Below are 461,373 nucleotides of genomic sequence, written 5' to 3'. Positions count from 1 at the left end.
TTCAATCTTGAAATGAGAAACTGCCTCACGGATTGCTCCGATCTCGTCATCATTCCATTCTGAAACTTTTTTGTCTTCGCTTACATTAGCTTTTGCTAAAATCTCTTTTGATCTGCTTGAACCTACTCCGAAGATGTAAGTTAAAGCAATAATTCCTCTTTTATTTTTAGGTATATCTACCCCTGCGATTCTTGCCATAATTATCCTTGTCTTTGTTTAAATCTAGGATTTTTTTTGTTAATAACGTATAATCTTCCTTTTCTACGCACAATTATGCATTCTGCACTTCTTTTTTTAACTGATGCTCTTACTTTCATTTTAATAGCCTTTAATATCTATAAGTAATTCTTGCTTTTGACAAATCGTAAGGACTCATTTCCAGTTTCACTTTATCACCAGGTAATAACTTGATATAATGCATACGCATTTTTCCTGAAATATGAGCGATTACAATATGTCCATTTTCTAATTCTACACGGAACATCGCATTTGATAATGCTTCAATGATAGATCCGTCTTGTTCTATTGCTGATTGTTTTGCCATAAAGAACTAAGCTATTGCTTTTCTATTTTTACCACTCTTCATCAATCCATCATATTGTTTATTCAACAAATATGAATTCACTTGTTGAATCGTATCTATTGCTACACTCACTAAAATTAATAATGAAGTTCCTCCGTAAAACATTGCCCAACCTTGTTGAATACCAAGAAGAGATACGGCAATTGCAGGGAAAATTGCAATAAGCGCTAAAAACAATGATCCAGGGAATGTAATCAATGACATGATACGATCGAGATAGTCAGCTGTGTCCGATCCAGGGCGAATTCCCGGGATAAAACCTCCGCTGCGTTTCAAATCATCAGCCATTTTATTCGTAGGTACTGTAATTGCGGTGTAAAAGTACGTAAAAATTATGATTAACAAAGCAAAAACTAAATTATACTCCCAACCAAACACATTTCCGAACGTTGTAGCGATGGATTGTGCAGATTCAGATGTAGATAAACCAGCGATTGCAGGTGGTATGAACATAATTGCTTGAGCAAAAATAATCGGCATAACTCCAGAAGCGTTTAGCTTTAACGGAATCCATTGTCTGTTTCCTGCGATAGAAGTTGAATCGTATTCACCAGCTGTACTGCGACGTGCGTACTGAACTGCTATTTTACGAACTGCCATAGTAAGGAAGATACAAGATACAATGATGAGTAACCAAATGATTATTTCAATAACAATCATCATAGGACCTCCGTTATTTTCTGTCATACGAGACTGGAATTCCTGCATAAATGCCTGAGGCAAGTTTGCAATAATACCTACCATGATAAGTAGTGATATTCCGTTCCCGATTCCTTTATCAGTAATTTTTTCTCCTAACCACATCGCAAAAACGGTTCCTGTAGTTAAGATTAAAACTGATGAAAACAAGAATGAAAAAGAATCAAAACCTAAGATAAATGCATCAGATGGCAATTGTTTGTACAGGTTATAGATATAACCCGGACCTTGTACCAAGGTAATACCTATGGTAAGCCATCTGGTGATTTGGTTCATCTTCTTTCTACCACTTTCACCATCATTTTGAAGTTTTTGTAAATAAGGCACAGCGATACCCATTAACTGAACTACAATCGACGCAGAGATATAAGGCATAATTCCTAATGCAAATACAGATGCCTGCGAAAACGCACCTCCTGTAAATACATTAATCAACCACCCGATACCTTGATCTGTTTGGTCTGATAAAGCTTGCAATTTAGTAGTATCAATACCTGGTAGAGATACTTGTGCACCGAAACGATACACAAGTAATAATCCTAAAGTAACTAAGATTTTATTCTTAAGTTCTTCTATTTTCCAGATATTGGTCAATGTTTCAAAAAACTTCTTCATGCTTTATAAAGATTTATAAAGTTACGGCTTCTCCACCAGCAGCTTCAATAGCCGCTTTTGCAGTTGCAGTAAATTTGTGAGCAGTTACTTTTAATTTAGACTTAAGCTCTCCTCTACCCAAAATCTTTACTAAGCTATTTTTAGAAGTTAATCTATTTTCAACTAATACGTTAAAATCTACCGTATCATTGATTATTCCATTCTCAACTAATAACTGTAAAGTATCAAGGTTGATACCAACGTACTCTACTCTATTAATATTTTTGAAACCGTATTTAGGCACACGTCTCTGTAAAGGCATTTGCCCTCCTTCAAAACCAATTTTCTTTGAGTAACCAGAACGGGATTTAGCTCCTTTGTGACCTCTTGTAGAAGTACCACCTTTTCCTGAACCTTCTCCGCGCCCAACTCTTTTATTTTGATTATGTACAGAACCGTTTGCTGGTTGTAAATTACTTAAATTCATATTCAATAAATTAATTAATTTCTTCTACAGAAACCAAATGTTGAACTTTATTTACCATTCCTTTGATAGTAGGTGTATTATCATGCTCAACAACTTGTCCTAATTTACGAAGACCCAAAGCTGCTAATGTTCTTTTTTGGTCTTCCGGACAATTGATTTTGCTTCTTACTTGTTTTACTTTAATTTTAGACATAATTTCTCCAAATTAAGATTTAAATACTTTCTCTAAAGAAATTCCTCTTTGTTTTGCAATCGTAACTGCACTTCTCATTTGAAGTAAAGCATCAAAAGTAGCTTTTACCACATTGTGAGGGTTAGAAGAACCTTGAGATTTTGATAATACATTGTGAATTCCTACTGACTCCAATACTGCACGTACTGAACCACCTGCAATAACTCCGGTACCTAATGAAGCTGGCATTAAGAATACACGTGCTCCACTAAATTTACCTTTTTGCTCATGAGGAATAGTACTTCCATTTAAAGGAATACGAACTAAGTTTTTCTTTGCATCTTCTACAGCTTTCGCAATCGCTTCAGAAACATCTTTAGATTTACCTAAACCATGACCCACTACACCTTCTTCGTTACCAACAACTACGACAGCAGAGAATCCAAAAGCTCTACCCCCTTTAGTTACTTTGGTAACTCGGTTTACACTAACCAAACGATCTTTTAATTCAAGACCGCTCGGTTTTACAAATTCTACGTTTTTATAATTTTGATACATAACTAATTAGAATTTTAATCCAGCTTCTCTAGCTCCTTCAGCTAATGATTGTACACGTCCGTGGTATAAATATCCACCTCTGTCAAAAGAGATTGTATCGATACCCGCTTTCAAAGCCTTCTCTGCAATTAGTTTTCCAACCGATGCAGCAGTTTCAATTTTGGTTCCTCCGGTTACTCCTGCTTCTTTTGAAGATGCTGATGCTAGAGTTACTCCGTTTACGTCATCTATGATTTGAGCATAGATTTCTTTATTACTTCTAAATACAGACAGTCTTGGTCTTAATGCAGTACCGCTAACTGTTTTTCTGATTCTGTATTTGATTCTTTGTCTTCTTTCAGATTTGTTTAATGACATGATCTTAATTTTTAAGCTGATTTACCTGCTTTTCTTCTTAATACTTCACCTACAAACTTAATACCTTTTCCTTTGTAAGGTTCTGGTTTACGGAAAGAACGGATTTTTGCAGCAACCTGTCCTAACAATTGTTTGTCTGGTGAAGTTAATTTAACGATAGGATTTTTACCTTTTTCAGAAACTGTCTCTAAAGTAACTTCAGGAACAATGTCTAAAACGATGTTGTGAGAAAAACCTAGTGCCAAATCTAACTTTTGACCTTGATTAGATGCTCTGTAACCTACACCTACTAATTCAAGTTCTTTAGTGAATCCTTCTGATACACCAACAATCATGTTGTTGATTAAACTTCTGTATAAACCGTGTTTCGATCTCAAATCTTTTGCATCTGATGAACGTTCTACGATTACTTGACCGTCTTCTACTTTCACAGCAATATCACTATACTCCTGTGTAAGCTCTCCTAGTTTTCCTTTTACTGTAACTACAGCATCTTTAACCTCTACAGTTACTCCAGCTGGAATTGCAATTGGACTTTTACCTATTCTTGACATTTCTATAGTCTTTTATATTAGTATACGTAACAAACTACTTCACCACCAACATTAAGTTGTTTCGCTTTTTTACCTGTCATTAAACCTTTAGATGTTGAAACAATAGCAATACCTAAACCGTTTAAGATTCTTGGTAAATCTGCAGATGATGCATATTTACGTAAACCTGGTTTACTAATTCTTTGGATATCTCTGATAACAGACTCTTTAGTCTCTTTATCATATTTTAATGCAATTTTGATAGTACCTTGAACGGTAGAGTCATCAAATTTGTAGCTTAAAATATATCCTTGTTCGAATAAAATTTTTGTGATCTCTTTTTTGAAGTTAGAAGCAGGAATTTCAACCACTTTGTGGTTAGCACGCACTGCATTTCTAATTCTCGTTAAAAAATCTGCGATAGGATCTGTATACATATGTATTTATTTGCGGTTTTGGTTTTCGGTGAAACCACCGAACCTGAAACCAATTAAAATTTTACCAACTAGCTTTTCTAACTCCTGGGATTAATCCTTGGTTAGCCATTTCACGGAATGTAACACGTGAAATACCAAATTGACGCATATAACCTCTTGGTCTTCCAGTCAATTTACAACGATTGTGTAAGCGAACTGGAGAAGCGTTTTTTGGTAATTTTTGTAAACCTTCGTAGTCACCTGCTTCTAAAAGAGCTTTTCTTTTAGCAGCATATTTATCTACTAATGCTTGTCTTTTCACCTCGCGGGCTTTCATTGATTCTTTAGCCATAACTTAATTCTTTTTAAAAGGTACTCCTAGTTCAGCAAGTAATGATTTAGCCTCTTTATCTGTATTTGCAGATGTTACGAAAGTAATATCAAAACCAGCAATTTTGTTAACTTTATCAATATCGATCTCTGGGAAGATGATTTGCTCTACAACTCCTAAATTGTAGTTTCCTCTACCGTCAAATCCATTTGATTTAACTCCTCCGAAATCTCTAACACGTGGTAAAGCTGAAGTAATTAAACGGTCTAAAAATTCGTACATTTTTTCACCGCGTAAAGTTACTTTAGCACCAATTGGCATACCTTTTCTTAATTTGAAAGAAGCAACGTCTTTTTTAGAAATAGTAGAAACTGCTTTCTGTCCAGTAATTTTAGTCAATTCTTCAACTGCATAATCAACTAATTTTTTATCTGCAACAGCTGCTCCTACTCCACGGCTTACAACTATTTTTTCAAGTTTTGGAACCTGCATTACATTTTTGTAACCAAATTCGTTCTTAAGAGCAGAAACAACTCTCTCTCTATATTCTTGTTTAAGTCTTGGGATATAAGTCATGACTATAATACTTGATTAGATTTTTTAGAAACTCTAACTTTTTTATCACCTTCTACTTTGTAAGCTACTTTCGTAGCTTCTTTTGACTTAGGGTCAAGTAAAGTAAGGTTTGAAATATGAATTGGAGCTTCTTTTTTAACAATTCCTCCTTGAGGGTTTGTAGCACTAGGCTTAGTATGCTTAGAAACTACATTAATACCTTCAACGACTGCTTTGTTTTTATCACGTAATACACGTAAAACTTTTCCTTCAGATCCTTTGTGATCTCCGGCGATAACTCTTACAGTATCTCCTGTTTTAATTTTTAGCTTTGTCATCATTTAAGCGAATTAAAGCACTTCTGGTGCTAATGATACAATTTTCATGAATTGTTTTTCACGAAGTTCTCTTGCAACAGGACCAAAAACACGAGTTCCTCTCATCTCACCAGCAGCATTTAATAACACACATGCGTTGTCATCAAATCTGATGTATGATCCGTCAGCTCTTCTCACTTCTTTTTTGGTACGTACAACTACTGCAGTTGAAACTGCTCCTTTTTTAACGTTTCCGTTTGGAGTAGCTTCTTTGATTGAAACTACAATTTTATCTCCAACAGAGGCATAACGACGTTTCGTTCCCCCTAAAACACGAATGGTCAAAACTTCTTTTGCTCCCGTGTTGTCTGCTACTTTTAATCTAGATTCCTGTTGTACCATAATTATTTCGCTCTTTCAATGATTTCAACTAATCTCCAACATTTGTTTTTAGATAATGGACGTGTTTCCATAATTCTAACTGTATCACCAATGTTGCAGTCGTTTAATTCGTCGTGTGCAACATATTTCTTAGTTTTCAACACGAACTTACCATATAATGGGTGTTTTACTCTTTTAGTTTCTGAAACGACAATAGATTTTGTCATTTTATTACTGGTAACAACACCAACTCTTTCTTTTCTTAAATTTCTTTTTTCCATCTTTCAGCAGAATACAATTATTGTAACTCTTTTTTGCTTAGCTCAGTGTTAACTCTAGCAATCGATCTTCTCAAAGATCGGATTTGAAGAGGATTCTCGATAGGAGAAATAGCGTGAGCTGATTTTACTTCGGCATAAGTCTTCTTTAACTCACTAAGTTTTTCTTGTAACTCAGCTGCAGATAGATTATTTATTTCTGATTGTTTCATAATGATTTTAAATTATGCTTCGAAATCTCTAGCAACGATAAACTTAGTTTTCACAGGTAATTTTTGTGCAGCTAAACGTAATGCTTCTTTCGCAACAGCGATTGGCACACCTCCAACTTCAAACATAATTCTACCTGGTTTTACAACTGCAGCCCAATACTCAACTGCACCTTTACCTTTACCCATACGTACTTCAAGAGGTTTTTTAGTAATAGGCTTGTCTGGAAATATTTTAATCCATAGTTGCCCCTCTCTTTTCATAAAACGTGTTGCAGCAATACGAGCAGCTTCGATTTGACGAGAAGTAATGAATGAATAATCTAAAGATTTGATACCAAACATTCCGTTAGAAAGTTCATGTCCTCTTTGAGACACCCCTTTCATTTTACCTTTCTGTACCTTACGGTATTTTGTTCTTTTAGGCTGTAACATTTTTCTTCTTTAGTTTAAATTACTTTCTTTTGCGTTGTTGGTTTGGTCTTCCTGTTGGTTTTCCAGATCCTGCAGATTTAGATTGTTTTTTATCCATACCTGCTAACGGAGAAAGATCTCTCTTACCATAAACCTCCCCTTTCATGATCCATACTTTAATACCCATTCTACCATAAGTAGTGTGAGCTTCTGCTAAAGCATAATCAATATCAGCTCGGAAAGTAGACAAAGGAATACGTCCTTCTTTGAAATTTTCAGAACGAGCCATCTCAGCTCCGTTTAAACGACCAGATATCATAACTTTAATACCTTCAGCATTCATTCTCATTGCAGCCGCAATTGCCATTTTAATAGCACGACGGTAAGAGATTCTGTTTTCAATCTGACGAGCGATGCTAGTTGCAACTAAATAAGCATCTAACTCAGGTCTTTTGATTTCAAAGATGTTGATTTGAACTTCTTTGTCAGTAATTTTCTTAAGTTCTTCTTTTAACTTGTCTACCTCCTGACCTCCTTTTCCGATGATGATCCCCGGACGAGCAGTAGTGATAGTAACGGTTACAAGTTTCAAAGTTCTCTCGATAATTATCTTTGATACACTAGCTTTTGATAAACGAGCATGGATATACTTTCTGATTTTTGCATCTTCAGCAAGTTTATCTCCATAGTCATTTCCACCGTACCAGTTTGAGTCCCATCCTCTGATGATCCCAAGGCGATTTCCGATTGGATTAGTCTTTTGTCCCATACTGTTTATTAATTGCTTTGTGTGTTATTATTAGCTCCTAAAACGATTGTTACGTGATTTGAGCGTTTTCTAATTCTGTGTGCGCGACCTTGTGGAGCCGGACGTAATCTTTTTAACATCATACCTCCGTCAACACGAATCTCTTTTACAAATAACTCTGCTTCTTCTAAATTAGCTTCTGCGTTTTTAGCTTGCCAGTTAGCAATCGCTGATAACAACAATTTTTCTAATTTATTTGAAGCTTCTTTTGTACTAAATTTCAATATATTAAGAGCGTTTTCAACTTTCTGACCTCTAACTAAATCTGCAACTAAGCGCATTTTTCTAGGTGAAGTTGGGCAATTATTAAGCTTAGCGAAAGCAACTTGCTTATTCGCTTCCTTAATCTGCTCGGCTCTTTCTCTTTTACGAACTCCCATAGCTTCTTATTATTTTTTACCTTTATTTTTTGCACCTGCATGACCTCTAAAAGATCTTGTTGGTGAAAATTCTCCTAATTTATGTCCTACCATATTTTCTGTAACGTAAACCGGTACGAATTGACGCCCGTTGTGTACTGCGATTGTTTGTCCAACGAAATCAGGAGTAATCATTGATGCTCTTGACCATGTTTTAACAACTGCTTTGTTTCCGTTTTCAGCATTCTCTAAAACTTTTTTCTCAAGTTTGTAGTGAACATAAGGTCCTTTTTTTAATGAACGTGCCATACTTACTTAATTATTTCTTTCTACGTTCTACGATATACTTGTTACTCGACTTAACTTTAGAACGGGTTCTATAACCTTTTGCAGGTAATCCTTTTCTAGAACGTGGGTGACCTCCTGAAGAGCGTCCTTCACCACCTCCCATTGGGTGATCAACTGGGTTCATAGCAACCGGTCTTGTTCTTGGTCTTCTACCTAACCATCTAGATCTACCAGCTTTACCAGAAACGATTAACTGATGATCAGAGTTAGATACTGCTCCGATAGTAGCCATACAGCTCAATAAGATCAAACGAATCTCACCAGAAGGCATTTTGATAGTAGCATACTTACCGTCTCTTGCAACTAACTGAGCAAAAGTACCCGCAGAACGTGCAATTACAGCACCTTGTCCCGGACGCAACTCGATACAAGAAATAATTGTACCAAGAGGTATATTAGCTAAAGGTAAAGCATTTCCTACTTCAGGCGCTGACTCAGGACCAGAAACAACTACTTGTCCTACTTTTAATCCTGCAGGAGCAACAATATATGTTTTTGCTCCATCTGCATACGCTACCAAAGAGATAAACGCTGAACGGTTTGGATCGTATTCGATTGTTTTAACAGTAGCTGGAATACCAACTTTGTTTCTTTTAAAATCAATAATACGATATTGTTGTTTATGACCACCACCGATATAACGCATGGTCATTTTTCCTTGACTATTTCTACCTCCAGTGTTTTTTTTCGGTGCTAATAAACTACGCTCCGGCTTATCAGTTGTAATAGTGTCAAAGCTATTCACAACTCTAAAACGCTGACCTGGGGTAATAGGTTTTAATTTTCTAACTGACATTTTCTATTAGATATTAGTATAAAAATCTATTGTTTCTCCTTCTTTCAGTTGTACTACTGCTTTTTTATACGCATTAGTTTTACCGCTAATAACACCACCTTTGGTATATTTAACAGTTCTGTCCGCTCTATATATCATTGTATTAACAGCCAAAACAGAAACTCCATAAGCAGCTTCAACCGCTTTTTTTATCTCTACCTTGTTTGCTTTTTTATCAACAATAAAACCAAAACGGTTGAATAATTCACCGTCTTTGGTTATTTTTTCGGTAATGATAGGTTTAATTATAATACTCATCGCCCTATTATTTACTTAAATTTTCTACAATTCCTTCTACAGAACCCTCAGTTAACACTAACGAATTAGTATTCAAAATACCGTAAGTACTTAATTCTGAGTTCATTACAACAGAAGCTCTCTCTAAGTTTCGAGATGACAAATATACATTTTTATTTGAATCACCCAACACAAACAAAGATTTTTTATTTTCTAACCCTAAAGCTTTCAATACATTAATGAAATTTTTAGTACTTGGTGCTTCAAAATTAAAATCCTCAACAATAATTAAATTTGATTCCTGAGCTTTTAAAGAGAAAGCAGATTTACGTGCTAAACGCTTTAAAGATTTGTTTAATTTGAAAGAATAACTTCTTGGTCTTGGTCCGAAAATAGTACCTCCACCTTTAAACAAAGGGTTTTTTGCAGAACCTGCACGAGCTGTACCTGTACCCTTTTGTTTTTTGATTTTACGAGTAGATCCCGTAACCTCATTTCTTTCTTTTGCTTTATGAGTACCTTGTCTTTGATTCGCTAAATATTGTTTAACATCTAAATAGATAGCGTGTTTGTTAGGCTCAATTGCGAATACTGAATCAGAAAGTTGAACTTTTCTACCAGTATCTTTTCCGTTGATATCTAAAACTTTTACTTCCATTACTTCTGAACGATTACATAAGAGTTTTTATGACCAGGAATAGCACCTTTAATAACAATTAAGTTTTTATCTGCTATTACTTTTAAAACTCTAAGGTTTTGTACTGTAACATTATCTCCACCTGTTCTTCCAGCCATGCGCATTCCTTTGAATACTCTTGACGGATAAGAAGAAGCACCAATAGAACCAGGAGCTCTCAAACGGTTATGTTGACCGTGTGTAGCTTGACCAACACCACCAAATCCGTGACGTTTTACAACCCCTTGAAACCCTTTTCCTTTAGATACTCCCTGAACATCCACAAACTCTCCTTCTTGAAACAAATCAACAGTGATTACATCCCCTAAATTATAAGTTTCATTAAAATCCTGGAATTCAACGACTTTTCTTTTAGCAGAAGTACCTGCTTTTTTAAAGTGACCTAACTCAGCTTTAATTGCAGATTTTTCTGATTTGTCATCGAAACCAAGTTGATACGCTTCATACCCGTCAACCTCTTTGGTTCTGACTTGGGTAACGACATTTGGACCTAATTCGATTACTGTACAAGGAATGTTTTTCCCGTTTTCATCGAAGATACTAGTCATGCCGATTTTTTTTCCAATTAACCCAGACATAAATATTTATTAATAATTAATATACATAAAATTTTCAAGCATTGGCAAAAGTAATACCAATGCTTGAAATAAACAAATTTATTTTTTCAACTAAAATATTATCACACTTTAATCTCAACTTCAACTCCTGAAGGCAACTCTAACTTCATTAGAGCGTCAATTGTTTTTGAAGAAGATGAATAAATATCTAATAATCTTTTATATGAACTTACTTGAAACTGCTCTCTTGCTTTTTTGTTAACGTGCGGAGAACGCAATACAGTAAATAATTTTTTATGAGTTGGCAACGGAATTGGCCCGGTAACCACTGCTCCTGTACTTTTTACAGTTTTTACGATTTTCTCAGCAGATTTGTCTACTAAATTATAATCGTAAGATTTTAATTTTATTCTAATTTTTTGACTCATTTTCGTTGAAATTAAGCGTTAGTTACCTTTTGCTTTTTTAATTACTTCTTCCTGAATGTTAGAAGGCGTTTGCTCATAGTGAGAGAATTCCATAGTAGATGTAGCACGACCTGAAGATAAAGTTCTCAAGGTAGTTACATAACCAAACATTTCTGACAACGGCACAGAAGCTTTTACAACTTTCGAACCTGCTCTGTCATCCATAGAATTGATCTGCCCTCTACGACGGTTCAAATCTCCTACGATATCACCCATGTTTTCCTCAGGAGTCAACACTTCTAATTTCATAATAGGCTCCAAGATAATAGCTCCAGCAGCTTTTGCTGATTCTTTGTATCCTAATTTAGCTGCTAATTCAAATGATAGAGCATCTGAATCGACCGCGTGGTAAGAACCATCAACTAAAGTTACTTTTAAGCCATCCATCTCAAATCCAGCTAAAGGACCTTGCTTCATAGCTTCTCTAAATCCTTTCTCAACAGCAGGGATATATTCTTTTGGAACGTTACCACCTTTAACCTCATTAACGAATTGCAATCCAACAAATGGTTTTCCGTCAACTTCATCAGCAGGACCGATTTTGAATACGATATCACCAAATTTACCACGACCTCCAGATTGTTTCTTATAAACTTCTCTGTGATCAGCCGTTTTAGTAAATGCTTCTTTATACTCAACCTGAGGCTCACCTTGATTTACTTCAACTTTGAACTCACGTCTCATACGATCCACAATAATATCTAAGTGAAGCTCACCCATACCAGAAATAATTGTTTGTCCGGATGCCTGATCAGTTCTCACTGTAAAAGTAGGATCTTCTTCAGCCAATTTAGCCAAAGCCATACCCATTTTATCAACGTCAGCTTTTGTTTTAGGCTCAATAGCAATACCAATTACAGGGTCTGGGAAATCCATCGATTCAAGAACGATTGGGTGTTTCTCATCACATAATGTATCTCCTGTTTTGATATCTTTAAAACCTACTGCTGCTCCAATATCTCCAGCTTCGATAAACTCGATTGGATTTTGCTTGTTAGCATGCATCTGGTAAATACGGGAAATACGCTCTTTGTTTCCTGAACGAGCATTAAACACATAAGATCCTGCATCTAAACGTCCTGAATAAGCACGGAAGAAAGCCAAACGACCTACGAATGGATCGGTAGCAATTTTAAATGCCAATGCAGCAAACGGATCAGAAACAGATGGTTTACGTGTAATAGGCTCATCAGTGTCTGGATTAGTTCCTTCGATAGCCTCCTTATCCATTGGAGAAGGTAAGTAACGACAAACAGCATCCAACATGAACTGTACTCCTTTATTTTTAAAAGAAGAACCACATGTCATAGGAATAATACTCATATCCAAAGTAGCCGCACGCAATGCTTTGTGTACTTCTTCTTCAGTAATAGAGTTTTCATCCTCCATGTATTTCTCCAACAAGTTTTCATCATAAGCAGCGATTTCCTCGATCAATTGACTTCTGTATTGTTTTACATCATCAACCATATCTGCAGGAATCTCTACCACGTCAAAAGTAGCCCCATGGTTATCTTCATGCCATACAATTGCACGGTTTTTCACCAAATCAACTACCCCTTTGAAATCAGATTCATCTCCAATTGGCAATACAATCGGCACTGCATTTGATTTCAACATATCTTTAACCTGCTGACAAACATTTAAAAAGTTTGCTCCCTGACGATCCATTTTATTAACGAATCCCATACGAGGTACTTTATAGTTATCAGCTAATCTCCAGTTCGTTTCAGATTGAGGTTCTACTCCATCGACTGCAGAGAACAAGAAAACCAACCCATCAAGTACACGTAAAGAACGGTTTACTTCAACCGTAAAATCAACGTGTCCCGGAGTATCAATAATATTAAAGTGATATTCTTCAGATTCAGATATTTTTTTACCTTGATCTGTAGGGAAGTTCCATTTACATGTAGTTGCAGCAGAAGTAATAGTAATACCTCTTTCCGCTTCCTGCTCCATCCAGTCCATTGTAGAAGCACCATCATGCACCTCTCCAACTTTATGGTTTACTCCCGTATAGAAAAGGATACGCTCCGTTGTTGTTGTTTTACCAGCATCAATGTGAGCAGCAATACCTATGTTTCTAGTAAATCTTAAATCTCTAGCCATATATATTCTTTATCAAAAATTAAAATCTAAAATGAGAGAATGCTTTATTAGCCTCTGCCATTTTGTGAGTATCCATTCTTTTCTTAACAGCAGCACCTTCTTCTTTAGCAGCAGCTAAAATTTCAGCAGCCAATTTACCAGCCATAGATTTCTCATTTCTTCTTCTTGCATAAAGAATCAACCATTTAATAGCCATAGAAATTTTTCTATCCGGACGAATCTGCATAGGAATCTGGAATGTAGCTCCACCCACACGACGTGAACGAACTTCTACGTGAGGCATAACATTTGTTAATGCATCTTTCCACATTTCCAATGAAGTTTTCTCCTCATCTTGTTTTTTAGACTCTACAATATCTAAAGCATCATAAAATACTTTAAAAGCAGTCGATTTTTTACCATCCCACATTAAGTTGTTCACAAAACGTGTAACCAATTGATCGTTAAATCTTGGATCCGGTAAAAGAGGTCTTTTCTTTGCCTGTCTTTTTCTCATGTCTTTTTCTTAAAAGTTTTTTAAACTATTACTTTTTTGCTTCTTTAGGACGTTTAGCACCGTACTTAGATCTTCTTTGTGTTCTACCGTTTACTCCGGCAGTATCCAAAGCACCACGTACAATGTGGTATCTAACTCCTGGCAAATCTTTTACCCTTCCACCTCTAACTAATACTATCGAGTGCTCTTGTAAGTTATGTCCTTCTCCAGGAATGTAAGCGTTTACTTCATTACCGTTTGTCAAACGTACACGCGCTACTTTACGCATCGCAGAGTTTGGCTTTTTAGGTGTAGTAGTATAAACACGCGTACAAACCCCTCTTCTTTGAGGACATGAATCCAAAGCAACCGATTTACTCTTCTTAGTCAATTGGGTTCTCCCTTTTCTTACTAATTGTTGAATTGTTGGCATAATGTTTATTAAAAATTTTCTACATTTATTAATTACCCGCTATTTTCGGGGATGCAAATATATAAATTTTTATTTTCAAAACAAATACAATTCATTTATTTTCAAATTTATACTACTTTTACCCGACGCAAATATCATAAATCAGTTTTTTCTGCGTTGTGTAAAAAACATTCTTTCTGAAGACATTCCTTATATATTGCCTGTTATTTTTTAGTTGTCTGTGTCACAGCCAGCAACTCTATTTAGAGATAAAAGGCTTGAATCAAAAAGAAAATAATGTTATTGACAGCCTTTCGTATCAGAAAACACATGATAATGCAAAAGGTATTCAGGATGAAGTACTGCGGTTTTCTAATACACTAATTTCAAATGGCTATCTTTCTTCTTTTCAAAAAGAATATTCAAAAAAAAACGATTCCACCTTTTTATATGTTTTTATTCTGAATCAAAGAACCAAAGCTAATGTTATTCATTTAGATAAAATTGAAGAATCTACAAAGAAGCTACTCGGTATAGAACATAACAAGGTGATCATTGAAATACCACAGACACAACACTATATTAATAGTATACTACAAAATCTGGAACGAAAAGGATATGCCATAAGCCAGATAAAACTAAACAACCACCAAATCATTAACGATTCTTTACACACGGATCTGTCAATAACACTGGACAAAAAGCGTAAGATAGACCTCATTACCATACAGCCCTATCAGAATTTCCCGTCCGGCGTTAAAAAACAAATGCAGCGCAGGTATGTAAAAAAAGATTTTAATCAGGAAACCATCAATCTGATCCAAAAAGAACTGACACAGTATCCGTTTATTAAAACAATGCGTCCTGCAGAAGTACTCTTTACAGAAGACAATACTATTCTTTATTTATATCTGGAGAAAGCCAATGTAAGCAGGTTTGACGGAATCGTCGGCTTTACAAATGATGAAGAAGGAAATGTACGTTTCAACGGTAATATAGACCTTAATCTTATCAACCTGTTTAACAAAGGAGAACAGTTTACCATTTATTGGAAAAATGACGGTAATCAGCAATCAACCTTTAAATTCAAAACAGAATTGCCTTATCTTTTCAAAACACCTTTTGGTATACAGGGAGATTTACAAATCTTCAAACAGGATAGTACGCAGCAAAACACTCAACTTGGACTCACCGCTTTGTACTATCTTAGTTATAACAACCGCTTAGGTGTTGGATATAAAAGTACATCCTCCGTTGCCGGCTCCGGTAATTTATATGGAGCGGAAAATTATAGTAACCGGTTTGTCACAGTAAACTATTCCTACCAAAAATGGAAAGATCATTTTCTTTTTCGTCAGCAAACCAATATAATGGCAAGCGCAGGTTATGGAAACAGAATTCAGGAATCAGACAAAGTGAAACAACAGTTTGTACAGATTATAGGGGAGCATATTTTTTATTTAAACAACAGAAATAGTGTTCACCTCAAAACGGAATGGTATCATTTATTCAGCAAAAGTGTCTTATATAATGAACTTTACAGGTTCGGGGGAATCAATTCTATCCGGGGCTTTAGCGAAAACAGCCTTATGGCAAAATCTCTGGCAGGCTTATATGCAGAATACCGGTATTCTCTTTCCTCAACCATTTATGCTCATACGATCACTGATTTTGCACATTACCGGGAACCACTCTCAAAATTCAAAGGAAATCTTTATTCTTTTGGTATTGGCGTAGGTCTGAATACTGCAGGCGGACTGTTTAATCTGGTATATGCCAATGGAATTCAACCGGAACAAGACTTCAAACTCTCAAATTCTATTATACATCTGAGCTATAAAACCCAGTTTTAATGGCACTCTAAGCTACACTATCTCCAATTCTTTCCAAGTATTAAAAAAATCTTTTCGAAGTATTTTTAAACGTTATACTGTCAAAACAAAATAAAAGAAGGATTTAAGGCTTTTTATCTTAAAAAAACAATATATTTTTGCAATATGCAAAATGAACATCAAATATTTGGTATCCGTGCGATAATCGAAGCGATAAACGCAGGTAAAGAGATTGATAAGGTTTTTATCCAAAAAGAAGCTCAGGGCGAGCTGATGCAGGATTTATTGAAAACACTTAAGAGAAACAATGTGAATTTCTCTTATGTCCCGATTGAAAAATTAAATAAACTCACTAAAAATAATAATCACCAGGGAGCAGTTGCAACTATAGCACCTATCTCATTTGTATCTTTAGAAACACTGATTGAGGGTGTATTGGAACAGAAACAAAATCCATTGTTCTTAATTCTGGATCAGTTATCCGATGCCCGTAATTTCGGAGCCATCATACGTACAGCCGAATGCAGCGGAGTAGATGGTATTATCATACAAAAACAAGGATCTGCTCCTGTGAATGGCGATACGGTAAAAACTTCTGCCGGTGCTGTGTTTAACATTCCTATCTGCAAAGTAGACCATATTAAAGATGCTGTTTTTTATTTACAGGGATCCGGAATAAAAACTGTAGCAGCAACCGAAAAAACAGAAAATCATTTATATGATATTGATTTCAAACAGGGTGTTGCTATTATCATGGGATCAGAAGATAAGGGAGTAAATCCGTCTGTATTAAAAATCGTTGATGAAAAAGCCAAACTTCCTATGTATGGAACTATCTCTTCATTGAATGTCTCTGTAGCCTGTGGTGCTTTCTTATACGAAGTAGTTCGTCAACGCCTATAGAAAAACGTGAATGAAAGACGTAAAAATAGAATTCAGAAAGCCTATTTTTCCAATCAATATCAATTTGAGTCAATATCTGGAAAAATATAACAGAACTACTCAGACGAGGGTTTTCTATGATGATCTCATGCGTTTTTCTGGATATGTTGCTCTGGAGGATGTAAATGGTAACGACACTTTGTGGTTGCGGGTATATTATTCAGAATTCGAACATGCCGAAATTGAAGCAAGCCTCAACAAAATATATACTTTATTGCACTCTGATGGTGATGAAGCCACACTTCCTTTTTTAAAGGTAGATGCTATCGACTTTTGTACTTTTGGAAACTCCAAGCCATTTCGCATTAAAGTTAGAAACATACTCAACGACAATTACACCAATTTTTATATCAAAAAAGCGGATGCTTCCAGAATTTACGGTCTGGAATTAGAAGAAATGATCTCTCCTAATTCCATGAACTATCTGGTTTATAAAGACACGCTTATTGAAGAACATATTTTGGGCATTCCCGGCGATATCTTTATCAGCCAATATTTACACAAATGCAATGAACTTGAAAAAGCACAGCTTGCCAAAGAATTTGTAAAATTCAATGAACGCTGTATGGTAGGCTTACTTGGTGATATGCGTTCCTATAATTACGTCATCATTCCTACTCATGATTTCGATCAGGTTGTTTACAGAATACGTGCCCTGGATTTTGACCAGCAATCTTACGAAGGTAACCTACGAAACTATTTCCCACAGTATTTCAAAGAAAATTTCAAAATGGTTCAAATGGTATTAGACAAATTACTGCCCAGTTCTATTGAGCAATACCGCAAAGAGGCACGCTCTGTTATGGTAAGGAGAATTCTAAACAATCAGGACCGTTTTAATGATCTTATTAACGTTATGAAAAAGGATGCGATTGCTCCTCAAAGCCATGTTATAACCTTAAAAAAAGCCTTACAAAAGTACACACATGATACTCATTTCAAATATTGCGAATCTATGGGTGATATTGTAGAAACAGGTATTAACTTTTTAATTAAAAATTATAAAAACGCGTATTAATGAAATCTCTACACCTATATACGGTATGCTTATTCAGTATTCTTTTGTCAGGATGCAATACAAAAACACCTGTTTCTGAAACAACTGAAGAAAAACATATAGCGGTATCTGACAGTCTCAATTCTGAGCCACCTGTTCTCCAAAAGAAAGAACTAAAAGCAGGGACTAACGTTTTTGTTATTACAGCAAAAGGAGCTGCATTATATGATGAGCCCAATACCGAAACAAAATCCATCGGAACAATTTCTCACGGAACTCCAGTAAAGATTATCGCTATAAAAGATAATTTTGCTATGGTCAACGCCTATATACATCGGGTGATTGAAGATAATGGAAAAAAGAGTGAAAAGCACAGTTGGGAAGATGTCTATACACCTCTTCATAATTTAGGAAACAGAAATGAGCTACAAATTTTACCTGAATTGCTTTATGAAGCTCTGGATTTTGAAAACGCAGAGGAATTCACCTCAACAAAAAAAACATCCTCTATAAAACAATATTTAAACATAGAGATCATTTCTGAAAAGATCTTTAATGATGCTTTAAAAAATAAAAGTTCGGATTTTATTGATCACCAACCCGTCTCAAAGAAGGAAAACGGTAAACTGACCTTATCAGGGGATAATGAACCGCTTGTTCTGACTGACAATTATAATATAGAAAGCGACTATTACAGTATTAATGAATATATAGGCTTTATTCCTTTTCTCAATGCATATCTTATAAGCGAAACGCTTTATGAAGGCCACAGTTATAATATGTATGACAAAAAGACTGCTAAAGTTATAAACAGTTTTTATGGGTTTCCATATATATCACCAGATAAAAGATATGTGATAACCATTGATTTTGATCCTTATGAATCAGCAACAGAAATAAGTCTTTACTCCATTAAAAAAGGTAAAATAACAGCTCTTGAAAAGGGAACTGATTATATGACAGGTTTTAGTCCGTACTATGATGAAGATGAAAAAATAATCACTCGTTTTTGGTCTTCTGACAATGCTTTTTACCTAAAAGCAGTACATCCATCTTTAGCACTCGAAAATGGAGAAGAACATAATACTCCTATAGTTCCGCAATACCTGAAAATAACGTTTAAATAATTACTCTTTAGTTTCAGTTTCAGTCTCATCAGCAGGCTTTTCCTGATAATGTATTTTAAAAGATAAAGGTAGTGATGAACTGGTGAAAAAGGTGTCTTCCTGTACTTGCTGTAACTGTTCCTCTTCTTCAGGCTTAGGATTAAAATGACCATTCTCATCAAAATGCTTCATAAAAGCATCTTTGGAAGCATCAAAATCCGGTCGTTGCCAGTCGTATTTATAATAAGGCTCATAGGTTTGTTTCTCAAATCCGAAAGCCAGTAATACACCTATTAGAAATCCAGACAAGTGCCCTTCCCATGAGACACCTTCTTTAACATCCGGAAACATATACCATACAGAACTTCCGTAAATCACCACTACAATGAAAGAGACTGCCATAAGCCGGTAATATTTTGCACGGATACCTGAAAAGAAAAGAAAACTTGTGAGCACATACACCAGCCCACTGGCACCAATATGAAAACTCGGTCTACCTATAAGCCAGGTTCCCAAACCCGACAATAACCACCCTAATAACAACACCTGTACATACCGGTCTTTATAAAAAAATACCAGAAGAGGCAGCAACACTAAAAGAGCAATCGAATTATTAACAATATGGCTGATATCTCCATGCAGAAAGGGAGAAAACAAGACGCCTTTCAGACCACTTAGGGTACGAGGATAAATACCATACTCATTGAGCTGTAAAAAGTATTTCCAGTTCAAAAAATAAACAGCCCAAATCGCCAAAAGCGATAAAAAAGGCACTAAAAATACGGCGTGATGATATTCAAATTTTTTTTCCTGCATGAAAACAAAATATCAAAAATGTAACCAACAAAAAAAGACTGCTATTCTGACAGCCTTATAATGAATATAATTAAAAAGTGAATTCGCAATGCATCCCCTATCATTTTCATTTTCTAAAGTAAATGTGTAATTTTACTGTATGGAAGCACCTTTAGCAGAACGTATTCGTCCTAAGCGATTAGAAGAGTATATCAGTCAGTCCCATTTGGTTGGAACTTCGGGAATATTGACTCAAAATATCAAACGTGGATTGATTCCATCTATGATCTTTTGGGGACCTCCCGGTACAGGAAAAACCACACTTGCTGAAATTATTGCAAAAGAAAGCGAACGCCCTTTTTTTGCTTTAAGCGCTATCAATGCCGGAGTAAAAGATATCCGGGAAGTAATTGATAAAGCGAAAAACAGCAGCGGTATTTTTACAGCTAAAAATCCTATCTTATTTATTGATGAGATTCATCGTTTTAGTAAATCTCAGCAAGATTCGCTCTTAGCAGCTGTAGAAAAAGGTTGGGTGACGCTTATCGGAGCCACTACAGAAAATCCCAGTTTTGAAGTTATCCCTGCCTTATTGTCACGTTGCCAAGTATACACACTAAAAGCTTTCACAAAAGAAGATTTACAGGCCTTACTCAATCGGGCATTAAAAACAGACGCCTTTCTTCAATCCAAAGACATTATTATAAAAGAAACAGAAGCTCTTTTTCGCTTGTCAGGCGGTGATGGCAGAAAATTGCTCAACACATTTGAACTGATTGTTAATTCACTGGACGAAAAACCGGTAGAAATTACCAATGACAAAGTAATGCAGATTGTACAAAAAAACACCGTGTTATATGATAAAACCGGAGAACAGCATTATGATATCATTTCTGCTTTTATAAAATCAATCCGCGGAAGCGACCCAAATGGAGCGGTTTACTGGCTAGCACGCATGATAGAAGGCGGAGAAGATTTAAAATTCATTGCCCGCAGATTGGTGATTTCAGCTTCTGAAGATATTGGTCTGGCAAATCCGACAGCTATTATTATGGCTAATAATATTTTTCAGGCGGTATCTGTAATCGGATACCCCGAAAGCCGCATCTTGCTGAGTCAATGTGCCATTTATCTCGCTACTTCACCAAAGAGTAATGCAAGCTATATGGCTATCGGAAAAGCGCAACAAATTGTTAAACAAACAGGGGATCTTTCCATACCCATACATTTACGCAATGCTCCAACCAAACTGATGAAAGAATTGGGCTATGGAGAAGATTACAAATACTCGCATGATTTCCCTGGAAATTTTGCCTATCAGGAATTTTTACCGGATGAGATAAGTAACATCCCTATTTATGAGCCCGGACAGAACAGCCGTGAAAATCAGACAAGAGAATTTTTAAAAGCCCGCTGGAAAGACAAGTACAATTATTAAGTTTTTTATTATTATTTTTTTTCTTATTTTAGAAAAAAAATATACATCCATGAAGAAAAAATACATTTTATTGAGTTGTCTTTTCAGTCTCAATCTGATAAATGCCCAACAAAACTTAATTCCGAACCCGAGTTTCGAGAGTTATAACTCATGTCCCGAGTTTATAACAATGCAATCACATGAATTCAGCTATAACGTGGAAAGCTGGAATGCAGACACGGATATGAATGCGCAATCATCATATAATAATACTCCTGAATATTACAATGAATGCGACACCACTAATACTGTTGGAGTACCACAAAATTCAATAGGTTATCAGGCTGCAAGAACAGGGAGTGCTTATATTGGACTGAGTTATACTTACACCTTTGTTACAAATGAGTACAAAACAAAGAGTGAAGTTATATACGCTCAACTCACTGAGCCTTTGTTAGCAGGAGAATCGTATACTTTTAGTATGCATGTCTCACTTGCAGATATGATGAATCATTCTATCAATAAATTAGGTGCTGCCTTTGTCAGCAGCTTACCTGATCAGGAAATTTTCACAAAAGGTGAACCTCTTATAAAACATGGTATTATCCCTCAGATAGCAAGCTCAAGTATTATCAAGACTAAAAATATATGGTCAGAAATTAAGGGATCTTTTATCGCAGAAGGGGGTGAACGATATGTTATCATTGGTAATTTTCATGATTATGATGATCTGGAAATAGAACAATTTGAAAATGATTATGAACCTGGAAGTAATCTTATTACTTATTATTATATCGACGATGTTTCTTTAAGAAAAGGGACTTTATCGAATTCTGATTTTGAAGATGCTTCTGTAACTATTTTTCCAAATCCTACTGATCAAAACGTTTTCATTTCCGGAATAAATTCTTCGGATATTAAGACGATAAAATTATACGATATGAGCGGTAAGGAATATCTTATTCCCCATCACAATGATACTGTAGATCTCGCAAATCTCTCTTCCGGTATTTATATACTAAAAATAGAAACTGTTGAAGGAGGAATCATCAAGAAGAAAATAATGAAAAAATAAAAAAAGGGATGTATATCCCTTTTTTTATTTTTTTAATGAATTCAAATTTGAATATTTAAAGGCTTTATCCAAAGCATCCATATAGGACTTTTTGTGTAGTTTCAGACGGCTTTCACCTTTTCCTTTAGCAACTTCAACACCTTTACAATTTACTAATTCAACATTTAAGATGGTAGCAAGTGAACTTTTTTCTTCGGTAAGATTACAAATCAATTCTTTACACGGATTGTTTTTTACTTCCTGAGGCACTTCTTCCCCATCAAAATATACTTTATACCCCAACTGTTCAAAACGAAATTTCATATTGCTGTTCAAACGGTATTCATTTTGTTCACCTTGGAAATCATACGTTTTTTTCAATTTGATGTATTCTACATCATTGGTTGATTGAGCATTCATCCCAAAGCTCATCATCATTACAAGAAAGGCAACTATTTTTTTCATTAAAGAAGATTTTTTAATTCTGTTAATTTATTTATTTCAGTAAAATTATAATCGTTTTTTATCTGATACTCATTAAAATGAATAACATTCATTCCTACCTGTTGGGCTCCTATGATATCAGCTTCTATATTGTCTCCAATCATTAAGCTTTTCATTGGGTTAGTATTAGCTGCGTTTAAAGCATATTCAAATATCTTTGGATTAGGCTTTTTGACTCCTGCTTTCTCCGAATTGGTTACTGTTTCAAAATAATGATCCAGTTTAGAATTGGTTAATTTTAATTCCTGAACTTTTTCGGGACCATTGGTAATAATATGCAACCTATATTTATCTTTCAGATAATCTAACGCCTCGTATGTTCCTTCAAAAACATGGTTATAATCTGCCAAATTATTGATAAAATAATCCGCTATATGGTAGATATGATCGTCTGTAATCTTTACATTGATGGCATCAAAAGTGTCTTTTAATCTTCCATAACGTAAAAAATCCTGCGTTATTTCTTCTTTTGCAAATCTGCTCCAATAATAATCATTAATGGGCTTAAACTGAATCATAAAATTTTCAGTTCCTTTCAATCCTAATTCCTTAAAAACATCATTAAAGGTATGTGCAGAGTTTTTATCAAAATCATATAAAGTATGATCCAGATCAAAAAACACATCTGTTATTTTACTTTTTTCCAATTATTTACCTTTTACAATTACAGCATCTTCTATATGATAAATCCAGTCTTCTATATCCGCATCGTTATATCTGAACGTCCCTTCAATAGTAACGTACTGATCGGTTTTTAGACGAGGGGTTGCTCCTCTGAACTTAATTCCCATAATGGTTTCCGGTCCGGCATTACCACAGAAAAAACACTGTGCAAATACATTTTTACTCAATGCATACGTTTTGTTATCAATAGGCACAATAAAGCCCTTTGCGACAATACGTTTTTTTTGTTTTGCTTTTAATGTACTGTTAATTACCGGATACATTACTTCTCCATATACCGGACTTTTCTTTTTTACAAAATCTATTTTTCCCAACATACTCCATGTTACGGTATCTCTTGACTGATACAATATTTCTTTTGATTCAGAAGATACGTTTTGTTTTGGAGATGCTGTAAAGTTCATCAGCAACAATCCCAGGGCTCCTGCCCCGGCAATTACAATCTTATTAAGCATTGGCAAGCGTTTTTGATATGTTTAGATTATAGGCTTTTATCGCCGGAATTAATGCTGCTAATATACCCACTAAAAGTGTAACAATAAATATAATTCCCTCTTTATCCCAAATAAATTCAAAAGGATTAAAAGCAATTTTGAATTCCTCCTGAGAAGAAACGGAAATAAAATATAAAGCTACTCTACCAAAAATAGTACCAAAAATAAAGCCAATGGTGCATAAGAAAAGGCTCTCGATCAATACCAGCTGCAACAGTTGCAACCTGCTTGCGCCGTTTACGCGTAATAAAGCAAATTCATATTTTCGTTCTTTCAATGTATTGTAAAGTGCTACAAATATGCTGATACCTGAAATTAACATTATTCCATAAGCCAAATACTGTAAGGCCTGAATCCCTACACCGAATAATGCAAATAAGCGATTTATTTCTACCGCCGGTGATGCAGCCTGCATTTCTGTATTCTGAGGAATGATTCTGGGCCAGGTTACAATACCCATTTTGTTTCTGAATTTCAATAATACAGCCGTAATTTCTCTTTTTTGTTCTGATATTTCTTCATGGTCATGGTTGTGGTTGTTTTCTGCTTCACCTGTCTCTGTGTGCGCATGTTCATGCTCATGCATATGCCATACAGACTCAATATTAGACAAAATGACATTATCGATAAGTTTATCTGTTTTATTGATAATCCCTACAATTTTATACGGATGCTCTTCATGTACTTCCCCTTCTTCAGCATCTCCATGAGTTCCTAAGAAAGTATCCCCTACTTTTAGCTTTAAATTTTCAGCGATCTGTGCTCCGATGATAACTTCAAAATCTTTTTTAAACACATCTCCTGTAGCTATTTTTGCCTGAAAGCGTTCTAAATAATCTGTTGTTGTGCCTATGATTTTGTACCCTTTGTAATTGTCCCCATAAGCAAGCGGAATTGCTTTTGCCACAAACGGATTGCGCATCCATTTTTTTGCTTCTGCATAGTCAATATTACCGGGAGGGGCATCTATATGGTAGACTGAAGATAAGATTAACTGTAACGGACTCCCTTTTGCTCCTAAAACCAAATCAATATTGTCCATAGAAGAGGAAAACTGTTCTTCAAATTGTTTTTGTAACAAAATAAGAACTGAAATGATAGAAACTGAAGCAGTTAATAAAATAATACTTAAAATAGTATTCAATGGTTTAAACCAGGTATTTCTCCATGCTATTTTACCTATCATCACTATAAGTTTATTTGGTTATTAAAGTGTTTTTTTAATCGCTGATCATGAGTAACGATTAATAGGGCTGCATGATATTTTTTCGCCAGCTCACTCAGCATAAAAGCAACTTTTTCTGTATTGATATCATCAAGACTTGACGTAGGCTCATCAGCTAATATAAGTTTAGGCTCATTAATCAGAGCTCTGGCAATACTTACCCTTTGCTGCTGACCGATACTCAATCTGGATGGTAATTTATGCAATTGTTCTCCCAAATCTAACTGTTGCAGTAACTCCACAGCCTTTTCTACAGCTTTTTGACCTGTAGCAAGCCAAGACGCCAATACAACATTGTCCAAAACACTGAGTGCTTCAACAAAATAAGATTTTTGTAACACAATACCGATATGCCGTCCACGAAATTCATCCAGTTTTTTACTGGATAGGGTTGTAATATTTTCATCATCTATAAAAACGCTTCCCGATTGCGGTCGCAGTAAACCTCCCAAAAGGTGCAATAAAGTTGTTTTTCCTTTTCCTGAAATCCCGGTTATGAGTAAAGTATCTTCCGCTTCACAATATAAATCGGGAAAGTGAAAATCTATCTTATTCTCAAAAGAAAAACGTAGTTCTTTTGTTGTCAACATATTCAAATGTTTTTATTGGATGAAATTAATTATGAATGTAAAAATAGTAATTCTTTAAAACGCAACAAAGTTGAATTTATAATTTTATTTTATTTAGAAAATAAAGACAGGTGATTATCCCTGCCTTTACCTTCATTCAAATATAAAACAAATCTATTATTCTTTAATCTTGCAATACTGTCCTTTTTGGATATCGGTATTATACTATTATTGCCTTTTCTTATTTATTTCTTTAATGCTTGTGATTTTTAAAGTTGATGAGATGTCCCAATATCAGACCCAATGCTCCTAAATAAATAAAATTGGAATGATAATGAAATACTAAAGTAATGATTACACACGCGGTAATCAAAAGAATAGAACTCCATAGCAATATTCGGAGGCTCTTGGAGTCTATATTTTTAGTTATCTTTGCTACAGCATAAATTCCAATAGAAGCAAAGAGCAAATCAATCCAGTGGTTATGGCTCAAACCTATAGGTAGTATGGTTATCAACGGAAAAACCAAACAATGTATTAAACATAAAACGGCTGATGAAATTCCAAGAACATCAAACTTTTTTGTAGTACTATTTTTCATAATGTAAATGATATATTAAACACAACAAAGTTGCGTTTAATTTTTTAAATATAAAAGCAAATGGATAAAAAAATAAAAAGGGAGCGCAGTTCAGCGACTAAAACTCATATTTTATCGATTTTAGAAGAGAAGAAACAAGCATTGGCCCATAAAGATATACAGCTATTACTCGATAACAGTGTAGACAGAGTTACTATATACAGAGCTTTGGATCGGTTAGTAGATGAAGGTAAAATTCATAAAGTAACCGGAATGGAAGGAATTGTTCAATATGCTATCTGTCATAATTGCAATAAGGAAGAACATCATCACAATCATATTCATTTTCATTGCGTACAATGTGAGACCATCTCATGTATAGAAAATGTGGAGCCGAAATTTAAATTGCCTGACGGCTATACTGTTGAAAATGTACAATGTATGGTATCGGGAGTTTGTAAAAATTGCAACAGTTTATAAAATAATATTTTCATCAGCAAAGCTTAAATAGTCATGTTGCGTGACAATGATATGATCCAATAGCTTTATATCCAATACTTTTCCGGCTTCTTTGATCTTATGAGTAATTTCTTTATCCGATGCACTTGGCTTCAATTGGCCGGATGGATGATTGTGAACCAGAATGATAGAAGTAGCCATTGCTTCTAAAGCACGTTTAAACAAGATTCGTACATCAACAATAGTACTTGTGAGCCCTCCGCTGCTCAATTGACTTTTTCCGATTATTCTTTGATCATTATTGAGCATTAACATCCAAAATTCTTCATGCTTGAGATCTCCGATTAAAGGCTGCATAATTTCAAACACTGATTTGCTGGAACTGACACGGGGTATTGCTTTAGCTTCCTCAAAGCGTCGTCTTTTTCCAAGTTCTAAAGCAGCTATGATAATAATAGCTTTAGCTTCCCCTATTCCTTTAAACTGTTTCAGTGTTCTGATATCCTGCTGTGCCAACAGATTAATTTTTTGATCATTTGCTTCCAGAATGCGTTTACATAAGTCAACGGCACTTTGATTTTCACTACCGCTACGTATCAATATGGCCATTAATTCGGCATTACTGAGCGCTGATGTTCCCTTACTCATTAATTTTTCTCTTGGCTGATCTTCCTGAGACCAATTTTTAATAGAAAATTTTTTATTTTTATTCATAAGACAATAATTTACTGATTATCACCCCCCCCTATATTTTCTTAAAGATATGAAATCAATTTATATATTACTAATAACAGGCTTTTTTATTGGATGTCAACCCCATAACAAAAAAGAGTTGATTGTTTCTGCACAGGATACAGAACACTATAGTACAGAAAACATATCTGATTTTCAGCAACGGCTTTCTGACGCAGCATTATCTATTGTTGATGCTTCAATTCAATATGATCCCGCCTATTTTAGCATTTCTTATCCTAATGGAGATATACCGGCAAATAAAGGCGTGTGTACCGATGTTGTCATAAGAAGCTACAGAATTTTGGATATTGATTTACAAAAAGAAGTTCATGAAGATATGAAAGCACATTTCAATCTTTATCCTGCCATTTGGGGGTTGAGAAAAACAGACACCAATATCGACCATCGAAGAGTTCCCAATCTTGAAGTATTCTTTACTCGAAAGGGAAAAAGTCTACCCGTTTCTCAAAATCAAAAAGATTATAAACCCGGAGAGATTGTCACATGGATGATTCAGGATAAGATGCCACATATAGGCATTGTCACGCATAAAAAGACAAAAGATAAAAAACGCTATTTGATTGTACATAATGTAGGTGGAGGTCAGGTATTGGAAGATTGTCTTTTCCGATACAAGATTACAGGACATTATACCTATGGATATTAAAAAATCGGTTCTTACAGAACCGATTTTTTATTTATTGTAATATTAAACAGATAAAAGATTCTTGACTTCGTCAAAATCCAATCCTCCGTAATTCCCTGAACTCATTAACAACAAGACGCTGTCTTCAAATGATGTTTGACTCAAAAATGTTTTAAATGCAACAGGATCCGTAAATACAATAAGATCTTCTCTGTTAAAAGCTTTTTCAATCTGCTCTTTAGAAATTTCTTCAAGTCTTTTAATCGCAACCGCATCAGGTGAATAAAATACAACCGCTATATCTGCTGCTGTCAGGGCCCCATCATATTCTGAAAGAAATTCTGAATTCAAGCTCGAATACGTATGTAGTTCCAGACAGGCAATCAGTTTTTTTTCAGGATATTGCTTTTTAACTGCCTGAGTAGTTGCTTTTACTTTGCTTGGTGAATGTGCAAAATCTTTATAAGCTACAGATGAGGATGTTTCTGCAATTTTTTCCAGTCTTTTTGCAGCACCTTTAAAACTTGCAATGGCTTCATAAAACTCAACTTCATCAACCCCCATATTTTGACAAATCCATTTTGCTCCGGCCAAATTGTTGAGATTATGATCACCAAACACTTCAATCGGCATTGCCCCGTCTGGTGTTTCAAGATATGTTTTCCCTTTGCTTAACGAATATTCTGGGGTATTATACGCTATTTTACGGATAGGTTTTTCAGAAGCCTCTACAATTTCTTTTACCACATTATCTTCTTCATTATAGATGAGAATACCGCCATTAGTAATCTTGTCAATAAAAATACGGAACTGATCAACATAATTTTCAAAAGTCGGAAACACATTGATATGGTCCCATGCAATACCACTTATCAGAGCAATATTGGGCTGATATAAATGGAATTTCGGACGCAAGTCAGTAGGAGAAGATAAGTATTCATCTCCCTCGAGTACAATAAAATCATTGTCATCAGTAAGATGAACCATATTTTTAAACCCTTTTAACTGAGCACCCACGAGATAGTCAACAGAAATTCCATGATAATTAAGTACGTGTAAAACCATAGAGGTAATAGTAGTTTTACCATGAGAGCCTCCAATCACTACCCGTGTTTTTTGTTTTGAATGCTCATATATAAACTCAGGGTAAGAATATATTCTCAACCCGAGCTGCTGTGCCTTCAGCAACTCCGGATTATCTGATTTGGCATGCATTCCCAGAATAACAGCATCTATCTCTTTATTAATTTTTTCAGGAAACCATCCCATTTCCATCGGTAATATCCCAGCGGCTTCCAATCTTGATTTTGACGGTTCAAATACGGCATCATCGCTACCGGTTACTACATCTCCTTTATCGTGCAAAGCCAGCGCTAAGTTGTGCATTGCACTTCCGCCTATAGCTATAAAATGTACTCGCATTGTTATTTTATTTAAGTTTTATATTCCTAAATATTTTCTGAAATATCCGCATTCGTTGATGACATCCTGATAATACTTAGTATCAGCATATTTTGTCTGCAAGTCTTTGAATCCCTGCCATTTTTTTATCATTATCTCTCCATACCCATAGTAATAATCTCTGGAAAAATATTCTTTATTATAAAATTCGTTGCGCTCAACCTTTGCTAAAAGATAAGACATTTTAGCTTTCTGTTCATTTGTCTGCGCTGCTTTTAACGCCATTTCATAATATTTTCTAACCTGTTTCATGGACATCAGATACGGTTGATTATAGGCACTTATACCATTACCATATTCTCCGATGATTTTGTTGTAATAGTAAGTACGCGCATTACCAAAATAACTGGCATTATAAAAAGCATTACCTACCAATAATGCATTGTTGTACACATCATCACCAGCTTTTATTTTATCCTGCATTTCTTTTACCTTTTTCAAAAATGAAATTTTTGTATAGGTAACGGTCTGCTTTGCCATGTGATCGCAATCATTACAATCTTTTATTTTTCCGTTAAACGGATTACCCGGCAGTATGAGATCTTTATAAAGAATCGTATATTCTGTATTATCATAATAAGTACCTTTCGCGGTTGTTGTTTTTTCCATCTCAGCAATGGCAGCATCTACTTTATCCTGATAAAAAAGATAAATTGCATTGCTCTCATTGATATCACTTAAATTATAATCATATAATCCAACAAACATTTCTTCCCATGCTGTTTTATTTTTTCTGAGAAAGAATTGTTCCATTGCAGCTACATTATCCTTTACTAAATAATAAGAACGGTCTGAATTGACCAATTCTGCCATTAATGGATTTTTATTACCTCTGTAAACAGCAGATATATATTGTTTAATCCATGAGGAAGCATAATTATATCTGAACGGACTATCATAAGTATGCTGTTGCGGAACTTCATAGAATAACCAGTTCAAATCAGTAATCAAAGTAGATTGTGCTTTATCATCAATTGTCTTTATCTGAGAAACTTCATTAATCAAATTGAACAACCTTGCTTCATTTTTTATATTTTTATCATTTCCAGCTGTTTTTAAAGCTTTGTCAAATAAGGATTTTGCTTTCTGATGCTCTCCCTGGAATATATTTAAATATCCCGCTGCCATATTCCACAAAGCCGGGTTGTTTAATTTTTCCGGTTTTGATGCTACATCATTTATCCATGTTAATGTTTTCTGGTCGATTTTACCTTTGATTTCTTTTTGGTATTCAGCTGTACTTTTGAGGCTTTTATCCATAAAAACATTAATAGCACTTTCCTGAATATTTACCCAGCGTGTGAGAAGATAATCAATATGAGGACTTTTAGGATTGAGTGCATATATTTCTTTCATACATGCAGCTTCATCCTGATAATAACCGCTCATAGCCCATATAGCGGCTTGTATATCCTTATCTTTAGTCGATGCCAATGCTGTATTGAGTTCTTTCTTATCCATCGGACGGAAATTATACAGGGTTTCATGTCTTAATTTTGGCTCTCTATTAAAAATTTCTGCATAATATAGATTAGCTTTTATAAAATCTTTCTGTGCATGATAAGCTCCTGCAACATAAGACAAAGCTCTTGAGTAAAGTAAATTTTGAGGCTGTTTTGCCTTTGTTTCCTCAAAGAAACTAATAACAGATGCCCGGTTGTCAGAATAAAATTTTGCTTTTAGTACCTGAAACCACATACGATTGGCAAAAAACTCATCGCCTTTGTCTACCTTTTTATAAAATTTTTCTACTTCATCTACAATGGACTGACTGGCATTTTCTATTACCCGGTTTTCATAATTCCAATAATCATAGGTCTGCGTTGAATAATCTTCGATCATTTTTGCATAGTACAGAAAATCTAAAAACTTTTTTACTTTTTTATCAGATGTATTCAGAGATGATGATAATTTATTTTTTGAGTTTTCATGAAATCTCTGGATATCCATATTCAATGAGTCAGTAATAAGATATGCTTTCAGTGTTGCTGACGGCACTGTATTTCCTAAATAATTTTTCCAGTCCTGTACAATATCTTCATTGTGTTTTGAAGTATAATTACTCAGGTAATCATTGTTATAAAATCGCTCATAAGGCGAGTAAAACAATGGTTTATATGAGTTATCAACAAAATACTCCGGTGCAAAAGATGAGGAATAATCATATCCCCACCAACCATCTGCACATCCGTAAGCATATACGCCTGCAGTTAATGTAACGACACTGCTAAAAATCAGTGACCAGTTTTTTAAAAAATTCTTTTTCATAGCTATTAATATTCTTTTCTTCTAAATCATAAAAAATAATCTCTTTCGGGCTATCCGGTATATTGTCAGAAATATCACGGACCATCTGCTGTAAATCTTCAGCTTCAATTTGCTCAATTTTCATCTGATCCCCTTGTTTAAAGAATTTACCGAAATAGGTACCTGCTTTTTTTACAAGAAAACGATTTTTATCTTTTCTTTCAAAAGCAGCGTTTTTTTCAAGGTCTTCCCTGCGTATACGACTGAGTAAATTTATTACCTTTCCATCTCTGCTGTGTATTAGCCATGAATAAATAGGTAAAGCCACATTAAGCTTTAGTGGATAAGTTTTTAAAGAACCTATATACTTTCTGGCAATCGAACCGTCATAAATTGAATTCAATGAATCTGGAGCAATACTTCCCATATTATAATACATAAGCACCCCTTCATCAACATCCGGAATTCCGGTTTTACGATGGTGTTTAACTTGATGTAAACGAATGGTAGACGAAATTTTTAATTCCTTTTTCTCTTTAATAAAATGAATAAAAGAAAAATAGCGTTCTTTACTTTTCAATGACCAGTCACAATCAAACTGAATTTCCTTTATATCGATTTTATACCTATTATTTATCTGTTCAATATAGCGTAAGACATTATCTGCCAGATCGTTCAAATTCAATTTAGCATTGAGCATTACTTCATTTTTGATATACACAACAGGAACAATTTCCACATCCGGTATAGTATCATTGAAAACAACGGCAGTCAAAGGAATAGCTACATCACCTTTGAGTGCTACATCAAAATAGCGTATATAAAGTTTTTTTACGTCTAAATTTTGCATCAATTCTTTCTCAGAAGGTTTTAAAGTGAAATTAGTCTTCCAGTAATAAAAAGATGTTGCAATATCATTTGGTTGTTTTACGCATCCAAACACAATAAACAGCACTAACAGCAACAACCATTTTTTCATAGGTTAAAGGTACATCTTGTTTAAAATATAGCAAAAATATGTATCGCAAAATTACAGTAAAATCAGACAATAACACAACCATACGACAAACAATATTTAAAGTTAAATTTTGAAAAATAAACCAAAACAACCATTGTTTTCCAACATTTTTTCCCTAAATTTATATATTATCTTTTCTTTTCAGAAAATATTTTTCAATGAAAGTTTGATAGTAAATAAAACAAAATCCATGACAAGTAAAATTATTGGTGTAGGAAACTACATCCCTTCAGAAACAATTACCAACTTATTTTTTGATGATCATCATTTTCTGGATGAAAATGGAAATACCTTAAAACATGACAATGCAACCATTGCAGAGAAACTAAAAGAAATAACCGGAATTGAAGAGAGGCGTTATGCATCAAAAGACATGGTCACTTCTGATCTTGGCTTTATTGCAGCGAGAGAAGCACTGAAAAAGTCAGAGATTGATCCTGAAACGCTGGACTATATAATATTTGCACATAATTTTGGAGATGTCCGTTTTGGTACAGTTCAATCAGATATGGTTCCGAGTTTAGCTTCCCGTGTAAAACATGAGCTGGGAATTAAGAATAATTATTGTGTGGCTTACGATATCCTTTTTGGTTGCCCGGGGTGGATCGAAGGATTAATTCAGGGAAATGCTTTTATTAAAGCCGAAATAGCGAAAAGATGCCTTATTATAGGTGCAGAAACCCTTTCAAGGGTAGTTGATATCCATGACAGAGACAGTATGATTTATGCTGACGGAGCCGGAGCTGCCGTTATTGAATTAAGTGAAGACAACACTGGTGTACAATCGCATTTAACAGCTTCTTTTACTCTGAAAGAAAAAGACTATCTTTATTTCGGCAAGTCCTATAACTCTGAAAGTTCTCCTGATATCAAGTATATCAAAATGAACGGAAGGAAAATATATGAATTTGCATTAACCAACGTACCTTCAGCAATGAAAAAGTGCTTTGATGCCAGTGGCTTTTCTATTGATCAGCTGTCAAAGATCATCATACATCAGGCCAATGAAAAAATGGATGAGGCCATTGTAGACAGGTTTTTTAAGCTATACGATAAAGCCACACCTGCTGACATTATGCCCATGGTAATCAGCAAACTCGGCAACAGCAGTGTAGCTACAATTCCTTCACTGCTTACTATGATTTTTAATCAGGAGTTAGAAACACACAGCATCAATCCCGGAGATGTAGTATTATTTGCCTCAGTGGGCGCAGGAATGAACGTGAATGCTTTGGTATATAAGTTCTAAAAAAATAGCGTCGGTATATGATACCGACGCTAATGAAATAAAAAATATATCTTTATTACTTTCTTTTCACATTTACTGCTACTAACCCTTTTTGTCCACGCTCAACATCATAAACAACTTTATCGTTTTCACGAATATTATCTAACAACCCTGTGTTGTGAACAAAAACATCTCCATTACCATCTGATGGAGAAATAAATCCGAAACCTTTAGTTTCGTCAAAAAATTTAACTGTACCTTCTTGCATTATGCATTATTTATATTAATGATTCAAAGATAGCACTTTATTATCACACCACAGCTTTTTTTTAAAATATTTTCAATACATTTTTTAAAAAGGTTCTTTTTTTTTAAATACTTATAAAATATTTTATGCTTTTTTCAAACTATACCAATACACTTATGATTAATACAATGAAGTGCTATTTATTTTTATATACAAATAAAAAGTAAAAATGAATTACTAAGAATACGCTGTAAAAAATATACTGTATCATTCTCTCATGCACCAATAATGTCGGAACGACAAAAAAAGCAATCGTATTAATAATAAAAATTATATTCAGTTTTTTTGATTTCATCTATTTTGTTTTTAATCTGCCCATACATTTCTTATAATCCCTATCATTTCTCCCTATACATATTTCGTATTTCAACATAGTTGCTGCACCTGCAACTAACCCTGGCCATATCCCAGCACCTGCAGCGATAACTGACAAACCTGCCTCGATAAGAAAATCTTCTCTACAGTCTGAATATCCATCTTGCCAATCTTCTAAACATTCTTTTTTCGACCCATAAGAAATCACTAAATCGGTTTTTCGTAATTCAAACATTTCAACTTTAAATTTAGCAAATATCTCCGTTTTAGATATATCTTTATTACCCGTAGCATTAATTTCTTTTAATATTAAATCATTTATATCCTTATGTAATCTTGGATACACTTCGGATACACTTCAGCTACAGCTTTAACATTTTCTACTTTATCGAGTTTCATTTCACTAATAAAATCAATAAATTGTTTATCATTATTAAAATTATATTTACCAGGATCAAAAGTCTTGAAAAACACCTCGTTTTCTCCAATAAATCGTGAAAGTGTATAATAAGCTTTAGCGTAATTTTTGATTAAATTTTCTTCTGACAAAGATTCTTTACTATATGTTGCAGTTTTTGACTCAAAATTATCATTACTACAAGACTATAAATTAAAAAGCTATTGAGACAATCACAATAACTAAAGTTGTTTTTTTCATTATATTCATTTAAGATCGTTTTTAAGCAGGAATCGTTTTCATAATTTTGACCTGTAATTAGTAATTAATACACATAGTTATACCGCTACACTCGTTGATCTTAGTTATATCTAAAACCAAAATATTATTTCAATAGTGCTATATTAAATAAAAAAAAATATTATTCCTAATAATGTTAATTAAATTATTATTATCAATTTATTTATGCATAAAAAACCCGGTAATATTAAATATCACCGGGTTTACGACCAAACAAAATGTTTAGCAGATTACTTTATTATCGTACGATGGTCATCTCATCTATCAGATGTTTTGCACCAGCATATTTATCAATGATAAATAATACATAACGAATGTCTACACTAATGGTACGTTGCAATTTAGGGTCAAAAATCACGTCTCCTGCCATAGCTTCGATATTTCCATCAAATGCAAGTCCGATTAATTCTCCTTTTCCATTTAATACCGGCGAACCTGAATTTCCTCCTGTTATGTCATGATCTGTAAGGAAGTTTACAGGCAAATATCCTTTTTTATCAGCATATTGTCCATAATCTTTTGCATTGTATAAGTCAATCAAACGTTTTGGATTTTCGAATTCTTCGTCTCCTACTTTATTTTTAGCAATCGTTCCTTTTAAAGTTGTATACCAGTTCTCATCAGCATCATTTACTTTATTTCCTCGTGGTAATCCGATTACTTTTCCATAGGTAAGACGCAAAGTTGAATTCGCATCAGGATAGTATTTTTTATTTGGATTTGCTTTTCGTAAACCATCTACCAATAATCTGAAAGATTTTTGATAATCATTTTTTAAGGTCTCAAGATTTTCTGGGTTTTCTCTGTATTTTGTCAACAAATCAGAAGATAATTTATACAGCTCATCATTTTCAACAATCGATTTATCCGGATTGTCTAAATAAGCCATCATTTTTTCTTTAGATGAAAATACACTCTTATCAAATGCTTTTGACACATAAGCTGTATAATCAAAATTTGTTTTCTCTCCTAATTCTTTTACATAAGGCGCTATTGCATACCCGGTAGATTTGGTAGCGTATAGGTTTAACTGTTTTGCCAGCATTTCGCTTTCTAAAGGACCATAAAATTCTTTATAGGTTTCTTCAATTGCTTCCATCAGACTTGGTTTCATCTCAGCACGTTTTGCTGCATTAGATTCAGCATAAACCACTAAAGCACGCCCAAAACTATAAGGTAATGCTGCCAAGTTAGAAGTACGTAAAATAGTCATCAGATAGTTGTCATGACGTGCTTTTTCATTGGTCGCACCATAATATTTATTGATGTCTGCCACTACGTTTCCGAAAGTTGCTTTATTTTCTTTTTTATTAGCCCATTTGTTGAACTCAGCTTCTTCTTTATGCTTTGTTGCCGCTGTCTTGTGAGCAGTCAATGCATCAATCATACCCTGACGGTTTTTCCAGTAGTTGGCAACTCCAGCATATTTACTTGCATAACGAAGTCTAACTTCATCACTTTTGTCCATATACTTTTTCATCACATCCATTCCCAGTTTAGAACCTTCTACCCAAGCAGGATATGCAAATTTTACGTTTTGTTCAATTCCGGCTGCTGGCATCCAACGGTTGGTACGTCCGGGATAACCTAAAATCATAGAGAAATCACCTTCTTTAATTCCTGCTAAAGAAACAGGCAAGTGGTGTTTCGGTACCATTGGAACATTATTTGGAGAATATTCTGCAGGATTACCATTTACATCTGTGTAGACACGAAAGATAGAGAAATCTCCTGTATGACGAGGCCATTCCCAGTTGTCTGTATCTCCACCAAATTTACCGATCGCATTTGGAGGTGTTCCTACCAGACGCACATCATTATAATCCTGATAAACAAAATAGTAATATTCATTTCCTTGAAAGAACGAACGAACCGAAACGGTATATTTTCCACCTTCGTTGTTTTCCTGTTCAATTTTTGCAATTTCCTGATTGATTGCTTTTTCTCGTTCAAGCTCAGACATTTTATCATTTACTTTTGATAAAATTCTTTTGGTAACATCATCCATTCGAACAAAGAAACGAACGGATAAACTTTTTGGTTTACGCTCATCTGCTCTTGTTTTTGCCCAGAATCCATTCGTAAGAATATCATCTTCAGGAGTGGCTAATTCAGCAATTTTATCATATCCACAGTGATGATTGGTTAATACCAATCCCTGATTTGAAATAATTTCTGCAGTACAGCCTCCATCAAATTGCACAATAGCATCTTTTAATGAGTGATTGTTGATACTGTAGATTTCTTCAGAAGTTAACTGAAGTCCCATTTTTTGCATGTCGCGATGGTTCAGACGCTCGATGAACATCAAGAACCACATTCCTTCATCAGCTTTTACTTTTACCGGAAAAGCTAAAATAACGGCTGTGAAAATTAATAGTAATTTTTTCATTGTTATAGATTGATTAAAAAATGTAAACTCTCTATTTTATTAGAGAGTTATACTTTATATATTGTCTTTTTATTCTTTTAGAATAAATAAGTCAGTGATACATTTAACAGATTCGGTCTGTTTTCTACCTGATACTCGATATTATTTTTATCCATAAAAGTAGACCCCACTTTACCTAATCCAAATTCGTAACGTGCATTGATCAGTAATTTAGAAATTTCAACTCCTGCACCAATCTGAAAACCGACATTAAACTGATCCTGTTTCGCATTTACGATGTCTTTCAGAGAGTTTTTATCATCTAAATAATAAGAGAATACCGGTCCTACCTGAGCGTGTGCTATTCCAAGAAATTTCTTTCCTATGTTTACAGGAATATCAATACGCTGTTTGGTCACTTTGAATGACTGTCCATTAGCATCGTCAAATTCATTTTTAAACGAAGTATATAAAACTTCTGGCTGCACATAAAAACCTATAAGACTGATTCTGGATAATACCCCGGCCTGAAAACCTGCGCTTCCTTTTCCTTTAGCATCAACTGCATTGGTAAAGGACTTAATAGCTCCTTTATCTGCGTTGTAAACCATACCTGCTTTGATACCAAAATCAAAGCTCTGCGCTGAAACAAAATTAGTTGCAGCCAAGAATAACATACTGAACAAAAGTTTTTTCATAATCTTATTTTTTTTTAATACTCTTACAAAGATAATTTTTTTAAGCATTTTCTTTATACTAAACGCAGGGTTTAAATCTCTTTTCCTGCAACTTATCAGAAACACTTTAATTGTTAAGCATTTTCCAAAGACGGTCTTTCAGTTCTGTCAACCCTTGCTGGGCCACAGAAGAAATAAACATATACGGTATACCATTAAATTCTTTGTCCAATTGCTGTTTCATTTCAGTCTGTAACTCCTCATCAAGCATGTCTGATTTAGAGATTACAATAAGTTTGTCTTTATCTAACATTTCCGGATTGTAGCGGCGAAGCTCATCTAACAGTATATCGTATTCTTTCTTTATATCGTCTGCATCTGCAGGAATCAGAAATAATAAGGTAGAATTACGCTCAATATGTCGTAAAAAATAATGCCCTAATCCTTTTCCTTCTGCTGCACCTTCAATAATTCCGGGTATATCTGCTATTACAAATGATTTAAAATCTCTGTAAGCCACAATTCCTAAATTTGGTTTTAAAGTAGTAAACGGATAATCAGCAATCTTAGGTTTTGCAGAAGTTAAAACAGAAAGCAATGTAGATTTTCCTGCATTTGGAAAACCAACCAAACCTACATCTGCCAAGACCTTCAGCTCAAGGATAATATCAAGCTCCTCACCCGGTATTCCAGGCTGAGAATATCTTGGGGTTTGGTTCGTTGCACTCCTGAAATGCCAGTTACCCAATCCGCCTTTACCGCCTTTAGCCAATATTTTTTTCTCTCCGTGTTCTGTAATCTCAAATAATACTTCTCCTGTTTCCTTGTCTTTTACAACAGTTCCCAAAGGCACTTCTATCATTTTATCTTCACCATCAGCGCCTGTACTTCTGGCACTACCCCCGTCACCACCATGACCTGCCTTTATATGGCGGGCAAATTTTAAGTGATAAAGTGTCCACAAACCTTCATTTCCTACAATATACACGTGACCACCACGTCCGCCATCACCTCCGTCAGGTCCGCCTTTTTCAATAAACTTTTCTCTATGTAAATGCGTAGATCCTTTACCACCTTTTCCTGATGCAACATATATCTTTACGTAATCTACAAAATTTCCTTCTGTCATTCTATTTATTTTCCGTCTGCTATTCTTTAAGCAAACTGATTCCTATTTTATCTATTTTTACTCCACTGGAGGCCAATACCTCCAATTCCATCTTATTCCAGATTAATTTTTCTCCTGTCTTAGGAATATAAGATAATTCTTTCATCACCAAACCACTTACAGTAGTCACATCATAATCAGGCATCAAATCATCCAGTTCAAAATAAGCAAGCAGATCATGTAACGGATAAAAACCGTCAACGACCCATTTACCTTCTCCGACTTCTTCCAATTTAAATTCTTCTTCATAAAATTCAGAAGCATCCCCTACCAAAGCTTCAAGGATATCATTAAGTGTAATAACACCCTGTACTACTCCATACTCATCTGTTACCAATGCATAATGATTCTTAGTGGATTTAAACAATTCCAGTGCTTTGTATGCTGATGTATGCTCTATCAGGAAAGTAGGCTCCGTCATGGCATCCTTCAAATCAAAATTTTCTTTTTCAAACAGCAGAAATAAATTTTTCAAAGATACAACTCCAATAACTTCATCCAAACTGTTTTCACAAATCGGATAAAAGGAATGCAACTCGTCTATTACTTTTGTTTTCAGGGTTTGCAGATCTTCCTTACAGTCCAGATAAACTACTGACTTTCTATGTGTCATCAGAGAGTTTACCTTTCGGTCTCCAACATTAAATACACGTTCCACAATATCCTGTTCAATTTCCTGTACTTCCCCTACCATCGTACTCTCTTTTATAATAGAACGTATTTCTTCCTCAGTAACTTTACCGTCTGCAGTAGGTTTTATATTAAAGATTTTCATAAGTAAATCTGTTGATGTGGTCAATAACCATACAAACGGACTCGCTATTTTTGAAATTATTTTCATGGGCATCGCCACTATTTTGGCAATGGCTTCAGGATGGTTAAGTCCTAATCTTTTAGGCAAAAGCTCCCCCATGATAAGAGTAAGAAAAGTAAGTATTACTACAACAATTCCGACAGACAGAGAAGAGGCATACGGCCGGAGTACTTCTATCTGCTCTAATAAGAGCTGAACATCAGAAGTAACTTTATCACCGGAATAAATACCGGTCAAAATTCCGATCAGTGTAATACCGATCTGAACAGTAGATAAAAAATTATTGGGTTCATTCGCCAGCTCTAAAGCTGTTTTTGCTCTTGAACTACCCTTTTTGGCTGCAATTTCAAGACGGTTCTTCCTCAAAGAGACCAATGCCATTTCTGACATTGAAAACACACCATTTAAGAGAATTAAGAATAATATGACTACTATTTCCAAGTAAAAAAAATTAAATTAATATATAAAAGTAAAAATCTTACCCTAAAGATACAAAGGATAAGATTGTTACAAAATTTTTATTTAGCAATATCTATAATTTATCAATCACACTGCTCAGTCGTTCCGTTATTTCAGGAATTGAACCAATACCGTCGATAGGATAATATTTGTTTTGTTTTTTGTAAAAATCAATCAGAGGAGCTGTTTTTTCGTTATATTCCTCATAACGCGTTCTGATTTTTGCCTCATCCTGATCATCAGGTCTTCCGGATGTCTTCCCTCTTTCAAGGATACGGGCTACAAGCACATCATCATTAGCCTCCAAACCGATGGTTGCCGTTACCTGTAAATTTATGGAGTTTAAAAAAGTGTCTAAAGCTTCTGCCTGAGCAATGGTTCTTGGAAAACCATCAAACAGGAAACCTGCTTTGTCCATATTTTTTTCTACTTCTGCTTTTAGCATATTGATTGTAATTTCATCCGGTACCAATTCGCCATTGTCCATATATATTCTTGCCTGCTTTCCTAAATCCGTGTCATTCTTCAGATTAAACCTGAAAACATCTCCCGTTGAAATATGGGTAAGATTATATTTTTCCTTTAAAAACTCGGCTTGCGTTCCTTTTCCTGCTCCAGGTTTTCCGAATAATACGATAGCAATCATAATTTTTGTGTTGTTTTTATTTTATTTGATAAACCTCAGGTATATTCCGCCCTTGTTTATTATAATCCAATCCGTAGCCCACAATGAATTTATCCGGAATATTAAATCCGATATAATCCAGAGTTATTGTTTTTGTGTAAGCTTCAGGCTTGTGAAACAAAGTAATTATTTTGAGGTCTTTTATTTTATATCTATTAAAAAGTTCACAAAGTACTTCAATGGTATTACCAGTATCTACTATATCTTCAACGATAACTACTGTTTTACCGGTAACATCAACATCCAGCCCCAACAGTTGTCTCACTTCATTCGTTGTCTGTAATCCTTCATAAGAAGCCATTTTTACAAAAGAGATTTCACAAGGGCGCTGATAATACTTTATGAGGTCAGACAAAAACATAAAAGATCCGTTAAGAACCCCCACAAAAACGCATTCTTCATCTTTGAAATCCTCCGTCATTTGCAGAGCCAGCTCTTTTAGCCGCAATTGAATCTCTTCAGCCGATATGTAAGGAACAAATGTTTTGTCTAAGATCTGAATATCCATTAATTATTTTAATAGGATGCAAATATAAGAAATTGCAGTGAGTTAATTTTTTGTTTATAAATTTTTATTAAAATTTGTATTTTACAGTTTAAAAAAAATCATTTGAAAAAAAATACATGTCTATAAACGATTATTTTTCATCCAATAAATTCGATTTCAGTCTTACATGCAGAAACAACGCTAAAAAATTTATTGTAGAGCAGAATTTACCTGCAGAAACATTTTTAAAGATATTACAACAACAGGAAGAAGATAAACAAATTCCGCTCATCGTAATTCTCGATTCTTTAGTAGAAGATCAGCCTGATTTCCTTAACAGTTCAATGGATTCGTTTATAGAAATAGCACTAAAAACACTCAACGAAACTGCTAAAAGATGCATCAGCCGTATTTTTTATCATTTACTAAGAAATCAGACCTTCTCTTTTTCTGCTTCACAAAAACAAAAAATTATTACCCTTCATTTTGACTGGCTTATAAAACCAAGTCTGGTAGCTACCCGGGTCAACTGTATCAGTGTTTTATTTTATCTGCGCGATGAAGAAGATTGGATTACTGCGGATCTTCTGGCGATTATTAACAATGAACTTCTCAAAAACGAACCTTCTTTCCGAAGCAGAGCATCAAAAGTGATTCGCAAAATTGAAAAAAATCAAAGCCGATTATAAAAAGTAAAATTTTATCTTTGCCACTTAAACAACAACACAATGAGTTATTTTTCTTCCGATTTTAAATTAGGTATTTTAGGAGGCGGACAATTAGGCAAAATGATGCTTACCGAAACCCGAAAATTTGACATTCAAACCTATGTATTAGATCCAAGCAACGAAGCACCATGTCAGTTTGGAGCCACCCGTTTTTTCCAGGGAGACTTAACCGACTATGAGCAGGTAATGGCTTTGGGAAAACAGGTAGATGTACTTACTATTGAAATCGAAAATGTCAATTTGGAAGCTTTGGAAACCCTTGAAAAAGAAGGATTAAAAGTATTTCCTTCTCCCAAAACACTCCGTTTGATACAAAACAAAGGCAATCAAAAAGATTTTTATCTGAAAAATCAGCTCCCAACAGCTCCCTTTACCCGGTTTTCAACTTTAGAAAAATTAAAACAAGCTGTGGAAAGCAGTGAAATTACTCTTCCTTTTGTATGGAAAGTGGCTCAGGGCGGATATGATGGTAACGGTGTAAAAGTCATTCGTAGCTTTTCTGATCTGGAATCATTGGCCGAAGCGGAATGTATTGCAGAGCAAATGATTCCTTTTAAAAATGAGCTGGCAGTTATTGTAGCGCGTTCAGCAGCAGGAGAAATAAAAACCTATCCTGTAGTGGAGATGGAATTTCATCCGGAAGCTAATCAGGTAGAGTATGTGATTTGTCCTGCCCGTATAAGTCAGGAAGTATCAGACAAAGCCCGAGCTGTAGCTCTCGAAGTATCTAAAGCATTTAACCATGTTGGACTTCTGGCTGTAGAAATGTTTCAAACACATGATGATGCAATACTTATTAATGAAGTAGCTCCACGCCCTCATAACTCCGGACATTATTCTATCGAAGCAAGTTACACTTCTCAATTTGAACAGCATATTCGTGCGATACTAGGTTTACCCCTTGGAAACACAGACAGTAAAGTTGCAGGAATTATGGTCAATCTTGTAGGAGAAGACGGTTATTCAGGAGCAGTAGTATATGAAAACATTGAAAAAATAATGGCTATTGACGGAGTAACGCCTCATATTTACGGAAAAAAGGAAACCCGTCCATTCAGAAAAATGGGACATGTAACCATTGTTAATGAAAATATGGACAAAGCAAGAAAAATTGCACAGGAAGTAAAAGAAACAATAAAAGTAATAAGCAAATAATAGCAAACTATATGAAAGTAGCTGTAGTAATGGGAAGCATCTCAGATATGCCGGTAATGCAACAAGCCATTGACGTGCTAAAAGAATTTGGAATTGAAACGGAAGTAGATATTGTTTCTGCTCACCGGACACCTGAAAAACTTGTTGATTTTTCATCTAAAGCACATGAAAAAGGTGTTGCTGTTATCATTGCCGGTGCCGGTGGTGCTGCACATTTACCCGGCATGGTCGCTTCTATGAGCCCACTGCCCGTGATTGGCGTTCCGGTAAAATCTTCTAATTCTATTGACGGTTGGGATTCTGTATTATCTATTTTGCAGATGCCTGGCGGAGTACCCGTAGCAACAGTTGCCCTAAATGGTGCAAAAAATGCAGGTTTGCTGGCAGTACAGATTTTGGGAAGTCAGAATAAAGAGTTGCTTACCAAAATGATTGCATATAAAAATGGATTAAAAGAAGCTGTATTAAAGGCAGCCAATGATTTAAAGTTTACAGAATAAAATCCATTTTTTAAAAGCGTTAAATTGGCTAAAAGATTTTTATTCTTTCCATTTTTTCGTTTATTTTTAAAGAATTTAATAAAGCTGCTATTAATTAGTGGCTTTTATTTTTGTATGATGTCCGGAAAAGTAAAAAAAGGCTTTCTATTTTTTATTATAATTTTTCAGTTTGCTCTTATTTCTGCGCAAACTCAAGAACCTCTTAACTGTGACCAGTTGATAAAGAAAGGAGTAAATGCGATGTATAACAATCAATTTGTAGAAGCCATTACGTTTCTAAATCAAGCACAGCGTCTGCTGGATAAAAAGCCTTATTACAAACAACAGTTTCTGGTTTACAATAACATCGGACTTACCCATCTGAAAATGCATGACTATAAAGAAGCCATTCATTATCTGCACAAATCATACGATCTTGCTATGGATCAACAAAAGCCTGCTGATGAGATGACGGTTTTAAACAATATGGGAATTGTATACACCAAACTAAAAAAATATGCTGATGCTGAAACCTATTTTTTAAAATCTTATGACATTGCGGTTCGTGAAAAAGCAGAAGCCAATACCGGACTTTATGCTACCAATCTCGCCAACCTTTATTACGATCTGAAATATTTTGAAAAAGCGGAACAATACATAGATATTGCAGAAGCATATACCCAAAAAGAAACGCGTAACTATATCAGCACCAAACTGCTACGAAATGCTGTTTTATTAGAAAAAAAACACCCGGAGGAAGTAATCGGTAATCTCTCGGAATTACTTAACTTATGTATAAAAAACGGATACCTGCCTGAAAAGACAGAAGTTCTTTCCTTATTTGCCAAAGCATACCAGCAAAAAGAAAACTATATTCTGGCAGACCAATTTTTAGACAAAGCTCTTTCTGACTCAAAAGATTATGAAGTAAGAAAAAATTTGTTTGAAGAAAAAGCTGCAAATAATTTTATACTGGGAAATTTACGCGAGGTTGTATCTGCAAAAGACTCTATTATTTCACTCAACAAAAAAATAAACGATGCAAACAGTAAAGAACTGTTAGAAAACGCTTCTTTGAAATTTGAATTGTCAAAAAGCAATTATGAATTGAATTTACAAAGAGTGGCAAAAAAGAATCAGAATATTATTTATTTGTTATCCCTCTTTTCTCTTTTATGCCTTTTTGGTTTTATTCTCTATTCTTACTATAAAAGAACCATTCTTATACAGCAAAAAAAAATCATTGCTGAAAATGATCTCACGATAAAAAAACTGGAACTGGAACAGGAAATTAATAACCGGTTGTTGATGCAACGTGATTTTGAAGAGAAGTCTCTTATTGCTGAACTGGATTTAAAACAACAACAGGAGACCGAAATACGATTAAAAGAAGAGATTGAATTAAAAAACAAACAATTATCCAATAAAATATTATTTCAATCTACGAGAAACGAATTGCTTGAAACAATCGTTTCTCTACTACATGACAATACAGGAAACAAAAACAGTGAAACGCTTTTCAGTCTTGCCAATGATTTAAAAATGCATTTGAAAGAAGATACCAAATGGGAAGAATTTAATCAGCATTTTGAAAATATCAATAACCGTTTTCTCGAAAAATTAAACAGCTTGCATCCGGACCTAAATGCCAATGATGTGCGTTTTCTTTCTTTTGTTTTTCTTAATCTGACTACTAAAGAAATGGCAAACTTATTACACATCACTCCCGAAAGTTGTCGCAAAAGAAAGGAAAGACTGCGCATAAAACTTTCCCTACCCAAAGAAACAGACTTATATCAATATCTGATATCTATTTAAATAACAGTATTTTAAATTTTATTTTATTCAGATTGTCACGAAATGTCACGCCTGTTGTCACACTATCATCCTGACTATTTTATTTCTTTTAAATAGTAATCTGTTTATTTGTTTTACAAACAATTAAATTTATTATTATGAAAATTAAATTTTTACTTTTCCTGTTTTGCTCCCTCAATCTTTTTGCCCAAAACCCGACAATAGAAGGAGATCTGATGCTTTGTCCCAATACCAACGGCACAGCAACAATCACAAATGATGTGAATTATGAAACCTATCAATGGTATTTTAAATACTGGTTTCTGAATGACGATTATCAACCTATTGAAAATGCTACTGAATCTTCTTTTACTTATGATTGGTATACCTATGATCAGGCACTCCTTAAAGTTGTTGTAACGTTAAACGGAGAAACATTGGAATCAAATGCCATTCAGATTGACAGCTATAACTGGACACCTATATACATACAAAATGAGTTGAATGAATTTGTTACCGTAGACCCAAACGACGGAACGCTACTCGTATGCGAAGGCCATACAGTAGACTTGAACCTGCCACCATTGTTCAGTGAAAACATTGTTTGGTATAATGATGGAGTACCTATTGAAGGAGCAAACAGCCTTACTTATACGGTTACTGCTCCGGGAGCTTATACTGTAACAGCTTCACCGAATATTTGCCCTGAAAGCAGCAATTCAACCAATCCTTTGTATGTTCAGTTTATAGATTGCAGCCTTAGTACTCCAAACCCTGAATTAGAAAAAAACATCGAGATATATCCAAACCCGACCCCTGACTTCATCCATATTAACAAAGAGCTCAATGCGGATCTCAATTATATCATCAGCGATATGAATCAGAAGACACTTGCAAAAGGTACTCTTACCGATCAGTATTCTAAAGTGGATATGTCTCAATTATCATCCGGTATTTATATGATTACATTATATAACGGTCAACATTCGAAAAGTTACAAGATTGTTAAAAAGTAATTGCTTATATTTGAATGAATTAAAAATCGTTTCTTATGAAATATGTATTGTCAGGCTGTTTGTGTAGCAGTTTTTTGATCATCAGCTGCACCTCTTCTAAAATTCAGAACGATCCTTATGATGCTAACATCATAAAAGAGAAGAGCATTTCTATGGGAGCTGTTCACAATCCCAATTTCAGACCAGTGAAACATGAAAACAGTATAAAAACAGTACTTAAAAACAATATTCAGGAAGTGGAAAAAGAACCTCATCCTTCACAAAATTCTCCTGATAAAAAATAACTTTTTATTAGTAAACAGGTTTTTTACAAATAATTTAAAAAACGTACTTTTAAAGTCGCCAATTTCTGGCGGCTTTTTTAATTTTAAAAGAACGAATACTATGTCTATCTTAACAACTTATTTTCAGACTCCACATAATACAGCCCCGTTTTCAAAGATCAACAATAGTGATTTTGAACCGGCTTTTGATACCGCAATTCAACAGGCTAAAGAAGAAATTGACAGTATAGCTCTTAATATTTTGCCTGCAACTTTTGAAAATACCATAGAAGCGATGGCTTTTTCAGGTATAACATTGGACCGCTTATCAAGTATTTTCTTCAATCTGAATTCAGCAGAAACCAATGACGAGCTACAGCAGATTGCTCAAAAAGTAGCCCCTAAACTATCTGAATTCAGCAATGATATTTTATTGAATGAAAAACTTTTTGAACGCGTTAAACATGTTTTTGATCAGAAAGATCTTTTTGAACTTAGTGCAGAACAGCAAACTCTTTTAGAGAATACGTATAAAAATTTTGTTCGTAACGGCGCTTTATTAGATTCGAAAAGTAAAAGTCGTCTCAGAGAAATCGATGCTGAACTGTCGCTGACTTCTTTAAAATTCGGAGAAAATATTCTTGCAGAAACCAATCAGTATCAAATGCATCTTACGTCAGAAGAAGATTTGGCAGGTCTTCCGGAGGGCGTTATTGAGGCAGCAAGACAACTTGCAGAAAGCGAGAATAAAGAAGGCTGGATTTTCACGCTCGATTATCCGAGTTATCTTCCTTTTGTTACCTATTCTTCTAATCGCGCATTGCGTAAAGAATTAACGCTGGCAGCCGGTAAAAAGGCTTTTCAGAATAATACGTTTAACAATGAGGAAAATGTTTTAAAAATTGTCCGATTGCGGTTTGAGCGTGCGCGCCTTTTAGGATACCCAACACATGCTGATTTTGTACTGGAAGAACGCATGGCACAATCACCACAAAAAGTTACTTCTTTTTTAAACGATTTACTGCAAAAGGCAAAACCAGCCGCTCAGCAAGAATTTAAGGCACTTACTGAATTTGCAAAACAAACTGATGGTATTGACCGATTGGAAAAATGGGATGGTCCCTACTATTCGGAAAAACTCAAACAAGAGCGTTTTAATCTTGATGATGAAAAACTTAAACCTTATTTTAAGTTAGAAAATGTACTTGAAGGTGCTTTTAAAGTAGCTGAAAAATTATATGGAATCCGATTTGAGGAGACAAAGAATATGGATACCTATCATGAAGATGTACAGACATTTGAGGTAAAAGACAGTGATAATAACCTGATTGCTGTTTTTTATACCGATTTTTTCCCAAGAAAGGGGAAACGCAACGGCGCATGGATGACTTCTTTTAAGCCGCAATACATCAAAGACGGAAAAAACGAACGCCCACATGTATCTATTGTTTGTAATTTTACCAAACCCACCGCAACCAAACCTTCTCTACTTACTTTTAACGAAGTAACAACTTTGTTTCACGAATTTGGTCATGCACTACACGGCATGCTTGCAGACACAACATATCCGGGACTTTCGGGAACATCGGTATATTGGGATTTTGTAGAATTGCCAAGTCAGATAATGGAAAACTGGTGTTATGAACAGGAAACTTTGGAATTGTTTGCCCGACACTATGAAACAGGTGAAATGATTCCAATGGAACTCGTAGAAAAAATAAAAGAGAGTGCTAATTTTCAGGAAGGAATGGCAACTCTGCGTCAGTTGAGTTTCGGACTGCTCGATATGGGATGGCACGCACAGGATCCTACCGCAATTACAGATTTAAAAGCTTTTGAAACGGAACAATTCGCTTCTACTCAGCTTTATCCTGATGTAAAAGAAAATGCAATGAGTACCGCTTTTTCCCATATTTTTCACGGTGGATATGCTTCCGGATATTACAGTTATAAATGGGCAGAAGTTTTAGATGCTGATGCCTTCGCTTTCTTTAAAGAAAAAGGAATTTTTAATCCCGAAGTTGCTTCCGGATTCAAAAATAATATTCTTTCAAAAGGGGGAACCGAACATCCGATGGTCCTTTATAAAAGATTCCGCGGACAGGAGCCACAACCGGAAGCTCTGTTGAAAAGAGCCGGATTGACAAAATAAAAAAGAGCGACTTACATAAGTCGCTCTTTTTTATAAAATCATTTCATTGTACTTCAAAATAACAGAAAATCCTTTTTGCTTAAAATATTCTTCAGGATCTTTATCGGATAACACCATCACAAAATCTCCTCCCCATGCTCCAAGGCTTTTTACAACGCCTTCAAAATCAAAAAACAATTCTTTTTGTATGGTAGACACTTGTAATACACTGCTCAGAATAGCTTCATGTTGCTGCATCATTCTTTTGAATTGGCCGAAATCCGTTATAGTCGGAATCTGTTCTGTAATCTCAGAAACCTGTTTTAAAATTTCCGCTGAATAGTCTGCCTTCAATTCAAAATTCCTGATGGCTTCTCTGCTGTTTCTTTTCTTATTCAGATATACAAAATAAATATGCTCCGCAAACACCGGATGGAAATCTAATGGTGTAACCTGAGGTTTTCCTGACAAAGTCTGGTATATGACAGCCTTATTATTTTGTGCACAAGCAATATCATATCCGCTACCTCCAAAAGATTTCTTAAGAAGTTCAAAAGCATCGATTTCAAACCATTGCGCAATATTATTAATCAAGGTGGATGAAGTGCCTAATCCCCATTTTTTGGGAAAAGTCAGAGACGTTTCAACAAGAAAACCACTTTGTTGTTTTAGAACATGGGTATTCATCCGGTGAGCTTCATATAAAATATCTATAAGAGTATTGCGAAACTCTTGATCCGGCATATGTTTTTTTAATACAATATCGTCTATCGAAAAAGAATCGTTGTACCATATTGTCCCGTCTTCATCATAACTTTTCCAGCTGATTACGGGAGTTTGTAAAGGAAAAACATTCAGAGACTGGCCAAATCGTGTAGGTAAGGCAAATGCCTTAGCGCCTTTCAGTACAAGATATTCTCCTGTTATAAGTAATTTACCGTTGCTGTAAAAAGTTGTCATCAGCTTCTTATTTTTTCAACAAAATCAACTACAGCACTATGTGTAAGCGTATTCGTTTCAAAATGCACTTGTACACGCAGTCGCTCTTCATCAGTTGCTTTTAGCTGGTTGAGTATGTTCATAAGATGCATTTTCATATGTCCTTGCTGTATACCGGTAGTTGTCAGGGATTTTAATGCTGCAAAATTCTGAGCGAGTCCGGCAACTGCAATGATCATCATCAGTTCATTTGCTGTTGGTTTTTCGAGAAGCTCCAATGCAAATTTCACCATAGGGTGCAGACTGGTTAACCCGCCTACTGTACCTAATGCCAAAGGAAGATCCATCCAGAACCGGAAAATACCATCTTCTACTTCTGCATGCGAAAGACTGGTATATTTTCCGTCTTTTGCGGCAAATGCATGTACTCCAGCCTCAATGGCTCTGAAGTCGTTTCCGGTTGCAAGCACTACAGCATCTACCCCATTCATGATTCCCTTATTATGCGTAACCGCTCTGTAAGGCTCTATTTCAGCTATTTTAACTGCCTGAATAAATTTTTCCACAAAATACACCGGATCAGGTATTTCCTTGCTTTTCAGGTCTTCTACCTTACAAGAAACTTCTGCCCGTACTAAACAATTGGGAACATAATTAGAAAGAATAGCCATCACTACCTGAAGCTGCTTTTCTTCCTTGGTAAATAATTCATATAAAGGAGCTTCTGTTCGCAATACAGCAGCAAATTCTTCAAGACAGGAATTGATAAAATTGGCTCCCATACTATCTTTAGTATCAAAAGTAGCATGTAACTGGTAATAATTTTCCAATTCATCTGTTTTATCAATCAGCTCAACAGCAAGAATCCCACCGCCACGTTTTTTCATATTGCGCGTAATATGCTCTGTCTGCGAATAAAATTTTGAATGCACAGTTGCAATAAACTGTTGCAGTCTTTTTTTATCCCCTTTGTATATAAAATGGACATTCCCGATTTTTTCTGTAGAGCGTACCGTTGCTTTAAACCCTCCTCTTGCCGACCAGTATTTGGCAGCATTCGAAGCAGCAGCTACAACGGAACTTTCTTCTATAACCATCGGAAGAGTATATACTTTGTCATTGATAACAAAATTAGGAGCTACTCCCAATGGTAAATAAAAATTGGTTATGGTATTTTCAATAAACTCATCATGCAATTTCTGGAGTGCTTTATCAGTGTTCCAATATGAGGTAATGCTTTTTTTGACAGATGTATCACCCTTGAAATAAGTCGTTACAATCCAATTCAGTTTTTCCTCTTTGCTCAATTTTGAAAAACCATTCACTAAATGTGTCATTCTATTCTACTGTAATTTTTTTGCAAAGATATGCATTCTAAATTATTTGTTTCCGGGAATTAGCAAGCCCTATATAATGCATTGTTTTTGCAAAGATGAAATCTTTTTGTTCCAATGGTTTATATTCTGTCTTCATTAAATCCATAAACATCAAGTCTCGGTTCTTCTTTATCTTCTACGATGTTGCGTATCATCTGTGCAGCAATCATACTAAAAGTAATTCCATTACCCCCATAACCCAATGCAAACAGCATGTTTGGCTTTTCCGGCCATGCTCCAATAAAAGGTAAACCGTCTTTTGTAGCACTAAAAGTACCACACCAGGCCATATCGGTTACAAACGGAATTTCAGGAAACATTTTTTTAAACTTATTCTCCAATTTTTTTATCTTGTTTCTCAGTCTGCTGTCTCTGTGTTTAGGATTTGAAAAAGATATATCTTCACCCCCTACGATAATTCGGTTATCAACAGTGGTACGCATATATAAATACGGTTCTTTTGTTTCCCAAATCAATGATCGGTTTTTCCACAACATGTCTTCATACACTGGCTGAGAGATGATCACATATGTTGAAAGCAAATCCATTACCTTTTTGGGAAGGAATTCTCCTGCTTCAAACCCTGCTGCAATGATTACATATTTACATTTTATTGTATTACCGCCTTCTGTGAGCAGTTTATAACCCGAAGATGTTTCCTCATAATCGGTTATAAGCGTATGGGAAAAAAGCTGAAAATTACTTTGCTTTAAATGATATTTCAAAATTGAAGTGGCTCCTTTATAGCAATCCATTTGTGCAGATGTTTCATTGTATAAAGCACCCGGTGCATCAAGATTCAATTGCTCTTTCAGCTCTTCTTTTTCGAGGAAATCTACAGGAAGGTCATATTTTTTGCGTATTTCATATTCTTTTTTTAGAAGTTTCAGACCTTTTCTATTGCTTGCCAGCAAAGTTGTAGGTACACGTCTGAAATCCGGATCAGCCTTTATTTTTTTATAAATATTTTCGAGATCCGTAATTGAGTCCAGACAATCTTTATATGCCTTTACAGCCTTTTCTTCTCCAACTTTTTCAATAAGTTCTGAAAGTGGAACATCTATTTCATACTGTAGCTGTGAAGTACTTGCCGCAGAACTACCTGTTGCAATCGTTCGTTTATCAATCATTACACAGGGAATTTTAGCCTCACAAAGTTCATGTGCCACGAGACTACCTGTGATTCCCGAACCGATAATTACAACTTCGGTTTCTATGTCTGCATCCAACGGATTGAAATAATCAAATAATTCATTTTTAATAATCCAATAGGGTAATCCTGAGTGTAAGTCCATTTTTTTTCTTTTATAGCTTTATGAATGTAAGAATTAATATTGTATCCGAAAAGACTATTTCAAAAAAAGAAATGCCGGTTTTCTTTTTTTCCAGCAAGAGAGATGAAGTACGTTAAAAAAACTAAAAATATCAGCACTTTATGGGTCTTAGACTGCAGAATTAACTATCTTTAAAAATTGTGAAAGGTTAGTAATGAACACAGAAGATTCTCAACTTTTCACCTCACAGCAAATAACAAACACTATACCCCTTATAAATCCACATAAAACATTACAACAAACATTTTTATTATTTAGAGAAAACACATTTATTTATGGAATTTACAAACCCTTTGGTTTATGGTGCCCCTTGTTTTATTGGTTTTATTTTATTAGAATTAAGTTATAGCAAACTTACCGGAAGAAAAGATTTATATAAACGTAAAGATTTTTTTGCCAGCCTACTGATCGGAAGCGGATCTGCAATACTTGCAGCTTTGCTTAAAACAGTAATTATCATTGCACTGTTTTCATTTGTGTACGATTTATTTAATCCGATAACCGACGGAGTACGTATGAATATTTTTGGATGGGAATCTTTTAGCTATGCCTGGTATGTCTGGATTTTATGTATGCTTGCCGATGATTTCAGCTACTATTGGTTTCACAGACAAAATCATATGGTTCGCTTTTTTTGGGCTGCACATATTGTACACCATTCTTCCGAAAATTTTAATTTAGGAACTGCTGTTCGCAACGGATGGTTTACCTTATTGTATAAACCTTTGTTTTATATGTGGATGCCTGCCATCGGATTTCCTCCTGAAATGGTAATTGTCTGTCTCGGAATAGAATCGTTATGGCAATTTCAACTACATACCACGTATGTACCAAAATTAGGTTTTCTTGACCGATTCATCAATTCGCACACCATGCATCAGGTTCATCATGCCAAGAATTTTGAATATATGGATAAAAATCACGGAGGTATTTTAAATATATTTGACCGTATGTTCGGAACATATCAGCCTTTAGACGAGCAGATAGAGATTAGCTACGGAGTAACCACTCCTCCGGAATCGCATAATATGTTTGATATTCTTACACACGAGTATATCAATATCTGGAATGACATGAAGAAAACAAAAAACTGGCGGTATAAATTTATGTATATATTCGGTCCTCCGGGATGGAGCCATGATGGCAGTACCAAAACCGTTAAACAAATGAGAAGAGAACTCATTCATAAAAAACAATAAAAAAAGCGTTCCGAGGAACGCTTTTTTTTTAACGGTTTAATGTTGTAATAAGTGAGGTAAATTCAGGATTGAGTTTGCCGTTTTTCAAAGTGTATGTTTTTTGCTTTTTTGTAATTTTATAGTCAGCGTCTACCGTATCATCTTCGAGTACTCCATGTTCAATTTCGTAAATTATTTTCCCGGATTTGCCTCCTTCATCTGTCGGAAAGATAAATCGTTCTGCAATATAATCCATATCTGCCCATCCTATAAGATCAGCCAATTGATTGAAACCATCCATGGCACTCCAATACAGCCATGAATCTCCTGATTCGGCACCACAATATTCGCCCTGATAATCGATCTGTATCAGATTGGTGATGTCTTTGAGTCCTTTATTATCAAAAACCTTTATATCAATCAGTCCCTCATCAGTAACTAAAGGAAATGCAAAACTGTCTGTTTGATAATTGGCGTTGTGCGGAATTGAAGTAAGATAGAGCAAGCTGTTATTATACTCACCTCCAAGATAGAAGGCTCCGATTCTGAAATAAAAATCATTTTCTTTGGTGCGAATCTTTTTAAAGGCTACGTTCTTTTTTTCTACATATACCGTTTTTTCCTGATAGTTAACAGCCATATATTTATTCAGATCTTCATCATCAGAATTCATAACGTTCACAACACGAAGGCTCTGTGCCGCTGGAATTTTACCTGCCATCTTCTTTTCTCCTAATCGTTTATAAAAAGGTATTTCCATGTCTGTGTAGACTACCTGTGTCTGTTCAGTAAAAGGCTGCAAAATATAGACAAGATCTTCCTGTGCCCATGAAAAAGAAGTAATTAAAATCGCAAAAATGCTCAATATAAAACGTTTCATTATTATCTGTTTAATTAAATATTACGTAATACAATTTGTGGAATAGCTGAACTGCAAATTCCGTAGTCAGTACCTCCATTGTCAACAGAAATATGTTTAGACTGATACAAAGATAAAGGCTTTTAACAACAGACGAATTCATTATTTTCAGGGATATTGTTCGTACAACATTAAAAAATAAATAGCTAAATTCAGTGATTCATCTCTATAAGAGCTTTTTGTATTTTTACACTTCAATAAATTGCTATGAAAAAGATAATTTTATTGATTCTATATACGAGTTTTTTAACCTCGTGCAGCTGTCTCAGAGTTTTCCGGGGAATTGTTGTTGATGAACACACCCAGATTCCAATTCACAAAGCCAAAGTTTCTGTACTGAATAAAGGACATGAACTTTTGGTAGAGACAGACAGTATCGGAAATTTTGAGGTATTTGTCAGAAATGGTTATGGTTGCCCCCGTATAAAAATTGCAATTGAGAAAGATGGCTATCAGATTCTTGAAACTAAACAACCCAACAATCAGGAAAGAACCCTACTCAAAATGAAACCCGTGAAATAAATTCTGTTCAAACCAAACTTAATTTAATCTGTGGACATGAAATCATTTTACAGTATATTTTTTACAGGGATCATCTTTTTATCTTACTCTTCCATGAAAGCCCAAACAGCCTGTGACCTGTTACTGTTAACACTACCCGATTACTATTCGTGGAAAGTACAGCATACTAGAACAGAAGAATATTATTCGTCTCATTATACAGCTTATGCCGTTTCAGACAGTGTATCCTCTGTGAAATCCTCACCTATTTTGGATTTTTCCGTCAATATCATGCCTTTAGAACCCACTTATGCAGCTCCAGAAAAAATCGTTGAAAATATCTATACCATAATCCGCCATTACGATAAAAAAGCGACACTGACATTAGTAAAAAGGGAAGAAAAATCTACAACAAAAAATTATTTCTATGCACTTTCCGGTGAGAAAACAACTCTTTTGTTATTTTACAAAACTACCCACACGTGTTTTTATAGTGCTGAGATAGAAATTCCAAATAGTATTTTAGAAAAAATCTCCATTGAAGAATGGATCGATATCTTTTTTTAACGCAATACTACTTTAAGTTCAAATTGAAATCTTCTTTTTGAATACGCCTATTTCTCCACCAACAACTTCTCTTAAATACTCGTTACTATTTTTTTTATGAAAATTTTAAATATATTTCACACAATTATATTGTGCAAAATATATAAATTTGTATCATAATTTGAATTATGAAAGATTTATTACAATTAAAAGAGCAGGTTTGTTTTCCGGTATATGCGCTATCAAGAGAAATTACACAGCATTACAGACCGTTATTGGATGAATTAGGTCTTACCTATCCTCAATATTTAGTTCTTTTGGTATTATGGGAAAATAAAAAGCAGACCGTCAATCAGCTCGGTGAAAAACTTCGGTTAGATACAGGTACTCTGACACCATTATTGAAAAGAATGGAACAGAAAAATATCATCAGCCGTAACCGGAGCAGTCAGGATGAACGAGTGGTAGAGATCACGTTAACAGATACAGGTAATGCGCTAAGTGAAAAAGCGCAAAGCATTCCTATGAAGATGATTGCTTCTATGGGCATATCTCTTGACGATCTCGAAGCATTAAAGAGAATCGCTAATAAAATTTTAAACAAATAACTCAATACATTTAATTATGAAAACATTATATACAGCAGCAGCGACTGCTACCGGCGGAAGAAATGGTCATGTAAAAAGTGAAAACGGAATTCTGGATCTCGAAGTAAGAATGCCAAAAGCACTGGGTGGAGCAACAGATGATTACAGCAATCCGGAAATGCTATTTGCCGCAGGATATGCTGCTTGTTTTGACAGTGCTCTCAATCGCGTTATTAGTTTACAGAAAGTGAGTACAGGAACAACACAGGTAACGGCAAAAGTAGGAATCGGTCAGATTGACAACGGGGGATTTGGTTTAGAAGTAGCTCTTTCAGTAGTGGTACCCGGAGTATCAAAAGAAGAAGCTCAGAAATTAGTTGAAAAAGCACATGAGATATGTCCTTATTCAAATGCTACCCGGGGAAATATTGAAGTAACTCTTACCGTAACTAACTAAAAAAAACAGATGATACACCTAATTGCACAAATACTGATTGGCGTTGTTGCTGTTGAGCATCTATATATTTTATGGATGGAAATGTTTGCCTGGGAAACAGCAGGAAAAAAAACGTTTAAAGGATCCCTGCCAGAAGATTTGTTTCAACCAACAAAAGGTTTGGCTGCAAATCAGGGTTTATATAACGGATTTCTTGCAGCAGGACTTATCTGGTCTCTGTTCATCAGTGATCCTATGTGGCAGACAAACATAGCATCATTCTTTCTTATCTGTGTATTAGTCGCGGGCATTTACGGCGCATTAACTGCCTCTCGCAAAATATTTTTTGTACAGGCACTGCCAGCTCTCATTGCCCTGATTTTTGTATTATCTGCTTCATAACATAACAAACAATTAAAAATGGAATTATTAGATAATTTACGTTGGCGCTATGCCACAAAAAAATATGACCCTGCCAAGAAAGTGCAGGAAGAAGATGTAGATAAAATCATTGAAGCAGCACGTCTGGCTCCTACATCTTCAGGATTACAACAATTCAGGGTATTGGTTATTAGCAATCAGGAATTAAAAGAAAAAATTGTACCCATTGCTTTTGATCAGCAGATTATAGCAGATTGTTCTCATTTATTGGTCTTTGCTGCATGGGATAACTATACTGAGGAGCGCATTGATGGTATGTATGATTTTACAACTGACGAGAGAGGATTACCACGCGGCAGATTCAGCAGCTATACCGATCGCTTAAAGTCTTTATATCTGAAGCAGCCGCAGGAAGTAAATTTTGTACATACTGCCCGTCAATCCTATATAGGTTTTGCATTGGCTATTGCTCAGGCTGCTGAATTAAAAATTGATGCTACTCCTGTAGAAGGTTTTAATAATGAACAGCTCGACGCTTTATTAAACCTGAAAGAAGCAGGGTTAAAAAGTGTAACATTGCTGCCAATCGGTTACCGCGATACTGATGGTGACTGGCTTGCCGGAATGAAAAAAGTAAGAAATCCGAAAGAGGATTTTGTAATAGAATACAAATAATCCTTTTTTATTTTATTGTTAAACAAAAAAATCCTTTGTCTTGCAACAAAGGATTTTTTAATTATTTATTATAATCTCTTTCAAATTTATCAGAAGCCTGATTCACATTTTCAGCCATATTTTCGAAAGCATTGTTGATATTATTTAACAATAGCTGTTCTGCTGCAGGATCCTGAGTATTCTTTTTGCGAAGATCTATCAATTTCGGATAATCATCTGTAACAATTTTCTTATATCCTTTTAGTCCGTTTAAAACAGCATTTTGTAATTGAGCATCACCATTGAAATCGCCTATATCTTCCATTTTTTTAATATCCTGATCAATGGCTTTTTCCCATTCTACTCTAACTTTTTCTGCTTTATCATAATCTTTTGACTGCATGGCACTGTTCATATCTGTCATGTGCTTATCAGAGCCGTTGATAACGGTTACAATTTCATTATTGTATTGTACCGGATCTTTTTTTTCGTTACAACTCATCATTACCAGTAATGAGCTCAGGACGATTCCTTTTAAAAATAACTTTTTCATTTTAATCTTTTTTAATAATACATTCATTACAAAAATAGACTGAAGAAGTAAGGGATACTATCCCTGAAATTAGTGGTTTTGATGTTTATTACAGAGACTCTCTGATCAGACCGTATTCAAGTGCTAATTTGATGACAGTAGTCAGATTTTTAACTTCAAATTTTTCCATAAGATTTTTTCTATGGCTATCTACTGTATGAGGGCTGATAAAAAGAATATCTGCAATTTGTATGGTCGTATATCCTTTTGCTGCCTGTTGCAGGATTTCTTTCTCTCTTCGGGTTATTTTGGGAACTTTTTTTAAGCCTTCCTGCTGTTTTCTCTGCATAATCTGCTGTGTTTGAGTACACAAAAAGACAGTTCCCTGGAGAACAGTATGTATTCCCGTAATGATGTCAATCCCTGAAGCATTTTTTTGAATATACCCGTCTGCTCCTTCCTGCAACATACTGTTGATTACAGCAAACTCATTATGTACACTCAATATGATTATCTTCATTTCGGGATATGTATTTTTTATTTGTGCCACCACTTCAATACTGTTGATATCGGGTAGGTTAATATCCAGAAATAATACATCTGCCGTGATATTTTTCAGTCCTTCTAATGTCGATTGACCATCAAAGAAGCAGGCTTTGACCATCAGATCTTTTTCTGCGGCAAAAACATTTTTGAGTCCTTCAAGCAGTAAAGGATGATCGTCAGTTATAATTATATCTATCATTTGTATTTTTTATTTTTAAATTCTTTTTATAAAGGAAAGTCAAGCTCAATAGTTGTACCAATACCATTTTGTGAATCAATATACATAGTTCCTTTAAGAAAGTCAAGTCTGGATTGTATGTTATGCATCCCCGCAGATCTTTGTCCATTGAGTTTTACAGGATCAAATCCAATTCCGTCATCCTCAACAGTGATAAACATTCTGCTTTCATTTTCAGACAACTGTATGTAAATCTGATGTGCAACAGCATGCTTTATAGCATTATTTACTAACTCCTGGATGATGCGGTAAACAATAATCTGTTTTTCTGCCGGCAACTGCCCTGAATAGTTTATGAATTGGACAGTAACTTCCATTTCTTCATGCGACATACGACGAACATATTCTTTCAATGTTTCTTCCAGACCGTATTTGAGCAGGAGTTCAGGCATAAGGTTATGAGCGATTCGTCTGAGTTCATCTACTGCAATATCTAAATGTGAGAGGGAACGGCTGATGTTTTTTTCTAACGGTTTATCGGTCACTTTTTCTGAAAGCTGAGAGAGTTCTATCCGGGTTCCGGACAGCAATCCTCCCAATCCATCGTGTAAATCTCTCGCTAACCGGGTGCGTTCACTTTCCTGTCCCTCTAACATCGCTTTCAGATTCGATATTTCACTGTTTTGCTTGATCTGATCGATTTCCAAAAGATGTAGATTTTCTTTCTGTCGCAATGTCTTTTCCCGCTGGCGATAAGCATAATAAAGAAAAATTGCACTCAGGAAAAAGGCGCATGCCAATAGAAAGTAATAGGTATTCGTTTTGGATTTATAGGCTAAATTCTGCTGAGAAATTTTTAACTCTTGTGCTCTCTTCTGCATTTCCAGACGGGCAAGCTTTAACTCCTGTCCTCTTTTATCAGCCTCTAACTGGATAACTTCCAATACCTGCTTCTGATTTTGTTCATTCAGTTTCATATTTTCCAGTTGCTGAAACTGCTGCCCTGATAAGGCATGCATAAGGCTGATGGTCTGCTCTCTCTTTTCTGCTTCAAGCTGCATGTGTATTAAGGCCTGTTTTTGTCGTTCTTTTTCAAACTGTGCTTCCAGTCTCTGTGCCTGTTCCAGTTTCCGTGCATTATAAACTTCTTCAAAAACCTTTACATACTGTTTGTAGTAATGTAACGCTTTTTCATAGTTATTCTCATTTTCATAAAGTTCTGAAAGTTTGGCAAACAAACTCAGAGAAACTCCTTTGTCTTCCATAGGGTTATTGATCAAAGCAGCTAAAGCAGCTAACAGATATTTTTCAGCATCTTCATTTTTATTTGTTTTAATGCTGTAATCAGCTTTGATTCCGTAAGCGGCTGCAACCTGAGACATCTGACGGGTTTCTGTAGCGACTTCTAAAGCCAGATCAGCATATCCGAGTCCCTTCTGCTGATCGTTCTGAGGATAATATTGTAAGTATAGATTGGCAAGATTTACAGCGGCAAAAGACAGATCGGAAGGTATGGCCATTTTGTCTTTATTATTCTGATATGTTTTTATGGCCTGTTGGTAGTAATGTTCTGCTTTGTTGCGAAGAGAAAGTTCTGTAATATTGGTGCGGTATTGTTCCTCATACATATATCCCATAATCATATAGGCATCAAAAATATCCATCGGATTATTTTTAACTTTAGCCATCTGTAAGGTCAATTCTGCATATTTCTGTTGTTGCTCATAGGCTCTCCAATTCGCATATACAGAACACAATTCTTTATAAATGGCTGTTTTGCGTGAAATTACCAAATCCGTTTCCGGTGCTTTGTCGTAATAGTTCAAGGCTTTCTGAAAGCTTTCTATTGCCGTCATTTCTTTTCCATACCTCAACCACATCCAGCCTTCACAATACAGCACATAACCTTTCGTCACATTATCTTTTGTCTTTTCAGAAAACACCCTCGCCTGTCTGAGATTGTTAAAAGCGCTGATACTGTCTTCTAAGACCAGTTTATTCATTGCCATAATTCCGTAGAGATAGGCAGCATACTGTCCGTCTTTTTTCTTCCGTGCCACAGCAATGTCTTTTTTTAATAAATCCATTGCTTCTTCTTTACGATTATTAAAGAATAGCGCCTGTGCGTATTTACCGCTTTGCAGTAATTGTTCTTCACTACCGGCAGCAGCGTTGTGATACGACTTAGCCACAGCATCTACAACTGTTTGTGCTCTTCCATAATAGGAGCTCAGCAAGCCGACTATCAATATCAACAGCAAATGAAGTAGCTTTCTGCGCGCCCGATGTTTTTTCATTATTAATTCTTTTATTTTTATGCCACTGTCAGTGAATATGTTTTTCTTTCGTATATATCGAAAAAAAATTACTCGCTAAAAAACGTAAAAATAGTATTAAAAAACGGAATGAAATATCCCTGTAATCAACTATAAAATGGATTTCTACAACTTGAATTTCTATCGATATTTATACCATAATTTGGCAATATATTGTGACGCTCAAAAAAATATTTCACTAAATTTATAGGTATGAAAATTTAAGCTATGAGAAAATTAACCCATGTACCCAACAAAGATGTCGCTTCAAGATTGAAGCCCATCAGCAGAAAAGAATTGATCAAAACACTGGTCGAGATTGAAAACACGTCTGAATTGTATATTTTGGCACAAGATGAGTTACTTGCTGCTCCGATTGAGAAAGCAGATGCACCCTTTTTTGTTAGAGATCTGACGACTAAGGATAAGATGGATGATTTTATATCTCATCTGGAATCTGTTGAAAATATCAACTTTACCTTTTTAAACAAGAAAGAGTTTGAAAGTCTTACCAAACCTCCTATGTAAATAATTTTGATTTATATATTTTGTTTTTACCCCCCTGTTTCCCAAAGATCAGGGGTTATTTATTCGGATCTGTCTGTGGTGGTTCGAGATCGGATAATCCTGAGTAATACTCACGGAGCAAAAACCGGTAGGGAACAATTCCATGGTGGTAGTAAGCCGTTTTCTTGACTTTTTGAAAGTAAGCATAATAGGCAGGATTTACTAAAAGTGTGATCGGTACTCCCGGTCTTACAAAATAGGTTGTATTGATGGTGTTAGGTATTTTGAGTTCGGGCAGTTCTTTCTGAATAAATTTACCACAGTATTTACCCAAATATTTTTGATAGGCTTCAGAAGACTTTGTAGCCTTTTTTTCCATATTGTTAAATGCTTTTTTTAAAAAAATTCTTTGAAAAAAAGGCATACGGTCAAATCGTTTGGCAAGGTTCATAATCGGATTCGGAGCATTCATATCTTCTTCCAGTTGTTGAGTGGTAAGAGGCATTTCAGGCACCGGATCTGCTGTGTTTACAACACTAAAACTCCATTTTGCAGCCGTTATATTATCATAATCATAGGCAAAGTACATGTTACCTACTTTGGTAGGGGCGCAGGCATACGTTTTTACCTGCATCAACGGATAAATACCTTTTCTTTTAAGGTGCAGCAACCAGGCGCTTATATAATACGATAAAGAACCTCCCTGACTGTGTCCTGTAACCAGAAAATTATGATGTCCTGATTGATACAATGAGTCTATTGTTGGCAGCATATCTTTCGCGAGATAACCAAACCCTATGAGAAAACCTGCATGTAGAGCGGCTCTCTCATCCGTTGCGAGATAATATTGCAGAGTATCCTTTTTATGTAAAACAATTTCTCCTTTTGCAGGTAGCATTGCACAATAAAAATCAGCTAAAACGGATTTTGAATCGGAAGTAGTTCCCCGCAGCGAAATAACAGCCGTATCATCTGATCGCATCCACAAATTCCACATATTATCAAGACCTATACTCTCTGATTGATGCAAAAATTCATATTCAGGTATCAGATAATCGTGTTTATCCAAGGATAAGGTGTCCACGAAAGCATTGTTTAATTGTAGTAAATCATCACACTCCTGAGCATCGAAACCAGATTGGAATCTGTACGAACTCTTTTGTGCATGGAGGTTCAGACAGCATAAACACACCAACAGGAAACTATAATATACTTTTTTCATCTGTTTTACTTGGTTCTATTTTCGATCTCACTATTCGGTTATCTTCACTAAGCTACCAAAGTTTATTCAGTCTGCAAAATTTAAATATTATTTTATCGGACACTGCTCCTCATTTTCAACCGGTATTCTTTAGGTGTTTGACCTGTGGTCTTTTTGAAAAGACGGGTAAAATAAGAAGGAGATTGAAAATTGAGATGGTACGCAATTTCAGCAATATCCTGTGTCATATCATGTAGTAAAAGCATACTATGCCTAATACTGAATTCAGTAATCCATTGCTTTGCAGATTTACCCGTGGCTTTCTTTACACATTTATTCAGATAATTTTCAGAAATGGCCATCTGTCGCGCATAATAGAGAACAGATCGCGTATTGATGTGATGGCTTTGTACCAGCTGTTTGAAACGGTATACAATTTCCATATCTCTTACTGACCAGCAGGTAGGTAAAGCATAGTGGTTGAGCCGCGCTAAAACCGAATTAAAAATCGGCAGGTAGATTTCCGATCTGTTTTGAAGATGTTTGAGTTCTTCGTCTAAGAGAATAAAGGTCGCGGCAATAGCCTGTTTGTCATACCCATCTAAAGATAAAAACGGTGCATGTTTATAGTAATCCTGATTTCCGTGCATTAAGAGATATTGTGTAAGTACATCATCTTCGTACAGCATGACATAGCCTTCGGCATCTTCTGATACAGCATGGGTAAGAGTCCAGTTACCCTGTTTAACATGAATACAGGAACCTTCATTAACTGTAAATATTTCATCATCTATTTGCTGCTGAACAAACCCTTTCACCACAAAAATCAAAAAATAAAAAGAAGTTCTGTATGCCTGGACCGGAATGATAATGTCTTTCAGATAGTGTTGAATGGTATAGACCTGTAAAGAATTATTGTTGGTAAGAATATCCGGTTCTATAGCTGGAAAGAAACTTTTTTTATATTCATAATTGGAAAAAATTTTCAAAGAAGCACTCATTATATACTCTGATTATTGCCCTACAAAAATAAGGAATTTTAGTTGGTTTTATTTTTATCGTGTACGGAATTGTGCTATGAATAAACGGCTTTGTAGGATTATGTGACGTATGGTAAGTTTAATTTCGCATAAATTATAAAGTCCTAATAAATATGTATTTAACGTATCAAGAAAGAGAGAGAATGCTATTGCTATTTGCAGCACAGATAGCTGAAAACAGAAAACAAAAAGGATTAAAATTAAATTATCCGGAAACCGTTTCATACTTATCCGGCTATATCATTGAAGGTGCCCGTGAAGGAAAAACGGTAAGCCGTCTCATAGAGGAGTGTACACAATTGCTTTCTGCAAAAGATGTTATGGATGGTGTTACCGATTTATTGACGGAATTACAGGTTGAAGCTACTTTTCCTGACGGAACAAAATTAGTGTCTATCCACCACCCTATCATGCAACAGCATTCTTCGCATACAGTACCTGGTGCTTATGAATTTGCAGAGGGTGATATCAGTCTGCTCCCAAACAGAGAACGCCTTACAATATCAGTAACTAACAAAGGTGACCGACCGGTACAGGTTGGTTCGCATTATCACTTTTATGAAGTCAATCCGGCATTGGATTTTGACCGTGAAAAAACCAAAGGCTATCGACTGGATATTGCCTCAGGACTTTCTACCCGGTTTCTTCCCGGTATTACGTATCAGGTAGATCTTGTGGCTTATGGAGGAACAAAGGAAATTTATGGTTTTGCAGGTAAAGTAAACGCAAAACTGTCATAAAATCTGTGTACAATGAAGAGTTTTCTATTTCATGAACACATATAATTTTAAACGAAATGAAAAAAATATCAAGAAAAGAATATGCAAGCTATTATGGTCCTACAACCGGTGATAAAATACGACTTGCAGATACCAATCTATGGATTGAGGTTGAAAAAGATTATACCATCTATGGTGATGAATGCATTTTTGGAGGCGGAAAAGTGATTCGTGACGGTATGGGACAACACCCTACGGCAACGTATAAAGATGGTGTGCTGGATACAGTCATCATCAACGCAGTTATTTTAGATCACTGGGGTATTATCAAAGCCGATATCGGTATCCGTAACGGCCGCATTGCAGGCATTGGTAAAGCCGGGAATCCTTATATAATGGATGGTGTGAGTCCGAATATGATCATTGGCGTTGGTACTGAAGTAATTGCAGGAGAAAACCTAATTGTCACCGCCGGAACAATTGATACTCATGTCCATTATATATGTCCGCAACAATTTGAAGTTGCTTTACAATCGGGAACTACAACTGTTGTTGGTGGTGGTTCAGGACCAGCCGCCGGGTCGTTGGCAACAAATTGTATGTCGGGAATCTGGAATTTGCAAAAGATGCTTCTGGCTACTGATCCTATTCCTGTAAACTTTGTATTTCTGGCAAAAGGTAACAGTTCTAATCCGGAAGCACTGCACGAAGTTATCAGTGCGGGAGCGGGCGGAATGAAAATCCATGAAGACTGGGGCAGTACTCCTTATGTTTTAAATAATTGTCTTGAAGTAGCGGATGAAGCGGATGTTCAGGTTTGTATCCATACGGATACATTGAATGAAGCCGGTTTTGTAGAAGATTCTTTAAAATCGTTTAACGGACGATCTATACATACTTATCATACAGAAGGTGCCGGAGGTGGTCATGCACCTGATTTATTAAAAGTGGCTGCTTATGACAATATTTTGCCTTCCTCTACTACACCTACCAATCCATTTACGATTAATACTATTGATGAGCATTTAGATATGATGATGATTTGCCATCATCTTGATAAGAATATTCCTGAAGATGTAGCGTTTGCCAAATCGCGTATTCGTGCTCAGACAATTGGTGCTGAAGGTATTCTACAGGATATGGGAGCTATCAGTATGATGAGTTCAGATTCCCAGGCTATGGGACGTATTGGCGAGGTAGTAACCCGTACATGGCAAATAGCCGATAAGATGAAAAAGGACCGTGGTGCTTTGGATGGTGAAATGTTTAATGATAATGTGAGAGCCAAGAGATATATTGCGAAATATACGATTAACCCGGCTATTACTCATGGAATCTCTGAATATGTAGGTTCAGTTGAAGTAGGAAAAATGGCCGATCTGGTATTTTACAAACCTGCGGCTTTTGGCGTAAAACCTGAAATGGTGATGAAAGGAGGTATGATTGCCTTTGCCGGTATGGGTGATCCTAATGCTTCTATCTCTACACCACAACCTTATATGTATCGTCCGATGTGGGGTAGCTTTGGAGATGTACCTGCAAAAACCTCCGCTTTATTTGTTGCTCAACAGGCGATTGATTTAGGAAAAATAGAAGAATTAGGGGTTAAAAAAATGTTGAAAGCAGTAAAAAACACCAGAAATGTTAAAAAATCAGATTTACTCCATAACGGCTGTATGCCTGAGATAACGATGGATCATAGGACGTATGAGATTGCCATTGACGGAGAAAAAGTAGTTATAGAACCTTCTACTTCTCTTCCAATGGCACAATTGTACTTTATTTCTTAATTATTTTTTGTACTTAAAAACCTTCTGTAATTAAATTATACAGAAGGTTTTTTTTTAAACTATTTCTCTTCGTTATTGAGGTATTGGTCTGTAAAATGTCTTGTCTGCCTTGGTTTTGAAAATTTATCTTCATTATATTTCTTCGATTCTCCTTTAGGTATGGAAAGAGATTTCCAGTCTGTATTACAAATCATTTTCCCAAGATATACAATCTGTCCTATATGGTAAGGATAGTGTGCTAACTGACGGTTGATGGCTTCAATGACCGTATGTCCTTCATTACGTATGTAAATGATTTTCGAGAGATCATCTTCCGTCAGATTATCTAATGCATGAAATAAACACTGCCAGCCTTCCTGCCACTTTGCTAACAACTCTTGTTTTTCTTTTACAAGAGGTTCGAACTCTTCCTCTCTGTTTCTCCATTCTTTTTCTCCGTCTGTGGTTAAAAAGTCGATCCATCGCGAACGCATATTGCCCCATAAATGCTGTACAATCATTGCAATACTATTACATTCTTCATTATACTGCCAGAACAACGCATCATCCGGCAACTGAAGAAACGTTTTATCTCCCAGTGCCTTATAGTATTCAAATTGTTTTTTTACACTTGGTAGGTATTCAGCTCTCATATCCTTATTTTTTTAGTAAATCAATTACTTTTTTTATTAACTGTCAGACTCTAAATTACAAAATAAACAAAGAATAACCAGCTGTATTTACCACCTTTTTTATTGCACTTTATTCCCCAACTTTCTTGTTTTTTCAAGCCACTTTAACCTCTTTGTTTCATCTGATGTTTTGATAATTCCTATTTTGGTAACACGTACCGGGCTTACTCCACAGAATTGCAAGGTTGCTTTTTTCAGCTGATTAATGCTCGGTCTGGCAAACATCAGACGATAGTACCAACCAGGCTGATCCATGGTGGTTATAATATGAGCTGTTTTACCTTTTAGAAGCTTGTCCCAAAAAAGAGAATCAGGACGGTATTTAAAAGCATATCCCGGTAAGAAAAGACGGTCGATAAATCCTTTCATAACAGCGGGTAATCCGCCCCACCAAACAGGGTGTATCCACACCTGATGGTCTGCCCACTGGATGGTTTCCCATGCCTGCTGCAGATCGGGCTCCCATTCCATTCGTTTACGGTAGCCAAAAGATAAATCGGGATTAAAATTTAACTGTGAAATAATAATTTCTTTTACTTCAGCACCTTTTTGCAAAGCGCCTTTTTTATAGGCTTCAGCAAGAGCAAAATTAAAACTCTCAGGATTTGGGTGTCCGTTTATTATTACTATTTTTTTCATGGCTGCTATTCTGGTTAAGTTTTGAAAATATCCGTTTATTTTACCGGAGATTGATTTCAACAAAAATAGGCAAGAAAATAATGACTATACAGGACAAATGTCTATAACGTATTTCCGCTTCGTATTCTGCTCAGATGGCGCGGTGTGATTCCCAAATATGAAGCCAGATAGTGTAAGGGTATTTGTTGAAGATAATGTGGCTGTTTGCGAAGCAGGTTATTATATCGCTGCAATGAGGTATCGCGCTGTAGCTGAAAAACTCTTTCTTCAAGCTCAATATATTGCTGCTCAGCGATTATTTTTAAAAAACGTGTCCAGTTTGTATTTGTTTTTTCAAGAGTAGCAATGTCTTGTTTCTTTATCACCCATATCTCTGATGCAGTAAGAGCCTGCATGTTTTCAAGACTCGCATCATCAGTAATAAAAGCAGAATATGCTGTCATCATTTCATGCGGAAATCTGAAACAATAGGTACTTTCATTACCCTCTGTTGTGGTATAGTACGATCTGAAAATACCCGATTTGATATAAGCAACTTCTTTAACGGCATTCCCTTCTTTTATAAAGAATTCATGTTTGGCAATTTCTCTTTTTTCAAATAATTGTATTACCTCCTGTATTTCTTCAGGCGTAAAGATCCCGAAACTATGAAAGTAGCTTTCTATCATTTTTGAGTTAAAGATGTTTTCGGTAATTTATAGAGTTTTGCCATTGTGTAAAGCCTATGAACTGTTTCACCAGTTTTACTGGTGACCTCTTCTGAGCTTTCAACCATCTCAGCAATTTTAAAATCTGTTGTATTTACAAGAGTCATAATATCCTCATTGTCATATAAACGGAAACCATATTGCGTAAAAGGCAGTTTTTCCATAAACTTTTTTTGTGCATACGTTACGATAAAGATTCCTTCGGGTTTTAATACCCGATAGATTTCACTTAATAATTTTTCTGCATCTTCCCAGAAATAAATAGTATTTACTGTCATTATTTTGTCAAATGACTGGTCCAAAAACGGCAAGGTGATACCATTATATTGTTTGAAAACAGCCTTTTGATTTTCTACCCAGTGTATATTCAGCAAGGCTGCCTGTTCACACATTGTCTCTGAAACCTCAATTCCAGTGTACTTAAGATTTTTTGTCTGTTGGAGTATTTCTGTTAAATGTCCACAATTACCATGTCCCAATTCCAATAAACGTTCTCCTTCTTTACACTCAAGATTTTTTATGGTATTCATCGTCATACCTATATTACCTGTGTTCATCGTTTCTCCCATAGCAATCCCTTCATCACCCGAAGGACAACTCAGCTGTTGCGCCATCTCTTTCAATTCTTTTTCAGATAATCTTGATGCCATGTTTTCTGTTTTTATAAAATTTCTGTTTCCTGAGCCAGTTGTAGTAAAGCGGTTGTTGTCTTCCAGTTTCTGGTTGTTGCTGTAACTTTTAAACGTTTTTCTAAAAAATTATTATTGAGTTTCGTATTTCCATATCCTTCAGGACAATAGAGATAGATTACTTTACCGGAAAACGCCATTTTTTCCTGCTCTGTCTTTTTACTCTCAATAGCTTTTAGATCCACTACAGCAGGCGGAATTTTCAGAAATGTAACGTGGAAAAATGAAGGATCTAAAGTCTCATCTTTCAGAAACGGATTATTATGGATCACATTTTTTAAAGCCTCAACATTCATTACCTGAACCGGTATATCTAATGAAAATTCTTTTTTTATATACTGCTCAATGGTTTGCTCTAACATTTGCTCATCAGTAGCTAAAGCTCTGAAAGTAACATTTCCGCTTTGCAGATAAGTATGGATATCATAAAAGCCAATGGTGGTATAGAGGTTTCGTAAAGCTTCCATTTTTATTATATTCTTACCGCTTACGTTGATGCCGCGCAGGATTGAAATATAGGTAGTGAGTGATGTATTTTTGAGCATCTCTTTATTTTTGTTCTTTTTGTAACAGAGAGTAAAGATAAAGATCTATAAAATGATCGTACAGGAATTCTCCCTGACGAATAATCCCTTCTTTAGTAAAGCCTATTCTCTCAGGAATGGCCTGACTTTTTTTATTCTCTGTACCACATTTAATTTCCAATCTGTTTAATTTTAACTCTGCAAAGCAATAACCGATAAGGGCTTCGCAGGCTTTTGTTACAATCCCTTTTCCCTGAGCGTTTTCAGTGAGCCAATAACCGATTTCTCCTATTCTATTGTACGGTTCAATTTTATAAACTCCGATTCTGCCTACCATGTCTTCTTTATAAAAGATCACAAAACCTGCCTCTCTTCCCTCTTTATACTGCGTCATAGATCTTTTTACAAACTCTTCTGCGAAATGGAGGTTGTGCATAGCATCGATAAATGACAGCCATTTTTTTAAATAAAATCTGTTGTTATCTACACTATCAAAAATGAGAGCAGCATGTTCTTCTTTTATCAATTCTAATCGTATTTCCTCATTTACCCGGATGTTCATAATGCTTTTTTTAAAGAATCAAATTCAGATGTCTGAATAGTAAAAATTTCTATTTTACGGATAAACTCATGGTCATGTTATCAAAATATTTTCCATCCTGTTTAAAATAATTTTTGATAAGTCCCGATTCCTGAAATCCCATTTTTTTATAAAGCGAAACTCCTCCTATATTGTCAGTGTATACCTGAAGCCATAAAATTTCAAGTATTTTATTTTGTTTTGCCCACTCTACAGCACATGTCATCAAAGCTGTTCCCAAGCCACTATTGGTCCACTCCTGAAGCATTCCCATACCAATGCCTCCTGTATGCTGCATCGCCTTTCTTACACTTCCGTTTATATCAATATTACCAATAATATCATTATGGTATTCAGCAATGAGCATTATAGAGTTTTCTTTTTCTATAAACGATTTTATCCAGTTTTCCTGTTCTTCAATGGTTAATGTATATTCCTCCGGTAGCTGTGGTATGTACTCGCTTTCTCCAATATATTTTTTTACTGTTTTCCTCAGTTTTTCTGCATCAGTTACTGCACCGTTTCTAATGGTTATTTCTTTTCCGTTTTTCAGTATATATTGTTGGTTGATGTTTTTCATATAAACGTATTTATTGACGGAGTGGAATAGTTTTCGTGATTACTATTCTTCTTCCTGCAAAGCTGTCTTTTTCAAAGGTATGAAAATGTTTAATGTGTTACTTTAGAAAAAACATTCATCACAACAACTCCCGCAACAATCAATGTGATTCCCGCAATAGCAGGAAAGTCTATCTTTTGCTTAAAGACGACTACTGAGATTAAAGTTGTAAGTACAATTCCCAAACCAGCCCATATTGCATAAGCTGTACCTAAAGGAATGCTTTTTAAAGCAAGGGAAAGAAAATAAAAACAGCCTAAAAAAGCAATAACTGTAATGAGAGAAGGCAGCCATTTTGTAAACTGCTCTGAGGCTTTTAAAAAACTGGATCCTGTTACTTCTAATGCAATAGCCAGTGCCAAAAACAAATATTTCATGATTTCTACATTTTTTAATACAAAGAAACCAATCTGTTACTGATATTTTTTTGATAAATGTCAAAATCGACTGTTCTTTCTTATACGGCTTAATGTTTCCTGAGTTACACCCAAATAAGAGGCTATTTGTCCTAAAGAAATACGCTGTAATTCATTTCGATTGCTTTTTAGTAGTGTATGATAGCGTTGTTCTGCAGATTCCGTTTGCAGTGAAATGATTCTTTCTTCCAGAATACGGCAATAATCTTCGGCGATTTTACGGCCAATATCGTTCATTTCAGGGTATTCACGATAGAGTTTATTAAGGTCTTTTATCGGTATATAATAGAGTATTGATGGCTCGAGAAACTGAATATTTTCAAAGGAGGGCTGATTAGCAAATAACGGAAGGATAGAGCCTAAAAATTCATGTTCAAAACCAAACCAGGAGTTGACTTCCTTTCCATCTTTAATAAAATAAGCCCGCACTGCACCTTTTTCCATTACAAACAAACTGGAAACTGTTTGTCCCTGTTTAAGAAAGAAATCTCCTTTATCTTTTATGAGATAACCGCTTTTGTCTGTAAGCACTTTTTCTACCTCAGGTGGAATATTTCCAAATTTTTTAAAAAGTTGTACAAGTGCATTCATATCATTTCATTAGAAATATTCATCCTATTTAAATCGGATAAGTCTGTCTTCCGGTAAATCGTATTCATATATTTCCTGATTCTGAGTATCTATATATAACCACTGAAGCATATTTTCCCGATTTTCAAATCGATTAAATATGCCTATGAGAACATATGATTTATGCTCTTTTTGTGCTTCTTCAATAGAATATCCGAGTTGAGCGTCAGTGTTCTGCAGATGAAGTTGTATCAACTTATTTTTTGAGTTAGCAAGGTAATATTCTACATTGCGATATATACCGTCTAAAAAGTCCCTGTCATACGGAACTTCTCCACTCCAGTGATAGCTAAGAGGTTTCGGATATTTCTTTCTAAATTTACTTACCGACCCGTCGCCAATTTTTTTAAGCGACACCAATATCGCGTTCTGATTCAGATCACTTTCCCCTTCATATTTCCATTGTATTTCTAATATGTCACTTCGATATATATCTGATAATGTCTTTGATCTATTCATAAATGTTCTGATTTTATAATCCTTTTTAAGATGATAGACCAAGTAATTGGCATTATTTTCTGTTGATATGAATTCCACAGTGTCTGTATGTATCACAGTTGTGTTAGAAGTATCTGACACAGCAGATTGTTTTTGATGTATAGCGGAAGAATCAGTTGTTATAAGCTGTTTCTCGATTTGTTTATTTGTTGCTGAAGATGGGATCTTCTCACAAGAAAATCCGAGCATACTAATCCCTATAAGACAAAGTACCTTTTTCATATCAGTTACGCAGGTTGTACCAATAGTGAGGATCTCCTTCAAAATCAAAAATCTCTACGGCCTCAAAACCTAATTTTTCCAATACTTTTTTTGAGTTACTGTTACCAATTTCTGTCATGGCATATAATTCATATCTGGCAAGGTGCTTTTTTGCATATTCCATACAAGCTTTTCCACATTCTGTCGCATATCCTTTACCCCAGGCACTTTTTATAAACCGGTATCCTACATCAAGATAATTTGTATGAGCGTTTATGGTGTTGGTGATAAGCTTAAATCCCGTCCATCCAATAAATTCACCTGTTTCCTTTTCGATAACTGCCCATCTCGCAATACCGTTATCACGATATTGCTGCTGAATAAACTCAATGTAAGTGAGTGCTTCTTCTTCATGAGATATTGGTTTTGCTCCCAGATAACGGTGTACTTCCGGATCAGAATCCAACAAATACATACCTTTTTTGTCAGAAATATCTATTTTTCTGATGAGAAGTCTTTCTGTTTCAATAATGGTTTCCATACTATTTTTAGATGAAGTGTATCAAAAATAACAGAAAGTTTTGGGCTATCAAAGTTTTTTAAAATTTCAGAAACCATTCTTCTCCAAAACCATAGTTTCGGATAAGCCCTACAAATGCCATAATCAATGTCATTGGCACTATCACCAACAAGGTATTTACATATTTATAATATTTTTTATCCATCTTTTTATTTTTAAGATTAATACTGCTGCAAATTTCAGCAGATGTTCTGTCTAATTCTTTGACTTAGGTCAATAAATGCAAAAAAAATATACGTGCCTTTACGAAAGCTTTTTTGACATGAGAATTCCTGTTCTTTTTAAAAGAAGTATCTTTGAAAAATCTTTTATTAAAAAAACATCTACAATAATGGCCGACAGACAAAAAATGCCCATTGACAAAGTTGTGTACCCAATTCAGAAATTTATTCAGCAGGAAAAAGCCGGAGGAATTGTTTTAGGTATCAGCGTTATTATTGCGTTATTTCTTGCTAATTCTTCTTTTTCCGAAGCCTATCATCATTTTTTTGAACATAAACTGGGGTTTCAGTTCGACGGAGTTTCTTATCTGGAATATAGTCTGCATCACTGGATTAATGACGGATTGATGGCGGTTTTTTTCTTTGTTGTCGGCCTTGAACTTAAAAGAGAGATTGTTGGAGGCGAGTTGTCTAATCCGCGTAAAGCACTTTTACCGATCGGAGCTGCTTTGGGCGGGATGCTGGTACCCGCAGCTATTTATCTTTTATTCAATCCTGCCGGAGAAGTTCACAGCGGATGGGGTATTCCGATGGCTACAGATATTGCTTTTGCATTAGGTGTTTTGTTTTTATTAGGAAATAAAATACCGCTGTCTTTAAAAATTTTTTTAACGGCTCTCGCTATCGTTGATGATCTTGGAGCTGTTCTCGTCATTGCATTTTTTTATACATCTGATATTTCTATGCTGAGTTTGAGCATTGGTCTCGGCTTTGTCTTATTAATGTATATCGGTAATAAAATTGGTATCCGTAGTATTCTTTTTTATGCCATTATCGGTATTGCCGGAGTATGGACCGCTTTTTTACTATCAGGTGTTCATGCTACTATTGCAGCTGTTTTAGCTGCCTTTACTATTCCTGCTGATGTTAAAATAAAAGAAAACACCTATATCAACAAAGTTCAGGAGTATCTTAAAAGATTTAAAAATATCGATCCCAACGACCATACTCCTACTCTTACAGCCGAACAGCTCCATATACTCGAAGATATAAAAGTACATACGAATGAAGCTATCCCTCCGCTGCAAAGACTGGAACATGCCATGCATCCGCTGGTTACTTTTATTATTATTCCTGTTTTTGCTCTTGCCAATGCCGGAGTATCTGTTGCTATTGATTTAGAACAGTTGTTTAGTACACATATTACCTTAGGGGTATTTCTTGGTTTATTGATCGGTAAGGTCGCCGGTGTGGTTGGATTTACATTGCTTTTAGTAAAAATGAAAGTAGCCCCTTTCCCGGAAGGAATGAATTTCAGAAATTTGTTAGGACTCGGTTTTTTAGCCTCTATAGGCTTTACAATGTCTTTATTTATTACTTCTTTGGCGTTCACAGAAGAAGTATATATGGTTCAGGCTAAAATTGGTATTTTTGCCGCTTCTATAATTGGTGGTATTCTCGGCTATATTATTCTGAATAAAAATAAAGTTAAATAGTTTTATAACGATATGTTTTAGTGTAGCGATTCCATTGTTTCATATATGGACTTTCTTCCCTACAGGATTATGTATTATTGTTTATACCTATTAAAAAACAAAACCTGATTCACGATCAGGTTTTTATATGTGTTTCCGGCAACTTCAAAATAAAATTTAAGGGGCTCTGTCTAAAAGAATAGGTCCTAACGGTAAACTAAAAAGTTTCTGAGAAGGCGTGTACATCGAAGCATCTCCATATATGCGATAGTTGCCATTGCTGATGTTTAACAATAACTTTTCCTGACCATTCAAATTTGTTTTCTGCATTTCATAACTGCATAATACCTGACGGTAATAATCATTTATAAAGCCTTTAAAGGTATAGGTCGCATCATAATAAAAACCATAAGAGACAAAATTAAGATCGTAGTTATGATAACCGGTATTGTTTTGAGGAATAATTAAATTTAAATTATCATGCAATACCACTCCGTTTTTAACCAGTTTGTATTTTATAATAATAATATCGTCATAATCATAATAAGTATCCCCCATTCTGTAGAGTTCTTTATCTCTTTTTTCAATTTTTAATTCCAATAGGAGATCCGGAGTCTGATATCGCCAGCTGCCAACCACCTGATTCCGAATATTTCCTACATCTTTAGCATAGTTACCTTTCGTACTATAATTATCATCTGTAGTTGATAAAACCTGATTTGTAACAGTCAAGACAGGGTACTGCTGACTATATGCCTGTAACATACAACAGAGTATGATAAGATTTATAAACTGTTTTAAACTTTTCATGATATTCTATATTATTTATTGACTAATCTTTTTTTAGTCCTTGTTGCTATGAAGATAAAAAACCTGATACATTGATCAGGTTTTTTTAATTTTTCAATTCACTTTTTTAAAATCATATTTTCCAAACGGTAGAATTACCTGTGTTTTAGTAGGGGCATTCTCTATTTCAGGCTCGTATTGCGTAGGATCTCCTATGACTGCATCTTCAGGAAACACCACTCTTAGAATAGAAGCCGATCCGCTTTTGTAGATGTGCATTAAAAAATACATAGAAGCCAGATGATTGTTGTCATTATCCGGCTCCCTGTAGTACATATACAGTCTTTGATTCGGAATTGTACACCACAGACAATCTATAGTATTCCTTACTTTATGTCCATTATAAATAAAATAATTAACATTTGAATTTTTATTTTCATTCAGCGTACTGAATGTATTAAGCACCTCTACTCCGTTTTTGATGATACGCATACCACCGATTAAGGCATCAATTTTAAAACTCCCAAGCAAATCCGTTCTTATAAAGGTCTTTTTTACAAACCGCAATTGAATGGTGATATTGTTACCAGTATATTGCCAGATACCCGCTCCCGTAAACTGATCAAAAAACCCCTGTGTATCTTTAAAATAATAACCGTTATCGCCATAAGAAATTTCTGTTCCTGATCGGTTAAAATTGTCTATCTCCTGAAACGTTTGTGAAACAGCTAATTGAACTATTAAACAAACTAATATTGCTAAGATCTTTTTCATACGCAATAGGTGTATATTAAGAGAAGTTTAAAAGCCTAATTCACTTTTTTAAAATCATATTTTCCAAATGGTAAAATTACCTGTGTTTTAGTTGGCGCATTCTCTACTTCAGGATCGTATTGTGTAGGATCTCCTATGACTGCATCTTCAGGGAACACCACTCGGAGAATAGAAGCCGGTCCGTTTTTATAGACGTGCATTAAAAAATACATATCTGTCAAACGCTGATTATCATTATCGGGCTCTTTATAATGCATATACAGTCTTTGATCCGGAATTGTACACCCCAGACAATCTATGGTATTTCTAACTCTATATCCGTCATAAATAAAATAATTAACACTTGAATTCTTATTTTCATTCAGCGTATTGAATGTATTAAGCACCTCTACTCCGTTTTTAACAATACGGATACCACCTACCAAAGCGTCTTCCTTATAAGTATTACCTATAGTTTTTTTTACAAATGTTTTTTTTACAAATCGCAATTGAATGGTGATATTATTGCCTGTATACTGCCAGGTACCCGTTTCTGTAAACTGATCAAAAAAACCTTTCGTATCCTTATAATAATAGCCATTTTCACCATACGAATTCATTCCGGAATAGTTATGCACATCCATAACGGTAAATTGCTGTGCTATGCTTACTTGGGTTATAAATAAGATAGCTATAAAAAATATTGTTTTCATACCACAGGCTATAAAAAATCATTAATCTTAAAAACCTAATTCACTTTTTTAAAATCATATTTTCCAAACGGTAAAATCACCTGTGTTTTAGTAGGGGCATTCTCTATTTCAGGCTCGTATTGTGTAGGATCTCCTATGACCGCATCTTCAGGAAATACCACTCTAAGAATAGAAGCCGGTCCGTTTTTATAGATGTGCATTAAAAAATACATAGAAGCCAGATGATTGTTGTCATTATCCGGCTCATTATAATACATATACAGTCTTTGATTCGGAATTGTACAGCCCAGACAATCTATAGTATTTTTAACTTTATGTCCATTATAAATAAAATAATTAACGCTTGAATTTTTATTTTCATTCAGCGTATTAAATGTATTAAGCACCTCTATCCCATTTTTAACAATACGCATACCACCGATTAAGGCATCTTCTTTATAAGTATTACCTATAGTTTTTTCAATAAATGTTTTTTTTACAAACTGTAACTGTATGATGATGTTATTACCTGTATATTGCCAGGTACCCGCTTCTGTAAACTGATCAAAAAAACCTTTCGTATCCTTATAATAATAGCCATTTTCACCATACGAATTCATTCCGGAATAGTTATGCACATCCATAATGGTAAATTGCTGTGCTATGCTTACTTGGGTTATAAATAAGATAGCTATAAAAAATATTGTTTTCATACTCCAGGTTATAAAAAATCATTAATCTTAAAAACCTAATTGACTTTTTTAAAATCATATTTACCAAACGGTAGAATTACCTGTGTTTTAGTTGGCGCATTCTCTACTTCAGGATCGTATTGTGTGGGATCTCCTATGACTGCATCTTCAGGGAACACCACTCTAAGAATAGAAGCCGGTCCGTTTTTATAGACGTGCATTAAAAAATACATATCTGTCAAACGCTGATTGTCATTATCAGGCTCTTTATAATACATATACAGTCTTTGATTCGGAATTGTACATCCTAGACAATCTATGGTATTTCTTACTCTATGCCCATTAAAAATATAATAATTAACACTTGAGTTTTTATTTTCATTCAGCGTATTGAGTGTATTGAGTACTTCTATCCCGTTTTTTACAATACGAATACCACCAACCAAAGCATCTTCTTTATAGGATTCATTAACAGTATTCTCAACAAAAGTCTTTTTTATAAACCGCAATTGTATTGTTATGTTATTACCTGTATATTGCCAGATACCAGCGCCAGTAAACTGATTAAAATAGCCCTGAGTATCTTTAAAATAATAACCATTATCTCCATATAGGATTTCTGGATGGTAAAAATTATCAACTTCTTGAAATGTTTGTGAATAAATACATCCTGCTAATAAACTAAATAATATTGATAAAATCTTTTTCATATTAATTGATATTTGTATATTGAATCTGACTATTGTTATCTAAAGAAAGTTGTTGCCAGTTACCGTTAAAATTACCTTCATTGGCGTCTAAAAAATAGATATTAAGGTTTAATTTATATTTTTTCATCAGCAATAGCAATGCTCTTTCGTATTTTTTCTTTTTGATATGTTGAGGATCATTTATGAGTTCTATATCATAATATTTTCTTTCTAATTCTTTTTCAAATTTAATCCACTTTTGTTTTGTACGATCGGCTATTGTTCTTGTACTATTGCCAAACTGTATGATTTTGGTAAAATCACTGTATTTGGTGTTTATATTCTCTGAAGTCACATCATTGGGCAGCATCACCATATACATGCCGTACCTATTGACAACTCCGACAAAGGCTTCTGCCGGTTGGCGAAAAGGATCTTCTACGGATTTATTCGTAAATTTAAATACGCCTCCAAGATCCGCAGGAGAGAACAAAGGTGTTGCTATTTCAGTAGCAGTAACTCCGAGATTATCGGTATGAACGTGTACTGTTCCACTAAACCTCCCCGAAACATTGCCTAATTCTATTTTGCGGTTGGTATAGTTAGGACTTGTAAGTATTAACCTTCCACCCAATACATTATAAGTATAACTTCCGTTTATAATATCAAATTGATAGGCAAAACCCGATTCTCTGGTATCGTTCATTCTGCCATACAGCGTTTGTATGTCTTGTTTTAAAAATGAAGATACGGCTTTTAATACTTTTGCATTGGTATTACCGGAGCCCATATTTACCTGTCCGATAAGGATTTTTGATTTTACCAGACCTCCGATGTTTTTGATGGGTTTTACCACCGAAATAGGCGGATTGCCCCCTCCTGCAGCCGGTGGTCCGCCGGGACTGCCCGGACCCGGTGTGGAACCGCCTCCGCCTCCGCCACCCGGATAACCTCCACCTCCGGAACCACCACCGGAATTCTTACCACAATCTGAAAAATCCATATACGTATAACCCGGTGTGGCGCGTTTGTTACCTGTCATACTACAGGAGTTGTCTCCATATTCGTGTTTTGGATTTCCAGAACCTTTACAAGGTGTACCCGCTACGCTTACTTCTTTCATACAATCGCCGGGTGGTATTATTTCATAAACGAAAATAGGACTTACTGACGATATCGCATATTGAATATTCTTGTCTGTATCTCTGTCTTCTTCCAACGGATACAGGTACAGAACCTCAGCCGTCGGTTTTTTGAGATACTGCTCTATTGAAATTCTTGAAAAATCATATTTCAACAGGGTTACATAATACTCCTTACGGTCGGTGGAATAATACACCAGATTATAAACGGCTTTTGACTCGGGTTCTTTTTCATCGGTTACCTGTACCCGATACGTAATCACATGCACTTTATCTGCTTCCAGTACCTGAATATGTTCCAGGTCAAGTGTAGCCGTTCGGTTGCTTCCGCCTTTAGCCGCGCTAAGGGAAGATACTGCTTTTTTAAAATCTTTTTCAAACAAATGTTCTAAACTTGTATTGCCTGCATATCTTTCTTCAAGAGTTGTCTGATCCATTATCAGGGTTTGGGCGTTTAAAGGATCTTCTTGTGTGGCTTCGCGCACTACCGGAGTACGCAGATCGTCCTGCAGACAAGACTGTAACAAAATCAGAACACATAGTAGTGATAAATAATGTAGTATTCTCATAAACAATTAATTATAAGGTTATTTTTTTTCTCAATGATAAGCATAAAAAACATATCTACCAACTATTTTACAGATAAATCGCAAAAAAAAGAATGGTTTTGTTATTTTATGTCACAAAATTGTTGTTTTTTACATCGACCACAGAAGATAAGATGGGTAAGAAATTTAAGATCAGACAAATAAAACGTAATTATCAAATATTTCAAGTATAAATAATAAAAAAGGACTTTCTATAGAAAGTCCTTTTTTATGCACAGTTTAGTATCAATTGTTAGATGATACTGAATATCATTTCAGTGACAGAAAATCAATTCTGTATTGATACCCTTATTTTAATTTTACCATAGGATGGTTTAATCCATTAACTTCATTTTTGATGACCTCGTATTTTTTAAGGCTCTCAAATAATTGGGTAAGATTTTTGAAACCATAGGTTCTCGCATCAAAACTCGGATCCATTTTCCGCAGCGATAATCCCACTTTGGCAATGTAGGTTGTTTCATCTTCATCATTGGTAGCAATATCAAACGCTTTATCAATAAGTGTAATATCTATCTTAGGAAATTTCTTTGGCAATGAGGCGTCTTTTTCTTTCTGCACAACCATATTTTTTCTGATTTCTCTATCCGATTTATCAGCTGTATTCTCTTTTTCTTTACCGAAGAGTCCCGAAATATCATTGTCATCGTCTTCATTATCAGAAACGAGGTTTTCTGTAAAAGTGAATATTTCACAGGAATTTACAAATGCTATAGGAGTGGTACTTCTGCCAATACCCATTACAAACAAACCTTCTTCTCTTATTCTTTTGGCGAGTCCCGTATAATCACTATCACTGGAAACAATACAAAAACCATCTACACTTTTGCCATGTAGAATATCCATTGCATCAATAATCAAAGAACTATCGGTTGAATTTTTGCCTGAAGTATAAGAAAATTTCTGAATAGGGTTGATGGAATATTGGTTGACAATTTCTTTCCAACTGTTCATGTGCTGGTTTGTCCAGTCACCATAAATCCTGCGTACTGTTGCTTTTCCATATTTAGAAACTTCCGCTATAATATCTTTTATGAGTTTTGCCTGTGCATTATCACCATCTATAAGAATTGCAATATTAAATTTTCCTTCATTCATATTTCGTAACGACTTTATTGATTAGTTACTATTCCATCATACAACACACAGTTGATGAGTTGTTTAAATTTACTCATTTTTTCAGTCAGATCTACTTTACAATAGTTATTTTTTAATCAATTCTATGTGAAATCAATGATAACTAATATCTACACCTGAATATTCCAGATTGTTTAAACGGTTTATTTAAAGAACAGAACCAGTTACTTTATCTTTCCATTTCGCTACCGTGTTTCTGCTTACACCAAACAATTCTGATATTTCTTTTATCGTAAGGAAATTTTCTTGCTGATACCCTACTATTCTAATGATACTCGGTATATCATACGAACGCAGTTTTTGATTATAATTCTGCGTGTCTTTCGATTTTTTATTGAACAACTTATTATTGACCTGTATCACATCAAGACTGGTTGTAATATCTACTGAAATCAAAGACACTAATTCTTCTTTTTGTTCAGGAAACCATGATTCAACAAGGTCTTTATATATTCTGTTATAATCGGGTTTACTTTTGATCGGCATTAGTACTGGTATGCTTATGTAACCATCGGTATAAAGTATTCTTTGGAATTTTATAATCTTCCATTACTTCTTTTTTTGTCTTTTTTCCTTTGGAGATCTGTTCAATAATAAAGTAAATAATCTCTTTTGTATAAATATTTTTTCTGAAATGTGGTAAAGCGCTTTTATTGTTTTTAGACTGGCTATTTGCTCCTCGATTTGGAGCATATAATACTAAATGCCCACTATACAGCCGGAAAAAATCATATTCCAATAATTTTGACCATCGCAACAACAGGTGTGTAGGGAGTGATTCCTGCTGATACATTTCATAAATCTCTTCTTCTGAACAATTAAGAAAATGAGATATCCTTGCAGGTTCGATCTTTAACTCCTCTACCCGCTTTTTCAATAGTTTACCAATATGTATATCTTTTAAAAACATATTCATTCTGAATTTAAGGCAGCAGCATCTATCTTTATATAAAAATGATTGGATTTTTACTGCTCAATTAATAAATTTTCTTAAATGAACTCACCTTTGAGTTCTTCTGAACTATTTTTTTAAAGAATGTGAATATGTTATTGTCTTATCTAATACGTTTTTTGAACTTCTAACAATTTTCTTTTTCTTTAAATAAATGTTATATATGTGTAGTTAGCTTTATTTTCTCTATTCATAGAAAGATGCGCCATTATCTTTCTATACCTGCATAAGCAGTTATCTTATATATTTCATTAATCATTTTTGATCTTTGATAAAATATATGTATACAAATATAACTTCAATACGTTTTTGAATATCACTATTAAAAGACATAAAAACAGCACTAAAAGACATAATCAAGTTTAGAGAAATTATTTTCTTCCTTGGGAATCCATAATTAACTGTATAATTATTCTCTAAGACTGTTCTATTTTTACTTTAAGTAAAAACTGAAAGCAAATTGTCATGAAGTTAAAAGTAATGGAGACCTTCATAGAGAACATTTCCATTGCTGTGGCAAGGTTTTTAAGCTACAAGAATTGTATACTTAAATTGACAAGAGGTTTATTACAGTTTCCCATTTTATCATTTTATGTTCACCACGTAGTGTCAGAAAAACAGTTTGTAAACGCACATCAATTTTCATCTGAGGATATTCTTTCATTACTTCCACAATCTTGGCAAGTTCTGTGGCTGCATCCGGACGGATATCGTGTTTATCCAGATCAAAATAGATCGGGTTTAATTTGAAATTTTAAACAAATCATCCTCTTTTTCTACTTTTACTTTCTCTTTTGACAAGGCAATGGTGTGTACCGTCTCAGATGAAGTTTGTGGTAATACCACCAACTCTTCTTTGGTAAGATATCCTTTGGCTGCCGCTTTTATACGATACGGCATGCCACATTCAAATTTATGAGTAAATCCATATAATCCATTTTCATATCCCGTGCTGCTGCCATATTCCTTATATGTACTGCTGTATAAGTCCACAAGAGCCGTTGTGATCACTTCTTGTGTAGCTGCATCCATCACCCGTACTCTGAGTTGCTGGGTACAGTCCAATTCCAGTGCTCGTGTCTGTGTAAAGCCATAGATATCATCACTGCCCTTACCTCCGGGACGGTTGCTGCTGAAAAAACCTTTCTGACTCTTCTGCTCTATCATATAAGCAAAATCATCGTACGCACTGTTGACCGGGGTTCCTACATTCATCACTTCTCCAAATGCTCCGCCGTCTTTGATTTTTACTCCAAACACATCCAGTCCTCCAAGTCCGGGACGACCGTCACTGCTGAAGTACAGTTCATCGTTCGCTGTTACAAAAGGAAAATTCTCTCTGCCTTCGGTATTGATATGAGCACCTAAGTTTTCAGGACCGCCAAAAGTACCGTTCGGGTGCAGCGCAATACGCCAGATATCAGACGCTCCGAATCCTCCGGGACGATCAGATGCAAAATACATCATGTCTTCTTTATCGTTAAGCACCGGATGTGCCGTGTTGAACGCATCACTGTTAAAAGGCAGTTCTTCTACATCACCCCATTTACCATCTCTAAAGGTAGCTTTATAGATTTTCAGTAAGGTGGTTTTATGCTCATCATATCCGCGTTTACCATTGTAGTTGTTACGGGTAAAATACATCGTTTTCCCGTCTTTGGTAACCACAGGTGTCGCTTCATTGAACTTGCTGCAGATGCCTTTGTCAAAACGAGTGGCATCTGTCACAGATCCGTCAGTATCAACCTCTGCTTTGTAAATACTTGTAAATGTCTTATCCGTCCAACTGTGTACTTTTTTAGACAAACTTCCCGTATCTCTTGCCGTGGTAAAAAGCAGCTTTCCATTGTGAATACTGCTTCCATAATCGGAATAAGGACTGTTGATGGAAAGGTTTTCAATCGTATAGCGGCCGGAGTTTTTCTCAATGCCCTTTTTGTAGTCCCGCTCTTTTTGAATTAAAGCGGCAGACGTTGATTCACTTCCCGCTTTTTGAACAAACTGCTCCAGATACTGCTCTGCTGATGCATCCGCTCCCGTACTCTTTAAACTCTGCGCATAACGGTAATAGTAAGCACTCTGAGTAACCTGATCCGGATACTGAGAAAACAGTTCGCCATACCAGCGGGCTGCTTCATTATAGTTACCATTGAAATAGTTCGCATCTCCCAGTTCACTATAGATTTGAGCACTGCTGTGACCGCGTTTGACTACTTTTTCATAGATTTTGATCGCATCAATATACGCATACTGATCAAAGTCCTTCGCTGCTCTCTTTACTCCGGGCTGAGCCAGAACAACCGGACTCAGAAGACCAAAGAGACAAAGCGATAACGTTTTATAGATATTTTTCATAGAAGATCGCTTTAGAAGAATCGAGGTGATACGATTCGTTTGTATTTGTTAAACAGTTCAAAACGCAGAAAAATCTCATGGGAACCTGAATTGTAATTGGCCAGTTTGGTCGTTTCTCCATCATAGGAATACCCCACCATAAGACCATCGGTAACCTGAAAACCTATGAGGCCACTAAAGGCAGCATCCCAACGGTAGGCGGCTCCAAGGGTCAGCTTGTCCTGAATCAGGAAATTCGCAGTAAGGTCTACCTGTACAGGAGCTCCTTCAACTGCTTTTACCAGAAAGGCTGGTTTGAATTTCAAGCCCGGATTAAGGTCAAATACATAACCTCCCATCAGATAATAGTGCATTTTGGTACGCATGGTAGATTGCACATTGTCATTATAGCGTTTGGTTTCCAAAAAGTTCGGTACCGAGAATCCCAGATAACTTTTGTCGTTGTGGTAATAGATACCCGCTCCGATGTTGGGAGTAAACTCATTGGCGATGTCTTCTGAAAACTGCGGATCGGTAGGATTGTGAAGGTTCAGTTTGCTGTAGCTTACATCCAACAGATTGGCTGATCCTTTGATACCGAAAGACAATTTGTTGTTGTTGCGACCGGCCAAATCAAGGGTGTAAGACAAATCTACTGCAAGAGTGTTTTCACTCATCACTCCGATTTTATCGTTGATAAAAGAGACTCCAAGTCCCAGTTTAGAGTTCTGTAAAGGGGTGTTTACAGAAAAAGCATTGGTGGTAGGAGCTCCGTCAAGGCCTACCCATTGGCTGCGGTGCAGACCAAACATACTCAAAGAACCACGGCTGCCGGCATAGGCAGGGTTGATGTTGGTGGTATTGTACATATAATGGGTAAACTGTGGGTCTTGTTGCGCGAATCCGCTCAGGGAAAGCAAGCCTAACAAGAGCGAAAGATGTAGGTTGATTGTTACTTTTTTCATGATGTTTATTTCGGTTTAATTAGTTTGTAAATGAATAAAACCAGATTGTTCAACAGGAGTTATATTTCCGTTACCGGAATTAAATTCATAACGAATAATGTAATAATAGGTACCCGATACCAGTTTATTTTCTTTTTTATTTGAATAGCCGGAAAAAACATTTCCTTTTGAATTATAGTTTTTAGTTGCATATACCAATTCTCCCCAACGATTGAAAATTTCTACCGAATTGTCAGGGTAGCACTCTATTCCTTGTATCTCTAAGACATCATTAATACCATCCCCGTCTGCTGAAACAGCATTAAAAACTTCTACCTTACATGCGATCTCTATCCGTTGGGTATAAGATGTACTATTTCCACATGTGTCAGTAGCAGTCCAGGTTCTCAGAAGTGTATAATGAGCAGAACAATCACCGGAAATTTCTTCTTCGGTATATACAATACTGACAGTACCACAACCATCTGTAGCATCAATGTTTGTTGGTAAATCCTGTAACTGATCACAGGTCATATAAGCATCTTCAGGAAGATTTCCTATGAACTCAGGATTTATCGTATCCCTGATAGTAATTGTTTGCTGATGTATGGTTTCATTACCACAGTTGTCCGTAGCGGTCCAGGTTCGTATAAGAACATAGTTTCCCGGACACGATCCATCGATGCGCTTTTCTTTAAAAACAACATCAGCTGATTTTATTTTATCCTTTGTTGTTAATACTAACGGTTCAGGGATAGTATCTCCGCATTCCAGTACCATATCTGTTGGTAATTCTTCTATAAATTCAGGCCCTTTAGTATCTTCTACTATTATAACCTGAACATGCTCTGTACTGTTGCCGCAATCATCTGTAGCAGTCCAGGTTCGCGTAAGGATATAATTTCCGGAACAGGAACCATCGGTACGTTCTTCTTTGAACATGACAGTTGCCGAACCACAATCATCTGTAGCAATCAATACAGCCGGAGCAGGTATGCTCTCTTCCACATCAAGAACTATATCTGTCGGTAATTCACCTGTAAATTCAGGTGCTGTGGTATCTTCAACGGTGATGATCTGAACATGTTGTGTGCTGTTGCCGCAATCATCTGTGGCGGTCCAGGTTCGCGTAAGGATGTAATTTCCGGAACAGGAACCATCGGTACGTTCTTCTTTGAACATGACAGTTGTCAAACCACAATCATCTGTAGCCGTTAATACAGCTGCTGGTGGAATCGCATCACAACTAACCGTAATATCTGCAGGAAGTAATTCTGCAAAGAAAGGTGCTGTGGTATCTTGTACTGTTATGATCTGAATATGCTGTGTGCTGTTGCTGCAATCATCTGTAGCGGTCCAAGTTCGTGTAAGGATGTAATTTCCGGAACAGGAACCATCGGTACGTTCTTCTTTAAACATAACAGTTGCCAAACCGCAATCATCTGTAGCAGTCAATACAGCTGCTGAAGGAACGGAATCACAACTAACCGTAATATCTGCGGGAAGTGATTCTGCAAAAACAGGTGCTGTAGTGTCTTCAACACTAATTATTTGAACGTGCTGTGTGCTGTTGCCACACTCATCTGTTGCGGTCCAGGTTCGTGTAAGGATGTAATTTCCGGAACAGGAACCATCGGTACGTTCTTCTTTGAACATGACAGTTGCCGAACCACAATCATCTGTAGCTGTCAATACAGCTGCTGAAGGAATGGAATCACAACTAACCGTAATATCTGCAGGAAGTAATTCTGCAAAGAAAGGTGCTGTGGTATCTTGTACTGTTATGATCTGAATATGCTGTGTGCTGTTGCTGCAATCATCTGTAGCGGTCCAGGTTCGTGTAAGGGTATAATTTCCGGAACAGGAACCATCGGTACGTTCTTCTTTGAACATAACAGTTGCCGAACCGCAATCATCTGTAGCAGTCAATACAGCTGCTGAAGGAATCGCATCACAACTAACCCTAATATCTGCAGGAAGTAATTCTGCAAAGAAAGGTGCTGTGGTGTCTTCAAAACTAATTATTTGAACATGCTGTGTGCTGTTGCCACACTCATCTGTGGCGATCCAGGTTCGCGTAAGGATATAAGTTCCGGAACAGGAACCATCGGTACGTTCTTCTTTAAACATGACAGTTGCCGAACCACAATCGTCTGTAGCTGTCAATACAGCTACTGGTGGAATCGCATCACAACTAACCGTAATATCTGCGGGAAGTAATTCTGCAAAAACAGGTGCTGTGGTGTCTTCAACAGTAATTATTTGAACATGCTGTGTGCTGTTGCCACACTCATCCGTTGCGGTCCAGGTTCGTGTAAGGATGTAATTTCCGGAACAGGAACCATCGGTACGTTCTTCTTTAAACATGACAGTTGCCGAACCACACTCATCTGTAGCAGTCAATACAGCTGCTGATGGAATCGCATCACAACTAACCCTAATATCTGCAGGAAGTAATTCTGCAAAAACAGGTGCTATGGTGTCTTCAACGGTTATTTGCTGAAAACAAACAGCTATATTACCATTAGCATCTTCAACTGTAAACTGTCTTTTAAATGTTCCTGTATACGAAGAACAACCTCCGACAAAACCTTCATCAATATAACTGATGGTTGTACCGCCGCATGAGGAGTCAATAGTCGGATATCCCGTTACTACAGGAGAATAATCCGTTCCACAGCTTACCGTTACCGAAGGAAGACAGCTGATACTAAGTTCACAACAATCGGGAGCATTTCCTTTTATGAATATAGGATCACATCCATTAGTCTCAGTAAGTTGAAAATCATACTCCGTTCCATTGTTAATTGGTGATGAAGTCCATTTATTTCCTGTCCATGAACCCGGAGAGCCAGTACCTGATATTATGAAAGGGGGTATTCCATTTACTTCAAACGCTACTGTGTACGTATTAGTTACTGTTGAACAAGCTGTCGTAATATTGGTTACTGTTGGTTTTTCACGAACGGTAACCGTAATTTCCTTAGCATTATTTGGGCTATTTTCACAAAAATCATTATTGCTGACTGTAACGTAATATTTAGTGGTTACTGCAGGCATTACCTGATAAGAGACCCCAACAAATAATTCTGTTGTAAGGTCGGGATCACTATACCATTTAAATACCGGATTTTGTAAATTAGACAGCGCATTAAGGATGACATCTTCTCCTTTACATATTGTTTCATCGTTTACTATTATATCAGTGGTGACTGCTTTAGGTTTTACTGTTATGGTGAAACTATAAGAAGCCCCACCACAACCTTCACCGATTACATAGGGTTGTATGGTAAGTACAGCTGTTTTTACAGTATTGGTATCATTTAAAGCGACAAAAGAGGCTATTTTATCATCTGTAACCTGAAAATAATCACTCAATCCGATAGAGGGATTGCTATTTGAAACAAAGTACCCTGTACCATCCGGTGCATTGGAAGGCTTTAAAAGTATTTCCGGAACAGTATCTCCATCACATACAATCATATCTTGAATGGGTGCTACATCACCTCGGGCAAAAATTTTCACCTGTATGTCTACAGCCATTCCTTCACATCCGTTTAAAACAGGAACAACTCTTATATTCGAAATTATTGTTGACGAAGTATGGTTTATTGCTTGTGGAACAAAAATAGAACCACTGCCCGAAGCAGCTATACCTCCGGCTGTGTTATCATTCGTCCATAAATAGGTGGTTGCAGGATCACTGCTATTGAAATTGATCTGGATTGCTTCATCTACACAAAAAACATATGAATTGCTATCCGTTATCACATCAGGTTCGTATACAGTCACATTTACAGTTTGCGTAAAGACACATCCCGAAAGCGTTTCCATTTTTATTGAGTAGGTACCGTTGTCTGCTGCTGTCATATTATTACGCAATAAATTATAATCCGTAGTAGTAGTTCCGTCTGGAAATTTCCATTCAATACTTTTCAGAGGACCTACGGGTAAAGGGCTTAGATCTAATGTATCACCTTTACACAGTTCTCTTTCACCAACAATAATATTGTTTGCAGATTGGTTTGCCATTACAAATGGCTGGATTATCTGGTAACACCTTGTAACGATCTTGACCTGATAGCTTCCTTCAGAAAGCCCTGTGAAAACTGGACTACTCTGTCCAGTAGCAGGAAAATGGGCATCAGTACTTTTTTTAAGAAAATAGGTAACAGGCCCTGTTGCATTGTCTACCTTGATATATAAATCGCCTGTTGTCGATCCACCACAAACAGCACCACCTGATTTAGATAGATCAACTATTGGAAAGTCAGAAGAAACGGTAATAGGAACCGTAAGGGTATTTTCCATAATATCTTCAGATGTGACAAATGTATTGAACCCTTCTTTCGGACTTATAGCCAACACATAATCACCTGAAATATTTGCTGTGAAAGTAAACGGAAGAATATCTTGCCCCCAGATATTAAACCATTTTCCAGAAACACCATTTGCATAAAAATAACCTAATCCCTGAGGACCTGATACTAATCTGGGATAAGCCGCACCAGAACCATAAGCTTCAAGTATAGCATCCGGATTTAAACCCAACCTTCTTCCCACAGCACTGATTTTGATTTCACCGCTGATTACGTAACGGTCACAAATTTGTGTATCTGGTGTATAAGTCACATTCTGCAGAGCAATATCAGAAATATAACTAACTAACGAGATTGTAAAGTCCTCTTCAAAACAGCCCGAATCTTTTACTTTGATCGTATAATTTCCTTGTAACAAATCATCTCCTAATCCTAAAAAGTAAGTAGAAAAGAGACTGCCTGTCCCGTCAATAGTCTTATAGATGGATGAAGGTCCGCTAACCGAGGTAATTGTAACCGGAAACGTCAGTCCTATCTCATTTGTAATTCCCTGTAGCACAAGCGCCGTTTTTCCCATTTTTTTTATACTTGGTCCTTCAACTAACTTTAATTTATCTCTTATGGGTTTCGGAGTGTAATATGCAGGGTTGATATATACACTCGCAGGATTGCTTTGTGAGGGTGTATAAGAAGCTGATGTCTGGTTGTAAAAGAGGTAATGGGTGAGCTCAGCTCCCGAGGCATCGGTTATTTTAAATGTATATGTTTTCCCGATATCTAATAAGATTTCTCCATAACGCATAGCGCTTGTAATGGTATCTGTTGTGGTTATTTGTGTAGCCTGATCTGTAACTTTCATAACAAACGGAGGGCAACCACTCTCAGGGTATAGTGCATCAAATACTGCCAATACTTTTCCAGGGCCCGTATCACAATTATTCAGATCAGGGTTATCCCTCATATATATTGTTTTACCTGCAACGGGCAAGACTTTAAAACCTGAATAATTCGCAAGATTAAAAGAATTTGTTTTTTCTATACCGCAAATCTTAAAAGTCAATCTTATAATCCCCCATTCAGACCGATCATCAGGTAAAGGATAATATCCGTCTAATACCTCATTATAGGTTAAATCATCATATACATCAAAGGCACCGGATTCATTCTGAACCTCAAATTTAAATCGCATCTGACCGTATTTATCTCCATAAAACTTTGGTCCTCCAGGCATTGTGGTAATATCTTGTACAATTTCATGAGAACTGGCCCATGCCCTGCCTAAAATCATTATTGGAGATGTAATACCAGCTTTCCTTATTCCTGAACATGCACCGTCAGTATCATTATTATAGAGTACTTCAAAATAGGATTCATTAGGATTATTTGACGGATAGCCTATTGAAAAATCGGTATAAGGAATATTAGCTTTTATGATAATATCTGTAGGAGTATATACTACGGTACCGCATTCATCTTCTGCTTTTAAACGATAGGTTCCGGCACTAAGTCCGTTAAAATTAACACCTCCATATACAGAAGTGTATTCCTGAATGACCATATTCGATATATCTAATAAACTAATTGTATAAGGACCATTTCCACTATATACATAAGCATATATGCTACCCAAAGGATCATTTCCATTTTGGCAATAAGCATAATAATCATCCTTATAATAACTAAGAACAGGCGGGTCTGAATTGTAATAATCAGCTATGTATATCGGATCGTCAGCTTTTACAAAACTCGTACCCTCATAGTAACCAAAATAGTACAGTCCCGATTCCAACATGGTAAATAGAGGCGAATTGCTACTAACAATCTGAGTAATATCAAAAGGTGCTTTTACTATCCCGTAAGTAACTCCAACAGGGCCATCAGTTAAAGTAATTTCAAGCGTACCGTTGTTGGTACAGGTTACAGGAGTTACTCCTGCTGATATAGTTGTTTGTGAAAAACATCCAAAAGAAATTAAACAAAACAACCATATAATTCTCCATTTTATATTTTTCATATCTTATTTATTATTTTTCAACTCTAAAAGGGAAAAAAGCATGTACAGATTAATCCATACATGCTCTATTTATCATTTAACTAATTAACCTGCTATCATTATATGACAACATAATTACAACAATGATTGACCAAAGCCAAACAATATCTGTTTACAAAAGTATTCATTAATGATTTTAAAGACCTGTTACAAAAAGTCATAAAATCAACTCTAAAAGACATATTTAAAAAACAATTAGACTGTAACTATTTCTTTAAATTACATGTTTAAACAAATCTGGATTCTGTTGAATTGTGTCCCATTAAAGAAGATCTGCTTAAAAGGATAAGAAAATAAAGTGCTGATAAAAAAGGGTGTTATATAACTAAAGAATATTTACTTTATTTTGATCGTCTGCAAACTCTCCACAGGATATATCCCAAATTGATTCATATAAATCATGGAGAAATAAGATAGCTTTTGGTAGCCTAAAAGGAATGCAACTTCTCCGACTGTCTTAAAATTACCGCTTTCCAACAATTCTCTTGCCAGTAATAGTTTTTCATTTTTAAAGAAAACTGCAGGAGTCATTCCAAAAATACTTTTATATAGATATTTATATTTGGTAACAGACATATTGGCTATTTCTGCTAATTTTTCTATGCCTGGAAAAGGAACGACAAGATTTGACAATAAAAATTTATTGCTCATAAGAATGGCTTTCCTGTCCTTTTCATAGACTACCCTTAAAGGAGCATTTATATTGAGTCTTTCAAAAAAATATCCCAATAAATTATAGGTGGTACTTTTTAATAAAAACTCATAATTAAAGCTATTCATCTTATGCTTCTTTAGATTATACAGCATCACTTTACTTCTTGCATCCAGCTGTCCATAAAAAAAGGTTCCGTTATGTCCCAGAATATGCCAAAAGTTTTCAATAAATCCTTTCTCTCTAAGATATTTATTGAGAAAAGATTTTTTTATCACTATTCTTAAAGAATAAGCTCTGTCACCAATATCTGAGATGTAGGAGCTTTTGATCCGGCTGTCCATGACAGCAAAACCCAGTTTGGCTTTGTAACCGATGGTATGCTTTACACCATCTACAATATGCCTACTGTAATGATCGCTTAAATCATAATATAGAATCCAACAGTCTTCTTCCATTGGAATTCTTGTAAATCTTATAGGTTTGTTCAGGGTGGCATCTATAATAAAAACCCAAACATCCGATTGAACTTTTATTAAACCTGCCGATCCGGCAGCTATTTCTGATGGAAAATTTACAGATGTGTTATTTTCCATATTACATCCGAGTTGCTCAGCAAATTGTTGCAGACCGGAAGAATTCAGGGAGAATTTGTGTTCAATTTCAAAAAATGATTTTGGCATAATAAAGTACTTTGATATTCTTTCGGAAAGATTCCGTAGGTTTCCTTAAATCGTTTAGAGAAATAAGAAATACTTCTATAGTGTAACTTCTCCGCTACTTCATTGACAGTGTACTTTCCAGACTCAAGCAGCTCCTTTGCCAGATGTAATTTATTTTTCGAAAAATACTCACCCGGTGTTGATCCGGTAATCTTAGAAAATAATTTTTTATACTTTGTAGGTGACATAGATACCTTTTCTGCCAGAAAATCAATTCCCGGAAATTGTTCTTCCAGTAGGTTTAATAATAGTCTTTTTGAAGATATTATATGCTTCAGATCATCTCCAATTACTTTACCAATTACTACTTTATTTGCTCCTATTTCTTGCAGATAATTACTAATCAGTCCATATACGACACCTTTGAAATACATTTCAAAAGAAGGGCTGTCATAAGAAATTTTCCTGAATTCATTAATAAAGTTTCGACTTTCATTACTCATCCGCCCCATCCTTATAATCGTATTCTTTCTTTGATCTAAAACAGTCTCTTTATGTACTTCTATAACCGATGTTTTATGCAAATACTTTTCTAATTCTGTTCTTTTATTAAAAATGCAGATCGCATAAATAGAGGTCCCTTTTTTAACTATATAGTCTGTTGGTATACTCATATCCATTAAAGACATATTATAGTTTAACTGCCCTATAGGACGCATTACATGATTTAGATTCAGATTGAAATCAAGGTCTTTATTAGTAATATAAAAGCACAACCCAAGCATACTGCTGTCATTTGTTCTATGACTGATAATAGCATTGTCATGATAGGTAACATCCACAATAATAGCTGAAAGTTCATTCTCCAAAGACAACATTTTGTGAATTCCAGTATATAAAAAATTATCTCCTTTTATGGTATTGTCCTTTACAATGTCTCCCATACTTCTTGCAATTGTCTGAATAAGATTCGAAATATGGTTGTATTTATAAGTAATTGTTATCATCTTTAAGTAACAATATAATTAGGGTTCAGAAACAGGATGTAACAAAGGCTTGAAAGAAAATTACCTGAAGATATTTACATTATGTAAAAATAGATTAGTTATCAGGAATACTCTTACACAATAAGACATAAAAATAACACTAAAAGACTTTTCAATACAATTAACAAACAAAGAGATTCAGCAACGTTTTTTAATAAATATTCAGAAAAGAAATGACTCAAAACACTGTTTAAGAATTTGAATTATCTATTAACAAAACATACCAATTGAGTTTGCGGGAATTTAAAAAAATCTTTCTATCTACATTAGTCAAATTAAAAATGTAAAACTATATGCATCTGTTTACTCAGATGCTCCGCGTATTCTTATTCGGAATGATCAATTTGATCATATCTCAGTTCAAAACAGGTATTGAAAATAAAATTAAAAAATTATTGAAATGAGATAGATAATGTATGGGTTAAAAAATGTATTTTTATGAGAAAAGATGCTAATTCCTGAACTATGTATTACCGAAAAAAACAAGGAAGAGGATTCCGTTATACCGATCAACACGGAGCTGTAGTTACAGATAAAGAGATAAAAGATTATATTAAGTCTCTTGTCATTCCACCTGCATGGAAGGAAGTAGAAATTTCCGATAAAAGAGGCAGCAAAATACTTGTTACGGGTAGAGATGTACAAGGGCGCAAACAATATATTTATAATCCTAAATTCAGGATGAAACAGGAACAAAAAAAGTTTGACAGAATTATTGATTTTGCTGAACAGCTCGAACATATGCGTCGTGTAACAGGACAACATATGCGCAAACGAAAACCTACCCGTGAAAAGGTACTGGCAACTATGGTTCGTCTGCTTGAAACAGCTTTTTTCCGCCCCGGAAGTGATGTATACACCAAGCAAAATAAAAGTTACGGATTGACTACAATGCGAAGCAAGCATCTTCAGATCAACGGAAGTGAACTCATATTTTCTTACAGAGGTAAGTCTGGAAAAGAGCAAGAAAAGCATATTGTAGATGCTAAGCTGGCAAAAATTGTAAAAGAAATCGATGAAATGCCGGGTTATGAGATTTTTAAATTTTTAGATGAAAACAACCATATACAGGATGTAAAGAGTGAACATCTTAATGAATATATACGAGAAATTATGGGAGAGGAGTTTTCTGCTAAAGATTTCAGAACCTGGTCCGGTACCATGATTGCAGCTATTGCACTGGATGAACTGAATGCTGAAGATGAAAAAGATCAGAAAACGATGGATAAAAACATTCGAAATGCTGTAATTCAGGTCAGTGAAAAATTAGGAAATACTCCTGCAGTTGCCAGAAGTTCGTATATAGATCCGCGTGTCATTGATAAATATCTGAATGGAAAAACATTGAAGTATTTCCAAAAAGAGGTGAATAAACTGCTTAAAAAGAATGAAAATTTGTCTGAGAGTGAAATAGGGGTTTTATGCCTGCTCAAAGAACGTTTGAAATAAAGTTCCGTTTTCTAAATTTTATCAATATAAAATACCGCTGTAATAAGCGGTATTTTTATTTAATTAATGTCATTATCAGTGAAAATAATGCTCCATTTCGCTGCTTTTAATTCACTTAAAGTATAAGTATACCGTTTTGAATATACATTATTCTCTTTTATTTCTTCCCAGGAATATTGATCTAAGATAGATTTTTTAAAAAAATAAACATATATTTTGCTATCATTAGCAAAAGAATCTTCATACAATAACCATTTTTGTTTTTCACCAACAGAAAGCATTTGATTATCCAATCTGCTTTTTGAGATGTCATCGAGGGTCACATCTGTTGTGGAAAATTCCTTATAATAATATATAGGTTCATTACTCTCGTTTTTGATCAGTAATTCGCCCACATATCTTTCATCATCACATGTCATGGAACAAAACAGTAACAGAACTGAAAATAGTAGCATTAGTTTTTTCATATATAATAGTTTTAGTAATAGGTAAGCCAAATGTAGTTATTTTCACAACATAATAAACATATCAATACAATTTAACACCATTACTAAAAAATTCACATATCGGAATAAGCCGATTAAATCCATCAGGTATAGCGAACATTTCTTGACAATCGAAATTTTGTTTTCATCAACCATAAAAGAATCTTTATTTTCAACTCCATAAGAGAGTATACAAATCATATAACCTGAAACAATTGACTCTTTTCACATTTAAAACTTTTTAAACCAATAAAAATGGTTTAATTTTAATTTAATTAAAAACTCAATTCTACAAACTAACCAGAATTAATCAAATTAAACTTATATAAATGAGGAAATTACTTTTTATAGTTTTTCTATTGTCATCTATTAACTTAATTTCACAAACCAAAAGTCAAAAACAAGAAATAGATAGTTTACTGCTGCTTTCTAAAAACTATTTATTTTCAATTGATCTGTCTTTAGCTTTAAAAAATTCCAGTATTGCGCTTGAAAAAAGTGAAAAGATAAATTACTCGCAGGGAAAAGCGCTCGCCAGCTATTATATCGCTAATGTTCTTCTTGAGAGTGACGATTATAAAAAAGCTTTAGATTACCTCTCTGCCAGTCTGCATGAAGACTATACTAAAAAAACACCTCAACTCATTACAGATATCTATAGAGTAAGAGGACGCGCTTATGGCAACATGGGATTTTCTGATGTTTCTATCTCAGAATTCAAAAAAGCATTACAGGCTGCTGAGAAAATTACCCTATCCAAAAACAAAAAATATACACAGAGTCTGTTATATGAGAACCTCATTTACCTGTACCATAAAAAAGGATTAAAGGATTCGGTAAAATATTTTCTCGATAAAAACAAATCAGCGCTACAGGGTTTAGAAGAAGATTTTATTTATAGAAACAAAACCAGTCATTACAACTATCTGGCAACGTATTACATGTCATTGAGAAAGGATGATTCGGCTATTCTGAGTTTAAAAAAAGCGATTGAAATTACCGAAAAATACCCCTATCCCTACACTTCCGTAACCTATAAATTATGGGGTACTATTAAAGACAGTGAAAAGCAATTAGATTCAGCCCTCTATTATTATTTTAAAGCCGTCAGAAACATAGAAGAATCAAATCTCAAAAGTGAAATACCTTCAATATATGAAAGTATAGCTTCTATACATGAAAAGAGAGGAAATAAAGATTCGGTAGAATATTACCGGCTGAAATCGATGGAAATACAACAAAAAATTTCGCAGGCAAAAACGGAAGCAAATGAGACCGTTTTAAAAACAATTCTAAAGGAAAAGTCAATTCAAACGTCTCAAAAAACATATACCTTAATTATGGTATTTATTGTTATTTTTCTCACACTTCTCGGAGTGATGATTCTGTATTTCAGAAAAAAAAGAAAGAAAGATTATGAAAGGTTTAAACAGATTCTGAAAGAAATTGAAAGTAAGAGAAATAAAACGGACTATAATGGAAGTGTAGCAAATTTTCTGAAGATTGAAGCTCATTCTAAAGAGCTGATCAAAAAAGAAACAGAAGAAATCCTATTAGAAAAATTAAATCTGTTTGAAAAAAATAAGAATTTTCTCGACAGCAATGTTTCTCTTTCATCTCTTTCATCCCGCTTCAAAACAAATACAAAATATCTTTCTTATGTAATTAATAAACATAAACAAAAAGATTTCAACAGCTATATCAATGAATTGAAGATTCATTATATCATTGAAAAACTTAAAAATGAACCTGAATACAGAAAATATAAGATCAGCTATCTGGCTGAAGAATGTAATTTTTCTTCACACAGCAAATTCACTGCTACTTTCAAAACAGTTACCGGATTAGCCCCTTCTCTTTTTCTATCTTATTTAGATAAAAAAAATTAATTATCAACTTGCCTGTGAGTTAAGTTATTTAATCATCTTTATCGCTTATCTGATTTCTACAGATACTGCAAAATGCTATCAATGCATTTCAACGCTACAAAATTGTCATGTTTCACAGTCTGTTCATGCTGTTCATGCGTCCATGTTACTTCATACGGAATGTGAGCTGCATAGGCACCTAAAGATAATACAGGAATGATATCCGATTTAACAGAATTACCCAACATGAGAAAATTTTCCGGTTTGCAATCTAAATGATGTAATAATTTCTGATAATCCGTTGTTTTTTTATCACTCATGATTTCAATGTGGTGGAAATAACCTTGCAATCCTGACTTTTTTAATTTTCTTTCCTGATCCAACAAGTCTCCTTTTGTAGCCACTATAAGTTTGTATTTCCCTTTTAGCTGGCCTAATGTTTCTGTTACTCCTTTCATTAATTCTACAGGCTTTTGCAAAAGATCATGACCAATCGCTATAATTTCATCAATTCGTTTCAGTGAAACAGTATGATTAGAAATTCTGTTGGCCGTTTCAATCATGCACAATACAAAACCTTTTACTCCGTATCCGTACAAATGCAAATTTTTCATTTCAGTAGTAAACAGTTCCTGCGATACCAAATCCGGAGACAGATAATTATTAAGTAATTCACAAAATTGTTTCTCTGCCTCCTGAAAATAAGGCTCATTGATCCATAATGTATCATCTGCATCAAATGCAATAGTATTTATTTTGTCTTTCATTCTTATATTTTCAAAAGAAGACAAACTTCCAAAAAAAAGACAACCTGAAAAAAGGACATTTGTCCCGGATAACACAACTTGATAAAAACAGGTTGTTATTTCAGCATCTCAAAAGTTTGTTGAACACTAAAATGTAAAAAGCAGGAGATTTTTTATCCTGCTTTTTGAATAGAGTACTTAAAAGCTTATTTCTTTATTACTTTAATAAGCTGAGTAGTAGTATTGGAGTGTATCTGAATCATATAAATTCCTGAGGCAAGCGCAGTCATATCTATTTTTGCAGTACTATCTGAAAAACGCTGTTCTTTTACTTTTTTTCCATCCAGTGTATAAATCTGAACGTGATCAATTACATCCTTATAGGTCATATACAACATATCATTGACAGGATTTGGATAATAGGATAAGGATCCTTTATCAAACTCATCTGTACCCAGCGTCACATCAACTCTTACTGCCAATGGAGCACTCGGACAACCATTGGTACCGATAATGACCCCATAATAGGTCTGACCGTTTACCAAAGGTTTATCTGGTGACAGAGGGTTATTCCCCGATAAAGCATCATTATGACTGATGTACCAAATTACATTTTGTTCGTTCGTAATCAGATGGCTGATTCTTGCATCTGTATTCTGATGAATTGAAAAACTTTGCTCTGCAGGTCCTGTTGGTGCTGAAGGAACACTGCCTATAGTGACCTGTACGGCTGTCCGTGCAGACTCACAACCATATTGTACCCGTGAAACATAATAAGTACCTGTAGTTAGCGGAGTCGTTTGAGAGAGTATTTGAGTACCTGCTGCTGCTGCATACCAGTTATAAGTAATGCCTGTAGCTGCAACTATATGTAAATCTGAAATTGTCCCTCCTCCGCAAATGGTAAACGGAGTTACATTTGGAGCACTGATATCTACAACACGGACCAACACAGCACGTCTTTCAGAAAAACAGCCGTTTAGAGTCTGAGCGACATAATACACATCATTGATCAAAGCCGTTTCTGAAGATAACGGGGTTTCTGAGGTTAAGGAATTATACCATATATATGTTGCTCCCTGTGCTCCACCGGAAGCAGTCAGATCCGAAATGGTACCTGCACCACAAATTGTCTGAGTAGTGGCATTTGGCTTGGTTAGAGAAGGTTGCAGCGTAATCTGAATCAAAGCACGTTCAGATTCACAGCCGTTTATTGTCTGGCTCACATAATACATTCCGTTCGTCACGGGCTCATTTATAGAAATTGCCTGTGCAGATGCCGGTCCGTCATACCATCTAACAATAGCATTTGGTGCAGCTCCCGTATTGACCTGTGCAAAGGTCTGCGGGCTGCAGAAAATAAGATGTTGGGCTGCCAAGGCTACAGGAATAGTATGTACAGTAACAGCGACACTTTTGCGAGCACTTTCACAACCATTTATTATTTGTGAAACATAGTAGAAGCCATTTGAGAGCGTGGCATTCATAGTTAATGGTGAAGTGCTGGTTTGTGAAGCATACCATTGAATATTTTCACCGGTTGCCATCAAATTCGATACTGTTGCCGAACCGCAAAAAGTCTGTGAAACAGCTTCCGGTAAGGCAATCGTATTGATTGTAATCACCACGGAAGCTCTGTTACTTTCACATCCGTTAATGGTTTGGGTTGCGTAATAAGTACCACTTGTTAAAACACTCCCTGACGATAAAGCCTGTGAATCCGTTAAGCCACTATACCATTTAATATTTTCTCCCTCTGCCTGTAAATCAGTAACAACTGCAGCTCCGCAAAAAGTCTGATTTTCTGCTGTTGGCAGCTCAATAAGATGAACAGTGACATCTATTGCACGGCGTTCGCTTTCACAATTATTAAGCGTTTGAGAAACATAGTAAACAGCTGTTGTAAGTGCTGTATCTGGTGTCAATGGTGTGGTACTTGTTTGTGTTGTATACCATTTCAGATTTTGTCCGGTAGCTACAAGATCTGATACGCGTGCTGAACCACAGAAAGATTGTTGCAAAGCATCAGGCATTGCTGTTAAATGTACTGTAACAGAAACACTTTTTCTTGTGCTTTCGCAGTTATCAATCTTTTGTGATACGTAATACGTAGCAGTAATAAGTGCTGTATTAGAAGCCATTGGCTGAGTAGCTGTGGAAGAAGCATACCACTGGATGTTTTGACCCGTTGCCTGTAGATCCGCTACAGTTGCCGAAGTACAAAATGTCTGATCAATCGCTATAGGTTCTGCTGTAATGATTACCGTTACCGATACCGGTTTACGAACACTTTCGCAGTTATTTAGTGTCTGGCTTACATAATAGGTTCCGGTAGTAAGAGTGGTATCCGGAGTAAGAGGTTGTACCGTATTCTGACCTGAATACCATTTAATATTCTGTCCGATTGCTTCAAGATCTGCTACAGTGGTGAAACCACAAAAAGTCTGAGCATCTGCCTGTGGTACAGCAGTTGTATGTAAAGTTACCTGTACCGGCTTTCTCGGGCTTTCACAATCATTTATTTTTTGCGTTACATAATAGGTAGAAGTAGTAAGCGCTGTCGCTGAAGTCATTGGCTGCGCAGCTGAAGAAGAAGCATACCACTGAATATTTTGTCCTGTAACCTGTAGGTCTGCTACGGTTGCTGCTATACAAAATGCCTGTGCTTCTGCTATCGGCATTGCAGTAGTATTTATAATTACCTGAACTGATGTTCTTGGACTTTCACAGTTATTAATGGTTTGGGAAACATAATAGGTACCGTTTGATAATACCGTTGTACCAGATAGATCATTGATATCAGATGCTGTAGCATACCATTTAATATTCTGACCTATAGCCATTAAATCAGTAATACGTGCGGAATCACAAAAAGTCTGTGTAGCAGATGCAGTTGGAGCTATGGTGGTATTGACAATTACATTCACTGCCAAACGATCACTTTCACAACTGTCTATGGTTTGAGATACGTAATAAACTGCTGTTGTAAGTGATGTATTTGCCGGAAGTGCCGATGTAGTTGTTTGTGTGGCATACCATTGAAGTCCCTGCCCTGAAGCTACAAGATCTGATAAAACGGCTGAACCACAAAAGACCTGCGAGGTATTTGCTGTTGGTATAGCTGGGGTGTTGATGGTTATCTGTACTGCTGTTCTCGCACTTTCACATGCGTTTACAAGCTGTGATACATAATAAGTACCCGTGCTAAGTATCGTATCAGCAGCTAACACCTGCGAACTGTTTTCTGTTGCATACCATTTCAATGTCATTGTCTCTGAAGCAAGGTCTGCAACTTTTGCCCTGTTGCATAGTGTCTGAGACGCTACTACCGGAGCTGTGGCATTTGTTATGGTAATGAGTACTGCTTTTCTTTGTCCCTCACAACCGTTGATGGTCTGAGAAACATAATAGGTACCCGAAATCAATTGTGTGTCTGATGTCAGTACATCTGTTCCTGTTTCTGTAGCGTACCACTGGATATTTTGTCCTGTTGCAACCAAATCAGCAACAGTAGCCAATCCGCAAAAAGATTGATTTTGCACCTGAGGCAGTACCTGACTATTGATGACAACCTGAACAGCTTTGCGGGCACTTTCACACCCGTTGATGGTTTGCGACACATAGTAAGTAGCATTTGACAGCACCGTTTCCGGCGTCAAAACTACTGTACTTGTAGGGGAAGCATACCATTTGAGGTTGTCTCCTGATGCTGTAAGATCAGCTCTGGTAGAAGCTCCGCAAAAGGTTTGGTCATCTGCAACCGGTATTGCAACTGTATTTAATGTTACCACTACTGCTCTGCGGGCACTTTCACAACCGTTAATCGTTTGTGACACATAATAGGTACCATCAGATAGTGCTGTTTCAGACTGTAAAATATCTGTACCTGTAGCAGAAGCATACCATTTGATATTATCTCCTGTTACCTGCAGATCAGCAATTACTGACCTACCACATAAATTCTGATCTGAAGCTAATGGCAAGGCAACGGTCTGAAGTGTTACATTTACACTCTGACGCTCACTCTCACATCCGTTTACGGTCTGCGAAACGTAATACGTATTTTCTGTCAGTAAAACGTCCTGATTTAATGCAACTGTATCGGTTGCATTTGCATACCATTTGAGGTTTTGACCCGTAGCCTGTAAATCTGCAACGGTAGCAGTACTGCACAGTGTCTGAGCCGATGCTGTTGGCACAGCGGTTGTATGAATGGTTACGGTTACTGCGGTACGGCTACTCTCACACGTATCAACAGTTTGAGAAACATAATAGGTACCGTTTGATAATAAAGCGGTATCTGCTAAAACAGCAGTCCCTGACTGGGAAGCATACCATTTCAGATTTTGTCCGGTTGCTATCAGATCAGCAACTGTAGCTGAAGTACAGAATAACTGATCAGAAGCAGTTGGTGCAGCAGTTGCATTAATTGTTACATTTACAGCAGTGCGGTTACTCTCACACGTATCAACAGTTTGAGATACATAATAGGTACCGGTTGTTAAAGCGGCAGCAGTTGACAAAACAGCAGTTCCTGTCTGTGTGGCATACCATTTAAGATTTTGCCCGGTTGCTGTCAGATCAGCAACTGTAGCTGAAGTACAAAAAACCTGTGAAGATGCCTGAGGAACCGGAGTCTGTGAACAATCTACAGATGATACCTCAACTGTTCCATTCAGCCTCAGTGCATTTGATCCTCCGGTTAAATAATAGGTTCCTGTGGTACTACCTGTAGGATTGATTCTGAATTTTATTACTTTACCTTCCGGAACATTCTGCAGAGCTGTAATACCCGATAAACTGATGGTATTTGCTGTTCCGGTAGTTCCTGATGTTGAAGTAGTATTAGTGCTCCCTGCTTCTATAAAAGCACCACCATCTACAGAATAGTAAAGTGTATATCCTGAAGGTCCGGCTGCAGAACGTCTGGTGGCAGAGGTAACATTTGATAAACTGATTTTATAGCCTGTTTTTGCCTGTACGGTAAAATAAAAACTGCTGTTGTCTGCTGTTGCTCCATTTGAGTTCCATCCTTGTGAACCTCCCCATGCACCTGATGCGCCACTACCACCTACTCCAATAGACGATCCTCTGAACAAGCCAGAGGCAGTGACGTTGGGGTTAACCGTCTGAGCCGCCCATGGACTCGGTCCGAAACCGGATACATTTGTAGCATTCCAACCCAAAATTTGTCCTTCTGCATGGGAAGCAAAAAAGAATAGAAATACCAACAATATCATTTTCGATAAAGAAACTGTAAAATTGTTTTTTTGTTTCATCGTAGTAATACTTTTGTTTTATTGATTAGTAGAAAATTCATTTATTATCTTTTTAGGGTAAAATGGGCCCTGAATTCTTTTTTTACACCGTCACTCAGATATAATAACTTAAACCAATAATCACTTGACGGCATTGGTTTTCCGTTAAATTCACCATCCCACCCTGCACCATTTGGTTTTATAAAGGATATCAGTTTTCCGTATCTGTCAAAAATGTAAATCTCAGCTTCCGTATGTCTTCTCAGTCCTTTAATGTTCCATGTATCGTTTATTCCATCTCCGTCCGGAGTAAAAAAGCGGGGATAGTTGAGTACAAAAACGGGAATGCGTTTTTCGGAACATCCTAATTTATCTCTGACAAGAATGGTATATTCTCCTTCATAATTTCCAATAAAATAAGGACTGTTCTGAAAGTGTACTCCATCAATACTATACTCATACGCCCCTAAGCCACTCAATTGAACCTGTACATAGATGGTCTGCGTTTCTCCGAACTCTCCGGTAACCGTTACCGTGGCATCAATAGCCGGAGAAACGATTGTCTGTGCCGTTGCTGTTCCTGTACATCCCGTAACAGAATCCGTTACTTCTACTTTGTAAGTACCTGCTGCTTCTATCTGTAAGATACTTGTATTATCCGGCAGCAAGATGCCGTTTCTGTACCACTTATATAGGTAAGTCGCTGCATTGAGCCCGGTATCAAAAAATGCCGGAACTCTTGGTTTTCCTGTTAGTTCGTCCAGACAAAGAATCTGATCTTCCAGTATAGGCAATGGTTTGTTTGGAGGTATATTAACTGTAAAAGCAGCACTCACAGACTGGCATGATCCTTCTTTCACAAAGATGTTATAGTTTCCAGGCAGTACATTATTGAAAACGGTATCTGATTGAAAACTGATTCCGTCAATACTGTAGGTAAACTGGGATCCCAATGGAGCATTTACCGTTACCACTCCATAAACAGCATTACAATCCGGTTGTTGTAGAATCACTGTAGCTGCATCAGGAGTACCTGTAGCAGGATTAATGAGTACTTCTGTAGCTGTTGAAACACAGCCTTGTTCATTTTTTACAGTTACATTATAATTTCCCGGCGCCAGACTTAAAAAGTCTGTTTCGCTTTGATAATCGACTCCGTTGATGCTATAGGTAAGTCCCGAAGTAAGAGGTGCTGTTACAGATATGGTTCCGAAAGGTGTTTCGCAATCGGGCTGTGTGGTATTTACTTGGGGAGCTTCCGGCAGATTTGGTGTAGGGTTTACTGTGAAAATACCCGTTGCCGTACAGCCGTTGGTATTTTTTACTGTTACGGTATAATTTCCTGAAGTAAGGTTGCTAAATACCGGGTTGGCCTGAAAATTTACTCCATCGATACTATAGGTATATGCTGCTCCCAAAGGAGTGTTGACTGTAAGGATTCCCGTTGGCTGTTCACAATCCGGCTGGGTGATCACAGCCACGGGATTGTCCGGCAATTGCGGACTATTTACAAGAGATATCGATGATGAAACAGAAGTACATAATGCACTATTCCGAACTGTAACGGTGTAGGATCCTTCAGGAAGGTTTTCAAAAAGTGGTGAACTCTGAAAATTGATACCGTCAACTGAATAACTAAGATCAGTTCCCAAAGGAGCTATAACCTGTATACTGCCAGTTTCTATCTCACAGCCTGGCTGTATAAGTGAAACTTCAACAGTTCCGGGTTTTGGTATTATGCTGAGTTGTACTGCATGACTTTTAATCACACAGCCCGAAAGCATAATTTCACAATAATATTGATTATTATGATAAGTCAAGGGAACCTGATTTATAAGTAATGAGGCTGTTGTAGCTCCTGAATAGAAGGTATCATTGATGACATTGATCCACTGACCATTGTTTTGTAACCTTTTCCACTGGTAGGTATATCCTGTTCCGGAATCCATTCCTACGGTAAAAGTCGCGGAAGCATTTTCACAAATACTCTGAGAAAGCGGTTGTGTAACAATTGGCGTAGGCTGAGGTGCTGTTGTATGTGAACCTAAATCACTGCAATTCTGAGCATTGAAACTCCAGTCGGCAAGCAAATAGCTGGTGGAAGGAGCCACTGCATCCGGTTGCCTGATTACTGTATATCCCACATTATTAGGGGCTCTTGCGATATCTATAACAACACCGTTTTTCAGTAATTTAAATTCATCATTGGCATTGATTCCCTGTCCCATATTGGCATCTTCAGGAATGGTACATGGAATGACACCCGATCCGTAACTTCTTACAAGATAAGTAGATCCGGGATTTACTGAACCTGACAAAACTAAGGTATAACTCGGAGCTCCGCCAATATCACCTGCACGCTGTAATTCATAAGCTCCGTTAAAGTTTATGACCTCTGCTGTAGGATTGTATAATTCGATCATTCCATAACTTCCGACATTATGATCATATAATTCGGATATATATATTTCTGAACTGGAAACACAATTGTTTCGCATAAGCGCAAAACTGTTTGACGAATAAGCATTACAACCATCACTGCCTGTCACAGAGATAACAGATGTAGTGTTCACAGCAGGAACAACAGCATTTATCTGTGTATCGGATATTATCTGGAAATTAGCGGATGAAATTCCTCCGAATTTTACCGCTGAAGCATTGGTAAATCCAGTTCCGTTAATCGTAACCATAGTGTTTTGTGGTCCTGTCTCCGGAAAAAAAGAATTTATACTTACGGTATTGCAATTTGTTAGTACAGTTCCATTAAGGGTAAAATCATCTAAACGAAAATTACCATTTCCAGAAGCATTTGTAAGGGTGAGCACAACCGTTACTGTATTAGTTAATCCCTGAACAGGTGCAGCAACTGTTAAGTTTCCTGTGGATGTACCCGAAGTAGCTATTGCTCCTGATCCTACAGTATTGCCATTGATAGACATACTCCAGTTTTGCGGTCCGGAATTACTGCGCTGTGCCCAAAAGCTAAAAGAAGATACGGTTACTTCATAACTGTTGGCTATGTTAAAGGTTAAGGTAACAGTCGTAGTTCCCGAAGTGTTGAATAGCGTTAGCGCCTGACCGCTGCTTCCTGTACCGCCTGACCACGATCCGGTACTATTGGACCATGATGACCCCGAAAGATTGGGATCTGTTATAGCAGGAGCTATAAGGTAGGGATGTGTATTTATAGGTGCTATACCGAAATCATGTTTGTATATCTGGGCATTAGCATCAGTAAGACCTAATACAAGTAAGAAAAAGAGCGCTTTAAAAAGGCTGCTAAGATTATTATTTTTTCGAAAAGTCATGTACTTTTTTAATAAAATGTGCTGGGGGCTAATTTATCATTTCTATAGAGCAGGCTAAAACATAACACATTAACTTTAAATAACTTAAAAGTTATATAATCATCAAATAAGTAATTAAAAGCAAAAAACTCCCGAACAATTCAGGAGTTTTTAATTTTTTTTACTATTGAATTTCTCTTGTCAGATAAATCCACCCGGCCTGGCTTTTACCGGCTACCGGAGTAATTACATAGAAATAAGTTCCTGTTGGCAGATCATTTCCATTGTGAGTCTGACCGTACCATTCGTTTCTGTAATCATTCTTGCTGTAAACTTCCGTCCCATTTCTGTTGTAGATTACAAGTCTGCTGACATTCAATCCAATAAGGTTAAAGTTGTCATTATATCCGTCGTTATTGGGTGAAATTCCTTTTGGAATACTACAAAAAATACTTTCTACAGTAAAATTGATTTCCTGCTCACAACCACTTTTATTACTTACAGTAACGGTAAACCGAAGTGGAAATTCAGAGTCTTTAATTCCACTTTTATTAACATAATCTGTTACGTTAAAACGACTCTCGCCCTCATGAATGACTGCTCCTTCAGCGTTTTTCCATATCCATTGCATAGTAGCAGAATCAACAGCTGTCTCCATAGGTATTACTTCTAAAATATAGTTTTTTTCCTGTCGGTCTTCTACACATCCCTGCCAACCCGTAAGTGTTAATGTTGTTATCGCATCGAGTGTTACGGTTGAAGAAGCACTGCATCCGTTTTTATCTCTTACATATACTTGATATGTACCCGGATTCACATTCGTAAACAGCGGACTGCTTTGAAATGTGAGTCCGTCAATGCTATACTCCAAACCAGATCCCAAAGGCATAGTTATATTGATTGAACCTGTAGCAGTAGAACAGTTTGGCTGTACCAGAGCTACAGATGGTTCTGCAATGGAATCCGGCACATTTACTATAATATTTTCAGATCTGGAAATACACCCGTGTATATTTCTTACCCATACATAATAGTTTCCGGAACTAAGGTTATCAAATAAAGGTTGATTCTGATAATCAACTCCGTTGATACTGTATTGCCATCCGTCAGCTAAAGGAGCTATAACCTCTATACTTCCTGATTGTATGCATGTAGGATGTGTTACCTTTACTGTTGCCTGAGCGGGTGTAGCAGGTGTAGGATTTACAACAATCTGTACTTCGGAAGACACACATCCCTCACTGTTTTTTACCGTTACATTATAAGTTCCTGTTAGAAGTGCTGAGAAAACAGGACTGTTTTGATAATCAGTACCGTTAATACTATAAGTCCATCCGCTACCCTGGGGAGCGCTGATAAAAAGACTGGCTGTAGCAGACTCACAATCCGGCTGTTGTACCTCTATAACAGGTGGTAAAGGTATAGCCGGAGGTTCATTGATGGTTGCCTGGGTTATTGGAGATATACATCCTTCTTCATTTCTTACTGTAACAGAATAACTGCCGGGGAAAGATCAGAAAACAAAGGAGCATTTTGATAATCAACTCCATTGATACTATAGGTAAATTCATTTCCTGCAGGAGTATTTATCTGTAAACTGCCTGCAGACTGCCCGCAGTCAGGCTGTGTTATCGTCACAACCGGAACTGACGGTTGTACAGGCACCGGATGGATGCTGATGTTTTTGTCAGAAGTACACCCCCCTTGTTTTACAATCAGCGTATAATCTCCGGGAGCTACATTTTCAAACTCAGTACTGTCCTGAAAAGTAATACCATCCAGACTATAAGTAAATCCGGAACCAACAGGACTGATGATTATAAATCCTCCGGTTGTATCTTCACAGCCCGGATGCGTAATCTGTACCTCAGCTATTGGAGGTATATCCGGAGAAGGAGTAATAATAAAAGGAAAATTGCTGCTACAGTTACCGATCGTTTTTACGGTAAGGGTATAAGATCCGGGCAACAGGTTGTTGAAATAGGGATCAGTCTGAAAATCGATATCATTGATACTGTATAAAAATCCACTTCCGCTGACAGGTGTAATAGTGATCTGCCCTGTCGCTGTGTCACAATCCGGATTTGTAATGTCAAAGGTTACCTCTGGCAGATGCGTTATCGTGAGCTGCACAGTTTGGGAGGTTAAAGTACAGGTTGGATAAGTAATTTCGCAATAAAATTGTATCCCTGTAGCTATATCATTAGTAAGAACCGACAAAGATGCTGTATTGGTTCCGGAATAAACGGCTCCTTCTGGAACATTTACCCAGAGTCCGCTTGCATCAGACATCTTCCATTGATAAACAGCGCTTGCAGCATTGGTTACATATACATTAAAAACAGCCGTATTATTTTTACAAACAGTAGCATTTACAGGCTGCGTAAGAATACTTTGGGTAACAACAGAAACGACCACATGATTACCTAAATTTGCACAACTGAAATTAGAGGTGCTGTTCCAGTCAGCATTATTATAATTGCTTGTCGGTGCCGATGCATTAGGTTTTCTGATAACGGTATATCCGTTGTAATTGGGAGCTCTGGCAATATCTATCAGCGTACCGTTTTTTCGAAGTTTAAATTCATCATTAGAATTGATTCCCGAACCCATATTCGCATTGATAGGTACATTACATCCGGGAGCAGACCCCTGACTACTCAACACCAAATAGGTAGATTCCGGTCCGACTGAACCCGTCAATACCAGCGTATAACTTGCCGGGCCACCAATATCACCTGCTCTTTCAAGCACATATTGTCCGTTAAAATTGATAACATTACCCGTTGGATTATATAATTCTATAACACCATAACTTCCGGGTACGTGGTCATATAGCTCTGATATGTACAAATCTGTTCCTAAAACAGATCCGGAACAATCGCTTGACATTACATTAAAAACCGAAGTACTGAAGGTATCACCTGATGATATTACAGTAAAGACTCCACTTACTGAATTTTCAGGGACCTCCACCTGAATTTCTGTATCAGACAATACTGTAAACGCTATAGCATGATTATTAAATGTAACAGCTGTTATTAGGGTATAAAATCCTCTTCCGTAAATGATAACTTTTGTTTTTTCAGGACCTGATGCGGGTACCATAGACAAAATGTAATCTGAATCTGCAGTTTGATCTTTCTTATTAGCAGTATGATGATAAGACGGCGATTTTTCAAAAGGCTGTTTTAGTTCAGAAACATTCAAGCTTTTTTCTTTGCCAGACATTGTTGTTACTGCCAGAATAATAAGCGAAAACAACAAAGAAAGCAATGGAATAGTAATTGTATTTTTTTTCATTTTTTAGTTTTAGAATATTTGAGGCAGGTAAAATTAGTTTTATAAAATGTATAGTACATTAAGACATAATACACTAATTATTAAATAATTGTAAAACAAAACACAGTCACATAAAAAGGAGCCGAATGGATACTCTTTACAAAAAAGAATTGGGATTATAACATCCCTTTTACAACTGTTGCATAGAAAGTAGTTATAAAAAAAGCTCCGGATAATATCCGGAGCCCGTTAATATATACGTTGTATCGTATTATTTAACAATCATTTTTTGTTGTGTTACCGTATTTCCTGATTCAATTTTGATCAGATAAATTCCTTTTGCCACATTTCCTAAATCAATAGTTTGATCAGATGTAACAGAAGCAGCTAAAACTCTTTTTCCAAGTGCGTTATATATTTCTACATACGCATTGCTTTCAGCATTTCCAAAATCAATACGGAAGTTTCCGTTATTTGGATTTGGATATACATTCACCTCTTTTACAATTGCAGGAACTGCCGTGTTATCTGTAGGCATCGATTTTGTTTCACGAGCTGCTCTACAGGTCCATTTAATGTCATCAATGATGACTCTGTTTCCTGAAACTTCTATTTCTAAAAGAATTTCTGTCGCTCCTGTAGGTAACATTACATTTACTGATGCTTCCTGAGCTGTCTCAGAAGACACATTGATGCTGCTACCCATAGCTGTGCCGTTGATATAAACTTTTACAGTTGAGTTTCCTGTAAATACACGTTTGTAATTAAATGTCAATACACCATCTGTTAACTGAGTAGCAGGGATAACAGTACTAATTTTCCCAGTACTTCTCAAGGCAATTGCCGGACCGTTTAACGTTTGATCTGTACGTGCCTGAGTAGCCTGCCATGATACCTGATTATCTCCTGTCCAGGTTCTGGTTGTATAGTTGGTTTGAGAGCTTCCCATATTAGTAAATGTCTCTACAATACCACAATCCATTGCAGCAGGAGTTTCGAAAGATTCAGTAGCAGGAGTTTCTGCATATACCGGACCGCTACAGTCTGTATTGTTGTAAGGGAATACGGCTACATGATATAAAGTACCCGCTGTAAGATCTGTCATTGTAAAGGTGCCAGGGTTACCTTCGTACACCACTACTGCACTTCCGATAACACTGCCTACTGTATATGACTCATTCGTTTGAGGATGTACCGTTATTGCAGAAGTACTTCTCAATACCAGATAACGATCTGCAACTTCAGAACCAGCGTCAATAGTAGCAACAGCTCCTGACTGAGTAACTGTATTCTGAGGAACTTCAATTGTTGCCACTGCTGTTGGGGTACTACATGCTTTTGCAACTTTTGCTTCTAACATCAAAGTACATGTTCCCGCATTACTATCAATGGTTACTACATCCTGAAGTGTAGCTGTTCCAACAAATTTTACCGTTACGAGTAACTCTTCGTTTGGTGAAATTGGAGCAAGACCTGCTGTTTCAATTTCATAGCTTAAAGTGTCATTTACAGTAATACTATTGATGATCAAATCTTCAGATATTCCTTCATTTTTAATTTTGAATGTTTTTATCACACTGTTCTCGGGACCTTCAGTTGTAGTTCCAAAATCAAGAGTATAGCTTCCACATGGCTGAGCGTTGTCCTGTGCATCATATAATTGTAATGCTACCGGTTGGGTCGGTGCTTCATAACACGTCCAAGAAAGATTATCTATAACTACTCTTCCTCCGCTGCTGCTGGTGTTTACAATTTCTATAGTATTGTTGGCATTACCCGGAACATTGATAACAGTTGCAAATGTCTGAGCGATATCTGAATCTACATCTACAGCATCATATTCTGAACCGTTGATCAATATTTTGATTACTGAGCTTCCGTTAAATACTCTCTTATAGTTAAATACTAAAGTACCAATTCCTGAAACAGGCGTATTGTTTTTGATACTTCCTGCACGCAAAGTTACAGCAGTTCCCATTAACTCCTGATCTGCTCTTGAGTCTGTTGCTGTCCAGGAAATACCTCCTAATCCGGTCCAGTTTCTTGTGCGGTACGTTCCTGCACTGGTAGCATCAATAGCATCAAAAGACTCTAAACCTGCTGTACAAGCCAATGTAACTTCTTCTCCCCTTGCAAATTCAACATAAGCAGGACCTTCTGTACAGTTTTCTGCGTTATATGGAAATACAAACAAATAAGGATTATCTTCATAATCGATTAAGGATACCGAAAAATTAGCATCAGATCCATTATACACTACAGTACCTTCACCAAAAGAACTACCTGTCGTATAAGTAGTACCATTTGCAGGAGTCTGTGTTAATAAGTTGGTTGGAGCCATAACTGCCAGATAACCGCTTGCCGTAACTCCGGTTATCTGAACATCAGCAAAAAGTGCATTGTTATTTACAAAAGAAATAACGGGTGTATCTACTGGAGCTGTACATGGCTCAACACCTGTTCCTACTAAAAATATATTACATTCTTCTGTATTACTGTGAATGTTAAGTAGAGCTGTTTTATTACCCGCTGTAAGGTTATTGAAACGTACCAATACGATATTTGAACCTCCCTGAGGCGCTACTACAAACGAAGAAGCCGGTGAAACAACGGTAAAATCAGCTGCATTCGCACCTACTATAGATAGAGAATCTACATTTAACGGTGCCGTTCCGGTATTTTTTATCGTAAAGATAGCTTCCTGACTTGTACCTACTGCAGTGTTTCCGTAATTCATAGTAAAAATTCCACAGTCCACATTTGTATTGTTACTGTCCACTAACTGTAATTGTGGTTTCGGAGTAACATCGCCAAAACATGTCCATTGTATATCGTCAATAATAACACGGTTACCACTGTTTCTCAATTCCAAAAGAATATTACCTTCTGTGTTAATATCGTTAATAACAGCCGTTTGTTCTGTTTCAGAAGAAACAATAATAGTACTTTTTTCAACTCCGTTTACGAATACACGCAAAGTAGAGTTTCCTGTAAATACTCTTTTATATTTAAACGTCAGTTTCTGCATTCCTCCCGGAATAGCCAGTGTATTTTTCAAAATTCCGGAACGCAACGTTATAGCTCTCCCGTTTAAATTCTGATCAGTACGGGCATCTGTAGCAGACCAGCTAATTCCGTTGTCACCGTTCCAGGTTCTAAGGGTATAATTGGTCTGGCTGCTGCCTATGTTAGAAAAAGTCTCTCCACTTTCACAACTATCCGCAAACAGTTGTTTAGAGAAATGCGGCATATACTCATACGGAGCAGCCATAGCCGGATCTGAATTTGTTAACTCAGCTGATGAATGTACATCTGCCGTTCGTTCCAAACCGGACATCGTCTGTATTCCTCCAAAAGAAAGGAAAGATGCTCCGGCAAGAAACAATACTTGAAAGAATCGTTTTTTTGACATAATGAATACTAATTTTTAGGTTAATGGTTTTGGTTTTAGAAAGAGTACCTGCAGGGTTTCTTTTTCTCTACCAAAATTATCTCCTGTAGTTTAGCTAAATGCAATTTTAAGAATAAGTATTCATCAATATTAAAAAACACAAAAAACACCATAACAATGAATAAAAAGTCAATATATGAAACGGATTTGCGTTATTTTATCTTAATCTATTGTCTTTATACAAATCAAAATTTGTTAATTTTCAGTTAATGTAAAAACCATGAAATAACAGAATGTCCGTCATAGAGACGGACATTAACCTAACAATGAATTTGAATTTCGGAAACTTTAGCCTCCATTTATTTCTTTATTATTCTTACAGTTTTAACAGCGTTGTCAGCCTGAATCTTTAGAATATAAATACCCGGTGTATAAGCACTTACATCTATTTCAGAAGATGTAGCCCCATCAATTACTAACTGTCCGTGCATATTATACAATTGATACTGATATTGATCCGGTATGTTTTGGGTTTCATATTTTATATAGACTTTATCTGTAGTTACTGTAGGATAGATTTGCCATTGGGCGATCTCAACTTTTTCGATACTCAGCGCTGTCCAGGTATTTTCTGCCTCAGGACCGTTCCATATCAATGTAGCGAGATACGGATTATCTATAAATGGATTGCGGTTACCCTGGAAAACCTGTATTACGTCATTTCTTTTTCTTTCTAATGCACTTACGGGATCCTGCTGGTTCCATTCCAGAAATATATCGGGCATATCATTAAAACTGCTATAGGTAATGCTTCCGGTTCCTATAACAGTTGCCGGGCATTGATTCGGATAACGCAGATACATATACATCATCATACGGGCAATATCTCCTTTCCATTCATCTCCGGGATAAAAGTTACCGTTCGCTACTATTGCTGCGTTTCCGCTACCGGATGCGAATTTACGGTTACTGCGTGAATTGTTCATCTGATTATCAATCGGTCTCAGGTTATGTGCATCAGAACCTGCATTTTCAAATCCGAGATTAGGGGTACCCAATGATCGTGGAAAAACGTGTTCTCTTACCCACAAGCCATTACAATCAGAAGTGTGACAGCTGAGGTTTTTATCACGCGTACGATCAGTACTGGCATTAGCATCGGTATCATTATATCCGTAAATCAAAAGCATTTTTGAGGACCCCGGGTTCTCCAGATCAGAAGTTTTAAGCAAATTCCATACATCAGGTGTATAGTTGAGCTGAGTAGTGTGGGTATTCTGAATAAGTTCAGACAACTGGTTTTTTAATCCCGTTGCTGAGGCGGTAAAATCAATGGAACTGTAATATTCCGGAATTTGAGCATAGCCGGATGCTATACACGCCCAAAGAAAAAATTGGGTTATTTTTAATCTCATAGTAGTAGGTTTTTTGAATTTGCGTATGTAAAGTAGGGAGATGCTTTAAAACACCTCCCAACAAAAAAACACAAACAATGAAAATAAACTATTTTAAAGGTGATACATTTTGACCTTTGATTCCCTATCATCACATAAAGTGTAATTCAGAAAGAATTAAAGTAGAAAAAATCAGAAATGACAATATGTTTGTGTTACTTATCGATTTTATAAAAAATCTGAACACATGGATTCTCTGATCAAAATATACGCAGGGTAATTATTTAATGATTATTTTTCTGACTGATGTCTTATTGTTTTCTGCTATTTTAAGCGTGTAAACGCCCTTACTCAGCATACTGATATTTATAAAATCATCCTGAGGTAAGGTTGTTTCTAACATCTTTTTGCCTAAAAGATCGTAAAAAACAATCTCTTTTGCCCGATTTTCTTTAGAAGAAATATAAAGTCTGTCCGTAGATAAGACCGGATTCGGATACACTTTCAATCCATCAATTCCATTTTTTTCAATAGAAGCAGCATCAGCAACCACTACAGAAAAATCGTCATAATAAATATAACCTCCTACCTGTGAAGCAGAACCTCTGTATGTTCTTGCCTGTAATCTCAAATGAGTAGCTGTAGAAGGAGCTGTAAGTATATGTTCAACCTTTTTCCATTCCGGACTGTCTTCAGAAAATGAAGTTTGATGCAGTACAGCCATATGATGTTCCGGATTATTCGGATCTGTAAGCGCTGTAGTGCCACTCATCCAGTTAGACCATGTACGCGTTGTCGCTTTCGGATCATTATCCAGAAACCAATAGCTGATCACATAGGTTTGTCCTCCGGTTACCTCAACCAATTCGCCTCCAATGGTTTGAGTTCCATCCTGAGAGGTATGTCTCGCAGAAAAATTTCCTGATTTTTTAATGACAGCTTCTTTGGTAAGAAAATTATTTACAGAAAGAGTTCCTGTCGTAAACGGGCCGAATGCCTCTGGTTCTGTATCGCTGATCCAGCTTTCAAAACCTCCGTTTTCTACCAGATTCTGAGCCTTCACCTGCCCGAACAGTGCAAACGATACAACCGCTAAAATGTAATTAAACTTCATAATAATTCTATTTTTTGTTTATTTACAAATTAAGCGAACCAATATTAACTGAATAAAAACCAATTATTAATTAATTAATAATCATTCATTTACAACATAAAAATAAAAACCTATAACCATGTTCTTTTCTTAGAACTGTATTTATAGTTGGATACTACACAAAAGTTAAAATAATATTATCACTTTAAATTCTACATTTTAGGATAGCAACCGTAACATTTTTTATTATTATATTTACAATCAAATAGTTACTAAAGTTTATTTATTCTTTAATGAACTTTTCTAACTTACTTCTACCAGATTACGTCACAACATAGTATTTAAATACCTTTAATAAGTTCGGTTCAGGTATCTCAAATTGGACAATAAGTTTACCGATATTTCTTTCGGTATTAATAAAATATTGATACTGTTTCTACCGCAAAGTCAAACAATAAACATAATAAAGAAATTTTTATAATATCATGAAAAATAAAAACAAAAACTGGATTTTATACAGTGGTATAGTAGCTGTTCTATTAGGATTAGTTGTGTTATGGTCTACAAAAACAGAATACTACCACTCAAGATTAAACATGGAAACCAACTTTATTACACTGCTGTTTTTTTCAATAATTATAGCCCCTGTTTTTGAAGAGCTCGCTTTCAGAGGATATTTTACCCGTAGTAAAAAAATACAAATACCCTCCCTTATTCTATTGCTTGTATATGTACTCATTTCTTTTAACTTTATAAATCTTATTCTTTTCCTTGCTATCCTTACATTTATATTACTCAACAACGGAAAGGAAAATAATCTGATTTTCTTTTTCTCGATTCTCCTTTTTGGTACCATCCACTATCAGGTATCCGATTTTACATCATTGTCTGCTTTCTATACGATCCTTTTTCAGCTGGGATTAGGAGCCATCCTATTATGGGTTGTAATCAATTTCAATCTCAAAAGAGCGGTGCTTTTACATGCTCTCTTTAATTTAGTTATGCTTAGTTTCACCTATTTTTCTATCATGTATAAAACTGATTTTTCTGAAAAAAGAATAGAAAATGATACAATACATGTAGTCTGGAAAAAAGAGTTTAACCTCTATCCAAAAAATGAATCATTAATACTAACCGATAATTCCTTTAAAGCTCAAAATTATACTCCCTTATCTTTATACAAGGCACTTCAAAACAATAAGTCATCTAATAAAATAAAAAATCTGTTTATTAAAGAACCGTTAATGAATTATTCGATTGATTTTTCTTTAAAGGATAGCCTGAACGTTGATAATGATGAATTAGCAAAGAAATATTTACAATTTTGTATTGATAATGGCATCTTAAAAGATGTAACCGATAAGTAATGTTAATAAATGAATTCCAAATATGCCTAAAATACTTATTTTACTATTCATCTTGTTTTTTATTCTTGTTCAGATTAGTTGTTTAATAATAAACAAATACATCTTCAGAAGGTAAAATAGCAATTGACCTAAAAAAACTGAACCGGGTTTAAGCAACAAATATTCCTGACTTTGAATAATAGCTTCTTTGGTAAGAAAATTATTTACAGGAAGAGTTTCTGTTGTAAAAGGGGCAAATGCCTATAGTTCCGTATCGCTGACTCAGGTTTCAAAACCACCGTGTTTACCAGATTCTGAGCCGTCACCTGACCGAAAATTGCAAACGAGACAGCTACTAAAATGTAATTGAGCTTCATAATAATTCTATTTTTGTTTATTTACAGTTAAGTGACCCAATATTAACTAAATAAAAAAACCAATTAATTAATCATCATTCATTTACAGTATAAAAATAAGAATCATATTCATGATCATATCTTAGAACCATATTTATGGTTTCATACTACACAAAAGTTAAAATATTATTATCCTTTTAAATTCTACACTTTAGTGTAGCAACCGTTACATTTTTTATTATTAGATTTACAATCAGACAGTTAATAAAGTTCATTTATTCTTTAATGAATCTTTTTTACTTACTTCTACCAAATTAAGTATTTGAATTGCATTATCATCCCAGATAAGGTTTAATCATTATCTCACTAATTTAAAGCTTGTGCTTTTAAATTTTTGATTATTTATCATACTGCTGCTAAGTAGCTAAAAAAACATAAAACCGATTACAGCGGTATACCTGTAAGAAAAACTTATAAATATTTTAAACTTTTAGTCATGAAAAAAATGATGTTATTTTTATTTTTGAGTATTTCACTTCAAATAAATGCTCAAAGTCTAGACAATTTAAAGCAAAAGGCTCAAGAAAATGGCACAGAAATTATAGATATTGAAATGTCTATTCTAGAAAAATCTCATGAAATTAACAAAGAAGTATTAATGCTTAAAAGTTATTCACAAGATTACAAAGAAGGTACATATGTATTCAGTTTACCTCAGGATGATTATAATATACATAAATATAATTTACAAATTTTAAACAACATATATAATAATTTACTACCTGAGTTGATCAGTTATTCTAAAGAATACTTGCAAAACTATTTAGGTTTGTCTAATGATGACATTGAAATGCTCGATAAATTATATTTGACTAACAATAAAACTCCTAATTTCCCATTAATACATTTTAGTGGTTCTCAGGTGCCTGAAAATAGTAATTTAAAAAAAATAGATACTAATATATATGGTAATAAACCAGTATATAAAGCATCATATAAAGATGTTCTCCCAACTTATATGCCAAATCTAGAAAATGAAATTTTACCTGTTATAGCATTAAGTTCTATTGAACTTAGATTAAATTATCCAGACAGATTTTTCACAAAAGAATTTCCTAATTTGAATATTGATATTCCAAACTACGAGTATAAGACCAGTGAAATCACTTGGAAAGAAATAGCATTCTGTGCAGCTGTCGCTATTGGAGCGGATTTTTTATGGGGAACAGCAGGTCTAAATGGAAATCAAGGTAATAAATGGACTAAAAAAGCAATTATAAAAGCATTTGGTAAAATTGCTTCTAGGATGTTAGGTCCAGTAGGAACCGTAATAGCAGTAGGCTCTTTTGCAGGTTGTTTATGGGAAGCTTCTTCTGATTAATAATATAAAATATGCCTAAAATACTTATTTTACTATTCATCTTGTTTTTTATTCTTGTTCAGGTTAGAAACTCTTATAAGCTATACAAAACCCGAAAAAGTAAAAACATTTGGTTTTATATAGATGTTGTTGCTATCATTTTGACCTTTGTAATTTCGTCTTGGGTGCTGTATTATTTTGTTTTCTAACTATGAATACTCTGATTAAATATTGCAGAATAATAGCGGTTTATAGTTTGGTAGCAGCATTTTGCATCCGTTTTCTTCTTACAAGATATTATTGTATTGAAAATATGCTGTGGATTACGGCAGCTATTTCTTTATTGATTGCTATGAGTTGCTTAATAATAAATAAATATATTTTCAGAAAGTAAAATAGTAACGATAGTAATTGACCTTAGAAATTTGAACCGCATTAAAAGAATAATGAGTCCATATATTGGGCTCATTTGTTTTATTGCATTTTTAAAAAACAGAAAATTGCGAGGTACACTATTTAAAATAATCCACAACTGTATAACTACCATCTTCATATTTTTTCAACAATTCCTTTATATAATATTTATGCTGTACGCCGGTCAATACAACAATGCGCTTACCCATATTTTCATTGGCAATACGGATGATATTAATGGCCATAGAATTATTTCGTAAATCCCAGAAATTACACCAAAGCCTGTAACCGTTTCTGTAGGATATTTTTTTACCGTCAGGTTTTACAATAAACCGTTTTGCAAAATAGTCATTCTCAGACGTTATTTTTTGCAGTTCATTATGTTGTATATGTTGCCGTATGCGGTTGATACTGTCAAACTGTTCAGAATTGAGCTCCTTAAATGTTTTATTACCGTATGCTTTCAGCTCAGTATTGGCATGCAAATAATCTGCATAAATTTTCATTTCCTTTTTATTCAAAAGTTTTGCCTGATAAAGACTATCCAGTAAATCAATCGTTTCCGCATCAGCAGGTACCATACCGTGTTTTCTTCTGTATTCATTACGCCCTTCAAATTCAAAAGGCAGATTCAGTGTTTTCGGATATTTTTTTAAATACCAAAGCGTTGCATTCTGTTCGTTTGAATCCGGCTCAATGTCATCCAAAAAAGTTTTGATTTGCTGGCTGTCGTTCTCTTGTAAAATAACATCCGGTTTTATCTGTTCCAGAATATCAAAAAGAATTTCAGGTGTCAGTATTTTAGATTTTTTATGTACTGTTCCAATAAGGTAAATTTCTGTTTGCGTCTGTGCTGTAACACAATACAGCGACATAAAAAAAAGAATGAGGTATAGTTTTTTGTACATGGTTTTTTATTTTTCTGATAACATCATAGAATTTAATCAAAAATAATTCTTTTTATATTATCAAAATACAGTTCAGTAAAAGCAGACCGGCAAAGTAGCAACATGGTAAAAAATGCTACTTTTTAATCTTCAAAAGGGTCTCATACATTTTTCTAAAATACGCAGGATTTTCATAATGGAGCAACTCTGCTACATCATTTACAGAATATATTCCTTCATTAAGCAGTTCTTTAGCAAGATTCAATCTTTCGTTTCTGTAAAACTTTGCAGGAGTCGTTCCATATACATGTTTATAAATGGCTTTGTATTTAGACAATGACATATTGGATCTTTCTGCAAGTTCCCGGATTCCTATAAAGGGCTTAGTAAGATCCGACAATAAAAATTCCTGGCTTTGGATAATAGTTTCAATGTCCTCATTTTTCACGAGGGATACCCGGTCAAATTCTTTAGAATTTAAGCGATCAACTAAATAAGTCAGCAACCGGTAACAGGCAGCCGTAAGAAAAAATTCATAGGAAGCACTGTCCAATTTTCTCTCTTTGAGAGCACTCAATACAATCTTACTCTGACTGTCTATATAACTATAATAAAACATTGAATTTTTATTTTCATCAAACAAATCTGTAAGTGTACTCTCTCTGTCTTTGATGTTCAGCAGCTGTTTTAAAAAATCTTTTTTTATCAGCAACCGTAAAGAATAGAAACTCTCATTCATACGGGCAATATAGGAACTCTTTATATTGCAATCTACAATTCCAAAACCCAGATTTGAATCCATTCCTATCTTATGAGCAATTCCATTGATGACATGAGTATTCATCTTATTACTCAAATCATAATAAATAATCCATAAATCATCATCTGTAGGCATTCTTGTGAGCTTTGCCGGATTGGTTACGATGGTATCAATGAGAATAACTGACATTACATCCGGAATAATTTGTAAGGTAAGAGACGCCGGATTATACGTTGTACCATCAGGCATATAAAGGTATTTATTTTCTACGAGTTTTGCTCCGAGCTCCTGTACAAAAAGTTCCTGCCATTCAGGTGTCAGAGAAAAGACATGTTTAAACTCTTCCTGATTTTTCATACGCTGTGTAATTGTTTTACAAATTCTTTGGGGGTCATTCCGTAATATTCCTTAAATCTTTTTATAAAATACGAAACACTTTGATAGTTTAACCGGCTTGAAAGCTCATTGACATCAGTATCTTCGGTTTCAAGGAGATTTTTAGCAAGTTCTATTTTATTTTTTATAAAAAAAGACTTCACACTTAATCCTGTTATTTTTTTAAACAGCATTTTATATTTGGTGGGAGACATAAAGGCTATTTTTGCCAGAGGTTCAATACCCGGAAAATCATCATGAAGTGACTGGATCAATAGTTCCATAGTAATATTGATGCGGTATACATCTTCACTGGACATTTTACTGACTACCGGAGCATTTCCTTGCGAAAACTGATCGATACAATCTCCAATCAGGGCATATACGGTGCTTTTATAGATATAGTCATAGAACGGTGCTTCATATGGAATTCTGCGCAATTCCAATATTCTTGAAAGGCTTTCTTCAGATATACGGTCAATACGGGTGATGGTATTTTTCTGTGGATCAAAAAAATCTTTGATACCGGGTTTAAAAGCGGTCATTTTATCCAGATAATTGATAAGAAAATTCTTTTTTATAAAAATGCAGAGCGTATAAACCGATGAATTTTCCTTAATGGCAAAATCACTGTCAAGCGAACCGTCAAATATAGAAAAACGATATTTCCATTTACCTGAAGACTGAGGATTTCCATCAATGAGAAAATCAAGTTCAATATCCGTAATATTAAAGTAAAGACCTAAAAAGGAAGCATCATTATTTCTCAGCGTAAAACTAACCGTCTGATCATATTTTATATCCATAATCATAGAAGAAACCTGAGGATCAATTTGAGAAAAATAACAAACCCCTTTCATTTCATCGGTTGCTATATTTACAAGTTGTCCTTCGATAGTTGCTCCCATAGCTATGGCAAAATCTTCTACCCAGTCCAGAGTGGCATTAAGCCGGTAAGGTATTGTTTTCATCTCCACTTTTATTTTTCTAATAAATATTAAAATAAATAATTCTTATTTATTCTGCATTTCCTTTCAATCATAAAAGTAAGTGTTTATTTCTCTTTGTACAGAAAATAAGCAATCAAAAGAGTAATATTGACCATCACAGAAAATGCATTGGAGATAATAATAGGCCATTCTTCTCTCATGATTCCATATACAACCCATAAAGACACACCGGTGAGTAAAACAGCAATCATCATCCAGGAAAGATTTTCAACCTCTTTTTCTTTGAGTACCTTGATCAGTTGGGGAATCATTGAAACTGAAGTAAGTATTCCCGCAATAGTTCCAATAACAACTTCCATAATTATTCATCTATAAAATTAAACACCTCCTGTGCTCTTTATTAAAAATACAAAAAGGAATTGAAATGAGGGCTACTTTTAGTATTGCATCTTATATTGAAAATTGTAGACCGCCCCTATCAATCCAATTTCCTGCTTTTAAGTAAGTCTAATTATTTAAAACAGCCGTATTCTTTTGAGCTGTTCACTTTCGATTATCAATTTATCCAATCTTGACTGTCTCGTTTTTTCTTGCTTTGCTGACATAATCCAGTGTACCATTACCTTTCTATAAGAAGGCGGCTGTTGCTTAAAAAAATCCCATGCCAATATATTTTTTTTAAACTGATTTTCATATTGTGCTGCCAAAGCCACTGATTCGGTTTCATGAGAATATATACCCGATTTATCTTCTGTTCTCAAAGCAAATGCTTTTTCACCTTGTGGCAGCATACGTCCATTTTTCCGAAGTTCTTCTACCTTTTTGATATTGACAGCACTCCAGATGCTGTTTTTCTTTCTCGGTGTAAAACGAATACAATAACGCGCTGCATCAATAGATTTCCGCACCCCGTCTATCCATCCGAAACACAAGGCTTCATCAACGGATTCAGACCAGGTCATGGATTCTTTTTTGGTACTGACTTTATAATAGCCAACTACTAATTCTGTTTCTTTCAGATGATTGTTTTCTAACCATACTCTAAACTCTTTTGGAGTGGCAAAAAAGATAGCTTCCATTACATAATATTGTTTACATATTAAATTTCCAGTGCTGAGCGAAATCCTCTTGCGGCGTAATAAGAAGAAGCTCCGTTGTGATATACAAAAACCGTATTGTATCTGCGATCTGCAAAAAGAGCTCCTCCAAGTTCTCTGATAGCAGCAGGAGTTGCTATCCAGCTAGATGTTTTTAAATCCACTTCACCTGTTGACTGCAATAGACGATATTCCTGTTCTGTCAGCATACGCACACCCATTGCAGCGGCCATACTCATAGCATCGTCATGTGGTTTGTGCTCTTTTCTGGAATCCAGTGCTTCACGGTCAAAGCAAACACTTCTGCGCCCTTTCGGGCTTTCAGCAGCACAATCCATAAAGGTATAGGTATCCGACTTTTTATCATATTGGACAACATCAGGTTCACCTCCCGTTTTCTCCATTTCATTCAATGACCAGAGTTTCTCTGTATTCGTTTCAAGTTTACTCTGTATTGCTGCCCATTTTATTTCTTCATGCCGATTCATGTTTTGATTAAAACGGGCTTTTAAAATTTTGAGAATTTGGGTCGTTTCCTCAGCAGACAATTGCTTGTGATGATTATTTGCCATCTTTATTATTTTTGGTTATAAAAAATGTTTGTTTTGAGTACTTTTTTTCAAAAAATTTTACGCACCTCATCTTACCCGTTCAGCAACTTATGCTTTTTAATAGGAATTCCTTTTCTGATAAGCCGGGCATGGTACGAACTGGGAATGTCATTCTGCCATTGAGGCAGTAGTAAGACAATAAGAATAACATCAAGCTGCGAGAAAATTCCCCAATAAATCATGAGTTGCATCGGAAGTCCTGCATATTCAAATCCGATTAGAGAAACACAGGCAATAAACAATATAATACCCCATATTTTAGATAGAAAAGCATGAGTGCAGGTTTCCTTTCCAAATCGTATAAAGCTTATTAGATAACATAGAGCCTCCATACCAAGCAGTGCAATAATACCGGCTTTATGCATTTTCATGAGTTCCGGATTGAGTATAAAACAACTGACACCTATTGCAAGCCAAAATACCATATCTACCTGACTGTCCATACGGCGTAACCCCACGGTTGATATTTGCTGCTTCCTCGCAATAATACCGTCAAAGATATCAGATATAAGTCCCAGAAACATTAATATTAAAATCAGAATTCTGGAAGCATCTCCAAGCTGATAAGCAAAAAAAATAATTAACGGAGCCAATAACAGCCGGAAAAGAATAAGCAGGTGCGGGATTTTCATATATACTGTTTTTTTGGATGTACTCAAATATACATAAAATAGTAATACTCATTTTGTCTGCTTAAATTTCAAATTCAATCAAACTTTTTCATATTTACCAAAATAACATTTTTATATATTTTTAACTTTTTATTAAAAAAATATTCAGTTGAAGAAATCCTCATTATACTTATAAAATATAGGAACACCACCTATAAACAAAAACACTAAAGCATTCAATTAATAAACTTTAACATTTTATATTTTATTTTATGTTAATATTTTATACTTTTACAAAACCCGAAACACATGTCAACAAAAAAAACAGATGAAGTAATGTCAAATTACCTCTTCTCTATTTTGATTTATCTTTAACTAATATCTAAAAACTTTATTATGAAAAAAGTTCTAATTTTGTTAATGACGGTGTCATTATTCATGTCTTGTGATTCGGACAGCACATCAAATGAAAACAATCTGGCAAATGGTGCCAAAATCGGATCAACCTTTGATTCCATGAGACAAAAAGCTCTGATTGAGATGAATCAGGGAGGTACTATTCACTACAGCCCGGATCAGGGAGCAGTTTATAAATTAAGAAACGGTACTACGATCCATATTCCACCTCACTCCATCGTAACCAAAGATGGTGCTGAGATTGACGGCCCTATTACAATCGACTATATTGAGATTTTCAGAAAAGAACAAATGGCTATTGCCAATACACCGACTATGGGACAGGTACCAGATAGTGAACAAAAAGATTTACTGGTTTCCGGAGGAGAGTTCTATATTGACATTAAATTTAATGGTGAGCAGGTAGAAATTATTGCTCCTGTAAAAGTAAATATTGCGACTTCAAATTCTGAAGCTGATCCGAATGGAATGAACTTATGGAATGGAGAAACAGATAATAACACAAACAATTTCACATGGAACCTGGCAGACCCTAATGACTTGATTTTTGAAGGTTCAGGTCCTGTATTCGGTGGTGAAGGTAATGCCGGAGGGTTCTATGATGTATTGATCCAAAACTCAAGCAGCCTTGGATGGTGTAATATCGATAAATTTGCACAGTTCCCTGATCCAAAAACCCGCATCAGAATCATTGTACCTAACGGATTTGATCAAACGAACTCTTCTGTATATCTGGCTGTAAGAAACCAACCAAATATGCTTGCACGATTTGATATGTTTTATCCATCGAATAATGTGTTTGAAGAGCACTATGGTTTAGTACCGGTAGGTTTGGATTGTCACTTAATTTTTGTTGGTGAGCAAAACGGACAATATGTTTACAGTATCTTATCTACAGCTATTGGAAACAATGCGACTTATAGCATTCCAAGTGGTAGTTTGATTACAGCATCTTCTTACCATCAGGTAGAAAATGCCATCAGTATCTTACCTTAATCACATATTTTCATTCGTTTTTCCAAACACAAATGTGTGAAATGCTAAATCAAAAAATGAAAAGCGGGATTACCCCGCTTTTCTTATTTATTATACTTTTTCTGTTAAGTGGACACGACCTGTAGTGCTTTTGACAGTGTATCTACAAAATTAATCTGCCTGCCTTTGTTGCTCTCATAAATAAAATCAGTAATACTTGTGGAGGTGTAAGCATCAAAGTTTCCTATAATCGCCAAACGCAAGCGATAATTAGAAAATTTCTGTAAAATATCTCCTGCAAGTTTATTTTTTAAGTCAAAAAAAGACGGTGTCAGATTTTTCTGATACAAGATAACGGCATCAAAACTGTCGTAGTAGAGGTTTCCAACCAAATCAACAGCATCTTCGAGAGAAGCAATAACCACTCCCTCTGCGATAACTTCTGCTATTTTATATTCATTTACGGTATGTATTGTAATATCCATTTTTCACTTTTTTAGATTCAGGTCACTCTTTTCCTGTAAAAATAATTTTATTTCCAAACGGGTCAATCACTTCAACAAGATAAAGTTTAGAATCCCAAAAGGCCTTTTGAATACCGGGCTTGTTATACTTATAGTCTTTTTGAAGCAATGCGGCATGATATTTTATTAATGAAGGTACATTTTCAATATGTATTTTAGCGCCTGGTGAGCAATCGCCATGGTGCTCCGACAAATGTATTTCTACACCCTGCCCCTGAATTCTGAGATAAAGCGGAAAATTTTCACCAAAACGGTGTTCCCCCACAACTTCAAATCCAAGCCAGCCACAGTAAAAATCGATCGCTTTCTGATGATCAAAAATTCTAAAAACCGGTTTTATGGTTTGCATATCTTTTCCTTTTTATCCGACAGCTGTACAGATTTCAATGAGAAATCCGTCGATATCTCTTATATAAGCAACTGTTTGTCCCCATGGTTTTTGTTTTGGTTCTTCCACAATCTGTGCTCCATACTGCAATGCCTGTTGTATCGTTTCTGCTACTGCATCAGTTACAAATCCCAATTCGATTGCAAAAGGCTTTTGTTCTAAACTACTTTCTGTAAAGCCTTGTTTCAGATTGCCGGATGCAAGTGTTATAGACGCAAATGCAATCGACGTATTTCCGGTAAACAACTCTCCATAATCCTTATCAGGAGTTATAAATTTTCTTTCAAAACCAAAGGCTTTTTCATAAAAAACAATCGATTTTTCTACATCGGCTACATATAGAATGGTATAGGCAAATTGTATTTTCATAAGTATTTTTTTAAATGATTTATGCTATTCTATTTCGGGACCATGAAACTACTTTTACACCTTTCGAGTACTGCATACTATGAATATTATTTTCTTCTAATACCATATTTCCCAAATCATATCGGACGTTTATTTTTTGAGGCTGCAATTGACGGAGTTCCCATTCTTTGTGGTGAATTTCATAACGGTACAATTTTTCATCCAAATCCAGATACAGACAATACCGTTCGGTTACCCAGAGATCAAATGCTTTTTTTTCGACAATTGGAGAACCAACTTTAAAATCAATTTCAAAAGTAAAATTTTTAACCGGTTGCTGTGAACGGTAATATCCTTCTTTTCGCTGCATATCGGATTTTTCATAAGGCAGTCCCGACAACATTCTGGCAACCCAGACTGCAAACGTTTTCTCTGCTTCTATATTGATAAAGTAGACGCCTTTTTTTCCTTCTTTTTCAACATACGTCCGCACGTTGATTTCATGAAAATCGGATACAAATGACAGAGATGGTAAATATCTCGGGCGTATTTTCTGCATCGTAAATGCTACAACAGATATAAAATAAACTCCGTCAAAAGAATCGAGTGCCAAACGCTCCGGCACATGTTTTCTCAAAAGTTCAAAAGGTATCTCAAAATGTAAAAAAACAGCCTCATTCCATTCCTGATAATATACCCAGGGTTTCTGAGGCATCGGCCACGGTCTGTGATCTGTTTTTTGTAACATGTCCTGAATTTCTCGCATTTTTAAACAAGGCTGTCTTTTTTATGAGCCACAATAGAATAAACCATCGGTATTTTATTATCCAGATGACTGATGCGATATTTTCCCGGAGAAAACTCTACTGTATGTTCAAAACAATTATAGGGTGAATAATCATATTCATCCAATGCTTTTATTTCAAGCTGGTTTTTGAGCAGACTGTTTACTACTTCACTCATGCTATGATTCCACATCACATATTGCTGATTAATAGCAGCATCACGGTCTGCATAAGTTCCGTTTTCTGTTTCTATTATAGCGCCGGAATTGAAATAACGATACCCGATCTTATCAAATTTTTCATCAAACATCCATACAACAGGATGAAATTCTACAAAAACAAATTGCCCTTGTGGTTTAAGAAAATGTGCTATAATTTTTGCCCACCGATCCAGATCCGGTAACCACCCAATCACTCCATAACTGGTAAAAACAATATCAAACTGACCTGATAAATGATCGGGAAGATCGTATAAATCACAGCAGATAAAATCTGCATGAACCCCCATCTTTTGAGATAATTTCCGGGCTTCATCAATCGCTTTATCTGAAAGATCTACTCCGGTTACTGTAGCACCAAGCCGCGCAAGTGAAAGCGTATCCTGACCGAAATGACATTGCAGATGTAATATTTTTTTCCCTTTCAAATCGCCTAATAACGACATTTCAATACTCTGTAATGAGGACTTGCCTTTTAGAAATCCTGCTACATCATAAAACTCCGATTTTAAGTGTGCATCAGTACGATTGTTCCACGATTCCTTATTAATATTGATATAATTTTCTGAATTCATCCTGTTCGTTTTTAAGTCTGATGTATTGCTATTTTTGTTTTTTTAATGATTCTTTTCGGCTTAAAATTGTCTGTCTTTTTATATCAAAAAATTTCAACATAACACGGATCAATAACTACTGTAAAAAGACAACATAAATCTAATCATATTTTAACTAGAAAAAAACCTATTTGATTGTTCTTTACAAGACATAATAAATAATTTGTTTGGATCACTATTGCCATATAACACAAGAATTAACAAATAAAAATTGTCATTTTATACAGCCGTCAGATCCTTTCAGGGCTTGTAAACTCCGTTAAAAAGAACTACCCGCCATCTATCAGGATCTTCATACGTTTCACTTTTTCCTTTCCAGTAAGGGTTTTCCGGAGCTACAGGATGGTAATTCATATCTTGCAATCGCTTATTTGCGAGTTCATATTTTAAAGGATCGTCAAAATACAACACCAATAAATTTTCTTTTGTTGGCTCCGGCAGAGGTGCTGCATCAACATGCTGTGTAAATTCTAAATGATGTTGGCTGCCAGGCAAGCCTAACATAAGACCGTCATAACCGTCATGACCCGAAAAAGAACCCAATTCCTCCAGTCCGATTCCTTCTTTATAAAAACGGCTGACTTCTGATAGGTTATGCGTAGGTCTGGCGATTCTGAATTGTACCGCTTCTATTGTAGGATTTCTTTTAATTTCTTTTAGTTCACTTTTACAGGAAGCCGTTAATAATAAGAGCCCCAGGCTTGTTAAAGGTAAAATACTTCGTTTCATCTTCTTCTTTTTTAATGTTGTAATGATAGGGCAAAGGTCAAAAAGAAGCTGTTTCAGTACAAGAGCGATTTTACCTATTAAAGAACCAATTTTACCGTTTGTTGCGATATTGGCCTGGAGATTGGGCTTTTATATTTTTAAAAAAACGGGAAAAGTGAGAAGCACTGTCAAAACGCAGCAAGTCGGCTATTTCTTTGATACTGCTGGCAGAATAATTAAGCAATAATTCCGCTTCCAATACAATCCGCTTGTGAATGATATGAATTGCCGAACCTCCCGTTTGTTCTTTTACACACTGGCTGAGATATTTTGGAGTAATAAAAAGCAGATCGGCATATTCTTTTACTGTTTTAAGTTCTCGAAATTTAAGATCCACCAGTTTTCGGAATTCATAAACAATCTGATACGGTCTGTTGATATTTTTCTGTGAGTTTAATAAACAAATTTCACAGACGCGATTATAATCATACAAAATCTGTAAGAGATAAAGTCGTATCATTTCAAGGTAAAAAGGAGATTCTTTTCCGGCTTCCTTTTCTATCCCGGTAAATTTATAATACAGACTTGTAAAAAGTAAAGGCTCCACTTCAAACACAGGTGGATATTCCTGATTTATGTATAGAAGTTCATCGATTATCTCAGCTGTTATCGCTCCTTTTTTTAGAAAATCTGGTGTAAAAACAACTATATATGCCTCAAAATCATCTGTAAGATGTTCCATTTTACAAATGGTATCCGGCGGAAGGATAGAAATGGAATGTTGGTTTAGCTCAAATACATGATGTGCCGCTCCAAGCGTTGCTTTGCCTTTTATACCCAGTAAAATAGTGTAGAAGTCAAATTTTGAAACAGCTATACCCGGAAAGTGATTGTCTATTTTTTGAGTATACAGATCTATCTCTTCAATCTGTCTGGTGTGCTGCTGATTGAAATGATGCTGTACAAAATGATGTATAGTAATCTGTGTTTCCAACAATAACTATTTTATCCGATGTTTTCTGAAGCAACAGTAAATCCTAAAAACTCTTCTTGAAGTCCGTTTACTATTTCTGTTTTTTCAGATACAAATCCATTATTAATTAATATCTTTCTGGATGCTGTATTTTTCGGATCTATGATCGCCGTGATTTTCTTAGTGGTCTTTTCTGCAAACACATAATCCATGAGCTTTTTAGCAACTGTACTTCCGATTCCTTTTCCCCAGTATTCCGGTAACAACATATAGCCCAACTCTGTTTCTGATGCATCCTTTGTAAGAATTTCCATTTTAGCTAAACCAATAAAAGAACCTGATTTCTTTTCCGTTATTTTATAATACCCCAAAACAGGATGTAATTCATTTTTTCGCAATACAGTATCATATCTTTCCCTGGCTTCCGAAAGTAATAATGCTCTTTCAGTTATCATCTGCATTACTTGTTCATTACCTACTAACAGATAATATAACTCAAAATCTTCTGCTTCAAATTTCGTTAAGCCTATTTGGTAAGTTATTTTCATTTCAGGTTTATTAAATATGGCTGCTGTTTTTATCATTTTTTTTCTGCAGTTCCGAAAAAACAGAGATCATCTGCAGCTCCGTTTCCATTTTTCAGCAAGTCTATCAAATGTAAGTAAAAGCTATGGATCCATGAAAGTAATTTTTTTTATTTCTTATATGTTGGTACCAGATTGCGTATCTTTAGCCAAAGAACTACAAATCGATCTGCAGTTATCAATCTCTCTTTAAAAAAAGCTCCATGAAATATCAATTATACAGGGAACAACAATTGCAATGCACAATAGAAAATGCCTGGAATTTCTTTGCAGCTGCCAAAAATATTTTTAAGATTACTCCAGAAGAAATGCATTTCAAATTGTTGAGCTCTTTAGAAAACGACATTATTTGTGAAGGAATGACGATCGACTATTCTGTTGCTCCGTTATTTGGTATTCCTTTGAGATGGACGACAGAAATACTGGAAGTAGTTCACCAAAAAAGCTTTACGGATATTCAGAAAAGAGGACCTTATAAAATATGGCACCATCGTCATGACTTTATTGCAAATGAAAACGGTGTGCTGATGATAGATACTGTTGATTATGAGCTTCCGCTGGGAAAACTGGGAGACTGGATGCATCATCTAATTGTAAAAGATAAAATTACAGATCTGTTTGAGTACAGACAAAACAAAATCCACAACATTTTAGACCTATAACCTCTGCCGTTATAATTGTTTATGATTGTAGTCATAAACCAGTTAATTCCGGCGTAGTACCTTTGTATTCAAATCACGAAATAATGAATACAGACACCGCCATCAGAAAACAGGTACTAACTCGCCAAGATCTCTTTTTCATTGTGGACGCTTTTTATAAAGAAGTCCGTAAAGACGAAGTACTCGGACCTATGTTTAATGCGACGATTCATGACTGGGAACAGCATCTGGAAAAAATCACTGATTTCTGGTCCAATCAGATTTTTGACACACGTGTGTACAAAGGACATCCGATGGAAGCTCATGTAGAGTTTGATAAAAAGATGCACTACAGCATCACCCCAACGCATTTTGGCACCTGGCTTTTTTATTGGTTAAATACCATCAACACCTATTATGAAGGTGCAAATGCAGAACTTTTAAAAGAAAGAGCCAGAAAAATGCAGACGGTTTTGTATCTCAAGATATTTGAACACCGTCCTCAAAAATCACACAACAAATTGGATGAGCCTTCTTAAGCTTATTTCACTCACTTAAATAATATAAAACTCAAACTAAACTACGGAAATCTGAAGAAGATTTCTTTTGTGATTCCTACCCATGTTTACAAAAATTCACGTCTCAAAATCCAATTTTATCTGGATTAAGTGGACAAAAATCATGATCTGTTCCTTATTACTGGGGTTTACAGCCTCCCTTTTTGCACTAATTTTTAAGCACGTAACAGAGAACTACGAGCATTTACTGTACAATCGTGCATTGCACGCTCCTGCTCTGTTTTTTATTCTTCCGTTTATCGGACTGACGGTGATCTATTTTCTAAGGCTATATGTTTTCAAAAACCGTAAAAATAAAGGAATATCAGAAGTACTCGAAGCCGTTTATGTAAAAAAGAAACTGCCTGCCTTCAAAATTCCGTCTCATTTCATCAATGGCTTTTTAACCGTTATTTTTGGTGGCGCAACCGGTATTGAAGTATCTACCGTTGTATCTACCGCTACAATGGGAGAACTGGCTTCTACTAAAGATACTATTTTCAAAAAATACAAAAGTGAATTTATAGGAGGTGCTATTGCAGCCGGAGTAGCAGTACTTTTTCACAGTCCGCTGGGCGGTTTGTTTTTTTCTCTGGAAAATATCGTACGTCATAAGAAGAAAACAAATGAATTTTTTGTCATTCATCTCGCCAGTATTCTGATGTCTTTCGGAATTCTTTTTCTGTTTGATGAAGAGCCTTTATTTGCGACCTCCATTACAAACTGGAATTATTCTGCGCTTCCCTATTTGTTACTGTTGGCAGTAACCGCTTCTGTATATGCTGTTTTTTTAACAAAAACAGTTATTCTTATAAAAGGCAAATGGCTGCAATCGGCAAAACCCTTTCTTCAGGTAACAACGGGTGCAGCCCTTTTGGGAATTGTTTTATTGTTTCAGAATGGATTGTATGGAGACGGTTATCACACCATTAAAAGCTTTTTACATATGGACAACAGCCTTTTACTAACCTACTCTCTGCTCAGTTTGGGGCTTTTATTAGTTATTAAACCTATCATCACAGCGGTCACTCTAAGCAGTGGCGGAGATGGTGGCGTATTTGCACCAAGTATTTTTGCAGGAGCCATTTTAGGATTATTCATAGGGATTCTTACAAAAAACTATTTCAATCCGGATGTTTATCTGCTGAATTTTATGATCGTTGGTGTAGCCGTAACTCTGAGTGCTACACTACATGCACCACTGACCGCAGTTTTTCTGGTATGTGGTATCTTTAATTCCTATATTTTATTATTACCGTTGCTGCTATTCACCTTTATCAGTAAATATGTATCGAAAAAAGTGTATCCGTACACGGTATATACCTATTCATTTCGTTTGCAAAAACAGAAAGATTAAAAAAAACAGAAAGGAGATAAAACAACTATCTCCTTTTTGTTTCTATCCTGTTCTTTTTTATTCATCTGCTGCTTTAAGCAATGCAGCAATATCAAATTTTTTCATTTGCATAAAAGCCTTCATAACTTTAGGCGCTTTTTCAGGATCGCTCATAAGACTTCCCAAAACAGCCGGAACCACCTGCCACCAGACACCAAAAGCATCCTGACACCAACCGCAGTTGCTTTCTGATCCATCTTCAGTAATATTAAGCCAGTAAAAATCAATTTCCTCCTGCGTATCACATGTAATGACGAATGAAACACCTTCATTAAATTCAAAATCATGCTGGGCACCACTGTCCATAAATGCCAGATGCGTGCCTGCAATATCCAGCTCAGCATATTTAATATTTCCGGTAACCTCCCCTTCTCCGTCTTCATATTCTGAAACTGTGATAATTGTAGCATCGGCAAACAGGGAACTGTAAAAGTCCATTGCCTTTCTGGCATTTCCATTCTGCTGACCGGTAAATAACAATGAAGGAACTACTTTCGGTTTTTGCACGTTACTTTTATCTGATAAAAGCTGCCACGAAACACCATAGCGGTCTTCTACCCAACCGTAGCGCTCAGCCCACGGATATTGGTCAAGCGGCATTCTTATAATACCATCTTCTGAAAGCAACTGCCAGGCGTTATTTAGTTCTTCTTCAGAAGCGCAGTGTACAAAAAAGGAAATTGACGGATTGGGCTGAAATTGAGGTCCTCCGTTCAGTCCCATAAATTGCTGCCCTTTTACCGAAAACGTTACTACCATAGGAGTACAAGTCATGACTTCAGTTTCTGTAAAAGCCCGTGCATATAAATGGGCTGCTGCTTCCGCATTGCCATCAAACCAGATACAGGGATAAATTTCTTTTTTCATATCCGTAGTTTATTGTTGTGGCATGGCACTCATGTCCATATAGAAAACTTCCCAAAGATGCCCGTCCAAATCTTCAATACTGCGCTGCTGCATAAAACCAAGATCCTGTGGTTCCATCGTTTCTTTACCGCCTGCTGCAACTGCTTTTTCAACAAATGCATTTACCTTATCCATATTTTCCATAGAGAGCGAATGTATCACCAAAGCTGTTTTTCTCGCATCTGCCATAGGTCTGTTGATGAATTCTTTAAATTTATCATGGGTGAGCAGCATCACAAAAATTTCATTGCTATACACCATACAAGCTGCTGTATGATCGGTAAAATCCGGATTGTTGGTAAAACCGATAGCCGTGTAAAAAGCAATAGCTTTTGGTAGATCCGCTACGGGAAGATTAATAAAAACCTGTGTACTCATATCTTTATTTTTTTAGAATTATTTTTCGTTACGTAAAAAGGTCATTTAATAGTCAAAAGCCCCTTTTCTGAGATTTATTCCATATTCTGAATACGCCTTCAGGCATGCCAGAAAATTCGCCCAGCCTTCCGTATTTTCTTTGAGCCACTTGATACCAGCTTCATCATTATGCCGGCCCTTTTCAGTAACAGTTACTATGGTAGCTGCGTCCTTTCCTGTTTCAAAAACCATTTCAACAAGAGTAGCTTCTGATTCTGTTCCCCAGGAAAAAGAGATCAATTCAAACGGAATCACCTCTTTTACTTCTACCGGGCAGGCTTCTTCAAATTCCGGAAAATACCAGACCAGACTTTTTCCGGATTCCATCTTTCCTGAACTTTTTGCAATAAAGTAATGGGTCATTTTTTCCGGATCCGTTATGGCCTCAAATACTTCGTTCAAAGGCTTTAGTATCTTTATTTTTGCCTTGATGGATAGATTATCGATACTCATATTTCGCATATTTGTTTTAATTTATTAAGCGCTTTGGGCCAGGTTTTCTCAAAATAGTCTTCATATTCTTCCGGAGTGTCCGTTGTCACATATACATGTGTAGCATTTCCTTCGCTTTCAAAACGATACGATTCGCAAGCACCGATCCATTTCTCAATATCAGCTCCTTCTGTCCGCTCCTTACCATTTTCAATCACCCCATCATATTCGATGACAATCTCTTCATTCGGAACATGTATTTTTATATGACCTGACATGCCTTCTTTTTTACCTTCTTTACTGATGCCTACAAAAGCAATTTTTGCTCCCTGCTCCCATGATCCTTCATAAAATGAACCCGGATTAAACTCATAAGTCCATTGTTGATATGAGTCTTTATCCAGCATTACTTTACTTACTTTTTCAGCGGGTGCATCAATTATGATTTCAAAATAAAGTCTTTTCATAATTAGTGATTTTCAGTATATGATTTAAAACTGTCCAAAATAGCCTGCCATCCCTGTTGCTGCATGGTTTCAGGATTTTGCTTTTCTGCTTCAAAAGCGATTTTCATCAGCGTTCTATTAAGCGTTTCCGCTACAAATTCTACTACAGCTTTGCGTCCGTCGTCCAGCGAATAAGCAATTTTTTCATGAAGAATAACCGTATCGTATGTTCCTGAAAAATCAAAAGAGAAAGTACCATCTTTTGCTGCCATGGTATGCTTAAAACGTCCGCCTTTTTTGAGATCATTCTCTGAAAACGGACAGTGCCAGTCAGGTGACGCCTGATTCCAGAGTACAATGTGTTCCGGACTATTATAAAGAAGCCATACCTTCTCTAAAGGGGCTTCGATTGTATTGGATATATGAATTTTATTATCTTTCATCTTTTCTCTATTGATCTGATTCATTAAAAGAAATCATCCACTGTATCTCAAACTGGTCTTTAAGACAGCCGAAATAATCGCCCCAAAACATATCTTCCATAGGCATTTCAACCACACCGTTTTGAGAAAGCTTCTCAAATAGTTGATCTGCTTCATTTCTGCTTTCGGTATGCAGGCATATATAATAATTATTGCCTGGAATCAGACGTTGTCCAGAGCTTTCCATAATATCAGAAGCCATGAGCACATTGTTTTTCCCGATTGGCAGCGAAACATGCATCACACAGTTCTGCTCCTTCTCCGGTAATTCTTTTCCTGCAGGAGTATCTTTCATTTTCTGTATAAAAAGTTCTCCTCCAAAAACAGATTGATAAAAACGGAATGCTTTTTCGGCATTACCGTTAAAATTCAAATAAGTGTTTATTCTTGCCATACTATTTTTTTTGTTGATTAAAAAAATTGATTTTTTAAGGCCGGTCTGCGCAAAAGAAGTCCTGCCCAAAGAACGATTCCTACATACACCGGAAAAAGGGTATGGCTAAACCACGGTTGTTCTAATCGAACGTGTGTAGCCACAGCGCCTCCCAGATAGGCTGTAAGTAAAACAGCGCCTGTAAGTGACGTTTTGGGAAAAGCATAAAGAAGAGTACTTATGAGTAACACTACCCCAAGGCCTGTAAGTACACTTTCGGGATATCCCAGCTCTACAGTAGCTTTAATTACTTCATCTGGTTGTACCAGCTTACCAATGCCATCAAATAATAAAAAGAGAATAACCAGACCGCTGAGAATCCAGCCGATTGTCCGGTGCGTTTTTGAAGGTTGCAGATATGGTTCCATATTGTTGATTGATTATATAGTGATCTTATCAAAATTATCACAAACCATTATCAATCTACTTGCCCTATGGCAAGAAATGAAATCAATTGTCTTTCAACAAATCTTTTCGTATACGACTCAGTGAAGTATCCGTTATTCCGAGATACGTAGCAATATGTTTTAAAGGTGCCTGTTGCAGTATTTGCGGATGCTGTTCTTGCAGAGTAATATAGCGTTGCGCTGCAGAATCTGTAATCATCGCAATGGAACGCTGCTTGTGTTGAAATAGACTTTCTGACATCCAAGCTCTGCCCCACTCATTGAGCCCTTTTATGGAATGATACAATTCCTGAAAAACGTCTAATCCGATTGCGTAACAAACCCCGTCTGTAAGAGCCTGAAAATGTTCTACTGTTGGAACTCTTGTAAAAAGTGAAACCACATCTATTGCTATTTCATTGACTCCCGTAAAGCCTGTAGTAATATCATTTCCATCATAATCATATACAAAGGAGCGGATCAGACCGTCTTCTACACACCAGTAGTTATTGGCAACCTGACCTTTTTTGAGAAAAAAATCACCTTTTTTGAATACCACTTTTTCATGGGCATTAAAAATAATCTGGCGATCTGAATCTGTAAGCAAGGGGTTTTGATATAGTTTTTCTAATGACAACATCGGATAAAAGCTTTTTTTGGTTTATTAAAAATAGGAATAAGATTGTTGCGGGCAAAATAAATACATCATGAATTATAGTAAAGTGTTTATTTCAAATGATCAAAAAGAGTTGTAAAAGAGTTCGCTGTACATTCAATAAAAAAAGGGAGTTGCCATGCTTTAGTTTTCTTTGCCTGAGCATTGGTTGCTATATCCCATGGAGCATATATTCGGAATCCACGCTTACCTTTATTTTGAGCCGTAGCAATAAGTCCTTGTTTTTCAAGCACGGATTCGGGCAGTAAAAGAAAACCTTTTTTATGAGCGTCAGCACAAAATAACAAAGCAAAATCAATAGCATCGCTTTTTTCCCAAGGCATTGTTACTCCGCTTTCCGGATTGCGTTTCCAGATTGTAACAAACTGCCCTGATTTTTTTGGAGTCGTTTTTGCAGCGCGGAATCTGATACGGCGTTTATTGAGTAAAAATTCACACGCTTCATACGCTTTACTTTCAGAGTCAAAAGCTATTTCCTGCAAATCAGGTCCGCCATGCTCTAAAATACAGGATCTAAAAAATTCAAAATTCGGATAAAGAGTGGTGGTATTCATAAAGCAATATTAAAAAGTAACTATAAAGGTCAAAAAAGATATTGAGGATTTCTAAAAATAAGAAAAACACCCGATTGCAAAAATCTTGAAAAAAAAGGGAACATCAAATTATATTCTTTTTTATGCAAAGCAATCTTTCCTTATATTTGAGACAAAGCTGTATGATAAGAAAACAGCAAGCCTGTTCCACCTTAAAGAACCTTTCGTATGCAATATTTACTGTTTTTATGGTTTATCTTATTTCCTTTTTCAGGTTTCAGTCAGAATTCTTTTCCCGATTTTCTTCATGGAACATGGAAAACAGAAAACAAACTGCAATTTGAGCATTGGGATCTTTTAAATGAAACTACACTGAAAGGAATCTCTTATGAACTCAGAGGAGGCAATATATATATTATTGAATATCTGGATCTACAGCAGCAAAATCAGGATCTTGTATATACCGCTACAGTAGTCAGACAAAATCAAGGAAAAGAAGTTGCCTTTATCAGGAACCCAAAAGCAGTCGATTATTCTTTTGAAAATTTATCTCATGATTTTCCAAAAAAGATCATATACCAACGTCTTGGTGATTCAGTAATTATGGTAACGGTCACCGATGGAATGAAAAAAACTTTTTCCTATAAGATGTTTAAACAATAAATAACGATACGATGAATTTGTGGGTATTGTATAAAAAAATTCTTGTTTTTGTAAAACCTTACCGTTATCTGGTTTTGGGTACCTTACTGCTTACCTTAATTGGTTCGCTTATGGCACAGGTAAATGCTTATGTATTGCGCTATACAGTAGATGAAGTAAGCCGTTTGCTTGATGAACATAAATCGTTACAAGAGGGAGCCACTTTGCTACTTGCCATCAGTGCCATACTGCTCAGCAAAGAATTGATTTACGCCCTTATACAATTTGGTCAGAAATTTTACGGAACCAAGCTTCGTATATTGATTTCACAGGACATTTCACAGCAGGTAGTCGATAAAATTCTCACCTATAAAATGGCTTTTTACACCTCTTCAGAAAATGAGAGTGGTAAACTGCAAACCCGTATCGATATGGGTATTTCAAGCCTTACACGGCTCGTACAGAATTTCTTTATAGACATATTGCCTTTATTTGCCAACTCTATTATGGCATTGGTACTTATGTTTTCGGCTAACTTTTATGTAGGCATGGTCAGTCTCTGTATCATCCCTATCTATTTTTACATCAGCCAGCTACAAGCCAAAAAACTCAGCGGTTTCAGAAGAAATATGCGCTCTTACAGAGAAACCAAAAACAGTGGCATCATAGGTCTTATTGAGTCGATTACCGTCATCAAATCTTTTGTACGGGAGCCTCTTGAAGCGCAGAAACACAAAGAAATTCAAGACGAGATGACCAGTAATCAGATGAGTACACGTAAGCTTAGCTTCGTATTTGAAAGTATTAAAGGATTTCTGGAGCAAATAGGCGTGGTAGTAATCATTATACTTACTACCTATTTTGTACTCAATGGCAGCATGAGTATCGGAGCCATTATGTTTCACATTATGCTTTTTAACAATGTGTCTGCCCCTATCCGTCAGCTGCATCGTATTTATGACGAAGTAAATGATGCCATGATTTATTCAGAAAGCTTTTTTGAAGTACTCGATGCAGAGCATCAGACAGAATCTTCAGGAACTTATGTACCGGAAAAGATCAAAGGTACCATAACCATGCAGCATGTAGATTTCAGATACCCGGATGGTACCAAAGCTCTGCATGATGTTTCTCTTGTAGTGCCTCACGGAAAAATCACAGCACTGGTTGGATTGAGTGGTGCCGGAAAAAGTACCATCATCAATCTCCTGGATAAATTTTACCAGCCTGCTTCAGGTACCATTACGTTAGACGGTATTGATTTGCAAGAATTTGACACCGAATTTCTGAGAAAAAACACAGGTCTGGTATTGCAAAAGAATCATATTTTTAAAGGAACTATTGCTGAAAACATTCTTTATGGAAACCCGCAGGCAACTATGGAAGATGTTGCAGAAGCGGCTAAAAAAGCCTATATCCATGAACAGATTATGGAACTTCCGAAAGGATATGATGCCCAGGCAAGCCTGCTGTCGGGAGGACAACAGCAACGCATCGCTATTGCAAGGCTGTTCCTTAAAAATCCGCCTATTATATTTTTAGATGAGCCTACAGCAAGTCTGGATGCCATTGCTACAGAACAGATAAAACGCAGTCTCGATGCTATTAAAAAAGACCGCACAGTCATCATCATCTCACACAGTATTTCTCAAATCATTGATGCAGAAAACGTAATTGTTCTCGAAAGAGGAAGGGTTGTTGAGCAGGGAACTCATGAAGAACTGTATCACAACAAAAGTGTTTATTTTGACATCTTTAATGCCATGGCAAGCAGTCTGAATATTGATAAGATTGCGAAAACGGTAGCAGATGAAACTGCTGAACATTAAGCACTGTTATGCTAAAGAGGACAGTCTCTTCCTACAAACCGTCCGTTACCCGATAAAAAAGCAAGCATTTTTTCAATATTGCGATCGACACTTTGCTCGGTTTTGAGAAAGGAAAAATATTTGATGATTTCTTTTTGCAGAGAAGGACTCAGTTTATTAAAAACCGCTGCTTCTGAGGTATTGTTCTTTAAAGCAGTAAGCAGTTTGGGATGTGCGGTAAGTTTTCGTTCTTCTTCATCCCATACAAGAGTCAGCACAATCTCTTCTCCTATTCTTTTGGGCGAGTCTTTTAAAATGATTGTATTGATATACAGCCTCCAGACCCCCTTGTAGCGCACGAGTGTTTGACGAAACGGATGACCGTTAATAGTCCCTTTTACAGGAACAGGTCCTTTGTTTTTGGCAGCTTCCGTAAAAATATCAGCTAATATTTTATCGGGTACATAAACAAAAGGATTGATGCCAATACGGTCAATAATTGCTGAAAATTGATTTTTCAAAATAGGTGGTGTATTTTACAGTCTGATTATGAGTATAAAAGAGGGTAAAGAAAAAACAGACTGTTGGTAATCAACAGCCTGTTTCTATATATTCCTGTTTATGATGGAACTTTTCTTGATTTTTCTCTTTCCCAGATACGGTGTTGCTTCATAACTTCAATAAAGTCTTCTGTAAGCTGATCTGCAGATTCAAAAATAACTCCGGCATCTTTTTCTATAAATGATTTCTTTGCCAGTTCTTCTGCTCCTTTTGCAAAAGATAAAGCTTTGCAATGACGGTATCCTTCATTGATAAAATGAGTATAATCTGGCTCCTGCATTAATGCTTTCACAGAATCTCCGTCCGGTGTATAAAAAGCATCATAGCAAACTGATGCTTCTGTTAGATACGAATGTTGTATCTGCTCTTCTCCGCCTTCCTGATAAGTAAGCTTACCCACTCTGGTTGCGATTAGTACAGCTTCTGCACCTTGTTTTTCAAGTGCCTTTTTCATTTTATCTACCGAAGCCTTACTGACACCATCTGCTACCAAAAAAGCAACTTTACGCGTCGCAATAGTACCTTCACCCTTTTTCACTTTCATACTGAGTGCAGCAGAAGCAGCTACTTCAGGTTTTTTGGGTTGTATCGGATAATCTGCATGGTTTTGTCGGGCAAACATCAGGGTTTTCTCATCGAGCTGTTCCGGTGGGGTAATCCCCAGATTTTCTCCTACCTGTTTTGCAAGTCCTGCATCGATCTGATGCAAAATTGCCAGCTCTCTGGTTCTGATTTCTACTGAGTTTACTTTACTGAGTTCAAAACTGTAAGCATTCACAATATGTGCCTGCTCCTGTGGAGACTGAGAGTTAAAAAACAATCTGGCCTGAGTAAAATGGTCGGCAAAAGATTCTGAACGCTGACGTACTTTACGTGCATCAATACGTTCTTCATGAGACTGAAAACCCTTTTCTCCTTTCAGCATGGCGTGATAAGGACATCCACCGCCAAGGCTGTTGGGAAAATAGCTTACATTTCCTTTAAGAATATCCTGTCTGCCGAAACCGTCTTTCTGATTGTTATTTTTACCGTTAATGGATTTATTGATAGGTATTTCGTGGAAGTTTGGTCCCCCGAGACGATATTGCTGCGTATCAGCGTATGAAAAAATCCGGCCTTGCAATAAGGGATCATTGGTAAAATCTATTCCGGGTACAAGACGTCCCGGATGAAAAGCTGCCTGCTCCGTTTCTGCAAAGAAATTTTCAGGATTTCTGTTCAGTGTCATTGTTCCGATAATTTTTACAGGAACGAGTTCTTCAGGAACAATTTTAGTAGGATCAAGTAAATCAAAAGAATATTTATGTTCATCTTCTTCCGGAATAAGCTGTACCCCAAGATCCCATTGCGGATAATTGCCTTTTTCTATATTTTCCCATAAATCCTGACGATGAAAATCGGAATTAAATCCCGAAATTTTCTGAGCCTCGTTCCACGCTACCGAATGCACACCAAGACGAGGTTTCCAGTGAAATTTCACAAAAGTAGCTTTGCCGTTTTCATTGACAAGTTTAAAGGTATGTACACCAAAGCCTTCCATTGTTCGGAGACTTTTAGGAATAGCACGATCTGACATTGCCCACATGATCATATGCGCTGATTCCGGCATCAGGGAGACAAAATCCCAAAAAGTATCATGCGCAGAAGCTGCCTGTGGTATTTCATTGTTCGGCTCAGGTTTTACAGCATGTATCAGATCCGGAAAATTCATAGAATCCTGGATAAAAAATACAGGAATATTGTTTCCTACCAAATCATAATTACCGTCTTCTGTATAGAATTTAACAGAAAAACCGCGTACATCTCTTGCGAGATCTGTTGACCCCTTAAATCCGGCAACTGTAGAAAAACGGACAAAGACAGGCGTTTTTGTTCCTTTTTGCAAAAACGTAGCACAGGTATATTCAGAAATGTCTTCTTTGGCTTCAAAAATACCGTGTGCACCACTTCCTCTTGCATGTACTACCCTTTCCGGTATACGTTCTCTGTCAAAATGAGCGAGCTTATCCTGAAATATAAAATCTTCCAATAAAGACGGTCCTCGATCACCTGCTTTTAATGTGTTATTGTTGTCATGAACAGAAACACCGTCATTAGTAGTCATTTGCTTTCCTGTATTGTCTACAGTAAACTCTTTTAACTGCTCTTTTTTAGCATTTTCATTTTCTGATGGTTTTTTTTTCTCCATGTTTTTTTATTTTAAATATAAGAAATTTATTTAACCCAATCCTTCAAAAACCTCTTTAAATCCGTTATAAATAAGTTTTATCGTTTCCTTTTTCAACAATACGCTTGACTTGAGTTTGAAATTCATTTAACAGGGAATTTTCAATCTTAAGATTCGCTTAAGATTTATTGATGCCTTTTTATATGTTGCAGTACTGCTCTACTTTTGATAAAAATACTCTCTAATATGAAACGTTTTTTCAGCAACCGCTACCGTCTGCTTTTCTTTTTTTCGGGACTGTTTCTTTTTCTTTCATTTGTGCTGCGAATTGTTTTTACATTCTGGGTATTCAACGATGTTAGCACAAACCTGTATGTATTCTCAAAAACGCTTTTACTTGGCCTATTATATGATATCAGCGTTGTAAGCTGTTTTACACTGCTTTTTACCTTTTATCTTTTGATACTGCCCAACAAATGGGTGGGTTCCCTTTTTGACCGGATAATGGTATACGTTTTTTATGCATTACATCTGCTCATCATCTACTTTGTATTCTTTGCTGAAGTTACCTTTTGGGATGAATTTAAAAGCAGATTCAATTTTATCGCAGTAGACTATTTGATTTATACTTATGAAGTAGTAAAAAACATACAGGAAAGCTATCCTTTGCCTCTGCTTATCGGAGGCATAGCGACAATTACTCTTCTTACAATAATAGCAACAGCACGTTTTAAAGTATTTCGTAAAACATTTGAAAGCCATCCTTCTTTTTATCAAAAAGCAACAATCACACTGCTCAATATAATAATAATGGTAAGCAGTTTGTATTTTCTGACAAACGATAGTAGTAATATCTCTGACAATCGTTACAATAACGAAATCACAAAAGCAGGTATCTTTTCCTTTTTTGCGGCTTTCCGAAACAACCATCTAAAATTTGAAGAACATTACCAAACCATTGATCTAAAAGAAGCGATAACGCTGATCAGAACAGAGCTTACCGATTCAAAAACTTCCTATATAGAAAACAGCAAAAATCCTTTTAGAAGAACGATTACAGACCCGTATCCAGAGAAATTCCAACAACCCAATGTGGTTTTTGTACTGATGGAAAGTATGAGTGCTTCTTTTATGAACCGTTTTGGCAACGAGAAAAATATTACCCCAAACTTAAACGCTCTGGCAGAGCAAGGAATTTTTTTTACTAATATGTTTGCAAACGGTACGCGTACCGTGCGCGGGATGGAAGCCGTAACCTTATCCGTACCTCCTACACCGGGTAACAGCATTGTAAAAAGACCTGACAACCAAAACCTTTACACCATCGGAAATGTATTCCGGGATAAAGGATATCAGACAATGTTTTTTTACGGCGGTGACGGTTATTTTGACAATATGAATTCTTTTTACGGAGGCAACGGATTTGATATCTATGATCGTGGCAGAGGCAGTATCCTCAGCGACAAAATCAAATCGAAACGATACAACATCAGTGATGAAGAAGTAACTTTTGAAAATGCCTGGGGTATCTGTGATGAAGATATTTACGCAAAAGTACTCAAGGAAGCCGATACAAAATATCAACAAAAACAGCCGTTCATGGCTTTTGTGATGACAACTTCCAATCACAAGCCTTATACGTATCCAGCAAACAAAATAGACATTCCCTCCGGAAGTGGCAGAGAGGGTGCGGTTAAGTACGCTGACTTTGCCATAGGAGAACTGATCCGCAACGCCAAACAAAAGCCCTGGTTTAAAAATACGGTGTTTATCTTTATTGCAGACCATTGTGCAAGCAGTGCCGGAAAAAGTGAAATTGATGTAAACAACCACCATATTCCGGCCATTATTTACAATCTGAAAAATGAACCTGCAAGAGAAGTTTCTTTAGAAGTAGCACAGATCGATATTTTTCCTACTTTATTTTCTTTGATGAACTGGAGCTACACCAGCCAGTTTTACGGCAAAGACGTGTTTGACGTGACCTATCATCCTCGTTCTTTTGTGGGTACTTATATCAATTTAGGAATGAAAAAAAATAATGAAGTAGTCATTTTATACAATCAAAAACGCAACGGACAGTATTTGTGGACTCAGTATGATCTGCAGCCTACAAAGGTTTCTCCTGATTTTTTAAACTCAGCGATAGCGAATTATCAGACTGCGGATTATTTATTCAGCCACGGCTTGTTTAGTGAAAAATGAATATCGAGTTCATTATCAACCCCATTGCAGGAAAGGGAAAAGGAAAATACATTGAAGAAAAAATCAAGGCGCATTTCCACGATGGCGATACCGTAAAAATACATTATACAGCTTATCCGGGTCATGCCCTAATCATTACACAGAAAATTCTGCTAAGAGCACCCGATATTATTGTTGCCTGCGGAGGTGACGGTACCGTTAATGAAGTTGCCCATTCCCTTATTCACTCAGCTATTCCTTTGGGCATCATCCCGATCGGATCTGGTAACGGGCTTGCGGCGCATTTAAAAATACCGAAAAATACCGACAAAGCATTGCAATTGCTTAAAAAAGCAAACACTGTAAGCATTGATGCAGGACAGGTTAACCGATATTATTTTTTCAGTAATATGGGACTCGGAATTGATGCCGCCGTTATCGGGCGCTATGAAAAAGTAAAACAACGCAATTTATGGGGCTATATTAAAGCCGGTTTATGGGGTATTCGTAATTACCGTCCTGCCGTTTACAAAGTTGTGTGGGAAGAAAAATTATTAAAGTATCCGTTCTTTTTTCTGTTTTGCTCCAATTCCAATGAAGCCGGCTACGGTATCTCTTTTACACCAAAAGCAAAAATAAATGATGGTTTGCTGGATGTTTTATGCGTAGAATCTCTTACATTTACACAACAGCTTTATTTTTCCCTATTAGTACTGATTCGGAAAATACACACGTACCGAAAAGCAGTAACAGGACAAATTTCATTTCTCGAGATTGAGTCTTCCGAACCGGAACTCCATCTGCAGATAGATGGCGAATACAAAACAATCCGGGAAAATAAAATAAAAATAGCTGTGGTAAAAAATGCTATTACTGTCATAATACCTTAAACTATGGCTGCAACATTTCATTTATTACTCGTAGAAGACGAAACCGGTATTGCCAATTTCATGATTCAGGGTTTAAAAGAAGAAGGTTATGAGGTCGATCATACTGCTGACGGCAGCATTGCTCTGGAAATGATCCATGAAAAAAAATATGATATTATTCTTTTAGACTGGATGATTTTACACACAACCGGACTGGAAGTATGCCAGTCTGTCCGTTCACTAAATTCTCCGAATCGCAACAGTCCCATAATTTTTATTACGGCTAAAGACACGCTTGGCGATACCGTTTCCGGACTCAAAGCCGGAGCTAATGACTACATCAAAAAGCCTTTTCATTTTGAGGAACTATTAGCAAGAATAGAAGTATTACTCCGAAATAATTCAGAAAACATACCGTTACATCTCGGCAATATTATGCTCAACGAGAGGGCGCATCAGGTTTTCGTCAGTGATCAGGAAATCAGTCTCACACCGAAAGAATTTGCATTATTAGCGCTGTTGATCAGTAATAAAGGAAAAGTATGTACGCGTAAACAAATCATCGAAGAAGTATGGGATATCCATTTTGAGTACGATACCAGTGTGATTGATGTTTTTATTAATGCGCTGCGAAAAAAGCTATACATGAATAAAGAAGATTTACGAATTACTACCATTCGCGGAGTGGGCTATATGGCACAGGATGTTTAAAAAAATTTCCATAAAGAACCGTATTGCGCTGCTATACAGCATCAGTTTTTCAGGACTTATGTTACTGATCTTTTCTGTACTGTACGCAGTTGTTTCCTTAAGCATTTCCGCATCCGTGCGCAACATACTCAAAGAAGAAATACAGCATCATGTAAACTATGTAAAAAAACAACCCGTGTTTACCCGGTATATTGAAGAAGGGGAATGGAATGAGATCGAACATGCCGATCTGGAACTTAATCCCGTTTTTATTTCAATATACAACAAAGACTTTCAATTGGTAGAACAATCGCCCAATCTGAAAGAACACCACCTCAAATGGCAGGACGGACAACCGGAATTTTCTATTTTCAGTTTTCCTTTCAATGGGTCTGACCTGCTCATCAGTCAGGCAGTTCTGGTACATAACCATATCACGGTGGGCTATATTGTCATTGGCGTTTCTATGAAAAACCAGCAGATGGTTCTTACTTATTTACAACTTGCACTGTGGCTTATTTTTCCACTTTCATTAGGCATTATTTTTCTTACAGCACGCTTCATTGCCTCCAAAAGTATTGCTCCGGTATTTACCATTATATCCACCGCCCGTACCATTACCGAAAATCATTTATCACAACGCATTGAACTACCTTCTCATGAAGATGAGTTACATACATTGACGGTTACCATCAATTCCCTGCTGGATCGGTTGGAATTCCAGTTGCAAAAAGCCCGTCAGTTTTCTGCCGATGCTTCGCATGAACTGCGCACTCCGTTGGCTGTTATAAAAGGAACGCTTGAAATCCTTATTCGCAAACAACGCACCATTGAAGAATATGAAAATAAAATAGGTTATACGTTAAAACAAGCCGATCGACTCAGTCAACTGGTAGAGCAGTTTCTGCTTTTAGCCCGTATTGAAAATGATCCTATGGAAATAAAAAAAAGCAACCTACACCCTGAATGGCTTATTCGTCAGTCCGTAGAGCGTTATCAGGTATTTCTGAAAGAAAAGCAAATACAGCTGAGCGAAGATTACCAACCGGTGCCCACCATTTACCGCTGTCAGGAATATCTGGAAATCATTATGGATAATCTACTGTCAAATGCTATTAAATTCGTGAATCCTAAGGGTATCATCCGTATTGCACTGCAAAAAGAAGAGAATCAGATTGTAATGACCATTACCGATAACGGAATCGGTATCAGTCCGGAAGAACTCCATTATATTACCAACCGCTATTACAGAGCCGAAAATGTAAAAACAAACAATATAAAAGGATCCGGTCTCGGTCTTCATATCGCGTACAAATTGGCTCAACTCGATGGAAACAGACTGGAAATAGAGAGCCTTCCCGGCAAAGGAACAGAAGTAAGACTTATCATGCCTTTTGAGTAAGTTTAACTGCCTTATTAATTACACTCTTTTTAGATTATGAGTAAAAGAAGAAAACAGTCTTTTGAGTAAGGCATTGACAGTGCGCAGGTAGGTACTGAACTATGTTTTGCGTTTTTGTCATAAAAAGCTGTTACAATGCTGTAACAAATTAAAAAATAATCGTTTTTTGCTTGTGTTATTAACACAAATGCAATATGTTTGTTTCCAGATAATCTTAGGCAGTTTCCTTCTACCGCTGCCTTCGTTTTTTACGAAACACGATGAAAAAAACACTGCTATGCCTGTTTACAGGCTTTGCGCTGCTCTCTGCTCATGCGCAAAAAGTCGTATGGGAAAAAACCCTTGGCGGCAAACACTCCGAGTATTTATTTGATATGGTGCCTACCGTAGATTATGGTTTTCTCTTAGCGGGGAGTTCCTTTTCAGACAAAACGGGCTCTAAAACCAGCGAAGGCCAGGGCAATCTGGACTACTGGCTCTGGAAGATGGATAAAGACGGAGAAGAAGAATGGCAAAAAAGCTTTGGTGCTTCGGGTATGGACCTGCTGCAATGCCTGATTCCTACGGGAGATGCGGGTTATCTGCTTGGCGGTACTTCCAACTCCCCAAAAGACGGCCATAAAACAGAAGCTTCCCGTGGTAAAAACGACCTGTGGCTCATAAAGATTAATGCAGCCGGAGCAGAAGAATGGCAAAAGACCCTTGGAGGCTCGGGAGATGACCGACTGGTCACGATCAAACGCCTGTCAGACGGTGGTTATATCATCGGAGCCAACACCAACTCCCCGGTATCCGGAGAAAAAAGCCAGCACCACCTCGGCGGACTCGATTTATGGATACTGCGACTGGACAAAAAAGGCAAGCTGCTTTGGGAAAAAACCTTTGGCGGTATCTATAATGATGAAGTCAAAACCATAGTACCGACAAAAGACGGTTTTATCATCGGTGCACAATCCAACTCCCCGATCGGCGCCAACAAAGCCGTGGACACCAACGGTGGTTATGATATCTGGCTGTTGACCCTGGATCACAACGGCAACCTGTTGCAGCAACACAACTATGGCGGAACGGCAGACGATTTTCTGACCGATCTGCTGCCTGTAGACAACGGTTATCTTTTGGCAGGAACGAGCAGTTCCGAAAGCAGCGGTACTAAAACTGTATCGGCAGAAACACAAAACGATTTCTGGACGGTACAACTCGATGCGAAAATGCAGCCGACAGATCAGAAAACCTATGACTTTAAAGGCGATGATGTACTGACCTCCGTACTATTAGACAGTGATCAAAACCTGTTGCTTTCGGGCTATACGATACATCCCAAAACCCATAAAAAGAGCTATGTTTCGATCCATATCAATGCCCAGGGCGAAAAGATCTGGGAAAAAGAACTCTCTACAGACGGAGACGATCTACTGCGCAAAGCGATCATCACACGCGATGGCGGTTATGTCTTTGCAGGAAACTCCACGGGGAAAACCTCTGCGCTTAAAAAGGGCTATCAGGGCAGAAACGACTACTGGATTGTAAAGCTCAACACCAAAGAAAAAACAAAAACCCCGGAGATACAGATCGAAGCCTTTCCGAACCCAACCGAAGGGTTTACCAACGTGGTGATCAACCATGAATACGAAGAAGGGCAGATGATCTTATCGGATCTGAGTGGCAAGATACTGCATACGGCACCTTTGCAATACGACATGATTGCAGTAGATCTGAGCGGATATCCTCAGGGAGTTTACATCATCAACATCAAAACCAATGTCATCAACCGTTCGGTTAAAGTCATCAAAAAATAAAACAACATGAAACAGAACTGCTTACTACTTCTATTATTCTTTTCTACGGTATTGCTTCGGGCTCAGGAGGCGCCTAATAAATATACCTTTACCTCTATGGTAGATTTGTATGAATTTCCCCAGACAGAAGCAACGGGAGGTGTTGATGTGCAGCTGCCGCTTTATAAAATAGCCACGCGTGGTTTTGAAATGCCCGTTGCACTGGCATACGACATGATGGGTAATACCAACACCTTTTATATCGGCAGTCAGTTTGGCGATGCCTGGAACTTAAATGCTATCGGTACCATCAGTCGCGAAATTACAGACAGATCGTACACCTATTCAACCAAAACAACAGGAAGCAACTGTGGAGGGAATCAGATTATCATACAATATACGACAGAAACCCTTAAAAAGAATTATGATGTTCCTGATGAAAACTATTACTATAACAATCCCGGAGCGAGCTATCGCGACAACCGTGATCTGTATACCTTTTCATTTCTGGGACTCAGCGGTAAATTTATTCTTTATAATCAAAACAATCAACTCAAAGCAGAGGTGTATGAATCCTCTGATTTTGTAAAAATAGAGATCGAACAACCGGACTGGGGAGCTTTAATTACGGCCATTTCCATTTATGATAAAAACGGTTACCGCTACCGTTTTGCAGCACAATCTAACATCAGCCATAATGAATCTTATGAGCAAACCTATCTTACAGAACCGGCAACGCTGTATGAGAATTGTAATTTTGAAATAGCGACGGGTCATGTATTGCATCCCGGCAACGGTCATACCGGAACGAAGGTATTTCCTGCGGGGCATTTGATATCGGGTAAGATGCATGCCAACGGTTTCCGTTACTGGAAAAACCTGGAGATTTCTGAAATTTATGACCGTCATAACAATCTGCTGGTCTCTTATGAATACGAACAACTGTCTGTAACCATACCGGATCGGGAGAACCGTTGGATGAACGGTCTGGGATTAGTAAAAGGCTATACCAAACTGTATGTAAAAAATATCCGTATCCACGGACAGGGAACCCTTTCTTTTAGCAATACACTGGCAGCAAGCAATCCCGGTGCACTGGTTAATTCTTTTACGAATGCCATGGAAATAAAAGACCTGCAGGGCAATCTCATCAAAAAGATCGCCTTTGATTATCAGACGGCCAATATCAGCAATCTGCACATCATTAAACCAGAGACGGATATCCCTGCCAATAAGCGCTTTTACAAAAAGCTGCTCAAAGGCATTAAAGAATATGACAATACACAGCAAAAAAGCCTGGATACCGCTATAGAATATAAAGATAACGCATCGTCGGGGTTCATCATCGATGGCTTTGGCTTTTTAAGCGGCTATTATGGTTGCAGAGATTATGTACACCCCAGTACGTATAAAACCGATTATTATACCCTTCAGAAAATCAAATATCCGACGGGAGGATCGGTGGTCTATAAATTTGAACCGCATACTTTTTCCAAAGGACTCAACTGGCAGGAAAATGAATTTAAAATGTTTAACTCTGACAACCATGTTTATGAGCCCATTGCTTTGACTCAGGTAAATGGCCAAACCTTTCAGTTTACCGCCAATGCCGGAGACAAGATTTTTCTTATAAACAAATATCCGGGCAATGTTTTACAGTTCTACAAAGGAACCACCCTGGCGGCTTCTGATCTGTTGATAAATGCAGTCAAAGCACCTTCCGGAAGTGCCTCTTTTGAAATGGCCTGTAAGGGAGCACTTTCGAATATCGTATTACCCGCAGCACCCAACAACCAATATACTTTACGGTACACCGGAGCAGGAGCCTCACCGTATTATCTGGGAGCGTATAAATTCCGCTATAGCGATACGTATTATGCATTCCGTTATGAGACGGGTATGCGTATTGCGCAAATGGCCTATTTTAAAGACAATGTGGCTAAAAACATTTTAGACACACCTTCGGGTGCCAACACAGCAGAAAAGCTCATCAATTTTACCTATCCGGGCAGTACACCTAACAGCAGCTCCGGACATGTGAGTCTTAGTTATTATAGTTATTTTGATGCAGCACCCAACAATCTGGTTTATGACCGGGTTGATGTAGAGGTGCGCGGTATCGGAAAAACCAGTTTGTATTATGATATTCCGGCTTCATTTGTGAAACTGAAACGAACAGACCTGAAACGCTCTGCGGTCTTCTCTGCATCGGGAGAGCTTCTATCCGAAAGCGATTATGAATATGAATATGGCAAACCGGCGATCAATGGCTATGTAGACGATACGGACATCAAACCTCATATCCGATCGGTTGTTACCCGTACCCGTCAATATGAAAACGGAGATGATGCCATTCAAAGCATTAGCAGAACACGCTATGACGATGAGCTGCGTCAGGTGGAATATACCAGTACGGAAGAACCGTTATTGGCGCGCAGCCAACAGGTGAATATGAAATACAATCAGATCAACAATACTATTGTGACAACCTCGCAACAACAGTTGATCAATGATGTGATGCGGGAACGTACATTGTATAGCTATGACACCGCTGCCAACCTGCTCAAAACCCAGTTTGGAACGCCGGAAGTTGCTCCTGAAAAAATCGGAGTTGAAAACACACACTATACGGCTGGTTTGCTCACGGGCTATATAGATGCAGCAGGCTTGCCGGTAACTTTAGTGTATGGATATAACAGCAGCCGTATTGTGGCCAAACTGGTCAATGTAGAGGCTTCTTTATACTACTCCAATAATACGGTTTATTTGGGCAGCCGTATCAACATTGGCAATTACAGCAATCAGACGGCGACCACGTATAACGAAACCAATCTGAAAAACGCACTGAACAATCTCAGAACGCTGTTCCCGGAGGCGATGGTAACCACTTACACCTACCGCCCTATGGTGGGTATTGCCAGCATCACCGATGCCGCAGGCAGAGAAGAACGCTACCAGTACGATGCCTTTAACCGACTCTATCAGGTAGTGAACCACGAAGGACTGGTAACCCAACGCTATCAATACAACTATAAAAACTAATCTGCTATGCTACGGTATTTCTTTATATTATTTACAGCACTGTCAGGTGCAGGGTTATACGCACAAAACGGTACCCATAACTATGTACGCGAAACCGTTTACAAAAACGGTTTAAATCCGGGTTCTCCCATATTCAATACTCCGGAGAATTTTGTTACCACAACGTATTATGACGGACTTGGACGTCCGATTCAGCAGATACAGCAAAACCAGTCTCCCGATGATAATAAAAACATCGTCACGCATATCGAATACGAAAAAAACATCGGTCAGATCAAAGAATACCTGCCTTTTACCAGTGCGGGAAAAACGGTGACGCAAAACCAGATCGGTGGCGGTACGCTTATCACCTACCATTCTAACTATGTAGAAGAGGCAAAAAATCAGACGCAGAACTTTTACAATACCGATAAATACGAATACACTCCGAATCCGTATGCGGAAAACCGTCTAGAGGTTTCTCCCCGCCAGCGCATAGTCGAAACCGGATTTCCGGGCAGAGACTGGAGTCTGGAAGACTATGACGGTGCTATTTCCGCAGACCAGCGCAACACCCTGCGTATGCAATACGATCTGAACAGACCCGATGAAGTCAGACGCTACCGTGTGACAACGACTTTTTCGGAGGGAATTTATAAAAACAGCATCAGTCAAGACGGCTATTATCCGGCGGCAAGCCTGACCAAAACCATTGTGCGCAATGAAAACTGGAAAGCGCAGGACGGGCGCAACAACACCAGCGAAGAGTTTAAAGATCCCAGAGGGCATGTGGTGCTGAAGAGAACCTATAACGAAGATCAACCCCACGATACCTACTATATCTATAACCAGAGCGATCTGCTGGCTACCGTATTGCCGCCATTGGCAAAGGGATCTGTTGATTCTGAAACTCTGAACCAATTGGGGTATCAGTACCACTACGATGCCAAAAAGCGCATAGCAGAAAAAAAGCTGCCGCAAAAAGACTGGGAGTATATGGTTTATGACAAACAGGACCGTCTGGTACTTTTTCAGGACGGCAATCTCAGAACCAACAACAACAATTTTAGAAAGAAAGGCTGGATGTTTACCAAATACGATGCGCAGGGGCGTGTGGTTTATACCGGCTTTTTTATCAACACCGCTACGCGTATGGCCATGCAGAATGCCGTGAACAGCATGCTCAACAACTGGTATAACAATGAAGAGCGCAGTAACACGCCTTTTACCCAGAACGGGATCGATATCTATTATACCAAAAAAGCCTTTCCTACGGGCAGTATGGTAATACTTACGGTTGATTATTACGACCGTTATCCTGCCCATACTCCTAATGTGGGCAGTCAGATCCTGGGGCAAACGGTACTGACAGATCAGCCTGCGGGCGGACTCAATACCAAGGGACTGGCGCTGGTATCGCATATCCGCGCAATTGAAACCGAAGAATGGACCAAAAAATACAACTGGTATGATGTCAAAAAACGCGTGATAGCGACTCATAGCGAGCAAGCCTCCGGTACAAGTACCCGTATCCTGAGCAAGCTCAGCTTTAGCGGACTTCCGTTGCAGACTGTGACAACGCACCAGCGTTTTGGCAACAGTACCCCGGTAGAGATCACGGATAATTATACCTATGATCATAAAGACCGGCTTACCAAACATACTCAGAAAATCAACACACAGCAGGAAGAGCTTATTACAGCCAATGCATACGATGAACTCGGAGTGCTTATCCGTAAAAAGACGGGTGGATTGGCAGCTTCGGGCAACGGATTGCAGACAACCGACTATCAGTACAACATCCGCGGCTGGCTCACGCAGATCAACGATCCGGGAATGTTTAGTGAGACAACCGACAATGACCTGTTCAGCTTTAAGATCAACTACAATCGCAAAGACGATGAAAAAGGCGGTACAGGAAAAGCGTTGTACAACGGTAACATCAACAGTGTGCTCTGGAAAACGGCTACAGACAACATCAGCAAAGGTTATAGTTACGATTATGACGGACTCAACCGGCTGACCAATGCGCAGATGATGTATTTTCAGACGGGCTGGACCATGGGCTTTATGCGCCATCAGGCACACAGAGAAAGTATGAATTATGACCTAAACGGCAACATCCGCACCTTAAACCGTACCGGAGCTATGGTAGACGGACAGGTTTTGGATATGGACGAACTTGATTATACCTATAACGGCAATCAGCTGACCATGGTAAGAGACTATACCAACAACCCTGACGGATTTAAAGAAATCCCTTCTGGCGGTGCTGCCTATACCTATGACGGATCCGGAAACTTAATCACCGATACCAACAAACGGATTACTAAAATCACGTATAACCATCTGAATTTGCCCATAGTCATCGATACAGATCATGGAAGTATTTATTATGTCTATGATGCAGCGGGCAATAAATTAAAGAAAAGTGTATTGGCCAATAGCGGACCTAATCAGATCACCGAGTATATAGACGGTTTTCAGTATCTTAACGGAACCCTGCAGTTCTTTCCTCAACCGGAAGGTTATACAGCCTATCAGAATTATAAGTATATTTACAATTACATCCATAAAGACCATTTGGGTAACAACCGTGTGGTCTATGCTGATAGCAATAATAACGGTGTAATAGAACCCACGGAAATTCTGGAAGAAAATAACTATTATCCGTTTGGATTAAAGCATCAGGGGTATAATGATATGACAGGGAGTACAGCTTCCAATTATAAGTATCAATACAATGGTAAAGAGTTACAGGAAGAAATGGGATTAAACCTGTATGATTTTGGAGCAAGAAACTATGATCCGGCTTTAGGAAGATGGATGAACATAGATCCGTTGGCGGAAAATTCAAGAAGATGGAATCCTTATAACTATGCGTATAACAATCCTATTTTATTTGTTGATCCTGATGGAATGCAGAGTTATGTATTTAATGGTAAAGCAGCTCAGGATTTTGCCAAAGATTTACAAAGTCAGTTAGCTTTGAACGACGGGGTTGAGAATGATTGTAAAAGTTGTAAAACAAAGGCAGATTGGGACGCTTATTATCAACAGGCAGAGAATACAGCTGCGATGATGGGAGAAGATGCCTGGGGATATACTAATAAGCGTTTAACACGTGAAATGGATGAACAAGGGCATTCAATATTCTATCTTGATGGAGAGAGAATGGACTTAAGACAGTATAGGAATAAAGCTGATGCGGCAGGAAATTTAATCTCAGATGCAGCATTAATAGAAGCAAGCGTAGGTTTTCTTAAATATATAAGCAGTTTTTTTAAAAGTAGTAATGCTACAGCTAAGACGGGAAAGTCGTTTTTTGAAGGAACTAAATACACAAATAAAGTATTAGGGCAAATGAAGAAAGGAGATTTTCACGGATTCCCTGAAGCAGTGAAAGCATTTGAATCAAGTGGGGTAATCACCACAATAAAAGGAGGAGATGGGGTTACAAGGCAAATACTTAAGATACCAGGTGAGTACGGAAGTAAAAAAGGTTTCTTTGAATTTATTAAAGAGGCTGATGGTACGATAAATCATAGGTTATTCCGTCCAAATCCATAATAATAAATAGTATATGAATAATATAGTTTGGTCAAATAAAGTTGATGAGATTTTAAGCAATGGAATCTCTCTTAAACCAATAGGGGTTAAAAATTGGGCATTGCCACAAGAAGAAGCTATACAGGCATTAAGTCAATTTATAGATCTGCAAATACCAATATTAGGCGGCGATGTATGTGAATTTGTCAGTGGGACTATTCAATATAATTATGATAATTGGTATTGTGATAGACTACCTAACGAATCTCATTTAGACTTCGTAAACAGAAGTATTAGGAAAGCAAGAGAGTATATTGAACATTACAACATTAGTGAGCCGAATAAAATCTTTTTTGCATTTGTACCAGAAGTATAGAAAAATGAATTATCAAATCAAAACCAGATTAAATTGGGTTTCGTAAAACGAAAGATAGGGTCAAGCTATTTCTAAAAATATTGCTGTTTGTTTTTGTTGCATTCATTACTAATGTGAACGTAAAAAGTGTAATTATTTTTTTTCAAATATTCAGGAAACAATAGCTTCTTCGTCATTTATATAGATACACAGAAAACTATTGTCGGAATTATTGAAAATGATTTGGTAAACTGTTGTCAAAATGAGCAAATTCAGTAGATATTGCTATGGGTACAACTGCTTCATTTGCAGTCATTGGACACGAATTGAAACATGCATCTCAGTTCGAAGACGGCGAGGTTTCATGGAGTAGAAATGGTCAGTCAACTTTATATGATATTAGTGATGAAACTGCAGGCTATAATAGACAAATTGATTTAGATGGAGGAATAACTCAATTTACACTTGCAGCTCAAAGATATTATACAAATAAAGATATTATAGATTTTGGAAAAAAGCAGAATCCACAAATTTATCAAGGTTTACATCAGTCATCCTTAAGCTTGTCTTCAAAAGAAGGAAAAGCAATGATAAAAACAACAATTGAAGCTGGTAAAAATGGAACACCAGTTCAGGAAGTATATATTGGATGGGAAAAAGATTACAATAAAGGTGTTAAAAAAAGGAAATAATGAAATTAAGTATATATTTAATATTAGTTTATATTATATTCGGATCAATGACTATTGATAATGGACTATATGTTTATAAAACAAATTATTTTTATGAGAGTATTGAATTAAATAACAATGAATTCACCTACAAATCGAATTTTCACTTTTCAAATTATGAAACTAAAGGAACTTTTAAAATATTTAATGATAGTTTAATTCTTAATAGTTTTCAAAAGACTGATATTTTTGATGTATATGAAAAAAGCAATAGTAAAAAAAATAAATTGTTTTTCAAGGTTAGTAGGTATGACAAAACTTTTTTCTCTTATGATTTACATTTGATATTAGATGATAATAAAGAAATTGTTCTAAAAGATCAGTGGGATACTACAAAAATAAAGAGGTGTGATATCAAAGCCTTTTATATAAAAGATAAGAATAGTTTTTTGTCTCCAATTTATAGTATCAAAAATAAAAGTAGTAATTTTTTCATTATTAATTTTACAGGTAAAAGAGTATTTATAGATGAAGTTTGGTTGATAAAAGGGAATAGTATAATTCCCCGATCACAAAATGGTATTATTCAAAGTTACTTATTAGAAAAAGAATAATAGACGAACCAACAGCCTCTTTACAAACGTATTGAGGCTGTGTTATTGTATAAACACTTTACAAGTATAATATATTTAAAATTCCATTTTTAATATAAAACAGGAAACACTTTATTAAAAATGATAAAGGATGTCCATAAATTTTTCTTGTTCTACAAAAAAATAATTCTAATTGTTACATCAATTTATTTTTCTATTGTTCAATAAATTAAAGTTATAACAACATTATCCATTTGGATTAGAACACCAGAATTACAGCACTATTACAGGAAATACAGGCTATAAATACACCTATGGAGGAAAAGAATTTCAGCCCGAAAAAGACCTGAATATGTATGATTTTGGAGCAAGAAACTATGATCCGGCTTTAGGAAGATGGATGAATGTGGATTGTAGGCTTCCCCTTTTTCAGACAAATTAAAAATATAAAAAATAGTTATTCGTTGGTCATCTAAAAAATCGGTGGTATATATATATATATATATATATATATATATATATATATATATCATCTTTTCATTTTCTGATAAATCTTTCTTTAATTTTTTCTGTTTGCCCAATCACCAAAAAATAATAAAAGGTTTTTTCTTCGTTGAATACAAATATGGCTACGTATTTTTCAGTCTTTTTACCTCATCTCCTAAAACGATAAACACCTCATCTCCCCTTTTGCGTTCCATGATATAAAGTCCTGTGAGGTCTCCGAAAGCAGGCAGTATAAACACACCTTTATCAAAATAAAAACAAGGTAAACGGAAATAATGACGTTGTTTGGTCCGAATGCTTATTCCGGGATGAGTATGCCCTACTATATTAATCACCTCCCGATTTAACAGCGATAGTGACTGATGGGAAAAAACGATTTTTTCATGCAGCCATAGTTCTTTAACTATTTTGAAATGAGGCAAGTGATGCTGTGCATAATCGATAATATCATGATTGCCTTTTGTAAGGATAAACGATACTGTATCATGTTTCAAAAGTGCTTCTTTAAAAAGTTCCCAATCCGTATTCCATTCACTGTGAAACAAGTCTCCCAGAAACACGACGGTTTTCACTCCATATTTTGCAATGAGCACATCAAGTTTCATAAACTCTTTATACAAAGAAGTTTTGGGAAGAAAAATTCCGTTTTTTCTGAAATGAGTAGTTTTTCCCAAATGCCAGTCCGCAATAACAAGACAATGGCTTTCCGGCAGAAAGAGCGCCAGTTCCGGTAAAAGCCACGTTTCAGTATCGCCCAGAAAAAGCCTGTAAAATTTATTCGACATCCAGTTCCTTTTTTAATTTATTGAGACGCGCCTGCCAATCTTCATTCGAATATTTGCTGCGAAAAGATTCCGAAAAAATCGGAAACGCAAACGGACTCAGTTTTTCAAGATGCTTAAAAATAATCGGATGGCTGTTGATACGCTGAAAGGCCAGCTGCATGCGCTGAATTTCGAGCTGAAAATCATAGACTTCATCATACGCCTGACGGTACAACAAGTTGGAAGGTTCATTTTCATCAAAGACACTGAAAAACAAAGAAGCATTTGCCTGAAGGTGTTTTGTTTTCATCTGCTTTCCGGGATAACCATTAAAAATAAGACCCGATACCGAAGCAACATCCCGAAAAGTACGTTTCGCCATTTCTCTGATGTTGACTCCGTTTTTGATATCTTCTACTATATTTTCTACTGACAACAATTCCTGAACAAACGTTTCATCAACAAAGAAATCGTCTTCAGAGAGCAGTTCAAATCCATAATCATTGCTTGCAATGGTAAATGTTATCTTCTGATTCCGGCTGATGCGGTAAGCAAGAATTGCAGCCATTCCTTCATGTACTAGTTTCCCCTCATACGGATAGATAAACAGATGAAAGCCATATTTGGTTTTTATATATTCCGTCAGCAATTCATTTTCCTGAGGCAGATAAGAACGTTTTGCCTGTTCTTTGAACAAAGGCTGTAAAAATGCCAACTCCGGATAAGTCCGACGGGAAGGTTTCCCGATTTCCTGAAACATATGACGAATGGCTTTTCCATAATCAACACTTATCGGAAGCCGTCCACCTTGCCATGAAGGAATGAGTCCGGTTTTTTGTGTAGTAGGCCTTACAATGACTTCATTATTTTTGATATGAACCAATTGCAGCGCGCGTCCGGAAAACCAGAAAACATCACCTTCTTTTAAGCGCGAAACAAACCATTCTTCCACGCTGCCCAGGTATTTTCCTTTTTTAAATTTTACCAGAAGCATCATATCTGAAACAATGGCTCCGATACTCAAACGATGCTGCATTGCAATACGTCTGGAAGTAACTTTAAAAAGTCCGTCTTCAATAACCACTTTATGAAATTCATCATACGCATATAAAGAACTTCCTCCCTGTGTGATGAGTTGTAAACATTCATTGAATTCATCAGGGCTGATACTTTCATAGCAGTGTGTTTGAATAACTTCATTATATAAGGCCTCAGCCTGAAATCCGTCACTGACAGCCAATGTCATCATAAACTGAATGAGCATATCAAAACTACGGATATAGGGCAATCGCTGTTCTACCATTTTTTCAGATAATGCATAGCGCAGAGAAGCGCCTTCCATCGTTTCCAGTGAGTGAGTGGGCAGAAAATAGATCACACTTGTTTCTTCAGGGCGGTGACCACTTCGGCCGGCACGTTGTAAAAAACGCGCAATTCCTTTTGGGGAGCCGATCTGGATGACGCAATCTACAGATCGGAAATCAACTCCAAGATCAAGGCTGCTGGTACAGATGACGGCTTTTAAAAGTCCTTCGTGCAGACTGTCTTCAACCCATAGGCGCAGTTCTTCACTAAGCGACCCGTGATGTAAAGCAATCTGTCCTGCCAGTTCAGGGTCTGCTTCCAATAATCGCTGATACCATATCTCAGCCTGTGAACGGGTATTTGTAAATAATAAAGTGGTGGTATATTGATGCAGCAGAGGCAGTACTTTGGGCAATAAACGGATGCCCAGATGCCCGCTCCACGGATATTTTTCAACCTCATCAGGGTAAATCGTATGCAGTTCTATTTTCTTTTGCTGTTTTGACTGTATTAGTACGCTCTGTGAATCCCGTGTAAGAATATCTTTTGCCTGTAACAGATTTCCGATGGTTGCCGAGATTCCCCATACTTTGAGAGATGGATTGATGGTTTTTAAATGGGCAACCGCCAGTTCAATCATTACACCTCGTTTGCTGCTCAATAATTCATGCCATTCATCTACAATGACAAACTCCAGCGATTTAAAAAATTCTTTATATCCTTTGGAAGCCATAAGCAGATGTACGCTTTCCGGAGTAGTAATCAGCGCCTGCGGAGGATTTTTACGCTGTTTCTGTCGGTCACCTGCAGAAGTATCTCCGGTACGAAGGGCTATTTTATAGTCGAGTTCCAAATCTTTACTTACCCTTTCCGTTGCTAGTAAAATTTCTTTTGACAAAGCCCGCAAAGGCGTAATCCACAACGTATGCAGTCCTTTTTTCTCTTTTGTATTATCAGGTGTTTTTTTATAATAATTCTGGAGAATTCCAAACCATATCGCATACGTTTTTCCGTAACCTGTCGGAGCATTCAGCAAACCGGATTCACCTCTTGCCATAGCTGACCAGCATTTTTTCTGAAAAGCATGCGGTTTCCATCCCTTATTAAAAAACCAAACATCGGCAAAAGCATTCATAATTCATAGTTTTTTAATAGTTGTAACAAATCTTCTTTGGTATTGGCATCTTTGGCAGCTTTATCTGTTCTCCAGCGCAGTATCCGTGGAAAACGCAAGGCTACTCCAGATTTATGCCGGGTACTTTTATTGATTCCTTCAAATGCAATTTCGAATACCTGCTCGGGTTTTACACTTCTCACTGGTCCGAATTTTTCCAGCGTATGTTGTTTAATCCATTTATCCAGTACATTGATTTCTTTATCGGTAAGCCCGGAATATGCTTTGGCAAACGGGATAAGAACGTCGCCATCCCAAACAGCAAAGGTATAATCTGTAAACAAATTGGCGCGGCGTCCATGTCCGCTTTGTGCATACAGCATTACACCATCAATGGTCAATGGTTGTGTTTTCCATTTCCACCAGCCTCCCTTTTTTCTACCTACTTCATATACACTTTCCCGATGTTTCAGCATCAATCCTTCGCATTGATGACTTCTCGCCTGTTCTCTGAAAACATCCGCTTCCTGCCAGTTGGTGAAAGATAAGGTTTCTGAAAGAATAAGCACTTCAGAAGGATGTTGCTTTAAAAGTTGTACCAACAAAGACCGCCGCTCATGAAGCGGATAATGGCGGATATCTTTTCCCTGCCATTCCAGCAGATCATAACATACCATTACCAGAGGGGCTTCTTTTAAAATTTTAGCCGTCAGATTTTTACGACCTATACGGGTCTGCATCACACTAAAAAGTAACGGTTCCCCATCTTTCCACGGAATGATTTCTCCGTCAATAACCGTACCGTCCGGAAGCGAATGCCGCAGGATCTCAAACTCCGGAAATTTATCTGTAAGCAGATCTTCTCCACGCGACCAGATGAACAAATCAGATGCACGGACAATAACCTGCCCGCGAATACCGTCGAGTTTCTTTTCAATGATCCAATCCTTTACAGCACCCAGTTCATCCGGAGCTGTTTCGAGCGGATAGGCAAGACAAAACGGATAAGGAATATGAGTTGCCAGCAATTGATTTTCAGTCAGGAATAGTTCCTGAAATTGCATTTGCATAGGATCCCACTTGCCCATCATCTGATGTTCAATATCCCTTTCATCCTTTTCCAGAAACTTAGCTATGGCTTTTACAACGAGTTTTTTAGAAACTCCTACACGCAAACTACCTGTAAGCATTTTGTTTACAAGAAAAAGAGCAGTACCTGAGTTTGTCTGCCATAAACGAAAGAGTTCTTTTTTTTGTTGTACTACCGGCATTTTTTGTAAAGCAATGATATGTTCAAACACCTCTCTGAGAGAATAGGGGTTATCTTCAGTCTGATGATGGTGAGAAACCAGCAAAGAAATGGTTTCTCCGAGATCTCCTACTACATAATAAGACTCTTCTAACAACCATAAGGGAATTCCGGTATATTCAGACACCCATTCTCTAAGCAATGTTGTTTTTACAGGTCTCTTAGGTTTGTTTCCAATGAGGATTGCAATTGCCAAAAGGCGGTCTTCATCTGTAGCTGTTTCCAGATACCGGACTATTGCTTCTACTTTTCGGGTGGTTTTGGTTGTCTGATCAATGGCATCAAATAAGGCGGCAAATGCTTTCATAATTCTTCCGTTTCTGTATCGTTATACAAGGTCTTCATGATTTGGGCATTCAGTCCGTAAGCTTCTCTTAGCCATTGGGCATATTGTAGTTCATATCCGTGAGTAATATATATATTTTCGGCTTCGGACATTTTTACAGCTGCATTCAGTGAATTGAAATCACAATGATCAGAAAATACGAAACCTTTATCTACTCCACGTCTTCTTCTCATTCCACGTAACTGCATCCATCCGCTGCACATAGCGGTTCTGTAATCGCCAAATTTCCGCATCCAGGGAGTACCTAATGCCGATGGCGGTGCAATGATGAGAGCTTGCCTGAAGTCTTCTTTTTTCTGATCCGCAGCAATACGGCTTCCTATAAAATGATATCCGTTTTCACGAAAAGCATCGTTAAGATTCGCAACTGCCCCATGCAGAAAAACACGCTCTTCGGTTTCTTTAAAATAATTCAGAATGGATTGTGCTTTTCCCAACGAATAACAGCAGATGACGGTTGCACGTTGCTGTTCCCGGTTTTCCTGCCACCAATTGCTGATGTCATCAAAAATTGTAAGTGGCGATTCAAACTGGTAAATCGGCAGTCCAAAAGTAGATTCTGTAATAAAATGATGGCAGCGAACGGGCTCAAATTCCGGTGACAATCCATCAGGTAAAAGTTTATAATCTCCTGTAACCACCCACACTTCTCCTTTGTATTCTACCCGGATCTGAGAGGAACCCAGTATGTGTCCCGCCGGATGAAAACTAAAAGATACACCGTTGATGGTAACCGGTTCATTGTATCCTACGCTCTGATATACAACATCTGCTCCCAAACGTACTTTGAGCACCGGAACTGTATCGGTATGACATAAATACTGCTGATTGCCCCAGCGCATATGATCGGCATGACCGTGTGTAATAAGCGCCTTCTTTACCGGACGCCACGGATCTATATAGACATCGGCTTTCGCACAATACAGTCCTTTTGAATTAACTTTTAATAACATATAAATCTCCTTTTAGCCTTTTTTAGGCAGAAATAAAAAAGCAGTCGTGTTTTTACATGTATTTATTACTATGAATATAAGCATTTATAAGCAGAAACCCCGTGTTATTAAGGTTTATTTTAACAGTTGTCTTTTGAAAATAATGGAGCTCCAACGGACTTTATCTCCTAAAACACTCGCTATAAACCATTTGGTTAAAAATAAAAAATGCATCTCCGAATAGAGATGCATTTTTTTAATAGGTTTCAAAGAAAAATGTAAAATTTATAATACGGGTACCGGAGTTTCAGCATCAGTATCTGTATGTACTACTGTTTGTATATCCGGCAATAAAATCAATAGTTTTTCTATTTTGGAATATGCCTTTACCAATTTGTAAAACATACATAAGGCAAAGAAACTGCAGATAAACGACACACCACCCAGTACAGCATGAGTCATGAGTACAGACAATTCATTTTCTCCGCTTTTATAACGATTGGAAAACGACATCAGCAGCATACTACCCCAGCCCATAAACCACCATAGTTTTAAATAGTAAACTGGTATTTTTTTTCCATAAACGATATGAGCTCTATCCAATAATTTATACGTCCTGCTAAAAAGTTCCCACATGATCTGGTACGGTCTCAGCAGATTCAGAAAAGGTATAAACCAACTCCATACAGCGACCTGTTCACTATATTTCAACCGGACTGCTTTGGTTGTTAAATTTCGATAGGCTCTGCGAAACCAATGCAGAAAAAGAATAGCAGCAGTTAAGAAAACTATTGTGTATATAAACCATAAGAGGTCTTCCTGCACAATATATTTTTCGAATAGATTTTCAGGATAATGATGTTCTTCCCTGATATTTTGCAGCTTCAGGTAATGTATTACATAATAGCCTGAAGCAACAAGTTGCAGTACCATAAGGCATACAAAAGAAAAGAGCACCCTTTTCGCTCTTTTAAGATTGGGTTTTAAAGTAGTCATGTGTTATAAGGTGTGTGTTTTTTGGTTAGATCAAATTAACGAAATAAAAGTGTCATAAAGGCATATTACACCATCTTTTCAACATTTATTTCTCTAAGTTCTTTTGTATCACACAAAACGATGGATACAAAAGAATAAAAAAACAAAGATAAAAAAGTTTCACTTACCCAATATCACGGGAATCTGTCGCCACATGAATGTGTTTTTGTATTTCTCCATTTCCATTTACCAACAAAGCATACAAACCATAGCCATAGCAGGCTCCGGTATCGATATTCCATGAGTGGGAAGCTTCTGTGTAAAGGGCTTTTGTCGTTTTTAAAGGCGTATGCCCGTGTATTTGTAATTTCTCAAGCTTTTTTAATGGTTTTCTGTTCCACAAAACGCTATCATCAGCCTGCTCATTCCAAGGATCGGCAGTATCTGTGATACCGGCATGCGTCACCATAAGGGTTGGTGTTTCAAGTTTCAGAGGCAATTGCTGAAACCAATGAACAGATCTGCAAAGATCTTCCTCGGAAACGGAAAAATTATTCCATGTTGCTTCTCCTCCCTGTCGCCACCAATTTTCGTTGAATCCCCTATCATGATGATCTGCCATCTCAGCTTCATGATTGCCTTTGAGAAAAATAGTATCCGGATATGTTTGCTGAATTTCCATACATTTTTTTACTACTGCTGCACTGAAATTACCACGATCAATAAAGTCACCTACACAAATAAGGGTTTCTTTCATTGGATTCCAATTCTGTAGGAGTTTTGTAAAAGTAAACAGACAGCCATGAATATCTCCAACGATAAAATAATTTTTCATAGGCAAACGGTATTAACAGAGTAACGAGAAGAATTGTTTTATTTATTTCACAACAAACGTACTCATTCTTTTAGCATTTTTACTTCAATCAGACAAAATACTGAAAAAAAGGAAATACTATAATAAAGAATAAAATTTTATTTAAAAAAATATTTATTTAAAAAATAAAGTCTTAATTTTCACTTAAAACTTATCATTAACGCAACCAAAAAAACATTCACATGAAAAAATCTTTTACACTAAAAAGAAAAAAAAGCACCAACGAATACCATTTGTTCAAATCTTTTGAAGTCAAGGACAACTCCTGGCAAACTTTTAGCAGCTCTCTTTGCGACACCAGTAATATGGATGAATCTTCCGCCAACAGTAAATTTAAGTTACTTGGTGAAGATGAAGCACGCATGGAAGTAGCTAAAATAGGCAGAAAGGTGTGCGGGCTATGTGTAAGCCATCTGTATGCGACTCCTGAATAAGGTATTTTAAATTCAAAAAACAGCTCCCAAATCAGAGCTGTTTTTGATTCTGACTAAACCCTCACTACTCATTTTTCTGTTATAGAGTCTAAAAAAGAATGTTTTCCGCTCTCCGATTCTAATGATGATAAATACTAAAAAATTCAAAAAAAGTGCTTTTGCCAGAGATTTAATACTTTTAAATTAAGATCGGATTATAATATAACAATCGAGGATTTGAAAAAATATAGGAAATCCATAACATTTAAAAATAGCAGTCATGACAGAAAAAGAAAGAATACTAAACAATAATCAGGGAGAATTACCAGATACGGCATTATATGATATAATAAGTGTTAGAGGTGTAAGCAATTCCGAAGAAGACTTAGAAACTTTTAAGCAAACGATAATAGCTTTTCTTGACAATAAACATTTAAAGACAGAGAGTTCTGAATGGGAAAAGATTTTACCCAAAAAGCTGGTTCAGTTTACAAATCAATTAGAAAAAGACGATTATCATAAAGATGATTTATTATCACATATTCCCGCTATGATTGACGGTTTAAAAAGGCTTAGACAATGGGAATGGTATAGCTCCAAACTTACTGCTAACGGTTTCGAAGTTGTTATGAAAGGTATCTTTAGAGGAATATTTTTACCTATTCTTCATCATCAGGGATTACCCCATATATCACTGTTTATCACAAGAAATGGCAAAGAATACCCTACAAAGGCTATAACAGATGTTTTAACCTACAAAACTTTTGATCCTATAACACTTAAGTTGAGGGTAAAAGATAATTTTCATTCTCAATGAAAAACCCAAATAAGAGTTAGAAATATCAAAAAACCTACTTCTTACTCTCCTCATTTTATTTTTCGCTTTTTAGATTTATTTCAATGACTTCATGTATTCTTGTAGTATAACGCGGAGACAGTTTTTCCTGACGCATTTTCCATACATAATTGAGCGACTGACCTGCAAATCGTACTTTTCGATCACCACCCCAATATTTATTTACATCATCGATGGTTTTCATCAATACCTCATGTTTTGCATTTCGGATATGAAACAAATTTAACTGTACAGCATCTGTTTCCTGAATTTCTGACAAGATAACCCCTGCCTTTTTATAGTGAAACTCGGGAAGGAAAATTTCTTTTAATCCTTTTTTTGCAGCTTTTATGATATCAATCGTAGAAGAGGTCGGAAAGTCTATCGCTACTGTAACAGATCTGTAGTATTGAGGAAGTTCCGGTTTAAAACGGTTTGTCTTGATAAAAACAGTGATGAGCTGGCATACTCCCTGTTGTCTTCTGAGTTTTTCTGCACTGAGTGTAGCATAGGTTGTGATGCGTTCTTCCAGTTCTGCCTCTGTAGTAAGCATAATGTCGAATGAACGGGTTGTGGCAATACTCCTCTTATCTTCTACTTCTTCCAATTCCAAAACTGAAATGCCTTCTAATTCTTTTTTGATGCGCAATCCTGTAATACTCATGTTTGTTTTTACCCAGGCATCATTGAGCTGTGTAAACTGATGTGCGTTGAAAACACCTATTTTTTGTAATTTTTTAGTTTCCCGGCGACCGATACCCCATACATCTTCTATTTTGGTCCAACGCAACGCTTTTTCTCTTTTGTTTTCTGTATCAATCACATACACATCTCCTGTGCGATCCGGAAATTTCTTAGCTATTTTATTGGCTACTTTTGCCAATACCTTCGTGGGAGCAAAACCAACAGAGATAGGAATGCCCGTTCCTCTGGTAATCATGGTACGTATCTGACTACCCAAAAACAAAAAATCGGTATTTTGATTACCTGTAAATTCTAAAAAGGCTTCATCAATGGAATATACTTCTATATCAGGTGAAAATGTAGCTAAAAGATTCATTACACGGCGGCTCATGTCACCATAAAGTGCAAAATTACAGGAAAAAACATGAACTCCATGCTGTTTGAAAAATGGTTCCCATTTAAAAGCCGGAGCCCCCATAGGTATTCCAATGGATTTAGCTTCATTGCTGCGGGCAATTACACATCCGTCATTGTTGCTCAATACTACTACAGGTTGATGATTTAGTGCAGGATTGAAAACCCGCTGACATGAGGCATAAAAATTATTACAATCAATCAGTGCATACATAACTTTACTTTTTAAAAGTTTTGATGCTGTGAAGGACAACCCCCCATATTAGAAACTGATCAGAAGAGGTTATTTCTATCGGAGCATAGGAGGTATTTTCAGCTATGAGCCATAAACGGTCCTCTTCTTTCTTCAAGCGTTTACACGTAAAAGCCCCTTCAAGAAAACAAACTACGATATCGTGATTCTGAGGTTGTATCAATTTGTCTATGACGAGTAAATCTCCTTCATCAATGCCAATATCCCGCATGGAATCTCCTTTAACTTTTGCAAAAAAAGTGCTGTCTTTATGCTTGATGAGTATTTTATTGAGATCGATGCTTGATTCTATAAAATCATCTGCCGGAGAAGGAAATCCGGTTTTTACGTTACCAACAAAGGGAAGTTCTATACACTCTCCCACTTCTGCACCATACAGCTTTAGTATATTCTCCATTTTACCTTTGTTTTAATTAAGAACAAAATTAGCAGTAAGTTTTTGATTTACATGTTAAACTTTTGAACTAAAAAAAGACCTTATTTTCATAAGGTCTTTTCCACTGCTTCAGTAATTTTCTTTTTCATAGGTGTTTTCTTTTGGAAGCCGAATGTTTTTGAAACAGTCAGTGAATTAATGGAATTGTAATTAACAATTATAATAAATCTATAAAATACTTAAAAACATAACTATTATTATAACTACCAATAAAATTCCTTGTTTGTCAAAACGATTAGTCGTGTTGTTCATGATTTCTATTTTTTATTGGTTCATATTAACATAAAATTAAAACAATTTAACCAAACTAACAAAATAAAATCCAATTTTAACAAACTTTAAAACAAGAATAACGATAAATTATAGAGATTATCAATAATTCTTTCATCACAATGAAGTTTCTATGAGTAAATACTCCTTTGTATCGTTTCAGTATTCTTATACCTAAAAACGCATACAAATTTTATAAAAGAAATTTAAATCGTATATTTAATAGAATAAATAGTGCTTTTTTAACGGAACAAATGATTTTTCCACAAAATGTAGATTTAATCATCTGCTCCTCGAAAAATAAAAAACAGTAGAGCAGCAGAAAAAGATTATAGCAAAAAATCCTTTTTAATCTAAATTCCTATTTATAAAGATCTTGTATGTTTTTTAAGAGTATATTAGAATAAGAGGCATTTTATTATTAAAAAAAGAATAGTATTTGCATATAGCAATAAGAATAAGCAAGATATATTTCGGCTTTGGAAAGCGATCTCATAATAAACAAAAAGAAATGCCTTATGAAAGAGAACAAGAAATATCCGTATCCGCCTTTTGATGAGCCCCTGCAACAACCACCGGGATCTGAAAAAAAAATGGATTTGAAACCCGATCATGGAGAACAAAGCTATAAAGGGTGTCATCAGATGGAAGGTAAATGCGTTGTGATTACCGGAGCCGATTCAGGAATTGGCAAAGCGGTTGCTATTGCTTTTGCCAGAGAAGGTGCAGATGTAGTAATTGCCTATCTTGATAAAGAAGAAAAAGAAGATGCACTCGAAACGCTTTACTGGGTAGAAAAAGCCGGCAGAAAGGGTTTGCTTTTTGAAGGTGACCTGCGCCATGAAGAAATATGCCGGAAACTTATAGAATCAGCTATTTCTAATTTTAAAAAAATTGATGTACTGATTAATAACGCTGCTTTTCAGATGAGCCGCAAAAAACTGGAAGATATTCCATCTGAAGAGTGGATTAAAACCTTTGAGACTAATATCCATCCTATTTTTTATTTATGCAGACATGCCGCTAAACACATGCCGGCAGGAAGCAGTATCATCAATACATCTTCTGTAAATGCTGTAGATCCGAACCCTACCTTGCTTCCGTATGCAGCTACCAAAGCAGCCATCCGGAACCTTACCGGTAATCTGAATCAGTATTTTCTTGAAAACGATCTCTATATACGGGTAAATGCGGTAGCGCCAGGTCCTGTATGGACACCTTTGATCTCAAGTACTTTCCCTAAAAAAGAGGTAGATACTTTTGGTCATGACAACCCGATGAAACGTCCGGCACAACCCGCTGAAATTGCGCCTGCTTATGTTTTTCTCGCTTCAGAGGGTGCAGGTTATATCTCCGGAATTACTTTGCCGGTTACCGGTGGTCGATTATTTTTATAACTCGCTATTATTGATTTTATAACTTAACAACAAGATGATATGAAAAAAACCCTTCACTGCATATTGTACAGCCTTAGCGTTGTATTTATGCTCTCCTGTAAAGACAACCGTCCGAACACACCAGCTTCTCATTACCCGGAGCTAAAGGACTCGTCTACCTATCCGAAAACAGATACTCTGGGCAATATTAAAAACAAAGTATCCGACAATCTGGAAGATGCTAACTCCTATTGGCAAACTATTGCCAATTATAATACAGCCATTGTTTCATTGGGAACTGTAGGCCAGCAGCATGCGACACATGAAAAGGTGAAATCATTTGCGAATAAAATGAAAAACATTCCGATGCAGGTACAGAAACAACTTCCTGTCAGTTTCGGAAAGAATCTGGAAATTGAAGCTAAAATCGACCAGACATTACAGGAAATAAATTCTCTGGCAACCCAATCTAAAAGCAAAGAATGGGATAAGAATTTTGTAACTACTTCTGTCGATTATACTTCTAAATTCGTTCAGATTTTGTCTTCTCTGATTCCGAACATTTCCAATACTGATGAAAAAATGTATTTTGATCAGTTACTTAATGAGTATAAATTATTGGTTGAAGAGGGCAATGCTCTGTTGAAAAAGGATTTAGGATAAATAATTACGTTAAATCTAAAAAAAACCAGAACAGCTTTGTTCTGGTTTTTTTATCACTGCAATATCTAAGGATTTGTAGAAAAAATCGCTGCATTCGCAATCAAAGCTCTTCTGTTGAATTTTAGTATGTCTACAATGAGCTCTGCAAAATCTTCTGGCTGTAATACTTTATCCGGATTTCCGTCTGTAATTTTTAAATCAGATACTGTCATATCGGTTGCAATAGTACTTGGAGTAAGGGTTATTACACGGATATTTTCTTTTCTCATTTCATACATAAGCGATTCTGAAAAACCAATAACCGCTGATTTGGAAGCACTGTAAGCAGAAGAGTTGGCACTACCCTTTAGTCCGGCAGTTGAAGCAATGTTTACGATATCTCCCATCCCTTTGGATTTCATTAGCGGTACAATTGCTTTTGCCACATAATACACTCCTAAGACATTGGTTTGAATGATTTCTTCCCATTTAGCTGTTTCCATTTCTTCTACACTGCCGTATGCTGCTATACCCGCATTATTTACAAGAATATCAATTCCGCCTAATGCTGCTGCTATTTTGTGAACTCCCGCAATTACTTCAGTTTGTATTCCTACATTAAAAACAGCATAAGAAGCCTGGACCCCAAAAGATTGAAGTTCAGCTACTGTTTCCTGTAGCTGCTGCTCATTTCTTCCTGTAATTCCTACGTGTACTCCTTCTTTTGCCAAAGCAACAGCAGTAGCTTTACCCAAACCACGACCACCGCCGGTAACTAAAGCTATTTTTCCTTTTAAATCTATCATTGTTTTTCTTTTATCATTTGTTTTGCTAATGTAAAGCTATTTTCATTTATATAAAAAATCATGCTTTACAAAAAAAGTACGAAACATGCTCTATTTACAATCTGACCGTTTTTCAAATTATGGTGTGACAGGTATGTTAAGAGACACAGCCCATTCTTTGTGTCCGCAAGAGGTACATTGAGGCATGTCAGCAGTCAACTGTACGGTTTCACCGCATTGCATACAGGAGTAGTACTGATTTTCCTGTAAATTTTCTGCCCTTTTATATTCGTGCGGATAAATAGGAAGACCATATCGCACCTCTTTTTCAGGATAGAACAAAATGCTGACTTCTCCGTTTATTTCTAAAAGAGCATACTCTACCTGACCTAAATGACGTACTTTCTGAATACGCAGTTCTGCAAAAAACTCATCCTGAGAAAGACTTTGATGCTCATGTTGATTGATGAGCAGTTTTCCGTCTTTGATAATATAAACCGGACTACCTTCCAATATATGTTCTACCTTTTTGTTTAAACTCATGAGATAGGTGATGATTTTATAAAAAATCAACACTACAGCAAATACAAGAACGGATTGAATAAGAGGAATGTCTAACTGAAACATCGGATCTCCCGCAGCGGAACCGAGCCCGAGAATAAAAGCCAGTTCATAAACGGACAACTGTCTTACTCCTCTTTTTCCGGAAAACCGCAAGACGAGCAGAATGATGACAAACATGAAAAAAGTCCGGAATACAATATTGAATACGGACTCCCAATCGGTATTACTGATAAAAATTTCTTTCCAATCCATGCGTTTTTTATGACTATTATTAAGTACAAAAGTTACTGCTTTTATATTTATAAGTCAAGTTAAAAACAAGATCATAGCTACCTGTGTTTTGACAGGAATAATATGCAATTAAATGTACTTTCCAATTCTTTATATTATGAAAACCTATAAATTTTTATTCTAAAATAATTTACTCCTTCAAAAAAAACGTTTATTTTGCCTGATAAACTATTTTAGAACATCTATATAATGAAAAAAATAATGGTACAGCTGGTGTTTTTAGTCGCTGCTAATTTCACCTTACAGGCTCAGAAGAAACTAAAACTGGAAGAAATCTGGGACGGTACATTTTATACCGAAAGCATGACTGCCCTAACGGCTATGAAAACAACCAATCAATATACCGTTTTAGATTATGACTATGCTTCTAAAACATTTCAGATTGATTTATATGATTTTGCTACTTTAGAAAAAAATAAAAACCTGCTGAACAGTAAAAACTTTCCAGCTCTTAAACAGATAAGTAGTTATGAATTCAGCCCTAAAGAAGATAAAATTCTTTTGGCTACGAATTACTCCCCTATTTACAGACATTCCTTTACTTCGGTATATTATATTTATGATATTAAACAGAATTCTCTCACACAATTAAGTGACAAAGAAGTACAGGAGCCTCAGTTTAATGCAGACGGTTCCAAGATTTCGTATGTAAAGGACAATAATATCTATGTATATGATCTCAACACCCAAAAAAGTGAAGCTATAACTGATGATGGCGTTAAAAATAAGATCATCAACGGTATTACCGATTGGGTATATGAAGAAGAATTTTCTTTTGTACGCGCTTATGAATGGAATGCTGACGGAACTAAAATAGCGTATATTAAATTTGATGAAGCAGAGGTTCCTGAGTTTTCTATGGACATCTACGGGAGAGATTTGTATCCGACTCAGCAAGTATTCAAATATCCTAAAGCAGGAGAAAAAAATGCTCTTGTCTCTCTTCATATCTATGATCTGAACGCTAAAAAAACTACAGATGTTTCGCTTACATACAATGATTTTTATATTCCGAGAATAAAGTGGACGCACGACCCCTCTCTTTTGAGCGCTCAGGTACTCAACAGACACCAGAATAATCTGGATATTGTTCTGGTAGATGCAGCTAAAAACACCTCAAGAGTAGTTTTAAACGAAAAAGATAAAGCCTATGTAGATGTTACAGATTATCTGACATTTTTGAATGATAACAGTTTTATATGGACAAGTGAAAAAGATGGCTTTAACCATATCTATCATTACGATCTTTCGGGAAAATTACGCCAGCAGATTACAAAAGGAAACTGGGAGGTAACCGATTATTACGGATACAATGAAAAAAACAAAACCCTTTATTATCAGTCAACTGAAAACGGTTCTATCAAAAGAGCAATATACGCAATCGGGTTAGATGGTAAGAACAAAAAACGTCTTACTGAAAAAGAGGGAACGAATGCAGCAACTTTTAGTACAGACTATGCTTATTTTATCAATCAGTTTTCTTCCAGCATTCACGCTCCTATGTTTACACTGCATGAAACAAAAACGGGAAAACTTATAAAAACCATTAAAGACAATCAAAAAACAGAACAAAAGTTAGCTTCTTATAATTTGCCCAAAAAAGAGTTTTTTGAAATTAAGAACGAGCATAATGAAACCCTTAATGCCTGGATAGTAAAGCCTGCAAATTTTGATCCCGATAAAAAATATCCGTTATTGATGTATCAGTATTCAGGTCCGGGCTCACAGGAAGTAGCTGATAAATGGTGGACAAGTAATGATTACTGGCATGCACTCCTTACTCAGGAAGGTTATATTGTCATGTGTGTAGACGGGCGAGGTACCGGTTTTAAGGGAGCTGCCTTTAAAAAAGTAACCCAATTAGAACTGGGAAAATATGAGGTTTCCGATCAGATATATGTGGCAAAAGAAATGGCAAAAAAATCATTTATCGATGCAGACAGAATTGGAATCTGGGGATGGAGTTTCGGAGGCTTTATGTCTTCAAACTGTTTATTTCAGGGGCGCGATGTGTTTAAAACTGCCATTGCAGTAGCCCCAGTAACTTCATGGCGTTTTTATGACTCTGTTTATACAGAGCGGTTTATGACCACTCCACAGGAAAATGCTTCAGGATATGACCAGAATTCACCTATTACACATGCAGGAAAACTCAAAGGAAATTTCTTACTGATACACGGTACTGCCGATGACAATGTGCACGTACAGAATGCTATGGTACTTATCGATGAATTAGTACGCCTGAACAAAGATTTTGACTGGCTGATTTATCCTGACAAAAATCACGGTATTTATGGAGGAAAGACACGATTACAGCTTTATAACAAAATGACCAATTATTTGAAAGAAAAATTATAAACTCATTTTTTGAGTAAAATAATTGCACGATTGTTAAAACCTTCAATCGTACATTTAAATATCTGTTTTTTTTAATATTTTTTATACATTTGAAGATTGTTGAAATTTTAAGCCTTGTGCTTTTTCGGCAATTCTTAAAATAACGTTTTATATGAGCAATACAATTATTGACCCACAGCTGGAAGCCATTCAAAATTTTGAAGGTAAATACCCGAAACAATTATGGTATTTATTTATGGTAGAAATGTGGGAACGCTTTTGTTTTTACGGAATGCGTGGTGTCTTAGCCATCTTTATGGTAGACCAATTGTTATTAACGGAGAAAGATGCCAATTTGAAATACGGAGCCATTCAGGCTTTTGTATATGCTTTTACTTTTATCGGAGGTATTTTTGCAGACAGAATACTTGGATTTAAAAAATCACTGACTTTCGGGGCACTCATGATGATTCTCGGAAATGGATTGATTGCTGCAAATCCGCATGATTTCTTTTATTTCGGTATTGCTTTAACCATTATCGGTACCGGATTTTTCAAACCGAATATTTCTTCTATGGTAGGAGATCTTTATAAAGAAGGTGACCCGAGAAGGGATGCCGGATTCAGTTTATTTTACTCTGGTATCAATGTAGGAGCTCTTTTAGGAGGAGCCCTTTGTGTATATCTTGGAAAAAGTCATTCCTGGAGTTTGGCCTTTTTGGCAGCGGCTGTTGTGATGGTGATCGGTTTGGTAATGTTTCTGTTTACAAAAAAATATCTGGGACCTATCGGAAACAGTCCGATTGCGCATATGCCGGAAACAAAAAAACGCATGCGCGAAGCAGCTGTATATATAGGAGCCCTGATTTCTATTCCACTTATTTTTATCATGATCCGCAACACACAATACACTGATATTTTCATGTATGTGATTGGGCCGGTAGCTCTGATTTACTTTTTTATACAGCTTGCAAAACAAAAAGAAAAAGCGTCGAGAAACAAGCTCATTGCTGCTCTGATTCTTATTTTCTTTTCCATTATCTTTTTTGCTTTTTTTGAACAGGCAGGAGGTTCTTTAGCATTGTTTGCCAACAATAATTTACAGGCGAGTTTATTAGGTATCGGAATAGATCCTAACATTGTAAACAACAGTGCCAATTCTTTATTTGTCATCATTTTTGCGCCTTTAATCGGAATTTTATGGATTGCTTTGGCTCGAAGAGGAAAAGAACCGAATACAGTAATCAAATTCGGGTTGGGATTTTTACTATTAGGACTTGCTTACTATATTTTCTTTTCAACGCGTTTTTTCGCAAACGAACAGGGAATTACATCACTTGAAATTTTTACGGTTGCTTATCTGGCTGTAACATTGGGTGAGCTTTGTTTATCGCCTATCGGCCTTTCCATGATTACCAAATTATCCCCTAAAAACTTAGCAGGTATGATGATGGGATTATGGTTTTTGGCAAGTGCATACGGGCAATATGTAGCTGGTTTGATCGGTGCCGGAATGTCATCACCAAATGCAGATGCTTCTTTACTTGACAAGCTTATTTCTTATACCAACGGTTATCAACAATTGGCATTATATGCTTTAGGAACCGGTATTTTAATCATTGTTATTTCTCCATTCATTAGAAAACTAATGCAGGAAGTAAAATAAAAAACTATTAACTCAAAATTCTTATAATGGCAGCAGAAGTAACTACTACCAATCCAGATTTTTTTAAATCGAAAGTACTTGGGCATCCGTCTGGTTTATTCGTTCTTTTCTTTACAGAAATGTGGGAACGATTTTCCTTCTACGGAATGCGCGTTTTATTGATTAACTTCTTAACAATGGCTATCATCGGAAACAATCCTGGCTGGGGTTGGTCTGCTGAACAAGCCGGAGCTTTATACGGTACTTACGCCATGCTTTTATACATCACTCCTATTTTTGGTGGTATTCTTGCAGATAAATACATAGGTTACCGATGGGCAGTTGTTATCGGAGCATTTATTATGACCCTTGGGCATGCTTCGATGGCACTTGAAGGAGAATCATTTATGTATATCGGTTTAGGATTATTAGTATTGGGAACTGGTTTCTTCAAGCCTAATATGACTTCCATATTATCAGAAATGTACAAATCATTCCCTGAGAAAAAAGACGGAGCATTTACCATTTTTTATATGGGGGTAAACGCAGGTGCCTTTTTTGGAATGATGCTTTGCGGTTACCTCGCTGAAAAGGTAGGATGGCACTGGGGATTTGGTTTAGCCGGAATCTTCATGTTATTGGGAACTTTACAATTTTGGCTTTCTAAACCTATTTTTGGAAATATTGGTGAAGTACCTTCTAAAGAGAAAAAAGCAGCAGCAGCAAAATTAGCTTCTGAATCTAAATCTGAAGATGACCGTCCAAATCCTTTTACAACAGTAGATTATATACTGATTGCTGTAAGTACGATCATAGGACTTCTATATGCTTTTAACGATCCTTTATCAAAGATTGCCAATATCAATATATTCAAAATGCTTACCATCGGTAAAGTTGACGGATCTATTGTTGCTATTCTGATCGGTTTGGTAGTATTTTTATTCGTAGTAATCTCACGTTTATCGCGTTACTCAAAAGTAGTAAGAGATCGTATGATTGCAGTTATTGTTTTCGCATTTTTTACCATCTTTTTCTGGATGTCATTTGAGCAGGGAGCTACTTCTCTGGTTTTATTTGCACGTGATAATACGCAGCGTATTCTGAATGGAAACAGCGCTCTTATTTTCAATATTGTTAATACCTTATTAACCGTTATTCCATTATTAATCATTTCATGGGTTCTGATTTTGCTGGCAAGACAAACCTGGAATAAAACACCATGGGCAAACATCATTTTAGGTATTACCTTTTTGGGAGTTTGGGGTACAGCTATCTGGATGCTTAATTATGACTGGACTTCACATGCGTATGCTGTAAAATATAAAGCTGTGGAAACTCCTGTTATGGACAAAGAAACCGGCAAACAAAAAATGGATGATAAAAACCAATTGGTTTACAGCTACACTCCGGTTACCGAAACTTATGTATCTAACCCTACAGATAAAATAGTTGACCGTGAGGTTATTCTGAGTTCAAAAACATTGTATGAAGTAGGTCAGGAAATTAAAGTACACCCTGAATTGGACAACTTTATTATCCTTAGTGCTGAAAAAGAAAATAAAATTCGCTCAGATTACCAGACACACACAAAAGATTCACAGATTGCAACTGCACAGATTACTGAAATCCGCGATAATCAGGTAGAAATTACAGTAGCATGGTTCTCTATTCTGAACTCATTCTTTATCATTGCATTCGCATCTGTCATTTCTAAAATATGGGATTCAAGATACAATCCGCCTGCAGCCTTTAAATATGGACTTGGACTTATCATCATGGCAATCGGATTCGGATTACTGGCTTTCGGAGCTTATGGTATCCAGGAAGGTGTGAGAGTTTCTATGGTATGGCTGATATTTGCATATCTGTTTCATACACTCGGAGAACTCTGTCTCTCCCCTGTGGGCTTATCCTACGTATCTAAACTGGTACCAGCCCGCATGATTGCCTTCATGTTTGGTATGTGGTATCTGGCTATCGCTATAGGAAATAAGCTGGCTGCTGTATTGGGAGGGCAGATTGAGAATATTACGAATCAGTATTCGCTTTCTACATTCTTCCTAATTTTTACAATTGTTCCGATTGCTGCAGGGCTTATTGTCATGTCACTACATCCGGCATTGAAAAAATTAATGCACGGTGTAAAATAATATTTATTATTTGAAAATATAAATCCGTTTTGTACATTCACAAAGCGGATTTTTTAAATAAAAAACTAAAACCTATTATATGAAAAAAATATTTTTATTACTGACCATCGCTTTGATCAGTTTTTCCACACAGGCTCAGGAGGTTAAATGGATGACCTTTAATGATGCCATCGCGGCACAGAAAAAGAACAAAAAACCAATTTTCATGGATGTCTACACAGTTTGGTGTGGTCCATGTAAAATGTTGGACAAAAATACTTTTTCGGATCCTAAGGTAGCCGAATTGATCAACAAAAAATACAATCCGGTTAAATTCAATGCAGAAGGTAATGAAGCTATTACCTTTGCCGATAAAAAGTTTGCCAACCCATCTTATGATGAAAACAGAAAAAATACAAGAAATGCAATGCATGAATTTGCAGGTTTTTTAGCATTAAGAGGCTATCCTACAATGGTCATTATTGATGCAAATAATAAAGTATCTAAATCAATTGTCGGATATAGAAGTGCTGAACAGTTGACCGCTGAATTGTAAAATAATCAATTATTGAATGTCATATATCCCTTTTCACGCATATCGTGATAAGGGATATTTTTTTTATCACAACTTGTAAGCCAGTTTTCCTTTCTCCATTTTTTGTTTCCGGGATGAACAATCAGTTGCCGGGGTTGATGGTATTCTATAAGCCGATCAAGATTTACAGCCGGATTGTTGATAAGAACTATTACATCTGCCTTTTGAGATGTCTTATAAATCCCTAAACTATCCACAAGCAAAAAGAGTTTATTTCCATTTTTAAAACTGTTCTCTACATGATGTATCACAATCTGTTTTTTACCCTTTTCCCTTATAAATTCTTTTATATAATGCTGTTGCTGTACATCAGGATCTGTTGTATAAAAATGATATTTATCTGAACTCAATTCTACATAGGTAAAGTTTCTGTAATCATACAATACATATTGTTCTGTAACCCCCTTTTTTAAATACGGGATGAGATAATTGATTTGTAAGGAAATGAGAAGTATTAATAGCAGGATTATTTTTTTATAGGTATATTTTTTTAGCAGCCATGCAACACTAAAAATGAGCAGTATATACACTATACATTCTGTGAGCTTTACAGAAATATCTGTAAGTATCCACTGATGCTGGGCAGCAATCATCTCCGTTACTTTATTACCAAAAAGTATCAGATATTCTATAACATACCCGAGATAGCGTGCAAGATATTCATTTATATAATTTAAAGCCAAAAGCAATAACAAACCTAAAAGCACAAGATTAGTAGTGGTTACGACAATAAGGTTACCGATCAGGAACAATAAGGGAAACTGTCCGAAGTAATATAATGAAAGAGGAAGCACACCTAATTGTGCAACTAAAGAAATAGCAACCATTTCACTAAAAAAATTGATTAACTTATTCTCTTTCCTGAAGTATTTTCTGATGAGCGGATACAGGTAAATGATGGCATAAACGGCCATATAGCTTAACTGAAATCCAATATCAAACACATAATTTGGATATAGCAGTAAGATAAAGAACATGGAAACAATAAGAATATGGATCGTGGAAGTATTTTTTCTAAGCATACTTCCGAAACCGACCAGCGAAAACATAACTACAGACCGTACTACGGGTCCGCTTAAACCGGATAAAAAAGCAAAAAATATCAGAAAACTTACGACGCCTAAAAAACGATAATTTCTGTTTCGTATTCCAAGCCCTAATATAAAATTAAGGACATAATATAATAATCCTATATGCAGCCCTGAAACAGATAAGACGTGAACTACTCCGGCGTCTCGATAATTTTTTTCAACGGTCTCGCTCATATCCTGACGCTGCCCAAATAATAAGGCATAAATGATTCCGCGTACTTCTTGATCATACGCGTGCAGGTCAAAGCTTTCTTTGAGCTGTTCTCTTACAAAGGCTACATAATGATAAAAATCTTTTTGCGGTGGTAGTATTTTATAAACACTGTCTACCTTTATTTGTCCGTAAATATTTTTTTTGGATAAATAAGCAGCATAATTAAACTGATACGGATTTTTGGCTGTATGGATTGGCTTTACGGCGACATACGAAATAAAAGTTTGTCCTGTCTGCCAAATGGAATCTTTGACAGACTGATATATGAGTACACGGTGCTTTTTATTGTCTTGAATAAGGGTTCCATAATATCTGTTTTGGGAACTATTGGGTTTTAGCTGCTCTTCTACTGTAATACTATAAAATCGTGAAACCTCATATACCGGCTTATCCTGCCTGTTTGTGAATGAGTACGAAGAAATGCCGGCAAGAATAAAAAAGAGTGCCACAAAAAGCCATGAAAAAAATCTTGCTGCCTCATTGCGCACATTGTTATTTAAAAGAGTGTGGAAAAATAAAAATAATAAAATAAGAGCAGTTAAAGGAATCACCCAGAAAATGGTCTGAAATCTTATTGAAAAATAGTCAGACAAAAAAATCCCATTAACATAAAAGAATGTAATGGGAATCATTGGATGTTTCATTACCTTCATCATAAAATAAAGATAATCAAACAGATGCGAATTTCAATAATTAACTCTTATAAAATTTGCTGCTCGTAAACTCTGTTAATCTGAGCAAATCCTTTTGAATAATAAGGTTCTTTTGTTGAGGATATAATCACGCCCTGAGAAGTAGAAGAATGGATAAATTTGATTTCATCTTCTGTTGCCTCAATAACGATTCCGACATGATTAATCACTTTTTTGCCTCCGTTTCTGAAGAAAATAAGATCTCCGGTCTGTGCATTTGCTTTGGTCACTTTTTTTCCTAAAGAAGCCATTTCTCGAGAAGTTCTTGGCAAAGTAATATTAAATTGTTCAAAAGCTGTTTTTACAAAACCGGAACAATCCATACCGCTTCGGCTCATACCTCCCCATACATATCTTGTACCCTGATAATCGTTTGCCACGTTTACCAGCTGTTCTGTAAGATAACAATATTTCTTGGGTTTGGAGTCTTTTGCAGTTGCTACCATCTGAGCTTCTTCATCGATAGCATTCATACGGGCGTTGATTTCTGCAATGGTAATTTCTTTGGAGTCGGTAGCTGAATTTTTAGCTTGATTTTTGGTGGCTGTCTTTTTTGAAGTTTTATAAACTACATTAGACTTTTTCACTTGTGCTGTAATTTCGTTCGTCGTAAAAAACGAAATGGCTGCAAGAAAAGTTAGTGTAATGGCCTTCATTGATATTATATTATTTAAGGGATATTCTCTATTCTGATTTGTTGTTTTACAAATATATAAGAATTTATCTTTTATCAAAACTTAAATTTTCCTTAATTGTGTTAACAACTGCATCACTTGCACCTCCTCCACCTAACTTTTCCTCTAATCTACGGTAATCAGACAGGATTTTGGCACGTGAAGAAATGTTGATAACTTTATTTAATTCTTCTTTTATTCTTTTTTTATTGCAGTCTTTCTGTATCAGTTCTGTGACAACCGGTTCATCCATAATCAGATTTACAAGCGATATATATTTGAGATTGATGACACGTTTTGCAATCTGATAGGATATATTATTGGCCTTGTACACGACAACCTCAGGCACTTTGAACAGAGCGGTTTCAAGTGTTGCAGTACCTGATGTAACAATTGCTGCATGCGAATGATTGAGCAGCGAATAGGTTTCATTGGAAACAAATTTTACATTTTCCTGCTTTATAAAAGGCTTATAAAAGTCATACTCAAGACTTGGAGCTCCTGCGATGATAAACTGATAGTCAGGAAAATCATCTACTACAGCAAGCATTTCTGTTAATAATCTTGTAATCTCCTGTTTTCTGCTCCCTGGCAACAAAGCGATTAGCGGACGGGGATCTAATCCATGTTTGGCATGAAAGTCTTCCTGATCACGCAATCTGAATTCTTCAATAGCGTCTATCAGCGGATGCCCTACAAAGTGTACCGGAAAATGATGCTTCTCTTCATAAAAATCTTTTTCAAACGGCAATATTACATACATGTGGTTTACATCGCGTTTTATTGCTTTGATACGATTTTCTTTCCAAGCCCAGATTTGCGGAGAAATATAATAATGGGTATCAAATTCTTTTTGTTTTGCCCATTTAGCAATTCTCATATTAAAACCCGGATAGTCAATAAAAATAATGACGTCGGGTTGAAATTTCAGAATATCCTCTTTACAAAAAGCAATATTTTTTAGAATGGTAGTCAGATTCATCACTACTTCCGCAAATCCCATAAAAGCAAGTTCTTTATAATGCTTTACCAGAGTACCTCCGGTCTGCTGCATAAGATCACCACCCCAAAACCGAACCTGTGCTTCAGGCTCCTGTCTGTATAGTGCTTTCATAAGATTTGATCCGTGAAGATCTCCCGATGCCTCTCCTGCAATGATATAATACTTCATTTTAAATAATTTGAGATATTACCACTAATAAAATTAATGCTGTCAACACTCCTTTTACTACATCATAGTATGATTTATTCAGGAGAAGATATACAACCGCGATGTTCAGCAAACTTCCGATAGCGATTACTTTACCTCCCAAGTCTGACTTTATCAGAAAGCTCATATCCTTAAAAAAGGAAAAACTGGTAACCAACTCCACATATAAACAACCACCAATCAGAGTTACTACAAAACCGATGAGCAATCCCAGCAAAAACTGTCCTATTTTCATATTATAAATCCCAATTATTTAATTGTTGCATGGCATGATATGCCGTTAAATCATACTGAACCGGTACAATAGAAATGTATCCGTTGGCAAGAGCCCATTCATCAGTATCTTCTCCTTTGTCATGGTTTACAAATGTACCTGTAAGCCAATAGTATTTTTTTCCGTGCGGATTCGTTCGCTGATCAAATTTTTCTACCCAGGTTGCATTTGCCTGACGGCAGATTTTTATTCCTTTTATTTCGTTTTTTTTGAGCTTCGGAAAATTAACATTGAGTATCACACCTTCCGGCAATCCCTGTTTTAGTGTTTCCTCTGTTATTTGCTTTACAAAGGTTTTTATTTCTTCAAAATTGGCATTCCAGCTAAAATCGTTTAGCGAAAAACCAATTGCTACCACTCCGCTCATCCCTGCTTCTAAAGCCGCAGACATGGTACCCGAATAGATAACATTTGTAGAAGAGTTCAGACCGTGATTGATACCCGATACACAGATATCCGGTTTTTTCTTGAGAATCTGATCGATCGCTATTTTGACACAATCTACAGGTGTACCTGAACAACTGTACTCCTGATCCAGTGTCGGATCTATGGTTACTTTTTCTAAAAAAAGAGTATTATTTACAGTAATGGCATGCCCCATACCCGATTGCGGACTATCAGGCGCTACTACTACGACTTCGCCGATTTGTTTCATTACATCGATCAATGCCCGCATACCCGGAGCTGTGATTCCATCATCGTTTGTAACTAAAATCAAAGGTCTTTTTTTCATCAATGTTTTTTTATACTTTCGTAAAAGTACTAAAATATTGAGAATACCCTCTGAATATTTTTTCCGAAAGTATTGTTAATACCTGTGTATAAACGTACTTTGCAAAAAATTGGTTTAACAAAACTTTATTGGCAGATTAAATTTTTGTACTGATTTTTTTAAGTAATTTAGATGAAATTTAATTGATGAATGCTATCTGGCTTTTTATGAAAAGAAACTATAAAATTATTTTAATCGTTTTGGCGATTTCAGCGGCGTTATGGAGCTTTATGCCTAAAAAGGAAAAAGCAGATCCGGAAAAAGAAGCGCTGTTAATGGAATTATTAACCTATGTAATTAAAAATGGCCACTATGCACCAAGTGAAATCAATAATGAATTCTCCGCAAAAGTCTATAAAGAATATATAAAGGCTATTGATCCGAATAAGCGATTTTTACTGCAGACCGATATTGATGAACTGAATCAGTATGAATTTTTAATCGATGATTTTATTTTAGCAAGACGCTTTGATCTGTTTGATAAAAGCTATCAGATTCTTCAAAAACGAATGAAAGAATCACAGGCTATTTATAAAGAGATTTTGAGTCAGCCTTTTGATTTCAACGTGAAAGAGGAAATCAATACGGATTTCGACAAAATGCCTTTTGCTAAAGATGAAGCTGCCCTGAAAGAACGTTGGAGAAAACAGCTGAAATTAAATGTATTGTCTAACATTGAAGATAAAATAAAACTGCAGGAAGGACAGGATGTTGAAGAAGAAAGTTTTGAAGAACCGAATGAGGAAATTAAAATCACAGAAAAAAAGACGGTAAAAAAAGAACCTGTTGAAAAGAAATCAATGCAGGAACTTGAGAAAGAAGCCCGTGAAAGTACGTTAAAATCATTGAATGAGTACTTTGAAGCGATTGAAGAAATCAGCAGAACTGAATGGTTAAGTATCTATATCAATAGTATTTTAGAGCAATTTGATCCGCATACTTCATATTTTGCACCTGAAGACAAAGAAAAATTTGATGTTAGTATGTCTGGTTCCATGGAAGGAATCGGTGCTCAACTGCGTAAGAAAAATGATTATACTGAAATTACCGAAATCATTCCCGGAGGACCTGCATGGAAAGGTAAAGAGCTTGAAAACGGAGATGTAATTATGAAAGTAGCTCAGGGTAATGAAGAACCAGTTGATATTGCCGGTATGCGTCTGGAGAATGTAGTAAAAATGATTAAAGGTAAAAAGAATACTGAGGTACGATTAACAGTTAAAAAAGTTGACGGAACTATCAAGGTCATTTCTATAATGCGCGATAAGTTTGAATTAGAAGAAACTTATGCAAAATCTGTTATTATTGATACGAAAGACGGAAAATATGGAATGATTCAGTTACCTAAGTTTTATATTGATTTTGAAACGAAAGACAACAGAAATGCTTTTACTGATGTAGCAAAAGAAATTGAATATCTGAAACAGCAGAATGTAAAAGGCATTATAATGGATTTAAGAAATAACGGAGGTGGTTCTTTGCAGACTGTTGTGGATATGGTAGGGCTTTTCATAGAGCAAGGTCCTGTTGTTCAGGTTAAATCTCAAAAAGGAGCGCGAAATGTTTTATTTGATAAAGATCAGAAAGTACAGTGGGACGGACCGCTTGTGGTATTAATCAACAATTATTCTGCCTCAGCTTCTGAAATTTTTGCCGCTGCAATTCAGGATTATAACCGTGGTTTAATTTTGGGATCCAAACATTCTTTCGGTAAAGGTACTGTTCAGAATATGTTTGATTTAAATTCTTTACTGAAACTTGATAATGTGGATTTGGGAGCTATTAAATTTACTTCTCAGAAATTTTACAGAGTAAATGGAGGTTCTACACAATTGAAAGGAGTTGAAAGCGATATTGTGTTACCGGATCGTTTCTCCCATATCGATACAGGTGAACGTGACCGAGAAAATGCAATGCCATGGGATAAGATTGAAAAAGCAAACTACAAACCGTTGGCAAACAATTTCAAAAAAGTTATTGAAAACAGTAACAAACGTGTTTTAAATAATAGTCAGTTCAGACTGATTGATGAAAATGCACAATGGATCAGTCAAAGAAAAGATGAAAATGTATTTTCGCTGAATTATAACGATTTTACTAAAAAATCTAAGGAGATTGAAGAAAAAGCAAAAAAATTCAAAGCTCTGAAAGATTACAAAAACAGTCTTAAATTCACCTCTCTTCCTTATGAAGAAGCGCTTTTTGCAAATGACTCCATTCTTAAAAGAAAAAGAGATCGTTGGCATGAAGGCTTGAATAATGATGTATATGTAGAAGAGGCTGTAAATGTTTTACAGGAAATTACTTCTAAAAAATAAGATGCCACAACAGCTATCTCATAATCAAATTGCGCTCCGGAAATTTAAAAAAAATTACTGGGGCGTTTTGAGTTTTTGGTTTATAGTACTGCTTACTTTTGTAGCTGTTTTTGCGTATATACTGGCTCCTGACAATACCAAAAACGCGAATAACGGAGATATTTCTATCAGTACAAAACCTCCCGGTTTTACTGTAGATATGATAAGATTATCCGGTACAGCCCACACTTCTGCATGGGACTGGCTTACCGGAAAAGAAATAGCAGAAATACATATTCCTGTCTTAGAGCATTATATAAAGAATGATACTTTATTTTACAAAGAATATAATGCCGATGCTTCACTTGCCCAGACAAAAGCATTGCCTGTCAGCGCTTTTGGCTCTGTTCCGGCAAATGAGATAAATGACAGCTATATTTTTACAAAAAAGTTCTATCTGGGCACTGATAATCAGGGTAGAGATTACCTCAGCCGTTTGATTATCGGTTCACGTGTTTCTCTTTCCATTGGTTTTGTCGCTGTATTCATCTCTCTTGTAGTAGGCATAACATTGGGAGGCATAGCAGGTTATTACGGCGGTAAAGTCGATCACTTTATTTTATGGCTGATTAATGTCATCTGGTCTATCCCTACACTGTTACTGGTTATTGCTATTACTCTGGCTCTTGGCAAAGGTTTCTGGCAGGTGTTTATAGCTGTTGGGCTGACTATGTGGGTTGAAGTAGCGCGCGTGATCAGAGGTCAGGTGATCAGTATCAAACAAATGCAGTATATAACCGCTGCCAAAGCTTTGGGATATTCCAATAACAGAATCATTTTTAAGCATATATTACCTAACAGTCTGGCGCCAGTGATTGTGATTTCTGCAGCTAATTTTGCTTCGGCTATTCTTGTAGAAAGTGGTCTAAGTTTTCTCGGGTTAGGCGCTCAGGTTCCTATTCCAAGCTGGGGAGGTATGATCAAAGATCACTATAATTATATCATTCTTGGAAAAGCATATCTGGCATTGATACCCGGAATTGCCATGCTGCTTTTGGTGGTTTCCTTTATGATGATTGGTAACGCTTTACGCGATGCGCTTGACGTTAAGAGTAAATAGTTTTTATTGGAGTACGTATTTTTTAATGTCATACCGGCTGCCCTGAAAAATATTGAGATCTATTTTTGTTTCAATGCCTGAAAGACTTCCTTTATCAGAAAATTGCCAAAAGTGCCATTCTTCTTTTATATTTTCTACAAAAAAGTTATAATTGGCGATCCAGACCGGATAATCGCTAAAATCTTCTTTTAAATATTTGTTGTAAAAATGTTCTCCTGAATAAATGATCGGTTTTGCTTTATAATGCTCTTCCACTATTGAAAGCCATTTTTTTAAACCTACTTTTAAGTTGGCAACCGATTGTTCTTTGGGAAGTTCTTCAATATCTAAAACCGGAATAAAATCTCCGGGTTCTAAATGCACATTGTTTATAAAATTCTGAGCCTGCAACACACTGTTTTCATCAGGTCTGTAATAATGATAGGCTCCACGAATGAGCAGTCTGCTTTTTGCTTTTTTCCAGTTGTAGGAAAAAGTCTTGTCGTATCCATCTGCTCCCATAGTAGCGCGAATAAACACAAAATCTAACGGAAAATCTTTGTAAATGGAATCAATGGTATGCCATTGTATCTCTTTTTGATAATGAGAAACATCGAATCCAAACAACATTTTATCATGTCTCTTAAAGACTTCTATATTACGAATGTCTTGTAATGTAACTTTATTATCTTCTGCTATTTCAGGAGCAAATATTTTATTATAGGCAGTTTTTACATAATAGCGAATGCCTTCTCTATAATGAAAACACGCAGCGGTAAGGATACACAATATGGCAAATAATACATACCAGCGGTATTTGACTGAAATACGCCTTGTTTTTTTTCGCTGATATTTCCGTGTTTTTTTAGGTATGCTTTTTTTGCCTTTCATATAATAAATTTAAATCAAACTTACTTATTATTCAGCGATAAAAAAAGAGGCAGTTTACACTGCCTCTTTTTTCAAACTATTTTTATTTCTTACTTATTTTTATAATCTGACTCTGATTCTGAGAACGCAATTCCAGTAAATAATTTCCTGAAGCCAGAGAACTCATATCTAACTGAATCTTATCGGAATTATACGTTTTGGCCAATACTTTTTGCCCTGCAAGATTATATACCGTAACGCTATCAATGGTCTGTTTGTACTGTATGTTGAGTATATCCGTCGTCGGATTCGGATAGTAGGCAAGTTGCGTTTTATCAAAATCAGCCATGCCAAGAGTGACATCAACCAGTACAGCCGTCGGAAGACTTGAACATCCGTTTGACCCGATAATCGCTGCATAGTATGTCTTTCCGTTTACCAGCGGTGTTTCTGCCGGTAATGGATTATGATCGTTTCGCGCATCATTGTAGGTATTATACCAATATATATCTGTCTGATCCATTATGAGATCAGCAATGGTAGCCTCACCTATTGTATTTACTGTAAAGCTCTGCTGTAAAGCTCCTGTAGGTGAAGAAGGAATATCTGATATCGTTACTGAAACAGCCGTACGTGCTGATATACATCCATATTCTACACGTTCTGCATAATAAGTACCTGTAGTCAATATGGTATTTTGCGTCAATTCTGTTGTTGCCGTTGTAGATGTGTACCATTTATAACTGATATTATTAGCCGTTGGCAGGTATAAATCTGCTACAGTACTTGCTCCACACAAAGCAAAAGCGTTTATTACTGGAGCTGTTTGCGGAATGACACGCACAGAAACTGATCTTCTTGTCGATTCACATCCGCCTAATGCCTGTGAAACATAATATACACCGCTTGTTAACGCAGCTGTCACATTCAAAGGCTGCAGAGACTGCAAGGAGGTGTACCAACGATATTCAGCTCCGTTTACTGCACCGGTTGCGACTAAATCTGCAACAGTTCCTGATCCGCAAATATTTTGAGTGGTTGCATTCGGTTTTTGTAAGTTGGCATATAAACTTATGGTTACCGCTACCCTGTCTGATTCGCAGGCACCTATACTTTGAGTAACATAATAGGTTCCTGTGGTTGCCATGGTCGCAGTAGATAGCGGTTGTTGTGACGATGCTGTGGCATACCAGTTCAGGGTAGCTCCAGATAAAGCATTTAAAGAAATTTGTCCAACTGGTGTTTCCTGACACAGACTTATAGTTTGAGATGTAATCGGCATTGGTGTCTGTGTGATGATTGCCTGAACTGCTACTCTATTGGATTCACAAGCTGATGCGATATGATAATACGAAGCATAATAGATGGTTTCATTAATCAAAGCTGTTGAAGGATTTAATGCCTGAGTTGCTGTTGCTGAAGTATACCATCTGATTTCAGAACCGGTTTGCGGGGCCACGAGAAGATCATTTACTGAAGCCGCATTACAGAACACTTGTGTTGCTTCTGCATTTGGTGCTGTATTGCCTATTATCGTAATCTCAACTGCAACTTTTTCCGAAAGACACTCTCCTAAGCTGGTCTGTACATAATAAATACCTGATTCGGAAATAGCATTTATTGCCGATGGGGTATTTAATGATGAATACCATTGTACGGTTTGTCCCGGGATGATGGTAACCTCTATATCGGTTGTATTTATTGTTGTACAGAATGTCTGAGCTTCAACAATTGCTTCTTCAGTAGCACATAAGGTGGTAAAAGATGCTGAAGCAGACCATTCACTCTGAGCAGTTGCACACAACTGACGTACGTAAAAATCATATTCAGTATCCGGATCTAAACTTTCTAAAATATATGGATTAGCTACCTCAGAAACGATTGTACCGTTACCTTGTGTAAAGCCGGCAGGACCCCATTCTATTTCATAAAGAGTTCCTGTAGCTGTCCAGCTTAATTCAGCAGAACTAACATTGGCAATTACTTCAAGGTCTGTAGGTGTATCACAATTAAATGGAAAACGTACTATCATATCAACCGTTACTCCGTAATCATCATTATAGCATGGATTAGGTCCCTGTTGCTCCCCTGATTCAATAGCACCTATTCTCAAACGATATTCACCCGATAAGCCTGTTTGATCAGAAATATCAAAAGTTGTATTCAGAGTAGTTGTGCTATCATCATCTGATGTTCCCTGAAAAACCAATTCTGTAGCATTATCAAATATACCATCTTTATTAAAATCGATCCATATATTGAAGTCATAACTATACCCCCAAAATCCGAAATCATCTGTATTTAGTGTTACTGAAGAATTCACAGGTAGTGACGGATCAATATCAACAACCGTATCCATCAGATCGTGATAAGTATCTGAGTTAAGGGTAAATGTCTCGGTTCTCATTGTAAGACTGGTGATTCCGTTCCCATCTACACTTGTAGGTTCAGAGATACAATATCCTATATAAAAAGCATACGGACCAGACCAATTGCTTTCATCGTCGTCATCGCATATATTTTTGACATAAAACTCATACATGGTATCTTCTTCAAGTTCCTCAATAGTAATATTATTTTCGATTACATCTGTTTCAAGTGTTCCGTTTCCATGTGTAAAGCCACTTTCTCCCCATTCAACACTAAACTGTGTTCCCGTACTTGTCCAGTTGAGTTGTGCAGCATTTAATGTAGCATTTGAAACAGACAATCCTCCCGGAGTAGGGCACGTAATTGCGGTAACATCTTCGGTAATCTGAAGATCGTCTATATAAATAAGAATGTCATCATCTCCAAACATGTCTGCTAATTCCGTTTTTATGCGTATGTACACATTACCTTCACCAGGAGTAAAATTTGCCGTAGCAACAGCGCAGTCGTCAGACACCACGTGATTTGAACTGTTGATTGTATGAAAAGTAGTCCACGGTCCTGACGGATTATTTGACCAGGCAAATGTGATATTAAATACATTACCTGAAACCCCCGTTTCATCATAATAATCAACTACTTTATAGTCAAACGAGCATTCTATTTCCCCTCCGATAGATGACCCTATATTCGGTGAATAAATTTCACTTTCAGAGGTCCAAAAATAGAGATTGGTCACTAAAGAATAATCACCAGCACATTGCCCTTCATCAATCTGAAACCAGTTGAAAAAATCAGGATCTTCCCATCCTCCCATGTCATCCTCAATCTCCCAACCATAGGTATAATTTACCTGAGCATAAAATGCATGTGTCAGCAGAAGAAAAAAAATAACCAATACCGACTTGTGCATTTTATTAAAAAAATAATTATTTTTCATATGTAATTGTTTTTATGTAATAAAATTATAAATATAATATTTTATTATTCATTAAAAATCACAAAAATACAGTATTTAAAGCGTATATACTATCCATTTTTATTAAAAATAATACCATATTTATCCTATATCCTCAAATAACACATAGCACCTTACTAAAAATACTATTTCTGCTATACAAAAAGCCTGTTCAGATCTGAACAGGCTTTCATGATTTTGAGCAATACTGAATTTACTTTTTAATGACTTTAATAATCTGAATCTGATTTTTTGAATGTAATTCTATAAGATAATTTCCTGCAGAAAAGCCATTCATATCCAATTGAATCTGATTTGAATCAAATGTTTTTGTCATTACTTTTTGCCCTACAGAATTATATACTGTTACAGCATCTATTGCCTGCTTATAACGTATATTTAGTATATCCGTTGTAGGATTCGGATAGCACACAAGTTGCGTTTTATCAAAATTATCCGTACCTAACGTTATATTTACCAACACTGTAGTTGGCTGACTAAGACATCCTGTTGTCCCTACAGTTATTCCATAATAGTTCTGACCACTGACCAAAGGTGTTGTGACTGGTAAACGATTGTTATTATTCAAAGCGTCTTCATACGTAGTAAACCAAAAGATATTAGCTTGATCCATTACCAAATCTGCAATAGTAGCCTCTTCAAGCGTATTCACAGTAAAGCTTTGATCCAAAGATCCTGTAGGTGATGCAGGTATATCTGATATTGTTACATCTACTGCCACGCGTTCTGAAACACAGCTATTTTCAACACGGACAGCATAATATGTTGCTGTTGAAAGAGGTGTATTTTGCGATAATTCAACAGTAGATGTTACTGAATCATACCATTTAAGAACGATTCCTTCCATAGCTGTAAGTTGTAGATCAGCCACCGTAGCTGGACCACAGAATGCAAACGGACTGATTACCGGACCGGTTTGTGGTGTTATATGTATAGTAACTGCTCCCCTTTCGGATTCACAGCCTGAAATTCCTTGTGAAACATAGTAAATATTTCCATCTTGTAATATATGATTGGCAGGTAAAGCAGTTTCATTATCAGCTGTGGCATACCATTTAATATTTAATCCACTGGTTGGTATCGCTGATAAATTTGCCACCGTTGCCGAATTACAGAAAAATTGTTGTTCTTGAAAAGAAGGTAATACAGGAACAATTACCGATATATTTACCGGTACCCTTTCTGAGATACAACCCTGCGCATTGGTTGTTTGCACATAATACATACCAGATGTTGCGATTGTTGTAATCTCTTCACTTCCTGTTGCAGAAGCATACCATTTTATCACCGCGTCAGAAGTTGTTGCTACTGTTATGTTGTTTACAGGAGTTTCTGTACATACGATCTGATCTGCATCAATTACAGGATCAGCCATCTGACATAAAGGGATTGGCTCAAATACTACATCGTCAATATGAATACCTCTATAAGTACCTCCTAAGCCATGTTTAAAAGCAAAGTAGTCATCAGAAGTTAAAGGCATATCTATAATATGTTCTGTATATGCAGCACTAAGTGTAATTGGTAAGCCTATAGCAGTAAAACTTCCTGCATCAGTATTAGATGTCATTTTTCCAAAAATCAAAACGCTTGTTCCCCAACTTGATTTAGCTTTGAATTTAACCCGATAAGCTCCGTTGCCTAAATTATCTGTTTTAGGTGAAATAAGTATATAATTACCCGAAACATCCGAACTATTATAGATACTGAAACTATTTGGTATAGATGCAGGATTGGCAAGAGAAACATAACCATATCCTACTCCAGTGTCTATAAATGACCAACAATGCGGAATCGTCGGATTCATCAGGGTGCCTACTGGAGTTGAATCAAAATTTTCCATAAAAGCACCAATTGTATCACAAGCCATTGTAAATACAAAAGGTCCCGACCAAACTCCCTGATCCGTAGTACTGCAATTAGATCGGATATAAAATTGTAAAGTCAGAGAGGAAGGTAACCCTGTAAGATTGACCGTTGTATTTACTGCCGGAATATCACCAGAAGTAATCAATCCCACATTCCCTGACCCTGGAAGTCCTGAGGTTCTTATCTCATAGTTGTAGCCATTTGCAGGAACAATTGCAGGTTCTGTTAGGGTTGCTGTCGCTGTATTACCAGTAATTGCATCAAAGGTAACCAATTGAGATCCGGGACAGGTTCCTAATAATTCTGCTGAAACAGCAAAAATATTGATAACTCCTACTGAATTATTGTTACGCGTAAATTGTATCGATTTTATTTCTTTGAGTTGGTTAGGGACACTGATACTCAATTTGATTTGATACAATCGTGGATTAACTGAAGAATCTTCTACATCATTGGTCAAACGTTGTAATCTTCCAAAACCGATATAGGCCGGTGGCGGATTGGTTCCTGAGTACCAGTCTGGTATGGGATTGGTTAAAATGGACTCTGTAGTGTTGTCCTGAAAGGTAATTACACAATCTAACTCAGCACTTCCTCCTCCGGATGTTGCCAAAATAAAGAGCTTCTGAGCTTTCACAGACCCCATCACTAAAGAGGTTATTGTATTTTCTGTTGCTATAAGACGTATTGCGTTGTTAACCGCATAGTTTTGCAACTGGTATGACAATCCAGAAGTAGCCTCAGAAATAATATTTCCGTTTACCGGGAACCCCAAAGTCTGAGGAGCTGAGTCCGTAGTCAATTTCCAGTCTACTGATTTAAAACAAAAATTGTTTCCGTCTACATCTGCTGTTTTAGTACTAAACGCAGTTCCGACTCCATTGGCAATCACATCGTGATTGAAACCATCAATTGTTACTGTCTGATAAGGCTGCGCATAAGAAACTCTAAACAGCAGTAACATACTGACTGTCAATGCTAATAAAATATTTTTATTCATTTTTATAAATTTTATTTTAATATTTCCTTCTTTGGTAGTAAAGCCATATATGACCTAATAAGAGCATTAAAACATTAATAGAATCATAGTTTTTTCATATTAAACGATAGAATAACATTATTATAAAGAAAGTTATCTGTCATAAAAACTGTTTCTGCAAAACGACCTTTGCATTAAAATGACAAACGGTAAAACTATTAAAACGGACAACAGTTCGGTATCTTAATAAACTACACATTTGACTAAATTATGAGTCAAATCTCATTTCATACGGATTATGATCAACAGCTTAAATGTTATTTCTTTTGAGGTATTTAGGTAGTGATAAAAAATAATTATTAAACCCTTTACTTTTTATATTTTACACCCCAACTATTAATTCTGATAAGAAATGAATCTATATTCTGCTGTAAAGAAATTGCAGACAGAGAAACAAAAGTATACAAGAAAAACCTATAAAGTTCTAAAGTAGTAAACTTTACTATTGTGGTAGCAAAGAAAACACTTCTCTTATCTATCCTATAATGGGATCAAATATAATATTTTTTTTTAATAAGTCTAAATTAATTTAATTAAAAAATTTGTAATTTTTATATGACCAAAAAGTTAATATATATTTTGTCCAAAACGGCTATAATAACTATTAAGAACTCTGCACTATGCATAAAAAAAGACCTATCATATAGGATAGGTCTTTTAAATAAAACTAAAAATGTGATTATTTTTTTACGACTTTAATAATCTGAGCCTGATTTTCAGAATGTAATTCTATAAGATAATTTCCTGCAGAAAAACCACTCATATCTAATTGAATCTGATCAGAATTAAATGCTTTTGTCATCACTTTTTGTCCCACAAGATTATATACTGTTACAGCATCTATTGTCTGCTTATAACGTATGTTTAGTATATCTGCTGTAGGATTCGGGTAATATACAAGATTTGTCTTATCAAAATCATCCAGACCTAAAGTCACATCCACATGTACGGCTGTTGGCATACTCGGACAACCGTTTGCACTGATAATAACAGCATAATATGTATGCCCGTTCTCTAATGGTGTATCAGCCGAAAGAGGATTTATTCCGTTTCGCGCATTATTATAAGTGGCATACCATACTACTCCTGATTGGTCCATTGCTAAATTAGCAATCGTAGCTTCTCCCATTGTATATACTGTAAAGCTTTGATTTTCTGAACCTGTAGGTGATGACGGTATAGCAAAAACAGTTACTGAAACCGGTGTTCTCTGAGAAACACAACCTTGTTCTTCTCTTGCAACATAATAAGTACCGGTAGCCAGAACTGTATTTTGTGTCAGTTCAGTTGTAGCTGATGCAGAAGCATACCATTTATAGCTTACTCCTGAAGCAGCTGCAATATGTAAATTGGATATGGTACCTGAACCACAAATTACAAAAGGACTTACTACAGGTGCCGTTTGTGGAATTACACGAACAGAAACTGATCTTCTTTCAGACTCACATCCTAAAACGGCCTGTGAAACATAATAGATTCCGGAAGTCAATGCTGCTGTACTGCTCAGAGGAGTTGCTGATGTTAATGAAGTATACCAGTGATACTCTGCTCCGGCAACAGCTCCTGTAGCAATAAGATCAGAAACACTTCCGCTGCCACAAATATATTGTGTCCCTGCAGCTGGCTTTTGTAAACCAATGTACGATACAAAGTTTACCGCTGTTCTCGCAGATTCACATGTATTTATGGTCTGTGTAGCGAAATAGGTTCCTGAAGAAACAATCGTAGACGGATCAATAGGAGTTAACGAATTTAAAGAGGTATACCATTTTATCGTTGCATTTGTTTGTGCTCCTAAATTCTGAAGCTCAGCAAATGTAGTTGGCTGACACATTGCTACCTGCGTTACAGAAAGCACAGCAGGTGTCCCTGTAATTACAGCTGTAACCTGACCTCTTGAAGATTCACATCCTGCAGGAGTTGCCTGTGACACATAGTAAATAGCACCATTCTGTAGCACATAATCTGATGCCAAAGCATCTGTTGCATCGGCTGTTGCATACCATTTGATGTTTAATCCGCTTACCGGTGTTGCTGATAAATCATTTACCGTTGCTCCGTTACAAAAATACTGCTGGGCCTGAAAAGCAGGTAATGAGGTAGATACCATCACTACATTTACAGCTATTCTGTTTGACATACATCCCTGAGCATTAGATGTTTTTACATAGTAAGTACCCGGCGCAGCGATGCTAGTAATTTCATCTGTAGACGTAAGAGAACTATACCATTTAATAGTCGCTCCGGATGCGGTTGTAACCGGAATATCGCCTACAGGAGTTTCCATACATATAATTTGTGTTGCACCAACAATAGGAGCTGTCATCTGGCATAATGTTTCGAAAGTTCCTGCTGTAGTCCATGCACTTAATTCTGTATCATTACATAATGTTTTTACATATACTGAATAAGTAGTACTTGGAGATAAACCTTCTACATATTGTGCAAAATTTGTTGCTGAAACAGTTCCTGAAGATACTAAACCTGTTGCACCTGAACCTGCTGCTCCTGATGTTCTTACTTCATACGCATAACCTGTTTCCGGATCTGACTCAGAAGCTGTCCAGTTGATTACTGCCGAATTATTGGTTATTGCTGTTGTAGCAGCCAAGTCTGGAGGTAAACAAGGTGGTGTTATTTTTACATCAATGTCTACTGTTACCCCATAACTACCACTATAACAAGGATTAGGTGGTACCTGTCCCGAATCAGCTGTCCCGATTCTCATTCTGTATATTCCACCTGCATAGTTTCCTACTAACGGAATGGTCACATTTAAAGTAGTTGGATTTGCACTTGTAGAATTTCCCTGATACAGTAACTCACTGCTTTCAAAGACACCATTTTTATTTAAATCAATCCATATATTGGTATCATACGTATATCCTGTAGCAAAAGAAACAGAACCGGTAGCCGTTTGACCAACGATTAATTCTACCTGAGGTGCCGCAGTATGATGATAATACATCACATCAGCAACAGGTATACTGGTGCCATTTATGGTTACATTTGTAACTCCGCTACCGTCATTACTGGTAGGAACTGAACTACAATAATCAAATTTAAAAGTTTTTATATCAGACCATGCACCTACACCACCAGTACCACAATTGCTGCGCACCCGGAATGCATAGGTTTGACCAACTGTTAGTCCTTCTAAAAGATAGTTATTGGTTACTCCTGTTAATACGGTTCCCGATCCTGGAGTGAACCCCTGTATTCCCCACTCGATATCAAAAAGAGTATTGGTAGCACTTGCGGGCACTGTCCAGCTCAAAACAGCTGACAAGGCTGAAAATTGCAGCGTTGCATCCAATGTCAAAACATCCGCACAGGTAGGTATAGGCTCAAACACAACATCATCAATATAGATACTTCTATAGGTACCCTGTAGGCCGTGTTTAAAAGCAAAATAGTCATCCGTTGTTGCTGGTATCTCAATTACATATTGTGTAAAGGTTGGCGTAACTGTTATTGACGGTCCTATTGCTGTGAAAGTAGTCGCATCTGTATTGGAAGCAGCTCTTCCAAAAATCATATTGTAATCACCCCAGTCAGAGCGTACTTTAAATTTTACTCGATAGCCTCCGTTTCCTAAATTATTAGTTTTTGGCGAAACCAGAATATAGTTACCTGAGTTATCAGAACTGTTATACATGTAGAAACTTCGAGGAGAAGAAGTGCTATAAGAGCTACTTACATATCCGTATCCAGCTCCTGAATCAATAAAAGTCCAGCATGTTGGTACTGTAGGATTTGAGGAAGAACCAACGGCTGTTGTATCAAAATTTTCTGTAAAAGCACCTATTACATCACAAGCCATTGTAAACAAAAATGGTCCTGTCCACGCACCCTGATCTGTAGTACTACAATTGGAACGAATGTAAAATTGTAATGTTTGAGAAGAGGGTAAGCCTGTAAGATTAGCTGTAGTGTTAGCAGCCGGAATATTACCTGAAGTTACTAACCCTGTAGCTCCTGAACCCGGTAACCCGGAAGTTCTTACTTCATAATTGTATCCATTTGCCGGAATAATAGCCGGCGCTGTTAAGGTTGCTGTCGCTGTTGCTGTAGTGATGGCGTCAAAAGTAACAGGCTCCGGACTCGGACATGTACCTAATAATTCTGCAGAAACAGCAAAGATATTTAATACTCCACCTGAAGTAGCACTTCGTGTAAATGTGATGGATTTAACCTCCTTATTCTGATTCGCAACTGCAATATTTAATGCAATCTGATACAGACGTGGATCACCTGACGGATTTTCTGCCGTATTGGTTGCACGACTCAATCTACCAAATCCTACATAAGCGGGTGGCGGATTGGTTCCATAATACCAGTCCGGTACATTGTTGGTCAGAAAGGACTGTGTGGTATTGTCTTGAAAGGTTACCACGCACTCCATATTAGAAGCGGTACTACCCGAAGTTGCTAAAACAAAAAGTTTTTTTGCTTTAACTACACCCGTTACTGTAGAAACAATTGTGTTGTCTGTTGCAACCAATCGGATAGAGTTATTGGCGGAATAACTCTGAAGCTGATAAGTAAGCCCCGCAGTAGCTGCAGAAGTAATGGTTCCGTTTAACGGAAAACCAGAAGTCTGAGCAGCAGAAGTTGCATTTAACTTCCAGTCAATGGCTTTGAAGCAATAACTTGCTCCATCGACATCATTTGTGGTGGAACTGTTGGCGGTTCCGACACCGTTTGCAATCACGTCGTGATTAAAACCATTGATCGTTAAAGTCTGATAGGTCTGGGCATTCAAAACACCACTCAACAGTATCATTTTAATGATCAATGCAAAAAAAATAGTTTTACGCATACTCACATAGTTTTATTCTATCAAATATATATTTTTTACACACATACAAAAAAAATAACGGCAAAAAAATACAAACAGATGTGATTTTTTAACAATTAGTCAAACAAAAAAACAAAAAAAGACCTGATTTCAAAAACAGGCCTTTTTTCAGATAAAAAACAAATTTATTATTATTTTCTAACTACTTTAATAATTTGAGTATGATTTTGAGAATGCAACTCTATGAGGTAATTTCCTGCTGAAAGAGCACTCATATCTAATTGAATTTCTTTAGTACCACCCTGTTTTGTGATTACTTTTTGGCCGCTCAGACTGTAAACAATTACTCTATCAATAACCTCCTTATATTGAATATACAATATATCAGCTGTCGGGTTTGGATAATATCTCAAATCCGACATATCAAAATCATTAACTGATAAAGTTATATCAACCGTTACAGCGGTCGGGAAACTTGCACAACCATTCGTTCCGATAATAACAGCATAATAGGTCTGTCCGTTTAACAAAGGAATCTCTGATGGAAGTGGATTAATTCCCGTTCTGGCATCTTCATAGGTAATATACCATACCACATTGGTCTGATCCATGATCAGATCAGCAAGAGTTGCTTCCCCGATTGTATTGACTGTAAAGCTCTGATTCGATGCCCCAGTAGGTGCATCTGGCAGATCCAGTATTGTAATCGGAACAGCTGCTCTTTGCGAAATACAACCCCATTCTATTCTTTCTACATAATAAGTGCCCGTCGTTAGTACTGTGTCTTGTTGTAACTCTGTACCTGTTGTCTCAGCAGTATACCATTTATATGAAACTCCTGTCGGTACTACTAAAGGAATATCTGCTATTGTCGCTGATTCACAGAAAGTATATGACCCCATTACCGGAGCAGCTACAGGATTTACAAGAACTGCTACTGATCTTTTATTTGATTCGCATCCGGAAATAGTCTGTGAGACATAGTAAGTTCCCGAACTTAAAACAGCTCCCGGATCTAACGGAAGTACTGAATCCTGAGACGCATACCAGCGGTATTCTGCTCCTGGCAATGCTCCGGTAGCCACCAAGTCAGTAACAGTTGCGCTTCCGCAAAAAGTTTGCATTACTGCCGTAGGCACTGGTAAACCGATGTATAATGTGAAGGTAACTGCTGTACGTTCTGACTCACAAGTATTAATTGTCTGAGAAACATAGTAAGTTCCGTTACTAATTACAGTATCATTACTGAGTGGTGTTGCAGAAGATAATCCTGCATACCATTTTACTACAGACCCTGTCATATTGCCCAGATTTTGCAGCTCTGAAAAAGATGTCGGCTGACATAAGGCAATCTGAGAGATATCTAATACTGCCGGCTGATTGGTTATTATTGCTGTAACTGCTATGCGGTCAGACTCACAGTCTGTATCGGTTGCCTGTACTACATAATATACGTTTCCGGCTGATAATACATGAGTAGCATCTAAAGGTTGGGTAGCCGTCATTGATTCATACCATCTAATAGATAAACCTACAGCTGGAGTCGCAACAAGGTCAGCAACAGTTGCCGTATTACAGAAATACTGTTCTGATTCAGCCTGTGGTACAGAGGTAGATACCAATGTAAAATCAACTGCTACTCTTTGTGAAAAACAACCCAATGTATTTTCAGTCATTACATAATAGGTACCTGAAAGCGGTATTTCAGAGATTTCATCATCACCTGTTGCTGATGCATACCACTTCATTATAGCACCTGTTTCAGCAGTCACATCAATCTGATCTACCATGGTTGCTCCGCACAAAATCAGTGAAGAAGTAATCACAGGATCCGGCATTACACATAATGTTGTAAAACTGCCTGCTTCACTCCAATCTGATACAGAATATTCATCACATATTTGTTTTACATAAAACTCATACTCTGTATCCGGTTCCAAGTCAGTAATTGTGTAAGGGTTTGAAACACCGGAAATCAATGTTCCTGTTCCCTGCACAAAACCTGCAATTCCATATTCTATATCAAATAAAGTAGCTTCTGTTTCAGTTTCCCAACCAAGTTCTGCCTGCATTGCTCCGATAGCAATGGCTTCAACCATCACAGGCTCATCACAAGGAACAGATCCGCCTGTTAGATTTACAGTATAATCAGCCCAGGTACCATAGTTATAACTTCCACAAGGATCTGGTCCCTCACCACCACCGGCATTTGCTACCCTGTTCCAGATTCTCATACGATATGTACCTGAATATACGCCCATAGGAATAGTTACGGATGCTGTATACATTTGGGTGCCGTTAGCAATATAGTCAGGCAAAGCTAATACTTCATTTGTTTCATCAAAATTTCCGTCATTATTAAAATCAATTGCTATCCCCATTCCGGTATAGCCTGTAGTTGTAACATTAAATGTATAAGTGTTTCCTACTGTAAGATCAGGTACTGTCACTCCCGTACGGTCTCTGTTTGTATACGAAGGAATATTATCTGTAAAACTAATCTCATTGATATTTACGATGGTTATTCTGTGGTTACTTGAACCATTAGAATAGGTTGGCTGACACCAATTGGGTGTAAAGGTAGCGCCGTCTGTCCAATAACTGCTGTCATCTGCTGCACAATTAGCAATGACATACACCCAATACTGAGTACCTGCTGTGAGGTTAGATAAATTCACAGATGTTGTATTCGCATCTGTTGTTCCCGTAAATGCAAGACCGTCTGTACCACTTCCGGGTAGTCCTGACGTTCTTACTTCATATGTATATCCATTAGTATTAGGTGAAGTGGTAGCCGTCCAGTTTACAACTGCTGTATTTAATCCTACATTGGTCACCGTCAGTCCCGCAGGAACAATACACGATGGTATTGCCTCAAAACGTATGTCATCAACATAAATTGTTCTGTAAGTAGTTCCTAATCCATGGGCAATTCCAAAATAGTCGTGAGTTCCCGCCGGAATATTTACTATATATTCCTGAAAAGAATCGGTAAGATTTAGGGTTTGCAGTAGTTGCATCCCTGTGGCCGAAGTTTGGCTTTCCAATGTTACTACTTTTAGAGTCTGAACAGAAGTCGTCGTAGATCTTGCCCGAAAACGAATTCTGTATGCACCATTTCCTAAATTATTCGTTTTAGGAGATACGATCATTAAGTTCCCTGAATTTTGACTGCTGTTATACAAATAAACGCTTCTCGGTGCAGAATATGATGAGGCACTACTGGTATATAAATATCCTGTGCCATCATCAATAACACCCCAACAGGTAGGCAAGCTGGGATTTGTCGTTGAACCTACCGGCTGATTGTCAAAGTTTTCATAGAATGCTCCAAAATCATCACACAGCATAGTAAAAGAATAAGGTCCCGTCCAAACTCCCTGATCTGTTGCACCACAATTGGAGCGTATGTAAAAATTGAGAGTTTGAGAAGCCGGCAAACCTGTTAAATCAGCCACCGTGCTATTGGAAGAAACGGTTCCTGATGTTACCAACCCATCAGATCCTGATCCGCCAGCTCCTGTAGTTCTGACTTCATAATCGTATCCTGTGGATGGAATAAGCGCAGGAGGTGTGAGAGTAGCAGTAGCTGTATTGGTAGTGATAGCGTTGATGAGAACTGCATCAGGACTCGGACATGTGCCTAAAATTTCTGCAGATACAGCAAAAATATTGATCACACCAGAAGAAGTTGTTCCTCTGGTAAATTTAATTGACTTGATTTCTTTTGCCTGATTTGCTATTGCTATATTTAATGTTATCTGATATAGTCTTGGATTGGTAGTTGAATTTTCTACTCCATTATTATTTCGGTTAATTCTTCCAAAACCGCTATAAGCAACAGGAGGGTTAGTACCGTTGAACCAGTCTGCAACCGGATTGGTAAGAAAAGATTCCGTTGTATCATCCTGAAATGTTACTACACATTCTAAATTTGAAGCTCCGCTTCCTGAAGTTGCCAGAACAAATAGTTTTTTAGCCTTAACAGTACCTGTTACTACAGAAGTAATGTTTGTTGCTGTACTGACCAATCGGATTGCATTATTGGATGAATAATTCTGTAACTGGTACGTTAATCCTGTAGTTGCTGCCGAATTGATAATTCCGCTTTGAGGAAATCCCGAAGTCTGAGGTGTTGAAGTAGCTGTTAGCTGCCAATCAATAGACTTAAAGCAATAGCTTACACCGTCTACATCTGTTGTCGTTGAACTGGCAGCAGTTCCGACGCCGTTTGCAATCACATCATGATTGAATCCGTTGATATTCAAAGTCTGATAGGTTTGGGCATTTACAGCCATAGTCCCCGCTATCAATTTAAATAATAACAGAAAAAAAATAGTTTTATTCATATCAATATAGTTTAATGGTTGCCAAATATATCTTTTTTATGTGTTTATAAAAAAGATATGCAGAAAAAACTACAAAAAAAGTGTTGTTTTTAACAAAAATAATAATAATTTTAAAAAAAAGAGACCTGCTTGTTATAGCAGGTCTCTTCTTTATATAATCGCAGATAAAATTTATTTTCTAACTACTTTTATTATCTGTATTTGATTATCTGAATGTAACTCTATCAGGTAATTCCCTGAAGCCAGAGCGCTCATATCCAATTGTATTTCATTGTTATCAAAACGCTGCATCATTACCTTTTGTCCTAAAAGGTTATACACTACTAATTGATCAATGTTATTTTTGTAACGGATGTTTAAAATATCTGACGTAGGATTTGGATAGAATACTAAATTCGTTTTATCGAAATCATCCATTCCTAATGTGATTACTACTGTAACCGCCGTTGGCAAACTTGGACATCCATTGGTTCCGATAATAACAGCATAGTAGGTTTGACCACTTACTAAAGGTGCCTCAGCAGGAAGTGCATTGTTTCCGTTCTTAGCATCTGCTTCAGTGATATACCATACAATATTGGTCTGATCCATTACCAAATCAGCGATGGTAGCTTCTCCAATAGTGTTTACTGTAAAGTTTTGACTGGTTTCTCCTGTCGGTGATGAAGGAAGATCTGCTATCGTAACCGTAACAGCTGTTCTCTGAGACACACAACCATGCTCTACTCTTGCTACATAATACGTTCCTGTAGTTAAGGCAACATTTTGCGCTAATTCTACTGTACTCGTCGCTGTTGCATACCATCTGTAAGTTACATACGTAGCAGTCGGTAAATATAAATCTGCAACAGTTCCGCTACCACATAGTACAAATGCATTTACTACAGGCGCTGTTTGATTGATGATCTTAACGGTTACAGAGCGTCTTGGAGACTCACAGCCTTCAATAGACTGGGATACATAATACACTCCACTTGTTAATGCAGCAGTTAATGCCAATGGTGTTGTAGAAGTTGCTGAGTTATACCAGTTATATACAGCTCCAGCAACAGCTCCTGTAGCTGTTAAATCTGCTACCGTTCCGCTACCACAAATATTATGTGTGTTCGCAGCAGGTCTTTCTAATCCGGCATATACCGCAATCTGAATTTGAGAACGAACCGATTCACAGCTATTAATTATCTGAGACACATAATACGTACCAGTGGTTACTATTAGTGAAGAAGAAATCGGCTGAGTAGCTGTCATGGAAACATACCATTTTAAAGTAGCATTTGGCATAGCACTCAATTGCAATCCTCCGAATTGAGTTGACTGACATAAACTGATTGCCTGAGCAGGTATAGCTGACGGAGTAGGTGTTATAACTGCTGTTACCGGTATTCGAGGCGACTCACAACCTGAATCTGCATGATAAGTAGCTGCATAATAAACTACACCGTTTACTAAATCTGTTGTTTCACTTAATGGTGTTGTAGAAGCTACAGCATCATACCAGCGGATCGTAAATCCTGTTCCCACTGTTGCAGACAAATCTGCTACGGTTCCGGCATCACAGAAATATTGTGTTTCTATAACAGTTGGAAGCTGTGCATCAACAATAGTTATCTGAACAGCCACTCTTTCAGAATTACAAGCAATTCCCACGGCCTCTACATAATATGTTCCTGATTGACTGATCTGCGTTAATTCAGTAGTTGACGCCAAGGAAGCATACCATTTGATGATATTATCTTCATTATTAGTGTTTATTGTAATATCCTCGACATTCGTTGCATCACAGAATGATATTGGATTGGTTACAGGATCAATAACCGGTTTTTCTAAGGTTGTTATTTCTACCGTATTTTCTACACTACAATTCGCAGGATTTGTAATAGTAAGTGTGTACTGTGTAGGTACCTCAACCGTATTAGCTTTATAATATACTTTTGCTAAAGGAATAGTTCCGCTATAAGGAACAGTAGCTTCAGCATCTTCATATAAATTATCAGACGGCGACCATTCAAGTTGATATTCCTGATCTGCTGTCAATAATACATCATCAATATTCCAGTTATGCATTCCAAAATCAACCCCTTCGACAGTAAACGAAACGTAGAATGTAGAAGAACCTACATCAGCAGTATTGATAACAGTAGAAACAATTCCTGCTGCCTGTGTTGCCGTTACAGGATTTGTTACCCATGAAGTATTATTCCATGTAGTTCCGTCAGAACTTGTCTGTACTTTTACGGAATAATTATAATTTCCACTATAATGGTTTAAAAAATTTCTCCATTGCAGGGTTAATTCCTGAAGACCACTTGTATCAATAGGACCGTAATATGCTCTTCTTATTACATTACTAAAACTACTTCCTGTAATTTTTAGTTCATTAGCAGTTCCTCCTGCTGTATTTGCATTTACAACCGAAACACCCCCACCTTGTGTCTGCCAGTTAGCAGGTAATGTAGTCCCATTAGAAAAGGTTTCATTAAGCAGTTCCTGTTCACCAAGTACCACTCCTCCATCTAACTCCTGTATTTCTCCTACACATACATTTATTTCTTCAGGAAGACTTTGAAACTCCGGCAATTCTTTTACATTTATCTGGAGCTCCTTTATTATTCTACACATAGTTCCCGTACTTTGCGATGCCGTTAGAGTGTAGACAGTTGATACTGAAGGATTGAAAATCCATCCGTTTTGAGCATCTCCCGAGATGCCTGTTGATGGCTCCCAGGTATAAACATCATACTCAGACGCTCCTGTTATAATCGTAACAGCAGTTGAATCACTTCCCTCACATATTTCTAAAACAGCAGTTGACAATTCAAGCGAAGGTGCCGGATTTACAGTTGCAAGTACTTCTACTCTCGGTGAAATACAAGTAGAATTAAAAACCATATTTGCTCTGTTGGCATACGTAGCCGTATTACCACTTGAATCTACAGATCCGGACATTGTAGCTAAAATCTGTGCCGCTGTTTTATTATCAGCATATGTTGCTGTAAGAGAATTAAAAGGTGTTACATGATAGCGTATTTGTGTTGATTGGCCACTTACACCTGAATTATTATTACTCCAGCAAAACTGAACCACTACATTACTAACTCCATCCCATTGAAATGGTGTTGCAAAAATATATTGATTAGAACCCGCTGTAACCGGTTGATTGGCATTGGAATATACCAATGTTGTACCGGACACATGAGTTGTTGTAGCGGCAGTCTGAGTGGTATGTCCTAAATAAATAGTAAAATCATTTCTGTTCGCACCTGCTGTAAGCACATCCAAAGCTAAGGAAGTGATGGGTCCCGCAGTAAGACCTGCTGCAATTAGTTCTTCTGCCTTATAAGTGTATTGATATTTATAACCTCCCCAACCATAAGTAAACGGAGAATATCCTAAATCACTTGAAGCAGTTGTAGCTGTACCCAAATAAATATTATCATTTACAGTACCTGCAGAAGCAGCTACATAATAACTGGTAGTCTCGCTTATCTCTGGTGTTTGAAAAGATGCTCCCGTAAACACAGGAAACCTACTTGTTGGACTTGTGTACCATCTCAGAGTACCTGTTGCATCAGTAGTAGCACTCAAAACAGTTGTCCCTATACCACACAATGTCCCCGGAGTCGTAGTTAAAACATCCGGATAGTCACATAAAGTCGTAAAAGTCTTCATGATTGTCCATTCGCTGAATACGGTTGTCTGACATTGAGTTCTTATATAAACATTATACGTTGTAGCTGGTAATAATCCCGTAGCTGTATAAGTAAGAATATCATTTAAGGTTCCACTGGAAGCCAATCCCTGAGCACCACTCCCCGGAGCACCGGTGGTTCTAACTTCATACGTATATCCTAAAAGAGATGACGAAGATGACGCTTCCCAAGTGATTACGGCTGAATTCTTTGTCACTCCCGAAATTACTACATTGGTAGGCAATTCACAATTAGGAATATTTTCTACAACTATATTGGTAATATGAAAATCATAGTCCGGTAGGTCATCAACAGGGCCATCTGAAGCAAAAAATGCTACCATTACATCCTGTCCTATATATTGTACAGGTATATTTACAGTATAATCCGTTAATACGTTGACAAGAGAAGAAGTATTGGCTGCATTGAAGGTAAATAATGGAGACCAGTTATCTCCACACCCATCAACAGAGATCATTACCTGTACTTTATCATCTGTACCTTGCATTCCATCTTCATGCGCGGTTCCCAGATTATATTTAGTAATAGCCGCTTTGAAATTAATTCTTGAAGCCGCATTAACAGTTATTTTATTAGATACAATCCATTCCTTTCTGTTATTGTTATATAAGTTTATTTTGGCAGTAGGCACTCCCAAAATCGTACTTTCTGCCCATAAAGAAGTAGTTCCAACAGGTTTATCAGCACCACTACCTTCTCTCCAGTTAGGAAAAACTGTTGTTAAATTAGATCCAGTAAATCCTGTAAAATTTACAGACTGAGGCATTGAAACAACTGGATAGTTTGATAACTGAGAAGCAGGATTTGTCGTAGAATTCGTTATATTGTAATAATATGTAAACGGAGCAGTAGTCCCACATCTGTTATATTCGTACACTCTTACATAATAAGTTGTATTACATACTAAATTGGTTACGGTAACAGCACTCCCTGTTCCGTCGTAAACAATTTGTTGTCCAGCTCCTGAATAAGAAGTATTAACTCCTGAGATTGCCGGACCAGTTCCGCTTACCGGATCTGTAAACGTATTTGTTGTATTGATCACAACATACCTTCTGTTGCCATTACCATTTGTCCAATTGATCTTCATAGTGGTTGGTGTCACTTCTGTGAAGGTAATTGTATGAGCTGCGGTTGCAGGAAGAGTCATATTATTGACAACCGATACGTCTGAATATGCTGACTGATTTGTTGCAGTACAAGTAACTTTTAGCCTGTAATATTTTGTGTTTCCGCCAAAAGCAGGTGGGGTATAGCTTGTTGTAGTTGCTCCTGAACCTCCTACAGCATTTGCCCATTCATCTGCAACTCCATTATCATCAGACTCTTCCCATTGATAAGTAATATTTGAAGCAGTTGCAACAGGTGTATATCCTGTTACATTAATAATTGCTGGAGTAGACCCCGGACAAATCATCTGACTTTGAACATTTACCGTACCCCCTACAGGCATACCATTACAAGGCGGAGGTGGTGTAAATCTAAACACTTGGTTATTGGCAGGTTTAGCAGAGATATTCGTTACATGAGAAGTACTTGAAACTGCAGGTGCAGTTACACTGGTTACATTTAAATATCCGTTAGCTACAGTTGCTCCACCAATACCTATTGAGGCAGATGCTGAAGAAGTTACATTTCCTGATTCCTGTCTGTATATAAACTCTATAACATTTGTAGTTTCATAAAGCTTTATTTGAAAACTAATTACAGGATTAGTACTATCATAGAACCATTCCCAGTTTTTCCATTCAATCGTCATTACTCGATTGGGCACTGTACCTGTCAGTTCATAAGAAGCTCTGGAACCTCCTGTTGCTCTACCATCGAGATCATCCCACAAAGGAGCAATTATTGGTCTTGACGTGAGATTTGCTTCTACAAAAGAATTGGTAGTCAAAGTACTGGCTCCCATATTAAAACTGATAAATCCATTTGAGGACATTTTAAACTGGGTATAATTTACACCTTCATAATTAAAAGTAAATCCTAAAGAAACGGCATCAGAAATTGCCGAATCTGCATGTACAGATGTCAGTGTAGTTGCCGAAGCACTGTTTTCCTGAAATAAACCAATCTCATGAGAAAACCCATACCCAACCTGCGCATCCATTCTCCAAAAGGACATTAGTAAAAGTAGTAGTAGTAAGTAGATTTTTTTCATTATTAAATCATTTATGAAATTAAACAACTTCTTTAATTCATTATACACTTCTATATCCTCATAATTTGATATAATTTTGCATGAAAAATTAAAGAGGTTTCGAAATTACCTCTTTTTTATTTAGAAAAAAATAATTTAAAAAAAATCCAATTAAATTAACTTTTATGCTATAATCACAAAAAAACAAGAACAAAAATCTACTTATCCTTATTTTTTTAGAATTTATATAAATAATATAAAATAGAATATTTTGTTATATAGATTTCTTCAATTTCTGTTTATCAAAGAAAGTTATTTATAACATCTTTTTTCTTTTTTATAATCTATTGATAATTAGTTACTATAAATTTTCTCACCTGTTATATCAAATAATTATAAAGAAAAGAGTCTGATTACCAAAAGAAAAAGCCTGTCATTACTGACAGGCTTAGACTTTAAAGAAACATTCTTATTTCTTAACGATTTTAATTATTTGAATCTGACCTTCTGAATGCAATTCCAACAGATAATTACCGGAAGCCAATCCGCTCATATCTAATTGTACTTCGTTGTTATCATAACGCTGCATCATCACTTTTTGTCCTAATAAATTATAAACAATCACCTCATCAATAGTATTTTTATAACGGATGTTTAAAACATCAGCCGTCGGATTCGGATAATATACCAGATTCGTTTTATCGAAATCATCTACTCCTAATGTGATATCTACTGTAACTGCTGTTGGTAAGCTTGGACATCCGTTAGTACCAATAATTACAGCATAATAGGTCTGACCGCTCACCAATGGTGCTACCGGAGGTAACGGATTGGTGCCGTTTTTAGCATCCAGCGCCGTGATGTACCATACTACATTAGTTTGATCCATCACCAAATCAGCTATGGTAGCTTCTCCAATAGTGTTTACTGTAAAACTCTGATTTGCAGCTCCTGTTGGTGCTGACGGAAGATCCAGAATTGTCACTGACACAGCTGTTCTTTGGGAAGGACATCCGTATTCTATTCTTGACACATAATAGGTTCCTGTCGTTAAAGCTACATTTTGTGCTAATTCTACGGTACTGGTCGCTGTTGCATACCATTTATAACTTACAAAAGTAGCTGTTGGTAAATATAAATCGGAAACTGTACCACTACCACATAAAGCAAAGGAGTTAACTACCGGTGCTGTCTGGGTGATTACGCGTACTGTAACGGAACGTCTTGGAGATTCACAACCGGAAATAGACTGTGATACATAATAAACACCACTAACCAAAGCTGTATTTAATGCTAAAGGTGTAGTAGAAGTTGCTGAGTTATACCAGTTATACACAGCTCCTGCAACGGCTCCTGTAGCTGTTAAATCTGCTACTGTACCACTCCCACAGATATTATGAGTTCCTGCAGCAGGTCGTTCCAGTCCGGCATAAACCGTTATCTGAATCTGAGAACGAGCTGACTCACACTGGTTGACTGTCTGAGACACGTAATAAGTTCCATTAGTCACATTGGCAGTAGAAGCAATTGGCTGGACTGCTGTCGCAGATGCATACCATTTTAGAGTCGCATTTTGCACACTGCTCAATTGTAATCCTCCAAAATTAGTTGTCTGACAAAGACTGATGGACTGTGCAGGTATAGCAGATGGTGTCGGTGTTACAACTGCCGTTACAGGAATACGAGGTGACTCACAAGCTGAACCAGCATGATAGGTTGCTGCATAATAAACCGCTCCGTTTACCAAACCTGCTGTTGTACTTAGTGGCGTTGTAGAAGCGACCGCATCATACCAACGAACCGTAAATCCGGTTGCGACTGTTGCAGACAAATCTGCTACCGTTCCGGCATCACAGAAATATTGTGTTTCTGCAGCGGTTGGAAGTTGCGCTCCCACAATAGTAATTTGAACAGCCATTCTTTCTGAACTACATGCAATGTTACTTGCCTGTACATAATATGTACCTGATTGACTGATTTGTGTTAATTCTGCAGTAGCAGTCAATGAAGCATACCATTTAATGATATTATCTTCATTATTAGTATTCACTGTAATATCTACTACATTCGTTGCTTCACAGAATAGTAATGGATTGGCAATAGGATCAATAACCGGTTTTTCTAATGCTGTTATTTCTACTGTATTTTCTACACTACAATTCGCTGGATTTGTAATAGTAAGCGTATATGGTGTCGCCGCCTGAGCTGTATCAGCCTTGTAATATACTTTTACTAAAGGAGTAGCCCCGTTATACGGAATAGTAGCTTCTGCATCTTCATACAAATTGTCTAATGGTGACCATTCAAGTTCATATTCCTGATCTGCTGTCAATAGTACATCATCAATATTCCAGTCATACATTCCAAAATCAACTCCTTCAACAGTGAATGATACATAGAATGTAGAGGAACCTACATCGGCTGTATTGATAACTGTAGAAACAATTCCTGCTGCCTGTGTTGCCGTTACCGGATTGGTAATCCATGAAGTGTTATTCCATGTTGTTCCATTTGAACTTGTCTGTACTTTTACGGAATAATTATAAGCTGAGCTGTAATGACTCAAATAATTTCTCCATTGAAGGGTTAATTCCTGAAGACCACTCGTATCAATTGGTCCGTAATATGCTCTTCTTGTTACACTGCTAAAACTACTTCCTGTAATTCTTAACTGATTTGCAGTTCCTCCTGCTGTATTTGCATTGGCAACTGAAACGCCACCGCCTTGTGACTGCCAGTTAGCAGGCAATGTAGTTCCGTTTGAAAATGTTTCATTGATCAGCTCCTGTAAACCGAGGACTACTCCTCCGTCTAATTCCTGTATCTCTCCTACACAAATATTTATTTCTTCTGGAAGACTTTCGAACTCCGGAATTGCATTTACATTAATCTGAAGTTCTTTTATTACAGCACACAGATCTCCTGCACTTTGTGATGCCGTTAGAGTGTAGGCAGTTGATACTGAAGGATTGAAGACCCATCCGTTTTGAGCATCTCCTGACACACCTGTTGCCGGTGACCATGTATATACGTCATAATCAGATGCGCCCGCTGTAACAGTCACAGCATCTGATGATGAACCATTACAAATTGCAATTTCAGTTTCTGATAAAGTTAATACCGGTGGAGTTGTAACAGTAGCAACAACTTCTGTACGAGGAGAAGAACATCCGCCTATATATTGTATATCATAAAAATAATAATAGCTTGCTGATGTTCCTAAAAAGTAACCATTAGTTACGACAAGGTTTCCATCAGTACCTGTGTAAGGAAAGCCTCCAATAGCTGATTCTCTTACCAAATTAGCTCCTGAGTGACTTTTTATTACCATTCTGTAACCAGTACCGGTTGGTACTGTAAAGTTTAAAGGAATAATATTCGGAGTCGTAATTCCTCCGTTAGTCACATTGACATTTCCAGTAGCATATAATTCTGTTCCGGCACTATTTACAATTTTAATATTTATAGTTCCTGCCGCTGTAGAATATACGGCTACTGATTGTAACTCTACACTTTCTACAACATTAAATACTAATCCTGTATCGGTATCCATATAGGTACTGTTTGTCAATGGTGCCGTTCTACCTGCTGTATTAGCTCCACCAGAAATATTAGAACTCACCCAATACGAAGTGGTAGCACTAATTTCCGGAGTTGTAAATGTATTTCCGGTTGCCAATGCTGCTCCTCCGGTTGCTGCCGCATACCATTTTACGGTTCCGGCTGTATAAGTCGCTGCCAACTCGGCTTGCCCTACACCACAGATAGTATCTGGTGTTGTAGTTACCAGATCCGGGTAGTCGCATAAAGTTTTAAAGGCTTTAACCGGTGTCCATACGCTACTATCAAGCGATGAACACACTGATCTAACATATACCTGATAATCTGTAGAAGACAGTAACTGTGTAATAGTAGCAGTAGTCACTCCAGCCGCAGTAACGCCTTGTTGTACTAAGCCTGCTGTTTCTCCAGGATTTCCGGATGTACGTATCTCGTATTCATATCCGTTTGCAGGTGCTGGTGTTGGCGCTGTCCAAGAAATTACGGAAGCATTTTTTGTAATGCCGTTAACTACAACGTTTGCAGGTACGAAACAGGTTGGTGACACATCAACGGATATATCTCCTACGTAAAGTATGTTTTTATTGGCATCTGAATATGCTTGAAAACCAATATAATAAACCCCTGTTGTTGTAGGAATAAAATCAATTACCTTTTCAATTGTAGCACTTGCTGTGCCGGTAGTTACAGTAAATAACTCATTGGTCATTGCTGTATTTACTACAGAAGTTCCATAACTTACTCTTAGTTTTTCTACGTAACCAGTATCTCTGTATTTAAATTTCAAACGATAACTCTGTCCGGCTGTTAGATTTAAACCTTGTGTATAAAACCAGTCGTTTGCGGCATTAGTACCATGATAAGGATATCCCATTACCTTTCCGGTAAATCCAGTCTGCACGGCATAACTTATCCACGTTTTGTTATCATTGTTTACATTTTGCACCGTTACACAAGAAGGAATGGCAGGTACAGTTACTGCATCAATTGGTACTGTATAAGGTACATCTACAGAAACACATGACGTTGTTATAGGGGTACCATTAGTCCATAAGCTAAAATTACTGTTACCACAATTAGCTCTTACATAAATAACATAAGATGTATTTGGAGTTAATTGGGTAATATCTGCTGTAACAATACCCGCTCCGACTGTACCTGTTGTAACTAAACCTGTTGCACCACTACCAGGTGCTCCTGTTGTTCTAACTTCGTATTCGTAGCCACTATCTGGAGCCGGAACAGAAGCAGTCCATGAAATGGTTGCTGTTGAACTACCCACAGCAGATACACTTACTGTTGCTGGTGCAAAACAAGTAATTAGAGGTCCGAAATTAAGTTTTAAATTTGGTCTGTTTCCAGTCACAGTACCCGATATTGTAGGTGGTGAATTATCAGCTCTAACATACATATGCGTATTTGCTGATGTAGAATAACGAATACCGTTACCGGATGTACCTCCTCCATTACCAGTGCCCCCATAGTTAGCTTCTACTAAAACTAATAAATTATTGAGACTTCCAGAATAATTAAATGTAGCTGTCAGGATAAATAAATTCCAACCTACAATAGGAGTCATTGACCCATCATAGACTAAAGTTGCCCCTGCTGTCATACTTGCCCAATTTGATGCAGTAATGGTATTTGCAGTTGTCTCTTTTAAGTAGATCTTTATTGGACGAGCCCCTGATCCCCCCGTATTAGCATACCATGAGAGTGCAGCGATATTGCCGGTATTTACAAGCTCAGAAGCTTTGTATAAAGAAGCTGATCTTTCATAACCATAATAGTTACCCAGCGGGTAAACCTGAGTGGAGGTTCCGGTACCAATAGTAACCTCCTGAGAAAGAACCGGCACAGTAAGTAATAATGCCAGTAGTAATAAGTAGATTTTTTTCATATGTTAAACATTTTAATTAATGGATTAATCGAGTATATTATTCAAATAAAAAATACCAATCCCATCTTGTGAATTTTATATTCAAAACGATTAGGTTTTAAAAAACTTAATTTAAAGATAATATATAAATTCTAAATTAACTGTTTTTTAACATTAATATTAAACACGTAATAAGTCTTTAATAATTATAACACAAAAAAACAAACAACATTTGTATTATAAAAACAGGAACAATCTCAGCAATAAGTAATGACATTATTATTATCGTAATTCAAATTAAAGATTGGTTTAATTGCTGTTTGAAATGGATCAATTTACCTCAACTTATAAAGTTCATTGATCCTACCTCCTATATCGATGTGAAATTTTTTGTAAAAATTCCTTTTGAGTAATGGATTTGTAATGAGTAGTTTTCTTCATGTGATAAAATATTAAATTAACTAACTAAACAGCACAAAAACAGGAAGATTATTTATAATAATAACCTAAAAACATATCTCTGTAAAAGTTAGGAAAATCTAATTTATACTTTTTTTTAGAATATAAATGTTAAATTATGAAATGATAATAATTTATTTTAAAACATGATAATATGAATATAATAAAATGCTAACTAAAAAAATAAAAAGAGATTCAAATAATTTAACTTTTAAAAAAGAATAAACACATTCATCACTCTTATATAATCATAGCTATAAAAAAAAGCCTGTTCATTGAGTGAACAGGCTTTTAAGCATAAGATAATTAAGTCACTCTACTTTTTAACTACCTTAATAATCTGAACTTGATTTTCTGAACGCAGTTTAAGCAGATAACTACCGGAAGCCAAAGAATCCATATTAAGCTGGATACTCATATCTTTATATTCATGTATCAATACTTTCTGTCCAAGTAAATTATATACCTCAACCATTTCAATAACATTTTTGTAACGTATATTTAGTATATCTTTAACCGGATTCGGATAGTATACAAGTGCTGTTTTATCAAATCCGTCTATACCCAGGGTGATATCTACTGTTACTGCTGTCGGTAAGCTGGGACAACCATTGCTTCCGATGATGACTGCATAATACGTCTGACCACTTATCAACGGCATCACAGCAGATAATGGATTGTTTCCGGTTTTTGCATCTTGTATGCTTATATACCATTGAATATTTGTTTGATCCATCTCCAGATCAGCAATTGTAACTTCATTAATTTCATTTACTGTAAAACTTTGGTTTGCCGATCCTGTTGGGGGGGCAGGGAGAGGGAGTATCGTTACAGGTACTGCCGCTCTCTCAGAAATACAACCATGCTCCACCCTTGCTACATAATAAGTACCTGTTGTCAATGCTACATTCTGACTCAGTTCTGTAATACTGGTAGCCGTTGTATACCATCGATAGCTGATATTTGTTGTCGTTGGCAGTGATAAATCACCTACTCTTGCATTACCACAGAATGAGAATGCATTTACAACCGGCGCTTGTTTCGAAAGAACTCTAACGCTCACCGAACGTCTTGGAGATTCACATCCGGTTAAAGACTGAGACACATAATAGACACCGCTGGTTAAGGAAGTCGTCAATGGCAAAGGCGTCGTGGAAGTTGCTGAGTCATACCAGTTATATACAGCTCCCGGAACAGCTCCTGTAGCAACCAAATCTGCAACAGTTCCAATGCCACAAATATTCTGTGTAGTTGCTGCCGGTTTGTCTAAGGCAGTTTGCATCATAATCTGAATCTGGGATCTTGCTGACTCACATCCGTTCATTGTCTGAGAAACATAATAGACACCACTCGTTATATTTTGTGTAGAAACAATAGGATTCACAGCAGTAGCTGAAACATACCATTTCAACTGGGCATTTGGCAAGGTAGTGATTTGCAATCCTGAAAAAGAAGTTGCCTGACACAAATGGATTGACTGAGCAGGCAATGCTGCAGGTGTTGGTGTTATAACTGCTGTTACCGGAATGCGGGGTGACTCACAACCGGAACCCGAATGATAAGTAGCTGCATAATAAGTCGCTCCGTTTACTAAACTTACTGTTCCAGTTAATGGTGTTGTAGAAGCAACAGCATCATACCACCGAGCTTCAAATCCCTGATGTATTGTTACTGTTAAATCTGAAACTAATGCGCTGTCACAAAAATGCTGTGTTGCAGGTGCTGTTGGAGTCTGAGCTCCTACAATAGTAATCATAGCTGATATTCTTTCTGATTTACAACCCGATCTTTCTGCATCAACATAATAAGTACCTGTGGTATCAATACTGGTTAAAATATCTGTACCCGTCGCAGAAGCGTACCAACGAATAGTTGCATTTGGCTCTGCAGTAACTACAATATCATCCACAGGTATAGCATCACAGAACAATTGATCCTGTACTACTGGTGGCTTCACATCGACTACTTTTACCGCAATATTCTGAGTAGTATTGCATCCGACTGTAGAGGTAAAGGTTGCTGTATAATTAAAATCCTGCTCTTCATCACCATTGCGTTTAAAATATACTTTTGGAGCATGTGATCCGGAAACATAAGGAAGCGTACCTGATGAATCTGTATACAATCTGGTAGGAGGCGACCAGCTAACTTTTCCTGTGTCTATAAAAAACTTTGTATTCAAACGTTTCTTTGTCAAGGTACCTGTAGATGTATCGGATCCTGATTGCTGATACAAACCAACATCTGTGGTTAAAGTAGAATAATACGTTAACGCATTATTGGAAGAATTGATCCCTTTCTGATAAATCTCTATCAATAAATTAGAAGACCCATCCCACTCATAGGTGGTGGTAAACATAATATCCTGCCAGCCGGAATCAGTATGAGTATGGGTTACAGGACCATATACTGTTGTAAAACCATCTGTTTCAAAACTGGTAGAAGAAATAACATTGTTTGTAACGCTTTTTATTTTAATCGTATAGTCCTGATTAGTGGCATTAGAACCTAAAGTGGTAATATTAAAAGAAAGTCCTTTGATTTTTCCGTGATAAAAACCTAAGGCATTTAATTCCTGTTTAGTATAAATATACTGCTGTTTTGAATAAGTCCATCTATTCATAAAAGCTGTAGTTGCATCATAATCCGTACTAAGAGTGGTACTTGTACCCACAGTAATATCAGTCTTGGATAGTTCCTGATAAGCCAACTCCAATACATCATCTTTACATACTACATAATCGGATTGCAGTGGAGTAAATGTAACCAATGGATTTACCTGTACTTTTACATTCTTTACAGTTCTACAGAAAGATCCCTGATTCTGTTTGGCAATTAATCGATAATTGGTGGTTTCAGCAGGATTAAAAATCCATCCGGTAGCAGCACTGCCGGTTACACCTGTAGAAGGTTCCCAAATATATTCATTATAATCTGATGCGCCGCTTGTAATTGTAACAACAGCAGAAGGAGTACCTTTACAAATTGCAATATCCGTTGCTGAGAGTGTAATGTTTGGTGCAGCAGTTACTGTTGCTATAACTTCTGTCCTCGGTGAAGCACAAATCCCTGTATACTTCAGATCATAGAAATAATAATAGTAAGAAGTAGTTGATCCGCCCCATTCAGAAGAAGTTACAACCATGTTTCCATCAGCTCCTGTATAAGGAAATGTGAGATTAGAAGATTCACGAATTAATGATACACCAGAAGCATTTTTTACAAGCATTTTATATCCTGTACCGGCAGGCACTGTGAAATTAAGAGGAATAATATTTGGACTAGTAGTCCCTCCTGCAAGAATATTCACATTACCTGTTTCATATATTTCTACACCGGCACTATTCTGAATTTTGATATTAAGCGTACCTGCTGTAGTTGAATAAACAGAAACTGAATTAAGAGCAGTATCTTCTATTGCATTAAATATAATCCCCCAATTAGTTATGGTAAGAGCAGTTGCGGAACTAGATGGTGTTGAAATTCCTGTATTATTTATACCTCCCGTTACAGCAGAACTCACCCAATAAGAAGTTGTAGTATTTATTTCAGGTGTTGTAAAGGAATTCCCAGTCGCAATAACACTTCCTCCGGTAGGTACCGTATACCATCTCACATCTCCTCCTGTATAAGTAACCTCTAATGGTACTTGACCTGATCCGCAAACAGTGCCTGGTGTTGTTGTTAATATCTCATAATAATCACACAGTGTAGTTATTTTTTTCGCATCGGTCCACGCACTTGAGGTATTACTGTCACACACTGATTTTATATATATATAATAAGTAGTAGAAGGAATAAGGCTTTGGAGAGTGGTCGTAATAGTCCCTACAGCCAATGTACCACTTTGAACCAAACCGACCGCTTCTCCGGGATTACCAGAAGTACGCAATTCATACTCATATCCGCTTTGTGGTGCAATCACAGGTGTCTGCCAGTTTACAACTGCTGAGTTCTTGGTAATGTTTCCCACAGTCACTCCCAAAGCCATTAGGCAGGTTGGTGATAATTCAACCGATATATCTCCCACATATAAATAACTTTTATTTTGATCTGAATAACTTTGAAAACCAATATAGTAAACACCCGATACAGTAGGAACAAAATCGATTACTTTCTCAACAGTAGCTGCTGCATTTGGGGTAGTTACGGTAAAAAGTTCATTAACCATAGCGGTATTTACAGGAGATTGGCCATAACTTACCCGTAGCTTTTCTACACTCCAGCTGTTTCGATATTTAAATCGCAAACGATAGCTTACCCCTGCTGTCATATTTAATCCTCTGGTATAAAACCAATCATTTGCAACATTAGTAGAATGATAGGGATATCCCATAACTTTACCGCTAAAACCTGTCTGAGATGCATAACTTATCCATGTTTTATCATCATTATTGACATTCTCTACAACCACACAAGCCGGTAGTGTCGGAGTAGTCACTGCATTGATCGGCATTGTATATGGGACATTTGTGGCTGTACATAAAGTTGTAAACGGCACACCATTTGACCAGGCACCCATATCTGTACTGCTGCAAATACCTCTTATATAAACAGAATAGGTAGTATCAGGAGTCAACTGTGTAATAGCAACAGTAGTAATACCTGCTGCGGTAGTTCCTGAATTAACAAGACCTACATTTCCACTTCCAGCTGCACCAGAAGTTCGAATCTCATAAGAGTAACCATTTGAAGGTGCAGTTGCAGGAGCTGTCCAGTTGATCGTAGCAGTGGTTTCAGTAATTGAATTTATTTGTACACCTGATAATTCAAAGCAAGTAGGCGATAGCTCAACCGATATATCCCCTACATAAATTCTATATTTATTGGCATCCGAATAAGCTTGGAATCCTATATAATAAACACCAGTAACAGAGGGTACAAAATCAATGCTTTTTTCTACCGTAGCAGCAGTTGTAGTTGTACTTACAGTAAACAAGTCATTTGTCATTGCTGAATTGACTGCAGCATTACCATAACTTACACGTAATTTTTCTGCAGAATAATCATTGCGATATTTAAATTTCAGACGATAACTGGTTCCTGCGGTTAAATTTAAGCCTCGTGTATAAAACCAATCATTAGCTGCATTGCTTGAATGATAGGAATATCCCATAACTTTACCGGTAAAACCTGTCTGTGATGCATAACTGATCCATGTTTTATCATCATTATTGACATTCTCTACAATCACACATTCTGGTATCGCAGGTGTAGTCACTGCATTGATCGGCATTGTATATGGGACATTTGTGGCCACGCATAAAGTTGTAAACATTAGAGCAGTTGACCAACTACTCGTTTCTGTCGTACTACATACGCTTTTTACATAGAAAGAATAAGTGGTATTGGGTGTCAACTGAGAAGTGTTTACTGTAGTAACTCCTGCCGCAGTTGTTCCTGCGGTTACTAAACCTGTAGCTCCGCTGCCTGCAGCTCCTGAGGTACGGATTTCATAAGCATAGCCGTTTGAAGGTGTTATTAAAGGCGCTGTCCAGCTTATAACAGCATCTGTTTGTGTAATATTACTGATATTGAGACTAAAAACCTCCAAACAGGTTGGCGATAACTCAACGGAGATATCCCCTACATACAGATAATTCATATAAGCATCAGAATATGCCTGAAAACCAATATAATATACCCCTGTTGCAGTTGGGATAAAATCGAGAATCTTCTCAACAGTAGAAGTTTGATTCGGAGTTATTACAGTAAATAGTTCATTAACCATAGCTGTATTGACAGATAAAAGCCCATAGCTTACCCGTAATTTTTCTACATATCCGGAGTTTCTATATTTAAACTTCAGTCTATAGCTCACACCCGCAGTCAGATTTAATCCCCGGGTATAAAACCAGTCATTCGCACTATTGGAAGAATAATAATACCCCATAGCTTTTCCGGAAAAACCTGTAGGTGTTGCATAACTCTTCCAAGTACCAGTATCATTATTTACATTCTGGACAATCACACAAGCTGGTAGTGCCGGAGTAGTCACTGCATTGATCGGCATTGTATATGGGACATTTGTGGCCGCACATAAAGTTGTAAACGGTACACCATTTGACCAGGCGCCCGTATCTGTACTGCTGCAAATACCTCTTACATAAACAGAATAGGTAGTATCAGGAGTCAACTGTGTAATAGTAACAGTAGTAATACCTGCCGCAGTTGTTCCTGCGGTTACTAAACCTGTAGCTCCGCTGCCTGCAGCTCCTGAGGTACGGATTTCATACGCATAGCCGTTTGAAGGTGCTGTCACAGGCGCTGTCCAGCTTATAATAGCATCTGTTTGTGTTATATTACTGGTATTGAGACTAAAAATCTCCAAACAGGTTGGTGATAACTCAACCGAGATATCGCCAACATAAAGATAATTCATATAAGCATCAGAATATGCCTGAAAACCAATATAGAAAATACCAGTCGTTGCAGGAATAAAATCAATTATCTTTTCGACCGTAGAACTTACCGTTTCTGTAGTCACTATAAACAATTCGTTTGTCATTGTTGTACTTACCTGAGAAGTACCATAGCTTACCCGTAGCTTTTCAACATAACCCGAATTTCTATATTTAAATTTCAAGCGATAACTCACACCCGCAGTTAAATTTAATCCCTGAGTATAAAACCAGTCATCCGCAGCATTAGAAGAGTAATAATACCCCATAGCTTTTCCGGAAAAACCTGTAGGAGCTGCATAAGTCTTCCAGATACCCGTATCATTGTTTACATTTTGGACCACTACACAAGCTGGTATTGCCGGAATAGTAACTGCATTGATCGGCATTGTATAAGGCACATTTGTGGCCAAGCATAAAGTAGTAAAAGAAGTTGAAGAAGACCAATTACTTTCATCTGTAGCACTACAAATTGCTTTTACATATACATAATAAGCGGTATTAGGGATTAATTGGGAAATATTTGCGGTGGTAACTCCTGCAACAGTAGTTCCTGTTAATACTAAACCGGCAGTTCCGCTTCCTGCAGCACCTGATGTTCGGAGTTCATATTTGTATCCATTTGCCGGTACAGGTACAGGTGCAGTCCATGAAATGACAGAGGAAGTAGTTGCTATAGAGGTAGCATTAATAACAATAGGAGAAAAACAGGTGATTAATGGTCCGAATTTTAATTTCAGATTGGGTCTGTATGCAGTAATAGTGCCCGTAGTTGTAGGTGCAGAATAATCTCCCCTTATATACATATGCGTGCCAGCAACATCAGAGTAGCGGATACTATTCCCTGAAGCCCCGCCACCGTTTCCGGAACCACCATAATTAGCTTCAACGAGTACCAGTAAATTATTAGCATTTCCTGTATAATTGAAAGCAGTATTCAAAATAAAAGTATTCCACTCTTGTTGTGGAGTTACAGAGCCATCATACACCAGAGTAGCTCCGGAGGTCATAGAAGACCAGTCAGAAGAAACTATAGTGTTCGCAGTCGTTTCTTTGAGATAGATTTTTATGGGACGAGCTCCCTTTCCTCCAACATTGGCATACCAGGCAAGCGTAGAGATATTTCCGGTATTCACAAGTTCTGAAGCTTTATATAAAGACGCTGACCGTTCAAAACCATAATTATTCCCTAAAGGATAAACTTGAACAGAAGTTCCTGTTCCAATGGTAATTTCCTGAGAAAAAAAAGGTATTGTAAAGAGTAAAGCTACTAAAAGCAAGTATTTTTTTTTCATGGTAAAAACGAGTATTTATTAAACTATATTTAAACAATTAACATAGATAACACAACACTTTTTCCTCCATTCCAAAAAATGCAATATTTTTCAACTATATTCACTAAGTTAAACTTTTTTATTGTACAAAAAATAAAAAATGTTAATAAAGCAAAATTTAACATATAGAAAACAAAAAATAAGACAAAAACAACAAATAAAGATAGAACAATGAAATCATTTGTTATTAATTCTTAAATTACAATTCATACCTTTAAATGCAAGGATATTTCTTAAAATAATAAACAATATATTTTTGTTTTTGATGGTCAAATCAGTTATTATTTCTTTATAAAAACTTAATCCCTTACTGATAAATAAAAGGCTTTTATATAAAACTGAAAAAGCCTATTCATAATGAACAGGCTTTAATAATATAAAATAATAATAAATCCATTTTACTTTTTGACTATCTTAATGATCTGATGATAGTTTTCTGAACGAAGCTTTACAAAATAATTACCCGAAGCTAAAGCACTCATATCTATCTCAATACTACTGTTCTTGTTTTGTTGGATTAATACTTTTTGTCCAACTACATTATAAACAACAACCTCTTCAATGATGTTCTTATAGCGAATATTCAAAACATCTATAACTGGATTCGGATAATATACAAGTGCTGTTTTATCAAATCCGTCTATACCCAGAGTGATATCTACTGTTACTGCTGTCGGTAAGCTTGGACAGCCATTGTTTCCGATGATGACTGCATAATACGTCTGACCACTTATCAATGGTATTTCCGCAGACAACGGATTGGCACCTGTTTTAGCATCGGTAACATTGATGTACCATACTACATTACTCTGATCCATTACCAAATCAGCAATCGTTGCTTCTCCCATCTCATTTACAGTAAAATTTTGTGTTAGTACTCCTGTTGGAGCTGATGGTAGGTCCAAGACAGTTACCAAAACTGCTGTACGTTCTGAAATACATCCCTGTTCTACCCTTGCCACATAATAAGTACCTGTTGTCAATGCTACATTCTGACTCAGTTCTGTAATACTGGTAGCCGTTGCATACCATCGATAGCTGAGATTTGTTGCCGTTGGCAATGATAAATCACCGACTCTTGCATTACCACAGAATGAGAATGCATTTACAACAGGAGCTTCTTTTGAAATAACCTTAACCGCTACTGACCTTTTCGGTGATTCACATCCGGTTAAAGACTGAGACACATAATAGACACCGCTGGTTAAGGAAGTCGTCAATGGCAAAGGCGTCGTGGAAGCTGCTGAGTCATACCAGTTATATACAGCTCCCGGAACAGCTCCTGTGGCTGTCAAATCCGATACTGTTCCACCACCACACAAGACTTGTGTACCCGCAAAAGGTTTCTCCAATGCAGTTTGCATCATAATCTGAATCTGGGATCTTGCTGACTCACATCCGTTCATTGTCTGAGAAACATAATAGACACCACTCGTTACATTTTGTGTAGAAGCAATAGGATTCACAGCAGTAGCTGAAACATACCATTTCAACTGGGCATTTGGCAAGGTAGTGATTTGCAATCCTGAAAAAGAAGTTGTCTGACACAAATGGATTGACTGAGCAGGCAATGCTGCAGGTGTTTGTGTTATAACTGCTGTTACCGGAATGCGGGGTGATTCACAACCGGAACCCGGATGATAAGTAGCTGCATAATAAATCGCTCCGTTTACTAAAGCTGTTGTTGGAACCAATGGAGCTGTTGCTGTTGCTGTTGAGTACCATCTGCCCTCAAATCCCTGATGTATTGTTACTGTTAAGTCTGAAACTAATGCGCTGTCACAAAAATGCTGTGTTGCAGGTGCTGTTGGAGTCTGAGCTCCTACAATAGTAATCACAGCTGATATTCTTTCTGATTTACAACCCGATCTTTCTGCATCAACATAATAAGTACCTGTGGTATCAATACTGGTTAAAATATCTGTACTCGTCGCAGAAGCGTACCAACGAATAGTTGTATTTGGCTCTGCAGTAACTACAATATTACCCACAGATATAGCATCACAGAACAATTGATCCTGTACTACTGGTGGCTTCACATCGACTACTTTTACCGCAATATTCTGAGTAGTATTGCATCCGACTGTAGAAGTAAAGGTTGCTGTATAATTAAAATCCTGCTCTTCATCACCATTGCGTTTAAAATATACTTTTGGAGCATGCGATCCGGAAACATAAGGAAGCGTACCTGATGAATCTGTATACAATCTGGTAGGAGGCGACCAGCTAACTTTTCCTGTGTCTATAAAAAACTTTGTATTCAAACGTTTCTTTGTCAAGGTACCTGTAGATGTATCAGATTCTGATTGCTGATACAAACCAACATCTGTGGTTAAAGTAGAATAATATGTTCTCGCATTATTGTAAGAATCGATCCCTTTCTGATAAATCTCTATCAATAAATTAGAAGATCCATCCCACTCATAAGTAGTGGTAAACATAATATCCTGCCAGCCGGAACTGGTATGAGTATGGGTTACAGGACCATAAACTGTTGTAAAACCACCTGTTTCAAAACTGGTAGAAGAAATAACATTGTTTGTAACGCTTTTTATTTTAATCGTATAGTCCTGATTAGTGGCATCAGAACCTAAAGTAGTAATATTAAAAGAAAGTCCTTTGATTTTTCCCTGGTAGAAACCTAAAGCATTTAATTCCTGTTTGGTATAAATATACTGCTGTTTTGAATAGTCATACCTATTCATAAAAGCTGTAGTTGCATCATAATCCGTACTAAGAGTGGTACTTGTACCCACAGTAATATCAGTCTTGGATAGTTCCTGATAAGCCAACTCCAATACATCATCTTTACATACTACATAATCGGATTGTAGTGGAGTAAATGTAACCAATGGATTTACCTGTACTTTTACATTCTTTACAGTTCTACAGAAAGATCCCTGATTCTGTTTGGCAATTAATCGATAATTGGTGGTTTCAGCAGGATTAAAAATCCATCCGGTAGCAGCACTGCCGATTACACCTGTAGAAGGCTCCCAAATATATTCATTATAATCTGATGCGCCGCTTGTAATTGTAACAACAGCAGAAGGAGTACCTTTACAAATTGCAATATCCGTTGCTGAAAGTGTAATGTCTGGTGCAGCAGTTACTGTTGCTATAACTTCTGTTCTCGGTGAAAAACAAGGAGGATTAAAAATAATATTCGCTCTATTCACATATGCCTCAGTATCCCCACTTGAATCAACACTACCCGTCATAGTTGCTAAAATTTCTGCGGCTGTTTTATCATCAGCATATGTTACTGTAAGAGAATTAAAAGGTGTTACATGATAGCGGATTTCTGCAGCCTCTGTACTTACTCCCGTATTATTATTACTCCAACAAAACTGAACTACCAGATTACTAACACCATCCCATTGAAAAGGTGTGGAAAATATATATGCATTGGTACCTACAGCAACCGATTGAGTCGCATCGGCATAAACCTGAGATAAACCGGAAACATGAGTAGTAGTTGCAGCTGTCTGGGTTGTATGCCCCAAATGAATGGTAAAATCATTTCTATTAGCCCCTGCAGTAACCACATCTAAAGCGAGTGAATTGATTGGACCTGCGGTTAAACCTGCTGCAATGAGTTCGTCAGCTTTATAAATGTATTGATATTTATAACCTCTCCAGTTGTAGGCAAACGGAGAATATCCTATACTATTCGAAGCAGTTGTACCTGTTCCAAAATAGATATTGTCATTTATTGTACTTACAGAAGCCGAAGCAACATAATAACTGGTAGTTTCATTTATTTCCGGAGTTTGAAAAGATGTTCCGGTTGATAAAACAGCTAAACTCGTAGGGCTTTCGTACCATTTTACAACACCTCCCTCTGAAGTAGCTGATAATGAAACTTCTCCTGATCCGCAAACAGTGCCTGGTGTTGTTGTTAGTATCTCATAATAATCACACAGTGTAGTTATTTTTTTCGCATCGGTCCACGCACTTGAGGTATTACTGTCACACACTGATTTTATATATATATAATAAGTAGTAGAAGGAATAAGGCTTTGTAGAGTGGTCGTAATAGTCCCTACAGCCAATGTACCACTTTGAACCAAACCGACCGCTTCTCCGGGATTACCAGAAGTACGCAATTCATACTCATATCCGCTTTGTGGCGCAATCACAGGTGCCTGCCAGTTTACAACTGCTGAGTTCTTGGTAATGTTTGCCACAGTCACTCCCAAAGGCATTAGGCAGTTTGGTGATAGTTCAACCGAGATATCTCCTACATAAAGATATAATTTGTTTGCATCTGAATAACTTTGAAAACCGATATAATAAACTCCGGTGGAAGCAGGAATGAAGTCGATTATCTTTTCAACTGTCGTAGGTGTAGCTATCGTAGCTACCGTAAAAAGTTCATTAACCATAGCGGTATTTACAGGAGAGGCCCCATAGCTGACTCTCAATTTCTCGGTATAATAACCATCATTCCGATATTTAAATTTCAATCGGTAACTTACACCCGCAGTCAAATTTAATCCCTGGGTATAAAACCAGTCATTGGCATCATTGCTTGAATGATAGGGATATCCCATAACTTTACCGGTAAAACCAGTGGGTGTATCATAAGTGATCCAGGTATTATCATCATTGTTCACATTCTGAACAATAACACAAGCCGGTAGTGCCGGAATAGTCACCGCATTGATCGGCATTGTATATGGGACATTTGTGGCCGCACATAAAGTTGTAAACGGTACACCATTTGACCAAACACCCGTATCTGTACTGCTGCAAACACCTCTTATATAAACAGAATAGGTAGTATCAGGAGTCAACTGTGTAATATTGGCAACAGTAACTCCTGCCCCAGTTGTTCCTGCCGTTACTAAACCTGCTGACCCACTGCCTGCAGCTCCTGTAGTGCGGATTTCATACGCATAGCCGTTTGAAGGAGCAATTACAGGTGCTGTCCAGCTTATATCAACACTTGTTTGCGTAATATTACTGGTACTTATTCCCAATATTTCAAAACATGTTGGTGATAGTTCAACCGAGATATCTCCTACATAAAAATATAATTTGTTTGCATCTGAATAACTTTGAAAACCGATATAATAAACTCCGGTGGAAGTAGGTATAAAGTCGATTATCTTTTCAACTGTCGTAGGTGTAGCTATCGTAGCTACCGTAAAAAGTTCATTAACCATAGCAGTATTTACAGGAGAGACCCCATAGCTGACTCTCAATTTCTCGGTATAATAACCATCATTTCGATATTTAAATTTCAAGCGGTAACTTACACCCGCAGTCAAATTTAATCCCTGGGTATAAAACCAGTCATTGGCAGCATTGTTTGAATGATAGGGATATCCCATAACTTTACCGGTAAAACCAGTGGGTGTATCATAAGTGATCCAAGTTTTATCATCATTGTTCACATTCTGAACAATAATACAAGCCGGTAGTGCCGGAATGGTCACCGTATTGATTGGCATTGTATATGGGACATTAGTAGCCGCACATAAAGTTGTAAACGGTACACCATTTGACCAGACACCCGTCTCTGTACTGCTGCAAACACCTCTTACATAAACAAAATAGGTAGTATCAGGAGTCAACTGTGTAATATTGGCAACAGTAACTCCTGCCGCAGTTGTTCCTGCCGTTACTAAACCTGTAGCTCCACTGCCTGCAGCTCCTGAGGTACGGATTTCATACGCATAACCGTTTGAAGGTGCTGTTACAGGCGCTGTCCAGCTTATAGCAGCATCTGTTTGACTAATATTGTTGGTACTGAGACTAAAAATCTCCAAACAGTTTGGTGATAGTTCAACCGATATATCTCCTACATAAAGAGATAAATTATTTGCATCTGAATAACTCTGAAAACCAATATAGTAAACACCTGTAATTGCAGGAATAAAGTCAATTATCTTTTCTACTGTCATAGGTGTAGCTATCGTAGCTACTGTAAAAAGTTCTTGAGTCATAGCAGTATTAACAGTTGAGGATCCATAACTCACACGTAGTTTTTCTGCATAATTACCACTATTTCTGTATTTAAATTTCAAGCGGTAACTTACACCCGCAGTCAGATTTAATCCCTGCGTGTAAAACCAATCATTGGCAGCATTGCTTGAATGATAAGAATATTCCATAGCTTTACCGGTAAAACCAGTAGGTGTATCATTACTGATCCAGGTTTTATTATCATTATTCACATCCTGAACCACTACACAAGCCGGTATTGCCGGGATAGTAACTGCATTGATCGGCATTGTATAAGGCACATTTGTTGCCAAACATAAGGTAGTAAAAGAAGTTGCAGAAGACCAGTTACTTTCATTTGTAGCACTACAAATTGCTTTTACATATACATAATAAGTGGTATTAGAGGTTAATTGAGTAATGTTTGCGGTGGTAACTCCTGCAATAGTAGTTCCTGTTAATATTAAACCGATAGTTCCGCTTCCTGCAGCACCTGATGTTCGGACTTCATATTTGTATCCATTTGCAGGTACAGGTACAGGTGCAGTCCAAGAAATAGTTGCTGCGTTAGTCATTATTCCCGTAACAGTAAGAGCAGCGGTTGGAAAACAAGTCGTTGCAGCTCCGAATACTATTTTTATATTAGGTCTGTTTCCGTTCACTGTACCTGACTCTGTAGGCGGATCATCGTCTTCCTCTATATACATATGCGTGTCAGGAACATCAGAGTAGCGGATACTATTACCTGAAGACCCACCGCCGTTTCCGGAACTTCCATAATTAGCTTCAACGAGTACCAGTAAATTATTAGCATTTCCTGTATAATTGAAAGCGGTATTTAAAATAAAGGTATTCCATTCTTGTTGTGGGGTTACAGAGCCATCATACACCAGAGTAGCTCCGGAGGTCATAGAAGACCAGTCAGAAGAAACTATAGTGTTTGCAGTCGTTTCTTTGAGATAGATTTTTATGGGACGAGCTCCCTTTCCTCCAACATTGGCATACCAGGCAAGAGTAGAGATATTTCCGGTATTCACAAGTTCTGAAGCTTTATATAAAGACGCTGACCGTTCAAAACCAAAATAGTTACCTAAGGGGTAAATTTGAACAGAAGTACCGGTTCCAATGGTAATCTCCTGAGAAAAAAAAGGTAATGTAAACAGAAAAGCTACTAAAAGTAGATATATTTTTTTCATGGTAAAATAGAGTATTTATTAAACTATATTGAATAGACTAACATAGATAATACAACACTTTTTCCTCCATTCCAAAAAATGTGATATTGCCAAGTAACAGGCACTAAATTAAACTTTTTTTCACAGAAAATTAATTCTTATGTTAAGAAAAACAAAATTTAACATAGAAAAAAAAAGGGAGAATAGTAAACTATTCCCCCTTTTTAGATGTATAATTATAAATTAAGCTTGTCCTGTAGGTCCAAAGCTTATATTTGGAATATCATCAGAGACATTTCCGTTCTGAGATTCGAACTTGCTGATATTTTCCTGTAATGCTTTTAAAAGCCTTTTGGCATGTTGAGGCGTCATGATCACTCTTGACTTTACTTTTGCTTTAGGCATACCGGGCATTACACTGACAAAATCCAATACAAATTCTGAATTTGAATGGTTGATAATTGCCAGATTAGAATAAACTCCCTGAGCAGTCTGCTCATCCAGTTCAATATTCAACTGCGTTTTGTTCTCCTCATTCATATCATTAGAAATTTAAATCCGTTGCTTTTGCTTCTTCTTTCGTTCCTACAATGATATTATCATATTCTCTCATACCAGTACCGGCAGGAATTCTATGACCTACAATTACGTTCTCTTTCAATCCTGATAAAAGATCTACTTTACCTGCAACTGCTGCCTCATTCAACACTTTCGTAGTTTCCTGGAACGATGCTGCTGAGATAAATGACTTCGTTTGTAAGGAAGCTCTTGTAATACCTTGTAAGATAGGAGTTGCTGTCGCAGGAATGACGTCTCTTGCTTCAACCAGATTTTTATCTTCACGTTTTAGTATAGAGTTTTCATCTCTCAACTCTCTTGTAGAAATAATCTGTCCTTCTTTTAAAGTTGTAGAATCACCTGCAACTTCAACTATCTTCATTCCGAATAAGCGATCATTCTCTCTGATAAAATCAGCTGTATGTACCAATTGATCTTCTAAGAATAACGTATCTCCCGGATCCTGAATCTGTACTTTACGCATCATCTGACGGATTACTACCTCAAAGTGCTTATCATTGATCTTTACACCCTGTAAACGATATACTTCCTGAATTTCATTTACTAAATATTGCTGAACAGCTGATGGTCCCTGGATATGTAAAATATCGTCAGGAGTAATAGCTCCATCAGAAAGCGGTAAACCTGCTTTGATATAATCGTTTTCCTGAACTAAGATCTGATTTGATAATTTTACTAAATATTTACGAATATCTCCCAATTTAGACTCTACGATAATTTCACGGTTACCTCTTTTGATTTTTCCAAAAGAAACCACTCCGTCAATTTCAGAAACTACTGCAGGATTCGATGGATTACGAGCTTCCAGTAATTCAGTAATACGAGGTAAACCTCCGGTAATATCTCCCGCTTTAGAAGATTTACGCGGTATTTTCACCAATGTCTTACCTGCTTTAATTTTCTCTCCGTCATTTACCATTAAGTGAGAACCTACTGGTAAGTTGTAAGAACGAATCAAAGCACCATCTTTATCATAAATTAATAAAGTTGGAACCAGCTTTTTATTTCTGGCTTCAGTAATTACTTTTTCCTGGAATCCTGTTTGTTCATCGATTTCAACCATAAACGTTTGTCCCTGATCGATATCTTCATAAGAAACTTTACCTGTAAATTCAGAAACAATTACCCCGTTATATGGATCCCATTTACAGATGATTGTTCCTTCTTCTACTACATCTCCATCTTTAACAAAGATAGTTGCTCCGTAAGGAATATTGTGTGTATTTAATACGATACCTGTATTTACATCTACCAATTTTAATTCAGTAGAACGCGAGATAACGATATCAACTACTTTACCATCATTATCTTCTCCTTTTACCGTTTTTAAATCTTCGATTTCTAAGCGCCCTTTGAATTTGGTAGTAATGGTAGAAACCTCAGAAATGTTACCTGCTGTACCTCCCACGTGGAATGTACGTAATGTTAACTGTGTTCCAGGTTCACCAATAGATTGTGCTGCCACAACTCCTACTGCCTCACCTCTTTGAGCCATCTTACCATTTGCAAGATTACGTCCGTAACATTTTGAACAAATTCCGCTTTCTGCTTCACATGTCAAAGCTGAACGTACCTCAATACGCTCTAACGGAGATGCGTTAATTGCTTTGGCATGCGTCTCTAAAATTTCAACTCCTGCCTCAACAATCACTTCATTCGTTAACGGGTTGATAACATCATCAACAGCTACACGTCCTAAAACGCGTTCTCCTAATGATTCAATAATCTCCTCGTTTTTCTTTAATGCTTCAAATTCAATACCTCTTAATGTACCACAATCTTCAGAATTAATGATTACATCCTGAGCAACATCATGTAAACGACGTGTCAGATATCCGGCATCTGCCGTTTTCAATGCCGTATCGGCAAGACCTTTACGCGCACCGTGAGTTGAGATGAAGTATTCTAAGATGGATAAACCTTCTTTAAAGTTTGACAAGATTGGGTTTTCAATAATATCTCCACCACTTGCTGTTGACTTTTTAGGTTTTGCCATCAAACCACGCATTCCTGTTAACTGACGGATTTGCTCCTTAGAACCACGGGCTCCGGAATCAAGCATCATATATACAGAATTGAATCCTTGTTGATCTTCGCGAATGTTTTTCATCGCCAATTCAGTCAACAACGCATTGGTTGAAGTCCATACATCAATAACCTGATTGTAACGCTCGTTATTGGTAATAAGTCCCATGTTATAGTTCATGGTAATTCCATCTACCTGTCCGTTAGCATCATCAATCAAAGATTGTTTTTGATCCGGAATTTTAATATCTCCTAATGAGAATGATAATCCTCCGCGGAATGCATATCCATACCCCATATCTTTCATGTCATCCAGGAAAGCTGCAGTTGTAGGAACATCTGTAACCGCTAAAATTTTACCAATAATATCTCTTAAAGATTTTTTAGTCAATACCTCATTGATATATCCTGCTGCTTCAGGTACTACTTCGTTGAAAAGTACACGTCCGGCAGTAGTCTCAATGATTTGATAAACCAATTCACCTTCTTTATTAAAATCTTTTGCACGTACTTTCACGATAGCGTTCAGATTCAAACGACCTTCGTTAATCGCTATATTTACTTCTTCAGCAGAATAGAACGTTAATCCCTCTCCTTTGATTGGTAATTCAGGGGTTGACTTACGACCTTTGGTCATGTAGTACAATCCAAGAACCATATCCTGAGATGGTACAGTAATAGGCGCACCATTTGCAGGGTTCAATATATTGTGAGAAGCCAACATTAACAATTGAGCCTCTAAAATGGCTTCCGGTCCTAATGGTAAGTGAACCGCCATCTGATCCCCGTCAAAATCGGCATTAAATGCCGTACACACTAACGGGTGAAGACGAATCGCTTTTCCTTCGATCAGTTTTGGCTGGAATGCCTGAATACCTAAACGGTGCAAAGTAGGAGCACGGTTTAACAATACAGGATGTCCTTTGATCACATTTTCTAAAATATCCCAAACAACAGGTTCCTTTTTGTCAATGATTTTCTTAGCTGATTTAACCGTTTTTACAATTCCTCTTTCAATCAATTTACGGATCACGAAAGGTTTGTAAAGTTCAGCTGCCATATCTTTAGGAAGTCCACACTCATACAATCTTAATTCCGGTCCTACAACAATTACCGAACGTGCAGAATAATCAACACGCTTACCCAATAAGTTTTGACGGAAACGACCTTGTTTTCCTTTCAACGAATCAGATAATGATTTTAACGGACGTTGAGACTCTGTTTTAACAGCAGTTGCTTTACGCGTATTGTCAAACAAAGAGTCAACTGCTTCCTGTAACATACGTTTCTCATTACGAAGAATCACTTCAGGAGCTTTGATTTCCATCAAACGTTTCAAACGGTTGTTACGGATGATTACACGACGGTATAAGTCATTTAAATCTGAAGTAGCAAAACGACCTCCGTCAAGTGGCACCAACGGACGTAATTCTGGTGGAATAACCGGAATTACTTTCAGAATCATCCACTCAGGATTATTCTCTCTGTTGCTGTTTGATTCACGGAATGCTTCTACTACCTGTAAACGTTTTAACGCTTCTGTTTTACGTTGTTTAGACGTTTCATTATTAGCTGCGTGGCGTAATTGATACGACAAAGCATCTAAATCTGTACGTTCTAATAAGTCCATAATACATTCAGCACCCATTTTGGCGATGAATTTATTAGGATCATTATCGTCTAAATATTGATTTTCCATCGGAAGTGTATCTAAAATATTCAAATACTCTTCTTCAGTAAGAAAATCTAATCGGTTGATTGCATCCCCTTCCGGTGTTTTTGCAATTCCGGGCTGAATAACTACATAACGCTCATAGTAGATAATCATGTCTAATTTCTTAGACGGTAATCCTAAGATATAACCTATTTTGTTTGGTAAAGAACGGAAATACCAGATGTGAGCAATCGGCACTACCAGATTGATATGCCCAACACGATCACGACGTACTTTCTTCTCTGTTACTTCAACACCACAACGGTCACAAACGATTCCTTTATAACGGATTCTTTTGTATTTACCACACGCACATTCGTAATCTTTTACAGGTCCGAAGATACGCTCACAAAACAAACCATCGCGTTCTGGCTTGTGTGTACGATAGTTAATCGTTTCCGGCTTTAATACCTCTCCTCTTGATTCTGCTAAAATAGATTCAGGAGATGCTAACCCTATCGAGATTTTATTAAATCTCTTAACAGTGTTATTTTTATCTTTATTTTTATTCATCATGGTCAATAAATATTTGTCTAAAGCAAAGGCCTAAAAGCAGGAATTACTTCCGGCTTTTAAGCTTTAAACTAAAATTATTCTTCTAATCTGATATCTAAACCAAGACCTTTTAATTCATGCATTAATACATTGAATGACTCAGGTAATCCCGGTTCCGGCATAGCTTCACCCTTAACAATTGCTTCATAGGTTTTAGCTCTACCAATAACATCATCAGATTTTACAGTCAATATCTCACGTAATGTACTCGATGCACCATAAGCTTCAAGAGCCCATACCTCCATCTCTCCAAAACGCTGACCTCCGAATTGTGCTTTACCTCCTAATGGTTGTTGCGTAATTAGAGAGTATGGTCCGATCGAACGCGCGTGCATCTTATCATCAACCATATGTCCTAATTTCAACATATAAATAACACCCACTGTAGCTTTTTGGTCAAAACGCTCTCCGGTACCTCCGTCATATAAATATGTGTGTCCGAATCTTGGTACTCCTGCTTCATCAGTCAGTTCATTGATCTGATCTAAAGAAGCTCCGTCAAAAATAGGTGTCGCATATTTACGTCCTAATTTTTTACCGGCCCAACCTAAAACCGTTTCATAAATCTGACCGATATTCATACGGGATGGTACCCCAAGTGGATTCAATACAATATCAACCGGCGTACCGTCTTCTAAGAACGGCATATCTTCATCACGTACAATTTTGGCAACAATACCTTTATTTCCGTGACGTCCTGCCATCTTATCCCCAACGCGCAGCTTACGTTTTTTAGCAATATATACTTTTGCCAATTTTAAGATTCCTGATGGAAGTTCATCTCCTACAGTAATCATAAATTTCTCACGACGTAATACTCCCTGTAAATCGTTTAATTTGATTTTGTAATTGTGAATCAAATCAGCGATTAATCCGTTGGTATGATCATCAGTTGTCCATTGTCCTTTTGTTAAATGAGCGAAATCTTCAATAGCATACAACATTTTCTGAGTGAATTTTTTACCTTTTGGTAAAATTTCTTCTCCTAAATCGTTCATTACGCCCTGAGATGTTTTCCCATTTACGATAAAGAATAATTTCTCTACTAAACGCTCTCTTAAGTCATTGAATTTAACTTCGAATTTAGTGTCTAATACAGCAATATCTTCTTTGTCTTTTGAACGTTTGCGTTTGTCCTTAACGGCTCTTGCAAATAGTTTTTTATCTAAAACAACTCCTCTTAATGAAGGAGATGCTTTTAATGATGCATCTTTTACATCTCCGGCTTTATCACCAAAGATAGCACGAAGTAATTTTTCTTCAGGAGTAGGATCTGATTCTCCTTTTGGAGTAATTTTTCCAATAAGGATGTCACCAGGTTTTACTTCAGCTCCGATTCTGATCATTCCGTTCTCATCAAGGTCTTTTGTAGCCTCTTCTGATACGTTAGGAATATCATTGGTTAATTCTTCATTACCCAATTTGGTATCTCTAACTTCCAAGGTATAATCATCTACGTGAATAGAGGTAAAAATATCATCTCTTACTACTCTTTCAGAAATTACGATAGCATCCTCAAAGTTATATCCTTTCCAAGGCATGAAAGCTACTTGTAGGTTTCTTCCTAATGCCAATTCTCCGTTTTGTGTTGCATAACCTTCACAAAGTACTTGTCCTTTAGTAACTCTGTCTCCTTTTCTTACAATTGGTTTCAGATTAATAGAGGTACTCTGGTTGGTTTTTCTGAACTTAATTAAACTATATGTTTTCTCGTCAGATTCAAAACTGATTAAACGTTCTTCTTCTGTACGATCGTACTTAATAGTTATTTTTTGAGCGTCTACATATTCAACGGTTCCTTCTCCTTCAGCATTGATCAGTACTCTTGAGTCAGTTGCCACCTGGCGTTCTAACCCAGTTCCTACGATCGGTGCTTCCGGACGTAATAATGGTACCGCCTGACGCATCATGTTTGATCCCATCAAGGCACGGTTCGCATCATCATGCTCCAGGAAAGGAATCAAAGAAGCAGAAATAGAAGCAATCTGATTTGGTGCAACGTCAGCATAGTCCAATTCATTTGGTTCTACAACCGGGAAATCCGCATCTTGTTTTGCAATTACTTTTTCTTCTAAAATGGCTCCTTTATCATTGATCTGAATATTTGCCTGAGCAATCAATTTACCTTCTTCTTCTTCAGCAGATAAGTAAACCGGCTCTTCAGTCAAATTCAATTTTCCGTTTTCTACTTTACGATATGGTGTTTCAATGAATCCCATACTGTTTACTTTAGCATAAACAGATAAAGAGGAAATCAATCCGATATTTGGTCCCTCAGGAGTTTCAATCGGACAAAGACGACCATAATGCGTATAGTGAACGTCACGCACCTCAAAACCTGCTCTTTCACGCGAAAGACCACCTGGTCCTAAAGCCGATAAACGACGCTTATGCGTAATCTCTGCCAATGGATTGGTTTGATCCATAAACTGAGATAACTGATTCGTACCAAAGAATGAATTAATTACAGAAGACAATGTTTTTGCATTGATCAGATCGATCGGTGTAAATACTTCATTATCTCTGACATTCATTCGCTCACGGATAGTACGTGCCATACGGGCAAGACCTACACCGAACTGAGCTGATAACTGTTCTCCTACAGTTCTAACACGACGGTTAGATAAGTGATCGATATCATCAATCTCAGCTTTTGAGTTGATCAATTCAATCAGATATTTAACAATAGTGATAATATCTTCTTTTGTTAAAACCTGTTTGTCAATAGGAGTATCTAAGTTTAATTTTTTATTCATTCTGTAACGACCTACCTCACCTAAGTTGTAACGTTGGTCTGAGAAGAATAACTTATCTATAATTCCACGCGCAGTTTCTTCATCTGGCGGTTCGGCATTACGTAATTGACGGTAAATGTGCTCTACAGCTTCTTTTTCAGAGTTTGTAGGGTCTTTCTGTAATGTATTGTGGATGATAGTATAATCTGCCTGATTATTATCTTCTTTATGTAAAAGAATAGATTTTACATTAGCATCAATGATTTCTTCGATATTATCTTTATCCAATACTGTGTCGCGGTCTAAGATAATTTCATTTCTCTCTATCGATACTACTTCTCCGGTATCTTCATCTACGAAGTCTTCATGCCATGTATTCAATACACGTGCAGCAAGTCTTCTTCCAGTATATTTTTTAAGACCGGTTTTAGAAACTTTAACTTCTTCTGCAAGATCAAATATTTCTAAAATGTCTTTATCCCGCTCAAAACCGATGGCTCTGAATAAAGTAGTTACAGGTAACTTCTTTTTACGGTCAATGTAAGCATACATCACACTATTGATATCAGTAGCAAACTCAATCCATGATCCTTTGAAAGGAATAACACGGGCAGAATAAAGCTTAGTACCATTTGCGTGGAAAGATTGGCCGAAGAATACACCAGGTGAACGATGCAATTGTGACACAACAACTCGCTCCGCTCCATTGATTACAAAAGTTCCACTAGGTGTCATATAAGGTATAGTACCTAGGTATACATCCTGAACGATAGTTTCGAAGTCTTCGTGTTCCGGGTCAGTACAGTAGAGTTTTAAACGCGCTTTTAACGGCACGCTGTAAGTTAAACCTCTATCAATACATTCTTCAATAGAATAACGAGGTGGGTCTACGAAATAATCAAGGAATTCTAACACAAACTGATTTCTGGTATCAGTAATTGGGAAGTTTTCCATAAAGGTTTTATATAAACCTTCATTACCTCTTTCGTCAGATTTAGTTTCTAATTGAAAGAAATCTTTAAACGATTTAACCTGAATATCCAAAAAGTCTGGAAAAGACGGGATATTTTTGGTCGAGGCAAAATTTAATCTTTCAGTCTGATTTGTAATCATCAATGGACAAAATTTTGATTAAAAAAAATTAATAAAAAACGTAAAAAAGTCTTTATACGCAAAATGGTTTAGGCCTTTGAGAGTGGTCTCAAGGCCTAAACCGTAATATTTATAAGGTATTGAATTATTTCAATTCAACAACAGCACCAGCTTCTTCTAATGCTTTTTTCAATCCTTCAGCTTCGTCTTTAGAAACACCTTCTTTAACGTTTGCTGGAGTACCGTCAACTAAATCTTTAGCTTCTTTTAATCCTAAACCTGTTAATTCTTTAACAGCTTTAACTACAGCTAATTTAGAAGCACCAGCTTCTTTAAGTACAACTGTGAATTCTGTTTGCTCTTCAGCAGCAGCAGCTTCACCACCTCCTGATACTACTACAGCAGCAGCAGCAGGCTCGATTCCGTACTCATCTTTTAATATTGTTGCTAATTCGTTAACTTCTTTAACTGTTAGGTTAACCAATTGTTCTGCGAATTGTTTCAAATCTGCCATTTTTCTATCTTTTAATTTGAATTTGTAATACTATAAATTTATTAATGTGCGTTCGTTTTGAACAAATGAAGTCAGAAGACTATTCTTCTCCTTCAAATTGATTTTTAAGAGCTGAAATAACTCTTTGAGCCGGAGATTGTAACAATCCAATGATTTCTCCGATAACTTCGTCTTTAGATTTAAGAGCTGCTAAGCTGTCTAATAAGTTATCACCTACATAAATTTCTTCATTGATGTAAGCTCCTTTTAATAAAGGCTTATCAGATTTTTTTCTAAAGTCCTTGATGATTTTAGCTGGAGCATTTGCTACTTCAGCAATCATGATAGAAGTGTTTCCTTTTAGAGTAGAAGGTAAATCTCCATACTCATTTTCAGAAGCTTCCATCGCTTTTGCAAGCAAGGTGTTTTTTACAACTTCTAGTTTTATATCTGCTTTAAAACAAGCTCTTCTAAGGTTTGATGTTGCTTCAGCGTTCAATCCTGAGATATCAGCTAAATAAACAATTTTAGAATCAGCTAACTGTGCAGTTAAATCTTGAATCGCGATTGATTTTTCTTCTCTAGTCATACTAAATATTTTTAACTACCAATTAAACTGCTTTTGGGTCTAAAGCAATTGCAGGGCTCATAGTACTTGATAAATGGATCGATTTAATGTAAGTACCTTTTGCTGCAGTTGGTTTTAATTTGATCAATGTTTGAATTATCTCAGATGCATTGTCGGCAATTTGTTGAGAATCAAAAGAAACTTTACCGATTCCTGCATGTACGATACCAGTTTTATCAACTTTAAAGTCAATTTTACCAGCCTTTACTTCTTGTACAGCTTTTGCAACATCCATAGTTACCGTACCTGTTTTTGGGTTTGGCATTAAACCACGAGGTCCTAATACACGACCTAACGGTCCTAATTTACCCATAACAGCAGGCATTGTGATGATTACATCAATATCTGTCCAACCGTCTTTGATTTTTTGTAAATAGTCATCTAATCCCACGTGATCAGCTCCAGCAGCTTTTGCTTCAGCTTCTTTGTCCGGTGTAACTAATGCTAATACTTTTACATCTTTACCTGTACCGTGTGGTAATGTTACAACCCCACGTACCATTTGATTTGCTTTACGCGGATCTACTCCTAAACGTACAGCAATATCAACAGACTCGTCAAATTTTGCAGAAGCAATCTCTTTAATCAATACAGATGCATCTTTTAATGAGTATACTTTGTTCTTCTCAATTTTTGCCGCAGCCTCTTTTTGCTTTTTTGTCAATTTTGCCATTTCTTCTTTTCTTTTAGATTAAAAAGGAGCATTTCCTGTTACTGTTATACCCATAGATCTTGCAGTACCAGCAATCATAGAAACTGCAGACTCAATTGTAAATGCATTTAAGTCAACCATTTTGTCTTCAGCAATTGCTTTTACCTGATCCCAGGTAATAGAAGCAACTTTCTTACGGTTTGGTTCTCCAGATCCTGATTTTAGCTTTGCAGCTTCTAATAATTGAACAGCAGCAGGTGGCGTTTTAATAACAAAGTCAAAAGATTTGTCTTTGTACACGGTAATTTGTACCGGTAAAATTTTGCCGGGCTTATCTTGTGTTCTAGCATTGAATTGCTTACAGAACTCCATGATATTAACTCCAGCAGCCCCCAAAGCAGGTCCAACCGGTGGCGATGGATTCGCAGCACCTCCCTTAACTTGTAGTTTAACTACTTTACTAATTTCTTTTGCCATTTTCAAAAAATTTAGCACATCGCTCAATTGGAAGCAGATTGATGTGATTAATATGTAACAATTATATTTTCTCTACTTGTCCGAAGCTCAATTCCAAAGGTGTTTTTCTTCCGAAAATTTTCACCATAACCTCAAGCTTACGTTTATCTTCGTTAACTTTTTCTACTGTTCCGTTGAAACCGTTGAAAGGACCGTCAACAACTTTAATAGTTTCACCTATTTCATAAGGAATACCTCCGATATCTTCACTTACAGAAAGCTCATCTACTTTACCTAACATTCTGTTTACTTCAGACTGTCTTAAAGGCACAGGCTCACCACCTCTGGTTTCTCCCAAAAAGCCAATAACTCCGGCAATAGATTTGATGATATGCGGTATTTCACCTGCAAGATTTGCCTCAATCATAACATATCCCGGAAAATAAATACGATCTTTTGTGATTTTTTTCCCATCTCTTTGGTGTACTACTTTTTCAGTAGGCACCAAAACTTGTGATAAATAATCAGACATACCAAGTCTGGAAATTTCGGTCTCAATATAATTTTTAACCTTATTTTCCTGCCCGCTTACTGCTCTGACTACATACCATTTTTTTATGTTACTATCAGCCATAAAAAATTATTTAAGAATTTATCCAATTAAAAAAACCAGTGATTGCCTTAGCAAACACAGTATCTACTCCCCAAGTAGCCAAAGAAAATATCACTGTAAAAATAGAGACAATGATGGTATATTTCTGTACTTCTGCCCAAGGAGACCAGGTTACATTGTTTTTCAATTCTTTAAACGAATCTGATATATAATTAAAAACTTTTGCCATTTTTTCCTTATTTGCACGGGCGGAGGGATTCGAACCCCCATCAACGGTTTTGGAGACCGCTATTCTACCCTTGAACTACGCCCGTATATTAGTAAAGTCAGCAGCAAAAAACCGCTGACTTTATTTATTTAAAACTATAAATTAGTCTAAAATTTCAGTTACCTGACCAGCACCTACTGTTCTACCTCCTTCACGGATAGCGAAACGTAAACCTACTGATAAAGCGATTGGTTGTAACAACTCAACATTGATTGTTAAGTTATCTCCTGGCATAACCATCTCTACTCCTTCTGGCAACATGATAGTACCAGTTACGTCAGTTGTACGTACGTAGAACTGTGGACGGTAGTTGTTATGGAATGGAGTGTGACGTCCACCTTCTTCTTTTTTCAAGATATAAACCTCAGCTTTGAATTTAGCGTGTGGTTTTACAGATCCTGGCTTAACAATTACCATACCTCTACGGATATCAGCTTTGTCAATACCTCTCAACAATAAACCTACGTTATCTCCAGCTTCACCTCTATCAAGGATTTTACGGAACATCTCAACTCCTGTAATAGTAGAAGTTAATTTATCAGCTCCCATACCGATGATTTCAACAGCATCTCCTGTATTAGCAACTCCAGTTTCGATACGTCCTGTAGCAACAGTACCACGACCTGTAATTGTAAATACGTCTTCAACTGGCATCAAGAATGGTTTCTCAACGTCACGTACTGGTAATTCAATCCAGTTATCAACTGCAGCCATTAATTCTAAAACAGTATCAACCCATTTTGGCTCACCGTTTAAAGCTCCTAATGCAGAACCTTGAATAACTGGTCCGTTATCACCATCATACTGATAGAAAGATAATAAATCTCTGATTTCCATTTCAACTAGCTCTAAAAGCTCAGCATCATCAACCATATCCACTTTATTCATGAATACAACGATTCTTGGAATACCTACCTGACGTCCTAATAAGATGTGCTCACGAGTTTGTGGCATTGGACCATCTGTAGCAGCAACCACAAGAATAGCACCATCCATCTGAGCAGCACCAGTAACCATGTTTTTCACGTAATCCGCGTGACCCGGACAGTCAACGTGAGCATAGTGACGATTAGCTGTAGCATACTCTACGTGTGAAGTATTAATAGTAATACCTCTTTCTTTTTCTTCAGGAGCATTATCAATTTGATCAAATGATTTTGCTTCAGAATAACCTGCATCAGATAATACTTTAGTAATAGCTGCTGTCAAGGTAGTTTTTCCGTGATCCACGTGTCCAATAGTACCAATATTCAAGTGTGGTTTGGAACGATCAAAATTTTCCTTTGCCATGATTTAATAATTTAATCTTAGTTATTATATAATTAGTGTTCAATTTTCATTTAAAAATCTAGAGCCAATGACGGGATTTGAACCCGTGACCTCTTCCTTACCAAGGAAGCACTCTACCCCTGAGCTACACCGGCATACGCTTTTTTTTTGTGGGAGGAGCAGGATTCGAACCTGCGAAGGTTTCCCAACGGATTTACAGTCCGTCCTCGTTGGCCGCTTGAGTATCCTCCCTAACCTTAACTTTTTTAAAATCAACTTCTTAGAGCCGATAGAGGGACTCGAACCCACGACCTGCTGATTACAAATCAGCTGCTCTAGCCAGCTGAGCTACACCGGCAATTTAAAAAAGTCCGCTATTTCTAACGGACTGCAAATGTATATATTTATTTAAATAAATAAAAATTTTTTACGTTTTTTTTATTCTTTAGTATGCTTTCTCTTTCTCTTTCTTCTTTACCAACAATCTTTCTACAGCATCTGCGGCCAAATCTGCTGCCTCTTCAAAAGATTTTGCCGTTTTTTTAACGATACAGTCATCACCAGGCACTTTCACGAGTATGTCTACAGATTTATTTTCTTTATCACTGGTATTTTCCACTCTTAGATTAACATCAACGCCAACAATTTTATCATAAAACTGCTCCAGCTTTTCTAATCTTTCGTTGATAAAATCAACCAATTTTCGATCAACGTTAAAGTTTACAGCTTGAATCTTTACTTTCATAATACAAAATTTAAAGGTTAATTACTCTTCATCTTTGCGAAACCGGGGGTGTGCATTTTTATACACATTTTTTAATTCTGAAAGACTGCTATGCACATAAACCTGCGTAGATGCAAGACTTGAATGACCAAGCAATTCTTTTATTGAATTCAAATCCGCCCCGTTGTTCAACATATGCGTAGCAAAGGTATGCCGAAGCATATGTGGACTTTTTTTCACCTTAGATGTAACACCTCTAAAATAATTATTTATTAAGCGATAAACAAATGTTTCATTTAAAATATTTCCACTGTTCGTCAATATTAACACATCTTTTAGATTTCCAAATCTTTTATTGCGAACAATAAGATAGCCCTTTATTAATTCAACAACAGGATCAACCAAAGGAATAATACGTTGCTTATTTCTCTTACCGGTAACTTTCAGCGTATTGTTTCCAAAATCCACATCATCTGTCTTCAACCCAATCAGCTCAGCCCTGCGTATCCCTAAAGAATATAATAACTCCAGAATCAAACGATCTCTCTTTCCTTCAAAATTTTCAGGAAACAATTCTAAATGCAATGCTTCTATTTCTTTTTCTGAAAACGGCACCTGAATCGTCTTCTCATTTCTAAGGGATTTATGAACGATAAAAAGATATTCATCAACTTGTTTGGATACATACAGATATTTAAAAAAACTTTTCAAAGAACTTATTTTCCGGTTAATCGTTTTATTAACCATACCCTCAGATGACAAAAAAGACATCCATGCCCGAACAGCACTGTAATCTATCTGTTTAAAATCCACCTCCGCCCCAGACAAATCTTCTGCATTATAAAAGTCAAAAAAAGAAGCCACATCATTTACATAAGCAGTTGCTGTATGCAAAGAATAGTTTTTTTCCTTTAGCAGATAATTTTTGTAAGCCGTAAGAGTTTGTTCCATAAAAAAATCGTTAACCAAAGATACACTTTAATTAACGATTTATTTATTAATGCCTGAAATATTAGAACTCTAATGAGTTTTTCAATTTCTGAACATATTGTGCTTTTTGAATTTTAGCTCTGTTTGTTATAGAAGGCTTTGTGAAATTCTTGCGTTCTCTCAACTGACGTAAAGTTCCCGTTTTATCGAATTTTCTTTTATAACGCTTTAAAGCTCTATCAATATTTTCTCCGTCTTTAATTGGAATGATCAACATAATTTATACACCTCCTTTCATTTAGGCTGCAAATATAAACTCTTTTTCCCATACAATCCAAACATAAAAAGAGAGAAGTTGTAAAAATTCCTCTCTTTTAGTAGTTATATTTTTCCAATCTGCAGTGTATTTGAATCTTTATTCCAACAAACACCCGTGATTAGTCTTTCAAAATATTTCTGGAAATCACTAATTTCTGAATTTCAGTGGTACCCTCTCCAATAGTACAAAGTTTAGAATCTCTAAAGAATTTTTCTACCGGGAAATCTTTTGTATAACCATATCCTCCGTGAATCTGAATAGCTTCAGTAGCTACCTTAACACAAACTTCAGATGCATACATCTTCGCCATAGCTCCTAATGTAGTAACCGGCTTGTGATTGTTCTTCAAAAAGGCAGCTTTATGCAACAGCAATTCTGAAGCTTCTATTTCAGTTGCCATATCAGCCAGTTTAAAACCAATAGCCTGAAAAGATGATATAGGTTTTCCAAACTGAACGCGTTCTTTAGAATATTTCAAAGCAGCTTCATAAGCTCCTTTTGCGATACCCAAAGACAAAGCTCCAATTGAAATACGACCACCGTCTAATATTTTCATTGCCTGGATAAATCCTTCACCTACTTCTCCTAATCTGTTAGCATCGGAAACACGGCAGTTATCAAAAATTAATTCAGCTGTTTCAGAAGCACGCATTCCTAATTTGTTTTCTTTCTTACCGGAACTGAATCCAGGAGTACCTTTTTCAACAACAAAAGCTGTCATTCCACGCGAATCTCCTTTTTCTCCTGTACGTACAATTACTACAGCAACATCACCAGAAATTGCATGTGTAATGAAATTCTTTGCTCCGTTCAGTATCCATTCGTCCCCATCCTTTACAGCTGTAGTAGCCATTCCGCCAGCATCTGATCCCGTGTTATGCTCAGTCAATCCCCAAGCACCAATCCATTCTGCTGTTGCCAGTTTAGGAATCCATTTTTTCTTTTGCTCCTCATTTCCAAAGGTTAAAATATGATTGGTACATAATGAATTATGTGCAGCTACTGACAAACCTATAGATGAATCTACTTTTGAAATTTCTTCAACAATTGTAATATACTCGTGATATCCCAATCCAGAACCACCTAATTCTTCAGGCACCAAAACTCCCATAAAACCCATTTCTCCCAATTTCTTAAACAATTCTACAGGAAAAATTTGTGCCTCATCCCACTCCATTATATGTGGACGGATATTTTGTTCTGCAAAATCACGAATAGATTGCGCAATCATAGCTTGCGTTTCATTATATTCAAAATTCATATAGTTTACTTTTTTGCTATTTTTATTAAAAATCCAAATATAACGCTATTATCTTTAATTTGTCAAGGGGAAAGCCGTTAATTTTTTCTAAATCTTCAATAGTCAAGGGTTCAGATTTTTTACTTCTATAAATGAGAATATTTCTGGAAAGCTCATGATTTATATAAGGTATTTTAGAAATCTCTTGCTTAGAAGCTGTATTAATATTTATTTTATGAATAACAGGTGGTTTTTTCACAATAAAATATTTTTGAAGAGAGTGTATTACTTCAGGCGGCAGATTCCAAATAAAGGCTACCTGATCCATATGAACAAAACCTCCCATTCTCTTCCTTTCATTGATAATTCTCTGAGCATATCCGTCACCTATTCCCTTTATCAGTTTAAAATCCTCTGCAGTAGCACTATTAAAATCTTTTATTACAAGTAACGCAGAATCATCTTTAAAATTTCTGTTTGCGTTTTTTGCCGTTACCCAGTCCGGAAATTTAAAGTAAGCAGCATATACTGAGAGCCATTCATCTGAAACTTTTGTAATATCCTGAAACTCCTGTACTGAATTTATGAATTTACCTGTTTTCCTGTAGGCATGCAAACGATCTATTTCCATTGTAGTCATTTGTAAATGATATCCTTTGTAGTCAGTAATAAAATTAGGATTAAAAGGTGTGATTACAAATTTTCTTGCTTCTGTTTCTATCTGTTTCAGACTGTCAATTTCCTGTTGCAGTAAATTCCATTCCATAGCTGTTGCAGGATCATCAACATCGTTACGTTTTCTTTGGTTAAAGAAGAAAAGGCAAAACTGAAGTATAAAAACCAATAACATCAGAGACAAGATACCTTTACGCTGGCTACGGGTAAGAAGAGGTAAAAAATTGAAAAAATGTTTTTTCATAACAAATTAATTATCCGATAATCAACCTGTTACAATATAATCATTTTTAATTATAAATCAAAAACAGAACTCCTCTTGGTGTAGATCATATCTTTGATTTTCAAGAAAAAAGCCAGAGTAAGATAAAGGGAAAACCAAACGCCCAAAGTAAAAAAAGACATATAAACAAAGAAAAAACGTACACGGCTTACTCTCATTCCAAGGCGGTCTGCCAATCTGGTACAGACTTCATAACCATTACGCTCAAAATAATATCTTATTTTAGAAACCTTTATCATACGCTAAAGGTACAAAATTATGACAATAAACTATGCCCTACAGCACAATTTAAACATTTAAAAGCATCACAATAATGCTGCTTCAAAAAAAGCAATGCCTGACTGTCAGCAGCAGAATGCGACATGATTCCCCATTGTTCGAAACGATCGATAACAGCATTCTTTTCTGAAGGAATCTGCTGTAACTGTAAGTAAAGTTCTTCGAAATTTTCAATTCCCTTATGCCGTAAATAAGTAAATTGAAATGGCACAATGGTATTAATATAAAGCAATTCAATAAAATTGGCAGTAAGTTTTTTATTACTGAATTTTGTATTTTTCTCAAAAATAAAATGGGTATCCCAATAAGATGATGGAGCGACTGCTTGAAAATAACCGATAAGATCTTTAGTTGTTTTTCGCTGGGCAATAAGATCTGAAAACAGATTTTCTCTGGAATAATAAAGAGCTGCAAATTGCGCCAAACGAATAGTAGGAAAATTGGGTGGACGTAATTTGAAAAAATGAGGCGATTCTTCTATATTGTTTCCAAGCTGGTATTTTATTTTCAAATATTCAAAACGCTTTTTCAGCTCAAGCGGATACGCTTCCTGAAAATCATACGACAGTAAATTAGCCGTTCCGAACAAAAGTGCTTCTAACTGTAGTAAATCTGAACGTTCTTTCTTTATAACATGAAAAGGCAATCTCCGGGCAATTTCTTGAAAAATACTTCCATTCACATTCAATCCAAAATTTTTTAGTAACAGTACAAATAAAGTAGCTTCCCAATCGTTCTGATTTTCATGGAGTAGTTTACTTATTGGAATTTGCTTTTCTTCTAAACGCTCTACAAATAATCGCTCTTTCCAATGTTTTATAATGAATGAATCCGTATCTTTTAATTGATTTTCACAAGGTATCCACGACTTGGGTTTCATAAGACCCAGAAAATTATTATACACATCAACCGCGACATACTTTGAAAGAAGCAAAGTTGGTATTTGTGTATTGTCTTTCCGGAAAACAGGAACATCATCATGCCATACAACATGTAAGATAACCGTATCATAAGCACTATCATTCTGGTGCTGGTGCAGATACCAATCAGAAGCATTTACATGCATTTCAACATTTCCTGCCCACAACTGATCTCCTATCAGAAGACGCGCATTAAAAAAATCTGGTCCCGCTTTTTCCGGATAACTTCCAAAATGAATAATAGACAACGCCTGATGCTGCTCTGTAAACAAATCAGTCAACTGCATTTTCTTAAAACGCCACACATAATGTAAAAACGCCTCTTTCATGAATCTAATCTATACCATTCTCCTAAAATACATTTTTTTTATTACTTTAACAACTTATAAAAACATCATATAATGAAAACATATTTTCTCATTGCATTCTTACTATCAAACATTTACGGAATTGCCCAGACAAAGATAAAAGCATTAAAAGTAACATATGAACAGGAATCTAACGGGAAGACCATCAGTCCTCAAAGCCGCATTCTGTTGTTTACTTCGAAAGAAAATGCTCTCCTGACAAATGAAGAAAACTTTGCTGCACTCAAGAAAAACTATCCGGAATCAGTCAAATATGTGAGTTTTACTGACCATAGGCTTTATTCTCAAACTTTTTTTAACAATAAAGACGGATACATTACCGTTGACAGTCTTTCTCTTAAAAAACAACAGTTTGAAACAACTGATGAAACAAAAGTAATTCTGGGATATCTGTGCCATAAAGTAAAAACCAGTATTAATTCCAACATTATAGAGTTATGGTACACTAAAGATCTGGATTTCAAAGGCGCTCCTACAACCTTAGGTCAAAATCTGGGTCTGGTACTTGAAATGACACGGAACGGCAATTACACCATTATTGCTAAAAAAATAGAGAGGATCAAAAACATGGACCGCCATCTTTTACTCCCCGATCCTACAGCAATCTCTATGGATCTGATTTCCTACAATGATAAAATCTGGAAAAGTAAATTTAAATCCATTCCTGTTTTTAAGAATGAAGTCATCAGCTTTAATGAAGCAAATAAAAGCAATGATTCTATTTACAAGTTTGCAAATGGAACTGTAATTGTCCGTAAAATAAAGTTTCCGAAATTAAAGAAACATGATCTTATCTTCTTAGACCTCGAAGAACAATCAAACGGTGATGCCTATGACCGTACCGGAAGTGTATTTATAATTCCACAAACCAAAAAACAATCTTTTCTTGACGGACTGACCAACGGTGTCAATGTCTTACCCATATATCAGAATGGAAATGGAAAAAATTATCAGGGCATTGTGGCAACAGATGATTACGAACCGCTGGTAGAACTTATGCGTTTTTTCACACCTTTTGGCGTTCATCATTTCAATCAGTTTCGGCTCAAAGATAAAATATGGTCAGATGCAGCTTATTACAGACAGGATATTTCAGAATTACACAGCTTATTAGATAATGAGGAAGTATATATAGGCACATTCATTGGCAACTACGATAAAGGCGGACATAAAATTTCTATGAATATTACCATACATGATTCTGAAAACAGCATGTTTCATGACACAAAAGCAATTCCTGTTTTTAACACAACTAATATAATGGAAATGGGCGGTCAGGAATACAGTACTTTGTTTGATGTTGAAAAAGGATTAGAAGTAACATTCCGATTGAAAGAACCTCTGAAAAAAGCCCGGTTACGCTATATCTCTACCGGACATGGTGGTTGGGAAAACGGAGATGAATTTCTACCAAAACCCAATACCATATCACTAAACAGAAAGCAAATGATGCGCTTTATTCCATGGCGTCAGGATTGTGGATCGTATCGTTTGATGAATCCCGTATCGGGAAATTTTGAAAACGGTCTTTCCTCATCAGATTACTCACGATCAAATTGGTGTCCGGGTACCGTTACAAATCCCATAATGATAGAATTAGGCGATTTAGAAGCCGGCGAGCATACCATACAGATACAAATTCCGCAAGGACAGAATGAAGGAGGAAGCTTTAGTTCGTGGAATGTATCGGGAATTATTATCGGAGAATAAAAAAATCCAGCAGATGCTGGATTTTTTTATTCTTATTAATTGAATGGTTAGTCATTAAGTTTCAATACTGCCATAAAAGCAGATTGTGGTATTTCTACGTTTCCTACCTGACGCATGCGTTTTTTTCCGGCTTTTTGTTTCTCCAACAGCTTTCTTTTACGCGAAATATCTCCTCCGTAACATTTTGCTGTTACATCTTTACGCAAAGCTTTGATTGTTTCACGGGCAATAATTTTTGCCCCGATGGCTGCCTGAATAGGAATATCGAATTGTTGACGAGGAATCAGTTCTTTCAGCTTCTCACACATTTTTTTACCAATGTAGTAAGCATTATCCTCATGAATCAATGCCGAAAGCGCATCTACATTCTGAGCATTTAACAAAACATCCAGTCTTACAAGTTTAGAAGTTCTCATGCCTATCGGATGATAGTCAAAAGAAGCATATCCTTTTGAAACTGTTTTAAGACGGTCATAAAAATCAAATACAATTTCTGCTAAAGGCATATCAAAATTAAGCTCTACACGCTCAGGGGTCAAATAGGTCTGATTGGTAATCTGACCTCGTTTTTCAATACACAAACTCATTACCTGCCCCACAAAATCTGATTTTGTGATGATCGTTGCTTTAATAAAAGGTTCTTCTACACGGTCCAATTTTGAAGGTTCCGGTAAATCAGACGGGTTATTGACCACAAAAGGAGTATCAGGTGCTTTTTTTGTATAAGCAAAGTAAGAAACGTTAGGTACTGTCGTGATTACAGTCATATTAAATTCACGTTCCAATCGTTCCTGAATAATTTCCATATGCAACATTCCAAGGAATCCACATCGGAAACCAAAACCTAATGCAGCAGAACTTTCCGGTTGAAAGACCAGAGAAGCATCGTTTAATTGTAATTTTTCCATTGAAGCGCGCAAGTCTTCATAATCTTCAGTATCTACCGGATAGATTCCGGCAAAAACCATAGGTTTGACATCTTCAAAACCAGTAATCATATTTTTAGTCGGAGTAGCCGCATCTGTAATCGTATCTCCTACCTTCACTTCTTTTGCCTCTTTAATACCGGATATCAGATATCCTACATCTCCTGTAGAAATGACTTGTTTAGGTACCTGATTAAGTTTTAATGTACCAATCTCATCTGCATAGTACTCATTACCGGTAGCCATAAATTTAATCTTTTGATTCTTTTTTATCTCACCGTTAATAACGCGGAAGATAACTTCAATCCCTCTAAACGGATTGTATACAGAATCAAAGATTAATGCCTGTAACGGCTCTTCAGGATCTCCTTTAGGAGCCGGTACGCGTTCTACAATTGCTTCCAGAATTTTATCTACTCCAAATCCGGTTTTACCCGATGCGTGAATAATATCTTCCAGTTTACAACCAAGCAATTCTACAATATCATCGCTTACTTCTTCAGGATTGGCTGATGGCAAATCTACTTTATTAAGTACCGGTATAATCTCAAGATCATTTTCAAGAGCCAGATATAAATTAGAAATCGTCTGAGCCTGAATACTCTGAGCAGCATCCACAATCAATAAAGCACCTTCACAAGCTGCAATTGAACGGGAAACTTCATAAGAAAAATCCACGTGTCCCGGAGTATCAATCAGGTTCAATATGTATTGCTCCCCTTTATAAGTGTACTCCATCTGAATCGCATGCGATTTGATCGTAATTCCTCTCTCTCGCTCCAAATCCATACTGTCTAACAATTGTGCCTGTGCCTCACGCGCTGTTACCGTCTGTGTAGCATCCAGCAATCGGTCAGCCAGTGTACTTTTCCCATGATCAATATGGGCTATTATACAAAAATTTCTTATTTTTTTCATTCGAGTAAATTTCAATTATTCAGGCATGTCTCTTACCGGATTATATGTTTCTAACCAATCCTCCTGCTTCGTATATCCTTCTTACAGGCTTTTTTGTATCGCCTCATGCACTATATCCAATCTGCAAATATAAATTATTTTTTTCTGCATTCTTAAATTATTTGCACCTCTGCTTTAACTCTTAGAAAAGCTTACTACAATACTTTATCAGCATTTTTTTAATAATAATATATAAAAGTATATACTTATAGATATTCCTAAAATGAAGTTAAAAAGTACAGGTTTCTTTTTTGCGCTGCAGATATCTGATTTATATTTCTTAACTTTAAAATAAAAGAAGATATGAAAGTAACTGCAAAAAACAACGGAAGATCTTTCCAGACAGAATTATCCAACAACACGAATTCCTTTACTGCTGATTTACCAAAAGCAGATGGTGGTGACAGCATGGGATTTAATCCGAAAGAACTGTTATGTGCCTCATTGGCAACCTGTACTGCTATGTTTTTAAAAGATTTTGCTTCAAAACATACTATTCATACAGATGGTATTGAAGTTGAAGTATCATTAGAGACCAATGAAGATGAGTCCGAGACAAAGCTGACTCGTGTTATTGATCTAAAGGGAAACCTCTCAGATGCTGAAAAACAAAAAATGGTCAATGCTGCAAAGCATTGTCATCTTCATAATATATTATCGGGAACTATTTCCATAACATCTGTTTTAAAATAAAAAAGGGAGCTAAGCTCCCTTTTTTATCTATTCCATAATAATAGTCTGCTGTAATGCTTTATTCACTGGACATTTTCCAGCAATTATATACAACTTTAGTTTTTGATCTTCTGTAAGGTCTCCTTTTAAAATAATATCCTTTTTAAAACGGGTAATTCCTGGCTCTGTTTTATAATCAACTTCCACACTTACCTCAACCTCATCTAAAGGCCATTTTTTTCTGTCAGCATACATTCTTACGGTAATCGTGATACAGGAAGCTAATGAGGCCGCTAAAAATTCATTGGGATTAGGTCCAAGATCCGTACCACCTAAATCTGCAGGCTCATCTGCCAAAAAAGTATGTGAAGTACCTGTTATTACAGTTTTATAGTTTTGTATTCCTGTTTTTGCGTTTACTTTTGCCATAGTCTATTTTTCGTTTTCTTTTTTAAAGGGATTCGGAGGCAAGGGAACAAATTCTGTTTCTCCCGGAACTTTCTCAAAATTTCCTTCCTGCCAGTCTTTTTTTGCCTGTTCAATGACTTCCCGATCAGAAGATACAAAATTCCAGTAAATAAATCGTTCTTCATCAAAAGGATCTCCACCAAAAATATATACAGTAGTATTAGCTTCCATTTCAAACTCGCATAAATGAGCTTCTTTGGTGATCAATATATGCTTCGCCTCATAAGTATGGCCCTGATTAGAAACTGAACCTTCCAGAATGTATAGTCCGCTTTCGCCGAACAATTGGTTTACCAATGAAATCTTTTGTTTTGTTTTTGACTTTATCTCTAAAAGATACAATTTACTATAAACAGGTACCGGAGATTTTTTACCAAAAAGTTCCCCTGCAATTAATTTATATTCCAGATCACCCTCTGACCATTTTGGAATGTGATCGGCTTCAATATGCGTAAATGACGGTGTTGTTTGTTCCAACTGTTTCGGCAATGCTACCCATATTTGTAAACCATGCAAAAATTTATCTGTGGTACGTAAATAATCCGGTGTCCTCTCAGAATGTACGACTCCTTTGCCGGCTGTCATCCAGTTAACAGCTCCCGGCTGAATTTCTATTTCGTTGCCAAGGCTGTCTCTGTGCATAATGGCTCCTTCAAACAAATAAGTAAGGGTAGACAATCCAATGTGCGGATGCGGAGGAACATCTAAATTCTGGTAATCTTTTAAAGCAGCAGGCCCCATATGGTCAATAAACACAAAAGGCCCTATATTTCTCTTTTGACGAAAAGGCAATAGTCTTCCCACCAAAAAGTTTCCGATATCAGCGGCTTTTTCTTCTAAAATAAAATCAATAGTAGACATGAATGGCTATTTTTTAGTATTGCATAAAGATACAAATTTTAATTTCTGGCAGTTATTAATGTAGATTAACAATGGAAAAACAAATGAATAAGCAGGGTATTAAAAATAAAAAAGTAATTTTGCATAAAATTTACCCAAATGATTAAAATAGGCAAAATAGAATTACCGGAACATCCACTCTTACTGGCACCTATGGAAGATGTGAGCGATCCGCCTTTTAGAAGATTATGTAAGATGCACGGGGCAGATTTAATGTATTCTGAATTTATTTCTTCGGAAGGATTGATTCGGGATGCCATAAAAAGCCGGATGAAACTTGACATTTTTGATTATGAGCGTCCAGTAGGAATACAAATATTCGGAGGCGATGAAGAAGCAATGGCTCTTTCTGCAAAAATTGTTGAAACCGTTCAACCGGATTTGGTAGATATTAATTTCGGATGCCCGGTCAAAAAAGTAGTTTCTAAAGGAGCCGGAGCCGGAGTATTAAAAGACATTGATCTTATGGTAAGGCTGACTAAAGCAGTCATTAAAAGCACTCACTTACCAGTAACCGTAAAAACAAGATTGGGCTGGGACGAAGATTCTATTAATATTGATGAAGTAGCAGAACGTCTTCAGGATATTGGAATTCAAGCTTTAACGGTTCATGCGAGAACAAGAGCTCAGATGTATAAAGGTCATTCAGACTGGACCCATATTGAACGTATCAAAAACAATCCGCGGATCAAAATTCCTATTTTTGGAAACGGCGATATCGATTCTCCACAGAAAGCATTGGAGTATAAAGAGCGGTTTGGTTTAGATGGTATTATGATCGGAAGATCAGCTATCGGATATCCATGGATTTTTAATGAGATCAAGCATTACATGAAAACCGGAGAAATATTAGCTCCTCCTACTATGGAAGATCGTTTAGAGGCCGCTAAAAATCATCTGATATGGTCTATGGAATGGAAAGGCGAACGTCTTGGTATTGTAGAAATGAGAAGACATTACACCAACTATTTCAAAGGCATACACGGTTTTAAAGCGCATCGCCAGCGACTGGTTACGGAAGATGATCCTCAGTTATTATTACAAATATTTGATGAAATTCAGGAATTTTATAAAGACTATGTAATGGAATAAAAAAAGCCACTCAATGAGTGGCTTTTTTTATTCCGTTCTTTCATCAATGATCCGAATAGGATTTGGAGCATACGGATTTTTAAAACCGTTATCTGCAATTGCCTTATTAATATTTTCCTGCAACTCAGTATGAGCTCCCGTAAAATTTTCTTTTACAGTCCAGGCTCTAACGGTAAGATTAATTCCAGTAGTCGCCAGTTCCTTCACAAAAATTTCTGGTTTTGGATCTTTTAAAATTCGGGAATCTTCCAATAATGTTTTTTCAATAACAGATTTAATTTCTTTTATATTATCATCATAACTTACTCCAATAGTGTACTCAAAACGCCGTTTTGTAATTTTTGAAAAATTCCGTATTACAGAATTTGCCAAAGCGCCATTAGGGCTAAAAACAGCTATTCCGTTTGAATTTCTCAAAGAAGTATACAATAAATCGATGCGCTCAACAGTCCCTTCTGTACCAGCACTGTTTTCTATATAATCACCTACCTCAAACGGACGAAACAACAGGATAAGAACTCCCCCTGCAAAATTTGAAAGTGATCCCTGTAATGCGAGACCTGCCGCCAGAACTAAACCGGACAAAGCTCCTAAAATAGCAGTAGTCTGAAACCCAAGTGCCTGTACCACAGACAAGATCAGCATTGCATATAAAATAAACTTAATAATAGATAATAAGAATCCACGAAGTGACAAATCTACATTTCTGGCTTCAAATCGCTTTTTTATAAGCTTTAAAGCAGTTCGGATCAAAAACAATCCTACTACTAAAAGAACAACTGCTTTTATCAGCTCAGGAATAATATCTACTAATTTCTGAACCAAACCTGTAATAAGTAATTCTATACGGTCAATTCCTGCATCTAAATTCGATGTTTCCATATCTTTTTTTTAACAAAAATAAAAAAAGAGAAGTAATTAAACTTCTCTTTTCTCTATTATATTTGATGCAATTATATACTTAACTTTTTTGCAATTGCTTTTGGTATCGCATTTTTATGAACCATAATATCTGTTGCCTTATATTTCATAAACTCTTTGCTCATATACATATACCCTTTATAATCATTGGTAAGACCCCATGAATTTTTTACGATATAATATTCTTTTCCATTCTGATCTTTAGCAATACCCACGATGTGCATTCCGTGATCATCAGTTGTTTCATAATTATCAAATGCTTTCTGACGCATATCTTCCGTTACTTTCAATTCCGGCTTCGGACCATTGAACATAGTCGCTTTTTCATCAGCTGTCATGCTTGCAAAATCTTTTTCAGGTACATAAGCAACTCCGTTTTTCCAGCTGAATCCTTTTTCAGAAACGTCTCCACCCCATGCAACAGTATATCCGTTTTTCAAAGCATTATCTACTACCTCTACCAATTCATCCATTTTCACGTTCCAAACCTGATCAAATGCCCAGTTGTCCGGCACTAATAACGTGAATTTTGTATAATAAGGATATTGTTTAAAAGAAGAAAGTTCTACATAGTCATCAGCATTAATTCCCACTACTTTTTCAGCAAAAGTTTTTGGAGTATATTTTTTTCCCTCATACGTAAACTCAGCAGGATAATCTCCTAAATACGCATCAATAATAGCTGTATATGCTTTTTCCCAATTTGGCGTCAATGAACCATTAGGGTTTTTCACGATAGCTGCCAATGTAGCTTCTAAAATAGCAGACATTTCGCCCATTTTATTACGGGTAGTTCCATAGTTCAATCCGTTGTAAACAGATTGTGGCACTGTACCGTATTGTTTGTACATATTCATTACATCATGGAATGCACCACCTTCGCCTAAAGTAACAGCTCCATGCATGCGCACATACATTTTTCCTTTTTCTACATAGGCATTACGCGCCGTAAATATCTGTGATAATTCGATTGGTTTTTTTCCCATACGGATCATTTCTGACTCGATAAATGAGTTTCCGGAATAACTCCAGCATGTTCCTGAAGATCCCTGATCTTTGATAGAAGTATTTTCAACATTGATTACTTCGGTAAAAGTAAAATGATCTTTACTGTTTGCACTTTGGTTATTTTTTAATGAGTTTACTAAGTCATCCTGAGCAAACACATTTCCTGAAGCTCCTAAAGCAATAATTGCAGCCGCAAGAATCGGTTTTAATTTTAATTTAAACATTCTCTATTGTGATTAATTTTCTAAATTGGACGCATAAAGGTATCAATTGTTACACGAAATATGAATTTTTCAAGCAAAAAAAAAGGGAAGCAAATTTGCCTCCCGTTTTTTTTATAACGTTTCTTTTAACCATCTGAAAAATTCTCCCTGCCAAACTTTTGCATTCTGCGGTTTGGTTACCCAGTGATTTTCATCAGGAAAGTAAACAAATCTGCTTTTTATTCCCAAAAGCTGAGCTGCCTGAAAAGCTTCCTGTCCCTGTCCGATCGGTACTCTATAATCTATTCCTCCATGAAAAATAAGAATAGGCGTATTCCAGTTTGCTACTTTATTTTTAGGGTTGAATTCTGCATACGTCTTTCTTGCTACAGCATTGTCTTTCTCCCAATACGGACCTCCTGAATCCCAGTTTGTAAAAAACACTTCCTCTGTAGTTCCATACATAGACTCTAAATCAAAAACGCCACAATGTGCTATAAAAGATTTGAATCTGTTTTGATGTATTCCGGCAAGATAATAGATAGAATATCCTCCGTAACTTGCTCCGATAGCTCCTAATCTTTTGCTGTCAACATAAGGTTCTTTTGAAACCTCATCTATTGCGGTAAGGTAATCCTGCATAGGTTGCCCTCCCCAATCCTTAGAAATAGCTTCATTCCATTCAACACCAAAACCAGGCATACCCCGACGGTTTGGCGCTACAATGATATATCCTTCAGCGGCTATCAATTGAAAATTCCAACGGAAGGAATAAAATTGAGTTAATGCAGACTGAGGTCCTCCCTGACAGTATAACAAGGTTGGATATTTCTTGTTTGGATCAAAATTTGGAGGTAGTATTACCCATACCAACATTTTTTTTCCATCGGTGGTAGTAACGTATCTTTTCTGAAATTTTGATTTTCCTATTTTGGCATACAAAGCATCATTCACATGGGTGATTTGCAGCCATTTTTTTGATTTTAAATCATACGAAAATACTTCAGTTGCTGTATTGAAATCGGTACGGGTAAGAATTACTCTATTATCAACAAAACCGACAATTCCGGTTACATCAAAGTCTCCTTTAGTAAGCTGTTTTACGTTTACCGCTATTTTTGTAACCCCCGGAAAGTTGACTTCAAACAATTGTACTGTACCATCAACCGGTGCTGTAAAATAGATCTTTTTACCATCTTTACTCCACACATAACTGTCAACAGTACCATCCCATGCTGCTGTCAGATTTATATCCATTCCTCTGTGACGAACGATTATATCATTTTTGTCTGCCTCATATCCATCATGTTTCATCTGCAACCACGTAAGATCTCCATTTGGAGAAAAAGAAGGATGTGTATCATATCCAGGATTAGATTCTGTCAGGTTTTTAGTCTGTTTGGTATCTATATCGTATTCATATAAATCAGTGTTTGTACTCAGAGCATAAGCTGTTCCAAATTTTTTCTTGGATACATAAATAACTTTTTTGCCATCAGGAGACCAGATGTAATCTTCATCTCCTCCAAAAGGTTTCTGAGGAGAATGATACGGCTCATCTTTGAGTAAATCAATTTTCTCCTGTGTTTTTTTATTGGTCAAAATAACGTGATTAAATGTCCCGTTATTCCAGGTATCCCAATGTCTGTAATCAAGTTCATCATAAATGTAAACATCTGATTTTTCGACTCCTTCATAGTAGTCTTTTCCAAGAACCTTTGTTATTTTGACCTCTTCATGCGATAAAACATATTCATTTCCAGGTCCTGTATTTTTATCTGCTACCAAGCCATCTGCATTTTCAAGATTTTTTACTCTTTTACCATCGATGCTTACACTATAATAGGCAGTGTTGATTTTATTTTCACCTACATCAGGCGTACCCACTTTATAATAAAGGTATTTACCGTCTTCAGATAAACCTATTGGAGATACTCTCCCCAATTGCCATAACAATTCTTTCGTCATAACTTTTTGCTGTGAATGAGCATTTATCCCTAAAATACTTAAGGTTAAAATCAGAATTTTTTTCATTTGTAATTATTTTATCAATCGCTAAAATTAAGCATTTAAAACGAAATATCTAATCTGGCTTATGAAGCAGTATTATTAAATGATAAAAAAAACTTAAAAATTCATTGGTTGTTTATATAAATGAAGGAAAAACGAAAAATAATGAATAATTTTACAAGCGAAACATACAAAAGTAAAAACCTTGATGGAAAATTTCAATTGGGCTGATTTGATAAACCCCGAGTTTTATATCAATTTAGAATTAGCCGGACATAAAATAGGAATTTATGTTGTTCTCTTTATAATATTTGCCGAAACAGGATTATTTGCAGGTTTTTTCTTACCCGGAGACAGTTTGCTTTTTTTAGCAGGCATCTACAGTGTTGATTTAATGAAAGAATTCGTGTATATCGAAAATGATTTTCTTAATGTCAGCGCATTGGCTGGTCTTGTAGCTTTCGCAGGTATATTAGGAAACTGCTTCGGTTACTGGTTTGGTGCCAAAAGCGGTAATTATTTATACAGTAAAGAAGATAGTTTTATTTTTAAGAAAAAATATCTTATTGAGTCCCAAGCTTTTTTCGACAGACATGGAGGAAGAGCCATTATTTTTGCGCGTTTTCTTCCTGTCATAAGAACATTTGCTCCAATTATTGCCGGAATAGTACGAATGGATTTTAAGAGATTTATGCTTTTCAACATTTTAAGTTCATTGTTATGGGCCTATTCCCTAATCTTATCAGGACATTATTTATATAAATATTTATTGGATAAACACGGAGTTGATCTGACGCACTATATAGAATACATCATCATTATACTGGTGGTACTAACAACCACTCCAATTTTAATGAAAGCTTTTAAAAGAAAAAAAGTAGCATAAAAAAAGGGAAACAAATTATTTGTTTCCCTTTTTTGTATCTCATATTTTCAAATATCTTTGCTTTATAAATTCATCACCAAAAATGCTTAGAAAAACAGGCAAATTTATTTTAAAAGTACTTTTATATTTTTTCGGAATTTCGATTTTTTCCGTTTTCTTATTTAAGTTTATTCCCGTACCGTTTACTCCTCTTATGTTCATAAGAACTTTTGAACAAACCGTGAGTGGCGAAAAAATAGTATGGAAACACGACTGGGTATCTATTGACAATATGTCTATAAATATACAAAAAGCAGTTATTGCGAGTGAAGACGGTAAGTTTACTTCTCATAACGGCTTTGATATGAAAGCCATTGAAAAAGCTTATGCACACAACAAAAAAGGCAAAAGAGTAAAGGGAGGAAGTACCATTTCACAACAAACGGCAAAAAATGTCTTTTTATGGCCCGGAAGAAGCTATATCCGAAAAGGCTTTGAAGCTTACTTTACAGTTTTGATTGAAGTGATCTGGGGCAAAGAGCGTATCATGGAGGTTTATCTGAATTCGATTGAAATGGGCAATGGTATTTATGGTATTGAAGCTGCCTCTCAACATTGGTTCAACAAATCTGCTAAAAATCTTACGAAACAGGAAGCTGCTGCTATTGCGGCAATTTTGCCAAATCCGAGAAAATATAAAGCAACTAATTCATCTGGCTATATCAACAGAAGAAAGAGTATTATAAATAGGCAGATGAATCTTTATCCTAATCCGGATTATTAATCTGAAATAATAATTTTTTATTAAAATCTGTAAAAAACATTTTATATTTCTTAACTTTAATGTATAATTTAAAAACAAAAAACTATGAAAAAGGTATTTTTAAGTCTTTCCATTATTGGATTATTAGGTGTTGTATCTTGTAAGAAAGAAACTACCGTTACAACAGAGACGGATGGTAAAGATACTTTAGTTGTTATTGATGAAGAGACTAAAGTAGATCCGGCAGTACAGGCTGAGATTGATAATGCAGAAGCAAAATTAAGACAAGCAGAAAAAGACTTAGCTGATGCAAAAGCTAAAGGAGATAAAAAAGCTCAGGAAGCTGCTCAAAAAGCAGTTGATGAGTCTAAAACGGCATGGGAGAAATTAAAAACAGGAACAACTGAAGTTTATAATGATGCCAAAGATGGAGTAGAGCATGCTGCTGATAAGACAAAAGAAGGTCTGAATAAAGCAGGAGAAAAAATTGACGAAGCTGCTAAAAAGGCTAAAGAGGATGTAAAAGACTTCTCCAACAAAGTAGATGAAAAAGCGAAAGAAGCTAAGAAAGACATCAAAGATGAATATAACAAAACGTTAGAAAAAGCAAAAACTAATTAAAGGAAAAAAAGCGAGGTTTAACCCTCGCTTTTTTTATTGTCTGTATCTTTCTATTTTAATTTTCTGACTCCCATATTATATAATGTAAAAGCCTGAATATCTACATTTTCCTGAATGGTCTGAGCAACAGATTTACCTGCTCCATGACCGGCATTCACGTCTATTCTGATTAACATTGGATTCTGACCTTTGTTTTTAGCCTGCAATTCCGCTGCAAATTTAAAACTATGAGCAGGTACTACCCTATCATCATGATCTCCGGTTGTAATCATCGTAGCAGGGTAAGAAACCCCCTCTTTTACATTGTGAACCGGTGAATATTTTTTAAGGTAAGAAAACATCTCTTTACTGTCATCTGCTGTTCCATAATCATATGCCCACCCTGCTCCGGCAGTAAAGGTATGATAACGCAGCATGTCTAATACACCTACTGCTGGTAAAGCTACTTTCATAAGATCAGGACGCTGTGTCATAGTAGCTCCTACCAATAATCCTCCGTTGGATCCTCCTCGTATTGCTAAATATTCAGATGAAGTATATTTTTCTTTGATAAGGTATTCAGCTGCGGCAATAAAATCATCAAATACATTTTGTTTCTGCATTTTCGTTCCTGCATCATGCCATTTTTTTCCGTATTCACCTCCACCCCGTAAATTAGGAACAGCATAAATACCTCCGTTTTCCATCCATATTGCATTAGCTACGCTAAATGACGGAGTAAGACTTACATTAAAACCTCCATAAGCATATAGCATCGTAGGATTTTTACCGTTCAATTCTATTCCTTTTTTATAGGTAATAATCATAGGGACTTTTGTACCGTCTTTAGAGGTATAAAATACCTGTTTGGATTCATATTTTGAAGAATCAAAATCTACCTTAGGTTTCTGATATTCTTTTGAAGCTCCATTGGCTACATCAAATGAATAAATGGTTCCAGGAGTCGTATAATTTGTAAAAGAGTAGTAAATCGTTTTTGCCTCTTTCTTATCTCCAAATCCTGTCGCTGTACCTAAGCCCGGTAATGAGATTTCTCTTACTAATTTTCCTGTATAATCAAATTGTTTTACCTGTGAAACGGCATCTTTCATATAGTTTGCAAAGAAATAGCCTCCTGCAGTACTCGGATTCAGTACATTTTCTGTTTCTGCAATAAAATCAACCCAGTTTTCCGGTTTTGGATTAGCTGCAGATACGCTGACAATACGTTTGTTCGGTGCATTTAGATTCGTAACAATGTATAACTTTTCATCCTGACTGTCGATCACATAGCTATCTGTATCGAAGTTATTCAGAACTGTAACAATAGGACTGTTTTCCTTTGTAAGATCTTTCATATACAATTCATTACCTGAGGTAGAATTAGCCGCAGTAATGATCAGATATTTATTATCCTCAGTTACCGATCCGCCAACATATCGGCGCTTTTGTTCGGCTCCAAAGATGACTCTATCTTCTTTTTGAGAAGTACCCAGTTTATGATAATATAATTTATGTTGGTCGGTTTTTGCAGACAATTCACTTCCTGTCGGTTTATCGTAACTTGAATAATAAAACCCATCATTTTTAAACCAGGACATTCCACTGAATTTTACATCTACAAGTGTTTCACCTACTACTTTTTTATCTTTTGTCTGTAATACAATCACTTTACGCCAGTCACTTCCCCCTTCGGATATTGCATAGGCGACAAGACTACCATCATCAGAGAAAGAAATATCGGCTAATGAAGTGGTGCCGTCTTTTGAAAAAGTATTCGGATCCAGAAAAACTTCCTCTTTACCAGAGCTATCCTTTCTATAAAGAACAGACTGATTCTGTAATCCGTCATTCTTATAGTAATAGGTATAATCTCCTTCTGTAAAAGGAGCACTGATACGCTCGTAATTCCAGATTTTTTCCATACGCGTTTTTAAAGCCTCTCTGAAAGGAATTTTGTCTAAATATCCAAATGTCAGTTCATTCTGCGCTTTTACCCAGGCCGCAGTTTCTTCAGACCTATCGTCTTCTAACCATCGGTAAGGATCAGATACTTTCTCTCCAAAGTAAGTAGTAGAAACCGTATCTTTTCTTGTTTCAGGATATTTTAATTCCATTGTGTCAACTGTTTCTTTTTTATTACATGATGACAGTATCAACATGGTGATCAGGATTCCTCCAACACTTTTTTTCATATAATAGTCGTTTAGTTAATGAGCAAATATAAGAAAGGTTGCCCTTTCAGGCAACCTTTTAAATCTTTCGCAATGTAAAACTCTTATTTGTATGTAATTGTATATACCTGAGATTCTGTTCCGTCTGCTTCACTACTTTCAGTAAAGTTCCATTTTGTCGGATACTCATTTACAAACCCTTCATAAGTACTCACTGTATTTACTTCTCCATCTGCATCGGTATATTTAGAAGATAACACGGCATTACTCAACTGGGCAATAAATCCGTTATCATCAACCAGATGAATGGTCCATCTGTTCGATTTTATACCGCTAAAAATTCCTTTATAACTGGAGTAGCTTAGTTGTGTTACATCCCCTTCAGAACCGGTTACTTTGGTAATATTACCTCTTGCATCATTCGTAAAACTGATGGTATCTCCATCATATACTTCTGATGTTACATAACCATTGGCGTCTAAATTATACACGATAGAAGAGTTATCCTGACTTTGTAAACGAACTTTAGAAGTACCTTCATAGATTACGGTATAAACCAAAGTAAAATTGCTGCTCCCGTTTACATAATCAGTCGATAAAATTTGTGTTACTTTATTGTCTGTATAGTTAAATACTACTTCCGTTTTATTACTTCCTAAGTTATACGTATACTTTTTCAGATTATTCTGGTTATCGTATTCAAACGCATACGTTTCTGTACTTGCCGTAGTAGTAATTTTTGTAGGCAGTTTTATAACTTCTCTGCTTCCTGAATCGTCATCATTTCCGCAAGAAACAAAAGCAAGCCCGCCTGCTACTACACATAAAAACATTTTGATTTTTTTCATTTTCTTTTTCTTTAATTTTTTATTTATGATCCTGATCATTCCAACAAAAATCCCACTTTATTTCTAATTTGAAAAAAGTTTTTATCCCTGTGGAGTTACAATCTTAAATTTTCTAACGAAAGTTGTGATGACATTATTGTTGTTTAACACTGTAAATTTTACATTGTAAACAGCATCCGAAAGAGGCTGACCATTTGTCCCTTTCAAAGGAATTAGTGAACTGAAGCTTTCTGTAAATTCATTTATCAACACATCAAATCCAAATTCTTTTTTGACAGTAAAATAAGACGATACATCTTCATCTGTATAAATCTCAACATTATATTGATAAATACCCACTCTATCCTTCAGATAGTATTTTACATATACCATATCACCGGGTTTGTAGATTTGCATTTCTGTAGGGCTATTGACTTCGATTTTAGTTTTTTCAGCACTATCATCATCACTACATGAACTAAAGAAAGTTACAGATGAGATCAAGATAAATAAGTATATCCAATTTTTCATATTCATTGATTTTAAAAACCAAAGATATAAACTAATTTATAAAAAAAACATTTTTAACAAAAAAGACAGCCGAAGCTGTCTTTTTAATCTATTAATGTGCGTGATCGTGCTCTTCACCAATATAAATCTCAATAAACTGCTGATTTTGGTTACCGGCTTTATCAATACAAAAGACACCCACATGGTAATGTCCTTCTTTCGCATCGGCTGGAACCGGAATCTGTTGATTTACTTCAAAGGTTTTTGAGCCATTTTCAATGGTAAAACTTTGTTCATAATGAAATTCTACAGCGTTAACGGCAGTTGATACTTTATGCTGATGACCGTCTTCAGCGCTGTGTACTTCAAGTTTATAACTTGCTAAAGCTTCATTATCAGACAAAAGAGCTTTAAGACTGATTGATGTCCCCGGTTCTATTTCCTGATCAACAGTAGGACTCACAATCTGAACAGTTGGTTTCTCTGTATCAAGGCTGTTGGAGTCATCGTCTGAACACGAAACAAAAGTTAAACCTGATAAGAACAATACAAAGGCATATTGAATGTTTTTCATTTTTTTAATTTTAAAAAGTTATACTAAAAAGGAAGCTGTAGCATTAGTTGTACATTTCTTCCCAACTCAGGTATTTCGATTGCGCGATAAAAACTTGAGTGATTAAAATATTTTGTATCCAGCAGATTAGAAGCCTGAACTCTAAAAACAGGTTTGAGCTTCCCGATTTTAAATTCTGCTTCAAGTCCTCCTCCCAACAAGGTGTAACCTGAAGTTTTTTCTTCGTTTTGCGCGATACGGTTTTGAGCATTGGCCCATTTTACAGAAAGATAAACTTTCGAATTTTTCATTAAACGGCTGTCGTTAATATGATAGGCAAATTCTCCATATAGGTTTACAGGTGTGGTAAAAGGCAGCGGATAGTCTTTACCGTCATCGGATAACTGCTTATTGTACAAGTATTCAAATGTAATATCTGCAGAAAACTGCCGGATTCTTTTATATACATTCCATTCAAACCCTGTAATTAAAGCACGCGACTGGCTATACTCATATACTTGCCCACCGTGAGGTAATACTGAAAAAACACCTGTAGGTTTCAAGAAAATATAATTGCTGAAATAATATACATACGGACTGATACTGGTTTTAAAAGTATCTGATTCATACTGTAATACGATTTCAGAAGACAATCCCTTTTCCACATCCAAATCAGGGTTTCCTCTTTCATGTCTGAAAGCTCCGTGATGGATTCCGTTAGCACTCAGCTCCATTGCCGAAGGAAAACGGAAATTAGTTCCGGCAGTGAAGTTAACTGACCAACGATCTGTAATTCCTTTCCACAAACCAACCATAATATTCGGTTGCAGATAGTTATTAGAAATTGCAGTACTACGTTGAGCATAGGATCGGGATTCTGTTTCTGACTTCCCTGTATTTTTCAGATAATCATACAAAACAGGATCAAAATAGCCTTTCACTTTCAGGTGGGCGTAATCTAAACGCAATCCGACATCTGCTTTAAACAGCTCATTGACTTTCCACTCATGTTTTGCGAAAAATCCCGCTCCGTTACGGGTAAATTCAGGAAGCAGATAACTATAACCACCTACTTGATTTTCCTGATAATTTTGTTGTAATCCGAAAGTTGTTTTATGATTCAGTCCCGCATCAAAGGTATACTTCAATTGAGTATCCAAAGTATTTAAGACGAAATCTAATTCCAGATCCGGATTTGTAACCGGTGGAGACTGATTGCTATAATGCGTGTGAAAAGCACTCCATTCCTGACGGTGATTTTGCTGAAATGAAAACAGCAAATCCCATTGATCGTGATCGTTTATCCATTTATTCGAGTTAATCACTTTGAAATGATTCACTTTTTGATACGGGAAATCAATATTTCTTGAATCACCATCATCTTTTACAGCATTGATACTCGGTATTCCGTGTGCACCCGGAAAAAACCCTATTTTACTGTTTAAGTTACTTATACTTACAATCGATTGAAAACGGTCTGAAACATAACCACCCTGTGCATAGAAAGAATATTCATCTCCTGCAGTGTTTTTCATGCGTTTATTTTCGATTGGAATTTTAGTATTCAAATAATAAATTTCATGGGCAGGGACTTTAAAATCTGCATAGTCTACTCCCGAAAATTTCAGTTTATAGAAATAGTTTTCACCTCTCGATTGTATATTCGCAGATAAACCTAAAGCTTCATTAACCGTTTTCCCATGAAGTATGACACTCCCCGAAGTAGTTTCTATCTGAGGAATTTTCTCATTGTTTATTTTAATGACACCTCCTATGGCATCACTTCCATATTCAATAGCTCCTACTCCTTTTATGACTTCTACTTCTTCCGTTTGCAGAGCATCTATTTCCAATCCATGGTCGGCTCCCCATTGCTGACCTTCCTGTTTAATTCCGTTTTCAGCTACAGCAATACGATTGAAACCCAATCCGCGTATAACAGGTTTTGAAACTCCGGAACCTATTTCCATAGCATTCACTCCCGGAATATGTTCTAAGGATTTTGCCAGACTTCCCGAAAAATGTTCTTTGATCTGATGTTGATTTATTTTGGTGGAATTGTACGTTACGGTCTTACGGTCATTGATAATCATTTCCGGCAAAAGGTCTTCTTCCTTAAACAGTACAATATCTATGGTGTTGTTTCCAACAACTTTTAGTGACTGTTCATAGGTTTGAAATCCTTTTTTCTGAATGCGTAAAACATAAGTTCCCGCAACCACATCTCTTAATTCAAAAGAGCCATTGCTGGTGGTCTGCGTACAATTCTCATCCAGATCTATATGGACTCCGCTCAATAATACTCCGGCTTCATCTGTCACTTTTCCCTGAATGGTAAACTGACTGTATGAAAAAGAAGTAATACAGAAGCAAAGTATAAGAATTACATTGCGCATATTACGTTATTTAATTAAAAACTAAGTGATTTTAATTAAACAATGGGAGGACCGCGTAATGAAAAATAAATGATTGGGGAAGCAGCGAATGACTGTTCCTGATACGTATATTGTTTATGAGAAACAATTTTCGGAAGTACCTGTAGAGAAAAAAAATCAACAGGAGTAAAAGGACTGAAAGTAAAATTACAAACCGAACATTTTTTACCGTCTAATGACGTATGTTCATGATGACCGTCTGCAATTTTCTCATGGTGTATTTCTTCCAGAATATGAACAAAGGAATGCATCGACTGATACATAATGGTACATACCACCAGCATCGACAAGATGAAATTCGAAAACACCCATTTTTGTTTCATAAAGCAAAGTTATAGGTTTTATTCTGTAAAGAAATAGTTTTTGAAAGCTGATTTTGTAAATTAACTTTTTGTTCACAAAAAAAGACAGCTGAAAAGCTGTCTTTTTATATACTTCTTTTGAATATTATTAGTATCTGTAATACTCAGGTTTAAAAGGACCTTCAACAGTAACACCAATATATTTTGCCTGATCTTCTGACAATACATCCAATTCAACACCAATTTTCGCCAAATGAAGACGGGCTACTTTTTCATCTAAGTGCTTTGGCAATGTATATACTTCATTATTGTATTTGTCACTGTATTTCCACAACTCTATCTGAGCCAATGTCTGATTTGTAAAGGAGTTTGACATAACAAAAGAAGGATGTCCTGTTGCACAACCTAAATTCACTAAGCGTCCTTCTGCCAGAATGATGATATCATTGCCATTGATGGTATACTTATCAACTTGTGGTTTGATCTCAATTTTAGAGGCTCCGTGGTTTTTGTTTAACCATGCCATATCAATCTCATTATCAAAATGTCCGATATTACAAACAATCGTTTTATCTTTCATTTTTTCAAAATGCTGGGCCACTACAATATCTTTATTTCCTGTAGTTGTAATTACGATGTCTGCATTTGCAATTACACTGTCAAGTTTTTTTACTTCAAAACCTTCCATAGCTGCCTGTAAAGCACAAATCGGATCTATTTCAGTAACCGTAACGATCGAACCTGCTCCTCTGAAAGAAGCTGCTGTTCCTTTACCTACATCTCCGTATCCGCAAACTACTACTCTCTTACCTGCCAACATAACATCTGTAGCACGTCGCACAGCATCCACAGCAGATTCACGGCAACCATATTTGTTATCAAATTTTGATTTAGTAACTGAATCGTTTACATTGATAGCCGGCATAGGCAGCGTTCCGTTTGCCATTCTTTCATATAGACGGTGTACTCCCGTTGTAGTTTCTTCAGACAATCCTTTGATATCAGCAACCAATTCAGGATAACGGTCTAATACCATATTAGTAAGATCTCCTCCATCATCAAGAATCATATTCAACGGCTTGCGGTCTTCCCCAAAAAATAAAGTTTGTTCAATACACCAGTCAAATTCTTCTTCATTTAATCCTTTCCATGCATATACCTGTATTCCTGCATCTGCAATAGCTGCTGCTGCATGATCCTGTGTAGAAAATATATTACAAGAACTCCAGGTAACTTCTGCTCCCAAAGCTTTCAGGGTTTCAATCAGTACTGCGGTCTGAATGGTCATATGCAAACAACCTGCAATACGAGCTCCTTTTAATGGCTGCTCATTTTTATATTCTTCACGTAATGCCATTAATCCTGGCATTTCAGCTTCTGCTAATTCAATTTCTTTTCTTCCCCAAGCCGCTAATGAAATATCTTTCACTTTGAAAGGCACATAAGGTATTGTTTTTGTACTCATCCGATTATAGTATATTTGTATAAACTAATTTTGGACAAAGTTACAATTTTCATTTTTAATTATATGCTAATGAAATTGTAAAGCTGTATTTGTTTTCAAAATCTGATATTGATATTTATGCCCTTATTTTTAAAGCAAACCATCAACGCTACCACTGATTTACTGGTTTGGAAAATAACCGAAGATGTAGCCACTTTATTCAAAAATACCCCACTGCGCGATGTACATTTAGCACGTTTTGAAAAAATGCTGTCTGATACACACAGATGTGGTTTTTTAAGTGTACGCCATCTATTGAAAGCTGCGGGATATTCAGACCTGAATCTTTTTTATGATGAAAACGGAAAACCTCACCTTTCTGACGGAAAGCATATTTCTATTTCTCATTCGTTTGGTTTTTCTACCATCATCATCAGCGCTGAAAATGTAGGCGTAGATATTGAAATGCAACGGGAGAAAATCATCCGAATTGCAGATAAATTCATCGGTTCTGAAGCCGCTTTTTTATCTGCTGAAAACCAATCTCTTTACATAAAAAACCTCAGCGTTATATGGGGAGCTAAAGAAGCTTTATTCAAAATGTGTAATTCGCGCAGTCTCAGTTTTAAGCAGGATATGCACATTCAACCTTTTAATTTAGACGAAACGGTTGGAAACGCCTATATTAATTGCCACATGACCGATTTTTCAAAGAAATTTTATTTTCATTTTAAAGAGATCGACAATTACACTCTGGTTTACGCATTAGAAAAAGAATCATGATAAACAGCTCTCTCATACAGTCAGAACTGCTTTTTAAAGCGGTCAGAAGCAGTGGCGCCGGCGGTCAGAATGTCAATAAGGTTTCTACTAAAGTTATACTAATTTGGGATATAACAGCTTCAAGAGCTTTGAGTACAGAGCAAAAAGAAATACTGTCAGATAAACTGAAAAACCGGATCAATAAAGAAGGTGTTTTCCAGCTTGAATGTGATGAAACCCGAAGCCAGTTGAAAAACAAAGAAATCGTAAAGAATCGTTTGTTATATCTGCTTGAGCATGCTTTAAAAAAAGATAAAAAAAGAATCGCTACCAAAATTCCGAAAGCTGTTATCAAAAAGAGACTGAATGATAAAAAGATTCATTCTGATAAAAAAACAAATAGAAAATTTAAGTGGTAATAGTCTCTTTTATAGGAGAGATTTTTTAGAGCAAAAGGACTTTTCTTTTCAAATCTTATTTATACCTTTGCACTGTCTCAAAAGGGGTGCCGAATCTGTTTCGGCTGAGATTATACCCATTGAACCTGGGCGGGTAATGCTGCCAAGGGATAAAGTACACTTTGCAGTAAAAAGCATCGTGGAAATCAATAGTTTTATTTATTAATCAAACACAATAATAGCCCCTTTTATTTGTAAATGCATTTTTACGAATGAAATTAAATTTCTTATTAACAGCTGCCGGAGTATGCCTTTTACCTGCTACCGTGCTGGCTCAAAATGAAGTTGCTAAAGACACTACTTCTAATGAGGTCCTGGATGAATTATTGATCAGTGCAGTTCGTGCCGATCAGAAAACACCGATGGCTTACAGTAATCTTACAAAAAAAGAATTGGCCAAAAGAAATCTCGGACAGGACATTCCTACTCTGATGAATTTTATGACGTCAGTGGTCACCACTACAGATGCCGGAAACGGAGTCGGATACAGCGGTATCCGTGTACGCGGAAGTGATGCTACGAGAGTGAATGTAACAGTAAACGGAATTCCTTATAACGATTCAGAATCTCACGGAACTTTTTGGGTAAACATACCGGATTTTGTTTCATCTGTAGAAAATTTACAACTGCAAAGAGGTGTCGGCACCTCAACAAACGGATCAGGTGCTTTCGGAGCCAGTTTGAATTTGCTTACCGATGCTTATTCTTATAAAAGCAATGGAGAAATTTCGAACTCATTCGGAAGTTTTAATACCCGCAAACATACGGTAAAGTTTTCTACCGGACTTATGAATGATTCCTTTGAATTGAACGGAAGGTTATCCAATATGCATTCAGACGGTTATATTGACAGAGCTTCTGCTGATTTAAAGTCTTATTTTTTACAAGGAACTTTTCTGGATGGAAAAACTCTGATTAAAGGTCTCGCTTTCGGAGGTACACAAAAAACCTATCAGGCATGGAACGGCGTAGAACAAGCCGATTTAGACAAGCACGGCAGACGATATAACACTGCGGGAAGATATATTGATGACAATGGAATAGAACGATATTATGACAATGAAACGGACAATTATCTTCAAAACCATTATCAACTGCATTGGAACCAACGCTGGAATGAATACTGGACTACGAACATTGCTCTGCATTATACCACCGGGTATGGATATTATGAGAATTATAAAAGCGGAGAAGATGTGACTGAGTATGGGTTAACTCCTGTAACGGTAAACGGAACTCTGGTTGATGAAAGCGATCTGATCAGACGCAAAATCCTTGATAATAATTTTTACGGATTTACTTTTTCAACAACATACAAAAAGAACAATTTAGATGTGATTCTGGGTGGTGCCGGAAATAAATATGAAGGAGACCACAAAGGAACGATACAGTGGGTAAAAGAACCTCTTGCTTATCAATACGATCAGGAATACTACAAAGATTTCTCTGCTAAAACAGATCTCAATACCTTTTTGAAAGCAACGTATACCTTAGCAGAAAAATTTATTTTATTCGGAGATCTGCAATACCGGAATGTCACGTACAAAGCAAATGGAAATGATACGGGAATGGTAAATGATAAGTTTCATTTTTTTAATCCGAAAGCAGGCGTTACTTACCTGATGAATGAAAACAGCAATCTTTATTTTTCTTATGCCAGAGCTAACAGAGAGCCTAATAGAAATGATTATGAAGCAGGAAGCCCTAAACCCGAAGAACTAAATGATTTTGAACTTGGATGGAGGTATAATACTACCCAAACAAAAATTAATGTTAATGCCTACTATATGCGTTATAAAAATCAACTGGTACTTACAGGTGCCCTTAATGATGTAGGAGCTCCGATGCGTGAAAACAGTGGAGACAGCTATCGTTTGGGTCTGGAAATTGATGCTGCTGTAAGAATACACCCTAAAGTTGTATGGAATCCAAGTCTTACCATCAGCCGTAACCAAAATATTGACTATATTACTCATTTTGATGGTGCCTTACAAAATCTGGGAAATACCGCCATTTCTTTTTCTCCTGATTTTATTGCCTCAAACATTCTTACCTATGAACCGGTCAGAGGTCTTCAAATGTCTTTACTCACTAAATTTGTAGGAAAACAATTTATGGGCAATACAGAATCTGAAGCGTCTAAGTTAGATTCTTACATTACTAACGACATCAGTATTAATTATGATGTCGCTGTAAAAAAATGGTTTAAATCCATTTCTTTTAATCTTTTACTGAATAACATTTTTGATGTAAAATATATTTCAAACGGATACTACTACACGTATGATGATACATGGAGTACGCCAAATACAACCACAACTATTGAAGGTGCCGGTTATTATCCACAAGCACAATTTAATCTGCTCGGCGGAATTACATTGAAATTTTAAATAGAAAAAGCCAACCTAAAGGTTGGCTTTTTCTATAATTATATTTTTAGAAATTTCCTATTTGCAGATAGGAACCATAATCGATAACCCGATATTGTTTTAAAGCATAAGGTGCATTATTTGCAATACCCAAATAGAGATTATATACATATTCATCACAGGAGCACGTAGCTTCTATTCCATTTAAATTTAATGCAGAACAATTTCTTATTTCATGATTAGGGCATGTTCTTTCATAAGCCAGAAAACCTGTACCTGTATTGATCACAATGATTCCATTAATCCCATATCCCTGTACAACTGCAACATTACCCGGATACTGCAAATTACTGTATAAAGGCAGACTCAAAGGTATTCTGACATCTACAACATAATTGGGTAAATAAGGATTGGGATTATAAAATTCATCTTTGCTGCAAGAAAGCACAGAAAACAATAAAAGAAAGAAAAGAAATCGCTTTTTCATCTATAAAACATTTGAAAAACAAATTTAATTAATTAACTTTGACATATAGAAAAAGAAGTTAATATTAACATATAATAGTATTTGAAATACAAAATCCCGTTCCGATGGGATTTTTTCTATTTTATAAAAACAAGCAGTATTATGAGTAAAGTATCGTATTACACAGCAGAAGGTCTAAAGAAATTAAGAGATGATTTAGATCATTTAAAAGGTATTGAGCGTCCGAAAGCCTCTCAGGCAATCGCAGATGCGCGTGACAAAGGAGATTTATCTGAAAATGCAGAATATGATGCAGCGAAAGAAGCTCAGGGATTGTTGGAAATGAAGATTGCGAAAATGGAAGAAGTTCTGGCAAATGCCCGCTTGATCGATGAATCTCAGCTTGATGTTTCCAAAGTATTGGTTTTGTCAACGGTAAAAATTAAAAATCAGGCAAATAAGATGGAGCTTACTTACACGCTGGTAGCAGAAAGCGAAGCCGATCTTAAAAGTGGAAAAATATCAGTAACGTCTCCGATAGGAAAAGGTCTTTTAGGAAAATCAGTTGGTGAAATTGCTGAGATAAACGTACCGAATGGTGTACTCAAATTTGAAATATTAGAAATTTCAAGAGACTAAATTATGGCATCTATCTTCACAAAGATCATCAATGGTGAAATTCCTTGCTACAAGGTAGCAGAGAACGAAAATTTCATTGCTTTTCTGGATAATAATCCAAATGCAAAAGGACACACACTATGTGTGCCTAAAAAAGAGATTGACAAAATTTTTGATATGGACTCCGAGCATTATACCGCTCTGATGCAGTTTTCTTATGAAGTAGCAAAAGCTTTGGAAAAAGCAGTTTCCTGTAAAAGAATCGGAATGGCTGTCGTAGGTCTTGAAGTACCTCATGTACATGTACATTTGATTCCTCTTCAGGAGATGGATGATATGCGGTTTCAACGAAAAGTTTCTTTAACAAAAGAAGAGTTTGAAGCAACAGCAAAAGCCATCCATTCTCAATTATAATAAAATCCCTCTTTTCAGAGGGATTTTTTATAGGTAACACAAAAGGTTGTTCCCTGCCCTATTTCTGATTTCTCTACTTTTATTTTTCCGTTATGGTATTCCTCTACAATTCTTTTTGTAAGCGAAAGTCCTAACCCCCATCCTCTTTTCTTTGTTGTAAAACCAGGTTCAAAAATTGTTTTAAACTGGTTTTTAGAGATTCCTTTTCCTGTATCGGAAACCCAGATCTGAATGTTTTTCTCGGTTTCTGAAATGGTTACGGTTATTTTTCCTTTTCCTTTAATAGCATCGATAGCATTTTTTACCAGATTTTCAATGGTCCAGCTATGCAATGTAGGATTTAACGGCAGTATATAGTGTGATAAATAGCTCACAAATTCAAAATCAATGAAGGTAGAACTTCTGGATTTCAGATACTCGAATGATTTCTCAGTTTCTTCTACAATATCTAAGGGTTCTAAAACAGGCTCAGAGCCGATTTTTGAAAATCGGTCGGCAATAGTTTGCAGTCTTGAAACGTCTTTTCCTATTTCACTTACAGTCTGTTCATCTACATTATCGAGTTTCATGATCTCAATCCATCCCAGCAAAGAAGATAAAGGCGTACCGATCTGATGCGCTGTTTCTTTTGCCATTCCTGCCCAGAGTTTGCTTTCTGCAGACATTTTACTGGTTCGGAAATACGTGTACACCAATCCTCCAAAAAGTCCTAAAATAGCAATTAATGCCAAAGGGTAATATTTTATTTTAGTGATTAAAGATGAATTTCCATAATACAGAAATTGGCTCCCGCCCGGATGTATGATTTCTATAGGATCATTTTCTGAGGTAAATTTCCTGAGCAATCCAGCCTGTAACTTTTTATTTTCCAATATTTCATCATCCACATTGCGTACTTCAGAAATCAGTCCGTTATTATCTACTAAAATGATAGGAATGGTTTCGTTTTTAGACAATACAGACAAAGCCAGATCCAGATCAGTATTTCCATCTGCTGAATTCACGGATTTATATGCCTCAGCCCATATTTCCATTTTTACACGTTCTTCGTTTTTAAACGTTTGAAATAACAAATAGGTATTCCACAATATGAGGGTAAGAATAGACAGGGAAAAAACCAAAATAACCCACCGGGTATAAATATTACTTTTAAAAAAATTCATAGATCAGAAAGAATGACAAGATACAAATTATTAAAAATAGTTGATAAAAATTTCTCTTCTATACATTAACAAAACTTAATTCAAAAAAGTATCTTTGTTTAAATCTTTTTTCAAATTTATGTTAAGTATCCATCCAAAAGACCATACACCGGTTCAGATTCAAGCCTATTTACAAGCAGCAGTAGGGCCGCGTCCTATCGCTTTTGCCAGTACTGTTGACGAAAACGGCACACCAAATTTATCACCGTTTAGCTTTTTTAATATTTTTAGCTCTAATCCGCCTATTCTGGTATTTTCTCCGGCAAGAAGAGTTCGTAACAATACTATTAAACATACACTTATCAATGCAGAAGCAACAAAAGAAGTGGTGATCAATGTTGTAAATTACGATATGGTACAGCAAACTTCTCTTGCTTCTACAGAATATGGTGATGGAGTAGACGAATTTGTAAAGTCCGGGTTTACCAAACTGGCTTCTGATATCGTAAAACCTTTTAGAGTAGCAGAAAGCCCTGTGCAACTGGAATGTAAAGTACAGAATATTATTCCGTTGGGTACTGAAGGAGGAGCCGGAAATCTCATCATTTGCGAAGTCGTAAAAATACACATCTCAGAAAGTATTTTATCTGATAACGGGTCTATAGACCAGCAGAAAATAGACCTTGTTGCCCGTATGGGAGGCAATTGGTATACCCGTGCCAATGATGGTCTCTTTGAAGTAGAAAAGCCATTAACAACTTTAGGAATTGGTGTAGATGCGCTGCCGGAAGATGTGAAAAAAAATACTATCTTTGTAGGAAATGATTTAGGTCGACTGGGAAATGTTGAGCATTTACCTACTACGGAAGAGATAACTGCTTTTAAATCTGAAAATCAGGACGTAAAAGTATTTTCAGAGAATAATCAAACAGAAGAATTGTATAAAAAAGCAAAATGGTTTTTGGAGCAAGACGATGTTTTCAGTGCTTGGAAAACGATTTTATCAAAATAAAAAACTAAGAAGATGGAAGTTACAGGAAAAATCAAAATGATTGGCGAACCACAACAAGTGAGTTCAAGCTTTAGAAAAAGAGAAGTGGTAGTGACAACAGATGAGCAATATCCACAACATATTTTAATTGAGTTTACTCAGGATCGCACCGATTTATTGAATCCCTTTCAAGTTGGGCAACCGGTAAAAATTTCTATCAACTTACGCGGTAGAGAATGGGTAAGTCCACAAGGTGAAACCAGATATTTCAACACTATTCAAGGGTGGAGAATCGAAAATCTTGTACAGCAATCTATGGGCGGAGATCCTTATCAGCAACAAGGTTATAATCAGGCACCTCCACAAGGATATCAGCAGGCACCACAGCAGGGTTATGGTCAAAATAATCCACAACAAGGCGGAGGTTTTAATCAAAATAACAATTCATTTCCTCCGGCACCAAATTTTAACGAAGAAGAACCGGACGATTTACCGTTCTAAAATATTTTATACCTTTATCCTGATGCAAAAAACATCAGGATTTTTTTATGCAATTACTTTCTCATCTATTAGAATTTCCGGCTCCGGAAACGACACATGCTTCAGGTATTATAGCTATTGGCGGCGATTTGTCTGAAAAAAGACTATTACTGGCTTATGAAAACGGTATCTTTCCCTGGTTTGAAGACGGAGAGCCCATTACATGGTGGTGTCCTGAATGGCGTATGGTGTTGCTTTTAGATACTTATAAACCTTCTAAAAGTCTGCGTAATATACTGAACAGAAATAAGTTTACAGTTACGTTCAATACTGCTTTCAAGGAGGTAATCACCCATTGCCAGCAAGCAAAAAGAGAAGGACAGCAAGGCACGTGGATAACAGATGATATGATGAATGCTTATACCACACTTCATGAATCCGGAAAGTCAACTTCTGTAGAAGTATGGCTAGAAGACGAGTTGGTCGGCGGGTTGTATGGTGTGGACTTGGGACGTATTTTTTGTGGAGAGAGCATGTTTTCTAAAGTGTCCAATGCTTCCAAAATAGCACTTCATTTTTTAGTCGGCTATCTGAAAGAACATAATTATTTATTACTGGATGGACAGGTTTATAACGAACATCTCGACAATCTGGGTTTTATTGAAATTCACAGAGATGATTTTCTAAAAATTCTTCATGTTGCGAATTCTAAAAATTAATTTTATGAAATTGCCAGTTCATGACATCAAGTATCAATAACTGATTACTCAAAACAGGTAAGCCTGTACAAAGTTTTATTGCCTCATTTGCCATTATGGTTCCTACGATTCCAGGCAATGTACTCAATACGCCATTTTGATCACAGTTGGGAACGTCCTCAGGATTAGGAGGTGTTGGAAATATATCCCGTAGATTTTTTGACCCTTTATGATTAAAGACACTTATCTGTCCTTCAAACTTTAAAATGCTGCCATAAACCAAAGGTTTATTTAATCGCACACAGGTATCATTTACCAAATACCGGGTAGCAAAATTGTCACTCGCATCAATGATGATGTCAAATGTCTGTATTACTCTGTCAGCATTATCGTCAGTGAGCCGATCATTAAAAAGCAGGCATTGCAGTTCTGTATTTTTTTCGGTCAGATAATTATAAGCAATATGTGTTTTCAGTTTATTGACATCCTTTTCTTTATACAATATCTGACGCGGAAGATTGTGAAGGGCTATTGCATCAAAATCAATAATACCAATAGTTCCTACACCGGATGACACGAGATATTCCAATATAGGGCAACCCAGTCCACCTGCACCGATTACCAGTATTTTTGCTCTTTTTAGACCTATTTGTCCCTCTATTCCGATCTCAGGAAGTATAATTTGTCGATTGTATTTTAAAATTTCTTTAGGTGTAAGCATTTTTCACTGTATTACGAATTCATGTATATTCTGTCCCAGTCTTTCCAAACCGGCTCATATCCATTGTCAGAAATAATCTTTGCTATTTCCAAAGCAGAACGTTCATCACTTGTTTCAAACTGTTCCAGTGATTCCTTATCTACAACATATCCTCCCGGATTGGTTTTAGAACCTGCGCTCATTGATGTAATTCCATATGGAATGATATGGTTTCTGAATTTTTCGTTTTCACGGGTCGACAGGGATATTTCCAGATCTGCATTCCACAAACGATAGGCACAGATAAGCTGAAGTAAATCGCGGTCTTGCATGATAAAATTTGGTTCTATGATACCTTCAGCCGGACGTAGTCTGGGAAAAGACACGGAATATTTGCTCTGCCAGTATTTTTTTTGAAGATAGTCAATATGCAAAGCATTAAAAAAACTATCGGTACGCCAGTCTTCTAAACCAAGTAAAACACCCAATCCTATTTTATGAATCCCCGCTTTTCCGATACGATCAGGTGTTTCCAAACGGTATTCAAAATTGGATTTTTTACCTTTAGGATGGTATTTTTTATAAATTTCCCGATGGTAGGTTTCCTGATATACCAATACAGAATAAACTCCGGCCTCATGCAGCTTTTCATATTCCTCTTGCTGTAAAGGCTGTACTTCTACAGATATATTGGAAAACCATTTTCTTACTAATGCTATCGCTTTAAGGAAATAAGAAATATTTACGGTATAATTGGCTTCTCCGGAGACCAGTAATACATGTTGAAATCCAGATTTTCTGATGGCTACTGCCTCTATAGTAATTTCATTATCGGTTAATGTTTTTCTTTTTATTTTATTACCAAGACTAAACCCGCAATAGGTACAAATATTCTGACATTCATTACTCAGATACATAGGAGCATACATCTGTACTGTTTTTCCGAAGCGCTGCTGGGTAAGCCTGTTACTTTCCATCATCATTTCTTCTAAAAGAATTGCGGCATTCGGAGCAATAAAATGTAAAAAATCATCAATAGTTTTCTTTTTCTTTTTTAGAGAGATACGTACATCATCTACTGTGGTGCTGTATATTTTTTTCCGAATATCGTCCCAATCAAAATGCTTGAATATATCATGAAATGTTTCCATATTTATTTTGTATTATTCCTCCAAAAAGGCTGATAATGGACTTGAAGGTATGGCATGTTGATACTGCATTCCCATTCGGGCTTCATACGCTTTTCTTCCGCTTTCTACAGCCTGTTTAAAGGCTTCTGCCATCAGTACCGGATCTCCGGCTACAGCAATAGCAGTGTTTACCAAAACCGCATCTGCTCCTATCTCCATTGCTTTTGCAGCATCTGACGGAGCTCCTATACCTGCATCAATGATAACAGGCACCTTACTTTGTTCAATAATAATCTCCAGAAAATCGAATGTTTTTAGTCCTTTATTGCTCCCTATCGGAGAGCCCAAAGGCATTACAGCTGCTGTTCCCACATTTTCCAATCGTTTGCAAAGAACGGGATCTGCGTGGATATAGGGCAAAACAATAAACCCTTGTTTAGCCAAAGTTTCAGTAGCTCTGAGCGTTTCAACAGGATCCGGCAACAGATATCTAGGATCGGGGTGAATTTCCAGTTTAAGCCAGTTGGTTTCCATTGCCTCCCGTGCCAACTGAGCCGCAAATACAGCTTCTTTAGCATTTCTGGCTCCCGAGGTGTTGGGCAAAAGATCCATTTTAGAACGATTGATGTGTTGTAATAAAGAGTTGGTTTCTGTTTCTAAATCGATTCTTTTCAATGCTATTGTAACTAATTCAGTTCCAGAAGCCAGTAACGCTTTTTCCATTTGCTGAGGAGAGCCAAATTTTCCGGTTCCTAAAAACAAACGGGAAGTAAAGTTTTTTTCTGCAATTTTAAGCGAATTCATATAGTGTTTTGTTGAGTTGTGTGATAAGTTCCTTAGGTATGTTTTCTTCCGTCAGTAAGCCTGAAACCGCAATACCATATATCCCGGTTTGTTTTATCAGCCTTATATCTTCAGCTTTTATTCCTCCTATAGCATATACAGGTATTGTACAGTAAAGGGATTTGAGTGTATGCATTATTTCCCGGTATCCTTTAAGACCGATTATGGGACTCAGCTTTTCTTTGGTGGCAGTAAAAGCATAAGGTCCTAACCCGATGTAATCACATTTTTCTTCTATTCTCTGTAATACCTGCTGCAGGGTGTTCGCTGTGCCTCCTATTATTTTTTTATTTCCCAATAGTAACCTGGCTTCTTTAATACCACTGTCTGTCAATCCTAAATGCACTCCATCCGCATCAAGATGAGCGGCAAGTTCAACATTATCATTTATGATAAAGGTTGCCTGATAACTTTCACATTTTCTTTTGACCTGTTCTCCAAGTGCTAACAAAGTTTTTTCTTCTGCATTTTTGAATCTCAGCTGGATCCATTTACCACCATTATCCAATATCCGCATCATATTATTCAACTGTTCTTCAGCCGTTTTCCCCTGTGAGATGTATTGTAATTTGCTATACATGATGATATCCTAATAAGGAGCTATTTGACGTTAAAAAATTTTCCACATAGTTTTTTGCTTTTCTACAAGAGGCTACTAATTCATCTCCCAAAGCCAGATGCGAAACGATAGACGCTGCCAGTACACAGCCGCTGCCATGTTTTTCTACCGGATCATGAATAGCTGGTTTTAAAACAATTTCCTGTTGACTTGTATATAAAAAATCTGTTCCCTTTTGTTTAGGATGATGCCCTCCTTTCAAAAGTAACGGGCATTTCTGAGATAAAAAGGCTATTTTTTCTTCGTATGTATGTTTATTGCTCAGGGCGTCCAGTTCGTTATAATTAGGTGTTATGAGATCTGTTTTTTCCAGAATTCTCTCTAAAAACTGTACATTATCAGATGTAACAAAGTTGAATCCTGTTGAAGATCTGAGTACGGGATCCCAAACAATTTTCACACTTTCTGATGTGCTTCTTACCGTATTGAGTACTTTTTGCAAGTATTCTAAAGAGGGAACAATTCCTATTTTCATGGCTTTAATTTCATAGACTTCAAATAAGTTGGTTAAAGATCGCAATACAAAATCCATGTCTGCCCAATGCATTTCAAGGAATGACTGCTCTGTTTGCAAAGTATCGGCTGTATTTACTGACAGACCGTATACTTTATGCTGCTCGAAGGTTTTAATATCGGCGAGTATTCCTGCTCCCCCACTCGGATCCATTCCTGCTAATGTGAGTACAAACGGGCGATTTTCTGACACTTTTTGAATTCTTTTATAGGGTTATTATTTTGCCATACAGCACCTAAAAGTGCAACATCATCAAAACCGGCTCTGTAAACCTCAAGGATGTTGAGAGAATTGATTCCTCCCAAAGCAACCAGTTTTTTTTGGAAACAGGTTCGTTTATCTATCTGTTCAAATAAATTTAAAGATGGGCAATATCCCGGTTTTGAAATGCTTGGAAATACAGGACTTAAAAATGCATAGGAAAAGGCAGTATTCAATACATTGAAAGTCTGGATATCATGAACTGCAGTAGAGTAAACACTGTTTACGGATGAACAATTATTCTTTTTCCGGTTATTTTCAGAAAAATGAAAACGGCCAATTCCAAATGAATCTCCTAATTCATGATGCGAATGCAAAGCAATCTGATCTGTATAAACCATTGAAATTTTATCGAGTAACTGTCTCATTTCATCTTTCGTATAATCCGGCTTTCTCACATGCAAAACATCCATACCTTCTTCAAACAAGGCGTGAATAAGTTTAGCTTCATCAGCCACCGGATAAGGATTTGTGATTATTTTCATTACGAATAGATTTCTTTTCCAATAGCAATAAACTCCTGAGATTTTTCGGTCATCCCTTTTTCAGCCGCTGCAACCTCTCTTATCTCCTGCGATATTTTCATGGAGCAGAATTTCGGACCACACATTGAACAAAAATGCGCCACTTTGGCTCCGTCTGCCGGTAAGGTTTCGTCATGAAATTCTCTCGCTGTATCCGGATCGAGTGCTAAATTGAACTGATCTTCCCAACGAAATTCAAAACGTGCTTTACTCAAGGCATTATCTCTGTATTGTGCCCCAGGATGTCCTTTTGCTAAATCAGCAGCATGGGCTGCAATTTTATACGTAATAACTCCGTCTTTTACATCTTTTTTATTAGGAAGTCCGAGGTGCTCTTTTGGCGTCACATAACACAACATTGCTGTTCCGTACCACCCAATCATAGCAGCTCCGATAGCAGAGGTAATATGGTCGTACCCCGGAGCAATATCCGTTGTTAAGGGTCCAAGTGTGTAAAATGGTGCTTCTGCACAGTGTTCCAATTGCTTTTCCATATTCTCTTTTATCATATGCATGGGCACATGACCAGGTCCTTCAATGATGGTTTGTACATCGTGTTTCCATGCTATTTTGGTAAGTTCCCCAAGGGTTTCCAATTCAGCAAACTGTGCAGCATCGTTGGCGTCAGCAATAGAACCGGGACGCAATCCGTCTCCCAATGAGAAGGCAACATCATACTGCTTTATGATTTCACAAATTTCTTCAAAGTGTGTGTACAGGAAGTTTTCTTTATGATGAAAGAGACACCATTTAGCCATTATAGAACCTCCACGCGATACAATACCTGTTACGCGATTGGCTGTCAGATGAATGTAGCGTAGTAAAACACCTGCATGAATAGTGAAATAAGACACGCCCTGCTCTGCCTGTTCAATCAGAGTGTCTCTGAAAATTTCCCATGTAAGGTTTTCAGCGATTCCTTTTACTTTTTCAAGTGCCTGATAAATAGGAACGGTTCCTATTGGTACAGGGGAATTTCTGATGATCCATTCCCGTGTTTCGTGAATGTTTTTACCCGTTGAGAGATCCATTATGGTATCTGCTCCCCAGCGACAAGCCCAAACGGCTTTTTCAACTTCTTCTTCTATACTCGATGTTACAGCACTGTTACCGATATTGGCATTTATTTTCACCAGAAAATTACGTCCGATGATCATAGGTTCGCTTTCCGGGTGGTTGATGTTATTAGGTATCACGGCTCTTCCAGCTGCTACTTCACTTCTTACAAATTCCGCAGTAATTGTATTTTTTGGTGTGTTGGCACCAAAACTATTTCCTTTGTGCTGCTGTCCAAGTTCTGCCGATTCTGTTTCTAATTTTTCTATCTGCTGGTTTTCCCGAATAGCTATGTATTCCATTTCAGGAGTTATGATTCCTTTTTTTGCATAATGCAGCTGGGAAACATTTTTTCCTGCTATAGCTCTTTTGGGTTTGTGCTGATATTCAAAACGCAAATGACTCAAATCTGGATTATTGAGCCGCTCTTTGCCATAATCTGATGTAATATTTTCTAAAATTTCGACATCATTTCTGTCTAAAATCCACTGTTCACGGATGCGTGGCAATCCTTTTTTTACGTCAATATGGATTTCAGTATCGGTATAAGCACCTGAAGTGTCATACACCGTAACCGGTGGGTTTTTGAGAATCCCGCCGTTCGATAATTTGGTGTCGTGTAAAGAGATTTCCCTCATTGCCACTTTTATCGGATAAAGAGTGCCTGCGACATAAATTTTTTTAGAGTTGGGAAAAGGTGTTCTGGAAATGTTGTTGTTGCTCATATCTTGTCTTTTTGTGTAAAATCAACCTCCTTGTGTTGCAGTAATGATGAGAATGTGATCGTTTTCGGAAAGCAGCGTGTTTTTCCAAATAGGCTTAGGTATTACCTGATGGTTGACCGCTACGGCGATACCGTTCTGTTTTCCCGGAAGTTCGAGATCCAAAAGTTCCTGAACCGATAATTGAACCGATTCAAATTGCTTGAAATTGTTGTTGATTTTAAGTTCCATTCCTATATCATTATACACTTTAGGAATGGCTGTAAGACACACAGACGTGCGCAATGAAGTCATTTCACTTTTCCCTACGCTAGTATTAACCAGATCAGGTTCAAAGGGTAAAATCTCAGCCTGTAGTTACAGACACCCCTAAAGTTGAAGACAAATATAGTCTTTTATTTATTAAAAAAGATTTTTATAGTAAAAAGAGACGTGTTAAAAAGAAATTGATTTAAAGCAATGTGCCACATGATCATTTACAACCCCTATTCCCTGCAGATAGGCATAGACTGTTGTAGAACCTAAAAACTTAAATCCTCTTTTTTTAAGATCTTTACTGATGGCATCAGAAAGTTCTGTTTTTGCCGGAACTTCTGCAATACTTTTAAACTGGTTGAGGACAGGTTTATGATTGACATACTTCCACAGATAAGCTGAAAAGGAACCAAATTCTTTTTGAATGGTCATAAATAATTGAGCATTGATGATGGTTGCTTCTATTTTTTTGCGATGTCTGACAATATCAGGGTTCTGTAAAAGTTCTTCAATTTTGGCTTCATTGTAGGCACTTATTTTTTTATAATTGAACTGGTCAAAAGCGTTTCGGAATCCTTCTCGTTTTTTAAGAATGGTAAACCAGCTTAATCCTGCCTGAAAAGATTCCAACACCAGCAATTCAAAAAGTTTATCATCTTCGTAAACCGGTACTCCCCATTCTTCATCATGGTATTGTATGTATAACGGATCATTGGATAACCAATCACAACGCTTTATTATTTTCTCTGCCATTTTTTATAAGTTATTGTGGATTTTTTATGGTATTTAAAATAAATACTTTAGATAAAACATGATGCGGAATTTAGCAGATTCTTATTGTTTTACTATAAGAAAGTAAACTTGTCTTGTCATCAATTATCTGTCCTTTTATGGATTTCAATTTTGAATTAATAACGTTTAAATTAAGTTCGAATCCCAAGTTAGCAATATAGGGTAAAAAAATAAATTATGAACTAAAATTCATAATACAAATAATATTTTTTAAAAACAACAAAAAATATATTTTTAACTTTTTTATAACATTGTAAAATTTTTTTTTATATAGTTTCGTTATGTTAGCTAACTAAAAAACACTTTTATAAACATTTAAAAATTAATCAATTATGAAAAAAATTCAATTTTGCGTTTTACTATTCGTAAGCCTTATGACAATGACTATAGGATTAATAGCATGTACAAATGATGAAGCAATAACCGATAATGCAAACGAAAAAACGAGCACTTTTAGTGGAAAATCAGAAGAAGGCTATACATATGCAAAAGATTTTTATCAAAGTAATATCAGTTTTGGAAAATCAATAACTATTAGTAATGAAGAAACCAGTGAGAAAATAATCATACAAGAATTATTGGTTAACAATGAAAAAACAGCAAGAGGATATATTGTAAAAGATAGCAAGTCAGGCAGCTTTTTATTTTTTGCTGATGTTAACAGAGAAAAAGATATCCTAACCGTGTATGATGCCAAAATGAATACAGACGAAATTTTTAGTAACCTTTCAAAAAATGAAGATTATAAAATCACTCAAAAATTTGATTTTATTAGATACGCCAACCAAAAATTTACTACTGCAAAAGGCTGTGGTTTTTGGCAAAAAGTATGGGGCTCATGTTCTTTTACTGTCACTAAACCTGTACCTGGTAGCCCTGGCTGGTGTACGGATTATACCTCAAGAAATAAATATTTTTTAGGATTTATTATTGATGCAACAGGACCTATTCCCGGTGGTGTTTATCGTTGTTAACACATAAATAGAGAAGCTAAAACAAAGTATCGAGGACTAATAGTATAGTCCTCGATATTAGTTATATTTAAAATAATTTTTACCAATTATCAGAAATAGTGATATAGCATTATCTGCATGATGTATCTAAGGTATTCTAATTAATTTATTAGTCCTCTAAAAATAAATATTATAATTACAACTTATGAAAAACTTATATACCATCTGTTTATTATTATTGTGTATTCCTTTGAAATGTTTTTCTCAGCACTCTATATCAGGAAAGGTTCTATCAGATGGCGAAAAAATTCCCTATGCCTTATTGCATTTAAAACAATCGAATCTTACAGTCTATACAGATTCATTAGGTGAGTTTAAACTGGATTACATAAACGCAAATGAAACACTTACCATAAACTGTATGGGGTTTGAAGAAAAAAAAATAAACCTTAACCATCAGAAATCCCCGCTTGTTATTGAGTTACAAAAAAACAGCACCGTACTTGATGAAATGGTGATTTACAAATATAGCCGTTCTAAATGGAAATCTTTTTTTAAAAAGCCGAAACCTCATATGTGGCGTAACTCCATATCAATATTTGAAGGAAATGCGGTAATAGTACAGTACAAAGCAACAAAAGACATTAAGTTTAATGGTATTGCTTTTATTACCAGAAATAACGTAAAAGGGTATGAAAACAAAAAACTGCGTCCTCTTATCTTTAAAGATTCAATCAGTGCACACACTTCACTTATTAATAATGAAATACATAATTTTTACATTCCGCAAAATGCCATGAATGAACAACGAAAAGTGGAGAATAAAACAAAATTTGAATTTGATCATGTCATCGAAATTAAAGAAGGTGAAACCTTATACGTAGGTATTGAATTAGTTCCCAATAAGAATGAGGTAACATCAGAGCGCATCAACAATCATTTAATATTAGCCTGTATACGAGAGGTAAAATCGCCCTCACTGCAAACTATTATTTATACGCAAATGTTTCAGCCTGCAACCGATAAAGATTCTCATCTATTATTAGATCCAAAGGATTTGTATTTTGAATTGCATCTCTTAGAATAATTCCTTTTGCAAAATAACCATTATAAAGAAAGTTTAAACAACTATAAAACAAAAAACCCAAATCAAATGATTTGGGTTTTTATATTTACAAAGGAAAATTATCCGATGCTTGCTCTTTTAAATCCTGTAACTACTAAAGCAGGCGCTACAGTTTGTACATATTTTGCAACGCTCATAGAACCGTCTTTGATATAATCCTGGTTTACTAACGTATTATCTTTGTAAAAACGTTGGATTTTACCTTTAGAAATGTTGTCTAACATTGCTTCCGGCTTACCTTCTGCTCTTAACTGATCTTTAGCGATTTCAATCTCTTTATCAATGATTGCCTGATCAACACCTGTTTCATCTAATGCAATAGGATTCATTGCTGCTGCCTGCATTGCAACGTTTCTTGCAGCTTCTTCAGCTCCTTCAACGTTTTCAGATAATGCAACAAGCGTAGCGATTTTGTTTCCTGCGTGGATATAAGATCCAACAAAGTTACCTTCTAATTTCTCGAAAGAAGTGATTTCGATTTTTTCACCGATTACACCTGTTTGTTCGATCAATTTATCAGCAACCGTCATTCCACCGAAATCAGAAGCTAAAAATTCTTCTTTTGTATTGAATGCCAATGCTTTGTTTGCCAATTCTGTTGCTAAAGCTACGAAACCTTCGTTTTTACCTACGAAGTCAGTTTCACATCCTAAAGTGATTACTACACCAGCAGTTTTATCAGCATTTACAACAGCTATTGAAGCTCCTTCAGTAGATTCTCTATCTGAACGGTTAGCAGCAACTTTCTGACCTTTTTTACGTAAGATCTCGATTGCACTATCAAAATTCCCTTCAGCTTCTACTAAAGCTTTTTTACAGTCCATCATTCCGGCACCTGTAATTTGTCTTAATTTATTTACGTCTGCAGCAGTTATGTTTGCCATTGTATTTGAATTAATGTGTTATTAAAAATTAAAAAGTCGTTATAGACAGATCCAAAAATATGAAACTATCAGCATAACGACTTTAAAATACTGTTAAGATTACTCTTGAGTATCTGCTTTTACTTCAGTTTTAGCTGCTTCTTCTTTTTCAGATTTTCTTTCAGAATTTCCTTCAACAATAGCTGCTGTTACTAAAGACAATACTTTATCGATTGATTTAGAAGCATCGTCATTTGCTGGAATTACATAATCAACCTCACGTGGGTCAGAGTTTGTATCAACCATTGCAAATACTGGAATGTTTAATTTTTGAGCTTCTTTTACCGCGATGTGTTCAGCTTTGATATCTACAATAAACAAGGCAGCAGGTAAACGTGACATATCAGCGATAGAACCTAAGTTTTTCTCTAATTTTGCACGTAAACGGTCAACTTGTAAACGCTCTTTTTTAGAAAGAGTCATAAATGTTCCGTCTTTTTTCATACGATCAATAGAAGCCATTTTTTTAACAGCTTTACGGATAGTAACGAAATTGGTCAACATACCACCTGGCCATCTTTCAGTGATGTATGGCATGTTTGCTGCTGCTGCTTTTTCAGCAACGATGTCTTTTGCTTGTTTTTTCGTAGCTACGAAAAGGATTTTACGTCCTGAAGCAGCAATTTTTTTCAAAGCTTCATTAGCTTCTTCAATTTTAGCTGCTGTTTTATATAGATTGATAATGTGAATACCATTACGCTCCATATAGATATAAGGAGCCATATTCGGGTCCCACTTTCTAGTCATGTGTCCAAAATGAACACCTGCCTCTAGTAATTCTTTAACTTCTACTTTGTTTGCCATTTTGTAATAGTTTACGTTCTGTTGAATTAGCAATGAATGAGTAACGAAATTGCTTCCGGTCTTATCCATTTAGATGCTAAACTACTTCCTGCCTCAGCAGGCTTGCAACAAAAACTTAGATTTTTTAATAATAAATAAATATTAACGTTTAGAGAATTGGAATCTCTTACGAGCTTTCTTCTGACCAAATTTCTTACGCTCAACCATACGAGGGTCACGCGTTAATAATCCTTCTGGTTTTAAAACAGCTCTGTTCTCTACATCAACTTCACACATTGCTCTTGCAATAGCCATACGTACAGCTTCTGCCTGACCAGTAGTTCCACCACCGTAAACATTTACTTTTACATCAAAATTAGCTCCATTTTCAGTCAATGTCAATGGTTGCATTACTTTGTATTGTAACGTTGCAGTTGGGAAATAAGTTGTAAATTCTTTTTTGTTAACTGTGATGTTTCCTGTTCCTTCAGTAACATAAACACGAGCAACAGCGGTTTTTCTTCTACCGATTTTGTGAATAACTCCCATTACTTAAGTTCGTTTAAATTAACGGATTTAGGTTTTTGAGCCTCATGTTTGTGCTCTGAACCTACATTTACATTTAAATTACGGAATAATTGTGCTCCTAATTTGTTTTTAGGCAACATTCCTTTCACAGCTTTTTCTACTAATAATGCAGGATTTTTTTGTTGCATTACTTTAGCTGTTAATACTCTTTGACCACCTGGATAACCTGTGTGACGGATATATGTTTTATCCTCTAACTTGTTACCTGTTAAGTTGATCTTTTCTGCATTGATAATGATTACATTATCTCCACAGTCCACGTGAGGTGTATAACTTGGCTTGTACTTTCCTCTAAGCAGCTTTGCCACTTTAGTTGCAAGACGTCCTAAGTTATGCCCATCAGCGTCAACAATAACCCACTCTTTCTGAGCTGTAGCCTTGTTTGTCGATACTGTTTTGTAGCTTAAACTTTCCACAATAAATTAATTTTAATTAAACATTCCATACCCAATAAAGGGAGTGCAAAATTACAACTTATTATTTATTATGCAAATTTGTTGGTTCATTATTCATCATATTTAAATAAAAGAAGTAAAAAAATACCTGACCAACTGTTTATTACAAGATGAGTTTTTGTAAAAATAAAAAAATATCTTTTGTATTCTTCTGTTTGTTTTCTCAAAAATACTGATTTTCTATATAATCGAATTTCTTATCCATAGAACAACATATAGTTGTTCGAGTTGTATGGAGAATCCTTTTAATGAAAAAAGCTATTGAGGATCTTCAATAGCTTTGTTGTATATAATTTAGTGTGCAGACAACCAATTGTCACCTACTCCTATTTCTACTTCCAATGGTACAGCAAGTTTGAACGCCTGTTCCATTTCGTGTTGAATCATTGGCTTTATACGCTCTACTTCTTCTTTTGGTACATCAAATACCAATTCATCATGTACCTGAAGTAACATTCTTGCCTGCCAGTTTTCCTCAACAAGTTTTTTATGTATGTTGATCATGGCTATTTTGATAATATCAGCTGCACTTCCCTGAATAGGAGCATTGACAGCATTTCTTTCCGCCGCTCCGCGCACTACTGCATTTTGGGAATGTATATCTTTCAGATAACGGCGACGGCCGGACACCGTTTGCACATAGCCATATTCCCGTGCAAAAGCAATCTGATCCTGTATGTACTGTCTCAATTTCGGATACGTAGCATAATATGTATCTATAAGCTCTTTACTTTCTGCTCTTGAAAGTGAGGTCTGATTGCTCAAACCGAAAGCAGAAACACCATATATGATTCCAAAGTTTACCGTTTTTGCATGACTTCTCTGCTCTCTTGTTACCTCTTCCAAAGCTACATTAAATACTTTAGCTGCAGTAGAGCGGTGGATATCTTCTCCCTTTTTGAACGATTCCATCATATTAGGCTCTTCACTCAGAGCCGCAATGATGCGAAGTTCTATCTGAGAATAATCGGCAGAGAGTAATACATGGTTTTCATCTCTTGCCACAAAGGCTTTACGCACTTTTTGTCCACGTTCAGTACGGATAGGAATGTTTTGTAGGTTCGGATTATTGGAACTCAATCGTCCGGTAGCCGCTACCGCCTGCATATAATCGGTATGTACTCTATTGGTTACCTCATCTACCTGTAATGGCAAAGCATCTACATACGTGTTTTGCAATTTCACTATTTGCCTCCATTCGAGAATACTGCGTACGATCTGGTGATCATTAGCAAGATAACTTAAGACTTCTTCACCCGTTGCATACTGACCTGTTTTTGTTTTTTTAGGTTTGCTACCTCCTATTTTCAGTTTATCGAATAAGATATCACCTAATTGTTTAGGAGAAGCCAGATTGAATGTTTCGCCTGCTTCTTCATAAATCTGCTGTTCCTGTTTTTTAGCTTCAACGGACAACTCTTCTGAAAGGGTCTTCAAATAAGGTATATCCAGACGAATACCTTCTGCTTCCATATCCGCCAGTACTGAAACTAATGGAGATTCTATACGGTCAAACAGTTCTTTTGTATTGCTCTGGATTAATTTAGGCTCAAAGACATTTTTTAGTTGTAAGGTAATGTCTGCATCTTCACCCGCATATTCTTTTATGAGCTCAACCGGTACCTCACGCATTGATTTCTGATTTTTTCCTTTTTTTCCTATCAATTCTTCAATGGATTGAGGACTGTATTTTAAATACGTTTCTGCCAAAACATCCATATTATGACGCATATCAGGATTGATAAGGTAATGGGCAATCATCGTATCAAACAGAAAACCTTTGATCTGTACGTTGTATTTTTTAAGAATTTTCAGATCATATTTTAGATTCTGACCAATTTTGATAATGTTTTCATTTTCAAAAAACGGTCTGAGAACTTCTATCATTTTTTGAGTTTCTTCCTGATCTTCCGGAAAAGGAATATAATAGGCTTTGCTTTTTTCTACAGAGAAAGACATTCCTACCAGTACTGCTTTATTGGTATCAATACTTGTTGTTTCTGTATCGAAACAAACTTCTTTTTGCTCTAAAAGGGTTTTAACCAATAGCTGCAATCCCAGATTCCCCTGTACCAATTGGTAGAAATGATCCGTATTTGCTAAAGTAGCATAGTATCCTTCATCGGTAATCTTTTCTTCTGAATCACCGGTTTCAAACAGAGAGAACTGTTCTTCTTTACGCGGTTGCTTTCCTATTGGTGTAGGGGTTGTTTGTGGTGCATTATCATCAAAAATTTTATCAAACTGTTCTTTCATTCTGCGAAATTCAAGTTCAATAAACAGTGCATCCGTTTTTTCCACATCCGGTTTACTCATTTCAAAATCTTCTTCATCAAATGTAACCGGGCAATCCAGCATAATACGAGCCAGTTCTTTGGAAAGCAACCCTACTTCTTTAGAAGCCTCTATTTTCTCTTTCATCTTTCCTTTGAGCTTGTCTGTATTGGCCAGAAGATTTTCCATAGAACCAAATTCAGCAAGCAGTTTCTTTGCCGTTTTTTCTCCCACCCCAGGCAAACCCGGAATGTTATCAACAGCATCTCCCATCATTCCGAGAAAATCAATTACCTGATCAGGATGTTCAATTTCAAATTTTTCCTTTACTTCATCAACGCCCCATATTTCAATTCCATTTCCCATTCTTGCAGGGCGGTACATAAAAATATTTTCCGACACCAATTGCGCATAATCCTTATCTGGTGTGACCATAAAAACCTGATACCCCTGTTTTTCAGCCTGTTTAGATAATGTTCCTATCAAATCATCTGCCTCAATTCCTTCTACCTCAACAATAGGAATATGCATAGCCTCTAAAATTTGCTTGATGTAAGGGATAGCGATTTTTATAGCTTCCGGTGTTTCATCACGGTTTGCTTTGTATTCCGAATACATTTCGCATCGTGCCACACTGCCTCCTTTATCAAAAGCAACCGCTATATGATTGGGTTTTTCTCTTTTAATAACATCCATCAGGGAATTCATAAACCCTAAAATAGCAGAAGTATCGAGTCCTTTAGAATTAATTCTCGGATTTTTTATAAAAGCATAATAACCTCTAAAGATTAAGGCATAAGCATCCAGTAAGAATAAGCGTTTTTGTGTCATGATGAAGATTTATTTTTCAAAAATACGAAGTTTAAACAAAAAAGCTATGCTTCTGAAAGAAACATAGCTTTATACATAGGTGTTTTTTATTTTATTTTTTGACGATTTTTATAAATGTCTCTTTACCATTATCAAGCTCAACTCTGGTTTGATACACTCCCGCCGGCAAATGTGAGATATCGAATGCAGCGGTGGTAAAATCTGCCACTCTTTTTCCTGACATGTCAAACATTTCAACTTTAACAATTCCGTACTCTGATTTTACGGTAATATTTCCAGTAGACGGATTCGGATAAACAGTAGCTGCAAGAAGATCAAATTTGCCAACAGAAGCTGTTTCTTCTTTTACTTCTATCTGAATTTCACCATATATTGCACTATTCTCTACCGATGTAGCTCTTATGGTTACGATTCCTTCCGCAAGCCCTGTGATCAATCCGTTGCTATCTATACCAGCAAATTCACTGCCATTACTTATACTCCAAACAACCTCCTGATTTACAGCAACCGGCATTACCGTTGCCACTAATTGCAATGTATTATTTGCATATACTACAGGTGACGCTCCGTTGAGAACCTGAATGGTTACAGATTCTATCACAACAACAGGTTCTTCTTCCCCAAACGGAGCTATTCCGCATTGATACGTATTTAATGTTGTGGTTGTTTCATCTGTAATTCCCAACTCTCCGTTAAAATTTCTTCCTGCCATGCAGACATCCTTTCTTTGTGCTTTTAAAAGGCTACGGTGCGCCTGTCCGGCACTAATTTGTACTATATTTTCCTGACCGGGCACAAGAGTCGGCACCGGATAGTTGTTATTATTACCCATTCCTAAATCTCCGAAAACCATATTGAAATTAGTCCACCCCATGAGTTTACCATCTGTGCGTATTGCTGAACCCGACCAGTTTGCCAATCGGGCCTGAATGAACCGATCTTCACTTACTTTTTGAGGAGCCAGAACTTTTATCGGGAATGGCTGTGGACCACCGATTTGCCCCATGTTTGCTGCTCCCCAGCCCCAAAGGGTACCATCGGCTTTTAAAGCTAAGGTAGAAAATGAAGCAGAAGTCACTCCAACCCAATCATTATCTGTACCTATTCTTAAAGGAAGTAAAACATCTTCTGTATCCTCACCGGCCCCGGCTTCTGCCGAATAGTTTCTTCCCCAGCCCCATAGAGATCCATCCGATTTGACAGCTGCTGTATGTGAACCACCCATAGCCACAGCTACCCAATCGTTATCATCTCCTACTTTTACAGGAACCGGACTTGAATTAGTGGAGCCATTTCCCAACTGTCCGTTAGAGTTATATCCCCAGGTCCAAAGCGTTCCGTCTGATTTGATTCCGGCACTTGTAAAACTACCTGTGGTCATGCTTATCCATTCATCTGAAGTCCCTATTTGTACCGGTGTTTGTGAATTGGTACTGTTTCCGATCATTTCTCCGTCTCCCCAGCCCCATAGTGTACCGTCCTCTTTGAGTACCAAAGTATGATCAATTCCTGTGACTATGGCAATATTATCGCCTCCTGCAGCAGAAATTGCAATCGGTTCATAGAAATCAACGGTCTGTTCGTTTGCCAATTGATACGTATTATTCGCTCCCCATCCTTTTAGTTTTCCGTTGGAATAGAGTACCAATGTATTGAATCCGTGAGCTGCCGCTACACTTATTATTTCTTCTGATTTACTTCCGTTCGATAGCGGAGATACAGCATTCTGATTACTTCCGTTTCCTAATTGTCCCAGGTTATTTTTTCCCCATGAGAATAATTCTCCGTTTGATTTTAATGCGAATGAGAAACTATTCCCGGCAGCTATCTGTACTATACCTGAAATGTTTTTTTCTACCGGGGTATTATTGGTCTGTATCCCGTTCCCTTGTTCATCACCCCAACTCCAGACCTTACCATTGGCTTTCAACGCCAGAATATGATTTCTTCCCGCCACTACTTTATTCCAGCGTTCGCTTCCTACCTGATAAGGTGCTGTTTCATATTCTGCAGAAGATCCGCTTACCTGTCCGTAGTAATTATCTCCCCATACCCATAAAGTACCGTCTGACTGAAGTGCAGCAGAAAAGAAACCTCCTGCTGCCAATTGTTTCCATTTATTGTCCGTTCCTATCTGAACTGGTGTTGCGATGCCTGTAACCGAAACACTTCCGTTTCCTAATTGTCCTACAGCATTAGCTCCCCACGACCATAAGGTTCCATCTGCTTTTAGAGCAAGGCTGTGCCAGAAACCAGCCGCTATTTTAGTCCAGTTTGTAGCTGTTCCTATCTGTACAGGTGTGGCATTCGCAGAAAAATTATTAGTTCCTCTGCCCAATTGTCCCATACTGTTTCCTCCCCATGCCCATAAGGTTCCATCTTCTCTCACAGCAAGTGTAAAGTCAGATCCTGCTGACACACTTATCCAACGATCGCTTCCAACCTGAACGGGTGTTTGTGTCACTACATTGGTTCCTATTCCCAATTGTCCCAAATCATTTTTACCCCATGCCCACAAAGTACCATCTGCTTTAATACCAAGAGAAAAACCTGTTCCTGCAGTAATGGTTACCCAATTGTCATCTGTACCCACTTTTGCTGCTGTATTCCGGGAATTGGTTGTGCCATCTCCCAACTGGGCATCACTATTAGACCCTGCGGCGAACAATTCTCCGTTTTTTATTTCAAGATAGTGATCACTTCCCGCTGCCATTCGCTGATAGGCAGCGTGATAGGCCACATTGCTTTTCCCTTCAGACCGGGAAATCTGTGCCTGTATTGATAGTGTCAAAAACACTAACAATCCGCTTAAAAATATTTTATGTTTCATGTTTTTTATTTATATAGTTAAGGCTGCTATAAATAGCAGCCTCAATAGGTTATTTTTTGATAATTTTTACAAAGGATTGTTTTCCGTTGCCAAAAGATATTTTTGTCTGATACATACCCGCAGCCAAATGTGAAATATCAAATGTTGCATTTATATATACAGCAATATTTTTTCCTGTAAGATCAAACAATTCTACTTTTGAAATTTCTGTTTCTGAAGATATGGTTACCATCCCGGTTGTAGGATTCGGATACACATTAATTTCTGGTTTGTCAAACGCTTCGTTAGAAGCCGTTTCATCCTGAATGTTTAATGTATAGTCTTCCACCTGTCCGTAATAAGCATTGGTACACGCATCGAATTCACCCGGTTCATAAACATTCCACATATCTTTGATGATTCTCATACGAGTAGTACCTAATACAGCATCATGAGGAATCGTAATTTCAATAGCTACCCCGACATCATCCGTGCCTGTTGAAGGTTCTAAAGAAGCGGTATAATATTCCGTTTCCATATCAAAAGTAAAATCCTGATTCCAATCAATAAACACCCGAACGTCATGTGAAAACTGTCCGTTGGTGTTTCCTTTTACCTTTAAAACATACGTTTCTCCAGTAATAACATCACCTGTGATTTCTGTGAAATCTTCATAAGCCGGTGTTCCGTTTACAGCTTCTGATGTAGTATTATCAATGTTAGCAAATGATACATATGTAATTGGCTCTACATCAAAATCTACCGCTACCTCACAATAATCATCTACAGGACCTGGCAATGCTTCCGCAATTTCTATCGTGTAGTCTTCCACTTGTCCTATAAACCATCCTGTAGGACATGGCAGATTTTCCAATACTCCCATCCATGAATCTGACTCATACGCTTTTACTACTCTAAAACGCGTAGTACCTGTAAGGGCATCTGCCGGAATGGTTATATTCCCTGATACTGTACCTGACTCAACTCCTGTAACCGGATTTGAGTTATCCAGATAACCTATTGTGAATGCTTCATCGGCATCAAAAATATTGTTCTGATTAAAGTCAATATACACATACGCCGATACTGAAGTTTGTCCCTGTGTACCTCCTTTAATGGTCACAGGGTATGTTGCACCCTGATTTGCATTCAGAATTGTTTCGGTAAAGTTTTCTATCGTTGTTGCCGGTGTTTCATTTATTCCGCTGGTATGCGTTATTGATCCAAAAGTTACTTCTGTAATTTCACTTACTGTCAATGTCGTGATGGCGTCATCTCCACAGTAAGGTGCCGGAAACTCTGATGAAGATCCCTGATTAGAAATTACAATTTCAAGTGTATCATATTTGGTATTATCTGTAACAGATACCGCTTTTACCGTTACTGTTCCATTCGCTATCGCTGTTACAAGTCCGTTTGCGTCTACAGTTGCCAGTGTACTCTCATCTAATAAAGACCAATTTACCTGTTGATCTGCTGTTGCTGGTAATATGGTTGCTGATAATTGTAAAGTTCCTCCGTTTGTTGTAATAGCCGGAGCTGCATTTGCTTCTACCTGTATGGCAACAGACGCTATCGGCTCCTGTGCCAGTACACATCGTATGGAAGATCCCTGCCCTCTTACAGCACCCGCTGCAGGATTTGCAATAAGTGAACTTACATAGAAGTATTTTGAACCTGAACTCGAAGGTGTAGAACTCCAGTAATAGAGTCTTTCCCCGATAAAAGTATATCCTGCGCTTGAATTGCTTCTATATCCTGCCGCTGATAATTTAAGACTGCTGCTAAATGCGGTAGCCGGATTGCTTATATTTTCTGCGTTTTTCAAATCTGTCCAGTCAGTCTGAGAAGGCATTTTCCATTGCTCACCTAAGGCTTTACAAGGATCACAGCCATTTACATCTGTAGCATTTTCAGGCGTTGACACCTCCCATTTATCGGTCAGCAAATTGTTTGACCACCAACCATTAGCTCCGGTGCCTGTTATAAAGGCATTTGATGGTGTTTGAAGACCTTCAGGGTTGTTTGGTACAGGCGCAGATACTGTAGGCGAAGTTGTTTTTTGATGTCCGTCATCCCAACGTCCCCACTGAAAGTAATCTCCGTAAGAAGAAGCATCATTGCTCGCTGTTGCTATCTGACTGCTTCCAAGGTTTTGCTGTAACCATATTTTACCATCTGCTGCTCTTACAGTTGCGTACGTAACCGTTTGCCCCTGATAAATAAAAGTTACACATCCGATATCACCTGTATCAGGCCCTGGGAGTGTATTGCTGCATTCTGTATCGGCAACACCTCGTACAATGTTTGTTTTGGCAGGTTTTACAAGACCTGCAGTTTGTGCATGACTTGTTGTATAGCCGGCTAAACCTATAAGTAGGCTGAAATAAGGTAGAATTTTGTTTTTCATTTTTACTTTTTAATAATTTTAATAAATCCTGCTTTTTGATTCTCAAACACTATTTTTACCTGATAGATTCCGGATGCTATGTGCTGAATATTTATTTGAGTTTGTTTGGTTTCTATTACTTTTTTCCCTGTCATATCGTAGATTTCGATACTTTCAAGTGTTAAATCAGAATCAAAGTTCAAAACATCAACTGCCGGATTAGGATAGACTTTTATATGTTGTTTGACAAAATCATCTATAGATGCTGTCGGAATATCAATAATCACTTCTATTTCTCCGAATTTGGTGGTATCAGCAACTGAAGTGGCACGAATAATTGCAGTACCGTTAGTGATTCCCGTTACAACTCCTGTAGTGCTTACACTCGCAAAAGACGCTCCCTCAGCTACAGACCATGTGACATTCTGACTAACTCCTGAAGGGTTAACAATAGCAACCAATGGCAAGGTTTCATTTTGAACAATAATTTTTGCTTCTGCATTATTCATAACAGTAACCATTACATTTTCAACAGACAACACCTGATTTACAGTGACCTGAATTTCTCCGAATTTGGCAGGATCAGCAACTGAAGTTGCACGAACGATTGCTGTTCCATTTTCAATTCCTGTTACAATTCCTGTATTATTTACTGAAACAAAAGTCTGCCCCGATACTACAGACCAGGTTACTTCCTGATTTGCTCCGGCAGGATTAATTGTTGCAACCAATTGTAAGGTTTCATTTAATGCTGATATCTGAGCCGGAACATTATTTTGTGTTGTTACCACTACAGTTTGTACAGCAGGAGGAGTTACTGCTTCTGAAATCTGAATTGTGTAATCTTCTATTTGTCCTAAATACCATGCGTTAGGACATGGTGTATTGATAAAGGTTCCGTTAGTACTCGAAGGATTGTAATACATATTCACTACTCTCATTCGTGTACTACCCGACAAAGCTGACTGAGGAATGGTTACAGAACCTGTCGCTGTTCCGTTTTCTCCACCCGTATTACTTAACATTCCAATATTGAAGGCTTCGTTGTCTGTAAATTGAAAATCATGATTGATATCAATATAAACGACAGATAATATATTTTCCTGACCGTCTGTTTTTCCTTTTACTGTTACAGGATAAGTATTGCCTTTAGATACTTCAAATATCTGATTGGTAAAATCTTCATAAAGGGGCGATGCATCTGTCTGATCAGGGCTTAGATTTTGGATATTATTAAAGTTAAACTCATAAATAGGTAATGAATACCCATCTACACCTTCTGAAGTACAATAGGTATCTGTTGGTAATACTACCGTTATTTGTATTTCACCAAATTTGGTTGTATCGGCTACCGAAGTAGCGCGAACAGTAGCTGTTCCATTGGCTATTGCCGTTGCAATTCCTTCATTGTTTACAGAAACAAACGCTGTTCCGGAAGCTACTGACCAGGTAACCTCCTGATTAGCTCCGGAAGGGTTAACTGTTGCCAACAGTGGCAATGTACCATTAACAGCTGTAATCTGTGCAGCCACATTATTCTGAGTGGTTACAGCTACAGTCTGTACAGCAGGAGTTGTGCTTGTTCCCTGAAGATTAAGAGTATATTCTTCTACCTGACCTGATCTCATATTGGTAGCACAAGGTCCTGAAATAGCATTCGGTGCATCAGGGTTGGCAAGTGCGCTTACATTAGTATTTTTCACAATACGCATTTTTGTAGGTCCGTTTAATGCTGTAGAAGGAATAAGAATATTCGAAGTAATTGTTAATGCGTTGAATGGATTTTGAGGTTCTAATCTACCTATATAGAATGACTCGCCAGCATCATCAAATAATCCGTTCTGATTAAAATCTATATAGACCATAACATCACTTGGAAATGTACTGGAAGGTCCTTTAATAGAAATTGGATATGTCTGACCTTTTGTAAGATCTGTTGATATATTTGTAAAGTCTTCATATATCGGTGTTGTCGGTACTGTAGATGTAGAAACATTATCAATCGTATTGAATACAACACGCGTTACCGGATCTGCACTGTATTGATATACGGGTAAACAAAAACTCGTTTTTTCCCATTTAAAACTATAGCCGCTCGGTGGCAATGTTGAAGAATTAGTTGTAATACGATCGGTATTTTGTATTGATGCTGTTGTTGAAGTCCAGTTACTGCTTGACACTCCATTCGCTTTTCTGGAATTAAAATCTGCATTGGTACTTCCTCTGAGCCCTACTTCGAGTAATTCAGAACTTGGAGTACCTGTTACCTGTAAATCATATACAATCTCAATTGTTTGATTTTCATTTAGGTGAATCTGAAAATTCCAATCAAAATAAGATGAAGTACTTGTAGATGTAGAGTAAGGTCTGAAATGTAAGTACTCAATTACAAAAGATCGGTTTGGCGCTGTACCAATCGTTTTATAACTTATTTGAGCTGTTTTGCCGTTTACCTGAAACAACCCGTTTAAGTCTGCTCCCATTGCTGAAATAACTCCATCATAGGCTGTATTGTCAGAAACAGGTCTGTTTTTTATCGTTTCAATAGTACCAAATGCAACATAACCATTTGTGAATACTTTTAAACCTGTATAATCTATATTATTAAAGTTAAAAGAAAAAGGAATCGTATTATCTGCGATATTATATACTACATCATCCAGTGACGAAGGGCCTGAAGCACCTGTAGCTGTTGCTAAAATCGTTGGATTTTCCAACAAAGTAAATGTTTTCTGTATCTGACTGAATTCGTGATAAGCAACTTGGGCATTCATCAGATTTATACTAAAAATTAGTAAAATGAAACCTATAGATTGTCTCATTTTATTTGCATGTGTAACAAAATAGGTATTTCTTTCCATGGAATAGTAATTTAGATTCCACAAAATTACTTATTTAGATTAAATAAAAATAAATGTAATCTTATTTTATATTTATTTAATCTTATTAAATATTTTATTCCACAACTAAAAAAATGTTAACTAAATAAAAAGGATAAATGGAAGAAAATGGCTGTTAAATAATATTTAATTAGCAAGAATGCGTGCTTATAAATCAATAATTTTGTTGAAAATTGAACCTATGCGAATTTTTTTAGTCTTAGTTATCATTATCCTTCTTGAATTTTACTCTTATATTTTTGTTCAAAATCTTACAAAAAACAAGATAGTTCACTGGGCATATATAATAATAAATTTTGGAGCTGTCTTATATTTTACTTATTTCTTATTGAATCTAGACAGAAGTAAAGGCCAAAATCACAATACCATGTTTATCATGGGCATTCTATTATTGATGATCATCCCTAAGCTTATCATTACTCTATTGTTAGGATTTCAGGACATCATGCGCTTACTGATAGGTACTTTTAATAAGATTATCCAAAATACTACTACTACTTTTTTACCCGACAGAAGAAAGTTTGTAAGCCAGATTGCTTTTGGTATGGCCGTGATTCCCTTCTTATCGATATTATATGGAATCACGAAAGGGAAATATAATTTTAAGACCCTTAAGCAAAAGATTTTTTTTGATGATTTACCAGATGCATTTGACGGATTCAGAATATTACAACTTTCTGATCTCCATGTAGGAAGCTGGGACAATGAAGAAAAAATAAAATACGGTATTGATCTGATCAATCAACAAGAGGTAGATTTAATTGTTTTTACAGGGGATTTAGTGAATAGTCTGGCCAATGAGGCTGATCCGTGGCTGGATGTTTTAAAAAGAATAAAAAAAGCACCCTACGGAAATTATTCTGTTTTAGGAAATCACGATTACGGAGAATATGTCAGATTTGATACGGAAGCAGAAAAGGCAGCTAATTTTGAAGCTATAAAAGGTACACACCCAAAAATCGGTTTTCAATTATTGCTGAATGAGCATGTTTTTTTAAATAAAGATGGTGAGAAAATTGCTTTGGTAGGTGTTGAGAATTGGGGTCTGAATTTTAAAAAAGCAGGAGATCTTGCTTTAGCTGGACAAGGATTAAATCCTGATGATTTTAAGGTGTTGCTGAGTCATGATCCTTCTCATTGGGATGCAGAGGTAGTTAATAATCCTCAAAAATATCAACTTACCTTATCCGGACATACTCATGGAATGCAGTTTGGTATTGAAATTCCCGGCTGGTTCAAATGGAGTCCTGTAAAATATATTTATAAACAATGGGCAGGTCTGTATCAGAAAGGAAAGCAATACATTTATGTAAACAGAGGGTTTGGTTTTCATGCCTATTCAGGAAGAGTAGGTATTATGCCTGAAATTACTATTTTGGAACTAAAAAAACTTGTCTAAAAAACAGATTTTAATTAAAAGTTTCTAATTTTGTAATCAACTCTAACTGATCTTTATGTCAAAATTCGGCGATTTAATAAACAGTCCGGTTCCGGTTCTTTTGCATTTTTGCTCTGACCACAATGTGGAGTGTAATCAGATGAATAAAATTTTAGAAGATGTTTCTTTAGAAATGGGCGATAAATTATCTATTATTAAAATAGACATTCTAAAAAATAAGGAACTTACCGAAGCATTAAGAATAAAGACAATACCAACATTGATGGTTTATAAAAACGGTGCCATGGTATGGAGACAATCAGGAATGATTGACAAAAGCTCTTTGGTTACCATTGCAAAAGCTTTTAATTAAGAACATCGAAAGTATATCCTCTCGTTTTTAAAACTTCAATGCATTTTGGAAGCAATTGTTGTAAGGTATCATAAGCTTTGATACTGTCATGAAATACAATAATGCTTCCTTTTGATACATTTTCAGTTACCATTTGTAAGGATTTGGCTACACCGAATTGCTGATCATAGTCTTTGCTTACAATATCCCACATAACAATACGGTATCCACTTTTTAACAGTCCCGCTGTCTGTACAGGTGTTATTTTACCATAAGGAGGGCGAAACAGCCGCGAATTTATTTTATAATATTTTTCTATTTCCCGGCGGCAATCCTCTACATCCTGAAAATAAGCAGAAGCAGTACACCCCCAACCTTTTATATGATGAAAAGTATGATTGCCGATTATATGTCCGTCAGCAATAATTTTTTCAAAGATTAACGGGTGTTTTCTTATATTGTCTCCAATACAGAAAAAGGTTGCTTTTATATTTTCAGCTCTCAAAACATCAAGTACCCATTCTGTAATTTCAGGAACAGGTCCGTCATCAAAAGTAAGATATACTTTTTTTTCCTTTGTCTTTACTTTCCACAGTTGATTGTGAAACAGGATTCTCAAAAGTGCTGAAGATTTTAGAAACATAAAAAAAGCGGTTACTTGTGTAACCGCAATTTATATAATTTAATTGATTCCGCCACCGAGTGCCTTATACAATTGTATGAGGGCATTCCATTGGGCAAACTGTGTATTTACAACACTTAACTCAGCGTTAAGTTCATTTTCTTTAGCCGTCAGAACTTCGATATAACTTGCCATACCGTTATTCAGCAATTCTTCAGAATACTCAACAGCTGTACTATATGCCAAAGCTTCTTTTTCTTTCAATACTGCCTTTTTTTCCATTGTTTCATAGGTATAAAGGGCATCCGACACTTCTTTACTTGCGTTTAGGATGGTTTGCTTATAGTTAAGAAATGCTTTTTCTTTTGTAGTAAGACTTACCTCGTATTGCGTTCTGATTTGTCTTCCATTCAAAATAGGCTGCGCAAGTCCGGCAACAAAATTTCCAAACAGAGAAGTAGGATCAAACAGTTTTGCAAAGTCTACAGATTGCAACCCTCCCGTAGCCGTCAGCCGCAAAGTAGGATAAAAAGCCGTTTTGGCAACATTGGTCATTTCAAAAGCATTGATTAATCCGTTTTCTGCTGCAATAACATCCGGACGGTTCATCAGCAACTGAGCAGGGAAACCTGTATTCAGATCAATATCAAAATATTGAGCGTCTAACGTTGAGCGTTCAATTGTATGAGGCATTTCTCCTAATAAAACACTGATTACATTTTCCTGTATTTTGATATTGTTTTCAATATCCAACAACAAAGCTTCTGCATTAAACAATTGCGCTTCCGTTTGTTTTACTGCAACCTCTGTAATTCTTCCGGCATCTTTCAATGCTTTGTTAGTTTCCAGACTCTGCTGGCGATTCGCAATCGTACTCAATGCAATGGCTTTTTGTTCATCTAATGCCAATAATTGAAAATACGCTGATGCCACACTCGATATTACCTGAGTTTTTACTGCCTGATGTGTTGCTACAGTCTGTAAATAACTGGCTACAGATGCTTTTTTCTGACTCGTTATTTTACCCCATACATCAAGTTCCCAACTTACATTGGCAGTAATGTCATATTGATCCAGACGCTGACGTCTACCAATAATTCTACCGATCTGCGTATTTTCTGAGTTCACAGAATGTGTATAGTTGGCTCCTAAATTTAAAGTAGGATAATATCCCATTTTACCTTGAAAAACAATAGATTGAGCTGCTGTAATGTTTTCAATAGCTACTCGTATGTCAATATTGTTTTCAAGTGCTTTTTCGATATGATTCGTAAGAACCGGATCCTTAAAGATTGTTTTCCAGGATACCTGTGCCATTGATAAACTATCCTGAGGCAGATTATCAGAACGGAAATAACTCTCATTAATCACTTCCGGGCGTTCATAGTTTTTTGTCGCCAGACAGGATTGTAAAGTGGCTCCAAGAACGACAATCGCTAATGTTCTATATAAAATTTTCATAATTAATCTTCAATCGGTTTATTAAATTTCATTGGCTTAACTTTTTCCTGCAGATTCTGGAAAACCACAAACAATACAGGAATCACAAATACTCCGATTACGGTTCCGATTAACAATCCGAACGCCGCTCCGGTACCGATAGATTTATTTCCTGTTGCCCCTACTCCTGCAGCAAATACCAATGGCATAAGACCGAAGATGAATGCAAAGGAAGTCATCAAAATAGGACGTAAACGCGCTTTAGCTCCTTTGATTGCGGCATCAACAATAGAACTTCCGGCCTGGCGGAAATGCAATGCAAACTCCACAATCAGGATGGCATTCTTGGCCAGTAACCCTAAAAGCATGATTAAAGCAATCTGAAAATAAATATTGTTTTCCAAACCGGCTACCATCTGTGACAAATAGGCTCCCATTACCCCGAAAGGCAACGAAAGAATAATAACAAACGGAAGAATATAACTCTCATACTGTGCCGATAAGATAAAGTATACAAATACCAAACTCAATATAAAGATCAATATGGTCTGAGAACCTGCGTTGATCTCCTCACGGGTCAATCCAGAGAAATCGATACCGTAATTGGTCGGAAGTTTTTGCTGTGCTACTTCCTGTACCGCTTTGATGGCATCTCCGGAACTGTATCCTGCAGCCGGAGCTCCGGTTACATTTGCCGCCGTAAATAAGTTGAAACGCGACAATGATTGCGGACCGTAAACTCTTGTCAGGTTTACAAACTGAGATACCGGCGACATCTCACCTGTTGCAGTTCTTACATATAAATGATTGATCACATTTGCATCGGTTCTGGTATCCGGCAATGCCTGTACCATTACTCTAAACTGTTTTCCGTATTTGGTGAAATCCGAAGCATAAATACCTCCGATATACCCTTGCAACGTGGACAGAATATTGGTTACCGATACACCGCTTTCTTTTGCTTTAGGAACATTAATATCTAATTGATATTGAGGGAATCCGGTATTATAAGATGACTGCGCATACATAATTTCTTCACGCTGCATCAGATTTCCTAAGAATTCCTGTGTAACCTTATCTAATTGCTGAGGAGAACCTCCCGCTTTATCTAATACTTTTAATTCAAAACCGGAAGACATACCAAAACCAGGTACACTTGGCGGTTCAAAGAAAATAAATTTTGCCTGTGGCATCGTACTACCCAAACCGAATAATTTTTTTACAATCATCGGACTTGACATTTCTTCGCTTTTTCTTTCTTTAAAAGGTTTTAACCGAACAAAGGCCAAACCATAGTTAGATCCTGAACCGTTGATCAAACTTCGTCCTGTGGTATAAGTAACCCCCACAACACCCGGAATTTTAGAAGCTTTTTCCTGTAGTTGTTTCATTATCTCAGCCGTTCTGTCCATAGATGCTCCGGCAGGTAACTCAACATTGGCAAAGATCATCCCCCGGTCTTCGTTAGGTACGAATCCAGTAGGCATTGACTTATTTGCAATATATACACCTGCAAAGGCAACTAAAAACAAGATAATGGTCACCCATTTATTTTTAAATAAAAATTTAAAAGATCTTCCGTATTTATCTGTCATTGCATTAAATCCCGCATTGAAAGAACTAAAGAATCTTTTTACAAATCCTTTTTTCTCATGCTCACCTTCAACATGCGGTTTAAGGAATAAAGCACATAAGGCAGGACTCAGTGTTAAAGCGTTTACTGCAGAAATAAGAATTGCTACAATAAGCGTTACTCCAAACTGTTTATAGAAAACCCCTGTAGGTCCGGTAATAAAAGTTACAGGAATAAATACAGCTGCCATCACAAGAGTAATGGAAATAATAGCTCCTGTAATTTCATTCATGGCACTCAGTGTGGCTGTTTTTCCATCTTCTCCCGTAGCTTCAATCTTGGCGTGAACGGCCTCTACTACTACAATTGCATCATCTACCACAATACCAATGGCCAGAATAAGAGCAAAAAGGGTAAGTAAGTTGATAGAATATCCGAACAGATTCAGGAAGAAAAAGGTACCAATAATAGATACCGGTACCGCAATCAGCGGTACCAAAGTAGATCTGAAATCCTGTAAGAAAATATACACTACAAAGAAAACGAGGATAAAGGCTTCTATCAGTGTAGAGATAACTTTACTGATCGATGCATCCAAAAATTCATTGGTATCGTAGTTGATTGTATAATCAATTCCTTCCGGATAATTTACTTTTAATTCTTCGAGTTTTGCTTTTATAGCAACGATAATATCCTGTGCATTAGAACCCGGTGTCTGAAAGATACCCATTGATACTGCCGGGTATCCGTCATTACTACCAATTCCGGTATAGGATTGAGACCCCAGTTCAATTTCAGCGATGTCTTTCAAACGCAAAAATTGTCCGTTGCCCAATGCTTTAATAATAATATCTTCATATTGCTCAACCGAACGGTATTTTCCAGTATATTTTATGGTGTACTGGAAAGCAGATCCGCTGTTTTGTCCAACCTGTCCTGCAGCAGCTTCCAAACTTTGCTCGTTGATTGCTGCTGTTACGTCAGTCGGCACTAATTTATAAGCCGCCAGTTTTTCCGGATTTAACCAGATACGCATCGAATAGTTTTTACCACCGAAAACCTGAGCATCTCCAACTCCGTAAATCCTTTTTAATTCAGGGATTACGTTGATATTTAAAAAGTTTTGAAGATACGTATCGTCATAACTTGGGTTAGTGGTATAAAAAGACAGGAACATCAAAGCCGAACTTTGCTGTTTTTGCGTTACAACTCCTGAACGTGTTACCTCAGTAGGCAACAAAGGTGTTGCACGGGATACACGGTTTTGCACGTTTACCGCAGCAATATCCGGATCTACTCCCTGTTCAAAAAACACGTCAATAGAAGCACTACCATCATCTGACGAAGTAGAAGTAATATAAGTCATTCCTTCAACCCCGTTTACTTGCTCTTCTATCGGAATGATAACACTCTCCATCACTGTTTCAGCATTCGCTCCCGGATAAGAAGCTGTAATTTTTACTGTCGGAGGTGCAATATCCGGATACTGGGTTACCGGTAATGTTGTGATTCCTAAAATACCTAAAATCACAATAATTACAGAAATAACCGTTGAAAGTACAGGTCTTTCAATAAAAGTTTTTAGCATGATTTTATTTTTTTAGAAAATTTGTTTTACTGGTTTTACAATGGTATCAAAATTCACCATTTTAGGCTTGATTGCGGTTTTGTTTCTCAAAGACGCTGCACCGATTCCTACAATGGTTTCTCCTTTTTTGACCCCTTCTTTAACGACAACCATGTTATCTACACGGTCAATCACTTCTATTTTAGCTGCGTAAGTAGTATCTTTTTCAACTCTGAATACATTTACGGTACCCTGTTGCTCAAAGGTAGCTGCTTCCGGAACTACAAGAACATCTTTATAATAGTGAGGAACTTTTACAGTACCACTGTTACCGTTGCTCAACAATTTATCTGCATTTTTAAATGCAACTCTGAACTGAACCGTTCCTGTTGCAGCGTCAATCTGTCCTGTTACGGTTTCAATTTTACCTTTTGAACCATAGGTTACACCGTCTGCAAGGATCAGTTCAACTTCCGGCAGGTTTTTAATTTTTTCTGAAAGTGTATTTCCAGGTGTAGTATTCAAAAAGTTGAAATACTCTTTTTCATTCATACTGAAAAAAGCAAATACTTCACTGATATCAGAAACCGTTGTCAGAGGCAATTGATCCGTAGGACCAACTAAACTTCCATTTTTAAAAGGCAGACTTCCCACGATTCCGTCTATCGGGCTTCTTACCATAGAATAATCGATATTAGCATTTACGCTATTATAATTGGCTTTTGCCTGAGCCAGCATGCTTTTTGCAGAAGCAAGATTGGCTTTTGCTGTTTCAAGCTGAATATTACTGATAATCCCCTTTTCTACAAGTGGCACTAATTTATTTACTTCTACCTGTGCAACATTTACGTTTGCTTCCGCTGAGGCAATGCCTGACTTAGCTGCAGCCGCATTTTGTGTAAGTATATTAGTCTCTAAACGGAAAAGTGCCTGACCTTTTTTCACAAATTGTCCTTCATGAACATAAACTTCCTGTATATATCCCTGAATCTTGGCACGCACTGCATTGTTTATTTTTCCTTCGATACTCGCAGGAAATAACTGATATCCCGTAACATCTTTTACAGCTACCTGTGTAACACTGATTTCTGCCGGCGGTGCAGCAGGTGCTGCTTCCTGTTTTTTCCCACAGGAAACTACAGCTAAACCAAAGACAACCAATACCAAGGCTTTTAATTTATTTTTCATATTTCAAAGAGATTATTATAATGTAGTTTTTAATTTTTCTATCGTATTCGAAAATATTTTTCTTATTTCCGTTAAATGTTCAGTGTAAATTTTCAAAGTCGGTACACGGCTTTCAAGAAGATCAGGGTCTTCAGACTGGACTTCTAAAAGAGCTGTATTCAGTTCATATTCTTTATTCAGCATATCAAAAACACTGCTGAGACGCATCAGCATAAATTTAGAATTGAGCCTAAAATATCTTTTTCGCGTATCTTCAAGATAGTAGTACTCCATATTTTTTCTTTCTAAAAGCATACTTAGGTTACATGAAATCGAGCTTTTGCTACAATCGAATATTTCTATAAGTTCTTCAAAAGACCGACCTTCTTTGGTTTTACAATACACAAGCATATAAGCAACTATTCTGGCCGCTAATGGGGGTAAACTCTGAAAAATCTCAATGTGCTGAGCGAGTTCTAAAAACAACTTATATTGCTTGGGATTATCCTTCATGTAAAGTTTTGTGCAAATTTACATCCAGTTCGGTAATTACCGAACCAAATAATTATTAAATTTTTCTTAATTTTCCATCCTCTAAAAACGCTATAAAAAATAGTTTTACGGTTCGTTTTCAATTTGTTAACAGAGTACTGAACAAAAAAATATTATTTTTTTCAAAAAACGCTTGACATGAAAGGGTTTTAATAGATATATTTGCAATCACAAATTAAATGCGGAAGTAGCTCAGTTGGTAGAGCGTCAGCCTTCCAAGCTGAATGTCGCGAGTTCGACCCTCGTCTTCCGCTCTTGGAAAACAAAACGAAGTTTTAAAAATCGTTATATGCGGAAGTAGCTCAGTTGGTAGAGCGTCAGCCTTCCAAGCTGAATGTCGCGAGTTCGACCCTCGTCTTCCGCTCTTGGAAAAACAAAACGAAGTTTCAAAAATCGTTACATGCGGAAGTAGCTCAGTTGGTAGAGCGTCAGCCTTCCAAGCTGAATGTCGCGAGTTCGACCCTCGTCTTCCGCTCTTGGAAAAACAAAACGAAGTTTCAAAAATCGTTACATGCGGAAGTAGCTCAGTTGGTAGAGCGTCAGCCTTCCAAGCTGAATGTCGCGAGTTCGACCCTCGTCTTCCGCTCTTGGAATAATAAGGTTTCTAAATTTTTAGAAACCTTTTTTTATTGCTTAATCTGATATTATCATATTCCTTTATATAAAAAAAGTGCTTCTCTTAAATGAGAAGCACTTTTTTGTTTGTTGTTTACTTATTTGTTATTTTGACTGTACAAATTCTAAATTTACCATCAATTCTACATCTTTAGCTACAGCGCCTCCAGTAGGATCGTATTTGATATTAAAAGCTGTTCTGTCAATTGTTGTTTTTGCCTGAAAACCTAATTTCTGATTACCAAATCCGTCATCTGCCGCTTTACCACCATAAACCAAATCAAATGTTACCGGTTTTGTCACATCTTTAATGGTAAGATCTCCTGTAAGCTTATAATGGTTTTTATCACCTTTTTTAATGCTTTTAGAAACGAATTTTATTGTTCCGTACTTAGCAGCATCAAAGAAATCAGCAGACTTAAGATGTTTATCACGTGCTTCAACACTTGTATTGATACTGTTTACATCAATTGTAAAGTTGAATTTTGCCGTAGTAATATCTTCTCCTTTTAACTCTAAAGTTCCGTCGTATTTATCCATTTTTCCGTTTACAAAGGAAATCCCCAAATGCTTAATAGAAAAATTCAACGATGAATGGGCAGGATCTACACTCCATTTTGTCTGTGCAGAAACGTTTAAACCGAACCCTAAGGCTACAAATAACACTAATAATTTTTTCATAATTCTATTCTTTAATAATTAATATTTTTATCAAAATTAGTGTTTCGGTGTTTTACAGGACTTAAACTAAATTAAGAAATGATTTTATTTTGCCGCAGAAGGACATGTCTGATCCGTCATCGCTAAACCTGTCTGTTTTATTGCTCCATAGCCTCCTTTTACATCAATCATATTATGAAATCCTCTTGCTTTTAATATCGAAGCAGCAATCATAGAACGGTATCCTCCTGCACAGTGCAGATACGTTGTTGCAGTAGTAGGAAATTCCTGCAGATGATCGTTGAGATAATCTAAAGGGGTATTCGGTACATCTACCAAATGAGAAGATTCATATTCACCAGGTTTACGCACATCAAATACATTTTTTTCTCCGCCCTTTATAAGGTCGGCCAACTGCCCTGCATCGATACGCTGGATGCTGTCTATTTCAAATCCTTTATTTTCCCAAGCCTTCATACCGCCTTCAAGATATCCTAATGTATTATCGTATCCTACACGTGACAACCTTACGATTGTTTCTTCTTCTCTTCCTTCCGGAGTTACCAGAATTATGGGCTGATTGATATCCGTTATCAAAGCACCAACCCATGGAGCAAAACCACCGTCAATACCGATAAAAATAGCACCCGGTATATGAGAGGCCGCAAAACTGTCTGCATCTCTGACATCCAGTACCAATGCTTCTTCTGCAAAATGTTTGAATTGTTCCGGAGTAAATGCTTTATTGGCTGCAATAATGGTTTCTACATTTCGGTACCCTTCTTTGTTTAAACGAACGTTTTCAGGGAAATAAGCTGGAGGAGGCAATAGACCATCTGTAACTTCTCTAACAAATTCTTCAACCGTCATGTCTGCACGCAATGCATAATTGGTTTTCTTTTGTTCTCCCAAAGTACCCACTGTTTCTTTGCTTAAATTTTTACCACAGGCAGAACCTGCTCCGTGTGCCGGATATACAATAACCTCATCTTTTAGAGGCATGATTTTGGTTCGCAAACTTTCATAAAGAATTGCAGCAAGATCTTCCTGAGTCATATTAGCGGCTTTCTGAGCCAGATCAGGTCTGCCAACATCACCTAAGAATAAGGTATCCCCACTGAAAATCGCGTGATCAGTTCCATTTTCATCTTTCAAAAGATAAGTAGTACTCTCCATTGTATGGCCCGGAGTATGTAAAGCCGTAATTGTAATATCTCCAATTTTGAATACCTCACCATCGGTCGCAATATGAGCTTCAAACTTTGGATTTGCCGTAGGACCATACACAATTCTTGCGCCTGTTTTTTCAGCAAGAGTCAAATGCCCGCTTACAAAATCAGCATGGAAATGAGTTTCAAAAATATATTTGATTGTGGCCCCTGACTTCTTGGCCTTATCAATGTAAGACTGTACTTCACGCAACGGATCTATAATGGCTACTTCTCCTTTACTCTCTATATAATAAGCTCCCTGAGCTAAACATCCTGTATAAATCTGTTCTATCTTCATTTCTAAATTCCTTATATTCTATAAAGTTAATAAATTCTTTTGTTGTTTAAGTTGTTCTATAAAACTTCTTTTGCCATAATATACAATGACATTGCCAATACAAACCAACCGAAAATGCGGCGCAGATTTCCATCGAGTATGCGTTTTGACAATCGCACACCGAGAAGCAGTCCAATCATTGAAACACCTGAAAAAGACAACACTAGTGGCCATTCAATATCCTGATGCACCAGATCACCCGTAAAGCCTATCAGCGACTGAATTGCAATGATTGTCAATGATGTTCCTATGGCTTTGCGCATGGGTAAATTGGCAAAAAACACCAGGGTTGGAATAATCAAAAAACCTCCTCCGGCTCCTACCAGTCCTGAAATACCTCCAATAAGCAAACCCTGTGTAATCAATGGCATTGCTGAAGTAAGAATTTCCGGCCGTGCAATGGTTTTGTGCCGGGGCTTGCGAATCATTCGTGACGAAGCCGCAAACATAACCAGCGAGAATAAAATCATCACCAGTTTCGCCTTTGGGAGCACTACATTATTAGACAGGGTTATGGTGTCCGGCAATAATGGCACCAGCTCGGCCCGGGTAAAGAAAACCGCAAGTAATGAGGGAATTCCGAACAACAGTACTATTTTGAAATGGACATTTTTATCCATAATATTCCGTATACTTCCCAACAGCGATGTTGATCCTACTATAAAAAGGGAATATGCCGTTGCCAATATAGGCTCTACCCCTACTACATATACTAAAATAGGAACGGTAAGAATGGAACCTCCACTGCCTATAAGCCCCAAAGAAACCCCTATCAGAAGGGCAAAAACCAATCCTATTATTTGCTGTATTTCCATATTATCAATCTAAAAATTCTATACTTTTTCTGTTTATTTTTATTTTCTTATCTGCTTCCATTTTCTTCAGCAATCTGGAAACTACCACTCTGGAAGTATTTAAATCGGCTGCCATTTCCTGATGCGTTGTTTCAACAAAACGACTGTTATTGATCTGTTTCTTATCCCGAAGGTATTTAACGATACGTTCTTCTAAATTTAAAAAAGCGAGGCTATCAATGGCAACAAGCATTTCCTGTAAACGCCGGTTGTAACTTTGTAAAACAAAATTCCTGAAGCCTGAAAAACGCGCCATCCATTCATCCATTTTTCCGAGAGGTATCTTTGCTACCCTACCTGATGTTTCCGCTATTGCTTTTATCTCACTTTTCTTATGGTCAAAACAACAGCTGATGGATAGAGCACAAACGGCTCCTTTCTCAAGATAATACAGAAGATGTTCTCCATCATTTTTATCCTCTCTTATGATTTTCACATATCCTTCCAATAATAAGGGTACAAATACCACTGGTTCCCCTATATCGATGAGCACATCGTCTTCAGCGAAATTATTGATTACTGCAAAATGCTCCATTTCCAGCAATAGAGGAGGTTCAAAATCCGGAAAAATTTCTTTCCAATTCATAGATTTTATCATTTTAATGTGGCAGTTTATTTTTTATCAATCCGTAAAACCATGTACCGAGCAATGCTCCGAGAATAACGACAATCACAGGAAAAAAGCCAGCTCCAAGCAAGGCAAACAAAGGTCCCGGGCATGAACCGCCCAATGCCCATCCAAGACCAAAAACAATACCCCAAAAAGGTATCTTTTCCATCCTTTTACTTTATCTGGAAATAAGAGTAAATTTCCAGAGATATCTTTCCACTTTTTTCTTTTGGCAGTCTGTACAAACAGTGTTCCTATCAGCAATGCAGAACCGATGATTCCAAACATATGAAACGATTGAAAATGAAACATTTCATAGATTCGAAACCAGGAAGCTGCTCCGGATTTAAACATTACGATTCCGAACAATATACCAATACTTAAATAGCCTATACTTTTCATATTAAAACAGTTGAGGAATGATGAGATAAGACATGATTAATCCGCCTATAAAAAAGCCGATAACGGCAATCAGCGACGGCATTTGCAGATTACTCAGACCGGAAATAGCATGCCCGGACGTACAACCTCCTGCATAACGCGAGCCAAATCCCAATAAAACACCTGCAATAAGCAAAATCATCAACATTTCAGGATTTTCAAAAACATCTGAACTGTATAATTCTGTCGCGGTATATGCTTTACCAGCACTCATAAATCCTAACTGCTTCAATTCCGAAATGGTTTCAGTGCTTATTGGAGTTATCACAGTATCGGTACTTAAATAGTTTTTGGAGATAAAACCTCCTATAAAGGCTCCGGCAATTACCAGCAAATTCCACCGCTGTTTTTTCCAGTCAAATCTAAAAAAATCACTTGTTTTTCCGGCTCCGCAAATAGTACAGAGCGTCCGGAGATTGGAAGACATTCCAAAACTCTTTCCCATTACAATTAACAGAATCATAACCAAAGCAATCAAGGGTCCCGATATATACCATTCCCAGGGTTCTAAAATCCAATCCATCTTTATTATTTTTATACAAAAATCGGCATATAATTTCTAATGGAATGTAACAAAAGATACATTAACTGTTTTTCTCTGAAAAACGGAACCCGTTTTGAAATAAAAAACTGCTACCTTTGATTTAACGAATCCTATTGCAGTAAAATGAAACTGAACACAACTGATTTAACTTCTATACTAAAAGCTTCGGAATCGCCTGTTTCCGGACTTATTGAAATCAACGATATCTCCATTGACAGCCGCTCTCTGCGAAATACCAAAGGTACTTTATATTTTGCTATTGAAGGTGCTTTTCACAATGGTCATGACTATATTGAAGAACTGATCCGTAAAGAAGTAACTTATTTTGTGGTGAGAACTGTTCCAGAAAATGTCAAAGGCAAAGCTACCTTTTTCGTAGTTGAGGATACACTGAAAAGTCTACAGGAGTTTGTTGCCTATTACCGTACCCTGTTTGATATTCCCGTTATCGGAATCACAGGCAGCAACGGAAAAACAATTGTAAAAGAATGGCTTAACTTTTTACTGCATCCTTTTTACAACATTATAAAAAGTCCGAAAAGCTACAACTCACAGGTTGGAGTTCCTCTTTCCGTGATTGGTATTAATGAGAAACATACCTTAGGTATTTTTGAGGCCGGAATTTCTCTTCCCGGAGAAATGGCAGTACTTGAAAAGATCATACAGCCCACCATAGGGATTCTTACTTCTATTGGAAGCGCTCATAATGAAGGATTTGAAAATCTTGATCAAAAAATTGATGAAAAACTGAAACTCTTTAAAGGAGTTGATGTACTTATCTATGAAAAAAATGAAAGCATACAAAAAAAAACAGCTTCTATACAATCTCACTATGACTGGAGCTTTACGGCAGAAGCCCGGGTACGTTTTCAGCATATCAAAGACAATACGTACACCGTCAATTATGATGCAAACAGCTTCTCTGTAGATTTTCCTTTTTCTGATCAGGCTTCCGTTCACAATATTGCCAGCTGTATTACTACTTTACTGGCACTTGGGATTGATACTGCGTATATTCAGGATAAAATAACCCAACTGTACAGAGTAGAAATGCGGTTACAGGTAAAAAACGGCTTGCAGCAATGCACCCTTATTGATGACAGTTACAGCTCAGATTATCAGTCTTTGAAAATTGCACTGGATTTTTTGGAACAGCAAAAAACACATCCACAAAAAACAGTGATTTTATCTGATATTTTGCAAAGTGGTTTTAGTGATGAAATCCTTTATCAAAAGGTAGGCACTCTGTTACAAAACAACAATATCAACCGTATTATTGGCATTGGCCCAAATATTTCTTTTTATCTGAAGCATTTACAGCACTTTGAAGGATTTCATTCTACGCTGGACTTTTTAAATCATTTTGATCTTAAAAAATTCAAAGATGAAACCATCCTTATCAAAGGAGCAAGAAGTTATGCCTTTGAACAAATTGTTTCTGAACTGGAAGAAAAAACCCATGAAACGGTTTTAGAAATTAACCTTAACGCCATCAGTCATAATTTTAATTTTTATAAATCGAAACTGCTTCCGGAAACCAAAACGATGGTGATGGTAAAAGCTTTCGGATATGGCAACGGCAGTTACGAAATTGCAAAGCTGCTGGCTTTTCATAAAGTAGATTATCTTGGAGTTGCTTTTGCTGACGAAGGGGTAGCACTTAGAAAATCAGGCATTAAGTCTGCTATTATTGTAATGAATCCGGAGAACAGTGCTTTCTCTACGATGATTTCGTACCAGCTGGAACCTGAAATTTATTCACTGCCGGAGTTGAAAACATTTTTAACGGAAGCAAAAAAACACAGCCTGTACGAGTATCCGATTCATATCAAATTGAATACAGGCATGAACCGTCTGGGTTTTAACGATACTCATTTTGAAGAATTGATTGCAATTCTGGAAAGTACCAATTCTGTAAAAGTAGCCAGTATTTTTTCACATCTGGCAACAAGTGATATGCCGGAAGAACGAAAATTTACCTTACAGCAGATTAAGCTTTTTCAAAAATGGTCTTCTTATCTGACGGATCAACTCCGTATAAAACCCATACGGCATATTCTCAACACATCCGGCATCTTCAATTTCCCTGAATATCAGATGGAAATGGTACGCCTGGGTATTGGGCTTTATGGTGTAGGAAACAGTGAACAGGAAAATGAAAAACTGCAAAATGTCACTACTTTAAAAACAATTATTCTCCAGCTCAATGATGTTGGAGAAGGAGAAAGTGTCGGATACGGACGCCGTTTTATCGCTGATAAACCTACCAAAACCGCTACAATACCTATTGGTTATGCAGACGGTATACGGCGTGCTTACGGAAATGGGAAAGGAGAAGTATCAATCAACGGAAAAAGAGCAAAAATCATCGGAAGCATTTGTATGGATATGATGATGATAGATGTAACAGATACAGGTGCTGTTGTTGGTGATGAAGTAATCATTTTCGGAGAAGAAATTCCTATAACCGAACTTGCTTTGAAATGGGAGACAATTCCTTATGAAGTAATGACATCCATCTCACAACGTGTAAAAAGAATCTTCTTTAAGGAGTAATTTCTTTAACATTATTTAAGAGTTGCGTGATTTTTTTTTAAATTTGAGAAAATAAAAATTATTGACTATGGGATTTTTAAAAGAATTTAAGGAATTTGCCGTTAAAGGTAACGTAATGGATTTGGCAGTCGGTGTTATCATCGGAGGGGCTTTTGGAAAAATTATTGACAGTGTAGTCAATGATTTAGTCATGCCATTTGTATCTGCTATCATCGGTTCTCCGGATTTCAGCAACATGTATTTTGTACTCAAAGGAGATGTAGCACAGGGACTCGCATTAAAAGATGCAAGAGCCGTAGAAGGTGCTGTAATTCTGGCCTATGGTAACTTTATTACCGTAGCCATCAATTTTCTTTTACTGGCATTTGTGGTATTCTTACTGGTAAAGTTCATCAACAAACTGAAGCGTCAGGAAGCTCCGGCACCTGCAGCACCAAAAGGACCAACTCAGGAAGAGCTTTTGGCTCAGATCCGCGATTTGTTAAAAAACCAACAATCATAAAAAATGCGGCAATTGCCGCATTTTTTATTGTTTTTATTTTCCTGTAAAAGTCGCTTTTCGTTTTTCCAGAAAAGCAGTAGTTCCTTCTTTAAAATCAGCTGTTCCGAAACACGTTCCGAAATTTTTGATTTCTGTTTCAAAACCATTCGTTCCTTCTTTGTAATTATCATTCACCGCCTGTATAGCATGACGGATAGCTGAAGGTGAATTTTTAGCGATTTTTTGTGCAATATCTTTAGTAAAAGACAGTAAATCTGCCTGTTCTACCACATGATTTACCAAACCATAGTTATGAGCTGTAGCGGCATCGATCATTTGTGCGGTCATAATGAGTTCCATAGCACGACCCTTTCCGATCAGTTGCGGCAAACGTTGTGTACCTCCATACCCCGGAATTACTCCAAGCGTAACTTCAGGCAATCCCATTTTAGCATTAGAGGATGCCGTTCTGAAATGCGCTGCCATTGCCAGTTCCAATCCTCCTCCTAAAGCAAACCCATTTACAGCCGCGATCACCGGAGTAGATAGATTCTGAACAAAATCAAATAACAATTCTTGTCCCTTTGCAGCCAGCTCACTGCCTTGCTCTGTAGAAAAATCAGCAAATTCTGCAATATCTGCTCCGGCTACAAAAGCTTTCTCTCCGCTTCCGGTTACAATTATAGCACGTATCTCTTCTGATGCATCCATCTCTTTAAAGGCTTCGTGCAGCTCCTGAATGGTAGCTTTATTCAAAGCATTGAGCTTGGTAGGTCTGTTGATGGTTATCACAGCTATTGCTGCTTCTTTTTCTACTAAAATGTTTTCAAAAGTCATTTTATTTCTTTTTAATTAGTAATAGGTAATTTAACGTAAAAGGTAGTGCCTTTGTCAAGCGTGGTTTCAAAATAGATTGTTCCTTTATACGATTCAATAATATTTTTAATCATAGCAAGGCCCAGCCCCATACCACTGGTTTTTGTAGTAAACTTAGGCTCAAATACCCTGTTTCTTATTTCTTTTGGAATTCCGGTTCCGTTGTCTTTTACCTCAATATACACAAAAGCATCTTTTTCATATATTTTTACATAAATCCGTGGAAAAGGCTCATAAGGCGGAATGGCCTGAATCGCATTTTTCACAAGGTTATTAATAACACGGATGATTTGACTCCTATCAAATTTAGTGATAATTTCTGTTTTTGATGACTGGAATGTAATATAATCTTCATTAAACAAGTCTAACGCAAGCTGTACAACTTTGACAATATTGAGCATTTCATTTTCCTGGGCGGGCATGGATGCAAAATTAGAAAATGCAGATGCTACTGAACTCATTGTATCAATCTGTTGAATCAGGGTATTGGAATAATCATTAAGCTTACGCAGAATTTCGGGATCCTGAGGGTCAAAACGCCGTTGAAAACTTTGTACAGTAAGCCGCATGGGTGTCAGAGGATTTTTTATTTCATGCGCAACCTGCTTCGCCATTTCACGCCATGCCTGTTCGCGTTCGCTTTGTGCGAGCTTTTCAGCACTTTCTTCAAGCTTATCTACCATTTTATTATAGGCAGAGATGAGCGTTTCTATTTCTCTGGAAGCATTTTCAGCTCTGAGTTTTTCATTCTTTTTATTGAATTGTGTTGTGAGAATGCGTTCACTGATAAGATGAAGCGTTTTGGTAATATAACTCGATAAAAAATAAGCAAGTACGATGGCTAATAAAAACATAAAAGCATATACCTGACCAAAGCGGATAAGGAAGTTTTTCATTTCATTATTGTAAAAATCAGCTTCTTCTTTATAAGGAATATGCACTATTCCCAAAGGCTTAAAACGATTATCAATAATGTAATTATAGGCCGAACGGTAACGGGTGTCTTTATTAATTTTTAGATCTACAAATCGCTTGGATGGTGATGACGCAATAATTTTAAGAATGGCTGGCGATATTTTCTGGTCACTTGCCTTATCAGAAGCAAAATCTCCTTTGGAAGAAATTACGAGATTTCCGTCCAGATCATGCAAATCAATTTTTATACTGTGAATGGTTGAAAGTTCATGGATTTTGTCTTTGAATATTAGAGGCAGATTTTCCGACACTAAAGGATAAGAAGTGGTTTTAAGAATAAAGTTGATATGCTCATTAATAGCCATTTCCTTTCTTTCCAACCGATCTTCATGATAGGTTTTCGCTTCTTTATCAAACTGATAGACAGCCACAAGAGATATTAACACAGAAGATATCAAAGTAAGAAATATCATAGAAATGAAGATTCTTACCCTTAAAGACGTATTCTGTAAATTAAACTTTCTTGCCATTAATTTTCTTTGCGTTCTCTGATGCGTTTATAGAATTTATATCCGAGCATTAGCAACAACGAAAATACAATAATTCCTACAACTCCGAAAATCCAATTAAAAGCGCTCTTTAAAACCACTAAAAAGACTACAGAAAAAAGGATAATAGTAGCCCCTTCATTCCACATCCTGAAAAATGATGACGTTTTAGATAAAGTATCCGCCGCTATCTGTTTCACAAACTGATGACACTTTAGGTGATACAACCACAATAAGAGTACAAAAAGCAATTTAATATGCATCCAGGGCTGTTGAAGCCAGCCCGGAATCTCTATCAGCATCCAGATACCGAAAAGAGTTGCGAGTACTGCAGCAGGAAAGGTAATGATATACCAAAGCCTATGAATCATAAGCCGGTATTGATCCGAGAGAATCTGTTTTTCTATTTCTGATTTAAGCTGTGCCTCTGCATAATACACAAAGAGCCGAACGATATAAAAGAGTCCGGCAAACCAGCAAACAACAAAAATAATATGAAGTGCCTTGAGATAATTATACATAAACTTCTTTTAGCGACCACTCGTTAATCCACCCACTCAACACATCCATCCAATGATCATCATCATTAAGGCATGGAATCATTTTAAATACCTCACCTCCGTTTTCTTTAAAAGAAGCTCCAGCCATCATCTCTATTTCTTCGAGTGTTTCAATACAATCGGCAATAAAAGCCGGAGTAACAACCGCTATTTTTTTAGTTCCGCTTTTTCCAAGCTCAATTACTTTATCTGCGGTAAAGGGCTGTAACCATTTATCGATTCCCAATCTTGACTGAAATGATAATGAGTATTTATTTTTATCTAACTTTAAGTATTCCGCTACTCTGCGTGTGGTTTCAAAGCAATGCGTTCGGTAACAAAATTCGGCTTCAGGAGTTCCGGGTTTACAACAATACTCATTCTCTACAATTTTTTTATGAGACCTGGTTTTATCGGTTTTTTTGATATGCCGTTCAGGAACTCCGTGATACGAAAACAACAAATGGTCATAATCAAATCCGTCCAGTGACTTTGCTATCACACGAGACAAGGATTCGATATATCCTTCTTTATTATAGAAAGCCGGAAATCGGGTGATTTTAAGTTCCGGAAATTTTTCTTTTACCAGTTTATCGGCAAGTACTTCTATGGTCTCTGTTGTAGCCATAGCATATTGCGGATACAAGGGTAGTAACAATACTTCTGTTACTCCTTTTTCAGAGAGCTCTTTGAGTCCGCTTTCCAAAGAAGGCTTGCCATACCGCATGCCTAAAGCAACGGGTATATCAGTACGTTCCTGAATCTTTTTTTGAGTTCGCTTAGAAATTACAATTAGCGGTGAACCTTCTTCCCACCATATTTTATGATAGGCTTCAGCCGATTTTTTAGGACGGACATTGAGAATGATTCCTTTTACGAGAAGGGCACGCAATACATACGGCAAATCAATTACTCTTTCGTCCATTAAAAATTCATCTAAATACGGTTTTACCGCTTCGGGGGTCGGAGCTTCAGGAGATCCTAAGTTTACTAATAAAACGCCTTTCATTTTTTCTTTTTATACCGTCGCATTAATCGACATTAAATATTTTTTTGGAGTAGTTCCGAATTTCTTTTTAAAAGCGGCTATAAAATGACTGGCTGTGCTGTACCCTATTCTAATACCTACTTCATTGACATTATAAGCACCGCTGTCTAACAATCTACGGGCATATTCCATTTTATAGTCAAACAAGAAGCCATACACCGTTTCACCATATACCTGTTTAAAGCCTACTTTAAGCTTTTTAAGACTCAGATTAATGGCGTCTGCGAGTTCCTGTAATGTTGGCGGTTCGGTCATGTGTTCAATTAGAATATCCTTTGCCTGCTTAATTTTAGCTACGTTTTCTTCATCTGTAATAAACGGACAACTTTCTGTTTCTCCGTCTTCACTTTTATTGAACAGCAGACTCAAAAGTTCATAGAGTTTGCCTTTATAATACAATTTCTTTACCGAAGCATGCATATGAAAATTCATAATCTGATTCAACACAATCGACATAGATGGCGTGATCTCCTCTTCTGAATAGTATTTTTTATCCTGATTTTCCTTATTCAAAAAAGGGATGAATTCTGCTTCAGACGAAAATAAGGAATGGAATTTTTTGATGGGCACAAGAATTGAAACCACCCATGAGTGAGGAGCAATTTCTAAATGAATCGGCAGAGACTTTTGAGGATTATACAAAGTGATGTATTTATTTTCATTTAATCCGAAACTATAGGTTCCCTGATTGAATAAAAAATTCCCGAATCCCTTTAGACCAAAATGAAACTGTATGATTCCGTCTGGCTGTTCTTTTTCAATTACCAGCATTTTGTCAGTATCGTTTTTATACCGCAAACAAACAAAATCATCTTCTATCGTTATTTTATCATCTGAACTCATAGCGTTGTTTTTTATTTTTTAATCAGAGTTCTTTTATTTAGAATCAATCTAAACTACAAAACAAAATAACTCTCGATAACTCCACAAAAATAAGGATATTTGAGAAAAAACAACGCTAAAAAAACCATAAATTCGTTGACCGTTACATTTAGTACTTTAAGCGTTACTTTTGTAAAAAGCTAAATCATAAATTTGTCTTCGAATATTTCTTAGGATTAAAGCGATAATGAAAAACAGCCAAACAAAGCATCAGACTTTTTATGTAATCGGATTGAATTACAAAAAAGCCGATGCAGAAATGCGCGGAAAATTCAGTCTTACCGATCAGGCAAAAGATGCGTTACTGGATCAGGCAAAAGCAGACGGGATAGATTCTCTTCTGGTAATATCTACGTGTAACCGCACAGAATTGTATGGGTTTGCAGAGCACCCTTTTCAGCTGATCAGTCTTTTGTGTAATTTCAGCAACGGAACAGTGGAAGATTTTCAAAATGTTGCCTATGTGCATAAAAACATAGACGCTATTTCTCACTTTTTTAAAGTAGGAACCGGTATGGACAGCCAGATTCTCGGAGACTTTGAAATCATCAGTCAGGTAAAAAACGCTTTTATCAAATCCCGTCAAAAAGGACTCACCTCGAATTATTTTGAACGCATGATCAATGCGGTTATACAGGCAAGCAAACGCATCAAGAATGAAACGGAAATAAGCTCCGGTGCCACTTCAGTTTCTTTTGCATCTGTACAGTATATCATCAATACAGTAGCCAACGTTTCGGAAAAAAACATTTTATTGTTCGGAACCGGAAAAATAGGAAGAAACACTTGCGAAAACTTAATAAAACATACTAAAAACACTCATATAACCCTTATCAACCGCACAAAAGAGAAAGCAAAGGAAGTAGCAGGAAAATTTCAACTGGTTGTGAAAGATTATGAAAGCCTGAAAACAGAGATTTCTCATACAGATATTCTCATTGTTGCCACAGGAGCAGAACAGCCCACTATTACCAAAGAACTTGTTTCTTCTGAAAAACCGCTGTTAATCTTAGATCTTTCTATTCCGAAAAATGTTTCGAATGAGGTTGCTGCCTTACCTAATATTTCTGTAGTACATTTAGATCAATTATCACAAATGACGGATGAAACTCTGGAAAGAAGAAAACAATTTGTACCACAAGCTGAAGCTATACTGGAAGAAGTAAAAAATGAATTTGTAATGTGGACACAAGCACGTAAGTTTGCACCTACCATTCATGCCCTTAAAACAAAGCTGGAAGAAATAAAATCAAACGAATTGAATTACCAGAAGAAGAAACTTCGGGATTTTGATGAAACACATGCCGATATGATCAGCAATCGTATCATACATAAAATCACTACTCATTTTGCAAATCATTTGAAAAATGAAGAAACGGTTTTGGATGAAAGCATTGAATGGATTCACAAGATTTTTCAATTAGAGCCCCTAAAAAATGACTAAATCCATCCGAATAGGAACAAGAGACAGCGCACTTGCTTTATGGCAGGCAACACATGTAGCAGAAAAACTAAATGCATTAGGCTACACAACTGAAATCATTGCTATAAAATCAGAAGGAGATATTGTTCTTGACAAACCTTTATATGAATTGGGCATTACCGGTATTTTTACCAAAACCCTTGATATAGCAATGCTACAAGGAAGAATTGATATTGCAGTACACTCTATGAAAGATGTACCTACAGCGCTGCCAAACGGTATTATACAGGGAGCTGTTTTAGAACGCGCCAGTTGTGCAGATTTACTGGTTTATAATAAAGATACACGCTTTTTAGAAACAGAAGGTGTTATTGCAACGAGCAGTCTCAGAAGAAAAGCCCAGTGGCTCAACAAATATCCAAAACATACTGTTGAAGATCTTAGAGGAAACGTAAATACACGTTTACAGAAATTGGAAACTCAGGGTTGGAACGGAGCAATATTTGCTGCCGCCGGTTTGGAACGCATTCATATAAAACCTAAAAATCATCTGATTCTTGATTGGATGGTACCTGCTCCTGCACAAGGAGCTATGATGGTGGTTGTTAATCAGGACGATAATTATTGCTTTGAAGCAGTAAATCAGCTCAATCATATTGAAACAGAAATCTGTACGCATATTGAACGACAGTTTTTAAGAACACTTGAAGGTGGCTGTACGGCTCCTATTGCCGCTCTCGCTCAATACAACGAAGCAGATGACTCAATTCATTTCAAAGGAGTATTACTGTCAGTTGATGGCAAAGAAAAAATAGAATTGGAAAAAAATGTACCAATTCAGGAATGGAAAAAATTAGGCTATTACTCCGCCAAAGAAGTATTGGAAAATGGAGGAACTGCCTTGATGGAAATGATAAAACAAACCCTTAAAAATTAATTGAAATGAAACGGTCAATTCATATAGTATCCACAAAAAGACTTTCTGAAGAACAAAAAAAGCTTTTTACTGACTCTGATATCCTTTTGACCGATAAAGACTTCATCGAAATTACCCAAAAAGAGCTTCCTTCCGAGATTTCCCTAAACACACACTTGTTATTTACAAGCAAAAATGCCGTGATGAGCGTGGTGGAGAAATCTTTGGCGCAACTCATTTCATTTCCGGTATTCTGTGTAGGCAGTGAAACCCGTAAATTACTGGAACGTTACGGATTTGAAGTTATCGCATCAGCTGATTATGCTAAAGATCTGGCCGAACTGATTCTGGAAAAATATCCTGATGTTTCCATTACCTTCTTTAGCGGAAATTTACGCTATGACACGCTTCCTGAACGCTTACAGTCTCAAGGTATCTTAATGAATGAATATGTGGTATATGAAACGCAATTGCATCCGATAAAAGTAATCAGTGAAGCAGATGGTATTCTTTTTTTCAGTCCGTCAGCCGTAAACAGTTTTCTTCAAAACAATACGTTACATTCACAAACCTGTTTTTGTATCGGTACCACAACAGCGACAGCATTAAAAAACGACACCCAAAATATTGAAATTGCAGACAAGCCAACCATTAAAGATGTATTGTTGCAATGTATAAAACATTATCAATAGACGTAAGGTCTACAAAAAAGAATCTCCACTATGTTAAAAAATGATTTATTCCTCAGAGCTCTAAAAGGTGAGCAGGTAGAACGTCCACCCGTTTGGATGATGCGTCAGGCAGGAAGATATTTACCGGAATTCCGCGCATTGCGTGACAAATACGATTTTTTTACGCGTTGCAGAATGCCAGAAATAGCTGCTGAAATTACGGTTCAACCTATCCGGATTATACAGCCAGATGCTGCTATTCTGTTCTCAGACATACTTGTCGTACCACAGGCCATGAACATAGAAGTAGAGATGAAAGAAAATGTTGGTCCGTGGTTACCAAAACCTATTCGCTCAGCTGCTGATGTCGATCAGGTAATCATTCCCAACATAGAAGAATCATTAGGATATGTGATGGAAGCCATTAAGGTAACCAAAGAAATGTTGAACAACGAAGTGCCTCTTATCGGTTTTGCAGGTTCTCCCTGGACTATTTTTTGCTATGCCGTAGAAGGAAAAGGATCTAAGAGTTTTGATACCGCTAAAGGATTTTGTTTTTCACAGCCGGAAGCTGCTCACCGTTTGTTACAGAAAATTACGGACACAACAATATTATACCTGAAAGAAAAAGTAAAAGCCGGAGTCAATGCAGTACAAATTTTTGATTCATGGGGAGGAATGCTGTCTCCTGTAGATTATCAGGAATTTTCATGGCAGTATATACGTCAGATAGTAGATGCATTATCTGAAATCACAGAAGTTATTGTTTTTGGCAAAGGCTGCTGGTTTGCCTTACACGAAATGGCAAAGTCGAAAGCCTCTGCATTGGGAGTTGACTGGACTTGTTCTGCAAAAAATGCGCGGTATCTTTCCGGAGGCAGAATTACGCTGCAAGGGAATTTCGATCCGAGCAGATTGTTATCTCCAATCCCTACCATCAAAAAAATGGTTCATGAAATGATCGATGAATTTGGAAAAGACAGATACATTGTAAATTTAGGTCATGGCATTCTGCCTCATATTCCGGTAGACCATGCTAAAGCTTTTATTGACGCTGTAAAAGAATATAAATCATAGACCGATGCTGAACAAAGGATTAAAAAGCGAAGAAGAACAACGCATCAATGCCATTCTGGAACGAATGACAACTATTGTTTTTGTTCCGGACAACTGGAATGAAATGATACTGGAAGATGAATTAAAAAAAATAGGGCTTACAGTATCCGACTTGCTTACAAAAGATTCGGAACACCTGCATGAACACCTCATCAATGAACAGTTTCCCTGGAATAAAATGGAGCAATTTGCCGATATTCTGGTTAAGTTATCTGAGCAAGCAGGATATGAAACTTTGAAGTCAAAAGCAAGAAAAATGTATGAATTCATACAAAGTGAGAGCAAAGCTTTTTCATTTGAAATATTTAATAAGATAAATAAATTATAACTGTACAATTAACCTAACTGCCGAATTATGAAAGAAAAGTTTTATCAATACATACAGAATCTCCAAGATCAAATCACATCAGCGCTGGAAAAAGTTGACGGAAAATCCGTTTTCAGAGAAGACCTGTGGGAACGTCCCGGCGGCGGTGGCGGTAGAACACGCGTTATTGAAAACGGAAATGTTTTTGAAAAAGGAGGTGTAAATATTTCTGCTGTACACGGGATTTTACCCGAGGCTATGCAAAAAATGTTTAATGTAACCGATGCAAACTTTTATGCCTGTGGGTTGAGTATGGTATTACATCCCAAAAATCCGATGGTACCTACCACTCATGCCAACTGGCGTTATTTTGAAATGTATGATAAAGAAGGCAATAAAGTTCGCTCATGGTTTGGAGGCGGTCAGGATCTTACTCCTTACTATCTTTTTGAAGAAGATGCCCGTCATTTTCATAAGGTAAGCAAAACAGCCTGTGACAAACATGATCCTGAGTTTTACGAAAAATACAAGAAACAGTGTGATGCGTATTTCTGGAATTCTCATAGAAATGAAGCCCGTGGTATCGGAGGTCTTTTTTTTGATCATCTTGAAGAAACGCCAGAAAGATCTTCGCAACAATGGTATGATTTTGTTACCGAAATCGGAAACAGTTTTATAGAAGCCTATGTACCTATTGTAGAAAAAAGAAAAGAGCTGCCCTATACGGAAGCACAGAGAACATGGCAGGAAATACGAAGAGGCCGATATGTAGAATTCAATCTTGTACACGATAAAGGAACCCTTTTCGGATTGAAAACCAACGGACGCATTGAATCAATCCTCATGAGTTTACCTTCTCATGTTCAATGGGTATATGACCATCATCCGGAAAAAGGATCAGAAGAGGAAAAATTACTGAATGTATTACAACAACCGCGAGAGTGGGTATAAAAATAAAAATATGTTTCCATTACACAGAGGCAGAAGACTGCGCGTAAATGAATCGATGAGAAGCCTTGTCAGAGAGACAACTTTAAGTCCGGCTGATTTTATGTTTCCGATGTTTATCTCAGAGGGAGAAAACACGGAAACAGAAATTCCTTCTATGCCGGGTATTTTCAGAAGATCAGTTGATCTGACTGTTAAAGAGGTACAGGAGCTGTATGCTTTGGGTATAAGAGCCATTAATATTTATGTAAAGGTCTCTGAAAATTTAAAAGATAACACCGGAAAAGAGGCATGGAATCCGAACGGATTGATGCAGAATGCCATTAGAGCTATAAAAGAAGCATGTCCGGAAATGATTGTAATGCCAGATGTCGCTTTAGATCCCTATTCGATCTACGGACATGACGGTATTATTAAAAACGGGGAAGTTGCCAATGATATTACTGTTGACGCTTTGGTGAAAATGGCTGTTTCTCATGCACACGCAGGTGCAGATTTCGTAGCACCATCAGATATGATGGATGGCAGAGTGCTTTACCTTCGTCAAGGTTTGGATGCGGCAGGTTTTCAACATGTAGGTATTATGAGTTATTCTGCCAAGTATGCTTCTGCCTTCTACGGTCCGTTCCGAGATGCTTTGGATAGCGCTCCGGTGGATATTACTGACATACCAACAGATAAAAAAACATACCAGATGGATTATGCCAACCGGCTCGAAGCCATAAAAGAAGCCTTATCTGATATTGAGGAAGGAGCTGATATGGTTATGGTAAAACCCGGAATTGCTTATCTGGATATTGTACGGGAAATAAAAGACCGGGTTACGGTACCTGTTACCGTTTTTCACGTCTCAGGAGAGTATGCCATGATAAAAGCCGCAGCTGAAAAAGGCTGGCTCGATCATGATAAAATTATGATGGAACAGCTTATGTGCATCAAACGTGCAGGTGCTAATCTTATCTCTACTTATTTCGCTAAAGAAGCCGCTATTTTACTGAACAAGTAAGTATATATTAGTATCTTTACAGAACAACAAAAACAAGACAATGAAATTTTTTATGTTCAGCATGTTGGCTCTTTCATTTTTGGGAGTTTCATGTAATAAAGAGGAAAAAAAATCCAAGGAATTATATCCTGAAGAAGTAGTTGACCCGAATGATCCAAAAGTGATTATTGAACAAGGAAAGGAACTCTTTAACAGTAATAAAGCGGCATGTTATACCTGTCACCTTCCTGATAAAAAAGTAATCGGCCCAAGTATTCAGGAAATAGCAAAAATTTATCAGGAGAAAAACGGCGATATGTTTGCTTTTTTACGACAAAAAGCAGAACCGATTGTAGACCCCGCTCAATATGATGTAATGAAAGCTAATTTCGCCATTATCAAAACCTTTAGTGATGAAGAAGTTAAATCTTTAGAGCTTTACATAAAAAGCCACCTAAAATAAATTTAAATAAAGACAGTTGTTGAATTCCAGCTGTTTTTTTATTGTATAGTAATATGTAGCAATACAATTTCCCAACTTGGTATTAATAACAAAAAACATTTTAATATTCAAATTCAAAAAGTTAATATTTTGTTAATTTAAAATATTGTATTGTTTTTTACTTAGTTTTGAGATATTAACTACAAAATTATACAGTATGAAAAAATTATTTATTTTATTAGTAATTTCTTTAGCAGCATTCGCAGGGTGCTCACAAGAAGACAGAGAAGCCGAAACAAAAAATAATTTAAGCAAAGAGGATGTAGGATATAAACTAAATTTAAACGATTTTACTCCTTTTAAAACAGATACAATTGTTTTATTTAAGGCTTACACCGCTAAAGAATTGAATAGTCACATTAAAAACACACTGAACAGTTTTAATGATGAATTAGAAGAAATCAGAAAAAAGTACCCAAATGCTGATTTGGTAGTGTATAAGTTAAATTTCAAGCAAAATCAGGCTTTTGTCACTGATTTGCATTTTCTTGATACAAAGGCAAAAAAAGTAATCGATATATTTGACAATAAAATCAATAGTACCTTCCCTTCATTGATAGGCATTGCAGATCTATTATTAGGAAAATGTCCTGAAGGCTGGACCAGTGGTGGTTCGTTTTCATCTAAAGAAGGGATTGCCACCGCAACAGAAAAAATACTTAGCCCAAGCTTAAAAGGAAGCGGAGATTGTGTTCAGATTCAATATGCACGTGGTTTAGTATCCGTTCAGGTATGCCACAGAAAGTGTTAGAACACATCTATATTCTTAAAAGATAAAAAAACGAGTTTAATACTCGTTTTTTATTTATAGATAACCCTTCCATTCATCAAAAAATTCATTCAGAAACCCTTCCATATAATTATGCCGCTGTTGTGCCATCTGTATTCCGGTCTCAGTATTCATTCGGTCTTTTAGCAAGAGTAATTTTTCATAAAAATGATTGATAGTAGTACCATTGCTGTTTTTATATTCCTCTTTGGTCATATTCATTTTAGGCTGTTGTGCCGGATCATAAATTATCCGGTTTTTATAACCGCCATAGTTAAAAGCACGGGCAATACCAATAGCACCAATAGCATCTAACCGATCAGCATCCTGTACAACATCCAGTTCTTTGGAATGAAAGTTTTTCTCAAAATTACCTCCCTTGAATGAGATATTTTCAATGATTTTTTTTACATGCTCAATGATTTCAGGATCAACAGCCAATGATTCTAAAAAGCCAGCTGCTTTTTCAGGTCCCACGCTCTCGTCTCCGTTATGAAACTTACTGTCTGCAATATCATGCAGCAGTACTGCTAATTTTACAACAGTAAGGTCACATGCTTCCTTCTTAGCAATAGTTACTGCTGTATTATACACACGTTCGATATGGAACCAATCATGTCCCGACTCGTTATGTTGCAATTCTTTTTGCACAAAAATGATTGTTTTTTCTATAATGTTTTGCATCTCTGTAAATTAAAAAAAGCTGTTATCACAGCTTTCTATTTATATTATTTCACCATAGCAGGGTTTACCCATTTAAACACGTGTGACTCTGCAGATATTTTCATTCTTTCTGCCAGACGAGCCATACGATCCGGAAGTCTCATAAGATAATCTCTCGCTTTCTCAGCTTCATCTGTCAGATTGGTTATTTTATCGATTTCCCAACGGCTGATCAATTTTTGTAATATTTCCACATAATCCATAGAAGTATAAACTCCAATACGCTGTGCAGATTCCGAGAAGTGATGGAAAGCATCGCCGATGGCTCCGCCTGATTCTCGAATAAGGTTGGCTGGCATGGTGATTTTTTTCTTCATCATATAATTAAAAGCAAGCATCATCTCAGAAGGATCTACTTTAAAAATCCGATCTACAAATTCAGAATATGCATGGTGATGACGCATTTCATCTCCAGCAATCAAACGACAGATTTTTGATAATTTATGATCTCCGTTTTTCTTAGCTAACTGCGCTACTCTGTTATGAGAAACATACGTTGCCAATTCCTGAAAACTGGTAAAAACAAAGTTTTTATACGGATCGCTGTCGGTTCCCGGATCAAATCCGTCATTGAGCAAATGGTGTGTGGTAATTTCTACCTCTCTCATGTTCACTCTTCCGGATAAGTACAGATATCTGTTTAACAAGTCTCCGTGACGGTTTTCTTCTCCTGTCCAGTGACGTATCCATTTTGCCCATCCGTTACCACCTTCTCCTTCTTTTTGTTTTACACCATCAACATCCATCAGCCAGGATTCATAAGTTGGCAATGCTTCTTCAGTGATTGTATCACCTACTAAAACAATCCAAAAATCATATGGTAATTCTTTAGCGTATTCTCTTAATTCTCTAACTTCTTCAAAAAAATTATCTGATTCTGAATTGGGTAACAAATCAGATGGTTGCCAAATTTTCTCCACTGGAATCAGATAGTTATCTACGAAACTATCTATATTTTTTTCCAGAAACTGCATTACTTCTAATCGAACATTTTTTGTTGACATATTTTTTTCTTTTACCGTCTTATCCGGTTATTAATATTTTATTTGCGAGGTGATTTTTTCCTGTGTGATCTCAAACAGGGTATTAAAATCATAGTCATTCACTTTCATCGGTTCATGTATTTTCATACTGACTCTTGCCCCCAACCCTAAAGGAAACATTCCATAACGGAATATTTTCCATGAATTATTTATGGTAACCGGCACTACATAAGCATCCGGTGCATACTTGCATAATATTTTCATTCCGTTTTCAGAAAAGCTTTTAGGTGCACCCGTTTTTGAACGCGTTCCTTCCGGGAAAATAACAGCTGATCTGTTGTATTTCTGGATGTATTCTGCCAATCCTTTGATAGTAGGTAATGCCTGTTTTGAATCTTTCCGGTCAATAAGCACAGAACCACCTCTTTTAAGATTGAATGACACACTCGGAATCCCTTTCCCCAATTCTTTCTTACTTACAAATTTAGGATGTGCTTTTCGCAGATACCATATCATTAAAACAATATCATAAAGACTCTGATGATTGGATACAAAAATTACCGGCACTTTTTCAGGCACCAACGCTACACCTTCTACTGAAAATGTAGTTCCTAATATATGTCCGCATCTCAATAAACAGCCATTAAGAATGTCTACGCTTTTTTTATGTGCCTGATAACCAAAAATATTTAAACAAATCCATTGAATCGGATGAAAGATCAACAAGGCTAACGCAAAAAAGAAATAAAAAACAATACTAATTGGATAAGAGATAATTTTTTGCACTTTTATGAAATTAAAGGTCAAATATACAATAAAAACAAAAACCACCGATATAATCGGCGGTTCGTTTGTTTAAAAAAGGGATAAGTTTAACAGTGTTCTTAACAGTGTTCGTTATACGCTTCTTTTAAGTTTTCTGAAATAGTCTCCGCCGGGTGACCTTCAATATGATGTCTTTCTAACATATGTACCAATTCTCCGTTTTTAAACAACGCCATACTTGGTGATGATGGGGGAAAAGGAAACATTTTTTCACGTGCTGCATCTACTGCATCTTTATCCACTCCTGCGAAAACAGTTACAATCTGATCCGGTGTTTTACCGTTGTCCAAACTCATTCGTGCTCCCGGACGTGCATTTCTTGCTGCACAACCACACACTGAATTTACCACTACCAAGGTTGTTCCTTCTTTTGCTAAAGCATCTTCCACTTCTTTAGCTGTATATAATTCTTGAAAACCGACAGCAACAAGCTCTTCACGCATCGGTTTTACAATTTCTTCTGGGTACATAATTATCTGATTTACGTTATGACACAAAATTATAAAACTATTTTGTTTTAAGCTATGTATTTAATAATCTATTAACGGTGTTTTTATAATTAAAAAAAATGGCTTATATAAAAACAAGCCATTTTTCTAATCAACTAACCCACTCAAATTAAAAATTATAGGAAACCGATAAAGCTATATTCCGTGGATCTATCTGATTGATAAAACCTCCTCTGAAATATGAATTTAACCCTATCTGATCTGTTATATTATTGAAATAAAATCGTGCATCGAATCCTTTGTATTTATAGCCCAGCTGTGCATTTAACGTATAGTAAGAAGGCATGTCAAATGGTTCTGTACCTCCCATATTTCCATGTCCGTCCGGAGCCAGACTGTATTCATTAACCGGGCGTTCACCAACGTAATATAAACCTGTACTGATGCTTAAACCATTTAGCACCCCGTTATTAAACAAATACTGAATCCAGCCGTTAGCTGTGTTTTTTGGGGCATTCATGGGTGCAGAACCGTTTACATACGAAGGGCTGTTTTGATATTGCGCATCCAGATAAGCATATCCAAGCATTACCGTAAGATTATCTAAGATACGTCCGTTTAGCTCTACTTCTACTCCGGTTCGTTTCAGATCTCCTGCTTTAAATACATAGCCCGTCGGATTTGAAGTACCCGGTTCATATTCGGTGTTTGACAAGTTGCTGGTGAGAATATGAAAATAGGTAAAATTAAAGAGTAAGCGATCGTTTAGCCATGAAGATTTTATTCCTGTTTCAAACTGGTTGGTCACTGCTGCTCCCACTTCTTCTCCTGTGTTCAGCTTATCTGCAGCGCTTCTTAAACTGGTGGAATTGGTAAAAGATCCAAAAACATTAACTTGTTCTATAGGGCTCAGCATCACACCTACCATCGGATTCCATGCAGAGCGTTGCGTACCGTTGGTAGACACAGCATCTTTTGTAATTATTTGTGAATACCGAAGACCAAAAACTCCTTTCACATATTTATTAAATTCTACTACATCCTGAGCTAGAACACCAAACGTACCATACTGAGCTCTTACAGGATCATTTGCCTTAAACGTAATTTTTGCCGGCATCTGTTCCCCTTCCTCTCCAGTGATTACTACATCATTGATCGCATTTGGAAAATTTTCATAGATGTTTATTTCATCAATATAATTGCGTTGTAAACCGTTTACATCAGTTGTAAAGCTGGTGGTAGTTGCATCGGCTGTGCGATAATCGAATCCTAATTGTGCCGTATGTTTTACAGAACCTGTATAAAGTTCCTGTCCGATCAGATCAAACTGAAACGTACTGTTTTTATCTTCTCTGAGACTGCGGCTCATCACTCGCTGGCGAATGTGATACTCTTGTGAGCCTCTTATTGCGTTTGCGGTTGTTTGTGTATTATCTACGCTGTAGGATGATTGTGCATAAGCAGCTCTTATCCGGAACTGATCGTCCAGTTTATGATCAATTCTAACCATCATACTGCTCATTTTTGTGTTGTTATTATCACTTTTGAATCCTAAAAATTTATCATCAGGCAAGACATACAATGCATTAGTTCCCTGATTAGCCGCCAGATTTACAGCAGAAGTATGCGGTGTCCGGTTATCATTAAAATAATCTCCTTCAAGAACAACTGTTGTTTTCTCTGTAGGCTTCCAGGCCAGGGAAGGATTCAGATAAACGCGGTTAGATTTTAAATACGCCCTGTAACTATCTGCGCTTTCGTACGCTCCGTTTAAACGAAATGCTACTGTTTCACTCTCATTTAATACCGTCTGGTAGTCAAATACCGGACGTATCTGATTCCAGCTTCCCACGCGCAACCCCACATTGGCAGCATTAACAAAATTCGGCGTTTTTGTTACCACATTAATTACACCTCCTGCATTTCCCAAATCGGTAATAACCCCTTGAGTAATAGCAGCAGAGCCTTTGATCATCTGTATCGATTCTACTCCCTGCATATCAATAACTCCTGAGGCAGTCTGAAACTGAGAATCCATACGCACACCATTCTTTAATACTGGTATTCCCCGAAATCCGCGTGCAGACATACTTTCTTTCACACCACCGTAACTCCCAAATAAGGTAACACCTGGAATATTCCGTACTGCATCTGTAATCGTTAAGGCTCCCTGAGCTTCGATTACTTTATTAGAAATAACAGAGATACTCTGTATCTGATCTTTAGGTTTTAAAGGCATTCGGGTAATCGTCTCCAATCCTTTAGGCTGCTTGTTGCGTTCACCAAAAACTTCTATCTCTTCTAAAACATCAGATTCCTGAATAAGTTTTATGCTTATATGTTGATTTCCCTGTTTTATCTCTACTTTTTTATTGACAGCATAATATCCAATCAACTCTATTCGCAAGGTATAATTCCCTGATTGCAGATTTTTGAAATAGAGTTCTCCCGATTCATCACCTGCTACTTGGTAATTAATTTCCTGAATTATACCTGTTGCATAAGCCAAAGGAGTATTTGTTTCATCTGTTATTTTCACTCTTAATGAAGCTGTCTGAGCAACAGCTACACTCCCCGTAAAGAGCAATAATAATAAAATGGAAAAATGTTTCATCATTAATTTTTATTTAGATTAATTATAAACAAAGGTAATAAGCAAAATGAAACTTCCCAAAAAACAAATTGGTTTTTTAAATAAAATTTTAAAATTAGATTCGCAAATAATTGAAAACACAGAAGAGAATGAGAAAAAAAATCAAAGGCATAAAAAAAAGCCGGTTAAAAACCGGCTCTTATTTTATTGTTGGTCTACAAGGACTCGAACCTTGAACGACTGAACCAAAATCAGCTGTGTTACCATTACACCATAGACCAATTAGTTCTTTAAATTGAGACTAAACGAGTATCTTTGTTGGCCTACAAGGACTCGAACCTTGAACGACTGAACCAAAATCAGCTGTGTTACCATTACACCATAGGCCAGTAAATTGCTCTTAAAACTCAGAGTAATTCTTTATTGCGGTTGCAAAGGTAATACAAAAATCAAATGTTGCAAGTATTCCACAAAAAAAATTAAAAAAAACTAAATAATGGAAAGGATTAAAAAAAAACGTTTTTCTTTGTATCACAAATCAAAAAAATCTAATCGCACTGTATTATGTTGACTATCAATTTTAAAAAGTGGAATATCATACTAGGATGGGTTGCATTCTTAATTGCTTTAATTACATACATCTCAACAATTGAACCTACTCTGAGCTTTTGGGATGCCGGCGAATACATTGCTACCTCTACAAAATTGCAGGTTGGTCACCCACCAGGTGCTCCGCTGTATCAGATGTTGGGAGCTTTCTTTTCCATGTTTGCAGCCAGTAATGAACACATTGCTTTGATGGTAAACATGATGGCATCAGTATCAAGTGCTTTTACGATTTTATTTATGTACTGGTGTACTACGAATCTTTTAGGAAAAGTGGTAAGCAGCTTTTCTCCGTGGAATAATAACAATGCAATAGCTGTTTTAGGAAGTGCTTTTGTAGGCGCTTTATCCTTTGCTTTTTCTGATAGTTTTTGGTTTAGTGCCGTTGAGGCAGAAGTATATGCTACAGCGATGCTTTTGATTTCGGTTTTGCTTTGGCTTGGTATCCGCTGGATTGATGATATCGATAAACCCCGCGGAAACAAATGGCTTTTGGTTATCGCATTAGTAATCGGACTTTCATTTGGGGTTCACTTTATGGCTTTATTAACCATACCTTCTATCGGTTTCTTATACTATTTCAAGAAGTACCCAACCGTTACTATTAAAAATTTCATTATTGCAAACATTGTTATTGTTGCCATTCTTTTGTTTGTATTTTTATTTTTACTCCCATATACATTGGCATTCTTTGCAAAACTGGAGATCTTTACAGTAAATTCGATCGGATTGCCTTTTAATTCCGGTACTATTATCGCTTTTGTTTTGATTATTGCATTCTTTGTTTTCTCTCTGAAATATACAAAGCAGAAGGGCAAACAAGCCGCAAATACGATTATACTTTCAATACTTTTCATATTTATCGGTTTCTCAAGCTGGTTAATGTTGCCTATACGGGCAAATACACAAATACCGATCAATGAAAACAAACCATCGGATGCTGCTGAAGTTTTAGCATATTACAACAGAGAACAGTATGGGTCCCGATCATTATTTTACGACACTTACTATACAACTAAATATCGGGTAGAACTTGACAAGGAAAAACCGTATACAGATGGCAAACCCAATTATGAAAGAAATTATCAGACAGGAAAATACGAGATTGTCAACAATTATAAAAACTCAGAAAACAATATTTCGAGAGAATTAAAAGGCTTTTTACCTCGAATGTGGAGTACTGACGGGTCAAATGCTCTGAACTATATGAGGTACACCAAACCTCTTGATTTTAAACTGAAACCGGAGTATCAAAGCGATCCGGAATTGGTCAATTTTGAGAGACAACTCAGAGCCGGTATGGCATCTGGCGAAATACCTCTGGAAGAATACGAAGGCCGTATATTACAAAGTGGTGATTTTACGGAGTATTTTGATGTTCAGAATCCTTCGTTTAGCGACAATATGAAATTCATGTTTGAGTATCAGTTTGGTTATATGTACTGGCGTTATCTCATGTGGAATTTTTCAGGAAGACAAAATGATGTACAGGGCACCAATGACCGTATTAACGGAAACTGGGTTACAGGCATCAATTTTATTGACGAGTTCCGTTTGGGATCACAGAAAAATCTGCCTTCTGATGTGTTGAATAATAAAGGAAGAAATCATTATTATATGATTCCGTTTATCATAGGATTAATCGGTTTTATCTTCCACTTCAGAAAAGATCCGAAATCATTTTATGTATTACTGGTGTTGTTTTTATTTACCAGTATTGCATTAAAAATCTTCTTAAATGAGCGTCCGTTTGAGCCGCGTGAAAGAGATTATGCCGTAGTAGGTTCTTTTATGGTTTTTGCTATGTGGGTTGGTTTCGGTGTATATGCTATTTATAACACGCTTAAAGAATATATATCACCAAAAGTAACCGCTCCCTTAGTAATTGTAGTGACTCTTTTGGCTGCACCCGTTATTATGGCAAAAGAAAACTGGGATGATCACGACCGTTCAGAAAAGTATACTGCGCTCTCAACAGCAAAAGCATATTTAGATTCATTAGATAAAAATGCCATTATTTTTACTATTGGGGATAATGATACGTTTCCGCTTTGGTATTTACAGGAAGTAGAAGGATACCGAACAGATGTCCGTGTGGTGTGTACGGCATTGCTCCAGGCAGAATGGTATATTGATCAGATGAAAATTAAAGCGTATGAATCCGATCCTTTAAAAATCCGATTTAATCACCGTCAGTATTCCGGAAATAACTTATACTATGCCGGGGTATCTCCAACAATGGATGACCGTATTGAGTTAAATTCTATGATGGATTATATTGCTTCTGATGATCCGAGAACAAAAGTAGAAATGAGTAACGGTAACAGTATTGTTCGTATTCCTACTAATAAAGTAAGAATTCCGGTAGACAAAGAAGCGGTTATCAAAAACAATCTTCTGAGTCCTAAGTATGCGGACCAGATAGTGCCCTATGTTGATTTCGACATTAAAAGCAGTGTACTTTACCGCCAGAGAATCATCATGCTGGATATTATTGCCAATAATAACTGGGAACGCCCGATTTATTTTACAAGTGGTTCATTGAGTGATGAAGATTTCCTTTGGATGAAAGATTATTTACAATTATCGGGTATTGCTTATCAACTGGTTCCGATGAAAACAGATCAGAGCAAACGCAACCACCCTTTATATTTAGGAAGTATTGATACAGACAAGCTGTATAATACAATTATGGAAAAGGAATATGAAAACGGAAAACGCCGTGGATGGACCTGGGGTAATAATGGAAGTAGCAAAATTTACCATGATCCTGAAACCAGAAGAAATGCTTTCCTTTTCAGAATTAATCTTACCCGTCTGGCAGAACAGCTGATAGAAGAAGGTAAAAACAAAAAAGCGAAAAATATCGTTGATACTGCAATGAAAAATTTCCCGATCGATTATTTTGGAAATTATATGACTGTAGAGCCATTTGCCGAATTATATTACCGTCTTGGTGAGAAACAGAAAGCAAAAGAAATTGTAGATGCTTTAGCCAAGAAATATGAGGAAGATCTTATATTCTATAAATCTATGAATCCTAAAGACCAACAGGAGTATATTTATGAGATCGTAGAAGCTTATCAAAGCTATGAACGTATCATAGGTTACGCTGAAGGTTCTGATGTGCAGACTGCAGAAAAGCACAAAGCGAAATTAAAACCTTACAGAGAATACTTTAAGCGTTTTTTACAGGCTGCAAATATTTATGATCCTGCACCAAAACAACCTACTGGCAACAAGGATACTTTAGAATTTGACACTATTGACAAATTATAAAAAAAAGAGGCTTAATAAGCCTCTTTTTTTTATAAAACTGCAAAACAACTCTAACCGACAACAAAAAACTCTGTATAACAACAAAAAATAAGGATAAATTTCATTTTTTAATGTTTTATTAATACTTCTTTAGTCTTTTTTATTTTAAGTTTGTAGCATGATTCAGAGAATAAACATATTATTACTGATAATCTTTATCAACTTTCTGGCCTATCCTACAGTGGCTTACTGTGCGGATATGGACATTTGTTACTCTGGAATGAACCTCAATGAAGAGGAAGAAAATCATATAAAAAAGAACAATACCGTATCTGAGGAAGAAGTACATTATCTTAATGCTTACCATTTTTATAATGTTACTAACTATGATTACGGTTCAGGAAAATTTGATAAAAATCTTAATTTGTCAATGAAAGATCCTATTGTTCAAAAAATTCCCCTCCCCCCTCCTGAACAGGTTTAAGTTTTACTACTGTATTTTCCGTCCCATTCTTATTGGGATAGGGATAATTTGTCTTAAACTTAAACTTTTTTATCATGAATTTTAATAATATAAAAACAGAATTGTCGCAGAATTTTGCTTCTGGACTGGTTGTTTTTTTAGTAGCACTCCCTTTGTGTCTGGGTATTGCTTTAGCTTCAGGAGCCCCTCCTTTATCAGGGATTATAGCAGGTATTATAGGCGGTATCGTCGTCGGATTTTTAAGTAATTCCAATGTTAGTGTATCGGGTCCTGCTGCAGGTTTGTCAGCCATCATTTTAGTAGCTATTACAGATTTGCAGGCATTTGATATCTTTTTATGTGCCGGTATTATTGCCGGAATTGTACAATTGATATTAGGCTTTGTAAAAGCCGGAGCTATTGCCAATTTTTTTCCAAACAGTGTTATTGAAGGAATGCTTGCCGGAATCGGACTGATTATCATCATTCAGCAGATACCTGTGGCACTTGGAACTGAAGGATATAGAGCTATTCTGGACAAAGGAATAGGCGCACTCCATATAGGAACAATTCTTATCACACTCGTGTCAATTACCATCTTATTAATCTGGGAAAAATCAGCCTTTTTGAGAAAGTTCAAAATGCTGCCAGGAGCGTTGATCGCCGTAACAGTAGGAATTGTACTTAATCAGATTTTTTTGTCAACGGGCAGCCATTTGGCAATCGGAGACGACCAACTGGTAAAACTACCTGTAGTAAGAAGTACTGAAGATCTGGCAAGTTTAATTATGCTTCCTAATTTTGAAGGATTTACAAATCCTGTAGTATGGACTACAGGTGTTACAATAGCCATTGTAGCTTCTATCGAAACATTATTGTGTATCGAAGCTGCAGACAGATTAGATGTATATAAGAGAACTACTAATAATAACAGAGAATTAAAGGCTCAGGGAGTAGGTAATCTTATCAGCTCATTCATTGGAGGTTTACCAATGACATCAGTAGTTGTGAGAAGTTCTGCAAACGTAAATGCAGGAGCAAAATCCAAAGCCTCAGCAATTATTCACGGATTTTTATTACTTATTTGTGTATTATCTATTCCTTTTATATTAAATTTAATACCGCTGGCAACATTAGCCGCAGTTTTGTTACTTGTAGGATACAAACTCGCAAAACCAGCTACATTTGAGCATTTTTGGCATAAAGGTATTTATCAGTTCTTATCGTTCTTCATCACTTTAGCAGCTGTCGTAGTGTTCGATTTGCTTACAGGAGTTGGTTTAGGACTGTTGTTCAGTATTATTATTCTTTTGATAGGAAATATAAAAAAAGGCATGTTTGTCGAAAATGCAGAAGGCAGTGGAAAATATTTTACCATAACTTTGGCAGAGGAAGTTTCTTTCTTGAACAAAGCTTCAATTAAAAGAAAATTAAAAGAAATACCTAAAAATGCCACAGTTTGGATTGACGCGAAGAAATCTGTTTATATCCATTCTGATATTTTGGAATTGATTCAGGATTTTGCCAATAACATCGCAAAAGAAAAGAGTATAAAAATAAAGCTCTCGGGTTTTAAGAACAGTTTCGAAATCAATAAAGATGACAACGATACTATTATTATAGACCACCGAAGAGCCATATAATGAATTTTAACAATAACAACACCCATTCAATGAAAGCGCATACAGCAGAAACATTAGCAACAATGACACCAGAAAAAGCAATAAAATTCCTAAAAGAAGGAAACCAACGCTTTTTAAATAATCTAAAAGTAAACAGAAACTTACTACAACAGGTAAACGAGACAAAGGACGGACAATTTCCTTTTGCTGTAGTATTAGGCTGTATGGACAGCAGAACTTCTGTTGAGTTAATATTCGATCAGGGAATCGGAGATATTTTTAGTCTTAGAGTTGCTGGAAACATCTTGACAGATGAAATGATCGGAAGTATGGAATATGCCTGCAAATATGTGGGTAGTAAATTAATCATGGTATTAGGCCACAGTAAATGTGGGGCTACAACCGGAGCTACAGCAGGAAAAAAAGGAGGAAAACTTACTTCTGTATTAGAGAAATTTGACACTTCTATAGAAGAAGTAAAAAAAGAACTTCCTGGAGTAGAGCCTACTTCTTCAGAGTTTATTGAAACCGTAACGCAACACAACGTAATCAGAACAATGAATGAAATTCTTGAGAACAGTGAAGTATTAAAAGATTTGTTCGAAAAAGGGGAAATAGGAATTGTAGGCGCTTACTATAATGTTGATAGCGGAGAAGTAGAGTTCTTAAAAGAAACTTTATAATCTTTAAAATACGAAGAGACGATTCATGAATCGTCTCTTTTTTATTTACATAAAAAAGGGAATCAATTACTTGATTCCCTTTTTCTATGGTTAAGCATCAGCTCTTATCGTTTGAGCGAGAAGTGACCTGTTGCTTCTTTTTGTAATCCGGTGTTTGGTTCTATGTATTCTACTTTGAACCAGTAATCAGTCGATGGCAGTGGTTTCCCGTTTAACGTTCCATCCCACCCTGCTCCTGCAGGACTGATCTGTTTTAATAATTTTCCTTGACGGTCAAAGATATAAATTTTTGACTTTGGTTGGTTCTTTAACGCAGGAATATTCCATGTATCGTTATAACCATCTCCGTTTGGTGTAAAATATTTAGGGTAATTCAAAACTGTTACTACTAAACTCGCAGGACAAGCCTCGTTTCCAGCCTGATTTTTAACACGTACCCAAACTGTGTGATCTCCTGGTGAAACATTCATAAAGATGTTTTCTTCCTGGTAAGGTCCTTCATCCAAAGCATATTCGTATTGGTAACCCGCAGGGCCACTTACGATCACTTCGATGGCATTGGTATCACTGAATCCATCTGTAAGGTTTACAACATCAATAGTCAATGCAGGTGCATCCTGTACAATGATGGTTTGTATCGCTTTACAACCTGTAGCGTTTACTGTTACTTCTACTGTGTAAGTACCGGCTTCTGTTGCCGTGAAAGTTGGAGTATTACCTCCTACTACCGTACCGTTTCTTGTCCATACAAAAGTATGACCCGCTGCTGGTAACCCCGTATCCATTAAGTAACCCGTACGTTCCTGTGTACGGTAATCAATACAGATGAATCCGTCCGGAATATCTTTCATGATTGGACCGTCGATAACATTGATATCAAACTGAATTGTTGCAGTACACAGTTCATTCGAATCATTGTTGTATACTTCGGCAATGATCGTCTGAGGGTTGCTCACCGTCTGGTAAGCGGTCGGCGTACCGATCACAATACCCATCTGATAGTTTTGTACAGAGGCATAGTAACGTACCTGTAAGCCTGTTACAGGTTGAGTACCGATGATATCTGCACTCATAACGGTTAGATCCACTACCGTTAATCCGTCGTTTACACCGTCAACATCACAGAAAGTAACATCAGTTGGAGTAAAGGCTTTTACAGCTTCTTCTATTTTAAGGTTGAAAGAAGCGATAGCAAAACATCCGTGTTCGATATTCTCTACTCGTACCCAAATCGTTTGTTCGGTTGGGGTAACGTTCGTATACAGATAAGGCAATGGATTGATTGCATCCGTAGCATCTTCTTCAGTAAGGTAATAACGTACACTGAATAAGGAAGCATCCTGTCCCGCCAACGCCTGAGCGTCTTTATCGTGCAGATTGAATTTATAGTATTCAGGAGCATTCTCGATACAAACAAACAAAGGTGTCATAGGTCCTACTGCAGGAGTAGGAATTACGATCAAGTCTAATGGTACTACTACTGAACAGCTTTCACTTGGAATTCCGGTTTTGGTAGAAACACGTACATAAACGGTTGTACTCGCACTGGTAAAGGCTTCCGCTTCTTCCAATGTTAACGCTGCAGCTGTGTTACCCAATTGGGCATCTCCAAAGGTTAAATAGTATTCGTAGCTTAGGTTGTTATCAAAGTTACTGATATCTGCTTCTGCATCTCTAAGGTTAAATTCTGCTTCTCCGTCTTCTATCTCACACTCTGTTAAAGGTGCAGGGGTCATGTTCGGCTCCGGTAAAGGAAGCACACGAAGGGTAAGCGGTACTACACTTCTACATCCGTATTGGTTGATAACAGAAACCCAGATCGTTTGTGTAGCAGAGGTATTGGTATATGCTGTAGGGTTACCGATCGCATTAGAACCGGAACGCGCTTCTGTTTCTGTTAAGTGGTAGGTAACTACCGCTTCAAAAACCTCTCCCTGTAAGATCTGTAATTCACGGATGGTAAGGTCAAATACCGTTTGGAAATCATTTGGCAAGGCTTCGTTACACGATACAATTGGTGTAGGCGTACCTAATGGCAATGCCGTTTTTCCTTCTATGGTAAAGCTGCCTAATGCAAAACAACCGCCTGATAAGACATTCGCATTGTCGATACGAACCCAGATCGTTTGTGGATTAGTGGTATTGACAAAGGCAGTAGGATCTGCAATCCATCCCGTACCTGCCGTAGCAGATGCAAGGCTGGTGTAATAACGAACCGTATAGTTACCAGGCTGTGGCTGGAAAGCGATGATCGCTGCACTTTGCTGGGTAAGATCAAAACTCGTTAGCCCATCAAATAAATCCCCTACCGTATCACACGATACATAGTTTGGAAGTGTCAATGGCATAATAGGCGCTATCTCTAATTTGAACGCAAGAGCATATACTGAAAAACAGTTCGTTACAGGGTTTGTAGCACGTACCCATACCACAGGATTGTTCGCCTGAAGGTTGTTGTACTGTGCAGGATTCTGAATAGGAGCCTGGTTGTTCAAAGCGTTGCTCTCGGTTTCAAAGAACGTAAGCGTATAGTTTTCTCCCTGCAGCAATAAAGCAGCATAAGAGGTTAAATCAATGGTTCCGAAACCTCCTTGACCGGAAGCACAAACTGCAATTGGAGCTGCAGGAATATGAAGAACAGGGGCCGGACTTACACGGATGTCCATTGTGGTTAGGGTGAAGCATCCCGTACGTGCATCTTCTACACGAACATGTAATGTCTGTACGTTTTGTACCGCATTCTGGTAGTTCATTGGCAGAGGGGCAACATCATTCTGTGCATCTGCTGCTGTATAGTGGAACGTAACCAGGAGGTTGCTTTGGTTATTGGTGATCGCAGGTATTCGGCTCGCCAGGTTGAAGATCATAAAACCATCATGGTTATCATCACACAACTGGTAAGTAGGTACCGGATTAGGGACAACCGGTTTCGCATTCACTACTAAATGAAGCGTTACCACACGGAAACATCCCGTTGTATTGTTTTCTACACGTACATAAACAGTTTCTGAAGTAAGGTTAGAGAAAGCTGTTGGGTTACTGATTGGAAATACGTCAAAAGTCGCATTGTCGAAAGTGGTATGATAGCTCAGGGTATAATCTGCCGGATTCAATCCGTTCAGAATAACTCCTGCCTGACTTGTAAGATCAAAAACAGCCAGTCCGTCGTTGTTGTCGTCACAAATCGCATATTCTAAATTACCTATAACATCTGGTGTTGGGTTTACTATGAGAGTTACCGGAACAATACTCGAACAGGAAGAGTTGATATACCCTACTCTTGCATAGATGGTTTGTGCATTTGGTGTGATGTTTACATAGTTCACCACCTGATTGATCGGTAATACGTTGTTTTGAGCATCGCTAAGTGTCTCATGGAAACTTACCTGGATACCCGCTGGAATAGGATTACCTGCTATCTGGATTTTTAAGGCTTCAAGGTTGAAAATACCAAAACCATCATTGTTAGGATCACAATACGTAACAGGTCCAACAGGATTCGCAATTGGTGTATTTCTGATGAGTAATTGCTGTTCTACAACTATAAAACATCCTGTAGCTGCATATTCTACTCTCACATATAAAGTACCCTGAGGTCCTGTATAGTTCAATGGAAGAGAAGGTCCTCCGTTTTCCGCTTCTGCCTCGGTCTGATAATAGCTCAGGTTAATACCTGTAGCCGTGCCGATGATATTAGACTGATTTAGCGCTAAATTAAAGTTAGCAAATCCGGAACCGTTGATCTCACAACCATACATAGGCAGGCGATTGGTATTCGCTACCGGTAGTGGATGGATAAACAAACGGAAAGAGGTAGTGGCGTAAATAGAGATATTATCTTCCTGAGAAACACGCACCCAAATGGTTTCACCATCTGTTGCCTGATAATTGGATAATTCAGGTTCCTGAATCGCTCCTGTATTCGAGTTGGCCTCGTTTAGAGAATGATGGTACGTAACCAGGTAACCTAACTGACCATAATATACAATAGCCGACTGAACAGTCAGGTCAAATGAATTTGGCTGATCTGCACATATTGCCAGATTTTGTAAAGGTGCCAATTCTTCCAAATCGGTAATAATAGCTGTATCGACATTATTATCCTGATTCAAATCTACATTATCTCCCTTAACACTTGCGGTATTTAAATAGTCACCAGTAACATTGATGAAAACTTCAATTGTTAAGGTAGCAGAGGCATCAGGAGCAAGAGCACCAACCGTCCATACACCTGAGATCGGATCATACGTACCTTGGCTCGGAGTAGCAGTGACAAAAGTATAACCGGTAGGCAATACATCTGTTACCAACACATTAGGATCTTCGAATCCGCCAATATTAGAAACGGTAATCTGAAAGAATACGCCGCTGTTATTTTGTTCAACTTCTTTTTGAATCGCAAGATCTGTACATGGAACAACTTCAACAAATAATGGAGATGAAATAGCAGTAAGTCCGCATTCTCTTGTACCGCGAACCGAATAGTTTCCTGTCTCCAAAGCGATATAAGTACTTTGGTTAGCTCCATCGATTGGATTACCGTTTAGATACCATTGATAGGGTTCCAAACCTGTTGTTGTTGACAATTCAATACCACAGCCATCCTGTTCATTTGGAGCTAGTGGTTGCGCAGGGCTGTCACTAAATGCAGAGAAAAATCCGGACATGGAAAACCCTTCTCCCTGCTGTACGAGACTCGTTGTTAGTCGGGCATTGGAAGTAAGAATGATTTCAACCGGATTTCCTATATTAATATTATTAAAACGAATCATGTAAAAACCGGAAGTACCAATTGCAGTACGCGGTATCCCCGTTACTGTTTCAATATTCAATCCGTTTATAAAAACGGGCTCTGTAGCCGATTCAATGATCGTATATCCGAAATAAGGTAAATCGGTATTGTTGAAGCTAATGAACTTTCGGGTTCGCACATCAGATGCTCCGGCACAACCACCAATAGGCAGTACTGTAGAAACATCTGTTTCACAGGCAACTGCAGTACCTGAATATACTGTAATCGGATTATTAGAAACAATCAAAGAAGAGGAATACTGATTGGTAGCATCTCCGTGATGAAAAGTCTGAAAATTTCCTGCCAACAGTAATTCATAATCCGTAGAGTTGAGTAAAACACCAGCTGCATCATAATTTTTAACATTTACAAGTGTTCCCGGCTGAGTGGCAACTATTGTACTCTGCTCAGGATGATTTGCACCCGTTCCGGCAGCTCCACTTCCTCTTACTACGAGAAATTGATTTCCTAAGACGTTATTTGGAGCCATTTGATCGAACGTTCCATCCTCTCCGTTTCCTCCACAAGCCTGAGGAGTATCTCCATAACTACCAACATTGGCAACAACAGGTTTATTCGCAGTCATCAAAGAGCCTAAAGGAGCTGTAAACAATTGACTTTGACCTGCATTTAATGCAATTGGAGCTCCACCATCAACTATTACTTCTGTTCCGTCTTCAATCGCCATTACCGAATAAATGGGCTGTGAGGTATTTAAACCGGTAAAACTGGAACGATAATACCCTACCCGAAACTCTGTTCCAATTCCTTCATCACCAAAACTTACAAGAGAAGCATTCCCCTTTATAGTAGCATTGGTAAGTCCTATGGCATCCGAAGCAATGTTTCGCATATTTACAATGACAGGAGCCGTTGCTGTAACAATCAGTCCGCGATCATTATATAAGGTATTAACAGCATTTCTTTGCAAGTTGGCCGCAACGCCTAAAAACCTGTAAGAAATAGGAATATTGGCTGTTACTGTAAGATTGGTAATAAAAGTTCCGTCACTCTTTTCAAGAGTAACTTCTATCTGTCCCGGAGAAGCCGTAGAGATAACAATTTCATTTGCAGTACTCCAATATTGCCATGGAGCGGGTGCGATATAATGTTTTTGAGAATATTGGGAGTACCCCGATGCAGTAAAAAATAACAAACAAAGTAGTAGTATTATTTTATTAAAAATAGTTTTGAACATATACCTACAATCAAATTATTTAATTAAAATCGCATAAAGTTAATTTTTTTTTTGAGATAAGAAAACTTTTAACAATTACTTTTAAAAAATTATGCGTTTTTATACAGATAATTTAAAAATATTACTCCCCCAACATTACTTAAATATTTCTATTTTTGTAAAAATATTTAGAACTATGTTAGTGATAGGAATCGCTGGAGGAACAGGTAGCGGAAAAACAACTGTTGTACATCAGATTATGAGAGAACTGCCTGAAAACGAAGTAGGTATTATTTCTCAGGACGCTTATTACAAAACCAATGATCATTTGAGTTTTGAAGAAAGAGCGTTGATTAATTTTGATCATCCGAGAGCGATCGATTTTGAATTATTGACACAACATCTCAAAGAGCTTAAAAACAATAAAAGCATTCATCAGCCGGTCTATTCGTTTGTACATCACAACAGAACAGATGATTATATACTAACGCATCCAAGAAAAGTGATGATTATTGAAGGAATTCTAATTCTTTCCAATCCTGAATTGAGAAATTTATTTGATATAAAAATATTTGTTCATGCTGATTCTGATGAGCGGCTGATTCGCCGTTTAAAAAGAGATATTGCAGAAAGAGGCAGAGATATGGAAGAGGTATTATCCAGATACCAGACTACTTTGAAACCAATGCATGAACAATTTATAGAACCATCAAAAGCATTTGCAGATATTATCATCCCAAATGATACTTATAATACAGTGGCAATTGATATTGTGAGATCTGTTATTAATGAAAAAATAACTGTAGACCAATGAAACGAAAAATAGCAGCATTAATTACACAATATCCTTTACTAAAATGGTTGACTAACCGGTTTGTATTGGTTACCTTGTTTTTTGTGATATGGCTGGTATTTTTTGACACTTATTCTTTATTTGATCAACGGGAAATAGACAAAGAGATCAACAAACTCGAAGACAATAAAGCCTATTATCAGGAAGAAATTCATAAAGACGAGGTATACATCAATAAACTCCATAAAATGGAGGAAGTAGAGAAATATGCCCGGGAAAAATATTATATGAAGCGGGACAATGAAGACATCTATATTATTGAGATGGATAATGGCAATGATGCCGCATCAGACGAATCTACAAAATAAATAATAGTATCTATGAGTGAGCATTTATTTAATGAATTTGAAAAGGTAAGTTCAAAAGAATGGAAAAATCAAATTCAATACGAACTAAAAGGTGCAGACTATAATGAAACGCTCATTTGGGAAAGCCTCGAAGGCATAAAAGTAAAACCATTCTATCATGCAGATTCAGATCATCTGAGCCTGCCGATACAAACTTCTGTAACTCAATTCAGCATTCTTCAGCACATATTTGTAAAGAATGTTGAAAAATCAATTGACACCATTCAAAACAGCCTTACACGAGGAGCTGAAAGCCTTCGGTTGACGATCGCAGATGACACTATAGATATACAACAATTGCTGGCTGGTATTAAAGCAGAAAAACTGGTGTTGTATATAGAATTGCCTTTCTTTTCAGAATCTTTTATCAAAAAAATAAATGAAGAAGCTTCAAAATCTTCTTTTGAAATTTTTGTTGTAGTCGATCCCATACATCAACTAGCTCATGAAGGAAATTGGTTTAAAGATTTGAATACCGATTTTTCGTTATTAAATACAAGTATTTCTCATTATAAAAACATCAATTTAGTAAGCATCAACGCACAGCTGTATCAGAATGCGGGAGCGAATATAACGCAACAGCTCGCTTACACAATGGCGCATCTAAATGAATATCTGAATCGGATTCCCAACTATGCAGGTACCATTTTAATCAAAACAGCTGTAGGCACCAATTATTTTTTTGAGATTGCCAAATTACGGGCCCTTCGCCTTCTGACAGATCTTCTTACTAAAGAATACCATAAGGATATAAAAATTCATATTCAGGCGACACCAACCAGACGAAATAAAACACTGTATGATTACAATGTAAACATGCTGCGAACCACTACTGAATGTATGAGTGCTATTATTGGTGGAGCTGATGCTGTTGAAAACATGAGTTACGATGCGCTGTATCATAAAACAAATGAATTTGGTGACCGTATCTCAAGAAACCAATTGCTTATTCTAAAAAATGAAAGCTATTTTGACAAGGTAAATAATCCTGCTGACGGAGCTTATTATATTGAGAGCCTTACGGCACAACTCGCAGAAAAAGCATTGGTTCTTTTTAAAGATATTGAAAAAAACGGAGGCTTCATTACACAATTGATTGAAGGAACCATTCAGAGAAAAATTAACGAAAGCGCAGAAAAAGAACAGGAACTTTTTAACACAGGAAAGGAAGTGTTACTCGGAACCAATAAATTTCCGAATCCGAACGACCGGATGGCTCATGATCTGGAACTGTATCCATTTGTGAAGAAAAATGCCAGAAAAACACTTATAAAACCAATTATTGAGAAACGTCTGTCTGAGAATATTGAAGAGAAACGTTTAGAAGAAGAAAAAAATCCTACTGTAAAATAAAACTGATGAGAAAAGACATTCAACATTTGCAACTGCCAACCGGAGCAGGCAACAGTAATCCTTCTCAGCAGTCTACCTTTACCACTGCAGAAGGTATTGAAGTAAAAGAAACTTACCAACCAGAAGACATAGCATCTCTGGAACAGATCGGCTTTGCCGCAGGCTTCGCGCCGAACCTGCGAGGTCCGTATGCTACTATGTATGTAAGACGTCCATGGACGATACGCCAATATGCTGGATTTTCTACCGCTGAAGAAAGTAATGCCTTTTATAGAAGAAATCTGGCGGCAGGACAGAAAGGTCTTTCTGTAGCTTTTGATCTCGCTACACACCGCGGTTATGATTCTGATCACGAACGCGTAATGGGCGATGTCGGGAAAGCCGGAGTTGCCATTGACAGTGTTGAAGATATGAAGGTTCTTTTTGACCAGATTCCTTTAGACGAAATGTCGGTTTCGATGACCATGAACGGTGCTGTTTTACCGATTATGGCGTTTTATATTGTAGCGGCAAAAGAACAGGGCGTAAGTGAAAAGTTGCTTTCCGGAACCATTCAGAATGATATTCTCAAAGAGTTTATGGTGCGTAATACCTATATTTACCCACCTACACCTTCTATGAAAATTATTGCAGATATCTTTGAATACACGAGTAAAAACATGCCTAAGTTTAACTCGATTTCTATTTCAGGATATCATATGCAGGAAGCTGGTGCCACTGCTGATATTGAACTTGCTTATACATTGGCTGACGGTCTTGAATATATCCGTACGGGACTTGCAGCAGGAATGAAAGTTGATGAATTCGCACCACGTCTTTCTTTTTTCTGGGCTATAGGAATGAACCATTTTATGGAAATTGCTAAAATGCGTGCCGGACGCATGATCTGGGCAAAATTATTGAAGCAGTTTCAACCGGAATCTGATAAATCTCTGGCTTTGCGAACACACTGCCAGACTTCAGGATGGAGCCTTACCGAACAAGATCCTTTTAATAATGTAGCACGTACGGCTATTGAAGCAGCCGCTGCTGCTTTCGGAGGTACTCAGTCTCTGCATACCAATGCATTGGATGAAGCTATCGCCTTACCTACTGACTTCTCTGCACGTATTGCACGTAATACACAAATATTCTTACAGGAAGAAACCAAAATATGTAAAACAGTAGATCCATGGGCAGGAAGCTATTATGTAGAATCCTTAACTGCTGAAATTGCTGAAAAAGCATGGAAACTGATTGAAGAAGTAGAAGAACTTGGCGGAATGACCAAAGCTATTGAAGCGGGTATTCCAAAATTGCGCATCGAAGAAGCTGCTGCAAGAAAACAGGCCCGTATAGACAGCGGGCAGGACATTATTGTAGGGGTCAACAAATACCGGTTGGAAAAGGAAGATCCCTTACAAATTTTAGAAGTAGACAATCAAATCGTTCGCAAGCAACAAATCGAACGTCTCAACCATATTAAAGCAACCCGCGATACTGAAAAAGTAAGAGTGGCTTTAGAAAATCTGACCAACGCAGCAAAATCCGGAGAAGGAAATCTTCTGGCTCTGGCTATTGAAGCGGCTGAACTAAGGGCTACCTTAGGAGAAATAAGTGATGCTCTCGAAGCTATTTACGGAAGGTATAAAGCACAAATTAAATCTTTTAGCGGTGTGTACAGCAAAGAAATAAAAGAAGACAGCAGCTTTAAAAAAGCACAGGAACTGGCAGATAAGTTTGCCAAAATGGAAGGAAGACGTCCGCGTATTATGATTGCCAAAATGGGACAAGACGGTCATGACCGCGGAGCAAAAGTTGTTGCAACAGGATATGCAGATGTCGGATTTGATGTAGATATCGGTCCTCTGTTTCAAACTCCTGAAGAAGCTGCGAAACAAGCTGTAGAAAACGACGTGCATGTTTTAGGAGTTTCATCTCTTGCTGCCGGACACAAAACATTGGTGCCTCAGGTAATTGAAGAACTAAAAAAGTACGGTCGTGAAGATATCATGATTATTGTGGGAGGTGTAATCCCTGCACAAGATTACCAATTTTTGTTTGATGTAGGAGCCGTAGCCGTTTTCGGACCGGGTACCCGTATCAGCGATGCGGCAATCAGCATTTTAGAAATTCTCATTGGAGATGAACAATAAAAAAGAGCTGTCAGTTGACAGCTCTTTTTTATTGTTCATTAATCTGTATTCAATAATATAACACCTGTAATACAAAAAACTATTCAATCACATGATAAAATTATAGTTACACAATAAAACTAAAAAATTAGTGTTATAACTATATAATTAGTTTTGAAACTAAAAAATTAGTTATATATTTGAATTATAAAAAAACTAATATGGAAAAGCTGACAAACAAAGAAGAAGAAATCATGCAGATTTTATGGAAACTGGAAAATGCATTTATTAACGATATACTGGAAGCGACAGAGGCCCCAAAACCTCATTATAACACCCTATCAACAATTGTACGAATTCTTGAAGATAAAGGTTTTGTAGGACATCGTGCTTATGGAAAATCGCATCAGTACTTTCCTGTTATCACAAAAGAAGCGTATAGAAGTGTGTATGTAAAAGACTCCATAATAAAGTATTTTGATAATTCTGTTTCTGATCTTGTAAGCTATTTTGTAAAAGATGAATCTATCACTCAAAGTGATTACGACGAAATTATGGCCATTATTGAAAAAAGCAAACCAAAGAAATAAATGATGGAAAATATATTGATGTATGTCTTCAAAGTAAATCTACTATTGATTTTCTTTACTGTATTCTACCTGATTTTTTTGAAAAAAGAAACTTTTTTTAAGCTTATTCGGTATTATTTTATCGGAGGAATAATTATTTCACTGATACTACCTATTATATATACATATAAAACAGTAGAAATTATTCATCAACAGACAACAGATACCGAACAAAAGCTTGTGAACAATACAACACAAGGCATCGTAAAGGAAGAAATTGAACATTTGTTTACTGTAGAAAACGTTCTGTTGGCTTTTTATATCATCGGACTTTTATGGATGTTATTTCGTTTTATTAAAGCCCTATACAAGCTTACCCGTATTATTGTTTATAGTAAAAGAGACACTTCAATTAGGGGCGTTTTATATAACCGCCAAATCAACAATGCGTTCTCGTTTATAAAATGGATTATTCTGCCTGCCCAATATCAGGAAATGAAAGATATTTACACCATTATAATTCATGAAAAAGTACATGTAAAACAAGGTCATAGTTTCGACATTCTTTTTATGGAAATTCTTCACTGTTTTTTCTGGATAAATCCGGCAATTATTTTCATGAAGAAAAGCATACGGCTAAATCTGGAATATCTCGTAGATGCTGAGGTCACTAAAGAAACGCATTCTTATACCTATCAAAAAACACTGCTTACCACACTTGCCGTCACCAATAACAAACTGGCGACTTCATTTAATGCCATAGAGGTAAAAAAACGTATCATTATGCTTAACACTCAAAAATCAAAAAATATGAAAAAATTAAAATTTACACTGGCACTTCCTTTTATTGCCTTGTTTTTTATCTCATTTCAGATAAAAACAGTGGCACAAATACGCCTGGTCGAAGCATCAAAAGTTACTTCTGACAAGCGCTCCGTTATGACCTTTTATCTCTATCCGGGTCATGAAAAAGAAGACTTTAAAAAAATGGAAGACGTGCTGAAAAAAATGTATAAAATTAATGCCCGTTTTTCTAACATTCAACGCAAGAATAATCAGGTTGTTTCTTTTGATATCCATGTGAAAAATGGCAAGGAAAACTATACCCGAAGTTTTGGAAAGAAAACACCTTTTACTTCTCTGGCATTAAGTGTTGAAAATAAAGGCAACAAAAAATACGATTTATTGCTAAATGAACAGACAGACGGAATCAGTTGGCAAACACAAAATCAAGCCTCCAAAAAAGCCTCTACTTTTGTTATCACATCAGAAAAAGAACCTAAAAACGAGATCGTGCTTTTAAAAAATACCGATCCTGCAACTACTGCAGCGACTGCTGTTGTTGAAATTACTGATGGAGAAACCGTTTTTATTCAGTCTGATCAGCCCGTTTATTTTATTGACGGAAAAAAAGTTTCTAAAGATGAGCTAAGCAAGATTTTACCCGATGAAATTCAACTTATCGAAATAAACCGTAATAACGAAGTAGAAAATAATGCACAAGACAGCAGAGGAACAATCAGAATTACAACCAAACGGAACAATGCATCTGTAAAGGCAGAACAAGCTTCAGTTCGGCTGCAAAAGCAAATTGAATACACAAGAAAAGAAATGCTCAATGCCGAATCGCTGCGCATACAGGCACTACAGGAAAAAGCCTCCGCTTTTGCTCAGAAACAAATTGTACTGAGTGAAAAACAGATCGCAATAGCACAAAAAATAGCGGAAAAATATTCAGAAAAAGAACAAAAAAGAATAGAAGTTATTGCCAAAAAGATTGAAGAATCAATTGAAAAAAGAACAAAACATATAGAAAAAGAGAGCGAAAAAATGCAGAAATTAAGAGAAAAAGCTTTAGAGAGAAGAGAAAAAGCACTTTTAAACAATGCTTAACCGCACCCCGATACGATTACTTTTATATATTATTATTCCAATTAGTTACAAAAAAGAGCTGATAATATCAGCTCTTTTTTATTGCTTATTCATTTGAATATTAGCAGTGACATGGATTTTCTCTCCAAGCATCAGACCTCCGGTCTCTGTAAGCGCATTAAAGGTAATTCCAAATTCCTTTCGGTCTACGATTCCGGTGATTTCAAACCCCGCTTTTTCAATGCCTTCAGCTGTTGTAACCTTTCCTCCATACAGCGCCTGAAATACCGTTTCTTTGGTAATCCCTTTCATGGTAAGATTTCCGATGATCTCAAAAATAGCTTCTTCTCTCCTTTTGAAAGAAGTCGTAACAAACTCAATCTTGGGGTACACGTCTGCTTCGAAGAAATCAGAACTTCTTAAGTGCTCATCTCTAACCGGTTGATTGGTATCAATGCTTTTTACCTCAATACCAAATTCTACCTGTGCACCATCAAAATCATGATCTGAAGTCATCATCACTCCCGAAAACTCCTTAAAAACACCTGTAACATTTGAAATTACAAGATGTTTTATTTTAAACTGAACATCAGAGTGTTCTTTATCTATGTGCCATATTGTTTGTGTCATACAGGATACTTTTTATATCAAATATACAAACTTGTCAATAGCTCAAACATGTTCTGGATTAATTTCCTCTTCAAAAAACGTCATCTTTATAATCAATCAATCGAAATCAAAAAAATCAAATCCCAACTTGCTAATATTCGCTAAAAAAACAAACTAAAAAATTTATATTATTATACAAATAATAGTTTTAAAAAACAATATAATGTATTTTTTTAACTTTTTTATAACGTTTAAGGAGAATTATTTTATATAGTTTCGTTATGTTAGCTAACAAAAAACACTTTTATAAACATTTAAAAATTAATTAATTATGAAAAAAATTCAATTTCACTGTCTCCTATTCATAAGCCTTATAATGATGACAATAGGATTAATAGCGTGTACAAATGATGAAGCCATAGTCTCTGATGAAAACAAAGAAACAAGCAATTTTGCCGGCAAAACATCTGATGAAGGTTACCTTTATGCCAAAGCCTTTTACCAAAGTAATCTCAGTTTTGGAAAATCAGTTGATGTTATTGACCCGGATACAAAACAGGGCGTTACAATCACAGAAGTAAAAGTTAATAATGAGGCACGCGCAAGAGGGTATGTTGTAAAACAAATAAAAACAGATGTGTTTTTATTTTTTGCAGATGTCAACAGAGAAAAAGATGTATTAACGGTATATGATGCAAACACAGACAAACAAGAAATCTTTAGCAACCTTACAAAAAATGAAGACTATAAAACCACCCAAAAGTTCGATTTTATTAAGTTTACCCCCCAAAAAGTTACTGCTGCCAAAGGCTGTGGTTTTTGGAAAAAGGTATGGGGTTCGTGTACTTTTCATAGAATTGGTGTTCCTGTTGAAGGAAGCCCTGGTTACTGTGCAGATTACTCAATAAGAAACACGTACTTTTTAGGCTCAGTGATCCATTCAACGGGATGGGCTCCAGATGGCGTTTATCCTTGTAAATGATAAAGGAAAATACCTTTTTAACATTGAGTAAACATGATATTGAGAGTTATATAACTCTCAATATTTTTCTAATTTTCAAAAAATATAAATCATGCCTTCTTTTACATTTCAAAAAAATATCTCAGTTCCTGTAATTATATTTTTTATTTTTCAAATAAACAGTTACACACAAACTACCCTAAAAGGAAACGTACAGTCTGAAGGAGAAGCAGTAGCTTATGCGCTGGTACTACATACGAAGATGAAGCAACCCGTCTATACGGATTCTTTAGGCAATTTTGAGATCACAAATCTGACCGCAGTAGAAAGGCTAACCATCAATTGTATAGGTTATGAAGAAAAAACGGTACTCGTAAAAAATCTAAACCATCCTCTTATTATTGAATTGAAAAAAAACAGTACGTTGCTTGATGAAATGGTCATTTATAAAATCAATTCACGTTGGAAAAGTTTTTTCAAAAAACCTAAACCTCACCTTTGGAAAGATAACTTTAACCTATTTGAAGGAAATGTAATACTAACAAAGTATAAAGCACCAAAAGATCTTACCTTTAATGGCATTGCCTTTATTTTAAAAAACGCTAATGCGAGCCATAAAACAAAAAAAATACGCCCATTGATTTTCAAAAATTCAATAAACAATTCAAATTCTCTTATTGATAATGAAATAAAAACATTTCGAATCCCGGTAAATGTTGAAACCTCTTTAAGTAAAATTGATTACAGAACAGAATTTGAATTTGACCATCTTATCAAAATAAAAAAAGGAGAAGAATTTTATGTCGGTATGGAATTGATTCGAAATGATATAAAAAAACATGACAGAGATCTTAATAACAATAATAATATTATGGTGGCCTGTATCAAAGAAATTTCGTCTACCGATTTAGAAACAGCTATATATTTTAATTTCTTCAATGAGGCATATCACAACAATGATTTTAATAGAACCATAAATTCAAAAGATTTATATTTTGAGTTAAAAATCCTCGAAGATTAAAAAAAGTCTTATGTTGCTTTTTATTAAACACAACTACAATGCTAAAAACTTTTATAACTCAATAAAAAAACATCTATCTCTCTTATTAAACCGTATTAAAACTATGAATTTTAAAAACCTGAAATTGCTCCTTATTTTTTCCTTTATTTTTAATTCTGTATCGTATTCTCAAAAAAAATATGATATCAGTATCACTTCCGAAGCAAATCCGGTAGCATTTCCATATACCTATATCAAAAACAGTAATATCATTAAATATGGCAATAAAGAAGGAAAATTAACCATCAACTCAAATTCTGAAAGTGATACCTTAAGAATTGAATGTAATGGTTACCTTCCAAAAAAAATTCCGCTACAGAATCAATCAGAAAATTTGTCCATTATATTAGAACCCAGTACTGAAATTTTAGAAGAAATTATCATTTCAGTCCACAATAATGAAAAAAGTAAGTGGCAAAAAATCAACAAAAAAACAAAAAAGACATTTGAGACAGAATATTTTGGAATTTTTGAAGGTTCCCATATCATTTCCTCCTATAAAATCGAAACAGTAACAAAATTTAATGGGATTCGATTTTTTGTTATCACTAATGAAGTGGGTAAAGATTTCTTATTTAATAAAAAGGTAAGGCCTATATTAATCATTAACTCTGAAAATCTAAGTGATAATATGCTGCCCAATAAAATTATTTATTTTGAAAAAGATGCTCAGTTATATACCAAACTCGATATTGAATTTAAAAATACGGTAACCTTGATACCTGATGATACTTTAACTATAGGCATAGAACTTATACCAGAAAATTCAGAAAACCCCAATATGAAAAATGTAATAGGTGTACTTACAACAAAACATCTTCTAAAAGAAAGTAAAACAGTTACAAATAATTATCTTTCTAAAACACAGAAAACAGCTCACTTAAATCAGGACATCTATTTCGAGTTGAAAATGGTAAAATAAAAATACATTTTAAGATAGAGCAAACAGGATATTGAGAACTATATAGTTCTCAATATTTTCCTAATTTTCAAAAAATTAAATCATGTCCCTTTTTCATTTTAAAAAAACATCTCAATTTCTGTAATTATATTTTTTATTTTTCAAATAAACAGTCAATTAAAGCAACAAAGTAGACTTATTTCTTACTCTCTTCAGAAAAAACTTCCGGCTGCTCTAATGTAGCGGTATCAAAATCATCGGGCAATAGTGCCGAAGGTATTTCCTTACTTGATTTCAATCCCAGATTTTTGAGTTTTAGTGCCTGACCGATCAAATGCCCATTGCCGGTATTAAGCTGTCCAACTGCTGTTTTATAAGCTTGCTCGGTTTTATTGATATGTCTGCCAAGGTCTTCTATAGTAGTTGCAAAACTGACAAACTTTTCATACAGCAACTCCCCTCTTTTTACAATCTCCATTGCATTTTTACTTTGCAGTTCCCTTTTCCATAAATCAGTCATTAATTTAAGACAGGCGATCAGATTGGTAGGACTGATCAGCAATATCCTTTTTGAATACGCATATGACCATAACTCCGGATCATGCTGTATCGCAATGAGATATGCGGGTTCAATTGGCACAAACATCATGGTAAAGTCGAGTGACTCTTCGATATGATCGTATGCCTTTCCCTGCAGATTATCGATATGTGCATATAGTGATTTTAAATGAGCCCCTAAATGGAGATCCTGCGTTTCTTTATCGTCAGCAGAACAATAACGGTCATATGCTACCAAAGAAACTTTTGAATCTATGATGATGATACGCTGATCAGGCAGGCGAATAAGCACATCCGGTCTCAGACTTTTTCCTTCTTCATTTTTTACGGTTGACTGTAAAAAATACTCTCTGTTTTTTACCAGTCCTGATTGCTGTAAAATACTCTCCAGAATCATTTCTCCCCAGTTCCCTTGTTTTTTTGCCTGTCCTTTTAATGCTGAGGCAAGATTGTTAGCTTCATGGCTTACTTTATTGGTTTGTTCTACCAATTCCTTCACTTTTTCTTCCAGTGAAAAACGCTGTTTTGATTCTTTGTCATACGTTTCTTCTACTTTCTTTTTAAATGTATCAATATTTTCTCCCAGTGGTTTGAGCAGTGCCTCTATATTCTGTTTATTGGATTCGGTAAATTTTCCAGCTTTATCTTCCAGAATCTGATGGGCTATTTTTTCAAACTGTAAATGCGCTGTTTTCTGTATTTCAATCATCTCCTCTTTGTGAAGACTTAGTTTTTCTTTCAAGGCAGCATTATTGGCAGATAGTGTACTGTTTTCTTTGTGCAGTTCCTGTAACTGTGCGGAAAGGTCTGTACACTGTTCAGTCAATCGGCTGTATTGTTCTTTGAGGCTGGTGTATTTATCAGTCAACGTTTCCTTTTGCGCTGCCAGCAAACTGTTGTCTTTCTGAAAATCAACATTTTGTTGACGATATTCCAATAGTGATGAAGTAAGTTCTTCGATCTTTTGTTCTCTGTTTGCAACATTTGTTTCCAGAGAAGAAATATGTCCCTGCATTTTAAGCAACTCCATATCCTTTCCGGCAGACAATCTTGTCATTTCTGCTGTGGATTCTTTTTGAAAAAAGAGTTGACTTTCCAGAATTTTACTTTGGGTATGGGTTTCTTCAAACCGAATACGCAATCCTTCATATTCTGTTTTTGAAACCTCAGATTTGCTGTGTGTGGCACGAAAAACAATATAAGTCAGTACAAAGCCTACTGCCAATCCTATTATTAATGATATTATATCCATCTGCTAATAATGTTTTTTAAACTCATATAGAGAAATGCTTTTTTCGAATAGTCTGCTTTGAAATTTGAAAGCAATTTGAATAACTACGGAAAGCACACCTTTCAATATACAATACAAAGTTCTGTTTTTTTAGATATGTTTTTTTGAGGAAATCCGTCAAATAATATTTTTATCATTAGACAATCTTTCTACCAACAATGGTTAGGCTCCTTTCTATTCCATCCAAAACCGCAACATTAGGCAACAGCCCCCAATCTTCGAATCCTAACGAATAGAATAACCTCAAGCTTGGTAGATTATGTGAAAAAATAAATCCGAGAAGCGTAGTAATTTCATACTTTGTGGCATGGTCAATGGCATATTGCAGTACTCTTTTTCCCAAACCTTTTCCGCGTTGTGTTTCATCGAGATAAATACTTATTTCTGCGGTATGATTATACGCCGGCCGACCATAGAAGGATTGAAAACTTATCCATCCTACCATAACATTTTCAGTATTCTCCACTACAATAAGCGGTCTTATTCCGTGTGTATGTTGTTCAAACCATTGCATTCTATCTGCTTTTTTTACTGGTTCCGTATCTGCGGTAACCATTCTTGAAGCAATAGTAGTATTATAGATAGCTACTATTTGCTCCAAATCTTCTAACTGTGCATTGCGATAATATAATTTTTCCATTTTTTACCCTCTAACAGATTAGTTCAAAGATATCGTTTTTAAAATATGTATTTACAGGAATGTTATTTATAGCTATCGAAAAAATAAAAAATTATTTTTTACAAAAAGCATTAAACAAATAAAAAACATAAAAAATTATTGCATATCAGTTTTTTTAACATAAATTAGTAAATACATAAAATACCAATCTACCACAAAAAATAACGGCCAGCCAAAATTAATAATGTTTGGTATTAAACAGCTGGTTTTCTTTCCGTTAAAAGTTATCCCTTTAAAAACATCTTTATGTAACATACAACTGATGTAAAACCATTAATTTTTAACTATTATGAAAAGATTAATACCCTTGTTTTTTTCCTTTTTCTGTTATTTTTTAAGTACAGCTCAGGAAAACTTCATTACAGTGTGGAATATGAATAATTCCGGAACTGCTGATAATGAAATATCTTTTAATATAACCACTGCACCCGGTCTTTCTGTAGGCTACAGCTGGAGTTGCAGTGATGGAAGTACCGGAAATGGAATAATACCTGAAGACAGTACCATTGCTACGATTTCGGGTTTACCTCAGGGACAGATTATCACCTTAAGTATAGAACCCGAACATCTCAAAACCTTTACAATAAATAATATCCCTGACCGTATGCGTCTGACTGATATTCTACAATGGGGAAGTGTTTCATGGCTCTCTATGAAAGATGCTTTTAACGGAGCCCGCAACCTAAACATTTCCGCCACCGACATACCGGATCTCAGCAATGTAACCAATATGTCAGGAATGTTCAGAGAGTGTACGAATCTAAACGGACCTGCCAATATTGGTACCTGGGAAATCTCCTCTGTTAAAGACATAAGCAATATGTTCCAAAGCGCAAGAATTTTCAATCAGAATGTAGGAAACTGGGACACATCCAACATTACAAACATGGGCAATCTCTTTAGCGATTGCTTCCTTTTTAATCAAAATATTGAAAACTGGAACACATCAAATGTAACCAATATGAGTTATATGTTTTATGGTACTCTTTCGTTTAACCAAAATTTAAGCAATTGGAATACTACTTCAGTAACCAATATGGGTTTTATGTTTTGTTATGCTCAATCTTTTAATCAAAATCTTACCAATTGGAATACAGAAAATGTAACAGACATGAGTTCGATGTTTTATGCCGCTATCTCCTTTAATCAAAATATCAGTAGTTGGAAATTATCTCCTATTGTAGACATGAACAATATGCTTCTGCTTAGTGGTATAAACTGTATTAATTATTCACTGAGTCTGATAGGCTGGGCAGCCAATCCAGACACTCCTTATGGAAGAAACTTAGACTCTGTAAATATTCTATATGGAACTAATGCTAAAACTGCCAGAAACTATCTTACTCTCACAAAAGGTTGGACTATATTAGATGATATGTTAAATGATACAAACTGCGGGCTTCCACAAACTATTACTGCAGCTGACATCACTAAAACCTATGGCGATGACCCTTTTGTATTAAATGCGACGACAAACTCCGGACTGATAATCGATTATATATCGACAGATAGTAGTACCGCTGAAGTCTTTCAAGACAGTATAAACAGCAATACATGGAAAGTCAAAATCAACAAAGCAGGAGAAGTCAATATCATAGCAAAACAAGCAGGAAACGAAATATATAACAAAGCAGCGGATGCTATTTTTAAGCTTACTGTAAAAAAGGCAACCTTAAACATCGTTGCTGAAGCAAAATCGAAAATATATGGTACAACTGATCCTCCACTCACCTATCAAGCAAGTGGTTTTGTAAATGCAGATACTGATGGAGTACTATCAGGATCTTTAACCAGAACAATCGGTGAGAATGCCGGAACGCATCTGATTGAACAGGGAACACTGCTGGCAGGTAATAACTATGACATTGCTTACATAAGTGCAGATTTCGACATTACTAAAGCAACACTAAACATTGTTGCTGAGGCAAAAGCTAAAGTATATGGTACTACTGATCCTGCACTTACTTATACCGTAACCGGTTTAGCCAACAATGATGATCAAAGCATCATCACTGGAGCATTGTCCAGAACAGCAGGTGAAAACATAGGAACTTATGAAATTCAACAAGGTACTTTAACTACAAGTAATAATTATAACATTACTTATACAAAAGCTGACTTTGATATTACAAAAGCAACCTTAAACATTGCTGCTGAGGCAAAAGCTAAAGTATACGGAACGACTGATCCTGTTTTGACCTACACCGTAACCGGTTTAGCAAACAATGATGATCAAAGCATCATCACTGGAGCATTGTCCAGAACAGCAGGTGAAAACATAGGAACCTATGAAATCCAACAAGGAACGTTGGCAACAACAGCTAACTATGACCTTGTGTTAACAGCTGCAGATTTTAATATCACTAAAGCAACCTTAAACATTGCTGCTGATGCGAAAGCGAAAGTATATGGTACTACTGATCCTGCATTAACCTATACTGTAACTGGATTAACAAATGGCGATGACCAGTCTGTAATCACAGGAAGTTTATCAAGAGTAACAGGTGAAAACATAGGAACTTATGAAATTCAACAGGGTACGTTGGCAACAACGGCTAACTATGACCTTGTGTTCACAGCTGCAGATTTTAATATCACTAAAGCAACCTTAAACATTGTTGCTGATGCGAAAGCGAAAGTATATGGTACTACTGATCCTGTTTTGACCTACACCGTAACCGGTTTAGCGAACAATGACGATCAAAGCATCATCACAGGGGCATTGTCCAGAACAGCAGGTGAAAACATAGGAACCTATGAAATCCAACAGGGTACGTTGGCAACAACGGCTAACTATGACATTACTTATACAAAAGCTAACTTTGATATTACAAAAGCAACCTTAAACATTGTTGCTGATGCGAAAGCGAAAGTATATGGTACTACTGATCCTGTTTTGACCTACACCGTAACCGGTTTAGCGAACAATGACGATCAAAGCATCATCACAGGGGCATTGTCCAGAACAGCAGGTGAAAACATAGGAACCTATGAAATCCAACAGGGCACGTTGGCAACAACGGCTAACTATGACATTACTTATACAAAAGCTAACTTTGATATTACAAAAGCAACCTTAAACATCGTTGCTGAGGCAAAAGCTAAAGTATATGGAACGACTGATCCTGTTTTGACCTACACCGTAACCGGTTTAGCCAACAATGATGACCAAAGCATCATCACAGGAGCATTGTCCAGAACAGCAGGTGAAAACATTGGAACCTATGAAATTCAACAGGGGACCTTGGCAACAACAGCAAACTATGACCTTGTGTTCACAGCTGCAGATTTTAATATCACTAAAGCAACCTTAAACATTGCTGCTGATGCGAAAGCGAAAGTATATGGTACTACTGATCCTGCATTAACCTATACTGTAACTGGATTAACAAATGGCGATGACCAGTCTGTAATCACAGGAAGTTTATCAAGAGTAACAGGTGAAAACATAGGAACCTATGAAATTCAACAGGGTACGTTGGCAACAACGGCTAACTATGACATTACTTATACAAAAGCGGATTTTAATATCACTAAAGCAACACTAAACATTGCTGCTGAGGCAAAAGCGAAAGTATATGGAACAACTGATCCTGTTTTGACCTACACCGTAACCGGTTTAGCAAACAATGATGATCAAAGCATCATCACAGGAGCATTGTCAAGAGCAACAGGAGAAAACATAGGAACCTATGAAATCCAACAGGGGACGTTGGCAGCAACGGCTAACTATGACATTACTTATACAAAAGCTGACTTTGGTATTACAAAAGCAACACTGAACATCGTTGCAGAGGCAAAAGCTAAAGTATATGGAACAACTGATCCTGCACTTACTTATACCGTAACCGGTTTAGCGAACAATGACGATCAAAGCATCATTACTGGAGCATTGTCAAGAGCAACAGGAGAAAACATCGGAACCTATGAAATCCAACAAGGGACGTTGGCAACAACCGCAAACTATGACCTTGTGTTCACAGCTGCAGATTTTAATATCACTAAAGCAATCTTAAACATTGTTGCAGAACCAAAAGCTAAAGTATATGGTACTACTGATCCTGTTTTGACCTACACCGTAACCGGTTTAGCCAACAATGATGATCAAAGTATCATCACAGGAGCATTGACCAGAACAGCAGGTGAAAACATAGGAACTTATGAAATTCAACAGGGTACGTTGGCAACAACGGCTAACTATGACATTACTTATACAAAAGCTGACTTTGATATCACTAAAGCAACCTTAAACATTGCTGCAGAACCAAAAGCTAAAGTATACGGAACAACTGATCCTGCACTTACTTATACCGTAACCGGTTTAGCGAACAATGATGATCAAAGCATCATCACTGGAGCATTGTCCAGAACAGCAGGTGAAAACATAGGAACTTATGAAATCCAACAGGGGACGTTGGCAACAACGGCTAACTATGACATTACTTATACAAAAGCTGACTTTGATATTACAAAAGCAACCTTAAACATCGTTGCAGAGGCAAAAGCTAAAGTATACGGAACAACTGATCCTGCTTTGACCTACACCGTAACCGGTTTAGCGAACAATGATGATCAAAGCATCATCACAGGAGCATTGACCAGAACAGCAGGTGAAACAGCAGGAATCTATGAAATTCAACAAGGTACGTTGGCCACAACAACAAACTATGATCTTGTATTCACAACTGCAGATTTCAATATCACAAAAGCAACCTTGAATGTTGTTGCTGAGGCGAAAACCAAAGTATATGGAACGACTGATCCTGCACTCACCTATCAAGCAAGTGGTTTTGTAAATGCTGATACTGATGGAATACTATCAGGGTCTTTAACCAGAACAGTCGGTGAGAATACCGGAACGTATGTAATTAAACAGGGAACACTGATGGCAGGTAATAACTATGACATTGCTTATATAAGTGCAGACTTTGATATTACAAAAGCAACATTAAATATTGTTGCAGATGCAAAAAACAAAGTATATGGAACGACTGATCCTGTTTTAACCTACACAGCTACAGGTTTTGCAAACGGTGATAACCCATCCGTGATCACAGGGAATCTCTCAAGAGATCCTGGAGAAGATGAAGGCACTTATGCCATTCAACAGGGAACACTCAATGCTTATAACTATAACATGGTTTATACAGGGGCTGATTTTATCATATTTAAAACATTTACCATAATTGTAACGGATCAAACCAATGTGACCTGTAACGGAGGGGCAGATGGTTCTGCAACTGTAGAAGTAAATGGTGGAATACCTCAATACACCTACTCTTGGGCTCCTTATGGAGGCAATCAAGCAACCGCTAATGGTCTGACTGCAGGCACCTATACTGTAACCATCACCGATGCAATTGGTCTGGCAATCACTCAGGAATTCATCATAACAGAACCTCCGGTGGTTGTACCGCCTACAGCACAAACTCTTCAGACAATATGTGCTTCAGCTGATCTTACCCTAAACGACATTCAGATTCAGGGAACACAAATCAAATGGTATGCTACAGCTCAGGACACTAATGAACTTCCGGAAACGACTGCTTTAGTAAACGGTACAACATATTATGCTTCTCAAACTATCAATGGATGTGAAAGTGTAGGAAGAACAGCAGTAACCGTAACATTAAACACCATCGATGCGCCGGTAGTAGAACCATATTCCTTATGTCAATCTGCTACAGTAGCTGATTTAGAGATCGTAACTCCTACAGGGGTATCTTACAAATGGTATACTACAGAAACAGGTGGCATTGAACTTAGTGAAGACACAGTACTCGTAACACAAACTTATTACGTAGAAAAAACAGAAGGAGACTGTGTATCACAAAGAACAGCCGTGCAAATTACTATTTTAGAAGTACCGGAATCTCCGACAGGAGCAGCAAATCAAAGTTTTACGGTAAATAACATCGGAGAAGCAACAATTGCAGATTTGGTAATGGATCAGGAAAATATCATCTGGTACATAAGCCTTGAAGATGCAATGAGCGGAAATAATCCGTTAGCAGCAGAAATGCCTTTAGAAAACGGACAAACCTACTACGCTGTTTTAATGAATACAAACGGATGCTCGAGTGTACCGACACCAGTAACTGTAGACATCACATTATCGACAGGCGAATTTGATACATCAGGCTTAAAATATTATCCTAATCCAACCAGTGATATACTTACGGTTACCTACAAAAACAGTATTGATCGGGTGACAGTTTACAACCTGATAGGTCAGAAAGTAATGACTCAGGAGGCCAACAGCAAAGAAGTTCAGTTAAACATGAGCGCACTGGCTAACGGAAACTATATGCTGGAGATACGATCCGGAAAACAAATAAAATTTGTCAAAGTAGTTAAAAAATAATTCTTAAACTTTTCATTATCTAAGACCTGTCGAATCCGACAGGTCTTTTTTTGTACATCCAAATAGTCACTTCAAGTGGAATTTCTGAGCAATTTTGTATCGGTAAGTCGTTCAATTTACACCACAATGTTAAGCGGAGTTAAAAAGATTTTTTGTCAGAAAGTCATTTCATAATCCTCAACAGCTTAAACTTCTATTAGAATAATCTCAAAAATCATATCAAAGAACTACTCCTACCTACTCTGAAAAACTACTATTGCTGATATACTAATCAAAAAGAGACCTGCTTCAGTCATTTGAAGCAGGTCTCTTTACACAATCATATTTCAGATTCAAAAACGTTCTATTTAGAAATAAAAAACTATAAATACTAATAGATACCGTTATTTGCGAATATTCAAACGCAATCCAAACTGAACATTAAAATTCAGAGGCTTGTCCTTATAAATCGTATAAACAGTACTTTTATCATCAAAATGATAACGGATACCGGGCTCAAAATAGATTCCTACATGATCGGTAATACTATAGTTCACCCCTAATCCTGCATTAAGAGAAGTTTGTATCGTTTTTGATCTGATCTTCTCAAGAGTACTTTCCTGTAAAACACTATCCACAATATAATCTGTTTTCAGAGTACCGTAAACCACTTTTTCAACATGAACACCCATATTGGCATAGGTTGTCAAACGTCCCGCACTCCATATAGTATAATTCAGCTGAAGCGGAACACCTATATAGTGAAGCTGCTGTCGGCTGTTATACCTGTAAGCAGCACTTCCTGATACAAGTTCAGATGAAAGTTTGGTATAAGTAATACCCGTATTAACCGCCCATCTATTTCCTAAAGGATAATATAGGGAAACACCCATGCGTACAGGTGTTTTATGACGAATTTTCGTCTCTACCTGTTTTTCCTGATTACCTACAATGATATTGTTTAGCGGATCTTCTGTATAATTACCCTCTGAATCAACAGTTGCATCCATAGGATCTCCGTTCATCATAGCATATCCGCTGACTTGCTGAGTAGAATTAGACGAAAATTGTCCGGACAAAAGCCCTAAACTCCATTTTTTTTGCGGAGTACGTAAAACTGAATCTTCCGTCATCAGTGATTGTTTTTCATCAGAAAAAGTAGTGATAACCAAATCTTCTGTCCCATTGTTTCCATTTTGTATCATCTTCGTCTCATGACCTGCGATCTGCTGATCTGACGTGTCCTGCGACGGGTTATCTGATTTTTCATCAGGTAGTGGTTCTATTACTTCTCTCTTCCCATACACATAATCAAACGTTGGATGTTCATCTGGATATTGAGAATAATGTGTTGATCCGATCTTTGATTTGTTTATAATGACATTCTTTTTTTGCGGTATTGTTTTCGTAAGAGCAGATTCCGATGTAGGATTGATGAGCTCATATTCACCTGTCTCAGGCAATTTTTTTTCAGGCTGTATCTGAGAATCTGTAATAGTTGAATGTATGACTGTTGTTTGTTTGTTGTTTGTATAAAATGTAAAACCGGCAGTAATCAAAACAACTACTGACGCTGCAACACGGATGATCTGTTTTCTTTTTTGGCGCTTTTTAAAACGCTTCTCCTCTTTACTTTTACCGTTGAGTTCAGAAAGTAATGGAATTATTTTTGCTTCTTTTTTAGAAAAAAGTTCCTGATCAATAGCATTCCATAAATGTTCAGGAGAGGTCTCTTTATACCCTTCCATCTTCTTCTTCAAATCATCTAACCATCTCTCTTTCATAAAATATCTTTTTTTAACTGTCTGTAAGAATTAATTTTTTGCATCAGTATCTTTTTAGCTCTGTGAAATTGAGAAGCAGAAGAATTTTCTGCAATGGCAAGCAGTTTTGCTATTTCTTTATGACTTTTTTGTTCAAATACATACAGATTAAAAACCGTTCTGTATCCATCCGGGAGAGAGCGTATCATCTCAAGGATATCAGATTCGGGGATATCCATCAAATCCGGATTTTCTTCCTCTTCCTCATTGGGCAGATTTTCAGGAGTGTTTACTTTTTCAAATTTTGAAATACTTTTGAGCTGTTGGAGCGACTCATTGATTACTATGCGTGTACTCCACGCTTTCAATGCGCCTTTCCCTTTATATTGAAAAGTATCTATCGCATGAAACATCTTTACAAAACTATTCTGCAACACATCTCTAACATCTTCAGGTTCTTTGATATAACGCATACAAACATAAGTAAGACCTGCGGAGTAGGAATCATAAAATTCCTTCCATGCTGCTCGGTCTTTCGAAAACAGGCGTTGCACCAGTTGTTGTTCGGTTATATTTTCAGAGATCATTTAGGTATTGAAGATCTTAACTGGTATTACATTAGAATAATAATTTAGCTAAAAACAGGCTGTACTTTTGTGATACAACCTGTTTGTTTACTGATTTGTTTACTATTTTTTCAAAAAGTTTGGAAAACTGTATTTTACAGCAGTATATGGAGTTACTGCCGCGCCATCAGAAGTTATTTTATCTGCCGTTAAATCAAACTTAAGGGTTTTGCTTTTATAAACACCTTTTTGCGGGCTCGAAAAAGTAACCACTACATTTTTAGTAGCCCCATCAACCGGAACCTTAATTTCAAGTGTTTTAGGCGCAAATGTTAATTCAATTGCTGTTTTAGCTTTATTCAAAGCAGGCGTATAATTAAGTTCATACTTCACCTTTCCAATCGTTTTTAAAGCAGCTTCTGCTTTTGCAGCATCCTTTACCACAGACCTTACAATCTCTTTTACAGGAAGTTCATCAAATGTAATAACATTTTTATTAGCTGTAAAGGAAATAGTCGCTTCATTTTTTGCAGTACCCTGAGTTGTTGTAACTTTACCGCTGTAAATACCATTTACATCATCTGTTTTAACAGGAACAGGTGTTCCATCATCTTTGTTATCACAAGAAGTGAGTGAAAGCCCTAAAAGAGCAAACATTATTAACAAACTTTTGTATCCTACATTTGTTTTCATCTTATTTTTCATTTTTAAATTGATTTTTACTTAGATTTTCTTTGAGTACTCACTTATATAAATCCGGTTTTTTCAAAATCTTGCATCAAAAAAGAAAAAAAACATACACTTTCACATAAAAAACACCTAAACAACTGAAATTCAAACAATAAAAAAACAAAATAACGCATTACATTTTGCGGAAAAAACCCTCTACAAACACGCTTGGCCTATAAGAATAAAAAAATTAAAAAAAAACAAATTTAAACAATTGTTTAAATTAAACGTTTGTTTAAATTTGTACTATCAAATTATTATTCAACTGAGCATGAACGAAAAGCAAATAGAAATATTAGAAGCAGCAGAAGTACTATTCTCCACGAAAGGCTTTGATGGCACATCAGTTCGCGACATTGCAAAAGCGGCAAATGTAAATGTAGCCATGATCTCCTATTATTTTGGATCAAAAGATAAACTCCTCGAAACTCTGTTTGAAGATCGTATTTCAGGCTTTAAAATGAAAACCGATGCCATATACAATAAAAACATTTCCTCTTTCGAGCGCTTAGAAATACTTATTGATACATATATAAAAGCAATGAATACCAATGCCGGACTGTATCAGATCCTTGCAGTAGAAGGTACTATTAAAAAGCGATTATTAATATCTCCTGCATTTACCGATCTCAAAAAATTCAATCTTGAAGTCATTGGAAATGTCATAAACAAAGGAATAGAAGAAGGTGTTTTTAACAAAAACAGCAACCCTATTCTGATTCATGCTACCATGATGGGTACATTTATGAACTTTCAGATGAACCGGTCTTTTTTACAGCATGTATTGGAATTTCACACAGAAGAGGAATACCTCAGCTATATCGAAAACGAACTAACAGATCATATTCACAAAACAATAAAAGCGCTTTTAACCTATGAAGAATAAAGCAGCGTGGCTGGGTACATGGCTCGTATTCGGAACTTTTTCTCTGTTTGCTCAGGAAAAAGTAAATCTGAACATTAACGAAGTCATAGAACTGGCAACTACGCAAAGTAAAGAAGCCAAAGCAACCGACACCAAAATCATGAGTCGGAAACTGGAACGCGATGCAGCGAAAAGTAATGTATTGCCGGATGCCAAAATTAGCGGACAATATCTGATGATGTCAACTCCGGATGTCAACATCAAAATTCCGATCAACAGAGAAGGCGGAGCGCCAGACATCAGTACGCATCAGCTCATGTTGGGTCAGGCAAGTGTGACCATGCCCCTCTATGCCGGCGGAAAAATCAGAAATGGTATTCACCTGGCTGAAAATGCCGTACAGGCAGAAGAATTTAATGCTCTGAACACCAAAGATCAATTGGCAGCACAGGCGATAAAGCTCTATGTAACATTATACAAAGCACAGCAAACCGTAGTGCTGATGGAAGAAAACATCAGACGTGCCACACGTCAGGTAGAGGATTTCAAAGCTATGGAAGCAAACGGATTACTGGCACGAAATGATTTATTGAAAGGAGAACTGCAACTCTCCAATTACAAAGTAGCCCTGCAGGAAGCAAATAAAAACGTGAATGTAGTCAACTACCAACTCGTCAATTTACTCCAGTTGCCGGAAGATACCAAAATAGGATCCATCACCTTTGGCGCTGACAGCAGTATAAAGCAAACATCAGATTATGAGGTAGCTATAGAAAACCGCAACGATTTAAAAGCACTGGAAAGCCAGCATCAGATGGCAATTGATCAGGTAAACATATCCAAAGCCTCATATCTTCCCAGCATTGCTTTATCCGGAGGCTATACCGCTTTTGGACTACAGGATGTCATAACAGTAAAAAACGCCATGAATATTGGAGTTGGTCTGTCTTATGATTTAGGCTCATTATACAAAAACAAACGCAATGTAAACATTGCCAAAAACCGTGTCGTTGAAATAGAAGAACAACAGGCTATCATGAACGATCGAGTAAAAATACAGGTACAGCAAGCCAACGAAAATTATATTCTGGCTCAGGAACAACAAAAAGTATATGAGCAGGCTGTAATTCAGGCAACAGAAAACTACCGCATTGTCAAAGACAAATACGACAACGGAGTAGCTGATACAGATGATTTACTGGAAGCAGATGTACAGCAGCTGCAAAGTAAAATCAATCAGGCAATTTCAAAAGCCAATATTATCGAAAAACAATACGATGTATTATTAGCAAACGGTCAATTAATTACTAAATAGTCTCAAACAAAAATGGAAGATATCAATAACAATCCGTCAGAAGTAAAAAAACCTTCTAACAAAAAATTCATCGCTGCCCTTATTGCTCTGGTGCTTATCGGAGGTACTTATGGTACTTATAAATACATTCACAGTCAGGCACATGAAACCACTGATGATGCACAGATCGACAAAAACATGAGCCCAATCATTCCACGTGTTGGAGGCTACATTACAAAAGTATATGTAAAAGATAACGACATCGTAAAAAAAGGAGATACTCTTTTCACGATTGATAACCTGGATTATCTTGTAAAAGTACAGGAAGCACAGGCTGCTTTAACAGCTGCTGAGAGTTCTTTTGAAGTATCCAAAGCAGATGTTGCTGCCACATCAGCCAACCTGGCTATATCAGATGCTACCGTACAATCCAATTCCGGCAGCATAGAAGCGGCACAAATCAGAGCCAATCAGGCAAATAATGATTTTCAGCGCTATACCAATTTATACAACAACCACTCCATCACCAAACAGCAGTATGAACAGGCAATGACGGCAAAACTCGAAGCGGATAAACAGGTAGAAGTTCTTAAACAGCAAAGAAACGCAAGTTCTTCACAACGTCAGGCAGTAGTCAGCAAAACAACCGTTGCTTCAAAGCAAACAAGCGTTGCTCAGGCGAATATTGAAAGAGCCAAAGCCATTCTCGAAGCAGCCAAACTCAATTTGTCGTATACCGTTGTGAGAGCTTCTGCAGACGGACAGATCTCCAGTGTAAAAATACAACCTGGTCAGGTAATCAATCCCGGAGCAGCCCTTTTTTACATCATTGACAACAGTGAAACATGGGTAGTAGCCAATTTCAAAGAAACGCAGTTAAACAAAATGCGTCCGGGGCAAAAAGTACATATTGTAGTAGATGCGTACCCTGACACATCATTTGAAGGCGAAATCACCTCCTTTTCACCAGCAACAGGTTCACGATTTTCTTTATTACCACCTGATAATGCTACGGGTAACTTTGTAAAAACAGTACAGCGTGTACCGGTCAAAATCAAACTGACAGAAAACAATCCGGCTGAAGCCATTGCTTTACTGCGTGCAGGAATGAATGCTGATGTAGATGTAGCCGTTAAATAAATATGGAAGCTGCGATACATCAACCAGACAGTCTGGTAGAGTACGGCTTCCGGCGGGTAGTGATCACCATTACAGCCGTTCTCTGTGCTCTACTGGAAATTGTCGATACCACTATAGTAAACGTAGCCCTCAACGATATGAAAGGGTCGTTGGGTGCTACCTTGACGGATGTGGCATGGGTTATTACAGCCTACGCCATTGCCAATGTGATTGTTATTCCGATGACCAGTTGGCTTTCACAGCAATTTGGCCGCAGAAATTATTTTGCGGCATCGATTATCATCTTTACCGTTGCCTCATTTTTGTGTGGGAATGCTACCAATATCTGGGAACTTGTTTTTTTCCGATTCATTCAGGGTATGGGTGGCGGAGCATTGCTGGTAACAGCTCAGACCATCATTACAGAAAGTTACCCGCCTGCCAAGCGAAGTATGGCTCAGGCGATTTACGGAATGGGGGTAATTGTAGGACCGACACTCGGACCGCCTTTAGGAGGGTATATTATTGACCATTTTTCATGGCCTTATATATTTTATATCAACGTACCTTTAGGTGTTATTGCTACCTTGCTTACCCTATCCTTTGTACGCAGCCCTAAATATGACGGCGGAGGTAAAAAGTCAGCAAAAGAAGTCGATTGGTGGGGCATGCTCTTTCTCATCATGTTTATTGGTTCTTTACAATATGTACTCGAACACGGACAGCAGGATGACTGGTTTGCCAATTCTACCATTGTAACCCTTTCAATTGTTTCTTTTTTCGGCTTTTTCCTCTTTATATGGAGAGAACTTGTCTGTGACAATCCCATAGTCAACTTACGGGTGCTCAAAGATAAAAATCTGCAGATCGGAACCATTATGAGTTTTATTCTGGGATTTGGTCTTTTCGGTTCCACATTCATCATACCGCTGTATACACAATCCATCTTGGGATGGCCTGCTACCGATGCGGGAATGTTGCTCATTCCGAGTTCCATAATGACGGGACTGATGATGCCGTTTATCGGTAAAATGATTCAATCCGGTGTTCCCCAGAAATATATGGTCGCTCTGGGCTTGTCCATTTTCTTTGGCTTCTGTTTCATCATGTATGGGCAACTTACCAATGACACAGGTTCCGAACATATGTTCTGGCCTTTGATATTGCGGGGTGTAGGTCTCGGATTACTGTTTGTTCCTGTAATGACCTTATCGCTTTCTACCCTCAAAGGGAAAGCCATTGGTGAAGGAGCATCATTTACAGGGATGATGCGCCAACTTGGAGGTTCATTTGGTATTGCGCTCATTACTACCTTCATAGCAAGAGATTCGCAACACCACCGTGTAGATTTGGTTTCACACCTCAACGACACGAGCTTTGAAGTACAGCAGCGCATCACTCAGTTGCAGGCAAACTTTATAGGAAAAGGATTCAGTCCCAATGAAGCATTGGCAAAAGCCTACCAGTTACTTGACTTTTCAGTAACCAAACAGGCAACTGTACTTTCCTATATGGATGTATTCTTATACCTCGGTGTTATGTTTTTACTCTGTGTACCCTTTGTATTAATGATCAAACAGGGAAAAACCAAAGTAGACCCGTCGAGTATACATTAGTGTACAGTCAAAAAATAAAAAAAAGGAATCTCTTTGAGACGGGATTCCTTTCTTGATTAAAATAATTGCAGAAGTAAATTTACAGTAAATGTGATCCATTGGCTCCTGCAATAAAAAGGGATTAAGAACAGCGGTATCTGTAAAAAGATACCGCTGTTTGTTTTTATCATTTTCTCTACTGAATCCTAAAGAAAGATCAACGTTTTTGATACAGCAGATCGTTCATACTTTTGACGATTCTTTCCGCTTTTTCACCATCTTCATGAGCCGAATAAATCCATCGGATGATACGCTGTTGTTTTTCAGATGTACAGCGCATAAAAGCTTCATAAACTCCGGGCTCTTCTTTAAAACATAATTGCAGTTCCTCTGTTATCTGATCCGGCAGTACATCAGCATATAAAATAACATGAACCGAATCACCGGCTGTCTTTCGAATTTTTTTTCGGATTTCTGCCTTTACGGGCAAAAAAAGACTTCCATTGCCCATAGGCTGTAAATGATAACCGCTGATTTCAAAATCATCAATATGGCCGCTGACTCTCACCCATCCGAAAGCACGGTTCCGATCCGGAGCAATTTCGGGAATCCGCACAAATGTCCACCCGCCTTTACCGGCAAATTTTTCAAGCAAGTATTGCTTATCTGTTAGTGGTTTCTGATGCATTTGCGTTAGTTATTAAGCGATGAGATACCAAAAATCCAGTTGCAGGTCTTTTTCATCCATCATTCCCAACAATTCCCTTCCCCAATACGTATCGAAATATCCCATGCAAATATTTTTTGTCTGCCCCAGTGTTGTTCCAAAAGTAATTTCTGAACCGCGTCCTTCAGCAAGAGTTCCTAACAAATGAGCCTGTGTATTTTCAAAACGATAGAGGTATTCCTTTTCCAGATAGTCAGAAATCTCTACTAACTGGCTCCATTCTTTATGCGGCTTTAAGGAAAAAGTACCGCATTCCATACAAGAGAAAAAATCGGGAACTTTAAAATCCGTTTTATGGATCTTATGGAATTGTCTTTGCACACTCAGCTCGTCAGTCAAATAGAATAAAGAAGACTGTTCGTCTGATTTGTTTAAAAGTTGCTGTACTGCTTCAAGATCTTTTTCTTGCTGCACAAACAATACATGGGCATATACGCCTGAATAATTCCGGACAAGGCAGTGAAAAACTACTCCTTCCATTTTTTCCAGTTCTGTTTCAAATTTCAAAACGCCTTTCAGCAGTTCATCATGGGTTACGGTTTCTTTTTTTCTGAAATGGATCATTTCCATTCCATAGGTTGAATCATATGATTTACGCAGCATTCTTTATCTGTTTAATTAGTAATACCGCAAAATTATCCGTCACAGATGACAGCAGTATGTCAACTGTTTCCCAATATTTTTTCAAAAAATAATTCTTTATACAACCTTTACCCCACCAGACTAACTCTTAAGATTAGCTTCTGTCTGTAACTGATGATGGGTAGCGTGATAGGTCATGAGATACATCATTTCGCGAATGCTCAGAGGTCCCAGCAAAGGATGCGGCATTACCAACGTATCCAGTTCTTCTTCTGTATAATCCTGTAACAATTGACCAATCCCGGTGAGCAACTGTTCCGTTTCGGCAGTCGCTTTGTCGCGTTCCTCGCTATTAAACGCTCCGGGTACAAAACGTTCCGGGGCTTTGCCTCCGTTTGCAAGAGCTTCTTTATACCTGGTGATCACATGAGCTTCATCCATCAAAGGACGGTTGAGCGTACCGAATTTTTCTCTGAGAAAATCTTTAGAAACCAGTGCTTTTGCGATGGGTTGCAGACACAGATATATATGGCTGAGCTGCTGACCTGCATTCCATTTACCTGATTTTGTATGCATAAAAGCCTCCGGAGAAAGTGAGTTTACATACTCTAAAAAAAGCCGGTGTGTGGCATAAAATTGTTCAATGAGTTGCTGTTGCTTCATAATTTTTCTGATTTTGTTATCGCAAAAGACTTTTTTCGTAAACACTTAATAATCCTCTGTTGCTGTATAAATATATAAAAAAGGGCTGAAAATAAAAATCTTCAGCCCTTATAGAATTGATTTACAGCCGTAAATCATTATATCTGTTCTTTATTAAATCCCCATAAAAGCAAACGGAGCTGCTTTTACAAAAGCTTTTGATGTTTCCCCTGCATACGTTTCATTTTTACTCAGGTTCAATTTCTTTACCATTCCTTTTTTACTAAAATCTATTTTTTTAAGATCTACCCAAAAAACATTTGGCGTTTGTACCGTTTCAAAATAATATACCAGATTTTTATGATCTGAAACTGATCTCCATCGCGTAGAAGAGATATTCGGCTCTTCATGAGACGAAATTCCGAACGGTACGGAACAGTTACGGATCACGCTAAAAACACTTGCAATCACAGCTCGTGTATCAGCCGTCTGCGGAATGGCATTGATATAATAAGACGCTCTCACAAACCGGTCAGCTGCTCTGTTGGTACCCGGCAACATGATAGTACCCGGAATACCCTGCCAGTATTTATTTATGGCAAGCTGATCTTCAAAAATTGGGGAATTGGTCATTACGGTATACGACGGATCATGATGAATGACTAATTTACCGTTGATGTATTCAAAAATGGCATTGTCACCTGAAGCATCGGAAAGGGATAAGTGTAAGGTTGTAAATTTTGTAGTTCCTGGTATATAATCAGAAACCACAACAAATTCTTCTTTTCTCAATACTTCTACTGCTTCTTTTACGGTGGCAAAATTATCGAGTACATATTGAGCCCAGGCAGAAATCGCCAGTCCTTTTTCAGTTCCTTTCGGATTGTAAGAAGGATATTGACTCTCTACGAGCCACAACACATTGGCTACTAACCCTTTTTCATTCATTCCATCAGCGGTGGCTATGTCCCATGCACTGGCAATAACACTGCCATAAAGAGAAGTCCACTTTACAGAATTAGGACCTACATTACCCTCGCGTTGCATTCCTCTCGGAAATACCCATAGATTGGCAGCGATTTCATCTTTCCAATCCATTGAACGCGCAGTAACTACGGTATTTTGAGGGCCTTTATAAACAACCCGTGTGCAGGCATCTGCTTTGGTGCTGCCAAAAATAAAAAACAGAGAGAGTGCCCCTCCTAAAAGTTTTGCGTACATTTTTTCCATGGTCTTTTGTTTTTATGGTTTACTGTTTCTATCAAAACAGTATTATAAAGATAACCAAATACGCCTTAGCAACAAAAGGAATGTATGTGTAACAACTCATTTATTCCTCCAATTTTTTAAACCGGGCTTTAATTTCTTTGAGCTCATAAATCGCCGGAACCACTTCTTTTCCGCTTCGGTCAATAAAGCCATAGCCGCCGCTTATATTTCTTACGAGTGCCTGATCTTTGTGATAAACGCCGAATTTCTCAATCTTACGGTACACAGAAGGTACTACTTCTTTGCCGCTGCGATCGATAAAGCCATAGCCGCCACTTCCGTTTTTAACCATAGCCCAGTCTTTTTGATAGACATCATAGGCATATACCTTTTTATATTGTGATTGTGCAAAAGACCACATCGGAAGCACTAACAGCAATAATAATAGAATTTTTGATTGCATATCTTGAAATTAGAAAAAAAAAGATAGTAAATATTAGCTTCTGATTAAAGTATTAACTGTAATATTTTTTAAATATTACAGTTAAATATTACTATCTACATCCAACATTACAGTCCTCGCTATTAAACCAGCTTCCTCCGCGATATTCCATATATGGAGTTTTTCCACGTGGACATCGTAATGATTTCATTGCAGCTTGACATGCTTTTAAAGCTGAATCACTTAACCTAGAAGGTTTATCATTTAATACAATTTCTGACACAACTTCAATGGTTTTAGCAAGAATGAACATCGTAGGCAATTCCCATTTTATCACTTTATCTCCCAAATTTGAATTGATTTCTTTATCAGCTACATTTTTATAAACAAAATTTCTATAATAATTGTCCTTAGTTTCTATATTGAAGGTTATGTACCCATTTTTATGATCAATAAGATCTAATACCCTAAATCTTTCCGTAGGATTAAGTTTATTTATTATTAAGTAATTTCCTTTTTTTTCTTCTACCATATCAAATTCAAAATTCGAAAATTTAAATTCATATATAAATTTACTATCTATTTCCTTTCTATAGAAACCGTCACTATATGTGTAAACGGTGTCACCATAGAATATCTGAAAACTATCTTTATCATTTTCAGAGAAAGTTGACTTTGAAGTATTAAATTTTTCATCAGATGATTCAGACATATTATCAGTCATACTACAGCCTTGTAATACCATAGATAGAAATGTTAATAATAGAATTCTCACATTTAAGCTTTTTGAGTTTTTAATTTTTCCCATGTTAAAGTGTTTTTTACAATTTTAATAGTTGCAATTAATAATTTAAAAAATACAGGTATACCGCTGTAATCGGTTTTATTATTTTACAAAAGTTCTGTAATTGAGTTGATGAATTATTTGGTAGATTAAACAGACAGATGTATGAAGTTATAGTAAACTACTATTTTTATCAATCTATTTTCAGTAAAGATAGTAAAAAAAACACACGGAAGAGACAAAATCGCTTCAAAGTTTTCATTTATTAGTATTATGTACACAAAAAATTGTTAAAACGATACTTATAACAAAAAATAGATATATTTTAATACTTAAATAAAACCAAAATTCAATTGCATATAAAAGCCCTGCAGTATTGCAGGGCTTTATTGTTGCTTTCCCTCTTGGGCTCGAACCAAGGACTGTAACCTCTTTGTTTACAAGGGTTCAATGTATCAGATATTCGTTAGCGACCGAATAGTACGCCTTTTTTATATATAATAGTAACCAATAGGGTTACGTTGTCAACTTATTTTGCAAGATTTATAGCATCGCTCTACCGATAAGAATAATATAATAGTTTCTATGTTTTAATATCAAACTTAGAGTTGCGCAACAGTTACCGATGTTAGCAGAAGTAATTATTCTTTGTCAAATATTTCATCATCATCTGCTGAATCTTCCCAACCTGTCCAAATATTTTTTAGAACAAGTTTGCTTCCATCATAAGATACGACTTTTCTAATCCAATCTCGAGGTGGACACTTTTTATCAATATTTTTTGTCAACGTTGCAACAAAAGTATTTTTATCAATCCATTTCAATCTCATTGTATCTGGATCCATTGGAAACATTTCATTTGTCCATGAAATTGTTTTAGAATCAATAAATTCAAATCCTGCATAATCAGCTCCTTCTAGAATGAATTTCCCATGTAGTTTTTCTGAAAAATCAATTTCATTAATATTCTGATCAAAAATTCTATTTTCTTTAGTGTTTGATTTTGATTTAGAAATCGGGTTGTTTTTACTCCTATCGATTATTAGACTTTTAAAATAAAATCCAAAAATAAAACCAATAATCAACAATAAAACTATAACCCATTTTTTTTTGAATTCCATATTTGATCTGTTTTTGATAGTATTTCTGGTAACAGGTCTCATAGTGACGGAATAGAAAATCTAAACTTTCAATCTTGCACTAAGATAGGCAACAGCCTTTTATTATTTTCTAAATTTATGAAAAAAGGAAATATAAAAGACCGCTGCGACAAAAAAAGAAACAAAGTTTATAGCTTGCCTTAACTCGCTATTTTGCCAAACTGATGTTAGCGGAAGTTTTTGTTAATGTTTAGTTCTTCAAGATGTACACCACTGTTAGCAATATCATTCATTTTCATTTCTTGAATTGATAATTCATATTTATCTGGTCGTACTTTAGCAATTTTAAGACTTTCAATTTTATACCCTAGTGATGCGAATAATTTAAGGATTGTATATCTGTCTTTGGGAGTAGATTTACATCCAAAAATCACTTCTTTTATCGATTTTCGATTTATTTTAACTAAACCTTGTCCTTTTTTAATTAATCGAATTTCATTTTCATACTTCCATTTAGAATACTTATTTGATAAAATTGTAAATCTTAATTCATCAAGTTCTGTATGTGAATAATTAAAAATTTCAATAGGTTTATCTGAATAATTGACATTTAAAATTTCAGGTATAAAGCTGTTATCAAAACTAAGATTTTCGAATTCGTATTTTATACACATTCCTTTATGATTATTTGCATAATGCCCCCACATTAGTGGACAACTTGGAGTTAATGAACCACAAGATATTCCAGTTTTTTGATAATCTATTAAAAGAAAAATGTAATCATAATACATTTTAACTTGTAGAAATTCAATGTTAGCATTTAATAATTTCTGTAATATTTTATCATCTGAATAGAATGCATATAATTCAATTATTTTATCATTAAAGTTTTCAATTTCATTTGAATACAAATCTTCAGAAAATAAATTTAACTCACTGAGTGTTTTTAGTACATTTTTAAATTCTTCAAGTTTCTCTTTATTTTCATTATTTAAATTTATTAAAGAAGAAAATTCTTGAACTTTTATTTTTAGATAATTATAGAATTCTATAACTTTTGAAACATCTGATGATAAATTAAATCTTGGATAACTGTCAAAAGGATCATTAAAATTTCTTGGGTTTGTAAAATATAATTCGTTATTAATTAATGAACTAAATAGGTTTTGATTTATAGTATAGTATTTATAAAAATATTCCAATTTCATTTATTTACGAGAGTTTTACAAAATTTCTGCTAACGTGCCTGTAATTTGCGCAAGTTGCAGAATTCAAAGACAAAACTTTAAATTAAAAACCAACTTAAGCAAAAGGCAACTAATTGGATAAATTTAAACAAAATATTCAATTAATTGCCTTTTGCGGAATTTATCCTAAAACTTTAGTTCCGCCTCAAACCCGCAATTTTGCAAAACACATGTTATAGGCTGTTGTTATTTTTATTTATTTTCTCGAACTAAATTTCTAATAATAGAATATCCTTTATTAGTTAATTTACCATTTTCTCGTATTAAAGTATATTCTAGTAAGTCTTGGTATAAGGGTGTACCAATCTTATCCTTCTCATTAGTAGGTAAAAAACTGTCTATTATTTCTTGAGCTTGCTCTCTATTAAATTGTTCTAAGTCAATAGCTAATCGCATTATATATCTCTTCAGAAAACTTGTCAATCTATCTGGAATACTTTCAGACAACACATCATTCTTCTGTCTTTCTAGTTTTGATTGAAGTATTCTTAATTCTCTCTCTAGTTTTAAAATTGTACTTTCTTTCATGAAAAGAGATTTCTTAATATCTTCTTTTTCTTGATTTTCCAGTTGAGATTTTTCAAGTAAATCCTGTATAATTTTATTACGTTCCTTTATTTCTGAATGCAAGGTTTGTTCAACTTCTTTTTTATCAGTTTTGGTTTCTTCAATGTCTTTTGCTACAGTTGGTGATTTATCTATCTTATTAAGTAGTCCTTCATATCCTTTATCTAAATTTTGAAGTTTTTCTCCAAATCCAGCTTCTATTCGGCCAAGTATTGTTGAAATATCTTTTGTAAATTTATAAGTGTTATCATAGAATTGGTTACTACTATCATTTGATTTAAAATAGAACATCATAGATAACACTATTGAAAAAAAAGCTAACAAAAAAGATAATAGTATTGTATAATCAATATTGCCAATTGCAATCGAAATATCATTTGTGAAAATCTTATATGAAAGTAAAACCAAAATAAAACAACCACAAATAAATTTAAATATTATCCAAAGTTTAGTTACAAGTTCTTTATTTTGGGAACTCATGGTATTTTTATCTTCTTTGTTTTGTTTAGATTCCATAATTGATTTGGTGAAGTTTTTTTACAATTGCCTATAACATTATTTTTTACGAAACAAAACACTAAATGTTTCGCAAAACCACATCTATAGGCGTATTTCATAATTTTAACTACAAATATATACTTTTTTAACAAACTAAATCAGACACCATAAAATTATTTTTGCAAACAGATAAATAATTAGTAATAAACCAAAATGTTATCGTTTTGGATAGCGAAACTAACCGTGAATCCATTTATAAATTACAAGAGCCCCTAGAACGAGCTTTTATTGATAAGTAAATAGATAATCTGATATTTGTTTTTCTTCTATACAACAAAGTATAAAGAAAAACAAATTACATCTAACGAACTATAACTTACGATAACCCTACCGATTCAAACCGATAGATTGATAAGTAGCAAATACCAATAAAAACCAAAACTCAAAAACCAGCCAACTTAGCAAGATTCCATACTAAAAAAACCTGCATTACTCTACTTTTTATTGTTGCTCCTCTCTTTGGGCGCGAATCAGATGCTCAACTTTAGTTGCAATCGCTTTATTGTTGTGGCAAAGTATCGGTCTGATTTTTCAATATTGCTATAATAGCATCAGAAATTTCAAAAATCCTGCCTTGATAATTATTGCCTAAAAGTATGATGTCAAAATTATTCTCCAGGTCTGAAATGATAATGGCCTCATAATTTCCTCCTCTCCCATCGTGCCTGTGTTCCATTAATTGTTTGTTTGTCCATCTCGTTTCACCCAAAGCAGATTGCGAATCTTCCTGAAAATGTTGACTTAACTCGTATATGATTTTTGGCTTATTATTGTATAGGAATGAAGTTGATTCAAAAATTTGAGCAAATCAGTTGTCGTAATAACAACTCCACCAACCAAAAAGTCGGGTTTGTCATCCACTAATTTATTATTAAATCCTTTTGTAATGTTTTTATCCTTTTCAATCGGAGTAATTTCAGCTGAACTAATTTTGTAAGGCTCAAAAAGGTATTTATCTACATAGTCTTTGTAATTCTCACCGGTAATTTTTTCTATAATAGAGAGCCTTAAGAAAAAATTGTTGTTATTGTAATCATATTGTGTTCCGGGTTTAAAATCAAGGCTATCTATTAATTTTAAATCTTCAAAAATATCCTTATTGCTTTTAATTTTTTTCCAATTGATATCAGGAATTCCACTTGTATATTGCAGCAAATCTTTTACAGTTACATCATTTGCCCATTTTGGTAATTCAGGAAAAAATTTGGAAATGTTGTCGTTCAGTTTAAGCTTTCCTTTTTCTTGTAATTGCAACAAAGCAATAGCACTGAATTCCTTTGCAATAGATCCGATATTGAATTTGAAATCATTTGTCAGGTTGGTTGTCTTACTTGCGTCTGTATACCCAAAAGAGGCATTATAAATTATTGCATTATTTTTTGAGACAAGGACATTTCCATTATACATTCCATTTTCATTTGACTCTCTCATCAAGGAATCAATTTTATTGGCAAGATTGGTCTGCGCAGAGACAAGATTGGTAAAAAATATTAGGAGTATGAAAATGGAAAACAATCCTTTTTTATGGGTCATAATTTATGGTATGAAAGATAACGTACCGCAGCTTAGCGAAGTAGAGAAATAAGACAATTTAAACTTCAAATATTCACCAAAACTGAGCAACACATTTTTATTTTTTAAATTTATTAATAAAAAATGAAAATTGCGAGAACGAAAAAAAGGAAACAAACATTGAGAGAAACCTTTACTAGCCTTAAAACAAATACGATGTTATAAGCAGTTTTAATTAAAACCTACTGTACGAACACCATATAGTTGATTTTTTAATTCTTCAAATTCTATATTTGAAATTACTTCTCTATTTCTTAAAAAATATAAATTATCTAACTGCGGTTCTTTTGGTAAGTTTTTGTCAATTTTACCATACTTTTCTAACAAAAATTTATTTGAAGACTCAATGATGTTATTTGCAAATTCTTTTACTTCATTTTTATTGTTATTTGTAAAATATAATTCAATATTATTTTCTTCAAATGTTTGAATTGTTATTATACGTTTTTTAGATTTTAAAGCAATAAAAAAAAATATTATAGATATAATTATAGGCTTTATAAAAGTACTATAATCCCATTCTAAAAAAATTAAACCTAAACCTATTATTAAAGAAAACACAGACAAAAAAAGTAAATTGTTATTTATTGTAGTTTCTGTTTTAATCTTATTTGATATGTTCTCATATGAAACCTCAAATTCTGAGGAGTCAAAGATAGAATTCCTTACAATTTTTAAGCTCGAAACTTTCAGTTGAAGGTTTTGTTTTATAAATAAATTATTATTTTTTAATTCCATTTTTTTCAAAAATTGCTTACAACGATCCGCGACTTTGGGATAGTGACGGACATGAGCGTAATGAACTGACGTAGTAAAATTGAAGCGAAAAGTTTCAATTTAGTGACACAGTTAGCAAACACCAATTAATTGAATAAATTTAAGAAAAAAGTCAATATAATTGGCTTTTACGGAATAGAAAGCCGAAACTTCAATTTTAGCCTTAACCCGCCATTTCGCCAATCAGATGTACCCGTTGGTTAATTATCATTTTATTTTACTTCGAAAAGTACCTTTTTTATCTTTAAGAGTAATTACAAATTTATCTTGCTTTGGAATTTTTGTCAATTTAATTATTTCTTCATTAGGGTATGGTTCATATATAATTAAACTTTCATCGATTTGAGGATTAGATTCATCCCATTCGTAGTTATCTTTAATATTAAATAAGGAATCTTGAATAACTAAAACGCCAAGACCTTTATTTTTATTTGCAACATATAGTTTATTATTTATCAGAAGAATATCTTTAATATTACCTTTAACATTATAATCCGATGAAATTGCAAAGCTCTCTTTTAAATCCAAGCCTTTGTAAATAGTAATATGTTCACTATAGTTTCCCCAATTTAAAGTTGTTGAATATAAACCTAAATAATTATTCCATATACGAGCCAGATGCGTACTTTCATAACTACTATTAAATTTCAACTCCTTTTGGTGAGAAAATACAAGTTTACCTTCACATTTCAATTGATAGTATAGAATATATTTCGGTACAACAATATTGTCAATTGCAATTAAATAATTCTCGTTTATAACAATATCATCTATAGATTTACCTCGGAATTTAATTTCATCCGGTATCTCTAAACTAAACCATTTTTGTGTTTTTAAATTATACTGAACGAGCATTTCATTTTCCATCTCACCCCCAATAAAAATATTATCATCATCAATAAGTAATGACTTCGGCTTTATATCGTAAGGAATTGATATTCTATTCTTTTTTGAAGTTTCAATATTATACAATAAAATGCTCTTTTTGGAAGGATTTAGAATAACAACTATATTTTTTTGGTCTGTTGAGAATATTGAATTTTTGTTTATAGAAATTGTTTTTATTTCTTTTATAATTTCGTTTTCGAATTTATTTACAGATATTTTGTTTATTCCAGTTTGAAGAATGAACAAATCTCCATCATCTAAACCATTTTGAGAATATAAATTTAAGTATATAAAAAAACTTAAAATAGAAAATATTAATTTCATAGCACAGATTTCTTTTTGCCTTGTATCTAAAGGATTACAACTTGGCGAGGTTACGAACTTCGGAACTGATTATTTTTCTGTTAAAGATAAATATTTTTCATAAAGTTTTATAGCTACAAATCATTTCAGTTTTGCTTCAAACTAATTATAGTGTTAGTTGCTATTTTATTTGATTCACTGAATCAAACGCATATTTTGCAAATATTTCAGCAAATCGATTTGACATATATATGAATTTCGGCTGAATAATTCCATTATATTTTGGTCAAACTGGATTTTCCGTTGTAATTCCAATTGCTTCTTCACATCAGAAATTTTTTGATCAAAAAAACCGTTTTTAAATAATCTTGATAATGTTGAATCATCCAATCGAGTATATCTCACATCCACTTTCAATTTCCTTAAATCATTTACATAACTATTGTCTATCATATGGGAAAGTTGACCAAAATCTTCATATGAAATCGAACCTGAAAGTGTATGCCTGAAAAGATTTCCAATCATGGCGGATTTGTCGATGTCATCTAATCTGTTAAGTGTCATAAGAAGTTTTTCTCCTGCTTTTTTTGTTTCGCTTTCAGATTCTAATTTATTAACAAATTCAATCCGTGTTTTATATGGAATCTCATTTAACTTGAAAAGAAATGTCAAAAGCTTTTTTATAAAAAAAGCTTCTGAGATATTCTGATATAAACTAAAACCTTTAAATGCAAGTCCTACAATTGGTATACTCTTTAGTGTTTCATTATTTAAAACAGCATCTAAACTTATTTCTAAAATTTCAGGCGCTAAATCGTTTAGAGCTTTAGATTTTACAGAATTAAATATATCTAAGTTTTCTTCCATTTGAATAAGATTATGTTAGCTGAAGTTGATATCTATTATACTCTAACTTAAGCCCTTTATTTTTAAATTTTATAATCATTGAATTTATAACGATTTCAATAGTTATCAAATAACTGTAATATAAATCTTTATTAATCTGATAATTTATATATAGTTAATGTGTAACCTTCTACTTTTTTTGTAAACTGCCCTGTTTTAAGACAGATTAAATGAAGGCTACACACATATTTCGCCAATACGATATTAGCTGTAGTCTTTCTGTTTTAAATTACTATCTTTACCACATTCTATACTAAGTAGACATATCATCAAACCTTTGTTCTAAAGGTTCTTTACAACTGTTATATACAGTTGCGATTTTCCATTTATATCATTTTATTTTTAATTGGGCGTTTTCTACGCAAAACTTAGTATGAGAAAAACTAATTTAATCAGTTCATCTATTGAACGTTTTTATAATAAAGCATCCGAAGAAGACAGACTTTCTAAAGGAATGGGCATCTTCGAATTTGAGAGGATTAAATCCCTCATTAAACCACATTTAAAACCTCAATCCATCATTCTTGATATTGGTGGAGGTACAGGAAAATATTCCGAATGGTTATCAAAATTACAACATCAGGTTTATTTGATAGAACCTCTTGACAAGCATCTTCATATTGCAAAAGACAGATCCAGCAAACTAAAGAATAAGTTTGAGGTTATCAAAGGCGAAGCCCGTAAACTGGAATTTCCGAATAATTTTGCAGATGTGGTTATTTTGCATGGACCTCTGTATCATCTACAAAAGGAAGAGGATCGGCTTCTTGCGATAAACGAAGCAAAAAGAGTTGTAAAAAAGGGAGGAATTATATTGGGTTTCGGGATTAATTCCACAGCTTCTACTTTAGCAGGTTTATTAAACGGACTGATTTACAAACCCTCTTTTCTTGAAATGTGTAAAAGTGAATTATTGACCGGAATCCATAATCCTCCGGATGATTTTCCCTGGTTGTTGGCAGAAGCATTTTATCATAAACCCTCAGAATTTAAAAATGAATTTTTAAAATGTAATTTAAAGATTGAGAAGATATATGCTGTTGAAGGAATGATTTGGCTTGACAGTAATTTCTTTGCCAATATATTGGATAAACGAAGAAAGAAAGTGCTGAAAGAGCTTTTGTCAACAACAGAGAATGAAGAATTCTTATTGCCTTTTAGCCCTCATATGATGATTGTAACCACAAAAGAAGTTTAATTTTAGTAAGAAAATGGATTGCAAGGAATACAATCCATTTTTTACAAAATTTTCTGAAAAATTATTGATAACATTATTTTTTACGAAACAACCCTACAAAAGCGTCATCAGACAACTTGTTCCATAGTTCGATAAATCATATAGCGAATATAGCTAAATAGCGACAAATAGTACAGATTACAAAGCAAAATGAATAACGAAGTAATTATCTAAAATTCAAAAAAAGACCACAAAAAAAGACCACAAAAAAAGCCCTGCAGTACTGCAAGGCTTTATTGTTGCTCCCCCTCTTGGGCTCGAACCAAGGACCCTCTGATTAACAGTCAGATGCTCTAACCAACTGAGCTAAGGAGGAAACTTATTTTTTTAGTTTCTAAAACAAAGATATAGAACTGCTTACGCATTGCTCCCCCTCTTGGGCTCGAACCAAGGACCCTCTGATTAACAGTCAGATGCTCTAACCAACTGAGCTAAGGAGGAAACTTATATTTTAGTTTCTAAAAAATAAATATTAGAACGTTTTTTTTTGCAATTTGCTCCCCCTCTTGGGCTCGAACCAAGGACCCTCTGATTAACAGTCAGATGCTCTAACCAACTGAGCTAAGGAGGAAGGTGTTACCTTTATTGCGATGCAAATATAGAACGATTTTTTAACTCTACAAATTCGTTTTAAAAAAAACTAACATTTTTTTTACCGTGAGGTAATGGCTTTCAAAATATCGTTTCCATTGGCAAAAAGCAGCAGTGCGATAAGTAATACAAAACCAATTGTTTGCGCATATTCCATAAACTTATCACTCGGTTTTTTACCCGAAATCATTTCATACAATAAAAACATCACATGCCCACCGTCCAGTGCCGGAATCGGTAATAAATTCATTACTCCAAGCATAATAGACAGCAAAGCTGTAATGCTCCAGAACACTTCCCAGCTCCAGGTCTGTGGAAAAATATCGTAAATCGCCTTAAAACCACCTACTCCCTTATACGCTCCGGTTTCGGGATTGGCAATCATTTTTAACTGTTTCCAGTAACCGCCCAACTGGTCTTTTCCTTTTTGGATACCCACCGGAATCGACTCCATAAATCCGTATTTCTGGTGGCTTATTTTATAAATACCGAGTTTCTCTGCATCTTCATTTTTTAAAACCGGTGCATACGCAATCCCTACAGAAGCACTGTCGGTTACTGTTAATTGTACGGTCTGCGGCTGGTTGTCTCTTACAATCGTTGCCATTACTTTCTGACCTTTATAGTTTTCAAGTACACCCGGCAGCTGATCGACAAACTCCACTTTCTGATCATTGATTCCGGTAATAAAATCTTTGGTTTTTAAAACCTCTTTATTAGGAGAATCATCTGAAACAGCCGTTACTATAGCAGGAACACGCGGAATAAAAGGACTTTTGTTTTTTTCCTTTAACAACTGATCTACAAAATTCACAGGCAGATCCAGTGTAATGGTTTCATTGTTGCGCAATACTTCTACCTTTTTGGCAGTAATCATTTTAGAAAAGGCCTCATTCAGTCGGTTCAGCGGTTCGCCGTCAATGCTTACAATCTTATCACCGTTTTGCATACCGGCATCTTTAAGCACCTGTGACTGCACCCAAACTCCTGATGTAAGACTGTCATTGGCAATATAGGAATCTCCGTAATAAAACGCCATACCGATATAGATCACAAACGCCAGAATAAAATTGACCGTTACGCCGCCCAGCATAATGATAAGACGCTGCCATGCTGGTTTGGAACGGAACTCCCACGGCTGTGGTTCCTGTTTCATCTGCTCGGTATCCATGCTTTCATCGATCATTCCGGCAATTTTCACATAACCGCCCAGAGGAAGCCATCCGATTCCATATACGGTATCTCCGATCTTCTTTTTGAAAAGGGAAAATTTTACATCAAAAAACAAATAGAATTTTTCGACACGGGTTTTAAATAATTTGGCAGGAATAAAGTGCCCTAATTCGTGTAAAACGATCAACAAAGATAAACTCAGTAGAAATTGAGATAATTTAATTAATATATCCATTTTATAATTTTCTGCTTTTTAGCAGACAAAAGTAAGGTTTTAAGCTTAGTATTTATAGTTTAAAAAAGGCAGATCTTACCTTTTTATCATTTTTTTATGAAAGACGCCTTTATTGGTAGTGATCGCAAGCGTATAAATTCCGGCTGACAAATGGCTTACCGCATACGGATTGGCAAGCGAATGCGCGATCTGTTTACCGTTTACATCGTACAGATCCATCTGCGAAACCGTCACTCCTTCCGTAGCAACAATACGCACTTCATCCGATGCCGGATTCGGAACCAGTGAAATAGCGTTCGCATTTTTTTGAAATTCGGTAACCGCCAGCGTACTCGTATTATTCTTGGAAATAATATCTTTATCAGGATCAATAATCACTTCATTAATGATATCAAAAGGCAAATCAACGATAAACTCCTGATTGTTCTGGGTATGATTCAGTGTCACTGTTTCAGATTGTCCGTTGTTTCCCACAAGTTTTATCCGCACAGGCATTTCAAAAAAGGAAACGGAATTATGAGACGTGGTTTGCGACAGCGTAATTTTTGCCTGCTGATTACCCAATATGGAAACACCTGCCGTATAAGTAGGAAAGCCCTGTCCATACACCCAGTCGTTAAAAAATTCCGTGAGGTTTTTTCCGGAAGCGGTTTCCAGATGTTGTTTCAGCTGTGTGGTCACAGCATATCCGTAGGCGATCTGCGGATCGGCAAGATAGTTTTTCATGCCCTGATAAAAATCAGTATCTCCCAATACATAACGCAGCATATGTACCACCATAGAACCTTTATCATAGGTAATTCTACCGCTGAAAATACGTCCTGAATCTTCTGCCTGAGCATCGGTCAGGTAAAGATTACCCCCATTCTGAGACGTAATGCTTTGATTTTTGCCATTCTTCCAGCTTACAAAAGCCGTTTGCCCGTCGATATGCTCAACCACAAGTCCGGACATATATTCCGCAAATCCTTCATTGAGCCAGATATCTTTCCAGGTACCACAGGTTACTTTATTACCAAACCAGTGATGTGCCAGTTCATGTGCAATAAGACTTCTGGAAAAACCACCCATAAACGAAACCGTGGTATGTTCCATACCGCCGCCCCATCCGAATTGTGCATGACCGTATTTTTCTTCATGAAACGGATAGGTTTCAAAAAGATCTTCAAACAGATTCATAATCGGCAGGGTTACCGCTACCTGATCCTTTGCCGTGTTAAAATTCTCCGGATAGAAATAGTTTACAATAGGGAAATTATTTGGGGCTGTACCTCCCAGTTGCTGAAACACCTGATAATTCGTTACCGCAAACGCCACGAGATAAGCCGGAATCGGATAATTGTGCTGAAAATGTGTCGTTTTGGTGCCGCCCGTATTAGTGGTTTGAGAAATTTCCAATCCGTTGGCCACACTCGTATACGTAGCCGGTGCAGTAATATAAAAGTCCAGATTCTCAATCTTATCGTTTAAATCCTGCTTGCACGGCCACCAGTCGCGTGCGCCGAAAGGCTCCGAAAGTGTCCACATCACCGGGGTTCCCGCATGCGTACTCACTGTAAAAGCCTCACTTGCTGACGGAGGAGCTCCACTATACGTAATCTCTACCGTACCTTCTGTACCGGAAGCCACAGACTGCGGCAACTGAATCGTAAGCTGATTGTTAGCCTGAGAAAAAACAGCTGTCTGTGTTCCCTGTTTGACAGAAGAAACCGTAAGCTGGTGACTGAGGTCAAATACGATCTGCGTCAGCGTTTCAGATGGAATAAATCGTGTTGTCACTTTTCCCGCGACATGATAATTGGCTGGGTTTACCGTAAGTTCTATTTTATGGTATTTTACATCATAATTCTGTGTGTTTGGATTCACAGCAAACATTCGTTTTTTTTCTGCCTGCTCTTTTTCACGTGTGCGCATAAGCTGTTCGTCTGAAGTGACCGACTGAGCACTTAACTGACTAAAAATCAACAGCAACATTACTATATATAGTTTCTTCATCTTTTAAATATTTGAATCAAAAATACTATAATATTTTATATAACCATCAAAAAATGACGCAATTAAACCGTTAAAATCTTTTACTTGGGATAAAAACGGCATCTGTACGATTTTAATTGAGTTCAGGTAGCAAAAAAAGGATTAAAAAGTAGCATCGTTTTTCACCTTGTAAACCAAAGTATTTTCTTAATTTTGTAGCTTATTATTAACTTTTAAATTATGTTGCAGATAGCTTACATCAGAGAAAATCAGGATCAGGTAATCAATGCGCTTGCCAAAAGAAATCTTGATGCTACAGAAATGATTCAATTAGTCGTGGAACTTGACGAAAAACGCAGAAGTACCCAGGCTGAATTAGACAATCTTTTAGCGGAATCGAACAAGCTGTCCAAAGACATCGGTGAGTTAATGAAAAGCGGTGAAAAAGCAAAGGCCGAGATTCTGAAAGCAAAAACCGCTGCATCAAAAGAACGGACAAAAGAGCTCAGCGAACAGTTGAATCTGATCAGCGACCAACTGACTCAGGAGTTGTATAAATTGCCGAATACTCCTGCGGATATTGTTCCTGCAGGGAAATCAGCAGACGACAACCTCAATGTATTTGAAGCAGGTACTATACCTACTTTGCATGAAGGAGCCGTGCCTCACTGGGAACTGGCTAAAAAATATGACATTATTGATTTTGATCTCGGAGCAAAAATCACCGGAGCAGGTTTTCCCGTATACAAAGGAAAAGGAGCAAAATTGCAGCGTGCGCTGATTGCCTATTTTCTGGATAAAAATACAGATGCGGGTTATAATGAAGTTCAGGTACCGCATCTGATCAACGAAGCATCGGGTTACGGAACGGGACAATTGCCGGACAAAGAAGGGCAGATGTACCATTCTACCATCGATGATCTGTATCTGATTCCAACAGCAGAAGTTCCGGTAACAAATCTGTACCGCGATGTGATCCTTCAGGAAAATGAACTTCCGGTAACAGCAACAGCCTATACTCCGTGTTTCCGCCGTGAAGCAGGTTCATACGGAGCCCATGTACGCGGACTGAACCGCCTGCACCAGTTTGATAAGGTGGAAATTGTACGTATCGAACATCCTGAAAACTCTTACAAAGCATTGGACGGTATGGTGGAACACATCAAAAACATTCTGGACGAATTAAAACTTCCCTACCGCATTCTGCGTTTGTGCGGAGGCGATATGGGCTTTACTTCTGCCCTGACCTATGATTTTGAAGTATTTTCTACCGCACAGGATCGTTGGCTGGAAATATCTTCTGTTTCTAATTTTGAAACGTATCAGGCAAACCGTCTGAAACTGCGCTTTAAAGGAAAGGACGGAAAAACCCAGCTTGCCCATACATTGAACGGCAGCTCTCTTGCCTTGCCAAGAGTATTAGCGGGAATTCTTGAAAACTACCAGACCCCCGAAGGGATTGTAATTCCGGAAGTTTTGAGACCGTACACCAAGTTTGATATTATTGATTAACAACTATATAAAACACCAATCTCAACAAATTGGTGTTTTTTTTTAAAAGATACGCAGATGATTATTTATAATATTACCGTAAACATAGATGAAAGCGTACATGAGCAGTGGCTTCAATGGATGCAGACACAACACATTAACAAAATGCTGGCTACAGGCAAATTTACCTCAGCACGGATTGTAAAAGTACTGGTAGATGAAGAAATGGGCGGCATTACTTATTCCGTTCAGTATTTTGCTCCTACAAAAGAAGCACTCGAAGAATATCGTCGTGACCATGAAAACGATTTACAGCAGGAAGGTTTAAAATTGTTTGCAGATAAGATGCTGACTTTTAAAACCGATCTGGAAATTATCAGCGAACATTAAACTGTAGGCATAACGTATAACAACGGCATTCTAACATCAGATTCCTAAAAAACAAAAAAATGGAGAAAGTAAGAGCAAAAAAACATTTAGGCCAGCATTTCTTAACAGACGAAAGCGTTGCACAACGAATTGCTGATGCACTTACCTATGAAGGCTATGACAAAGTATTGGAAGTAGGTCCGGGTATGGGCGTGCTTACCAAATACCTTTTAGAAAAACCCACCGAAACATTTGTTGTGGAAATTGATACAGAATCGGTACAATATCTTGAAAAACATTATACAAAACTGCACAACCATATCATTGCAGAAGACTTTTTAAAGTACAACATTCAAAAGGTTTTTGGAGAAGAAGAGTTTGCCATCATTGGAAATTTTCCGTATAACATTTCTACACAGATTGTTTTCAGGGCTTTGGAACTACGGGAAAAAGTAGTGGAATTTGCAGGTATGTTTCAGAAAGAAGTAGCCGAACGCATTTGTGAAAAGAAAGGCAGCAAAGCGTACGGAATTCTCTCTGTTCTTTGTCAGGCTTTTTATGAAGTGGACTATTTATTTACAGTTTCTGAACATGTATTTTCTCCACCTCCTAAAGTAAAATCCGGTGTGATGCGCATGGTAAGAAAAAAAGACTTTCACCTGCCTTGCAATGAGAAATTGTTTTATACCGTAGTAAAAACCGCTTTTAACCAAAGGCGGAAAACCATGAGAAACAGCCTGAAAAGCATGCTTAGCGACGAACTGAAAGAACAGGAAATTTTCAATATGCGTCCGGAACAGCTGGATTATTCAGAATTCATCGAAATCACTAAAAACATTGAAGCGTATGGAGTTCAAACTCAGTAAAGAATTTATCGAACAGATTGAAGGCCTCATCGCCGAACAAAATGAACGGGAACTGTTAGAGGTCCTGAAAGACATTCACTTTGCTGATATTGCCGAACTCATGAACGAACTGAGAGGTTCGGAAGCTGGCTATATATTTAAAATACTTGATTCAGAGGTCAGTTCAGAAATTTTATTGGAACTAGATGAAGAGGTTCGTGAAAAAATCTTAAACAATCTTTCGGCAAAAGAAATTGCAGAAGAGCTGGATGAGATGGATACGGATGATGCCGTAGATATTATTTCGGAATTACCGGAAGAGATGAAAGATGAAGTCATCTCGGAGCTGGAAGATTTTGAACATGCCAAAGACATTGTAGAGCTTTTGCGTTACGATGAAAACACGGCCGGAGGTTTGATGGCAAAAGAGCTTGTAAAAGTAAATGAAAACTGGAACATTCTTACCTGTGTGGTAGAAATGCGCAAACAGGCCGAGCATGTCTCCCGTGTCCACTCTATTTATGTGGTAGATGATGAAGACCGGCTCAAAGGTCGTCTTTCTCTCAAAGATTTACTTACCTCCTCTACCACCACCCATATCAAAGATGTTTACATACCAAAAGTGGATTTTGTAAAAGTAGATACAAAAGATACAGAAGTAGCGCGTATCATGCAGAAATATGATTTGGAAGCCATTCCTGTAGTAGATGAAACGGGTCGTTTGGTCGGCAGAATTACCATTGACGATATCGTTGATGTCATCAAGGAAGAAGCAGACCGTGACTATCAGATGGCAGCGGGTATCTCTCAGGATGTTGAAGCCGATGACAGCATCTGGGAACTAACCAAAGCCCGTCTTCCGTGGCTCATACTTGCCTTAACAGGTTCGTTTATTGCGGTAAAAGTGTCAAGCGGATTCGGTGATGCTATGGATAAATTTCCTACACTTTTCTTTTTCACACCCTTAATTGCCGCTATGGCGGGTAATGTAGGCGTACAATCTTCTGCTATTATTGTACAGGGACTCGCCAACAATTCCATTACGGGTTCACTCTGGCGCCGGCTGGCAAAAGAAATGCTGCTGAGCTTGTTTAACAGCCTTATTCTCGCTGCGATTCTGTTGTTTGGTACCCATTTTTTACTGGATCTCGACTACTCTGTAGCTGCAACCATCGGAATTGCACTGATCAGTGTGATGATACTGGCAAGCCTTATAGGAACGTTTATACCGATTACCCTAAACAAATACGGTGTAGATCCTGCTTTGGCAACAGGTCCGTTTATCACTACCTCAAACGATATTTTTGGAATTTTAATTTATTTCACTATTGCAAAATATATATTAGGGTTCTAAAAGAAGTAAATTTTCTTTTAAAAATCTCATTATAGCAAATATTTATATACAAGAGAGGCTGGTAAAACCAGCCTCTTTATAATTTTAAGATCATGCTATTGTACAGCAATAGTACCAAAGAGGTCCATAAATAAGATACCCACCAGTAGTATTCCAAAAACAACTGCCATATTAATCAATGATTTTTTTATTCTTTTACGATCTCTTTTTTTGTACAGCCATAAAAAATATACAGCAAGAACAACGATATAAATACCGATAAGAATATAATGTCTGTAATCTAAAGTTTGTAAAATCATCTTGATTATTTTTTAAAAAACCCTTATCTTATAAAGATAGAAAATTATTTTTTGATACAATCGTTATAGTCACTTTTAGCATCTGACAAATCTAAATAATAAGTTGTCATACAGTATGCTGCCGCAGGCAATCCACCTGCAAGTCCTGTTGTAGCAGCTGCGACTATAGCAAAACCTCCACAAACTGCATAATCTCTCTTGGCTCTTCTTATATCAATGTTAAACTGTTCAGCACACGTTCTTGAATTAATAATTGTAGTATAATAATCTTGAAAAGAAGCCTCTAATATCTCAGCCACAATACTCTCCTTTATAGAAATATCCAAACCAGAAAATACATCATTCTCCTCTCTCAACTTCTGTTGCAGGGTATGAATTTTTTCAAACTCCGTAATGTAATCGTCAGGATTAGAAAAATTATATTCGTACAACAAATCTTTTAATTGATCTTGCGTCTTAATTAGTTTCAATTTTTCATTGAAACCAGAATCCAAAATCAATTCTTCTTCATTTAGTAAAGATTGCATTATATCAGTTATTTGATAATACTGAATAAAATAATCATAAATATTTTCTCTCTCTTCTAAAGGAATTTTTTCTGCGTCTTTTGCAAAAAGTTCTCTTTTTGAATTTTCAGCTGTAGTAGTATCATTATCGTTACTACATGCCCATAATCCGGCTGTCAATAAAACAGCTCCGATTATTCCTAAAGTAATTTTTTTTAGATTTTTCATATCATAAATGTTTGTACAGTTATCGGGTAAAATCCTGAACTGTGAATTGGTAATTATTTTGAATAATTCATATCATTTTACATCAGTTTTTACTGTTCTCTCAATATTGCAAAAACATTTGTAATACACTTCTAATCAAAGAAAAACATTTCTATCCCTATGTTCTCCTTATTATACATTACTAATTTCAATTATTTGTTTTATTGTATTATTGCAATTTTCCTTATTTAATTTGTAATATTTACTGATTAATTATAAACACTATAAAACAAAAAGTAAAAGTAAAAAGTGGTATTAGTATGTTTCGTACTAAAAACACTTATATTGTGTTAATGAGATGATATTTGGCAAGCTTTACAGAGACATTTATACCTTTATCTGAAACAAATATGGTATAATTCTGCTTTGACAACAAATACACTTGCCAATATCTGAAGGGATATTTTGGATGTTAGAGAGAAGTATTTTTTTTAACTTCTAAATGAATATATATAAGAAAAGACCAGTAAAAACTAGCCTCTTTTATAATTTTAGTTCGTATTATTTTACTAAGAGTAAAAGAATTCCAGGTACAACAGATGTTATACCATTATGCTATTAAAATCCTTGACTATTTAAGATAGTGGACAAAATGAAAACATCAAAAAAAGTAATGGTTTCATTACGGTCTATATAAGAATATGAGAGTTTTTTTATTTCATCATATTTAGAATTTACAAATGCGTATACTTCCACCCTGATCGTTTAAGCATTAAATGTAAAACATCAATATGGGCTTTACCGTAAATGACTGCTATTTTATCAGCCTTAGAATTTTCTATTTGCTGAAATAAATGTTCATTGCGCAGGGTACTGATCATATAGTCATAACCTTTTCTGTTTTTTTTACTGCAGGTATATTTCTTTCCTAATGGTGTTTTCCAGTCACAGTCTGTTAAGTTAATGACTCCAAATTTTTCTTCATATTTCAAAACCAATTCCTTTATGTTCATATCACAATGAACATCTTTTGTGACATCCAACCCATAATCTGCTTCTTTTTGATACGTATAATTATCTATTTGAAACGATTGGTTTACTTCATTATTCTCATCATAATAGTTCATCAGAGTTTCATGGGTAACGCTTCTGAATTTTTTCATGTAGAGATCTGTCTCTTCTTTTGTTTCCAATTCCAGATCTATACCTTCATAAAAAACAACATAGCCTTCATTTCGAAGAGAATCAACTGTTTGTTTTACATTTTCATAAAATTCAGGCTTGTTGACATGCAGCATGGGAATGCCAAAAAGTTTACGTTCATTCCTTTCCCAATAACTCGGGGTAGCAAATTTTGTTATTTTGTCTACTCTCCATTTGACAATTTTTTGAGAAAGATTATTCTGTGCTGATAAAAGATTCACATTCAATATAACTAAAACAAATAAAAAATATCTCATAAGATAAAAGACTAAAATATGAATCTGCCATATGAATCTGCCAATAGTGAGCAAATCACACAAAATTAAAAGTATGTTTTAAGAGTAACCATGATAAAACAAATATAAAAAGGAGTTAATTATATCAACTCCTTTTGATTGTCATTACTTGGTAACAATTTTTATCTTTTTAACATTTATTCCTCTTTTTTCAACCAATATATAATAGAAACCAGCGAAGAAAAAGGTATAGAAAATCCTAGCCAAATAAATCTATTTTTATTTTTTTCCTTAAAAATAAGGTACAATGTATAAATAGAAAATATAATATTCACTATAAATGCCGTGTAAAGAAAAATATTTATTTCTAAATGCATCATCCTTAATATAGCCATTATAACAATAAACAAGCTACTTAAAACAAGTCCTATTAACATTTTTTTTCTCATATAATTATTTTTTTTCTTCCGCTACACATACAATGGCTATTGCAGCCGCAACTAAATGTGGTTGAGTAGCTTGCGCTATTTTGCCTATCAAATCATATCCAAAATTATCCCAATTGCGCTCCACACAATCTAAATAACTTTCCCCTGGTCTTTTTGGTCCTAGTTGATCTTCATCAGCGAATACAGTTAACTTTTCTACATCTATAAATTTAAATTGAGATTTATCAATAGCATTACTATACTCAACTGCTTTTAATCTTCCGTTGCTTAGATAACTAGATTTTACAATTACTGCTTTATTCAATTCGAATTTATTTTTATCAAATTTTCTGATTTTTAAAGATAAGGATTTATTTTTATCAAATTTACTAAAAAGATTTAATCCAATATAATCATTCTCTCCATTCACAGTAATCATCTGAATATCAGATAGATTATATTCATCTAAATCGATGTTTTGCTTTTGAATAAAACTCAATAATTCTTTTTCATTAGAAAGATTATATTCTTCAACTGATTTTACCCCTATACTTTCCAAAAAGTAATTTGTTACCTCGTCTCCATTCTTATAAATTGGAGTATTTCTTCCCAGCATTTGAGTTTGTTCTGCTTGTCCGGTAGAATCCTCATTACTACAAGCCCACAGACCAGTTGCTAATAAAACAGCCCCCATTACTCCCAAAGTAAATTTCTTAAAATTTTTCATATAATAAAAATGTTTGTGCAGTTAATCGGATAGTATACCTAAACTGCGGATTAGTAAATTATGTTACAGTTTTACCCCTGTAACGGCTCTTATCTGTTTAGCAACCGATATTCCGGACTATCGGTTCCCGAAACAAACAGATATATAATAATTGGTTGGTTTTATTATCTTTCAGGAATTGCTATTACACCATATCCTGTGTTGTCTTTTTGTATTTTTACAGAATTGAATCCTCAACTCTACCGCACCGGCATACAAAATCGCCTTAGTAATTGTATGTTGTGCTCCATATGCAAAGGCAATGGTTCGTTTTCGTTTCCAACCCGAATCATTAATACTGTCGTCTGCCTGTAAACAACTTAATACAAACAAAAGCTTATGCTCATCTTCTGTAAATAAACTGCTGTCAATAAGGACTTTTCCATCAAATTTCAAAATAGTATGAATCATCATCTTTACCTGTTTCGAACAATTCAGCTGATTGACCACCTCATCAGGGTCCATCAATATTGAAGACAACTGTTTGGTATCAATTGCTTCATAAGCCGTTGATGAACCAAGAATACGATTGGTATAATCATTGGTATGTTTTTCAAAAACCGCAAGGTTATTTTCATAACTTTCCAATTCATCGTACGAAAAAGCATTCATAATTGTGTAATAAAGCTCTACTTCATTTAGAGCACTTTTTTTTTCGGTTACTTCATTTTTATTAGTATTCTTTTCTTGAATAAATGTCTCGTCAGTCATTTCACAAGAACTAATTAATGCTGAAATTGCTACAGCCAACAAAAAATTTTTTTTCATTTGTTTCGGATTTTTGTTGCTGCCCGGGTAGCTGATTTGTTTCTGTAACAAACATAAAAGCGAAAAAAAAAACACGCAAAAGTTGGTTGGGAAGAATCGTCAATGTAACGGAAAAATCGTCATTACAGATAAAAAAACATCACAATAAAAACCCATAATATTGATTGTCAATAAATTATGTTTTTGTATTTTTTATTGTATTTTTACGTCCATAAAGTCAACAAATCATGTTTTTGCCAAAAAAATCTTCTTATTACTTATTATTATTGACGATTTTTCTCTTGCCTTTATCTTCCTATACCCAAACAATTCAGGATTCTTATCAGGAGTTGTGGAAAAGAATTATTTTGGACACGATTTCAAAGGAACGCACACTGTCTTATTTAGAAGTTTATATCCAAAAAGCCCAAAAAGAAAATAATCTGAAGGAAGAATACAAAGCATTGGAAAAAAAGGCTTTCAGTGTTTCTCCCTCAGCATCCATTCCATTGATTTCAGAAATGGAACAACTGGCTGTAAAATCAAAAAATGACAGTCTCATTGAGAGAAGTATTTCTACCAAAGCATCTTTCTATTATATCAACAGAAATTTTAAGGAAGCATTAAGCGCTTCTATACAAGCTGAGGCATTAAATATCAAAAAAGGCAATATATACCAATTGAATTTTGTGCGTATTGATATTGGAAACATTTATTATCACACCAAAAATTACATAAAAGCAAAAGAGTATTTTACAAAGGCAAAAAATTATTACAAAACGAAAAATAATTATAATTATGTGCAGGGCTATATGGTCAGTTTATACAGCCTGAGTAAAACCTATTGGCAACTGAATAAGCCCGACAGCCTGAAAACGACTATTGAAACCGCTGAAAATACCTTACCGCTATTAAACAATCAGGACAGAGTACTGGAAACGGCTTATATCAATTATGTTAAAGGAGGGTACTACTTTCTGAAACAAGACTTTAACGAAGCGCAGCATTATTTTTTAAAAGCCCTGCCGGATATCAAAAAAAATGAAGATTTTACCAACGAATATGTGATTTATCTGTATTTAGGTAAAATAGCCTGGGAAAAAAATGAAAAACAAAAAGCAGTTTCTTACTTCATGCGCATAGATCAATTGTTTCAGAAAAGAAATTTTCTTAATTATGAATTGCGTCATGCGTATGATTATTTAATCGCTTACTATAAAGAAACGGGGCAACCTCAAAAACAGCTGGAAGTAACAGAACATCTGATTGCATTAAACCACCAGTTTGAAAAAGAACAGCAGGATCTGACCAGTACACTGCACTATGAGTTTGAGACTAAAAAACTGGAGGCCAGCAAAACGGATTTACAAAAACAGCTTTCCAGTAATAAATATACGTATGGCGTCTGGCTTATTGGAAGCGGGCTGCTCTGCCTCACTTTATGCGGCTATGCCTTTTGGCAGACCAAGCAGAAAAAGCAATTGAGGTTGCGGTTCAATGAATTGATCAACGGTGTTCAGTCGGCAAATGAACCTTTTGAAAAGAATACCGATACGGAGAAATCGGTTATTGAGACAAAAAACTTAACGGCTACAGAAGAACGTCTGTTACTGGCGCTACAAAAATTCGAAAATGAAAAAGGTTTTTTAAAACCGCTGAAGTTAGATGATTTTGCAGCAGAACTGAATACCAATCGTAATACACTTTCAAAACTGATTAACACAAATAAAGGAGTAAACTTTAATCAGTATATCAACTCCCTGCGGGTAAAACAGGTTTTAATTGATTTGAAAAACAATACCCGTCTGCGCCAGCTGAATATGCAAGGACTGGCTGAAACCTACGGTTTTGCAAATGCCAAAACCTTTAGCATGCAGTTCAAAGCAGAAACCAGTCTCAGTCCCGCCTATTTTATTGAACAGCTGCAACTGGACGATGCGGAGACCGCCCATTGATTTTTAAATAAAATAAAAAGGTATGCGTATCTTTACTTTATTAATAGTACATTTTCCATGAAAATAATACATATCGACACAAACCATCCGCTGATGATAGAACAGTTGAACAAAGCAGGTTTTGAAAACTACGAAGCCTATACGCTATCTAAAGAACAGATTCAGGATATCATCGGAGCTTATGACGGACTTATCATAAGAAGTCGTTTTCAGATCGACCGTTCTTTTTTAGAAGCAGCTGCTAATCTTAAATTTATTGGTCGTGTTGGTGCCGGACTCGAAAATATTGATTGTGATTTTGCCAAAAGCAAAGGCATTGAACTCATTGCTGCTCCGGAAGGTAACCGTACAGCAGTGGCAGAGCACGCTATGGGAATGCTGTTGTCGCTCATAAACCGTCTGAATCTTGTAGACAAAGAAGTGCGCAATGGTATCTGGCTGCGTGAAGAAAACAGAGGAATGGAACTGGAAGGTAAAACCGTAGGCATTATCGGATATGGATTTATGGGTAAAGCTTTTGCAAGACGACTGAAGGGATTTGACTGTAACGTTCTTTTTTATGATATCAAAGAAAATATCGGAGATGAAAATGCACAACAGGTAAGTTTAGAGATCTTGCAACAGGAAGCAGATATCGTTAGCCTTCATACACCACAAACACCTGAGACTTATCACCTCATAAACAATGAATTTATCCGGGGTTTCAAAAAGCCGTTTTGGTTTATCAATACTGCAAGGGGCAAGTCTGTAAATACTGCTCACCTAACCGATGCACTAAGAGATGGAACAATAAAAGGTGCCGCACTGGATGTGCTCGAATATGAAAAATCTTCTTTCGAAAATATGTTCGAATCACAGGAACTCCCTGAACCGTTTCAGTATCTTCTCAAAGCGGAAAACGTATTGTTATCACCGCATATTGCAGGCTGGACACATGAAAGTAAGGAAAAGCTGGCACAAATCATTGTAAATAAAATCCTTGAGAAATTCTAACAACAAATCATTTATATCCTTATTTTTGAAATAAAAAAACTATGGAAGTACAAAACCCAAACACACCGCCAAATCAGCCCAACTATAATTTTAATAATGGCCCGCAACCTCAGGATGCCAACAGCAAAAAAATTCTTGTAGGAATAATTGCTATTTTACTGGGGCATTTAGGAATTCACAAATTTATTTTAGGCTACAATAACGAAGGTATTATTTTACTCGTTATCAGCGTAGTAGGCTATATGACCGCATGTTTTCTGGTAGGATATATCTTTTTATTTGCTACGAGCATTATCGGTCTTGTAGAAGGTATTATTTACCTTACCAGATCAGATGAAGAGTTTTACAACACCTATATGATCCGTAAAAAAGCGTGGTTTTAAAAATCAGCTTTAAAAAGAAATTCATCTGTTGATGCGACATAAAAGAAATTGCCCGCTTTATGCGGGCAATTTCTTTTATGAGAACTGCTGGCTAATCCAGCTTTTCTGACAATTTGCGTTCGAGTTCTAACTGAAACTCTTCCATAACCGGTTTTACAGTACTTTCAGGCAAATCTGCTATACGAATATACATAAGACCGTCAACAGAATTATTAAACAGAGGATCTACATTAAAAGCAACTACTCTTGCGTTTTGTTTGATGTACTTTTTTATAAGTACAGGTAGGCGGAGATTTCCCGGCTCAACTTCATCAATAAGTCGGTCAAATTTATTTAAATCAGCCTCTGTTTCATTAAAAACAAAGTCTTTGTCAGCGTCTTTCAGTTTTACTTTATATTCTTTTTTAGGCGCTATATACTGTGCTACATACGGATCATAGTAATGTGATTTCATAAACTCGATCATAAGCGATTTTGAAAAATCAGAAAACTGATTGCTGATACTCACTCCGCCTATCAGATATTTATGAGAAGGATACCGCAGCGTGGTATGTACAATTCCTTTCCATAACAAAAATAAGGGCATAGGCTTTAACTGATATTCAGAAACGATAAACGCTCTTCCCATTTCTATGGAGTTTTCCATCATGGAATACAGCTCGGGCTCAAACTTAAAAAGTTCCTGTAAATAAAAACCATTAATGCCGTATTTTTTAAAAATTTCTTTTCCTAAGCCCATACGGTAGGCACCCGCTATTTGTTTGGTTTCATCATCCCATAAAAACATGTGATGATAATAGGTATCATATTCGTCTAAATCAATGGAGTTATTGGTTCCCTCACCCACTGCACGGAAAGTAATTTCGCGCAAGCGTCCGATTTCGTGTAATATGTTCGGAATTTTATCGGCTTCTACGAGAAACACTTCATAGTTTTTACTTTGCAGCAGACGGTAATCTCCTTTTCGGAGTTCCGTAACTTCCTGAATCATTTTTTCCTGTAAAGCCGGTACTACAATCTGTTCCGGTGGTGGTGGTGGCAATTTAAAAGAAGGAACCTTGATGAGTTTTTTGTCTTCGTTCTTTTTAAAAGCATTGGCTAAAAGGTACGTTTTATGTCGTAAAAACTGTCCAAATTCTTCAATAGTACTTCCATGTTCCAACTGTTCCGCAACCGGAATAGGTTTTCCGATGCGTACCTTAATTACCCGATCTTTCTGCGTCAGCAGTTCAGAAGGCAACTTGGCAGTCTGTAAGGTTGGATTCAGCTTGGATAAGAAATAGAATAACCGACTGTTTTTTGCATGAAAATAAATCGGAACAACAGGCACAGCTGCTTTCTTTATTACTTTTAAAGCCCCCTCTTCCCATTCTTTATCGACAATTTCATTATCCTCTTCAAAGTTAGAAACCTCTCCTGCGGGAAAAATCCCCAAAGGCTTTCCATCACTGAGATGTCGTAAAGTCTCTTTAATTCCGATTACGCTTGATTTAGCACCCTTGTGATTCTCAAAAGGATTTACAGGCATAATATACGGCTTAAGAGGCTCTATACGGTGCAATAAAAAGTTGGCAATGATCTTATAATTAGGATCACGCTCCAGCATTAATTTTAATAATAAAATACCATCTACACCACCGAGAGGATGGTTAGAAATAGTTATATAAGGTCCTTCTTTAGGTAATCTTTTAAGTTCTTCAGGATCAATTTCAAACTCGATTTTAAATTCTCCTAAAATAGCATTCAAAAACTCTACGTCTTTAAGATGTTTATTACGGTCGTAAATTTCATTTAATTTTGAAATTTTCAGTACTTTCATCAACATCCAACCTGAAAAAGTACCTAAAAAACCATATTTATCTAATTTTACAGCTTTTGAAATTTCCTTGGCAGTCACTAAGCCCATGCAGTCATGTTTTATCTACAAATATAGTAATCATTTTAATATTGTTTTAACTTATCTAAAACCATACCAAAAAAAATACTAAAAAAAAGCTAAAATCCCTTAGAGTTTAACTCTTTAAACCCTTTTTGTTGTTTTATTGTTTATTTTTGAACTCAAAATCCTACATAATGAAAATATTATCCTATAATGTTAACGGAATTAGAGCAGCCATTACCAAAGGTTTTCTGGAATGGTTAAAAGCAGCTGATCCGGATGTAATTTGTCTTCAGGAGATTAAGGCAGTAGATAATCAGATTCCTGTATTGGAGATCACTGCTGCGGGCTATCCGTTTCAGTATTATTTTTCAGCTGAAAAGAAAGGATACAGCGGAGTTGCTATCTTATCGAAAAAAGAACCAAAGAACATCGTTTATGGTACGGGTATTGATTATATGGATCGCGAAGGACGTAACCTCCGCATAGATTTTGAAGATTTTTCTGTCATGAGCCTGTATCTTCCCTCCGGAACAAATATGGACCGTCTAGGATACAAGTTTCAATATATGGATGATTTTCAACGGTATGTAGATACGCTCAAAAAGGAAATTCCAAATCTGATTATTTGCGGTGATTACAACATTTGTCACACGGCTTTAGACATCCACGATCCGATCAGAAATGCTAAAGTTTCAGGTTTTTTACCTGAAGAACGCGAATGGCTGGATCAGTTTATGAAAAGCGGATTCTTAGATACGTTCCGAATGTTTCATCCGGAACCACACAATTACAGCTGGTGGAGTTACCGTGCAAATGCCCGCAATAATAACAAAGGCTGGAGAATTGACTATCATTTGGTAACGGAATCCATGAAAGACCGTATCAAGAGAGCCTATATATTACCTGAAGCAAAACATTCTGACCATTGTCCGGTAGGAATAGAAATTGAATAAAAACAACATCATGATAAAAAAAATCACTTTATCACTTTTAGGACTCACGTTGCTTTCTTCGTGTGTCACAAGAAAATTATACAACGAACTCGATGCTCAGTATAAAAACTGTATGGAAGAAAAAGACCGATTGTCGGATGAGATTCACATGTATAAAGACAAAGCAGAAAATGCCGAAACGTCTAACGGTAGTCTCCAGTCCCAGCTGGAAAAAGCCATCGAAGAACGCGATAAGCTTTCTGTATTGTACAATCAGCTCAAACAAAACTACAGTGATCTGGAGTCCAACAGTGATGCTGCCATAAAAGCTGAAATAGAACGATTGAATAAATTAAAAGGAGACCTGAGTGAGCGTACGAGTCGTGTCAACGAACTCGAAAGAAAGCTTGCAGCACAGGATGCCAATCTGAAACGTTTAAAAGAATCACTGTCGAAAGCACTGTATGCTTTTGAAGGCAAAGGTCTTACTGTAGAACAGAAAAACGGAAAGGTATATGTATCAATGGAAAACAAACTTTTGTTTAATTCAGGCAGTTGGGCAGTTAGCAATGAAGGAAGAAATGCAGTAGAAGAACTTGGAAAAGTATTGGCACAAAATCCTGAAATCGCTATTTTGATTGAAGGTCATACCGATAATGATAAAATTGTAGGAAACCTGGGTGGCGGTATCAATAACAATTGGGACCTCTCTACTAAAAGAGCCACTGCTATTGTAAACATACTGGAACAAAACAATGGTATTGACAAGAAAAATCTGACCGCAGCCGGACGCAGCCAGTTTTCTCCGATTGCGAGTAACAGCAATGCAGACGGAAAAGCAAAAAACCGTAGAATTGAAGTCATCCTCACACCAAAACTGGATGAAATATCAAAAATGTTGAACGAAATTTAATCAGTAAGGGAGGAGTTTAAACTGCTCCCTTTTTTACAAGTATAAAAATGAAATATCTTATTGAAGGAATTGTAGTAGCCGTTATCATGATAGCAGGGTTGCATTATTTTGCAAAACAACCCTGGGAACAATCTATTTGGATAGGTGTCGGCGGAGCCATTCTCACCGTTTTAAATAAAATTTTTCTGGATCGAAAGCAAAAGAAAAAACAGTCCTAATACAGACTTTAACGATTTATTATCCTTTTCTGTCTGGGCCTCCGGCAGGAAGTTTGTATTTTAGCAAAAACAGCAAAATAGTATTCAATGGAGATCATTACAAAAAACGTTCAAAGTTCTTTTTATTCCTGGAGTTTAGACCTGCTTATTGACAACGGAGTCAGCGTTCAGGTGGCACATGTCATCAATTCGCTGTTGCTCATCACTATTGTAGCTCTGCTTCTCTATGGGGTAGATTATCTGCTCCGAAGGGTTTTTATGATTCTTATGATCCGTTACATTCGCAAAAGTCCTACACGATTTGATGATTTTCTGATCCACAATAAGGTTCTCAAGTATTTTTGCCATCTGATTCCTATACTTATTGCAAAGCAATTGCTTCCATTGATTTTTATGGGCTTTCCAAACTGGACAAAAGCAACTTTAAAACTGACGGATATTTTACTCATCATCAATTTTGCTTTGCTCATCAATGGTATTTTCAGAACAGTGAAAGATACTTTAAAAACAAAAAAAAGATATGCTGATAAACCCCTTGACAGTTACTTTCAGGTAATCACAATTGTTGTCTTTTTTATCTGTGGAATCATTATTTTTTCAAGTCTTACCGGAAATTCGCCATGGGAGTTTCTAATATCTCTGGGAGCGGCATCTGCCATTCTGATGCTTGTATTCAAAGACACTATTTTAGGATTTGTTGCCAGTATTCAGGTGTCTACCAATGATATGGTACGTGTAGGCGACTGGATAGAGATGAGTAAATTCGGAGCCGATGGAACGGTTCTGGAAATTAATCTGAGCACAGTAAAAGTTCAGAATTTTGATAAAACCATAACTACCATCCCTACTTACCTGCTCATCAGTGATTCGTTTAAAAACTACCGGGGCATGCAGAAATCAGGGGGAAGACGTATCAAAAGAGCTATTAATATCAAAATGTCTTCTATCCGTTTTTTACAACCTGAAGAAATCGAAAAACTTAAAAAAATACAGTTACTGGCACCTTATATTGAGGAACGTCAGTCAGAAATCGATCAATTTAACGAAGCCACACTTGCAGATGCAACTATGCCGGTAAACGGACGTAAGATGACCAATATTGGCTTATTTAGAGAATATGTAAAGCGATATGCCGGAAAAAACCCGAATATTCACAAACAATACCATCTGATGGTAAGGCATTTACAACCTACCGAACATGGACTTCCGCTGGAACTATATATGTTTACCAATACTACGGAATGGGCCGTTTATGAAGGTATTATGGCTGATTTATTTGACCACTTATTCGCTGCTATCAAATTTTTTGACCTCGAAATATTTGAGTTGCCCGCTTCAGATGATGTAAGGAAATTTAACTTCAAAAACAGTTTAGAATAGATCTTTTGCGACCTTATACGTGTGGGCATGTGCCTGTAAAATAGTAGAAAGATGAGGTGAATATCCGCCACCCATACTACACTGTACCGGAATATTGTGTTTTTTGCACAAAGAAAAAACCAGTGCATCACGTTGTTTACAACCTTCAATAGTACAATTGATTTTACCTAATTTATCTGATGCCAGAATATCTACTCCTGCCTGATAAAAAATAAAATCTGGTTTGATTTTTTCTATAAGATCGGGTAATATGTCGTTTAATATCTGAAGGTAGGTTGCATCGTCTATTCCGTCTTCCAGAGCAATATCCAGATCTGACTGTTCTTTTTTGAAAGGATAATTGGTTTTTCCATGCATCGAAAAAGTAAAAACAGGCTGAAAGCCTGAGAATATTTCAGCGGTTCCATTTCCCTGATGTACATCGAGATCAATAATAAGCACCTGCTTTATTTCATGATGGTCAATGAGATAACGGGCCGCTACAGCCTGATCGTTAAGCATACAAAATGCCTCTCCGCGATCGGAAAACGCATGATGCGTTCCCCCGGCAATATTAAACGCAACACCATCATTCAATGCCATTAAAGCAGCGTCTATCGTACCCTGAACTAAAAGTAATTCGCGTTCTACAAGTTGTTTATTTTGTACAAAACCTACCTTACGCGCAGCACGTGCGTCTAAATTAAGATTTATAAAATCGGTTACATACATTTTATCATGTACCGCATATATCGATTTTAGATCAGGAAAATCCGGCTCAAAAAACTGTTCTTTTTGCACTACCCCTTCATATAATAACTGCTGTGGTAAGAGTTCATATTTCGCCATCGGAAAACGATGATTATCCGGAACCGGGTGCTTATACAAAGGATGGAAAGCAATTTTAAACATTTTTACGAATGATATCTTTAACTTCCCAATGACTTTTTGCCGTATAAAAATGCGGATGCTGGATCTCATGGTCAATACGCTCATGAGCCCAGGTGGTATGAAACGGAATATGAATTGCTGTACCTCCGATATCCAGCACGGGCAATACATCTGATTTCAGAGAATTACCAATCATAAGAAATTCTTCAGCAGGTGTCTCTAATCTTTTCAGAAGTTTTTCATAATCCAACACTGCTTTTTCTGACATGACTTCAATATGATGAAAATAGCTGCCCAAACCTGATAAATGCAATTTGCGATGCTGGTCTTTTAAGTCTCCTTTTGTTGCTACAATCAATGTATAATCTCCATATAGTTCTTTGATGGTTTCTTCAATACCATCCAGTAAAATAACAGGTTTTTGTAGCAAATCTTTTCCGATGGCCAGTATTTTATCTGTAATTTTAGAAGATACTTTGCCTTCAGAAATATTGTGAGCCGTCTCAATCATTGACAAAATATAGCCTTTGATTCCGTATCCGTATAAATCCAGATTGTTTATCTGTGTTTTAAAAAGGGCCTGTGATAAACTTTGCTTTGACAGATAATCTTCCATAAGAGCGCAAAAACGATTTTCTGCTTCTTCAAAAAAAGGTTCGTTGATCCAAAGCGTATCATCCGCATCAAAAGCAATAATTCTATAATTTTTCATATCTTTGTTTTGTATACCAAAAGTACTAAAAATCTATGGCTATAAGCAAAACTCATGTAGCTGTGATTTCTTAAATATAATCTCCTCTTTTTATATAAAAAGAAATATTTAATTAACCCCACATATTGGAATAGAAAAGGAAAGAATAAAAACTTAACTGTTGACTGCCTATCAGAAATAGTTCTGCAAAGTGCATAATACGAATACCTTTAAAATACTATATTTACTAAAATTTTTAAGCTATGAATACCTATCATTATCCTTTGAACCTTAAATTTAAGGTTACTACACTTGCCAATGACTTTGTTGTCACGGATGCACAAAATCGCACCGTTTCTTATGTGCGTCAAAAAATGTTCAAATTTGTTGATGAGGTTGATATTTACAGTGATGAAACTAAATCAAGTCAAACCCATAAAATCAAAGCCAACAAATGGATTGATTTTTCGGCTGCTTATGCCATCACAAACCACAAACAGGAAAACCTTGGAAAGGTAGCCCGCAAAGGATGGGCATCTATCTGGAAATCAAAATATGAGATATTTGATGCGCATGACCAACATAAATTTGTCATCAGAGAACGCAATGCCTGGGTTAAAGTAATAGACAGTATGTTTGGAGAGATTCCATTGATTGGCGTTTTATCAGGCTATGTGTTCAACCCGAAATATGATGTAAAAGACCTCAACAATCAGGTTCTTTTTACCCTTTCCAAAAAGCCTTCTTTTTTCGGAAGAAAATTTGAGCTCACAAAAACAACAGCAAAAGAATTACCGGAAGATCTGATTCTCTTAAGTCTAAAAATGATGTTAATTTTAGAAAGACGCCGTGGATAAACTTAAAAATACGTTATCTTTATGTAGCTAAAAAAGAAAAGTTATGGAATATCAAACCGAAGAAGTATACGATTTTTATGAAAAGCCAACGCTGGAAGACAATGTAAAATCATGTCTTGAAGATGGTCTGGCTCTTACAACTACCGGAGCTGCAGCCGGAATAGCGGTTGCTAAACTTACCGGACAAAGTAAAACGCTGGGTGCCGTTGCAGGCTTAAGCGTCAGTTTACTCAGTTATGCGATCATCAAACTGATCAATAAGAAAAAATAAATGTAAACGACTACTTTTCAGTAGTCGTTTTTTTTATTTCTGAAATAGTAGCTCATATCTAATTTAAAAAAAGCCCTGATATAATCAGGGCTGGAATTAACAATTACTATTTATTAAAAAACTACTATGCAACTTTTCTGCGGTATGCGTAATAAAAGATCACTGGTAATACAGTAAAAGATAATATCAGACAGAAAATCAACCCGCCTACAATCATAATGGCCAGAGGTTTTTGTATTTCTGATCCCATTCCTGATGACAAGGCAGCAGGTAACAATCCCATAGACCCCATCAATGCAATCATTACCACGGGACGGATTCTGCTTTTTACCGATTCTTTAATCGTTGTAATAAGATCGTCTTTATGTTTCAGATGCTCCTTCATAACTCCGATAAGTACGATTCCGTCAATGGTCGCTACTCCGAATAAAATAATAAATCCTATTCCGGCAGAAATTCCAAACACCGTTCCTGTGATCCACAGGGAAAGAAATCCTCCGATAAAAGCAAATGGCAATGTAATGGCTGAGATGATTGTATCTTTCAAATTTCCGAAATTAGCATATAGCAGCATGAGAATTAATACCAGAGAAATCGGTACTACCGTCATTAATTGTTTAGAAGCACGTTCTTTACTTTCAAACTCACCTGCCCATTCCATATTATTTTCTTTAGGCAGCTTTACCTCTTTGGCAACTTTTGCTTTTGCTTCAGCAATGGTACTTCCCAAATCTCTTCCTTCGATACTGAATCCGACTCCGATATAGCGTGTATTACCTTCTCTGTAAATGAATGCTGGCCCTGTCTGATAACCAATAGTGGCGATCTCGCTTAGCGGCACCTTCTTATCATCAGCTGTAGGAATGAGAATATCACCAATTTTTTCCGGAGTATCCCGATACTGCTTTTCGAAACGCAAAATCACATCAAACATACGCTCGTTTTCATAAAACTTTGTGGCCGACTGACCTCCGATGGTCATTTCAATAACCGACTGTACATCAGCAGTATTCACACCATATCTTGCCATCTTAGAATCATGCAATTGAATTCTCAATTCCGGCAATCCTATATTTTTGTAAACATTGATATCGGTAATTCCGTCTACATCTTTAATAGATGCGGCTACTTTGTTTGCCATTTTTTCAAGATCATACAGATCATCACCGAAAATTTTAATCACCAAAGCACTCTTTACACCGGCTACATATTCTTCAACGTTATCCTGAATCGGCTGACTGAATCCAAATGTTATACCCGGATATTTGTTCAGTTTGTTCCTCATATCATTGAGTACCTCTTCTTTCGAAATTTTTCGTTTCCATTCACTCTCAGGCTTTAATTGAATATTAAACTCAATATTGAAGAAACCCGTTGGATCAGTCCCGTCATTTGGCCGTCCGGTCTGTGTCATGATGAAATCAATCTCTTCAAAATCATTCTGCAACAAGGTTTTCATCTCTTTCGTAAGCTTTACCGATTCATCCAGATTGATACTGTTAGGCAGTGTTGCTCTTACATAAATAGCCCCTTCGTTTAATTTAGGTAAGAATTCCGATCCGTAATGGCTGAATTTTACACCACATACCACGAGAATAAAAACAAAAACACCAATGGTTGCTTTTTTATGACGAAAAGAGAAGTCAAACAATTTATAAATAGTAGTTCTGAAAAACCGCGAAATTTTATTTTCTTTTTCTTCTATATTTTTGGTTAAAAGATACTTACACATAGCAGGAACATAGGTAAGACTCAGAATCAGTGAACCCAGTAGAGCATATCCCAGTGTAAATGCTAAAGGCGAAAACATTTTACCTTCTACTTTTTGAAAAGAAAAAATGGGCAGCAATGCTACAATAAGAATCATCAGCGCAAAAAAGATATATCCTGCCACACTCCCTGCACTTTTCTTAATAATCCCCAATTTAGAAATTTTGTTGAAACGCTTCATGCCTATCTTTTCAGAAACCAGAACAAGCGAAACAAATACATGCTCTACAATGACAAGGGTTCCTTCCAGTAAGAGTCCAAAATCGAGTGACCCCATTGAAATGAGATTGGCAGGCAACCCCTGAATTCTCAACATGATAATAGCAAATAGAAATGCCAGAGGAATTACGGATGCTACAATAAAAGTTGTACGCCAGTTATATAAAAAGATGAATACGATGATGGACACCAGAATAATACCTTCTATAAGATTTTTAGTTACGGTATGCACGGTAATATCTACCAGCTTGGTACGATCTACAACAGGCACTATCTCTACATTTTCCGGTAAAATCCGTTCATTGAGCTCTGTTATTTTTTCTTTAAGCCGTTCAATTACCTCATTCGGATTTTCTCCACGCAACATGACTACAATTCCTTCAACCACATCATCCTGTTCATTATAGCCCACCTGTCCAAGTCTTGGCTTACTGCCGATTTTTACCTCTGCAATGTGTTTGATCAGAATAGGAGTTGAACCATTTACTTTTACAGTAATATTTTCAATATCTTCTAATTTATCCAGCAACCCTACACCTCGTACCACATACGCCTGATTTCCCTGTTGTATCACATCACCGCCTACATTGATGTTGGATTTTGATACGGCCTCATACACATCTAACGGAGAAAGATTATAATTGTTGAGTTCTGTAGGATTGATTTTTATTTCATAAATTTTTTCTTCTCCACCAAAACTAACCACATCAGCAACTCCCGGAACTGCAACGAGTTCGCGTTCTATAACCCAGTCCTGAATTGCAGTAATCTCTTTTATCGGCAGATCACTTTTAATAATGTATCGGAAGATTTCTCCGGTTGCTCCATAAGGCGGTTCTATCTGAGCATCGGCTCCTTCGGGTAAATCAACACCATTAAGTCTGTTAGAAGCATATTGCTGTGCATAAAAATCTTCAACATCATCATCAAACTGTACGGTAACGACTGATAATCCGAAAAGAGAAATTGAGCGTACATTTGATTTTTTAGGAATGGTGTTCATTTCTTTGGAAATAGGCAACGTAATGAATTTCTCTATTTCCTCAGCACTTCTTCCCGGCCACTGGGTAATAATACGTGCTCGTGTATTGGTAACATCAGGGAACGCTTCAATGGGAGTATGGATATAACTGTAGATACCACCTAATAATAAAGCCAGTGTTGCAAACAATATGAGCAGGGAATGCCGCAGGGAAAAAGCAACGATATTTTGTACAAACTTCTGCATAATTATTTATTCAATTCTTCAAAAAGTAACAATTCATTTTTGCTGATCACCTTTTCACCTTCTTTAAAGTTTTCCAGAACATAGGTATATTCAAGATTACTGGCGTAAGGTTTTACAAGGCGTATCTCAAGATCACAATCCGATTTATAGATAATAACATATTGTTTGTTATTGCTAAAAACAATGTCATCATTCGGTATGGCAATTGCTGTTTCTGAAGAAGGATTTTTTTCAATGATAATATCGGCACTCATTCCAGGTTTTAATTTCAATGCTGTATTTTGCAGTAAAACACGTGCTTTTAATACGCGTTCGCTATCATCGAACACATTATATATCTTATCTATTTTTCCATCAAAAAGATCGTCAGGGTATGCCAGTGTTCGCACTTTAACCGCTGCGCCTTCTTTTACATGCTGCAGATTGGTAGCATAGATATTTACCATTACCCAAATCTGATTCAGGTTTGAAATGGTAAACAAAGGCTCTTCCAATGCAGATATATTCAAACCCATAGAGATTTCTTTCTGTACAATATATCCTTCTTTAGGTGCTTTTATCTGAAAAAGACCCGAGTCAGATGTAGCATTGTACATACTCAGATTCTGATCAATACGCTGCATTTCTACTTTTGCATTTTCATATTCCGTTTTTGCATTTTCGTATTCAGATGATGAAATCATACCATCCTGTAGCAGCGACTGTTTGGTTTTGAGTTCATGATGTAAGAAACTGATGCGGTTTACAAGACTGCGTTTCTCCTGTGTGATTTCATTTAATTCACTGCTGCGAACGGTTGCCAGCACCTGTCCCTTTTTTACATAATCACCCAACTCAAAAGCAACATTTTCTACCACACCACCCAAAAGACTCTTAAAAGCCACTACATCATTTTCATTGTAAGCAATATTTCCGGTTAATGTTAATGTTTCTGCAATGGCTCTTTTTTGAAGTGTTTCCGTTGCTATGAGTTCTTTAAAATCTTTATGCAGACAGTATTCTGGTGTAGCCGGTAATTCTGTTGTTGCTTCGGTTGTATTGCGGCAACTGTTCAGCAGCAAAACCGTGCATAGTAAACTTGAGTATATGAGTTGTTTTTTCATTTTATAAATCTTTTCCTACGATAAATTGTAATTCTTCAAATGTTTTCAGGTATTGTTCTTTCTGGTTCAGAAAAGCCTGTTGTGATTTAAGATATGAGTCTGAGAAATCAAGAAATTCAATAAGACTGATACGGCTCTGTTTGAAATTTTTCACATAATTATTCATCATTTCAGTAACCGACAGCTGATCTTCATCTGTGTACTCTTTTAAAACAGATTCGTAAATAATGAGTTGTTTTTTGAGTCGGTTTACTTCGTTTACAATCTCATTATTCATTTTCCGTTCTTCATTGAACGACTTCTCTATTTCAACCTGTGCTTTTCGGATATTACCCTGATTTTTATTCAGCAGAGGCAGGTCAAAACTAATACTGAGCCCTACAAAATCCTGCATAATATTACCTCCTCTATCGTAACCTAAACCTACTGTAACATCCGGAATTCGTGCTGCCTTTTCGATATCTAACTCTTTATGAGCGATTTCTTTTTGCTGTTTTATGAGCTTAAAATCCGATCGGTTGGCAAGCGCTTCTTCTACGAGATCCATAGGAAGTTTTCTTGAAAGTTTATCAGAAACCATAAGAGGCTGATAGATCTCAAAAGAATCTTCAGTAGTATCTCCTAAATAAACCTTTAGGTCATAAACCAGATTGTTTTTATTTGAGAGTAAGGAAGTATAATCTTCTTTGAACTGTATATATTCCGTTTGTATCCGCAAATAATCGGCTCTGCTAAGATTTTTGAGTTCCGATTGTTTTTTATAAGAAATCAGCAAATCTTCAAATATGTCCAGTGAATTTTTGAGCAACTGTTCTTCCAACTGTATTTTTTCCAGCTCGATAATAGTACTTCTGAGACTAAATTTGAGATTGCGCAACAGTTCTTCAAAATTGAGTACAGCATTCTGAGTATGCACCTGTTGTAAGGCAATGCGTTTTTTACGCTTACCTGCCGTTTCAATAACTTGTTCAAGTTCAAGACTAACCTGCTGTGTTTTACCATATCTTCCAAAAAGATAAGGCATTTCTTCATGCGGATTGTTACGCCATAAATTGACTTCTCCAATGGTAAGATTTGGATTATTGGCCCAAAGTCTGGCTTGAATAAGTTCTGCCTGTGATTGCTCCAGAGCAAATTTCTGGCTTATAAGTTCAAAATTGTTTTCCAGAAAGGTGCGTTCGACTTCTTCTTTTGAGATTTTCTTCTGAGAGAAACTCACCTGAAATCCCGATAAAAACAATAAAATAAAAACGTATTTCTTCACTTTACTATATAATTTTCAGCAAAGTTACTTTCCTTACATTACAGGTAAATTTGAGTTACATTAGAGTTTGATTAGAACAGGGGTGGGTTGAATTGCAGATGAATTTCTGTTCCCTGATTAGAAGTAATGATTTTAAAATCTATCTGATGAATTTTAAAAATGGTGGAAGCCAGAGACAAGCCTATGCCACTGCCCTTTATATCGCCTACATTTTTTCCTCGGTAAAATGTCTGCTGTATATAAGGCAGATCATTTTCATCAATACCGATGCCCTCATCTTTAATCACAAGATGCAATTTGTTTTCCTTTTCAGACAGGGATATAGAAAGAGGTTTATTTTCTGAATATTTTAAGCCGTTTTCTATGAGATTATACAAAGCAAGCTGTAGTTGTTTTTCGTTGCCTTTGACCGATAACAAACCAACATTTTCTACCTTAAAATCGACATGAATATGGGCTTTTAGAGAAACCGTTACTTCTTCTACTATATTCCAGATGATTTCATCAATTCTGAAAAACATGAAATCTTTTGAATTGATGGCTCCTGACAATAGCAACATATTATTCAGTATTTCTTCCAGCTCTTTTACCCTTTCAATAGATCGGGAGGCTACTTCCTGATATTCTTCGGGAGTACGGTCTTTTTGCGAAAAAACCTCCAATGAGCCGGAAATTGCAGCTAATGGTGTTCGAAATTCATGAGAAACGTAATTGATAAAATTTTTCTGAATCACAAAGGTTTCTGAAGCTTTTGCCATAAGATCGTTATACGTTTCTACCAGTTCCTGAATTTCACTGTAGGATTGCTGTAGCCTGATGGGCTCATTTAATCGGTCTATTTCTTTTTGTCTGACCTGATCAATGATTTTTTGTATGGGTTCATAGGCCATATTCCCTAAAAAACGGGACAGAAGGTAAATAATGAACAAGCCAAGAACGAGGACGATAACCAAAATATACAGTAACCGGTTCATCAGCGTGTTAAAAACATCTTTATTTTCTTTTACAAAAACCACAAAGTCACCTTGATTATCGGCATAATACAAACCGTAATAAAAATCGTTTCTGGTATTTATGACGTGCTCTTTTTTCTTGCGAACCTGATTGAGATCAAAAGGGCGTATCACAGAATCATTTACCATCTTTCCATACGCAACTTCGTCGAATTCATCAAAAACAGCAATATCATCTCTGCTGATAAGGTTTTCGAATTCCCTTCGGATGTTGTTATGTTCTTGTAAAGACTGTTCATCTTTTTCTAAATAATAAATCCCTGTGACAAGTGCTGTTTTTTTGAGGTTTTTAATGACGCTGGTTTCATTCGTCTTATAAAAAAGCCCATAAATAATTGTCGAAGCGATAAGAAATATAACCCCGAAAGTAATAGATGACAATATGGTCAGACGCTTGCGTAGTTTCATTTTATTCCTGTAACATATAACCTACACTTTTTACAGTGTAGATGTATTTATCCGTCGGAGACTCGATCTTATGCCGAAGATAAGAAATATAAACATCCACCACATTAGTATTATTCTCAAAATCGATGCCCCATACAGCATTTAGAATCTGAGTTCTCGACAGGGCTTTGTTCTTATGCTGTGCGAGGTAATGCAGAAGCTTGAACTCTCTTGGTGATAGTTCAATCAGCTGTTCTCTTTTATACAGCTTATACTGATCAAGATCAATACGGAGATCGCCGCATATCAATTCATTTTTCACGGTTTGTGCCGTCTGGTATTTCACTCGTCTCGTCAGGGCTTTTATCCTCGAAAGCAGCTCATCAAAGTGAAAGGGTTTAACCAGATAATCATCCGCACCGTGATCCAAAGCTGTAATTTTATCCATTGTATCATTCAATGCACTGATTACGATAACCGGAGTCAGAATATTCTTATATCGAAGCATTTTTATAAACTGGATACCATCTATACCCGGAAGCATAATATCTACAATCAGAATATTCCAGTGATTATTATCAAAAAGACTACGGGCTTCTTCAGCAGAAGTTGCCAATGTAACCTGATAGCCATTTTCTTCCAGTCCTTTTACAAGAAAAAAGCTGATTCTCTCATCGTCTTCTAATAATAAAATTTGCATTTTTTATTCAAAGTTAATTATTGTCCGGTTAATTTCACATTTAAAAATCACTTTCATATCGCTTTCTTGAATTCAATATAAATAAAATACAAATTATAAAAACACCATCATATTTATATTATCATTTTGTAAATTTGTTATCTGTATTTATTCTAAATAGATTTCAAATGAGCTCATTAAATTTAAAAACTATAGATAGAGTTGGGACCATCTCAAAAAAAGATTTCATACAACAATATGTTAAGCCACAGATTCCTGTGGTAATTGAAAGATTGACTGAAGATTGGCCAGCTTATGAGAAATGGCATTTGAACTATATAAAAGAGGTTGCGGGAGAAAAAATAGTACCGCTGTATGATGACCGCCCGGTTCGCGCAGAAGATGGTTTCAATGAGGCACATGCAAAAATGAAGATGAGCGATTATATTGATTTAATGGAGCGTGAGCCAACCAATTACAGAATATTTCTTTATAATCTTATGAAAGAAGTACCTGCTATACAAAACGATTATAAATGGCCGGATATTGGACTTCGTTTGGTAAAACAGATGCCTATGCTGTTTTTTGGTGGCGAAAATTCAAAAGTATTTATGCACTTTGATATTGATTATTCTAATATTCTGCATTTTCATTTTCATGGAGAAAAGCAATGTGTTATTTTTCCACCAGATCAAACCCCTTTTATGTACAAAATACCCCATTCTCTTATTTCAAGGGAAGATATTGACTTTGACCATCCGGATTTTGAGAAATTTCCGGCACTAAAACAGGCACAGGGATATATTTGTAATTTAAAACACGGTGAAATGCTGTATATGCCGGAAGGATACTGGCATTACATGAAATATCTGACACCAGGTTTTTCGATGAGTCTGCGTTCCTTTCCTAAAAATCCTAAATTCCTGATCAAAGCAGCCTACAATTTGCTTATCATGCGCCACTATGATAATTATAAGCGCAAAACAAAAGGTCAGGCATGGATTGATGAAAAGAATGAACGCGCCATCACAGAAACACATAAAAATTTAGGCATTCTGTAATTTGAAAGAACAACAGCAGGGATTATCAGTTGAAGAGGCGATGAAAAAAGCCGCCTATTTTTGCAGCTATCAGGAGCGTTGCCATAAAGAAGTACTGAATAAACTGAAAAATTTAGGAATGTTTCAGCAGGCAATCGATCATATTATGGTATATCTGATTGAGAACAACTATCTCAACGAAGAGCGCTTTGCTCGTAGTTTTGCAAGAGGAAAACACCGCATGAGTCATTGGGGGAAAAACAGAATTGTGCAGGAACTTAAACTCCGGGATATCTCTGACTATGCCATAAAAAAAGCTTTGAAGGAAGTGGAAGAAGAAAATTATGAAGAACACTTTCATCAGGTGGCAGAAAAAAAATGGCAAACTTTAAACGACAGCATTTTGAACAATAAAAAGAGAAAATTTATGGATTATCTGATCCGGAAAGGCTATGAATACGATTTGATTATAAAAAAATTAAACGAATTAATAAAAAACGAGCTTTAAATCAAGCTCGTTTTTTATTACATCATCGTGTTAATTCGGATGCTGGCTTTAATCAGCGCAATGGCAGTAACGGCTTCAACCGGAATATCCTTGGGTTGGTGATGACTATTCTGACTTGCCAGTTTCACATAAGCACTTCCTAAATCAGATTTTTGCACATATTTAACCGTTATATATTCTTCCCAGTTATCCATTTTGACGCTGAGCAAATACATTTCACCATAAAAGATACCCTCCATGGAAACTTCTTTATACAAAACGATGTCTCCGCTTTTCAGCAACGGATACATACTGTCTCCTGTAACAGTTATAGCTCCGTCGCATTTCGGAAGATTGGGAATTTTAATTGTGTCGAGAATGCGTCTGGGACTTTCACTGCTGAATAACTCTTTCAAACCTGCTGTTGCTTCAAAATCGTATAATGGTATTTCTTGCTCAACAACTACAGAATCTTTTGTTTTGCGGGCATTATCTATAATTTGAAGTGCTTCTGTTGTATCTTTTATCATGCTTCCATTACCCGTTATCAGCCATTCAGGATTGATTTCAGGATATACAGCATAAAATTTTTCTACAGTATCCATAGAAAGCCCACTTGATTTATCTAAAGTACCATTGGAAACTCCGGTTTGTAAATAAAATTTATTCTTACTGATTCCTTTAAATTCCAGAAACTGGAGAATTCTTTCTTTCTGTATCGATATTTTTTTCATGCTCTTTATTTTAAATGTCAAATGTTGCTCTCTCCATCCCAAACAAAAGTATGAAATATTTCTCAAAATAAAATATTTTCCTTTATAAATAAAATCCGCATAAACAATAAATTAACAACATATAAGACACTTCTTTACTTTTAAAAAATAGATTTATATCTAAACTAAAATATTATTTTTTAGAATTTTATCTATATATTTGTTTTGAAAAAACATCTTATATCATGAAAGAAATTATCCAAAACTTAGCTCTCATCCTCATTCCGAGTCTATCGACATGGCTCCTCACCAAAAGAAAAAATAAAGCCGAAATAAGAACTGCTGAAATAAAAGCGGAAGTAACAGCCGCAGAATTTTACAGGGGTTTATTAGATGATGCCATGAAACGGCTTAATGTAGCAATAACAACTATCGGAATTCAGGATCAAAAAATAAATAGTTTAAACTCTCATGTAGAATACCTCAAAGGAGAATTAAAAAAATATAAACAGCACAATGAAAAAACAGCATAAAATAACACTTAAATATGCTCCGATTATTATCTGAAAAAAGTTTTCATGTTCCATTTCAAATGAAATCAGACAACAATCCGACGGTAAATCATCAATCTGTTTCATCATTCCAAAGAGTATTTGTGTGACATTACCTTTCGATACAATGGATAAAAAAGTAAAACATCAGAAAAAAAACAAAGCAATTACCTATCTTAGATATATTGTTTAAAAAAACTACTATAAAAACGTAAGATTGGTATTAATTATAACAAGCAGTTAAACTAAAATCAAGTAAAACGAAAAAATAGTATCTTTACCTAATTTTTAATTTGATTTAAACAACGAAAGTTGATAAATATATTATGGCATGTACTAGTTGTTCCACAAAGTCGGATGAATCAGGTGCGCCAAAGGGATGTAACAGCAAAGGAAGCTGCGGAACGGATAGTTGCAATAAACTATCAGTATTTGATTGGCTTGCCAATATGCAATTTCCTTCTGGTTTTGAACCTTTTGATGTAGTTGAAGTACGTTTTAAAAACGGAAGAAAAGACTTTTATAAAAATACAGAAAAATTAACCCTCAGTATCGGAGATATTGTTGCTACAGAAGCAAGTCCGGGGCATGATGTCGGAATTGTAACCTTGACCGGAGAATTGGTCAAAGTACAAATGAAGAAGAAAAAAGTAGATCTCAATGGTCCTTTTTTAAAAATTTACAGAAAAGCCACACAAAAAGATGTGGACATCTGGACTGAAGCCCGGAATAGAGAAGAACCAATGAAGGTTCGTGCCCGTGAACTGGCTATAAAACTGGCGCTTGAAATGAAAATTTCAGATATCGAGTTTCAGGGAGATGGATCCAAAGCTACTTTTTACTACACCTCAAACGAGCGTGTAGATTTTCGTCAGCTGATTAAAGATTTTGCGCGTGAATTCAGTATTCGTATTGAAATGAAACAGGTTGGATTTCGTCAGGAAGCAGCACGTTTGGGAGGTATAGGCTCATGTGGTCGGGAATTATGTTGTTCTACATGGCTTACCGACTTCAGAAGTGTCAATACTTCTGCAGCCCGCTATCAGCAATTGTCTTTAAACCCGCAAAAGCTGGCAGGACAATGCGGAAAATTGAAATGCTGTCTCAACTATGAGTTGGACACTTATTTGGATGCTCTGAAAGATATTCCTGGAATTGATTCAAAAATCAGCACACAGAAAGGAGATGCTATCTGTCAGAAAATTGATATTTTTAAAGGTATCATGTGGTTTGCTTACCCAGAAAATTTTGCCAACTGGTATATGCTGGAAGCGCAACAGGTAAAGGAACTTATTGAGCTCAATAAAAAAGGGGAAAAAATATCTTCCGTGGAAGATTATGTAATAGAAAAAGAAGAAACGCTGCAAAACTTCCAAAATGTAGTAGGTCAGGACAGCCTTGCAAGGTTTGACCAACCTAAAAGAAAGAAAAAACCGGTACGCAAGAAAAAACCGGGTACAGAATCTGTTGCAGCTACACCAAACGCAAAAAAGCAGCCCGTAACAAAACAAACCCCTAATCAGAAGCCTTCTGGAAATCAGAATCAGCGACCTGAAAAAAACACCAATAATAATTCATCAGAAGGACAGCAAAAACAGAAAAAAAATGTCCGGTTCAATAAAAATAAAAACAATTCGCAACAAGCAAATCAAAACAAACCACGTCCACAAAGAAATGGAGATGCAGACAAAAATCAATAAACGTCTTTTTGCCTTGTTGGCTTTATCGATCTTTATCAGTTCGTGTAACGACAAGCATTTTTTTGATGAATTTCAGTCAACAGGCAGCAGCTGGAAACAGGATGATATAAAAAAATTTACATTTCAGCAAACAGATACAATCAGTTCGTATGATATGTTTATTAACATCAGAAATAACAGCAGTTATCCTTTTGGAAACATTTATCTGATCGCTAAAGTTTTTGCTCCTGACGGCAAAGCTCAGGTAGATACCCTGCAATATCAGATGGCTAATCCGGATGGTACTCTGCTTGGAAACGGTTTTACAGACACCAAAGAAAGCAAATTGTGGTTCAGGGAAAACTATCGCTTTAAGAAAGCAGGAGTCTATACCATAGAATTAGAACATGCTATCAGAAAAGTGGGAGATTCGGTAGGGGTTTCAGAACTTGAAGGCGTAACGGATATTGGATTTAGAATTGAAAAAAAATAAGAATTTCAAATAATGGAAAAGATTAATAATCAACAGAATAACGAAATAAAAAAATACCTGAAGCTGTTTTGGAAAGCATTTGCAGGTTTTCTTATTGCAATTGTACTGTTCTTTTTATTGGCCAGCTGGGGCGTATTTGGTGACATGCCTACTTTTGATGAATTGGAGAATCCTTCATCAAGTGTCGCTACCGAAATCATTTCAGTTGACGGAAAAACAATCGGAAAATTTTATTTAGAAAACAGAGTACCGGTCAAATATGAAGACCTTCCTAAACATCTGGTAGATGCACTTGTGGCAACTGAAGATGAACGTTTTTTTGAGCACTCAGGTATTGATGGAAAGGGAACACTACGCGCGATCTTTAAAGTAGGAACCAGTGGTGGAGCGAGTACCATAAGCCAGCAATTGGCAAAAAACCTTTTTCACGGCAGTTCAGGTTCTTCCAATATCATCAAAAGGGTTGTTCAGAAAGCAATGGAGTGGATCATTGCCGTAAAACTCGAAAGACAATATACTAAGGAGGAAATCATTGCTTACTATTTCAACACAGTTGATTTTGTCAGTAATGCTTATGGAATCAGTTCTGCTTCCAAGATTTATTTTAATAAGTCGCCTAAAGATCTTACCATTGACGAAGCTGCAATTCTTGTAGGTATGCTTCAGGCACCATCAAAATACAATCCTCGTTTTAATCCGGAACGTTCTGAAAAACGCAGAAATATTGTATTGTACCAAATGGCACGCAACGGATTTATCACAGAAGCAGAAAAAGCAAAATATCAGGCTGCTCCGATAAAAATAACGTATACTCCCGAAACGCATACACAAGGAGTAGGAACTTATTTCAGAGAATACCTCAGAGATTATATGCGCAAATGGGTAAAAGAAAATCCGAAAAAAGACGGATCTACTTATGATATCTACAGAGATGGTCTGCGTATCTATACAACCATTGATTCCCGTATGCAGCGTTATGCAGAAGAAGCGGTTCAGGAACATTTATCCAATCTGCAAAAAGAATTCTTTATTCAGCAAAAAGGAAATAAAAACGCTCCTTTTATAAATCTTTCAAAAGCAGAAAGCGAAAAGATCATAAACCGCTCCATGAGAAATTCAGAAAGATGGAAGCAAATGACCGAACAGGGTAAATCCGAAGATGAAATCATCAAATCTTTCGGAATTAAAACCCGTATGGAAGTATTTACATGGAAAGGTGAAAAAGATACCATTATGACACCTCGTGACTCGATCATCTATTACAAGCACTTTTTGCAAACAGGTATGATGTCAATGGAACCAATGACAGGAAATATCAAAGCCTGGGTTGGTGGTATCGACTACAAACATTTCCAATATGATCACGTTGCTCAGGGAGCCCGTCAGGTAGGTTCTACATTCAAACCATTTGTATATGCTACAGCTATGCAACAGTTGGGAATGTCTCCGTGTGATTCTATCTACGATTCACAGTTTACAATGCCAAAAGGCAGATACGGAATAAGTCAGCCATGGACTCCGAAAAATTCCGGAGGAAGATATTACGGTCTGGTAAACCTGAAATATGCTTTGGCGCAATCATTAAACACAGTTACTGCCAAGCTTATGGATCGTGTAGGACCTAAAGCTGTAATTGATCTGACACGCGAACTGGGTGTAAAATCAGATATACCGGCTTCACCAGCAATTGCTTTAGGTGCCGTAGAGATCACAGTAAATGATATGGTAGCTGCCTACAGTACATTTGCAAATCAGGGAGTGTATGTAAAACCTCGTTTTGTAAGCAAAATAACGGATAAAAATGGTGTAGTGCTTTATGAATCACAGTCAGAAACAAAAGATGTGATGAGTAAAGATATTTCTTATGCGATTGTAAAATTATTAGAGGGGGTTACTGAAAGTGGCTCCGGTGCCCGTTTGCGCTATACAGGAGCAGGTGGGGCAGGTTATCACCGTATGACAGGTTACCCTTATGCTTTCAAAAATCCGATTGCAGGGAAAACAGGTACTACTCAAAACAACAGTGACGGATGGTTTATCGGTATGGTACCGAATCTTGCTACTGGAGTTTGGGTAGGGAATGAAGATCGTGGAGCGCATTTCCGTTCTACTGTATACGGTCAGGGAGCAACAATGGCACTGCCAATCTGGGCAATTTATATGCGTAAATGTTATAAAGACCCTGATTTATATATTTCTACAGATGACTTTGACCGGCCAGCTTCACTAACAATCAATGTAGATTGCTGGAAAGGCGGATCACGAGTAGCCAATGATACACTTGGTGGTGTTTCAGGAAGCAAAAAAGACTCTTTGGCACCTCCTACTCAAAGCATTATAAAAGAATTTGACTTTTAAGGAATAATTTAAAAAAACGGCTGATTAATCAAGCCGTTTTTTTTATATTTATTCCCAATAATGATTTAACTAAAGTTATGATAAATAAAAAAGTAGCAAACGCTCAGGAAGCTTTGGCTGATGTAAAAGATAACCAAACCATTATGCTTGGCGGTTTTGGTTTGTGCGGTATACCGGAAAATTCTATTGCAGAATTGGTTCGTAAAAACACAACAGGTTTGACCTGTATTTCTAACAATGCAGGAGTAGATGATTTTGGCTTAGGATTATTGTTACAAAAAAGACAAATCAAAAAAATGATATCTTCTTATGTAGGAGAAAATGCTGAATTTGAGCGTCAGATGCTAAGTGGGGAATTAGATGTAGAATTAACTCCGCAGGGAACACTCGCTGAAAAATGCCGTGCTGCACAAGCTGGAATTCCTGCTTTCTTTACACCAGCCGGGTTTGGAACTGAAGTAGCTGAAGGTAAGGAAACAAGAGAATTCAATGGAAAGATGTACGTAATGGAAGAAGCTTATAAAGCAGACTTCGCCATTGTAAAAGCGTGGAAAGGCGACGAAGCAGGAAATCTTATTTTTAAAGGAACTGCGAGAAATTTCAACGCTTGTATGGCTGGTGCCGGAAAAATTACGATTGCTGAAGTAGAAGAACTGGTTCCTGTCGGTAGCCTGGATCCGAATCAAATTCATATTCCTGGTATATATGTAAAGAGAATCTTTCAAGGGGAGAACTATGAAAAACGTATTGAACAAAGAACAGTAAGACAAAAATAAAATGGCATTAGATAAAATAGGTATTGCAAAACGTATAGCAAAAGAATTACAGGACGGATTTTATGTCAATCTGGGAATTGGAATTCCTACGTTGGTTGCAAATTATGTTCCTGAAGGAATGAATGTAGAATTTCAAAGTGAAAACGGGGTATTAGGAATGGGTCCATTTCCTTATGAAGGCGAAGAAGATGCAGATTTGATTAATGCCGGAAAACAAACCATAACTACTTTACCGGGTGCGTCTTTTTTTGATTCGGCAACAAGCTTTGGAATGATTCGTTCACAACATGTTGACCTCACTATTTTAGGAGCAATGGAAATTTCAGAAAACGGGGATATTGCCAATTGGAAAATTCCAGGAAAAATGGTAAAAGGTATGGGGGGGGCCATGGATTTGGTTGCTTCAGCAGAAAATATAATCGTTGCCATGATGCATGTAAACAAAGCCGGTGAGTCCAAAATATTGAAAAAATGTACTTTACCGCTTACAGGAGTTGCTTGTGTAAAGAAAGTGGTAACGGAACTCGCTGTAATGGAAATTACTCCAAATGGTATAAAATTATTAGAAAGAGCTCCAGGAGTAAGTGTGGATGATATCATCAAGGCAACTGAAGCACATCTTATCATTGAAGGTGATATTCCTGAGATGGATTTATAAAAACAAAAAAAGCTATGAAAGAGAAAATTATTTTGCCGTTTTATCTAAGACTCACCTGTGTCTTAATAAGTTTATGCCTGATGACGTATATATCCATCGTTGGGCAATCCATATTGGTGCCTTTAGTAATTGGCTTTTTAGTAGCTATGTTATTGTTACCAATCTCCAATTTTTTTGAAAGAAAACTTCGATTTCCGCGTATCATTACTTCATTGATTTCGCCCATTCTATTTGTTCTGCTGATTGTAGGTGTAGGCTATTTTTTAGGAACACAAATCGCCCATTTCAAAGATGACTTACCTGCTTTTCAACAACAACTTACGACACTCTTCCACAATGTACAGGATTTTGTTTATGAGCATTTTGGCGTAAAACAAAGTGAACAATTAGAATATCTGACTGAAAATGCTGAAAAGACGGTAAAGGCAAGCACTGGTTTTGTCGGAAATGCTTTACTATCCATATCTTCTACATTGATGTCATCAACATTCGTATTTCTTTATATTTTCTTTATTCTGCTTTACAGAAGTCATCTGGTAAAATTTATTAAAGCCTGTTTCGGACAAAGCAATGAAGTTACGGTAATGAAAATTGTAAATGACATCCAGAAAATAATCAAACAATATCTGATAGGTCTGATGATACAAGTAGTTATTGTCACTACGCTCATGTACATTGCCTATCTGATCATCGGTATTAAATATGCGTTTCTGTTAGCAGCATTGGCAGGTATACTAAACCTTATTCCTTATTTAGGTATTTTTACAGCTACATCAATCGCGGCCATAGTAACATTAGCCACAGGAGAGCCTATAGACGCCCTATTTGCAATCATCGCTGTCATTGTGGTAAACTCTATAGATGGTAACATTATTACACCTAAAATCATTGGATCTCAGGTCCAGGTAAACTCATTTCTTGTTTTATTCGGAATCATTGTAGGAGAATCAATATGGGGAATTTCCGGAATGTTTCTGGCCATCCCATTATTGGCGATCAGCAAAATAATTTTCGATAATGTAAATGATCTAAAACCTTATGGATTTTTATTGGGTGAAGAAGGTGCCCCTGTACCTTTCTTTAAAAATACCTATGATCGATATCTGTATGGAATAAAATCTCCTGACGATCTGCCGGAAGATCTTCAGACAGAAGAACAAAATCATCAGGAATTTGATGAGAAAAATCAGATTGATACTGAAGAAAAAAAGGAAGATAACAAAGAGTCTTAAAGCCGTAGTAAAATCAATAGATTAATTCGGTTTACAGATAATAAAAAAAAGTCCCTGAGTAAATTGCTCAGGGACTTTTTTATTGATGCCATTCAACAGATAAGATCGCTATTTGAGCCTTTTGTCTTATTCATCTAACAACTCTGTTCAAACAGCAAAAAACAGCTTAAAAATGATGTTTAAAAAGTCTTATCTTTTGTGTATACCAACATTTCATGATACTGCTGTTATAAAAACTAAAAGATCCTGTCAGCTACTATTTGCAATCACCATAGAGAGACATTACATAACTTTATACATGCTATTACAACATCCCTATAAGCAGTATATATTCTCTTCTAATGCTACATAATAAAGACAGTCCAAAGCGATGCTTTTCATTTCATCACTTTATAATTATAAATCAGGTCTTATTTATACTTAAGTTTATTCCAAAAAAAAATCCTCAATCAGATTATGATTGAGGATTCAAAAGAAAGGCAGCGACATACTCTCCCACATTAAAATGCAGTACCATCTGCGCTATCGGGCTTAACTACTCTGTTCGGAATGGAAAGAGGTGAGCCCCGATGCAATAACCACCTTAAATCGGTATGACTTGCGTCACTATAAGTTAACATATATGAAATTCAAAACAAAAGACTTTTATACTATAAAGCAACTCCCAGAGCACATAAGCTTACGGGCTATTAGTACTACTCGACTATGACATTACTGCCTTTACATCTGTAGCCTATCAACGTGGTCATCTTCCACGACCCTTTAAAGAAATCTCATCTTGTGGTGGGTTTCGCGCTTATATGCTTTCAGCGCTTATCCCTTCCAAACGTAGCTACTCTGCGATGCTCCTGGCGGAACAACAGATACACCAGCGGTTTGTCCAATTCGGTCCTCTCGTACTAGAATCAGATCCACTCAAATTTCTAACGCCCACAGTAGATAGAGACCGAACTGTCTCACGACGTTCTGAACCCAGCTCGCGTGCCACTTTAATGGGCGAACAGCCCAACCCTTGGGACCTTCTCCAGCCCCAGGATGTGACGAGCCGACATCGAGGTGCCAAACCCCCCCGTCGATATGAGCTCTTGGGGGAGATCAGCCTGTTATCCCCGGCGTACCTTTTATCCTTTGAGCGATGGCCCTTCCATACGGAACCACCGGATCACTATGCTCTACTTTCGTACCTGATCGACCTGTATGTCTCTCAGTCAAGCTCCCTTATACCATTGCACTCTACGCACGGTTACCAAGCGTGCTGAGGGAACCTTTAGAAGCCTCCGTTACTCTTTTGGAGGCGACCACCCCAGTCAAACTACCCACCAAGCAATGTCCTCAACAACGTCGAGTTAGATCTCAAATAAGCAAAGGGTGGTATTTCAACAATGACTCCACAACGCCTGGCGACGCCACTTCATAGTCTCCCACCTATCCTACACATCACTTATCCAAGAACAATACTAAGCTATAGTAAAGGTGCACAGGGTCTTTTCGTCCCACTGCGGGTAATCGGCATCTTCACCGATACTACAATTTCACCGAGCTCATGGCTGAGACAGTGTCCAGATCGTTACACCATTCGTGCAGGTCGGAACTTACCCGACAAGGAATTTCGCTACCTTAGGACCGTTATAGTTACGGCCGCCGTTTACTGGGGCTTCAATTCAATGCTTCTCCGAAGATAACATCTCCTCTTAACCTTCCAGCACCGGGCAGGTGTCAGGCCCTATACTTCATCTTACGATTTGGCAGAGCCCTGTGTTTTTGATAAACAGTCGCCTGGACCTTTTCACTGCGGCCAGCATTGCTGCTGGCGACCTTTCTCCCGAAGTTACAGGTCTATTTTGCCTAGTTCCTTAGCCATGAATCTCTCGAGCACCTGAGGATACTCTCCTCGACTACCTGTGTCGGTTTACGGTACGGGTTCTTATAATCTATGTTTAGAAGGTTTTCTTGGAAGCCCTTAGGTACACTATCTCTTTGCCCGAAGGCTCCGAGTACTATCGCATTTCACCAAGTCTGACGCATTTGACTATCAAACCTATAGTTAGGTGCTTCAACGAACTATTCCGTCAGTTCGCGGTACTTTCATCACTCCGTCGCTCCATCACAATTATAAGAAGTACGGGAATATTAACCCGTTGGCCATCGACGTCCCCCTTCGGGTGTGCCTTAGGTCCCGACTAACCCTCAGCTGATTAGCATAGCTGAGGAAACCTTAGTCTTACGGTGTGCGGGTTTCTCGCCCGCATTATCGTTACTTATGCCTACATTTTCTTTTCTAAACAGTCCAGCAATACTCACATATCACCTTCTACCCAGTTTAGAATGCTCCCCTACCACTGTATATAAATATACAATCCATAGCTTCGGTAGTATGCTTATGCCCGATTATTATCCATGCTCGTCCGCTCGACTAGTGAGCTGTTACGCACTCTTTAAATGAATGGCTGCTTCCAAGCCAACATCCTAGCTGTCTGTGCAGACAAACCGCGTTTTTTCAACTTAGCATACATTTGGGGACCTTAGCTGATGGTCTGGGTTCTTTCCCTCTCGGACATGGACCTTAGCACCCATGCCCTCACTGCTGATAAGCATTTATTAGCATTCGGAGTTTGTCAGGAATTGGTAGGAGGTGAATCCCCCGCATCCAATCAGTAGCTCTACCTCTAATAAACTCTATCAGCGCTGCACCTAAATGCATTTCGGGGAGTACGAGCTATTTCCGAGTTTGATTGGCCTTTCACCCCTACCCACAGGTCATCCGAAGACTTTTCAACGTCAACCGGTTCGGTCCTCCATTTAGTGTTACCCAAACTTCAACCTGCCCATGGGTAGATCACACGGTTTCGCGTCTACCATTACTGACTATAGCGCCCTATTAAGACTCGCTTTCGCTTCGAATCCACACCTGAAGTGCTTATCCTCGCCAGCAACGGTAACTCGTAGGCTCATTATGCAAAAGGCACGCCGTCACCCAACGAATGGGCTCCGACCGCTTGTAAGCGTATGGTTTCAGGATCTATTTCACTCCGTTATTCACGGTTCTTTTCACCTTTCCCTCACGGTACTGGTTCACTATCGGTCTCTCAGGAGTATTTAGCCTTAGCGGATGGTCCCGCCAGATTCAATCAAGGTTTCACGTGCCCCGACCTACTCAGGATACCACTATCTATTACATCGCTTACCTATACAGGACTATCACCTTCTTCGGTCAACCTTTCCAGGTTGTTCTAATTCGCTTTGCATAAAATATTGTGGTCCTACAACCCCAATATTGCCGAAACAACATTGGTTTGGGCTAATCCGCGTTCGCTCGCCACTACTTACGGAATCACTTTTGTTTTCTTCTCCTCCGCCTACTTAGATGTTTCAGTTCAGCGGGTTTGCCCTCCTATCGGAGTAATACATCTTCAATGTATTGGGTTGCCCCATTCGGATATCTGCGGATCAATTCTTGTGTGCAAATCCCCGCAGCTTTTCGCAGCTTATCACGTCCTTCTTCGCCTCTGAGAGCCTAGGCATCCCCCATACGCCCTTATTTTGCTTATTGTGCTCTATATCTAATACCTTTTCTTTCGAAAAAATATTAAATGTGCTTTATTTTTTAAATATTTTCTACTTTTGTTTGTTTTCCAATATGTCAATGAACGGTTTTTCTGAGCTAACAGAAATAGTGGAGAATATCGGAGTCGAACCGATGGCCTCCTGCGTGCAAGGCAGGCGCTCTAGCCAGCTGAGCTAATCCCCCATTATAATTTTGAACTTTTAAATTATGAATGTTGAATTTTGAATGAATGTGTAATTCATACTCATCTTCTAAAATTTCCTTTTTTTAAGTAAAATTGTAGTCCCGGGCAGACTCGAACTGCCGACCCCTACATTATCAGTGTAGTACTCTAACCAGCTGAGCTACGAGACTCTGTAATTTTTACTTCTTTTTTTTTTGAATTAACAGCGAGAGTAATGTTTTAACCATCTCTAGAAAGGAGGTGTTCCAGCCGCACCTTCCGGTACGGCTACCTTGTTACGACTTAGCCCCAGTTACCAGTTTTACCCTAGGCAGCTCCTTGCGGTCACCGACTTCAGGTACCCCCAGCTTCCATGGCTTGACGGGCGGTGTGTACAAGGCCCGGGAACGTATTCACCGGATCATGGCTGATATCCGATTACTAGCGATTCCAGCTTCACGGAGTCGAGTTGCAGACTCCGATCCGAACTGTGACCGGCTTTATAGATTCGCGCCCTATCGCTAGGTGGCTGCTCTCTGTACCGGCCATTGTAGCACGTGTGTGGCCCAGGACGTAAGGGCCGTGATGATTTGACGTCATCCCCACCTTCCTCTCAGTTTACACTGGCAGTCTTGCTAGAGTTCCCGACATTACTCGCTGGCAACTAACAACAGGGGTTGCGCTCGTTATAGGACTTAACCTGACACCTCACGGCACGAGCTGACGACAACCATGCAGCACCTTGTAATCTGTCTTGCGAAAGCTCTGTTTCCAAAGCGGTCAGAATACATTTAAGCCCTGGTAAGGTTCCTCGCGTATCATCGAATTAAACCACATGCTCCACCGCTTGTGCGGGCCCCCGTCAATTCCTTTGAGTTTCAAACTTGCGTTCGTACTCCCCAGGTGGGATACTTATCACTTTCGCTTAGTCACTCAACCTTGCGGCCAAACAACTAGTATCCATCGTTTACGGCGTGGACTACCAGGGTATCTAATCCTGTTCGCTACCCACGCTTTCGTCCATCAGCGTCAATTAACTCATAGTAACCTGCCTTCGCAATTGGTATTCCATGTAATATCTAAGCATTTCACCGCTACACTACATATTCTAGTTACTTCCAAGTAATTCAAGTCTAACAGTATCAATGGCAATTTTTTAGTTAAGCTAAAAACTTTCACCACTGACTTATAAGACCGCCTACGGACCCTTTAAACCCAATGATTCCGGATAACGCTTGGATCCTCCGTATTACCGCGGCTGCTGGCACGGAGTTAGCCGATCCTTATTCTTACGGTACCGTCAGTTAGTTACACGTAACTCGTTTTCTTCCCGTATAAAAGCAGTTTACAATCCATAGGACCGTCATCCTGCACGCGGCATGGCTGGTTCAGAGTTGCCTCCATTGACCAATATTCCTCACTGCTGCCTCCCGTAGGAGTCTGGTCCGTGTCTCAGTACCAGTGTGGGGGATCTCCCTCTCAGGACCCCTACCCATCATCGTCTTGGTATGCCGTTACCACACCAACTAACTAATGGGACGCATGCTCATCTTGTACCGTTGGAACTTTAATATCTAAATGATGCCATTCAAATATACTATGAGGTATTAATCCAAATTTCTCTGGGCTATCCCTCTGTACAAGGTAGATTGCATACGCGTTACGCACCCGTGCGCCGGTCTCAAAGTCCGAAGACTTCTACCCCTCGACTTGCATGTGTTAGGCCTGCCGCTAGCGTTCATCCTGAGCCAGGATCAAACTCTTCATCGTATAATTTTTAATATTTTTTGATGTTGCGTTAAAACAATTCTTACGAATTACTTACTCTCTTTATGCTGTAAATCCAATATGTCTATGAACGTGTCTTTTTATCTCTTCGCTTGTTTTTGTAAGCGAGTGCAAAAATAGAAACTCTTTTTATTTCCACCAAACTTTTTCTAAAGTTTTTTTTAAAATATTTTGACGGCTTTTCTAAGAACTTTCTCAATCCCTATCTACTTGATTGGGGTTGCAAAGCTACAACCTTTTTTTATTTCTAACAAAATTTATTTTTGTTATTTTTTTTAAGGCTTACTTAATATTTAAAGAACTTCTTGCGGATTGCGAGGGCAAATATACTACCCTTTTTTTATCCTTTCCTAATTTTTTTAAAACCTTTTTTAAACTTTATTTTAATACGCTGGTAACCTTAATTTTACAACACTCTTTTTTTTCTCTCACAATACTCAAAACCTCAAAAAAAACAGCATTCCCTTTTTTAAACCCAGCACTTTTCAAACAAAAAAAGCTTAAAACCACTTTTTGAAAACAAACAAAGTTTTAAAAAATACTACAAGAGGTGAATTTCACCTCAAAAAACCGGGAAGTTTTTTTTTTATTATTCAGAAAAGTAGCTTATTTCGAACAGAGGAAAAACAATTATAATATATACACAACATATATATAGTAAATAAAAAAAGATGAAACCAAAATGATTCAAATTTATTCCCTCGATTTTAAAAGGAGAAATGCCAAAATTCATCATCCTCAATTTTAGAAACACTTACTACATAAGTATTCTTCAGCAATTCATCTTTTTTATAAAAATAAAAAGAGCCATCCTTAAAGGATGGCTCTTTTGAAATACTATTAAAATGAAGAAATTAGTTTCCTCCTTTTTCCATTTTAGCTTTTAATTCTGCTAACGCATCGATATCACCTAAAGTAGTTTTCTCTGCAGCGTTGTTCATAGAATTATTATTTGATTTCTCTTCTTGAGATTTTACATTTTTCTCTTCTTCTTCACGGAAGATAGCAGTGTGAGAAGCAACAACTCTTTTAAATTCTTTGTTGAACTCAATTACTTTGAAATCTGCAACGTCTCCTTTTTTCAATTTCTTACCATCTTCTTTTTCTAAATGACGGGTTGGAATGAAAGCAACGATATCGTCACCGAATTCAACAGTAGCTCCTTTATCAACTACTTCAGAAATTGTTCCATTATGAACTGTACCTACTGCAAAAGCATCTTCATACTGATCCCATGGATTAGCAGTTGTTTGCTTGTGACCTAAAGATAATTTACGTCCTTCAACATCCAACTCCAATACAACTACCTGTAATTTGTCACCTACGTTAACAAATTCAGATGGATGTTTGATTTTCTTAGTCCAAGATAAGTCAGAGATATAAACTAATCCATCAATACCTTCTTCTAATTCAACGAATACTCCAAAGTTAGTAAAGTTACGAACTACACCTTCGTGAGTTGAACCTACCGGATACTTAGCAGTAATATCAGTCCAAGGATCTTGCGTTAATTGTTTAATACCTAAAGACATTTTTCTCTCTTCTCTATCTAAAGTCAAGATCACTGCTTCTACTTCATCTCCAACTTTTACGAAGTCTTGTGCAGAACGTAAATGTGTTGACCAAGACATTTCAGAAACGTGGATCAATCCTTCTACTCCTTCAGCCACTTCAATAAAAGCACCATAATCAGCTAAAACAACTACTTTTCCTTTTACTTTATCCCCAACTTGTAAGTTAGCATCTAAAGCATCCCATGGATGAGCATTTAATTGTTTTAATCCTAATTGGATACGTGTTTTCTCATCATCGAAATCTAAGATTACAACGTTCAATTTCTGATCTAATTCCAACACTTCTGATGGATGGTTGATACGTGACCAAGATAAGTCAGTGATGTGGATTAAACCATCTACACCTCCTAAATCGATGAATACACCGTAAGAAGTAATGTTTTTAACAATACCTTCTAATACCTGACCTTTTTCTAATTGACCGATGATCTCTTTTTTCTGTACTTCGATATCTGCTTCGATCAATGCTTTATGAGAAACTACAACGTTTTTGAACTCATGGTTGATTTTAACCACTTTGAATTCCATTGTTTTGTTTACATATTGATCGTAATCACGGATTGGTTTAACATCGATTTGAGAACCTGGTAAGAATGCTTCAATTCCGAATACATCTACAATCATACCACCTTTTGTTCTTGCTTTTACGAAACCATTAACGATTTCTCCTGTTTCGTTTGCAGCAATAACTCTATCCCAAGCTTTAATTGTACGGGCTTTACGGTGAGATAAAACCAACTGACCGTTTTTATCCTCTCTAACATCAATTAATACCTCTACAGTATCTCCTACTTTTAAGTTAGGATTGTAACGGAATTCATTCAAAGAGATAACACCCTCAGATTTTGCATTGATATCAACAATTGCATCTCTGTCAGTGATTCTTACTACAACTCCCTCTACTACTTCTTCTGCATCTGTAGAGATGAATGTTTTTTCAACTAAATCTTCGAATTCTTTTAATTGAGATCCTTCAACAGCATCAATTCCGTTTTCATAATTTTCCCAGTTAAAATTTTGCAAGAACTCGTCTTGTGTTTTTGTGATTTCAGACATGTCTGATAATAAATTTGTATTCTGCTGTTTATGAGTTTCTTCAGATATAAACAAACAGAAGTTGTTATTTTTTATTTTTATTGTTTTATCGAAACTCTTACCCTTAATAAAACGAGTGCAAAGATACAAAAAAATATATTCAACACACTAACATTCAATTCATTTATTTTTTAAACAAAAAAGAGATTCTTGTAAGAATCTCTTTTTTGTTTAAAAGTTGGTTGTAATATTCAGTGTAAATCCTGCTGCTTCAGGCACCATTCGGCAAACACCGCCTACACAAATCAAACCACCCCTTTGTCTTCCGTAACTCGCAGCAATTCTCGTCGCTCCTTTAGTGAAACTTCCTCCAAAGCTATAATAGTGCAATTGCATGTCCGGATTATCATTTCCATAATTATAAATGTCGTGAGCAAATATAGAAAACTTTGAATTTGGCATATACTCAATAGTACCTCCCGCCCAGTTTTTTCTATCACCGTCTGCCCATTGATGCTGTAGTTCCAATCGAAGTGAATTTGTTTCATTAAAGAAGTAAGTCCCTTCTACAACTCCTACATGAGACCGGATTTCACCATACGTCTCTTCTACCATTCTTTTATTATAATATTGGTTCAGATACATGAAGATACTATTAAATTTATCAGACCATTTTCGTCTGTATTCAACAGCAATATCTCTATAATATTTATCTCCGAAATCAAAAAAATCAGCATTCAGATTTCCATCTGTTCCTTCGGTTGTTTTCAACCCTGCCCAATAAGATCCGTTTACAATTAAGTTAGCACCATACTCACCTCCTAAAAAGCTTCCCTTATTTAAATCGTAAAAAAGATCAAACTGTCCTCCGATTTCACCTAATTTATGAATATTCATATATCCGTATTTTGGCTGCGCCTGGTATACAAAAATATTCTGCAAAGCAAAATCATACTGTTTAGTCAATGCAGGAATGTAATTAACCATTCCGGTATTATAAACATTACCATTAAGAAGTCGCTCTGAAAAGAAAGTCATATTTTCAGTTCTTCTTAAATTTACATTGGCAGCAAAACCGGAATCAGTATATCCCAAGTTAACCAAAACAGCGCTTCCCGGTTTTGTTTTTTCAGGATATATCACTCGTGTTCCCAAATTTTCAACGATAGGATCATCTGTTTTATATGCGTATTCTGTACTTATGGAAAATTTATCTCCCGCATATTCCAATCGCGCTGACAACATATCTGTCGTTGGTTGTACGGTAGGATATTCTTCAGATATATCTTCGTATCTTCCTACAAAACTGGCACCGAATTTTAACAGGTATTTATCAATTCCGATCATATCTGTGATATCTACATCAGCATTTACCCCATATATAACACCATCAGACAGATCAAAGCCCATTCCTATACGCTGTTTACCTCCTAAAGCAGTTAAGTAAGTTGAGTTCCCTAAACGTATTTTAAATCGTGAACCGAAAATAGCATTGTTAATTCCCAACGCCCTATCTTCCCAAGACCTTAAAACCAGTCCGTTACCAAATTGCTCATAGAAATGACCTATAGTGAAATCAATACCATTTTCGTAGTCATTATATCTTGCATAAACAGTTCCTACATTAAAGCCCTTTAAATCCGGAGAATAATTAAGGATTGCTTTTGGAGCATAAGCTTCCATCTGTAATCCGACTTCAAATTTTCCTTTAAGATAATCCAGTTTTATATAATTGTTAGATCTGAATCTATCGTCTCTATCCTGTTCGTCTAATTTTATATATTTATCATCAACATAGTATTGTGAATTTGACTCAATACCTACATTAATTTGTGCATGCGCCATTGAAGACAAGAATAACATTGTCCCAAAAGCAAAAAATGTATTAATTCTCATCGCTATTTACCCACCGCCTTTTTTAACTGTGCATACATTTCATTCTCTATTCCCGGAGTATAGCTTGAATGAGAAAAAACAACTTTCCCTTTGTGTAATATTATGGTATAAGGAACATTCGCTACATTTAATGCTCTTTTAAGCTCCTGATTTTCATCTAAAAGAATTTTGTAAGGCCATGACTTACCTTTAACCTGAGATTTTACACGCGCTTTAGTTCGTACATCATCAATAGAAATAGCAACTAACTCTACTCCTGTTTCTTTTTGCCATTGCGGATATACTTCTTTAATTGCATTTAATTCTTTGATACATGGTCCACACCAGGTTGCCCAAAAACTTATAATAACTGGTTTTTCTGAAGTATTATAAGAAGAGACATTTACATTTTTACCATCGAGATCTTTCAAAGTCACATTTGGCATTTTCTGAGCATTCATGGTTAGTGATGCAAACACTAAAAAGAAAAATAAAGTGTATTTCATAACATTAACATTAATATTGAATAATTTAATAGTTTAAGACGCACAAATCTATCAATAAAATAATTACTAAATATTTTTTTTTTTCAAATATTATCATTTTATTTACATTTCATTAACAAATTAATAATAACTGAAATGAACAAAAAGAATTTATTTAAAGGATTATGTGTAGGTTTATTTACACTTGCCTCTTTAGTTTCTTGCTCAAGTGATGACTCAAAAACAGAAGTAACAACAGATGTTCCTGTAACAACTGACACTCCAAGTACGGATACACCGACAACTGACACTCCGACAACAGATACTCCGACAACTGACACTCCTGGGCCTTCTGAATCAAACATGCGAGTTATTGTTGCTGTATTTGATAATAATGGAAATGCCTTAAACGTACAAGATGCAGATGGTAATACAACAAAAGATTATGTGATGGCAGGTAGTGGTTACCAGCACAGAGTATTAATTGAAGATTTTACAGGTGCATGGTGCGGTTGGTGTCCTAGAGTATCACACTCTATAGAAACTTTAGAAACAGAAAACAACGACAAAATTGTAGCTGTAGCTTTACACAATGGTGATAAATTAGCTTTTAGCAAACAAGGTGTATTAGGAAACAGCTTATGGGAAAAATTTGGAGTTCCAACCAATCAAAGAGGATATCCGTTTGCGGTAATCAACAGAGAAGTGGAATGGCAGGCAGTAAACGGAAACAATATGAACCTGAATCAGGTTTTATCAAAAGCAGCTGCAAGTTCTAACATTGGAATCAAAATTACATCAAATTTAGAATCAACATCTGGTAGTGTAAATGTAAGTTTCAAATTTGCTGCATCCTATACTTCTGAATTAAAATACGTAGTATATATCGTACAGGACGGAATCGTTTTAGCACAGGAAAACTATACTACAAATTATGGAGGCGCTGGAAAAAAACCAAACTTTATACATAATTCAGTAGCTAAAGCAACTACTGGTGATATATTTGGAGTAGTGATCCCTTCTGATCAAACTTCTACAGGAAATGAATTCAATACAGGACAATTAAATATTACCTATAAAAATTTCTAATCAATTTTTGATTAGAAAAAGGAGGTTCTGAAAAGAACCTCCTTTTTAATTTATAAATCTAAGCGCAATTGAATATACATAGGTTGCTTGTTTTTATAAATATTCAGATTGCTGACCTGAATACCAATAAGACGTACTGAATTATTTAAGCCACTCTGATACAAAAGCTTTTTAGCTTCTTCAAACAAAATTGCTTCGTCATTGATAAAATAGGGATAAGACATACTTCTGGTCTGTAATGTAAAATCACTGTATTTCAATTTCAGCGTGATGGTTTTACCCGATACATCTCTTTTTTTCAATCGCAACGAAACTTCCTGCGCAATCCATCTTAACTTGTCTTCCAGAAAAACTTCTGAAGTGATGTTATTTTCAAAAGTCCGTTCAGCTCCCAATGACTTGGGCAATCTGTCCGGTACCACTATAGAATTAGAGATACCTCTTGAAATCTGATAGTAATGAGAACCTGAGTTCTTAAAATGTATTTCTAAGAATTCAAGAGACTTACTTTTCAGATCTGCACCGGTAAAAATTCCAAGGTGATACATTTTATCTGCCGTTTTTTTTCCAATACCAAAAAACCTTTTCACATCCAGACGATCTAAAAAATCAGAGATTTCATCCGGATTTATTGTTTTTTGTCCGTTTGGCTTATTATAATCGCTGGCTATTTTGGCTAAAAATTTATTGACAGAGATACCTGCTGAAGCAGTGAGCCCTGTTTTTTCATATATTTTTGCTCTAATTTCAGACGCTAACAGAGTAGCACTCTGTGCATTTTTCTTATTGATCGTTACATCCAGAAAGGCTTCATCAAGCGACAAAGGCTCAACTAAATCAGTATACTCTAAAAATATAGAACGAATAATTCTTGAGATTTCTTTATATCGGTCAAATCGTGGTTTTACAAAGATAAGTTCCGGGCAGTTTTTTTTTGCCAAAGCCCCACTCATAGCGCTTTTTACGCCAAATTTACGCGCTTCATAACTCGCAGCAGAAACAACCCCTCTGATTTCACCTCCCCCAACAGCTATGGGTTTACCTTTTAATTCAGGGAAATCTAATTGCTCAACGGAAGCATAAAATGCATCCATATCAATATGAATTATTTTTCGGTAGGCTGATTCCATATAGAAAAAATCTCCTGAAGAGATTTATTTTCAAATTTTCTTTGGGCTGATCGGTGGAAAAAAGAAATGCATAGGATGTCTTTTAAAATGCACCCAGACCGATTTTTGTAGGGAAAACACTTCATACAGAGGAATATTTCTTGAACGAAATGCCAAACCTAATGAAAGAGCAAAACTTACAATAAAATTCATAAAACCGATGACGATCAATCCTATAAAACACCACATCCAGGTGATCCAGTTAAGTGCAAAATCTGCTCCATACGCTCCCAAAGCAATGTTTCCACTTGCAAATGTAATGTGCCGTATATCTAAATTCAATCCTAAAAAATTACCGATGGAATGTGTACTTCCCATAAAAACGCCAAACCAAAAGTTAGAAGCAATTCCCGGCCACTTTTTTTCAAGCCAGAAAGCCAGCTTAGATGTTTTACGAATACCCAGCGTCTGTTTCAGAAACGGGTTTTCCTGTATGCGATAATATACCTGATTGTGTTTATTTTTATTAGATACATTTCCGGAAATGATTCCTGAAAGAAATAAAAAAACCCCTGCAATTGCGGCATGAAATACTGCCGGTGATTCAATCGGATTTACGTCTGACAACAGAGTGTGCCACTTAGTATCGGTGATATTGATACCCGTACTCAGATCGATCAGCCAGATAATGGCAAGAGCCACAGGAAATGCCAGAATAACATTTCCTACAAAAGCTATAAATTGGGAACGGAACAAACGGGCAAATAATCCGGCAAATGCACTGTGCTTTTCATTGTTATTTGTTTGTTTCTTTATTCCTTCTTCAATTGATTTAATAATGGTAGCAGCTGTCATTGCAGGTTGCTTTGTTGCCAAAGTAAAGCTCAGCAGATAAATCATTATAAAACCGACAGCATAATTCATACTATATAAAAACGCAAAACCAAAATCACTGGTTTCAGCTTTCGAAAGCAATATTTTGATCACACATAAAATCCCTACAATAAAACCTCCTCCCAAAGCAGCTTTAAACATGCGGAAATATTCTTTGGACGTTTCCGTTATATAATGTTCTCCCGTTTTAGCAGAATATTGTGTAATCTCATAAGCAATCAATTGTGTACTTTCACTTACGAGCGATTTAACATTATTTTTATAACAATTATATTCAATAAGTTTTAATGCCAAATTGACCGAATTGACCTTCTTATCCACAGCTTCTTTGACTACAAGTAATGACATCAAAATTTCTACACGGATAAGTTGCTGTCTGATGCGCAAAAGACTCTGATTAACCTTAAGGGTAATTCCGAATTTTGAACTGTTCTTAAAAGCCTGATTTACAAATTCCAGACATTGTTTATGAAGAATTACCAATTGTTTATAATTAAGATCATCCGGTTTCAGACATCGGATGAATCCTGAGCGAATGGCTTTTTCTATTTCCAGAAATTCATTTTCAAAACCCAGAAAAGGGCTTTCGAGATGTGTATATTCCGGTACCATATTGATAATATTCGACTCCATTGAACGTCCGCTCATTCGCTGAGTAATCAATCCCAACGCGTACAAAACTTCCGAAAGAGGACCTTCTTTGTCCTGAACATCAACAAAAACATCTTTAAATTGTAACAAATCAAACAGCTCAATTAATTCACTAAAAGGAATTTTATTGATCCAGATAAAATCGGTTTCCTTATAAAAAACCTGATTTAAAACATATTCAAGGGTATCTTTTTGAGGCTGATAAGGCAGTATTTTTGAAGATATTCTTTTTCTTACTTCATATAAAAAATCTGAATCCTGTAAAATTCCTGCATCCGAAACCAATCTGCTGAACTTGCGTCCTTTCAGGATCTGATGAATATACTGAGCCAGTAAAAAGCGATGTTCTTCATTTTCTATCAGATAATCCAATAACTCCTGTAGCGTAACACTTACTACTTCTTTAGGTTTTTTAGGTCTGAAATAAAGAACTAATTCATATAAAAATAATAAATCATCTGCAAGAATCAACTCATTCTCTACAATATATTTATCAAATATATTTTTGATTTGCAACGGACTTAAATGCTTTTTATATAATTTCATAAATTCATTTTTTAGTGTAATATTTACATTAAAAATCAAACAAATATAATGATTGAAATCGAACGAAAATACAAAGTTAAGAATACTAATTTCTTAAACGCACTTTCGCACTCATTTAAAATTGCTCAGGGTTATTTAAATACGCATCCTGAACGGACTGTTCGCATACGAACCCGTGATGACAAGGCCTATATTACAATTAAAGGAAAAAGCAATGAAAAAGGAACAAGTCGTCTGGAATGGGAAAAGGAAATCAATCCGGAAGAGGCACAACAGCTTTTAATGTTATGTGAAGATTTCATAATTGAAAAAACAAGATATATTGTACCTTATAGAGGGCATACTTTTGAAATAGATGTTTTTTCCGGGCTCAATGAGGGGTTGATAATTGCTGAAATTGAATTAAGCCATGAGGATGAAATTTTTGAAAAACCTGAATGGCTGGGAGAAGAAGTAACCGGTGATGTAAAATATTATAACGCTTATTTAAGCAATCATCCGTATAACAATTGGAATTAATTTAATTTTTCAATGGTTACTTTAAGGCGTCCGTGTTTTTTATCATCTGTAATTTTCATGAATGCCTTTTTAGACAAATCCAGCTCCAATCCTTTTGAAAAAGGGCCTCTATCGTTCACAATAACATCTACTGATTTATTATTAACAACATTAGTGACACGTAATTTAGTCCCGAAAGCAAGCGTTTTATGTGCAGCAGTCAATTTATGATTAGAGAATTTTGCTCCACTTGCCGTTTTTCTTCCATTAAACTTATCATGATAATAACAAGCAAAAACCTCACTTTTAAAGGAGGTTTTTGATTTATTTTGTGTAGACTTACACCCTATAAAAATAAATGAAATAAGGATAAGCAGTATAGGATTATAACGCAAATTCATTTAAATCTAAATCATTATGAATCTGAACAATATCGCTTAAGTCTTCTTCAATTTTTGCTTTGTTTTCTTCGTAGTCATCAGGTAAAACTTCAATCTTTACATTTAAAGTTCCTTTTCCTCTGTGGTGTGCTATATCCATAAAAGCACTTTTCGAAAGATCTAATGAACGTCCTTTAGAATGAGGTCCCCGATCGTTTACCGTAACAATTACTGATTCTTCATTTGACAGATTTGTAACACGAACTTTAGTACCGAAAGGAAGGGTTTTATGGGCTGCTGTAAGTTCTTTATTATTAAAAACTTCACCGCTTGCTGTTTTTTTTCCGTTAAACTTATCGTGATAATAAGACGTAACGGCTGATTCCTCAATCACTTCTACTTCGTCTTCCAGTTGCAATAATTGATTATTCAAAGCATTCAGATCATCATTCATCAATTCTTTTTTCTCCAGTTTAAATGTTGAATCATAATTCACAACATTCATCGCCAATTCTTTAGAAGATTTCGGTGTACTGAAATCAGAAGTGCTGTATACAGCAAAACCACTTAACACTACTAACAATGCTGATAAACTAAATAAATGTTTCCGTTTCATTTTCATATTCGTTTCATTTTTTAATCTGGCATTATCCGAAGAAAAACACCAAAGAACCTTTCGGTTATATTATTTCTATGAAAACCACATATTCCATGGAATACGGGATAAAATTAAAATCAATCCCAATGTATAGAAGATGGCAAACATTTTAAATTTCTTTTTACTGTCAGCCGTCTTTTTATGCTTAGACCAACCGATTGTAATCAGTATGATAGCGATAATATTGATCAAAGGATGCTCCAGAGCATACAATCTCAAATTAGAATCTTTCATGGCTACACTAAAACTCTGTACCAAAGGAGATATAAAATAGAGAATCAGTCCTAACAGTAATTGTATGTGCGTAAAAATCAACGCAAATAATCCTATTTTTTTATCACTATCTTTAAATGAACGATTAGCCATCATTCCTGCAATTCCGTTTACAGAGGCAATTGCTAAAAAAATTAACGCTGCATAAGCAACATACGAATGCGCTGGTTGTAATATACTATACATCTTTTCTTTTTGTTGTTAATTGACAAAGATAGAAATTAAACTGAAAAATACACCTTGCTTTTCGACAACGGAAACAAATATACTGATTAACAACGGATTGAAAAAACATTTAGAATGTTTTTAAACAATATTTTAACTTTTAACAAGAATTAATGGGATAAAAAGCGCCTGAAATCTGAAGAATTTAGATAAGATTGTCTAACGGTTTTTCTATCAAATTTAGCATTGAGTATGACCAAAGACGGATAGGCTTTTGGATGTCCTTTCAAATAATAATTTACTATTTCGTGACTACCGGTATTAATTCCTGAAGGAACATATTTAAATGTTTTTTGTAAATGAAAAACAGCTGCTTTATCTTCTCCATTTATTTCAATAAAATAATAAGAGGTATTGAGCAGATTAATGATTTCTTTGTCTCTGAAAGTAGTACGTTGCATCATTTTACAATAGGAACACCAATCGGTGTAAAAGAAAATAACAATTGGCCGGGGGTCCTGCCCGACCAACTGCTCTACCTCTTCAAAACGATATTTCTTCAATATCTGTGCGTTCATCTGAGGAATAAAAAAAAATAATACTAATACAAAAAACTTATTAAAATTCTTCATCTAAAAATGATATCTTATTCCTAAAAAAGTTCTTATTCCCTGATTGGCTGCATACACGTATTCCGGACTGAACGTTAACCCATATGGATTACCTGGTGTTCGCAACGCATTGCCATCGGGTCCGAATTGCACCTCTTTATCGAACGGATCATTGGCTCCGGCAATTAAAAACGGTAATCCTTTTGCTGGTGTCCAGTTGAGCAGATTTTTGACTCCTCCGTAAATTTGAATATTTTTAAACCCCTTATAAGTTAGCTGAATATTCTGAACACTATACGTTTTGGAATATTCAGGCCGCGGATCCCATTCACTTGCTAATGGTAACCTCATAGGCCCGTACATACTGCCGGTATAATCAATATCCATATTCCAGGTTGGAATGGTATAACTTATTGCCCAATTACCAGAAAACTGCTCTGTCAGCATTTGTCGTTGTTTTATCTTATCTTCCGTTGTAGAAACATCCATCAGGGTAGCTCCGAGAATCAATTTCAACCCGTTTGAAAAGACAACATCAACATTCGCACTCATCCCTTTAGAAACCGCATATCCGTTTAAGTTGCTATAAATAATCTGATTGGGATTGGTATCGTAGTCAGGAATAATCGCATTGGTAAAATAAGTGTACCATGCAGAGGTTTCCAACTGTATTACATTACCGCCATCCCCAAAATACCAGTTTTTCAGATAACTCAAATTCACATTATAGGATTGTTCCGGTTTTAAATCTCCTACCACAATTACGTCTCTTGAACCGGTTAAAGCAGCATGATCTTCTGTAAATAAATTGACCACCCGAAATCCGGTTCCGGCATTCAAACGAAGAATATCCCCTTTTTCTGATTTGTAGCGATATGCTGCTCTCGGAGTAAAAATATTTCCATGATTATTGTTATAATCATATCGCGCTCCAAGTAACAGACTGTGCTTACCGTCAAAGTCGATTTCATCCTGTACAAAAACACCTGGCATCGTTGTTTGTTCGGCTGTTTCTGTTGCGGGTGTATTATCATTGTAATATTGATACCGTAATGCAGCACCGAAAAGCATATCGTGACGTCCGAATTTCTTATCCCAGGTCAACTGACCAAATGCGATTTTCTGCTTTGCAAGATACGGGACATCTCCATAAACAGAATTTTGATCGTGATCAGTATAAGAGAAGCTAAACAGCATTTTTTCCTCAACAGGTAGTTCATAAGTACCCAAAAGTTCATAACGACTGGTATAAATTGATTCTCCATACACCTCATCACCCCCTCTGTATCCCTTATTCCAGTTCATTTGTCCGCCCCACCGGTCTTCATAAAAGTATCTGCCGGCCACAGAAAACAATTTATTGCTTTTTCTCTTAAAATTCCACTTTTGAAAAACAGAAATGCGATCCTGAAGCGTTAAATCTGTAAATCCGTCTTTGTTTTTGTCAATTGGATTCGAATAATTAAAATAATTGACACCTAAGAGTAAATTAGCAGATTTTCCTACTTTAGTGCTTACTCCAAGATCTGTATTTACCTCTCCCCATGAAGTTCCAAATACATCTGCCGAAAACAGAGGAGCGTTCTCAGGGGTTTTAGTAATGATATTAATCAAACCGCCTACAGCTTCACTACCGTATAAAGAGGAAGCAGGACCTTTTACTACTTCAACGCGCTGAATCAGCGAATTTGGAATTCCGGACAATCCGTACACAGTCGATAATCCGCTTACAATTGGCATCCCGTCTATTAACACAAAAGTATAGGGTCCTTCGAGGCCGTTAATGTGTATATCTCCTGTGTTACAAACATTACAGTTTACCTGTGGGCGCACTCCGTTTACCATCTCCAATGCTTCAAAAACATTGGATGTAGGATTTTTTTTAAAAAAAGCAGGTGTATATACTTCAACTGGAATCATACTTTGGGAACGGCTGACGGGTTTCATTGTTCCGGTTATTACCATTTCTTCCATTATATCTTCTTTGAGCGGCACCATCTTGAATTCTAAGCTGTAAGTACTGTCGGTTTTCACTTCAATATCTGTGAAGATATTTTCATAACCGGCTTTTACTGCTACCAGCTGATAATTTCCCGGAACTACATCCAAAAACTCGAATAGTCCGTTACTTTCGGTCGTTTTCAATGAATCTTGCGGCAATAAATAAACTTCTGTTCCCTCCATGGCTTTATTCCCGGAAACCACTCTCCCCTTTATCACGGATTGCGCATTTAATCCCTGAAATAGTGTTCCGAAAAATAAAAACAAAATATACTTATTCATCATTTTCTGTTGTTTTAAATTTATTTTTAGGCAAAGCTAAAATTATTTTTAAGACACAACAAATATTTTTATAATTTATTTTATTACATTTGTTTCAAATACAAAAAAGATGATCTCACACGCTGAAGAAAATTACCTGAAAGCCATATACCACCTGTCTCAATCAGAGGAGAACGGAGTGAGTACTAATGCCATTGCTAACAGAATGGAAACGAAAGCTTCATCTGCCACAGAAATGGTTAAAAAGTTAAGCGAAAAAGGCTATATAGATTATCAGAAATATCAGGGGGCTACACTCACACAAAAAGGCATTATGGCTGCGACCATGGTCATAAGAAAACATCGTCTATGGGAGGTTTTTCTTGTAGAAAAACTGAATTTTTCCTGGGATGAAGTACATGATGTAGCAGAAGAGCTTGAGCATATAAAATCAGAAAAGCTGATCAATAAGCTCGATGCATTCTTAGAGTTTCCTACAGAAGATCCGCATGGAGATCCGATTCCGAATGCGGAAGGAAAAATTGTTGAAAGCGCCAAAATGTTGTTGGCAGAAATGAACGTTGGCACCTTGTGTATTTGTGTAGGCGTAAAAGATACCTCTGTAGAATTCTTACAATATCTTGACAGACAGAAAATTGCATTGGGTACTTCTCTCAAAATCATAAATAAAGAAAGTTTCGACCATTCACTCACCTTAGAGATTCACAAAAAAGAACTGATTATTTCTGAAATGGTGGCTAAAAATATTTTTGTAAAAAAAGCTTAATTCATTACTGCTATGTTTGCATCCGTTATTGATTATTTTGAAAGTATATCACCTGTACTTGCTGCATTTTATGCCACTTTATTTACATGGGGAATGACCGCCGTAGGAGCGGCAACTGTCTATTTATTTAAGAATCCCAATAAAAAGCTACTCGACGGAATGCTGGGTTTTACCGGTGGCGTTATGATTGCTGCAAGTTTCTGGAGCTTGCTGGCACCAGCAATAGAGATGAGTGACGGAGATGGTTTTAAAAAAGTAATGCCTGCAGCAATTGGTTTTGCATTAGGCGCTCTTTTTCTTTTTGGGTTAGATAAACTTTTGCCTCATCTACATTTAAACCATGATATGAAAGATAAAGAAGGTATCAAAACGCCCTGGAGAAAAACCACTTTATTGGTACTCGCCATAACTTTACACAATATTCCGGAAGGATTGGCAGTTGGCGTTTTATTTGGTGGTGTCGCTGCAGGAATTCCGGAAGCCAGTATCGCCGGAGCTATTACACTTGCAATTGGTATCGGTTTACAAAATTTACCAGAGGGCCTTGCGGTTTCCTTTCCTTTGCGCAGAGCAGGTATGAGCAAACATAAAAGCTTTTTTTACGGACAATCATCAGCTCTTGTAGAACCTATAGCCGCAGTAATCGGTGCTATAGCCGTAGCTTTTTTCACACCTGTTTTACCTTACGCACTTGCTTTTGCTGCCGGTGCTATGGTTTTTGTAGTCATTGAAGAAGTGGTACCTGAAACACAGCAAGGTAATAATACAGACATTGCAACATTGGGGTTCATTGGTGGATTTATAATTATGATGATGCTGGATGTCGCATTAGGATAACAAAAAAGGGGAGTAAAAACTCCCCTTAAAACTATATCAAGCAAAATATTTTTTTATTGAAAAACATACTGCTGCATAACACCTAAATCTAAAAAGCTCAGCTTAGTCTGTCCTGTCCCTAATGGATTGGATATTTCATATCCTAAAGCAGTATAGGTTAAATTCGGATGGTCTGGATGACAATGAAGACTCTTGTCAATACCAGATATACTATTGTTCATAGGAAAAGTTGCTGAATACGGTTCAAGATAAAAACGCATACCAGACCACACTACATCAATAGCCGGAGCTGCACAATTAACTCCTAAAAAACCTTGAATACAAGAATCGTTTCCAGGAATCCAGGGATTGATCCATGGAGTGTTACCAACAAATGATTGCGAAGATCCAGCAGTAACAACATAATAAATAGCCGTATCCTGACTACACGTCTGTGAAGGCAGTCTTACCCCTAAATAAAAATGAGCGTCATACGCATAAGTTGAACCGTTACTTAAATTATTTACAATTAAAGGCACAGCATTCATGTTTGCCAAACCTCCAATTAAAAAAGCAGCTGTATATAAAATCTTTTTCATAATTATTTATTGTTTGATTTGTTAAAATAATTCATTGCTTCTACAACAATTTTACCTTCATCATTTTTTAAATTTTCTTTGATGTATTCTTCAGTAAAACCATTTTCCAAAAGCACAGATTTACAATCTTCCACTAAATAATGTACTGCTTTCTTCTGAATTTCTTCTTTACTTAACCCTTCCATACCAACATAAAACTCCTTATTGGTAAGGTCAAGAATCTTTTGTCGCAATTTAGCTTCGCTTTCTGAAAGATTAGAATTCCCTTTTTTTGCTTCAGCACGTACTTCCTGATCCTGAACATCAGAAGAAGCATCATTACATGAAACCATGCTTATCGCTACAACAGCCAGCGACAAAATAATTTTTTTCATAATATGATTGTTTTTTGAAATTATTAACCAAAATAATAATTCAGCCAACACAAAACAACTTTTTTTACAACTTTTTTACACAAAATAACAAAAATAATAAACCCGTATAAAAAAAAACAGGGACTAAGCCCTGTTTATTATGATAAAAGAAATATTATCCACAATTGCAATCAGTATCACTACCGCACTTGGATTTCGATTTCTTTTTAAAAAACCATTTTTTAATAAAAAAACCTATTGCCAAAGCTAATGCTATATATACAAGTATTTCCTGCATCGTTGCTATTTTAAAATTTGATAAGCTACTAAAGCTACTATATATGCTAAACCGGTCATAAAAATCATTTGAAACATGGTCCACTTCCATGAATTGGTTTCCCTTTTGGTGATGGCTACAGTCGAAAGACATTGCATCGCAAAAGCATAAAACATTAAAAGTGAAACACCCGTTGCTAAATTAAATACAGGAGTTCCGTCAGGTCGTATTTCAGCCTGCATTCTCTCCACTATTTTAACCTCATCTTCACCACTGCTTCCTATATTATATAAAGTAGCCAGATTCCCAACAAAAACTTCCCTTGCAGCAAAAGAAGTCAGTACAGCAATACTAATTTTCCAGTCATACCCCAGAGGTTTGAACACAGGCTCAATAGTTTTTCCAATCATACCAATATACGAATTCTGCAATTGATATCCGGAAACTTCATCCTGCATTTCTTCTTCCGATAAATTTTTACCGGCATGTAATTTCTGTACAACTTCTTCTGCCTGCCCATATGTTGCGTCTGGTCCGTGTGATCCTAAAAACCATAAAATAACTGATAATGCTAAAATAACTTTACCGGCTCCAAATACAAAAGCTTTTGTTTTTTCTACTACTGTATAAAATACATTTTTAAATAAAGGCAGTTTATATCCGGGCATTTCTACAATAAAGTATGCCTTTTCCGTAGTTTTAATCACTTTATTCAGAATGAAAGCACCCACAAGGGCAGCAAAAAAACCGAGCATATATAATAGTGTCATTACCAATCCTTGTAAACCAATAAATCCTATGATTTTTTCATCCGGTATTACCAAAGAAATAATGATCACATACACCGGAATACGCGCAGAACAAGTAGCAAAAGGAGTAACAAGCATTGTAAGCAAGCGCTCTTTGCTGTTTTCTATATTTCTGGCAGACATGATAGCAGGTATTGCACAAGCTACACCTGAAATCAATGGCACAACCGATTTTCCGCTGAGCCCGAAAGGGCGCATCACCTTATCCATTAAAAAAACAACCCTACTCATATAGCCGCTTTCTTCAAGAAGTGCAACAAAGAGGAATAGAATAGCAATCTGAGGAACGAATATCACAATTCCTCCAATACCTGGAATTATACCTTCGGCGAGAAGTTCCGTCAGTTTACCCGGTGGTAAAACGGAAGCAGTCCACTCTGATAAAGAAGCAAAACTGCCGTCAATAAAATCCATTGGTATGCTTGACCAATCAAAAATAGCCTGAAAAACCAATAACATAATTGCGAAGAAGATAAGATATCCAAAAATCTTATGTGTCAGTATACGGTCTACTCTTGCTACAAAACCACTGGCTTTATTTTTATCGATTTGATAAGACGTTTTTAATACATCATTTATAAACTGATATCTTTTGATCGTTTCTCTCTGCTGTAACCGTTTAATCTCACTTTGAGATTTATCCATCAGGGGGTTTGATCCAACAATTTTGGTAATCCCTTCAAAAACGATATTTTGAGATTGCCCGAGCCATACTTTATACGGATTGTACCCGGGATACAACTGTTCTAAAAATCCGAAATAGTCTGTATCTACCTGTTTCAGATCAATTAAGCCGTTTGTGTTAAGTGATTTGTATGCGGTTATACATTCTTTGAGATGTTCTATTCCCTGATTTTTTCGCACAGATATCAGAGCTATTTTTGTTTTCAGCTGCTGTTCAAGTAAGTCAATGTCGATAGAAATACCTTTAGCAGTCATTCTGTCCGCCATATTAATAGCTAAAATACAGGGTAAGCCCAAGTCTTTTATCTGCGTAAATAGCAAAAGATTTCTTTTTAAGTTTTCTACTTCTGCAACCACCACTACTACATCAGGAAAACTTGTATGTTTTGAATTGAATAATATTTCCAAAGCTATTTCTTCATCTTTTGAAGAAGCATTGATGGAATATACTCCGGGTAGATCAATGATATCAATATCAAGATTTTTTTGAAAACTCGCTTTTCCGGTTTTTCGCTCCACTGTAATTCCTGGATAATTGGCTACCCGCTGATTCAATCCTGTAAGGGAATTAAAAACAGAAGTCTTACCTACATTCGGATTTCCGATTAAGGCAACTTTAATCGTTTCTTTCATCAATTCATGTTTAAATAATTTCCACGACAATTTCTTTAGCCAATTCTTTCCGAATACTTATATGCGACTCGTTTACAAGAATGTATATAGGGTCATTCAGCGGAGCTATATGCAGTACTTCAATTTCATTTCCGGGCAGACAACCAATCTCGATTAACTTTAACGGAACTGCATCAAAATTGATAGAACTAATAATTCCCTTGCGATGTAACGGCAGCAGATCTAACGTCATGGTTCTTTTATTTAGATTCATTTAATACTGCAAAAATAAACAATAAAAAAGGATAACCTAAAATTCCTTTTATGTTATCCCTCTAACTACTTCAATTTCTTAATTAATCATTTATTCTAAGCCATTTAATATCTTCGAGCAACTGCTTTACATTTTTGCTTTCAGGATCTTCATTATCAAGATTGGTTCCGTCATAAAATCCTCTTATGCGACCGTTTTTATCAACTAAAACAAAATTTTCAGTATGCACCATATCATACATTTCATCTGCCGATCCGGTTTTCACAGCGAGAAATGACTGTCTTGCCAAATAGTAAATTGCTTTTTTATCTCCGGTAAGCATGTTCCATTTCTCATCCATCACACCTTTCTCCTGAGCATATTTTTTCAACACTTGTGGAGTATCAATATCAGGCATAACACTGAATGATAAAAGTTGTACATCATCCATATCCTTAATCTGTGTTTGCAGCCATGCCATATTATCATTCATAATTGGACAAATGGTCTGACAGGTAGTAAAAAAAAATTCAGCTACATAAATCTTACCTTCATATTCTTTTTCCGTAATCATTTTATTGTTCTGATTGAGAAAAGAAAACGCTGCGATCTTATGGTTCAATTTATTATTCTGATGCTGTACGAGACTGTCGACCATTTCAGGGTTTACCATTGCCGGAGTGTATATAGGAAGTTCTTTTTTAGGACTCAGAGCCGAATAAAATAAATATAAAATTACACCACAAAGTACAAAAAGGGTAAGAATGAAATAACGGTACTTTTTTAGGATATCTACCATTGCAAAAACTTTCTGCAAATTTAATAAAGTAAACAACAGGAGAAGGTTAAAAGTTTGGTAAAGCTTTTATTATACATAAATGTTAGTATTTTTGTAGAACAGTCATAAAAATTAAAAATAATGAACAGACAAATAGTACTATTTTCAGCGCTGAGCTTAACGATAATAACTGCTTGTAAGACAAAAAAAATGGACAGTAAAAAAGAGACCCACGGGATTCATTTGGAATATATGGATAGATCCGTAAAACCCGGAGATGACTTTTTCAGATATGTAAATGGTCATTGGGTAGACAAAACTGAGATTCCTGCAGACAGAACACGCTGGGGTAGTTTTGATGAACTGCGCCAGAACACTGAT

General features: G+C 36.4%; 407 protein-coding genes, 15 tRNA genes, 3 rRNA genes, 2 pseudogenes and 1 riboswitch (2 of these 428 running past the window's edge). Of the genes and pseudogenes, 143 read left to right on the top strand and 284 right to left on the bottom strand.

What is annotated here, in order from left to right; translation table 11 throughout:
- From rpsM to rpsL, 28 genes are all read right to left on the bottom strand, one after another.
- Positions 1-198, bottom strand: the 5' portion of a protein-coding gene (gene rpsM / locus QW060_RS02390) for a 30S ribosomal protein S13 (protein ID WP_290362116.1). 177 nt of this gene lie to the left of the window's left edge; the window shows 198 of its 375 coding nt (coding positions 1-198); its start codon is at positions 196-198; its stop codon lies beyond the left edge, outside the window.
- Between the two features lie 2 nt (positions 199-200).
- Positions 201-317 carry a type B 50S ribosomal protein L36 gene (gene ykgO / locus QW060_RS02385; RefSeq protein WP_002987490.1) on the bottom strand — a complete coding sequence of 39 codons (117 nt, stop codon included), beginning with the start codon at positions 315-317 and terminating at the stop codon, positions 201-203.
- An 11-nt stretch (positions 318-328) separates the two neighbouring features.
- Positions 329-544 carry a translation initiation factor IF-1 gene (gene infA, locus QW060_RS02380; protein ID WP_007136545.1) on the bottom strand — a complete coding sequence of 72 codons (216 nt, stop codon included), beginning with the start codon at positions 542-544 and terminating at the stop codon, positions 329-331.
- Positions 545-550: 6 nt separating this feature from the next.
- Entirely contained in the window at positions 551-1,897 is a 1,347-nt protein-coding gene (gene secY / locus QW060_RS02375) for a preprotein translocase subunit SecY (RefSeq protein WP_290362115.1), read from the bottom strand.
- Between the two features lie 13 nt (positions 1,898-1,910).
- A complete protein-coding gene (gene rplO, locus QW060_RS02370; RefSeq protein WP_290362114.1) occupies positions 1,911-2,363 on the bottom strand; it encodes a 50S ribosomal protein L15 in 453 nt (150 codons plus the stop codon).
- Between the two features lie 10 nt (positions 2,364-2,373).
- A complete protein-coding gene (gene rpmD, locus QW060_RS02365) occupies positions 2,374-2,556 on the bottom strand; it encodes a 50S ribosomal protein L30 (RefSeq protein ID WP_290362113.1) in 183 nt (60 codons plus the stop codon).
- A 12-nt stretch (positions 2,557-2,568) separates the two neighbouring features.
- Positions 2,569-3,093, bottom strand: coding sequence for a 30S ribosomal protein S5 (gene rpsE, locus QW060_RS02360; protein ID WP_290362112.1), 525 nt, complete (start codon positions 3,091-3,093; stop codon positions 2,569-2,571).
- A 6-nt stretch (positions 3,094-3,099) separates the two neighbouring features.
- Positions 3,100-3,450, bottom strand: a complete 351-nt coding sequence (rplR, locus tag QW060_RS02355) for a 50S ribosomal protein L18 (protein WP_290362111.1) — start codon at positions 3,448-3,450, stop codon at positions 3,100-3,102.
- Positions 3,451-3,461: 11 nt separating this feature from the next.
- Complete coding sequence (gene rplF / locus QW060_RS02350) at positions 3,462-4,004, bottom strand: 50S ribosomal protein L6 (protein ID WP_290362110.1); 543 nt, start codon at positions 4,002-4,004, stop codon at positions 3,462-3,464.
- Positions 4,005-4,021: 17 nt separating this feature from the next.
- A complete protein-coding gene (rpsH, locus tag QW060_RS02345) occupies positions 4,022-4,420 on the bottom strand; it encodes a 30S ribosomal protein S8 (RefSeq protein WP_290362109.1) in 399 nt (132 codons plus the stop codon).
- A 61-nt stretch (positions 4,421-4,481) separates the two neighbouring features.
- Entirely contained in the window at positions 4,482-4,751 is a 270-nt protein-coding gene (gene rpsN / locus QW060_RS02340) for a 30S ribosomal protein S14 (protein WP_290362108.1), read from the bottom strand.
- Positions 4,752-4,754: 3 nt separating this feature from the next.
- Positions 4,755-5,306: a 50S ribosomal protein L5 gene (gene rplE, locus QW060_RS02335; protein ID WP_290362107.1), complete on the bottom strand. Its 552-nt coding sequence runs from the start codon at positions 5,304-5,306 to the stop codon at positions 4,755-4,757.
- A gap of 2 nt (positions 5,307-5,308) precedes the next feature.
- Complete coding sequence (gene rplX / locus QW060_RS02330; RefSeq protein ID WP_290364671.1) at positions 5,309-5,623, bottom strand: 50S ribosomal protein L24; 315 nt, start codon at positions 5,621-5,623, stop codon at positions 5,309-5,311.
- Between the two features lie 12 nt (positions 5,624-5,635).
- Positions 5,636-6,004, bottom strand: coding sequence for a 50S ribosomal protein L14 (gene rplN, locus QW060_RS02325; RefSeq protein WP_155091394.1), 369 nt, complete (start codon positions 6,002-6,004; stop codon positions 5,636-5,638).
- 2 nt (positions 6,005-6,006) lie between these two features.
- Positions 6,007-6,264 (bottom strand): 30S ribosomal protein S17, encoded by a 258-nt coding sequence (gene rpsQ / locus QW060_RS02320; RefSeq protein ID WP_290362106.1) that lies wholly within the window; start codon positions 6,262-6,264, stop codon positions 6,007-6,009.
- Positions 6,265-6,281: 17 nt separating this feature from the next.
- Complete coding sequence (gene rpmC, locus QW060_RS02315) at positions 6,282-6,473, bottom strand: 50S ribosomal protein L29 (RefSeq protein WP_290362105.1); 192 nt, start codon at positions 6,471-6,473, stop codon at positions 6,282-6,284.
- 12 nt (positions 6,474-6,485) lie between these two features.
- Complete coding sequence (gene rplP, locus QW060_RS02310; protein WP_290362104.1) at positions 6,486-6,905, bottom strand: 50S ribosomal protein L16; 420 nt, start codon at positions 6,903-6,905, stop codon at positions 6,486-6,488.
- Positions 6,906-6,924: 19 nt separating this feature from the next.
- The gene (rpsC, locus tag QW060_RS02305) at positions 6,925-7,653 is read right to left on the bottom strand and encodes a 30S ribosomal protein S3 (protein WP_290362103.1); all 729 of its coding nucleotides are present in this window, start codon (positions 7,651-7,653) and stop codon (positions 6,925-6,927) included.
- 8 nt (positions 7,654-7,661) lie between these two features.
- Positions 7,662-8,072 carry a 50S ribosomal protein L22 gene (gene rplV, locus QW060_RS02300; RefSeq protein WP_290362102.1) on the bottom strand — a complete coding sequence of 137 codons (411 nt, stop codon included), beginning with the start codon at positions 8,070-8,072 and terminating at the stop codon, positions 7,662-7,664.
- 9 nt (positions 8,073-8,081) lie between these two features.
- Positions 8,082-8,360 (bottom strand): 30S ribosomal protein S19, encoded by a 279-nt coding sequence (rpsS, locus tag QW060_RS02295; RefSeq protein WP_290362101.1) that lies wholly within the window; start codon positions 8,358-8,360, stop codon positions 8,082-8,084.
- 10 nt (positions 8,361-8,370) lie between these two features.
- Complete coding sequence (gene rplB / locus QW060_RS02290; RefSeq protein ID WP_290362100.1) at positions 8,371-9,195, bottom strand: 50S ribosomal protein L2; 825 nt, start codon at positions 9,193-9,195, stop codon at positions 8,371-8,373.
- A gap of 6 nt (positions 9,196-9,201) precedes the next feature.
- Complete coding sequence (gene rplW / locus QW060_RS02285) at positions 9,202-9,492, bottom strand: 50S ribosomal protein L23 (protein ID WP_290362099.1); 291 nt, start codon at positions 9,490-9,492, stop codon at positions 9,202-9,204.
- Positions 9,493-9,499: 7 nt separating this feature from the next.
- Complete coding sequence (gene rplD / locus QW060_RS02280; protein ID WP_290362098.1) at positions 9,500-10,129, bottom strand: 50S ribosomal protein L4; 630 nt, start codon at positions 10,127-10,129, stop codon at positions 9,500-9,502.
- A complete protein-coding gene (rplC, locus tag QW060_RS02275) occupies positions 10,129-10,746 on the bottom strand; it encodes a 50S ribosomal protein L3 (RefSeq protein WP_290362097.1) in 618 nt (205 codons plus the stop codon). Before rplC ends, rplD begins: the two co-directional genes overlap by 1 nt.
- 101 nt (positions 10,747-10,847) lie before the next feature.
- Entirely contained in the window at positions 10,848-11,153 is a 306-nt protein-coding gene (gene rpsJ, locus QW060_RS02270) for a 30S ribosomal protein S10 (protein WP_290362096.1), read from the bottom strand.
- 18 nt (positions 11,154-11,171) lie between these two features.
- Positions 11,172-13,304, bottom strand: a complete 2,133-nt coding sequence (fusA, locus tag QW060_RS02265; RefSeq protein WP_290362095.1) for an elongation factor G — start codon at positions 13,302-13,304, stop codon at positions 11,172-11,174.
- A gap of 19 nt (positions 13,305-13,323) precedes the next feature.
- Positions 13,324-13,800, bottom strand: a complete 477-nt coding sequence (gene rpsG, locus QW060_RS02260; RefSeq protein WP_290362094.1) for a 30S ribosomal protein S7 — start codon at positions 13,798-13,800, stop codon at positions 13,324-13,326.
- 28 nt (positions 13,801-13,828) lie between these two features.
- Complete coding sequence (gene rpsL / locus QW060_RS02255; RefSeq protein WP_290362093.1) at positions 13,829-14,212, bottom strand: 30S ribosomal protein S12; 384 nt, start codon at positions 14,210-14,212, stop codon at positions 13,829-13,831.
- A 257-nt stretch (positions 14,213-14,469) separates the two neighbouring features.
- Here rpsL and QW060_RS02250 point away from each other — a divergent pair, with 257 nt between their 5' ends.
- The 4 genes from QW060_RS02250 (at position 14,470) to QW060_RS02235 (ending at position 19,089) form a co-directional block, all read left to right on the top strand.
- A complete protein-coding gene (locus QW060_RS02250; protein ID WP_290362092.1) occupies positions 14,470-16,044 on the top strand; it encodes a BamA/TamA family outer membrane protein in 1,575 nt (524 codons plus the stop codon).
- A gap of 144 nt (positions 16,045-16,188) precedes the next feature.
- Positions 16,189-16,926: a 23S rRNA (guanosine(2251)-2'-O)-methyltransferase RlmB gene (gene rlmB, locus QW060_RS02245; RefSeq protein ID WP_290362091.1), complete on the top strand. Its 738-nt coding sequence runs from the start codon at positions 16,189-16,191 to the stop codon at positions 16,924-16,926.
- A 10-nt stretch (positions 16,927-16,936) separates the two neighbouring features.
- Complete coding sequence (locus QW060_RS02240) at positions 16,937-17,983, top strand: hypothetical protein (protein WP_290362090.1); 1,047 nt, start codon at positions 16,937-16,939, stop codon at positions 17,981-17,983.
- A complete protein-coding gene (locus tag QW060_RS02235) occupies positions 17,983-19,089 on the top strand; it encodes a hypothetical protein (protein WP_290362089.1) in 1,107 nt (368 codons plus the stop codon). Before QW060_RS02240 ends, QW060_RS02235 begins: the two co-directional genes overlap by 1 nt.
- On the opposite strand, the gene QW060_RS02230 is transcribed toward QW060_RS02235, so the two are convergent.
- Positions 19,090-19,884: a rhomboid family intramembrane serine protease gene (locus QW060_RS02230; RefSeq protein ID WP_290362088.1), complete on the bottom strand. Its 795-nt coding sequence runs from the start codon at positions 19,882-19,884 to the stop codon at positions 19,090-19,092.
- A 139-nt stretch (positions 19,885-20,023) separates the two neighbouring features.
- On the opposite strand from QW060_RS02230, the gene QW060_RS02225 reads away from it, so the two are divergent.
- Positions 20,024-21,301 (top strand): replication-associated recombination protein A, encoded by a 1,278-nt coding sequence (locus tag QW060_RS02225; protein ID WP_290362087.1) that lies wholly within the window; start codon positions 20,024-20,026, stop codon positions 21,299-21,301.
- A 49-nt stretch (positions 21,302-21,350) separates the two neighbouring features.
- A complete protein-coding gene (locus QW060_RS02220) occupies positions 21,351-22,355 on the top strand; it encodes a T9SS type A sorting domain-containing protein (RefSeq protein ID WP_290362086.1) in 1,005 nt (334 codons plus the stop codon).
- Between the two features lie 24 nt (positions 22,356-22,379).
- On the opposite strand, the gene QW060_RS02215 is transcribed toward QW060_RS02220, so the two are convergent.
- From QW060_RS02215 to QW060_RS02190, 6 genes are all read right to left on the bottom strand, one after another.
- The gene (locus QW060_RS02215; RefSeq protein ID WP_290362085.1) at positions 22,380-22,799 is read right to left on the bottom strand and encodes a hypothetical protein; all 420 of its coding nucleotides are present in this window, start codon (positions 22,797-22,799) and stop codon (positions 22,380-22,382) included.
- A complete protein-coding gene (locus tag QW060_RS02210) occupies positions 22,799-23,485 on the bottom strand; it encodes a YjjG family noncanonical pyrimidine nucleotidase (protein ID WP_290362084.1) in 687 nt (228 codons plus the stop codon). The genes QW060_RS02215 and QW060_RS02210 overlap by 1 nt, the downstream gene beginning before the upstream one ends.
- Entirely contained in the window at positions 23,486-23,977 is a 492-nt protein-coding gene (locus QW060_RS02205; RefSeq protein WP_290362083.1) for a hypothetical protein, read from the bottom strand.
- Positions 23,970-25,202: an ABC transporter permease gene (locus tag QW060_RS02200; protein WP_290362082.1), complete on the bottom strand. Its 1,233-nt coding sequence runs from the start codon at positions 25,200-25,202 to the stop codon at positions 23,970-23,972. Before QW060_RS02200 ends, QW060_RS02205 begins: the two co-directional genes overlap by 8 nt.
- 2 nt (positions 25,203-25,204) lie before the next feature.
- On the bottom strand, positions 25,205-25,831 hold the full coding sequence (locus tag QW060_RS02195; protein WP_290362081.1) for an ABC transporter ATP-binding protein: 627 nt from the start codon (positions 25,829-25,831) through the stop codon (positions 25,205-25,207).
- A gap of 232 nt (positions 25,832-26,063) precedes the next feature.
- Positions 26,064-26,411, bottom strand: coding sequence for a MerC domain-containing protein (locus QW060_RS02190; RefSeq protein WP_290362080.1), 348 nt, complete (start codon positions 26,409-26,411; stop codon positions 26,064-26,066).
- A 60-nt stretch (positions 26,412-26,471) separates the two neighbouring features.
- On the opposite strand from QW060_RS02190, the gene QW060_RS02185 reads away from it, so the two are divergent.
- Positions 26,472-26,870, top strand: a complete 399-nt coding sequence (locus QW060_RS02185) for a Fur family transcriptional regulator (RefSeq protein WP_290362079.1) — start codon at positions 26,472-26,474, stop codon at positions 26,868-26,870.
- Here the strand turns inward: QW060_RS02185 and radC are convergent.
- A complete protein-coding gene (radC, locus tag QW060_RS02180) occupies positions 26,865-27,563 on the bottom strand; it encodes a RadC family protein (protein WP_290362078.1) in 699 nt (232 codons plus the stop codon). The genes QW060_RS02185 and radC overlap by 6 nt on opposite strands.
- Before the next feature lie 49 nt (positions 27,564-27,612).
- Here radC and QW060_RS02175 point away from each other — a divergent pair, with 49 nt between their 5' ends.
- The gene (locus QW060_RS02175; protein WP_290362077.1) at positions 27,613-28,251 is read left to right on the top strand and encodes a DUF1287 domain-containing protein; all 639 of its coding nucleotides are present in this window, start codon (positions 27,613-27,615) and stop codon (positions 28,249-28,251) included.
- Between the two features lie 42 nt (positions 28,252-28,293).
- Here the strand turns inward: QW060_RS02175 and QW060_RS02170 are convergent, their stop codons facing one another.
- From QW060_RS02170 to QW060_RS02160, 3 genes are read right to left on the bottom strand one after another with little or no spacing between them, the layout of a single operon-like run.
- Entirely contained in the window at positions 28,294-29,652 is a 1,359-nt protein-coding gene (locus QW060_RS02170) for a UDP-N-acetylmuramate--L-alanine ligase (protein ID WP_290362076.1), read from the bottom strand.
- 18 nt (positions 29,653-29,670) lie between these two features.
- Positions 29,671-31,959: a hypothetical protein gene (locus tag QW060_RS02165; protein WP_290362075.1), complete on the bottom strand. Its 2,289-nt coding sequence runs from the start codon at positions 31,957-31,959 to the stop codon at positions 29,671-29,673.
- On the bottom strand, positions 31,919-32,917 hold the full coding sequence (locus QW060_RS02160; protein ID WP_290362074.1) for a hypothetical protein: 999 nt from the start codon (positions 32,915-32,917) through the stop codon (positions 31,919-31,921). The genes QW060_RS02165 and QW060_RS02160 overlap by 41 nt, the downstream gene beginning before the upstream one ends.
- Before the next feature lie 229 nt (positions 32,918-33,146).
- On the opposite strand from QW060_RS02160, the gene QW060_RS02155 reads away from it, so the two are divergent.
- On the top strand, positions 33,147-34,205 hold the full coding sequence (locus QW060_RS02155; RefSeq protein WP_290362073.1) for a 3-oxoacyl-ACP synthase III family protein: 1,059 nt from the start codon (positions 33,147-33,149) through the stop codon (positions 34,203-34,205).
- A 55-nt stretch (positions 34,206-34,260) separates the two neighbouring features.
- Here the strand turns inward: QW060_RS02155 and QW060_RS02150 are convergent, their stop codons facing one another.
- The 9 genes from QW060_RS02150 to hpt all read right to left on the bottom strand — a co-directional run bounded on the left by QW060_RS02150 (position 34,261) and on the right by hpt (position 42,185).
- Complete coding sequence (locus QW060_RS02150; protein ID WP_290362072.1) at positions 34,261-34,452, bottom strand: cold-shock protein; 192 nt, start codon at positions 34,450-34,452, stop codon at positions 34,261-34,263.
- A 334-nt stretch (positions 34,453-34,786) separates the two neighbouring features.
- Entirely contained in the window at positions 34,787-35,152 is a 366-nt protein-coding gene (locus QW060_RS02145; RefSeq protein WP_290362071.1) for a hypothetical protein, read from the bottom strand.
- Positions 35,125-35,355: a hypothetical protein gene (locus QW060_RS02140; protein ID WP_290362070.1), complete on the bottom strand. Its 231-nt coding sequence runs from the start codon at positions 35,353-35,355 to the stop codon at positions 35,125-35,127. The genes QW060_RS02145 and QW060_RS02140 overlap by 28 nt, the downstream gene beginning before the upstream one ends.
- 386 nt (positions 35,356-35,741) lie before the next feature.
- Complete coding sequence (locus tag QW060_RS02135; RefSeq protein ID WP_290362069.1) at positions 35,742-37,895, bottom strand: S46 family peptidase; 2,154 nt, start codon at positions 37,893-37,895, stop codon at positions 35,742-35,744.
- 77 nt (positions 37,896-37,972) lie between these two features.
- Positions 37,973-38,572 (bottom strand): porin family protein, encoded by a 600-nt coding sequence (locus QW060_RS02130; protein WP_290362068.1) that lies wholly within the window; start codon positions 38,570-38,572, stop codon positions 37,973-37,975.
- A gap of 106 nt (positions 38,573-38,678) precedes the next feature.
- Entirely contained in the window at positions 38,679-39,680 is a 1,002-nt protein-coding gene (obgE, locus tag QW060_RS02125) for a GTPase ObgE (RefSeq protein ID WP_290362067.1), read from the bottom strand.
- A gap of 19 nt (positions 39,681-39,699) precedes the next feature.
- On the bottom strand, positions 39,700-40,974 hold the full coding sequence (locus QW060_RS02120; protein ID WP_290362066.1) for a hemolysin family protein: 1,275 nt from the start codon (positions 40,972-40,974) through the stop codon (positions 39,700-39,702).
- A gap of 91 nt (positions 40,975-41,065) precedes the next feature.
- Entirely contained in the window at positions 41,066-41,638 is a 573-nt protein-coding gene (locus QW060_RS02115) for an adenylate kinase (protein WP_290362065.1), read from the bottom strand.
- 16 nt (positions 41,639-41,654) lie between these two features.
- Positions 41,655-42,185 carry a hypoxanthine phosphoribosyltransferase gene (hpt, locus tag QW060_RS02110; protein WP_290362064.1) on the bottom strand — a complete coding sequence of 177 codons (531 nt, stop codon included), beginning with the start codon at positions 42,183-42,185 and terminating at the stop codon, positions 41,655-41,657.
- A 116-nt stretch (positions 42,186-42,301) separates the two neighbouring features.
- On the opposite strand from hpt, the gene QW060_RS02105 reads away from it, so the two are divergent.
- From QW060_RS02105 to QW060_RS02075, 7 genes are all read left to right on the top strand, one after another.
- A complete protein-coding gene (locus QW060_RS02105) occupies positions 42,302-42,853 on the top strand; it encodes a hypothetical protein (protein WP_290362063.1) in 552 nt (183 codons plus the stop codon).
- A 39-nt stretch (positions 42,854-42,892) separates the two neighbouring features.
- Positions 42,893-44,047, top strand: coding sequence for a 5-(carboxyamino)imidazole ribonucleotide synthase (locus tag QW060_RS02100; protein ID WP_290362062.1), 1,155 nt, complete (start codon positions 42,893-42,895; stop codon positions 44,045-44,047).
- Positions 44,048-44,058: 11 nt separating this feature from the next.
- A complete protein-coding gene (gene purE, locus QW060_RS02095; RefSeq protein ID WP_290362061.1) occupies positions 44,059-44,547 on the top strand; it encodes a 5-(carboxyamino)imidazole ribonucleotide mutase in 489 nt (162 codons plus the stop codon).
- Positions 44,548-44,571: 24 nt separating this feature from the next.
- Positions 44,572-46,344 (top strand): tetratricopeptide repeat protein, encoded by a 1,773-nt coding sequence (locus QW060_RS02090; RefSeq protein WP_290362060.1) that lies wholly within the window; start codon positions 44,572-44,574, stop codon positions 46,342-46,344.
- A gap of 137 nt (positions 46,345-46,481) precedes the next feature.
- Positions 46,482-47,339, top strand: a complete 858-nt coding sequence (locus tag QW060_RS02085; RefSeq protein WP_290362059.1) for a T9SS type A sorting domain-containing protein — start codon at positions 46,482-46,484, stop codon at positions 47,337-47,339.
- 35 nt (positions 47,340-47,374) lie between these two features.
- Positions 47,375-47,623 (top strand): hypothetical protein, encoded by a 249-nt coding sequence (locus QW060_RS02080; protein ID WP_290362058.1) that lies wholly within the window; start codon positions 47,375-47,377, stop codon positions 47,621-47,623.
- Positions 47,624-47,723: 100 nt separating this feature from the next.
- Positions 47,724-49,754 (top strand): M3 family metallopeptidase, encoded by a 2,031-nt coding sequence (locus QW060_RS02075; protein WP_290362057.1) that lies wholly within the window; start codon positions 47,724-47,726, stop codon positions 49,752-49,754.
- Positions 49,755-49,784: 30 nt separating this feature from the next.
- Here QW060_RS02075 and QW060_RS02070 read toward each other — a convergent pair whose 3' ends face one another.
- The 3 genes from QW060_RS02070 to QW060_RS02060 all read right to left on the bottom strand — a co-directional run bounded on the left by QW060_RS02070 (position 49,785) and on the right by QW060_RS02060 (position 53,343).
- Positions 49,785-50,693, bottom strand: coding sequence for a GYDIA family GHMP kinase (locus QW060_RS02070; protein WP_317623160.1), 909 nt, complete (start codon positions 50,691-50,693; stop codon positions 49,785-49,787).
- Complete coding sequence (locus QW060_RS02065) at positions 50,693-52,009, bottom strand: hydroxymethylglutaryl-CoA reductase, degradative (RefSeq protein WP_290362056.1); 1,317 nt, start codon at positions 52,007-52,009, stop codon at positions 50,693-50,695. The genes QW060_RS02070 and QW060_RS02065 overlap by 1 nt, the downstream gene beginning before the upstream one ends.
- Positions 52,010-52,128: 119 nt before the next feature.
- A complete protein-coding gene (locus tag QW060_RS02060) occupies positions 52,129-53,343 on the bottom strand; it encodes an NAD(P)/FAD-dependent oxidoreductase (RefSeq protein ID WP_290362055.1) in 1,215 nt (404 codons plus the stop codon).
- 314 nt (positions 53,344-53,657) lie between these two features.
- On the opposite strand from QW060_RS02060, the gene QW060_RS02055 reads away from it, so the two are divergent.
- Positions 53,658-54,581, top strand: coding sequence for a sterol desaturase family protein (locus QW060_RS02055; protein WP_290362054.1), 924 nt, complete (start codon positions 53,658-53,660; stop codon positions 54,579-54,581).
- A gap of 28 nt (positions 54,582-54,609) precedes the next feature.
- Here the strand turns inward: QW060_RS02055 and QW060_RS02050 are convergent, their stop codons facing one another.
- The gene (locus QW060_RS02050; RefSeq protein ID WP_290362053.1) at positions 54,610-55,440 is read right to left on the bottom strand and encodes a hypothetical protein; all 831 of its coding nucleotides are present in this window, start codon (positions 55,438-55,440) and stop codon (positions 54,610-54,612) included.
- Between the two features lie 246 nt (positions 55,441-55,686).
- Here QW060_RS02050 and QW060_RS02045 point away from each other — a divergent pair, with 246 nt between their 5' ends.
- The 6 genes from QW060_RS02045 to QW060_RS02020 all read left to right on the top strand — a co-directional run bounded on the left by QW060_RS02045 (position 55,687) and on the right by QW060_RS02020 (position 58,605).
- Positions 55,687-56,001, top strand: coding sequence for a hypothetical protein (locus QW060_RS02045; protein ID WP_290362052.1), 315 nt, complete (start codon positions 55,687-55,689; stop codon positions 55,999-56,001).
- Between the two features lie 36 nt (positions 56,002-56,037).
- Entirely contained in the window at positions 56,038-56,547 is a 510-nt protein-coding gene (locus QW060_RS02040; RefSeq protein ID WP_290362051.1) for a hypothetical protein, read from the top strand.
- A 167-nt stretch (positions 56,548-56,714) separates the two neighbouring features.
- Entirely contained in the window at positions 56,715-57,134 is a 420-nt protein-coding gene (locus tag QW060_RS02035; protein WP_290362050.1) for a MarR family winged helix-turn-helix transcriptional regulator, read from the top strand.
- 16 nt (positions 57,135-57,150) lie between these two features.
- Positions 57,151-57,570 (top strand): organic hydroperoxide resistance protein, encoded by a 420-nt coding sequence (locus tag QW060_RS02030; RefSeq protein ID WP_290362049.1) that lies wholly within the window; start codon positions 57,151-57,153, stop codon positions 57,568-57,570.
- Between the two features lie 9 nt (positions 57,571-57,579).
- Complete coding sequence (locus QW060_RS02025; RefSeq protein ID WP_397385581.1) at positions 57,580-57,951, top strand: DUF1304 domain-containing protein; 372 nt, start codon at positions 57,580-57,582, stop codon at positions 57,949-57,951.
- Between the two features lie 18 nt (positions 57,952-57,969).
- Positions 57,970-58,605, top strand: a complete 636-nt coding sequence (locus QW060_RS02020) for an NAD(P)H-dependent oxidoreductase (protein ID WP_290362048.1) — start codon at positions 57,970-57,972, stop codon at positions 58,603-58,605.
- Positions 58,606-58,666: 61 nt separating this feature from the next.
- On the opposite strand, the gene QW060_RS02015 is transcribed toward QW060_RS02020, so the two are convergent.
- From QW060_RS02015 to QW060_RS02005, 3 genes are all read right to left on the bottom strand, one after another.
- Positions 58,667-59,137 carry an LIC11966 family surface protein gene (locus tag QW060_RS02015; protein WP_290362047.1) on the bottom strand — a complete coding sequence of 157 codons (471 nt, stop codon included), beginning with the start codon at positions 59,135-59,137 and terminating at the stop codon, positions 58,667-58,669.
- An 88-nt stretch (positions 59,138-59,225) separates the two neighbouring features.
- Positions 59,226-59,861, bottom strand: a complete 636-nt coding sequence (locus QW060_RS02010; RefSeq protein WP_290362046.1) for a response regulator transcription factor — start codon at positions 59,859-59,861, stop codon at positions 59,226-59,228.
- Between the two features lie 26 nt (positions 59,862-59,887).
- On the bottom strand, positions 59,888-62,137 hold the full coding sequence (locus QW060_RS02005) for a sensor histidine kinase (RefSeq protein WP_290362045.1): 2,250 nt from the start codon (positions 62,135-62,137) through the stop codon (positions 59,888-59,890).
- A gap of 246 nt (positions 62,138-62,383) precedes the next feature.
- Here QW060_RS02005 and QW060_RS02000 point away from each other — a divergent pair, with 246 nt between their 5' ends.
- Positions 62,384-62,683 carry a hypothetical protein gene (locus tag QW060_RS02000; RefSeq protein ID WP_290362044.1) on the top strand — a complete coding sequence of 100 codons (300 nt, stop codon included), beginning with the start codon at positions 62,384-62,386 and terminating at the stop codon, positions 62,681-62,683.
- A gap of 55 nt (positions 62,684-62,738) precedes the next feature.
- Here the strand turns inward: QW060_RS02000 and QW060_RS01995 are convergent, their stop codons facing one another.
- Together QW060_RS01995 and QW060_RS01990 are read right to left on the bottom strand one after the other, a co-directional pair.
- Entirely contained in the window at positions 62,739-63,884 is a 1,146-nt protein-coding gene (locus QW060_RS01995) for a lipase family protein (RefSeq protein WP_290362043.1), read from the bottom strand.
- A gap of 92 nt (positions 63,885-63,976) precedes the next feature.
- Positions 63,977-64,864, bottom strand: coding sequence for a helix-turn-helix domain-containing protein (locus tag QW060_RS01990; RefSeq protein ID WP_290362042.1), 888 nt, complete (start codon positions 64,862-64,864; stop codon positions 63,977-63,979).
- A 152-nt stretch (positions 64,865-65,016) separates the two neighbouring features.
- Here QW060_RS01990 and QW060_RS01985 point away from each other — a divergent pair, with 152 nt between their 5' ends.
- Positions 65,017-65,643: an urease subunit gamma gene (locus QW060_RS01985; protein ID WP_290362041.1), complete on the top strand. Its 627-nt coding sequence runs from the start codon at positions 65,017-65,019 to the stop codon at positions 65,641-65,643.
- 56 nt (positions 65,644-65,699) lie between these two features.
- On the top strand, positions 65,700-67,412 hold the full coding sequence (ureC, locus tag QW060_RS01980; protein WP_290362040.1) for an urease subunit alpha: 1,713 nt from the start codon (positions 65,700-65,702) through the stop codon (positions 67,410-67,412).
- Positions 67,413-67,471: 59 nt separating this feature from the next.
- Here the strand turns inward: ureC and QW060_RS01975 are convergent, their stop codons facing one another.
- The 12 genes from QW060_RS01975 to QW060_RS01920 all read right to left on the bottom strand — a co-directional run bounded on the left by QW060_RS01975 (position 67,472) and on the right by QW060_RS01920 (position 74,311).
- Positions 67,472-68,044 (bottom strand): DUF1572 domain-containing protein, encoded by a 573-nt coding sequence (locus tag QW060_RS01975; RefSeq protein WP_290362039.1) that lies wholly within the window; start codon positions 68,042-68,044, stop codon positions 67,472-67,474.
- Between the two features lie 99 nt (positions 68,045-68,143).
- Positions 68,144-68,722 (bottom strand): NAD(P)H-dependent oxidoreductase, encoded by a 579-nt coding sequence (locus QW060_RS01970; protein WP_290364668.1) that lies wholly within the window; start codon positions 68,720-68,722, stop codon positions 68,144-68,146.
- 101 nt (positions 68,723-68,823) lie between these two features.
- Complete coding sequence (locus tag QW060_RS01965; protein ID WP_290362038.1) at positions 68,824-69,390, bottom strand: Crp/Fnr family transcriptional regulator; 567 nt, start codon at positions 69,388-69,390, stop codon at positions 68,824-68,826.
- Complete coding sequence (locus tag QW060_RS01960; RefSeq protein ID WP_290362037.1) at positions 69,387-70,079, bottom strand: class I SAM-dependent methyltransferase; 693 nt, start codon at positions 70,077-70,079, stop codon at positions 69,387-69,389. Before QW060_RS01960 ends, QW060_RS01965 begins: the two co-directional genes overlap by 4 nt.
- Before the next feature lie 11 nt (positions 70,080-70,090).
- Positions 70,091-70,663 (bottom strand): DUF1697 domain-containing protein, encoded by a 573-nt coding sequence (locus tag QW060_RS01955; RefSeq protein WP_290362036.1) that lies wholly within the window; start codon positions 70,661-70,663, stop codon positions 70,091-70,093.
- A 4-nt stretch (positions 70,664-70,667) separates the two neighbouring features.
- Positions 70,668-71,204: a GNAT family N-acetyltransferase gene (locus tag QW060_RS01950; protein WP_290362035.1), complete on the bottom strand. Its 537-nt coding sequence runs from the start codon at positions 71,202-71,204 to the stop codon at positions 70,668-70,670.
- Between the two features lie 49 nt (positions 71,205-71,253).
- The gene (locus QW060_RS01945; RefSeq protein WP_290362034.1) at positions 71,254-71,802 is read right to left on the bottom strand and encodes a GNAT family N-acetyltransferase; all 549 of its coding nucleotides are present in this window, start codon (positions 71,800-71,802) and stop codon (positions 71,254-71,256) included.
- Between the two features lie 89 nt (positions 71,803-71,891).
- Positions 71,892-72,218, bottom strand: a complete 327-nt coding sequence (locus tag QW060_RS01940) for a DMT family transporter (protein WP_290362033.1) — start codon at positions 72,216-72,218, stop codon at positions 71,892-71,894.
- Between the two features lie 60 nt (positions 72,219-72,278).
- Entirely contained in the window at positions 72,279-72,848 is a 570-nt protein-coding gene (locus QW060_RS01935) for a Crp/Fnr family transcriptional regulator (protein ID WP_290362032.1), read from the bottom strand.
- Between the two features lie 24 nt (positions 72,849-72,872).
- Positions 72,873-73,649, bottom strand: coding sequence for a hypothetical protein (locus QW060_RS01930; protein ID WP_290362031.1), 777 nt, complete (start codon positions 73,647-73,649; stop codon positions 72,873-72,875).
- On the bottom strand, positions 73,609-74,127 hold the full coding sequence (locus QW060_RS01925) for a GNAT family N-acetyltransferase (protein ID WP_290362030.1): 519 nt from the start codon (positions 74,125-74,127) through the stop codon (positions 73,609-73,611). Before QW060_RS01925 ends, QW060_RS01930 begins: the two co-directional genes overlap by 41 nt.
- A gap of 58 nt (positions 74,128-74,185) precedes the next feature.
- Positions 74,186-74,311, bottom strand: coding sequence for a hypothetical protein (locus QW060_RS01920; protein WP_290362029.1), 126 nt, complete (start codon positions 74,309-74,311; stop codon positions 74,186-74,188).
- Between the two features lie 186 nt (positions 74,312-74,497).
- Here QW060_RS01920 and nhaA point away from each other — a divergent pair, with 186 nt between their 5' ends.
- Positions 74,498-75,823 carry a Na+/H+ antiporter NhaA gene (nhaA, locus tag QW060_RS01915; RefSeq protein ID WP_290362028.1) on the top strand — a complete coding sequence of 442 codons (1,326 nt, stop codon included), beginning with the start codon at positions 74,498-74,500 and terminating at the stop codon, positions 75,821-75,823.
- 156 nt (positions 75,824-75,979) lie between these two features.
- On the opposite strand, the gene QW060_RS01910 is transcribed toward nhaA, so the two are convergent.
- The 9 genes from QW060_RS01910 to QW060_RS01870 all read right to left on the bottom strand — a co-directional run bounded on the left by QW060_RS01910 (position 75,980) and on the right by QW060_RS01870 (position 83,220).
- Positions 75,980-76,612: a DUF6705 family protein gene (locus QW060_RS01910; RefSeq protein WP_290362027.1), complete on the bottom strand. Its 633-nt coding sequence runs from the start codon at positions 76,610-76,612 to the stop codon at positions 75,980-75,982.
- 93 nt (positions 76,613-76,705) lie between these two features.
- Positions 76,706-77,365, bottom strand: coding sequence for a DUF6705 family protein (locus QW060_RS01905; RefSeq protein WP_290362026.1), 660 nt, complete (start codon positions 77,363-77,365; stop codon positions 76,706-76,708).
- Between the two features lie 35 nt (positions 77,366-77,400).
- Positions 77,401-78,057, bottom strand: a complete 657-nt coding sequence (locus QW060_RS01900; RefSeq protein ID WP_290362025.1) for a DUF6705 family protein — start codon at positions 78,055-78,057, stop codon at positions 77,401-77,403.
- 35 nt (positions 78,058-78,092) lie between these two features.
- Positions 78,093-78,749 carry a DUF6705 family protein gene (locus tag QW060_RS01895; protein WP_290362024.1) on the bottom strand — a complete coding sequence of 219 codons (657 nt, stop codon included), beginning with the start codon at positions 78,747-78,749 and terminating at the stop codon, positions 78,093-78,095.
- A 35-nt stretch (positions 78,750-78,784) separates the two neighbouring features.
- Positions 78,785-79,438, bottom strand: a complete 654-nt coding sequence (locus QW060_RS01890; protein ID WP_290362023.1) for a DUF6705 family protein — start codon at positions 79,436-79,438, stop codon at positions 78,785-78,787.
- Between the two features lies 1 nt (position 79,439).
- Entirely contained in the window at positions 79,440-81,128 is a 1,689-nt protein-coding gene (locus QW060_RS01885; RefSeq protein WP_290362022.1) for a hypothetical protein, read from the bottom strand.
- A gap of 327 nt (positions 81,129-81,455) precedes the next feature.
- Complete coding sequence (locus QW060_RS01880) at positions 81,456-82,265, bottom strand: NYN domain-containing protein (protein WP_290362021.1); 810 nt, start codon at positions 82,263-82,265, stop codon at positions 81,456-81,458.
- Between the two features lie 186 nt (positions 82,266-82,451).
- Positions 82,452-82,790 carry a helix-turn-helix domain-containing protein gene (locus tag QW060_RS01875; RefSeq protein WP_290362020.1) on the bottom strand — a complete coding sequence of 113 codons (339 nt, stop codon included), beginning with the start codon at positions 82,788-82,790 and terminating at the stop codon, positions 82,452-82,454.
- Positions 82,774-83,220 (bottom strand): transposase, encoded by a 447-nt coding sequence (locus QW060_RS01870; RefSeq protein ID WP_317623159.1) that lies wholly within the window; start codon positions 83,218-83,220, stop codon positions 82,774-82,776. The genes QW060_RS01875 and QW060_RS01870 overlap by 17 nt, the downstream gene beginning before the upstream one ends.
- A 516-nt stretch (positions 83,221-83,736) precedes the next feature.
- Between QW060_RS01870 and QW060_RS01865 the strand changes: the two genes are divergently transcribed.
- A complete protein-coding gene (locus QW060_RS01865) occupies positions 83,737-84,006 on the top strand; it encodes a hypothetical protein (RefSeq protein WP_290362019.1) in 270 nt (89 codons plus the stop codon).
- On the opposite strand, the gene QW060_RS01860 is transcribed toward QW060_RS01865, so the two are convergent.
- From QW060_RS01860 to QW060_RS01850, 3 genes are read right to left on the bottom strand one after another with little or no spacing between them, the layout of a single operon-like run.
- Complete coding sequence (locus QW060_RS01860; protein ID WP_290362018.1) at positions 83,998-85,611, bottom strand: tetratricopeptide repeat protein; 1,614 nt, start codon at positions 85,609-85,611, stop codon at positions 83,998-84,000. The two genes, QW060_RS01865 and QW060_RS01860, sit on opposite strands and share 9 nt — an antisense overlap.
- An 11-nt stretch (positions 85,612-85,622) precedes the next feature.
- A complete protein-coding gene (locus QW060_RS01855) occupies positions 85,623-86,555 on the bottom strand; it encodes a PorP/SprF family type IX secretion system membrane protein (protein ID WP_290362017.1) in 933 nt (310 codons plus the stop codon).
- A 15-nt stretch (positions 86,556-86,570) separates the two neighbouring features.
- Positions 86,571-92,867, bottom strand: a complete 6,297-nt coding sequence (locus QW060_RS01850; protein WP_290362016.1) for a gliding motility-associated C-terminal domain-containing protein — start codon at positions 92,865-92,867, stop codon at positions 86,571-86,573.
- A 126-nt stretch (positions 92,868-92,993) separates the two neighbouring features.
- Here QW060_RS01850 and QW060_RS01845 point away from each other — a divergent pair, with 126 nt between their 5' ends.
- Positions 92,994-93,137 carry a hypothetical protein gene (locus QW060_RS01845; RefSeq protein ID WP_290362015.1) on the top strand — a complete coding sequence of 48 codons (144 nt, stop codon included), beginning with the start codon at positions 92,994-92,996 and terminating at the stop codon, positions 93,135-93,137.
- 105 nt (positions 93,138-93,242) lie between these two features.
- Here QW060_RS01845 and QW060_RS01840 read toward each other — a convergent pair whose 3' ends face one another.
- Positions 93,243-94,241, bottom strand: a complete 999-nt coding sequence (locus QW060_RS01840) for a helix-turn-helix domain-containing protein (protein WP_290362014.1) — start codon at positions 94,239-94,241, stop codon at positions 93,243-93,245.
- Positions 94,199-95,227 carry a helix-turn-helix domain-containing protein gene (locus QW060_RS01835; RefSeq protein ID WP_290362013.1) on the bottom strand — a complete coding sequence of 343 codons (1,029 nt, stop codon included), beginning with the start codon at positions 95,225-95,227 and terminating at the stop codon, positions 94,199-94,201. The genes QW060_RS01840 and QW060_RS01835 overlap by 43 nt, the downstream gene beginning before the upstream one ends.
- 504 nt (positions 95,228-95,731) lie before the next feature.
- Here QW060_RS01835 and QW060_RS01830 point away from each other — a divergent pair.
- Positions 95,732-96,715 carry a DNA topoisomerase IB gene (locus tag QW060_RS01830; RefSeq protein ID WP_290362012.1) on the top strand — a complete coding sequence of 328 codons (984 nt, stop codon included), beginning with the start codon at positions 95,732-95,734 and terminating at the stop codon, positions 96,713-96,715.
- 59 nt (positions 96,716-96,774) lie between these two features.
- On the opposite strand, the gene QW060_RS01825 is transcribed toward QW060_RS01830, so the two are convergent.
- Together QW060_RS01825 and QW060_RS01820 are read right to left on the bottom strand one after the other, a co-directional pair.
- Positions 96,775-97,212: a hypothetical protein gene (locus QW060_RS01825; protein WP_290362011.1), complete on the bottom strand. Its 438-nt coding sequence runs from the start codon at positions 97,210-97,212 to the stop codon at positions 96,775-96,777.
- Positions 97,213-97,224: 12 nt separating this feature from the next.
- On the bottom strand, positions 97,225-97,401 hold the full coding sequence (locus QW060_RS01820) for a hypothetical protein (RefSeq protein ID WP_290362010.1): 177 nt from the start codon (positions 97,399-97,401) through the stop codon (positions 97,225-97,227).
- 128 nt (positions 97,402-97,529) lie between these two features.
- Here QW060_RS01820 and QW060_RS01815 point away from each other — a divergent pair, with 128 nt between their 5' ends.
- A complete protein-coding gene (locus QW060_RS01815; RefSeq protein ID WP_290362009.1) occupies positions 97,530-99,089 on the top strand; it encodes a helix-turn-helix domain-containing protein in 1,560 nt (519 codons plus the stop codon).
- Between the two features lie 56 nt (positions 99,090-99,145).
- Here QW060_RS01815 and QW060_RS01810 read toward each other — a convergent pair whose 3' ends face one another.
- The 8 genes from QW060_RS01810 to QW060_RS01775 all read right to left on the bottom strand — a co-directional run bounded on the left by QW060_RS01810 (position 99,146) and on the right by QW060_RS01775 (position 117,540).
- On the bottom strand, positions 99,146-99,835 hold the full coding sequence (locus QW060_RS01810) for an HAD family hydrolase (RefSeq protein ID WP_290362008.1): 690 nt from the start codon (positions 99,833-99,835) through the stop codon (positions 99,146-99,148).
- 185 nt (positions 99,836-100,020) lie between these two features.
- A complete protein-coding gene (locus QW060_RS01805; RefSeq protein ID WP_290362007.1) occupies positions 100,021-105,093 on the bottom strand; it encodes an Ig-like domain-containing protein in 5,073 nt (1,690 codons plus the stop codon).
- A gap of 44 nt (positions 105,094-105,137) precedes the next feature.
- Positions 105,138-108,380 (bottom strand): T9SS type B sorting domain-containing protein, encoded by a 3,243-nt coding sequence (locus QW060_RS01800; protein WP_290362006.1) that lies wholly within the window; start codon positions 108,378-108,380, stop codon positions 105,138-105,140.
- 163 nt (positions 108,381-108,543) lie between these two features.
- Positions 108,544-109,590 carry a gliding motility-associated C-terminal domain-containing protein gene (locus QW060_RS01795; RefSeq protein ID WP_290362005.1) on the bottom strand — a complete coding sequence of 349 codons (1,047 nt, stop codon included), beginning with the start codon at positions 109,588-109,590 and terminating at the stop codon, positions 108,544-108,546.
- A 251-nt stretch (positions 109,591-109,841) separates the two neighbouring features.
- Positions 109,842-111,662 carry a hypothetical protein gene (locus QW060_RS01790; RefSeq protein ID WP_290362004.1) on the bottom strand — a complete coding sequence of 607 codons (1,821 nt, stop codon included), beginning with the start codon at positions 111,660-111,662 and terminating at the stop codon, positions 109,842-109,844.
- A 250-nt stretch (positions 111,663-111,912) separates the two neighbouring features.
- Complete coding sequence (locus QW060_RS01785) at positions 111,913-115,053, bottom strand: choice-of-anchor D domain-containing protein (protein WP_290362003.1); 3,141 nt, start codon at positions 115,051-115,053, stop codon at positions 111,913-111,915.
- Between the two features lie 338 nt (positions 115,054-115,391).
- Positions 115,392-116,447, bottom strand: coding sequence for an endonuclease (locus tag QW060_RS01780; RefSeq protein WP_290362002.1), 1,056 nt, complete (start codon positions 116,445-116,447; stop codon positions 115,392-115,394).
- Positions 116,448-116,706: 259 nt separating this feature from the next.
- Positions 116,707-117,540 carry a T9SS type A sorting domain-containing protein gene (locus tag QW060_RS01775; protein WP_290362001.1) on the bottom strand — a complete coding sequence of 278 codons (834 nt, stop codon included), beginning with the start codon at positions 117,538-117,540 and terminating at the stop codon, positions 116,707-116,709.
- A gap of 464 nt (positions 117,541-118,004) precedes the next feature.
- Here QW060_RS01775 and QW060_RS01770 point away from each other — a divergent pair, with 464 nt between their 5' ends.
- Positions 118,005-118,886: a CPBP family intramembrane glutamic endopeptidase gene (locus QW060_RS01770; protein ID WP_290362000.1), complete on the top strand. Its 882-nt coding sequence runs from the start codon at positions 118,005-118,007 to the stop codon at positions 118,884-118,886.
- A gap of 203 nt (positions 118,887-119,089) precedes the next feature.
- Here QW060_RS01770 and QW060_RS01765 read toward each other — a convergent pair whose 3' ends face one another.
- Complete coding sequence (locus QW060_RS01765; protein ID WP_290361999.1) at positions 119,090-119,242, bottom strand: hypothetical protein; 153 nt, start codon at positions 119,240-119,242, stop codon at positions 119,090-119,092.
- 475 nt (positions 119,243-119,717) lie between these two features.
- Between QW060_RS01765 and QW060_RS01760 the strand changes: the two genes are divergently transcribed.
- The 3 genes from QW060_RS01760 to QW060_RS01750 are packed head-to-tail and all read left to right on the top strand — an operon-like array spanning position 119,718 to position 120,975.
- A complete protein-coding gene (locus tag QW060_RS01760; protein ID WP_290361998.1) occupies positions 119,718-120,602 on the top strand; it encodes a hypothetical protein in 885 nt (294 codons plus the stop codon).
- 11 nt (positions 120,603-120,613) lie between these two features.
- Positions 120,614-120,790 carry a hypothetical protein gene (locus tag QW060_RS01755; protein WP_290361997.1) on the top strand — a complete coding sequence of 59 codons (177 nt, stop codon included), beginning with the start codon at positions 120,614-120,616 and terminating at the stop codon, positions 120,788-120,790.
- A 2-nt stretch (positions 120,791-120,792) separates the two neighbouring features.
- Entirely contained in the window at positions 120,793-120,975 is a 183-nt protein-coding gene (locus QW060_RS01750; RefSeq protein WP_290361996.1) for a hypothetical protein, read from the top strand.
- Between the two features lie 118 nt (positions 120,976-121,093).
- On the opposite strand, the gene QW060_RS01745 is transcribed toward QW060_RS01750, so the two are convergent.
- The 7 genes from QW060_RS01745 to QW060_RS01715 all read right to left on the bottom strand — a co-directional run bounded on the left by QW060_RS01745 (position 121,094) and on the right by QW060_RS01715 (position 126,307).
- Positions 121,094-121,903 (bottom strand): hypothetical protein, encoded by an 810-nt coding sequence (locus QW060_RS01745; RefSeq protein WP_290361995.1) that lies wholly within the window; start codon positions 121,901-121,903, stop codon positions 121,094-121,096.
- Positions 121,904-122,018: 115 nt separating this feature from the next.
- On the bottom strand, positions 122,019-122,999 hold the full coding sequence (locus QW060_RS01740) for a helix-turn-helix domain-containing protein (RefSeq protein WP_290361994.1): 981 nt from the start codon (positions 122,997-122,999) through the stop codon (positions 122,019-122,021).
- A complete protein-coding gene (locus tag QW060_RS01735) occupies positions 122,996-123,988 on the bottom strand; it encodes a helix-turn-helix domain-containing protein (protein ID WP_290361993.1) in 993 nt (330 codons plus the stop codon). Before QW060_RS01735 ends, QW060_RS01740 begins: the two co-directional genes overlap by 4 nt.
- Positions 123,989-124,071: 83 nt before the next feature.
- Positions 124,072-124,326, bottom strand: coding sequence for a SemiSWEET transporter (locus QW060_RS01730; protein ID WP_290361992.1), 255 nt, complete (start codon positions 124,324-124,326; stop codon positions 124,072-124,074).
- Positions 124,327-124,482: 156 nt separating this feature from the next.
- On the bottom strand, positions 124,483-125,046 hold the full coding sequence (locus QW060_RS01725) for a YdeI/OmpD-associated family protein (RefSeq protein ID WP_290361991.1): 564 nt from the start codon (positions 125,044-125,046) through the stop codon (positions 124,483-124,485).
- A 20-nt stretch (positions 125,047-125,066) separates the two neighbouring features.
- Positions 125,067-125,636, bottom strand: a complete 570-nt coding sequence (locus tag QW060_RS01720) for a DUF4256 domain-containing protein (protein ID WP_290361990.1) — start codon at positions 125,634-125,636, stop codon at positions 125,067-125,069.
- Between the two features lie 71 nt (positions 125,637-125,707).
- Entirely contained in the window at positions 125,708-126,307 is a 600-nt protein-coding gene (locus tag QW060_RS01715) for a CDP-alcohol phosphatidyltransferase family protein (RefSeq protein ID WP_290361989.1), read from the bottom strand.
- Between the two features lie 375 nt (positions 126,308-126,682).
- Between QW060_RS01715 and QW060_RS01710 the strand changes: the two genes are divergently transcribed.
- A complete protein-coding gene (locus QW060_RS01710) occupies positions 126,683-127,699 on the top strand; it encodes a hypothetical protein (RefSeq protein ID WP_290361988.1) in 1,017 nt (338 codons plus the stop codon).
- A gap of 104 nt (positions 127,700-127,803) precedes the next feature.
- Here QW060_RS01710 and QW060_RS01705 read toward each other — a convergent pair whose 3' ends face one another.
- The 8 genes from QW060_RS01705 to QW060_RS01670 form a co-directional block, all read right to left on the bottom strand.
- Positions 127,804-128,163: a DUF4180 domain-containing protein gene (locus QW060_RS01705; protein WP_290361987.1), complete on the bottom strand. Its 360-nt coding sequence runs from the start codon at positions 128,161-128,163 to the stop codon at positions 127,804-127,806.
- Positions 128,164-128,185: 22 nt separating this feature from the next.
- Positions 128,186-128,551, bottom strand: coding sequence for a glyoxalase superfamily protein (locus QW060_RS01700; protein ID WP_290361986.1), 366 nt, complete (start codon positions 128,549-128,551; stop codon positions 128,186-128,188).
- A gap of 12 nt (positions 128,552-128,563) precedes the next feature.
- Positions 128,564-128,959 (bottom strand): VOC family protein, encoded by a 396-nt coding sequence (locus QW060_RS01695; RefSeq protein ID WP_290361985.1) that lies wholly within the window; start codon positions 128,957-128,959, stop codon positions 128,564-128,566.
- Between the two features lie 19 nt (positions 128,960-128,978).
- A complete protein-coding gene (locus QW060_RS01690) occupies positions 128,979-129,704 on the bottom strand; it encodes a YqjF family protein (RefSeq protein WP_290361984.1) in 726 nt (241 codons plus the stop codon).
- A 2-nt stretch (positions 129,705-129,706) separates the two neighbouring features.
- Positions 129,707-130,516, bottom strand: a complete 810-nt coding sequence (locus tag QW060_RS01685; protein WP_290361983.1) for a class I SAM-dependent methyltransferase — start codon at positions 130,514-130,516, stop codon at positions 129,707-129,709.
- 279 nt (positions 130,517-130,795) lie between these two features.
- The gene (locus QW060_RS01680) at positions 130,796-131,284 is read right to left on the bottom strand and encodes a VOC family protein (RefSeq protein WP_290361982.1); all 489 of its coding nucleotides are present in this window, start codon (positions 131,282-131,284) and stop codon (positions 130,796-130,798) included.
- Between the two features lie 91 nt (positions 131,285-131,375).
- Complete coding sequence (locus QW060_RS01675) at positions 131,376-132,257, bottom strand: AraC family transcriptional regulator (protein WP_290361981.1); 882 nt, start codon at positions 132,255-132,257, stop codon at positions 131,376-131,378.
- An 11-nt stretch (positions 132,258-132,268) separates the two neighbouring features.
- On the bottom strand, positions 132,269-132,820 hold the full coding sequence (locus QW060_RS01670) for a GNAT family N-acetyltransferase (protein WP_290361980.1): 552 nt from the start codon (positions 132,818-132,820) through the stop codon (positions 132,269-132,271).
- Between QW060_RS01670 and QW060_RS01665 the strand changes: the two genes are divergently transcribed.
- The 4 genes from QW060_RS01665 (at position 132,801) to QW060_RS01650 (ending at position 135,375) form a co-directional block, all read left to right on the top strand.
- Positions 132,801-133,013 (top strand): hypothetical protein, encoded by a 213-nt coding sequence (locus QW060_RS01665; protein ID WP_290361979.1) that lies wholly within the window; start codon positions 132,801-132,803, stop codon positions 133,011-133,013. The two genes, QW060_RS01670 and QW060_RS01665, sit on opposite strands and share 20 nt — an antisense overlap.
- Positions 133,014-133,023: 10 nt before the next feature.
- Entirely contained in the window at positions 133,024-133,482 is a 459-nt protein-coding gene (locus tag QW060_RS01660; protein ID WP_290361978.1) for an SRPBCC family protein, read from the top strand.
- Positions 133,483-133,565: 83 nt separating this feature from the next.
- Positions 133,566-134,000: a group III truncated hemoglobin gene (locus QW060_RS01655; protein ID WP_290361977.1), complete on the top strand. Its 435-nt coding sequence runs from the start codon at positions 133,566-133,568 to the stop codon at positions 133,998-134,000.
- Positions 134,001-134,082: 82 nt separating this feature from the next.
- Positions 134,083-135,375, top strand: a complete 1,293-nt coding sequence (locus QW060_RS01650) for a chloride channel protein (protein WP_290361976.1) — start codon at positions 134,083-134,085, stop codon at positions 135,373-135,375.
- A 57-nt stretch (positions 135,376-135,432) separates the two neighbouring features.
- On the opposite strand, the gene QW060_RS01645 is transcribed toward QW060_RS01650, so the two are convergent.
- The 9 genes from QW060_RS01645 to QW060_RS01605 all read right to left on the bottom strand — a co-directional run bounded on the left by QW060_RS01645 (position 135,433) and on the right by QW060_RS01605 (position 140,146).
- Positions 135,433-136,281 carry a VOC family protein gene (locus tag QW060_RS01645; RefSeq protein ID WP_290361975.1) on the bottom strand — a complete coding sequence of 283 codons (849 nt, stop codon included), beginning with the start codon at positions 136,279-136,281 and terminating at the stop codon, positions 135,433-135,435.
- Positions 136,282-136,290: 9 nt separating this feature from the next.
- Positions 136,291-136,698 carry a VOC family protein gene (locus QW060_RS01640; protein WP_290361974.1) on the bottom strand — a complete coding sequence of 136 codons (408 nt, stop codon included), beginning with the start codon at positions 136,696-136,698 and terminating at the stop codon, positions 136,291-136,293.
- 45 nt (positions 136,699-136,743) lie between these two features.
- Positions 136,744-137,190: an SRPBCC domain-containing protein gene (locus QW060_RS01635; RefSeq protein ID WP_290361973.1), complete on the bottom strand. Its 447-nt coding sequence runs from the start codon at positions 137,188-137,190 to the stop codon at positions 136,744-136,746.
- Positions 137,187-137,636 carry an SRPBCC family protein gene (locus QW060_RS01630; protein ID WP_290361972.1) on the bottom strand — a complete coding sequence of 150 codons (450 nt, stop codon included), beginning with the start codon at positions 137,634-137,636 and terminating at the stop codon, positions 137,187-137,189. The genes QW060_RS01635 and QW060_RS01630 overlap by 4 nt, the downstream gene beginning before the upstream one ends.
- Before the next feature lie 2 nt (positions 137,637-137,638).
- Entirely contained in the window at positions 137,639-138,058 is a 420-nt protein-coding gene (locus QW060_RS01625; protein WP_290361971.1) for an SRPBCC domain-containing protein, read from the bottom strand.
- 7 nt (positions 138,059-138,065) lie between these two features.
- A complete protein-coding gene (locus QW060_RS01620; protein ID WP_290361970.1) occupies positions 138,066-138,491 on the bottom strand; it encodes a VOC family protein in 426 nt (141 codons plus the stop codon).
- A 17-nt stretch (positions 138,492-138,508) separates the two neighbouring features.
- Positions 138,509-138,898, bottom strand: a complete 390-nt coding sequence (locus QW060_RS01615) for a DoxX family protein (protein WP_290361969.1) — start codon at positions 138,896-138,898, stop codon at positions 138,509-138,511.
- A gap of 82 nt (positions 138,899-138,980) precedes the next feature.
- Positions 138,981-139,556, bottom strand: a complete 576-nt coding sequence (locus QW060_RS01610) for a Crp/Fnr family transcriptional regulator (RefSeq protein ID WP_290361968.1) — start codon at positions 139,554-139,556, stop codon at positions 138,981-138,983.
- A gap of 86 nt (positions 139,557-139,642) precedes the next feature.
- Positions 139,643-140,146: a MepB family protein gene (locus QW060_RS01605; protein ID WP_290361967.1), complete on the bottom strand. Its 504-nt coding sequence runs from the start codon at positions 140,144-140,146 to the stop codon at positions 139,643-139,645.
- A gap of 207 nt (positions 140,147-140,353) precedes the next feature.
- Here QW060_RS01605 and QW060_RS01600 point away from each other — a divergent pair, with 207 nt between their 5' ends.
- Positions 140,354-140,788 carry a DUF6265 family protein gene (locus QW060_RS01600; protein ID WP_290361966.1) on the top strand — a complete coding sequence of 145 codons (435 nt, stop codon included), beginning with the start codon at positions 140,354-140,356 and terminating at the stop codon, positions 140,786-140,788.
- A gap of 11 nt (positions 140,789-140,799) precedes the next feature.
- On the top strand, positions 140,800-142,596 hold the full coding sequence (locus QW060_RS01595; protein ID WP_290361965.1) for an ABC transporter ATP-binding protein: 1,797 nt from the start codon (positions 140,800-140,802) through the stop codon (positions 142,594-142,596).
- Positions 142,597-142,607: 11 nt separating this feature from the next.
- Here QW060_RS01595 and QW060_RS01590 read toward each other — a convergent pair whose 3' ends face one another.
- Together QW060_RS01590 and QW060_RS01585 are read right to left on the bottom strand one after the other, a co-directional pair.
- On the bottom strand, positions 142,608-143,096 hold the full coding sequence (locus tag QW060_RS01590; RefSeq protein WP_290361964.1) for a YdeI/OmpD-associated family protein: 489 nt from the start codon (positions 143,094-143,096) through the stop codon (positions 142,608-142,610).
- 98 nt (positions 143,097-143,194) lie between these two features.
- Positions 143,195-145,324 carry a catalase gene (locus QW060_RS01585; RefSeq protein WP_290361963.1) on the bottom strand — a complete coding sequence of 710 codons (2,130 nt, stop codon included), beginning with the start codon at positions 145,322-145,324 and terminating at the stop codon, positions 143,195-143,197.
- Between the two features lie 225 nt (positions 145,325-145,549).
- Between QW060_RS01585 and QW060_RS01580 the strand changes: the two genes are divergently transcribed.
- The 11 genes and pseudogenes from QW060_RS01580 to QW060_RS01530 all read left to right on the top strand — a co-directional run.
- Complete coding sequence (locus QW060_RS01580) at positions 145,550-147,508, top strand: LTA synthase family protein (RefSeq protein WP_290361962.1); 1,959 nt, start codon at positions 145,550-145,552, stop codon at positions 147,506-147,508.
- The gene (locus tag QW060_RS01575) at positions 147,505-148,377 is read left to right on the top strand and encodes a diacylglycerol/lipid kinase family protein (protein WP_290361961.1); all 873 of its coding nucleotides are present in this window, start codon (positions 147,505-147,507) and stop codon (positions 148,375-148,377) included. The genes QW060_RS01580 and QW060_RS01575 overlap by 4 nt, the downstream gene beginning before the upstream one ends.
- Before the next feature lie 3 nt (positions 148,378-148,380).
- Positions 148,381-149,067 carry a response regulator transcription factor gene (locus QW060_RS01570; RefSeq protein WP_290361960.1) on the top strand — a complete coding sequence of 229 codons (687 nt, stop codon included), beginning with the start codon at positions 148,381-148,383 and terminating at the stop codon, positions 149,065-149,067.
- On the top strand, positions 149,060-150,448 hold the full coding sequence (locus tag QW060_RS01565; protein WP_290361959.1) for a sensor histidine kinase: 1,389 nt from the start codon (positions 149,060-149,062) through the stop codon (positions 150,446-150,448). Before QW060_RS01570 ends, QW060_RS01565 begins: the two co-directional genes overlap by 8 nt.
- Positions 150,449-150,708: 260 nt before the next feature.
- Entirely contained in the window at positions 150,709-152,247 is a 1,539-nt protein-coding gene (locus QW060_RS01560) for a T9SS type A sorting domain-containing protein (protein WP_290361958.1), read from the top strand.
- A gap of 6 nt (positions 152,248-152,253) precedes the next feature.
- Positions 152,254-155,268 carry an RHS repeat domain-containing protein gene (locus QW060_RS01555; protein ID WP_290361957.1) on the top strand — a complete coding sequence of 1,005 codons (3,015 nt, stop codon included), beginning with the start codon at positions 152,254-152,256 and terminating at the stop codon, positions 155,266-155,268.
- Positions 155,269-155,274: 6 nt separating this feature from the next.
- The gene (locus QW060_RS01550; RefSeq protein ID WP_290361956.1) at positions 155,275-158,817 is read left to right on the top strand and encodes an RHS repeat domain-containing protein; all 3,543 of its coding nucleotides are present in this window, start codon (positions 155,275-155,277) and stop codon (positions 158,815-158,817) included.
- Between the two features lie 13 nt (positions 158,818-158,830).
- Positions 158,831-159,172 (top strand): Imm40 family immunity protein, encoded by a 342-nt coding sequence (gene imm40 / locus QW060_RS01545; RefSeq protein ID WP_290361955.1) that lies wholly within the window; start codon positions 158,831-158,833, stop codon positions 159,170-159,172.
- A 266-nt stretch (positions 159,173-159,438) separates the two neighbouring features.
- Positions 159,439-159,843 (top strand): hypothetical protein, encoded by a 405-nt coding sequence (locus QW060_RS01540; protein ID WP_290361954.1) that lies wholly within the window; start codon positions 159,439-159,441, stop codon positions 159,841-159,843.
- Positions 159,843-160,436, top strand: a complete 594-nt coding sequence (locus QW060_RS01535; RefSeq protein WP_290361953.1) for a hypothetical protein — start codon at positions 159,843-159,845, stop codon at positions 160,434-160,436. The genes QW060_RS01540 and QW060_RS01535 overlap by 1 nt, the downstream gene beginning before the upstream one ends.
- Positions 160,437-160,674: 238 nt before the next feature.
- Positions 160,675-160,857, top strand: a pseudogene (locus tag QW060_RS01530) (RHS repeat-associated core domain-containing protein); the annotation flags it as partial.
- Positions 160,858-161,044: 187 nt separating this feature from the next.
- On the opposite strand, the gene pdeM reads toward QW060_RS01530, so the two are convergent.
- The 7 genes from pdeM to QW060_RS01495 all read right to left on the bottom strand — a co-directional run bounded on the left by pdeM (position 161,045) and on the right by QW060_RS01495 (position 168,502).
- Complete coding sequence (gene pdeM, locus QW060_RS01525; protein WP_290361952.1) at positions 161,045-161,707, bottom strand: ligase-associated DNA damage response endonuclease PdeM; 663 nt, start codon at positions 161,705-161,707, stop codon at positions 161,045-161,047.
- The gene (locus QW060_RS01520; protein WP_290361951.1) at positions 161,697-164,126 is read right to left on the bottom strand and encodes a ligase-associated DNA damage response DEXH box helicase; all 2,430 of its coding nucleotides are present in this window, start codon (positions 164,124-164,126) and stop codon (positions 161,697-161,699) included. The genes pdeM and QW060_RS01520 overlap by 11 nt, the downstream gene beginning before the upstream one ends.
- Entirely contained in the window at positions 164,123-165,721 is a 1,599-nt protein-coding gene (locus QW060_RS01515; protein ID WP_290361950.1) for an ATP-dependent DNA ligase, read from the bottom strand. Before QW060_RS01515 ends, QW060_RS01520 begins: the two co-directional genes overlap by 4 nt.
- Positions 165,718-166,713 (bottom strand): ligase-associated DNA damage response exonuclease, encoded by a 996-nt coding sequence (locus tag QW060_RS01510; RefSeq protein ID WP_290361949.1) that lies wholly within the window; start codon positions 166,711-166,713, stop codon positions 165,718-165,720. The genes QW060_RS01515 and QW060_RS01510 overlap by 4 nt, the downstream gene beginning before the upstream one ends.
- A gap of 114 nt (positions 166,714-166,827) precedes the next feature.
- Positions 166,828-166,962 (bottom strand): hypothetical protein, encoded by a 135-nt coding sequence (locus QW060_RS01505; protein WP_290361948.1) that lies wholly within the window; start codon positions 166,960-166,962, stop codon positions 166,828-166,830.
- A 15-nt stretch (positions 166,963-166,977) separates the two neighbouring features.
- Positions 166,978-167,649, bottom strand: coding sequence for a DUF4328 domain-containing protein (locus QW060_RS01500; protein ID WP_290361947.1), 672 nt, complete (start codon positions 167,647-167,649; stop codon positions 166,978-166,980).
- Positions 167,650-167,851: 202 nt separating this feature from the next.
- Positions 167,852-168,502, bottom strand: a complete 651-nt coding sequence (locus QW060_RS01495; RefSeq protein ID WP_290361946.1) for a metallophosphoesterase family protein — start codon at positions 168,500-168,502, stop codon at positions 167,852-167,854.
- Between the two features lie 221 nt (positions 168,503-168,723).
- Here QW060_RS01495 and QW060_RS01490 point away from each other — a divergent pair, with 221 nt between their 5' ends.
- Positions 168,724-168,975, top strand: a complete 252-nt coding sequence (locus tag QW060_RS01490) for a hypothetical protein (RefSeq protein WP_290361945.1) — start codon at positions 168,724-168,726, stop codon at positions 168,973-168,975.
- A gap of 259 nt (positions 168,976-169,234) precedes the next feature.
- A complete protein-coding gene (locus tag QW060_RS01485) occupies positions 169,235-169,771 on the top strand; it encodes a hypothetical protein (RefSeq protein ID WP_290361944.1) in 537 nt (178 codons plus the stop codon).
- Positions 169,772-169,826: 55 nt separating this feature from the next.
- On the opposite strand, the gene QW060_RS01480 is transcribed toward QW060_RS01485, so the two are convergent.
- Both QW060_RS01480 and QW060_RS01475 read right to left on the bottom strand, forming a co-directional pair.
- Positions 169,827-171,101: a Y-family DNA polymerase gene (locus tag QW060_RS01480; RefSeq protein ID WP_290361943.1), complete on the bottom strand. Its 1,275-nt coding sequence runs from the start codon at positions 171,099-171,101 to the stop codon at positions 169,827-169,829.
- Between the two features lie 4 nt (positions 171,102-171,105).
- Positions 171,106-171,537 (bottom strand): LexA family protein, encoded by a 432-nt coding sequence (locus QW060_RS01475; RefSeq protein ID WP_290361942.1) that lies wholly within the window; start codon positions 171,535-171,537, stop codon positions 171,106-171,108.
- Between the two features lie 827 nt (positions 171,538-172,364).
- On the opposite strand from QW060_RS01475, the gene QW060_RS01470 reads away from it, so the two are divergent.
- Both QW060_RS01470 and QW060_RS01465 read left to right on the top strand, forming a co-directional pair.
- Entirely contained in the window at positions 172,365-173,243 is an 879-nt protein-coding gene (locus QW060_RS01470) for an SDR family oxidoreductase (RefSeq protein ID WP_290361941.1), read from the top strand.
- A gap of 39 nt (positions 173,244-173,282) precedes the next feature.
- Complete coding sequence (locus QW060_RS01465; protein WP_290361940.1) at positions 173,283-173,885, top strand: DUF4142 domain-containing protein; 603 nt, start codon at positions 173,283-173,285, stop codon at positions 173,883-173,885.
- Between the two features lie 65 nt (positions 173,886-173,950).
- On the opposite strand, the gene QW060_RS01460 is transcribed toward QW060_RS01465, so the two are convergent.
- Both QW060_RS01460 and QW060_RS01455 read right to left on the bottom strand, forming a co-directional pair.
- A complete protein-coding gene (locus tag QW060_RS01460) occupies positions 173,951-174,667 on the bottom strand; it encodes a 3-ketoacyl-ACP reductase (protein ID WP_290364666.1) in 717 nt (238 codons plus the stop codon).
- Positions 174,668-174,787: 120 nt separating this feature from the next.
- Positions 174,788-175,465 carry a YetF domain-containing protein gene (locus QW060_RS01455; RefSeq protein WP_290361939.1) on the bottom strand — a complete coding sequence of 226 codons (678 nt, stop codon included), beginning with the start codon at positions 175,463-175,465 and terminating at the stop codon, positions 174,788-174,790.
- Positions 175,466-175,693: 228 nt separating this feature from the next.
- Between QW060_RS01455 and QW060_RS01450 the strand changes: the two genes are divergently transcribed.
- The 4 genes from QW060_RS01450 (at position 175,694) to QW060_RS01435 (ending at position 182,171) form a co-directional block, all read left to right on the top strand.
- On the top strand, positions 175,694-177,862 hold the full coding sequence (locus QW060_RS01450) for a S9 family peptidase (protein ID WP_290361938.1): 2,169 nt from the start codon (positions 175,694-175,696) through the stop codon (positions 177,860-177,862).
- Positions 177,863-178,013: 151 nt separating this feature from the next.
- Complete coding sequence (locus QW060_RS01445; RefSeq protein WP_290361937.1) at positions 178,014-179,507, top strand: peptide MFS transporter; 1,494 nt, start codon at positions 178,014-178,016, stop codon at positions 179,505-179,507.
- A gap of 26 nt (positions 179,508-179,533) precedes the next feature.
- A complete protein-coding gene (locus QW060_RS01440; protein ID WP_290361936.1) occupies positions 179,534-181,636 on the top strand; it encodes a peptide MFS transporter in 2,103 nt (700 codons plus the stop codon).
- Between the two features lie 79 nt (positions 181,637-181,715).
- Positions 181,716-182,171 (top strand): thioredoxin family protein, encoded by a 456-nt coding sequence (locus QW060_RS01435; RefSeq protein WP_290361935.1) that lies wholly within the window; start codon positions 181,716-181,718, stop codon positions 182,169-182,171.
- A 5-nt stretch (positions 182,172-182,176) separates the two neighbouring features.
- On the opposite strand, the gene QW060_RS01430 is transcribed toward QW060_RS01435, so the two are convergent.
- From QW060_RS01430 to surE, 5 genes are all read right to left on the bottom strand, one after another.
- Positions 182,177-184,171 carry a ComEC/Rec2 family competence protein gene (locus QW060_RS01430; RefSeq protein ID WP_290361934.1) on the bottom strand — a complete coding sequence of 665 codons (1,995 nt, stop codon included), beginning with the start codon at positions 184,169-184,171 and terminating at the stop codon, positions 182,177-182,179.
- A gap of 44 nt (positions 184,172-184,215) precedes the next feature.
- Positions 184,216-184,863, bottom strand: coding sequence for a C40 family peptidase (locus QW060_RS01425; protein WP_290361933.1), 648 nt, complete (start codon positions 184,861-184,863; stop codon positions 184,216-184,218).
- A 64-nt stretch (positions 184,864-184,927) separates the two neighbouring features.
- The gene (gene lpxB / locus QW060_RS01420) at positions 184,928-186,052 is read right to left on the bottom strand and encodes a lipid-A-disaccharide synthase (RefSeq protein ID WP_290361932.1); all 1,125 of its coding nucleotides are present in this window, start codon (positions 186,050-186,052) and stop codon (positions 184,928-184,930) included.
- A 1-nt stretch (position 186,053) separates the two neighbouring features.
- A complete protein-coding gene (locus QW060_RS01415) occupies positions 186,054-186,326 on the bottom strand; it encodes a hypothetical protein (protein ID WP_290361931.1) in 273 nt (90 codons plus the stop codon).
- 1 nt (position 186,327) lies between these two features.
- Positions 186,328-187,098, bottom strand: a complete 771-nt coding sequence (surE, locus tag QW060_RS01410; protein WP_290361930.1) for a 5'/3'-nucleotidase SurE — start codon at positions 187,096-187,098, stop codon at positions 186,328-186,330.
- Positions 187,099-187,283: 185 nt separating this feature from the next.
- Between surE and QW060_RS01405 the strand changes: the two genes are divergently transcribed.
- On the top strand, positions 187,284-189,455 hold the full coding sequence (locus QW060_RS01405) for a carboxy terminal-processing peptidase (RefSeq protein ID WP_290361929.1): 2,172 nt from the start codon (positions 187,284-187,286) through the stop codon (positions 189,453-189,455).
- 1 nt (position 189,456) lies between these two features.
- Entirely contained in the window at positions 189,457-190,554 is a 1,098-nt protein-coding gene (locus tag QW060_RS01400) for an ABC transporter permease (RefSeq protein WP_290361928.1), read from the top strand.
- 3 nt (positions 190,555-190,557) lie between these two features.
- Here the strand turns inward: QW060_RS01400 and QW060_RS01395 are convergent, their stop codons facing one another.
- The 30 genes from QW060_RS01395 to QW060_RS01250 all read right to left on the bottom strand — a co-directional run bounded on the left by QW060_RS01395 (position 190,558) and on the right by QW060_RS01250 (position 252,199).
- Positions 190,558-191,424, bottom strand: a complete 867-nt coding sequence (locus QW060_RS01395) for a glycoside hydrolase family 25 protein (protein ID WP_290361927.1) — start codon at positions 191,422-191,424, stop codon at positions 190,558-190,560.
- 82 nt (positions 191,425-191,506) lie between these two features.
- Entirely contained in the window at positions 191,507-194,713 is a 3,207-nt protein-coding gene (locus QW060_RS01390; protein WP_290361926.1) for an Ig-like domain-containing protein, read from the bottom strand.
- Between the two features lie 232 nt (positions 194,714-194,945).
- Entirely contained in the window at positions 194,946-197,621 is a 2,676-nt protein-coding gene (locus QW060_RS01385; RefSeq protein ID WP_290361925.1) for an Ig-like domain-containing protein, read from the bottom strand.
- Positions 197,622-198,339: 718 nt separating this feature from the next.
- Positions 198,340-202,482, bottom strand: coding sequence for an Ig-like domain-containing protein (locus tag QW060_RS01380; RefSeq protein WP_290361924.1), 4,143 nt, complete (start codon positions 202,480-202,482; stop codon positions 198,340-198,342).
- Positions 202,483-202,652: 170 nt separating this feature from the next.
- Positions 202,653-206,810, bottom strand: a complete 4,158-nt coding sequence (locus QW060_RS01375) for an Ig-like domain-containing protein (protein WP_290361923.1) — start codon at positions 206,808-206,810, stop codon at positions 202,653-202,655.
- A gap of 171 nt (positions 206,811-206,981) precedes the next feature.
- Positions 206,982-212,681: an Ig-like domain-containing protein gene (locus tag QW060_RS01370; RefSeq protein WP_290361922.1), complete on the bottom strand. Its 5,700-nt coding sequence runs from the start codon at positions 212,679-212,681 to the stop codon at positions 206,982-206,984.
- Positions 212,682-213,129: 448 nt separating this feature from the next.
- A complete protein-coding gene (locus QW060_RS01365) occupies positions 213,130-218,121 on the bottom strand; it encodes an Ig-like domain-containing protein (RefSeq protein ID WP_290361921.1) in 4,992 nt (1,663 codons plus the stop codon).
- 754 nt (positions 218,122-218,875) lie between these two features.
- Entirely contained in the window at positions 218,876-226,255 is a 7,380-nt protein-coding gene (locus QW060_RS01360) for an Ig-like domain-containing protein (RefSeq protein WP_290361920.1), read from the bottom strand.
- 437 nt (positions 226,256-226,692) lie between these two features.
- The gene (locus QW060_RS01355; protein ID WP_290361919.1) at positions 226,693-233,442 is read right to left on the bottom strand and encodes an Ig-like domain-containing protein; all 6,750 of its coding nucleotides are present in this window, start codon (positions 233,440-233,442) and stop codon (positions 226,693-226,695) included.
- A 222-nt stretch (positions 233,443-233,664) separates the two neighbouring features.
- Positions 233,665-233,961 carry a DUF3467 domain-containing protein gene (locus tag QW060_RS01350; RefSeq protein ID WP_290361918.1) on the bottom strand — a complete coding sequence of 99 codons (297 nt, stop codon included), beginning with the start codon at positions 233,959-233,961 and terminating at the stop codon, positions 233,665-233,667.
- A 4-nt stretch (positions 233,962-233,965) separates the two neighbouring features.
- Positions 233,966-238,252 carry a DNA-directed RNA polymerase subunit beta' gene (gene rpoC, locus QW060_RS01345; RefSeq protein WP_290364665.1) on the bottom strand — a complete coding sequence of 1,429 codons (4,287 nt, stop codon included), beginning with the start codon at positions 238,250-238,252 and terminating at the stop codon, positions 233,966-233,968.
- Between the two features lie 77 nt (positions 238,253-238,329).
- Positions 238,330-242,142, bottom strand: coding sequence for a DNA-directed RNA polymerase subunit beta (gene rpoB / locus QW060_RS01340; protein WP_290364664.1), 3,813 nt, complete (start codon positions 242,140-242,142; stop codon positions 238,330-238,332).
- 124 nt (positions 242,143-242,266) lie between these two features.
- Complete coding sequence (rplL, locus tag QW060_RS01335; RefSeq protein ID WP_124900442.1) at positions 242,267-242,635, bottom strand: 50S ribosomal protein L7/L12; 369 nt, start codon at positions 242,633-242,635, stop codon at positions 242,267-242,269.
- Between the two features lie 79 nt (positions 242,636-242,714).
- Positions 242,715-243,203, bottom strand: a complete 489-nt coding sequence (rplJ, locus tag QW060_RS01330) for a 50S ribosomal protein L10 (protein WP_290361917.1) — start codon at positions 243,201-243,203, stop codon at positions 242,715-242,717.
- 22 nt (positions 243,204-243,225) lie between these two features.
- The gene (gene rplA, locus QW060_RS01325) at positions 243,226-243,915 is read right to left on the bottom strand and encodes a 50S ribosomal protein L1 (protein ID WP_290361916.1); all 690 of its coding nucleotides are present in this window, start codon (positions 243,913-243,915) and stop codon (positions 243,226-243,228) included.
- 18 nt (positions 243,916-243,933) lie between these two features.
- Positions 243,934-244,371 carry a 50S ribosomal protein L11 gene (gene rplK / locus QW060_RS01320; protein WP_290364663.1) on the bottom strand — a complete coding sequence of 146 codons (438 nt, stop codon included), beginning with the start codon at positions 244,369-244,371 and terminating at the stop codon, positions 243,934-243,936.
- A gap of 61 nt (positions 244,372-244,432) precedes the next feature.
- Entirely contained in the window at positions 244,433-244,984 is a 552-nt protein-coding gene (gene nusG / locus QW060_RS01315; RefSeq protein ID WP_290361915.1) for a transcription termination/antitermination protein NusG, read from the bottom strand.
- A 10-nt stretch (positions 244,985-244,994) separates the two neighbouring features.
- On the bottom strand, positions 244,995-245,192 hold the full coding sequence (gene secE / locus QW060_RS01310) for a preprotein translocase subunit SecE (RefSeq protein ID WP_290361914.1): 198 nt from the start codon (positions 245,190-245,192) through the stop codon (positions 244,995-244,997).
- 14 nt (positions 245,193-245,206) lie between these two features.
- Positions 245,207-245,277: transfer RNA gene (locus tag QW060_RS01305), tRNA-Trp, on the bottom strand.
- A gap of 56 nt (positions 245,278-245,333) precedes the next feature.
- Positions 245,334-246,521: an elongation factor Tu gene (gene tuf / locus QW060_RS01300; RefSeq protein ID WP_290361913.1), complete on the bottom strand. Its 1,188-nt coding sequence runs from the start codon at positions 246,519-246,521 to the stop codon at positions 245,334-245,336.
- Between the two features lie 62 nt (positions 246,522-246,583).
- Positions 246,584-246,655: transfer RNA gene (locus tag QW060_RS01295), tRNA-Thr, on the bottom strand.
- 16 nt (positions 246,656-246,671) lie between these two features.
- A tRNA-Tyr gene (locus tag QW060_RS01290) sits at positions 246,672-246,752 on the bottom strand.
- A gap of 32 nt (positions 246,753-246,784) precedes the next feature.
- Positions 246,785-246,858 (bottom strand) — tRNA-Thr (locus QW060_RS01285).
- Positions 246,859-246,945: 87 nt separating this feature from the next.
- The gene (hpf, locus tag QW060_RS01280; RefSeq protein ID WP_290361912.1) at positions 246,946-247,245 is read right to left on the bottom strand and encodes a ribosome hibernation-promoting factor, HPF/YfiA family; all 300 of its coding nucleotides are present in this window, start codon (positions 247,243-247,245) and stop codon (positions 246,946-246,948) included.
- A gap of 21 nt (positions 247,246-247,266) precedes the next feature.
- Positions 247,267-248,193: a tyrosine-type recombinase/integrase gene (locus QW060_RS01275; protein ID WP_317623158.1), complete on the bottom strand. Its 927-nt coding sequence runs from the start codon at positions 248,191-248,193 to the stop codon at positions 247,267-247,269.
- A gap of 43 nt (positions 248,194-248,236) precedes the next feature.
- Positions 248,237-248,431, bottom strand: a complete 195-nt coding sequence (gene rpsU, locus QW060_RS01270; RefSeq protein WP_290361911.1) for a 30S ribosomal protein S21 — start codon at positions 248,429-248,431, stop codon at positions 248,237-248,239.
- Positions 248,432-248,591: 160 nt separating this feature from the next.
- A complete protein-coding gene (locus QW060_RS01265; protein ID WP_290361910.1) occupies positions 248,592-249,734 on the bottom strand; it encodes an acyl-CoA dehydrogenase family protein in 1,143 nt (380 codons plus the stop codon).
- 25 nt (positions 249,735-249,759) lie between these two features.
- A complete protein-coding gene (locus QW060_RS01260) occupies positions 249,760-250,632 on the bottom strand; it encodes a ComEA family DNA-binding protein (RefSeq protein ID WP_290361909.1) in 873 nt (290 codons plus the stop codon).
- A 50-nt stretch (positions 250,633-250,682) separates the two neighbouring features.
- On the bottom strand, positions 250,683-250,910 hold the full coding sequence (locus tag QW060_RS01255) for a PspC domain-containing protein (RefSeq protein WP_290361908.1): 228 nt from the start codon (positions 250,908-250,910) through the stop codon (positions 250,683-250,685).
- Between the two features lie 17 nt (positions 250,911-250,927).
- Positions 250,928-252,199 carry a DUF2851 family protein gene (locus tag QW060_RS01250; RefSeq protein ID WP_290361907.1) on the bottom strand — a complete coding sequence of 424 codons (1,272 nt, stop codon included), beginning with the start codon at positions 252,197-252,199 and terminating at the stop codon, positions 250,928-250,930.
- A 72-nt stretch (positions 252,200-252,271) separates the two neighbouring features.
- On the opposite strand from QW060_RS01250, the gene QW060_RS01245 reads away from it, so the two are divergent.
- Positions 252,272-253,948 carry a PNGase F N-terminal domain-containing protein gene (locus QW060_RS01245; protein WP_290361906.1) on the top strand — a complete coding sequence of 559 codons (1,677 nt, stop codon included), beginning with the start codon at positions 252,272-252,274 and terminating at the stop codon, positions 253,946-253,948.
- 47 nt (positions 253,949-253,995) lie between these two features.
- Here QW060_RS01245 and lepA read toward each other — a convergent pair whose 3' ends face one another.
- Positions 253,996-255,792: a translation elongation factor 4 gene (gene lepA / locus QW060_RS01240; RefSeq protein ID WP_290361905.1), complete on the bottom strand. Its 1,797-nt coding sequence runs from the start codon at positions 255,790-255,792 to the stop codon at positions 253,996-253,998.
- 342 nt (positions 255,793-256,134) lie between these two features.
- Here lepA and QW060_RS01235 point away from each other — a divergent pair, with 342 nt between their 5' ends.
- Entirely contained in the window at positions 256,135-256,524 is a 390-nt protein-coding gene (locus QW060_RS01235; RefSeq protein ID WP_290361904.1) for an OsmC family protein, read from the top strand.
- A 27-nt stretch (positions 256,525-256,551) separates the two neighbouring features.
- On the opposite strand, the gene QW060_RS01230 is transcribed toward QW060_RS01235, so the two are convergent.
- Positions 256,552-256,932, bottom strand: coding sequence for an OsmC family protein (locus tag QW060_RS01230; protein ID WP_290361903.1), 381 nt, complete (start codon positions 256,930-256,932; stop codon positions 256,552-256,554).
- Between the two features lie 3 nt (positions 256,933-256,935).
- A complete protein-coding gene (locus tag QW060_RS01225; protein WP_290361902.1) occupies positions 256,936-257,832 on the bottom strand; it encodes a pirin family protein in 897 nt (298 codons plus the stop codon).
- A gap of 138 nt (positions 257,833-257,970) precedes the next feature.
- On the opposite strand from QW060_RS01225, the gene dusB reads away from it, so the two are divergent.
- The gene (gene dusB / locus QW060_RS01220; RefSeq protein ID WP_290361901.1) at positions 257,971-258,963 is read left to right on the top strand and encodes a tRNA dihydrouridine synthase DusB; all 993 of its coding nucleotides are present in this window, start codon (positions 257,971-257,973) and stop codon (positions 258,961-258,963) included.
- Between the two features lie 27 nt (positions 258,964-258,990).
- Here the strand turns inward: dusB and QW060_RS01215 are convergent, their stop codons facing one another.
- The 3 genes from QW060_RS01215 to QW060_RS01205 form a co-directional block, all read right to left on the bottom strand.
- The gene (locus tag QW060_RS01215; RefSeq protein WP_290361900.1) at positions 258,991-259,845 is read right to left on the bottom strand and encodes a mechanosensitive ion channel family protein; all 855 of its coding nucleotides are present in this window, start codon (positions 259,843-259,845) and stop codon (positions 258,991-258,993) included.
- 71 nt (positions 259,846-259,916) lie between these two features.
- Complete coding sequence (locus QW060_RS01210; protein ID WP_290361899.1) at positions 259,917-261,116, bottom strand: C1 family peptidase; 1,200 nt, start codon at positions 261,114-261,116, stop codon at positions 259,917-259,919.
- 111 nt (positions 261,117-261,227) lie between these two features.
- The gene (locus QW060_RS01205) at positions 261,228-263,129 is read right to left on the bottom strand and encodes a S9 family peptidase (RefSeq protein WP_290361898.1); all 1,902 of its coding nucleotides are present in this window, start codon (positions 263,127-263,129) and stop codon (positions 261,228-261,230) included.
- Positions 263,130-263,313: 184 nt separating this feature from the next.
- Here QW060_RS01205 and QW060_RS01200 point away from each other — a divergent pair, with 184 nt between their 5' ends.
- From QW060_RS01200 to QW060_RS01190, 3 genes are all read left to right on the top strand, one after another.
- A complete protein-coding gene (locus QW060_RS01200) occupies positions 263,314-263,991 on the top strand; it encodes a DedA family protein (RefSeq protein WP_290361897.1) in 678 nt (225 codons plus the stop codon).
- An 82-nt stretch (positions 263,992-264,073) separates the two neighbouring features.
- Entirely contained in the window at positions 264,074-264,754 is a 681-nt protein-coding gene (gene mtgA / locus QW060_RS01195; protein WP_290361896.1) for a monofunctional biosynthetic peptidoglycan transglycosylase, read from the top strand.
- Positions 264,755-264,838: 84 nt separating this feature from the next.
- On the top strand, positions 264,839-265,354 hold the full coding sequence (locus QW060_RS01190; RefSeq protein ID WP_290361895.1) for a hypothetical protein: 516 nt from the start codon (positions 264,839-264,841) through the stop codon (positions 265,352-265,354).
- 50 nt (positions 265,355-265,404) lie between these two features.
- On the opposite strand, the gene QW060_RS01185 is transcribed toward QW060_RS01190, so the two are convergent.
- The 7 genes from QW060_RS01185 to ahcY form a co-directional block, all read right to left on the bottom strand.
- Positions 265,405-267,495, bottom strand: coding sequence for a prolyl oligopeptidase family protein (locus QW060_RS01185; RefSeq protein ID WP_397386084.1), 2,091 nt, complete (start codon positions 267,493-267,495; stop codon positions 265,405-265,407).
- A gap of 116 nt (positions 267,496-267,611) precedes the next feature.
- Positions 267,612-268,355: a hypothetical protein gene (locus tag QW060_RS01180; protein ID WP_290361893.1), complete on the bottom strand. Its 744-nt coding sequence runs from the start codon at positions 268,353-268,355 to the stop codon at positions 267,612-267,614.
- An 81-nt stretch (positions 268,356-268,436) separates the two neighbouring features.
- Complete coding sequence (locus tag QW060_RS01175; RefSeq protein WP_290361892.1) at positions 268,437-268,865, bottom strand: hypothetical protein; 429 nt, start codon at positions 268,863-268,865, stop codon at positions 268,437-268,439.
- A 91-nt stretch (positions 268,866-268,956) separates the two neighbouring features.
- Positions 268,957-269,418 (bottom strand): DUF4625 domain-containing protein, encoded by a 462-nt coding sequence (locus QW060_RS01170; protein WP_290361891.1) that lies wholly within the window; start codon positions 269,416-269,418, stop codon positions 268,957-268,959.
- A 23-nt stretch (positions 269,419-269,441) separates the two neighbouring features.
- Positions 269,442-271,793: a TonB-dependent receptor gene (locus tag QW060_RS01165; RefSeq protein WP_290361890.1), complete on the bottom strand. Its 2,352-nt coding sequence runs from the start codon at positions 271,791-271,793 to the stop codon at positions 269,442-269,444.
- Between the two features lie 35 nt (positions 271,794-271,828).
- Positions 271,829-272,155, bottom strand: a complete 327-nt coding sequence (locus QW060_RS01160) for a hypothetical protein (protein WP_290361889.1) — start codon at positions 272,153-272,155, stop codon at positions 271,829-271,831.
- 127 nt (positions 272,156-272,282) lie between these two features.
- Complete coding sequence (gene ahcY / locus QW060_RS01155; RefSeq protein WP_290361888.1) at positions 272,283-273,599, bottom strand: adenosylhomocysteinase; 1,317 nt, start codon at positions 273,597-273,599, stop codon at positions 272,283-272,285.
- A 117-nt stretch (positions 273,600-273,716) separates the two neighbouring features.
- On the opposite strand from ahcY, the gene QW060_RS01150 reads away from it, so the two are divergent.
- From QW060_RS01150 to QW060_RS01140, 4 genes are all read left to right on the top strand, one after another.
- The gene (locus tag QW060_RS01150; RefSeq protein ID WP_290361887.1) at positions 273,717-274,361 is read left to right on the top strand and encodes a 4'-phosphopantetheinyl transferase family protein; all 645 of its coding nucleotides are present in this window, start codon (positions 273,717-273,719) and stop codon (positions 274,359-274,361) included.
- Positions 274,358-274,759, top strand: a complete 402-nt coding sequence (arfB, locus tag QW060_RS01145; protein ID WP_317623157.1) for an alternative ribosome rescue aminoacyl-tRNA hydrolase ArfB — start codon at positions 274,358-274,360, stop codon at positions 274,757-274,759. The genes QW060_RS01150 and arfB overlap by 4 nt, the downstream gene beginning before the upstream one ends.
- Before the next feature lie 67 nt (positions 274,760-274,826).
- Positions 274,827-274,964 (top strand): hypothetical protein, encoded by a 138-nt coding sequence (locus QW060_RS28885; protein ID WP_450091470.1) that lies wholly within the window; start codon positions 274,827-274,829, stop codon positions 274,962-274,964.
- A gap of 46 nt (positions 274,965-275,010) precedes the next feature.
- On the top strand, positions 275,011-277,188 hold the full coding sequence (locus QW060_RS01140) for a TonB-dependent receptor (protein ID WP_290361886.1): 2,178 nt from the start codon (positions 275,011-275,013) through the stop codon (positions 277,186-277,188).
- 46 nt (positions 277,189-277,234) lie between these two features.
- On the opposite strand, the gene QW060_RS01135 is transcribed toward QW060_RS01140, so the two are convergent.
- Positions 277,235-277,654, bottom strand: coding sequence for a hypothetical protein (locus QW060_RS01135; protein ID WP_290361885.1), 420 nt, complete (start codon positions 277,652-277,654; stop codon positions 277,235-277,237).
- A 141-nt stretch (positions 277,655-277,795) separates the two neighbouring features.
- Between QW060_RS01135 and greA the strand changes: the two genes are divergently transcribed.
- On the top strand, positions 277,796-278,272 hold the full coding sequence (gene greA, locus QW060_RS01130; protein WP_290361884.1) for a transcription elongation factor GreA: 477 nt from the start codon (positions 277,796-277,798) through the stop codon (positions 278,270-278,272).
- A 3-nt stretch (positions 278,273-278,275) separates the two neighbouring features.
- Positions 278,276-278,665: an HIT family protein gene (locus QW060_RS01125; RefSeq protein ID WP_290361883.1), complete on the top strand. Its 390-nt coding sequence runs from the start codon at positions 278,276-278,278 to the stop codon at positions 278,663-278,665.
- Positions 278,666-278,679: 14 nt separating this feature from the next.
- Here the strand turns inward: QW060_RS01125 and QW060_RS01120 are convergent, their stop codons facing one another.
- Entirely contained in the window at positions 278,680-279,828 is a 1,149-nt protein-coding gene (locus QW060_RS01120; protein WP_290361882.1) for a sensor histidine kinase, read from the bottom strand.
- Positions 279,829-279,946: 118 nt separating this feature from the next.
- Here QW060_RS01120 and QW060_RS01115 point away from each other — a divergent pair, with 118 nt between their 5' ends.
- Genes QW060_RS01115 through aat form a run of 3 tightly spaced genes read left to right on the top strand, consistent with a single transcriptional unit; the run spans position 279,947 to position 281,997 of the window.
- On the top strand, positions 279,947-280,819 hold the full coding sequence (locus tag QW060_RS01115; protein ID WP_290361881.1) for a flavin reductase family protein: 873 nt from the start codon (positions 279,947-279,949) through the stop codon (positions 280,817-280,819).
- A 12-nt stretch (positions 280,820-280,831) separates the two neighbouring features.
- Entirely contained in the window at positions 280,832-281,299 is a 468-nt protein-coding gene (locus QW060_RS01110) for a DUF3127 domain-containing protein (RefSeq protein ID WP_290361880.1), read from the top strand.
- Between the two features lie 47 nt (positions 281,300-281,346).
- Entirely contained in the window at positions 281,347-281,997 is a 651-nt protein-coding gene (gene aat / locus QW060_RS01105) for a leucyl/phenylalanyl-tRNA--protein transferase (RefSeq protein ID WP_290361879.1), read from the top strand.
- On the opposite strand, the gene QW060_RS01100 is transcribed toward aat, so the two are convergent.
- The 9 genes from QW060_RS01100 to QW060_RS01060 all read right to left on the bottom strand — a co-directional run bounded on the left by QW060_RS01100 (position 281,987) and on the right by QW060_RS01060 (position 289,353).
- Complete coding sequence (locus tag QW060_RS01100) at positions 281,987-282,697, bottom strand: HesA/MoeB/ThiF family protein (protein ID WP_290361878.1); 711 nt, start codon at positions 282,695-282,697, stop codon at positions 281,987-281,989. The two genes, aat and QW060_RS01100, sit on opposite strands and share 11 nt — an antisense overlap.
- 11 nt (positions 282,698-282,708) lie before the next feature.
- Entirely contained in the window at positions 282,709-283,827 is a 1,119-nt protein-coding gene (thiH, locus tag QW060_RS01095; RefSeq protein ID WP_290361877.1) for a 2-iminoacetate synthase ThiH, read from the bottom strand.
- 12 nt (positions 283,828-283,839) lie between these two features.
- Positions 283,840-284,610, bottom strand: a complete 771-nt coding sequence (locus QW060_RS01090) for a thiazole synthase (protein WP_290361876.1) — start codon at positions 284,608-284,610, stop codon at positions 283,840-283,842.
- Positions 284,597-285,229 (bottom strand): thiamine phosphate synthase, encoded by a 633-nt coding sequence (thiE, locus tag QW060_RS01085; protein WP_290361875.1) that lies wholly within the window; start codon positions 285,227-285,229, stop codon positions 284,597-284,599. Before thiE ends, QW060_RS01090 begins: the two co-directional genes overlap by 14 nt.
- Entirely contained in the window at positions 285,222-285,974 is a 753-nt protein-coding gene (locus tag QW060_RS01080) for a hydroxymethylpyrimidine/phosphomethylpyrimidine kinase (RefSeq protein WP_290361874.1), read from the bottom strand. The genes thiE and QW060_RS01080 overlap by 8 nt, the downstream gene beginning before the upstream one ends.
- Entirely contained in the window at positions 285,941-286,528 is a 588-nt protein-coding gene (locus QW060_RS01075) for a thiamine phosphate synthase (protein ID WP_290361873.1), read from the bottom strand. The genes QW060_RS01080 and QW060_RS01075 overlap by 34 nt, the downstream gene beginning before the upstream one ends.
- A complete protein-coding gene (gene thiC / locus QW060_RS01070; protein ID WP_290361872.1) occupies positions 286,528-288,348 on the bottom strand; it encodes a phosphomethylpyrimidine synthase ThiC in 1,821 nt (606 codons plus the stop codon). The genes QW060_RS01075 and thiC overlap by 1 nt, the downstream gene beginning before the upstream one ends.
- A 21-nt stretch (positions 288,349-288,369) precedes the next feature.
- Complete coding sequence (gene thiS, locus QW060_RS01065) at positions 288,370-288,576, bottom strand: sulfur carrier protein ThiS (RefSeq protein WP_290364660.1); 207 nt, start codon at positions 288,574-288,576, stop codon at positions 288,370-288,372.
- Between the two features lie 54 nt (positions 288,577-288,630).
- Positions 288,631-288,726: riboswitch (TPP riboswitch) on the bottom strand.
- 54 nt (positions 288,727-288,780) lie between these two features.
- Positions 288,781-289,353 (bottom strand): DNA-3-methyladenine glycosylase I, encoded by a 573-nt coding sequence (locus QW060_RS01060; protein WP_290361871.1) that lies wholly within the window; start codon positions 289,351-289,353, stop codon positions 288,781-288,783.
- Positions 289,354-289,772: 419 nt separating this feature from the next.
- Between QW060_RS01060 and QW060_RS01055 the strand changes: the two genes are divergently transcribed.
- A complete protein-coding gene (locus tag QW060_RS01055; protein WP_290361870.1) occupies positions 289,773-290,366 on the top strand; it encodes a hypothetical protein in 594 nt (197 codons plus the stop codon).
- Positions 290,367-290,550: 184 nt separating this feature from the next.
- The gene (locus QW060_RS01050) at positions 290,551-291,432 is read left to right on the top strand and encodes a carboxypeptidase-like regulatory domain-containing protein (RefSeq protein ID WP_290361869.1); all 882 of its coding nucleotides are present in this window, start codon (positions 290,551-290,553) and stop codon (positions 291,430-291,432) included.
- A 98-nt stretch (positions 291,433-291,530) separates the two neighbouring features.
- Here QW060_RS01050 and tsf read toward each other — a convergent pair whose 3' ends face one another.
- From tsf to QW060_RS01005, 9 genes are all read right to left on the bottom strand, one after another.
- The gene (gene tsf / locus QW060_RS01045) at positions 291,531-292,355 is read right to left on the bottom strand and encodes a translation elongation factor Ts (RefSeq protein WP_290361868.1); all 825 of its coding nucleotides are present in this window, start codon (positions 292,353-292,355) and stop codon (positions 291,531-291,533) included.
- Between the two features lie 99 nt (positions 292,356-292,454).
- Positions 292,455-293,198: a 30S ribosomal protein S2 gene (gene rpsB / locus QW060_RS01040; RefSeq protein WP_290361867.1), complete on the bottom strand. Its 744-nt coding sequence runs from the start codon at positions 293,196-293,198 to the stop codon at positions 292,455-292,457.
- A gap of 26 nt (positions 293,199-293,224) precedes the next feature.
- On the bottom strand, positions 293,225-293,386 hold the full coding sequence (locus QW060_RS01035; protein ID WP_290361866.1) for a hypothetical protein: 162 nt from the start codon (positions 293,384-293,386) through the stop codon (positions 293,225-293,227).
- Positions 293,340-293,726: a 30S ribosomal protein S9 gene (rpsI, locus tag QW060_RS01030; protein WP_290361865.1), complete on the bottom strand. Its 387-nt coding sequence runs from the start codon at positions 293,724-293,726 to the stop codon at positions 293,340-293,342. Before rpsI ends, QW060_RS01035 begins: the two co-directional genes overlap by 47 nt.
- The gene (gene rplM / locus QW060_RS01025) at positions 293,726-294,181 is read right to left on the bottom strand and encodes a 50S ribosomal protein L13 (RefSeq protein ID WP_290361864.1); all 456 of its coding nucleotides are present in this window, start codon (positions 294,179-294,181) and stop codon (positions 293,726-293,728) included. Before rplM ends, rpsI begins: the two co-directional genes overlap by 1 nt.
- A 333-nt stretch (positions 294,182-294,514) precedes the next feature.
- Entirely contained in the window at positions 294,515-297,328 is a 2,814-nt protein-coding gene (gene polA, locus QW060_RS01020; protein WP_290364659.1) for a DNA polymerase I, read from the bottom strand.
- An 88-nt stretch (positions 297,329-297,416) separates the two neighbouring features.
- Positions 297,417-300,155, bottom strand: a complete 2,739-nt coding sequence (locus QW060_RS01015) for an RCC1 domain-containing protein (protein ID WP_290361863.1) — start codon at positions 300,153-300,155, stop codon at positions 297,417-297,419.
- Between the two features lie 49 nt (positions 300,156-300,204).
- Positions 300,205-302,544, bottom strand: a complete 2,340-nt coding sequence (locus tag QW060_RS01010; protein ID WP_290361862.1) for a GEVED domain-containing protein — start codon at positions 302,542-302,544, stop codon at positions 300,205-300,207.
- Positions 302,545-302,546: 2 nt separating this feature from the next.
- Positions 302,547-305,408, bottom strand: coding sequence for a GEVED domain-containing protein (locus QW060_RS01005; RefSeq protein ID WP_290361861.1), 2,862 nt, complete (start codon positions 305,406-305,408; stop codon positions 302,547-302,549).
- Positions 305,409-305,604: 196 nt separating this feature from the next.
- Between QW060_RS01005 and QW060_RS01000 the strand changes: the two genes are divergently transcribed.
- Complete coding sequence (locus QW060_RS01000; RefSeq protein WP_290361860.1) at positions 305,605-306,822, top strand: metallophosphoesterase; 1,218 nt, start codon at positions 305,605-305,607, stop codon at positions 306,820-306,822.
- 55 nt (positions 306,823-306,877) lie between these two features.
- The gene (locus QW060_RS00995; protein WP_290361859.1) at positions 306,878-307,174 is read left to right on the top strand and encodes a thioredoxin family protein; all 297 of its coding nucleotides are present in this window, start codon (positions 306,878-306,880) and stop codon (positions 307,172-307,174) included.
- On the opposite strand, the gene QW060_RS00990 is transcribed toward QW060_RS00995, so the two are convergent.
- The 5 genes from QW060_RS00990 to QW060_RS00970 are packed head-to-tail and all read right to left on the bottom strand — an operon-like array spanning position 307,167 to position 314,035.
- A complete protein-coding gene (locus tag QW060_RS00990) occupies positions 307,167-307,796 on the bottom strand; it encodes a polysaccharide deacetylase family protein (protein WP_290361858.1) in 630 nt (209 codons plus the stop codon). The two genes, QW060_RS00995 and QW060_RS00990, sit on opposite strands and share 8 nt — an antisense overlap.
- Before the next feature lie 39 nt (positions 307,797-307,835).
- On the bottom strand, positions 307,836-309,236 hold the full coding sequence (locus tag QW060_RS00985; RefSeq protein ID WP_290361857.1) for an efflux transporter outer membrane subunit: 1,401 nt from the start codon (positions 309,234-309,236) through the stop codon (positions 307,836-307,838).
- 2 nt (positions 309,237-309,238) lie between these two features.
- Positions 309,239-312,376, bottom strand: a complete 3,138-nt coding sequence (locus QW060_RS00980) for an efflux RND transporter permease subunit (protein ID WP_290361856.1) — start codon at positions 312,374-312,376, stop codon at positions 309,239-309,241.
- Positions 312,377-312,388: 12 nt separating this feature from the next.
- Positions 312,389-313,543: an efflux RND transporter periplasmic adaptor subunit gene (locus QW060_RS00975; RefSeq protein ID WP_290361855.1), complete on the bottom strand. Its 1,155-nt coding sequence runs from the start codon at positions 313,541-313,543 to the stop codon at positions 312,389-312,391.
- 15 nt (positions 313,544-313,558) lie between these two features.
- On the bottom strand, positions 313,559-314,035 hold the full coding sequence (locus QW060_RS00970) for a hypothetical protein (RefSeq protein WP_290361854.1): 477 nt from the start codon (positions 314,033-314,035) through the stop codon (positions 313,559-313,561).
- 220 nt (positions 314,036-314,255) lie between these two features.
- Between QW060_RS00970 and QW060_RS00965 the strand changes: the two genes are divergently transcribed.
- The 4 genes from QW060_RS00965 to QW060_RS00950 all read left to right on the top strand — a co-directional run bounded on the left by QW060_RS00965 (position 314,256) and on the right by QW060_RS00950 (position 314,660).
- Positions 314,256-314,328: transfer RNA gene (locus tag QW060_RS00965), tRNA-Gly, on the top strand.
- A 37-nt stretch (positions 314,329-314,365) separates the two neighbouring features.
- Positions 314,366-314,438 (top strand) — tRNA-Gly (locus tag QW060_RS00960).
- 38 nt (positions 314,439-314,476) lie between these two features.
- Positions 314,477-314,549, top strand: a tRNA-Gly gene (locus QW060_RS00955).
- A gap of 38 nt (positions 314,550-314,587) precedes the next feature.
- Positions 314,588-314,660, top strand: a tRNA-Gly gene (locus QW060_RS00950).
- A 134-nt stretch (positions 314,661-314,794) separates the two neighbouring features.
- Here the strand turns inward: QW060_RS00950 and QW060_RS00945 are convergent.
- The 6 genes and pseudogenes from QW060_RS00945 to QW060_RS00920 all read right to left on the bottom strand — a co-directional run bounded on the left by QW060_RS00945 (position 314,795) and on the right by QW060_RS00920 (position 319,325).
- Positions 314,795-315,370 carry a YceI family protein gene (locus QW060_RS00945; protein ID WP_290361853.1) on the bottom strand — a complete coding sequence of 192 codons (576 nt, stop codon included), beginning with the start codon at positions 315,368-315,370 and terminating at the stop codon, positions 314,795-314,797.
- Positions 315,371-315,454: 84 nt separating this feature from the next.
- Positions 315,455-316,858 (bottom strand): MBL fold metallo-hydrolase, encoded by a 1,404-nt coding sequence (locus QW060_RS00940; protein ID WP_290361852.1) that lies wholly within the window; start codon positions 316,856-316,858, stop codon positions 315,455-315,457.
- Between the two features lie 56 nt (positions 316,859-316,914).
- Positions 316,915-317,712, bottom strand: a complete 798-nt coding sequence (locus QW060_RS00935; RefSeq protein ID WP_290361851.1) for a sulfite exporter TauE/SafE family protein — start codon at positions 317,710-317,712, stop codon at positions 316,915-316,917.
- 4 nt (positions 317,713-317,716) lie between these two features.
- Positions 317,717-318,337 carry a Crp/Fnr family transcriptional regulator gene (locus QW060_RS00930; RefSeq protein WP_290361850.1) on the bottom strand — a complete coding sequence of 207 codons (621 nt, stop codon included), beginning with the start codon at positions 318,335-318,337 and terminating at the stop codon, positions 317,717-317,719.
- Between the two features lie 13 nt (positions 318,338-318,350).
- Positions 318,351-318,763, bottom strand: a pseudogene (locus tag QW060_RS00925) (DUF6691 family protein).
- A gap of 1 nt (position 318,764) precedes the next feature.
- Entirely contained in the window at positions 318,765-319,325 is a 561-nt protein-coding gene (locus tag QW060_RS00920; RefSeq protein ID WP_290361849.1) for a YeeE/YedE family protein, read from the bottom strand.
- A 144-nt stretch (positions 319,326-319,469) separates the two neighbouring features.
- Here QW060_RS00920 and QW060_RS00915 point away from each other — a divergent pair, with 144 nt between their 5' ends.
- Positions 319,470-321,902 carry a bifunctional UDP-N-acetylmuramoyl-tripeptide:D-alanyl-D-alanine ligase/alanine racemase gene (locus QW060_RS00915; RefSeq protein WP_290361848.1) on the top strand — a complete coding sequence of 811 codons (2,433 nt, stop codon included), beginning with the start codon at positions 319,470-319,472 and terminating at the stop codon, positions 321,900-321,902.
- 67 nt (positions 321,903-321,969) lie between these two features.
- Positions 321,970-322,404: a large conductance mechanosensitive channel protein MscL gene (gene mscL, locus QW060_RS00910; RefSeq protein WP_290361847.1), complete on the top strand. Its 435-nt coding sequence runs from the start codon at positions 321,970-321,972 to the stop codon at positions 322,402-322,404.
- 33 nt (positions 322,405-322,437) lie between these two features.
- On the opposite strand, the gene QW060_RS00905 is transcribed toward mscL, so the two are convergent.
- From QW060_RS00905 to QW060_RS00885, 5 genes are read right to left on the bottom strand one after another with little or no spacing between them, the layout of a single operon-like run.
- On the bottom strand, positions 322,438-323,220 hold the full coding sequence (locus QW060_RS00905) for an enoyl-CoA hydratase/isomerase family protein (protein WP_290361846.1): 783 nt from the start codon (positions 323,218-323,220) through the stop codon (positions 322,438-322,440).
- Between the two features lie 11 nt (positions 323,221-323,231).
- On the bottom strand, positions 323,232-324,704 hold the full coding sequence (locus QW060_RS00900; protein WP_290361845.1) for a sensor histidine kinase: 1,473 nt from the start codon (positions 324,702-324,704) through the stop codon (positions 323,232-323,234).
- The gene (locus tag QW060_RS00895; protein WP_290361844.1) at positions 324,704-325,243 is read right to left on the bottom strand and encodes a CopD family protein; all 540 of its coding nucleotides are present in this window, start codon (positions 325,241-325,243) and stop codon (positions 324,704-324,706) included. Before QW060_RS00895 ends, QW060_RS00900 begins: the two co-directional genes overlap by 1 nt.
- Positions 325,236-326,270 (bottom strand): ferrochelatase, encoded by a 1,035-nt coding sequence (hemH, locus tag QW060_RS00890; RefSeq protein WP_290361843.1) that lies wholly within the window; start codon positions 326,268-326,270, stop codon positions 325,236-325,238. Before hemH ends, QW060_RS00895 begins: the two co-directional genes overlap by 8 nt.
- Positions 326,271-326,279: 9 nt before the next feature.
- A complete protein-coding gene (locus QW060_RS00885; protein ID WP_290361842.1) occupies positions 326,280-327,152 on the bottom strand; it encodes an AraC family transcriptional regulator in 873 nt (290 codons plus the stop codon).
- A 226-nt stretch (positions 327,153-327,378) separates the two neighbouring features.
- On the opposite strand from QW060_RS00885, the gene hemA reads away from it, so the two are divergent.
- From hemA to QW060_RS00840, 9 genes are all read left to right on the top strand, one after another.
- Complete coding sequence (gene hemA, locus QW060_RS00880; protein ID WP_397385505.1) at positions 327,379-328,635, top strand: glutamyl-tRNA reductase; 1,257 nt, start codon at positions 327,379-327,381, stop codon at positions 328,633-328,635.
- Complete coding sequence (hemC, locus tag QW060_RS00875; RefSeq protein ID WP_290361841.1) at positions 328,628-329,551, top strand: hydroxymethylbilane synthase; 924 nt, start codon at positions 328,628-328,630, stop codon at positions 329,549-329,551. The genes hemA and hemC overlap by 8 nt, the downstream gene beginning before the upstream one ends.
- 5 nt (positions 329,552-329,556) lie before the next feature.
- Positions 329,557-330,222, top strand: a complete 666-nt coding sequence (locus QW060_RS00870) for a uroporphyrinogen-III synthase (protein WP_290361840.1) — start codon at positions 329,557-329,559, stop codon at positions 330,220-330,222.
- 30 nt (positions 330,223-330,252) lie between these two features.
- Positions 330,253-331,278: a uroporphyrinogen decarboxylase gene (gene hemE, locus QW060_RS00865; protein WP_290361839.1), complete on the top strand. Its 1,026-nt coding sequence runs from the start codon at positions 330,253-330,255 to the stop codon at positions 331,276-331,278.
- A gap of 4 nt (positions 331,279-331,282) precedes the next feature.
- The gene (locus tag QW060_RS00860) at positions 331,283-331,645 is read left to right on the top strand and encodes a hypothetical protein (RefSeq protein ID WP_290361838.1); all 363 of its coding nucleotides are present in this window, start codon (positions 331,283-331,285) and stop codon (positions 331,643-331,645) included.
- Between the two features lie 27 nt (positions 331,646-331,672).
- Positions 331,673-332,575, top strand: coding sequence for an oxygen-dependent coproporphyrinogen oxidase (gene hemF, locus QW060_RS00855; RefSeq protein ID WP_290361837.1), 903 nt, complete (start codon positions 331,673-331,675; stop codon positions 332,573-332,575).
- 10 nt (positions 332,576-332,585) lie between these two features.
- Positions 332,586-333,578 (top strand): porphobilinogen synthase, encoded by a 993-nt coding sequence (gene hemB / locus QW060_RS00850; RefSeq protein WP_290361836.1) that lies wholly within the window; start codon positions 332,586-332,588, stop codon positions 333,576-333,578.
- A 40-nt stretch (positions 333,579-333,618) separates the two neighbouring features.
- Positions 333,619-334,020 (top strand): c-type cytochrome, encoded by a 402-nt coding sequence (locus QW060_RS00845; protein WP_290361835.1) that lies wholly within the window; start codon positions 333,619-333,621, stop codon positions 334,018-334,020.
- A 196-nt stretch (positions 334,021-334,216) separates the two neighbouring features.
- A complete protein-coding gene (locus tag QW060_RS00840; protein WP_290361834.1) occupies positions 334,217-334,810 on the top strand; it encodes a hypothetical protein in 594 nt (197 codons plus the stop codon).
- A 54-nt stretch (positions 334,811-334,864) separates the two neighbouring features.
- Here the strand turns inward: QW060_RS00840 and QW060_RS00835 are convergent, their stop codons facing one another.
- From QW060_RS00835 to QW060_RS00805, 7 genes are all read right to left on the bottom strand, one after another.
- Complete coding sequence (locus QW060_RS00835) at positions 334,865-335,512, bottom strand: HD domain-containing protein (protein WP_290361833.1); 648 nt, start codon at positions 335,510-335,512, stop codon at positions 334,865-334,867.
- Between the two features lie 44 nt (positions 335,513-335,556).
- Positions 335,557-336,555 (bottom strand): acyl-ACP desaturase, encoded by a 999-nt coding sequence (locus QW060_RS00830; RefSeq protein WP_290361832.1) that lies wholly within the window; start codon positions 336,553-336,555, stop codon positions 335,557-335,559.
- Positions 336,556-336,585: 30 nt separating this feature from the next.
- Positions 336,586-337,320 (bottom strand): lysophospholipid acyltransferase family protein, encoded by a 735-nt coding sequence (locus tag QW060_RS00825; protein ID WP_290361831.1) that lies wholly within the window; start codon positions 337,318-337,320, stop codon positions 336,586-336,588.
- A gap of 98 nt (positions 337,321-337,418) precedes the next feature.
- A complete protein-coding gene (locus QW060_RS00820) occupies positions 337,419-337,829 on the bottom strand; it encodes a BrxA/BrxB family bacilliredoxin (RefSeq protein ID WP_290361830.1) in 411 nt (136 codons plus the stop codon).
- A 148-nt stretch (positions 337,830-337,977) separates the two neighbouring features.
- Positions 337,978-340,425 (bottom strand): TonB-dependent siderophore receptor, encoded by a 2,448-nt coding sequence (locus tag QW060_RS00815; RefSeq protein ID WP_290361829.1) that lies wholly within the window; start codon positions 340,423-340,425, stop codon positions 337,978-337,980.
- A gap of 186 nt (positions 340,426-340,611) precedes the next feature.
- A tRNA-Gln gene (locus QW060_RS00810) sits at positions 340,612-340,682 on the bottom strand.
- A 37-nt stretch (positions 340,683-340,719) separates the two neighbouring features.
- A tRNA-Gln gene (locus tag QW060_RS00805) sits at positions 340,720-340,790 on the bottom strand.
- A 175-nt stretch (positions 340,791-340,965) separates the two neighbouring features.
- On the opposite strand from QW060_RS00805, the gene QW060_RS00800 reads away from it, so the two are divergent.
- From QW060_RS00800 to QW060_RS00785, 4 genes are all read left to right on the top strand, one after another.
- Positions 340,966-344,286 (top strand): glycosyltransferase family 117 protein, encoded by a 3,321-nt coding sequence (locus QW060_RS00800; protein ID WP_290361828.1) that lies wholly within the window; start codon positions 340,966-340,968, stop codon positions 344,284-344,286.
- Between the two features lie 157 nt (positions 344,287-344,443).
- Positions 344,444-344,749: a hypothetical protein gene (locus QW060_RS00795; RefSeq protein WP_290361827.1), complete on the top strand. Its 306-nt coding sequence runs from the start codon at positions 344,444-344,446 to the stop codon at positions 344,747-344,749.
- Positions 344,750-344,823: 74 nt separating this feature from the next.
- A complete protein-coding gene (locus tag QW060_RS00790) occupies positions 344,824-346,371 on the top strand; it encodes a SulP family inorganic anion transporter (RefSeq protein ID WP_290361826.1) in 1,548 nt (515 codons plus the stop codon).
- A 29-nt stretch (positions 346,372-346,400) separates the two neighbouring features.
- Positions 346,401-347,033 carry a carbonic anhydrase gene (locus QW060_RS00785; protein ID WP_290364657.1) on the top strand — a complete coding sequence of 211 codons (633 nt, stop codon included), beginning with the start codon at positions 346,401-346,403 and terminating at the stop codon, positions 347,031-347,033.
- A gap of 104 nt (positions 347,034-347,137) precedes the next feature.
- Here QW060_RS00785 and QW060_RS00780 read toward each other — a convergent pair whose 3' ends face one another.
- Complete coding sequence (locus QW060_RS00780) at positions 347,138-352,981, bottom strand: T9SS type B sorting domain-containing protein (RefSeq protein WP_290361825.1); 5,844 nt, start codon at positions 352,979-352,981, stop codon at positions 347,138-347,140.
- A gap of 217 nt (positions 352,982-353,198) precedes the next feature.
- Between QW060_RS00780 and udk the strand changes: the two genes are divergently transcribed.
- From udk to QW060_RS00750, 6 genes are all read left to right on the top strand, one after another.
- Positions 353,199-353,816: a uridine kinase gene (gene udk, locus QW060_RS00775; protein WP_290361824.1), complete on the top strand. Its 618-nt coding sequence runs from the start codon at positions 353,199-353,201 to the stop codon at positions 353,814-353,816.
- Positions 353,813-354,163, top strand: a complete 351-nt coding sequence (locus QW060_RS00770) for an FtsB family cell division protein (RefSeq protein WP_290361823.1) — start codon at positions 353,813-353,815, stop codon at positions 354,161-354,163. Before udk ends, QW060_RS00770 begins: the two co-directional genes overlap by 4 nt.
- A 12-nt stretch (positions 354,164-354,175) precedes the next feature.
- Entirely contained in the window at positions 354,176-355,555 is a 1,380-nt protein-coding gene (locus QW060_RS00765) for a methylmalonyl-CoA mutase subunit beta (protein WP_290361822.1), read from the top strand.
- A gap of 2 nt (positions 355,556-355,557) precedes the next feature.
- The gene (gene scpA, locus QW060_RS00760) at positions 355,558-357,690 is read left to right on the top strand and encodes a methylmalonyl-CoA mutase (RefSeq protein ID WP_290364656.1); all 2,133 of its coding nucleotides are present in this window, start codon (positions 355,558-355,560) and stop codon (positions 357,688-357,690) included.
- Between the two features lie 200 nt (positions 357,691-357,890).
- Positions 357,891-358,259: a BlaI/MecI/CopY family transcriptional regulator gene (locus QW060_RS00755; protein ID WP_290361821.1), complete on the top strand. Its 369-nt coding sequence runs from the start codon at positions 357,891-357,893 to the stop codon at positions 358,257-358,259.
- 3 nt (positions 358,260-358,262) lie between these two features.
- Positions 358,263-360,131: a M56 family metallopeptidase gene (locus tag QW060_RS00750; protein WP_290361820.1), complete on the top strand. Its 1,869-nt coding sequence runs from the start codon at positions 358,263-358,265 to the stop codon at positions 360,129-360,131.
- 78 nt (positions 360,132-360,209) lie between these two features.
- On the opposite strand, the gene QW060_RS00745 is transcribed toward QW060_RS00750, so the two are convergent.
- Positions 360,210-360,740: a YceI family protein gene (locus QW060_RS00745; protein ID WP_290361819.1), complete on the bottom strand. Its 531-nt coding sequence runs from the start codon at positions 360,738-360,740 to the stop codon at positions 360,210-360,212.
- Positions 360,741-361,050: 310 nt separating this feature from the next.
- Between QW060_RS00745 and QW060_RS00740 the strand changes: the two genes are divergently transcribed.
- From QW060_RS00740 to QW060_RS00730, 3 genes are all read left to right on the top strand, one after another.
- A complete protein-coding gene (locus tag QW060_RS00740; protein WP_290361818.1) occupies positions 361,051-361,701 on the top strand; it encodes a hypothetical protein in 651 nt (216 codons plus the stop codon).
- A 91-nt stretch (positions 361,702-361,792) separates the two neighbouring features.
- Entirely contained in the window at positions 361,793-362,701 is a 909-nt protein-coding gene (locus QW060_RS00735) for a carboxypeptidase-like regulatory domain-containing protein (RefSeq protein ID WP_290361817.1), read from the top strand.
- Between the two features lie 103 nt (positions 362,702-362,804).
- Positions 362,805-363,662 carry a hypothetical protein gene (locus tag QW060_RS00730; protein ID WP_290361816.1) on the top strand — a complete coding sequence of 286 codons (858 nt, stop codon included), beginning with the start codon at positions 362,805-362,807 and terminating at the stop codon, positions 363,660-363,662.
- A 175-nt stretch (positions 363,663-363,837) separates the two neighbouring features.
- Here the strand turns inward: QW060_RS00730 and rmuC are convergent, their stop codons facing one another.
- Complete coding sequence (rmuC, locus tag QW060_RS00725) at positions 363,838-365,451, bottom strand: DNA recombination protein RmuC (protein ID WP_290361815.1); 1,614 nt, start codon at positions 365,449-365,451, stop codon at positions 363,838-363,840.
- Between the two features lie 175 nt (positions 365,452-365,626).
- Positions 365,627-366,130 carry a GNAT family N-acetyltransferase gene (locus QW060_RS00720; RefSeq protein ID WP_290361814.1) on the bottom strand — a complete coding sequence of 168 codons (504 nt, stop codon included), beginning with the start codon at positions 366,128-366,130 and terminating at the stop codon, positions 365,627-365,629.
- A gap of 328 nt (positions 366,131-366,458) precedes the next feature.
- On the opposite strand from QW060_RS00720, the gene QW060_RS00715 reads away from it, so the two are divergent.
- Entirely contained in the window at positions 366,459-372,533 is a 6,075-nt protein-coding gene (locus tag QW060_RS00715) for an MBG domain-containing protein (protein WP_290361813.1), read from the top strand.
- Between the two features lie 383 nt (positions 372,534-372,916).
- Here QW060_RS00715 and QW060_RS00710 read toward each other — a convergent pair whose 3' ends face one another.
- The 3 genes from QW060_RS00710 to QW060_RS00700 all read right to left on the bottom strand — a co-directional run bounded on the left by QW060_RS00710 (position 372,917) and on the right by QW060_RS00700 (position 375,546).
- Positions 372,917-374,296 (bottom strand): porin family protein, encoded by a 1,380-nt coding sequence (locus QW060_RS00710; RefSeq protein ID WP_290361812.1) that lies wholly within the window; start codon positions 374,294-374,296, stop codon positions 372,917-372,919.
- On the bottom strand, positions 374,293-374,862 hold the full coding sequence (locus QW060_RS00705; RefSeq protein ID WP_290361811.1) for an RNA polymerase sigma factor: 570 nt from the start codon (positions 374,860-374,862) through the stop codon (positions 374,293-374,295). The genes QW060_RS00710 and QW060_RS00705 overlap by 4 nt, the downstream gene beginning before the upstream one ends.
- 102 nt (positions 374,863-374,964) lie before the next feature.
- Positions 374,965-375,546 carry a DUF4840 domain-containing protein gene (locus QW060_RS00700; protein WP_290361810.1) on the bottom strand — a complete coding sequence of 194 codons (582 nt, stop codon included), beginning with the start codon at positions 375,544-375,546 and terminating at the stop codon, positions 374,965-374,967.
- A 265-nt stretch (positions 375,547-375,811) separates the two neighbouring features.
- Between QW060_RS00700 and QW060_RS00695 the strand changes: the two genes are divergently transcribed.
- From QW060_RS00695 to QW060_RS00680, 4 genes are read left to right on the top strand one after another with little or no spacing between them, the layout of a single operon-like run.
- Positions 375,812-376,456 (top strand): TetR family transcriptional regulator, encoded by a 645-nt coding sequence (locus tag QW060_RS00695; RefSeq protein ID WP_290361809.1) that lies wholly within the window; start codon positions 375,812-375,814, stop codon positions 376,454-376,456.
- Positions 376,446-377,750 carry a TolC family protein gene (locus tag QW060_RS00690; protein WP_290361808.1) on the top strand — a complete coding sequence of 435 codons (1,305 nt, stop codon included), beginning with the start codon at positions 376,446-376,448 and terminating at the stop codon, positions 377,748-377,750. The genes QW060_RS00695 and QW060_RS00690 overlap by 11 nt, the downstream gene beginning before the upstream one ends.
- Positions 377,751-377,762: 12 nt before the next feature.
- Complete coding sequence (locus QW060_RS00685) at positions 377,763-378,869, top strand: HlyD family secretion protein (protein WP_290361807.1); 1,107 nt, start codon at positions 377,763-377,765, stop codon at positions 378,867-378,869.
- 2 nt (positions 378,870-378,871) lie between these two features.
- Positions 378,872-380,464 carry an MDR family MFS transporter gene (locus QW060_RS00680; protein ID WP_290361806.1) on the top strand — a complete coding sequence of 531 codons (1,593 nt, stop codon included), beginning with the start codon at positions 378,872-378,874 and terminating at the stop codon, positions 380,462-380,464.
- A 196-nt stretch (positions 380,465-380,660) separates the two neighbouring features.
- Here QW060_RS00680 and QW060_RS00675 read toward each other — a convergent pair whose 3' ends face one another.
- The 14 genes from QW060_RS00675 to QW060_RS00610 all read right to left on the bottom strand — a co-directional run bounded on the left by QW060_RS00675 (position 380,661) and on the right by QW060_RS00610 (position 392,708).
- A complete protein-coding gene (locus tag QW060_RS00675; RefSeq protein ID WP_290361805.1) occupies positions 380,661-381,131 on the bottom strand; it encodes a YdeI/OmpD-associated family protein in 471 nt (156 codons plus the stop codon).
- Between the two features lie 12 nt (positions 381,132-381,143).
- Entirely contained in the window at positions 381,144-381,773 is a 630-nt protein-coding gene (locus QW060_RS00670) for a hypothetical protein (RefSeq protein ID WP_290361804.1), read from the bottom strand.
- Between the two features lie 120 nt (positions 381,774-381,893).
- Positions 381,894-382,415 carry a DinB family protein gene (locus QW060_RS00665; protein WP_290361803.1) on the bottom strand — a complete coding sequence of 174 codons (522 nt, stop codon included), beginning with the start codon at positions 382,413-382,415 and terminating at the stop codon, positions 381,894-381,896.
- Between the two features lie 153 nt (positions 382,416-382,568).
- A complete protein-coding gene (locus tag QW060_RS00660) occupies positions 382,569-383,624 on the bottom strand; it encodes a linear amide C-N hydrolase (RefSeq protein WP_397385489.1) in 1,056 nt (351 codons plus the stop codon).
- A 100-nt stretch (positions 383,625-383,724) separates the two neighbouring features.
- On the bottom strand, positions 383,725-384,066 hold the full coding sequence (locus QW060_RS00655; RefSeq protein WP_290361802.1) for a WG repeat-containing protein: 342 nt from the start codon (positions 384,064-384,066) through the stop codon (positions 383,725-383,727).
- A 91-nt stretch (positions 384,067-384,157) separates the two neighbouring features.
- Positions 384,158-384,790: a hypothetical protein gene (locus QW060_RS00650; protein WP_290361801.1), complete on the bottom strand. Its 633-nt coding sequence runs from the start codon at positions 384,788-384,790 to the stop codon at positions 384,158-384,160.
- Between the two features lie 680 nt (positions 384,791-385,470).
- Positions 385,471-385,950: a hypothetical protein gene (locus QW060_RS00645; protein WP_290361800.1), complete on the bottom strand. Its 480-nt coding sequence runs from the start codon at positions 385,948-385,950 to the stop codon at positions 385,471-385,473.
- A gap of 206 nt (positions 385,951-386,156) precedes the next feature.
- Entirely contained in the window at positions 386,157-387,137 is a 981-nt protein-coding gene (locus QW060_RS00640) for a DUF2971 domain-containing protein (RefSeq protein ID WP_290361799.1), read from the bottom strand.
- Positions 387,138-387,368: 231 nt separating this feature from the next.
- A complete protein-coding gene (locus tag QW060_RS00635; RefSeq protein ID WP_290361798.1) occupies positions 387,369-388,259 on the bottom strand; it encodes a hypothetical protein in 891 nt (296 codons plus the stop codon).
- A 541-nt stretch (positions 388,260-388,800) separates the two neighbouring features.
- Complete coding sequence (locus QW060_RS00630; RefSeq protein WP_290361797.1) at positions 388,801-388,977, bottom strand: hypothetical protein; 177 nt, start codon at positions 388,975-388,977, stop codon at positions 388,801-388,803.
- Between the two features lie 65 nt (positions 388,978-389,042).
- Positions 389,043-389,834 (bottom strand): serine hydrolase domain-containing protein, encoded by a 792-nt coding sequence (locus QW060_RS00625; protein WP_290361796.1) that lies wholly within the window; start codon positions 389,832-389,834, stop codon positions 389,043-389,045.
- 210 nt (positions 389,835-390,044) lie between these two features.
- Positions 390,045-390,611 (bottom strand): hypothetical protein, encoded by a 567-nt coding sequence (locus tag QW060_RS00620; protein ID WP_290361795.1) that lies wholly within the window; start codon positions 390,609-390,611, stop codon positions 390,045-390,047.
- Positions 390,612-390,857: 246 nt separating this feature from the next.
- Positions 390,858-391,862, bottom strand: coding sequence for a hypothetical protein (locus tag QW060_RS00615; protein ID WP_290361794.1), 1,005 nt, complete (start codon positions 391,860-391,862; stop codon positions 390,858-390,860).
- 174 nt (positions 391,863-392,036) lie between these two features.
- Positions 392,037-392,708, bottom strand: coding sequence for a hypothetical protein (locus QW060_RS00610; RefSeq protein WP_290361793.1), 672 nt, complete (start codon positions 392,706-392,708; stop codon positions 392,037-392,039).
- A 412-nt stretch (positions 392,709-393,120) separates the two neighbouring features.
- Between QW060_RS00610 and QW060_RS00605 the strand changes: the two genes are divergently transcribed.
- Complete coding sequence (locus QW060_RS00605) at positions 393,121-393,945, top strand: class I SAM-dependent methyltransferase (RefSeq protein ID WP_290361792.1); 825 nt, start codon at positions 393,121-393,123, stop codon at positions 393,943-393,945.
- Between the two features lie 281 nt (positions 393,946-394,226).
- Here QW060_RS00605 and QW060_RS00600 read toward each other — a convergent pair.
- From QW060_RS00600 to QW060_RS00580, 5 genes are all read right to left on the bottom strand, one after another.
- A tRNA-Asn gene (locus QW060_RS00600) sits at positions 394,227-394,300 on the bottom strand.
- A 51-nt stretch (positions 394,301-394,351) separates the two neighbouring features.
- A tRNA-Asn gene (locus tag QW060_RS00595) sits at positions 394,352-394,425 on the bottom strand.
- Between the two features lie 56 nt (positions 394,426-394,481).
- A tRNA-Asn gene (locus QW060_RS00590) sits at positions 394,482-394,555 on the bottom strand.
- An 81-nt stretch (positions 394,556-394,636) separates the two neighbouring features.
- Positions 394,637-395,983, bottom strand: a complete 1,347-nt coding sequence (rseP, locus tag QW060_RS00585) for an RIP metalloprotease RseP (protein WP_290361791.1) — start codon at positions 395,981-395,983, stop codon at positions 394,637-394,639.
- Between the two features lie 75 nt (positions 395,984-396,058).
- On the bottom strand, positions 396,059-397,978 hold the full coding sequence (locus QW060_RS00580; RefSeq protein ID WP_290361790.1) for a M1 family aminopeptidase: 1,920 nt from the start codon (positions 397,976-397,978) through the stop codon (positions 396,059-396,061).
- A gap of 219 nt (positions 397,979-398,197) precedes the next feature.
- Here QW060_RS00580 and serS point away from each other — a divergent pair, with 219 nt between their 5' ends.
- From serS to mgtE, 4 genes are read left to right on the top strand one after another with little or no spacing between them, the layout of a single operon-like run.
- Positions 398,198-399,469 carry a serine--tRNA ligase gene (gene serS / locus QW060_RS00575; protein WP_290361789.1) on the top strand — a complete coding sequence of 424 codons (1,272 nt, stop codon included), beginning with the start codon at positions 398,198-398,200 and terminating at the stop codon, positions 399,467-399,469.
- A gap of 57 nt (positions 399,470-399,526) precedes the next feature.
- On the top strand, positions 399,527-399,838 hold the full coding sequence (locus QW060_RS00570) for a DUF4286 family protein (RefSeq protein WP_290361788.1): 312 nt from the start codon (positions 399,527-399,529) through the stop codon (positions 399,836-399,838).
- A gap of 59 nt (positions 399,839-399,897) precedes the next feature.
- On the top strand, positions 399,898-400,683 hold the full coding sequence (rsmA, locus tag QW060_RS00565; RefSeq protein WP_290361787.1) for a 16S rRNA (adenine(1518)-N(6)/adenine(1519)-N(6))-dimethyltransferase RsmA: 786 nt from the start codon (positions 399,898-399,900) through the stop codon (positions 400,681-400,683).
- Positions 400,664-402,016: a magnesium transporter gene (mgtE, locus tag QW060_RS00560; RefSeq protein WP_290361786.1), complete on the top strand. Its 1,353-nt coding sequence runs from the start codon at positions 400,664-400,666 to the stop codon at positions 402,014-402,016. Before rsmA ends, mgtE begins: the two co-directional genes overlap by 20 nt.
- A 95-nt stretch (positions 402,017-402,111) precedes the next feature.
- Here the strand turns inward: mgtE and QW060_RS00555 are convergent, their stop codons facing one another.
- The 6 genes from QW060_RS00555 to QW060_RS00530 all read right to left on the bottom strand — a co-directional run bounded on the left by QW060_RS00555 (position 402,112) and on the right by QW060_RS00530 (position 406,429).
- Complete coding sequence (locus QW060_RS00555) at positions 402,112-402,315, bottom strand: hypothetical protein (protein ID WP_290361785.1); 204 nt, start codon at positions 402,313-402,315, stop codon at positions 402,112-402,114.
- Positions 402,316-402,359: 44 nt separating this feature from the next.
- A complete protein-coding gene (locus tag QW060_RS00550) occupies positions 402,360-402,749 on the bottom strand; it encodes a hypothetical protein (RefSeq protein ID WP_290361784.1) in 390 nt (129 codons plus the stop codon).
- An 897-nt stretch (positions 402,750-403,646) separates the two neighbouring features.
- Positions 403,647-403,784, bottom strand: coding sequence for a hypothetical protein (locus QW060_RS00545; RefSeq protein WP_290361783.1), 138 nt, complete (start codon positions 403,782-403,784; stop codon positions 403,647-403,649).
- Positions 403,763-404,551: a hypothetical protein gene (locus tag QW060_RS00540; protein ID WP_290361782.1), complete on the bottom strand. Its 789-nt coding sequence runs from the start codon at positions 404,549-404,551 to the stop codon at positions 403,763-403,765. The genes QW060_RS00545 and QW060_RS00540 overlap by 22 nt, the downstream gene beginning before the upstream one ends.
- 369 nt (positions 404,552-404,920) lie before the next feature.
- Complete coding sequence (locus tag QW060_RS00535; protein WP_290361781.1) at positions 404,921-405,622, bottom strand: hypothetical protein; 702 nt, start codon at positions 405,620-405,622, stop codon at positions 404,921-404,923.
- A 171-nt stretch (positions 405,623-405,793) separates the two neighbouring features.
- Positions 405,794-406,429, bottom strand: a complete 636-nt coding sequence (locus QW060_RS00530; protein ID WP_290361780.1) for a hypothetical protein — start codon at positions 406,427-406,429, stop codon at positions 405,794-405,796.
- Positions 406,430-406,656: 227 nt separating this feature from the next.
- Between QW060_RS00530 and QW060_RS00525 the strand changes: the two genes are divergently transcribed.
- From QW060_RS00525 to QW060_RS00515, 3 genes are read left to right on the top strand one after another with little or no spacing between them, the layout of a single operon-like run.
- Positions 406,657-408,363 (top strand): helix-turn-helix domain-containing protein, encoded by a 1,707-nt coding sequence (locus QW060_RS00525; RefSeq protein ID WP_290361779.1) that lies wholly within the window; start codon positions 406,657-406,659, stop codon positions 408,361-408,363.
- 57 nt (positions 408,364-408,420) lie between these two features.
- The gene (locus QW060_RS00520) at positions 408,421-409,356 is read left to right on the top strand and encodes a 2-hydroxyacid dehydrogenase (RefSeq protein ID WP_290361778.1); all 936 of its coding nucleotides are present in this window, start codon (positions 408,421-408,423) and stop codon (positions 409,354-409,356) included.
- 41 nt (positions 409,357-409,397) lie between these two features.
- A complete protein-coding gene (locus QW060_RS00515; RefSeq protein ID WP_290361777.1) occupies positions 409,398-409,739 on the top strand; it encodes a TM2 domain-containing protein in 342 nt (113 codons plus the stop codon).
- 91 nt (positions 409,740-409,830) lie between these two features.
- Here the strand turns inward: QW060_RS00515 and QW060_RS00510 are convergent, their stop codons facing one another.
- Positions 409,831-411,645 carry a lysophospholipid acyltransferase family protein gene (locus QW060_RS00510; protein ID WP_290361776.1) on the bottom strand — a complete coding sequence of 605 codons (1,815 nt, stop codon included), beginning with the start codon at positions 411,643-411,645 and terminating at the stop codon, positions 409,831-409,833.
- Positions 411,646-411,812: 167 nt separating this feature from the next.
- Here QW060_RS00510 and QW060_RS00505 point away from each other — a divergent pair, with 167 nt between their 5' ends.
- From QW060_RS00505 to QW060_RS00490, 4 genes are all read left to right on the top strand, one after another.
- Positions 411,813-412,574 carry an exodeoxyribonuclease III gene (locus QW060_RS00505; RefSeq protein ID WP_290361775.1) on the top strand — a complete coding sequence of 254 codons (762 nt, stop codon included), beginning with the start codon at positions 411,813-411,815 and terminating at the stop codon, positions 412,572-412,574.
- 10 nt (positions 412,575-412,584) lie between these two features.
- Positions 412,585-413,466 (top strand): OmpA/MotB family protein, encoded by an 882-nt coding sequence (locus QW060_RS00500; RefSeq protein WP_290361774.1) that lies wholly within the window; start codon positions 412,585-412,587, stop codon positions 413,464-413,466.
- Positions 413,467-413,513: 47 nt separating this feature from the next.
- A complete protein-coding gene (locus tag QW060_RS00495) occupies positions 413,514-413,684 on the top strand; it encodes a hypothetical protein (protein WP_290361773.1) in 171 nt (56 codons plus the stop codon).
- An 87-nt stretch (positions 413,685-413,771) separates the two neighbouring features.
- Positions 413,772-415,064, top strand: a complete 1,293-nt coding sequence (locus QW060_RS00490) for a mechanosensitive ion channel family protein (protein ID WP_290361772.1) — start codon at positions 413,772-413,774, stop codon at positions 415,062-415,064.
- Here QW060_RS00490 and QW060_RS00485 read toward each other — a convergent pair.
- Together QW060_RS00485 and QW060_RS00480 are read right to left on the bottom strand one after the other, a co-directional pair.
- On the bottom strand, positions 415,056-415,955 hold the full coding sequence (locus QW060_RS00485) for a histone deacetylase family protein (protein WP_290364654.1): 900 nt from the start codon (positions 415,953-415,955) through the stop codon (positions 415,056-415,058). The genes QW060_RS00490 and QW060_RS00485 overlap by 9 nt on opposite strands.
- Positions 415,948-416,646, bottom strand: coding sequence for an HAD family hydrolase (locus QW060_RS00480; RefSeq protein ID WP_290361771.1), 699 nt, complete (start codon positions 416,644-416,646; stop codon positions 415,948-415,950). The genes QW060_RS00485 and QW060_RS00480 overlap by 8 nt, the downstream gene beginning before the upstream one ends.
- A gap of 242 nt (positions 416,647-416,888) precedes the next feature.
- Here QW060_RS00480 and QW060_RS00475 point away from each other — a divergent pair, with 242 nt between their 5' ends.
- Together QW060_RS00475 and QW060_RS00470 are read left to right on the top strand one after the other, a co-directional pair.
- Complete coding sequence (locus QW060_RS00475) at positions 416,889-417,482, top strand: LURP-one-related/scramblase family protein (RefSeq protein ID WP_290361770.1); 594 nt, start codon at positions 416,889-416,891, stop codon at positions 417,480-417,482.
- A gap of 43 nt (positions 417,483-417,525) precedes the next feature.
- On the top strand, positions 417,526-417,753 hold the full coding sequence (locus tag QW060_RS00470) for a hypothetical protein (protein WP_290361769.1): 228 nt from the start codon (positions 417,526-417,528) through the stop codon (positions 417,751-417,753).
- Positions 417,754-417,877: 124 nt separating this feature from the next.
- Here QW060_RS00470 and QW060_RS00465 read toward each other — a convergent pair whose 3' ends face one another.
- The 5 genes from QW060_RS00465 to QW060_RS00445 form a co-directional block, all read right to left on the bottom strand.
- Complete coding sequence (locus QW060_RS00465; protein ID WP_290361768.1) at positions 417,878-420,970, bottom strand: efflux RND transporter permease subunit; 3,093 nt, start codon at positions 420,968-420,970, stop codon at positions 417,878-417,880.
- Positions 420,971-420,972: 2 nt separating this feature from the next.
- Positions 420,973-422,073: an efflux RND transporter periplasmic adaptor subunit gene (locus QW060_RS00460; protein WP_290361767.1), complete on the bottom strand. Its 1,101-nt coding sequence runs from the start codon at positions 422,071-422,073 to the stop codon at positions 420,973-420,975.
- 1 nt (position 422,074) lies between these two features.
- The gene (locus QW060_RS00455) at positions 422,075-423,337 is read right to left on the bottom strand and encodes a TolC family protein (protein WP_290361766.1); all 1,263 of its coding nucleotides are present in this window, start codon (positions 423,335-423,337) and stop codon (positions 422,075-422,077) included.
- Between the two features lie 71 nt (positions 423,338-423,408).
- Positions 423,409-424,758 carry a sensor histidine kinase gene (locus QW060_RS00450; RefSeq protein ID WP_290361765.1) on the bottom strand — a complete coding sequence of 450 codons (1,350 nt, stop codon included), beginning with the start codon at positions 424,756-424,758 and terminating at the stop codon, positions 423,409-423,411.
- Between the two features lies 1 nt (position 424,759).
- On the bottom strand, positions 424,760-425,437 hold the full coding sequence (locus QW060_RS00445) for a response regulator transcription factor (RefSeq protein ID WP_290361764.1): 678 nt from the start codon (positions 425,435-425,437) through the stop codon (positions 424,760-424,762).
- A gap of 167 nt (positions 425,438-425,604) precedes the next feature.
- Here QW060_RS00445 and QW060_RS00440 point away from each other — a divergent pair, with 167 nt between their 5' ends.
- Together QW060_RS00440 and QW060_RS00435 are read left to right on the top strand one after the other, a co-directional pair.
- Positions 425,605-426,477 (top strand): cupin-like domain-containing protein, encoded by an 873-nt coding sequence (locus QW060_RS00440; protein WP_290361763.1) that lies wholly within the window; start codon positions 425,605-425,607, stop codon positions 426,475-426,477.
- Between the two features lies 1 nt (position 426,478).
- Positions 426,479-426,964: a regulatory protein RecX gene (locus QW060_RS00435; protein WP_290361762.1), complete on the top strand. Its 486-nt coding sequence runs from the start codon at positions 426,479-426,481 to the stop codon at positions 426,962-426,964.
- A gap of 17 nt (positions 426,965-426,981) precedes the next feature.
- Here QW060_RS00435 and QW060_RS00430 read toward each other — a convergent pair whose 3' ends face one another.
- Positions 426,982-427,677 (bottom strand): S24 family peptidase, encoded by a 696-nt coding sequence (locus QW060_RS00430; protein WP_290361761.1) that lies wholly within the window; start codon positions 427,675-427,677, stop codon positions 426,982-426,984.
- Positions 427,678-427,901: 224 nt separating this feature from the next.
- On the opposite strand from QW060_RS00430, the gene QW060_RS00425 reads away from it, so the two are divergent.
- The 7 genes from QW060_RS00425 (at position 427,902) to QW060_RS00395 (ending at position 435,403) form a co-directional block, all read left to right on the top strand.
- Entirely contained in the window at positions 427,902-428,189 is a 288-nt protein-coding gene (locus QW060_RS00425; protein ID WP_290361760.1) for a hypothetical protein, read from the top strand.
- A 344-nt stretch (positions 428,190-428,533) separates the two neighbouring features.
- Entirely contained in the window at positions 428,534-429,907 is a 1,374-nt protein-coding gene (gene ricT, locus QW060_RS00420; RefSeq protein WP_290361759.1) for a PSP1 domain-containing protein, read from the top strand.
- Positions 429,813-430,379, top strand: coding sequence for a gliding motility lipoprotein GldH (locus tag QW060_RS00415; protein WP_290361758.1), 567 nt, complete (start codon positions 429,813-429,815; stop codon positions 430,377-430,379). Before ricT ends, QW060_RS00415 begins: the two co-directional genes overlap by 95 nt.
- 12 nt (positions 430,380-430,391) lie before the next feature.
- Complete coding sequence (locus QW060_RS00410) at positions 430,392-432,737, top strand: penicillin-binding protein 1A (RefSeq protein WP_290361757.1); 2,346 nt, start codon at positions 430,392-430,394, stop codon at positions 432,735-432,737.
- A gap of 77 nt (positions 432,738-432,814) precedes the next feature.
- Entirely contained in the window at positions 432,815-433,513 is a 699-nt protein-coding gene (locus tag QW060_RS00405) for a CoA transferase subunit A (RefSeq protein ID WP_290361756.1), read from the top strand.
- A gap of 1 nt (position 433,514) precedes the next feature.
- The gene (locus QW060_RS00400; protein ID WP_290361755.1) at positions 433,515-434,171 is read left to right on the top strand and encodes a CoA transferase subunit B; all 657 of its coding nucleotides are present in this window, start codon (positions 433,515-433,517) and stop codon (positions 434,169-434,171) included.
- A 14-nt stretch (positions 434,172-434,185) separates the two neighbouring features.
- On the top strand, positions 434,186-435,403 hold the full coding sequence (locus QW060_RS00395) for an AI-2E family transporter (protein WP_290361754.1): 1,218 nt from the start codon (positions 434,186-434,188) through the stop codon (positions 435,401-435,403).
- A gap of 474 nt (positions 435,404-435,877) precedes the next feature.
- On the opposite strand, the gene rrf is transcribed toward QW060_RS00395, so the two are convergent.
- From rrf to QW060_RS00355, 8 genes are all read right to left on the bottom strand, one after another.
- Positions 435,878-435,989: ribosomal RNA gene (gene rrf, locus QW060_RS00390) — 5S ribosomal RNA — on the bottom strand.
- 82 nt (positions 435,990-436,071) lie between these two features.
- A 23S ribosomal RNA gene (locus tag QW060_RS00385) occupies positions 436,072-438,953 on the bottom strand.
- A gap of 124 nt (positions 438,954-439,077) precedes the next feature.
- A tRNA-Ala gene (locus tag QW060_RS00380) sits at positions 439,078-439,151 on the bottom strand.
- Positions 439,152-439,248: 97 nt separating this feature from the next.
- A tRNA-Ile gene (locus QW060_RS00375) sits at positions 439,249-439,322 on the bottom strand.
- A gap of 63 nt (positions 439,323-439,385) precedes the next feature.
- Positions 439,386-440,901: ribosomal RNA gene (locus QW060_RS00370) — 16S ribosomal RNA — on the bottom strand.
- The 16S, 23S and 5S rRNA genes sit together here with 2 tRNA genes alongside, the layout of an rRNA operon.
- A gap of 872 nt (positions 440,902-441,773) precedes the next feature.
- Positions 441,774-443,549, bottom strand: a complete 1,776-nt coding sequence (gene rpsA / locus QW060_RS00365) for a 30S ribosomal protein S1 (RefSeq protein ID WP_290364653.1) — start codon at positions 443,547-443,549, stop codon at positions 441,774-441,776.
- A gap of 210 nt (positions 443,550-443,759) precedes the next feature.
- Entirely contained in the window at positions 443,760-445,424 is a 1,665-nt protein-coding gene (locus tag QW060_RS00360; protein WP_290361753.1) for a DUF6029 family protein, read from the bottom strand.
- Positions 445,425-445,426: 2 nt separating this feature from the next.
- Entirely contained in the window at positions 445,427-445,909 is a 483-nt protein-coding gene (locus tag QW060_RS00355; RefSeq protein WP_290361752.1) for a TlpA family protein disulfide reductase, read from the bottom strand.
- Positions 445,910-446,044: 135 nt separating this feature from the next.
- On the opposite strand from QW060_RS00355, the gene QW060_RS00350 reads away from it, so the two are divergent.
- The gene (locus QW060_RS00350; protein WP_290361751.1) at positions 446,045-446,977 is read left to right on the top strand and encodes an Omp28-related outer membrane protein; all 933 of its coding nucleotides are present in this window, start codon (positions 446,045-446,047) and stop codon (positions 446,975-446,977) included.
- 50 nt (positions 446,978-447,027) lie between these two features.
- Here QW060_RS00350 and dinB read toward each other — a convergent pair whose 3' ends face one another.
- Positions 447,028-448,107, bottom strand: a complete 1,080-nt coding sequence (gene dinB / locus QW060_RS00345; protein WP_290361750.1) for a DNA polymerase IV — start codon at positions 448,105-448,107, stop codon at positions 447,028-447,030.
- Positions 448,108-448,137: 30 nt separating this feature from the next.
- Entirely contained in the window at positions 448,138-450,177 is a 2,040-nt protein-coding gene (locus tag QW060_RS00340; RefSeq protein WP_290361749.1) for a recombinase, read from the bottom strand.
- Between the two features lie 48 nt (positions 450,178-450,225).
- Between QW060_RS00340 and QW060_RS00335 the strand changes: the two genes are divergently transcribed.
- Entirely contained in the window at positions 450,226-450,696 is a 471-nt protein-coding gene (locus tag QW060_RS00335; RefSeq protein ID WP_290361748.1) for a CYTH domain-containing protein, read from the top strand.
- On the opposite strand, the gene QW060_RS00330 is transcribed toward QW060_RS00335, so the two are convergent.
- The 5 genes from QW060_RS00330 to QW060_RS00310 all read right to left on the bottom strand — a co-directional run bounded on the left by QW060_RS00330 (position 450,693) and on the right by QW060_RS00310 (position 455,048).
- Positions 450,693-451,076: a septal ring lytic transglycosylase RlpA family protein gene (locus QW060_RS00330; RefSeq protein WP_290361747.1), complete on the bottom strand. Its 384-nt coding sequence runs from the start codon at positions 451,074-451,076 to the stop codon at positions 450,693-450,695. The two genes, QW060_RS00335 and QW060_RS00330, sit on opposite strands and share 4 nt — an antisense overlap.
- Positions 451,060-451,671, bottom strand: coding sequence for a septal ring lytic transglycosylase RlpA family protein (locus QW060_RS28015; protein WP_317623156.1), 612 nt, complete (start codon positions 451,669-451,671; stop codon positions 451,060-451,062). The genes QW060_RS00330 and QW060_RS28015 overlap by 17 nt, the downstream gene beginning before the upstream one ends.
- Before the next feature lie 75 nt (positions 451,672-451,746).
- Positions 451,747-452,172, bottom strand: coding sequence for a hypothetical protein (locus tag QW060_RS00320; RefSeq protein ID WP_290361746.1), 426 nt, complete (start codon positions 452,170-452,172; stop codon positions 451,747-451,749).
- Positions 452,173-452,321: 149 nt separating this feature from the next.
- A complete protein-coding gene (locus tag QW060_RS00315) occupies positions 452,322-452,783 on the bottom strand; it encodes a thioredoxin family protein (protein WP_290361745.1) in 462 nt (153 codons plus the stop codon).
- A complete protein-coding gene (locus tag QW060_RS00310) occupies positions 452,784-455,048 on the bottom strand; it encodes a TonB-dependent receptor (RefSeq protein WP_290361744.1) in 2,265 nt (754 codons plus the stop codon). It lies immediately after the preceding gene.
- A 106-nt stretch (positions 455,049-455,154) separates the two neighbouring features.
- Here QW060_RS00310 and QW060_RS00305 point away from each other — a divergent pair, with 106 nt between their 5' ends.
- Both QW060_RS00305 and QW060_RS00300 read left to right on the top strand, forming a co-directional pair.
- Positions 455,155-455,811, top strand: a complete 657-nt coding sequence (locus QW060_RS00305) for a metal-dependent transcriptional regulator (protein ID WP_290361743.1) — start codon at positions 455,155-455,157, stop codon at positions 455,809-455,811.
- 12 nt (positions 455,812-455,823) lie between these two features.
- Positions 455,824-456,648, top strand: a complete 825-nt coding sequence (locus tag QW060_RS00300; protein WP_290361742.1) for a ZIP family metal transporter — start codon at positions 455,824-455,826, stop codon at positions 456,646-456,648.
- A 53-nt stretch (positions 456,649-456,701) separates the two neighbouring features.
- Here QW060_RS00300 and QW060_RS00295 read toward each other — a convergent pair whose 3' ends face one another.
- From QW060_RS00295 to QW060_RS00270, 6 genes are all read right to left on the bottom strand, one after another.
- Positions 456,702-457,226 (bottom strand): hypothetical protein, encoded by a 525-nt coding sequence (locus QW060_RS00295; protein WP_290361741.1) that lies wholly within the window; start codon positions 457,224-457,226, stop codon positions 456,702-456,704.
- Between the two features lie 2 nt (positions 457,227-457,228).
- Positions 457,229-457,600 (bottom strand): hypothetical protein, encoded by a 372-nt coding sequence (locus QW060_RS00290; protein WP_290361740.1) that lies wholly within the window; start codon positions 457,598-457,600, stop codon positions 457,229-457,231.
- A gap of 154 nt (positions 457,601-457,754) precedes the next feature.
- Positions 457,755-457,877 (bottom strand): FeoB-associated Cys-rich membrane protein, encoded by a 123-nt coding sequence (locus QW060_RS00285; protein ID WP_290361739.1) that lies wholly within the window; start codon positions 457,875-457,877, stop codon positions 457,755-457,757.
- A gap of 5 nt (positions 457,878-457,882) precedes the next feature.
- Positions 457,883-459,982, bottom strand: coding sequence for a ferrous iron transport protein B (gene feoB / locus QW060_RS00280; protein WP_290364652.1), 2,100 nt, complete (start codon positions 459,980-459,982; stop codon positions 457,883-457,885).
- A 10-nt stretch (positions 459,983-459,992) separates the two neighbouring features.
- Positions 459,993-460,214, bottom strand: coding sequence for a FeoA family protein (locus tag QW060_RS00275; RefSeq protein WP_290361738.1), 222 nt, complete (start codon positions 460,212-460,214; stop codon positions 459,993-459,995).
- Positions 460,215-460,317: 103 nt separating this feature from the next.
- On the bottom strand, positions 460,318-461,013 hold the full coding sequence (locus tag QW060_RS00270) for an SCO family protein (RefSeq protein WP_290364651.1): 696 nt from the start codon (positions 461,011-461,013) through the stop codon (positions 460,318-460,320).
- 120 nt (positions 461,014-461,133) lie between these two features.
- On the opposite strand from QW060_RS00270, the gene QW060_RS00265 reads away from it, so the two are divergent.
- Positions 461,134-461,373: the beginning of a M13 family metallopeptidase gene (locus tag QW060_RS00265; RefSeq protein WP_290361737.1), read on the top strand. 1,818 nt of this gene lie beyond the right edge of the window; only the first 240 of its 2,058 coding nucleotides appear in the window; the start codon lies at positions 461,134-461,136; the stop codon falls past the right edge of the window.

The organism is Paenimyroides ceti, assembly GCF_030409925.1.
The sequence above is the reverse complement of the archived record's forward strand: the minus strand, read 5'-3'. Positions and strand labels throughout refer to the sequence as shown.

What these genes read in the sequence shown, in the direction of transcription:
- ykgO (WP_002987490.1), bottom strand. Translation starts at nt 317, where the DNA reads ATGAAAGTAAGAGCATCAGTTAAAAAAAGAAGTGCAGAATGCATAATT.
- infA (WP_007136545.1), bottom strand. Translation starts at nt 544, where the DNA reads ATGGCAAAACAATCAGCAATAGAACAAGACGGATCTATCATTGAAGCA.
- secY (WP_290362115.1), bottom strand. Translation starts at nt 1,897, where the DNA reads ATGAAGAAGTTTTTTGAAACATTGACCAATATCTGGAAAATAGAAGAA.
- rplO (WP_290362114.1), bottom strand. Translation starts at nt 2,363, where the DNA reads ATGAATTTAAGTAATTTACAACCAGCAAACGGTTCTGTACATAATCAA.
- rpmD (WP_290362113.1), bottom strand. Translation starts at nt 2,556, where the DNA reads ATGTCTAAAATTAAAGTAAAACAAGTAAGAAGCAAAATCAATTGTCCG.
- rpsE (WP_290362112.1), bottom strand. Translation starts at nt 3,093, where the DNA reads ATGTATCAAAATTATAAAAACGTAGAATTTGTAAAACCGAGCGGTCTT.
- rplR (WP_290362111.1), bottom strand. Translation starts at nt 3,450, where the DNA reads ATGTCATTAAACAAATCTGAAAGAAGACAAAGAATCAAATACAGAATC.
- rplF (WP_290362110.1), bottom strand. Translation starts at nt 4,004, where the DNA reads ATGTCAAGAATAGGTAAAAGTCCAATTGCAATTCCAGCTGGAGTAACT.
- rpsH (WP_290362109.1), bottom strand. Translation starts at nt 4,420, where the DNA reads ATGTATACAGATCCTATCGCAGATTTTTTAACGAGAATTAGAAATGCA.
- rpsN (WP_290362108.1), bottom strand. Translation starts at nt 4,751, where the DNA reads ATGGCTAAAGAATCAATGAAAGCCCGCGAGGTGAAAAGACAAGCATTA.
- rplE (WP_290362107.1), bottom strand. Translation starts at nt 5,306, where the DNA reads ATGACTTATATCCCAAGACTTAAACAAGAATATAGAGAGAGAGTTGTT.
- rplX (WP_290364671.1), bottom strand. Translation starts at nt 5,623, where the DNA reads ATGACAAAGCTAAAAATTAAAACAGGAGATACTGTAAGAGTTATCGCC.
- rplN (WP_155091394.1), bottom strand. Translation starts at nt 6,004, where the DNA reads ATGGTACAACAGGAATCTAGATTAAAAGTAGCAGACAACACGGGAGCA.
- rpsQ (WP_290362106.1), bottom strand. Translation starts at nt 6,264, where the DNA reads ATGGAAAAAAGAAATTTAAGAAAAGAAAGAGTTGGTGTTGTTACCAGT.
- rpmC (WP_290362105.1), bottom strand. Translation starts at nt 6,473, where the DNA reads ATGAAACAATCAGAAATAAATAATCTATCTGCAGCTGAGTTACAAGAA.
- rplP (WP_290362104.1), bottom strand. Translation starts at nt 6,905, where the DNA reads ATGTTACAGCCTAAAAGAACAAAATACCGTAAGGTACAGAAAGGTAAA.
- rpsC (WP_290362103.1), bottom strand. Translation starts at nt 7,653, where the DNA reads ATGGGACAAAAGACTAATCCAATCGGAAATCGCCTTGGGATCATCAGA.
- rplV (WP_290362102.1), bottom strand. Translation starts at nt 8,072, where the DNA reads ATGGGAGTTCGTAAAAGAGAAAGAGCCGAGCAGATTAAGGAAGCGAAT.
- rpsS (WP_290362101.1), bottom strand. Translation starts at nt 8,360, where the DNA reads ATGGCACGTTCATTAAAAAAAGGACCTTATGTTCACTACAAACTTGAG.
- rplB (WP_290362100.1), bottom strand. Translation starts at nt 9,195, where the DNA reads ATGTCAGTTAGAAAATTAAAACCTATTACCCCAGGTCAGCGTTTTAGA.
- rplW (WP_290362099.1), bottom strand. Translation starts at nt 9,492, where the DNA reads ATGAGTATTATAATTAAACCTATCATTACCGAAAAAATAACCAAAGAC.
- rplD (WP_290362098.1), bottom strand. Translation starts at nt 10,129, where the DNA reads ATGGAAGTAAAAGTTTTAGATATCAACGGAAAAGATACTGGTAGAAAA.
- rplC (WP_290362097.1), bottom strand. Translation starts at nt 10,746, where the DNA reads ATGTCTGGGTTAATTGGAAAAAAAATCGGCATGACTAGTATCTTCGAT.
- rpsJ (WP_290362096.1), bottom strand. Translation starts at nt 11,153, where the DNA reads ATGAGTCAAAAAATTAGAATAAAATTAAAATCTTACGATTATAATTTA.
- fusA (WP_290362095.1), bottom strand. Translation starts at nt 13,304, where the DNA reads ATGGCTAGAGATTTAAGATTTACTAGAAACATAGGTATTGCTGCTCAC.
- rpsG (WP_290362094.1), bottom strand. Translation starts at nt 13,800, where the DNA reads ATGAGAAAAAGACAGGCAAAGAAAAGACCTCTTTTACCGGATCCAAGA.
- rpsL (WP_290362093.1), bottom strand. Translation starts at nt 14,212, where the DNA reads ATGCCAACAATTCAACAATTAGTAAGAAAAGGGAGAACCCAATTGACT.
- rlmB (WP_290362091.1), top strand. Translation starts at nt 16,189, where the DNA reads ATGCAAAATGAACATCAAATATTTGGTATCCGTGCGATAATCGAAGCG.
- QW060_RS02240 (WP_290362090.1), top strand. Translation starts at nt 16,937, where the DNA reads ATGAAAGACGTAAAAATAGAATTCAGAAAGCCTATTTTTCCAATCAAT.
- QW060_RS02235 (WP_290362089.1), top strand. Translation starts at nt 17,983, where the DNA reads ATGAAATCTCTACACCTATATACGGTATGCTTATTCAGTATTCTTTTG.
- QW060_RS02230 (WP_290362088.1), bottom strand. Translation starts at nt 19,884, where the DNA reads ATGCAGGAAAAAAAATTTGAATATCATCACGCCGTATTTTTAGTGCCT.
- QW060_RS02225 (WP_290362087.1), top strand. Translation starts at nt 20,024, where the DNA reads ATGGAAGCACCTTTAGCAGAACGTATTCGTCCTAAGCGATTAGAAGAG.
- QW060_RS02220 (WP_290362086.1), top strand. Translation starts at nt 21,351, where the DNA reads ATGAAGAAAAAATACATTTTATTGAGTTGTCTTTTCAGTCTCAATCTG.
- QW060_RS02215 (WP_290362085.1), bottom strand. Translation starts at nt 22,799, where the DNA reads ATGAAAAAAATAGTTGCCTTTCTTGTAATGATGATGAGCTTTGGGATG.
- QW060_RS02205 (WP_290362083.1), bottom strand. Translation starts at nt 23,977, where the DNA reads ATGCTTAATAAGATTGTAATTGCCGGGGCAGGAGCCCTGGGATTGTTG.
- QW060_RS02200 (WP_290362082.1), bottom strand. Translation starts at nt 25,202, where the DNA reads ATGATAGGTAAAATAGCATGGAGAAATACCTGGTTTAAACCATTGAAT.
- QW060_RS02195 (WP_290362081.1), bottom strand. Translation starts at nt 25,831, where the DNA reads ATGTTGACAACAAAAGAACTACGTTTTTCTTTTGAGAATAAGATAGAT.
- QW060_RS02190 (WP_290362080.1), bottom strand. Translation starts at nt 26,411, where the DNA reads ATGAAAAATAGTACTACAAAAAAGTTTGATGTTCTTGGAATTTCATCA.
- QW060_RS02185 (WP_290362079.1), top strand. Translation starts at nt 26,472, where the DNA reads ATGGATAAAAAAATAAAAAGGGAGCGCAGTTCAGCGACTAAAACTCAT.
- radC (WP_290362078.1), bottom strand. Translation starts at nt 27,563, where the DNA reads ATGAATAAAAATAAAAAATTTTCTATTAAAAATTGGTCTCAGGAAGAT.
- QW060_RS02175 (WP_290362077.1), top strand. Translation starts at nt 27,613, where the DNA reads ATGAAATCAATTTATATATTACTAATAACAGGCTTTTTTATTGGATGT.
- QW060_RS02170 (WP_290362076.1), bottom strand. Translation starts at nt 29,652, where the DNA reads ATGCGAGTACATTTTATAGCTATAGGCGGAAGTGCAATGCACAACTTA.
- QW060_RS02165 (WP_290362075.1), bottom strand. Translation starts at nt 31,959, where the DNA reads ATGAAAAAGAATTTTTTAAAAAACTGGTCACTGATTTTTAGCAGTGTC.
- QW060_RS02160 (WP_290362074.1), bottom strand. Translation starts at nt 32,917, where the DNA reads ATGAAAAAATGGTTGTTGCTGTTAGTGCTGTTTATTGTGTTTGGATGC.
- QW060_RS02155 (WP_290362073.1), top strand. Translation starts at nt 33,147, where the DNA reads ATGACAAGTAAAATTATTGGTGTAGGAAACTACATCCCTTCAGAAACA.
- QW060_RS02150 (WP_290362072.1), bottom strand. Translation starts at nt 34,452, where the DNA reads ATGCAAGAAGGTACAGTTAAATTTTTTGACGAAACTAAAGGTTTCGGA.
- QW060_RS02135 (WP_290362069.1), bottom strand. Translation starts at nt 37,895, where the DNA reads ATGAAAAAATTACTATTAATTTTCACAGCCGTTATTTTAGCTTTTCCG.
- QW060_RS02130 (WP_290362068.1), bottom strand. Translation starts at nt 38,572, where the DNA reads ATGAAAAAACTTTTGTTCAGTATGTTATTCTTGGCTGCAACTAATTTT.
- obgE (WP_290362067.1), bottom strand. Translation starts at nt 39,680, where the DNA reads ATGACAGAAGGAAATTTTGTAGATTACGTAAAGATATATGTTGCATCA.
- QW060_RS02115 (WP_290362065.1), bottom strand. Translation starts at nt 41,638, where the DNA reads ATGATTGCTATCGTATTATTCGGAAAACCTGGAGCAGGAAAAGGAACG.
- hpt (WP_290362064.1), bottom strand. Translation starts at nt 42,185, where the DNA reads ATGGATATTCAGATCTTAGACAAAACATTTGTTCCTTACATATCGGCT.
- QW060_RS02105 (WP_290362063.1), top strand. Translation starts at nt 42,302, where the DNA reads ATGTCTATAAACGATTATTTTTCATCCAATAAATTCGATTTCAGTCTT.
- QW060_RS02100 (WP_290362062.1), top strand. Translation starts at nt 42,893, where the DNA reads ATGAGTTATTTTTCTTCCGATTTTAAATTAGGTATTTTAGGAGGCGGA.
- purE (WP_290362061.1), top strand. Translation starts at nt 44,059, where the DNA reads ATGAAAGTAGCTGTAGTAATGGGAAGCATCTCAGATATGCCGGTAATG.
- QW060_RS02085 (WP_290362059.1), top strand. Translation starts at nt 46,482, where the DNA reads ATGAAAATTAAATTTTTACTTTTCCTGTTTTGCTCCCTCAATCTTTTT.
- QW060_RS02080 (WP_290362058.1), top strand. Translation starts at nt 47,375, where the DNA reads ATGAAATATGTATTGTCAGGCTGTTTGTGTAGCAGTTTTTTGATCATC.
- QW060_RS02075 (WP_290362057.1), top strand. Translation starts at nt 47,724, where the DNA reads ATGTCTATCTTAACAACTTATTTTCAGACTCCACATAATACAGCCCCG.
- QW060_RS02070 (WP_317623160.1), bottom strand. Translation starts at nt 50,693, where the DNA reads ATGACAACTTTTTACAGCAACGGTAAATTACTTATAACAGGAGAATAT.
- QW060_RS02065 (WP_290362056.1), bottom strand. Translation starts at nt 52,009, where the DNA reads ATGACACATTTAGTGAATGGTTTTTCAAAATTGAGCAAAGAGGAAAAA.
- QW060_RS02060 (WP_290362055.1), bottom strand. Translation starts at nt 53,343, where the DNA reads ATGGACTTACACTCAGGATTACCCTATTGGATTATTAAAAATGAATTA.
- QW060_RS02055 (WP_290362054.1), top strand. Translation starts at nt 53,658, where the DNA reads ATGGAATTTACAAACCCTTTGGTTTATGGTGCCCCTTGTTTTATTGGT.
- QW060_RS02050 (WP_290362053.1), bottom strand. Translation starts at nt 55,440, where the DNA reads ATGAAACGTTTTATATTGAGCATTTTTGCGATTTTAATTACTTCTTTT.
- QW060_RS02045 (WP_290362052.1), top strand. Translation starts at nt 55,687, where the DNA reads ATGAAAAAGATAATTTTATTGATTCTATATACGAGTTTTTTAACCTCG.
- QW060_RS02040 (WP_290362051.1), top strand. Translation starts at nt 56,038, where the DNA reads ATGAAATCATTTTACAGTATATTTTTTACAGGGATCATCTTTTTATCT.
- QW060_RS02035 (WP_290362050.1), top strand. Translation starts at nt 56,715, where the DNA reads ATGAAAGATTTATTACAATTAAAAGAGCAGGTTTGTTTTCCGGTATAT.
- QW060_RS02030 (WP_290362049.1), top strand. Translation starts at nt 57,151, where the DNA reads ATGAAAACATTATATACAGCAGCAGCGACTGCTACCGGCGGAAGAAAT.
- QW060_RS02025 (WP_397385581.1), top strand. Translation starts at nt 57,580, where the DNA reads ATGATACACCTAATTGCACAAATACTGATTGGCGTTGTTGCTGTTGAG.
- QW060_RS02020 (WP_290362048.1), top strand. Translation starts at nt 57,970, where the DNA reads ATGGAATTATTAGATAATTTACGTTGGCGCTATGCCACAAAAAAATAT.
- QW060_RS02015 (WP_290362047.1), bottom strand. Translation starts at nt 59,137, where the DNA reads ATGAAAAAGTTATTTTTAAAAGGAATCGTCCTGAGCTCATTACTGGTA.
- QW060_RS02010 (WP_290362046.1), bottom strand. Translation starts at nt 59,861, where the DNA reads ATGATAGATATAATTATAACTGACGATCATCCTTTACTGCTTGAAGGA.
- QW060_RS02005 (WP_290362045.1), bottom strand. Translation starts at nt 62,137, where the DNA reads ATGAAAAAACATCGGGCGCGCAGAAAGCTACTTCATTTGCTGTTGATA.
- QW060_RS02000 (WP_290362044.1), top strand. Translation starts at nt 62,384, where the DNA reads ATGAGAAAATTAACCCATGTACCCAACAAAGATGTCGCTTCAAGATTG.
- QW060_RS01995 (WP_290362043.1), bottom strand. Translation starts at nt 63,884, where the DNA reads ATGAAAAAAGTATATTATAGTTTCCTGTTGGTGTGTTTATGCTGTCTG.
- QW060_RS01990 (WP_290362042.1), bottom strand. Translation starts at nt 64,864, where the DNA reads ATGAGTGCTTCTTTGAAAATTTTTTCCAATTATGAATATAAAAAAAGT.
- QW060_RS01985 (WP_290362041.1), top strand. Translation starts at nt 65,017, where the DNA reads ATGTATTTAACGTATCAAGAAAGAGAGAGAATGCTATTGCTATTTGCA.
- ureC (WP_290362040.1), top strand. Translation starts at nt 65,700, where the DNA reads ATGAAAAAAATATCAAGAAAAGAATATGCAAGCTATTATGGTCCTACA.
- QW060_RS01975 (WP_290362039.1), bottom strand. Translation starts at nt 68,044, where the DNA reads ATGAGAGCTGAATACCTACCAAGTGTAAAAAAACAATTTGAATACTAT.
- QW060_RS01970 (WP_290364668.1), bottom strand. Translation starts at nt 68,722, where the DNA reads ATGAAAAAAATAGTAATAATAAACGGACACCCAAATCCTGAGAGTTTT.
- QW060_RS01965 (WP_290362038.1), bottom strand. Translation starts at nt 69,390, where the DNA reads ATGATAGAAAGCTACTTTCATAGTTTCGGGATCTTTACGCCTGAAGAA.
- QW060_RS01960 (WP_290362037.1), bottom strand. Translation starts at nt 70,079, where the DNA reads ATGGCATCAAGATTATCTGAAAAAGAATTGAAAGAGATGGCGCAACAG.
- QW060_RS01955 (WP_290362036.1), bottom strand. Translation starts at nt 70,663, where the DNA reads ATGCTCAAAAATACATCACTCACTACCTATATTTCAATCCTGCGCGGC.
- QW060_RS01950 (WP_290362035.1), bottom strand. Translation starts at nt 71,204, where the DNA reads ATGAACATCCGGGTAAATGAGGAAATACGATTAGAATTGATAAAAGAA.
- QW060_RS01945 (WP_290362034.1), bottom strand. Translation starts at nt 71,802, where the DNA reads ATGAAAAACATCAACCAACAATATATACTGAAAAACGGAAAAGAAATA.
- QW060_RS01940 (WP_290362033.1), bottom strand. Translation starts at nt 72,218, where the DNA reads ATGAAATATTTGTTTTTGGCACTGGCTATTGCATTAGAAGTAACAGGA.
- QW060_RS01935 (WP_290362032.1), bottom strand. Translation starts at nt 72,848, where the DNA reads ATGAATGCACTTGTACAACTTTTTAAAAAATTTGGAAATATTCCACCT.
- QW060_RS01925 (WP_290362030.1), bottom strand. Translation starts at nt 74,127, where the DNA reads ATGGAAACCATTATTGAAACAGAAAGACTTCTCATCAGAAAAATAGAT.
- QW060_RS01920 (WP_290362029.1), bottom strand. Translation starts at nt 74,311, where the DNA reads ATGGATAAAAAATATTATAAATATGTAAATACCTTGTTGGTGATAGTG.
- nhaA (WP_290362028.1), top strand. Translation starts at nt 74,498, where the DNA reads ATGGCCGACAGACAAAAAATGCCCATTGACAAAGTTGTGTACCCAATT.
- QW060_RS01910 (WP_290362027.1), bottom strand. Translation starts at nt 76,612, where the DNA reads ATGAAAAGTTTAAAACAGTTTATAAATCTTATCATACTCTGTTGTATG.
- QW060_RS01905 (WP_290362026.1), bottom strand. Translation starts at nt 77,365, where the DNA reads ATGAAAAAGATCTTAGCAATATTAGTTTGTTTAATAGTTCAATTAGCT.
- QW060_RS01900 (WP_290362025.1), bottom strand. Translation starts at nt 78,057, where the DNA reads ATGAAAACAATATTTTTTATAGCTATCTTATTTATAACCCAAGTAAGC.
- QW060_RS01895 (WP_290362024.1), bottom strand. Translation starts at nt 78,749, where the DNA reads ATGAAAACAATATTTTTTATAGCTATCTTATTTATAACCCAAGTAAGC.
- QW060_RS01890 (WP_290362023.1), bottom strand. Translation starts at nt 79,438, where the DNA reads ATGAAAAAGATTTTATCAATATTATTTAGTTTATTAGCAGGATGTATT.
- QW060_RS01885 (WP_290362022.1), bottom strand. Translation starts at nt 81,128, where the DNA reads ATGAGAATACTACATTATTTATCACTACTATGTGTTCTGATTTTGTTA.
- QW060_RS01880 (WP_290362021.1), bottom strand. Translation starts at nt 82,265, where the DNA reads ATGAATGAAGGAAAATTTAATATTGCAATTCTTATAGATGGTGATAAT.
- QW060_RS01875 (WP_290362020.1), bottom strand. Translation starts at nt 82,790, where the DNA reads ATGCCGATCAAAAGTAAACCCGATTATAACAGAATATATAAAGACCTT.
- QW060_RS01870 (WP_317623159.1), bottom strand. Translation starts at nt 83,220, where the DNA reads ATGAATATGTTTTTAAAAGATATACATATTGGTAAACTATTGAAAAAG.
- QW060_RS01865 (WP_290362019.1), top strand. Translation starts at nt 83,737, where the DNA reads ATGGAGACCTTCATAGAGAACATTTCCATTGCTGTGGCAAGGTTTTTA.
- QW060_RS01860 (WP_290362018.1), bottom strand. Translation starts at nt 85,611, where the DNA reads ATGAAAAATATCTATAAAACGTTATCGCTTTGTCTCTTTGGTCTTCTG.
- QW060_RS01855 (WP_290362017.1), bottom strand. Translation starts at nt 86,555, where the DNA reads ATGAAAAAAGTAACAATCAACCTACATCTTTCGCTCTTGTTAGGCTTG.
- QW060_RS01850 (WP_290362016.1), bottom strand. Translation starts at nt 92,867, where the DNA reads ATGAAAAATATAAAATGGAGAATTATATGGTTGTTTTGTTTAATTTCT.
- QW060_RS01840 (WP_290362014.1), bottom strand. Translation starts at nt 94,241, where the DNA reads ATGCCAAAATCATTTTTTGAAATTGAACACAAATTCTCCCTGAATTCT.
- QW060_RS01835 (WP_290362013.1), bottom strand. Translation starts at nt 95,227, where the DNA reads ATGATAACAATTACTTATAAATACAACCATATTTCGAATCTTATTCAG.
- QW060_RS01830 (WP_290362012.1), top strand. Translation starts at nt 95,732, where the DNA reads ATGTATTACCGAAAAAAACAAGGAAGAGGATTCCGTTATACCGATCAA.
- QW060_RS01820 (WP_290362010.1), bottom strand. Translation starts at nt 97,401, where the DNA reads ATGATTTGTATACTCTCTTATGGAGTTGAAAATAAAGATTCTTTTATG.
- QW060_RS01815 (WP_290362009.1), top strand. Translation starts at nt 97,530, where the DNA reads ATGAGGAAATTACTTTTTATAGTTTTTCTATTGTCATCTATTAACTTA.
- QW060_RS01810 (WP_290362008.1), bottom strand. Translation starts at nt 99,835, where the DNA reads ATGAAAGACAAAATAAATACTATTGCATTTGATGCAGATGATACATTA.
- QW060_RS01805 (WP_290362007.1), bottom strand. Translation starts at nt 105,093, where the DNA reads ATGAAACAAAAAAACAATTTTACAGTTTCTTTATCGAAAATGATATTG.
- QW060_RS01800 (WP_290362006.1), bottom strand. Translation starts at nt 108,380, where the DNA reads ATGACTTTTCGAAAAAATAATAATCTTAGCAGCCTTTTTAAAGCGCTC.
- QW060_RS01790 (WP_290362004.1), bottom strand. Translation starts at nt 111,662, where the DNA reads ATGAAAAAAAATACAATTACTATTCCATTGCTTTCTTTGTTGTTTTCG.
- QW060_RS01785 (WP_290362003.1), bottom strand. Translation starts at nt 115,053, where the DNA reads ATGTCAAAAAAACGATTCTTTCAAGTATTGTTTCTTGCCGGAGCATCT.
- QW060_RS01780 (WP_290362002.1), bottom strand. Translation starts at nt 116,447, where the DNA reads ATGAGATTAAAAATAACCCAATTTTTTCTTTGGGCGTGTATAGCATCC.
- QW060_RS01775 (WP_290362001.1), bottom strand. Translation starts at nt 117,540, where the DNA reads ATGAAGTTTAATTACATTTTAGCGGTTGTATCGTTTGCACTGTTCGGG.
- QW060_RS01770 (WP_290362000.1), top strand. Translation starts at nt 118,005, where the DNA reads ATGAAAAATAAAAACAAAAACTGGATTTTATACAGTGGTATAGTAGCT.
- QW060_RS01765 (WP_290361999.1), bottom strand. Translation starts at nt 119,242, where the DNA reads ATGAAGCTCAATTACATTTTAGTAGCTGTCTCGTTTGCAATTTTCGGT.
- QW060_RS01760 (WP_290361998.1), top strand. Translation starts at nt 119,718, where the DNA reads ATGAAAAAAATGATGTTATTTTTATTTTTGAGTATTTCACTTCAAATA.
- QW060_RS01755 (WP_290361997.1), top strand. Translation starts at nt 120,614, where the DNA reads ATGCCTAAAATACTTATTTTACTATTCATCTTGTTTTTTATTCTTGTT.
- QW060_RS01750 (WP_290361996.1), top strand. Translation starts at nt 120,793, where the DNA reads ATGAATACTCTGATTAAATATTGCAGAATAATAGCGGTTTATAGTTTG.
- QW060_RS01745 (WP_290361995.1), bottom strand. Translation starts at nt 121,903, where the DNA reads ATGTACAAAAAACTATACCTCATTCTTTTTTTTATGTCGCTGTATTGT.
- QW060_RS01740 (WP_290361994.1), bottom strand. Translation starts at nt 122,999, where the DNA reads ATGAAAAATCAGGAAGAGTTTAAACATGTCTTTTCTCTGACACCTGAA.
- QW060_RS01735 (WP_290361993.1), bottom strand. Translation starts at nt 123,988, where the DNA reads ATGAAAACAATACCTTACCGGCTTAATGCCACTCTGGACTGGGTAGAA.
- QW060_RS01730 (WP_290361992.1), bottom strand. Translation starts at nt 124,326, where the DNA reads ATGGAAGTTGTTATTGGAACTATTGCGGGAATACTTACTTCAGTTTCA.
- QW060_RS01725 (WP_290361991.1), bottom strand. Translation starts at nt 125,046, where the DNA reads ATGGAAGCTATCTTTTTTGCCACTCCAAAAGAGTTTAGAGTATGGTTA.
- QW060_RS01720 (WP_290361990.1), bottom strand. Translation starts at nt 125,636, where the DNA reads ATGGCAAATAATCATCACAAGCAATTGTCTGCTGAGGAAACGACCCAA.
- QW060_RS01715 (WP_290361989.1), bottom strand. Translation starts at nt 126,307, where the DNA reads ATGAAAATCCCGCACCTGCTTATTCTTTTCCGGCTGTTATTGGCTCCG.
- QW060_RS01710 (WP_290361988.1), top strand. Translation starts at nt 126,683, where the DNA reads ATGAAAAAAGTTCTAATTTTGTTAATGACGGTGTCATTATTCATGTCT.
- QW060_RS01705 (WP_290361987.1), bottom strand. Translation starts at nt 128,163, where the DNA reads ATGGATATTACAATACATACCGTAAATGAATATAAAATAGCAGAAGTT.
- QW060_RS01700 (WP_290361986.1), bottom strand. Translation starts at nt 128,551, where the DNA reads ATGCAAACCATAAAACCGGTTTTTAGAATTTTTGATCATCAGAAAGCG.
- QW060_RS01695 (WP_290361985.1), bottom strand. Translation starts at nt 128,959, where the DNA reads ATGAAAATACAATTTGCCTATACCATTCTATATGTAGCCGATGTAGAA.
- QW060_RS01690 (WP_290361984.1), bottom strand. Translation starts at nt 129,704, where the DNA reads ATGCGAGAAATTCAGGACATGTTACAAAAAACAGATCACAGACCGTGG.
- QW060_RS01685 (WP_290361983.1), bottom strand. Translation starts at nt 130,516, where the DNA reads ATGAATTCAGAAAATTATATCAATATTAATAAGGAATCGTGGAACAAT.
- QW060_RS01680 (WP_290361982.1), bottom strand. Translation starts at nt 131,284, where the DNA reads ATGAAACGAAGTATTTTACCTTTAACAAGCCTGGGGCTCTTATTATTA.
- QW060_RS01665 (WP_290361979.1), top strand. Translation starts at nt 132,801, where the DNA reads ATGGCTGCTGTTTTTATCATTTTTTTTCTGCAGTTCCGAAAAAACAGA.
- QW060_RS01670 (WP_290361980.1), bottom strand. Translation starts at nt 132,820, where the DNA reads ATGATAAAAACAGCAGCCATATTTAATAAACCTGAAATGAAAATAACT.
- QW060_RS01660 (WP_290361978.1), top strand. Translation starts at nt 133,024, where the DNA reads ATGAAATATCAATTATACAGGGAACAACAATTGCAATGCACAATAGAA.
- QW060_RS01655 (WP_290361977.1), top strand. Translation starts at nt 133,566, where the DNA reads ATGAATACAGACACCGCCATCAGAAAACAGGTACTAACTCGCCAAGAT.
- QW060_RS01650 (WP_290361976.1), top strand. Translation starts at nt 134,083, where the DNA reads ATGTTTACAAAAATTCACGTCTCAAAATCCAATTTTATCTGGATTAAG.
- QW060_RS01645 (WP_290361975.1), bottom strand. Translation starts at nt 136,281, where the DNA reads ATGAAAAAAGAAATTTATCCCTGTATCTGGTTTGATGGCAATGCGGAA.
- QW060_RS01640 (WP_290361974.1), bottom strand. Translation starts at nt 136,698, where the DNA reads ATGAGTACACAGGTTTTTATTAATCTTCCCGTAGCGGATCTACCAAAA.
- QW060_RS01635 (WP_290361973.1), bottom strand. Translation starts at nt 137,190, where the DNA reads ATGAGTATCGATAATCTATCCATCAAGGCAAAAATAAAGATACTAAAG.
- QW060_RS01630 (WP_290361972.1), bottom strand. Translation starts at nt 137,636, where the DNA reads ATGAAAAGACTTTATTTTGAAATCATAATTGATGCACCCGCTGAAAAA.
- QW060_RS01625 (WP_290361971.1), bottom strand. Translation starts at nt 138,058, where the DNA reads ATGAAAGATAATAAAATTCATATATCCAATACAATCGAAGCCCCTTTA.
- QW060_RS01620 (WP_290361970.1), bottom strand. Translation starts at nt 138,491, where the DNA reads ATGGCAAGAATAAACACTTATTTGAATTTTAACGGTAATGCCGAAAAA.
- QW060_RS01615 (WP_290361969.1), bottom strand. Translation starts at nt 138,898, where the DNA reads ATGGAACCATATCTGCAACCTTCAAAAACGCACCGGACAATCGGCTGG.
- QW060_RS01610 (WP_290361968.1), bottom strand. Translation starts at nt 139,556, where the DNA reads ATGTTGTCATTAGAAAAACTATATCAAAACCCCTTGCTTACAGATTCA.
- QW060_RS01605 (WP_290361967.1), bottom strand. Translation starts at nt 140,146, where the DNA reads ATGAATACCACCACTCTTTATCCGAATTTTGAATTTTTTAGATCCTGT.
- QW060_RS01600 (WP_290361966.1), top strand. Translation starts at nt 140,354, where the DNA reads ATGCAATATTTACTGTTTTTATGGTTTATCTTATTTCCTTTTTCAGGT.
- QW060_RS01595 (WP_290361965.1), top strand. Translation starts at nt 140,800, where the DNA reads ATGAATTTGTGGGTATTGTATAAAAAAATTCTTGTTTTTGTAAAACCT.
- QW060_RS01585 (WP_290361963.1), bottom strand. Translation starts at nt 145,324, where the DNA reads ATGGAGAAAAAAAAACCATCAGAAAATGAAAATGCTAAAAAAGAGCAG.
- QW060_RS01580 (WP_290361962.1), top strand. Translation starts at nt 145,550, where the DNA reads ATGAAACGTTTTTTCAGCAACCGCTACCGTCTGCTTTTCTTTTTTTCG.
- QW060_RS01575 (WP_290361961.1), top strand. Translation starts at nt 147,505, where the DNA reads ATGAATATCGAGTTCATTATCAACCCCATTGCAGGAAAGGGAAAAGGA.
- QW060_RS01570 (WP_290361960.1), top strand. Translation starts at nt 148,381, where the DNA reads ATGGCTGCAACATTTCATTTATTACTCGTAGAAGACGAAACCGGTATT.
- QW060_RS01565 (WP_290361959.1), top strand. Translation starts at nt 149,060, where the DNA reads ATGTTTAAAAAAATTTCCATAAAGAACCGTATTGCGCTGCTATACAGC.
- QW060_RS01560 (WP_290361958.1), top strand. Translation starts at nt 150,709, where the DNA reads ATGAAAAAAACACTGCTATGCCTGTTTACAGGCTTTGCGCTGCTCTCT.
- QW060_RS01555 (WP_290361957.1), top strand. Translation starts at nt 152,254, where the DNA reads ATGAAACAGAACTGCTTACTACTTCTATTATTCTTTTCTACGGTATTG.
- QW060_RS01550 (WP_290361956.1), top strand. Translation starts at nt 155,275, where the DNA reads ATGCTACGGTATTTCTTTATATTATTTACAGCACTGTCAGGTGCAGGG.
- imm40 (WP_290361955.1), top strand. Translation starts at nt 158,831, where the DNA reads ATGAATAATATAGTTTGGTCAAATAAAGTTGATGAGATTTTAAGCAAT.
- QW060_RS01540 (WP_290361954.1), top strand. Translation starts at nt 159,439, where the DNA reads ATGGGTACAACTGCTTCATTTGCAGTCATTGGACACGAATTGAAACAT.
- QW060_RS01535 (WP_290361953.1), top strand. Translation starts at nt 159,843, where the DNA reads ATGAAATTAAGTATATATTTAATATTAGTTTATATTATATTCGGATCA.
- pdeM (WP_290361952.1), bottom strand. Translation starts at nt 161,707, where the DNA reads ATGTCGAATAAATTTTACAGGCTTTTTCTGGGCGATACTGAAACGTGG.
- QW060_RS01520 (WP_290361951.1), bottom strand. Translation starts at nt 164,126, where the DNA reads ATGAATGCTTTTGCCGATGTTTGGTTTTTTAATAAGGGATGGAAACCG.
- QW060_RS01515 (WP_290361950.1), bottom strand. Translation starts at nt 165,721, where the DNA reads ATGAAAGCATTTGCCGCCTTATTTGATGCCATTGATCAGACAACCAAA.
- QW060_RS01510 (WP_290361949.1), bottom strand. Translation starts at nt 166,713, where the DNA reads ATGTTATTAAAAGTTAATTCAAAAGGACTGTATTGTGCGAAAGCCGAT.
- QW060_RS01495 (WP_290361946.1), bottom strand. Translation starts at nt 168,502, where the DNA reads ATGAAAAATTATTTTATCGTTGGAGATATTCATGGCTGTCTGTTTACT.
- QW060_RS01490 (WP_290361945.1), top strand. Translation starts at nt 168,724, where the DNA reads ATGAAAAAATCTTTTACACTAAAAAGAAAAAAAAGCACCAACGAATAC.
- QW060_RS01485 (WP_290361944.1), top strand. Translation starts at nt 169,235, where the DNA reads ATGACAGAAAAAGAAAGAATACTAAACAATAATCAGGGAGAATTACCA.
- QW060_RS01480 (WP_290361943.1), bottom strand. Translation starts at nt 171,101, where the DNA reads ATGTATGCACTGATTGATTGTAATAATTTTTATGCCTCATGTCAGCGG.
- QW060_RS01475 (WP_290361942.1), bottom strand. Translation starts at nt 171,537, where the DNA reads ATGGAGAATATACTAAAGCTGTATGGTGCAGAAGTGGGAGAGTGTATA.
- QW060_RS01470 (WP_290361941.1), top strand. Translation starts at nt 172,365, where the DNA reads ATGAAAGAGAACAAGAAATATCCGTATCCGCCTTTTGATGAGCCCCTG.
- QW060_RS01465 (WP_290361940.1), top strand. Translation starts at nt 173,283, where the DNA reads ATGAAAAAAACCCTTCACTGCATATTGTACAGCCTTAGCGTTGTATTT.
- QW060_RS01455 (WP_290361939.1), bottom strand. Translation starts at nt 175,465, where the DNA reads ATGGATTGGAAAGAAATTTTTATCAGTAATACCGATTGGGAGTCCGTA.
- QW060_RS01450 (WP_290361938.1), top strand. Translation starts at nt 175,694, where the DNA reads ATGAAAAAAATAATGGTACAGCTGGTGTTTTTAGTCGCTGCTAATTTC.
- QW060_RS01445 (WP_290361937.1), top strand. Translation starts at nt 178,014, where the DNA reads ATGAGCAATACAATTATTGACCCACAGCTGGAAGCCATTCAAAATTTT.
- QW060_RS01440 (WP_290361936.1), top strand. Translation starts at nt 179,534, where the DNA reads ATGGCAGCAGAAGTAACTACTACCAATCCAGATTTTTTTAAATCGAAA.
- QW060_RS01435 (WP_290361935.1), top strand. Translation starts at nt 181,716, where the DNA reads ATGAAAAAAATATTTTTATTACTGACCATCGCTTTGATCAGTTTTTCC.
- QW060_RS01430 (WP_290361934.1), bottom strand. Translation starts at nt 184,171, where the DNA reads ATGATGAAGGTAATGAAACATCCAATGATTCCCATTACATTCTTTTAT.
- QW060_RS01425 (WP_290361933.1), bottom strand. Translation starts at nt 184,863, where the DNA reads ATGAAGGCCATTACACTAACTTTTCTTGCAGCCATTTCGTTTTTTACG.
- lpxB (WP_290361932.1), bottom strand. Translation starts at nt 186,052, where the DNA reads ATGAAGTATTATATCATTGCAGGAGAGGCATCGGGAGATCTTCACGGA.
- QW060_RS01415 (WP_290361931.1), bottom strand. Translation starts at nt 186,326, where the DNA reads ATGAAAATAGGACAGTTTTTGCTGGGATTGCTCATCGGTTTTGTAGTA.
- surE (WP_290361930.1), bottom strand. Translation starts at nt 187,098, where the DNA reads ATGAAAAAAAGACCTTTGATTTTAGTTACAAACGATGATGGAATCACA.
- QW060_RS01405 (WP_290361929.1), top strand. Translation starts at nt 187,284, where the DNA reads ATGAATGCTATCTGGCTTTTTATGAAAAGAAACTATAAAATTATTTTA.
- QW060_RS01400 (WP_290361928.1), top strand. Translation starts at nt 189,457, where the DNA reads ATGCCACAACAGCTATCTCATAATCAAATTGCGCTCCGGAAATTTAAA.
- QW060_RS01395 (WP_290361927.1), bottom strand. Translation starts at nt 191,424, where the DNA reads ATGAAAGGCAAAAAAAGCATACCTAAAAAAACACGGAAATATCAGCGA.
- QW060_RS01390 (WP_290361926.1), bottom strand. Translation starts at nt 194,713, where the DNA reads ATGAAAAATAATTATTTTTTTAATAAAATGCACAAGTCGGTATTGGTT.
- QW060_RS01385 (WP_290361925.1), bottom strand. Translation starts at nt 197,621, where the DNA reads ATGAATAAAAATATTTTATTAGCATTGACAGTCAGTATGTTACTGCTG.
- QW060_RS01380 (WP_290361924.1), bottom strand. Translation starts at nt 202,482, where the DNA reads ATGCGTAAAACTATTTTTTTTGCATTGATCATTAAAATGATACTGTTG.
- QW060_RS01375 (WP_290361923.1), bottom strand. Translation starts at nt 206,810, where the DNA reads ATGAATAAAACTATTTTTTTTCTGTTATTATTTAAATTGATAGCGGGG.
- QW060_RS01370 (WP_290361922.1), bottom strand. Translation starts at nt 212,681, where the DNA reads ATGAAAAAAATCTACTTACTACTACTACTTTTACTAATGTCCTTTTGG.
- QW060_RS01365 (WP_290361921.1), bottom strand. Translation starts at nt 218,121, where the DNA reads ATGAAAAAAATCTACTTATTACTACTGGCATTATTACTTACTGTGCCG.
- QW060_RS01360 (WP_290361920.1), bottom strand. Translation starts at nt 226,255, where the DNA reads ATGAAAAAAAAATACTTGCTTTTAGTAGCTTTACTCTTTACAATACCT.
- QW060_RS01355 (WP_290361919.1), bottom strand. Translation starts at nt 233,442, where the DNA reads ATGAAAAAAATATATCTACTTTTAGTAGCTTTTCTGTTTACATTACCT.
- QW060_RS01350 (WP_290361918.1), bottom strand. Translation starts at nt 233,961, where the DNA reads ATGAATGAGGAGAACAAAACGCAGTTGAATATTGAACTGGATGAGCAG.
- rpoC (WP_290364665.1), bottom strand. Translation starts at nt 238,252, where the DNA reads ATGAATAAAAATAAAGATAAAAATAACACTGTTAAGAGATTTAATAAA.
- rpoB (WP_290364664.1), bottom strand. Translation starts at nt 242,142, where the DNA reads ATGATTACAAATCAGACTGAAAGATTAAATTTTGCCTCGACCAAAAAT.
- rplL (WP_124900442.1), bottom strand. Translation starts at nt 242,635, where the DNA reads ATGGCAGATTTGAAACAATTCGCAGAACAATTGGTTAACCTAACAGTT.
- rplJ (WP_290361917.1), bottom strand. Translation starts at nt 243,203, where the DNA reads ATGACTAGAGAAGAAAAATCAATCGCGATTCAAGATTTAACTGCACAG.
- rplA (WP_290361916.1), bottom strand. Translation starts at nt 243,915, where the DNA reads ATGGCAAAATTGACAAAAAAGCAAAAAGAGGCTGCGGCAAAAATTGAG.
- rplK (WP_290364663.1), bottom strand. Translation starts at nt 244,371, where the DNA reads ATGGCAAAAGAAATTAGTAAAGTAGTTAAACTACAAGTTAAGGGAGGT.
- nusG (WP_290361915.1), bottom strand. Translation starts at nt 244,984, where the DNA reads ATGGCTGATAGTAACATAAAAAAATGGTATGTAGTCAGAGCAGTAAGC.
- secE (WP_290361914.1), bottom strand. Translation starts at nt 245,192, where the DNA reads ATGGCAAAAGTTTTTAATTATATATCAGATTCGTTTAAAGAATTGAAA.
- tuf (WP_290361913.1), bottom strand. Translation starts at nt 246,521, where the DNA reads ATGGCAAAGGAAAATTTTGATCGTTCCAAACCACACTTGAATATTGGT.
- hpf (WP_290361912.1), bottom strand. Translation starts at nt 247,245, where the DNA reads ATGAAAGTAAAGATTCAAGCTGTAAACTTTAACGTTGATCGAAAATTG.
- rpsU (WP_290361911.1), bottom strand. Translation starts at nt 248,431, where the DNA reads ATGTTGATCATTCCAATTAAAGACGGAGAAAATATTGATAGAGCTTTA.
- QW060_RS01265 (WP_290361910.1), bottom strand. Translation starts at nt 249,734, where the DNA reads ATGAATTTTGAATATAATGAAACGCAAGCTATGATTGCGCAATCTATT.
- QW060_RS01260 (WP_290361909.1), bottom strand. Translation starts at nt 250,632, where the DNA reads ATGAAAAAACATTTTTTCAATTTTTTACCTCTTCTTACCCGTAGCCAG.
- QW060_RS01255 (WP_290361908.1), bottom strand. Translation starts at nt 250,910, where the DNA reads ATGATAAAGGTTTCTAAAATAAGATATTATTTTGAGCGTAATGGTTAT.
- QW060_RS01250 (WP_290361907.1), bottom strand. Translation starts at nt 252,199, where the DNA reads ATGAAAGAGGCGTTTTTACATTATGTGTGGCGTTTTAAGAAAATGCAG.
- QW060_RS01245 (WP_290361906.1), top strand. Translation starts at nt 252,272, where the DNA reads ATGAAAACATATTTTCTCATTGCATTCTTACTATCAAACATTTACGGA.
- lepA (WP_290361905.1), bottom strand. Translation starts at nt 255,792, where the DNA reads ATGAAAAAAATAAGAAATTTTTGTATAATAGCCCATATTGATCATGGG.
- QW060_RS01235 (WP_290361904.1), top strand. Translation starts at nt 256,135, where the DNA reads ATGAAAGTAACTGCAAAAAACAACGGAAGATCTTTCCAGACAGAATTA.
- QW060_RS01230 (WP_290361903.1), bottom strand. Translation starts at nt 256,932, where the DNA reads ATGGCAAAAGTAAACGCAAAAACAGGAATACAAAACTATAAAACTGTA.
- QW060_RS01225 (WP_290361902.1), bottom strand. Translation starts at nt 257,832, where the DNA reads ATGTCTACTATTGATTTTATTTTAGAAGAAAAAGCCGCTGATATCGGA.
- dusB (WP_290361901.1), top strand. Translation starts at nt 257,971, where the DNA reads ATGATTAAAATAGGCAAAATAGAATTACCGGAACATCCACTCTTACTG.
- QW060_RS01215 (WP_290361900.1), bottom strand. Translation starts at nt 259,845, where the DNA reads ATGGAAACATCGAATTTAGATGCAGGAATTGACCGTATAGAATTACTT.
- QW060_RS01210 (WP_290361899.1), bottom strand. Translation starts at nt 261,116, where the DNA reads ATGTTTAAATTAAAATTAAAACCGATTCTTGCGGCTGCAATTATTGCT.
- QW060_RS01205 (WP_290361898.1), bottom strand. Translation starts at nt 263,129, where the DNA reads ATGAAAAAAATTCTGATTTTAACCTTAAGTATTTTAGGGATAAATGCT.
- QW060_RS01200 (WP_290361897.1), top strand. Translation starts at nt 263,314, where the DNA reads ATGGAAAATTTCAATTGGGCTGATTTGATAAACCCCGAGTTTTATATC.
- mtgA (WP_290361896.1), top strand. Translation starts at nt 264,074, where the DNA reads ATGCTTAGAAAAACAGGCAAATTTATTTTAAAAGTACTTTTATATTTT.
- QW060_RS01190 (WP_290361895.1), top strand. Translation starts at nt 264,839, where the DNA reads ATGAAAAAGGTATTTTTAAGTCTTTCCATTATTGGATTATTAGGTGTT.
- QW060_RS01185 (WP_397386084.1), bottom strand. Translation starts at nt 267,495, where the DNA reads ATGTTGATACTGTCATCATGTAATAAAAAAGAAACAGTTGACACAATG.
- QW060_RS01180 (WP_290361893.1), bottom strand. Translation starts at nt 268,355, where the DNA reads ATGAAAAAAATCAAAATGTTTTTATGTGTAGTAGCAGGCGGGCTTGCT.
- QW060_RS01175 (WP_290361892.1), bottom strand. Translation starts at nt 268,865, where the DNA reads ATGAAAAATTGGATATACTTATTTATCTTGATCTCATCTGTAACTTTC.
- QW060_RS01170 (WP_290361891.1), bottom strand. Translation starts at nt 269,418, where the DNA reads ATGAAAAACATTCAATATGCCTTTGTATTGTTCTTATCAGGTTTAACT.
- QW060_RS01165 (WP_290361890.1), bottom strand. Translation starts at nt 271,793, where the DNA reads ATGCGCAATGTAATTCTTATACTTTGCTTCTGTATTACTTCTTTTTCA.
- QW060_RS01160 (WP_290361889.1), bottom strand. Translation starts at nt 272,155, where the DNA reads ATGAAACAAAAATGGGTGTTTTCGAATTTCATCTTGTCGATGCTGGTG.
- ahcY (WP_290361888.1), bottom strand. Translation starts at nt 273,599, where the DNA reads ATGAGTACAAAAACAATACCTTATGTGCCTTTCAAAGTGAAAGATATT.
- QW060_RS01150 (WP_290361887.1), top strand. Translation starts at nt 273,717, where the DNA reads ATGCCCTTATTTTTAAAGCAAACCATCAACGCTACCACTGATTTACTG.
- arfB (WP_317623157.1), top strand. Translation starts at nt 274,358, where the DNA reads ATGATAAACAGCTCTCTCATACAGTCAGAACTGCTTTTTAAAGCGGTC.
- QW060_RS01140 (WP_290361886.1), top strand. Translation starts at nt 275,011, where the DNA reads ATGAAATTAAATTTCTTATTAACAGCTGCCGGAGTATGCCTTTTACCT.
- QW060_RS01135 (WP_290361885.1), bottom strand. Translation starts at nt 277,654, where the DNA reads ATGAAAAAGCGATTTCTTTTCTTTCTTTTATTGTTTTCTGTGCTTTCT.
- greA (WP_290361884.1), top strand. Translation starts at nt 277,796, where the DNA reads ATGAGTAAAGTATCGTATTACACAGCAGAAGGTCTAAAGAAATTAAGA.
- QW060_RS01125 (WP_290361883.1), top strand. Translation starts at nt 278,276, where the DNA reads ATGGCATCTATCTTCACAAAGATCATCAATGGTGAAATTCCTTGCTAC.
- QW060_RS01120 (WP_290361882.1), bottom strand. Translation starts at nt 279,828, where the DNA reads ATGAATTTTTTTAAAAGTAATATTTATACCCGGTGGGTTATTTTGGTT.
- QW060_RS01115 (WP_290361881.1), top strand. Translation starts at nt 279,947, where the DNA reads ATGTTAAGTATCCATCCAAAAGACCATACACCGGTTCAGATTCAAGCC.
- QW060_RS01110 (WP_290361880.1), top strand. Translation starts at nt 280,832, where the DNA reads ATGGAAGTTACAGGAAAAATCAAAATGATTGGCGAACCACAACAAGTG.
- aat (WP_290361879.1), top strand. Translation starts at nt 281,347, where the DNA reads ATGCAATTACTTTCTCATCTATTAGAATTTCCGGCTCCGGAAACGACA.
- QW060_RS01100 (WP_290361878.1), bottom strand. Translation starts at nt 282,697, where the DNA reads ATGCTTACACCTAAAGAAATTTTAAAATACAATCGACAAATTATACTT.
- thiH (WP_290361877.1), bottom strand. Translation starts at nt 283,827, where the DNA reads ATGGAAACATTTCATGATATATTCAAGCATTTTGATTGGGACGATATT.
- QW060_RS01090 (WP_290361876.1), bottom strand. Translation starts at nt 284,610, where the DNA reads ATGAATTCGCTTAAAATTGCAGAAAAAAACTTTACTTCCCGTTTGTTT.
- thiE (WP_290361875.1), bottom strand. Translation starts at nt 285,229, where the DNA reads ATGTATAGCAAATTACAATACATCTCACAGGGGAAAACGGCTGAAGAA.
- QW060_RS01075 (WP_290361873.1), bottom strand. Translation starts at nt 286,528, where the DNA reads ATGAAAATAATCACAAATCCTTATCCGGTGGCTGATGAAGCTAAACTT.
- thiC (WP_290361872.1), bottom strand. Translation starts at nt 288,348, where the DNA reads ATGAGCAACAACAACATTTCCAGAACACCTTTTCCCAACTCTAAAAAA.
- thiS (WP_290364660.1), bottom strand. Translation starts at nt 288,576, where the DNA reads ATGGAACTTAAAATCAACAACAATTTCAAGCAATTTGAATCGGTTCAA.
- QW060_RS01060 (WP_290361871.1), bottom strand. Translation starts at nt 289,353, where the DNA reads ATGGCAGAGAAAATAATAAAGCGTTGTGATTGGTTATCCAATGATCCG.
- QW060_RS01055 (WP_290361870.1), top strand. Translation starts at nt 289,773, where the DNA reads ATGACTATAGGATTAATAGCATGTACAAATGATGAAGCAATAACCGAT.
- QW060_RS01050 (WP_290361869.1), top strand. Translation starts at nt 290,551, where the DNA reads ATGAAAAACTTATATACCATCTGTTTATTATTATTGTGTATTCCTTTG.
- tsf (WP_290361868.1), bottom strand. Translation starts at nt 292,355, where the DNA reads ATGGCAAACATAACTGCTGCAGACGTAAATAAATTAAGACAAATTACA.
- rpsB (WP_290361867.1), bottom strand. Translation starts at nt 293,198, where the DNA reads ATGGCAAACAAAGTAGAAGTTAAAGAATTACTAGAGGCAGGTGTTCAT.
- rpsI (WP_290361865.1), bottom strand. Translation starts at nt 293,726, where the DNA reads ATGGGAGTTATTCACAAAATCGGTAGAAGAAAAACCGCTGTTGCTCGT.
- QW060_RS01015 (WP_290361863.1), bottom strand. Translation starts at nt 300,155, where the DNA reads ATGAAACATAAAATATTTTTAAGCGGATTGTTAGTGTTTTTGACACTA.
- QW060_RS01010 (WP_290361862.1), bottom strand. Translation starts at nt 302,544, where the DNA reads ATGAAAAACAAAATTCTACCTTATTTCAGCCTACTTATAGGTTTAGCC.
- QW060_RS01000 (WP_290361860.1), top strand. Translation starts at nt 305,605, where the DNA reads ATGCGAATTTTTTTAGTCTTAGTTATCATTATCCTTCTTGAATTTTAC.
- QW060_RS00995 (WP_290361859.1), top strand. Translation starts at nt 306,878, where the DNA reads ATGTCAAAATTCGGCGATTTAATAAACAGTCCGGTTCCGGTTCTTTTG.
- QW060_RS00990 (WP_290361858.1), bottom strand. Translation starts at nt 307,796, where the DNA reads ATGTTTCTAAAATCTTCAGCACTTTTGAGAATCCTGTTTCACAATCAA.
- QW060_RS00985 (WP_290361857.1), bottom strand. Translation starts at nt 309,236, where the DNA reads ATGAAAATTTTATATAGAACATTAGCGATTGTCGTTCTTGGAGCCACT.
- QW060_RS00980 (WP_290361856.1), bottom strand. Translation starts at nt 312,376, where the DNA reads ATGCTAAAAACTTTTATTGAAAGACCTGTACTTTCAACGGTTATTTCT.
- QW060_RS00975 (WP_290361855.1), bottom strand. Translation starts at nt 313,543, where the DNA reads ATGAAAAATAAATTAAAAGCCTTGGTATTGGTTGTCTTTGGTTTAGCT.
- QW060_RS00970 (WP_290361854.1), bottom strand. Translation starts at nt 314,035, where the DNA reads ATGAAGGATAATCCCAAGCAATATAAGTTGTTTTTAGAACTCGCTCAG.
- QW060_RS00945 (WP_290361853.1), bottom strand. Translation starts at nt 315,370, where the DNA reads ATGAAAAAATTATTAGTGTTATTTGTAGCCTTAGGGTTCGGTTTAAAC.
- QW060_RS00940 (WP_290361852.1), bottom strand. Translation starts at nt 316,858, where the DNA reads ATGAAGATAGAACAGATTTATACAGGATGTTTAGCTCAGGGAGCTTAT.
- QW060_RS00935 (WP_290361851.1), bottom strand. Translation starts at nt 317,712, where the DNA reads ATGGAAATACAGCAAATAATAGGATTGGTTTTTGCCCTTCTGATAGGG.
- QW060_RS00930 (WP_290361850.1), bottom strand. Translation starts at nt 318,337, where the DNA reads ATGAATTGGAAAGAAATTTTTCCGGATTTTGAACCTCCTCTATTGCTG.
- QW060_RS00920 (WP_290361849.1), bottom strand. Translation starts at nt 319,325, where the DNA reads ATGGATTGGATTTTAGAACCCTGGGAATGGTATATATCGGGACCCTTG.
- QW060_RS00915 (WP_290361848.1), top strand. Translation starts at nt 319,470, where the DNA reads ATGAAACTGAACACAACTGATTTAACTTCTATACTAAAAGCTTCGGAA.
- mscL (WP_290361847.1), top strand. Translation starts at nt 321,970, where the DNA reads ATGGGATTTTTAAAAGAATTTAAGGAATTTGCCGTTAAAGGTAACGTA.
- QW060_RS00905 (WP_290361846.1), bottom strand. Translation starts at nt 323,220, where the DNA reads ATGACTTTTGAAAACATTTTAGTAGAAAAAGAAGCAGCAATAGCTGTG.
- QW060_RS00900 (WP_290361845.1), bottom strand. Translation starts at nt 324,704, where the DNA reads ATGGCAAGAAAGTTTAATTTACAGAATACGTCTTTAAGGGTAAGAATC.
- QW060_RS00895 (WP_290361844.1), bottom strand. Translation starts at nt 325,243, where the DNA reads ATGTATAATTATCTCAAGGCACTTCATATTATTTTTGTTGTTTGCTGG.
- hemH (WP_290361843.1), bottom strand. Translation starts at nt 326,270, where the DNA reads ATGAAAGGCGTTTTATTAGTAAACTTAGGATCTCCTGAAGCTCCGACC.
- QW060_RS00885 (WP_290361842.1), bottom strand. Translation starts at nt 327,152, where the DNA reads ATGAGTTCAGATGATAAAATAACGATAGAAGATGATTTTGTTTGTTTG.
- hemA (WP_397385505.1), top strand. Translation starts at nt 327,379, where the DNA reads ATGAAAAACAGCCAAACAAAGCATCAGACTTTTTATGTAATCGGATTG.
- hemC (WP_290361841.1), top strand. Translation starts at nt 328,628, where the DNA reads ATGACTAAATCCATCCGAATAGGAACAAGAGACAGCGCACTTGCTTTA.
- QW060_RS00870 (WP_290361840.1), top strand. Translation starts at nt 329,557, where the DNA reads ATGAAACGGTCAATTCATATAGTATCCACAAAAAGACTTTCTGAAGAA.
- hemE (WP_290361839.1), top strand. Translation starts at nt 330,253, where the DNA reads ATGTTAAAAAATGATTTATTCCTCAGAGCTCTAAAAGGTGAGCAGGTA.
- QW060_RS00860 (WP_290361838.1), top strand. Translation starts at nt 331,283, where the DNA reads ATGCTGAACAAAGGATTAAAAAGCGAAGAAGAACAACGCATCAATGCC.
- hemF (WP_290361837.1), top strand. Translation starts at nt 331,673, where the DNA reads ATGAAAGAAAAGTTTTATCAATACATACAGAATCTCCAAGATCAAATC.
- hemB (WP_290361836.1), top strand. Translation starts at nt 332,586, where the DNA reads ATGTTTCCATTACACAGAGGCAGAAGACTGCGCGTAAATGAATCGATG.
- QW060_RS00845 (WP_290361835.1), top strand. Translation starts at nt 333,619, where the DNA reads ATGAAATTTTTTATGTTCAGCATGTTGGCTCTTTCATTTTTGGGAGTT.
- QW060_RS00840 (WP_290361834.1), top strand. Translation starts at nt 334,217, where the DNA reads ATGAAAAAATTATTTATTTTATTAGTAATTTCTTTAGCAGCATTCGCA.
- QW060_RS00835 (WP_290361833.1), bottom strand. Translation starts at nt 335,512, where the DNA reads ATGCAAAACATTATAGAAAAAACAATCATTTTTGTGCAAAAAGAATTG.
- QW060_RS00830 (WP_290361832.1), bottom strand. Translation starts at nt 336,555, where the DNA reads ATGTCAACAAAAAATGTTCGATTAGAAGTAATGCAGTTTCTGGAAAAA.
- QW060_RS00820 (WP_290361830.1), bottom strand. Translation starts at nt 337,829, where the DNA reads ATGTACCCAGAAGAAATTGTAAAACCGATGCGTGAAGAGCTTGTTGCT.
- QW060_RS00815 (WP_290361829.1), bottom strand. Translation starts at nt 340,425, where the DNA reads ATGATGAAACATTTTTCCATTTTATTATTATTGCTCTTTACGGGGAGT.
- QW060_RS00800 (WP_290361828.1), top strand. Translation starts at nt 340,966, where the DNA reads ATGTTGACTATCAATTTTAAAAAGTGGAATATCATACTAGGATGGGTT.
- QW060_RS00795 (WP_290361827.1), top strand. Translation starts at nt 344,444, where the DNA reads ATGATTCAGAGAATAAACATATTATTACTGATAATCTTTATCAACTTT.
- QW060_RS00790 (WP_290361826.1), top strand. Translation starts at nt 344,824, where the DNA reads ATGAATTTTAATAATATAAAAACAGAATTGTCGCAGAATTTTGCTTCT.
- QW060_RS00785 (WP_290364657.1), top strand. Translation starts at nt 346,401, where the DNA reads ATGAAAGCGCATACAGCAGAAACATTAGCAACAATGACACCAGAAAAA.
- udk (WP_290361824.1), top strand. Translation starts at nt 353,199, where the DNA reads ATGTTAGTGATAGGAATCGCTGGAGGAACAGGTAGCGGAAAAACAACT.
- QW060_RS00770 (WP_290361823.1), top strand. Translation starts at nt 353,813, where the DNA reads ATGAAACGAAAAATAGCAGCATTAATTACACAATATCCTTTACTAAAA.
- QW060_RS00765 (WP_290361822.1), top strand. Translation starts at nt 354,176, where the DNA reads ATGAGTGAGCATTTATTTAATGAATTTGAAAAGGTAAGTTCAAAAGAA.
- QW060_RS00755 (WP_290361821.1), top strand. Translation starts at nt 357,891, where the DNA reads ATGGAAAAGCTGACAAACAAAGAAGAAGAAATCATGCAGATTTTATGG.
- QW060_RS00750 (WP_290361820.1), top strand. Translation starts at nt 358,263, where the DNA reads ATGGAAAATATATTGATGTATGTCTTCAAAGTAAATCTACTATTGATT.
- QW060_RS00745 (WP_290361819.1), bottom strand. Translation starts at nt 360,740, where the DNA reads ATGACACAAACAATATGGCACATAGATAAAGAACACTCTGATGTTCAG.
- QW060_RS00740 (WP_290361818.1), top strand. Translation starts at nt 361,051, where the DNA reads ATGAAAAAAATTCAATTTCACTGTCTCCTATTCATAAGCCTTATAATG.
- QW060_RS00735 (WP_290361817.1), top strand. Translation starts at nt 361,793, where the DNA reads ATGCCTTCTTTTACATTTCAAAAAAATATCTCAGTTCCTGTAATTATA.
- QW060_RS00730 (WP_290361816.1), top strand. Translation starts at nt 362,805, where the DNA reads ATGAATTTTAAAAACCTGAAATTGCTCCTTATTTTTTCCTTTATTTTT.
- rmuC (WP_290361815.1), bottom strand. Translation starts at nt 365,451, where the DNA reads ATGGATATAATATCATTAATAATAGGATTGGCAGTAGGCTTTGTACTG.
- QW060_RS00720 (WP_290361814.1), bottom strand. Translation starts at nt 366,130, where the DNA reads ATGGAAAAATTATATTATCGCAATGCACAGTTAGAAGATTTGGAGCAA.
- QW060_RS00715 (WP_290361813.1), top strand. Translation starts at nt 366,459, where the DNA reads ATGAAAAGATTAATACCCTTGTTTTTTTCCTTTTTCTGTTATTTTTTA.
- QW060_RS00710 (WP_290361812.1), bottom strand. Translation starts at nt 374,296, where the DNA reads ATGAAAGAGAGATGGTTAGATGATTTGAAGAAGAAGATGGAAGGGTAT.
- QW060_RS00705 (WP_290361811.1), bottom strand. Translation starts at nt 374,862, where the DNA reads ATGATCTCTGAAAATATAACCGAACAACAACTGGTGCAACGCCTGTTT.
- QW060_RS00700 (WP_290361810.1), bottom strand. Translation starts at nt 375,546, where the DNA reads ATGAAAAATAAGATGAAAACAAATGTAGGATACAAAAGTTTGTTAATA.
- QW060_RS00690 (WP_290361808.1), top strand. Translation starts at nt 376,446, where the DNA reads ATGAAGAATAAAGCAGCGTGGCTGGGTACATGGCTCGTATTCGGAACT.
- QW060_RS00685 (WP_290361807.1), top strand. Translation starts at nt 377,763, where the DNA reads ATGGAAGATATCAATAACAATCCGTCAGAAGTAAAAAAACCTTCTAAC.
- QW060_RS00680 (WP_290361806.1), top strand. Translation starts at nt 378,872, where the DNA reads ATGGAAGCTGCGATACATCAACCAGACAGTCTGGTAGAGTACGGCTTC.
- QW060_RS00675 (WP_290361805.1), bottom strand. Translation starts at nt 381,131, where the DNA reads ATGCATCAGAAACCACTAACAGATAAGCAATACTTGCTTGAAAAATTT.
- QW060_RS00670 (WP_290361804.1), bottom strand. Translation starts at nt 381,773, where the DNA reads ATGCTGCGTAAATCATATGATTCAACCTATGGAATGGAAATGATCCAT.
- QW060_RS00665 (WP_290361803.1), bottom strand. Translation starts at nt 382,415, where the DNA reads ATGAAGCAACAGCAACTCATTGAACAATTTTATGCCACACACCGGCTT.
- QW060_RS00660 (WP_397385489.1), bottom strand. Translation starts at nt 383,624, where the DNA reads ATGGAAAAAATGTACGCAAAACTTTTAGGAGGGGCACTCTCTCTGTTT.
- QW060_RS00655 (WP_290361802.1), bottom strand. Translation starts at nt 384,066, where the DNA reads ATGCAATCAAAAATTCTATTATTATTGCTGTTAGTGCTTCCGATGTGG.
- QW060_RS00650 (WP_290361801.1), bottom strand. Translation starts at nt 384,790, where the DNA reads ATGGTATTACAAGGCTGTAGTATGACTGATAATATGTCTGAATCATCT.
- QW060_RS00645 (WP_290361800.1), bottom strand. Translation starts at nt 385,950, where the DNA reads ATGGAATTCAAAAAAAAATGGGTTATAGTTTTATTGTTGATTATTGGT.
- QW060_RS00640 (WP_290361799.1), bottom strand. Translation starts at nt 387,137, where the DNA reads ATGAAATTGGAATATTTTTATAAATACTATACTATAAATCAAAACCTA.
- QW060_RS00635 (WP_290361798.1), bottom strand. Translation starts at nt 388,259, where the DNA reads ATGGAATCTAAACAAAACAAAGAAGATAAAAATACCATGAGTTCCCAA.
- QW060_RS00630 (WP_290361797.1), bottom strand. Translation starts at nt 388,977, where the DNA reads ATGGAACACAGGCACGATGGGAGAGGAGGAAATTATGAGGCCATTATC.
- QW060_RS00625 (WP_290361796.1), bottom strand. Translation starts at nt 389,834, where the DNA reads ATGACCCATAAAAAAGGATTGTTTTCCATTTTCATACTCCTAATATTT.
- QW060_RS00620 (WP_290361795.1), bottom strand. Translation starts at nt 390,611, where the DNA reads ATGGAATTAAAAAATAATAATTTATTTATAAAACAAAACCTTCAACTG.
- QW060_RS00615 (WP_290361794.1), bottom strand. Translation starts at nt 391,862, where the DNA reads ATGAAATTAATATTTTCTATTTTAAGTTTTTTTATATACTTAAATTTA.
- QW060_RS00610 (WP_290361793.1), bottom strand. Translation starts at nt 392,708, where the DNA reads ATGGAAGAAAACTTAGATATATTTAATTCTGTAAAATCTAAAGCTCTA.
- QW060_RS00605 (WP_290361792.1), top strand. Translation starts at nt 393,121, where the DNA reads ATGAGAAAAACTAATTTAATCAGTTCATCTATTGAACGTTTTTATAAT.
- rseP (WP_290361791.1), bottom strand. Translation starts at nt 395,983, where the DNA reads ATGGATATATTAATTAAATTATCTCAATTTCTACTGAGTTTATCTTTG.
- QW060_RS00580 (WP_290361790.1), bottom strand. Translation starts at nt 397,978, where the DNA reads ATGAAGAAACTATATATAGTAATGTTGCTGTTGATTTTTAGTCAGTTA.
- serS (WP_290361789.1), top strand. Translation starts at nt 398,198, where the DNA reads ATGTTGCAGATAGCTTACATCAGAGAAAATCAGGATCAGGTAATCAAT.
- QW060_RS00570 (WP_290361788.1), top strand. Translation starts at nt 399,527, where the DNA reads ATGATTATTTATAATATTACCGTAAACATAGATGAAAGCGTACATGAG.
- rsmA (WP_290361787.1), top strand. Translation starts at nt 399,898, where the DNA reads ATGGAGAAAGTAAGAGCAAAAAAACATTTAGGCCAGCATTTCTTAACA.
- mgtE (WP_290361786.1), top strand. Translation starts at nt 400,664, where the DNA reads ATGGAGTTCAAACTCAGTAAAGAATTTATCGAACAGATTGAAGGCCTC.
- QW060_RS00555 (WP_290361785.1), bottom strand. Translation starts at nt 402,315, where the DNA reads ATGATTTTACAAACTTTAGATTACAGACATTATATTCTTATCGGTATT.
- QW060_RS00535 (WP_290361781.1), bottom strand. Translation starts at nt 405,622, where the DNA reads ATGAAAAATTTTAAGAAATTTACTTTGGGAGTAATGGGGGCTGTTTTA.
- QW060_RS00530 (WP_290361780.1), bottom strand. Translation starts at nt 406,429, where the DNA reads ATGAAAAAAAATTTTTTGTTGGCTGTAGCAATTTCAGCATTAATTAGT.
- QW060_RS00525 (WP_290361779.1), top strand. Translation starts at nt 406,657, where the DNA reads ATGTTTTTGCCAAAAAAATCTTCTTATTACTTATTATTATTGACGATT.
- QW060_RS00520 (WP_290361778.1), top strand. Translation starts at nt 408,421, where the DNA reads ATGAAAATAATACATATCGACACAAACCATCCGCTGATGATAGAACAG.
- QW060_RS00515 (WP_290361777.1), top strand. Translation starts at nt 409,398, where the DNA reads ATGGAAGTACAAAACCCAAACACACCGCCAAATCAGCCCAACTATAAT.
- QW060_RS00510 (WP_290361776.1), bottom strand. Translation starts at nt 411,645, where the DNA reads ATGGGCTTAGTGACTGCCAAGGAAATTTCAAAAGCTGTAAAATTAGAT.
- QW060_RS00505 (WP_290361775.1), top strand. Translation starts at nt 411,813, where the DNA reads ATGAAAATATTATCCTATAATGTTAACGGAATTAGAGCAGCCATTACC.
- QW060_RS00500 (WP_290361774.1), top strand. Translation starts at nt 412,585, where the DNA reads ATGATAAAAAAAATCACTTTATCACTTTTAGGACTCACGTTGCTTTCT.
- QW060_RS00495 (WP_290361773.1), top strand. Translation starts at nt 413,514, where the DNA reads ATGAAATATCTTATTGAAGGAATTGTAGTAGCCGTTATCATGATAGCA.
- QW060_RS00490 (WP_290361772.1), top strand. Translation starts at nt 413,772, where the DNA reads ATGGAGATCATTACAAAAAACGTTCAAAGTTCTTTTTATTCCTGGAGT.
- QW060_RS00485 (WP_290364654.1), bottom strand. Translation starts at nt 415,955, where the DNA reads ATGTTTAAAATTGCTTTCCATCCTTTGTATAAGCACCCGGTTCCGGAT.
- QW060_RS00480 (WP_290361771.1), bottom strand. Translation starts at nt 416,646, where the DNA reads ATGAAAAATTATAGAATTATTGCTTTTGATGCGGATGATACGCTTTGG.
- QW060_RS00475 (WP_290361770.1), top strand. Translation starts at nt 416,889, where the DNA reads ATGAATACCTATCATTATCCTTTGAACCTTAAATTTAAGGTTACTACA.
- QW060_RS00470 (WP_290361769.1), top strand. Translation starts at nt 417,526, where the DNA reads ATGGAATATCAAACCGAAGAAGTATACGATTTTTATGAAAAGCCAACG.
- QW060_RS00465 (WP_290361768.1), bottom strand. Translation starts at nt 420,970, where the DNA reads ATGCAGAAGTTTGTACAAAATATCGTTGCTTTTTCCCTGCGGCATTCC.
- QW060_RS00460 (WP_290361767.1), bottom strand. Translation starts at nt 422,073, where the DNA reads ATGAAAAAACAACTCATATACTCAAGTTTACTATGCACGGTTTTGCTG.
- QW060_RS00450 (WP_290361765.1), bottom strand. Translation starts at nt 424,758, where the DNA reads ATGAAACTACGCAAGCGTCTGACCATATTGTCATCTATTACTTTCGGG.
- QW060_RS00445 (WP_290361764.1), bottom strand. Translation starts at nt 425,437, where the DNA reads ATGCAAATTTTATTATTAGAAGACGATGAGAGAATCAGCTTTTTTCTT.
- QW060_RS00440 (WP_290361763.1), top strand. Translation starts at nt 425,605, where the DNA reads ATGAGCTCATTAAATTTAAAAACTATAGATAGAGTTGGGACCATCTCA.
- QW060_RS00430 (WP_290361761.1), bottom strand. Translation starts at nt 427,677, where the DNA reads ATGAAAAAAATATCGATACAGAAAGAAAGAATTCTCCAGTTTCTGGAA.
- QW060_RS00425 (WP_290361760.1), top strand. Translation starts at nt 427,902, where the DNA reads ATGAAAGAAATTATCCAAAACTTAGCTCTCATCCTCATTCCGAGTCTA.
- ricT (WP_290361759.1), top strand. Translation starts at nt 428,534, where the DNA reads ATGGCATGTACTAGTTGTTCCACAAAGTCGGATGAATCAGGTGCGCCA.
- QW060_RS00415 (WP_290361758.1), top strand. Translation starts at nt 429,813, where the DNA reads ATGTCCGGTTCAATAAAAATAAAAACAATTCGCAACAAGCAAATCAAA.
- QW060_RS00410 (WP_290361757.1), top strand. Translation starts at nt 430,392, where the DNA reads ATGGAAAAGATTAATAATCAACAGAATAACGAAATAAAAAAATACCTG.
- QW060_RS00405 (WP_290361756.1), top strand. Translation starts at nt 432,815, where the DNA reads ATGATAAATAAAAAAGTAGCAAACGCTCAGGAAGCTTTGGCTGATGTA.
- QW060_RS00400 (WP_290361755.1), top strand. Translation starts at nt 433,515, where the DNA reads ATGGCATTAGATAAAATAGGTATTGCAAAACGTATAGCAAAAGAATTA.
- QW060_RS00395 (WP_290361754.1), top strand. Translation starts at nt 434,186, where the DNA reads ATGAAAGAGAAAATTATTTTGCCGTTTTATCTAAGACTCACCTGTGTC.
- rpsA (WP_290364653.1), bottom strand. Translation starts at nt 443,549, where the DNA reads ATGTCTGAAATCACAAAAACACAAGACGAGTTCTTGCAAAATTTTAAC.
- QW060_RS00360 (WP_290361753.1), bottom strand. Translation starts at nt 445,424, where the DNA reads ATGAGAATTAATACATTTTTTGCTTTTGGGACAATGTTATTCTTGTCT.
- QW060_RS00355 (WP_290361752.1), bottom strand. Translation starts at nt 445,909, where the DNA reads ATGAAATACACTTTATTTTTCTTTTTAGTGTTTGCATCACTAACCATG.
- QW060_RS00350 (WP_290361751.1), top strand. Translation starts at nt 446,045, where the DNA reads ATGAACAAAAAGAATTTATTTAAAGGATTATGTGTAGGTTTATTTACA.
- dinB (WP_290361750.1), bottom strand. Translation starts at nt 448,107, where the DNA reads ATGGAATCAGCCTACCGAAAAATAATTCATATTGATATGGATGCATTT.
- QW060_RS00340 (WP_290361749.1), bottom strand. Translation starts at nt 450,177, where the DNA reads ATGAAATTATATAAAAAGCATTTAAGTCCGTTGCAAATCAAAAATATA.
- QW060_RS00335 (WP_290361748.1), top strand. Translation starts at nt 450,226, where the DNA reads ATGATTGAAATCGAACGAAAATACAAAGTTAAGAATACTAATTTCTTA.
- QW060_RS00330 (WP_290361747.1), bottom strand. Translation starts at nt 451,076, where the DNA reads ATGAATTTGCGTTATAATCCTATACTGCTTATCCTTATTTCATTTATT.
- QW060_RS28015 (WP_317623156.1), bottom strand. Translation starts at nt 451,671, where the DNA reads ATGAAACGGAAACATTTATTTAGTTTATCAGCATTGTTAGTAGTGTTA.
- QW060_RS00320 (WP_290361746.1), bottom strand. Translation starts at nt 452,172, where the DNA reads ATGTATAGTATATTACAACCAGCGCATTCGTATGTTGCTTATGCAGCG.
- QW060_RS00315 (WP_290361745.1), bottom strand. Translation starts at nt 452,783, where the DNA reads ATGAAGAATTTTAATAAGTTTTTTGTATTAGTATTATTTTTTTTTATT.
- QW060_RS00310 (WP_290361744.1), bottom strand. Translation starts at nt 455,048, where the DNA reads ATGATGAATAAGTATATTTTGTTTTTATTTTTCGGAACACTATTTCAG.
- QW060_RS00305 (WP_290361743.1), top strand. Translation starts at nt 455,155, where the DNA reads ATGATCTCACACGCTGAAGAAAATTACCTGAAAGCCATATACCACCTG.
- QW060_RS00300 (WP_290361742.1), top strand. Translation starts at nt 455,824, where the DNA reads ATGTTTGCATCCGTTATTGATTATTTTGAAAGTATATCACCTGTACTT.
- QW060_RS00295 (WP_290361741.1), bottom strand. Translation starts at nt 457,226, where the DNA reads ATGAAAAAGATTTTATATACAGCTGCTTTTTTAATTGGAGGTTTGGCA.
- QW060_RS00290 (WP_290361740.1), bottom strand. Translation starts at nt 457,600, where the DNA reads ATGAAAAAAATTATTTTGTCGCTGGCTGTTGTAGCGATAAGCATGGTT.
- QW060_RS00285 (WP_290361739.1), bottom strand. Translation starts at nt 457,877, where the DNA reads ATGCAGGAAATACTTGTATATATAGCATTAGCTTTGGCAATAGGTTTT.
- feoB (WP_290364652.1), bottom strand. Translation starts at nt 459,982, where the DNA reads ATGAAAGAAACGATTAAAGTTGCCTTAATCGGAAATCCGAATGTAGGT.
- QW060_RS00275 (WP_290361738.1), bottom strand. Translation starts at nt 460,214, where the DNA reads ATGACGTTAGATCTGCTGCCGTTACATCGCAAGGGAATTATTAGTTCT.
- QW060_RS00270 (WP_290364651.1), bottom strand. Translation starts at nt 461,013, where the DNA reads ATGGTAGATATCCTAAAAAAGTACCGTTATTTCATTCTTACCCTTTTT.